This is a genomic window from Klebsiella sp. WOUb02, from assembly GCF_050058015.1.
Classification (GTDB): domain Bacteria; phylum Pseudomonadota; class Gammaproteobacteria; order Enterobacterales; family Enterobacteriaceae; genus Klebsiella.
Map to the genome: position 1 here is coordinate 2420198 of NZ_CP170110.1, position 461373 is coordinate 2881570.

At 56.4% G+C, this 461373-nt stretch carries 375 protein-coding genes, 5 tRNA genes, 3 rRNA genes, 1 other RNA gene, 69 pseudogenes, 1 riboswitch and 1 other annotated feature (2 of these 455 only partly in view); of the genes and pseudogenes, 194 read left to right on the forward strand and 259 right to left on the reverse strand.

Features of this window, described 5'->3' with window-relative positions; translation table 11 throughout:
- The 8 genes and pseudogenes from hutW to ybaK all read left to right on the forward strand — a co-directional run.
- A protein-coding gene (gene hutW / locus ABOC21_RS18585) for a heme anaerobic degradation radical SAM methyltransferase ChuW/HutW (RefSeq protein WP_426812830.1) crosses the window boundary here: on the forward strand, nt 1-367 show its 3' portion. The gene continues 971 nt to the left of window position 1, outside the view; 367 of the gene's 1338 nt are visible here — the last part of the coding sequence; the start codon falls outside the window, past its left edge; it ends in the stop codon at nt 365-367.
- 12 nt (nt 368-379) lie between these two features.
- On the forward strand, nt 380-874 hold the full coding sequence (hutX, locus tag ABOC21_RS18590; protein WP_426812831.1) for a heme utilization cystosolic carrier protein HutX: 495 nt from the start codon (nt 380-382) through the stop codon (nt 872-874).
- Nucleotides 874-1497, forward strand: coding sequence for an anaerobilin reductase (gene chuY, locus ABOC21_RS18595; protein WP_426812832.1), 624 nt, complete (start codon nt 874-876; stop codon nt 1495-1497). Before hutX ends, chuY begins: the two co-directional genes overlap by 1 nt.
- Before the next feature lie 51 nt (nt 1498-1548).
- Nucleotides 1549-2543, forward strand: a pseudogene (locus ABOC21_RS18600) (FecCD family ABC transporter permease).
- Nucleotides 2540-3310, forward strand: a complete 771-nt coding sequence (locus ABOC21_RS18605; RefSeq protein ID WP_426812833.1) for a heme ABC transporter ATP-binding protein — start codon at nt 2540-2542, stop codon at nt 3308-3310. Before ABOC21_RS18600 ends, ABOC21_RS18605 begins: the two are co-directional and overlap by 4 nt.
- 138 nt (nt 3311-3448) lie before the next feature.
- The gene (gene copA, locus ABOC21_RS18610) at nt 3449-5950 is read left to right on the forward strand and encodes a copper-exporting P-type ATPase CopA (protein ID WP_426812834.1); all 2502 of its coding nucleotides are present in this window, start codon (nt 3449-3451) and stop codon (nt 5948-5950) included.
- 143 nt (nt 5951-6093) lie between these two features.
- Nucleotides 6094-6889: pseudogene (locus tag ABOC21_RS18615) on the forward strand (TraB/GumN family protein).
- Between the two features lie 201 nt (nt 6890-7090).
- Nucleotides 7091-7570 (forward strand): Cys-tRNA(Pro)/Cys-tRNA(Cys) deacylase YbaK, encoded by a 480-nt coding sequence (gene ybaK, locus ABOC21_RS18620; protein WP_095094513.1) that lies wholly within the window; start codon nt 7091-7093, stop codon nt 7568-7570.
- A 75-nt stretch (nt 7571-7645) separates the two neighbouring features.
- Here ybaK and ushA read toward each other — a convergent pair.
- A pseudogene (gene ushA / locus ABOC21_RS18625) lies at nt 7646-9290 on the reverse strand (bifunctional UDP-sugar hydrolase/5'-nucleotidase UshA); the annotation flags it as partial.
- A 163-nt stretch (nt 9291-9453) separates the two neighbouring features.
- On the opposite strand from ushA, the gene ABOC21_RS18630 reads away from it, so the two are divergent.
- Nucleotides 9454-10674: an MFS transporter gene (locus tag ABOC21_RS18630; RefSeq protein WP_426812835.1), complete on the forward strand. Its 1221-nt coding sequence runs from the start codon at nt 9454-9456 to the stop codon at nt 10672-10674.
- Nucleotides 10675-10996: 322 nt separating this feature from the next.
- A complete protein-coding gene (ybaL, locus tag ABOC21_RS18635) occupies nt 10997-12673 on the forward strand; it encodes a YbaL family putative K(+) efflux transporter (RefSeq protein ID WP_426812836.1) in 1677 nt (558 codons plus the stop codon).
- Between the two features lie 79 nt (nt 12674-12752).
- Here ybaL and ABOC21_RS18640 read toward each other — a convergent pair whose 3' ends face one another.
- The 9 genes and pseudogenes from ABOC21_RS18640 to ABOC21_RS18680 all read right to left on the reverse strand — a co-directional run bounded on the left by ABOC21_RS18640 (nt 12753) and on the right by ABOC21_RS18680 (nt 22160).
- Entirely contained in the window at nt 12753-14057 is a 1305-nt protein-coding gene (locus ABOC21_RS18640; protein WP_426812837.1) for an inosine/guanosine kinase, read from the reverse strand.
- A 63-nt stretch (nt 14058-14120) separates the two neighbouring features.
- Nucleotides 14121-15083: a ferrochelatase gene (gene hemH, locus ABOC21_RS18645; protein ID WP_426812838.1), complete on the reverse strand. Its 963-nt coding sequence runs from the start codon at nt 15081-15083 to the stop codon at nt 14121-14123.
- 127 nt (nt 15084-15210) lie between these two features.
- A complete protein-coding gene (gene adk / locus ABOC21_RS18650; RefSeq protein WP_426812839.1) occupies nt 15211-15855 on the reverse strand; it encodes an adenylate kinase in 645 nt (214 codons plus the stop codon).
- 207 nt (nt 15856-16062) lie between these two features.
- Nucleotides 16063-17922, reverse strand: a pseudogene (htpG, locus tag ABOC21_RS18655) (molecular chaperone HtpG); the annotation flags it as partial.
- Between the two features lie 162 nt (nt 17923-18084).
- Nucleotides 18085-18690, reverse strand: a complete 606-nt coding sequence (recR, locus tag ABOC21_RS18660) for a recombination mediator RecR (protein WP_426812840.1) — start codon at nt 18688-18690, stop codon at nt 18085-18087.
- Complete coding sequence (locus ABOC21_RS18665; protein ID WP_176917575.1) at nt 18690-19022, reverse strand: YbaB/EbfC family nucleoid-associated protein; 333 nt, start codon at nt 19020-19022, stop codon at nt 18690-18692. The genes recR and ABOC21_RS18665 overlap by 1 nt, the downstream gene beginning before the upstream one ends.
- Before the next feature lie 57 nt (nt 19023-19079).
- Nucleotides 19080-20988, reverse strand: a pseudogene (gene dnaX, locus ABOC21_RS18670) (DNA polymerase III subunit gamma/tau).
- Nucleotides 19683-19747, reverse strand: a sequence feature (DnaX frameshifting element). (Overlaps the previous pseudogene by 65 nt.)
- A gap of 92 nt (nt 20989-21080) precedes the next feature.
- On the reverse strand, nt 21081-21632 hold the full coding sequence (gene apt / locus ABOC21_RS18675) for an adenine phosphoribosyltransferase (protein ID WP_426812841.1): 552 nt from the start codon (nt 21630-21632) through the stop codon (nt 21081-21083).
- 150 nt (nt 21633-21782) lie between these two features.
- Complete coding sequence (locus ABOC21_RS18680) at nt 21783-22160, reverse strand: DUF454 family protein (RefSeq protein ID WP_426812842.1); 378 nt, start codon at nt 22158-22160, stop codon at nt 21783-21785.
- Between the two features lie 69 nt (nt 22161-22229).
- Here ABOC21_RS18680 and priC point away from each other — a divergent pair.
- Nucleotides 22230-22758 (forward strand): annotated as a pseudogene (gene priC / locus ABOC21_RS18685) (primosomal replication protein N'').
- A gap of 14 nt (nt 22759-22772) precedes the next feature.
- A complete protein-coding gene (gene rsmS / locus ABOC21_RS18690) occupies nt 22773-22946 on the forward strand; it encodes a pleiotropic regulatory protein RsmS (RefSeq protein WP_426812843.1) in 174 nt (57 codons plus the stop codon).
- A 39-nt stretch (nt 22947-22985) separates the two neighbouring features.
- On the opposite strand, the pseudogene mscK reads toward rsmS, so the two are convergent.
- Nucleotides 22986-26332, reverse strand: a pseudogene (gene mscK, locus ABOC21_RS18695) (mechanosensitive channel MscK).
- Between the two features lie 142 nt (nt 26333-26474).
- The gene (acrR, locus tag ABOC21_RS18700; RefSeq protein WP_426812844.1) at nt 26475-27125 is read right to left on the reverse strand and encodes a multidrug efflux transporter transcriptional repressor AcrR; all 651 of its coding nucleotides are present in this window, start codon (nt 27123-27125) and stop codon (nt 26475-26477) included.
- Between the two features lie 142 nt (nt 27126-27267).
- Between acrR and acrA the strand changes: the two genes are divergently transcribed.
- Nucleotides 27268-28449: a multidrug efflux RND transporter periplasmic adaptor subunit AcrA gene (gene acrA / locus ABOC21_RS18705; RefSeq protein ID WP_426812845.1), complete on the forward strand. Its 1182-nt coding sequence runs from the start codon at nt 27268-27270 to the stop codon at nt 28447-28449.
- Nucleotides 28450-28483: 34 nt separating this feature from the next.
- Nucleotides 28484-31631: pseudogene (gene acrB / locus ABOC21_RS18710) on the forward strand (multidrug efflux RND transporter permease subunit AcrB).
- Between the two features lie 124 nt (nt 31632-31755).
- On the opposite strand, the gene ABOC21_RS18715 reads toward acrB, so the two are convergent.
- Nucleotides 31756-31884: a hypothetical protein gene (locus tag ABOC21_RS18715; protein ID WP_426812846.1), complete on the reverse strand. Its 129-nt coding sequence runs from the start codon at nt 31882-31884 to the stop codon at nt 31756-31758.
- 221 nt (nt 31885-32105) lie between these two features.
- Here ABOC21_RS18715 and tomB point away from each other — a divergent pair, with 221 nt between their 5' ends.
- The 3 genes from tomB (at nt 32106) to maa (ending at nt 33439) form a co-directional block, all read left to right on the forward strand.
- The gene (gene tomB, locus ABOC21_RS18720; RefSeq protein WP_041144356.1) at nt 32106-32480 is read left to right on the forward strand and encodes an Hha toxicity modulator TomB; all 375 of its coding nucleotides are present in this window, start codon (nt 32106-32108) and stop codon (nt 32478-32480) included.
- A gap of 26 nt (nt 32481-32506) precedes the next feature.
- Nucleotides 32507-32725, forward strand: coding sequence for an HHA domain-containing protein (locus tag ABOC21_RS18725; protein WP_041144355.1), 219 nt, complete (start codon nt 32507-32509; stop codon nt 32723-32725).
- Nucleotides 32726-32872: 147 nt separating this feature from the next.
- On the forward strand, nt 32873-33439 hold the full coding sequence (gene maa, locus ABOC21_RS18730; protein ID WP_426812847.1) for a maltose O-acetyltransferase: 567 nt from the start codon (nt 32873-32875) through the stop codon (nt 33437-33439).
- Here the strand turns inward: maa and ABOC21_RS18735 are convergent.
- Nucleotides 33426-33548 carry a hypothetical protein gene (locus ABOC21_RS18735; protein ID WP_426815533.1) on the reverse strand — a complete coding sequence of 41 codons (123 nt, stop codon included), beginning with the start codon at nt 33546-33548 and terminating at the stop codon, nt 33426-33428. The two genes, maa and ABOC21_RS18735, sit on opposite strands and share 14 nt — an antisense overlap.
- Between ABOC21_RS18735 and ABOC21_RS18740 the strand changes: the two genes are divergently transcribed.
- The gene (locus ABOC21_RS18740) at nt 33538-34005 is read left to right on the forward strand and encodes a YlaC family protein (RefSeq protein WP_426812848.1); all 468 of its coding nucleotides are present in this window, start codon (nt 33538-33540) and stop codon (nt 34003-34005) included. The genes ABOC21_RS18735 and ABOC21_RS18740 overlap by 11 nt on opposite strands.
- Here ABOC21_RS18740 and ABOC21_RS18745 read toward each other — a convergent pair.
- Nucleotides 33983-35434 (reverse strand): PLP-dependent aminotransferase family protein, encoded by a 1452-nt coding sequence (locus tag ABOC21_RS18745; protein ID WP_426812849.1) that lies wholly within the window; start codon nt 35432-35434, stop codon nt 33983-33985. The genes ABOC21_RS18740 and ABOC21_RS18745 overlap by 23 nt on opposite strands.
- A gap of 101 nt (nt 35435-35535) precedes the next feature.
- On the opposite strand from ABOC21_RS18745, the pseudogene ABOC21_RS18750 reads away from it, so the two are divergent.
- Nucleotides 35536-36247, forward strand: a pseudogene (locus tag ABOC21_RS18750) (GNAT family N-acetyltransferase).
- Here the strand turns inward: ABOC21_RS18750 and ykgO are convergent.
- The 4 genes from ykgO to ABOC21_RS18770 all read right to left on the reverse strand — a co-directional run bounded on the left by ykgO (nt 36244) and on the right by ABOC21_RS18770 (nt 37542).
- A complete protein-coding gene (gene ykgO, locus ABOC21_RS18755; protein ID WP_003859006.1) occupies nt 36244-36384 on the reverse strand; it encodes a type B 50S ribosomal protein L36 in 141 nt (46 codons plus the stop codon). The pseudogene ABOC21_RS18750 and the gene ykgO overlap by 4 nt on opposite strands.
- On the reverse strand, nt 36384-36647 hold the full coding sequence (locus ABOC21_RS18760) for a type B 50S ribosomal protein L31 (RefSeq protein ID WP_426812850.1): 264 nt from the start codon (nt 36645-36647) through the stop codon (nt 36384-36386). Before ABOC21_RS18760 ends, ykgO begins: the two co-directional genes overlap by 1 nt.
- Nucleotides 36648-36730: 83 nt before the next feature.
- A complete protein-coding gene (locus ABOC21_RS18765; RefSeq protein WP_426812851.1) occupies nt 36731-36880 on the reverse strand; it encodes a hypothetical protein in 150 nt (49 codons plus the stop codon).
- A gap of 389 nt (nt 36881-37269) precedes the next feature.
- Complete coding sequence (locus ABOC21_RS18770; protein ID WP_426812852.1) at nt 37270-37542, reverse strand: metal-sensing transcriptional repressor; 273 nt, start codon at nt 37540-37542, stop codon at nt 37270-37272.
- Nucleotides 37543-37706: 164 nt separating this feature from the next.
- Between ABOC21_RS18770 and ABOC21_RS18775 the strand changes: the two genes are divergently transcribed.
- Nucleotides 37707-38549, forward strand: a complete 843-nt coding sequence (locus ABOC21_RS18775) for a nickel/cobalt efflux protein RcnA (protein WP_426812853.1) — start codon at nt 37707-37709, stop codon at nt 38547-38549.
- 119 nt (nt 38550-38668) lie between these two features.
- Here the strand turns inward: ABOC21_RS18775 and ABOC21_RS18780 are convergent, their stop codons facing one another.
- Complete coding sequence (locus tag ABOC21_RS18780) at nt 38669-39283, reverse strand: YczE/YyaS/YitT family protein (RefSeq protein ID WP_426812854.1); 615 nt, start codon at nt 39281-39283, stop codon at nt 38669-38671.
- Between the two features lie 87 nt (nt 39284-39370).
- Between ABOC21_RS18780 and ABOC21_RS18785 the strand changes: the two are divergent.
- A pseudogene (locus ABOC21_RS18785) lies at nt 39371-40799 on the forward strand (PLP-dependent aminotransferase family protein).
- 132 nt (nt 40800-40931) lie between these two features.
- Here ABOC21_RS18785 and ABOC21_RS18790 read toward each other — a convergent pair.
- The 3 genes from ABOC21_RS18790 to yeiL all read right to left on the reverse strand — a co-directional run bounded on the left by ABOC21_RS18790 (nt 40932) and on the right by yeiL (nt 42532).
- Nucleotides 40932-41147, reverse strand: a complete 216-nt coding sequence (locus ABOC21_RS18790) for a hypothetical protein (protein ID WP_045854236.1) — start codon at nt 41145-41147, stop codon at nt 40932-40934.
- Nucleotides 41144-41401 carry a hypothetical protein gene (locus tag ABOC21_RS18795; protein WP_426812855.1) on the reverse strand — a complete coding sequence of 86 codons (258 nt, stop codon included), beginning with the start codon at nt 41399-41401 and terminating at the stop codon, nt 41144-41146. Before ABOC21_RS18795 ends, ABOC21_RS18790 begins: the two co-directional genes overlap by 4 nt.
- A gap of 438 nt (nt 41402-41839) precedes the next feature.
- Nucleotides 41840-42532: a transcriptional regulator YeiL gene (gene yeiL / locus ABOC21_RS18800; protein ID WP_426815534.1), complete on the reverse strand. Its 693-nt coding sequence runs from the start codon at nt 42530-42532 to the stop codon at nt 41840-41842.
- Between the two features lie 136 nt (nt 42533-42668).
- Between yeiL and rihB the strand changes: the two genes are divergently transcribed.
- Both rihB and ABOC21_RS18810 read left to right on the forward strand, forming a co-directional pair.
- Nucleotides 42669-43601 (forward strand): ribosylpyrimidine nucleosidase, encoded by a 933-nt coding sequence (gene rihB / locus ABOC21_RS18805; protein WP_426812856.1) that lies wholly within the window; start codon nt 42669-42671, stop codon nt 43599-43601.
- A 76-nt stretch (nt 43602-43677) separates the two neighbouring features.
- Nucleotides 43678-44928 carry a NupC/NupG family nucleoside CNT transporter gene (locus tag ABOC21_RS18810; protein WP_426812857.1) on the forward strand — a complete coding sequence of 417 codons (1251 nt, stop codon included), beginning with the start codon at nt 43678-43680 and terminating at the stop codon, nt 44926-44928.
- An 89-nt stretch (nt 44929-45017) separates the two neighbouring features.
- On the opposite strand, the gene ABOC21_RS18815 is transcribed toward ABOC21_RS18810, so the two are convergent.
- Nucleotides 45018-45863, reverse strand: a complete 846-nt coding sequence (locus ABOC21_RS18815) for an IS5 family transposase (RefSeq protein WP_426812496.1) — start codon at nt 45861-45863, stop codon at nt 45018-45020.
- A gap of 105 nt (nt 45864-45968) precedes the next feature.
- Here ABOC21_RS18815 and ABOC21_RS18820 point away from each other — a divergent pair, with 105 nt between their 5' ends.
- Nucleotides 45969-46535 (forward strand): HD domain-containing protein, encoded by a 567-nt coding sequence (locus ABOC21_RS18820; RefSeq protein WP_426812858.1) that lies wholly within the window; start codon nt 45969-45971, stop codon nt 46533-46535.
- 141 nt (nt 46536-46676) lie between these two features.
- On the opposite strand, the gene ffs is transcribed toward ABOC21_RS18820, so the two are convergent.
- An RNA gene (ffs, locus tag ABOC21_RS18825) (signal recognition particle sRNA small type) lies at nt 46677-46773 on the reverse strand.
- Between the two features lie 273 nt (nt 46774-47046).
- Here ffs and ABOC21_RS18830 point away from each other — a divergent pair.
- Together ABOC21_RS18830 and ABOC21_RS18835 are read left to right on the forward strand one after the other, a co-directional pair.
- Nucleotides 47047-47454 (forward strand): dTDP-glucose pyrophosphorylase, encoded by a 408-nt coding sequence (locus ABOC21_RS18830; RefSeq protein WP_426812859.1) that lies wholly within the window; start codon nt 47047-47049, stop codon nt 47452-47454.
- Between the two features lie 65 nt (nt 47455-47519).
- Complete coding sequence (locus ABOC21_RS18835; RefSeq protein WP_426812860.1) at nt 47520-47831, forward strand: MGMT family protein; 312 nt, start codon at nt 47520-47522, stop codon at nt 47829-47831.
- 32 nt (nt 47832-47863) lie between these two features.
- Here the strand turns inward: ABOC21_RS18835 and ABOC21_RS18840 are convergent, their stop codons facing one another.
- A complete protein-coding gene (locus ABOC21_RS18840) occupies nt 47864-48391 on the reverse strand; it encodes a YbaY family lipoprotein (protein WP_426812861.1) in 528 nt (175 codons plus the stop codon).
- Nucleotides 48392-48609: 218 nt separating this feature from the next.
- Here ABOC21_RS18840 and tesB point away from each other — a divergent pair, with 218 nt between their 5' ends.
- Nucleotides 48610-49473, forward strand: coding sequence for an acyl-CoA thioesterase II (tesB, locus tag ABOC21_RS18845; RefSeq protein WP_426812862.1), 864 nt, complete (start codon nt 48610-48612; stop codon nt 49471-49473).
- A 71-nt stretch (nt 49474-49544) separates the two neighbouring features.
- On the opposite strand, the gene amtB is transcribed toward tesB, so the two are convergent.
- The 5 genes and pseudogenes from amtB to ABOC21_RS18870 form a co-directional block, all read right to left on the reverse strand.
- Complete coding sequence (amtB, locus tag ABOC21_RS18850; RefSeq protein WP_426812863.1) at nt 49545-50834, reverse strand: ammonium transporter AmtB; 1290 nt, start codon at nt 50832-50834, stop codon at nt 49545-49547.
- 33 nt (nt 50835-50867) lie between these two features.
- The gene (gene glnK, locus ABOC21_RS18855; RefSeq protein WP_004858743.1) at nt 50868-51206 is read right to left on the reverse strand and encodes a P-II family nitrogen regulator; all 339 of its coding nucleotides are present in this window, start codon (nt 51204-51206) and stop codon (nt 50868-50870) included.
- Nucleotides 51207-51448: 242 nt separating this feature from the next.
- Nucleotides 51449-53228: pseudogene (locus tag ABOC21_RS18860) on the reverse strand (SmdB family multidrug efflux ABC transporter permease/ATP-binding protein).
- Nucleotides 53221-54994 (reverse strand): annotated as a pseudogene (locus ABOC21_RS18865) (SmdA family multidrug ABC transporter permease/ATP-binding protein). Before ABOC21_RS18865 ends, ABOC21_RS18860 begins: the two co-directional pseudogenes overlap by 8 nt.
- Before the next feature lie 42 nt (nt 54995-55036).
- On the reverse strand, nt 55037-55495 hold the full coding sequence (locus ABOC21_RS18870; protein ID WP_426812864.1) for an Lrp/AsnC family transcriptional regulator: 459 nt from the start codon (nt 55493-55495) through the stop codon (nt 55037-55039).
- Nucleotides 55496-55610: 115 nt separating this feature from the next.
- On the opposite strand from ABOC21_RS18870, the gene ABOC21_RS18875 reads away from it, so the two are divergent.
- Nucleotides 55611-56663 (forward strand): PLP-dependent cysteine synthase family protein, encoded by a 1053-nt coding sequence (locus ABOC21_RS18875; RefSeq protein WP_426812865.1) that lies wholly within the window; start codon nt 55611-55613, stop codon nt 56661-56663.
- A 60-nt stretch (nt 56664-56723) separates the two neighbouring features.
- Here the strand turns inward: ABOC21_RS18875 and cof are convergent, their stop codons facing one another.
- On the reverse strand, nt 56724-57542 hold the full coding sequence (gene cof / locus ABOC21_RS18880; RefSeq protein WP_426812866.1) for an HMP-PP phosphatase: 819 nt from the start codon (nt 57540-57542) through the stop codon (nt 56724-56726).
- Between the two features lie 343 nt (nt 57543-57885).
- On the opposite strand from cof, the pseudogene ABOC21_RS18885 reads away from it, so the two are divergent.
- Nucleotides 57886-59589, forward strand: a pseudogene (locus tag ABOC21_RS18885) (SgrR family transcriptional regulator).
- 63 nt (nt 59590-59652) lie between these two features.
- Nucleotides 59653-60348, forward strand: a complete 696-nt coding sequence (gene queC, locus ABOC21_RS18890; protein ID WP_426812867.1) for a 7-cyano-7-deazaguanine synthase QueC — start codon at nt 59653-59655, stop codon at nt 60346-60348.
- A 98-nt stretch (nt 60349-60446) separates the two neighbouring features.
- On the opposite strand, the gene ABOC21_RS18895 is transcribed toward queC, so the two are convergent.
- The 9 genes and pseudogenes from ABOC21_RS18895 to bolA form a co-directional block, all read right to left on the reverse strand.
- Nucleotides 60447-60845 (reverse strand): YbgC/FadM family acyl-CoA thioesterase, encoded by a 399-nt coding sequence (locus ABOC21_RS18895; RefSeq protein ID WP_426812868.1) that lies wholly within the window; start codon nt 60843-60845, stop codon nt 60447-60449.
- A gap of 110 nt (nt 60846-60955) precedes the next feature.
- A complete protein-coding gene (locus ABOC21_RS18900; protein ID WP_426812869.1) occupies nt 60956-61318 on the reverse strand; it encodes a ComEA family DNA-binding protein in 363 nt (120 codons plus the stop codon).
- A gap of 148 nt (nt 61319-61466) precedes the next feature.
- Nucleotides 61467-63341 (reverse strand): peptidylprolyl isomerase, encoded by a 1875-nt coding sequence (gene ppiD / locus ABOC21_RS18905; protein ID WP_426812870.1) that lies wholly within the window; start codon nt 63339-63341, stop codon nt 61467-61469.
- Nucleotides 63342-63554: 213 nt separating this feature from the next.
- Nucleotides 63555-63827: a nucleoid-associated protein HU-beta gene (gene hupB / locus ABOC21_RS18910; RefSeq protein WP_002444653.1), complete on the reverse strand. Its 273-nt coding sequence runs from the start codon at nt 63825-63827 to the stop codon at nt 63555-63557.
- A 207-nt stretch (nt 63828-64034) separates the two neighbouring features.
- Nucleotides 64035-66390 (reverse strand): annotated as a pseudogene (lon, locus tag ABOC21_RS18915) (endopeptidase La).
- A 185-nt stretch (nt 66391-66575) separates the two neighbouring features.
- On the reverse strand, nt 66576-67850 hold the full coding sequence (clpX, locus tag ABOC21_RS18920; protein ID WP_426812871.1) for an ATP-dependent protease ATP-binding subunit ClpX: 1275 nt from the start codon (nt 67848-67850) through the stop codon (nt 66576-66578).
- A gap of 132 nt (nt 67851-67982) precedes the next feature.
- Complete coding sequence (gene clpP / locus ABOC21_RS18925; RefSeq protein WP_064149328.1) at nt 67983-68606, reverse strand: ATP-dependent Clp endopeptidase proteolytic subunit ClpP; 624 nt, start codon at nt 68604-68606, stop codon at nt 67983-67985.
- 359 nt (nt 68607-68965) lie between these two features.
- Nucleotides 68966-70265, reverse strand: a pseudogene (gene tig / locus ABOC21_RS18930) (trigger factor).
- A gap of 344 nt (nt 70266-70609) precedes the next feature.
- On the reverse strand, nt 70610-70927 hold the full coding sequence (gene bolA, locus ABOC21_RS18935; RefSeq protein ID WP_041144317.1) for a transcriptional regulator BolA: 318 nt from the start codon (nt 70925-70927) through the stop codon (nt 70610-70612).
- A gap of 302 nt (nt 70928-71229) precedes the next feature.
- Between bolA and ABOC21_RS18940 the strand changes: the two genes are divergently transcribed.
- From ABOC21_RS18940 to ABOC21_RS18980, 9 genes and pseudogenes are all read left to right on the forward strand, one after another.
- On the forward strand, nt 71230-71808 hold the full coding sequence (locus ABOC21_RS18940) for a lipoprotein (RefSeq protein WP_004858708.1): 579 nt from the start codon (nt 71230-71232) through the stop codon (nt 71806-71808).
- Nucleotides 71809-71853: 45 nt separating this feature from the next.
- A complete protein-coding gene (gene ampG, locus ABOC21_RS18945) occupies nt 71854-73329 on the forward strand; it encodes a muropeptide MFS transporter AmpG (protein ID WP_426812872.1) in 1476 nt (491 codons plus the stop codon).
- A 508-nt stretch (nt 73330-73837) separates the two neighbouring features.
- Nucleotides 73838-74785 (forward strand): cytochrome o ubiquinol oxidase subunit II, encoded by a 948-nt coding sequence (cyoA, locus tag ABOC21_RS18950; protein ID WP_045854215.1) that lies wholly within the window; start codon nt 73838-73840, stop codon nt 74783-74785.
- A 19-nt stretch (nt 74786-74804) separates the two neighbouring features.
- Nucleotides 74805-76797: pseudogene (gene cyoB, locus ABOC21_RS18955) on the forward strand (cytochrome o ubiquinol oxidase subunit I).
- The gene (locus ABOC21_RS18960; protein ID WP_426812873.1) at nt 76787-77398 is read left to right on the forward strand and encodes a cytochrome o ubiquinol oxidase subunit III; all 612 of its coding nucleotides are present in this window, start codon (nt 76787-76789) and stop codon (nt 77396-77398) included. Before cyoB ends, ABOC21_RS18960 begins: the two are co-directional and overlap by 11 nt.
- Nucleotides 77398-77727 carry a cytochrome o ubiquinol oxidase subunit IV gene (locus ABOC21_RS18965; RefSeq protein ID WP_426812874.1) on the forward strand — a complete coding sequence of 110 codons (330 nt, stop codon included), beginning with the start codon at nt 77398-77400 and terminating at the stop codon, nt 77725-77727. Before ABOC21_RS18960 ends, ABOC21_RS18965 begins: the two co-directional genes overlap by 1 nt.
- Before the next feature lie 11 nt (nt 77728-77738).
- The gene (gene cyoE / locus ABOC21_RS18970) at nt 77739-78626 is read left to right on the forward strand and encodes a heme o synthase (protein ID WP_095094392.1); all 888 of its coding nucleotides are present in this window, start codon (nt 77739-77741) and stop codon (nt 78624-78626) included.
- A gap of 328 nt (nt 78627-78954) precedes the next feature.
- On the forward strand, nt 78955-80133 hold the full coding sequence (locus tag ABOC21_RS18975; protein ID WP_426812875.1) for a Gfo/Idh/MocA family protein: 1179 nt from the start codon (nt 78955-78957) through the stop codon (nt 80131-80133).
- Between the two features lie 156 nt (nt 80134-80289).
- The gene (locus tag ABOC21_RS18980) at nt 80290-81654 is read left to right on the forward strand and encodes an MFS transporter (RefSeq protein ID WP_426812876.1); all 1365 of its coding nucleotides are present in this window, start codon (nt 80290-80292) and stop codon (nt 81652-81654) included.
- Nucleotides 81655-81681: 27 nt separating this feature from the next.
- Here ABOC21_RS18980 and ABOC21_RS18985 read toward each other — a convergent pair whose 3' ends face one another.
- Nucleotides 81682-82173, reverse strand: coding sequence for a YajQ family cyclic di-GMP-binding protein (locus tag ABOC21_RS18985; protein WP_041144301.1), 492 nt, complete (start codon nt 82171-82173; stop codon nt 81682-81684).
- A gap of 198 nt (nt 82174-82371) precedes the next feature.
- Between ABOC21_RS18985 and panE the strand changes: the two genes are divergently transcribed.
- Nucleotides 82372-83283: a 2-dehydropantoate 2-reductase gene (panE, locus tag ABOC21_RS18990; RefSeq protein ID WP_426812877.1), complete on the forward strand. Its 912-nt coding sequence runs from the start codon at nt 82372-82374 to the stop codon at nt 83281-83283.
- Nucleotides 83246-83839, forward strand: coding sequence for a protein deglycase YajL (gene yajL, locus ABOC21_RS18995; RefSeq protein ID WP_426812878.1), 594 nt, complete (start codon nt 83246-83248; stop codon nt 83837-83839). Before panE ends, yajL begins: the two co-directional genes overlap by 38 nt.
- A 111-nt stretch (nt 83840-83950) precedes the next feature.
- Here the strand turns inward: yajL and thiI are convergent, their stop codons facing one another.
- Nucleotides 83951-85399, reverse strand: a complete 1449-nt coding sequence (gene thiI / locus ABOC21_RS19000; protein WP_426812879.1) for a tRNA uracil 4-sulfurtransferase ThiI — start codon at nt 85397-85399, stop codon at nt 83951-83953.
- A 285-nt stretch (nt 85400-85684) separates the two neighbouring features.
- Between thiI and xseB the strand changes: the two genes are divergently transcribed.
- The 4 genes and pseudogenes from xseB (at nt 85685) to ABOC21_RS19020 (ending at nt 89747) form a co-directional block, all read left to right on the forward strand.
- Nucleotides 85685-85927, forward strand: coding sequence for an exodeoxyribonuclease VII small subunit (xseB, locus tag ABOC21_RS19005; protein ID WP_426812880.1), 243 nt, complete (start codon nt 85685-85687; stop codon nt 85925-85927).
- The gene (gene ispA, locus ABOC21_RS19010) at nt 85928-86827 is read left to right on the forward strand and encodes a (2E,6E)-farnesyl diphosphate synthase (protein WP_426812881.1); all 900 of its coding nucleotides are present in this window, start codon (nt 85928-85930) and stop codon (nt 86825-86827) included.
- An 18-nt stretch (nt 86828-86845) separates the two neighbouring features.
- Nucleotides 86846-88709: pseudogene (gene dxs, locus ABOC21_RS19015) on the forward strand (1-deoxy-D-xylulose-5-phosphate synthase).
- 64 nt (nt 88710-88773) lie between these two features.
- Nucleotides 88774-89747, forward strand: a pseudogene (locus ABOC21_RS19020) (aldo/keto reductase).
- 58 nt (nt 89748-89805) lie between these two features.
- Here the strand turns inward: ABOC21_RS19020 and pgpA are convergent.
- The 6 genes from pgpA to nrdR form a co-directional block, all read right to left on the reverse strand.
- On the reverse strand, nt 89806-90273 hold the full coding sequence (gene pgpA, locus ABOC21_RS19025) for a phosphatidylglycerophosphatase A (protein ID WP_426815535.1): 468 nt from the start codon (nt 90271-90273) through the stop codon (nt 89806-89808).
- Between the two features lie 25 nt (nt 90274-90298).
- Nucleotides 90299-91276 (reverse strand): thiamine-phosphate kinase, encoded by a 978-nt coding sequence (thiL, locus tag ABOC21_RS19030; RefSeq protein ID WP_426812882.1) that lies wholly within the window; start codon nt 91274-91276, stop codon nt 90299-90301.
- A gap of 96 nt (nt 91277-91372) precedes the next feature.
- On the reverse strand, nt 91373-91792 hold the full coding sequence (nusB, locus tag ABOC21_RS19035; protein ID WP_045854201.1) for a transcription antitermination factor NusB: 420 nt from the start codon (nt 91790-91792) through the stop codon (nt 91373-91375).
- Between the two features lie 22 nt (nt 91793-91814).
- Nucleotides 91815-92285, reverse strand: a complete 471-nt coding sequence (ribH, locus tag ABOC21_RS19040; protein WP_426812883.1) for a 6,7-dimethyl-8-ribityllumazine synthase — start codon at nt 92283-92285, stop codon at nt 91815-91817.
- A 197-nt stretch (nt 92286-92482) separates the two neighbouring features.
- The gene (gene ribD, locus ABOC21_RS19045; protein WP_426812884.1) at nt 92483-93586 is read right to left on the reverse strand and encodes a bifunctional diaminohydroxyphosphoribosylaminopyrimidine deaminase/5-amino-6-(5-phosphoribosylamino)uracil reductase RibD; all 1104 of its coding nucleotides are present in this window, start codon (nt 93584-93586) and stop codon (nt 92483-92485) included.
- A 3-nt stretch (nt 93587-93589) separates the two neighbouring features.
- A complete protein-coding gene (gene nrdR / locus ABOC21_RS19050; RefSeq protein WP_004858609.1) occupies nt 93590-94039 on the reverse strand; it encodes a transcriptional regulator NrdR in 450 nt (149 codons plus the stop codon).
- A 148-nt stretch (nt 94040-94187) separates the two neighbouring features.
- Between nrdR and ABOC21_RS19055 the strand changes: the two genes are divergently transcribed.
- Complete coding sequence (locus ABOC21_RS19055; protein ID WP_426812885.1) at nt 94188-94730, forward strand: DUF3251 domain-containing protein; 543 nt, start codon at nt 94188-94190, stop codon at nt 94728-94730.
- A gap of 291 nt (nt 94731-95021) precedes the next feature.
- Nucleotides 95022-95906, forward strand: a complete 885-nt coding sequence (locus tag ABOC21_RS19060; protein ID WP_426812886.1) for a nucleoside-specific channel-forming protein Tsx — start codon at nt 95022-95024, stop codon at nt 95904-95906.
- Nucleotides 95907-95958: 52 nt separating this feature from the next.
- Here ABOC21_RS19060 and ABOC21_RS19065 read toward each other — a convergent pair whose 3' ends face one another.
- The 8 genes and pseudogenes from ABOC21_RS19065 to queA form a co-directional block, all read right to left on the reverse strand.
- Nucleotides 95959-96654 carry a helix-turn-helix transcriptional regulator gene (locus tag ABOC21_RS19065; RefSeq protein ID WP_426812887.1) on the reverse strand — a complete coding sequence of 232 codons (696 nt, stop codon included), beginning with the start codon at nt 96652-96654 and terminating at the stop codon, nt 95959-95961.
- 49 nt (nt 96655-96703) lie between these two features.
- Nucleotides 96704-97081 (reverse strand): VOC family protein, encoded by a 378-nt coding sequence (locus ABOC21_RS19070; RefSeq protein ID WP_426812888.1) that lies wholly within the window; start codon nt 97079-97081, stop codon nt 96704-96706.
- Nucleotides 97082-97168: 87 nt separating this feature from the next.
- Nucleotides 97169-98560, reverse strand: coding sequence for a M24 family metallopeptidase (locus ABOC21_RS19075; protein WP_426812889.1), 1392 nt, complete (start codon nt 98558-98560; stop codon nt 97169-97171).
- A gap of 115 nt (nt 98561-98675) precedes the next feature.
- Nucleotides 98676-99648 (reverse strand): annotated as a pseudogene (gene secF / locus ABOC21_RS19080) (protein translocase subunit SecF).
- A 10-nt stretch (nt 99649-99658) separates the two neighbouring features.
- On the reverse strand, nt 99659-101506 hold the full coding sequence (gene secD, locus ABOC21_RS19085; RefSeq protein WP_426812890.1) for a protein translocase subunit SecD: 1848 nt from the start codon (nt 101504-101506) through the stop codon (nt 99659-99661).
- A 25-nt stretch (nt 101507-101531) separates the two neighbouring features.
- Nucleotides 101532-101864, reverse strand: a complete 333-nt coding sequence (gene yajC, locus ABOC21_RS19090) for a preprotein translocase subunit YajC (RefSeq protein WP_095094335.1) — start codon at nt 101862-101864, stop codon at nt 101532-101534.
- Between the two features lie 22 nt (nt 101865-101886).
- The gene (tgt, locus tag ABOC21_RS19095) at nt 101887-103014 is read right to left on the reverse strand and encodes a tRNA guanosine(34) transglycosylase Tgt (RefSeq protein ID WP_426812891.1); all 1128 of its coding nucleotides are present in this window, start codon (nt 103012-103014) and stop codon (nt 101887-101889) included.
- A 53-nt stretch (nt 103015-103067) separates the two neighbouring features.
- Nucleotides 103068-104138 (reverse strand): tRNA preQ1(34) S-adenosylmethionine ribosyltransferase-isomerase QueA, encoded by a 1071-nt coding sequence (gene queA, locus ABOC21_RS19100; protein ID WP_426812892.1) that lies wholly within the window; start codon nt 104136-104138, stop codon nt 103068-103070.
- A 361-nt stretch (nt 104139-104499) separates the two neighbouring features.
- Between queA and acpH the strand changes: the two genes are divergently transcribed.
- From acpH to fba, 7 genes and pseudogenes are all read left to right on the forward strand, one after another.
- A complete protein-coding gene (gene acpH, locus ABOC21_RS19105) occupies nt 104500-105081 on the forward strand; it encodes an ACP phosphodiesterase (protein WP_426812893.1) in 582 nt (193 codons plus the stop codon).
- 169 nt (nt 105082-105250) lie between these two features.
- Nucleotides 105251-105853: a peroxiredoxin gene (locus tag ABOC21_RS19110; RefSeq protein ID WP_004858569.1), complete on the forward strand. Its 603-nt coding sequence runs from the start codon at nt 105251-105253 to the stop codon at nt 105851-105853.
- Nucleotides 105854-106295: 442 nt separating this feature from the next.
- Nucleotides 106296-106739, forward strand: a complete 444-nt coding sequence (locus tag ABOC21_RS19115; RefSeq protein WP_426815536.1) for a PTS sugar transporter subunit IIA — start codon at nt 106296-106298, stop codon at nt 106737-106739.
- Nucleotides 106740-106744: 5 nt separating this feature from the next.
- The gene (locus ABOC21_RS19120; protein ID WP_426812894.1) at nt 106745-107032 is read left to right on the forward strand and encodes a PTS sugar transporter subunit IIB; all 288 of its coding nucleotides are present in this window, start codon (nt 106745-106747) and stop codon (nt 107030-107032) included.
- A 20-nt stretch (nt 107033-107052) separates the two neighbouring features.
- Nucleotides 107053-108444: a PTS ascorbate transporter subunit IIC gene (locus tag ABOC21_RS19125; RefSeq protein ID WP_426812895.1), complete on the forward strand. Its 1392-nt coding sequence runs from the start codon at nt 107053-107055 to the stop codon at nt 108442-108444.
- Nucleotides 108445-108510: 66 nt separating this feature from the next.
- A complete protein-coding gene (locus ABOC21_RS19130; RefSeq protein ID WP_426812896.1) occupies nt 108511-109473 on the forward strand; it encodes a carbohydrate kinase family protein in 963 nt (320 codons plus the stop codon).
- Between the two features lie 29 nt (nt 109474-109502).
- Nucleotides 109503-110364: pseudogene (gene fba, locus ABOC21_RS19135) on the forward strand (class II fructose-1,6-bisphosphate aldolase).
- On the opposite strand, the gene ABOC21_RS19140 reads toward fba, so the two are convergent.
- The 6 genes and pseudogenes from ABOC21_RS19140 to phoB all read right to left on the reverse strand — a co-directional run bounded on the left by ABOC21_RS19140 (nt 110361) and on the right by phoB (nt 117766).
- Nucleotides 110361-110495, reverse strand: a complete 135-nt coding sequence (locus tag ABOC21_RS19140; protein WP_426812897.1) for a hypothetical protein — start codon at nt 110493-110495, stop codon at nt 110361-110363. The pseudogene fba and the gene ABOC21_RS19140 sit on opposite strands and share 4 nt — an antisense overlap.
- A gap of 53 nt (nt 110496-110548) precedes the next feature.
- Nucleotides 110549-112372: a maltodextrin glucosidase gene (malZ, locus tag ABOC21_RS19145; protein WP_426812898.1), complete on the reverse strand. Its 1824-nt coding sequence runs from the start codon at nt 112370-112372 to the stop codon at nt 110549-110551.
- Between the two features lie 162 nt (nt 112373-112534).
- Complete coding sequence (gene proY / locus ABOC21_RS19150; protein WP_426812899.1) at nt 112535-113908, reverse strand: proline-specific permease ProY; 1374 nt, start codon at nt 113906-113908, stop codon at nt 112535-112537.
- A gap of 122 nt (nt 113909-114030) precedes the next feature.
- Nucleotides 114031-115350, reverse strand: a complete 1320-nt coding sequence (gene brnQ, locus ABOC21_RS19155; protein WP_426812900.1) for a branched-chain amino acid transporter carrier protein BrnQ — start codon at nt 115348-115350, stop codon at nt 114031-114033.
- Between the two features lie 408 nt (nt 115351-115758).
- Nucleotides 115759-117055, reverse strand: a pseudogene (gene phoR, locus ABOC21_RS19160) (phosphate regulon sensor histidine kinase PhoR).
- Nucleotides 117056-117076: 21 nt separating this feature from the next.
- Nucleotides 117077-117766, reverse strand: coding sequence for a phosphate response regulator transcription factor PhoB (gene phoB / locus ABOC21_RS19165; RefSeq protein WP_133596364.1), 690 nt, complete (start codon nt 117764-117766; stop codon nt 117077-117079).
- A gap of 181 nt (nt 117767-117947) precedes the next feature.
- Here phoB and sbcD point away from each other — a divergent pair, with 181 nt between their 5' ends.
- Both sbcD and sbcC read left to right on the forward strand, forming a co-directional pair.
- Nucleotides 117948-119150, forward strand: coding sequence for an exonuclease subunit SbcD (gene sbcD, locus ABOC21_RS19170; RefSeq protein WP_426812901.1), 1203 nt, complete (start codon nt 117948-117950; stop codon nt 119148-119150).
- Entirely contained in the window at nt 119147-122281 is a 3135-nt protein-coding gene (gene sbcC, locus ABOC21_RS19175) for an exonuclease subunit SbcC (RefSeq protein WP_426812902.1), read from the forward strand. Before sbcD ends, sbcC begins: the two co-directional genes overlap by 4 nt.
- A gap of 69 nt (nt 122282-122350) precedes the next feature.
- Here the strand turns inward: sbcC and mak are convergent, their stop codons facing one another.
- Nucleotides 122351-123256: a fructokinase gene (mak, locus tag ABOC21_RS19180; RefSeq protein ID WP_426812903.1), complete on the reverse strand. Its 906-nt coding sequence runs from the start codon at nt 123254-123256 to the stop codon at nt 122351-122353.
- 91 nt (nt 123257-123347) lie between these two features.
- Here mak and rdgC point away from each other — a divergent pair.
- Nucleotides 123348-124260: pseudogene (gene rdgC / locus ABOC21_RS19185) on the forward strand (recombination-associated protein RdgC).
- Nucleotides 124261-124341: 81 nt separating this feature from the next.
- Here the strand turns inward: rdgC and ppnP are convergent.
- The 5 genes from ppnP to aroL all read right to left on the reverse strand — a co-directional run bounded on the left by ppnP (nt 124342) and on the right by aroL (nt 127263).
- Nucleotides 124342-124626 (reverse strand): pyrimidine/purine nucleoside phosphorylase, encoded by a 285-nt coding sequence (gene ppnP, locus ABOC21_RS19190; RefSeq protein ID WP_095094295.1) that lies wholly within the window; start codon nt 124624-124626, stop codon nt 124342-124344.
- Nucleotides 124627-124793: 167 nt separating this feature from the next.
- On the reverse strand, nt 124794-125471 hold the full coding sequence (locus tag ABOC21_RS19195) for an AroM family protein (RefSeq protein ID WP_426812904.1): 678 nt from the start codon (nt 125469-125471) through the stop codon (nt 124794-124796).
- A 341-nt stretch (nt 125472-125812) separates the two neighbouring features.
- Nucleotides 125813-126004: a YaiA family protein gene (locus ABOC21_RS19200; RefSeq protein ID WP_426812905.1), complete on the reverse strand. Its 192-nt coding sequence runs from the start codon at nt 126002-126004 to the stop codon at nt 125813-125815.
- Nucleotides 126005-126204: 200 nt separating this feature from the next.
- A complete protein-coding gene (gene tnpA / locus ABOC21_RS19205; protein WP_426812394.1) occupies nt 126205-126633 on the reverse strand; it encodes an IS200/IS605 family transposase in 429 nt (142 codons plus the stop codon).
- 99 nt (nt 126634-126732) lie between these two features.
- Nucleotides 126733-127263: a shikimate kinase AroL gene (aroL, locus tag ABOC21_RS19210; RefSeq protein ID WP_426812906.1), complete on the reverse strand. Its 531-nt coding sequence runs from the start codon at nt 127261-127263 to the stop codon at nt 126733-126735.
- A 335-nt stretch (nt 127264-127598) separates the two neighbouring features.
- Here aroL and ABOC21_RS19215 point away from each other — a divergent pair.
- Nucleotides 127599-128292: pseudogene (locus ABOC21_RS19215) on the forward strand (DUF2076 domain-containing protein).
- A 1-nt stretch (nt 128293) separates the two neighbouring features.
- On the opposite strand, the gene ABOC21_RS19220 reads toward ABOC21_RS19215, so the two are convergent.
- On the reverse strand, nt 128294-128746 hold the full coding sequence (locus ABOC21_RS19220) for a YaiI/YqxD family protein (protein ID WP_426812907.1): 453 nt from the start codon (nt 128744-128746) through the stop codon (nt 128294-128296).
- 115 nt (nt 128747-128861) lie between these two features.
- Here ABOC21_RS19220 and proC point away from each other — a divergent pair, with 115 nt between their 5' ends.
- A complete protein-coding gene (gene proC, locus ABOC21_RS19225; RefSeq protein ID WP_426812908.1) occupies nt 128862-129671 on the forward strand; it encodes a pyrroline-5-carboxylate reductase in 810 nt (269 codons plus the stop codon).
- A gap of 44 nt (nt 129672-129715) precedes the next feature.
- On the opposite strand, the gene psiF is transcribed toward proC, so the two are convergent.
- The 5 genes from psiF to ABOC21_RS19250 form a co-directional block, all read right to left on the reverse strand.
- Entirely contained in the window at nt 129716-130036 is a 321-nt protein-coding gene (gene psiF, locus ABOC21_RS19230) for a phosphate starvation-inducible protein PsiF (RefSeq protein ID WP_426815537.1), read from the reverse strand.
- Nucleotides 130037-130127: 91 nt separating this feature from the next.
- On the reverse strand, nt 130128-131558 hold the full coding sequence (phoA, locus tag ABOC21_RS19235; protein ID WP_426812909.1) for an alkaline phosphatase: 1431 nt from the start codon (nt 131556-131558) through the stop codon (nt 130128-130130).
- An 87-nt stretch (nt 131559-131645) separates the two neighbouring features.
- The gene (gene iraP, locus ABOC21_RS19240; RefSeq protein WP_426812910.1) at nt 131646-131906 is read right to left on the reverse strand and encodes an anti-adapter protein IraP; all 261 of its coding nucleotides are present in this window, start codon (nt 131904-131906) and stop codon (nt 131646-131648) included.
- Nucleotides 131907-131959: 53 nt separating this feature from the next.
- Entirely contained in the window at nt 131960-132301 is a 342-nt protein-coding gene (locus tag ABOC21_RS19245) for a hypothetical protein (RefSeq protein ID WP_426812911.1), read from the reverse strand.
- Nucleotides 132302-132317: 16 nt separating this feature from the next.
- Nucleotides 132318-133514 carry a multidrug efflux MFS transporter gene (locus tag ABOC21_RS19250; protein WP_426812912.1) on the reverse strand — a complete coding sequence of 399 codons (1197 nt, stop codon included), beginning with the start codon at nt 133512-133514 and terminating at the stop codon, nt 132318-132320.
- A gap of 335 nt (nt 133515-133849) precedes the next feature.
- Here ABOC21_RS19250 and ddlA point away from each other — a divergent pair, with 335 nt between their 5' ends.
- Nucleotides 133850-134947, forward strand: a complete 1098-nt coding sequence (gene ddlA, locus ABOC21_RS19255) for a D-alanine--D-alanine ligase (RefSeq protein WP_426812913.1) — start codon at nt 133850-133852, stop codon at nt 134945-134947.
- A 76-nt stretch (nt 134948-135023) separates the two neighbouring features.
- On the opposite strand, the gene ABOC21_RS19260 is transcribed toward ddlA, so the two are convergent.
- Entirely contained in the window at nt 135024-135227 is a 204-nt protein-coding gene (locus ABOC21_RS19260; protein ID WP_426812914.1) for a DUF2754 family protein, read from the reverse strand.
- 252 nt (nt 135228-135479) lie between these two features.
- Between ABOC21_RS19260 and ABOC21_RS19265 the strand changes: the two genes are divergently transcribed.
- Complete coding sequence (locus ABOC21_RS19265) at nt 135480-135782, forward strand: DUF2755 family protein (RefSeq protein WP_426812915.1); 303 nt, start codon at nt 135480-135482, stop codon at nt 135780-135782.
- Here the strand turns inward: ABOC21_RS19265 and ABOC21_RS19270 are convergent.
- The 3 genes and pseudogenes from ABOC21_RS19270 to ABOC21_RS19280 all read right to left on the reverse strand — a co-directional run bounded on the left by ABOC21_RS19270 (nt 135779) and on the right by ABOC21_RS19280 (nt 138758).
- A pseudogene (locus ABOC21_RS19270) lies at nt 135779-136889 on the reverse strand (DUF1615 domain-containing protein). The gene ABOC21_RS19265 and the pseudogene ABOC21_RS19270 sit on opposite strands and share 4 nt — an antisense overlap.
- Nucleotides 136890-136907: 18 nt before the next feature.
- Entirely contained in the window at nt 136908-138128 is a 1221-nt protein-coding gene (sbmA, locus tag ABOC21_RS19275; RefSeq protein WP_426815538.1) for a peptide antibiotic transporter SbmA, read from the reverse strand.
- A gap of 117 nt (nt 138129-138245) precedes the next feature.
- On the reverse strand, nt 138246-138758 hold the full coding sequence (locus ABOC21_RS19280; RefSeq protein WP_426815539.1) for an isochorismatase family protein: 513 nt from the start codon (nt 138756-138758) through the stop codon (nt 138246-138248).
- A gap of 216 nt (nt 138759-138974) precedes the next feature.
- Here ABOC21_RS19280 and ampH point away from each other — a divergent pair.
- Nucleotides 138975-140133: pseudogene (gene ampH / locus ABOC21_RS19285) on the forward strand (D-alanyl-D-alanine-carboxypeptidase/endopeptidase AmpH).
- Here the strand turns inward: ampH and ABOC21_RS19290 are convergent.
- Nucleotides 140134-140391: pseudogene (locus ABOC21_RS19290) on the reverse strand (helix-turn-helix domain-containing protein); the annotation flags it as partial.
- A 408-nt stretch (nt 140392-140799) separates the two neighbouring features.
- On the opposite strand from ABOC21_RS19290, the gene hemB reads away from it, so the two are divergent.
- The gene (hemB, locus tag ABOC21_RS19295; protein ID WP_426812916.1) at nt 140800-141774 is read left to right on the forward strand and encodes a porphobilinogen synthase; all 975 of its coding nucleotides are present in this window, start codon (nt 140800-140802) and stop codon (nt 141772-141774) included.
- A 143-nt stretch (nt 141775-141917) separates the two neighbouring features.
- A complete protein-coding gene (locus tag ABOC21_RS19300; protein WP_426812917.1) occupies nt 141918-143618 on the forward strand; it encodes a lysophospholipid acyltransferase family protein in 1701 nt (566 codons plus the stop codon).
- Nucleotides 143619-143650: 32 nt separating this feature from the next.
- Here ABOC21_RS19300 and tauD read toward each other — a convergent pair whose 3' ends face one another.
- The 4 genes and pseudogenes from tauD to tauA all read right to left on the reverse strand — a co-directional run bounded on the left by tauD (nt 143651) and on the right by tauA (nt 147065).
- Entirely contained in the window at nt 143651-144502 is an 852-nt protein-coding gene (tauD, locus tag ABOC21_RS19305) for a taurine dioxygenase (RefSeq protein ID WP_426812918.1), read from the reverse strand.
- Nucleotides 144499-145326 (reverse strand): taurine ABC transporter permease TauC, encoded by an 828-nt coding sequence (gene tauC / locus ABOC21_RS19310; RefSeq protein ID WP_331834117.1) that lies wholly within the window; start codon nt 145324-145326, stop codon nt 144499-144501. The genes tauD and tauC overlap by 4 nt, the downstream gene beginning before the upstream one ends.
- Nucleotides 145323-146091 (reverse strand): annotated as a pseudogene (tauB, locus tag ABOC21_RS19315) (taurine ABC transporter ATP-binding subunit). The gene tauC and the pseudogene tauB overlap by 4 nt, the downstream one beginning before the upstream one ends.
- Before the next feature lie 11 nt (nt 146092-146102).
- A complete protein-coding gene (tauA, locus tag ABOC21_RS19320; protein WP_426812919.1) occupies nt 146103-147065 on the reverse strand; it encodes a taurine ABC transporter substrate-binding protein in 963 nt (320 codons plus the stop codon).
- 409 nt (nt 147066-147474) lie between these two features.
- On the opposite strand from tauA, the gene ABOC21_RS19325 reads away from it, so the two are divergent.
- Both ABOC21_RS19325 and eutC read left to right on the forward strand, forming a co-directional pair.
- Nucleotides 147475-148848, forward strand: coding sequence for an ethanolamine ammonia-lyase subunit EutB (locus tag ABOC21_RS19325; RefSeq protein WP_426812920.1), 1374 nt, complete (start codon nt 147475-147477; stop codon nt 148846-148848).
- 11 nt (nt 148849-148859) lie between these two features.
- Nucleotides 148860-149639: an ethanolamine ammonia-lyase subunit EutC gene (gene eutC, locus ABOC21_RS19330; RefSeq protein WP_426812921.1), complete on the forward strand. Its 780-nt coding sequence runs from the start codon at nt 148860-148862 to the stop codon at nt 149637-149639.
- 106 nt (nt 149640-149745) lie between these two features.
- Here eutC and ABOC21_RS19335 read toward each other — a convergent pair whose 3' ends face one another.
- Nucleotides 149746-149922, reverse strand: a complete 177-nt coding sequence (locus ABOC21_RS19335) for a hypothetical protein (RefSeq protein WP_426812922.1) — start codon at nt 149920-149922, stop codon at nt 149746-149748.
- A 272-nt stretch (nt 149923-150194) separates the two neighbouring features.
- Between ABOC21_RS19335 and ABOC21_RS19340 the strand changes: the two genes are divergently transcribed.
- The 8 genes and pseudogenes from ABOC21_RS19340 to phnE (ABOC21_RS19375) all read left to right on the forward strand — a co-directional run bounded on the left by ABOC21_RS19340 (nt 150195) and on the right by phnE (ABOC21_RS19375) (nt 157051).
- Nucleotides 150195-151004: an ABC transporter substrate-binding protein gene (locus tag ABOC21_RS19340; protein WP_426812923.1), complete on the forward strand. Its 810-nt coding sequence runs from the start codon at nt 150195-150197 to the stop codon at nt 151002-151004.
- A 1-nt stretch (nt 151005) separates the two neighbouring features.
- The gene (locus ABOC21_RS19345) at nt 151006-151824 is read left to right on the forward strand and encodes an amino acid ABC transporter ATP-binding protein (protein WP_426812924.1); all 819 of its coding nucleotides are present in this window, start codon (nt 151006-151008) and stop codon (nt 151822-151824) included.
- Nucleotides 151821-152573, forward strand: coding sequence for an amino acid ABC transporter permease (locus ABOC21_RS19350; protein ID WP_426812925.1), 753 nt, complete (start codon nt 151821-151823; stop codon nt 152571-152573). Before ABOC21_RS19345 ends, ABOC21_RS19350 begins: the two co-directional genes overlap by 4 nt.
- The gene (locus ABOC21_RS19355) at nt 152563-153258 is read left to right on the forward strand and encodes an amino acid ABC transporter permease (protein WP_426812926.1); all 696 of its coding nucleotides are present in this window, start codon (nt 152563-152565) and stop codon (nt 153256-153258) included. Before ABOC21_RS19350 ends, ABOC21_RS19355 begins: the two co-directional genes overlap by 11 nt.
- 168 nt (nt 153259-153426) lie before the next feature.
- A pseudogene (gene phnC, locus ABOC21_RS19360) lies at nt 153427-154270 on the forward strand (phosphonate ABC transporter ATP-binding protein).
- Between the two features lie 23 nt (nt 154271-154293).
- Entirely contained in the window at nt 154294-155235 is a 942-nt protein-coding gene (gene phnD, locus ABOC21_RS19365; RefSeq protein ID WP_426812927.1) for a phosphonate ABC transporter substrate-binding protein, read from the forward strand.
- Nucleotides 155236-155303: 68 nt separating this feature from the next.
- Complete coding sequence (gene phnE, locus ABOC21_RS19370; protein ID WP_426815540.1) at nt 155304-156176, forward strand: phosphonate ABC transporter, permease protein PhnE; 873 nt, start codon at nt 155304-155306, stop codon at nt 156174-156176.
- Entirely contained in the window at nt 156173-157051 is an 879-nt protein-coding gene (gene phnE, locus ABOC21_RS19375; RefSeq protein ID WP_426812928.1) for a phosphonate ABC transporter, permease protein PhnE, read from the forward strand. The genes phnE (ABOC21_RS19370) and phnE (ABOC21_RS19375) overlap by 4 nt, the downstream gene beginning before the upstream one ends.
- Nucleotides 157052-157096: 45 nt before the next feature.
- Here phnE (ABOC21_RS19375) and ABOC21_RS19380 read toward each other — a convergent pair whose 3' ends face one another.
- Nucleotides 157097-157759, reverse strand: a complete 663-nt coding sequence (locus ABOC21_RS19380) for an HAD family hydrolase (protein WP_426812929.1) — start codon at nt 157757-157759, stop codon at nt 157097-157099.
- 417 nt (nt 157760-158176) lie between these two features.
- Between ABOC21_RS19380 and ABOC21_RS19385 the strand changes: the two genes are divergently transcribed.
- Nucleotides 158177-158740: a C40 family peptidase gene (locus ABOC21_RS19385; protein ID WP_426812930.1), complete on the forward strand. Its 564-nt coding sequence runs from the start codon at nt 158177-158179 to the stop codon at nt 158738-158740.
- A gap of 79 nt (nt 158741-158819) precedes the next feature.
- Here the strand turns inward: ABOC21_RS19385 and phoE are convergent.
- Nucleotides 158820-159873 (reverse strand): annotated as a pseudogene (phoE, locus tag ABOC21_RS19390) (phosphoporin PhoE).
- Between the two features lie 288 nt (nt 159874-160161).
- Here phoE and proB point away from each other — a divergent pair.
- The 5 genes from proB (at nt 160162) to ABOC21_RS19415 (ending at nt 164150) form a co-directional block, all read left to right on the forward strand.
- Nucleotides 160162-161265 carry a glutamate 5-kinase gene (gene proB, locus ABOC21_RS19395; protein WP_426812931.1) on the forward strand — a complete coding sequence of 368 codons (1104 nt, stop codon included), beginning with the start codon at nt 160162-160164 and terminating at the stop codon, nt 161263-161265.
- Between the two features lie 10 nt (nt 161266-161275).
- A complete protein-coding gene (gene proA, locus ABOC21_RS19400; protein ID WP_426812932.1) occupies nt 161276-162529 on the forward strand; it encodes a glutamate-5-semialdehyde dehydrogenase in 1254 nt (417 codons plus the stop codon).
- A gap of 114 nt (nt 162530-162643) precedes the next feature.
- Nucleotides 162644-162719 (forward strand) — tRNA-Thr (locus ABOC21_RS19405).
- 196 nt (nt 162720-162915) lie between these two features.
- The gene (locus ABOC21_RS19410; protein WP_426812933.1) at nt 162916-163821 is read left to right on the forward strand and encodes a DUF6387 family protein; all 906 of its coding nucleotides are present in this window, start codon (nt 162916-162918) and stop codon (nt 163819-163821) included.
- A gap of 122 nt (nt 163822-163943) precedes the next feature.
- A complete protein-coding gene (locus tag ABOC21_RS19415; protein ID WP_409161407.1) occupies nt 163944-164150 on the forward strand; it encodes a helix-turn-helix transcriptional regulator in 207 nt (68 codons plus the stop codon).
- 127 nt (nt 164151-164277) lie between these two features.
- Here the strand turns inward: ABOC21_RS19415 and tnpA (ABOC21_RS19420) are convergent, their stop codons facing one another.
- Nucleotides 164278-164706, reverse strand: a complete 429-nt coding sequence (gene tnpA, locus ABOC21_RS19420; protein WP_426812394.1) for an IS200/IS605 family transposase — start codon at nt 164704-164706, stop codon at nt 164278-164280.
- A gap of 123 nt (nt 164707-164829) precedes the next feature.
- Between tnpA (ABOC21_RS19420) and ABOC21_RS19425 the strand changes: the two genes are divergently transcribed.
- The 3 genes from ABOC21_RS19425 (at nt 164830) to ABOC21_RS19435 (ending at nt 165713) form a co-directional block, all read left to right on the forward strand.
- Complete coding sequence (locus tag ABOC21_RS19425) at nt 164830-165027, forward strand: hypothetical protein (RefSeq protein ID WP_038919995.1); 198 nt, start codon at nt 164830-164832, stop codon at nt 165025-165027.
- 83 nt (nt 165028-165110) lie between these two features.
- The gene (locus ABOC21_RS19430) at nt 165111-165386 is read left to right on the forward strand and encodes a hypothetical protein (RefSeq protein ID WP_426812934.1); all 276 of its coding nucleotides are present in this window, start codon (nt 165111-165113) and stop codon (nt 165384-165386) included.
- A 75-nt stretch (nt 165387-165461) separates the two neighbouring features.
- Entirely contained in the window at nt 165462-165713 is a 252-nt protein-coding gene (locus ABOC21_RS19435) for an H-NS family histone-like protein (RefSeq protein WP_426812935.1), read from the forward strand.
- A gap of 137 nt (nt 165714-165850) precedes the next feature.
- Here ABOC21_RS19435 and ABOC21_RS19440 read toward each other — a convergent pair whose 3' ends face one another.
- The 4 genes from ABOC21_RS19440 to ABOC21_RS19455 form a co-directional block, all read right to left on the reverse strand.
- Entirely contained in the window at nt 165851-167386 is a 1536-nt protein-coding gene (locus ABOC21_RS19440) for a retron Ec67 family RNA-directed DNA polymerase/endonuclease (RefSeq protein WP_426812936.1), read from the reverse strand.
- A gap of 856 nt (nt 167387-168242) precedes the next feature.
- Complete coding sequence (locus ABOC21_RS19445; protein WP_426815599.1) at nt 168243-168389, reverse strand: hypothetical protein; 147 nt, start codon at nt 168387-168389, stop codon at nt 168243-168245.
- A gap of 288 nt (nt 168390-168677) precedes the next feature.
- The gene (locus ABOC21_RS19450; protein WP_426812937.1) at nt 168678-169052 is read right to left on the reverse strand and encodes a hypothetical protein; all 375 of its coding nucleotides are present in this window, start codon (nt 169050-169052) and stop codon (nt 168678-168680) included.
- Nucleotides 169039-169551 (reverse strand): replication/maintenance protein RepL, encoded by a 513-nt coding sequence (locus ABOC21_RS19455; protein WP_426812938.1) that lies wholly within the window; start codon nt 169549-169551, stop codon nt 169039-169041. The genes ABOC21_RS19450 and ABOC21_RS19455 overlap by 14 nt, the downstream gene beginning before the upstream one ends.
- Before the next feature lie 1421 nt (nt 169552-170972).
- Between ABOC21_RS19455 and ABOC21_RS19460 the strand changes: the two genes are divergently transcribed.
- The 5 genes and pseudogenes from ABOC21_RS19460 (at nt 170973) to ABOC21_RS19480 (ending at nt 174649) form a co-directional block, all read left to right on the forward strand.
- Nucleotides 170973-171590 (forward strand): replication/maintenance protein RepL, encoded by a 618-nt coding sequence (locus ABOC21_RS19460; protein ID WP_426812939.1) that lies wholly within the window; start codon nt 170973-170975, stop codon nt 171588-171590.
- Nucleotides 171591-171790: 200 nt separating this feature from the next.
- A complete protein-coding gene (locus ABOC21_RS19465) occupies nt 171791-172636 on the forward strand; it encodes an IS5 family transposase (protein WP_426812940.1) in 846 nt (281 codons plus the stop codon).
- Between the two features lie 46 nt (nt 172637-172682).
- A pseudogene (locus tag ABOC21_RS19470) lies at nt 172683-173378 on the forward strand (IS1 family transposase); the annotation flags it as partial.
- Nucleotides 173379-173698: 320 nt separating this feature from the next.
- Nucleotides 173699-173983: a hypothetical protein gene (locus ABOC21_RS19475; protein ID WP_426812941.1), complete on the forward strand. Its 285-nt coding sequence runs from the start codon at nt 173699-173701 to the stop codon at nt 173981-173983.
- A gap of 90 nt (nt 173984-174073) precedes the next feature.
- Nucleotides 174074-174649 carry a hypothetical protein gene (locus ABOC21_RS19480; RefSeq protein WP_426812942.1) on the forward strand — a complete coding sequence of 192 codons (576 nt, stop codon included), beginning with the start codon at nt 174074-174076 and terminating at the stop codon, nt 174647-174649.
- 83 nt (nt 174650-174732) lie between these two features.
- Here the strand turns inward: ABOC21_RS19480 and ABOC21_RS19485 are convergent, their stop codons facing one another.
- The 3 genes from ABOC21_RS19485 to mobQ all read right to left on the reverse strand — a co-directional run bounded on the left by ABOC21_RS19485 (nt 174733) and on the right by mobQ (nt 177322).
- A complete protein-coding gene (locus tag ABOC21_RS19485; RefSeq protein WP_426812943.1) occupies nt 174733-175542 on the reverse strand; it encodes a DUF6933 domain-containing protein in 810 nt (269 codons plus the stop codon).
- A 46-nt stretch (nt 175543-175588) separates the two neighbouring features.
- Nucleotides 175589-175735 (reverse strand): type I restriction-modification system subunit M N-terminal domain-containing protein, encoded by a 147-nt coding sequence (locus tag ABOC21_RS19490; RefSeq protein WP_426812944.1) that lies wholly within the window; start codon nt 175733-175735, stop codon nt 175589-175591.
- Between the two features lie 111 nt (nt 175736-175846).
- Nucleotides 175847-177322 carry a MobQ family relaxase gene (gene mobQ / locus ABOC21_RS19495; protein ID WP_426812945.1) on the reverse strand — a complete coding sequence of 492 codons (1476 nt, stop codon included), beginning with the start codon at nt 177320-177322 and terminating at the stop codon, nt 175847-175849.
- A 412-nt stretch (nt 177323-177734) separates the two neighbouring features.
- On the opposite strand from mobQ, the gene ABOC21_RS19500 reads away from it, so the two are divergent.
- The 3 genes from ABOC21_RS19500 (at nt 177735) to ABOC21_RS19510 (ending at nt 179159) form a co-directional block, all read left to right on the forward strand.
- Nucleotides 177735-178286: a hypothetical protein gene (locus tag ABOC21_RS19500; protein ID WP_426812946.1), complete on the forward strand. Its 552-nt coding sequence runs from the start codon at nt 177735-177737 to the stop codon at nt 178284-178286.
- 62 nt (nt 178287-178348) lie between these two features.
- Complete coding sequence (gene traD / locus ABOC21_RS19505) at nt 178349-178804, forward strand: conjugal transfer protein TraD (RefSeq protein WP_426812947.1); 456 nt, start codon at nt 178349-178351, stop codon at nt 178802-178804.
- Between the two features lie 112 nt (nt 178805-178916).
- Nucleotides 178917-179159, forward strand: coding sequence for a hypothetical protein (locus ABOC21_RS19510; RefSeq protein WP_426812948.1), 243 nt, complete (start codon nt 178917-178919; stop codon nt 179157-179159).
- A 25-nt stretch (nt 179160-179184) separates the two neighbouring features.
- On the opposite strand, the gene ABOC21_RS19515 is transcribed toward ABOC21_RS19510, so the two are convergent.
- Nucleotides 179185-179520: a YegP family protein gene (locus ABOC21_RS19515; protein ID WP_426812949.1), complete on the reverse strand. Its 336-nt coding sequence runs from the start codon at nt 179518-179520 to the stop codon at nt 179185-179187.
- Between the two features lie 474 nt (nt 179521-179994).
- On the opposite strand from ABOC21_RS19515, the gene ABOC21_RS19520 reads away from it, so the two are divergent.
- Nucleotides 179995-181452, forward strand: coding sequence for a prepilin-type N-terminal cleavage/methylation domain-containing protein (locus ABOC21_RS19520; RefSeq protein ID WP_426812950.1), 1458 nt, complete (start codon nt 179995-179997; stop codon nt 181450-181452).
- Between the two features lie 356 nt (nt 181453-181808).
- Here ABOC21_RS19520 and ABOC21_RS19525 read toward each other — a convergent pair.
- Nucleotides 181809-182071: pseudogene (locus ABOC21_RS19525) on the reverse strand (tyrosine-type recombinase/integrase); the annotation flags it as partial.
- 230 nt (nt 182072-182301) lie between these two features.
- Here ABOC21_RS19525 and ABOC21_RS19530 point away from each other — a divergent pair.
- From ABOC21_RS19530 to ABOC21_RS19540, 3 genes are all read left to right on the forward strand, one after another.
- Entirely contained in the window at nt 182302-182991 is a 690-nt protein-coding gene (locus tag ABOC21_RS19530; protein WP_426812951.1) for a MarC family protein, read from the forward strand.
- A 439-nt stretch (nt 182992-183430) separates the two neighbouring features.
- The gene (locus ABOC21_RS19535) at nt 183431-184012 is read left to right on the forward strand and encodes a TetR/AcrR family transcriptional regulator (protein WP_426812952.1); all 582 of its coding nucleotides are present in this window, start codon (nt 183431-183433) and stop codon (nt 184010-184012) included.
- A 21-nt stretch (nt 184013-184033) separates the two neighbouring features.
- On the forward strand, nt 184034-184930 hold the full coding sequence (locus ABOC21_RS19540; RefSeq protein WP_426812953.1) for a DAPG hydrolase family protein: 897 nt from the start codon (nt 184034-184036) through the stop codon (nt 184928-184930).
- A gap of 138 nt (nt 184931-185068) precedes the next feature.
- On the opposite strand, the gene ABOC21_RS19545 is transcribed toward ABOC21_RS19540, so the two are convergent.
- Complete coding sequence (locus ABOC21_RS19545) at nt 185069-185383, reverse strand: hypothetical protein (RefSeq protein ID WP_426812954.1); 315 nt, start codon at nt 185381-185383, stop codon at nt 185069-185071.
- A gap of 289 nt (nt 185384-185672) precedes the next feature.
- Here ABOC21_RS19545 and ABOC21_RS19550 point away from each other — a divergent pair, with 289 nt between their 5' ends.
- Entirely contained in the window at nt 185673-185921 is a 249-nt protein-coding gene (locus ABOC21_RS19550) for a GlsB/YeaQ/YmgE family stress response membrane protein (protein WP_426812955.1), read from the forward strand.
- A gap of 75 nt (nt 185922-185996) precedes the next feature.
- Here ABOC21_RS19550 and ABOC21_RS19555 read toward each other — a convergent pair whose 3' ends face one another.
- Together ABOC21_RS19555 and ABOC21_RS19560 are read right to left on the reverse strand one after the other, a co-directional pair.
- Nucleotides 185997-186527, reverse strand: coding sequence for a low molecular weight protein arginine phosphatase (locus ABOC21_RS19555; protein ID WP_426812956.1), 531 nt, complete (start codon nt 186525-186527; stop codon nt 185997-185999).
- Between the two features lie 300 nt (nt 186528-186827).
- Nucleotides 186828-188147 (reverse strand): tyrosine-type recombinase/integrase, encoded by a 1320-nt coding sequence (locus ABOC21_RS19560; protein ID WP_426812957.1) that lies wholly within the window; start codon nt 188145-188147, stop codon nt 186828-186830.
- Nucleotides 188148-188445: 298 nt separating this feature from the next.
- Between ABOC21_RS19560 and ABOC21_RS19565 the strand changes: the two are divergent.
- A pseudogene (locus ABOC21_RS19565) lies at nt 188446-188793 on the forward strand (DUF6538 domain-containing protein); the annotation flags it as partial.
- Between the two features lie 241 nt (nt 188794-189034).
- Here ABOC21_RS19565 and ABOC21_RS19570 read toward each other — a convergent pair.
- The 10 genes and pseudogenes from ABOC21_RS19570 to ABOC21_RS19615 all read right to left on the reverse strand — a co-directional run bounded on the left by ABOC21_RS19570 (nt 189035) and on the right by ABOC21_RS19615 (nt 198817).
- Entirely contained in the window at nt 189035-189721 is a 687-nt protein-coding gene (locus tag ABOC21_RS19570) for a D-lyxose/D-mannose family sugar isomerase (RefSeq protein WP_426812958.1), read from the reverse strand.
- On the reverse strand, nt 189718-190635 hold the full coding sequence (locus tag ABOC21_RS19575; protein ID WP_426812959.1) for an ROK family protein: 918 nt from the start codon (nt 190633-190635) through the stop codon (nt 189718-189720). Before ABOC21_RS19575 ends, ABOC21_RS19570 begins: the two co-directional genes overlap by 4 nt.
- A gap of 48 nt (nt 190636-190683) precedes the next feature.
- Complete coding sequence (locus ABOC21_RS19580) at nt 190684-191544, reverse strand: ketose-bisphosphate aldolase (RefSeq protein ID WP_159237654.1); 861 nt, start codon at nt 191542-191544, stop codon at nt 190684-190686.
- Between the two features lie 82 nt (nt 191545-191626).
- Nucleotides 191627-192478, reverse strand: a complete 852-nt coding sequence (locus ABOC21_RS19585; RefSeq protein ID WP_426812960.1) for a class II fructose-bisphosphate aldolase — start codon at nt 192476-192478, stop codon at nt 191627-191629.
- 11 nt (nt 192479-192489) lie between these two features.
- Complete coding sequence (locus tag ABOC21_RS19590) at nt 192490-193581, reverse strand: PTS fructose transporter subunit IIC (RefSeq protein ID WP_426812961.1); 1092 nt, start codon at nt 193579-193581, stop codon at nt 192490-192492.
- Nucleotides 193582-193603: 22 nt separating this feature from the next.
- Nucleotides 193604-193918, reverse strand: coding sequence for a PTS fructose transporter subunit IIB (locus ABOC21_RS19595; protein WP_426812962.1), 315 nt, complete (start codon nt 193916-193918; stop codon nt 193604-193606).
- Nucleotides 193919-193937: 19 nt separating this feature from the next.
- A complete protein-coding gene (locus ABOC21_RS19600) occupies nt 193938-194408 on the reverse strand; it encodes a PTS sugar transporter subunit IIA (RefSeq protein WP_426812963.1) in 471 nt (156 codons plus the stop codon).
- Nucleotides 194409-194434: 26 nt separating this feature from the next.
- Nucleotides 194435-195989: pseudogene (locus tag ABOC21_RS19605) on the reverse strand (BglG family transcription antiterminator).
- Nucleotides 195990-196522: 533 nt separating this feature from the next.
- Nucleotides 196523-198021 (reverse strand): IS3 family transposase gene (locus tag ABOC21_RS19610; RefSeq protein ID WP_426812964.1). Its coding sequence is split into 2 segments (ribosomal slippage): nt 196523-197580 and nt 197580-198021, totalling 1500 coding nucleotides; the frame shifts between segments, so codons are not numbered across the junction.
- A gap of 145 nt (nt 198022-198166) precedes the next feature.
- On the reverse strand, nt 198167-198817 hold the full coding sequence (locus tag ABOC21_RS19615) for an L-fuculose-phosphate aldolase (RefSeq protein WP_426812965.1): 651 nt from the start codon (nt 198815-198817) through the stop codon (nt 198167-198169).
- A gap of 270 nt (nt 198818-199087) precedes the next feature.
- Between ABOC21_RS19615 and fucR the strand changes: the two genes are divergently transcribed.
- Complete coding sequence (gene fucR / locus ABOC21_RS19620) at nt 199088-199789, forward strand: L-fucose operon activator (protein ID WP_426812966.1); 702 nt, start codon at nt 199088-199090, stop codon at nt 199787-199789.
- On the opposite strand, the gene fucK is transcribed toward fucR, so the two are convergent.
- From fucK to ABOC21_RS19650, 6 genes and pseudogenes are all read right to left on the reverse strand, one after another.
- Nucleotides 199776-201191, reverse strand: coding sequence for an L-fuculokinase (gene fucK, locus ABOC21_RS19625; RefSeq protein WP_426812967.1), 1416 nt, complete (start codon nt 201189-201191; stop codon nt 199776-199778). The genes fucR and fucK overlap by 14 nt on opposite strands.
- A gap of 329 nt (nt 201192-201520) precedes the next feature.
- Nucleotides 201521-201994, reverse strand: a complete 474-nt coding sequence (locus ABOC21_RS19630; RefSeq protein ID WP_426812968.1) for a YhcH/YjgK/YiaL family protein — start codon at nt 201992-201994, stop codon at nt 201521-201523.
- A 229-nt stretch (nt 201995-202223) separates the two neighbouring features.
- Nucleotides 202224-202373: pseudogene (locus ABOC21_RS19635) on the reverse strand (SMP-30/gluconolactonase/LRE family protein); the annotation flags it as partial.
- A 51-nt stretch (nt 202374-202424) separates the two neighbouring features.
- Entirely contained in the window at nt 202425-202757 is a 333-nt protein-coding gene (locus tag ABOC21_RS19640) for a DUF1294 domain-containing protein (RefSeq protein ID WP_426812969.1), read from the reverse strand.
- Nucleotides 202758-202872: 115 nt separating this feature from the next.
- Entirely contained in the window at nt 202873-203259 is a 387-nt protein-coding gene (locus tag ABOC21_RS19645; protein WP_426812970.1) for a VOC family protein, read from the reverse strand.
- Nucleotides 203260-203341: 82 nt separating this feature from the next.
- Nucleotides 203342-203734: a nuclear transport factor 2 family protein gene (locus ABOC21_RS19650; protein ID WP_426812971.1), complete on the reverse strand. Its 393-nt coding sequence runs from the start codon at nt 203732-203734 to the stop codon at nt 203342-203344.
- Nucleotides 203735-203845: 111 nt separating this feature from the next.
- On the opposite strand from ABOC21_RS19650, the gene ABOC21_RS19655 reads away from it, so the two are divergent.
- The 3 genes from ABOC21_RS19655 to ABOC21_RS19665 all read left to right on the forward strand — a co-directional run bounded on the left by ABOC21_RS19655 (nt 203846) and on the right by ABOC21_RS19665 (nt 205835).
- Nucleotides 203846-204430, forward strand: coding sequence for an AraC family ligand binding domain-containing protein (locus ABOC21_RS19655; RefSeq protein WP_426812972.1), 585 nt, complete (start codon nt 203846-203848; stop codon nt 204428-204430).
- A complete protein-coding gene (locus ABOC21_RS19660; protein WP_426815541.1) occupies nt 204336-204584 on the forward strand; it encodes a helix-turn-helix transcriptional regulator in 249 nt (82 codons plus the stop codon). Before ABOC21_RS19655 ends, ABOC21_RS19660 begins: the two co-directional genes overlap by 95 nt.
- A gap of 201 nt (nt 204585-204785) precedes the next feature.
- Nucleotides 204786-205835, forward strand: a complete 1050-nt coding sequence (locus tag ABOC21_RS19665; RefSeq protein ID WP_426812973.1) for a LacI family DNA-binding transcriptional regulator — start codon at nt 204786-204788, stop codon at nt 205833-205835.
- A 54-nt stretch (nt 205836-205889) separates the two neighbouring features.
- Here ABOC21_RS19665 and ABOC21_RS19670 read toward each other — a convergent pair whose 3' ends face one another.
- The 4 genes from ABOC21_RS19670 to ABOC21_RS19685 all read right to left on the reverse strand — a co-directional run bounded on the left by ABOC21_RS19670 (nt 205890) and on the right by ABOC21_RS19685 (nt 210290).
- Complete coding sequence (locus ABOC21_RS19670) at nt 205890-206309, reverse strand: RbsD/FucU family protein (protein ID WP_426812974.1); 420 nt, start codon at nt 206307-206309, stop codon at nt 205890-205892.
- 46 nt (nt 206310-206355) lie between these two features.
- Complete coding sequence (locus tag ABOC21_RS19675) at nt 206356-207120, reverse strand: SDR family NAD(P)-dependent oxidoreductase (RefSeq protein WP_426812975.1); 765 nt, start codon at nt 207118-207120, stop codon at nt 206356-206358.
- Nucleotides 207121-207294: 174 nt separating this feature from the next.
- Nucleotides 207295-209169 (reverse strand): TRAP transporter large permease subunit, encoded by a 1875-nt coding sequence (locus tag ABOC21_RS19680; RefSeq protein WP_426812976.1) that lies wholly within the window; start codon nt 209167-209169, stop codon nt 207295-207297.
- 74 nt (nt 209170-209243) lie between these two features.
- Entirely contained in the window at nt 209244-210290 is a 1047-nt protein-coding gene (locus tag ABOC21_RS19685) for a TRAP transporter substrate-binding protein (RefSeq protein WP_426812977.1), read from the reverse strand.
- A gap of 462 nt (nt 210291-210752) precedes the next feature.
- On the opposite strand from ABOC21_RS19685, the gene gabD reads away from it, so the two are divergent.
- Nucleotides 210753-212201 (forward strand): NADP-dependent succinate-semialdehyde dehydrogenase, encoded by a 1449-nt coding sequence (gene gabD / locus ABOC21_RS19690; protein WP_426812978.1) that lies wholly within the window; start codon nt 210753-210755, stop codon nt 212199-212201.
- Between the two features lie 157 nt (nt 212202-212358).
- On the opposite strand, the gene ABOC21_RS19695 is transcribed toward gabD, so the two are convergent.
- The 4 genes from ABOC21_RS19695 to gpt all read right to left on the reverse strand — a co-directional run bounded on the left by ABOC21_RS19695 (nt 212359) and on the right by gpt (nt 215610).
- Nucleotides 212359-213203 (reverse strand): IS5 family transposase gene (locus ABOC21_RS19695; RefSeq protein WP_426812222.1). Its coding sequence is split into 2 segments (ribosomal slippage): nt 212359-212858 and nt 212858-213203, totalling 846 coding nucleotides; the frame shifts between segments, so codons are not numbered across the junction.
- A 141-nt stretch (nt 213204-213344) separates the two neighbouring features.
- Nucleotides 213345-213743, reverse strand: coding sequence for a sigma factor-binding protein Crl (gene crl, locus ABOC21_RS19700; RefSeq protein ID WP_426812979.1), 399 nt, complete (start codon nt 213741-213743; stop codon nt 213345-213347).
- Nucleotides 213744-213800: 57 nt separating this feature from the next.
- Complete coding sequence (gene frsA, locus ABOC21_RS19705; protein ID WP_426812980.1) at nt 213801-215045, reverse strand: esterase FrsA; 1245 nt, start codon at nt 215043-215045, stop codon at nt 213801-213803.
- Between the two features lie 106 nt (nt 215046-215151).
- A complete protein-coding gene (gpt, locus tag ABOC21_RS19710) occupies nt 215152-215610 on the reverse strand; it encodes a xanthine phosphoribosyltransferase (protein ID WP_041144180.1) in 459 nt (152 codons plus the stop codon).
- A 257-nt stretch (nt 215611-215867) separates the two neighbouring features.
- Between gpt and pepD the strand changes: the two genes are divergently transcribed.
- Complete coding sequence (gene pepD, locus ABOC21_RS19715) at nt 215868-217325, forward strand: cytosol nonspecific dipeptidase (protein WP_426812981.1); 1458 nt, start codon at nt 215868-215870, stop codon at nt 217323-217325.
- A gap of 40 nt (nt 217326-217365) precedes the next feature.
- On the opposite strand, the gene ABOC21_RS19720 is transcribed toward pepD, so the two are convergent.
- The 9 genes and pseudogenes from ABOC21_RS19720 to ABOC21_RS19760 form a co-directional block, all read right to left on the reverse strand.
- Nucleotides 217366-217818, reverse strand: a complete 453-nt coding sequence (locus ABOC21_RS19720) for a GNAT family N-acetyltransferase (protein ID WP_426815542.1) — start codon at nt 217816-217818, stop codon at nt 217366-217368.
- Between the two features lie 5 nt (nt 217819-217823).
- Nucleotides 217824-218880 (reverse strand): annotated as a pseudogene (gene dinB / locus ABOC21_RS19725) (DNA polymerase IV).
- A 139-nt stretch (nt 218881-219019) separates the two neighbouring features.
- A complete protein-coding gene (nqrM, locus tag ABOC21_RS19730; protein WP_426812982.1) occupies nt 219020-219235 on the reverse strand; it encodes a (Na+)-NQR maturation NqrM in 216 nt (71 codons plus the stop codon).
- A gap of 3 nt (nt 219236-219238) precedes the next feature.
- Nucleotides 219239-220462: an NADH:ubiquinone reductase (Na(+)-transporting) subunit F gene (gene nqrF / locus ABOC21_RS19735; RefSeq protein WP_426812983.1), complete on the reverse strand. Its 1224-nt coding sequence runs from the start codon at nt 220460-220462 to the stop codon at nt 219239-219241.
- 11 nt (nt 220463-220473) lie between these two features.
- Nucleotides 220474-221073, reverse strand: a complete 600-nt coding sequence (gene nqrE / locus ABOC21_RS19740) for an NADH:ubiquinone reductase (Na(+)-transporting) subunit E (protein ID WP_095105563.1) — start codon at nt 221071-221073, stop codon at nt 220474-220476.
- A 3-nt stretch (nt 221074-221076) separates the two neighbouring features.
- Nucleotides 221077-221715 carry an NADH:ubiquinone reductase (Na(+)-transporting) subunit D gene (locus tag ABOC21_RS19745; RefSeq protein WP_426812984.1) on the reverse strand — a complete coding sequence of 213 codons (639 nt, stop codon included), beginning with the start codon at nt 221713-221715 and terminating at the stop codon, nt 221077-221079.
- Complete coding sequence (locus ABOC21_RS19750; RefSeq protein ID WP_426812985.1) at nt 221708-222502, reverse strand: Na(+)-translocating NADH-quinone reductase subunit C; 795 nt, start codon at nt 222500-222502, stop codon at nt 221708-221710. Before ABOC21_RS19750 ends, ABOC21_RS19745 begins: the two co-directional genes overlap by 8 nt.
- Nucleotides 222495-223733 (reverse strand): NADH:ubiquinone reductase (Na(+)-transporting) subunit B, encoded by a 1239-nt coding sequence (locus ABOC21_RS19755; RefSeq protein ID WP_426812986.1) that lies wholly within the window; start codon nt 223731-223733, stop codon nt 222495-222497. Before ABOC21_RS19755 ends, ABOC21_RS19750 begins: the two co-directional genes overlap by 8 nt.
- Nucleotides 223734-223736: 3 nt before the next feature.
- Nucleotides 223737-225081, reverse strand: a pseudogene (locus tag ABOC21_RS19760) (Na(+)-translocating NADH-quinone reductase subunit A).
- Between the two features lie 413 nt (nt 225082-225494).
- On the opposite strand from ABOC21_RS19760, the gene dpaA reads away from it, so the two are divergent.
- Nucleotides 225495-226235, forward strand: coding sequence for a peptidoglycan meso-diaminopimelic acid protein amidase (dpaA, locus tag ABOC21_RS19765; protein ID WP_426812987.1), 741 nt, complete (start codon nt 225495-225497; stop codon nt 226233-226235).
- On the opposite strand, the gene ABOC21_RS19770 is transcribed toward dpaA, so the two are convergent.
- Entirely contained in the window at nt 226206-226973 is a 768-nt protein-coding gene (locus tag ABOC21_RS19770) for a class II glutamine amidotransferase (RefSeq protein WP_426812988.1), read from the reverse strand. The two genes, dpaA and ABOC21_RS19770, sit on opposite strands and share 30 nt — an antisense overlap.
- A gap of 150 nt (nt 226974-227123) precedes the next feature.
- A complete protein-coding gene (gene lpcA / locus ABOC21_RS19775; protein ID WP_132728182.1) occupies nt 227124-227705 on the reverse strand; it encodes a D-sedoheptulose 7-phosphate isomerase in 582 nt (193 codons plus the stop codon).
- A 238-nt stretch (nt 227706-227943) separates the two neighbouring features.
- Here lpcA and fadE point away from each other — a divergent pair, with 238 nt between their 5' ends.
- The 6 genes from fadE to ABOC21_RS19805 all read left to right on the forward strand — a co-directional run bounded on the left by fadE (nt 227944) and on the right by ABOC21_RS19805 (nt 236780).
- Nucleotides 227944-230388, forward strand: coding sequence for an acyl-CoA dehydrogenase FadE (gene fadE, locus ABOC21_RS19780; protein ID WP_426812989.1), 2445 nt, complete (start codon nt 227944-227946; stop codon nt 230386-230388).
- A gap of 275 nt (nt 230389-230663) precedes the next feature.
- Nucleotides 230664-231452: an IclR family transcriptional regulator gene (locus tag ABOC21_RS19785; RefSeq protein ID WP_426812990.1), complete on the forward strand. Its 789-nt coding sequence runs from the start codon at nt 230664-230666 to the stop codon at nt 231450-231452.
- A gap of 4 nt (nt 231453-231456) precedes the next feature.
- A complete protein-coding gene (locus tag ABOC21_RS19790; RefSeq protein WP_426812991.1) occupies nt 231457-232362 on the forward strand; it encodes a dihydrodipicolinate synthase family protein in 906 nt (301 codons plus the stop codon).
- Nucleotides 232363-232373: 11 nt separating this feature from the next.
- On the forward strand, nt 232374-234341 hold the full coding sequence (locus ABOC21_RS19795; protein ID WP_426812992.1) for a YjhG/YagF family D-xylonate dehydratase: 1968 nt from the start codon (nt 232374-232376) through the stop codon (nt 234339-234341).
- Nucleotides 234342-234385: 44 nt separating this feature from the next.
- The gene (locus tag ABOC21_RS19800; protein ID WP_426812993.1) at nt 234386-235735 is read left to right on the forward strand and encodes a gluconate:H+ symporter; all 1350 of its coding nucleotides are present in this window, start codon (nt 234386-234388) and stop codon (nt 235733-235735) included.
- A 274-nt stretch (nt 235736-236009) separates the two neighbouring features.
- A complete protein-coding gene (locus tag ABOC21_RS19805) occupies nt 236010-236780 on the forward strand; it encodes an amidohydrolase (protein ID WP_426815543.1) in 771 nt (256 codons plus the stop codon).
- Nucleotides 236781-237056: 276 nt separating this feature from the next.
- Here ABOC21_RS19805 and ABOC21_RS19810 read toward each other — a convergent pair.
- The 3 genes from ABOC21_RS19810 to tnpA (ABOC21_RS19820) form a co-directional block, all read right to left on the reverse strand.
- A tRNA-Asp gene (locus ABOC21_RS19810) sits at nt 237057-237133 on the reverse strand.
- 134 nt (nt 237134-237267) lie between these two features.
- Nucleotides 237268-237999: a DNA polymerase III subunit epsilon gene (gene dnaQ, locus ABOC21_RS19815; RefSeq protein WP_426812994.1), complete on the reverse strand. Its 732-nt coding sequence runs from the start codon at nt 237997-237999 to the stop codon at nt 237268-237270.
- Nucleotides 238000-238125: 126 nt separating this feature from the next.
- A complete protein-coding gene (tnpA, locus tag ABOC21_RS19820; protein ID WP_426812394.1) occupies nt 238126-238554 on the reverse strand; it encodes an IS200/IS605 family transposase in 429 nt (142 codons plus the stop codon).
- 123 nt (nt 238555-238677) lie between these two features.
- On the opposite strand from tnpA (ABOC21_RS19820), the gene rnhA reads away from it, so the two are divergent.
- Entirely contained in the window at nt 238678-239145 is a 468-nt protein-coding gene (rnhA, locus tag ABOC21_RS19825) for a ribonuclease HI (RefSeq protein ID WP_426812995.1), read from the forward strand.
- Here the strand turns inward: rnhA and ABOC21_RS19830 are convergent.
- The gene (locus tag ABOC21_RS19830; RefSeq protein ID WP_426812996.1) at nt 239142-239864 is read right to left on the reverse strand and encodes a class I SAM-dependent methyltransferase; all 723 of its coding nucleotides are present in this window, start codon (nt 239862-239864) and stop codon (nt 239142-239144) included. The genes rnhA and ABOC21_RS19830 overlap by 4 nt on opposite strands.
- 33 nt (nt 239865-239897) lie before the next feature.
- Between ABOC21_RS19830 and gloB the strand changes: the two genes are divergently transcribed.
- Complete coding sequence (gene gloB, locus ABOC21_RS19835) at nt 239898-240653, forward strand: hydroxyacylglutathione hydrolase (protein ID WP_426812997.1); 756 nt, start codon at nt 239898-239900, stop codon at nt 240651-240653.
- A 71-nt stretch (nt 240654-240724) separates the two neighbouring features.
- Nucleotides 240725-242092 carry a murein transglycosylase D gene (gene mltD, locus ABOC21_RS19840; protein ID WP_426812998.1) on the forward strand — a complete coding sequence of 456 codons (1368 nt, stop codon included), beginning with the start codon at nt 240725-240727 and terminating at the stop codon, nt 242090-242092.
- Between the two features lie 41 nt (nt 242093-242133).
- On the opposite strand, the gene ABOC21_RS19845 is transcribed toward mltD, so the two are convergent.
- From ABOC21_RS19845 to ABOC21_RS19855, 3 genes are all read right to left on the reverse strand, one after another.
- The gene (locus ABOC21_RS19845; RefSeq protein WP_426812999.1) at nt 242134-242904 is read right to left on the reverse strand and encodes a class I SAM-dependent methyltransferase; all 771 of its coding nucleotides are present in this window, start codon (nt 242902-242904) and stop codon (nt 242134-242136) included.
- An 84-nt stretch (nt 242905-242988) separates the two neighbouring features.
- On the reverse strand, nt 242989-243786 hold the full coding sequence (locus tag ABOC21_RS19850; RefSeq protein ID WP_426813000.1) for an endonuclease/exonuclease/phosphatase family protein: 798 nt from the start codon (nt 243784-243786) through the stop codon (nt 242989-242991).
- A 103-nt stretch (nt 243787-243889) separates the two neighbouring features.
- Nucleotides 243890-245077: an MFS transporter gene (locus ABOC21_RS19855; protein WP_426813001.1), complete on the reverse strand. Its 1188-nt coding sequence runs from the start codon at nt 245075-245077 to the stop codon at nt 243890-243892.
- Between the two features lie 104 nt (nt 245078-245181).
- Here ABOC21_RS19855 and yafC point away from each other — a divergent pair.
- Nucleotides 245182-246086, forward strand: a pseudogene (yafC, locus tag ABOC21_RS19860) (DNA-binding transcriptional regulator YafC).
- Nucleotides 246087-246120: 34 nt separating this feature from the next.
- On the opposite strand, the pseudogene dkgB reads toward yafC, so the two are convergent.
- The 11 genes and pseudogenes from dkgB to gmhB all read right to left on the reverse strand — a co-directional run bounded on the left by dkgB (nt 246121) and on the right by gmhB (nt 255841).
- A pseudogene (gene dkgB, locus ABOC21_RS19865) lies at nt 246121-246925 on the reverse strand (2,5-didehydrogluconate reductase DkgB).
- Between the two features lie 141 nt (nt 246926-247066).
- A complete protein-coding gene (gene tnpC / locus ABOC21_RS19870) occupies nt 247067-248680 on the reverse strand; it encodes an IS66 family transposase (protein ID WP_426811793.1) in 1614 nt (537 codons plus the stop codon).
- A 20-nt stretch (nt 248681-248700) separates the two neighbouring features.
- Nucleotides 248701-249048, reverse strand: coding sequence for an IS66 family insertion sequence element accessory protein TnpB (gene tnpB / locus ABOC21_RS19875; protein WP_426811792.1), 348 nt, complete (start codon nt 249046-249048; stop codon nt 248701-248703).
- On the reverse strand, nt 249048-249461 hold the full coding sequence (locus ABOC21_RS19880; RefSeq protein ID WP_426811791.1) for a transposase: 414 nt from the start codon (nt 249459-249461) through the stop codon (nt 249048-249050). Before ABOC21_RS19880 ends, tnpB begins: the two co-directional genes overlap by 1 nt.
- Nucleotides 249462-249610: 149 nt before the next feature.
- Nucleotides 249611-249687 (reverse strand) — tRNA-Asp (locus ABOC21_RS19885).
- Nucleotides 249688-249741: 54 nt separating this feature from the next.
- Nucleotides 249742-249857: ribosomal RNA gene (gene rrf, locus ABOC21_RS19890) — 5S ribosomal RNA — on the reverse strand.
- Between the two features lie 91 nt (nt 249858-249948).
- Nucleotides 249949-252855, reverse strand: a 23S ribosomal RNA gene (locus ABOC21_RS19895).
- Nucleotides 252856-253032: 177 nt separating this feature from the next.
- Nucleotides 253033-253108, reverse strand: a tRNA-Ala gene (locus ABOC21_RS19900).
- 111 nt (nt 253109-253219) lie between these two features.
- Nucleotides 253220-253296: transfer RNA gene (locus ABOC21_RS19905), tRNA-Ile, on the reverse strand.
- A 71-nt stretch (nt 253297-253367) separates the two neighbouring features.
- Nucleotides 253368-254907, reverse strand: a 16S ribosomal RNA gene (locus tag ABOC21_RS19910).
- The 16S, 23S and 5S rRNA genes sit together here with 3 tRNA genes alongside, the layout of an rRNA operon.
- A gap of 367 nt (nt 254908-255274) precedes the next feature.
- A complete protein-coding gene (gene gmhB / locus ABOC21_RS19915; RefSeq protein WP_426813002.1) occupies nt 255275-255841 on the reverse strand; it encodes a D-glycero-beta-D-manno-heptose 1,7-bisphosphate 7-phosphatase in 567 nt (188 codons plus the stop codon).
- 188 nt (nt 255842-256029) lie between these two features.
- Between gmhB and metN the strand changes: the two genes are divergently transcribed.
- The 6 genes from metN to proS all read left to right on the forward strand — a co-directional run bounded on the left by metN (nt 256030) and on the right by proS (nt 261649).
- Nucleotides 256030-257061, forward strand: a complete 1032-nt coding sequence (metN, locus tag ABOC21_RS19920) for a methionine ABC transporter ATP-binding protein MetN (RefSeq protein WP_426813003.1) — start codon at nt 256030-256032, stop codon at nt 257059-257061.
- Nucleotides 257054-257707 carry a methionine ABC transporter permease MetI gene (locus tag ABOC21_RS19925; RefSeq protein WP_426813004.1) on the forward strand — a complete coding sequence of 218 codons (654 nt, stop codon included), beginning with the start codon at nt 257054-257056 and terminating at the stop codon, nt 257705-257707. Before metN ends, ABOC21_RS19925 begins: the two co-directional genes overlap by 8 nt.
- Nucleotides 257708-257782: 75 nt before the next feature.
- Nucleotides 257783-258598 carry a MetQ/NlpA family lipoprotein gene (locus tag ABOC21_RS19930; RefSeq protein ID WP_426813005.1) on the forward strand — a complete coding sequence of 272 codons (816 nt, stop codon included), beginning with the start codon at nt 257783-257785 and terminating at the stop codon, nt 258596-258598.
- Between the two features lie 108 nt (nt 258599-258706).
- Nucleotides 258707-259114, forward strand: a complete 408-nt coding sequence (gene rcsF, locus ABOC21_RS19935; protein WP_426813006.1) for an Rcs stress response system protein RcsF — start codon at nt 258707-258709, stop codon at nt 259112-259114.
- A complete protein-coding gene (tsaA, locus tag ABOC21_RS19940) occupies nt 259111-259818 on the forward strand; it encodes a tRNA (N6-threonylcarbamoyladenosine(37)-N6)-methyltransferase TrmO (RefSeq protein WP_426813007.1) in 708 nt (235 codons plus the stop codon). Before rcsF ends, tsaA begins: the two co-directional genes overlap by 4 nt.
- Before the next feature lie 112 nt (nt 259819-259930).
- Nucleotides 259931-261649 (forward strand): proline--tRNA ligase, encoded by a 1719-nt coding sequence (gene proS / locus ABOC21_RS19945; protein ID WP_426813008.1) that lies wholly within the window; start codon nt 259931-259933, stop codon nt 261647-261649.
- Nucleotides 261650-261711: 62 nt separating this feature from the next.
- Here proS and nlpE read toward each other — a convergent pair whose 3' ends face one another.
- From nlpE to ABOC21_RS19960, 3 genes are read right to left on the reverse strand one after another with little or no spacing between them, the layout of a single operon-like run.
- Nucleotides 261712-262410: an envelope stress response activation lipoprotein NlpE gene (nlpE, locus tag ABOC21_RS19950; protein ID WP_426813009.1), complete on the reverse strand. Its 699-nt coding sequence runs from the start codon at nt 262408-262410 to the stop codon at nt 261712-261714.
- Between the two features lie 42 nt (nt 262411-262452).
- Nucleotides 262453-262866 (reverse strand): alternative ribosome rescue aminoacyl-tRNA hydrolase ArfB, encoded by a 414-nt coding sequence (gene arfB, locus ABOC21_RS19955; protein ID WP_426813010.1) that lies wholly within the window; start codon nt 262864-262866, stop codon nt 262453-262455.
- Entirely contained in the window at nt 262863-263408 is a 546-nt protein-coding gene (locus tag ABOC21_RS19960) for a YaeQ family protein (RefSeq protein ID WP_426813011.1), read from the reverse strand. The genes arfB and ABOC21_RS19960 overlap by 4 nt, the downstream gene beginning before the upstream one ends.
- Before the next feature lie 196 nt (nt 263409-263604).
- Here ABOC21_RS19960 and ABOC21_RS19965 point away from each other — a divergent pair, with 196 nt between their 5' ends.
- Both ABOC21_RS19965 and rof read left to right on the forward strand, forming a co-directional pair.
- Nucleotides 263605-263805 (forward strand): YaeP family protein, encoded by a 201-nt coding sequence (locus ABOC21_RS19965; RefSeq protein ID WP_426813012.1) that lies wholly within the window; start codon nt 263605-263607, stop codon nt 263803-263805.
- The gene (rof, locus tag ABOC21_RS19970; protein ID WP_426813013.1) at nt 263792-264052 is read left to right on the forward strand and encodes a Rho-binding antiterminator; all 261 of its coding nucleotides are present in this window, start codon (nt 263792-263794) and stop codon (nt 264050-264052) included. Before ABOC21_RS19965 ends, rof begins: the two co-directional genes overlap by 14 nt.
- Before the next feature lie 15 nt (nt 264053-264067).
- On the opposite strand, the gene tilS is transcribed toward rof, so the two are convergent.
- The 20 genes and pseudogenes from tilS to rpsB form a co-directional block, all read right to left on the reverse strand.
- On the reverse strand, nt 264068-265375 hold the full coding sequence (gene tilS, locus ABOC21_RS19975; RefSeq protein WP_426815544.1) for a tRNA lysidine(34) synthetase TilS: 1308 nt from the start codon (nt 265373-265375) through the stop codon (nt 264068-264070).
- A gap of 63 nt (nt 265376-265438) precedes the next feature.
- A complete protein-coding gene (locus ABOC21_RS19980; RefSeq protein ID WP_426813014.1) occupies nt 265439-265828 on the reverse strand; it encodes a VOC family protein in 390 nt (129 codons plus the stop codon).
- Nucleotides 265829-265890: 62 nt separating this feature from the next.
- The gene (locus tag ABOC21_RS19985) at nt 265891-268029 is read right to left on the reverse strand and encodes a lysine decarboxylase LdcC (RefSeq protein ID WP_426813015.1); all 2139 of its coding nucleotides are present in this window, start codon (nt 268027-268029) and stop codon (nt 265891-265893) included.
- A gap of 113 nt (nt 268030-268142) precedes the next feature.
- Nucleotides 268143-269104 (reverse strand): annotated as a pseudogene (gene accA, locus ABOC21_RS19990) (acetyl-CoA carboxylase carboxyl transferase subunit alpha).
- A 12-nt stretch (nt 269105-269116) separates the two neighbouring features.
- Nucleotides 269117-272599, reverse strand: a complete 3483-nt coding sequence (dnaE, locus tag ABOC21_RS19995; RefSeq protein WP_426813016.1) for a DNA polymerase III subunit alpha — start codon at nt 272597-272599, stop codon at nt 269117-269119.
- A gap of 34 nt (nt 272600-272633) precedes the next feature.
- Nucleotides 272634-273230: a ribonuclease HII gene (rnhB, locus tag ABOC21_RS20000; protein WP_426813017.1), complete on the reverse strand. Its 597-nt coding sequence runs from the start codon at nt 273228-273230 to the stop codon at nt 272634-272636.
- The gene (lpxB, locus tag ABOC21_RS20005) at nt 273227-274375 is read right to left on the reverse strand and encodes a lipid-A-disaccharide synthase (RefSeq protein ID WP_426813018.1); all 1149 of its coding nucleotides are present in this window, start codon (nt 274373-274375) and stop codon (nt 273227-273229) included. Before lpxB ends, rnhB begins: the two co-directional genes overlap by 4 nt.
- A complete protein-coding gene (lpxA, locus tag ABOC21_RS20010) occupies nt 274375-275163 on the reverse strand; it encodes an acyl-ACP--UDP-N-acetylglucosamine O-acyltransferase (RefSeq protein WP_426813019.1) in 789 nt (262 codons plus the stop codon). Before lpxA ends, lpxB begins: the two co-directional genes overlap by 1 nt.
- Nucleotides 275164-275166: 3 nt before the next feature.
- A complete protein-coding gene (gene fabZ, locus ABOC21_RS20015; protein WP_004145858.1) occupies nt 275167-275622 on the reverse strand; it encodes a 3-hydroxyacyl-ACP dehydratase FabZ in 456 nt (151 codons plus the stop codon).
- Nucleotides 275623-275772: 150 nt separating this feature from the next.
- Complete coding sequence (gene lpxD, locus ABOC21_RS20020) at nt 275773-276798, reverse strand: UDP-3-O-(3-hydroxymyristoyl)glucosamine N-acyltransferase (protein ID WP_426813020.1); 1026 nt, start codon at nt 276796-276798, stop codon at nt 275773-275775.
- 3 nt (nt 276799-276801) lie between these two features.
- Nucleotides 276802-277287 (reverse strand): molecular chaperone Skp, encoded by a 486-nt coding sequence (gene skp, locus ABOC21_RS20025; RefSeq protein WP_426813021.1) that lies wholly within the window; start codon nt 277285-277287, stop codon nt 276802-276804.
- Nucleotides 277288-277410: 123 nt separating this feature from the next.
- A pseudogene (bamA, locus tag ABOC21_RS20030) lies at nt 277411-279841 on the reverse strand (outer membrane protein assembly factor BamA).
- A 31-nt stretch (nt 279842-279872) separates the two neighbouring features.
- Nucleotides 279873-281228, reverse strand: coding sequence for a sigma E protease regulator RseP (gene rseP, locus ABOC21_RS20035; RefSeq protein ID WP_426815545.1), 1356 nt, complete (start codon nt 281226-281228; stop codon nt 279873-279875).
- An 11-nt stretch (nt 281229-281239) separates the two neighbouring features.
- Nucleotides 281240-282097, reverse strand: coding sequence for a phosphatidate cytidylyltransferase (gene cdsA, locus ABOC21_RS20040; RefSeq protein WP_426813022.1), 858 nt, complete (start codon nt 282095-282097; stop codon nt 281240-281242).
- Between the two features lie 12 nt (nt 282098-282109).
- Nucleotides 282110-282868 (reverse strand): (2E,6E)-farnesyl-diphosphate-specific ditrans,polycis-undecaprenyl-diphosphate synthase, encoded by a 759-nt coding sequence (gene ispU / locus ABOC21_RS20045; protein ID WP_095104095.1) that lies wholly within the window; start codon nt 282866-282868, stop codon nt 282110-282112.
- A gap of 239 nt (nt 282869-283107) precedes the next feature.
- Complete coding sequence (gene ispC, locus ABOC21_RS20050) at nt 283108-284310, reverse strand: 1-deoxy-D-xylulose-5-phosphate reductoisomerase (protein ID WP_426813023.1); 1203 nt, start codon at nt 284308-284310, stop codon at nt 283108-283110.
- Between the two features lie 239 nt (nt 284311-284549).
- Entirely contained in the window at nt 284550-285107 is a 558-nt protein-coding gene (gene frr / locus ABOC21_RS20055) for a ribosome recycling factor (protein ID WP_426813024.1), read from the reverse strand.
- Nucleotides 285108-285467: 360 nt separating this feature from the next.
- A complete protein-coding gene (gene pyrH, locus ABOC21_RS20060) occupies nt 285468-286193 on the reverse strand; it encodes a UMP kinase (protein WP_426813025.1) in 726 nt (241 codons plus the stop codon).
- Nucleotides 286194-286341: 148 nt separating this feature from the next.
- Nucleotides 286342-287194 (reverse strand): annotated as a pseudogene (gene tsf, locus ABOC21_RS20065) (translation elongation factor Ts).
- 122 nt (nt 287195-287316) lie between these two features.
- Nucleotides 287317-288042, reverse strand: coding sequence for a 30S ribosomal protein S2 (rpsB, locus tag ABOC21_RS20070; RefSeq protein ID WP_426813026.1), 726 nt, complete (start codon nt 288040-288042; stop codon nt 287317-287319).
- 323 nt (nt 288043-288365) lie between these two features.
- Here rpsB and map point away from each other — a divergent pair, with 323 nt between their 5' ends.
- From map to ABOC21_RS20090, 4 genes and pseudogenes are all read left to right on the forward strand, one after another.
- Nucleotides 288366-289160, forward strand: a complete 795-nt coding sequence (gene map / locus ABOC21_RS20075) for a type I methionyl aminopeptidase (RefSeq protein ID WP_426813027.1) — start codon at nt 288366-288368, stop codon at nt 289158-289160.
- A 119-nt stretch (nt 289161-289279) separates the two neighbouring features.
- Nucleotides 289280-291946, forward strand: a pseudogene (glnD, locus tag ABOC21_RS20080) (bifunctional uridylyltransferase/uridylyl-removing protein GlnD).
- 34 nt (nt 291947-291980) lie between these two features.
- Nucleotides 291981-292805: a 2,3,4,5-tetrahydropyridine-2,6-dicarboxylate N-succinyltransferase gene (gene dapD, locus ABOC21_RS20085; RefSeq protein ID WP_426813028.1), complete on the forward strand. Its 825-nt coding sequence runs from the start codon at nt 291981-291983 to the stop codon at nt 292803-292805.
- Between the two features lie 107 nt (nt 292806-292912).
- A complete protein-coding gene (locus tag ABOC21_RS20090) occupies nt 292913-293302 on the forward strand; it encodes a DUF3461 family protein (protein ID WP_004858100.1) in 390 nt (129 codons plus the stop codon).
- Between the two features lie 92 nt (nt 293303-293394).
- Here the strand turns inward: ABOC21_RS20090 and cdaR are convergent, their stop codons facing one another.
- The 3 genes from cdaR to dgt all read right to left on the reverse strand — a co-directional run bounded on the left by cdaR (nt 293395) and on the right by dgt (nt 297843).
- On the reverse strand, nt 293395-294552 hold the full coding sequence (cdaR, locus tag ABOC21_RS20095) for a DNA-binding transcriptional regulator CdaR (protein ID WP_426813029.1): 1158 nt from the start codon (nt 294550-294552) through the stop codon (nt 293395-293397).
- A gap of 189 nt (nt 294553-294741) precedes the next feature.
- Nucleotides 294742-296193, reverse strand: coding sequence for a serine endoprotease DegP (gene degP, locus ABOC21_RS20100; protein ID WP_426813030.1), 1452 nt, complete (start codon nt 296191-296193; stop codon nt 294742-294744).
- A gap of 135 nt (nt 296194-296328) precedes the next feature.
- Complete coding sequence (dgt, locus tag ABOC21_RS20105) at nt 296329-297843, reverse strand: dGTPase (RefSeq protein ID WP_426813031.1); 1515 nt, start codon at nt 297841-297843, stop codon at nt 296329-296331.
- Nucleotides 297844-297929: 86 nt separating this feature from the next.
- Here dgt and mtnN point away from each other — a divergent pair, with 86 nt between their 5' ends.
- From mtnN to ABOC21_RS20120, 3 genes are read left to right on the forward strand one after another with little or no spacing between them, the layout of a single operon-like run.
- On the forward strand, nt 297930-298628 hold the full coding sequence (mtnN, locus tag ABOC21_RS20110) for a 5'-methylthioadenosine/S-adenosylhomocysteine nucleosidase (protein WP_426813032.1): 699 nt from the start codon (nt 297930-297932) through the stop codon (nt 298626-298628).
- Nucleotides 298621-299421 carry a vitamin B12 ABC transporter substrate-binding protein BtuF gene (gene btuF, locus ABOC21_RS20115; protein WP_426813033.1) on the forward strand — a complete coding sequence of 267 codons (801 nt, stop codon included), beginning with the start codon at nt 298621-298623 and terminating at the stop codon, nt 299419-299421. The genes mtnN and btuF overlap by 8 nt, the downstream gene beginning before the upstream one ends.
- A 35-nt stretch (nt 299422-299456) precedes the next feature.
- Nucleotides 299457-300080, forward strand: a complete 624-nt coding sequence (locus tag ABOC21_RS20120) for a TRIC cation channel family protein (protein ID WP_426813034.1) — start codon at nt 299457-299459, stop codon at nt 300078-300080.
- A gap of 89 nt (nt 300081-300169) precedes the next feature.
- Here ABOC21_RS20120 and erpA read toward each other — a convergent pair whose 3' ends face one another.
- Both erpA and clcA read right to left on the reverse strand, forming a co-directional pair.
- A complete protein-coding gene (gene erpA, locus ABOC21_RS20125; protein WP_426813035.1) occupies nt 300170-300514 on the reverse strand; it encodes an iron-sulfur cluster insertion protein ErpA in 345 nt (114 codons plus the stop codon).
- Between the two features lie 82 nt (nt 300515-300596).
- Complete coding sequence (clcA, locus tag ABOC21_RS20130; RefSeq protein WP_426813036.1) at nt 300597-302015, reverse strand: H(+)/Cl(-) exchange transporter ClcA; 1419 nt, start codon at nt 302013-302015, stop codon at nt 300597-300599.
- A 180-nt stretch (nt 302016-302195) separates the two neighbouring features.
- On the opposite strand from clcA, the gene hemL reads away from it, so the two are divergent.
- On the forward strand, nt 302196-303476 hold the full coding sequence (gene hemL / locus ABOC21_RS20135) for a glutamate-1-semialdehyde 2,1-aminomutase (protein WP_426813037.1): 1281 nt from the start codon (nt 302196-302198) through the stop codon (nt 303474-303476).
- 53 nt (nt 303477-303529) lie between these two features.
- Here the strand turns inward: hemL and fhuB are convergent, their stop codons facing one another.
- From fhuB to mrcB, 7 genes and pseudogenes are all read right to left on the reverse strand, one after another.
- On the reverse strand, nt 303530-305512 hold the full coding sequence (gene fhuB / locus ABOC21_RS20140; protein WP_426813038.1) for a Fe(3+)-hydroxamate ABC transporter permease FhuB: 1983 nt from the start codon (nt 305510-305512) through the stop codon (nt 303530-303532).
- Nucleotides 305509-306400, reverse strand: a pseudogene (fhuD, locus tag ABOC21_RS20145) (Fe(3+)-hydroxamate ABC transporter substrate-binding protein FhuD). Before fhuD ends, fhuB begins: the two are co-directional and overlap by 4 nt.
- Nucleotides 306401-306402: 2 nt before the next feature.
- Nucleotides 306403-307200, reverse strand: coding sequence for a Fe3+-hydroxamate ABC transporter ATP-binding protein FhuC (gene fhuC / locus ABOC21_RS20150; RefSeq protein WP_426813039.1), 798 nt, complete (start codon nt 307198-307200; stop codon nt 306403-306405).
- 47 nt (nt 307201-307247) lie between these two features.
- Nucleotides 307248-309500: a ferrichrome porin FhuA gene (gene fhuA, locus ABOC21_RS20155; RefSeq protein WP_426813040.1), complete on the reverse strand. Its 2253-nt coding sequence runs from the start codon at nt 309498-309500 to the stop codon at nt 307248-307250.
- Between the two features lie 185 nt (nt 309501-309685).
- Nucleotides 309686-310300 (reverse strand): hypothetical protein, encoded by a 615-nt coding sequence (locus ABOC21_RS20160; RefSeq protein ID WP_426813041.1) that lies wholly within the window; start codon nt 310298-310300, stop codon nt 309686-309688.
- A 78-nt stretch (nt 310301-310378) separates the two neighbouring features.
- Complete coding sequence (locus ABOC21_RS20165; RefSeq protein ID WP_426815546.1) at nt 310379-311404, reverse strand: IS630 family transposase; 1026 nt, start codon at nt 311402-311404, stop codon at nt 310379-310381.
- 281 nt (nt 311405-311685) lie between these two features.
- Nucleotides 311686-314229, reverse strand: coding sequence for a bifunctional glycosyl transferase/transpeptidase (mrcB, locus tag ABOC21_RS20170; protein WP_426813042.1), 2544 nt, complete (start codon nt 314227-314229; stop codon nt 311686-311688).
- A 616-nt stretch (nt 314230-314845) separates the two neighbouring features.
- Between mrcB and gspS the strand changes: the two genes are divergently transcribed.
- From gspS to ABOC21_RS20185, 3 genes are all read left to right on the forward strand, one after another.
- Complete coding sequence (gene gspS, locus ABOC21_RS20175; protein WP_426813043.1) at nt 314846-315220, forward strand: type II secretion system pilot lipoprotein GspS; 375 nt, start codon at nt 314846-314848, stop codon at nt 315218-315220.
- Between the two features lie 183 nt (nt 315221-315403).
- The gene (locus tag ABOC21_RS20180) at nt 315404-316435 is read left to right on the forward strand and encodes an IS630 family transposase (RefSeq protein WP_426812791.1); all 1032 of its coding nucleotides are present in this window, start codon (nt 315404-315406) and stop codon (nt 316433-316435) included.
- A 74-nt stretch (nt 316436-316509) separates the two neighbouring features.
- A complete protein-coding gene (locus ABOC21_RS20185) occupies nt 316510-316656 on the forward strand; it encodes a hypothetical protein (protein ID WP_426812792.1) in 147 nt (48 codons plus the stop codon).
- A gap of 93 nt (nt 316657-316749) precedes the next feature.
- On the opposite strand, the gene tnpA (ABOC21_RS20190) is transcribed toward ABOC21_RS20185, so the two are convergent.
- Nucleotides 316750-317163 (reverse strand): IS200/IS605 family transposase, encoded by a 414-nt coding sequence (gene tnpA, locus ABOC21_RS20190; protein ID WP_426812793.1) that lies wholly within the window; start codon nt 317161-317163, stop codon nt 316750-316752.
- A 160-nt stretch (nt 317164-317323) separates the two neighbouring features.
- Between tnpA (ABOC21_RS20190) and ABOC21_RS20195 the strand changes: the two genes are divergently transcribed.
- The gene (locus tag ABOC21_RS20195) at nt 317324-318106 is read left to right on the forward strand and encodes an alcohol dehydrogenase (RefSeq protein ID WP_426812794.1); all 783 of its coding nucleotides are present in this window, start codon (nt 317324-317326) and stop codon (nt 318104-318106) included.
- Between the two features lie 155 nt (nt 318107-318261).
- Here ABOC21_RS20195 and ABOC21_RS20200 read toward each other — a convergent pair.
- Nucleotides 318262-318348, reverse strand: a pseudogene (locus ABOC21_RS20200) (type II secretion system assembly factor GspB); the annotation flags it as partial.
- Between the two features lie 2 nt (nt 318349-318350).
- Here ABOC21_RS20200 and ABOC21_RS20205 point away from each other — a divergent pair.
- Nucleotides 318351-318488: pseudogene (locus tag ABOC21_RS20205) on the forward strand (hypothetical protein); the annotation flags it as partial.
- 7 nt (nt 318489-318495) lie between these two features.
- On the opposite strand, the pseudogene hrpB reads toward ABOC21_RS20205, so the two are convergent.
- Nucleotides 318496-320941 (reverse strand): annotated as a pseudogene (gene hrpB / locus ABOC21_RS20210) (ATP-dependent helicase HrpB).
- A gap of 127 nt (nt 320942-321068) precedes the next feature.
- On the opposite strand from hrpB, the gene thpR reads away from it, so the two are divergent.
- From thpR to panD, 9 genes and pseudogenes are all read left to right on the forward strand, one after another.
- Nucleotides 321069-321605 (forward strand): RNA 2',3'-cyclic phosphodiesterase, encoded by a 537-nt coding sequence (thpR, locus tag ABOC21_RS20215; RefSeq protein WP_426813044.1) that lies wholly within the window; start codon nt 321069-321071, stop codon nt 321603-321605.
- Nucleotides 321605-322333: a DNA/RNA nuclease SfsA gene (sfsA, locus tag ABOC21_RS20220; RefSeq protein WP_426813045.1), complete on the forward strand. Its 729-nt coding sequence runs from the start codon at nt 321605-321607 to the stop codon at nt 322331-322333. Before thpR ends, sfsA begins: the two co-directional genes overlap by 1 nt.
- Before the next feature lie 152 nt (nt 322334-322485).
- Nucleotides 322486-322941: an RNA polymerase-binding protein DksA gene (gene dksA, locus ABOC21_RS20225; protein WP_004858018.1), complete on the forward strand. Its 456-nt coding sequence runs from the start codon at nt 322486-322488 to the stop codon at nt 322939-322941.
- A gap of 58 nt (nt 322942-322999) precedes the next feature.
- Complete coding sequence (gene gluQRS, locus ABOC21_RS20230; RefSeq protein ID WP_426813046.1) at nt 323000-323881, forward strand: tRNA glutamyl-Q(34) synthetase GluQRS; 882 nt, start codon at nt 323000-323002, stop codon at nt 323879-323881.
- A 176-nt stretch (nt 323882-324057) separates the two neighbouring features.
- Nucleotides 324058-325453: pseudogene (gene pcnB / locus ABOC21_RS20235) on the forward strand (polynucleotide adenylyltransferase PcnB).
- Nucleotides 325450-325929, forward strand: a complete 480-nt coding sequence (gene folK / locus ABOC21_RS20240; RefSeq protein ID WP_426813047.1) for a 2-amino-4-hydroxy-6-hydroxymethyldihydropteridine diphosphokinase — start codon at nt 325450-325452, stop codon at nt 325927-325929. Before pcnB ends, folK begins: the two are co-directional and overlap by 4 nt.
- Nucleotides 325930-326046: 117 nt before the next feature.
- Nucleotides 326047-326839 (forward strand): annotated as a pseudogene (gene panB, locus ABOC21_RS20245) (3-methyl-2-oxobutanoate hydroxymethyltransferase).
- An 11-nt stretch (nt 326840-326850) separates the two neighbouring features.
- Entirely contained in the window at nt 326851-327705 is an 855-nt protein-coding gene (gene panC, locus ABOC21_RS20250; protein ID WP_426813048.1) for a pantoate--beta-alanine ligase, read from the forward strand.
- 149 nt (nt 327706-327854) lie between these two features.
- The gene (panD, locus tag ABOC21_RS20255; RefSeq protein ID WP_095103716.1) at nt 327855-328235 is read left to right on the forward strand and encodes an aspartate 1-decarboxylase; all 381 of its coding nucleotides are present in this window, start codon (nt 327855-327857) and stop codon (nt 328233-328235) included.
- A gap of 35 nt (nt 328236-328270) precedes the next feature.
- Here the strand turns inward: panD and ABOC21_RS20260 are convergent, their stop codons facing one another.
- From ABOC21_RS20260 to ABOC21_RS20275, 4 genes are all read right to left on the reverse strand, one after another.
- Nucleotides 328271-329518: a polysaccharide deacetylase family protein gene (locus tag ABOC21_RS20260; protein WP_426813049.1), complete on the reverse strand. Its 1248-nt coding sequence runs from the start codon at nt 329516-329518 to the stop codon at nt 328271-328273.
- Nucleotides 329519-329581: 63 nt separating this feature from the next.
- Nucleotides 329582-330022, reverse strand: coding sequence for a PTS sugar transporter subunit IIA (locus ABOC21_RS20265; protein ID WP_426813050.1), 441 nt, complete (start codon nt 330020-330022; stop codon nt 329582-329584).
- A 120-nt stretch (nt 330023-330142) separates the two neighbouring features.
- Entirely contained in the window at nt 330143-330913 is a 771-nt protein-coding gene (locus tag ABOC21_RS20270) for an ABC transporter permease (RefSeq protein WP_045859825.1), read from the reverse strand.
- The gene (locus ABOC21_RS20275; RefSeq protein ID WP_426813051.1) at nt 330910-331836 is read right to left on the reverse strand and encodes an ABC transporter ATP-binding protein; all 927 of its coding nucleotides are present in this window, start codon (nt 331834-331836) and stop codon (nt 330910-330912) included. The genes ABOC21_RS20270 and ABOC21_RS20275 overlap by 4 nt, the downstream gene beginning before the upstream one ends.
- A 106-nt stretch (nt 331837-331942) precedes the next feature.
- Here ABOC21_RS20275 and can point away from each other — a divergent pair, with 106 nt between their 5' ends.
- A complete protein-coding gene (gene can, locus ABOC21_RS20280; RefSeq protein WP_133600632.1) occupies nt 331943-332605 on the forward strand; it encodes a carbonate dehydratase in 663 nt (220 codons plus the stop codon).
- A gap of 72 nt (nt 332606-332677) precedes the next feature.
- On the opposite strand, the gene hpt is transcribed toward can, so the two are convergent.
- Nucleotides 332678-333214 carry a hypoxanthine phosphoribosyltransferase gene (gene hpt / locus ABOC21_RS20285; protein WP_259224319.1) on the reverse strand — a complete coding sequence of 179 codons (537 nt, stop codon included), beginning with the start codon at nt 333212-333214 and terminating at the stop codon, nt 332678-332680.
- A gap of 221 nt (nt 333215-333435) precedes the next feature.
- On the opposite strand from hpt, the gene ABOC21_RS20290 reads away from it, so the two are divergent.
- Nucleotides 333436-333795 carry a hypothetical protein gene (locus ABOC21_RS20290; protein WP_426813052.1) on the forward strand — a complete coding sequence of 120 codons (360 nt, stop codon included), beginning with the start codon at nt 333436-333438 and terminating at the stop codon, nt 333793-333795.
- Here ABOC21_RS20290 and ABOC21_RS20295 read toward each other — a convergent pair.
- The 7 genes and pseudogenes from ABOC21_RS20295 to ABOC21_RS20325 form a co-directional block, all read right to left on the reverse strand.
- Nucleotides 333788-334330, reverse strand: coding sequence for a plasmid pRiA4b ORF-3 family protein (locus tag ABOC21_RS20295; protein ID WP_426813053.1), 543 nt, complete (start codon nt 334328-334330; stop codon nt 333788-333790). The two genes, ABOC21_RS20290 and ABOC21_RS20295, sit on opposite strands and share 8 nt — an antisense overlap.
- 219 nt (nt 334331-334549) lie before the next feature.
- The gene (locus ABOC21_RS20300) at nt 334550-335803 is read right to left on the reverse strand and encodes an IS256 family transposase (protein ID WP_426812790.1); all 1254 of its coding nucleotides are present in this window, start codon (nt 335801-335803) and stop codon (nt 334550-334552) included.
- Nucleotides 335804-335922: 119 nt separating this feature from the next.
- A complete protein-coding gene (locus ABOC21_RS20305) occupies nt 335923-336114 on the reverse strand; it encodes a hypothetical protein (protein ID WP_426813054.1) in 192 nt (63 codons plus the stop codon).
- 2 nt (nt 336115-336116) lie between these two features.
- A pseudogene (locus tag ABOC21_RS20310) lies at nt 336117-337562 on the reverse strand (terminase large subunit); the annotation flags it as partial.
- Nucleotides 337562-337678: pseudogene (locus tag ABOC21_RS20315) on the reverse strand (phage terminase small subunit P27 family); the annotation flags it as partial. The pseudogenes ABOC21_RS20310 and ABOC21_RS20315, both read right to left, overlap by 1 nt.
- Before the next feature lie 129 nt (nt 337679-337807).
- Nucleotides 337808-337960 carry a hypothetical protein gene (locus tag ABOC21_RS20320; RefSeq protein WP_426815547.1) on the reverse strand — a complete coding sequence of 51 codons (153 nt, stop codon included), beginning with the start codon at nt 337958-337960 and terminating at the stop codon, nt 337808-337810.
- Nucleotides 337953-338195, reverse strand: a pseudogene (locus ABOC21_RS20325) (HNH endonuclease signature motif containing protein); the annotation flags it as partial. The gene ABOC21_RS20320 and the pseudogene ABOC21_RS20325, both read right to left, overlap by 8 nt.
- Before the next feature lie 285 nt (nt 338196-338480).
- Between ABOC21_RS20325 and ABOC21_RS20330 the strand changes: the two are divergent.
- Nucleotides 338481-338816 carry a YlcI/YnfO family protein gene (locus tag ABOC21_RS20330; protein WP_426813055.1) on the forward strand — a complete coding sequence of 112 codons (336 nt, stop codon included), beginning with the start codon at nt 338481-338483 and terminating at the stop codon, nt 338814-338816.
- A 966-nt stretch (nt 338817-339782) separates the two neighbouring features.
- On the opposite strand, the gene ABOC21_RS20335 is transcribed toward ABOC21_RS20330, so the two are convergent.
- The 4 genes from ABOC21_RS20335 to ABOC21_RS20350 all read right to left on the reverse strand — a co-directional run bounded on the left by ABOC21_RS20335 (nt 339783) and on the right by ABOC21_RS20350 (nt 342970).
- Nucleotides 339783-340433, reverse strand: a complete 651-nt coding sequence (locus tag ABOC21_RS20335) for an ORF6N domain-containing protein (protein WP_426813056.1) — start codon at nt 340431-340433, stop codon at nt 339783-339785.
- Between the two features lie 20 nt (nt 340434-340453).
- Nucleotides 340454-340738 carry a helix-turn-helix transcriptional regulator gene (locus ABOC21_RS20340; RefSeq protein ID WP_063923649.1) on the reverse strand — a complete coding sequence of 95 codons (285 nt, stop codon included), beginning with the start codon at nt 340736-340738 and terminating at the stop codon, nt 340454-340456.
- A 94-nt stretch (nt 340739-340832) separates the two neighbouring features.
- Nucleotides 340833-341651 (reverse strand): hypothetical protein, encoded by an 819-nt coding sequence (locus ABOC21_RS20345; RefSeq protein ID WP_426813057.1) that lies wholly within the window; start codon nt 341649-341651, stop codon nt 340833-340835.
- A gap of 92 nt (nt 341652-341743) precedes the next feature.
- Complete coding sequence (locus tag ABOC21_RS20350) at nt 341744-342970, reverse strand: tyrosine-type recombinase/integrase (protein WP_426813058.1); 1227 nt, start codon at nt 342968-342970, stop codon at nt 341744-341746.
- 395 nt (nt 342971-343365) lie between these two features.
- On the opposite strand from ABOC21_RS20350, the gene ABOC21_RS20355 reads away from it, so the two are divergent.
- Entirely contained in the window at nt 343366-345759 is a 2394-nt protein-coding gene (locus ABOC21_RS20355) for a glucose/quinate/shikimate family membrane-bound PQQ-dependent dehydrogenase (protein WP_426813059.1), read from the forward strand.
- Nucleotides 345760-345820: 61 nt separating this feature from the next.
- Here ABOC21_RS20355 and cueO read toward each other — a convergent pair whose 3' ends face one another.
- Nucleotides 345821-347413 (reverse strand): multicopper oxidase CueO, encoded by a 1593-nt coding sequence (gene cueO / locus ABOC21_RS20360; RefSeq protein ID WP_426813060.1) that lies wholly within the window; start codon nt 347411-347413, stop codon nt 345821-345823.
- Nucleotides 347414-347557: 144 nt separating this feature from the next.
- Between cueO and ABOC21_RS20365 the strand changes: the two genes are divergently transcribed.
- The 7 genes from ABOC21_RS20365 to ABOC21_RS20395 all read left to right on the forward strand — a co-directional run bounded on the left by ABOC21_RS20365 (nt 347558) and on the right by ABOC21_RS20395 (nt 353981).
- Complete coding sequence (locus ABOC21_RS20365; protein WP_072051901.1) at nt 347558-347905, forward strand: YacC family pilotin-like protein; 348 nt, start codon at nt 347558-347560, stop codon at nt 347903-347905.
- Nucleotides 347906-348081: 176 nt separating this feature from the next.
- Nucleotides 348082-348951 carry a polyamine aminopropyltransferase gene (gene speE / locus ABOC21_RS20370; RefSeq protein WP_426813061.1) on the forward strand — a complete coding sequence of 290 codons (870 nt, stop codon included), beginning with the start codon at nt 348082-348084 and terminating at the stop codon, nt 348949-348951.
- Between the two features lie 14 nt (nt 348952-348965).
- The gene (speD, locus tag ABOC21_RS20375; RefSeq protein ID WP_426813062.1) at nt 348966-349775 is read left to right on the forward strand and encodes an adenosylmethionine decarboxylase; all 810 of its coding nucleotides are present in this window, start codon (nt 348966-348968) and stop codon (nt 349773-349775) included.
- A gap of 227 nt (nt 349776-350002) precedes the next feature.
- On the forward strand, nt 350003-350959 hold the full coding sequence (locus ABOC21_RS20380) for a 2-keto-3-deoxygluconate permease (protein WP_426813063.1): 957 nt from the start codon (nt 350003-350005) through the stop codon (nt 350957-350959).
- Nucleotides 350956-352236 carry a D-threonate kinase gene (gene dtnK / locus ABOC21_RS20385; protein ID WP_426813064.1) on the forward strand — a complete coding sequence of 427 codons (1281 nt, stop codon included), beginning with the start codon at nt 350956-350958 and terminating at the stop codon, nt 352234-352236. The genes ABOC21_RS20380 and dtnK overlap by 4 nt, the downstream gene beginning before the upstream one ends.
- A 16-nt stretch (nt 352237-352252) precedes the next feature.
- Entirely contained in the window at nt 352253-353209 is a 957-nt protein-coding gene (locus ABOC21_RS20390; RefSeq protein ID WP_426815548.1) for a D-threonate 4-phosphate dehydrogenase, read from the forward strand.
- A gap of 13 nt (nt 353210-353222) precedes the next feature.
- Nucleotides 353223-353981 carry a DeoR/GlpR family DNA-binding transcription regulator gene (locus ABOC21_RS20395; protein WP_426813065.1) on the forward strand — a complete coding sequence of 253 codons (759 nt, stop codon included), beginning with the start codon at nt 353223-353225 and terminating at the stop codon, nt 353979-353981.
- A 24-nt stretch (nt 353982-354005) separates the two neighbouring features.
- Here the strand turns inward: ABOC21_RS20395 and yacL are convergent, their stop codons facing one another.
- From yacL to pdhR, 7 genes are all read right to left on the reverse strand, one after another.
- Nucleotides 354006-354368, reverse strand: coding sequence for a protein YacL (gene yacL, locus ABOC21_RS20400; protein ID WP_426813066.1), 363 nt, complete (start codon nt 354366-354368; stop codon nt 354006-354008).
- Nucleotides 354369-354552: 184 nt separating this feature from the next.
- Nucleotides 354553-357150: a bifunctional aconitate hydratase 2/2-methylisocitrate dehydratase gene (gene acnB / locus ABOC21_RS20405; RefSeq protein WP_426813067.1), complete on the reverse strand. Its 2598-nt coding sequence runs from the start codon at nt 357148-357150 to the stop codon at nt 354553-354555.
- 366 nt (nt 357151-357516) lie between these two features.
- The gene (locus tag ABOC21_RS20410) at nt 357517-357801 is read right to left on the reverse strand and encodes a hypothetical protein (protein WP_426813068.1); all 285 of its coding nucleotides are present in this window, start codon (nt 357799-357801) and stop codon (nt 357517-357519) included.
- Nucleotides 357802-357963: 162 nt separating this feature from the next.
- Nucleotides 357964-359388, reverse strand: a complete 1425-nt coding sequence (gene lpdA, locus ABOC21_RS20415; RefSeq protein ID WP_095103739.1) for a dihydrolipoyl dehydrogenase — start codon at nt 359386-359388, stop codon at nt 357964-357966.
- A gap of 325 nt (nt 359389-359713) precedes the next feature.
- Nucleotides 359714-361603: a pyruvate dehydrogenase complex dihydrolipoyllysine-residue acetyltransferase gene (gene aceF / locus ABOC21_RS20420; protein WP_426813069.1), complete on the reverse strand. Its 1890-nt coding sequence runs from the start codon at nt 361601-361603 to the stop codon at nt 359714-359716.
- Between the two features lie 14 nt (nt 361604-361617).
- Nucleotides 361618-364281 carry a pyruvate dehydrogenase (acetyl-transferring), homodimeric type gene (gene aceE / locus ABOC21_RS20425; RefSeq protein ID WP_426813070.1) on the reverse strand — a complete coding sequence of 888 codons (2664 nt, stop codon included), beginning with the start codon at nt 364279-364281 and terminating at the stop codon, nt 361618-361620.
- A gap of 248 nt (nt 364282-364529) precedes the next feature.
- On the reverse strand, nt 364530-365309 hold the full coding sequence (gene pdhR / locus ABOC21_RS20430; protein ID WP_004857919.1) for a pyruvate dehydrogenase complex transcriptional repressor PdhR: 780 nt from the start codon (nt 365307-365309) through the stop codon (nt 364530-364532).
- A 643-nt stretch (nt 365310-365952) separates the two neighbouring features.
- Here pdhR and aroP point away from each other — a divergent pair.
- Nucleotides 365953-367327: pseudogene (aroP, locus tag ABOC21_RS20435) on the forward strand (aromatic amino acid transporter AroP).
- Nucleotides 367328-367509: 182 nt separating this feature from the next.
- Here the strand turns inward: aroP and ampE are convergent.
- Both ampE and ampD read right to left on the reverse strand, forming a co-directional pair.
- The gene (gene ampE / locus ABOC21_RS20440) at nt 367510-368364 is read right to left on the reverse strand and encodes a beta-lactamase regulator AmpE (RefSeq protein ID WP_426813071.1); all 855 of its coding nucleotides are present in this window, start codon (nt 368362-368364) and stop codon (nt 367510-367512) included.
- Nucleotides 368361-368924, reverse strand: a complete 564-nt coding sequence (ampD, locus tag ABOC21_RS20445) for a 1,6-anhydro-N-acetylmuramyl-L-alanine amidase AmpD (RefSeq protein WP_426813072.1) — start codon at nt 368922-368924, stop codon at nt 368361-368363. Before ampD ends, ampE begins: the two co-directional genes overlap by 4 nt.
- A gap of 272 nt (nt 368925-369196) precedes the next feature.
- Here ampD and nadC point away from each other — a divergent pair, with 272 nt between their 5' ends.
- From nadC to hofC, 4 genes are all read left to right on the forward strand, one after another.
- The gene (gene nadC / locus ABOC21_RS20450) at nt 369197-370090 is read left to right on the forward strand and encodes a carboxylating nicotinate-nucleotide diphosphorylase (protein ID WP_426813073.1); all 894 of its coding nucleotides are present in this window, start codon (nt 369197-369199) and stop codon (nt 370088-370090) included.
- Nucleotides 370091-370273: 183 nt separating this feature from the next.
- Nucleotides 370274-370705, forward strand: coding sequence for a prepilin peptidase-dependent pilin (gene ppdD, locus ABOC21_RS20455; protein ID WP_426813074.1), 432 nt, complete (start codon nt 370274-370276; stop codon nt 370703-370705).
- 10 nt (nt 370706-370715) lie between these two features.
- Nucleotides 370716-372104: a type II secretion system protein GspE gene (gspE, locus tag ABOC21_RS20460; RefSeq protein WP_426813075.1), complete on the forward strand. Its 1389-nt coding sequence runs from the start codon at nt 370716-370718 to the stop codon at nt 372102-372104.
- Complete coding sequence (gene hofC / locus ABOC21_RS20465; protein ID WP_426813076.1) at nt 372094-373299, forward strand: protein transport protein HofC; 1206 nt, start codon at nt 372094-372096, stop codon at nt 373297-373299. The genes gspE and hofC overlap by 11 nt, the downstream gene beginning before the upstream one ends.
- A gap of 33 nt (nt 373300-373332) precedes the next feature.
- Here the strand turns inward: hofC and ABOC21_RS20470 are convergent, their stop codons facing one another.
- Entirely contained in the window at nt 373333-374376 is a 1044-nt protein-coding gene (locus tag ABOC21_RS20470; protein WP_426813077.1) for a GMP reductase, read from the reverse strand.
- A 346-nt stretch (nt 374377-374722) separates the two neighbouring features.
- On the opposite strand from ABOC21_RS20470, the gene coaE reads away from it, so the two are divergent.
- From coaE to yacG, 3 genes and pseudogenes are all read left to right on the forward strand, one after another.
- Nucleotides 374723-375343 (forward strand): dephospho-CoA kinase, encoded by a 621-nt coding sequence (coaE, locus tag ABOC21_RS20475; RefSeq protein WP_426813078.1) that lies wholly within the window; start codon nt 374723-374725, stop codon nt 375341-375343.
- A pseudogene (gene zapD / locus ABOC21_RS20480) lies at nt 375343-376087 on the forward strand (cell division protein ZapD). The gene coaE and the pseudogene zapD overlap by 1 nt, the downstream one beginning before the upstream one ends.
- 9 nt (nt 376088-376096) lie before the next feature.
- Nucleotides 376097-376291, forward strand: a complete 195-nt coding sequence (gene yacG, locus ABOC21_RS20485) for a DNA gyrase inhibitor YacG (protein WP_426813079.1) — start codon at nt 376097-376099, stop codon at nt 376289-376291.
- A gap of 58 nt (nt 376292-376349) precedes the next feature.
- On the opposite strand, the gene mutT is transcribed toward yacG, so the two are convergent.
- From mutT to leuO, 23 genes and pseudogenes are all read right to left on the reverse strand, one after another.
- On the reverse strand, nt 376350-376745 hold the full coding sequence (gene mutT / locus ABOC21_RS20490; RefSeq protein ID WP_426813080.1) for an 8-oxo-dGTP diphosphatase MutT: 396 nt from the start codon (nt 376743-376745) through the stop codon (nt 376350-376352).
- Between the two features lie 58 nt (nt 376746-376803).
- Nucleotides 376804-379512: pseudogene (gene secA / locus ABOC21_RS20495) on the reverse strand (preprotein translocase subunit SecA).
- Between the two features lie 61 nt (nt 379513-379573).
- Nucleotides 379574-380068, reverse strand: a complete 495-nt coding sequence (secM, locus tag ABOC21_RS20500) for a secA translation cis-regulator SecM (RefSeq protein ID WP_426813081.1) — start codon at nt 380066-380068, stop codon at nt 379574-379576.
- A 251-nt stretch (nt 380069-380319) separates the two neighbouring features.
- Nucleotides 380320-381237 (reverse strand): UDP-3-O-acyl-N-acetylglucosamine deacetylase, encoded by a 918-nt coding sequence (gene lpxC / locus ABOC21_RS20505; protein WP_426813082.1) that lies wholly within the window; start codon nt 381235-381237, stop codon nt 380320-380322.
- A 100-nt stretch (nt 381238-381337) separates the two neighbouring features.
- Nucleotides 381338-382489, reverse strand: a complete 1152-nt coding sequence (gene ftsZ, locus ABOC21_RS20510) for a cell division protein FtsZ (RefSeq protein ID WP_041144053.1) — start codon at nt 382487-382489, stop codon at nt 381338-381340.
- Between the two features lie 62 nt (nt 382490-382551).
- Nucleotides 382552-383814 carry a cell division protein FtsA gene (gene ftsA, locus ABOC21_RS20515; protein ID WP_426813083.1) on the reverse strand — a complete coding sequence of 421 codons (1263 nt, stop codon included), beginning with the start codon at nt 383812-383814 and terminating at the stop codon, nt 382552-382554.
- A complete protein-coding gene (gene ftsQ, locus ABOC21_RS20520) occupies nt 383811-384644 on the reverse strand; it encodes a cell division protein FtsQ (RefSeq protein ID WP_426813084.1) in 834 nt (277 codons plus the stop codon). Before ftsQ ends, ftsA begins: the two co-directional genes overlap by 4 nt.
- 1 nt (nt 384645) lies before the next feature.
- Nucleotides 384646-385566 (reverse strand): D-alanine--D-alanine ligase, encoded by a 921-nt coding sequence (locus ABOC21_RS20525; RefSeq protein WP_426813085.1) that lies wholly within the window; start codon nt 385564-385566, stop codon nt 384646-384648.
- A complete protein-coding gene (gene murC / locus ABOC21_RS20530; RefSeq protein WP_426813086.1) occupies nt 385559-387034 on the reverse strand; it encodes a UDP-N-acetylmuramate--L-alanine ligase in 1476 nt (491 codons plus the stop codon). Before murC ends, ABOC21_RS20525 begins: the two co-directional genes overlap by 8 nt.
- A gap of 47 nt (nt 387035-387081) precedes the next feature.
- Nucleotides 387082-388153: pseudogene (murG, locus tag ABOC21_RS20535) on the reverse strand (undecaprenyldiphospho-muramoylpentapeptide beta-N-acetylglucosaminyltransferase).
- A pseudogene (gene ftsW, locus ABOC21_RS20540) lies at nt 388150-389410 on the reverse strand (cell division protein FtsW). Before ftsW ends, murG begins: the two co-directional pseudogenes overlap by 4 nt.
- Nucleotides 389410-390727 (reverse strand): annotated as a pseudogene (murD, locus tag ABOC21_RS20545) (UDP-N-acetylmuramoyl-L-alanine--D-glutamate ligase). Before murD ends, ftsW begins: the two co-directional pseudogenes overlap by 1 nt.
- A 2-nt stretch (nt 390728-390729) precedes the next feature.
- Nucleotides 390730-391813, reverse strand: a pseudogene (gene mraY, locus ABOC21_RS20550) (phospho-N-acetylmuramoyl-pentapeptide-transferase).
- Nucleotides 391807-393166: pseudogene (gene murF, locus ABOC21_RS20555) on the reverse strand (UDP-N-acetylmuramoyl-tripeptide--D-alanyl-D-alanine ligase). The pseudogenes mraY and murF overlap by 7 nt, the downstream one beginning before the upstream one ends.
- Nucleotides 393163-394652 (reverse strand): annotated as a pseudogene (gene murE / locus ABOC21_RS20560) (UDP-N-acetylmuramoyl-L-alanyl-D-glutamate--2,6-diaminopimelate ligase). The pseudogenes murF and murE overlap by 4 nt, the downstream one beginning before the upstream one ends.
- Nucleotides 394639-396405, reverse strand: coding sequence for a peptidoglycan glycosyltransferase FtsI (locus ABOC21_RS20565; RefSeq protein WP_426813087.1), 1767 nt, complete (start codon nt 396403-396405; stop codon nt 394639-394641). The pseudogene murE and the gene ABOC21_RS20565 overlap by 14 nt, the downstream one beginning before the upstream one ends.
- Nucleotides 396406-396420: 15 nt before the next feature.
- A complete protein-coding gene (ftsL, locus tag ABOC21_RS20570; protein WP_426813088.1) occupies nt 396421-396786 on the reverse strand; it encodes a cell division protein FtsL in 366 nt (121 codons plus the stop codon).
- Nucleotides 396783-397724: a 16S rRNA (cytosine(1402)-N(4))-methyltransferase RsmH gene (gene rsmH / locus ABOC21_RS20575; RefSeq protein WP_426813089.1), complete on the reverse strand. Its 942-nt coding sequence runs from the start codon at nt 397722-397724 to the stop codon at nt 396783-396785. The genes ftsL and rsmH overlap by 4 nt, the downstream gene beginning before the upstream one ends.
- Nucleotide 397725: 1 nt before the next feature.
- Nucleotides 397726-398184, reverse strand: coding sequence for a division/cell wall cluster transcriptional repressor MraZ (gene mraZ, locus ABOC21_RS20580; RefSeq protein ID WP_041144041.1), 459 nt, complete (start codon nt 398182-398184; stop codon nt 397726-397728).
- 637 nt (nt 398185-398821) lie between these two features.
- Nucleotides 398822-399826, reverse strand: a complete 1005-nt coding sequence (cra, locus tag ABOC21_RS20585) for a catabolite repressor/activator (RefSeq protein ID WP_426813090.1) — start codon at nt 399824-399826, stop codon at nt 398822-398824.
- A 181-nt stretch (nt 399827-400007) separates the two neighbouring features.
- On the reverse strand, nt 400008-400499 hold the full coding sequence (ilvN, locus tag ABOC21_RS20590; RefSeq protein ID WP_426815549.1) for an acetolactate synthase small subunit: 492 nt from the start codon (nt 400497-400499) through the stop codon (nt 400008-400010).
- 2 nt (nt 400500-400501) lie between these two features.
- Nucleotides 400502-402226, reverse strand: coding sequence for an acetolactate synthase 3 large subunit (gene ilvI, locus ABOC21_RS20595; RefSeq protein ID WP_426813091.1), 1725 nt, complete (start codon nt 402224-402226; stop codon nt 400502-400504).
- Nucleotides 402227-402697: 471 nt separating this feature from the next.
- Nucleotides 402698-403675, reverse strand: coding sequence for a transcriptional regulator LeuO (leuO, locus tag ABOC21_RS20600; protein ID WP_426815550.1), 978 nt, complete (start codon nt 403673-403675; stop codon nt 402698-402700).
- 604 nt (nt 403676-404279) lie between these two features.
- On the opposite strand from leuO, the gene leuL reads away from it, so the two are divergent.
- From leuL to leuD, 5 genes and pseudogenes are all read left to right on the forward strand, one after another.
- Entirely contained in the window at nt 404280-404366 is an 87-nt protein-coding gene (leuL, locus tag ABOC21_RS20605; RefSeq protein ID WP_115193567.1) for a leu operon leader peptide, read from the forward strand.
- A 94-nt stretch (nt 404367-404460) separates the two neighbouring features.
- Complete coding sequence (leuA, locus tag ABOC21_RS20610) at nt 404461-406032, forward strand: 2-isopropylmalate synthase (RefSeq protein ID WP_426813092.1); 1572 nt, start codon at nt 404461-404463, stop codon at nt 406030-406032.
- Nucleotides 406032-407124: pseudogene (gene leuB / locus ABOC21_RS20615) on the forward strand (3-isopropylmalate dehydrogenase). The gene leuA and the pseudogene leuB overlap by 1 nt, the downstream one beginning before the upstream one ends.
- 2 nt (nt 407125-407126) lie before the next feature.
- Nucleotides 407127-408527, forward strand: coding sequence for a 3-isopropylmalate dehydratase large subunit (leuC, locus tag ABOC21_RS20620; RefSeq protein ID WP_426813093.1), 1401 nt, complete (start codon nt 407127-407129; stop codon nt 408525-408527).
- Nucleotides 408528-408537: 10 nt separating this feature from the next.
- On the forward strand, nt 408538-409143 hold the full coding sequence (gene leuD / locus ABOC21_RS20625; RefSeq protein ID WP_426813094.1) for a 3-isopropylmalate dehydratase small subunit: 606 nt from the start codon (nt 408538-408540) through the stop codon (nt 409141-409143).
- Nucleotides 409144-409210: 67 nt separating this feature from the next.
- On the opposite strand, the pseudogene ABOC21_RS20630 reads toward leuD, so the two are convergent.
- Nucleotides 409211-410396 (reverse strand): annotated as a pseudogene (locus tag ABOC21_RS20630) (sugar efflux transporter).
- Between the two features lie 185 nt (nt 410397-410581).
- Entirely contained in the window at nt 410582-410734 is a 153-nt protein-coding gene (gene sgrT / locus ABOC21_RS20635; RefSeq protein WP_426813095.1) for a glucose uptake inhibitor SgrT, read from the reverse strand.
- 87 nt (nt 410735-410821) lie between these two features.
- Here sgrT and sgrR point away from each other — a divergent pair, with 87 nt between their 5' ends.
- From sgrR to thiQ, 4 genes are all read left to right on the forward strand, one after another.
- The gene (sgrR, locus tag ABOC21_RS20640; protein ID WP_426813096.1) at nt 410822-412477 is read left to right on the forward strand and encodes an HTH-type transcriptional regulator SgrR; all 1656 of its coding nucleotides are present in this window, start codon (nt 410822-410824) and stop codon (nt 412475-412477) included.
- A gap of 61 nt (nt 412478-412538) precedes the next feature.
- A riboswitch (TPP riboswitch) is annotated at nt 412539-412685 on the forward strand.
- A gap of 32 nt (nt 412686-412717) precedes the next feature.
- The gene (gene thiB, locus ABOC21_RS20645) at nt 412718-413701 is read left to right on the forward strand and encodes a thiamine ABC transporter substrate binding subunit (RefSeq protein ID WP_426813097.1); all 984 of its coding nucleotides are present in this window, start codon (nt 412718-412720) and stop codon (nt 413699-413701) included.
- A complete protein-coding gene (thiP, locus tag ABOC21_RS20650) occupies nt 413677-415287 on the forward strand; it encodes a thiamine/thiamine pyrophosphate ABC transporter permease ThiP (protein WP_426813098.1) in 1611 nt (536 codons plus the stop codon). Before thiB ends, thiP begins: the two co-directional genes overlap by 25 nt.
- Entirely contained in the window at nt 415271-415972 is a 702-nt protein-coding gene (thiQ, locus tag ABOC21_RS20655; RefSeq protein ID WP_426813099.1) for a thiamine ABC transporter ATP-binding protein ThiQ, read from the forward strand. Before thiP ends, thiQ begins: the two co-directional genes overlap by 17 nt.
- Here thiQ and ABOC21_RS20660 read toward each other — a convergent pair.
- Together ABOC21_RS20660 and araC are read right to left on the reverse strand one after the other, a co-directional pair.
- A complete protein-coding gene (locus tag ABOC21_RS20660) occupies nt 415959-416723 on the reverse strand; it encodes a DedA family protein (RefSeq protein WP_426813100.1) in 765 nt (254 codons plus the stop codon). The genes thiQ and ABOC21_RS20660 overlap by 14 nt on opposite strands.
- Nucleotides 416724-416851: 128 nt before the next feature.
- Nucleotides 416852-417699: pseudogene (araC, locus tag ABOC21_RS20665) on the reverse strand (arabinose operon transcriptional regulator AraC).
- Between the two features lie 336 nt (nt 417700-418035).
- Here araC and araB point away from each other — a divergent pair.
- The 6 genes and pseudogenes from araB (at nt 418036) to rluA (ending at nt 428204) form a co-directional block, all read left to right on the forward strand.
- A pseudogene (araB, locus tag ABOC21_RS20670) lies at nt 418036-419746 on the forward strand (ribulokinase).
- A 10-nt stretch (nt 419747-419756) separates the two neighbouring features.
- Nucleotides 419757-421259, forward strand: coding sequence for an L-arabinose isomerase (araA, locus tag ABOC21_RS20675; RefSeq protein ID WP_426813101.1), 1503 nt, complete (start codon nt 419757-419759; stop codon nt 421257-421259).
- An 83-nt stretch (nt 421260-421342) separates the two neighbouring features.
- Nucleotides 421343-422038: an L-ribulose-5-phosphate 4-epimerase gene (gene araD / locus ABOC21_RS20680; RefSeq protein ID WP_426813102.1), complete on the forward strand. Its 696-nt coding sequence runs from the start codon at nt 421343-421345 to the stop codon at nt 422036-422038.
- 95 nt (nt 422039-422133) lie between these two features.
- A complete protein-coding gene (gene polB / locus ABOC21_RS20685) occupies nt 422134-424491 on the forward strand; it encodes a DNA polymerase II (protein ID WP_426813103.1) in 2358 nt (785 codons plus the stop codon).
- A 133-nt stretch (nt 424492-424624) separates the two neighbouring features.
- Nucleotides 424625-427532, forward strand: a pseudogene (rapA, locus tag ABOC21_RS20690) (RNA polymerase-associated protein RapA).
- Nucleotides 427533-427544: 12 nt separating this feature from the next.
- Nucleotides 427545-428204, forward strand: a complete 660-nt coding sequence (rluA, locus tag ABOC21_RS20695; RefSeq protein WP_426813104.1) for a bifunctional tRNA pseudouridine(32) synthase/23S rRNA pseudouridine(746) synthase RluA — start codon at nt 427545-427547, stop codon at nt 428202-428204.
- A 97-nt stretch (nt 428205-428301) separates the two neighbouring features.
- Here rluA and citX read toward each other — a convergent pair whose 3' ends face one another.
- Both citX and ABOC21_RS20705 read right to left on the reverse strand, forming a co-directional pair.
- Nucleotides 428302-428790 carry a citrate lyase holo-[acyl-carrier protein] synthase gene (gene citX, locus ABOC21_RS20700; RefSeq protein ID WP_426813105.1) on the reverse strand — a complete coding sequence of 163 codons (489 nt, stop codon included), beginning with the start codon at nt 428788-428790 and terminating at the stop codon, nt 428302-428304.
- 168 nt (nt 428791-428958) lie between these two features.
- A complete protein-coding gene (locus tag ABOC21_RS20705) occupies nt 428959-430326 on the reverse strand; it encodes a 2-hydroxycarboxylate transporter family protein (RefSeq protein ID WP_426813106.1) in 1368 nt (455 codons plus the stop codon).
- A gap of 287 nt (nt 430327-430613) precedes the next feature.
- Here ABOC21_RS20705 and ABOC21_RS20710 point away from each other — a divergent pair, with 287 nt between their 5' ends.
- Together ABOC21_RS20710 and ABOC21_RS20715 are read left to right on the forward strand one after the other, a co-directional pair.
- Nucleotides 430614-432239 carry an ATP-binding protein gene (locus ABOC21_RS20710; protein ID WP_426813107.1) on the forward strand — a complete coding sequence of 542 codons (1626 nt, stop codon included), beginning with the start codon at nt 430614-430616 and terminating at the stop codon, nt 432237-432239.
- The gene (locus ABOC21_RS20715; protein ID WP_426813108.1) at nt 432229-432927 is read left to right on the forward strand and encodes a response regulator; all 699 of its coding nucleotides are present in this window, start codon (nt 432229-432231) and stop codon (nt 432925-432927) included. The genes ABOC21_RS20710 and ABOC21_RS20715 overlap by 11 nt, the downstream gene beginning before the upstream one ends.
- Before the next feature lie 30 nt (nt 432928-432957).
- On the opposite strand, the pseudogene djlA reads toward ABOC21_RS20715, so the two are convergent.
- A pseudogene (djlA, locus tag ABOC21_RS20720) lies at nt 432958-433787 on the reverse strand (co-chaperone DjlA).
- Between the two features lie 244 nt (nt 433788-434031).
- Here djlA and lptD point away from each other — a divergent pair.
- The 6 genes and pseudogenes from lptD (at nt 434032) to apaH (ending at nt 440943) form a co-directional block, all read left to right on the forward strand.
- A pseudogene (lptD, locus tag ABOC21_RS20725) lies at nt 434032-436379 on the forward strand (LPS assembly protein LptD).
- A 54-nt stretch (nt 436380-436433) separates the two neighbouring features.
- On the forward strand, nt 436434-437720 hold the full coding sequence (gene surA, locus ABOC21_RS20730) for a peptidylprolyl isomerase SurA (protein ID WP_426813109.1): 1287 nt from the start codon (nt 436434-436436) through the stop codon (nt 437718-437720).
- A 182-nt stretch (nt 437721-437902) separates the two neighbouring features.
- On the forward strand, nt 437903-438892 hold the full coding sequence (pdxA, locus tag ABOC21_RS20735) for a 4-hydroxythreonine-4-phosphate dehydrogenase PdxA (protein WP_426813110.1): 990 nt from the start codon (nt 437903-437905) through the stop codon (nt 438890-438892).
- Nucleotides 438889-439710 (forward strand): 16S rRNA (adenine(1518)-N(6)/adenine(1519)-N(6))-dimethyltransferase RsmA, encoded by an 822-nt coding sequence (gene rsmA / locus ABOC21_RS20740; protein ID WP_426813111.1) that lies wholly within the window; start codon nt 438889-438891, stop codon nt 439708-439710. The genes pdxA and rsmA overlap by 4 nt, the downstream gene beginning before the upstream one ends.
- Nucleotides 439711-439712: 2 nt before the next feature.
- Complete coding sequence (gene apaG, locus ABOC21_RS20745) at nt 439713-440090, forward strand: Co2+/Mg2+ efflux protein ApaG (RefSeq protein ID WP_426813112.1); 378 nt, start codon at nt 439713-439715, stop codon at nt 440088-440090.
- A gap of 4 nt (nt 440091-440094) precedes the next feature.
- The gene (gene apaH / locus ABOC21_RS20750; RefSeq protein WP_426813113.1) at nt 440095-440943 is read left to right on the forward strand and encodes a bis(5'-nucleosyl)-tetraphosphatase (symmetrical) ApaH; all 849 of its coding nucleotides are present in this window, start codon (nt 440095-440097) and stop codon (nt 440941-440943) included.
- 81 nt (nt 440944-441024) lie between these two features.
- Here the strand turns inward: apaH and folA are convergent, their stop codons facing one another.
- The 6 genes and pseudogenes from folA to ABOC21_RS20780 form a co-directional block, all read right to left on the reverse strand.
- Nucleotides 441025-441504 (reverse strand): type 3 dihydrofolate reductase, encoded by a 480-nt coding sequence (gene folA / locus ABOC21_RS20755; protein WP_095103835.1) that lies wholly within the window; start codon nt 441502-441504, stop codon nt 441025-441027.
- Between the two features lie 167 nt (nt 441505-441671).
- Nucleotides 441672-443538 (reverse strand): annotated as a pseudogene (gene kefC / locus ABOC21_RS20760) (glutathione-regulated potassium-efflux system protein KefC).
- Nucleotides 443531-444061 carry a glutathione-regulated potassium-efflux system oxidoreductase KefF gene (kefF, locus tag ABOC21_RS20765; protein WP_426813114.1) on the reverse strand — a complete coding sequence of 177 codons (531 nt, stop codon included), beginning with the start codon at nt 444059-444061 and terminating at the stop codon, nt 443531-443533. The pseudogene kefC and the gene kefF overlap by 8 nt, the downstream one beginning before the upstream one ends.
- Nucleotides 444062-444156: 95 nt before the next feature.
- Complete coding sequence (locus ABOC21_RS20770) at nt 444157-445461, reverse strand: MFS transporter (RefSeq protein ID WP_426813115.1); 1305 nt, start codon at nt 445459-445461, stop codon at nt 444157-444159.
- A 71-nt stretch (nt 445462-445532) separates the two neighbouring features.
- The gene (locus tag ABOC21_RS20775; protein ID WP_426813116.1) at nt 445533-446483 is read right to left on the reverse strand and encodes a 2-hydroxyacid dehydrogenase; all 951 of its coding nucleotides are present in this window, start codon (nt 446481-446483) and stop codon (nt 445533-445535) included.
- 210 nt (nt 446484-446693) lie between these two features.
- Complete coding sequence (locus ABOC21_RS20780; protein WP_426813117.1) at nt 446694-447686, reverse strand: LacI family DNA-binding transcriptional regulator; 993 nt, start codon at nt 447684-447686, stop codon at nt 446694-446696.
- A 288-nt stretch (nt 447687-447974) separates the two neighbouring features.
- On the opposite strand from ABOC21_RS20780, the gene idnO reads away from it, so the two are divergent.
- Genes idnO through ABOC21_RS20795 form a run of 3 tightly spaced genes read left to right on the forward strand, consistent with a single transcriptional unit; the run spans nt 447975 to nt 449748 of the window.
- Complete coding sequence (idnO, locus tag ABOC21_RS20785) at nt 447975-448739, forward strand: gluconate 5-dehydrogenase (protein ID WP_426813118.1); 765 nt, start codon at nt 447975-447977, stop codon at nt 448737-448739.
- Nucleotides 448740-448753: 14 nt separating this feature from the next.
- Nucleotides 448754-449284 (forward strand): gluconokinase, encoded by a 531-nt coding sequence (locus ABOC21_RS20790; protein ID WP_426813119.1) that lies wholly within the window; start codon nt 448754-448756, stop codon nt 449282-449284.
- The gene (locus ABOC21_RS20795; protein WP_426813120.1) at nt 449281-449748 is read left to right on the forward strand and encodes a YhcH/YjgK/YiaL family protein; all 468 of its coding nucleotides are present in this window, start codon (nt 449281-449283) and stop codon (nt 449746-449748) included. Before ABOC21_RS20790 ends, ABOC21_RS20795 begins: the two co-directional genes overlap by 4 nt.
- Before the next feature lie 54 nt (nt 449749-449802).
- Here the strand turns inward: ABOC21_RS20795 and ABOC21_RS20800 are convergent, their stop codons facing one another.
- The 5 genes and pseudogenes from ABOC21_RS20800 to ABOC21_RS20820 all read right to left on the reverse strand — a co-directional run bounded on the left by ABOC21_RS20800 (nt 449803) and on the right by ABOC21_RS20820 (nt 457118).
- Nucleotides 449803-450036 carry a YgdI/YgdR family lipoprotein gene (locus tag ABOC21_RS20800; protein ID WP_041143999.1) on the reverse strand — a complete coding sequence of 78 codons (234 nt, stop codon included), beginning with the start codon at nt 450034-450036 and terminating at the stop codon, nt 449803-449805.
- A gap of 169 nt (nt 450037-450205) precedes the next feature.
- The gene (gene carB, locus ABOC21_RS20805; protein WP_426813121.1) at nt 450206-453430 is read right to left on the reverse strand and encodes a carbamoyl-phosphate synthase large subunit; all 3225 of its coding nucleotides are present in this window, start codon (nt 453428-453430) and stop codon (nt 450206-450208) included.
- Nucleotides 453431-453446: 16 nt separating this feature from the next.
- A pseudogene (carA, locus tag ABOC21_RS20810) lies at nt 453447-454596 on the reverse strand (glutamine-hydrolyzing carbamoyl-phosphate synthase small subunit).
- A gap of 458 nt (nt 454597-455054) precedes the next feature.
- The gene (gene dapB / locus ABOC21_RS20815; RefSeq protein ID WP_426813122.1) at nt 455055-455876 is read right to left on the reverse strand and encodes a 4-hydroxy-tetrahydrodipicolinate reductase; all 822 of its coding nucleotides are present in this window, start codon (nt 455874-455876) and stop codon (nt 455055-455057) included.
- Nucleotides 455877-456083: 207 nt separating this feature from the next.
- A complete protein-coding gene (locus tag ABOC21_RS20820; RefSeq protein WP_426813123.1) occupies nt 456084-457118 on the reverse strand; it encodes a LacI family DNA-binding transcriptional regulator in 1035 nt (344 codons plus the stop codon).
- Between the two features lie 189 nt (nt 457119-457307).
- Here ABOC21_RS20820 and ABOC21_RS20825 point away from each other — a divergent pair, with 189 nt between their 5' ends.
- The 5 genes in view from ABOC21_RS20825 to ABOC21_RS20845 are tightly spaced (at most 20 nt apart) and all read left to right on the forward strand, a layout consistent with a single transcriptional unit that may run on beyond the window.
- Nucleotides 457308-459053, forward strand: coding sequence for a class I mannose-6-phosphate isomerase (locus ABOC21_RS20825; protein WP_426813124.1), 1746 nt, complete (start codon nt 457308-457310; stop codon nt 459051-459053).
- A 4-nt stretch (nt 459054-459057) separates the two neighbouring features.
- Nucleotides 459058-459486, forward strand: a complete 429-nt coding sequence (locus tag ABOC21_RS20830) for a PTS sugar transporter subunit IIA (RefSeq protein WP_426813125.1) — start codon at nt 459058-459060, stop codon at nt 459484-459486.
- A 12-nt stretch (nt 459487-459498) separates the two neighbouring features.
- Nucleotides 459499-459993 carry a PTS system mannose/fructose/N-acetylgalactosamine-transporter subunit IIB gene (locus ABOC21_RS20835; protein ID WP_426813126.1) on the forward strand — a complete coding sequence of 165 codons (495 nt, stop codon included), beginning with the start codon at nt 459499-459501 and terminating at the stop codon, nt 459991-459993.
- Between the two features lie 20 nt (nt 459994-460013).
- Nucleotides 460014-460793 (forward strand): PTS mannose/fructose/sorbose/N-acetylgalactosamine transporter subunit IIC, encoded by a 780-nt coding sequence (locus tag ABOC21_RS20840; protein WP_426815551.1) that lies wholly within the window; start codon nt 460014-460016, stop codon nt 460791-460793.
- On the forward strand, nt 460793-461373 hold the 5' portion of the coding sequence (locus tag ABOC21_RS20845; RefSeq protein ID WP_426813127.1) for a PTS system mannose/fructose/sorbose family transporter subunit IID. 238 nt of this gene lie beyond the right edge of the window; the window shows 581 of its 819 coding nt (coding positions 1-581); its start codon is at nt 460793-460795; its stop codon lies off the right edge, out of view. Before ABOC21_RS20840 ends, ABOC21_RS20845 begins: the two co-directional genes overlap by 1 nt.

The window sequence follows — 461373 nt, forward strand, 5'->3', positions numbered from 1 at the left end:
CGGCGGCTCGGTCAACGGCTATTCGTGGATGGTGGAACGTAACCTGACGACCTGGCACGAAGCGATCGCCGCCGGGAAAAAGCCGCTGATGATGATGATGCGCGCCGCCGAGCGCGGTTTTCAGTGGCGGCATACGCTGCAGTCGGGCGTGGAGACAGCGCGCGTGCCGCTGGATGAGCTGACGCCGCGCGCCGGGGAGCTGACCCCTTTACTGGCCCAGTGGCATAATGCAGGGCTCACCCGCGACGCCTCAACCTGCCTGCGCCTGACCAATGAAGGACGCTTCTGGGCCAGCAACATTTTGCAGTCTCTTGATGATCTGATTCAACAACTTAACGCGCCGCACATTGCGGTAGAGCAACCCTAACAGGAGTGATTTATGAGCCATGTTTCTTTAGCGGAATTTTTGCTAACCGAGCCGGACGGCACCCTGGAGGCGATCGCCGATCGCTACCAAACTTCCCTTCTGGAGGTGGTGCGAAACCTTCCCTCGCCGACGGTCGTGTCGGGTGAAAGGTTTGACGCCGTCTGGGAAACCGTCAGCGAATGGGGCAAAGTCACGACGCTGGTCCATACCGCCGACGTTATCCTTGAGTTTACCGGCGAGCTGCCTTCCGGATTCCATCGCCACGGCTATTTCAATCTGCGCGGCAAAAAGGGCATGACGGGCCATATCAAAGCGGAAAACTGCCGCCATATCGCGCTGATTGAACGTAAATTTATGGGCATGGATACCGCGTCGATCCTCTTCTTTAACCAGGCAGGTAGCGCGATGTTCAAGATTTTCCTCGGTCGCGATGAGCACCGCCAGCTGCTCGCTGAGCAGGTTAGCGCCTTCCGGGCCCTCGCCGCGTCACTCAAGGAAACCGCCTGATGAGGCCGTGGTTAATTTTTGGTGCCGGCGGCAGCGGCACCGGCGCAAAGGTGCTTGAGCTGGCGCTGGCGGAGCGGCGTCCGCTGCTGGCGGTGGTGCGCAATCCGCAATCCGCTGCCGCCCTTGAGGCGAAAGGCGTGCGGGTTTTCGCCGGCGACGCCTGCGATGCCGCCACGGTGGCTGACGCCTGTCACGCCGCCGGTCCCGATGCGCTGATCGTCTCCTCCATGGGCGGCGCCGAGGACTACCTGGCGCACAGGACCGTTATTGATGCGGCAGAAAAAGCGGGTATCGGGCGGATGATTCTGGTGACCTCGCTGGGCTGCGGCGATAGCTGGCCCTTTTTATCCCCCCGAGCCAAAGCCGCGTTTGGCCAGGCGGTGCGCGAAAAGACCCTGGCGGAAAGCTGGCTGCAAACCAGCGGCCTCGATTATGCCATCCTGCGCCCCGGCGGCCTGCTCAACGGCGAGGCCACCGGTAAAGCGCAGCGCTTGCAGAATCAGGAGTGCCACGGTTTCGTGAGGCGCGCGGACGTTGCCGCGCATATTCACGAGCTGGCCGCCGCGCCGGCGCTCAACAATCAGATCTACAGCCTGATTGAGCCGGACCTGAAGCCGGCGTAATCCCCTCGCGGCGCGGCATATCCGCGCCGCAAAGACGTTATGGAGTTTTGCGTGCTCAAGGATTCACTCTCTTCCGTCAGCGTACTGACGGGCCTTTCACTGCTGCTGGCCGCGCTGGTGCTGGTTGGTGCCAGCCAGGGCGCGCTGAACATCAGCTTCAGCGCGCTGTTTGACGAGGAATACCGTGATATCTGGCTGAACATTCGTCTGCCCCGCGTGCTGCTGGCGGTGCTGGTGGGCTCGGCGCTGGCGACGGCGGGGGTCATTATGCAGGGGCTGTTTCGTAACCCGATGGCCGACCCCGGCCTGCTTGGCGTCAGCAGCGGCTCCGCGCTGATGGTGGGAGTGGCGATCGTTCTGCCCTTCTCATTTCCGGTGGTTCTGGCGCTATACGAGCAGATGATTTTTGCCGTCGCCGGCAGCATGGCGGTCTGCGCGGTGATTTTTCTCATCAGCCGGCGCCACGCTCACGGCGGCATGATGCAGCTCCTGTTAGCCGGCATCGCTATCAACGCGCTGTGCGGAGCGGCGATCGGCGTGCTGAGCTACATCGGCGACGAGCAGCAGCTGCGCCAGCTCACGCTGTGGATGATGGGCAACCTTGGCCAGGCGCAGTGGCCTACGCTGCTGGTCGCCAGCTCGTTTGTCTTGCCGGCGATTGTCGCCACGCTGTTTCTTGCCGGGACGCTCAACCTGCTGCAGACTGGGAGATGAAGAGGCGCACTATCTCGGCGTTAACGTTAAGCGTAAACGTCAGCAGCTGCTGTTGCTCAGCCTCGCTGCTGGTCGGCGCGGCCGTTTCGGTGAGCGGCGTGATCGGCTTTATTGGCCTGGTGATCCCACACCTGATCCGCATGACCACCGGGGCCGATCATCGCTGGCTTATCCCCTGCTCGACGCTGGCCGGAGCCTGCCTGCTGCTGGTGGCCGATACACTCGCCCGCACGCTGGTGCAGCCGGCGGAAATGCCCGTCGGCCTGCTGACCAGCCTGATCGGCGGCCCCTATTTTCTGTGGCTGATCCTGCGCAGCCGGAGGGCAGCATGATTCTGGCCGAAAATCTGGTGTATACCCTGCAGGGACGGCGTCTGACCGATAACGTCTCCCTGACGCTGCCCGGCGGGGAGATCGTCGCCATTCTGGGTCCGAACGGCGCCGGAAAGTCCACGCTGCTGCGCCAGCTCACGGGCTATCTACGGCCGCACGGCGGGCGATGTTCCCTGCTGGGTACGCCGCTGGAGGCGTGGTCGATAGCCGAGCTGGCGAAAACCCGCGCCGTGATGCGGCAGAACGGCCATCTGGCGTTTCCGTTCAGCGTACAGGAAGTGATCCGCATGGGCAGACATCCCTGGCGGACATGCAGCTCGCGTGATGAAACGGATCGCATCATGGCGCTGTGCGACTGCCGCGAGCTGGCCGCCCGCGACTATCGGCAACTCTCCGGCGGCGAACAGCAGCGGGTACAGCTGGCGCGCCTGCTGGTGCAGCTCTGGGAGCCGGTCCCGTCGCCCAAATGGCTGTTTCTGGATGAGCCCACTTCCGCCCTCGATATTCACCACCAGCAGCATCTTTTTCGCCTGCTGCGCCGGCTGGTGCGCGAGCGGCAGTTCAACGTCTGCTGCGTCCTGCACGACCTTAACCTTGCCGCGCGCTATGCCGATCGCGTGGTGCTGATGGATAAAGGGCGCGTCGTCGATAGCGGCAGCCCGCAGGAGGTTATGCAGCAGCGGGCGCTGAAAGACCTCTACGGCGCGGATATCACGGTAATTAAAGAGTCTGAAAATCAAACGCCGCTGATCGTTCTTGATTATTAAGTTCAGGGTTCCCCGGTCGAAGCGCCCCCCTGGCCGGCGTCTTTTTGCCGCATTGACGAAAACCGCCTTGACCTTCCCCTTGCTGGAAGGTTTAACCTTTATCACCGTCAGCTCATCCACGTAATAAAGGAGTTTGTTATGTCACAAACCATCGACCTGACGCTCGATGGCCTCACCTGCGGCCACTGCGTCAAACGCGTAAAAGAGAGCCTGGAGCAGCGTCCTGACGTTGAACTGGCGGACGTCACCACTACCGAAGCGCACGTCACCGGTAGCGCCAGCGCCGAAGCGCTGATCGACACGATTCAGAAAGCCGGATACGGCGCGGAGCTCAGCCGCCCAAAGGCTAAACCGCTGGCGGAATCAACACTCCCGTCGGAAGCACCGACAGCGGCCTCTCCCGAGCTTCCGGCAGCCCATGATACCGATGACAGCCAACAGTTGCTGATCAACGGCATGAGCTGTGCCAGCTGCGTTTCCCGGGTACAGAAGGCGCTTGCCGCGGTACCGGGCGTCGCGCAGGCGCGGGTAAACCTGGCGGAACGCACTGCGCTGGTCATGGGCAGCGCGTCCGCCGCAGAATTAGTGCTGGCGGTGGAGAAGGCAGGCTATGGCGCCGAGGCTATCGAAGACGATCTGCAGCGCCGCGAGCGCCAGCAGGAAACCGCCATCGCCACCATGAAACGCTTCCGCTGGCAGGCGATCGTCGCCCTGCTGGTGGGCGTTCCGCTGATGGTGTGGGGAATGCTCGGTGACAACATGATGGTCACCGACGACAACCGCTCGCTGTGGCTGGCTATCGGACTGGTCACCCTGGCGGTGATGGTCTTTGCCGGCGGCCACTTCTACCGCAGCGCCTGGAAAAGCCTGAGAAACGGCACCGCCACTATGGATACGCTGGTGGCGCTGGGCACCGGGGTCGCCTGGCTCTACTCAATGAGCGTCAACCTGTGGCCGCAGTGGTTCCCGATGGAAGCTCGCCACCTCTATTATGAAGCCAGCGCCATGATTATCGGTCTGATTAACCTCGGCCATATGCTGGAAGCCCGCGCCCGGCAGCGATCTTCTCGGGCGCTGGAAAAACTGCTCGACCTGACGCCGCCGTCGGCGCGGGTGGTCACGCCTGAGGGTGAAAAAAGCGTACCGCTGGCGCAAGTTCTGCCCGGTATGACCCTGCGCCTGACCACCGGCGACCGGGTGCCAGTTGACGGCACCATCACCCAGGGCGAGGCCTGGCTGGATGAAGCCATGCTGACCGGCGAACCGATCCCGCAGCAGAAAAGCGACGGAGATCCCCTGCATGCCGGTACGGTGGTGCAGGATGGCAGCGTCCTGTTTACCGCCAGCGCCGTAGGGAGTCAGACCACGCTGGCGCGAATTATCCGTATGGTGCGCCAGGCGCAGAGCAGTAAACCAGAAATCGGCCAGCTAGCGGATAAAATTTCCGCCGTCTTCGTCCCGACGGTGGTGGTCATTGCGCTGTTCAGCGCGGCAATCTGGTACTTCTTCGGCCCGGCGCCGCAAATCGTCTATACCCTGATCATCGCCACCACGGTGCTGATTATCGCCTGCCCCTGCGCGCTGGGCCTGGCAACGCCGATGTCGATTATTTCCGGCGTCGGCCGGGCGGCGGAGTACGGCGTGCTGGTGCGCGACGCCGATGCGCTGCAGCGCGCCAGCCAGCTGGATACCGTCGTATTCGATAAAACTGGAACCCTGACCGAAGGGAAACCGCAGGTTGTGGCGGTGAAAACCTTTACCGCTATCGATGAGGCGGCCGCTTTACGCCTGGCCGCCGCGCTGGAACAGGGCTCCAGCCATCCTCTGGCGCGGGCGATCCTCGACAAAGCGGCGGATAACGCGCTGCCGGAAGTTGGGAACTTCCGTACCCTACGCGGGCTGGGGGTGAGCGGCGAGGCCGACGGCCATCGTCTCCTGCTCGGTAATCAGGCGCTGCTCAACGAGCAGAATATTGCCACCGACGCGGCGGAAAGCGACCTCAACGCTCAGGCCGCGCAGGGCGCCACGCCGGTGCTGCTGGCGGTAGACGGCGAGGTTGCCGCGCTGATCGCCATTCGCGATCCGCTGCGCGGCGACAGCGTGGCGGCGCTGGCCCGCCTGCATCGCCTGGGCTACCGTCTGGTGATGCTCACCGGCGATAACCCGGTCACCGCCAACGCTATCGCCAAAGAAGCGGGTATCGACGAGGTGATTGCCGGCGTCCTGCCGGACGGTAAAGCCGATGCCATCAAGCGCCTGCAAAGCCAGGGGCATCAGGTCGCGATGGTCGGCGATGGCATTAACGACGCCCCGGCGCTGGCACAGGCCGATGTCGGCATTGCGATGGGCGGCGGCAGCGACGTCGCCATTGAAACGGCGGCGATTACCCTGATGCGCCATAGCCTGAACGGCGTCGCCGACGCGCTGGCCATTGCCAAAGCCACGCTGCGTAATATGAAGCAGAACCTGCTGGGCGCCTTTGTCTATAACTCGCTGGGCATTCCGATTGCCGCCGGGATCCTCTGGCCGCTCACCGGTACGCTGCTCAACCCGGTGGTTGCCGGGGCGGCGATGGCGCTCTCCTCGATTACCGTAGTGAGCAACGCCAACCGGCTGCTGCGCTTTAAACCAAAAGAGTAAACTCTCACGCGGACCCGAACCTGGAGCCATCCTGGATAGCGGCATCACGCCCTGTCCGGGCTACCGCACGCTTATCCCCCCGCCCACGCTTGCGCCTCCCGGCCGCGCGCGCTAGCATGAGTTCTTCACATTGCGGAGCGCGTATGGGCCTGTTAAACCGAATAAAAATGCTGTGGCGAGCCGCCGTTGGCTCGTCTTATTCCTGGCCGGCGTTGGATGTTACCCTCCCCGGCGGACGCTATCTGCATCTCGTCGGCAGCATTCATATGGGCACCCGCGATATGTCGCCGCCGCCGGCGAGGCTGCTGAAAAAAATTCGCCAGGCCGATGCGCTGATTGTCGAAGCCGACATTACCGGTAACGAGACGCCCTTCAGCAACCTCCCCGCCTATCCGCCGCTGGCCGAGCGCCTGAGCGCCGAACGGATCGTTGAGCTGGAAGCCCGCGCCGCGGAGCTGGGGCTGGCAACCGCCATTTTCGACAGCCAGCCGCTGTGGCAGGTTGCCATGGCGCTGCAGGCAACCCAGGCGCAAAAGCTGGGGCTTCGTCCGGATTACGGGATCGACTATCAGTCTGCTGATGGCGGCGCGCGAAAACCGCGTGCGGGTGATGGAGCTGGAGGGAACCGATAGCCAGATAGCGCTGCTTCGCGATTTGCCCGACGGCGGGCTGGCGCTGCTGGAAGATACGCTGACCCACTGGCGAACCAACGCCCGTCTTCTGCAGGTGATGATCGGCTGGTGGCTGGAGCAGCCGCCGGCAAAAGGGGCGACCTCGCTGCCCACGACCTTTAGCCAGTCGCTGTACGATGTTCTGATGCATCAGCGCAACCTCGCCTGGCGCGAAACGCTGCTGGCTCTGCCTCCGGGGCGCTACGTTGTCGCCGTCGGCGCGCTGCATTTATACGGTGAAGGGAACCTGCCTGATATGCTGACGTAAAAAAATGGCCAATATTTCTATTGGCCCGTCAAAGAGGAATTTCATCATTATTATTATCCCGAGATTTGCACCTCGGATCGTTCGATTGTCGCTCAAAGTGACCATCACTGCCAATACTATTGCGCAAGATGGTACTATTTTTTACACAATCATCAGGCGTATGCTTAACGTACATTAGATCGGTTGGTAAGAAGGATAACGATGACTCCCGCCGTTAAATTACTCGAAAAAAACAAAATTGCTTTTACGATCCACAGCTACGATCACGATCCCGGCGAAACCAATTTCGGCGACGAAGTGGTGCGCAAACTCGGCCTGAACGCCGATCGGGTTTATAAAACGCTGCTGGTGGCGCTCAACGGGGATATGAAGCATCTGGCCGTGGCGGTCACCCCGGTTGCCGGTCAGCTGGATTTGAAAAAAGTGGCCAAAGCGCTGGGCGCGAAGAAAGTGGATATGGCCGACCCGATGGTGGCGCAGCGGGTAACCGGCTATCTGGTCGGCGGTATCAGCCCGCTTGGGCAGAAAAAGCGTCTGCCGACGGTGATTGACGCCCCGGCACAGGAGTTTGCCACCATGTATATCTCAGGCGGCAAGCGCGGGCTGGATATCGAGCTGGCGGCCAGCGATCTGGCGAAAATCCTGGATGCGAAGTTCGCCGATATCGCCCGCCGCGATTAATCTCTCCAGCCGCCTCGCGCCGCTGGCCGGGTCAAAGCCACAACCCGGCGAGCGGCGCGGCTCCGTTACTGCCAGACTCACCTCGCCTTTCGGCTCAAACGCCGCCGCGTCCAGCGGGGAGTTCTTCTGGATATACTCCTTCAGCACTTCGGCGTCGATGAAGCCGGTATTGACGTAGCCTGGCTTAGTGTCGATATGCGGATAGCCGTCGCCGCCGGTGCCGTTAAAGCTCAGGGTCGCCATGCGGTAGGTTTTCGTCGGATCGACCGGCTGGCCTTTGATTTTCAAATCATTCAGCTTGCCGTCTTTCGCCACAAAGCTGACGTTGGCGAACTGCGGATAGGCCCCGGAATCGGGCTTCATCTGCGCCACGGCGGTGAGATACTCCGTCACCTCCTGACCGTTCATATCGACGTACACCAGCACGTTGCCGAACGGCTGCACCTTCATCACGTCTTTATAGGTAATATCTCCGGCTTCGATAGAGTCGCGAATACCGCCGCCGCTCATCACCGCAAAATCGGCGCCGCTGCGCGCCATCTGCGCCGCCAGCAGCAGCTGCCCCATGTTGGTCTGCACGAAGCGCACCTTGCTGCGATCGCCCTCAAGATGAGCGTTGACGCTGCCGATTTTCACCTGCAGACTGCGCTTTGCCCTTATTCTGGAACGGCGTCAGCAGCGATAGCATCTGCGCGTTTTCCGGGATCTGCGGCGTATAGAGCACGCGTTCGCTCTGGCCGTTGTCGTAGGTCACCTTTTTCTTCAGGTTGACCGGGATCAGCTGATAGTGCACCAGCTTCATTTCGCCGTTGCGGAATTCAAAATCCGCGCGGCCCACGTATTTGCCCCATTCGTGCGCCTGGACGATCCAGATACCGTTTTGCTTGTCCGGCGCGCACGGCGTACCGGGAACATAATCCACCTGCTTTTTATTCTCCGCCGCCATGCATACCGGGTCCTGCGAATGGCCGCCGACGATCATCGCCAGCGCGCCGGCAGGCAGGCTGCGCGCCATCTCCACGTCACCCGGCGCATTCGAACCGTGCTCGCCGTTGTCATAGTGGCCCATATGGGTGGTGGCCAGAATCACGTCCGGCTTTTCATTCTGCTGCAGCTCCTGAATCACCAGCTTCGCTTCTTCCGCCGGCTTGCGGAATTCAATATCGGTGAAGTACTCCGGGTTGCCAATTTTGGCGGTGTCGTCCGTCGTCAGGCCAATCACCGCGATATTCAGTCCGCCGCGCTTAAACAGGGCCCAGGGCTTAAACAGGCGCTCACCGGTGCTTTTCTGGTAAATATTGGCCGACAGGAACGGGAATTTAGCCCACTTCTCCTGCTGGCGCAGCACGCTGAGGGGATTATCAAACTCATGGTTACCCACCGCCATAGCGTCGTAGCCAACCAGGTTCATGCCGCGAAAATCGGGTTCCGCATCCTGTAAATCAGACTCCGGAACCCCGGTATTAATATCGCCGCCGGACAGCAATAGTACGCTGCCGCCCTCGGCGGCGACCTCTTTACGAATACCGTCCACCAGCGTTTTTTGCGCCGAGAGGCCATATTCGCCGTAATCGCTACGCCAGAAATGCCCGTGATGATCGTTGGTATGCAGAATGGTGATTTTGTAGGTTTTATCCTGCTCATAGGCCTGCGCTGACAGGCTTCCCAGCGATAGCGCCGCCAATAGCGCCAGCGCCACGCCGCGTTTCACAAATTGCATGTTTCTCTCCCTGATTTAATAACAAGTGCCGAAAGTATAGCGAGTTAAGCGATTAGACAAATATGTTTTCAGAATTGCGGCTTCCTTCAAACCTTAGGCGCGGGTATGTTAGTCGGATAATAATTCTACCTGCATCCTCTAATAAGAACCTTTAAGTGAATCTATGGCAATGAATCAGACCGCTCAACCCCTATCCGGCTCCGCTGCGCCGCCGCAAAAAGCGCGCACCTCGTTTGGTATTCTGGGGGCCATCAGCCTTTCCCACCTGCTGAACGACATGATCCAGTCGCTGATCCTGGCGATCTACCCGCTGCTGCAATCGGAGTTTTCCCTCACCTTCGTGCAGATCGGCATGATCACCCTCACCTTCCAGCTCGCCTCTTCGCTCCTGCAGCCGGTGGTGGGCTATCTGACCGATAAGCATCCGATGCCGTGGTCGCTACCCGTCGGCATGTGCTTTACCCTCTGCGGGCTGGTGCTGCTGGCGCTGGCGGGAAGCTTTGGCACGGTGCTGCTGGCCGCCGCGCTGGTCGGTACCGGCTCCTCGGTCTTCCATCCGGAATCCTCGCGGGTGGCGCGCATGGCCTCCGGCGGACGCCACGGTCTTGCCCAGTCGCTATTCCAGGTTGGCGGAAACTTTGGCAGCTCTCTGGGCCCGCTGCTGGCGGCGGTTATCATTGCCCCTTACGGTAAAGGCAACGTCGCCTGGTTCGTGCTCGCCGCGCTGCTGGCCATCGTCGTGCTGTCGCAAATTAGCCGCTGGTACGCCGCGCAGCATCGGATGAACAAGGGTAAACCTAAGGCCGTCATCACCAATCCGCTGCCCAAAAATAAGGTTATTCTGGCGGTAAGCATCTTGCTGATGCTTATTTTCTCGAAATACTTCTATATGGCGAGCATTAGCAGCTATTACACCTTTTATCTGATGGATAAGTTTGGCTTATCGGTGCAAAACGCGCAGATTCACCTGTTTATCTTCCTGTTCGCGGTTGCCGCAGGAACAGTGATTGGCGGGCCTGTCGGCGATAAAATTGGGCGGAAATACGTAATTTGGGGCTCAATCCTCGGCGTAGCGCCGTTTACCCTTATTTTACCGTATGCCAGCCTCGAATGGACGGGGATTTTGACCATGATTATTGGTTTTATCCTCGCATCGGCGTTTTCTGCGATTCTGGTTTACGCTCAGGAGCTATTACCGGGTCGAATTGGCATGGTTTCCGGCCTGTTCTTCGGTTTTGCATTCGGGATGGGCGGCCTGGGAGCCGCGGTGCTGGGGCTGTTGGCCGACCATACCAGCATCGAGCTGGTCTATAAAATCTGCGCTTTCCTGCCTCTGCTGGGTATATTGACGATATTCCTCCCTAACAATCACCAAAAAGCGTGATTATACGGCGACCAAAGTGAAAATTTGACCGCCGTAATCCCTTAGCCCATCGGGATCGCCCCAACATTACCTGCCCTGTTTTCCGATCTGTGCTTTTTTGCGGGATAATTCCAGTTTTTAGAAGAATTCAATAATTATTCATAAACAAATCCGCTAAAAGTGTCATAAACTATTACTCAGTTTTTTAGGTTTATGCGCAATATCATTCGAGTTGCATCAAGGCCGCGGGCTAAGCAAACGCGCGAAGCCAGGCCGAAACGGCCAGCAGGATGGTGTGCTTTAGACCGAAAATGGATTGGCTCACCACATGCAAGGAGACGGAATGCACCACGCAACACCGCTTATCACCACCATTGTCGGCGGGCTGGTCCTCGCTTTTATCTTTGGCATGATTGCCAATAAGCTACGTATTTCTCCACTGGTGGGCTATTTATTAGCGGGCGTACTCTCCGGCCCCTTTACCCCGGGTTTTGTTGCGGACACCAAACTGGCGCCAGAGCTGGCCGAGCTTGGGGTCATTTTGCTGATGTTCGGCGTCGGTCTGCATTTCTCTTTAAAAGATTTAATGGCGGTAAAGTCGATCGCCATTCCCGGCGCGATTGCCCAGATAGGCGTGGCAACGCTGCTAGGTATGGCGCTTTCCGCAATGCTCGGCTGGTCGCTGATGACCGGTATCGTTTTTGGTTTGTGTCTTTCTACCGCCAGTACCGTGGTGCTGCTGCGCGCGCTGGAGGAACGCCAGCTTATTGATAGTCAGCGAGGGCAAATCGCCATCGGCTGGCTAATCGTCGAAGATTTAGTGATGGTGCTAACGCTGGTCCTGCTGCCCGCCGTCGCCGGAATGACGGAAAAAGGCGACGTCGGCCTGGCGTCGCTGGCCGTGGATATGGGCATCACCATCGGCAAAGTTATCGCCTTTATCGCCATTATGATGCTGGTTGGCCGCCGCCTGGTGCCGTGGATTATGTCGCGCAGCGCCGCCACCGGTTCGCGCGAGCTGTTCACGCTTTCGGTGCTGGCGCTGGCGCTGGGGATTGCCTTCGGCGCGGTTGAACTGTTTGATGTCTCCTTCGCCCTCGGCGCATTTTTCGCCGGCATGGTGCTGAACGAATCCGAGCTCAGCCACCGCGCCGCTCACGATACGCTGCCGCTTCGCGACGCGTTCGCGGTGCTGTTCTTTGTTTCCGTTGGCATGCTGTTCGACCCGATGATCCTGCTGGAGCAGCCGCTGGCGGTGCTGGCAACGCTGGCGATTATCATCTTCGGTAAGTCGGTAGTGGCCTTCTTCCTCGTGCGGATGTTCGGCCACTCCCCGCGCACCGCGCTGACCATCGCCGCCAGCCTGGCGCAAATCGGCGAGTTCGCCTTTATCCTCGCCGGCCTCGGCATGGCGCTGGATCTGCTGCCGCAGGCCGGGCAAAACCTGGTGCTGGCCGGGGCGATTATCTCCATTATGCTCAACCCGGTGCTGTTCGCGCTGCTGGAAAAATACCTCGATAAAACCGAAACCCTCGACGAGCAAACACTCGAAGAGGTGCTGGAAGAAGAGAAGCAAATTCCGGTCGATATCTGCAACCACGCGCTGCTGGTGGGCTTCGGCCGCGTCGGCAGCCTGCTCGGCGAGAAGCTGATGGCCCAGGGGATTCCGCTGGTGGTTATCGAAACCTCGCGCACCCGCGTGGACGAGCTGCGCGAGCGCGGCATCCGCGCGGTGCTAGGCAATGCGGCAAACGAAGAGATTATGAATCTGGCGCATCTGGACTGCGCCCGCTGGCTGCTGCTGACCATCCCCAACGGCTACGAGGCGGGAGAAATCGTCGCCTCAGCGCGTGAGAAATGCCCGAATATCGAGATTATCGCCCGCGCGCACTACGATGACGAAGTGGACTATATTATCGAACGCGGCGCGAACCAGGTGGTGATGGGCGAGCGGGAAATCGCCCGCGCCATGCTGCTGCTGCTGGAAACGCCGCCGGCGGGGGAAGTGGTTACCGGCTAAACTCTGCCGCCCTCTCGCCTCGGCGGAGGGCGCACTCCTGTCAAACGATTTCCCTCCCCCTGCGGCGAGGGAAACGCGCCTAGCGGTCCCAGTACGCCTCTTCGAGGCTGTCTTCACGCTCCGGCAGTCCGCGGGTTAAACGCGGCGAGTGCTGATTCAGCACCTGATAGCTGACGCGGTTCGCGTATTTGCACACCTGCGCCAGCGAGGAGTAGGTCAGCCACCTGCACCTGTGCTTGCTGGAGTTGGGGACGTTGTTACGATGGTAGTTATTCGCCGTAATATCGTGCAGCAGCGCCGCCAGCGCGCCGTCGCCGGCGCCGTTGGTATTCATGATTTTCTCCGGCCCGCCCATGTACGGGGCAATGTGCGAGTAGATACGCAGCGGGTTTTGACAATCCTGATGGCGCATCGCGCGGCTGAACTCATACTGATTAAATTCGGCAATGGCCCCCGGCAGCAGCGGATGCTGGGTTTTACGTTTCGCCTCGTCTTCGGTGAAGCCGGCCATATACAGGCCCGCAGGCCCGGCGGTGCATAGCACCAGATCCACCCACTCCAGCGCCTTATCCGAAGCCAGCAGCGGATCGGCAAACCCGGTCAGCGCCTCGGCCTCTTCTTCGTTCATCGCCAGGATCGAGACATTGTCCTTCAGAAAGGTTTGCCACCACTGCGGGTTATCGGCAATCACGTATTTGGTGCCCAGCGTCAGCACCACCGGCACGTCGTGTTTTTTCGCGTACTCAATCGCTTTCATCGTGGCGTCCGGCATCGGTTCGCCGGGCTTGCAGCGCACCAGATAGGAGGTCAGGACCAGCGCTGAAGCGCCGGCAATCACCTCTTCCGGAATACTTTCCGGACGCAGCTTATTCATGTGCCCCGGGCTGATGGCGAAGGTGCGTTCGCCGGAGTCGCCGATCAGGGTGAAGCAGCGGCCGATCGCCCCGTCCACGCCCTGAAGATAGTTAAGATCGGTACGGCTGGAGGTATTACAAAGATAGCGATAGGCGTAGCCGCCGATGTCGATATTGCTGCACATCACGCCGAGCAGCACCGAGCGATCGTCCGCCAGCACCGAATAGTTGTGCATGGTATTGCCGATGGTGCCGCCGGCAAACTGATGGGTGATCAGCTCGTTGCGCAGCAGATCCTGATAAAGCGCCTCGGCGATATCATCTTCAATCACCAGCGAATGGCCGGCGCTGAGGCCGTAGCGCGCAATAAACGCCTCATCCACTTTCGCTTCGATATCCACCAGCGTCTGATCGATGCCGACCACCCAGGAAATAGCGGCTTCATTTTCCGGCTGAATTTGCTGCAGCAGCGGATCGCGGGCATTGACGGGAAAGTAGTGTTTAGATTTGCGTTTACCGGGAAATTTCATAGTGGTGATTTAGTGGCAGTGGACAGGCTGGGAATAGTAGCATATTCCCCGTGCCGCACGCGATTAGCGATACGCTGCCGTCAGATTAACCATCACCTCAATATGCGCGGCCTCGGCGTTGAGAGCCGGAATATACTCATACTTCCGCCCGCCGGCCTCGAGGAAGAACTCGCGGTTCTGCACGGCGATTTCCTCCAGCGTCTCCAGGCAATCGGCGGAAAAACCGGGGCAGAGAACCTGGACGTGCTTCACGCCCTTCTCGCCCAGCATTTTCAGCGTCTCGTCGGTGTACGGAGTCAGCCACGGTTCGCGGCCAAAGCGCGACTGGTAGGTCATCATCACCCGCTCGGGAGGGAGATCCAGCGCGGAAACCAGCTCCCGGGTGGTGTCGCGGCAGCGCTGCGGATAGTCGTCCCCTTCGCGGGCGTAACGCTGCGGAATGCCGTGATAGGAGAGCAGCAGCACGTCCGGCTCGCCGTGTTCGGCAAACGAGGCGCGAACGCTGGCGGCGAGCGCGGCAATATAGCCCGCGTCGTCGGCATAATCGCGGATAAAGGAGATCCCGGGGATCGCCCGTTTTTTGCCGAGGATCCGCGCCAGCTCATCCCATACCGCCGCAACGGTGGAGCAGGAGTACTGGGGATAAAGCGACAGCACGATGATATGGTCAACGCCCTGGCTCAGCAGCTCATCCACCGCGCTTGCCAGCGACGGCGAACCGTAGCTCATCCCCAGCGCCACCGGCGTTCCCGGCAGTCTGGCGGCCAGCGACTGCTGCTGCTGACGGCTGTAGACCATCAGCGGCGACCCCTCTTCCATCCATACCGACTGGTAAAGCTTCGCCACCCTTGGTGAGCGCAGGGGGAGGATGACGCCGCGCAGCAGCGGCCACCACAGCAGACGAGGCGTATCCACGACCCGCTTATCGCTCAGAAATTGTCGCAGATAGCGCTTCACCGCGTCGGGGGTGGGCGCATCGGGAGTGCCTAAATTGGCCAGCAAGATACCTGTTTTCGTCTGATGCATTACCGCCTCTTAACCATTTGAATCGCAGCCAATTGTAGCTGAAATGGCGCTAAACGGAACCAATCATAGAAAAAGGTAGAATGAGAGGTGTTCTCATCCCGCCAAAACGGGATGAGAACGGACGGGATTAACCGAGGATTTTTTCCAGCTCAACGCGGACTTCAGCCACGGCTTTGGTGCCATCAACTTTGGCGTAGCGGGTGTTGCCCGCCTGCGCTTCTTTCTGGTAGTAGCCGATCAGCGGCGCGGTCATCTGATGATATTCCACCAGGCGCTTACGCACGGTCTCTTCCTGATCGTCTTTACGAGTGGTCAGCTCTTCGCCGGTCACGTCGTCTTTACCTTCAACCTTCGGCGGGTTGAATTTGATGTGGTAAACGCGGCCGGAAGCGGCGTGGACGCGGCGGCCGATGATGCGATCGACGATCAGTTCGTCCGGCACGTCAAACTCAAGAACGTAGTCAACGGCGATGCCCGCTTCTTTCATGGCGTCAGCCTGGGGAATGGTGCGCGGGAAGCCGTCGAGCAGGAAACCGTTGCGGCAATCTTCCTGAGTAATACGCTCTTTCACCAGCGCAATCACCAGCTCATCGGTCACCAGCTTGCCGGCGTCCATAATGTCTTTAGCTTGCTTACCCAGCTCAGAGCCAGATTTCACAGCCGCGCGCAGCATGTCACCGGTAGAGATTTGCGGAATACCGTATTTCTCCATGATGAACTGAGCCTGAGTTCCTTTACCCGCGCCCGGAGCGCCAAGCAGAATAATACGCATTACGAAAATCCCCTCAAAAGTCGATTCTATTTTTCAAAAACGCTAAACCATACCACCAGAACGCAGATGGCTCAAGGAAGGCGGAGCGGCTGAAACGGTTAATGGGCAGTTTATTTTGGCTGAAGAGGGTATTTCACAAGGTTGGGGCAAATCCCCTCCCCCGTATCGGGAGAGAGGATGGAGGGAGATAATTACGACGCCAGCAGACTGGTTCATGCGACGGATAAACTGGTTAGGATCTTCCAGCGTACCGCGCTCGGCCAGCAGCGCCTGATCGAGCAGCAGCTCAACCCATTCGCCAAACTGCGCCTCATCCTGGGTATCCGCAGCGCGTTTAACCAGCTGATGAGCCGGGTTCAGCTCGAAGATATACTTCACTTCCGGCGCCGACTGGCCCGCAGCGGCGAACAGCTTCGCCATCTGGGTGCTCATTTCGTCCGCATCGGTGGTGACGATGGCCGGCGTATCGGTCAGGCGATGGGTCAGGCGGACCTCTTTCACCCGCTCGCCCAGCAGCGTTTTCACGCGGTCAACGAACGGCTCCAGCGCCTTTTCGGCCTCTTTGGTGCTTTCATCGACTTCGTCCGCCAGCTTATCCAGCGACTCGTCGGTTTTGGCCACCGACTGGAACGCCTTGCCGTCGAACTCGGTCAGGTAGCTCATCATCCACTCATCGATGCGGTCAGAGAGCAGCAGCACTTCGATGCCCTTCTTACGCAGCAGCTCGAGGTGCGGGCTGCTCTTCGCGGCGGCATAGCTGTCGGCGGTGATGTAGTAAATCTTCTCCTGCCCTTCTTTCATGCGCGAGACATACTCTTCCAGCGACACGGTCTGCGCGGCGGAGTCGGTATGCGTACTGGCGAAGCGCAGCAGCTTAGCGATGGTCTGCTGGTTCGCGGCGTCTTCCGCCGGTCCCTCTTTCAGCGCCAGGCCGAACTGCTGCCAGAAGGTCTGATATTTTTCGCCATCGTCTTTCGCCAGCTTTTCCAGCATCTGCAGCACGCGCTTGCTCAGCGCGCTGCGCAGGTTGCGAGTGACGCTGCTGTCCTGCAGGATTTCGCGCGATACGTTCAGCGGCAGGTCGTTGGAATCAACGAGGCCGCGGACAAAGCGCAGGTAGTTAGGCATGAACTGCTCGGCGTCGTCCATGATGAAGACGCGCTGAACGTACAGCTTCAGGCCGTGTTTATGATCGCGGTTCCACATATCCCACGGCGCCTGGGACGGGATGTACAGCAGGCTGGTGTACTCCTGCTTGCCTTCGACGCGGTTGTGGCTCCAGGTCAGCGGATCGCTATAGTCGTGGGCAATGTGCTTATAGAATTCGTGGTATTCGTCGTCTTTAATTTCCGACTTATTGCGGGTCCACAGCGCCTGCGCCTTGTTGATTTTCTCCCAGGAGATAACGGTTTCGCCGTCAACTTCTTCCTGTTTTTCAATCTCTACCGGCAGCGCGATATGGTCGGAGTATTTGCTGATGATTGAGCGTACGCGCCAGTCGTTGAGGAAATCATCCTCGCCTTCGCGCAGATGCAGGGTGATCTCAGTCCCGCGATCGGCTTTGGTGATATCGGCGACGGTGTAGTCGCCTTCGCCGACGGACTCCCAGAATACGCCGTTGTCGGCGCTATCGCCCGCGGCGCGCGTGCGTACCGTCACCTTATCGGCAACGATAAACGCGGAGTAGAAGCCGACGCCAAACTGACCGATCAGCTGGCTATCTTTGGCCTGATCGGAACCCATCGATTCGAGGAACGATTTAGTGCCGGATTTGGCAATCGTCCCAAGATGATCGATAACCTCGTCACGATTCATACCGATGCCGTTGTCGGCGATGGTCAGGGTGCGGTCGTCTTTGTTAAAAGAGACCCGCACGCGCAGCTCACCGTCGCCCTCGTAGAGATCCGGCTGAGACAGCGCGCGAAAGCGCAGCTTGTCGGCCGCATCGGAGGCGTTGGAAATAAGCTCGCGCAGGAAGATTTCTTTATTGGAATAGAGGGAATGGATCATCAGGTGCAGAAGCTGTTTTACTTCTGACTGAAAACCGCGAGTTTCTTGTCCTTTCATCTAGCTTAACCTCAACAATGCCATGTTTAATGGTAAAAAAACCGTTGAGTGTGAGATGGGGACGGGAGGAAAATTTTTCAAGCAACGGCCGCGAAAAATGCCCTGATACTCTAAATAATTCAGGCTGCAGGCAGCTCGCGCGCCCGCAGCCTGAACGTCGGGCTACAGCCGAATCTTATGCCGTCCGGCGAGGGAGTGCGACAGCGTGGTGCCGTCAACCATCTCCAACTCGCCGCCGACCGGCACGCCGTGGGCGATGCGGCTGGCCTCTACGCCGTACTGCGCGCAGAGTTCGGCAATGTAGTTGGCGGTCGCTTCGCCTTCCACCGTGGGGTTGGTGGCAAGGATCACTTCCTGCAGCGATTCGTCACGCAGCCGCTGCTCCAGGCGGTCAAGCCCGATGTCATCCGGTCCGATGCCGTCAAGCGGCGACAGGTGGCCCATCAGGACGAAGTAGCGGCCGGAGAACTGCCCGGTCTGCTCAATAGCGTAGATGTCCGCAGGACTCTCCACCACGCAGATCTGCCCGTTCTCCCGGCGGCGCGGGTTGCTGCAAATATTGCACACCTCCTGCTCGGTGAAGGTGCGGCAATCGGCACAGTGGCCGATTTCCGACATCGCGCGCGTCAATGACTGCGCCAGACGCATCCCGCCGCTGCGATCGCGCTGAAGTAGCGTAAACGCCATGCGCTGCGCCGACTTCGGGCCAACGCCCGGCAGGCAGCGCAGCGCTTCCATAAGCTGAGTTAACAGCGGGCTGGTTTGCATCAGAACGGCATCTTAAAGCCAGGCGGCAGCTGCATACCGGAAGAGACGGAGGCCATCTTCTCTTTCTGGGTCTCTTCGATGCGGCGCGCCGCGTCGTTGAAGGCCGCAGCCACGAGGTCTTCCAGCATCTCTTTGTCATCTTCCAGCAGGCTTGGATCGATCTCCACGCGACGGCAGTTGTGCGCGCCGTTGATGGTGACCTTAACCAGCCCCGCGCCGGATTCACCGGTCACTTCCAGCTGCGCGATCTCTTCCTGCATTTTCTGCATTTTGTCCTGCATCTGCTGGGCCTGCTTCATCAGGTTACCCAGGCCGCCTTTTCCACCAAACATAGGCTTCTCTCTCAGTAGGTCATCGTTAAGGATGATGATGGCAAGTCGAACTTGTCATCAAATGGGGCGAATACTCTCTTCATCCAGGTCCGCATCGAAGAATCGGCGCAGCGTCTGAATGTTGTTATCCGCAATAATCGCTTCACGCGCCTGCGTGAGCTTCTCTTCATAAATTGCCTGCCGCCACTCCAGCGGCGTGCGCATCGCGGGATTATCGTCTTCCACGATGGTCAGTTCAACCGGCGCGCCGTATAAAACGCCGAGCGCTTCCGCCAGCTTTTGCTGCGCACCCGCGGAGTTGAGATGCCGCTGGCTCGGGCGCAGATGCAGGCAGATACGGCTGCCATCCTGCTCTTTCCACGCGTTGAGCGCCACCTGCTCAACCAGTTTCGGCACCGCAAGCTGGTTAACTTCCGCCGCCCAGCTATCGCGGTCAACCGCCTCAACGGCAAGTTTTGCCGCCAGCTCCGGGGTTTTCTCATGCTCCAGCGCTTTCTTCAGCGCCTTCGGCGTGGCGACTTCTTCCTTCACCGTTTCGACGATAGTCGTCGATTTCCAGCGATAGGCTTCTTTCCTGGCCGGGGCCTGCTCCAGCGCCGCTGCAGCAGGACGTGCCTGCACGCGCTCGGTAATCGAACTCAGACGCTCCAGCGCAGAGTTATTCACCGGCCGCGCGCGGGATGCGGCTGCCGGCTCACTCTTTTTTGGGCTGGGTGCTCCCTGATTACGCTGCAGACTGGCTGCGCGCCGCCAGAACCTGGCTGGTATTCTGCGGCAAATTCTGCGGCGGCGGCGGCTGAACCGGCGCCGCCGCCACGGCCTGCGTTGGCGCGGCGGCTACCGCCGGCACTGGCCGGGTCTCCGGCTCGGGCAGCGGCTTATGCGGATGGAAAGCGAGCGCACGCAGCAGGGTCATCTCGACGCCCATGCGCCGGTCCGGGGCATAGGGCAGCTCTTTACGGCCAATCAGCAGCGTCTGATAGTATAACTGTACATCGGCAGGCGGCACGGTGCGCGCAAGCTCGCGCATCCGCTGCTCTATCGCGGCCATTTCGGCGCCGAGCGCCGAGGGCGACAGCTGTACCATCGCGATGCGGTGCAGCAGGCTCTGCATCTCGACCAGCAGCGCCTCCCACTCAACGCCGCGCGACGCGGCCTCGTTAACGCCGGCCATCACCCGCTCGCCGTCGGCCGCCACCAGCGCCTCAATTAAAGAGAGCGCCTGGTCATCATCCAGCGTGCCGAGCATCGCGCTAACCGACTCCGTCGTCAGGCGACCATCGCCGCTGGCAATGGCCTGATCGGTGAGGCTCAGGGCATCACGCAGGCTGCCGTCCGCCGCACGCGACAGCAGCTGCAGCGCGCGGGGTTCAAAGGCAATCTGCTCTTCGCCGAGGATATGCTCAAGCTGATGGCGGATCTGCTCGACGTCCAGCGCCTTCAGATGGAACTGAAGGCAGCGCGACAGGATCGTCACCGGCAGCTTTTGCGGATCGGTGGTGGCCAGCAGGAATTTGACGTGCGCGGGCGGCTCCTCCAGCGTTTTTAACAACGCGTTGAAGCTGTGGCGCGACAGCATGTGGACTTCATCGATCAGGTAGACTTTGAAGCGGCCGCGGGCCGGCGCGTACTGAACGTTGTCCAGCAGATCGCGGGTATCCTCGACTTTCGTCCGCGAGGCGGCATCGATCTCGATCAAATCGACGAAGCGCCCCTGCTCTATTTCACGACAGTTGTCGCACACGCCGCACGGCGTGGCGGTAATGCCGGTTTCACAGTTCAACCCTTTTGCCAGCAGGCGCGCAATGGAGGTTTTACCTACCCCGCGGGTGCCGGAAAAGAGATAAGCGTGATGGATGCGCCCTAACGACAAGCCGTTCGCCAGTGCGGTCAGCACATGTTCCTGGCCGACGACGTCAGCAAAGGTTTGTGGGCGCCATTTACGGGCTAAGACCTGATAACTCATGGGCTGGCTCTGAAACGCTGGAAGGTGAAATCACGAAGGGGCCATGCTATCACAGCCCCGCCGGATCGGCGAGGCCATGTATCGGGAAATGCTTAGTGACCCGGGAACGGAACCAGGCTATAGCTGCTGATGCCCAGCTTATCCAGACGCTGCTCGCCGCCCAGATCGAACAGATTGATGACAAAAGCGGCATCCTGCACCTCACCGCCCAGACGGCGGATCAGCTTGACGGTCGCATCGATGGTGCCGCCGGTCGCCAGCAGATCGTCAACCACCAGCACCTTGTCGCCTGCTTTGATGGCGTCAACGTGGATTTCCAGGCTGTCGGTGCCGTACTCCAGCTCGTAGCTCTCCGCGATAGTTTCCCGCGGCAGCTTGCCCGGTTTACGTACCGGAACGAAGCCAACTCCCAGCGCCAGCGCAACCGGTGCGCCGAACAGGAAACCGCGCGCTTCGGTGCCCACCACCTTGGTGATGCCGGCATTTTTGTAACGCTCGGTCAGCAGCTCGATGCTCAGAGCATAGGCCTGCGGATCTTCCAGCAGGCTGGTGACATCACGGAAAAGAATACCCGGTTTCGGGTAGTCCTGAATGCTTTGGATGCTGTTCTTCAGATATTCAAGCTGCTGTGCAGTTGCGGTCATAGGTTTATGCCTGATCAAAACGGTGTTACTCACGGACGCGCCAAACGGGCCAGGGAAACATTTGCTTAACCTTTGACCAGGCGTATCCGCGCTCGAAAACGCTCGAATTTACTGGCTGTCAGCGACAATTGCAACAGGCATTATGGCGCATCAGCGCTTTTGTTGCTTTGCATCAACCACCGGAATACGCCACATAAATAGCAGCAGGCAGGCCAGAATCACCAGCAGCATGATGCGTACCCACGTAAGCTTAACCAGCCACAGGGAAATGGCAAAGGTCAGTACGATCATCGCTATCGCCCGCGGCTTGGCGCCGGGCGGCATGGCGCGATACTGCTGCCAGTGGCGCAAATAGCCGCCAAACCACGATCGGTACAGCAGCCAGTGGTGAAAACGCGGCGACGAGCGGGCAAAGCACCAGGCTGCCAGCAGAATAAACGGCGTCGTCGGCAATAAAGGCAGGAAGACGCCCAGCGTTCCCAGCACTACCGCCAGCCAGCCAATGATGATTAAAATAATACGTGACATAATGCGAATCGTTATCAAGCAGAGAAGGCTACTGTAGCACAGTTGCTTATCAGACCAGGGAGGAGTTATTTGAAAACAACCCGGCTTTTACACTCGCTGGAAGAGCAGCTTGCCCGGCTGGCCGCGGAGGTCGCACCGCTGGCCAACCATGCAACGCTGAGCGCCCGCTTCGATCGCCAACTGTTCCGTACCCGCAGCACGCTGATGCGGGCCTACCTGGATGAAGCCCGGGATAATTTTGCCAAATTACAGCAGGCCGTTGCGCACCAGCAGCTGCCGCAGGTTGCCTGGCTGGCGGAGCGCCTGAGCGCGCAAATTGCCGCCATCAGCCGCGAGACGGCGACCTGGCCGCTGCGCAGGCTGGGACAGCGCGTCATCCGGGCTGGGGCGCTGGCAGCGGCGTCGGCTGAAGCACCAGGAGTATGAACGCCGCCTGCTGGCTATGCGCAACGACCGCCAGCGGCAGTGGCGGCAGGCAACGACGCTGGATGAACAGCAGCGCCTGGCAAAAGAGGTTGATGCCTATGCCGGACGGCTGGCCCGCTGCCGCGATGCGCTGGAAAAAATAGAGAGCGTGCTGGCCCGCCTGACGCGCTAACAGAAGGAATGAGAATGTCGCTAGAAAACGCCCCGGATGAAGTCAAACTGGCCGTCGATTTAATCATGCTGCTGGAAGAAAACCAGGTCTCCGCGCAAACGGTGCTCGGCGCGCTGGAAATCATTCGCCGTGATTATGAAAACAAGCTAAAGAACGCGCCGGAATCGGCGCAGGACGAGGAACCGTAGCGGGCTACGGGGCGGCGCATCGGCCGCCCCGGGGCGCCGTTAGCCAAGCATCGGGGAAGGATCGTCCCCTTTCACTTCACGCTTCAGCTCCGTGACTTCATCACCCTTTTCATTACGCAGATGCACTTCCAGCTGGTTGAAGGCGATGTTGATATTGTTCTCGCGGCACAGACGATCGATGGTGCGGTTCAGCTCGTCCACCGTGTAGCTGCGATCGCGCAGTTCGCGAACGTAGAGACGCAGTTCGTGATCCAGCGTGCTGGCGCCAAAGGTGGTGAAGAATACCGACGGCGCAGGTTCAGGCATCACCTTCGGATGCTCATGCGCGGCCTGCAGCAGAACCTCCTTCACCTTATCCAGATCCGAGCCGTACGCCACGCCGAGGCGGATGACGACGCGGGTAACGGTGTCGGACAGCGACCAGTTGATCAGACGCTCCGTCACGAACGCTTTGTTTGGAATAATCACCTCTTTACGGTCAAAGTCGGTGATCGTGGTCGCACGGATGCGGATCTTGCTGACTGTGCCGGAGAAGGTCCCGATGGTGACCGTATCGCCGATGCGGACCGGGCGTTCAAACAGGATAATCAGGCCGGAGACGAAGTTACCGAAAATTTCCTGCAGGCCAAAGCCGAGACCCACCGACAGCGCGGCCGCCAGCCACTGCAGCTTGTCCCACGAGACCCCCAGCGAGCCGAACACCGTCATCGCGCCAATCGCGATAATGGCGTAGTTCAGAATTGAGGTGATCGCATACGACGTCCCCTGGCGCATGTTGAGCCTTGAGAGAATCAGTACCTCCAGCAGACCCGGCAGGTTGCGGATTAGCGCCCAGGCCACCATCGAGGCCACTATCGCAAACAGCAGGCTGCCCATGGTGACGCTTTTGACCACGCTGACGCCCGCTTCGGTGCCGTTGTAGTGCCACAGGGTGATGCTATCGAGGTAGGCGAATACGGTGATCAGATCCGACCAAATCGCCCAGAACAGGATGCCGAACAGGGCGATCATCACCAGCATGGTGATACGCAGCGTTTGCTGGTTGACCTGCTCCAGGGCAATCGTCGGCTCCTCCTGCGGCTCGGCACCCTCGGCGCCCTCTTTCACCAGGTGCTGACGGCGGGCCAGCGCGCGACGCCAGGCAATACGGCGGGCCGCCACGCTCAGGCCGCGCAGCACGGTCTGGTAGAGCAGATTCCACAGCATCACCAGATAGACGGTTTCAATCCAGCGGCCGGCCAGGCGCAGCGTGGTATAGAAGTAGCCGGTCGCCGTCAGCGCCATCAGCGCAACGGGGACGATCGACAGCACGGTGACGGTCACCAGACGCAGGCTGTGCGACTCCTTATCGCGCCAGCTTTCGCGGCACATCGGCCACATCAGCACAGCGATCAGCAGCAGGTTGATAAAGATAACGAACTGCCCCAGCACGTCGTCCATCAGACGCAGCGGAGAGAGCTCGGAGATGACCGACCACAGATTCAGCGGCAGCAGCGCCAGGCTGACGCGGACAATCTGTCGCCGCCAGTGGCGGGTCAGCCTGAGGCGGCATATTAAAGTGGCTCACCGCCACGCCGTCTTTTTCCAGAACCTTCCAGCACAGGCCAAACACCAGCCAGAACAGCGCCAGCTTCTTGCTGTAGGCCCACAGCAGATCGCTGATATTGAGCTGCATGGTCAGCAGGATCAGGCCGACGGCGAGGATCAGCAGAACCACCGGCAGGGCTCTGATCAGATCGATGAAAATCGCTTTTGGCGTATGCAGACTGGGTATCGTTACGCAGTTGCCCAACCTGTGAAGCCAGTTTCGCCTGGTAGCCGCGCAGCCACTGCAGGCGCCAGCGGATAAGGCCGGCAATCAGCAGCAGCGGCAGGCCGGCGAGGAAGGCCACAAATACGGCGGGCCAGGCTTTCTCCCAGTTTACGGTGATTTTCATCGCCTTAAACTGTCCTTGTAGCGCTTCAGGGAAGGATTTTACCCACTCCCAGTCCATAGGCTTGTTGCTGTTAACCCAGAAAATTTGCTGCGTCAGGATGGCCTTCAGGGCGCTGGAGACGCTCATCAGCTGCTGCTGGTTAATCTGCAGGTTAATCGCCATCATCAGCTGATTGCCCAGCTGCTTGTTGAACTGATCGAGCAGCTCGCGGCGCATATCCACGATGTCCAGCAGGGCGTCGTGGACTTCCGGATTCACGTCGCTGCTGTGCCCCTCTTCCAGTTTTGCGACGTAGGTATCGCTCTGGAACAGGGCGTCGCGCTGCTGGTTTACCTCAAATTGTTCGAGGCGCAGGTCGGCGATGCGGTTGGTCATATCCTCCAGCTCGTCGGCTGACGGCAGCGTCTGCTGCTGCTGGTAAAGGATACGCGACAGCAGCAGGCTGCCCTTCAGGACCGAAATCTGTTCTTTGATATCGCGTTCCGACTGCAGCGCGCGATCGAGCCAGTTTTTGACCTTAATATTGCGCTGCACCAGCTGGTTGCCGTTTTCAGTCGCCGAGATCAGCCGCTGGCTAAGCTGGTGGTTAATCTCCAGCTCCTGCTGCACCAGCGGATTGGCCTGAATGCGCGCGGTCTCATCGGGCGTCATCGCTTCCTGGGCCGTTTTTTCCGTCAGCGTCAGCCGCTTGCTGTTAACGGCTTCCTGCAGCAGCTGCAGCTGATGCTCCAGACGGTTGCTGTTGGCGCTGACGTAATCCCGCTGCTTCTGCAGCGTGTCCTGCAGGACGGTATTACCTTCCAGGCTTTTACGCTGCTGATCGATCTGCGCGTTCAGCAGCGCCTGCTGCGCCAGCAGCAGCTCCTGCTGGGTTGGGCGCAGGGTCTCTTCCCCCGCCGAGGTGCCGTTCAGCCGGTTACGGATCTGCTGCAGCTGCTGGGAGGCCGAATACATCGCGTTCTGCACGCGCTCCGGCTGCGTTTGCAAAGAGACCAGCTGGCTGTTGTACGTCGCCAGGTCATTCTGCGCGTTTTGCAATTCGTCCAGATTCTGGGTCACGCGGGCTTCCAGCTGACGAAGCGACAGCGAGCCCAGCGTTTTACGCGTGGCCTCATCGTCGGGCGCGTCGCCGAGCGCGTTCAGGCCATCGACCGCCTGGCGCATTTTCGCCGGGGCCTGCTCGACCTGCTGGCGCAGCTGGGCCGCCTCAGACTTTATGCGCTCAATTTTATCGAGCGTTTCGAGGGTTTGCGTCAGGTCCTGCTGAATAAGCTTATCCAGAGGGGAGAGATCTTTCTGTTTATTCAGCGTATTGAGCTGGCTCTGCACTTCAGAGCGATCGGGCAGATCCGCCGCGAAGGCCCGGGTTGCGCCGAGGCTGCCGACGAAAAATATCAGTACAATTACAAAAGCGGAAATGGCATTTCGCCAACGGATAGTATGCAGCATAGTGTTAACATGAATGATTGCAAAAGCCGGAGAATACCGGGGGTCGTCGCAGCGCGCAGAATAGCACTTCTACCCGCGCGCGAATAGCGGCGGATAGCGGCATTTTTTCGCGCTGCTTAAGGCCGGAAATATGAACTCAGCGTCAGGGCGCGGCCTCGGCTGGCGCCCGCAGCGAAGGGCAAAACTGATACATTTCCAGCAGCGTCTCGACAAATTCGCGCGCGTCTTTTTGCAGATCGAAAGAATCCGGCGCAAACAGCCAGTTTTCCATCAGGCCGGAAAGGTAGCTGCGCATTAAAATCGCCGCCCGCCGGGTGAGTAGATTGGCCGGCAGCATCTTCGCCGCAATACATTCGTTAAGTGTGAGTTCAATGCGATCGTAGCTTTCGAGACACAGGCTGCGCTGCGCCTCCTGAACCACCGTCATCTCGCCAACAAACTCGCATTTATGGAAGATGATTTCCATCATCAGCCGACGACGCTCTTCTGTCACCGTGGCTTCAAGAATATAGACTAAGATCTCACGGACAACTGACAGTGGATCGTTGGGGAATTTTGCCCGATACTCAACTTCGAGGTCACTAATACTGGCCTCTGAAAGCACCCATATTTCATTAAATAAATCTGATTTATTCTTGAAATGCCAGTAGATAGCCCCCCTCGTCACCCCTGCAGCTTTTGCAATTGCTGCCAACGAGGTAGATGATACGCCTTGCTGCGAAAACAAACGCAGAGCAACGTCCAGAATGTGTTGCCGGGTTTCAAGTGCCTGTTGTTTGGTTTTTCGTGCCATAGGTCGATGAGTTTACAGAGGTTACGTTTACATACATTTATGAATGTATGTACCATAGCATGACCATAATAGAAACACAGTAGTGGGTTTGTGGTCGTTTGAGCCACTGAACAATTTGAAATTGGACACTCGAGGTTTACATATGAACAAAAACAGAGGGTTAACGCCTCTGGCGGTCGTTCTGATGCTCTCAGGCAGCTTAGCGCTAACAGGATGTGACGACAAACCGGCTCAACAAGGGGCCCAGCAAATGCCGGAAGTCGGCATTGTGACGCTCAAATCCGCACCGCTACAAATCACCACCGAGCTGCCTGGCCGCACCAGCGCATACCGCGTTGCTGAAGTTCGCCCTCAGGTGAGTGGTATTATTCTGAAACGTAACTTCACTGAAGGCAGCGATATCCAGGCAGGCGTGTCCCTTTATCAAATCGATCCAGCTACCTATCAGGCCAGCTATGAAAGCGCGAAAGGCGACTTAGCCAAAGCGCAGGCGGCCGCAAACATCTCCCAGCTGACGGTCAAACGCTACCAGAAACTGTTAGGCACCAAATACATCAGCCAACAGGACTACGACACCGCGGTTGCTGACGCGCAGCAGAACAATGCTGCCGTCGTGGCGGCAAAAGCCGCCGTCGAAACCGCGCGTATTAACCTGGCCTATACCAAAGTGACTTCGCCTATCAGCGGTCGTATTGGTAAATCGGCGGTGACGGAAGGTGCGCTGGTGCAGAACGGCCAAACCACCGCGCTGGCAACCGTTCAGCAGCTGGATCCGATCTATGTTGACGTTACCCAGTCGAGCAACGATTTCCTGCGTCTGAAACAGGAGCTGGCAAACGGTACGCTGAAACAGGAAAACGGCAAAGCCAAGGTCGAACTGGTCACCAGCGATGGTCTGAAGTATCCGCAGGGCGGCACGCTGGAGTTTTCCGACGTGACCGTCGATCAGACCACCGGTTCCATCACTTTGCGCGCTATCTTCCCGAACCCGGACAACTCCCTGCTGCCAGGTATGTTCGTCCGCGCGCGTCTGGAAGAAGGCACCAATCCTGACGCGCTGCTGGTTCCGCAGCAGGGCGTCACCCGCACTCCGCGCGGTGATGCCAGCGTCATGGTCGTGGGCGAAGGCGATAAGGTCGAAGTTCGTCAGGTTACCGCCACCCAGGCGATTGGCGACAAATGGCTGGTCACCAGCGGGGTGAAATCGGGCGATCGCGTCATCGTCGCCGGACTGCAAAAAGTAAAACCAGGCGTGCAGGTGAAAGCGCAGGAAGTAGCCTCTGATGATAAGCAGCAAGCCGCAAGCAAAGCTCAGTCAGAGTAAACCAGGTCTTAACTTAAACAGGAGCCGTTAAGACATGCCTAATTTCTTTATCGATCGCCCCATATTCGCATGGGTGATCGCCATAATAATCATGCTAGCTGGGGGACTTGCGATCCTGAAGCTGCCCGTCGCGCAATACCCAACGATTGCGCCGCCGGCAGTGACGATCTCCGCGACCTACCCCGGCGCTGATGCGAAAACGGTGCAGGATACCGTCACGCAGGTTATCGAACAGAACATGAACGGTATCGATAACCTGATGTACATGTCCTCCAACAGTGATTCAACCGGTACGGTTCAGATCACGCTGACCTTCCAGTCCGGTACCGATGCGGATATCGCGCAGGTGCAGGTGCAGAACAAACTGCAGCTCGCTATGCCGCTGCTGCCGCAGGAAGTACAGCAACAGGGCGTGAGCGTGGAGAAATCCTCCAGCAGCTTCCTGATGGTTGTCGGCGTTATCAACACCAACGGCACTATGACGCAGGAGGATATTTCCGACTACGTTGGCGCCAACATGAAAGATGCGATCAGCCGTACGTCAGGCGTGGGCGACGTTCAGCTGTTTGGTTCCCAGTACGCGATGCGTATCTGGATGGATCCGAACAAGCTGAACAACTTCCAGCTGACGCCGGTGGATGTCATTAGCGCCATTAAAGCGCAGAACGCCCAGGTTGCAGCCGGTCAGCTAGGCGGTACGCCGCCGGTGAAAGGCCAGCAGACTGAACGCCTCGATCATTGCGCAAACGCGTCTGAAATCTGCGGACGAATTTAGCAACATCCTGCTGAAAGTGAACCAGGACGGTTCGCAGGTTCGCCTGCGCGATGTGGCAAAAGTGGAGCTCGGCGGCGAAAACTACGACATCATCGCTAAGTATAACAACCAGCCGGCTTCCGGCCTGGGTATCAAGCTGGCGACCGGCGCTAACGCGCTGGATACCGCAAACGCCATTCGCGCTGAACTGGCGAAAATGGAGCCGTACTTCCCGTCAGGCCTGAAGATTGTTTACCCGTATGACACCACGCCGTTCGTGAAAATCTCCATTCATGAAGTGGTTAAAACGCTGGCTGAAGCCATTATTCTGGTCTTCCTGGTCATGTACCTGTTCCTGCAGAACTTCCGCGCCACGCTGATTCCAACCATCGCGGTTCCGGTGGTCCTCTTAGGGACATTCGCCATCCTCGCCGTCTTTGGCTTCTCGATAAACACCTTAACCATGTTTGGTATGGTGCTGGCGATAGGCCTGTTGGTGGATGACGCCATCGTGGTGGTAGAAAACGTCGAGCGCGTGATGGCCGAGGAGGGGCTTCCGCCGAAGGAAGCAACCCGTAAATCCATGGGCCAGATTCAGGGCGCGCTGGTCGGTATCGCGATGGTGCTGTCGGCGGTATTCGTCCCGATGGCCTTCTTCGGCGGCTCAACCGGGGCAATTTATCGTCAGTTCTCCATCACTATCGTTTCGGCGATGGCGCTATCGGTACTGGTTGCATTGATCCTGACGCCGGCGCTGTGCGCCACGATGCTGAAACCTATCGCTAAAGGCGGTCACGGCGAGCACAAAGGCTTCTTTGGCTGGTTTAACCGCATGTTCGATAAGAGCACCCACCACTACACCGATAGCGTAGGCAACATCCTGCGCAGTACCGGCCGTTATCTGGTGCTGTATCTGATCATCGTCGTCGGGATGGCATTCCTGTTCGTTCGTCTGCCGAGCTCGTTCCTGCCGGATGAAGACCAGGGCGTATTCCTCAGCATGGCGCAGCTGCCCGCAGGCGCCAGCCAGGAGCGTACGCAGAAAGTGCTGGATGAGATGACGGACTACTACCTCACGAAAGAGAAAGCCAACGTTGAATCCGTGTTCGCGGTTAACGGCTTTGGCTTCTCAGGCCGCGGTCAGAACACCGGTATCGCGTTCGTGTCGCTGAAGGACTGGAGCGAACGTCCGGGCAGCGAGAACAAGGTTGAAGCGATTACCGGCCGTGCGATGGCGCGTTTCTCGCAGATTAAAGATGCGATGGTCTTTGCCTTTAACCTGCCGGCTATCGTCGAGCTGGGTACCGCTACCGGCTTTGACTTCCAGCTGATTGACCAGGGCGGTCTGGGCCATGAAAAACTGACTCAGGCGCGTAACCAGCTGTTTGGCGAGGTTGCGAAACACCCCGATCTGCTGGTCGCCGTGCGTCCGAACGGCCTGGAAGATACTCCGCAGTTCAAGGTTGATATCGATCAGGAGAAAGCGCAGGCGCTGGGCGTATCCATCAGCGACATCAATACCACGCTGGGCGCAGCCTGGGGCGGTAGCTACGTCAACGACTTTATCGACCGCGGTCGCGTGAAGAAAGTGTACGTGATGTCCGAAGCAAAATACCGCATGCTGCCGGAAGACATTGGCAACTGGTACGTTCGCGGTAGCAACGGGCAGATGGTGCCGTTCTCGGCCTTCTCAACGTCGCACTGGGAGTACGGTTCACCGCGTCTGGAACGCTATAACGGTCTGCCGTCGATGGAAATCCTCGGCCAGGCGACGCCGGGTAGAAGTACCGGTGAAGCCATGAACCTGATGGAAGAACTGGCGGGCAAGCTGCCGGCTGGCATTGGCTATGACTGGACCGGTATGTCCTATCAGGAACGTCTGTCCGGTAACCAGGCTCCGGCGCTGTATGCCATCTCGCTGATTGTGGTATTCCTCTGTCTGGCAGCGCTGTATGAAAGCTGGTCGATTCCGTTCTCGGTTATGCTGGTTGTACCGCTCGGGGTTATCGGCGCGCTGCTGGCGGCAACGTTCCGCGGGCTGACTAACGACGTCTACTTCCAGGTGGGCCTGCTGACCACCATCGGCCTGTCGGCGAAGAACGCGATACTTATCGTCGAATTCGCCAAAGATCTGATGGATAAAGAAGGCAAAGGCCTGATTGAAGCGACGCTGGAAGCGGTACGTATGCGTCTGCGTCCCATCCTGATGACCTCGCTGGCCTTTATCCTCGGGGTTATGCCGCTGGTTATCAGTTCCGGCGCAGGCTCCGGCGCGCAGAACGCCGTAGGTACCGGCGTAATGGGCGGGATGGTCACCGCGACGGTTCTGGCAATCTTCTTTGTGCCGGTATTCTTCGTGGTCGTTCGTCGCCGTTTCAGCAAAAAAACGGAAGATATTGAGCACAGTCATCCGACCGGGCATCATTAATCTCTGAAATCAGGGCCGCATTTGCGGCCCTTTTTTTATCGATGAAAACGCACACAATGTGATTGTTTAGCGGATGTTCTGCTATATAATCAGCGAAGATGTAAGCTAGCCTATTTTTAGCAGATTATTCTTCACGGTTTAACTCTTCGGCCTCACTCAGAATATTCTTAATATCAGCATTATCCGTGGCTGCCGGCGGGCGCATAACAAAATATCCTGCTAAACCAATGATCCATAAGGTGTGTTTTACCATAGTCATCACCTTGATTTGTTTCGGTGTAATAGAGTCCGCTGCTTTAAGATAAATAAACGCCGATAATTGTAATTTTTCGTAATAGCACGGTGAAATCTGTTTAAGAGTGGATTATAGTTAAATCAACAGGATTACAATGTATGTACCAGGTCTGTTAGTCGTGTTCATCCCATAACGGTGCTTGTTAGTCGTCGTTTAAACCACGCAAAAGGGGATGTGTTATGGACGAATACTCGCCAAAAAGACATGATATCGCACAGCTTCGATTTCTCTGCGAAACCCTGTATCATGATTGCCTTGCAAACCTGGAAGAAAGCAACCACGGCTGGGTGAATGACCCAACGTCGGCTGTCAATCTTCAGCTTAATGAATTGATCGATCACATTGCGACCTTCGCGCTTAATTATAAAATTAAGTACGCAGAGGATAATAAACTGATTGCTCAGCTTGATGAATATCTGGATGACACTTTCATGTTGTTTAGCAGCTACGGCATTAACAGCGTAGATCTGCAGAAATGGCGTAAATCGGGAAATCGGTTATTCCGTTGTTTTGTTAACGCCAGCCGGGAAAATCCGGCCAGTCTTTCTTGTTAGTATTATTACAATTTAAAGGTGAATTTATGTCTGGTGAACCATTAACCAAAACGGACTATTTGATGCGCTTACGCCGCTGTCAGACAATTGATACGCTGGAACGCGTAATTGAAAAAAATAAATACGAACTTCCGGACAACGAACTGGCTGTATTTTACTCAGCGGCCGATCATCGTCTTGCTGAATTGACCATGAATAAGCTGTACGACAAAATCCCTACCTCGGTGTGGAAATTCATTCGCTAATTCACTTCAGGTAACTACCAGGCGGTAATCGGCTCTCTCCCCTCACTATGGGTACATTTGTGATATTACTCGCATAAATAGCCACGCGGCGCATCTGAAACCGGTTTCTTTTTTATACTGTGGCCACCGCTATTTGAGGAAAGCCCCATGAGTGAAGAGAAACTTAAGATGATCGCCGGAGAGCTGTATCAGCCCGGAGACGCGACGCTACGCGCGGACCGCCAGCACGCCAGGCAGGAGCTACATCGCTACAACCATTCGGCGCCGGACGAACGTGAGCTACGCAAAAACTGTCTGACAGCGTTATTGGGTCAGGCGGGCGATGCCTGGATTGAGCCCACCTTCCGCTGTGATTATGGTTACAATATTTTTCTCGGCAGTAATTTCTACGCGAATTTTGACTGCGTCATGCTCGACGTCTGCCCGATACGAATCGGCGATAACTGCATGTTGGCGCCCGGCGTACATATCTATACCGCCACTCACCCTCTGGATGCGGCCGAGCGCAATAGCGGTAGAGAGTACGGCAAACCGGTCACTATCGGTAATAACGTCTGGATTGGCGGCCGCGCGGTGATTAACCCCGGCGTGACGATTGGCGACAACGCCGTTATTGCCTCCGGGGCCGTGGTAGTAAAAGACGTTCCGCCGAATGCGGTCGTTGGCGGCAATCCCGCGCAAATCATCCGGATGCTGGAAGCTAAAAAAGAGTAACTGTTATGCTTTTCCGCAACTGATCTGTTACTTTTCCATCTGATTCCCGCAACCTAAAATAGCCTTCAGGCTGGGCCTTAGCAGAATTCGGGGACAAAATGACAGAAATACAGCAACTGCTGACCAACACTATTGATGAGCTCAATGTGAAAGAGAAGCGCGACAACCGCCCGCGCTTCAGCATCAGTTTTATTCGCAATCATCCGTGGCTGTTCGTCGCGATGTACGCCGCTTTTGCTGCCACCTTCGTCGTCATGTTCACTTCAGAGACGCTGGTGGATTCGGTATGGCTGCTGGTGGTGCTGTTTGCCCTGCTGAACGGCTTCTTTTTCTTTGACGTCTATCCGCGCTATCGCTACGAAGATATCGACGTCCTCGACTTTCGCGTCTGCTACAACGGCGAATGGTACAACACCCGCTTCGTACCGCCTCAACTGATCGAGAAGATCCTGCAGTCGCCGCGCGTCGCGGGCGAGCAGAAAACGCAGCTGCAAAAAATGATTGCTACCAAAGGCGAGCTGTCGTTCTACGATGTTTTTAGCCTTACCCGCGTCGGCACTGCCTGATAAGACGATTTAACGTCCGCAGCGCAGGAACAAAATGCGAAGCGGACGTATTGCCATATCCCAGCACCAGCCCGCTTCGCGCGCGCCGTGCATCGAGATAGAAGCGGCTTAATGCCGCTGGGGCCTGCTGATAGCGGCGGGCCTGCTCAACCACCTCCGCATCATCAATACCCTCAATCGCCACCGTCAGATGTAGCCCGCCTTCGCCGCCGAGAATATCGCAAGTCTGCGTTAGTTCCCTGGCCAGGGCGTCGCGTAGCTGCAGCCGGCGCTTACGGTACAAACGGCGCATTGCGGCCAGATGACGGGCATAGTGGCCCTCTTCGATAAAGAGCGCCAGCGCCCGCTGCTCCGCGCGATGGCCGCCCCGCAGCAGCGCGCCAACCGCGCCCTGGGCCGCAGCGGCCAGCGCCGGCGGCATGACGACAAAACCAATGCGCAGCGCCGGAAACAGCGTTTTACTAAACGTACCGAGATAGACCACCGGCGCATTTTTTATCATCCCCAGCATCGCCGGGATCGGCTCGCCGCTGTAGCGAAACTCGCTATCGTAATCATCTTCCACGATCCAGGCATTATGCTGGCGCGCATACTCCAGCTGCGCCAGGCGTCGCCCGGCGCTCATCACCGCTCCGCACGGATACTGGTGCGAAGGCGAAGTGAAAATCAGCCGCGGCGTTTCACCCTCGTCAATCTCCGGACGCATTCCTTCGCTATCGACCGCCATCCCCTTCACCCGTAGCCCGGCCTTGAGAAACACGCTTTTTGCGCCTAAATATCCCGGCTCCTCCACCCAGGCGATATCGCCGGCCACGCTCAGCAGGTGGGTACATAGATTGACCCCCTCAAGCGCGCCTTCGGTAATAACAATCTGTCGGGCATCGCAGCGAATACCGCGCGACAGCGCCAGATGGCGAACGATAGCCTGCCGCAGCGCCAGCTCCCCCGCCGCATCGCCGTAGCCCAGCAGCATACTGCCCTCCTCGCGCAGGACGCGATCGAGCAGGCGTCGCCAGATGGAGAGAGGGAAGTAGTTAATCGCCGGCGTGCCGGGAGTAAAGGCCAGCGCCGGAGAATCGCGCCGGGCGCCCGCCGGAAGCGCCAGCAGAGCTTCCGGCAGAGCAATAGCGGGTATCGCGGCTTCGCTCTCCGGCGAAGACTTGAGCGCCGCGACGTGCGTTCCCTGGCGGCTGCGTAGCAAATAGCCTTCCATCGCCAGCTGTTCCAGCGCCGCGTTAATCGTATTGCGCGAGAGATTGAGCCACGTAGCGATCGCACGTGAACCCGGCAGACGGCTGCCGCCAGCCAGAGTCCCCTGCAAAATAGCGCCGCGCAGGGCGTGGTACAGCGTCCGCTGCAGCGTCTCATCGCCCCTGTCGCGCAGGGCGTGTTCCAGTAAAGTGAAAAAGGCGTGGTCAGGGATATTCATTGCGGCTCCTCGTGGCACCATGAAAATATAATTCAATGGCACTTTTTATGGAACCAGTAAGGCCTTAGTCTCACCGCATCCGTCCATACAAGGAAAGCGAAATGAATCAGCATAACCACTTCGGCCAACCCGTTGGCGATGCCCTGCCCGACTGGCAGCCGCGCCCCTCCCCGCAGCGGCAAACCCTGCAAGGCCGTCTCTGTTACCTGGAGCCGCTGGCCGGGAAGCACGCGGAGGCGCTCTTTGCTGCGCATCAGCTGGCCCCGGATACGCGCAGCTGGACCTGGCTGCTGCGTGAGCCTGATAGCAGCGTCGAAGAGTTTAGCGCATGGGTAAATGGCCTGGCCGAGCTTAGCGACCCGATTCATTTTGCGGTCGTTGACCGCCAGACCCTACGGCCCGTCGGCTCGCTGGCGCTGATGAGAATTGATGCCAATAATGGCGTTGTTGAGGTCGGGCACGTGCATTTTTCGCCGCTGCTTAGCCGAACGGCAATGGCCACCGAGGCGCACTGGCTGCTGATGCGCTACGTGTTTGATACCCTTGGCTATCGCCGCTATGAATGGAAATGCAACAGTCTGAACGAACCTTCCCGTCGGGCGGCGCGGCGGCTAGGTTTTCATTATGAGGGGCGCTTTCGTCAGGCGCTGGTGATAAAGGGCCACAACCGGGATACCGACTGGTTTTCGATTATCGATAGCGAGTGGCCGCAGATTGATAGCGCCATGCAGAAATGGCTGGCCAGCGACAATTTCAGCGCCGATGGCCAGCAGCTCCCGTACCCTGGAGAGCCTTCGCCCGCAGTCGGACTAGCGTCTTTTTTTGCGCCCCTGCACGGCCTTAAAGCGGGGGTTGCTTTTGCAGATGACGTACAGCCGCCCTTTGCGTTTGACTATCTGGCAATCCGGATGGCGCTGTTTGGCGCTGCGTAATGAGTTAAGCACCTGCATTATTCGCTCCTTTTCGCATCAATAAAGCCGCCGAAACGCTTGCGGAAACGAGCGGTGCTCCCCTCATTGGAGAAGGTTTTCTGCTTACCGGTGTAGTACGGGTGCGATTTGGAGGAGACGTCAATCGCCACGTAGGGATAGGTCACCCCTTCCAGATCGATCTCACGCTCGGTTTTTATCGTCGAACCCACTTTAAAATATTCATTAGCGCTGGTGTCGTGAAACACCACGGTGCGGTAATGCGGATGAATATTCGCTTTCATGATGACCCCATAAGAGATGTTATAACATAACAATAAGGTTACGCCGCTTAAGAGTAAAGATCAACCATGAACAGAAAGGGGATTTAGGCGGCGGGCTGACGCGCCCGTTCGTGGCAGCCAACCGATGCCGCTTTCGACGATAGCTTCTGCAGAGTCTCTGCTGAAAATAACCAGCGCATCAGCGCCGATAATGCCGCTGCGGACGCCCGCTGATAGTTCACAATGCGCAACATCTTGCTGTCACGATCGTTAATTAAGCTGTTACCGGATGCCGAACGCTAGCGCGGAAGGCATTCCGGCCCTCGTTTTCTCCGCGCGTTCAATGCCTGAACGCTGTGGATCGTCCAGCTTAGCCCGATATCGGCGGCATCTGCCGGCTCGGGCATTTTTTACATCTCATCATAATCCCTCTCCGCCGTGACCTTTTTACGCTGTCGGGCATACTCATCGAGCCTCCTCTGACATAAGGATATTCTCATGGCAACCCGATATCTGGTGAGTCTGGTTACGAGAATGGTGATTCTCGCCAATATTTTACCCGCCAGGCGCTGCCGAAGGACGCGTGTATTCTGTGGGCGGAAAATAATCTCAGGGCATCGTGAACGGCGCCATGGGATAAGGGCTACTTCAGATAGGATTTGATCACCTGCATCACCACCTCAAGATCGGCCTCGCGCTGCAGCTCTTCCGGCTCTTTAACCACGTGATCGGTCAGATGCCCCTGAATCACCTGCAGCATCATGCCGTTCACCGCCCCGCGGATTGCCGCCAGCTGCTGCAGCACTTCCCCGCACTCGTGCTCGCGATTAAGCATTTTTTCCAGGGCTCCGCTCTGCCCCTGAATTTTCTTCAGCCGGGTTAATAACATCTTCTTGTGTCGAACCGTGTGTGACATGAGGCAATCCACCATTTAAGTCTGTCTGCTGCGGCGCCAGGGCCGGCATACGTAATGCGACCAGCATAGCACGCTCTCCCCTTTGGGCGTATTTATCTACTGAGGGGTAGTATTAGTATACTGGAGGGGAGTAGTATGCGATCACTTTATACAAGGATCGCGACATGAACGATTTCAGCTCTCTTCTGCACCAGGGCAATGCCTGGCTCTTTATTCCCAGCGCGATTCTGCTGGGCGCTCTGCATGGCCTCGAGCCGGGACACTCTAAAACGATGATGGCCGCCTTTATCGTAGCGGTGCGCGGTACGCTAAAGCAGGCGATCCTGCTGGGGCTCGCGGCGACGGTATCACATACGGCGGTAGTCTGGCTGGTGGCGATGGCCGGGCTTTGGTTTGGCCGCGGCTGGGACGTGCGGACCTCGGAGCCCTGGTTTCAGCTGATCTCGGGGATCGTTATTGTGCTCATCGCCTGCTGGATGCTGCGGCGTACCTGGCATGAATCGCGGGCGCATCACCATCATGAGCATCAGCACGAACATGAACATGAACATGAACATGAACATGAACACGAGCATCAGCACGCGCATAGTCACGACGATCGCCATCGCCGCCATCAGTCGGTGGACGGCGGCTGGCAGGATGCCCACCAGCGGGCGCACGCGCGGGAGATCAACCGTCGCTTTGACGGCCAGCGGGTAACAACCGGGCAGATAATTCTCTTTGGCCTGACCGGAGGGCTTATCCCGTGTCCGGCATCAATAACCGTGCTGCTAATTTGCCTGCAGCTGAAGCAGTTTTCGCTGGGCGCCACGCTGGTACTGGGCTTTAGCGTTGGGCTGGCTCTGACGCTGGTGATATCCGGCGCTATCGCGGCGCTCAGCCTGAAGCATGTTACCCAGCGCTGGCCCGCCCTCAACGACCTGTCGCGCAAGGCGCCGTGGATCTCCGGCACGCTGATTATCGCGGTAGGGCTGTATATGATGCTGCACGGCTGGAACAGCCTGTAGACCGGCTATCGCCATCCCCTGAACCGACGCGGGGAGATGGCGCTGCCGGCGGGCTATTCGTCGAGAAGCGGCGCCAAGCCGCCAAAGATAGTGAACGGCGCCGCCGGCGATGACATAAATCAGGATGCGGCTTCGCGGCTATCGGCAATAGACTGCGGAACGACGGGCTGGCGGAACCAGGGCAAACAGAGCTGAATAAGCGGCCCGATGGTCAGCGCATACAGCACGGTGCCGACGCCAAAGGTGCCGCCGGCCATCCAGCCAATCAGCAGGACCGATACCTCGATGGCGGTGCGGATCCCGCGCAGCGACCAGCCGGTACGGGCATGGAGTCCGGTCATCAGGCCGTCGCGCGGCCCGGGGCCAAATCCGGCGCCAATATACATACCGGTTGCGAGGGCGTTGAGGACCACCGCCCCGACCAGCAGCAGGCTGCGCGCCACCACCGATTCAAGCGGCGGCAAAACCGCCAGGGTCGCATTTGCCGCCAGGCCCAGCACGATCACATTGCTGATAGTGCCCAGCCCGGGCATCTGGCGCAGAGGGATCCACAGCAGCAGGACCGCCGCGCCGGTCAGGATCATCACCGTGCCAAAATCCAGAGCAAACTGTTTACCCATGCCGAGATGAAAAACATCCCACGGGTCGGCTCCGAGGTTAGCGTGCACAAAGAGCGCGGTCGACACGCCGTACAGAACAAGGCCGATATAGAGCTGCAGTAGACGACGTAACATTTTTTACCTCTGGATGATTGCGGACCTCGCCATCATCGGCAAAAATGGATTGATAATTAATGGCCAGTTTTACAAAAGTGGATCGCTATGGCTTCTCGTCGCTTTGGTACGCAATCGTTGGTTCGCCTGCTGGGAAACTGGCAGGAGTCCGCCTCCCGCACGCCGCTCTGGCGCCAGCTGGCGGAAGCCCTGAGGCTATTGATTCTCGATGGCCGCCTGACCCTGGAGACGCGCCTGCCCGGCGAACGCGAGCTGGCGGCGGCGCTGAGCGTTAGCCGCACGACTATCGCCAGCGCACTCGGCCAACTGCGGGAAGAGGGGTATCTTTACAGCCGCCAGGGCAGCGGATCGCGCATCGCCCTGCCCCAGCGCCAGGCCGGAGCCACGGAACAGGCCATCAGCGCAGCCTCGGTGAACCTGGCCACCGCCGCCCTCAGCGCCGGGCCGGAAATCCATCAGGCCTACCATCACGCGCTGGGCGTGATGCCCCAGCATCTGACCGGCACCGGCTACGATCAGCAGGGACTGCCGGCGCTGCGCGAAGCGATAGCCCGCCGCTACTGCGAGCGCGGTTTACCGACCCAGGCTGATGAAGTGATGATTGTTAACGGCGCGCTTAGCGGCCTGGCGCTGGTTCTGCGCTTAATGACCGGACCCGGCGACCGCGTGGTGGTCGACGCCCCAACCTATCCCATGGCCATCAGCGCGATTCAGGGGGCCTCCTGTCGACCGGTTGGCGTGGCGCTGCCCTCACAGGGCTGGGACTGCGACGGGCTGGCGGCAACCATTGCACAAACCGCCCCGCGCCTGGCCTGGCTGATGCCGGACTTTCACAATCCCACCGGCCGCTGCATGGATAGCGCGACCCGCCAGCGGGTGGCCGATATTGCGGCCCAGACGCGCACCACGCTGGTAGTCGATGAGACCATGGTTGATTTATGGTACAACGTCCCGCCGCCTCCGCCGCTGGCGGCTTTCAATCCCGAGGCGCCGGTGATTACCATCGGATCCGCCGGCAAAAGCTTCTGGGGCGGGCTGCGCATTGGCTGGATCCGCGCGTCGTCCCGCACCATCGCCTCTCTCGTCCAGGCCCGCGACTCTCTTGACCTGGGCTCGCCTCTGCTCGAGCAGCTGGCCTGCTGCTGGCTGCTGGAAAATGAAAAGCAGACTGCTCCCGCCGCGCCGGGCGATGCTGACCGCCCGCCGGGACATGTGCGGTAAATTAATGGCTGAATATTTTCCCCACTGGCATTTTACGCCGCCGGAGGGCGGGCTCTCTTTTTGGGTTGAACTACCGGGCATGCTGGCGACGATTTTTTCCGCGCGGGCGGAAAGCCGGGGCATTCATATTGGTACCGGGACGCGCTTTGGCCTCGCAGGAGCTTTTGATCGCTATCTGCGGCTACCGTTTACGCTGGAGGATGAGGCGTTGCGCAGCGCCTTCACGACGCTACAGCCGCTGTGGCACAGTCTCGCACAGCAGAGTGAAAATACGCGGACGCGTAAAATAATATAATAAAATATCGACGGGCTGGGTTCAGCCCGTCAAAAATCATCATCCATGACCGATATGAGATGTTTTTATAAAATTGCAGTTCATCTTGTCATCGCACTATGTCAGCCTGATGACAACGTTAACCGCATTTCATTAATGCTGGCGCGGAATGGGAAAACTTTTTAGTGAGATAATAAAGCCATCGTCATCTTTTTTTATTTTTGCCCCGGTTTCGCACCAGTCGGAAGCAATGCGAAAGAACTCATCGCTGCCGATATTCCAGTTCAGACGCACGTGCTTCACATATCCTGAACGTAGCATGTCGCAGGCTTCGCTGTAGCTGCTGGCTGTAGAGAGTTGTTGTTTCATTTTCTCTTCTTCAGAATCTTTCTTAATGCTTTGATTTCTTTAGGGGTTAATGGGGTAGCTTCCTCTTCGGTATGCTGGCTGTCAATATCCTCTTCCGAAACCCCCGCCTCGTCCGCTGAATCCGCTATTTGAAAAGCGAGTCGCAGCAGTTTCTCCGTCGCAGTACCCAGATTTTCGTTGTTTACTTCCGCATAGTGACGCAGCTTCTCTTTTAATTCCGCATCAATTTTTACGTTCAAAACCACAGTGGTCATAGTCACGCTTCCCGTGCAATAAATTCATCATAATTAATACACGAAGTTAACATGTTGATCCAGACATATATTTACGGCTTGTAACCTGGCAACAAATTCCCATTGCTAATCTGCCAGTTATTTATGACACCTTAATGACGAATATATTTCATTATTATTTCAAAATTATGACAGCTCGTTTTTCGGCATAGCAGAAGAATCGCCATTCTGCAAAATAAATTATTTTCCGCTGCCGGGCAGCGTCGAAGCAGATAAAGAGCGGCTCCAGAGTGACCGGCAATCGGCCGGTAGGTCACACGCAATGGCTTCACGCGATGAAACACGACTGCCGATCCTGAGCCACAAGGCGCAAGGATATGGGCATGTACATAAATGACGGATGAGGGTTGACGGTATCTGTTTTAACCCGGCAGCGCCGATCGCCGCGGCAACCTAATTTTAACTACCGGCTACGGTGGTCGTGGGTTCCATTTCCCGCGCCAGCACCGTTAGCGCTTTTTTATTATTAATCGCATAGCCGGTATTAAGCTTTAGCAGTATTCCCTGCGTGCACAACTGCGCAATGACATACAGCAGATGGCGATAGGTTACGCCAAGATACTCGGCAACCTGGGTATGTTTTTCTTTGTACAGCGCATCATGCTCGGTCAGCAAAATAAAAGCCGCGAGGCGGTTAATCAACGGATAAGCCTGGTTACGCGTCGAGGTGACAATATTGCGGAAATTCTTTTCAACAAGGCCGAGACAAACGTTGCGTAGAAATAGCGTATCGTTGAGCAATGACGCCCGTAAGGTTTTTACCGGCAATGCCAGACACCAGCACTCTTCAATAGCCTGCACTCCGCGAGATTGATGCTGCTCATCTAAAACTTCTATTTCCCCAATAAAACAAGGGGCGCTGAAAAAATCGACCAAAGATATTCGACCATTAGCTAATGTGACATAAAGCTTGGTCCGTCCGCGCACTAAATAAAAAAGACAGGTCGGTAAAGTACCTTCCCGCACGATGTAGTCGCCGGCCTGAGCATGGAATAAATGTGTGTGACGGATCACATCCATCGAAAATTTATCAACGTAGCCAGACTCCTTTATCAATTGATTTTTAAAGGATTCATTTTGTACCTCTTTCATCATCCGCTCGCTCATATGAGATTTCTCATGCCTGGTGTAGTTTGCCGCTGACAAGGTGAGCACGTCAACCCTACCTCACCTGATTATTTTTTTAAAATTATATTAAGGTGACCCCCAAAAAAGATGAGGAATAAAAATGGCAACGCGTAAAATAATTCTGGACTGCGACCCGGGTCATGATGACGCAATCGCAATTATGCTGGCAGCAAAACATCCTGCAATTGAATTACTGGGCATCAGCATCGTTGCGGGAAACCAAACTCTCGATAAAACTTTGCTTAACGGCCTGAACGTTTGTCAAACTCTGAATATTGATACCCCGGTACACGCCGGCATGCCGCAGCCGATTATGCGTAAGCAAATTGTCGCCGATAACATTCATGGCGAAACCGGACTGGACGGCCCGGTATTCGGTCCGCTCACTCGCGAAGCTGAAAAAAAGCACGCGGTTAACTTTATTATTGATACGTTAATGGCGAGCGCAGGAGATATTACGCTGGTTCCGGTGGGGCCGTTAACTAATATCGCGGTAGCGATGCGTATGCAGCCAGCGATTATTCCCAAAATACGTGAAATCGTGCTGATGGGCGGCGCTTATGGTACCGGGAACTTCACCCCTTCCGCCGAGTTTAATATTTTTGCCGACCCGGAGGCCGCTCGCGTGGTCTTTACCTCTGGCGCACCGCTGGTGATGATGGGGCTCGATTTGACCCACCAAACGGTTTGTACCCCGGATATTATCGCGCGCATGGAAAATGCCGGCGGCCCGGCGGGCAAGCTCTTCAGTGACATGATGAACTTCACGCTGAAGACGCAACACGATAACTATGGCCTGGAAGGCGGCCCGGTACATGACGCCACCTGCGTCGCTTATCTGATCAATCCTGACGCTTTCAAAGTGCAGGAGATGTACGTCGAGATCGACGTTAACAGCGGGCCATGCTACGGCCGTACGGTCTGCGATGAGCTGGGCGTACTCGGCAAAAGCGCAAATACCAAAGTTGGCATTACGTTAGATACCGCGTGGTTCTGGGACCTGGTAGAAGAGTGCGTGCGTAAATATCACTAAATAAACCACCATGGGCAGAATGCAGTCGCCCATACCGCTATGAAACATCCCCAGGATGACATAAAGAGAGATCATTATGGATATACTAAGAAGCGTTCCTGGTATGGTGGTACTGTTGGCGATTGCATTGCTGCTATCAGTAAATAAAAAAAGTATTAGCCTACGCACTACCAGCGCGGCGCTTTTAATACAGATTATTATTGGCGGCGCCATGCTATATCTGCCGCCGGGGAAATGGCTGGCCGAGAAAGCGGCCAACGGAATTCATCATGTATTATCCTATAGCGATGCCGGCAGCGCTTTTATCTTTGGCGCCCTCGCCGGGCCGCAAATGGATAAGGTATTTGACGGCGCAGGCTTTGTTTTTGCCTTCCGCGTCCTGCCTGCCATTATATTCATCACTGCGCTGGTAAGTATCCTGTATTACATCGGAGTCATGGGGTTTTTAATTCGGATACTAGGCGGCTTATTTCAGAAGGCCCTGAAGATCAGTAAGATCGAATCTTTTGTCGCGGTGACAACGATATTTCTTGGGCAGAATGAAATCCCGGCGATCGTTAAACCTTTTATTCATCGTCTCAATCGTAATGAACTCTTTACCGCAATTTGCAGCGGGATGGCGTCGATTGCCGGCTCAACGATGGTGGGATACGCGGGGCTCGGCGTGGCGATCGAGTATCTGTTGGCGGCCTCACTGATGGCTATTCCCGGCGGGATCCTGTTTGCCCGTTTACTCAACCCCGCGACGGAAGAGTCGAAGGTCGATTTTGATAATCTGTCATTCAATGAAACGCCCGCGCGCAGCTTCATAGAAGCCGCGGCATCCGGCGCCATCATTGGCCTGAAGATCGCCGCCGGGCTGGCAACGGTGGTAATGGCATTCGTTGGCATCATCGCGTTGATCAATGGGATCCTGGCCGGCATCGGCGGCTGGTTTGGCTACGGTCATGCAAGCCTGCAGGCTATTTTAGGCGTAGTGCTGGCGCCGCTGGCATGGCTGATGGGCGTTGACTGGAGCGATGCTGCGCTGGCAGGCAGCCTGATCGGCCAGAAGCTGATGGTTAATGAGTTTGTTGCCTACCTTAGCTTCTCACCCTACCTGCACGATCCCGGCCTGTTGGACAGTAAAACTATCGCCATTGTGTCGTTCGCCCTGTGCGGCTTCGCCAATTTCGGCTCCATCGGCGTGGTGGTGGGGGCTTTCTCCGCCGTGGCGCCGGAGCGCACCTCGGAAATCGCCCGCCTGGGCATGCGGGCCCTGCTCGCAGCGACATTATCGAATCTGATGAGCGCCACTATCGCCGGTTTCTTTATCGGTATTGGCTAAACGTTACGCCGGCGCGCTTAAAATGCGCGCAGCTCTTAGACGCCCTGCAGGCCAGGTATCGCTCCAGGCCGTAGACTAGGCTGTGTCCCTTAATTACATAACCTCTTGTAAAACAATCGGATGCAACCCAGTTTCACCATCGCCAGATAATTCCTCGCCGTTTTGTCGTAACGTGTGGCAATGCGGCGGTATTCTTTCAGGCGACCAAAGCACCTCTCAACAACATTGCGATTGCGGTAGGCTTCACGATCGAGTGGTGAACGACCATCTGTGGCCATTTTTTCATTGGATTTACGCGGGATGACAACTTTTATCCCTCTTCTTTTCAGTTCGTTACGTAACGCATGTCCGGAGTAGGCTTTATCAGCCAGTACTGCATGACCACGGCGCTTGATACTTCCGTTCTGGCGCTGAACACCGATACCGTCCAGAAGACGTTGTGCAAACTGGCTTTCGTGAGCCTGACCGGGACTCAGTACGATGTTTAACGGCAGACCACTTCCGTCTGTCGCCAGATGAATTTTGGTGCCAAAACCACCGCGAGAGCGACCCAGCCCATTATCTCCGGTGATATCGGGTTGTTTTTTTGCGCACCGGCAGCACATTTCAGCGCCCGGATATTGCTGCCATCCAGTGCAGTGGCCGACCAGTCCACGAGGCCATGTGCATCCAGAGTCTGAAAGTAACTTGTTGAAAATAATGTTAATCACACCCGATTTTGACCATCGGTTAAAGCGGTTATAAACGGTCTTCCATGGGCCGTACCGTTCAGGTAAATCACGCCATGGTGCACCTGAACACAGCACCCAGAACATGCCGTTGATGATCATACGATGCTCCGCCCACGGACGCCCGGCCTGTGGAGAGGCAGACGCTGCTGGCAGAAAGGGTTGGATGATAGTCCATGCTTCATCGGGAATGTCGTAGCGAGCCATAGTTTAATATGTTGTGGAAACAGACAGTTACTATAGCTCAGGTGATTACGGGACACAGCCTAGCGACCATACTCACGAAATAATTTCCGCATGAAGGAAAATGCAATGACGGCGTTGGAAAAACAATTACTGTTTCTGCGAGAAATCGACAAACTTAAAACGGTTATACGGCAATCGCCGCTGCTTGATAAAAGCCGTAAGGAAAACTCCGCCGAGCACTCATGGCATCTGGCGATGTACGCCTTAATCCTGAGTGAATATGCCCATGACGCGGTTAATCCCTGTCGGGTGATAAAAATGCTCCTGCTGCATGACATTGTCGAAATAGACGTTGGCGATCACCCCATTCATGGCTCTTATTCTGGCGATCTGTTTCAGGAGGAGTCGGCCGCCGCGACGCGGCTGTTTGGTTTACTGCCGCAGCCGCAGAGCGGCGAGTTGCTTAATTTGTGGCAGGAATTTGAGCGGGCAGAAACCGCAGATGCGCAATTTGCTAAGGCCCTCGACCGCTTTCAGCCCCTGCTGGTGAATATATTTACCGATGGGGGAACCTGGAAAGAAAACGGCGTATCGCTTGAACAGGTATTATCTCGCTATGGACCGACGATAAAAAGAGGTTCACCCGCGCTATGGGCAACCTGCGAGAATTTGCTAATGAAGCATTTTTGCTAGCATTCAGCCGCCGTTGCATGGTCAGAACGTAGACAAATAGCGGCTCAGCGGAACAGGCGACGGCTGGCTTGCCAGAGCTTAGTAGCGGTTTTGTACGGAGAAGATAAGCTTGCGGCTGTCTGGCGCAGAATTGGGTGGGGGCCCTGCCAGCTGCATCCCGGCACACACGTCGTCTGCTCTGGCTGCTTCCTTCCGGATCTGACCTGGTAAACAGAGTAGCGTTGCGGGAGAACCAACAGAGCCCCCATTGAGAGCGTTGTTAACCAACGCGCCGGCGCATTATCCCCACTGCGGCGCTGAATTGCAAGCCGACGTCGCTCGGATGCTGGTTTATTGCGCAAAGCCGCCAATAAGCCCGTCGCGGGCCGGACTGTTAAATTTCGATACAATCCTTTCAGAGCAATACAGGGGATTGCGAGCGCCGTCGCGGCGCGATGCCTGATGCTCATCCATACTTCAGCGAATATCGAAGCCCTCTTTCTAATCAACATCTTATCCTGATGGGGCAGCAATGAGTGAATCACCGCGTTTGACGTCAACCCTGGCGATGCCGGCGATCGACGGCGTGACCGTGTCCTTCAAGGGCTTGCACTACCTGCGCCCGGAGCTGGTGCTGGATTTTGTCTCTATCAGCAGCGGCACGATGCTGGCGGTAACGCCGGTGGCGCTGCTCTACTCCACCGTAGGCGTGCTGCAGAGCGTCGAGCTACGCAAACTGCCCATCGCGGTTTGTGGGCGCGTGGTTTACCCCATCACCTCGCAAAAGCTTCCTGCCCTGCGCGCAAAGCTGATTATCAACGCGCAGGCCCGGCGGCTGAAATTTCTCGAAAGTCTGATGGCTCTCACCCCGCATGACAACATACACGGGATGCAAACCCTTGGCCTGGCGCTGGAATTTACCCTCGCCCACCCGGCCTGAGCGGCGGGCTGTACAGCCCGTTATCCAGCGCTTATCCTGAACCTTTTCCGGTAACAGGACGCCTTATGGATCCTCAAGACACATTTCCTCAGCGGGTATGGCAGATTATCGCCTCGATTCCGGAAGGCTGCGTCGCCACCTACGGCGATGTCGCGCTGCTGGCAGGCTCGCCGCGCGCCGCGCGCCAGGTCGGCGGCGTGCTCAAGCGTCTGCCGGAGGGCTCGGCTCTGCCGTGGCATCGGGTGGTTAATCGACACGGCGATATTTCTCTGACCGGTCCGGATCTACAGCGTCAGCGTCAGGCGCTGCTGGAGGAGGGAGTCCAGGTCTCCGGCGGCGGGCATATCGACCTGCAGCGCTATCGATGGATTTATTAAAAAAATGCCCCTGAACAGGGGCATCTGGGGTCTTATTGCGCGGCGGCCGGGCTGTTCGCCGCTGCGCCATCGCTGGGGACAGGCACCGCCGTTCGCTGCACCGGTACCAGCAGCAGATCGGCACGATTGCCGCCACCGTTCACCGCCGTCTGGACCGTATCGGTGATAAACATCAGCTGACCATTTACCGTAATGGCCGAACTCAGCAGGATACGCGCGTTTGGCTGAATATCCGCCTGGTTGTACGGCAGAACAAAGTCATACGGCGGCTGCTTACCTTCGGTACGTACGGCTTTCTGCGCCAGCACGCGCGACGGCGCGTCGGCCAGTGAAGCATCAGACAAGGTCACGGTCAGTACCGCATCCGGCGGCAGGGCAACTTTTTGCCGAATAGAGATTGTCCCGGAAACGTTAGGCTGTTGCTGCGACGACGTCAGTGACGCGATACCGTAAGGATCGGCGGCAGCCGCGTTATTTTTCGCACTGTCGCTGTGATTATTGGCACAGGCGGTCAGTGCGGTGGCAACGGCTAAAGCACTTAACATATAGGCAAATTTCATGTTGTTCTCCTTTTCATCCCTATATACGCAGGAGCATGTCCTACCGACTGGATGGCATGAACATTTGTATCGGCATAAGTGTGGCACAGATCTCAGATCTCTTCCTGCAAGCGAAGCGTTATTCAGATTATTACACCCATCGGACCACTTGCGATTCCAGGTTATACTTTGCCTCAATACGCGCCGCGAGAAGCGGCTATCACCGATTGAGGGTCAATATGAGTCAGGCACTAACCAATCTGCTGGCATTGTTAAATCTGGAAAAAATTGAAGAAGGGCTGTTCCGCGGGCAGAGCGAAGATCTGGGACTGCGTCAGGTTTTCGGCGGCCAGGTCGTCGGCCAGGCGCTGTACGCGGCGAAAGAAACCGTGCCTGCCGAGCGTCTGGTCCACTCTTTCCACAGCTACTTCCTGCGCCCTGGCGATAGCCAAAAGCCGATTATTTATGATGTCGAAGTCCTGCGCGACGGCAACAGCTTCAGCGCGCGCCGGGTGGCCGCGATTCAAAACGGCAAGCCCATCTTTTATATGACCGCCTCTTTCCAGGCCCCGGAGCCGGGCTACGAGCACCAAAAAACGATGCCAGCGGCTCCGACGCCGGACTCTCTGCCTTCCGAGACCGATATTGCCCGTAAGCTGGCGCACCTGCTGCCGCCGCTGGTCAAAGATAAGTTCCTCTGCGATAAGCCCCTCGAGATCCGCCCGGTTGAATTCCATAACCCGCTAAAGGGCCACGCGGCAGAACCGACCCGCCAGGTATGGATCCGCGCCAACGGCGACGTTCCTCAGGACATCCGCATCCACCAATACCTGCTGGGCTACGCCTCGGACTTTAACTTCCTGCCGGTCGCGCTGCAGCCGTACGGCGTGGGCTTTCTTGAGCCCGGAATGCAGGTTGCCACGATCGATCACTCGATGTGGTTCCATCGCCCGTTCAACGTTAATGAGTGGCTGCTGTATAGCGTTGAGAGCACCTCAGCCTCCAGCGCAAGGGGATTCGTGCGCGGCGAGTTCTACACCCAGGACGGCATCCTGGTGGCCTCGACGGTGCAGGAAGGCGTTATGCGCAACCGCAATGCATAATACATAGAGCGTAACGGCATAAAAAAAGCCTCCCGAGGGAGGCTTTGCTACTACTGGAGATAACACAAAGATCAGGCGTTGTAGGCGTTTTCGCCGTGGCTGTTGACGTCCAAACCTTCGCGCTCCTGCTCCTCAGGTACGCGCAGACCGACCGTCATATCCGCAACTTTATAGCCGATCCAGGCGACGATGCCGGACCAGACGATGGTGATGGCGACGCTTTCCAGCTGAACCAGCAGCTGATGGCCCATAGTCACCCCTTCTGCGTAACCGACGCCGCCCAGCGAGGTAGCGGCAAAGATACCGGTCAGAATACAGCCGATGATGCCGCAGACGCCATGCACGCCGAACACATCGCACGGGTCGTCAACGCGCAGCCAGCGTTTCAGTACAGTTACGCCCCACAGACCCGCAAGACCGGACGCCAGACCGACAATCAGCGCACCGCCAATCCCGACGTAGCCGCATGCCGGCGTAATGCCAACCAGGCCGGCAATCGCCCCGGAACAAGCGCCTAACAGCGACGGTTTACCACGGGTCGTCCACTCGCCGAAGGTCCAGGCCAGAATCGCGGCGGCTGTCGCCACAACGGTGTTCACAAAGGCCAGGGCAGAAATTTCGTTTGCCGCGCTCGCGGAGCCGGCGTTGAAGCCAAACCAGCCGACATACAGAATCGCGGTACCGGTGAAGACCATCGGCAGGTTATGCGGTTTGAACGCTTCTTTGCCAAAGCCGACGCGTTTGCCCATCATATAGGCGCCCACCAGCCCGGCAACGGCCGCGTTGATGTGCACAACGGTGCCGCCGGCAAAATCCAGCGCGCCGTGCGTCGCCAGCAGACCGCCGCCCCACACCATATGCGCAATCGGCACGTAGGAGAGCGTCATCCACACCACCACAAAAATCAGCACCGCGGAGAAGCGAATACGCTCCGCCAGCGCGCCGACGATCAGCGCCACGGTGATACAGGCGAACGAGCCCTGGAAAGCGACATGGATGTACTGATAGAAGGAGCCCATCAGCGCTTTCAGCTCAATATTTTTCAGCATGACCCAGTTGAAGTCACCGAAGAAGCTGCCGCCGGTGCTGAACGCCAGGGTATAGCCATAAACCACCCACAGAATGCACACCAGCGCAAAGGTGACAATCACCTGAGTCAGCATGGAGAGCACGTTTTTGCCGCGAATCAGGCCGCCGTAAAACAGCGCGACGCCCGGAATCGTCATAAACAGCACCAGCGCGGTGCAGATCATCATAAAGGCGTTATCGGCTTTATCCGCCACCGCCGGTGCGGCCATGGCCAATCCCGGGAGTAGCGCCAGCGCACCCAGACCTGTTTTCATTGTTGTTGCTATTTTCATCTTCTCAATCCCCATCACTGTGTGGTCTGGACGTTACAGTGCCGCTTCGTCGGCTTCGCCGGTGCGGATGCGAATAACGCGCTGCAGCTCGGCGACGAAAATTTTGCCATCGCCAATTTTTCCGGTGTATGCCGCTTTACTGATGACGTCGACGACCTCATCAAGCTGATCGTCGGCAATCGCGACGTCAATTTTTACCTTCGGCAAAAAGTTAACGCTATATTCGGCGCCACGGTACAGCTCAGCATGGCCTTTCTGGCGGCCAAACCCCTTCACTTCAGTGACCGTAAGGCCCTGAATGCCGATGGAAGATAACGCTTCGCGAACGTCTTCCAGTTTAAACGGTTTGATTACCACGGTAACCAGCTTCATAAGTCCCCTCCGATCAGAATTCGTAATGGCAGCAGCTAACACACAGGGAATAAAGCAAAGGCTATGCCAGAAATGAAAAAGGACCGCGAAGCGGCCCTTTTGATGAGGAAAAGAGAGAAACGGCCCGGGAGCGAGGGAGAAAGCGCCCGGCGACGCCTAAAAACGCACCATTTCAGTGCATAAAAGGTTACATTTTTGCACCATGCGATATCGCCGCGGGATCGCTGCCTGCTTATAGTGCATCAGGCAATAAGAGACTCTTCCTGCGAGCTTGCCGCCAGCTCTTCGCCGGCCAGCTGCAGCTGATACATCTGCCAGTAGCGCCCTTTTTCCGCCAGCAGCTGCTGATGGTTTCCGCGCTCAACGGCCTGGCCGCGATGCAGGACCAGAATCGTATCCGCTTCGACTATCGTCGACAGGCGGTGGGCAATCACAACCAGCGTGGTGTTCTGGCGAACCCTTGCCAGCGCCTGCTGGATAGCCTGCTCGGTGCCGGAGTCGATATTCGCAGTAGCCTCGTCAAGAATCAGTATCTGCGGCGTATCAACCAGCACCCTCGCCAGCGCCAGCAGCTGCTTCTGTCCCACCGAGAGATTGTTGCCCTGTTCGCCCAGCTGGGTATAGAGCCCACCCTCCATGCCGCGCGCCAGCTCCGCCAGCCTGCACGGCTTCCAGCGCGTCCCAGACCTGCGCCTCGCTGATATCGCGACCGAGAGTAACGTTGGCGTAGAAGGTATCGGCCAGCACCACCGGATCCTGCTGCACCATCGCGACGCCCTGGCGTAATGCGCCGTGGCTTAAAGAGGAGAGCGGGCGGCCGTCAATACGGATCTCGCCTTTGCTCAGCGGGTAGTAGCCCATCATCAGGCTGGCGAGCGTACTTTTACCGCTGCCGGTGTGGCCCACCAGCGCCACAAAGCTGCGGGACGGAATCTCCAGATTAATATCCTGCAGCACCAGCCGATCGCCGCGGTAGGCGAATGAGAGATCCTCAATCGATACCGTCCCGCTGCGCAGCGGCGCATCGTCCTGTCCCCACGTCTGGCGCGGCCGATCCATCAGCTCGAAGACCCGCTCGCCGGCCACCACCGCCTGCTGCAGCATCGACTGCTGCGTGGTCAGCTCAATCAGCGGCTCGTTCAGCCGACCGAGATAGCTGATAAAGGCATACAGCACCCCAACCTCAATGGTTCCCGTGGCGCTGAAGCCAAAGAGCATCAGCAGCCCGCACAGCACCAGCGTCGAGAACAGGCTGAGCAGCGGGCGCAGCAGGAAGCCGTCGAGACGCAGCGTTTGCATGCGCGCCAGATAGTGAGCATAGCTGGCCTCGCGCATCCGCTCGCCGAACCGCGCCTGCTGGCGGAACTGCTGGATAACGCCCATGCCGTTAATCACTTCATTAAAGCCGTCGTTGATATCCGCCAGCCAGGCGCGCACCCGCCGGACGATAGGCGTGCTGTAGCGCTGATAGATCATCATGACGATCAGCACCGCCGGGAAAATCGCCAACGCCACCAGCGCCATGCGCCAGTCGAGGCTGAACATCGCCACCAGCATTGCGCCAATCAGCGCCGCGCTGCGCAGCACCGTCGCCACCACGGTGACGTAGAGATCGCGGATCACCTCGGTATCGTTGGTCACCCGGGAGATAAGCTGCCCGACCGGCTGAGTATCGAATTCGCTGAGCGGCTGGCGCAGCGCCGCGTCCATCACGTCGCTACGCAGCTGCTGAACGACGCCGACGGCGGCGCGGTTAAACAGCAGCGACTGGTTGTAGTGCAGCGTCGCCGCGAGGATCTGCAGGCCGATATAGGCCACCGCGAGGCCGCTAACCAGCTTCAGCGGCAGCGAATTCTTCGCCACCATATTGTCGATGAAGTAGCTGATCAGCAGCGGGCCGCTGACTTCAGCCGCCGCCGCAACCCACATCATTCCTACCGCGATCAGCAGCGGCCTGCGCCACGGCGAGCCGTAGGTCAGCAGGCGTTTTAGGGTCGGCCAGAGTTCGGTAAAACTACGCATCGGCAGCCTCCTCAAGTTCATGAGGGGCGTCATCCAGCGCCGCCTCCAGCTGCTGATAGCGGTACATATCGCGATACCAGCCCGGCTGCGCTGCCAGCACCTCATGGCGGCCGCGCTGGGCAATATGGCCGTGCTGCAGGACCAGAATTTCGCTGGCTTCCGTCAATGCCGATAACCGATGGGCGCTGATAATCACCGTCCGGCCCTCTCCCCACTGCCGCAGGTTATACAGTATCTGGTGCTCCGTACGGCCATCGACCGCCGACAGGGCATCGTCAAGAATCAGAATTTCCGCCTCCAGCAGCAGCGCGCGGGCAATGGAAATGCGCTGTTTCTGCCCGCCGGAGAGCATCACGCCGCGTTCGCCCACCTCGGTCTCGTAGCCCTGAGGCAGGCGCAGAATATCCTCGTGGACGCTGGCAAGGCGCGCCACGCGCTCAATTTGCTCGGCCGTCGCCTCGGGCCTGCCGAGCGCGATGTTATTTGCCACGGTGTCGGAAAACAGGAACGGCGTCTGATTGACCACCGCCAGCCGACCGCGCCAGCCGTCCAGCTGGAGCCGGGTTAAAGGAATATCGTGAAAGCGGATATCTCCCTGGGTGACGTCGAAGTGGCGCTGTATCAGCGCCAGAATCGTGCTTTTCCCCGAGCCGGTTGGCCCGCAAATACCGAGCATTTGCCCCGGCTGCAGCACAAAATTGACCTTTTCCAGAGATGCTTTACTGGCCTGCGGATAGATAAACTCGCGCACGGCGACGCTCAGCGTTCCGCGTCCTTCCGGCGCCGTTTCGCTACCGTCGTTGACTGCCGGCGCTTCCTCCAGCATGGTGCGAATTCGGCTATAGGCCGCGCTGCCGCGCTCGACGATATTAAACATCCACGCCAGCGCCAGCATCGGCCAAATCATCAGCCCCAGATACATAACAAAGCTGGTGAGCTGACCCAGGGTCATGCTGCCCTGCAGCACCATCCAACTCCCGCCACCGATCGCCAGCAGATTGGCGGTCCCGATGGCGATATAGATCGTCGGATCAAAGCGCGCATCGATACGCGCCACGCGCATATTTTTCTTACCGGTATCCTCCGCGTCGGCCGCGAACTGCGCCGACTGCCGATCTTCCAGGCCAAAGGCTTTAATCATGCGGATGCTGGTCAGGCTTTCCTGGGTTCGATCGTTGAGGCTTGAGAACGCCGCCTGCGCCACGCGAAAACGCTCGTGCAGCGCATCGCCGTTGCGCTTAATCACCAGCGCCATCACCGGCATCGGCAGCAGCGCCAGCAGCGTCAGCTGCCAGTCTGATTTGCGTCGACATCACGATCAGCACCGCGCAGCCCATCACCAGCGAATCCACCAGCGTCAGCACGCCCTCCCCCGCCGCGAAGACCACCCGGTCAACGTCGTTGGTGGCGCGGGCGATCAGGTCGCCGGTGCGATGGCGCAGGTAGAAGGCCGGATGCTGGCGGCTCAGCTGGCGATAGAAATCTTCCCGCAGCTCGACGGCCAGCTGATAGGAGGCGCCAAACAACAGCACGCGCCAGACGTAGCGCAGCAGGTAAACCATTATCGCGATCAGTACCAGCACGCCAATCCACATCCACACCTTTTCCGCGGTGTAATGTTCTTTGGTGACGCCGTCAACCACAACCCCCACCACCTTAGGCGGGATCAGCTGTAGGACGGCGATAATGGCCAGTAGAGCAATAGCGCCGAGATAACGGCGCCACTCCCGGCGGAAGTACCAGCTAAGTTGAGCAAATAATCGCAAGCAGTTAAATCCTGAGTGTATAAATCGTCGCGGCAAACGCCGTTAATCAATCGGTAAGGCCGTGGTGTATTTTATCTGTTCCATGGCGAAACTCGAAGTCACATCGGAGAGCCCCGGAACGCTGTTCACCAGTCGTTTATAAAAATCGTCGTAGCGTTTCATATCCGCGACCTGCACCCGCAGCAGGTAATCATACTCCCCCGCCATGCGCCAGAAGCCGAGAACTTCCGCCATTTGCGTCACCTCGCTCACGAAGCGGCAGTACCAGTCGCTGCTGTGGTGCTGGGTCTTGATCAGCACGAAGGCCGTCAGGCCGAGACCGAGTTTTTCTGCATCGAGCAGCGCGACCCGCTCGCGCAGGATACCTTCATCTTCCAGCCGCTTCAGCCGTTTCCAGCAGGGCGTGGTGGTCAGATTAACGGCATCAGCCAGCGCCTGCAAAGAAAGGGTGCAGTCCGTTTGCAGTAAAGAAAGCAGCTTACGGTCAATTTTATCTAACATAGCTCACCACGAGAGAAAAATTTACTCCTTTCATTGTAATTCAAAGGCTAAATAGCAACAATTTTTCCTTCGACTTCCTTTAAGCTGGGCACAAAATGATAAACAGGAAATGAAGATGAACAGCGCCTGGGTAAAACACGCCATTAGCGAAATCAACGCCGACTATCAGCGATCCGCCGACACGCACCTCATTCGCCTTGCGCTGCCCGGCTTCCCGGGGATCCAGATCTATCTGAAGGATGAAAGTACCCATCCCACCGGCAGCCTGAAGCACCGCCTGGCGCGCTCGCTCTTCCTGTATGGTCTGTGCAACGGCTGGATCAAAGAGGGGACGACGATTATCGAGTCCTCTTCCGGCTCAACCGCGGTATCCGAAGCCTACTTCGCCCGCCTGCTGGGCCTGCCGTTCATTGCCGTGATGCCCTCCTGTACGGCGAAGCGCAAAATCGAACAGATCGAGTTTTACGGCGGCCGCTGCCATTTCGTGAACAGCGCCTGCGAAATCTACGCCGCGTCCGAAACCCTGGCCCGCGAGCTGAACGGCCACTATATGGACCAGTTTACCTTTGCCGAGCGGGCGACCGACTGGCGAGGAAACAATAATATTGCCGACAGCATCTTCCGCCAGATGACCCATGAGCCGCATCCGCAGCCGTCGTATATCGTGATGAGCGCGGGAACCGGCGGGACCTCGGCCACGATCGGCCGCTATATTCGCAGCCAGGGCTACGATACCCAGCTGATGGTGGTTGACCCGCAAAACTCGGTATTTCTCGACTACTGGCAGAGCCGCGACGCCAACCTGCGCAGCCCGATCGGCAGCAAAATAGAAGGCATCGGCCGCCCGCGCGTCGAACCGTCATTTATTCCGGATGTGGTTGATGAAATGCTGCGCGTGCCGGATGCTGCCAGCGTCGCAACCGCCCTGTGGCTGGAAACGCTGCTGGGCCGTAAGGTTGGGGCTTCCACCGGCACCAATATGTGGGGCGTGCTGGAGCTTGCCGTCCGCATGCGCGCCGAAGGACGGACCGGCTCGATTGTGACCCTGCTCTGCGATAGCGGCGAGCGCTACCTCGAAAGCTACTACAATCCGCAGTGGGTGGCGGCCAATATCGGCGACATCGCGCCGTGGCAGGCGAAAATTGCGGCAAGAGTGGCAGCGCAATAAAAAAAGCCAGGCTTAATGCATCGTCACGATGCCCGGGCCTGGCTTGCTGGAATGGTCTGATTATTCGGGGGAATAAGGAAGATCGGGATTATCCAGCCAATGCGTTAAAAAGTGGGAAACGGCCTGGTTGCGGCAGTCTCCAATAACCGGTAAATGCGGCAGCTCAGCCTTGAGCTGCGCCATAGCGTTGCCCATTATCACCCCACGCCCGACGCAGCCCAGCATCTCGCGGTCGTTCATCGCGTCACCAAACGCCATACAATCCTGCAGCGTCAGGCCAAGATGCTGGCTAAGCACCGCCAGCGCCGCGCCCTTATTACAGCCGTTCGGCAGCACTTCCAGGCACTCAATGGCCGAGAAGCATATATGCGCGCGATCGCCCAAAGCTTCAGTCAGCTGGACTTTCAGCCGCTGGAGATCCTGATGATCGCCGCAGAAGCACACTTTGGTAACCTCGTGCGCCGACATGCGTTTTAAATCACGGATGTGGTAGCGGAAGCCGCTAAAGATATGCGCCTGCAGCAGCTCGGGGATCGCCTGCCCGGTAAACCAACCGCCGTCGTTAAATACGTGCATGCTGGCCGCCGTATCCCAGGCGCCGTGCAGGACGAGTTCAGCAACCCCCGGATCAAGATCGCACTGATGCAGTACCTCTCCCTCCAGGGAGTGGATGCGCGTGCCGTTGCCGGTGATCAGGAACGCGTCGAGCGCGAACTCGCCGATCACGTGGCGCATTTCCAGAGCATGGCGCCCGGTGGCAAAGGTCAGGGTTATATCGCGCTCGCGCAGACGTTTCAGGGCCGAAAGCGTGCGCTCTCCCAGACGATGGTCCGGCATTAACAGCGTACCGTCCATATCAAATGCAGCGAGTCTGGCCATGTTTTGCTCCCGGAGGTGAGGTGGGTTTTGCTTGTGCTCCAGTATTGCCTGAGATATACGGAAGTAATAGTGAATAGATATTTTTTATTGTTCCGGGTTTATTAACCGCGCTCTCACAGACCTTAAATGGACGAGGCCAAAGGAAGGGGCGGATAATCTCCGCAAGCAGCACAAGCAACACGACCAACACAGAGGCAGTCTTGTCAGGTGAGGTGAATATACACAAAATCATTCGGCCTGCATCAAGGCGGCAAGCGCGCGAATTCCTGGGGGCTTACGCCAGTAAGTGACCGGGGTGAGCAAGCGTAGCCAACGCAGAGGCAGGTTGAAGGATGAAGTGTATATGAGATTACTGAACAGGCTGAACCAGTACCAGCGCCTCTGGCTGCCCTCTTCCGGCGCCCCGCAGCAGGTTACCGTGGGTGAGCTGGCTGAACGCTGTTTTTGCAGCGAACGTCATATCCGCACGTTGTTGCGCCAGGCGCAGGAGGCCGGCTGGCTGAGCTGGCAGGCCAGCTCCGGCCGTGGAAAGCGCGGCACCCTTCTTTTTCACACCTCGCCGGAGATGCTGCGTAACGAGATGATGGAGCTGGCGCTCAATAGCGGGCAGCAGAAAAACGCGCTGGAGCTGGCCCAGCTGGCGCCGGTCGATCTTAAAGCGCTGCTGTCGCCTTTCCTCGGCGGCCAGTGGCAGAACAATACGCCGACCCTGCGTATCCCCTACTATCGCCCGCTCGAACCGCTGCGGCCCGGCTTTTTGCCCGGCCGGGCGGAACAGCACCTCGCCGGGCAGATATTTTCCGGCCTGCTGCGTTTTGATGCGCAAAGTACCTGCCCGATGGGGGACCTGGCTCATCATTGGCAAGTCTCGGCGGACGGATTGCGTTGGCATTTTTACATCCGCTCGACGCTGTTCTGGCATAACGGCGACCCGATAGAGACGCCCCAACTGCGGCAACGTCTGCTGATGCTGCTCACGATCCCGGCATTGCGTACGCTCTTCGCCAGCATCAGCCGGATTGATGTTACCCACGCCTAGCGTCTGACCATTACGCTGCATCGTCCGGACTACTGGCTGCCGTTTCGCCTTGCCAGCTATTGCAGCGTCCTCGCGCATCCCGACGACCAGACAGTCGGCAGCGGCCCGTTTATCCTCAAGCTGTTGAGCCCCGAGCTGGTGCGGCTGGAGAATCATCCCCGATATCATCTAAATCATCCGCTAATCCAGGCCGTCGAATATTGGATCACCCCGCAGCTTTTTGAGCAGGATTTAGGCACCAGCTGCCGTCATCCGGTGCAGATAACGATTGGCGATGCCGATGAGCTGGCCGATCTTCGTCAGGTCAGCAACAGCATTAGCCTGGGCTTTTGCTACCTGACGCTGCGCCAAAGCCCTCGCCTGAGCAAAGCCCAGGCCCAGCGGCTGGTGGCGCTTATTCATCGCTCCTCGCTGCTGGAAACGCTGCCGCTGGACGAAGATCTGATTACCCCCAGCAACGAGGTGCTGCCCGGATGGTCAATTCCGCAGGAGCCTGAAAACCGCCAGGTCGCGCTGCCCGAACGGCTTACCCTGCTCTACCATCTGCCGGTTGAGCTGCATACGATGGCCGAACAGCTACGGCGGCGGCTGAGCGAGCTCGGCTGTGACCTGACGCTTATTTTTCACGATGCCAAAAACTGGGACGGCTGCCAGGAACTGGCGCAGGCGGATTTGATCATGGGCGATCGCCTGATCGGTGAAGCGCCGGAATATACCCTTGAGCAGTGGCTACGCTGCGACAGCATGTGGCCCAACCTGCTGACCGGGGCACAGTATGCTCATCTGCAGGCAACGCTTGATGCGGTACAGATGCAGCCGGATGAGCGCAGCCGTAACGATGCCCTGCGTAACGTATTCAACCGGCTGATGGACGACGCCGTCATGACGCCGCTGTTCAATTATAATTATCGCATTAGCGCACCGCCGGGGGTTAACGGCCTGCGCCTTAACGCGCGCGGCTGGTTCGATTTCGCCAGCGCCTGGCTGCCGGCCTCATCGCCGCGATGAAGCTGGTCGCCGCGCTCATCAAGCGCTACCATACCGCTTTCATTTTAATAGCCAGGAATGACCATGAAACGCGCCGTAGTTGTCTTCAGCGGAGGACAAGATTCAACGACCTGTCTGGTGCAGGCTCTGAAACAGTATGATGAAGTGCACTGCGTCACTTTTGACTATGGGCAGCGCCACCGCGCAGAAATCGACGTCGCTCGCGAGCTGGCGCTAAAGCTGGGCGCCGTGGCCCACAAGGTACTGGATGTGACCCTGCTCAATGAACTTGCCGTGAGCAGCCTGACCCGCGACAGTATCCCGGTTCCGGACTACGAACCGGATGCCAGCGGGATTCCGAACACCTTCGTTCCCGGGCGTAATATCCTCTTTTTAACCCTGACGGCGATCTACGCATACCAGGTTAAAGCAGAGGCGATCATCACCGGCGTTTGCGAGACCGACTTCTCCGGCTATCCCGACTGCCGGGACGAGTTCGTGAAGGCGCTCAACCACGCCGTTAATCTGGGCATGGCAAAAGATATCCGTTTTGAAACGCCGCTGATGTGGCTCAACAAGGCTGAGACCTGGGCGCTGGCCGACTACTGGGGCCAGCTGGAGTTGATTCGTAGCGAAACCCTGACCTGCTATAACGGAATTAAGGGTGACGGCTGCGGGCAGTGCGCCTCCTGTAACCTGCGCGCCAATGGCCTGAATCAGTACCTTGCCGATAGAGTCGGCGTCATGGCGCTGATGAAGCAAAAAACAGGGTTGCAGTAAGCATCACCAGACGCTTCCCCCGCTCGCGCTTCGCTTAGCGGGGGAAGCGCGATATCCTGGCCAGAGCGCGGCGGAAACATGCGCGCCGGCCCTTTCCGCTACAGCTCCATCTGCTCAAGCTTCTCACGTAGCTCGCCGTCCAGCGGCAGCGCCTTCTGAGTTTTCAAATCAATACAGACAAAGGTAATCATCGCATCGGCGACCACTTCGCCTTCCGGATTGAGGGTTACCGTCTGGCTTAATGTGCCACTTTTGCCGTTCAGCTGCTGCAGGCGGCTGGTGACGGTTAACACATCTCCGAGAACCGCCGGACGTCGGTAGTTAATATTGATATTCACCACCACGAACGCGATATTGCGCGCGGTGAGCCAGTGGAACGCCGCGCTGTTTTCCAGGCCATCCCAGCGCGCTTCCTCGAGGAACTCAAGATAGCGGGCATTATTAACGTGCTGGTAAACGTCCAGATGATAGCCGCGAACTTTAATTTGTGTCTGCATAGCGCAAGTGCCTTTGTCTTATTATCGTTAATGAGGTAGGAGGTCACACCACTTGAGTGACCTCTTTAGTCTGGCAAAGATTTGCGCTGCTGCAAACCCCCGATGCAAAATTACAGGGTGAGATGCGCCAGGTTGCGCTCTACCAGCGCGTGACCCATTCCGGGAACCTGCTTGAGATCGTCGATAGTCTTAAACGGCCCGAACTCTTCGCGATAGCTCACAATCCCCTGCGCTTTCTTCAGACCGACGCCGTTCAGCGCCTCCATCAGGTCCTGCGCGCTGGCGCTATTGATGCTGACCTTTCCCGACCCCGACTCCCCCGCTTTGGCCGAGTCGGGCGCTTTAGCCCGCGGGCTCTCCTTACCTGTCGCTACCGACGCCTTACCGTCGGCAGGCGCCCCCAGCGCTACCGGGCTTCCCGCAGCGCAAAGTAATGCGGCGGCAACAACGAACGCTTTAACTTTTGGTTTCATGCTGTGTTCTCCTTTTTTGTAGACAGCAAGGCCACGATAGCGAGCGGAAAAAAGAAGGACAAAAGGCGAATGCCAGAAATGGAAAAGGCCGCGAAAGCGGCCTTTGGGGATTGCATTACGTTACTTGCTTTTGCGAGTGCTCGCGAAATTATTGCTGCTGGTCGACGATGTCACCGAGCTTAATTTTCGCTGATTTACGCAGGCTGCTCATCAGCGCTTCGAAAGCAATCTGGGCATTGTTTTGCGTAATACCCTGCACCATCGCTTGTTTCTGCTCAGCCGGCATGTCGCCTGCTTTAACGGCATCCAGAGCCAGCAGGACCACGTTACCGTTCACATCGCTGCCCACGCCATAGCTTGCTTTACCTTCCTGCGGCAGCGGCAGGGCGAACGCGGCCTGGCTCAGCGGATCCTGACCGGTACGCGCCAGCGTCTGCGCCGCGCCGAAGCTTAAGCCCGCAGCCTTCATCGCGTCATCGCCTTTGCCATCTTTGAGGGCAGCCAGCAGTTTGTCCGCATCGAGCTTAGCCTGCTGCTCAGCTTTAGTGTGCTTAACGATATCGGTAACCTGCGTTTTGACTTCCGCCAGCGGTTTAACGGCTTCCGCTTTATGCTCGCTGATGCGCAGCACAAAGGCGCGGTCGCCATCAACGGTGATGATATCGGAGTTGCTGCCCGGCGCGCCGTTTTCGCCCACCAGGCCACCGTTAAAGATAGCGTCGGAGACCGGCTTAAAGTTCAGCTCCTCCGGCAGATTGTCGCGTCCGAACCAGCCCGTTTCAGCAACCTTAACGTCTGCGGCCTGCGCTGCGCCGGCCAGAGATTCATTATCGTTGCTGGCGGCATCGCTCACCTTCTGCTGCAGCGCGTAGTACGCATCAAGCGCTTTTTCCTGCTTAACTTTCGCTGCGATATCCGCACGAACGTCGGCCAGCGGTTTAACCTGCGCAGGCTGAACGTCAACCAGGCGCACGACCAGGAAACCGACGGAAGATTTGATCACGCCGGAGAGTTGGCCTTTTTCTTTCAGCCCGGCCTCTTTCAGCTCGGGAACCGTTGCCGCATCTTCCAGCCAGCCCATATCGCCGCCGTTGCGGGCAGAGATAATGTCGGTAGATTTTTCTTTCGCCAGCGTCGCGAAATCGGCGCCTTTTTTCAGTTCGTCCAGCACGGCCTGCGCATCCGCTTCGGTCTTCGTCTGAATCACGCTGTAGCGGTTACGCTGCGGCTGAGTGAACTGATCCTGATGCTGGTCGTACCAGGACTGAATTTCCGCGTCAGAAGCGTTCTCCTGCATGCTCGCTGCATCCATTTTGATGTAGCTCACGCGGAACTGCTCCGGCGCCATGAAGCGCGCCTGGTTCTGCTGATAGTAGGCCTCAACTTCCGCATCGGTCGCCGTCTGCTTCGCCGCCAGCGCGTTGACGTCAATCGTTGCTTCACGCACCACGCGCTGCTGAGAAACCAGCGCCGCCAGCTGATCGGATTCGCCCGGCAGCATGAAGTCGGTACCGGCAACGGCGTTGATCAGCTGCTGAGTCGTCAGCTGGTTGCGCAATGCCTGGGCGTACTGGTCGGTGGTCATGCCCATCTGACTAACGATGCCGCCAAAACGTTCGTTATCAAATTTACCGTTAGACTGGAAGGCCTGGGTCTGGAAGATGGCCTGCTTCACCTGGGCATCGCTGACACTCAGGCCGAGTTCACGCGCGTATTGGTCAAGCAGCGATTCGTCGATCAGGCGGTTCAGCACCTGCTGACGCATGGTTTTCATGTAGTTTTCGTTGGCCGCCAGTTCAGAGAACTGGTCACCGAGCTGCTGCTGCATGCGATTACGTTCGCTGGCAACGGCATTTTCAAACTGTGAGCGACCAATCTCCTGGTCATTAACTTTCGCGGCATAGTTGCTGTTGCCGCCAATCAGGTAACCACTCACCCCGGTCAAAATGAACGAGACAATGATGATACCGAAAATAATCTTGAGCACGACGCTGTTGGCGGCCGTGCGTAGGTTGTCCATCATGGTGTAACAACGCTCCGCTGTAGATGACTTTAGCTCGCGCAGCATAGCACGTGATGGCCGCCGCGCGTGAGGACCTATTTTGACAAGAAAATGGGGTGATTGTCAGCCCACAAGTGTCCGCAAACACAGATAAAGTCGCGTTCTGGACAAATAAAAAAGGCACATCTCGCGATGCGCCCTTGTACTTCGTCAAATTCCCTGACGGGAAGCCGATCAGTTAACCGCGTCTTTCAGCGCTTTACCAGCACGGAAACCCGGAACTTTAGCAGCGGCAATAGTAATTTCTTTACCTGTTTGCGGGTTGCGACCGGTACGGGCAGCACGCTCTTTAACAGCAAAAGTACCAAAACCTACCAGCGCGACGTCATCCCCAGCCTGCAGAGATTCAGTAACAGAAGCAATTAAAGCATCTAACGCACGTCCGGCTGCAGCTTTAGAAATGTCCGCACCCGCAGCAATTTTGTCAATCAGTTGAGATTTATTCACTGTTCTCTTCCTCTCTTTATAATTTATATCGCACCAGAATCCTTCGTGGTACGACCGCGCAGCAGTTATATCAGGACTGTCATGCCCTTACAACAGAGTTGTAGATGACCCCCTGCCAGCGATCTAACTTAGCTACACAAAAAAAGGCTGGCAAGCACGAATTTGCTTACCAGCCCTATTTTTCTTAGAGCAATTTGCGCAACATCACTATTTCGCCGTGACAACCTCGATGCCAAACGGCTCATTCTGCAGCGCAAGTGCCAGAACTTCTTCGATTCGTTTCACCGGATGGATAGCTAAATCGGCGATAACGTTATCTGGAATTTCTTCAAGGTCACGTTTGTTTTCGTCAGGAATCAGAACAGTCTTAATGCCGCCGCGGTGCGCCGCCAGCAGTTTTTCCTTCAGACCACCGATTGGCAGCACCTGGCCACGCAGGGTAATTTCCCCGGTCATCGCGACATCGGCGCGAACCGGATTGCCCGTCAGACAGGAAACCAGCGCGGTACACATCGCAATACCGGCGCTTGGACCATCTTTTGGCGTTGCCCCTTCCGGAACGTGGACGTGGATATCACGTTTTTCGTAGAAATCTGAGTTAATACCCAGCTTATCCGCGCGAGAACGCACCACGGTCAGCGCCGCCTGAATGGACTCCTGCATCACTTCGCCGAGCGAACCGGTATAGGTGAGCTTGCCTTTACCCGGGACGCAGGCGGTTTCGATGGTCAGCAGATCGCCGCCCACTTCCGTCCACGCCAGTCCGGTAACCTGACCTACGCGGTTTTCGCTATCCGCACGACCGTAGTCAAAGCGCTGAACTCCGAGGAAGTCGTGCAGGTTATCGCCGTTGATGGTGATGTGCTTGAGCGATTTATCCAGCAGCAGTCTGTTTAACCGCCTTGCGGCACAGTTTGGAGATTTCACGCTCCAGAGCACGCACGCCCGCTTCACGGGTGTAATAGCGAATGATGCCGACGATCGCGCTGTCTTCAACGGTCAATTCGCCTTTTTTCAACGCGTTACGCTCAATTTGCTTCGACAGCAGATGCTGTTTAGCAATGTTCAGTTTTTCATCTTCGGTATAGCCGGAGAGACGAATCACCTCCATACGGTCAAGCAGCGGCGCCGGTATATTCATGGAGTTAGAGGTCGCCACGAACATCACGTCGCTCAGATCGTAGTCCACTTCCAGATAGTGATCGTTAAAGGCCACGTTCTGTTCAGGATCCAGCACTTCCAGCAGCGCTGACGCCGGATCGCCGCGCATGTCGGAGGACATTTTGTCGATCTCATCGAGCAGGAACAGCGGGTTCTTCACCCCCACTTTCGCCATTTTCTGGATCAGTTTACCCGGCATTGAACCGATGTAGGTTCGGCGGTGACCACGGATTTCCGCTTCATCACGCACGCCGCCCAGCGCCATACGCACGTATTTACGTCCGGTGGCTTTGGCGATGGATTGACCCAGAGAGGTTTTACCTACCCCCGGCGGCCCAACCAGGCACAGAATCGGCCCTTTGAGCTTGTTCACGCGGCTCTGCACTGCGAGATACTCAAGAATACGATCCTTCACGCGTTCCAGACCGTAGTGGTCGGTATCGAGGATCTCCTGCGCCTGGCGCAGATCTTTTTTGACCTTGCTGCGGGCGTTCCACGGCACCTGCACCATCCAGTCGATGTAGCCGCGTACGACGGTGGCTTCCGCCGACATCGGCGACATCATCTTCAGCTTTTGCAGTTCCGCTTCGGTTTTTTCTTTCGCCTCTTTCGGCATTTTCGCCGCGTCGATTTTACGCTTCAACGCTTCGTTTTCGTCCGGGGCATCGTCCATCTCGCCGAGCTCTTTCTGGATGGCCTTCATCTGCTCATTCAGATAGTACTCACGCTGGGACTTTTCCATCTGCTTTTTAACGCGGTTGCGAATGCGTTTCTCAACCTGCAGCAGATCGATTTCTGATTCCATCATCGCCATCAGATACTCCAGACGTTCGTTAACGTCGGACATCTCCAGCACGGACTGTTTGTCCGCCAGCTTCAGCGGCATGTGCGCCGCGATGGTGTCCGCCAGACGCGCGGGATCGTCGATGCTATTCAGCGACGTCAGCACTTCCGGGGGGATTTTTTTGTTCAGCTTGATGTAGCCTTCAAACTGACCGATAGCCGTGCGAACCAGCACTTCCTGCTCGCGCTCTTCAATAGCAGGCGATTCAAGGTATTCCGCTTTCGCTGAAAAATGCTCGCCGTCATCGGATAATGCGGAAATACGCGCCCGCTGCAGGCCTTCAACCAGCACTTTTACCGTGCCATCAGGCAGCTTCAGCATCTGTAAAATTGACGCCACGGTCCCGACGGTGAAAAGATCATTTACACCCGGCTCATCCGTTGAAGCTTCTTTCTGCGCAACCAGCATGATTTTTTTATCATGGTCCATAGCCGCTTCAAGACAACGGATAGATTTTTCCCGCCCTACAAACAGGGGTATGACCATGTGCGGATAAACCACCACATCGCGCAACGGCAATACGGGGATTTCAATGCGTTCAGAACGCTCAGGATTCATAGAAGCTCTCTCTTAGTTTAAAGTCCGCCTGGTAGCCGGCGGCACGACTCTCGATCGCGTCGCCGTTAATATGTAATCCAGTATATGGGGATGTAATCCACACATTCAACGGCAGGAATGCAGGAAAAACAAAAGGGGAGATAAAATCTCCCCTTTTTGGTTAACTACTTGAGTGACCTGGCTAATTATTCACCAGATGCCTGCTGCGCTTCCGGTTTCCCGTAAATCAGCAGCGGCTTGCTTTGTCCGTCGATAACCGAAGCGTCGATGACCACTTTATCGACATCTTCCATCGACGGGAGGTCGTACATGGTATCGAGCAGCGCCGCTTCTACGATAGAACGCAGGCCGCGAGCGCCGGTTTTACGCGCCATCGCTTTCTTGGCGATAGCGTCCAGCGCTTCATCGCGGAACTCCAGCTCAGCGCCTTCAAGATTGAACAGCGCCTGATACTGCTTGGTCAGGGCGTTTTTCGGCTCTTTCAGGATCTGAATCAGCGCTTCTTCGCTCAGCTCGTTCAGCGTTGCGACCACCGGCAGACGGCCGATAAACTCCGGGATCAGACCAAATTTGATCAGATCTTCCGGCTCAACCTGAGACAGCAGTTCGCCTTCGCTCGCTTTGTCCGATTTGGCTTTTACCGTCGCGCCGAAACCAATACCCGATCCGGTTTCTACACGATGGGAAATCACCTTATCCAGGCCGGCAAACGCGCCGCCGCAGATAAACAGAATTTTGGAGGTGTCGACCTGCAAGAACTCCTGCTGCGGGTGCTTGCGCCCGCCCTGAGGCGGAACGGCGGCAACGGTGCCTTCGATCAGCTTCAGCAGCGCCTGCTGCACGCCTTCACCAGAAACATCGCGGGTAATCGACGGGTTATCCGACTTACGGGAAATTTTGTCGATTTCATCGATATACACGATGCCGCGCTGCGCTTTCTGCACGTCGTAATCGCATTTCTGCAGCAGTTTCTGAATGATGTTTTCAACGTCCTCACCCACGTAGCCGGCTTCGGTCAGGGTGGTGGCGTCAGCCATGGTGAACGGTACATCCAGCAGGCGAGCCAGCGTTTCCGCTAGCAGAGTCTTACCGGAGCCCGTTGGCCCAATCAGCAGAATGTTGCTTTTCCCCAGCTCCACGCCGTTGCTGGTATCGCCATTGCGCAGGCGCTTGTAGTGGTTGTATACCGCCACTGCCAGCACTTTTTTCGCCGGCTCCTGGCCGATAACGTAATCGTCAAGATGGTGGCGAATCTCGTGTGGAGTCGGCAGTGCACTGCGCTCGCGATGCGGCGCGACTTCTTTAATCTCTTCGCGAATGATGTCGTTACATAAATCAACGCATTCGTCGCAGATATACACGGATGGCCCGGCGATCAGCTTACGCACTTCATGCTGGCTTTTGCCGCAAAAAGAGCAGTACAACAATTTGCCCGATCCATCTTTGCGTTTATCTGTCATGAGTCCAAACCTCTTATTAAGTTCTTTGTGCCGCACACGACGACGCAAATGCCATTCTCAGGCGCAAGCCGCTGGTAAACGTTGTGCCGCCCTACTTCAGACAAGTATAGCGGCACCCTTGCGCCACGGGCATCAATTACGATGGGTCAAAATGGAATCGACCAGGCCGTATTCCACCGCTTCAACTGCAGACAGGAAGCGGTCACGCTCGGTGTCGCGCTCGATCTGCTCAAGGGATTGACCCGTATGGTGCGCCATCAGTTCATTCATGCGCCCCTTCACCTTCAGGATTTCACGGGCGTGAATTTCGATATCCGTTGCCTGACCCTGATAGCCGCCCAGCGGCTGGTGGATCATCACGCGGGAGTTCGGCAGGCAGAAACGCTTCCCTTTCGCCCCTGCGGTCAGCAGGAACGCGCCCATTGACGCCGCCTGGCCCATACAGATGGTGCTCACGTCAGGCTTGATGAACTGCATGGTGTCGTAAATCGACATCCCGGCGGTAATCACCCCGCCCGGAGAGTTAATGTACAGGTAAATGTCTTTTTCCGGGTTTTCTGCTTCCAGAAAAAGCATCTGCGCCACGATCAGGTTCGCCATGTGGTCTTCCACCTGGCCGGTCAGAAAAATGACGCGCTCCTTGAGCAGACGGGAATAGATATCAAAAGAACGTTCACCGCGCGAGGTCTGTTCAATGACCATCGGCACCAGGGCCATATGGGGTGCAAAGTTATCTCGTTCGCCACTGTATGACATTTCCGTCTCCTGGATTAATTTTGAATAAACCTGCTGCACTGATTGTAACCTTATGGACGGATTATCAGCCAGAGTCTTCTGCCCGTCATCGTTCGAATTACCGCTGCTTAAGCTGAATTCCTGCGTCCTCAATGATGGCGGCCAGACACGCTTCGTCATTATGCATGATTTCACGCGTGCAGTTACGTTCCCCGGTAATGGGGGCGACGTCGCCATAATTCAAGCATAACAATCTTTTGTCGTAACGCTATCACTGAAATCGGCTTTTCGCACTCACCCTAACGCTATCATTGTTCTAAAAAAAAACCCGCAGCCTCTCGGCAACGGGTTTTGCTCGAACCTTAAACCGCCGGGCGAAATTACGCCTGCTGGTTCATCAGTTCGCTGAAAGAGGTCGCTTTCTCGGATACTTTAGCTTTCGCCAGTACCGCTTCAACAGCCTGCTCTTCCAGAGCGACGTTACGCATGTTGTCCATCAGTTCGTTGTTTTTGCTGTAGAACTCAACAACTTCTTTCGGATCTTCGTAAGCGGAAGCCATCTCTTCAATCAGGCCCTTCACGCGGTCTTCTTCAGCTTTCAGCTCGTTGGTACGAATCACTTCGCCCAGCAGCAGGCCAACAACAACGCGGCGTTTAGCCTGCTCTTCGAACAGCTCACGCGGCAGTTCCAGAGCCTGTTTTTCGTTACCGCCAAAGCGCTGAGCAGCCTGACGACGCAGAACGTCGATTTCGCTGTCGATCAGTGCCGCAGGAACGTCGATTTCGTTAGCCTTCACCAGACCTTCGATAGCCTGAGTCTTCACGCGGTTACGCACGGCGCCTTTCAGACTCACGATCCATGTTTTTACGCACTTCAGCGCGCAGACCTTCTACGGAACCATCTTCAACGCCGAAACGCTTGATGAATTCTGCAGTCAGTTCCGGCAGCTCACGCTCTTCCACTTTCTTCAGGTTAATAACGAACTTAGCCGCTTTACCTTTCAGAGTTTCCGCGTGGTATTCTTCCGGGAAGGTCACGTCGATAGTGAACTCTTCGCCAGCTTTGTGGCCTTTGATACCGTCTTCAAAGCCCGGGATCATACGACCCTGGCCCATCGCCAGTACGAAGTCAGAGGCTTTGCCGCCTTCGAACTCTTCGCCGTCAACGGAACCGCTGAAGTCGATGGTTACGCGGTCTTCTGCATCAACAGCGCCGTCTTTGTCTTTCCAGTTCGCCTGCTGCTTACGCAGGGTGTCCAGCATGGTGTCGACGTCAGCGTCGGTCACTTCAACAACCGGTTTTTCAACTTCGATCGCGTCCAGACCCTGCAGCTCAACTTCCGGATAAACTTCGAACTCTACCGCGTAGGTGAAGTCTTCACCCAGCTTGTATTCGCCCGGAACGTAGTTCGGCGCGCCAGCCGGATTGATTTTCTCTTTGATGATCGCGTCAACGAAGTGACGGCTCATCAGGTCACCCAGCACGTCCTGGCGAACGGATGCGCCATAACGCTGAGCGACAACATTCATCGGCACTTTACCCTTGCGGAAGCCGTCAATGCGAACTTTTTTCGCTACGTTGACCAGCTCACTTTTGACAGCATTCTCGATGCTGTCAGCAGCGATAGTAATCGTTACACGGCGCCCAAGGCCCTGAGTGGTTTCAACTGAAACTTGCATCTTGTTACCTCAAAAAAATCACAGTGCTCGGTCAACTCTGGAAGCGCGTGTAGGTTGCTTCGCAGAACCGGGATGCCCTCTTCACTTCAGAAACACATTCCCTGTCGTCAGAATCATCCCGAAGACATTCATATAAGACGCGGCATTATAGCGGCATCACTTTTGCGAGTCGAGAACGGTTGTCGCCCACTGCTGCGGCATTTTTCACATTTCTCGCGCAAATTGACCTGGAAAAGTGACCATAGCGCACATTTTCCAGGCAAAATAAAACGGCCCGTAGGCCGTTTTCTGATAAATCTTCACGCAACATACTGGAAAAGCTCCGTCGGTTGCAAATGGGATTTCTACGCGATGCTTCCGGCGCCGCGACAGGCAGGGGAAGCAAAGACGGTGTCCTGGAGTCCTTCCCACTCTTTAATCGTATAGGTATGCAGCGCCAGCGCGTGCACGGGGCCTGACAACTCCTCGGTCAATGTACCGTAAATCATACGGTGACGGCTGAGAAAACGCTCGCCGGTGAAACGATCGCTCACCAATACCACTTTAAAATGACTCTCGGAGCCCGCAGGAACATTGTGGCGATAACTTTCATCCACGACTTCGAGATACACGGGGTCGAACGCTGCCCTAAGTTTTGCTTCGATCTGTTCACGTATCATCATGAATTTTCTCCTCCGACAACGCTGGGATGCCGCCATTCCTTTTAAATGTTAGCCGCTTTTACCGTTTCCATTACCGGAAAACAACAAAAAATTAGCATTTCTCTTATATTTTCATTCAAAAGTATCAAGTTTACTGGCTCTGTATGCCGTAATGTCCGTCCGGATCGCCATAAAAATGGGAAGAAGGCCAGAAAACGCACAGCGCGATGAATTTACATACGTTGCCACTTCCCCTCGCCGTTGGCGATGTTATGATGACGGCAATTTCCTCATCACAACACCATGCCTTGAGACCCCTGAACATGTTTAAGAAAATTCTTTTCCCGCTGGTCGCAATGTTTATGCTGGCAGGATGCGCCACACCGCCGACCACTATTGACGTATCGCCGAAAATGTCCCTGCCGCAGCAGGACCCGAGCCTGATGGGCGTTACCGTTAGCATTAACGGCGCCGATCAGCGTCCGGACCAGGCCCTGGCCAAAGTGACCCGCGATAATCAGCAGGTGACGCTGACCGCTTCCCGCGATCTCCGCTTCCTGCTGCAGGAAGTGCTGGAGAAACAGATGACCGCCCGTGGCTATATGATTGGGCCGAACGGCGCCGTCGACCTGCAAATCATCGTGAATAAGCTGTACGCCGACGTTTCCCAGGGCAACGTGCGTTACAACATCGCCACGAAAGCGGATATCGCCATCATCGCCACCGCGGCGAACGGCACGAAGATGACCAAAAACTACCGCGCCAGCTACTCCGTGGAAGGCGCATTCCAGGCCTCCAACCAGAATATTGCCAATGCGGTGAACAGCGTTCTGACCGACACGATCGCCGATATGGCGCAGGACACCAGCATCCACGACTTCATCAAGCAAAACGCGCGTTAATAACATCACGGACCCGGCCGACGGTCGGGTCCGTGCTACAGGCCCATGTCCAGTCACTACTTACGTATCTTTCAGCAGCCTAAATCAGCTATTTTGCTGATCCTTGGCTTTGCTTCCGGTTTGCCGCTCGCCCTCACCTCCGGCACGCTGCAGGCGTGGATGACCGTCGAGAATATCGATCTGAAAACCATCGGTTTCTTTTCGCTCGTCGGCCAGGCCTACGTCTTTAAGTTCCTGTGGTCGCCGGTGATGGACCGCTACACGCCGCCGTTTCTCGGCAGGCGCCGCGGCTGGCTGCTGACGACGCAGTTTCTGCTGCTTATCGCCATCGCGGCTATGGGCTTCCTTGAGCCGTCGACGCAGCTGCGCTGGATGGCGGCGCTGGCGGTGGTTATCGCCTTCTGTTCCGCCTCGCAGGACATCGTCTTCGACGCGTGGAAAACCGACATTCTGGCCGCCGAGGAGCGCGGAGCCGGCGCCGCGGTTAGCGTGCTGGGCTACCGCCTGGGCATGCTGGTTTCCGGCGGCCTGGCGCTGTGGCTGGCCGACCGCTGGCTGGGCTGGCAGGGCATGTACTGGCTGATGGCCGCGCTGCTGGTCCCGTGCATCATCGCCACTCTGCTGGCGCCGGAGCCCAGCGACGCGATCCCGGTACCGAAAAGCCTTGAGCAGGCCGTCGCGGAACCGCTCCGCGATTTCTTCAGCCGCAACAACGCCTGGCTGATCCTGCTGTTAATCGTCCTTTATAAGCTCGGCGACGCTTTCGCGATGAGCCTGACGACCACTTTTCTGATCCGCGGCGTTGGTTTTGACGCCGGTGAAGTTGGAATGGTGAATAAAACGCTGGGGCTGTTTGCCACGATTATTGGCGCCCTGTACGGCGGTGCGTTAATGCAGCGCCTGACCCTGTTCCGCGCCCTGCTGATTTTCGGCCTGCTGCAGGGGGTCTCCAACGCCGGCTACTGGCTGCTGTCGATTACCGATAAGCATATTTACTCGATGGCCACGGCGGTATTTTTCGAAAACCTGTGCGGCGGGATGGGGACCGCGGCGTTTGTCGCGCTGCTGATGACGCTGTGCAATAAATCATTCTCCGCCACCCAGTTTGCGCTGCTGTCGGCGCTCTCCGCCGTCGGTCGCGTGTACGTCGGGCCGATTGCCGGCTGGTTTGTTGAAGCCCACGGCTGGCCGACGTTTTATCTCTTCTCGGTGGCGGCGGCCGTTCCCGGCATCGTACTGCTGCTTATCTGCCGGCGCACGCTGGAACATACCCAGCGCACGGAGGCGTTTATGCCGCGCACGCACTATCCGCGGGCCTATTCGCTGGCCCTGATGGTGCTGGCTATCGGCTGCGTCATGCTGGCGGTATGGCTGCTGCTGCTGGTGCTGAACGCCCTTGATTACACTTCGTTTTCCTTCTTATCCGGCCTGCTGGAGATTGCGGCGCTGACCGCCGTTGCCGGTATTTTGCTCGGCAGCCTTCTCGACTACCTGGCGCTGAGCAAAACGGAGCTGGCTTAGGGAAGCCCGCAGCGCCAGAGGTCCGGCGTCTTCGCGAAAAGTTAATAAGCCGCTTTAATCACTAAACGTAATTATAACGGTTTATTAACGATTTTATATTTTCCTTTTTTCATTTGTTGTTTTGTGCGTTTTACATTTTGGGAAATTATTGACAACTTTTATTCAATTCATTAAATAATTTAAACGATTCAGCAAAGGCCATTTATTTTGCCACTTTGGCGATGTCTTTTATTTGATAATTAAATGTTAATTAGTTGTGTTATTTTCTCGATGGTTATACCCATTACCCCATAAGCAACTTCATTCTTATCCCTTTCGTTATAGATCCGGCGCGAATCGGGCTTTGCAAGCGGGCAGAGTCATACTCGGTTACATATGTGACAAAGCAAGCAGAACCCACTAACACGGAACTGACACAGCTCCAATCATGTTTACAGTAATGCAACCTTCCCGTAAAATGCCCGCACACTTTAAGCGCCACCAGATTCCGTGGAATTGAGGTCGTTCAATGAGACTTAGGAAATACAATAAAAGTTTGGGATGGATGTCATTAATCGCAGGTACTGTATTACTCAGTGGTTGTGATTCTGCGCTCCTTGACCCAAAAGGACAGATTGGACTGGAGCAACGTTCTTTGATACTGACGGCCTTTGGCCTGATGATGATTGTCGTTATTCCCGCCGTCTTAATGGCTGTAGGATTTGCCTGGAAGTATCGCGCGAGCAATAAAGATGCGAAGTATAGCCCGAACTGGTCACACTCCAACAAAGTTGAAGCTGTGGTCTGGACGGTTCCTATCCTGATCATTCTGTTCCTGGCCGTTCTGACCTGGAAAACCACTCACGCACTCGAGCCAAGCAAACCGCTTGCTCACGAAGAGAACCCGATCGTCATCGAAGTTGTATCGATGGACTGGAAATGGTTCTTTATCTATCCGGAACAGGGTATTGCTACCGTCAACGAAATCGCCTTCCCGGCGAACGTACCGGTACACTTCAAAGTGACCTCTAACTCCGTGATGAACTCGTTCTTTATCCCACGTTTAGGCAGCCAGATCTACGCAATGGCCGGGATGCAGACTCAACTGCACCTCATCGCGAACGAAACTGGCACTTATGACGGTATCTCCGCCAGCTACAGCGGCCCGGGCTTCTCAGGAATGAAGTTCAAAGCTTTCGCCACGCCGGATCGTGCATCTTTCGATCAGTGGGTAGCGAAAGTTAAACAGTCTTCGAACACCATGGATTCCATGGCTGCCTTCGAAAAAGTGGCTGCGCCTAGCGAATACAACAAAGTGGAATACTTCTCTAACGTGAAGCCAGATTTGTTTAAAGACGTTATCGGCAAATTCATGTCTCACGGCAAGAGCATGGACATGTCCCAACCTGAAGGCGAGCACGCAGCGCACGAAGGAATGGAAGGCATGGACATGAGCCACGCGGAAACCGCTCACTAAGGGACCGAGGAAGAAAACGATGTTCGGAAAACTTACACTGGATGCAGTGCCCTATCACGAACCTATTATCGTGATTACGGTAGCTGCAATCATCATCGGGGGACTGGCGCTTCTGGCGGCAATCACTTACTTCGGTAAGTGGTCCTACCTTTGGAAAGAGTGGCTGACTTCGGTCGACCACAAACGACTCGGTATCATGTACGTCATTGTAGCAATCGTTATGCTGCTGCGTGGCTTTGCTGATGCCGTCATGATGCGTAGCCAGCAGGTACTGGCCTCGGCCGGAGATGCGGGCTTCCTGCCGCCTCACCACTACGATCAGATCTTTACCGCCCACGGCGTTATCATGATCTTCTTCGTAGCAATGCCGTTTGTTATCGGTCTGATGAACCTCGTTGTTCCGCTGCAGCTCGGCGCGCGCGACGTGGCGTTCCCGTTCCTTAACAACCTGAGCTTCTGGTTCACCGTTGTGGGCGTAATTCTGGTTAACCTCTCTCTGGGCGTCGGTGAGTTCGCGCAGACCGGTTGGCTGGCCTACCCGCCGCTATCGGGAATCGAATACAGTCCGGGCGTTGGGGTCGATTACTGGATTTGGGCGCTTCAGACTCTCCGGTATCGGGACAACCTTAACCGGTATTAACTTCTTTGTGACCATTATCAAGATGCGTGCCCCTGGCATGACGATGTTCAAGATGCCGGTATTCGCCTGGGCATCTCTGTGCGCCAACATCCTGATTATTGCTTCCTTCCCAATTCTGACCGTCACCGTCGCGCTGCTGACCCTGGACCGCTACCTGGGCACCCATTTCTTTACCAACGATATGGGTGGCAACATGATGATGTACATCAACCTGATTTGGGCCTGGGGCCACCCGGAAGTGTACATTCTGGTTCTGCCGGTATTCGGCGTGTTCTCCGAAATCGCAGCGACCTTCTCGCGTAAGCGTCTGTTCGGCTATACCTCGCTGGTATGGGCAACCATTTGTATTACCGTTCTGTCGTTCATCGTTTGGCTGCACCACTTTTTCACTATGGGTGCCGGCGCGAACGTCAACGCCTTCTTCGGTATTACGACCATGATTATCGCCATCCCGACCGGGGTGAAGATCTTCAACTGGCTGTTCACCATGTACCAGGGCCGTATCGTCCTGAACTCTGCCATGCTGTGGACTATCGGCTTCATCGTCACTTTCTCCGTAGGCGGCATGACCGGTGTACTGCTGGCGGTACCGGGCGCGGACTTCGTTCTGCACAACAGCCTGTTCCTGATTGCCCACTTCCATAACGTGATTATCGGCGGCGTGGTCTTCGGCTGCTTCGCAGGTCTGACCTACTGGTGGCCAAAAGCCTTCGGCTTCACGCTGAACGAAACCTGGGGCGTACGCGCGTTCTGGTTCTGGATCATCGGTTTCTTCGTGGCGTTTATGCCGCTGTACGTGCTGGGCTTCATGGGGATGACCCGTCGTCTGAGCCAGCAAATCGATCCGCAGTTCCACCCGATGCTGGTTGTTGCAGCCTGCGGCGCGGCGCTGATCGCTTGCGGTATCATCTGCCAGCTAACTCAGTTCTACGTCTCCATCCGCGATCGCGAGCAGAACCGCGACCTGACCGGTGACCCGTGGGGCGGCCGTACGCTGGAGTGGGCAACCTCTTCACCTCCGCCGTTCTATAACTTTGCTATCGTTCCGCAGATCCACGAGCGCGATGCGTTCTGGGAAATGAAAGAAAAAGGCGAAGCGTACAAGAAACCTGCTGGCTATGAAGAGATTCATATGCCGAAAAACAGCGGCGCCGGCATCGTTATTGCTGCCTTCGCTACGGTGTTTGGTTTCGCGATGATCTGGCATATCTGGTGGATGGCGATTGCTAGCTTTATCGGCATCGTTGCGACCTGGATTATTAAGAGCTTTGACGAAGACGTGGATTACTACGTGCCGGTTGCAGAAGTCGAAAAACTGGAAGGTCAGCATTTCGATGAAATTAACAAAGCGGGGCTGAAAAATGGCAACTGATACTCTTGCGCATAACGCCCACGGACACGACCACGGGCATCACGATACAGGGCCGATGAAGGTATTCGGCTTCTGGATCTACCTGATGAGCGACTGCATTATCTTCGCTAGCCTGTTCGCCACCTATGCCGTTCTGGTGAACGGCACCGCGGGCGGACCGAGCGGTAAAGATATTTTCGAACTGCCGTTCGTTCTGGTTGAAACTGCTCTGCTGCTGTTCAGCTCCATCACCTACGGCATGGCGGCTATCGCCATGTACAAAAACAACAAGAGCCAGGTCGTTTCCTGGCTGGCGCTGACCTTCCTCTTCGGGGCAGGGTTCATCGCGATGGAACTCTATGAATTCCATCACCTGATTGTTGAAGGTATGGGTCCGGATCGCAGCGGCTTCCTGTCAGCGTTCTTCGCGCTGGTCGGCACGCACGGTCTGCACGTCACCTCCGGTCTTATCTGGATGGCGGTGCTGATGTTCCAGGTTTCGCGTCGCGGCCTGACCCCAACTAACCGTACCCGTATCATGTGCCTGAGCCTGTTCTGGCACTTCCTGGACGTGGTGTGGATCTGCGTGTTCTCTGTTGTTTATCTGATGGGGGCAATGTAATGAGTCATTCTACCGATCATAACGGCGCTTCTCACGGCAGCGTTAAGAGCTACATGACAGGTTTTATCCTGTCGATCATTCTGACGGTCATTCCGTTTGCGATGGTTATGAGTGGCTCCGCATCGCATGCGGCTATTCTGGGGACTATCCTGGTCACTGCTGTTGTGCAGATCGTGGTACACCTGGTGTACTTCCTGCACATGAACAGCAAATCTGACGAAGGTTGGAACCTGACCGCGTTTATCTTCACCGTAATCATCATTGCTATCGTTGTTGTCGGCTCCATCTGGATTATGTGGAACCTGAACTACAACATGATGATGCACTAAGAGCGGCGAGTATGTTTAAGCAATACCTGCAAGTAACGAAACCTGGCATCATTTTCGGTAACCTGATCTCGGTGATCGGCGGTTTCCTGCTGGCCTCTAAGGGCCACATCGACTATCCACTGTTCGCCTGGACGCTCCTCGGCGTGTCCCTGGTGGTCGCCTCGGGTTGTGTATTCAACAACTACATCGACCGTGATATCGATCGTAAGATGGAACGGACGAAAAACCGGGTGCTGGTCAAAGGGCTGATCTCGCCAGGAGCTTCGCTGGTATACGCCACCTTGCTGGGTATTGCTGGCTTCATGCTCCTGTGGTTTGGCGCTAACCCCCTCGCCTGCTGGCTGGGGGTGATGGGGTTCGTGGTTTATGTCGGCGTCTACAGCCTGTACATGAAACGCCACTCCGTCTACGGCACGCTGATTGGTTCTCTCTCCGGCGCTGCGCCGCCGGTGATTGGCTACTGTGCGGTTACCGGTGATTTTGATAGCGGTGCCGCCATTCTGCTGGCTATCTTTAGCCTGTGGCAGATGCCTCACTCCTATGCCATCGCGATTTTCCGCTTCAAGGATTATCAGGCGGCGAACATTCCGGTTCTGCCGGTAGTGAAAGGTATCTCGGTTGCCAAAAACCATATCACCGTCTACATCATTGCCTTCGCCGTAGCGACGCTGATGCTCTCTCTGGGCGGTTATGCCGGGTACAAATACCTGGTAGTGGCGGCCGCGGTGAGCGTCTGGTGGCTGGGTATGGCGCTGCGCGGTTACAAAGTGGCCGATGATAAAGTCTGGGCGCGTAAGCTGTTCGTCTTTTCCATCGTCGCCATTACCGCGCTGTCGGTAATGATGTCCGTCGACTTTATGGTGCCGAATTCGCACAATCTGCTGGCCTACGTCGGATAAGATTGTCGCTCGCTGACAAACCCCGCTCCGGCGGGGTTTTTTATTTGTCTCGCTTAGCTAATCAGCATCGCCTGCCCGCCGGACATGCCGCCCTGTTACCCGGCGAACAACCTCCCCTCCCCTGCGCTTTTCTTTCTCTCCGGCCCTCTCCGGCTATGGCCATTTTTCGATCGCTCTCGCACAAACGAAAAATAAATTTCAAATAAATAATAAAATGAAATAAACCATTCCATAATGTGGATGCCGAAATCTGCCCCGTCGACGGCGCAGGCGGCAGGATTCACTCAACGTCCCCTCAGACACCCGTGTTTTTTAAAAGGAGAGCTCCATGTTAAACGGCATGAAACCCCTGCCCCGTTCCCTGCGCTGGGGGATGGTCGGCGGCGGCGGCACCAGCCAGATTGGCTACAGCCACCGCTCTGCGGCGCTGCGCGACGGCGTCTTTACCCTGCTGGCGGGGGCGCTCGATATCGATGCCGAACGCGGACGCCGGTTTGGCCAGCAGCTCGGCATCGCGCCAGAGCGCTGCTACGCCGATTATCAAACCCTGTTCCGCGAGGAGGCGCTGCGTCCCGACGGCGTTGAGGCGGTGTCGGTCACCACGCCAAATAATACCCACTTTGCGATCGCCAAAGCCGCGCTGGAGGCCGGGCTGCACGTTATCTGCGAAAAGCCGCTGTGCTTCACCGCCGCCGAAGCCAACGAGCTGCTGGCCCTGAGCCGCCGACAGAACAAAATCGTCGGCGTCACCTACGGCTATGCCGGATATCAGATGGTCCAGCAGGCGCGGCAGATGATCGCCGAAGGGCTGCTCGGTCAGATTCGGGTGATCACCATGCAGTTCGCCCACGGCTTTCATAACGAGGCGGTCGAGCTGCAGGCGGAATCGACCCGCTGGCGGGTGACGCCGGAGTACGCGGGCCCGAGCTACGTGCTGGGCGACCTCGCCACGCACCCGCTGTTTATCGCTGAAACCATGGTTCCGCAGCTCAACATTAAGCGCCTGATGTGCTCCCGCCAGAGCTTCGTTAAATCGCGGGCGCCGCTGGAGGATAACGCCTTCGTGCTGATGGAGTACGACAACGGCGCCGTCGCTTCGATGTGGACCAGCGCGATCAACAGCGGCGCCATGCATTCGCAAAAGGTGCGCGTGGTCGGTGAAAAGGCGAGTATCGAATGGTGGGATGAGCGCCCCAATCAGCTCAGCTACGAGGTGCAGGGCGAACCGGCGCGGATCCTCGAGCGCGGAATGCCCTATCTCAGCCGCGAGGCGCTGGCGGACGATCGCATCGGCGGCGGCCATCCGGAGGGGCTGTTCGAAGCCTGGGCAAACCTCTACCGCCGCTTCGCTATCGCGATGGATGCGACGGATCGCGGCGACGCTGAACTGCTGGCAGACTTCTGGTATCCGAACGTCGAAGCCGGCCTGCACGGCGTCTACTGGGTTGAACAGTGCGTGAAGTCCGCCGACGCCGGCGGCCAGTGGGTTGACTTCAATTTACAATAAATGCTGTATCCCGGTGGGGGTTCCTCCACCGGTTTCTTTATTTCTGCCGTACTTACCTCACCGCGCTACACACCGGTAATATCTGTTAAACAAACATTTATTTACGCTTTCAGCTCCCCCCACTACACTAGGCGCAGTTTTTCGATTGAGGTGGTAATGAACGATAACAAAATGACGCCAGGTGAACTGCGCGCGACCTGGGGTTTAGGGACCGTATTCTCGCTGCGTATGCTCGGCATGTTTATGGTTCTGCCGGTTCTGACCACCTATGGTATGGCATTACAGGGCGCCAGCGAGGCGCTTATTGGCCTGGCGATTGGTATTTATGGACTGGCCCAGGCCCTGTTTCAGATCCCGTTCGGCCTGCTTTCCGATCGTATCGGCCGTAAGCCGCTGATCGTCGGCGGCCTGCTGATCTTCGTTATCGGCAGCGTTATCGCCGCGCTCAGCAACTCCATCTGGGGCATTATTCTCGGCCGGGCGCTGCAGGGCTCCGGGGCGATAGCCGCCGCGGTCATGGCGCTCCTTTCCGATTTAACCCGCGAGCAGAACCGCACGAAAGCGATGGCTTTTATTGGCGTCAGCTTCGGCGTGACCTTTGCTATCGCCATGGTGCTGGGGCCGATAGTCACCCACCAGCTGGGCCTGCACGCCCTGTTCTGGATGATCGCCGGACTGGCGTCAATCGGCATTCTGCTCACCCTGTGGGTGGTGCCCAACAGCCATAATCACGTTCTGAACCGCGAATCAGGCATGGTAAAAGACTGTTTTCGCAAAGTCCTCGTCGAGCCAAAGCTGCTGAAGCTCAATTTCGGCATTATGTGCCTGCATATCATGCTGATGTCGACGTTCGTCGCCCTTCCCGGCCAGCTGGAGGCCGCGGGTTTCCCCGCCGCCGAGCACTGGAAGATTTATCTGGTGACCATGCTTATCTCTTTTGTCTCGGTCGTGCCGTTTATCATCTATGCCGAAGTGAAGCGCAAGATGAAGCACGTCTTTCTGTTCTGCGTCGCGCTGCTGCTGGTGGCCGAAATCGTTCTGTGGGGCGCGGGCGGATACTTCTGGGAGCTGGTGGCAGGGGTTCAGCTGTTCTTCCTTGCCTTTAACCTGCTGGAAGCGCTGCTGCCGTCGTTGATTAGCAAGGAGTCGCCGGCCGGATACAAAGGCACCGCGATGGGCATCTACTCCACCAGCCAGTTTCTCGGCGTAGCGATTGGCGGCGCGCTCGGCGGCTGGGTTGACGGCTTCTTCGATTCGCAAACCGTGTTCCTGCTCGGCGCGCTGCTGGCGATGCTGTGGCTGCTGGTTGCCGGAACGATGAGCGAACCGCCGTACGTCAGCAGTCTGAGGATTGAAATTCCGGGCGACGTGGGCGTGGATGATACCCTACAGACGCGTCTGCTGACCCTCGACGGGGTAAAACAGGCGCTGGTGGTGGCCGAAGAGCGTTCGGTCTACGTCAAAATCGACAGCAAGCTGACCAATCGCTTCGAGGTTGAGCAGGCGATAAAAGGCAGTTAAAAAAAGCGGGGATAACCCGCTTTTTTATTAGTCGCGGAAGTTCTTGAACTGGAACGGCTGGCCCAAATCGCCGCCGCGCACCAGCGCCATTACCGCCTGCAGATCGTCACGCGCCTTGCCGGTCACGCGGATCTCTTCGCCCTGAATCTGCGCCTGCACCTTCAGCTTGCTGTCTTTGATGAGCTTAACGATTTTTTTCTGCATCGTGCTCTCAATGCCCTGCTTCAGTTTGGCATCGACAAACCAGGTTTTGCCGCTGTGCACAAACTCTTCCGGCACCTCGAGAGAGCTGCCCTCGATGCCGCGCTTCAGCAGCTTAGCGCGCAGAATATCCAGCAGCTGGTTAATCTGGAAATCAGACTCGCTGAGAACCTTGATGGTCTCATTTTTTTCGTTCAGCTCAAAGCTGGCTTCCACGTTGCGAAAATCAAAACGCGATTCAACTTCACGGGTCGCGTTCTCTACGGCGTTTCGAACTTCCTGAAGATCGACTTCAGAGACAATATCGAAAGATGGCATCTTTTCCTCTCCTTTCGTTTCTTTTGCGTTGCATAATACCTGCAACACGGCATAACTCAACTGGTTATCCCGCAAGCATAGCTGACGGCGCTATGCTCCAGGTTTTTCCCGCCGCGGCGGCATTGGCTGCAGCCGGAAGGACAACGAGTATATACTTTAGCTATGAGTGCCTGGGATTGTCGCAGGTGAGGAGGATTAATGAAGGTAACCGTACTCGGATGCGGTGCGCTTGGGCAGCTGTGGCTGACCGCGCTGTGTAAACAGGGACATGAAGTCCAGGGGTGGCTACGCGTCCCACAGCCTTTCTGCAGCGTCAATCTGCTTGAGACTGACGGCAGCATTTTCAACGAGTCGTTAACCGCCAACGATCCCGATTTTCTCGCCAGCAGCGACCTGCTGCTGGTCACCCTGAAGGCCTGGCAGGTCTCTACGGCGGTAAAAAACCTCGCCGATCGTCTGCCCGCCTCTTCCCCGATACTGCTTATCCATAACGGAATGGGCACCGTCGATGAGCTGAAAGGCGTCAGGCAGCCCCTGCTGCTGGCTTCAACCACTCAGGCCGCGCGGCGCGATGGCAACGTTATCGTCCACGTGGCTAACGGCACCACCCATATTGGCCCGGCAAAGACCTATCCGCAGGACTACAGCGCGCTTGCCGATACGCTGCAAAACGTCCTGCCGGACGTGGCCTGGCACAATAATATCCAGCCGGCGCTCTGGAGCAAGCTGGCGGTCAACTGCGTGATTAATCCGCTGACGGCGCTACGCAACTGCAAAAACGGCGATTTGCGCGACGCGGCGGCGGAAGTGGAGACTATCTGCCGGGAGGTCGCCGCGGTGATGGAGCGCGAAGGATTACATACATCGCCGGAAAACCTGCTATTTTATGTCCACCAGGTAATTGAAAGTACGGCAGAAAATATCTCTTCGATGCTGCAGGATATCCGCGCTCAGCGTCACACGGAAATCGACTATATCACCGGTTTTCTGCTTAAGCGCGCCCGCGCCCACGGCCTTGCCGTACCGGAAAACGCCCGCATGTATGAACTGGTAAAGCGGAAGGAGAATGAATATGAGCGCGTCGGCACTGATTTGCCTCGCCCCTGGTAGCGAAGAGACGGAAGCGGTCACCGCTATCGATTTACTCGTACGCGGCGGGGTGCAGGTCACCACCGCCAGCGTCGCCGGCGACGGCAGCCTGACGATTGTCTGCTCGCGCGGCGTGAAGCTGCTGGCCGATGCGCCGCTGGTGGAAGTTGCCGACGGCGATTATGACATTATCGTCCTGCCCGGCGGTATCAAGGGCGCGGAATACTTCCGCGACAGCCCGCTGCTGGTGGAAACGGTCCGGCAGTTCCATCTCTCCGGGCGGATCGTCGCCGCCATCTGCGCCGCTGCAGCCACGGTGCTGGTCCCGCATAATCTGTTCCCCATCGGCAACATGACCGGCTTTCCGGCGCTGAAGGAGCAGATCCCCGCGGAGCAGTGGCAGGATAAGCGCGTGGTCTGGGATCCGCGGGTTAACCTGCTCACCAGCCAGGGGCCGGGAACGGCGATTGATTTTGCGCTCAAAATGATCGATCTGCTGGTCAGTCGTGAAAAAGCCCACGAGGTCGCTTCACAGCTGGTGATGGCGGCGGGAATCTATAACTTCTACGAAGCCTGATCCGATATGGGCCAGGATCGGTCGCCCGGATAAGGCACGATTGCCGCTATCCGGGACTTCCCCCGCTCGCGCCGGGCGGCGCTTCACGGGGTGACCGTCGCGATCCGCAGGTTACGGGCGATAGACCTTCACGTTCTCAAAGCCCTGCTCGCGCAGATAGAGCGCCTGCAGGCGGCTCATTACCCCGCGCTCGCACCACAGCAGCCAGGTTTTGCTCTGGTCGAGGTTGCCGAACTGGGTGCTCAGCTTGTAGAACGGCAGCGAAACCACGTCAATGCCTTCCACCTTCAGCGGCCTGTCATCCTGCTCGTCAACCGAGCGAATATCCAGAATCACGTCGTTCGGGCCAAAGCCGCTGACGGTTTCAACCTCAACCACTTCCTGCTGAGTCTGCTGGGCGATCTCGCGAATATCGACGTTATTGGCTTCCGCCACCACCTTATCGAGGATGCTGAAATCGAAGTTCTGCTCTTCCGCTTCGATCTTCGCCTTCACCGCCTTCACGGTCGGGCTTTTCGAGATCACGCCGCAGTATTCCGGCATGGTGCGGGCAAAGTCTTCGGTACCGATCTCGCGCGCCAGGTTGATGATGTGCTCTTTATCGTGAGAGATCAGCGGACGCAGGATCAGCGTATCGGAGACGTTATCGATCAGCCGCAGGTTGGTCAGAGTCTGGCTGGATACCTGGCCCAGCGCTTCGCCGGTCACCAGCGCCTGCACGCCGTAGCGCTCGGCTACCTGAGAGGCCGCGCGAACCATCATGCGCTTAAGCACGACGCCCATCTGGCCATCGTCGACTTTTTCGAGGATCTCACCGACCACCGGCTCGAAGTTAATCGCCACAAAACGCACGCGGTGGGAGCTGCCGAAGCGGTTCCACAGATAGTGCGCGACCTGACGAACGCCGATTTCGTGCGCCGCGCCGCCGAGGTTAAAGAAGCAGTAGTGTACGCGGCAGCCGCGACGCATCAGCATGTAGCTGGAGACGCCGGAATCGAAGCCGCCGGAGATCAGCGACAGCACGTCTTCCTGGGTGCCGATTGGGAAACCGCCGATGCCTTCATAGCGCCCTTTCACCAGCAGCAGGCGATCGTTTTCGATCTCCAGATTGACGGTAATATCCGGGTTGGTCAGCTTAACGCGGGCCGTCTCGATATGCTGGTTCAGACCGCCGCCGACGTAGCGTTCCGCTTCGATAGAGGTAAACTCATGTTTACCGCGACGCTTGACGCGCACGCAGAAGGTTTTACCTTCCAGCGTCTCACGCCATAGCGGCAGCGTTTGCTCGAAAATATCGTGCAGCGAAGTGAAAGGGACGTCTTCAACTTCGAGGATATGGTGAATGCCGGGAATTCGGGTCAGCGCATCGCGAATAGCCGGACGTTGATTTTCGTCTTTCGCGCGAACTTCGATATGATCCCAATGACGAACGACGGCGAGCGTCTCATCATAGTTTTTGAGAACGTTACGAATGTTCCCGGTTAAGATTTTAATGAAGCGCAATCGCACAGATTGGCTTTTGATGGTGATTTCCGGGAACAATTTAATGATAAACTTCATGGCGACAATAGTTCGTTGGCAAGCCCAACAGGGCTTTAAGCAAAAGATGTACTGCAGCGCACCGCGGTGCCTGCATCCAGGGCGCGAAGTATACCACTAATGGAAGCTTTTCACCTGGCATTGCGTGTTTTACGCTAAATCATCTGCCGCAGCCGGGGCGAAACGTTCGCCGGGAGCGCATCAGGCTTAGGCCGGGGCCGCTTGCCGGACAAGGCGCATATTTGCTTAACCACGTGACTTCGTTACCATACTGCTGTCGCGACATAACAAGAGTCTATATTCACTATGCCAAAGAAAAATGAGGCCTCGGCCAGCTTTGAAACTGCCCTCAGCGAGCTGGAGCAGATCGTCAATCGTCTGGAAAGCGGCGCGCTGCCGTTAGAGGAAGCGCTCGGCGAGTTTGAGCGCGGCGTGCAGCTGGCGCGTCAGGGACAGGCCAGGCTGCAGCAGGCCGAGCAGCGCGTACAAATTCTGCTGGCAGAGAGCGAAGATACGCCGCTGACGCCCTTTACGCCGGACGCTGAATAGATGGATTTCCCGCAACAGCTACAGGCCTGCGTTGTGCAGGCTAACGACGCGCTGCGCCGTTTTCTCGCGCCGCTGCCGTTTCAGAACACTCCGCTGGTTGAAGCCATGCAGTACGGCGCATTATTAGGCGGCAAGCGCCTGCGCCCCTTCCTGGTGTACGCCACCGGCGATATGTTTGGCGTCAGCCGCGCCACCCTCGACGCGCCGGCCGCAGCCGTCGAGTGCATCCACGCCTATTCGCTGATGCATGACGATCTGCCGGCCATGGACGATGACGATCTGCGCCGCGGTCTGCCTACCTGCCATATTAAATTTGGCGAAGCAAACGCAATTCTTGCCGGAGACGCCCTACAAACGCTGGCGTTTTCTATACTAAGTGATGCGGCGATGCCGGAAGTCCCGGATCGCGACCGGCTGGCTATGGTTTCCGAGCTGGCGCAGGCCAGCGGCGTCGCCGGAATGTGCGGCGGCCAGGCGCTGGATCTCGAAGCCGAAGGCCGTCAGGTTGACCTCGAGGCGCTCAAGCGCATTCATCGCCATAAAACCGGGGCGCTGATTCGCGCGGCGGTGCGCATGGGCGCCCTGAGCGCCGGCGAACGCGGCCGCGCGGCGCTGCCGGCGCTCGATCGCTACGCGGAAAATATCGGCCTCGCCTTCCAGGTCCAGGATGACATTCTTGACGTGGTAGGGGATACTGCGACCCTCGGCAAACGTCAGGGCGCCGATCAGCAGCTGGGCAAAAGCACCTACCCCGCGCTTCTGGGACTTGAGCAAGCCCGGAACAAAGCGCATGACCTGATTGCAGACGCCCGCCGGTCGCTCAATGAGCTGGCCGCGCAATCTCTGGATACAACGGCACTGGAAGCGCTCGCGAATTACATAATTCAGCGCGATAAATAAACAATAAATGAGTCTCTGATGAGTTTTGATATTGCCAAATACCCGACCCTGGCGCTGGTAGATTCCACCCAGGAGCTGCGTTTGCTGCCGAAAGATAGCCTGCCGAAGCTGTGCGACGAACTGCGGCGCTACCTGCTGGACAGCGTCAGCCGTTCCAGCGGGCATTTTGCCTCCGGCCTCGGCACGGTCGAACTGACCGTGGCGCTTCACTACGTCTATAACACCCCTTTCGATCGCCTGATCTGGGACGTCGGCCACCAGGCCTACCCGCATAAAATTCTGACCGGCCGCCGTGACAAAATCGGCACCATTCGGCAGAAAGGCGGCCTGCACCCGTTCCCGTGGCGCGGCGAAAGCGAATATGACGTGCTGAGCGTCGGACACTCATCGACCTCCATTTCTGCGGGCATCGGGGTCGCCATTGCCGCCGCGAAGGAAGATAAGCAGCGGCGCGCGGTCTGCGTTATTGGCGACGGAGCGATCACCGCCGGTATGGCGTTTGAGGCCATGAACCACGCGGGCGATATCAAACCCGATCTGCTGGTCGTACTCAACGACAACGAAATGTCGATTTCGGAGAACGTCGGCGCGCTGAATAATCATCTCGCGCAGTCTGCTTTCCGGCAAGCTCTACTCAACCCTGCGCGAAGGCGGCAAGAAGGTCTTCTCAGGCGTGCCGCCGATTAAAGAGCTGCTCAAACGCACCGAAGAACATATTAAAGGCATGGTGGTTCCCGGGACCCTGTTTGAAGAGCTGGGCTTTAACTACATCGGCCCGGTGGACGGCCACGACGTACTCGGGCTGGTCAATACGCTGAAGAACATGCGCGATCTGAAAGGGCCGCAGTTCCTGCATATTATGACCAAAAAAGGCCGCGGCTATGAGCCGGCGGAAAAGGACCCGATCACTTTCCACGCGGTGCCTAAGTTTGATCATACCAGCGGGGTGCTGCCGAAAAGCAGCGGCGGCCTGCCCTCTTATTCGAAGATTTTCGGCGACTGGCTGTGCGAAACCGCGGCGAAAGATAGCAAGCTGATGGCCGTGACCCCGGCGATGCGCGAAGGCTCGGGGATGGTCGAGTTCTCGAAAAAATTCCCGGACCAGTATTTCGACGTGGCTATCGCCGAGCAGCACGCGGTGACCTTTGCCGCCGGACTGGCGATCGGCGACTATAAGCCGGTGGTGGCCATTTACTCCACCTTCCTGCAGCGCGCTTACGATCAGGTGATTCACGACGTCGCAATCCAGAAGCTGCCGGTGCTGTTTGCCATCGACCGGGCCGGCATCGTCGGCGCCGACGGTCAGACGCACCAGGGCGCCTTCGACCTCTCCTTCCTGCGCTGCATTCCGGAGATGGTGATCATGACGCCGAGCGACGAGAACGAGTGCCGCCAGATGCTCTATACCGGCTATCACTACGGCGATGGCCCTAGCGCGGTGCGCTATCCGCGCGGAACCGGGACCGGCGCGAAGCTGGAGCCGCTGGCCCTGCTGCCGATCGGCAAGGGCGTCGTTAAGCGCGAAGGTGAGAAAATTGCGATCCTGAACTTCGGCACCATGCTGCCGGAAGCCGCTCAGGTGGCGGAAAAGCTCAACGCCACGCTGGTGGATATGCGCTTTGTGAAACCGCTTGATAACGCACTGATTTTGCAGCTGGCCGCCGGACACGAGGCGCTGGTCACCCTGGAAGAGAACGCGATCATGGGCGGCGCGGGCAGCGGCGTTAATGAACTGCTGATGGCGCACCGTCGCCCGGTGCCGGTGCTGAATATCGGCCTGCCGGACTTCTTTATTCCGCAGGGAACCCAGGAAGAAGTGCACGTCGACCTCGGTCTTGATGCCGCAGGTATCGAAGCCAAAATCACGGACTGGCTCGCATAACCCTCGCAACGGCTCCTGCTATGCTTAAAAGAAACCCTTTTTAGCGCATAGCAGGAGCATATCAATGCAATACATCACGCCTCAAGCAACCAACCTGCGGGTTTCCCGACTCTGTCTCGGCTGTATGACCTTCGGCGAGCCGGATGGGGCAAACACGCCTGGACGCTACCGGAAGAGAGCAGCCGCCCGCTGATCCAGCGCGCGCTGGAAGGCGGTATCAACTTCTTCGATACGGCAAACAGCTACTCTGACGGCAGCAGCGAAGAGATCGTCGGCCGCGCGCTGCGCGACTTCGCCCGCCGCGACGAGGTGGTGGTCGCCACCAAGGTGTACCACCAGGTCGGCGATCTGCCGGAAGGCCTCTCCCGCGCGCAGATCCTGCGCTCTATCGACGACAGCCTGCGGCGCCTGGGAATGGAGTATATCGACCTCCTGCAGATCCACCGCTGGGACTACACCACGCCGATTGAAGAGACCCTTGAAGCGTTGAACGAGGTGGTGAAGGCGGGTAAAGCGCGCTATATCGGCGCCTCGTCGATGCACGCCCGCCAGTTTGCCCAGGCGCTGGAGCTGCAGGAGCGTAACGGCTGGGCGCGCTTCGTCACCATGCAGGATCATTACAACCTGATTTACCGCGAAGAAGAGAACGAAATGCTGCCGCTGTGCAACCGCGCAGGGGTATCGATCATTCCCTGGAGCCCGCTGGCGCGCGGCCGTCTGACTCGCCCGTGGGGGGAAACCACCGCGCGGCTGGTCTCCGACGAGTTTGGCCAGTCGCTGTACAGCGCCACCGATAGCAACGATGAGCTGATCGCGGCGAATCTCGCCGAAGTTGCAGAGGAGCTGGGGGTCGGGCGGGCGCAGGTAGCTCTGGCGTGGCTGCTGAGCAAGCCCGGCGTGGCGGCGCCGATTATCGGCGCCTCGCGTCAGGAGCAGCTGGATGAGCTGCTGAACGCGGTTGATTTAACCCTGACGCCGGAGCAGGTAGAAAAGCTGGAGGCGCCGTATCAGCCGCATCCGGTAGTCGGATTCAAATAACCCGTCGACGGCGCTAAGTCAAAACCCCGGCAGGCAGGGCGCTGCCGGGGTTTTGGCGTCAGATAAGGCCGATCGGCCAGTGATGGCCGATGACGTACAGCACGCCCGCCGAAATCACGCCGGCGACGATATCATCGACCATGATCCCCATTCCGCCGTGAATATTACGGTCGAACCAGCGAATCGGCCACGGCTTCCACATATCGAAAATGCGGAAAATGACGAATCCGGCGGCGACCCACTGCCAGTCGAGCGTCGGCAGCGCCATCAGGGTTATCCACATTCCGACAAACTCGTCCCAGACGATGCTGCCGTGATCGTGGGTGCCCATATCTTTCGCCGTGCGGTGGCAGATATAGACCCCAATACAGATGCTCATCATCACCAGCAGCGAATAGAGCTGCCAGGGCAGAAACGTCATCAGATACCAGAACGGAATCGCCGCCAGCGAGCCCATTGTGCCGGGCACCACGGGGCTTAACCCGCTGCCAAAACCGGTCGCCAGCAAATGCCAGGGATTCAGCATATTGAGGCGGCTTTTTGCGATATCTTTACTGCGCACCAAAGTGATCGTACCCCTTTAAATCAAGCTTCACCGGCTTACCCTCCTGCAAAAACTGTAGGCCGTCGGCTTCGGCGCCAACCTGACCAATACAGGTAAATCGCGCCCCTAGCTGGCCGATAGCCACCTCAAGCGCGCCGCGGTTGAGCTCAGGTACGGTAAAGCACAGCTCATAATCTTCGCCGCCGGAAAGCGCCCAGCGCAGGGCCGTCTCCGACGCAACCTGGCGCTGCAGCGCCTCGGATAGCGGCATCGCGTCGAGGTCGATGCGCGCCCCGCAGCCGCTGGCTTTAAGGATATGGCCCAGATCGGAGACCAGACCGTCGGAAAGGTCGATAGCAGAGCTCGCCAGATCGCGCAGCGCCTGGCCCTGCAGCACGCGCGGCATCGGGCGCAGATGGCGCGCCAGCAGATAGTCGGCGTCGGCGGCGTCATCCACCGCCAGCCGCTCCTGCAGTATTGCCAGCCCGGCGGCGCTGTCGCCGGGCGTCCCGGTCACGTAAATCCAGTCGCCGGGCTTCGCCCCGGAGCGCTTGAGGGCGCGTCCCGGCGGCACAAAGCCGTGGATACCCAGCGTCATCGACAGCGGACCGCGGGTGGTATCGCCGCCGATCAGCTGCATATCGTAGTAGTTGAGCAGCATAAACAGGCTATCGCTAAAGGACTCCAGCCACGCTTCGTCCACCTCCGGCAGCGTCAGCGCCAGCGTCAGCCACGCCGGCTCCGCGCCCATCGCCGCAAGGTCGCTCAGATTTACGGCCAGCGCTTTATAGGCCAGATCGGCAGGATCGATATCCGGTAAGAAATGGTTGCCCGCCACCAGGGTGTCGGTGCTGATTGCCAGCGTTTTTTTATCGGGAATATTCAGGAGCGCGCAGTCGTCACCAATGCCGGTTTCCACATCGAGACGCATGCTTTTTACGCGATCAAAATAACGGGCAATCAGGGAGAATTCGCCGCATGCCATACGTTATGCCTCAGCAGAAGAAAAAATGAGAGCCTACCGGGATAGGCTCTAAGGCCGGGTTCACGAGGATGAGTCCTGCAAAGCCCGGCCTGGAGTTTACTTTTTGTTAGGACGAATTGCCGGAGCTGCTTTATCCAGCACGCCGTTGACAAACTTGTGACTATCTTCAGCGCCGAAGGTTTTCGCCAGCTCAATGGCTTCATTGATGGCGACCTTGTACGGCACATCGTCACGTTTTGACAGTTCGAACAGCGCGATACGCAGTACCGCCTTCTCAACCTGGCCCAGCTCTTCAAGCAGGCGAGACAGGTACGGCTTCATCAGCCCGTCGAGGTATGCGCTGTTAGTCGCCACTCCGGACAGCAGTTCGCGAAAATACAGAACGTCGACATCTTTAACGTCCTGTTCCGCCAGGAACTGGTATTCAACATCAGAGATGTCGTTTTTCGATAACTGCCAGGAGTAAAGCGCCTGGACAGCACACTCACGGGCGCGGCGACGAGCAGCAGGTTTCACGGAATTCCCCTTACAAAAAAATTCAGGCCTTGATGGCTTTCAATACGTTAATCATTTCCAGCGCGGTCAGCGCAGCTTCTGCGCCCTTGTTACCGGCCTTGGTGCCAGCGCGTTCGATGGCTTGCTCAATGCTTTCGGTGGTCAGAACACCAAAGGCTACCGGAATGTCGCTTTCCTGGGCAACGTGCGCCAGGCCATTGCTTGCTCCGCCAGCCACATATTCAAAGTGCGCGGTACCCCCACGGATCACCGTACCCAGCGCAATTATCGCGTCATATTTACCGGTTTTTGCCAGTGCGCCAGCCGCCAGCGGCAGCTCGTACGCGCCTGGAACCCAAACAACGGTAATATTGTCATCTTTTACCTGACCGATGCGCTTCAGGGCGTCGATAGCACCTTCCAGCAGGCTGTCATTGATAAAGTTGTTGAAACGCGCAATGGTGATGGCGACGCGAGCGTCCGGGGTAGCAACGTTAGCTTCAATAATGTTCATACTCTTCCTTCGGGTTCATTTAGCCCCGCAAGGGGGGCGGATTCTACCATAATATTTTATACACTTCATCCTGCAAACTGCTCTGGCGTGAGCGGCGGCCGGCCCGGCCTCTCTTCAGGCTTCGTCCCTCGCTGAGCCTCTCGTCGCATGCTGAACAATCAGGCGTACTGGCGCGGTTTCCCCGTCTGGCAGGAAGATCATGCGCTCGCTAAATGCAGGCACACGTCCGGGCCAACGTGGCGTATCTCGGTGAATGTGAAATGGGGGGCATCGGCCAGCTTCTCAAGCCCCGGCAGCGCGCAGAGCCCGCGCGCATCGCTTCCTAAGAGTTTAGGCGCAATGTAGACGATAAGCTCGTCCACCAGCCCCGCCTGCAGCAGCGCGCCGGCGAGAGCAGGACCGGCCTCCACCCAGATGCTGTTAACCTGCTGCTTGCCCAGCTGCATCATCAGCACCACCAGATCGAGATGGCCTTTATGCTCCGGGATCTGCAGAGTCCGCACGTTCTCAGGCCACTCGCGGGCATCCTCACGGGTGCGGGCAAACAGCGTTTCTCCCGCCTGCTGCACGATGCGGTGCTGCGGCGTCACGCGGTTTTGGCTATCGATGACAATGCGCAGCGGCTGGCGCAGATTCTCCTGCGGATAGCGCGCCTGAATATCAGGCGCGAGCTCGTCCCAGCGCACGGTCAGCGCCGGGTCATCCGCAAGGACGGTGGCGCTGCTGGTGAGGATCGCATGGCTTTGCGCACGCAGGCGCTGCACGTCGCGTCGCGCCTGCGGCGAGGTGATCCACTGGCTTTCGCCGCTGGCCATTGCCGTACGGCCGTCAAGCGAGGCGCCCATTTTTAGCTGGATATAGGGGAAGCCGGTACGCATCCGCTTCAGGAAGCCTTTATTTAGCGCTTCGGCCTCGCCCATCATCAGGCCGTGGCTTACGTCGATGCCCTCCTGCTGCAGGCGATACAGGCCGCGCCCGGCCACCTGCGGGTTGGGGTCCTGCATCGCGGCCACCACCCGCGCAACGCCTGCGGCGATCAGCGCCTCGCAGCACGGCGGCGTGCGCCCGTGATGGCTGCAGGGTTCCAGGGTAACGTAGGCGGTGGCGCCTTTGGCCCTTTCGCCGGCCATGCGCAGCGCGTGCACTTCGGCATGCGGCTCGCCGGCGCGGTAGTGGAAACCTTCGCCGACAATTTCGCCGTCTTTGACAATAACGCAGCCGACGTTGGGGTTCGGGTGGGTGGTAAAGCGACCGCGCGCGGCGAGCCTGAGCGCGCGTGCCATGTATATTTCGTCATGCATGGCTTAATCCTGTAAGCGGGCGATCTCTTCGCCGAACTCTTTGATGTCTTCAAAACTGCGATAGACGGAAGCAAAGCGGATGTAGGCGACTTTATCCAGCTTCTTCAGCTGTTCCATCACCAGGTTACCGATCATTTTGCTGGGAACTTCGCGTTCGCCGGTGCCGCGCAGATGCGTTTTGATGTGGTTGAGCGCCATTTCTACATCGTCGGCGCTGACCGGGCGCTTTTCTAACGCTTTAAGCATCCCGCTGCGCAGCTTATCTTCGTTGAAGGGCTCGCGCACGTCGTTGCTTTTTACCACTCGCGGCATCACCAGCTCGGCCACTTCGAAGGTGGTGAAGCGTTCATTGCAGACCAGGCACTGCCGACGACGACGCACAGAAGAGCCCTCCCCCACCAGGCGAGAGTCGATCACTTTAGTATCTACGGCGAAACAGAAAGGGCAATGCATAGCGCGTCCTGGCATCAAGTTAAACTGGCAGATAGTTTACCGCGAAGTGACCCGACTACAAAGAAAGAGCTTTTGAGACAAAGGATCTATAGTGCGCTTATGCAAACGATCTACCATTAAGCATCCCTCTGTTAACGGAATCCCGACCATGACAAGACGTTATTTGAAGCTGGCGATTGTGGGTAGCCTTTTTACGCTCAGCGCCTGCGCTCAGCAAAGCGAAGTTCGCCAGATGCATCAGAGCGTAAGCACCTTGAGCAAGGAGATGACCGAGCTCAGTCAGCAAACGGTGAAAATTACCCAGCAAAACGCCCTTAACGCGAAGTCCAGCAGCGGCGTATACCTGCTGCCCGCCGCGAAAACACCCGCCCGGCTGAACAGCCAGATAGGCACCCTGCGCATGTCGCTGCGCGATATTACCCCTGACGGCGACGGCACCCGCCTGACGCTGCGTATTCAGGGCGAATCAAACGATCCGCTGCCGGCGTTTAGCGCAACCGTCGCCTCCGGGGAAATCAGCGGCACCACCGAGAGCTACCGGGAGGTCAACGTCCACGACCAGCTGATTAGCGCGCCCGCCAGCGTTCTGGCGCCGAGCGACGTCGACATTCCACTACGCCTCAGCGGCGTCACGCCGGAACGGTTAGGCTTCGTACGCATCCACGATATTCAGCCCGCAGACGCGCAGTAAGCTCCCCGCCGGGCGTTTCTGACGTCCGGCTTCCCCCGCCAAAAATCCATTTACAATTTTTCGTAACAGTTCAGAAAAAATAGGCATCAGTGATGAATTTCAGTGGCATTCTGTCAAGAAATGCATAGAATCGTGAACGCAATCGATTACGCATGTTTTCGTTATGTGAAACAACACGTATTTTTGTGAGCAATGATTCCTATAATAGACGCCACAGAAATACGAAATATTTAGATACGCTTCGGCAAATTTCTTCACGCCTTTCGGCTCAATTTAAACAGTGGCATCAATATGAAAAAAACATTACTGGCAGCAAGCGCCGTCGTGGCGCTCTCCGCATCTTTCACTGCCGGCGCGGCAGAAAACGACAAACCGCAGTACCTGTCTGATTGGTGGCACCAGAGTGTAAACGTGGTGGGTAGCTACCACACCCGTTTTGGGCCGCAAATCCGCAACGATACCTACCTCGAATACGAAGCGTTTGCCAAGAAAGACTGGTTTGATTTCTACGGTTATATGGATGCACCGGTATTCTTCGGCGGTAACACCAATGCGAAAGGTATCTGGAACCACGGTTCCCCGCTGTTTATGGAAATTGAGCCGCGTTTCTCCATCGACAAGCTGACCAATACCGATCTGAGCTTCGGTCCGTTCAAAGAGTGGTATTTCGCTAACAACTACATCTACGATATGGGCCGCAACGCGTCCGGTCGTCAGAGCACCTGGTATATGGGTCTGGGTACCGACATCGATACCGGCCTGCCAATGAGCCTCTCCCTGAACGTCTACGCTAAATACCAGTGGCAGAACTACGGCGCATCCAACGAAAACGAGTGGGATGGCTACCGCTTCAAGGTGAAATACTTTGTTCCGCTGACCGACCTGTGGGGCGGCTCGCTGAGCTATATCGGCTTCACCAACTTTGACTGGGGCTCCGATCTGGGCGATGACAACTTCTACGACCAGAACGGCAAACACGCGCGCACCAGCAACTCCATCGCTTCCAGCCACATCCTGTCGCTGAACTACGCGCACTGGCACTACTCGGTCGTGGCGCGTTACTTCCATAACGGCGGCCAGTGGGCGAATGACGCGAATCTGAACTTCGGCGACGGCGACTTCAACGTTCGCTCGACCGGCTGGGGTGGATACTTCGTGGTGGGCTACAACTTCTAATCCTGCCTGGATGCTCCCCGGCCTCTGCGCCGGGGAGATCGATTGACCCGCTTTATGCTTGACGATCTTCGCACCTCACCTTACGCAGAAAATCACTCAATGAACGGTCGGCCCGCTCGCTGAAAAGGCGCCCGGTGGCAGCCACTTCCAGACAACGGTCGAGACGAAAGCAGCGGTAATCATCGCGGAGCTCGCACCAGCTCACCAGCAGCCAGCGCTCGCCCCAGAAAAAGAGTCCCAGCGGCAGCACTTCGCGCTGCGATACCTTTCCCGCTTCGTCGCGATAGCGCAGCGCCAGCACCCGCTGACCGGAAACCGCTCGATGCACCAGATCGAACTGCGCCTTGCTATAGCCCTGAACGCCAAAGTCCGGCGCAAACAGCCGCGATTGCTCGGCCTTGCGCCGGCTCTCCTCAGGTAAAATCGCGAGCACCTTTTCCTGAGCCGACTCCAGCGCCCGGGATAGCGATTCGCCTCCCCAGGTTTGCAGCAGCCGAATGGCGGCCACCAGCGCTTCCGACTCCTGGGTCGTCAGCATCAGGGGCGGTAAACTGTAGCCTGCCAGCAGGCGATATCCGCTGCCGGTCTCGCCCTCCACCGGCACGCCGGAAAGCGACAGGTCGCGGATATCCCGATAGATGGTGCGCTCCGATACGCCGAGCCGCTCCGCCAGCAGCCCGGCGGTGGTTAGCCTTCTCCCCCGTAGGATCTGCACGATTTGAAAAAGGCGGTCGGCGCGTCGGCTCATTTTCGTTTCTCTTATTGTCCATGGGCTGTCCCACAGGCGTCATTGAGCATTACTGGGGCAGGTTCTTCGGCTGATGCAGGCCAAGCCGGTTACCTTCGCTATCAATAAACAGCGCGATGGCGCCTATATCGTTCGCCAGCTCAAGCGGGCCAAAGACGCAGCTCCCGCCGGCGGAATTTACGCGGTCAAGGGTGGCGGCCAGATTGTCAGTATGCAGATAGATAACGCATCCCTGGTCGGCAGGTTGAATCCCATCAAACTTGGCCAGCGCGCCGCCGGGCGCCGGATCCTGATACGGGAAAACGGCCATTTCTGCGCCATCCATATTTTCCCGCCGCAGCGCCACCTGCAGCACCGGCTCATAAAACGCCACCGCGCGATCCATATCGGCGACCGGAATTTCAAACCAGTTAATTACGTTGTTCATACATCCTCCTGTCCACTGTTTGGGTTCAGGAGGAGTCTACGGCAGGACTCCTGACAGCGTACTGTCAGGAGCGATCGCCGTCTGCGATTAACCCGCCGAGCAAACCAGGGCCCGCTGCTTATCCAGCAGCCAGGGACGGAGATAGCCCACGGTGTTGGAAAACGGCAGCACTTCCTCCGGCAGCGCAATCCCCAGCTGCTCCCGAATGTAGCGACGCCGGGCGACGATACGCTGCCAGAGCTCCGGATAGGCCTGCGCCAGCTCGTGGCGCAGAGAGTCGTCCGCCAGCGCCACGGTGTCTTCAATACTGGCGCCGGCGTAGCCCGCCCGCGAAGGAATAATGTCGATTTGCAGGATCATCCCGCTCTGCAGGCGGGCGTCGGAGTTCGGCCCGATGGGCGAACAGAGCCACTCTTCATCGGCCACCAGATGCCCCGGATTCAGATGCCAGCGGTACTCCGCCTTCGGCAGGACCCGCTCGATAAGGTCATACATGTCGCCGCCGCGCATGCCGATACGCAGATTCTCCAGCCAGCTGACCACCGCGCAAAAATAGGGTTTCGCCACCACCTGCAGATAGTCCGCCACCTCCGGCGCCAGCTCGGAGTCGTCGCGCACCACGTACGCCGCCCGGCTGCTCAGCCCCCCTTTAAAGCCGGTGGTCAGCGAGAATTTATCCCCGACCTGAATGACTTTATCGCCGGGATAAAGGTTCGCGTAGGCGAAGCGATCCCCGGTGGCGGCTATCATCACCACGTTGTTGGGCTGGCCTTCCGCCGCCAGCAGCGCGCCGATCTGTTTTTCCGTTTTTCCCGGCTCGATGGCGTTCAACGCCGTGAGGATCGCCGTCGACGCGAGGTTAGCGCCATATTCGTAATGCGCCAGCTCGTTGGCGGTGTTGAGCGTTCTCGCTCCACCGTCCGGGGCGATAAATATCCCCGTGGCGTTGCGTAGCGTCGCCTGCGGCCCGGCGGCGAGGCGCAGCGCATCGACGATAAAGGCCGGGATATCGAACATCTGCGCCGTATCGTCAGCGCTGCCGGTAAACAGCTTCCAGCCCGCCAGGCCGATGTTTTTCCCGGCCTCCACGCCGGCCTCCTGCAGCAGCTGCGCCAGCGTTTTATCACCGTCCATCGGCTGATTTGGCAACGAGAACCACGGCGCATGGAGCGCCCGGTTCGCCAGACGGGCGCTGGCCGCCAGCTTGAGGTTTTCATTGCCCAGCACCAGCACCGCTTCGCCATCGCCGTGCAGCACCAGCAGCGCCTCTTCAAAACGCGGAATAAACCCGGTGAGATACTCAAAGTTGCCGCCGTGCTCTTTATCGGCATACACAACCAGCGTATCAACGCCGCACCGGCGCATCTGCGTCAGCACCTTTGCTTTGCGCTGGCGTAAGGTTTCATCGCTGAGCGTCACGCTGGGCACGTCGTGCCAGAGGGTCGGTTGCGGTACTGCGGAGAGGGTTACGACGGCCATTGGCGTTACTCCATGTCATAAAATGCGGATAATGGAGAGTAACCAAAATTGGCGAAGCTGTAATAAAAAAATCCCGGCCTTGCGACCGGGATTGCGTTATCAGAACGGGACTGCCTTACGGCAGAATTGACGGCTGATCCGCCCCTTCTTTCTCGACTTTCTGCTGCAGCATATGCTCGCGCTTCATGCCCAGCTTCAGCGCCAGCGCGGACGCCACGTAGATAGAAGAGGCCGTACCGATGGAGACACCGATCAGCATCGTCAGCGAGAAGCCTTCGAGAACCGGACCACCAAAGAGGTACAGCATCAGGATCACCACCAACGTGGTCCCGGAAGTGATCAACGTACGATGCAGCGTCTGGGTCAACGACACGTTGAAGATCTCGTACGGCGTACCGCGGCGGATCTTACGGAAGTTTTCACGAATACGGTCAGATACCACGATGCTGTCGTTCAGCGAGTAGCCGATAACCGACATCAGCGAGGCGACGATGGTCAGGTCAATCTCGATATGGAACAGCGAGAGGATGCCCATCGTAATGACCACATCGTGCGCCAGGGCGATAACCACCCCGGCGGCAAGACGCCACTCGAAGCGGAAACCGACGTACACCAGGATACAGATCAGCGCCGCCAGCAGCGCCATCGCGCCGCTTTGTGCAAGATCGGCCCCGACGCTCGGCCCCACGAATTCGATTCGTTTAACCGTCGCGTCCTGGCTGGTCGCCGCGTTAATCACGCTCACGACCTTGCTGCCCAGCTCCTGGCTGACGTTGGTATCATGTACCGGCGGCATACGCACCATGATGTCGCGGCTGCTGCCGAAGTTCTGCAGCCTGCGGCTCTTCAAAGCCCGCCTTCTGCAGCGCTTCGCGCATCTGGTCCAGTTCGGCTGGTTTTTCGAGAGTAATTTCAATCACCGTACCGCCGGTGAAATCCAGACCCCAGTTAAACCCGCGCACGCCCATCACCACGATGGCGGCGATCAGCAGAAAACCGGAAATGCCGAAAGCCCAGTAGTCCCAGCGCATAAAGTCATAGACTTTACGGCCGTGGTTCAATTGTTCAACAGTATATTCCTGTGCCACAACGCACTCCTCAGATAGACAGCTTTTTAACGCGCTTGCCGCCGTACAGCAGGTTCACGATGGCACGGGTGCCGACGATAGCGGTAAACATCGAGGTCGCTACGCCGATACCGGTGGTAATAGCAAACCCTTTAATGGCACCGGTACCGACCGCGTACAGGATGATAACTTTGATCAACGTCGTAATGTTCGCATCGAAGATCGAGCTGAATGCGCCCCGGTAACCTTCATCAATCGCCTGCTGAACGGAACGTCCGTTGCTCAACTCTTCTTTAATACGCTCGTTGATCAGTACGTTAGCATCGACCGCCACCGCAAGGGTGAGCACGATACCCGCGATCCCCGGCATACTCAGCGTCGCCCCCGGCAGCAGGGACATGATACCGACGATCAGCACCAGGTTCGCCACCAGCGCAGAGGTCGCGATCAGGCCGAATTTCTTATAGAAGAAAATCATGAACAGGATCGACACCACCAGACCGGCGAGACACGCTTCCAGGCCCTGCTTGATGTTCTGCATCCCCAGGGTTGGACCGATAGTACGTTCTTCAACGATCTGAATCGGCGCAATCAGCGCACCGGCACGCAGCAGCAGAGAGAGCTGACGCGCTTCGTTCGGGTTGCTGATACCGGTGATACGGAAGCTGTTGCCCAGGCGAGACTGGATGTTGGCGATGTTAATCACCTCTTCCTCTTTCGCCAGAATGGCGCGACCGTTGGCGTCTTTCTTACCGCTGTCTTTGTACTCCACAAACAGGGTCGCCATCGGCTTACCGATGTTGTCCTTGGTGAAGTTAGACATGATGTTGCCGCCGGCGCTGTCCAGGGAGATGTTAACCTGCGGCTGGTTGAACTCGTCCATGCTGGAAGTGGAGTCGGTAATGTGGTCACCGGTCAGAATCACGCGCTTGTACAGCACAACCGGCCGACCTTCACGCGTATCTTTGACTTCAGAGTCGCCCGGGACGCGGCCGGAAGCGGCTGCGGCGCTGTCAACGTTGCTGTTGACCAGACGGAACTCCAGGGTGGCGGTGGCGCCAAGAATTTCTTTCGCGCGCGCGGTGTCCTGAATACCCGGCAGCTCAACCACGATGCGGTCGGCGCCCTGACGCTGCACCAGCGGTTCGGCAACGCCGAGCTGGTTTACACGGTTACGCAGAATGTTGATGTTCTGCTGCACGGCGTATTCGCGAGCCTCTTTCAGGCGCTCGTCGGTCATTACGGCTTTCAGGCCGGTGCTGCCCTGAGTGGAGATAACCAGGTCGCGGTGGCGCGGGCTAAGATAAGAGATAGCCTGATCGCGCGCGGTACCGTCGCGGAAAGCGATGCTCAGACCAAAATTGTCTTCTTTACGCACGGTGGAGTAAGGAATGCCTTTATCGCGCAGCTCGCTGCGCAGGCTATCGATATTTTGTTCCTGCAGTTTGCCCAGCGCGGTGTCCATGTCGACTTCCATCAGGAAGTGCACGCCGCCACGCAGATCAAGCCCGAGCTTCATCGGCTCAGCGTAAATGGCGGCCAGCCAGCGCGGGGTTGCCGGCGCAAGGTTCAGCGCCACGACGTACTTATCGCCTAACACCTCTACCAGCGCTTCGCGCGCGCGCAGCTGGACATCGGTGGTGTCGAAGCGCGCAAGGATTGCGCCCTCTTCCAGTGCCACAGACTTAGCGGTAATTTTTTCTTCTTGTAACGTTTTCTGGACCTGGATCAGCGTTTGCTCACTGGCGGCGACGCCGCGCGCGCCAGTGATTTGAACGGCCGGATCCTCACCATACAGGTTGGGGAGCGCGTACAGCAGGCCGACGACAATGACGACGACCAGCATGACGTACTTCCACAAAGGATAACGGTTTAACACGGCAGTTCCCTTAGGGAAAAGTGGATTACAGCGCCTTCATGGTGCCTTTCGGCAGAACGGCGGCTACGAAGTCACGTTTGATAACCACTTCAGTGGTGTCGTTCAGTGCGATAGCAATATATCCGCTTTCGGCAACTTTAGTGACGCGACCCACCAGGCCACCATTCGTCAGCACTTCATCACCCTTGGCGATGGAGCTCATCAGATTTTTATGTTCTTTGGTGCGTTTCTGCTGTGGGCGCAGGATCATGAAGTAAAAAATCAGACCAAACACCACCAGCATCAGGATCAGAGACATCGGGCTGCTCTGCGCTGCGCCACCGGTTGCTGCTGCCGCATCAGAAATGAAAAAGCTCATTGAAATTCCCTCATTATTAAAATTAATCAACGTTCAAAGGCGGAACGGTTCGTCCCTGACGTTGGTAAAAATCGGCCACGAAGCTCTCTAATTTACCCTCTTCAATAGCCTTGCGTAAACCAGCCATTAAGCGCTGATAGTAGCGAAGGTTATGAATGGTATTGAGGCGCGCGCCCAATATTTCGTTGCAACGATCGAGATGATGCAAGTAAGCGCGTGAATAATTGCGACACGTATAGCAATCACACTCGGCATCCAGCGGCGCGGTGTCGCTTTTATGCTTCGCATTACGAATCTTCACCACGCCATCGGTGACGAAAAGGTGACCGTTACGCGCGTTACGCGTAGGCATAACGCAGTCGAACATATCGATACCGCGACGTACCCCTTCAACCAGATCTTCAGGTTTGCCGACGCCCATCAGATAGCGCGGTTTATCCGCCGGGATCTGCGGGCAGACGTGCTCGAGGATACGGTGCATGTCTTCCTTCGGCTCGCCGACAGCCAAACCGCCGACAGCGTAGCCATCAAAACCGATATCTACCAGACCTTTAACGGAGATATCACGTAAATCTTCGTAAACGCTGCCCTGAATGATACCGAAGAGCGCGTTTTTGTTGCCCAGGCCGTCAAAGCGGTCGCGGCTGCGCTGCGCCCAGCGCAGAGACATTTCCATCGAACGTTTCGCGTAATCCCACTCCGCCGGATACGGCGTACATTCGTCGAAGATCATCACGATATCGGAGCCGAGATCGAACTGAATCTCCATCGATTTTTCCGGATCGAGGAAGATAGGATCGCCGTTGATCGGGTTGCGGAAGTGTACGCCCTGCTCGGTTATCTTGCGGATATCGCCGAGACTGAAGACCTGAAAGCCGCCGGAATCGGTAAGAATCGGCCCTTTCCACTGCATAAAGTCGTGCAGATCGCCGTGCAGCTTCATGATCTCCTGACCAGGACGCAGCCACAGGTGGAACGTGTTGCCCAGAATGATCTGCGCGCCGGTGGCTTCAACTTCTTCCGGCGTCATCCCTTTAACGGTACCGTAGGTCCCGACGGGCATAAAGGCAGGCGTTTCAACCACGCCGCGCTCAAACACCAGGCGACCGCGGCGGGCGCGACCGTCGGTGGTATCCAGTTCAAATTTCATTTTAACTCCTGCGTCAGAAAAACAGTCTGACGTTAAACACTCATGTCGCGGAGTTATTCCCCGACACGCTCAAAAATAGCCCGCGGATTGTACGTGATAAACATCGCGTCCCCGTAGCTAAAAAAGCGATATTTTTGTTCTACCGCAGCCTTATAGGCGTTCATGGTGTGCTGATAGCCGGCAAACGCCGAAACCAGCATAATCAGAGTGGATTCAGGCAGATGGAAGTTGGTGACCAGCGCATCTACCGCTTTGTACTGATATCCCGGATAGATAAAAATCTTCGTGTCGCCGAAGAAGGGCTCGATGAGATCGTTTTTTGCCGCCTGGGCCGCGCTCTCCAGCGAACGTACCGAGGTCGTTCCCACGGCGATAACGCGGCTGCCGCGCGCTTTGGCGGCCAGCACCGCATCAACCACATCCTGCGGGACTTCGGCGTATTCGGCGTGCATGATGTGATCTTCAATGCTGTCCACGCGCACCGGCTGGAACGTCCCCGCGCCGACGTGCAGCGTCACGAACGCCATCTCAACGCCCTTCTCGCGCAGCTTCTCCAGCAGCGGTTCGTCAAAGTGCAGGCCCGCGGTCGGCGCGGCTACCGCGCCCGGTCTGGCGCTATAAACGGTCTGGTACAGCTCGCGGTCGGCATCTTCATCCGGGCGGTCGATATAGGGCGGCAGCGGCATATGGCCGATGCTGTTGAGAATATCCAGCACCGGACGTGGGTCGTTAAACTCGACTTCAAACAGCGCGTCGTGGCGCGCCACCATCGTGGCCTGGATGCTTTCATCATCGCCCAGCAGCAGATCGGCGCCCGGCTTCGGCGCCTTCGAGGCGCGGATGTGCGCCAGAATACGTTTGTCATCAAGCATGCGCTCGACCAGCACTTCAATCTTGCCGCCGCTGGCCTTACGCCCGAACAGGCGCGCCGGGATCACCCGGGTATTGTTAAAGACCAGCAGATCGCCGGGGTTGAGCTTATCGAGCAGATCGGTGAAAGTGCCGTGCGTCAGCGCGCCCGTCGGCCCCTCTAACGACAGCAAGCGGCAGCTACTGCGCTCGGGCTGCGGATAGTGGGCGATCAGGGATTCGGGTAGTTCAAAGGAAAAATCGGTAACGCGCATGACGGTGGCTCAGACTAAATAAAGAGGCGGGTAGTCTAGTGCCGGGGCGTTCTCCCTGCAACCTTTACCCCTCTGGATGAATAACATAATCTATCCACAAAACCATTCAAGATGCATCGACGCGGCAGCTGAATGACAAATTCGTCAGGAACGAATTTTAACAGCCGCGGGCTGCCTTCGGTGAGGGACAGGAATGTCCCTCATTAATTCCCGGGGCTTACATGAGTATATGGCCGGGCGAGCGACAAATCTGTCAGGAACGGATTTGAACGCCGCGGAGTGGCGGCCCGGAAGGGCGAGGCTCAAAGATGAGCCGGGTAGCCGAAGCCAACAAAGAGGCAGTTTGAAGGATAAAAGGTATATGAATTTTCTTGCGCACCTGCACTTAGCCCATCTCGCCGACAGCTCGCTGCCCGGCAATCTTCTGGCCGATTTCGTTCGCGGCAATCCCCAGGCAGACTTCCCGGTCGACATTGTCGACGGCATTTTTATGCATCGGCGCATCGACGTCATGACCGACAATCTGGCGGAAGTTAAGGCCGCCCGGCAGTGGTTTCGTCCGCAAACCCGGCGCGTGGCGCCAATTACGCTCGACGTCATGTGGGATCACTTCCTCTCCCGCCACTGGGACCGCGTCTCGCCCGATATGCCGCTCAGCGAGTTCGTCCGCTATGCCCATTCTCAGGTGGCGACCATATTGCCGGACTCGCCGCCGCGCTTCGTCAATCTCAATGCCTATTTGTGGTCGGAGCGCTGGCTTGAACGCTACGAAGATATGGACTTTATTCAGAGCGTTCTCAACGGCATGGCCAGCCGTCGCCCGCGCCTCGACGCCCTGCGCGACTCGTGGCAGGACCTCGATACCCACTATGACAAACTGGAGCGGCAGTTCTGGCTTTTTTACCCGCGCATGATGGCGCAGGCCACCAGGCGCGAACTATAAAGATTGCGCTTTCTCACAGAAAGACTATTCTGAACACCGTTTTCCGATATAAATTGATAGGCAAAACCTATCTCATTGATTGTCAACGTCACGTTGAGTTCGCATGAACCTGTCCCTATACTTGCCCGCGTTGCGTTTCAATTAACCTTAGTATTAACAGGAGAATCATATGGTTCTGGTAACTCGTCAGGCTCCGGATTTTACCGCGGCAGCAGTTTTAGGTAACGGCGAAATCGTTGAGAAGTTCAACTTCAAACAGCACACCAACGGTAAAGCAACCGTACTGTTCTTCTGGCCGATGGACTTCACCTTCGTATGCCCGTCTGAGCTGATCGCTTTTGACAAACGCTATGAAGAATTCCAGAAGCGCGGCGTAGAAGTTGTTGGCGTTTCCTTCGATTCCGAATTCGTTCACAACGCATGGCGTAACACCCCGGTAGACCAGGGCGGCATCGGTCCGGTTAAATACGCGATGGTTGCTGACATCAAGCGTGAAATCCAGAAAGCCTACGGTATCGAACATCCGGACGAAGGCGTTGCGCTGCGCGGCTCCTTCCTGATCGACGCCAACGGAGTTGTTCGTCACCAGGTGGTTAACGACCTGCCGCTGGGCCGTAACATCGACGAAATGCTGCGTATGGTTGACGCGCTGCAGTTCCACGAAGAGCACGGCGAAGTGTGCCCGGCACAGTGGGAAAAAGGTAAAGAAGGGATGGCCGCTTCTCCGGAAGGCGTGGCTAAATACCTGACCGAGAACGTTTCCAGCCTGTAATCGGCTGCCGTTCATAAAAAGGCTCGCCGCGGCGAGCCTTTTTTGTTGCTTTACGCCCGGCCTGGCGGCTGCTGGAAATAGGCGGCGGATACCCTAAAGGGGTAAAAGCCCCCTCTGCACGGCTTTTTTTGCAACCCCGTTCAAACTTTGCTGAAAAAGCGCCCTGATATTTGTGATAAGCGCTGCATTTTTTCATTTTAAATTAAGACGCAGGCCCATTCTCTCCCTCCGGCGGTTCCTCCCCCGGAAAAATAAAAAATTATAAGCAGTTGATATATAACGACATAATAAAATTTATCCGTTCGAGAAAAATATTTCCCCAATCTCTTCGATGTGATCGGCTTCAATATTTAAAAATCCATATGTGATCTGCACCATAATTTTTGTTGATATCTTTGTTCATGATCTGATTCAGGAATATGAAGGTATTAAGGATCGGATGATGGACATTATTTTTAACCCTACATTAATTGCGCTTCAGCAGAATATTTCCACAGCCGAGCAGGCGATCGAATGCGCCGGAACGCTGCTTGTCCGGCAAAATATTTGCCGCCCGGAATATATTAATGCGATGGTCGAGGTGTATCGGGATTTTGGTCCGGCGATAGTTATCGACCACGGCCTGGCGATGCCTCACGCCCGGCCGGAAAAAGGCGCATGGCGAACGGGTTTCTCCTTAATCACCACCCAACAGCCGATCGCGTTTGGCCATGAAGAGTTTGATCCGGTGAACGTCATCATCTCCATCGCCGGGGCGGATGCGAATAGTCATATAAAAATGATCCAGCTGATCGCCTCGCTGATTGAGTCAGATATTGTCACGTTTCTTCAGCAGGAGCATGACATCCATTCAGTATTACATTTCATCCAAAAGCAAATGGAGTAGTCATTATGTTAGTTATCAGAACGGTTTGTGGTAACGGTATTGGCAGTTCATTAATGGCTGCGAATAATGTCAAAAAAATATGCGATGAATTAGGAATTAAAGCCGACGTCGCTTCCGTTGATTTTGCCAACGCGGTAGGAGAAAAGGCCGACCTCTACGTCACAATAAAAGAGCTGGCAAGCCAGTTTCCTGCACGCTGCAACGTCGCCATTATTCGCAGCTATGTGCACAAAGCAAAAATTGCTGAAGATATTACTGAAGCGCTCACCAAAATTGCTGCGACTCACTCTTAATCATTATTGAGGGAACGACCATGCAGGCTATTCTTAGCTTCTTAGCGGAAATATTTAGTCAACCCGCGTTTCTGATGGGCATTATCGCATTCGTCGGTTTAGTGGCGCTGCGCTCTCCGGGCAATAAATTACTTACCGGAACCTTAAAGCCAATATTAGGCTATTTGATGTTAAGCGCCGGCGCAGGGGTTATTGTGGCAAACCTCAACCCCCTCGGCGGTATTATTGAAGCCGGTTTTAATATTCGCGGAGTAATCCCTAATAACGAAGCCATCGTTTCCGTCGCGCAAAAAATGCTGGGCGTGGAAACCATGAGCATTTTGCTATTAGGTTTTATTTTCAATCTGCTGATTGCCCGCTGCACCAAGTACAAATATATTTTTCTTACCGGACACCACTCTTTCTTCCTGGCATGCCTGTTCTCCGCGGTGCTGCAGGCGGCAGAATTCCACGGCTGGATGCTGGTGTTAATCGGCGGGTTCCTGCTGGGCTCATGGTCAGCGATTTCTCCGGCAATCGGTCAACGCTATACCAAACAGGTTACCGAAGATGGCGGTATTGCGATGGGGCACTTCGGCTCCCTGGGCTACTACATCTCGGCCTGGATCGCGACGAAAACCGGCAATCCGGCAAATTCATTTGCCGATACCGAAATCTCAGAGAAATGGGGCTTTCTGCGCGACACCACGGTCACCACCGGGATCGTGATGTTTGTTATCTACTTTGTCTGCAGCGCCGTCGCGGGCACGACGTACCTGCGTACGATAACCGATCAGAATATGCTGATCTTCTCTATCCTTACCGGCCTGCAGTTCGCGGTCGGCGTCGCCATCGTTTACAACGGCGTACGACTGATCCTCGGCGATCTCGTCCCGGCGTTCCAGGGGATCAGCCAGAAGCTGATACCAAACTCCATCCCCGCCGTCGACTGTGCGGTATTTTTTACCTTCAGCCCAACCGCCGTCGTCGTAGGGTTTATCAGCTCGTTCGTTGGCGGCCTGGTCGGCATGCTGTTCCTCGGCGCGTTTGGCATGGCGCTGATTATCCCGGGCATGGTGCCGCACTTCTTCTGCGGCGGAACGTCCGGGGTCTTTGCCGATAAGCTGGGCGGCAAACGCGGCTGCGTCATCGCCTCATTTATCGGCGGCATATTCCTTGCGTTCCTGCCGGCGATGCTGCTTCCGGCTTTGGGTGGCCTCGGCTTTGAGAATAGCACCTTCGCCGACTTCGACTTCGCGGTCTGGGGCATCATCATCGGTAATGCATTCACCCACTTTGGGCAGATAACGATTTATCTCATCTGCCTGGCGCTTCTGGTGGCGCTGCTGGTGCCATTCTGCTTCCGTTCAGTTCGCGTAGTCGGTGACACCCTCAGCTATGAGGAGCTCACTGCGGATAAGAAAAATGAATAAACGGTTTCATTTTTCCCTGCGGGAAGGGATTACCTCCCGCAGCTGACAAAATAATCAGGAGTTGTTATGGCTATCTTGTCCATTGGGTTTTCATGTTTCGATCAGTTCTTTTTTCTTAACGAATGGCCGCAGGAGAATACCAAAAATTTCTGCCACGATTTTATCGAGAGCGGCGGCGGCCCGGCAGCAAATGCAGCGTGGCTGCTGGGCCTGTGGGGTGAAGATGTTTACTACATTGGCCACTTGAATAAGGATCTCTACGGCCAGCGTATTATCGATGAGTTTGCCGAGGCCGGAGTCGATACCAGCCAGGTCGTCTTCTCCGATGAAATGATCACCCCGCTGGCATCGGTGCTGGTGAATCGCTTAACGGGCTCAAGGACGATTATTACCCGCAAAATGCAGACGCCGCCTTCGCTGACCTACGACCAGAAGCTGAAAATTGATGATTTGGCCACGCGGCTCATTGAGTCAGAGGAACCGGTAACGCTATTAATTGATGGGCACGAAGCGGAACTCAGTGAATATATTATAAAGAAACTGCCAGCGGCCAGGGTGGTTATGGACGGTGGTTCGCTGCGCGCCAGCAATATTAAGCTGGCGGCCTGGACCGATTACTTTGTGGTTAGCGAACATTTTGCCCGCGACTATATGGGGTATCGCGCGCTGGATACCGAAGTTGAAATTAAAGCGGCGCTGATCGATCTAAATAATATTTGTCGCGGCGACGCCTTTATTACTCTGGGGGAAAAAGGCTGCGCATTTTTAAAAAACGGCATGCTGCAAATTGTTCCTGCCTGGCTGTGCAACGTTGTCGATACCACCGGCGCCGGGGACGTATTCCACGGAGCGTTTACCTATGGCGTGCACTACTCGTGGCATATCGACAATATTATTTTGTTTGCCAGCCTGACCGCCGCAATCTCTATTGAGAAAAAGGGCGTACGCGAATCAATGCCCGACCTTGCCGTCGTCCATAACTCGTTAAATAACTACGAAAGAAACTTAACGCAATATTTTGGTGAATAATTTTCGTTAATCAATATCGAGAGGTGATCATGTTAGTTTCTATGAAGGACATGCTTCAGCATGCCCTGCGGAACGGTTACGCCGTAGGGCAGTTCAATATTAATAATCTGGAATGGGTCGGCGCGGTATTAAGCACCGGACAACAGCTACGCTCTCCGGTTATTTTAGGCGTCTCCGGCGGCACCGTTAAGCATATGCTGGGATTGAAATGTATTCATGACATCGTGGTTAACGCGATCGATTATTTAGGCATTGATATTCCGGTCGCCCTGCATCTCGATCACGGAACCACCCAAGAGGCCTGCGAAGCGGCTATTGAGGCCGGATTCAGGCTCTATCATGTTTGATGGTTCGCACCTGCCGTTCAGCGAAAACCTGGCCATCACCCGCCATCTGGTCGAGCTGGCGCACAGTCGAGGCATTTCGGTTGAGGCCGAGCTGGGAACCATCGCCGGGAGCGAAGACGGGATCGTCAACTCGACGGTGATTTATGCCGACCCGCAGGAGTGCTACACCCTGGTCAGCGAAACTCAGGTCGATTGTCTGGCGGCGGCGTTAGGCTCGACCCACGGGCTGTACAAAGGCAAGGCAAAGCTCGGGTTTACGGAGATGAAGGCCATCGCGGAGCGGGTTAAGGTTCCGCTGGTGCTGCACGGCGGCACCGGCATTGCCGACGACGACATGCGTAAGGCCATTGCCTGCGGTACGGCCAAAATTAACGTCAATACCGAAAATATGTACGCCTGGTGCCAGGAGGTGAAGGCCCTGTTTTCTGCCGATACCGGTCACGATGTGAACGACCCGCGTAAGGTGATCAATCAGGGGCTGAAGCCGGTGCGCGAGATGATTGCGCGGCGCATCGAGCTGTTTGGCTCACAGAACCGCTATTAGGTCGACGACGCCATTGCAGGGCACAGCGCCGGAGGCTGGTTAACGTATTTGCTGTCGCCCCCGGCCATCCGCTGGCGGAAACAACGCAGTCGCTCAACGGCAATCACCCAGTCGAGCAGCCGCAAATTCACGTCGATGATTTTGCCAGCAAGGCGGCCCAGCGCGGGCCGCCTCTACATCAGCTTTATCCCTGACGGCTAAACCACACGCTGGCGGAGATGGCCGGAAGCGTCAGCACGCCGTCATACAGCGCCCCGCCGCCCTCTTTGAGCTGCCATTCGCCGACGTCCAGCAGCGGGGAATCCTCCACCACCACTTCACAGGCTTCACCGCGGTTGATAGCCACCAGCACGCGCTGATTTTTATACACCCGGGCAAACACCACCACGTTTTCTTCGGCGTAAATCACCTGACAGCCGCCGTAGCGCAGCGCCTGGTTCGCCCTGCGCAGCTTCGCCATGCGTTTATACAGGCCCAGCAGCGTCGCATCCTGCAAAGCCGGGTCCCACGGGAAGGGCTTACGGCAGAAAGGATCGTTATTGCCGTCAACGCCCACTTCGTCGCCGTAGTAAATGCACGGCACCCCCGGCCAGCAGAACAGCCAGACCACCGCCAGCGGCAGACGCGCGACGTCCTTACCCAGCAGCGACTTAAAGCGCGCCGTATCGTGGCTATCCAGCTGGTTAAACATCCGCAGCTGCTGCTGGTGCGACAGCCCGGCGCGGTAGTTATCCATCCATGCCACGCAGGTTTGCGCATCTATTTTCTGCGGATCGTAAGAGATATCGGTATTCGCCAGGAAGCCCCACAGCGGGAAGGTAAACCCGCGATAGTTCATCGCCGCATCTTCGACATCGGCCTGCAGCCACTGGCGCGCGTCGCCAAAATGTTCTCCAAAAACAAAGGATTCCGGCTGTGTCTCCTTCGCCGCCTGGGTTATACCGGCAATATGGCGCAGATTATTGCGCGCCCCGCCGCCCTCACCCAGCATATGCACCACGTCCAGGCGCCAGCCGTCCATGCTCCACGGCGCTTTCAGCCAGTGGCGCACGATGCTGTCTTCACCGGCGTAGATTTCGTTAATCAGGCTGGTCGACCGGTAGTCCAGCTTCGGTAGGCTGGCGTAGCCCAGCCAGTTGTGCGCCTCGCCCTCGGGGGAAAAGGTGAACCAGTCGCGCCACGGTGAATCCGCGTTGTGGCAGGCGCCGCCGCTGCCGCGCTGGTGGCGGTCAAACCAGACGTGCGAATCTCCGGTGTGGTTGAACACGCCGTCGAGGATCAGACGCATCCCTTCCCGCTGCGTATTGTGCCGCAGGCGCAGCAGCGCGGCGTCGCCGCCGAACTGCGGATCAACGCGACGATAATCTTCGGTATCGTATTTATGCACGCTCGGCGCGACAAACACCGGATTCAGGTACAGCGCCGTGACGCCGAGCTGCTTGAGATACGGCAGCTTCTCGCTGATACCGTCCAGATCGCCGCCGTAAAAGGTTGAGCCACCCGCCTCGCCGGTTAACGGTTCATCCCACTGTTTCTGTACGATATCCTGTCCGGCAGCGTGGTGATGGTAGGGCCGATCCTGATCGGCGGCGCGCGGTTCGCTGCGCGCAAAGCGGTCAGGAAAGATTTGATAAAAGACCTGATCGGCAACCCACTGCGGGCCGCTGTCCGGCAGATCGACCGCAAACTGCTCCAGCCGCGCCGGCGGGAAGCGGTTAAAGCCCTGCGGGGTAAACCAGCGCTGCCGGTCGGCCCACAGCAGCTTGAAGCTATAGCGCCGACGCGGCTGGCCGCTGGCAAGATTAATCTCTCCGCGCCACGCGACGACGCCCGGCCGCGGCTCCTGACGCAGACGGTGCATCGGCAGCGAAAGTTCTTCGTTGTCCTCTTCCGCACGCAGCGTAACGCGCTGCGGCAGCTCATCGCCGCTAACCCACAGGGTGATAAAGAGTCGTCCCTGCTGCTCCTTGATAAACGGGGCAACAGGCAGGTGCCATGCCTTCAACATCGTTATTCCTCTCTTTACAGAATGGGCACACCTTGCCACAGCGCGTATGCGTATGACTCATCATCGGCAGAATTATTGGGGGAGGAGAGCGGAGGAGGATATCGCTCAGGCGAAAATATCCCGCCGGCTAGCGCGAACATAGCCGGCGGGAGAGCGGCCCGCTTAGCGCGCCTGCGCCAGCTGACGCTCACGACGGGTTTTCAGCTTCCAGCCAACCAGCAGCAGCGCTATCCACGCAAAGCCGACGTACAGGGAAATACGCGTATCCGGATGGTAGCCAATCAGCGCAATGATAAAGACGAGGAACGCCAGGCCTACCGCCGTGGTCGCCACGCCGCCAGGCACTTTAAACTTCAGCGCTTGCGCCTCTTCCGGCGGCAGACGACGGCGGAAGGCAATCTGCGACAGCAGGATCATAATCCACACCCACACCGTCGCAAAGGTCGCCAGGGAGGCGATCACCAGGAAGACGTTTTCCGGCATGATGTAGTTCAGGTAGACCGCGAACAGCAGCGCGATGGTCATCACAATCACCGTCACCCACGGCACGCCGCGGCGCGACGTTTTGGCGAACATTTTGGGCGCGCTGCCCTGCTCCGCCATACCGTGCAGCATGCGCCCGACGCCGAATACGTCGCTGTTGATGGCCGAAAGCGAGGCGGTCAGCACCACGAAGTTAAGGATGCTGGCGGCAAAAGCGATGCCCATATGCTGGAAGGTTAAGACGAACGGGCTACCGTTAGTCCCGACCTGGTTCCACGGATAAATGGCCATAATCACGAACAGCGTGCCCACGTAGAACACCAGAATACGCATCGGGACCGAGTTAATGGCGCGCGGGATGGATTTTTCCGGGTCTTTCGCTTCCCCGGCGGTGATACCGATGATCTCAATCCCGCCGTAGGCGAACATCACCATCTGCAGCGACATCACCATTCCCAGCCAGCCGTTGCTGAAGAAGCCGCCGTTGCTCCACAGATTATGGATGCCGGTCGGCTGACCGCCGTTGCCGATGCCCCAGATAATGATGCCGAAGCCGGCCAAAATCATGATGATAATGGTGGCGACTTTAAAGAAGGAGAACCAGAACTCCAGTTCGCCAAACACCTTCACGCTCATCAGGTTGACGGCGCAGATAATCAGCACCACGCTGAGCACCCAGATCCAGTGCGGAACCGTCGGGAACCAGACGCCCATATAGATGCCGAAGGCCGTCACGTCGGCGATGGCGACAATCAGGATTTCAAAGCAGTAGGTCCAGCCGGTGATATAGCCCGCCAGCGGGCCGAGGTAGTCCTGCGCATAGCGCGAAAATGAGCTGGCGGCGGGGTTATGCACCGACATCTCGCCCAGCGCGCGCATAATAATGTACGCCGCCGCGCCGCCGATAATATAGGCCAGCAGCACGCTCGGGCCGGCCATTTTAATCGCATCGGCCGAACCATAGAACAGGCCGGTGCCAATTGCCGAACCCAGCGCCATAAAGCGGATATGCCGGGTACTTAGCCCGCGCTTAAGTTTGTTACTACTTTCCATCGTATTCCATGCCGTTTTTCTCCTTTAGCCTTCAATGGGCGAAGATCAAAAGAGGATTACCTGAAAAACAAAAAACCACGGGACCTGAAGTCCCGTGGTTTAACACTGATTTTAAACGCCGGCTAGTGCGCGCTGGATGTCACCTGACGTCCTACGGCGCGATCCCAGACCACCGCCAGAACCACCATCACGGCGGTCGGCATCAGCCAGGCCAGCCCCTGCTCCGCCAACGGCAGACGCGCGGTCCACGCCGGCAGCAAATCGGCAAACGCCGACGTTTTAATGCCGTCAATGATACCAAACATCAGGCTGATAAACATGGCCGGCGCAATAACGCGGGACGAATTATGCCACCAGTTGCGGGTAAAGCTTAATACCACCAGTGCGATACACGGCGGATAGATAGCCGTCAGCACCGGGATCGAAATCTGAATCAGGTGGCTCAGCCCGAGGTTAGAGACCGCCATCGAGAAGATGCCGAGAATAAACACCAGCGAGCGGTAGGAGAGCGGCAGGTACTGGGCGAAAAACTCCGCGCAGGCGCAGGTCAGGCCAACCGCGGTAACCAGGCAGGCGATGAAAATCAGCGCCGCCAGCATAAAGCTCCCCGCGCCGCCGAAGGTGTGCTGGACGTACGAGTGCAGAATCGCCGCGCCGTTGGCCGACTGATCGACCAGGGTCGCGCTGTCGGAGCCGAGGCGGAACAGGGCCAGGTACAGCAGCGTCAGGCCGACGCCCGCCATCAGGCCGGCCCACACGGTATAGCGGGTCAGCAGGCGCGCTTCCGTGACGCCGCGAGAGCGGGCGGCGTTAACAATGACGATCCCGAAGACCATCGCGCCGAGGGTGTCCATCGTCAGATAGCCGTTGACGAAACCGTTTGAGAACGGCGCGGTACGGTAGGCTTCCAGCGCGTTGCTGATCGGCCCCGCCGGCCAAATAATCGCCGCGACGGAGAGAATAATCAGCGCAATGATTTTCAGCGGCGCGAGGAAATTGCCGACGGTATCCAGCAGCTTGCCGGGATATAACGAAACGAGGATCACCAGGGCAAAATAGATAACGCTGTAAATCAGCAGCGGCATCGCGCCTTCGCCGGTCAGCGGAGCAATGCCCACCTCAAAGGAGACCGTCGCGGTACGCGGAGTCGCGAACAGCGGACCCACCGCCAAATAGCAGACCACGGCCAGCAGGATCCCCGCCACTTTACCAATCGGGGTGCTCAGGCTTTCAACGCCGCCGCCGACTTTCGCCAGCGCCACGACCGTCAGCACCGGTAAACCCACGGCGGTGATCAGAAAGCCGATAGCGGCGGTCCAGACGTGTTCACCAGCCTGTAAACCAACCATGGGAGGGAAGATGATGTTGCCTGCGCCGACGAACAGCGCGAAGGTCATAAAGCCCAGCGCGATGATGTCGCGAGATTTTAACTGATGGGTCATAAATTCATACTGCCTGTGGATGTGGTGGTGTTAAACGGAAAAATACCGTGCCTTCCCTTAGGGATGATACAGCGGCTATTGCCGGAAACTCAGCGAGATATGCTCCCGAAGCGGCGTGGGAAAGAATTGTTTTTTGAATTACCACGCAAAAGCAGTCTGTCTACGACTGCTGGGGCGCAATTTAAACGCTTATAACGTTTTAAAGCAAGGCGGGATCGCAAAAGCAGATGATTATGCTAAGTCTTAATTTATATCCAGCTCTATTGACCATAATGAAGGAAAACATATGGCTAATCATGCGAACAAAAAAGCAGCGGACGTTCGTTAATTACGCAGCGGAAAATTGACTGCAAACGAAAATGACCAGCCGAAGCTGGTCATTGACAAGTTATGTTGACAGCGCGGCGGCTAGCCGCTTTTTTTGGCAATTAAACGTTCCGGCAGCAGGAAGCTAAACCGCGTGCCTTTGCCGGGCGTACTCTCAATATCCAGCCGGCTATCGTGATGATTGACCGCATGCTTGACGATCGCCAGCCCCAGGCCGCTGCCTCCGGTTTGCCGCGAGCGCGCTTTATCCACGCGATAGAAGCGCTCGGTGAGCCGCGGAATATGCTCGGGCGCAATCCCCGGGCCGTTATCCTCGACGCTAAACAGGGCGCCGTGCGGCGCTTTCTGCCAGCTGACGGTAACCTCCGTGCCCTCCGGAGTATGACTAATCGCGTTATACACCAGATTTGAGATCGCGCTGCGCAGTTGCTCTTCATTGCCGAGAACCTGCAAAGACTCGTCGACCACAAAGTGCAGGATATGCTTTTTCTGGCTAAGGGTTTGCGCCTCGCGCTCGACAACCCGCAGCATCGTCGGCACGTCGATTTTGTCGTTCATCGCCAGAACCGGGGCCGCTTCAATACGCGACAGCGTCAGCAGTTGTTTAACCAGCCCCTCCATGCGCTGGGTCTGCTCGCGCATGGTATGCAGAGCCTTTTCCCGCGTCACCCCTTCCAGCACCTGCTCCTGCATCATCTCCAGATACCCCTGCAGCACCGTTAGCGGCGTGCGCAGACTCGTGGCTGACGTTGGCAAAAAAGTTGCGCCGCGCCCCTTCAAGCTGGTGCATCTGCGTCACGTCGCGCGCCACCATCAGCATCTGCTTGTCGCTGTAGGGCATCACGCGGATTTCCAGATGGCGCGAGTTATTAAGGACCAGATTGAGCGGTTTGCTGAAGTCCTTGCTTTTTAGGTAGCTGGCGAATTCAGGGTAGCGCAGGAGGTTAAGGATGTTTTGTCCGCTGTCGTCCGGCCAGCGCAGATTGAGGATCTGCTGTGCGAGGCCGTTACACCAGAAGATCGCCCCCTCCTCCGTGGTTAGCACCACCGCGTCGGGCAACGACTCCGCTCCGCTGCGAAAGCGTTTGATCAGGCTGCCCAGCTCGCGCCGGCGCTTTTTATTACGCATCTGCATCTGATGGAGGCCGTACAGCAGCGGTTCCCAGCTGCCGCTTCCCGGCGGTGGCGTCATGCTGCGGTCTACCCACAGCCACCACGAAAGACGCAGTAAATTCCAGAAATGCCAGATAAGAAGTCCGGTCACCGCCGCCAGTAAAAACCACGGTAAATGACCAAATACCGCCCCGAGAATCAGGGCCGGGATACAACATAAGAAAAGCTCAAGCGCCAGCCTTTTCCATGACAGCCGTTCCAGCACGGTTCACACTCCTGTCGACATTCAGAAACGGGCGGAGAAACGATATCCCGTGCCGCGAACCGTTTGTACCATCCGGTCATGGCCACTCTGTTCCAGCGCTTTACGCAGACGGCGAATATGCACGTCTACCGTTCGGTCTTCTACATACACGTTAGTCCCCCAGACGTGATTCAGCAGCTGCTCGCGGCTGTATACGCGTTCCGGGTGGGTCATAAAGAAGTGCAATAGCTTAAACTCGGTCGGCCCCATATCCAGCGGGTTTTCGCCGGTCATCACGCGATGGGAGGAAGGATCGAGGCTCAGCCCCTGCATTTCAATCACCTCTTCCACCGCCATCGGGGAGATTCGCCGCATCACGGCTTTGATTCGCGCCACCAGCTCTTTCGGCGAGAAAGGCTTGGTGATGTAATCATCGGCGCCGGTCTCCAGGCCGCGAACGCGATCTTCCTCTTCACCGCGCGCGGTCAGCATCACGACCGGAATATCGCGGGTCATCGCCTCACGCTTAAGCTGCTTAATAAACTGCAGACCCGACCCGCCCGGCAGCATCCAGTCAAGGAGAATCAGATCGGGCCAGGGTTCATTGAGTTGGTTCACCGCGCTGTCAAAATCTTCCGCCTCGACGGGCTGAAAGCCGTTTTGCTCCAGAACAAAACAGACCATTTCGCGAATTGGAGCTTCATCTTCAACGACCAGAATTCTTCTCGCCATTATTTACCCTGTGTTTTTTAGCCATCAGTATAGAGTGCGGCGCCATTATGCGTCAGTTTTGTGACAGATTTATGAAAAAAAGGGGCGTATGACGATCGAGGATTTTGCATTGTGACACGCACTTAACTCCCTTTCCGTCAATGGTATACTGGCGGCAACGCTCTCAGGCTACGGAATATCTATGCGCATCATTCACACCTCTGACTGGCATCTCGGACAAAACTTTTACAGCAAAAGCCGCGCCGCTGAGCATGCGGCCTTTCTCGACTGGCTGCTGGCCAGCGCGCAGGAGCACGAGGTCGATGCCATTATCGTCGCCGGCGATATCTTTGATACCGGCTCGCCGCCGAGCTACGCCCGCGAGCTGTATAACCACTTCGTGGTTCAGCTTCAGCAAACCGGCTGTCGGCTGGTGGTGCTGGCGGGCAATCATGACTCGGTCGCCACGCTGAATGAATCGCGCGACATCCTGGCCTTTTTAAAAACCACGGTCGTGGCTAACGCCGGCCACGCCCCCTTCGTTCTGCCGCTGCGCGACGGCGCGCCGGGGGCGATATTCTGTCCGGTCCCGTTCCTGCGCCCCCGCGAGCTGGTCACCAGCCAGGCCGGGCACTCCAGCGGTGAAAAGCAGCAGCTGCTGCTCACCGCCATCAGCGACTACTATCAGCAGCAGTACCAGCAGGCCTGCGCCCTGCGCGGCGACCGATCGCTGCCGATTATCGCCAGCGGCCACCTGACCACCGTCGGCGCCAGCAAAAGCGACGCGGTGCGCGAGATCTATATCGGCACCCTCGACGCCTTCCCGGCCAGCCATTTTCCCCCTGCCGACTATATTGCGCTGGGCCATATCCACCGGGCGCAGATCGTCGGCGGCTGCGAGCATATCCGCTACAGCGGCTCGCCGATCTCCCTGAGCTTCGATGAGACCGGGAAAAATAAAAGCGTCAATCTGGTGACCTTTACCGACGGCCGTCTGACGGACGTAAGTCCGCTGGCGGTGCCGGTTGTCCAGCCGCTGGCGGTGCTAAAGGGCGATTTTGCCAGCATCTGCGAACAGCTTGACCGCTGGCAGGATAGCGCGGATCTGCCCGCCGCCTGGCTGGATATTGAAATCACCAGCGACGAATATCTGCACGATATCCAGCGCCAGATTCAGACCCGCTGCGAAACGCTGCCGGTGGAAGTGCTGCTGGTGCGCCGCAGCCGCGCCCAGCGCGAGCGCATCCTCGCCGGCGAACGGCGGGAAACCCTCAGCGAACTGCGGGTTGAGGAGGTTTTTGCCCGTCGCCTGGCGCTGGAGAGCCTCGAAGAGCCGCAGCAGCAGCGCCTCGAGCAGCTGTTTAACGAAACGCTGCACAGCCTGAACGGTGAGGAGCGCCTGTGAAAATTCTGAGCCTGCGCCTGAAAAACCTTAACTCGCTGAAAGGCGAGTGGAAAATCGATTTCACCGCCGAACCGTTCGCCAGCAACGGGCTGTTTGCAATCGTCGGGCCGACGGGGGCCGGGAAAACGACCCTGCTGGACGCCATTTGCCTCGCGCTGTACCACGAAACGCCGCGCCTGAGCAGCGTGTCGCAATCGCAAAACGATCTGATGACCCGCAATACCGCCGAATGCCTGGCTGAAGTTGAATTTGAGGTCAAAGGTATCGCCTACCGCGCCTTCTGGAGCCAGAACCGCGCGCGCAACCAGCCCGACGGCAACCTGCAGGCGCCCCGCGTCGAGCTGGCCCGCTGCGACGATGGGCAAATCCTCGCCGACAAAGTCAAAGACAAGCTGGAGATGACCGCCTCGCTCACCGGCCTCGATTACGGCCGCTTTACCCGCTCGATGCTCCTCTCCCAGGGCCAGTTCGCCGCCTTTCTTAACGCCAAACCCAAAGAGCGCGCCGAGCTGCTGGAGGAGCTCACCGGCACCGAAATTTACGGTCAGATCTCCGCCCAGGTGTTTGAAAAGCATAAACTCGCCCACAGCGAGCTGGAAAAACTGCAGGCCCAGGCCTCCGGCGTTGTGCTGTTAAGCGATGAGCAGCAGCAGGCGCTGGAACAAAGTTTGCAAGCACTTACTGCTGAAGAACAGCAGCGGCTCGCCGAGCAGGCACGCGAGCAAAATGCCCGACAATGGCTGCTGCGTCAGCAGGAGCTTAGCCGCGACGAGAGCCAGACCCAGGCGCGATTGCGCGAGGCGCAGCAGGCGCTGGAGCAGGCCCGACCGCAGCTTGCGGCGCTGCAGCAGGCGCTACCTGCCGATCGGTTGCGTCCGCTGTGGACCCGACAGCAGGAGCAGGACGCCGCGCTGGCGCAGACCCGCCGCCAGGTGGAAGAAGTAAATACTCGCTTACACGAACGGCTGCGTCTGCGGGCGGGCATTCGGCTCGCGGCGCAGCAGCAAACGAGCCAGCTGCAGCAGGCGCAGCAATCGCTCGCCGAATGGCTGAAGACCAACGACCGCTATCGTCAGTGGAGCAATGCCCTGGCAGGCTGGCGGGCGGCGTTCCAGCAGCAGGCGCGCGACGCACAGCAGCAGGCTACGCTTGAGCAGCGGCTGGCGGAAACCCGCCGTCGGCTCGGCGAACTGCCGCCGGCGGCGCTGGCGCTGGATGCCGATCGGCTGCGCGACGACCTTGCCCGCCACGCCGCCGCCCGCCCACAGCGTCAGCAGCTGGCAGCCCTGCATAGCGGCCTGCTGCCCCTGCGCCAGCGCCTCAATCAGCTGCAGACGGCGGAGCAGACCGGCCGCCAGGAGCAGGAGAAGCTCGAAACGACGCTGACCCAGCGCCGCCAGGCTTATAAAGATAAAAACCAGCAGCTCAGCGATGTAAAAGCCATTTGTGAGCTGGAGGCGCGGATTGCCGGACTGGAAGAGGAGCGCGCGCGCCTGCAGCCCGGTGCGCCCTGCCCGCTATGCGGCTCCTGCGAACACCCGGCGGTCGCCGAATATCGGGCGCTGACGCCCGGCGTTAATCAGGCCCGCCGCGAGGCGCTGGAGAGCGAGGTGAAACAGCTGGCGGAAGAAGGCGCTCAGCTGCGCGGCGAGCTGGATGCGCTGTTGAAACAAAAGCTTAAACAAAAAGAGGAGCAAGAATCGCTGTTCCAGCAGGAGCAAGCGCTTACCTCTCAGTGGCAGGCCGTCATCGGCGAACTGCGCATTGACCTGCAGCCGGAGGATGATATCCCCGGCTGGCTGGAGGCCCAGCAGGAGCGGGAGCAGCAGCTGTATCAGCATCAGCAGCGGCTGGCCTGGCAGACCCAGCAGCAGGAGTGCGAACTGCAGCTACAGCAGCTGCGGCAGGAGCTGGCGCAGCGTCATAGCGCCCTCAGCGACGAACTCGCGGTCTTTACCCTCAGCATGCCCGAAGCTGAACGGGCGGCGGCCTGGCTGGCCGAGCGCGAGGAGGAAACCCGCGGCTGGCAGGCCAAAAGTGACGAATCCGCCGCTCTGCAGGAGCGTCTGCAGCAGCTGATTCCCCTGCTGGAGACGCTGCCGGAGGCGCAAGAGGCGGTCCCGCCCGCGCCGCTTGAGGGCTGGCGTCAGGTGCACGACGACTGCCTGGCGCTACAGAGCCAGTGGCGCACCCTTGGCCAGCAGGAGAGCCAGCAGCAGCGGCTGCTGACAGAGAGCCAGGGCCGGTTCGCCGCCGCCCTCGCCGCCAGCCCGTTTGCCGACCAGCAGGCGTTTCTCGACGCCCTGCTCGATGAGGAGACCCGTCAGCGCCTGGAGCAGTTGAGGCAAACGCTGGAAAATACGCTCCAGCAAAATAGCGCGCTCGCCCTGCGGGCCGGCGAAGCGCTGGCGCAGCATCGACAGCAGCCGCCGGCGGAGGGCGACATCACCCGGCCGGTTGAAGAGATTGAGGCCCGTTTACGGCAGTTGGCCCTGCTGCTGCGGGAAAATAGCGCCCGCCAGGGGGAGATCCGCCAGCAGCTGAAGCAGAATGCCGAGAATCAGCAGCGCCAGCAGGCGCTGCAGCAGGAGATCGCGCTCGCCGCGCGGCAGCTGGAGGACTGGGCGTGGCTCAATTCGCTGATCGGCTCCAAAGAGGGCGATAAATTCCGTAAATTTGCCCAGGGGCTGACGCTGGATAACCTTGTCTGGCTGGCGAACCATCAGCTTAACCGCCTGCATGGCCGCTATCAGCTGCAGCGCAAGGCCAGCGAAGCGCTGGAGCTGGAGGTGGTTGATACCTGGCAGGCGGATGCGGTGCGCGATACCCGCACCCTCTCCGGCGGCGAAAGCTTCCTCGTCAGCCTTGCGCTGGCGCTGGCGCTATCCGATCTGGTGAGTCATAAAACGCGCATTGATTCGCTGTTCCTTGACGAAGGGTTCGGCACGCTCGACAGCGAAACGCTGGATACCGCGCTGGACGCGCTGGATGCCCTCAACGCCAGCGGCAAGGCGATCGGCGTGATTAGCCACGTCGAAGCGATGAAGGAGCGCATCCCCGTGCAGATCAAGGTGAAGAAAATCAACGGGCTGGGATACAGCCGTCTCGATAAGGCCTACGCGGTGGAGTAAGGGTCCGTCCGGCCTCCCGGCAGCGCGGCGCCGCCGGGAGGCCGGAATCGAGAGCCTCTCCTCAGCCGCCTACAGCGGCCACAGCCAGGCCGCGCCGCGCACGCCGCTGGAATCACCGTGCAGCGCTTTGCGGATCGGCGTTTCGCACTCGCCGCCAAACACCCACGGTTTCACCAGTGCGGGCACCGTCTGGTACAGGCGCTCGACGTTGCTCATGCCGCCGCCGAGCACGATCACGTCCGGGTCGAGGATATTCACCACATGAGCCAGCGACTTCGCCAGCCGCATCTCGTAGCGGCTCAGCGCCAGTTCCGCCAGCGGGTCCTGCTCGCTAACGCGCTGCACAATCTCACTGCCTTTTAGCGGCTGGCCGCCCAGTCGCCGGTAGTCGGTGGCAAAGCCGGTGCCGGAGATAAAGGTTTCGATACACCCCTGCTTTCCGCAGTAGCACGGGACCTCCGCGCGATAGCGCAGCTCGTCCTCGTCCATCCACGGCAGCGGGTTATGCCCCCACTCGCCGGCGGCGCCGTTGCCGCCAATGTGCGAACGACCGTTAAACGCGACTCCGGCGCCGCAGCCGGTACCGATAATCACCGCGAATACGGTCTGCGCGCCCGCCGCGGCACCGTCCACCGCTTCCGAAACCGCCAGGCAGTTGGCATCGTTCGCCAGCCGCACTTCGCGATTCAGCCTCTGACTCAGGTCTTTATCAAACGGCTGGCCGTTGAGCCAGGTGGAATTGGCATTTTTTACCACGCCGGTATATGGCGAAATCGAACCGGGGATCCCCATTCCAACGCTGCCGCGCTCTCCGGTCGCCTGCTCTGCCATATCGACCAGGGTGGCAATATTCTCTATCGTTTGCCGGTAATCATCCCGCGGAGTCGGCAAACGGTGGCGAAACAGCTGCTCTCCCTTATCGCTCAGGGCGATGACTTCCGTTTTCGTGCCGCCTAAATCAATACCAATACGCACTGTAAGCTCCTCTCCCCGATTAACAATGCAAGCATAGCGACAATTCGCTATCATGCCCGCTGGATTTAACGATAAAGCCGTGGAAATTATCATGCTGTGGTTCAAAAATTTAATGGTTTACCGTCTCAGCCGCGACATTTCCCTGCGCGCCGAGGAGATGGAAAAACAGCTGGCCGAGCTGACGTTTACGCCCTGTGGTAGCCAGGATATGGCAAAAACCGGTTGGGTGTCGCCGATGGGATCGCACAGCGACGCGCTGACGCACACGACAAACGGCCAGATCGTTATCTGCGCGCGCAAAGAAGAAAAGATCCTGCCGTCGCCGGTGATCAAACAGGCGCTGGAAGCGAAGATCTTCAAGCTGGAAGCCGAACAGGGCCGTAAGCTGAAGAAAACCGAAAAAGATTCGCTAAAAGACGAAGTGCTGCACTCGCTGCTGCCGCGCGCTTTCAGCCGCTTCAGCCAGACCATGATGTGGATCGACACCGTCAACGGCCTGATCATGGTGGACTGCGCCAGCGCCAAAAAAGCGGAAGATACGCTGGCTCTGCTGCGCAAAACCTTAGGATCGCTGCCGGTTGTCCCGCTGGCGCTGGAAAACCCGATCGAGCTGACGCTCACCGAATGGGTACGCTCCGGCACCGTGGCGCAGGGCTTCCAGTCTGCTGGATGAAGCCGAGCTGAAGGCCATGCTGGAAGACGGCGGCGTGATCCGCGCGAAGAAGCAGGATCTGGTCAGCGACGAAATCGCCGTGCACATTGAAGCCGGGAAGGTCGTCACCAAGCTGGCCCTCGACTGGCAGCAGCGCATTCAGTTCCTGATGTGCGACGATGGCTCAATCAAGCGCCTGAAGTTCTGTGACGAACTGCGCGATCAGAACGAAGATATCGATCGGGAAGATTTTGCCCAGCGCTTTGACGCCGACTTTATTCTGATGACCGGCGAACTGGCCGCGCTGATTCAGAATCTGGTGGAAGGCTTGGGCGGAGAAGCCCAGCGCTAATCAGCTGAATGAGATCCGCAAAATCAATCGATTACACGGATCGTCATCCTGCCGCGCGGCGGCAGGATGGCAGAATCTGAATTACAGATAGCGGCACAGATAGGACGTTGGCTCAGCAACCTGCAGATGGAACTCGCTGCTGCCAGGAACGTTGAATACTTCACCGGCGGCATACACTTTCCACTCGGTTTCCCCAGGCAGCAGAACGTTCAGCGCCCCGCTGACCACGGTCATCTCTTCCGGCTGTGCGGTTCCAAAGGTATATTCCCCTTCCGCCATCACGCCCACGCTCGCGCGGCCAGTACTGCTGCTGGTGAAACCGATCGATTTCACTTTTCCATCGAAGTATTCATTACTTTGAAGCATAAACAAGCCCTTATGATCTTTTGTTGAAACCTCAATATAGGGGGCGCTCCTCGTTTCTGTCACGTAAAATTAACGCGTAATGCCTGGCCTGTGACGCGGGACGACCGCGCCGGTGGCGTTTGCCCGCCGGTCAGGACTCATCGAAATACCCGCGGCCGCAAAGCGGCTTAAACCAAAAGCTCTGCCGCCAGCCGCGAAACCAGCACGTTAGACAGCAGAACCGGCACGTCCAGCGCTTTTTGCAGCACGTCCCGATGGTGCTGATGGTAGCCGAGGCAATCCAGCACCAGCACGTCGGCGCCCTGTTCCAGCAGCGCCCTTCCGGCATCGAGCAAATCGCTATCGCTGCCGCTAACCGGATTCGCCAGCGCGTAGTACGGCGCGCTGTTCAGCGAGAGCCATTTTTGCTGCTGCAATGGCAGCGCGTCCGCGACGGGAACGATGACTCCCACCTGATGACCGTCGACAATCGACGCCACCAGCGGCGGGATAATCCGCTGCGGCTCCAGCAGAATGGCGTTGCGCGCCGTAAAGCCGCTGAGCATATCGGAGCTCAACAGCAGGATGACGTCATACTCCTGCCGGTCGAGCAGCGCGATAAGGTGCTTTAAATCACGTTCAATCTTCCACCGCGAGACCTCGGCCATCCGGTTGTCATTCAGTAAGGTAAGCAGGCGCTCGTCGTCGGGGTCAACGGCATAATCCTCCATCACCTCTTCGCGCGTCATTTTACCTAACAGGCTAATATGCGTGATCTGCTCTTCCCTGATATGTTCGGTTAAAAGCGGCAGAACTTCCGCCACCGGCACCACGCCAACGGTTAAAATGGCCATCGTTGTACTCATATCATCTACCTTTTCACTTCCACGCCTTCAGCACAGGCTTACCGCATAATATCCGCCCCCTCGCTGGCTAAAAATCAACCGTCCAGAAGCGTAGCAGCTCAGCGCGCCAGTAGAGTGTAAAGATTGCCGATGCTTCAGGGACCCTCCTGAAAAATCCGCACCTTAGATATTCATTAGTATGCGTGATGAATTAAAAATGTGACGGACATCCTGTTTTATCCTCCGGCTGAGAAAAACAGATCGGCGCGCGGGGGCGTAAATCAGCGGGGGATCGCAATCCTGAGCGGGGGCAAAAATACCTGCCAGCGGTTGCGCTGACAGGCGATAGCGCAGAAGAAGGGTTACGATTTGTCAGGATCCTCATAGCGCCGTTTGGCATCCAGCGCTTCGCTCTCGACGGGATGTTCGCTAATCAGTGAATCGGGAGTGGGATAATCGGCGCGGAGTTGGTACCAAGTCTCGGTCTGGCCCTTTTGGCCTTTCTCAACGGCGACAACGCGCGCTTTTCGCGGATATGGCGGTCGGTCTGGCATAGCTCTTCCCTCTTTTACCGTACGAACCACAAAGTATAGAGAGCCGCGCTCTGTTTACCCCAGGTAAAGTCCTAACTCGCTTCGCTACTCGCCGCTTTCGCCACTCCGGCAGGATTAGTAAGTATCCTCCGGCAGAGCCGGAGGCTTTAGGGTGAGCGCCTCAAAGGCGCCGACAAACCATGAGCCGCCCAGGGCGGCTGCTATACGTTCAGTTTCATTTGATCGTATCGTTCGTCTTCTCTCTCCTGGTTGCGTATGTACGCCCTGACCGTGGCTTCATCCAAACCAACGGTTGAAACGAAATAACCTCGAGCCCAGAAAACTTCACCGGTGAAGTTTTTACCTCTGCCGAAGTGTCGTGCTATCGCTATCGCACTTTTTCCCTTCAGATAGCCGACTACTGTCGATACCGAGTACTTTGGCGGTATGCTGATGCACATGTGGACATGATCGCGCATCAGATGCCCCTCCAGAATCTGACAGCCCTTCTGGCTCGCAAGCTCGTGGAATATTTTTCCCAACTCATGCCGCAGCGCACCATATAACCGCTGCTTCCGGCGTTTAGGGATATAAACCACGTGATATTTACAGTCCCATTTCGTATGGCTTAAGCTCTGATAGTCTCTCATCACGAATCCTCATCTCTTGGCGGAGATTTCAGATTCGCGCGACTGACTTAAAGGTCAAACCTTTCGGAGTCCCCCGGCAAAGCCGGGGGTTTACCGGATTTAATTATCGACCGTACAGGCGCTCTGCAGCGCCGCCACGATCTGTCCGACGACCTCATCCGGCCCGGCGCTCGCATCGATAATATGGTGCGCGGTATCCCGGTACAACGCCTCTCTTTGCGCCAGCACTTCACCCACTTCATCGCGAATCGGTTTGCCGGTCAGCGTCGGACGCTGTTCGGTTTTTGGATAGGCTTCCAGGCGGTCAATCAGCGCGGATACCGAGGCCTGGAGATAGAAAACCACGCCGTTTGCCCGCATAAACTGACGGTTCTCTTCGACGAGCACGATGCCGCCGCCGGTCGCAATAACCGTTCCCGGCTGGGTGACCGCTTTTAGTGCCTGCGACTCCAGCTCACGAAAGCGATCCCAGCCCTCCTGCGCGACGATCGTCGCGACCGTGCGCTGCTCATGCGCCTGCAGGGCATGATCGGTATCGGTAAACTGGTAATTACGCGCCCGCGCCAGCGCGTGGCCGATCGTCGTTTTACCGCAGCCGCGTGGACCGATGAGATAGATTGGCTGTGTCATTACCGAAGACCCTCTGGTTCCGCATTTTGCGGGAAAATGAATACGAAAAATGAGCAATGATACCTGCGAAGCGGTGCCACGATAACCGTAAAATAAACGTTACAAATCATCAGGCACTCCCTTTCATCACAGAGAACAAAGGGATTTTGCATGTAAACTTATCATTGCATTAAATGTTGTGCCAGATTTACCTCGGCTCAGGGATTATTTTTTAGCCGCTGGCTGGCGTAAACGGTAACACATTTATGCAAAGCTTTACGCTGCAACATATTTACAACATGGGCGCGCCGGACGCACTCTGACCGTAATTTATCAGTGTGACAGAGGAATGTACCATGCAATCTGAAGAACAACGCCTTATTGATGGGCTGTTTTCCCGACTCAAAGAGGCCGGGACGCAGAGCGCCTCGCGCGATGCCAGCGCCGAGGAGCGGATTGCGCAGCACATCAAGGAGCAGCCGGCCGCCCCCTACTACATGGCGCAAACGATCCTGATTCAGGAAGCGGCGATTAAGCAGCTCAACGATCGTATCCAGGCGCTGGAAGGCCAGGTAACGCAGACTGCAGGCGGCAAAACCGAGCAGCGGCGGATTTCTCGCCGGCCTGTTCGGCGGCGGCCAGCCGCAGCCGCAGTCGCGCGGCTCCGACCCTATTCCGGGCGCGGAGCAGTACGGTCGCGGGCAGCCGCAGTATGCCCCGCCAACGCAGCAGCAGAGCTACGCGCCTCAGGCGGCTCGCGGCGGCGGCTTTATGGCCGGCGCGCTCCAGACCGCCGCTGGCGTGGCGGGAGGCGTGGTGCTCGGCAACATGCTGACCAATATGTTCAGCGGTTCGCATCCGCAGGAGATCGTCAATATCATCGAAGAGCAGCCGCAGGCTGACTTCGCGCAGGCGACGAACAGCGGCGCGTCGGACGATCCCTTCCGCCAGGACGACAATCAGTTCTTTGCGGATAACACCTACAGCTCCGACTTCGACGCCGGCTTCGGCGATGACGACATCGGCAGCGACGACGATAGCTGGGTTTAGGCTACCGACCCTTCGTCTCCGTCAGCCACTTCTCCAGCGCGGCGGCAAACTGCTGCCGGTCGCGCTGCGACAGGGAATCCGGGCCGCCGGTTTGCACGCCGCTGGCCCGCATCGTCTCCATAAAATCACGCATCGTCAGGCGCTCGCGAATGGTGGCCTCGCTGTAGCGTTCGCCGCGCGGATTGAGCGCCGCGCCGCCTTTGGCCAGCACTTCGGCGGCCAGCGGAATATCGGCGGTAATGACCAGATCGCCCGGCTCGCACAGGCGCACGATTTCGTTATCGGCAACATCAAAGCCCTGCGGCACGCGCAGGGTACGAATAACGCGCGACGGCGGCACCCGCAGCGCCTGGTTCGCCACCAGCGTCATCGGCGTTTGCGTGCGCTCGGCGGCGCGAAACAAAATCTCTTTAATCACGTTTGGACAGGCGTCCGCATCAACCCAAATGGCCATTCCAGCTCCTGTTGACGAAAAAGGGGCTATTATTGTCACCTGCTTTTGTCCCCCGGGAAAGCTCCGGAGTGATAAGCTAGATAGCTCACGACAAAACAGGCACAGGAGAAGGGTGATGGAGAAGAAAATTGGCTTTATCGGCTGCGGTAATATGGGAAAGGCCATTCTCGGCGGCCTGATCGCCAGCGGACAGGTTCAGCCGGGTCAAATTTGGGTCTACACCCCGTCGCCGGATAAAGTGGCGGCCCTACGCGACCAGTACGGTATCAACGCGGCGCAGAGCGCCCAGGACGTTGCGCAGATCGCGGATATTGTGTTCGGCGCCGTGAAGCCGGGGATCATGGTTAAAGTGCTGAGCGACGTCGCCTCCAGCCTGAATAAAGATTCTCTGGTGGTCTCCATCGCGGCGGGCGTCACCCTCGATCAGCTCGCGCGCGCGCTGGGACACGATCGCAAGATCGTCCGCGCCATGCCCAACACCCCCTCACTGGTCAACGCGGGCATGACCTCGGTCACGCCGAACGCGCTGGTTACCAGCGAAGAGACCGCTGAAATTCTGACCATTTTCCGCTGCTTTGGGCAGGCTGAGATTATCGCTGAGGCGATGATCCATCCGGTAGTCGGCGTCAGCGGCTCGGCGCCGGCCTACGTATTTATGTTTATTGAAGCGATGGCTGACGCCGCCGTACTCGGCGGAATGCCGCGCGCTCAGGCCTATAAGTTTGCCGCCCAGGCGGTAATGGGCTCGGCTAAAATGGTGCTGGAAAGCGGAGAGCATCCGGGCGCGCTGAAGGATATGGTGTGCTCGCCGGGCGGAACCACTATCGAGGCGGTTCGGGTACTGGAAGAGAAAGGTTTCCGTTCAGCGGTGATCGAAGCGATGGTGAAATGCATGGAAAAATCAGAGAAGCTCAGCCGCTCCTGAAACCCGGCATAATCGCGGGTGAGGCCAGGCCTCACCCGTTTCCACTATCCCTGTTTTTTCAGGCAGGCGCTCATAAATTTCTTACGATCGTCCCCTTTCAGCGACTGCTGGGTCGCCTGGCCGTTACACTCGCCCATTTTCTGCTGCTGAGGCGTTAATCCTTTGCTCTCCGAAGCCGGAGCACCTTTCTTCAAACAGCTGCTCATGAACGCTTTGCGCTCGTCCCCTTTCAGCGCTTTCGCCGATGCGTCTTTGTTACAGACCGTCATTTTTTGCTGCTGGGGGGTCGGCGTTTTTTCCGCGGCACTCGCCGCCGTGACAAAGACCAAACCAAACAATAGGGCTACAGGTAATATTATTTTCATTGCACCATCCTTTTGTGAGTCAATCCCTGTAAGTCTGGTCGCTGCCGACAAAAAAACCAGCCGGCGGCAGAAATTCGCCACCGGCACAGGCTTATTTCAGACCCAGGGCATCTTTCATGGTATAGAACAGATCGGTCTGATCGGTTAAACCTACCACGTTGGCGGCGTGCGGGCCATAGGCGGCGATGCGCAGCTGCGTACCGGTATGCTCCATCGACTCGCCCTCGGAGTTACCGTAGCTCATCACCATCACCGAACCGTCTTTCGTGGTCAGCGCCTGAGTCAGGCCCGGGGCTTTAGAATCAGCGGGGATAATCTGGCTGGAGTGCGCGTGGTCGGCGGTCACCACCACCAGGGTGTTGCCGTCTTTTTTGGCGAACTCCAGCGCTTTTTGCACCGCTTCGTCAAGATCGACGGTTTCGCCAATCTGGCCGCACGGGTTCGCCGCGTGATCCTGTTTGTCGATGGAGGCCCCTTCAACCTGCAGGAAGAAGCCCTTCTCATTGCTGCTCAGCAGGCTGATGGCTTTATCCGTCATCTGCGCCAGCGTCGGCACCGAGGCGTCGCGCTTCGCGTTCACCGTGCAGGTCACCGCCGGCTGGTCGATATTGCCATGCAGGGAAGCTTTAGGCCCTTCCCAGCGTACCGGCATATTACCGTCAGAAAAGAGCCCCAGCAGCGGTTTGCCCTGGTTGGCTTCGCCGACCGCGGCCAGCGAAGCGGCGTCGGTGACAATCTGGTAGCCGCGGGCGAGCGCCTGCTCATGCAGCGTTTTGCCCTGCCATTCGCCGGCGGTGGCGGTTTCGGCGAAGGTTTTTGCCCCGCCGCCAAGAGTTACGTCGGCGCGGGCGTTCAGCAGCTGCTCGGTAATTGAACCCTTGCCGCCTTTTTCCAGCGCGTTGCCCGGACATTTTTCGCTGGTGACGCTGGGGCCGTAGCATTTACGTGAAGTCACGTGCGCCACCAGCGCGGCGGGCGTGGCGTCCTGCAGTTCGGCGGTAGAGACGTTGCCGGTAGCAAAGCCGGCGGCTTTCGCCAGCTCAAGAATGGTCTGATGATCTTTTTCGTGGATATCGACGCCCAGCGCGCCGTTATAGCTTTTGACGCCGGTGGTCCACGCCGTCGCGGAGGCGGCGGAGTCGGTCACATAATCCGGTTTGCCGGTTTTCTTATCCAGAGAATAATGGGTGTACTGACCGGTTAGCGGCAGCGCATCAATACCTTTGAAGAAGCCGCCCGCGCCTTCGGCATAATTGCGCGCGGCGGTAATTTCTGAATCCCCCATTCCGTCACCAATCAGCAAAATAATATTCTTCGCTGGCTTGTTGATTAATGAGGCCTGTAATGCGGCAGTTTGGTCGCCGCTTAAACGACGCGCGCCGCCGGGAACGGTGATATCTCCCTGAGCGGCACGATTATCCAGAGCCGGGGCGGACGGGGTATCAGCATGAATAACCGGGGATGCCAGCAGAGGCAGCAGGGCAATAAAGAGGGCGCTTAATTTCACTTTTGTCGTCTCCATGTAAAAATACTTAAAAAACAAAACGAGGGAGACTTTATAAAAGCGATGTGACAGTAAAATGACAGCATCCATGCCTTGTCACTGGCGTTAGCTACGAGGATGCCGCAACAGCTTTTTTATATATTGCTGCAGCCGCCGGGCATCGCGCTCATCGACCAGCGGACCCGGGCTGGCCTGCTCGATAGCCTGTTCAATATCGTGAATTAACGCCTGCTGCGCGTCCTGCGCCATATGCCTCAGCAGCGCCGTGACCACCACTTCCAGCGCCTCAACCTGCACCGTCAGCTCCTTTGTTTCCTCTTCCTTTTGCGCCAGATTGACCAGCAGCTCGGCAATGAGATTCTTCACAACGCTTTATCCTTAGGCGAGGTCAGTGAGTTATTCTTTATGTCATAGATTCATCAACAGATACCAGACTTATTTTCTAAAAATGCCGGCTGATTATCATCGATAATAAGCGAAACGTCTGCGCGATTAAAAAACAAACAGCAAAAGCAACCACCATAAATAACGGGCAAAGAGAATTCTATAACCAATTTTAATAGTAAATAATAAAATGATATAGCCATCGTATTTCCGTAATAAGCAAAACGCATCACGCTAATAGAATTGACGAGCTGGCTAATACGCGGTTTTACGTCGATACGCAAAGTAATAATACCCGGCGCCGCTGGGCCGGCATCATAACAAAGAGTCATGAAAGCAGCGCGGCGAGGAGTCAATACGGCGATATGCGCGCGCATACCGCCCGGGTGGCAATCAGGTCGAAGCCCGGCTGCGCCGCAGCATAACGGCCAGTTGCCAAAGGTTAATCAGCACGATAATCGCCGTGGCGATGAACACCCAGCGGAAACCGGCCATTGCCGATACCGAGGCGCCAATCAGCGGCCCGACCACGTTCCCCAGATACATAAACGACTGGTTATAGCCGAAGATGCGTCCGGTAACGCTATCGCTGCAGTATTTGAGCAGCAGAGTTTGCACCGCCGGCAACATCGCGCCGTCGGCAAATCCGAGCAAAAAGCGCAGCACGCCCAGTTGCAGCGGCGTGGTCACGAAGGACATCGCAAAGAACATCACCACCGCGCAGCACAGGGTCGCCAGCAGGATCCGCGAAGTTCCGATCCGATCGCCAAGCTTGCCTAAACGCGGGGCCGAGAGCAGCGCCGAAACGCCCGGCACGGCGGCAATCATTCCGGCAAGGAAGGCGATATTATTACTCTCCGGGGCCATCGATTTGATAAACAGCGCCAGAATCGGACCGATTGAACCATTGCATAGCTGAATCACCAGGGTTGTGAAAAACAGGCTAATCACCAGGCCCGGGTACGGCAGCGAAGCAAACACCTCTCTGCCGCTCAGGCGATCCTCTTTGTTGACCTGCGGGCGCACGCCCTCTTTAATCAGGAATAGCGTCACCAGGAAGCTCACCGTCAGCAAAATAGCGGTAATGATAAACACCATCCGCAGCCCAACGTGGTCGGCCAGGAAGCCCCCCAGCAGCGGTCCGCCGATTACGCCGCTGATTTGCGCCGTCGATAGCGTACTGAGCGCCCAGCCGCTGCGCTCTCGCGGCACCTGAGAGGCCACCAGCGCCATCGCATTGGGAATATAGCCGGACGTCAGCCCCATCACCGCACGCAGGATAAACAGCTGCCAGACGTTGGTCGCAAAGGCCTGAAGCAGGATGGCAATCGCCATTCCCAGGGAGGCGCGCAGCAGCATCAGCTTGCGCCCTTTGCGATCCGCAAGGCTGCCCCACATCGGCGAAACGATGGCTGATATCAGGAAGGTGACGCTAAAGGTCAGGCCCGACCACATCGACAGCGCCTCATGAGAGGTGACGCCGAGCTGGGAAACATAGAGCGGCAAAAAGGGGAGAATTTGGCTGATTGCCAGGCCGGTAAAAAAGCAGCCGAACCAGACGGAGATTAGGTTAACCTTCCAGGATTCCATAACTACGCGTATTCATTAGTTTTTGTGAATTATTATCTAGCTTAGCAATTTCCCCCGGCGGGCGTATTACCAGAGATGCGCTCACGATCAGTTTGGTATTTTATCGCTCCATATCCCGATTTATAAAATATTATCAGAGCTAATCGCCGGAGCCCCAGCGCGTTGTGCTAAGTCTCCGCCACCGGCGCGCATCGTCTCGCGCCCTCGCCTGCCGATCCGCAGCGGCGGTTGAACAGCTTTTAACCCCCTGCGGCGTGGCGCAGAGATTCTGGCAGCCACGCCGTCATCGCGCATGCTATGTTATGTGCTTTGATGTAATCAGGATGGAAGTTGAAATGGCTAAGATGAGGGTTGGGATCGTTTTTGGCGGCAAGTCGGCAGAACATGAGGTGTCGCTGCAGTCGGCGAAGAACATCGTGGAAGCAATTGATAAATCGCGCTTCGACGTCGTTCTGCTGGGGATTGATAAACAGGGTCTCTGGCATATTAACGATGCCGGTAACTATCTGCTGAATCCGCAGGATCCCGCCCGTATTGCGCTACGCCCTTCCGATGTCACGCTGGCGCAAATTCCCGGCCGCGAATCCCGGCAGCTGATTAATGCCGACAGCGGTCAACCGCTGGCCGCCATCGACGTCATTTTCCCGATTGTCCACGGCACCCTTGGAGAAGACGGCTCGCTGCAGGGTATGCTGCGGATGGCAAACCTGCCCTTCGTCGGCTCCGACGTGCTCGGCTCCGCCGCCTGTATGGATAAAGACGTCACCAAGCGCCTGCTGCGTGACGCCGGCCTGTCTATCGCGCCGTTTATTACCCTGACCCGCGCTAACCGCCAGCGTTTTAGCTTCGCGGAAGTGCAAAACACCCTCGGTCTGCCGCTGTTTGTCAAACCGGCCAATCAGGGATCGTCGGTGGGCGTGAGCAAGGTGAACAACGAAGCGCAGTACCAGCAGGCGGTCGCGCTGGCCTTTGAATTTGACCATAAGGTTGTGGTTGAACAAGGGATTAAGGGGCGGGAGATCGAGTGTGCGGTATTGGGTAACGACGAACCCGAGGCCAGCACCTGCGGCGAAATCGTCCTCAACAGCGAGTTCTACGCCTACGACACCAAATACATTGACGATCAGGGGGCGAAAGTCGTCGTTCCGGCGGCTATTGACGGTGAAGTGAACGATAAAATTCGGGATATCGCCGTTCGAGCCTATCAGACGCTCGGCTGCAGCGGCATGGCTCGCGTCGACGTGTTCCTGACGGCAGATAATGAAGTTGTTATCAATGAAATCAACACCCTGCCGGGCTTTACCAATATCAGCATGTATCCCAAGCTGTGGCAGGCCAGCGGGCTGGATTATACCAGCCTGATCACCCGCCTGATTGAGCTGGCGCTGGAGCGTCACGCCGCCGATCGCGCGCTGAAAACCTCGATGAACTGATAATACTGCCCCGGCGGCGCGACGCCTGCCGGGGCGACAGGTTTACGGCCCGTTCGGCCACAAACCTGTCAGCGCCCTAGGCTTTCTCTGCCGGACGACGGCGAATAATAAATCCCGCCAGCCAGAAGCTTATGACCCAGGTCACCAGCCCGACGGCATAGGATTGCCAGCCCTGAGTTTCAAATCCCAGCAGCCCCACCACGCCATTCAAAATAAAAATTAACCCCAGCGCAATAGCGTAATAGTGCCAGTCGCGGCGAATTTTCTCAGTGAGCTTCATGACAACTCCAACGGCAAAAAAAAGCATCTTCGCACAGGCGCCATCCGCGGTCTGTAGCGGCGTTGATAATTATTTCACGGTGGGAGATGGCTCTCCATTTCACAAATTTTTAACGCGCTCGCAAAGCGGCAAGTTCAGGAATATTCCTGGCCGGAATTACCAGCAATCTGATACTGGATAGCACCCTCCGCTGCCAGAATAATCGCCGTATAGCCGGTGTAATGCGGCAGAGAAGTGGAGTACGGAGGTTATATGGCAGAGTTTGCCTTTTCAAAAACGCTCTTTGGCAAAAAAAGCAGGAGCCCGCTGACCAGCAGCAATATCGCCTACGGACTGTTTGTGCTGTTCTGCTTCTGGGCCGGCGCGCAAATGCTGAGCATGCTGGTGCACGCCCCCGGCGTTTTTGAACGCTTAATGCAGGTCCAGAATAGCCACCATCCGCGCGTCGAAATAGGCCTCGCGGTGGGGACAATTTTTGGCCTGGTCCCCTTTCTGTTTGGCTGTCTGCTGGTCGCGCTTCTGGGGCTGTTCCTGCGCTGGCGCAATAATCGCTAACGACGCGCCATGCAGCTGGCGCGCCGGTCATCGACCCGCTTCGCGAACCAGGCGGTTGTCAAATTTCGCGTAATTTTAGGACTTTCGAGCTGGATCCCGGGGAGGATTTCCCGCGGTACGGCCTTGCCCGCTTGCCGATCGGCAAGACGGAAAATCTGCTGATAGAGGTCGGTTTTTTCAAACGCCAGGCTATCGCCTTTTTTCAGCTGCCGGTGAATATCGTCATCGCTCATCTTCAGCTGTCCGGCTACCCGCCGCACCGCCAGCTCCCGTGCTTCCCGGCTCATCGCTGTCGTAGCGAATCAAATCTCCGTCCAGCGCCAGCTTCACGCCGCTAACTTTGCTGACCGCATGCTGAAACGCGGCGTTGCGGCTGGCGTACCAGCCGGCGTTGAAGTCAGCAAAACGATACAGCGGCACGCTATAGTTCGCCGGATAGTTCAGCAAATGCCGGGTGCCAAACCACAGGCCGCCGCGCAGGCTAAAGACCTCCTTGCGCACGGTGCCCTCCATTTTCCACGGATAACCGTCGGTATGCTGCTGGGCGAAGGCGATGCTGACCTGCATCGGGCCGCCGGTATGCACCGGATTGAGGGAGCCAAACAGGGTCTGGCCCATCGGCACCATATCGATAAAATCGTCAAAAACGGCGCTTAGCTGCTTCTCCGTTTTCACGCTATCCAGGCGCTCGCTGTAGCTTTTGCCGTTCGGTGAAGGGATTTTTAGCGCGGTATGCACGACGAACAGCGGAATGTGCATTTTCTCCGCCCGGCGGTCAATCTCCTGCCAGGCGATTTTATTCAGCCCCGGCACCACCGGGTCCGACTGATAGTTGGACTCCTGCTGGGCCACCGCCAGCACCGAACAGACGTTTTCTTCCGTCGGCGCCAGCTTCTGGCTTTCGAAGGCTTTGGCTATCGCCTGCGCCCATTGATCACGGTCCTTCACGCTAGCCGGCATTTTTTGCCGTACCACGGCGGCAACGTCCACGGGCTTTTCACCTTTGTTTAGCGCCGGTCCCTGATTGCTGGTACAGGCGCTGAGCACCATCCCCGCCAGGAGCGTCAGGGAGAGCGAAACGATACGGGTAGAGGCTGCTGCCGCCATAATCCTTCCTTGAGATAATTAACCGAGCGTTTGCGTCACTTCGCTCAGCTCTTTGCCATCGAGTTCACGTTCAAAGCTGCGCAGACGTTTGTAGATGGACATCAGCTCCACCAGCGTCGTCCAGGAGCTGATCAGGTACTGGAACGAACCGCGCACCTGGCCAAAGACGTTGGTTATCTGCGTCATCAGGCCCAGCGTAATAGTACCGGCCACGATCGACGGAAACAGCAGGAACAAACCGAAAACGTTATCGACCTGCAGATAGAGAATGCGCGCGATGTTGAAGTACATATAGTGGAAATAGAGGCGGAAATAGTTGCGGCGTACGGCGCCAAACAGCTCGCGTACGGTCGGCGGCGTCGCGCGAGCGGCATCGTCTTCGCCATACACCAGCTCTTTGCGATAGGCCGCCTCAACGCGCTGGTTTTTAAACTCGAGGCCCGGCAGCTTAATCCCCACCACCGCCAGCATACCGGTTCCCATCAGCGACCAGACGATCGCCGCAATCACCAGGCCATACGGCAGGTGGCCGACAATCGGCAGATCCGGCTCGTGCTCGGAGAGGGTCACCAGCACCGGCAGGAAGGCAATCAGGGTCATCACCGCGTTGATAAAGCTAACGCCCATATCCTCAAGGGTAGAGGCAAAGCGCATGGTATCTTCCTGCACACGCTGGGCCGCGCCTTCGATATGGCGTAAGTGATGCCAGTGCGCCATGTAGTGTTCGTTCATCGCGGTGCGCCAGCGGAAGACGTAGTGGCTGACGAAAAAGTTGTTCATCACGCCGATAATGACCGCAATGAGCGCGATGCCGAGGAATACGCCGATCTCCTGATAAAACTGGTTAATGCTGACCTTATGCGGGGTGGCCAGCGCGGACTGAATCAGATCGTAGAACGGCGCGTACCAGGCGTTGATCGCCACCCCGACTTCGACCATAAACCAGGTGACGAAGATAATCAGCGCGGTGCCGAGGATCGACCAGTACTGCCAGCGATGCGGACTGTAGATAAACCAAAACAGAGCAAACGCGCCGACGCAGAACATATAGTAAACGTAGAACAGCAGATAGTTCAGCGACCAGAAGCGCGCGGCGCTGATGGCCACGTTTTGCGAGGCCCCGGTTAAGCGCAGCAGCCAGTCGCCGCCGCCCGCCTGCCAAAAGATCACCGCCAGCAGTGACCAGATAAAGGCAGAGATAAAAAACGGCCCCGGTTTGGGGAAAAAAGATTTAAACATCATGCTCTCCTGCTAACTTCTTCTCATTCTGATTATGCTGTGTACCACGACAATGCCCGCCGCAGAGGGGCGGCGGCAAAGAAAGGCAACCGGATGATGAGACCGGATATCAGCAGCTTAGTTCGTCTGCCAGGCGCTAAGAATTGTTTCTGTGGGTTTCACGCGTAGCGGATTGCCGGGGACGGTCAGCGTGCGCCAGACCTCGTTATAGTGGGCAATCAGCGTTTGCGCCTGCGCCGCGGCGCGGTTGGCGGTAGTGTGCGCATCTTCGGCAACGGTAATGGCATAGCCGCGGCTGGCGCCGTTTTTGATAGTGGTATCGACGCAATAATCGGTTGCGCAGCCGCAAATGACGAACTCTTCGATGTTCAGGTCGCTCAATAGCTGCGCAAGGCGGGTTTGATAGAACGCATCGCAGGCGGTTTTGGTGACATACAGCGATCCCGCCGGCTGCTCCAGTTCCGCCAGCAGGGCGAAACCGTCGCTGCCCTCTTCCAGCCCGCCGTCTTCGGCGTGTTGAATGAAAATAACGCGATCCGCGGCGCGTGTCAGGCGGTTAATATGCACGACGCAGCGCGCGCGCTCAACCCGCGGCGTCGCAAAGACGCCATTTTGCATATCGACTACCATTACCACCCGCAGAGTCGCCATCTCTCTCATCTCCCGATTAATCAAACGCTCATCATACCCGCCCGCCGGAGAAAGCGGATATGCCCATGCGCAAAAAAGTCCTTTTTACGCACCGTTACGTTTTTCCGCACAATATTGACGTTATTCCCGCCTTGCTCTGCCTCGGTTCGTAGTATAAATACGCTCTATATTTCTTTTCATCATATGGATACCCAGTTGAAACGTAGTCTGCTCATTTTTGCTGCGCTGTGCGCGGCGTCGTGGACATCGGTCCAGGCTGCTCAACCAAGCGTCGATCCGGAATTTGCCTCCGATGTTGTCGACCGTTACGCCAACCATATCTACTACGGCAGCGGCGCCACCGGTATGGCGCTGGTCGTCATCGACGGCAACCAGCGCGTTTTTCGCAGCTTTGGCGAGACGCGTCCGGGCAATAATGAACATCCTCAGCTGGACTCCGTCATCCGCATCGCCTCATTGAGTAAGCTGATGACCAGCGAAATGCTGGTGAAAATGCTCGATCAGGGGGTGGTTAAGCTTAACGATCCGCTGAGCAAATACGCTCCTCCGGGCGCTCGGGTACCGAGCTATCAGGGCACGCCGATTACGCTGGTTAACCTGGCGACGCATACCAGCGCCCTGCCGCGCGAACAGCCCGGCGGCGCGGCGCACCGCGCGGTCTTCGTCTGGCCAACCCGCCAGCAGCGCTGGGCATGGCTGTCGACGACGTCGCTGAAGGCCGCGCCCGGCTCCCAGGCCGCTTACTCCAACCTCGCTTTCGATCTGCTGGCGGACGCCCTGTCGAACGCCGCGGGCAAGCCTTATCCGCAGCTGTTTGAAGAGCAAATTACCCGCCCGCTGGGCATGAAGGACACGACCTTTACGCCATCGCCGGATCAGTGCGGCCGCCTGATGGTCGCCGAGAAGGGCGCCAGCCCGTGCAACAACACCCTGGCGGCGATCGGCAGCGGCGGCGTTTACTCCACGCCGGGCGATATGATGCGCTGGATGCAGCAGTTCCTCTCTTCTGATTTTTACACCCGCGGCCGGCAGGCCGACCGCATGCAGACGCTGATCTATCAGCGCAGCCAGTCTGACTCGCGTTATCGGTATGGACGTGCCGGGGAAAGCCGATGCGCTGGGCCTTGGCTGGGTTTATATGAAGCCGAAGAATGGGCACCCGGGCATTATTCAGAAGACCGGCGGCGGCGGCGGATTTATTACCTATATGGCGATGAACCCGCAGGCTAATGTGGGCGCCTTCGTGGTGGTCACTCGTTCCTCGCTGACGCGCTTTAGCAATATGAGTAATGGCATCAATGACCTGGTCAGCGAATTGAGCGGGGAAAAACCGCTGCCCGTTCCCGAATCCTGATTAATATTCTGAAGGCAAATGGTTGATGCTGACCAGTTTGCCTTTATTCATTTCGATATAACCGCCTTTACGCAAAGCGGCAAGCACTTCGGCCACCACGGAGCGCGAAATACGCGTTTTTTGATGGATATAATTCATCACGCCAATACGAATACGTAACGATTCGTCCCAGCCAATCATCGACAGCAGCGTTGCGCGAATTTGCTCATAGGAGTTATTCCCGATAAGCTGCAGATCGCGCAGCTCCATTATGCGGTGTCAGCGAGGAAAGGTTCAATGATTCTTTAGCCAAAGTCCGAAACCGGACAATAATTTAATCAGCACACCTACCGAAAATAATAAAACAAATACTCTGATTTCAGTTAATTAGATGATTAACAATCATCAAATATAAAATAAAAAAATACATTGGCAAACAAAATAACAGTGAATAAAAATACCAAAACCTCCACCGAATTAAATATACAAATTCAATTAATTCCCAAAATACCCAATAAAATAATTATCACCTGAAAATATAAATATCCCCATGCGTATTTCATTAAGGATCTCGTTTTTATTGCCAGCGCCGTCCGGCCGAAGGGAGATTTTAAGCCACTTTCGTAAAACGTCGGCCCTCAGGTTCAGGTATACTGCGGTCTTTCATTTCACAAAATCAGGCAAACCATGACAGATTTAATCACTCGCCCGCGCCGCTTGCGTCAGTCCGCTTCGCTACGAGCCATGTTTGAAGAGACAACACTGAGTTTGAATGACCTGGTGTTGCCGATCTTTGTTGAAGAAGAAATCGACGATTACAAAGCCATCGAAGCCATGCCCGGCGTGATGCGCATCCCGGAGAAACACCTGGCGCGTGAAATCGAGCGTATCGCCAACGCCGGTATCCGTTCGGTGATGACCTTCGGTATTTCCCATCACACCGATGCCAACGGCAGCGATGCCTGGAACGAAAACGGCCTGGTCGCGCGGATGTCGCGTATCAGTAAGGATGCGGTACCGGAGATGATCGTGATGTCCGATACCTGCTTCTGCGAATATACCTCCCACGGCCACTGCGGCGTGCTCTGCGAGCACGGCGTAGATAACGATGCGACCCTGGTGAACCTCGGCAAGCAGGCAGTTGTTGCGGCAGCGGCCGGCGCTGATTTTATCGCGCCATCCGCCGCGATGGACGGTCAGGTGCAGGCTATTCGCCAGGCGCTGGACGCCGCAGGCTTTACCCGCACGGCCATCATGTCCTACTCCACCAAGTTTGCCTCATCGTTCTACGGCCCGTTCCGCGAAGCGGCGGGTACCGCGCTGAAGGGCGATCGTAAAACCTACCAGATGAGCCCGATGAACCGCCGGGAAGCGATTCGCGAGTCGCTGCTGGATGAAGCCCAGGGCGCTGATTGCCTGATGGTGAAACCGGCCGGCGCCTATCTCGATATCCTGCGCGATATCCGCGAGCGCAGCAATCTGCCGCTCGGCGCCTACCAGGTCAGCGGCGAGTACGCGATGATCAAATTTGCCGCTCAGGCGGGCGCCATCGATGAAGAAAAAGTGGTTCTGGAAAGTCTTGGCGCCATTAAGCGCGCCGGCGCGGATCTGATCTTCAGCTATTTCGCCCTTGACCTGGCCGAAAAGAAAATCCTGCGCTAAACCTGCAGCCTCCGCACGCAGGCCGGAAATTCTCCTGGCCTGCGTCGCGCTTTTAGGCCCGCCAATGCCGAATATTCACCCAACTGCAATATAAGCGACATTTCCGCCTTCTACTGTCTCGGCAGGACGGAGGAGGAAGCGTTATGTTTAGTCTCGATCATGTACTCGACGACCTGTGGCCTGAGGCCAGGCCCGCCGCCTGGCAAAAGAAGCTGCTAAAAAAACTGCTCCATGAGGAAGAGTTTCAACAATTTGCCGCCCGCCATCGCCACCTGAAGGGGCTCGATACGGTCGAACAGGTGCTGGAACACCTTAATATTCGCTGCGCTATTCCGGCGCACGATCTGGAACAAATTCCTGAACACGGCCCGCTGGTGATCGTCGCCAATCATCCTACCGGTACCCTGGACGGCCTGGCGCTGCTCTACGCCGTCTCCCGCGTGCGCCGCGATGTCAAAGTCGTGACCAACCGCCTGTTGACCCACCTTGAGCCGCTCAGCTCGCTGTTTATTCCGGTCGATAACATCAACGGTCGTACCGCTAAAGCCGCGCTGCAGCAAATGGATCGCCAGCTACAAAACGGCGGCGTGCTGATCTTTTTCCCGGCAGGTGAGGTCTCGCGCCCGACGCGCCGGGGGATCCGCGATAAGAAATGGCACCCCGGCTTTATCAAGCTGGCGACCAAATATCGCGCCCCGCTGCTGCCGGTGTGGATCCGCGCGCACAACAGCGCCCTGTTCTACGCCAGCACCCTGCTGTCAGAAAACCTGCCGCTGCTGCTGCTCATGCAGCAAATGTTCCGTCGCCGCAACGGCAGCCTGCCGATCGGCATCGGCCAGCAGATTGCCTGGTCCAGCTGGTATAGCCCGCAGATGTCGCCGCGCGAGCTGGCGGATCGCTGCTACCGCCACGTCGAACTGATGGGCAAAGGTCAAGCGGGCCTATTCAAAACGGAAAGCGCCATCGCCCGCCCTGAAGATCGGGCGCTGATAAAACGCGAGCTACACCGCGCGGAGCGTCTGGGACAAACCGCTGACGGCAAAACCATCTACCTGTGGCAGCGCAACGGTCAGGACGACGCCCCGCTGCTACGCGAGCTCGGCCGCCTGCGGGAGATCGCCTTCCGCGCGGTGGGCGAAGGTAGCGGCAAACGGCGCGACGTCGATGGCTACGACGATGATTATCTGCACCTGATTCTGTGGGATGAGGAGGATCTGGAAATCGTCGGCGCCTATCGCTTTATGCCCACCGCAATGCAGCTGGAAAAACGCGGGCTGGAGGGCATTTACAGCTACAGCCTGTTCCATTACGACCAGCGGATGGACGACATTCTCCGCCACGGTATTGAGCTGGGGCGCAGCTTTATCCAGCCGCGCTACTGGGGACGCCGCGGGCTGGATTATCTGTGGTCGGGCATCGGCGCGTACCTCGCACGCTACCCGCACTACCGCTATCTGTTCGGCCCGGTGTCGATTTCCGGCGGCCTGCCGCCGGCGGCCCGCGATCTGCTGGTGGCCTTCTATCGTCTGTGGTTCCCGGCGACTCACCCGCTGGCGGAGTCGCGTCGCCCCTATCCCGCTTCGCTGCCCGACGTGCTGGCGCAGTTCAGCGGCGAGGATTATGCCGAAGATCTCACCCGGCTGAAGTCGCTGCTCGGTAATCTCGGCTGCGCCATTCCGCCGCTATATAAGCAATATTCCGAGGTATGTGAACCGGGCGGCGTGCAGTTTATCGACTTCGGCAGCGACCCTGATTTTAACAACTGCGTAGACGGGCTGGTGCTGGTGGATCTGACCTACCTGAAGGCCAACCGCTATCAGCGCTATATCGGCGCGCATCTGTAATCGGCCCGGCCTGCGGCGCGCTGCCGCAGGTGTTAACCGGCGCGATAGTACGGCTTATCGCCGAGGATCGTCGCCCGGTGCATAATGCGCCGCTGCGGCAGATAATCGGCGTTGGCGTAGTGCTGGGTGACGCGGTTATCCCAAATCGCCACATCGTTCGGCTGCCAGCGCCAGCGTACCTGAAACTCCGGTTTCGTTACGTGAGTAAACAGGAAGCTCAGCAGCGCCTCGCTCTCTTTCTCCGTCACGTCAACGATGCGCGTGGTAAAGCCTTCGTTAACAAACAGCGCCTGCCTGCCGGTCACCGGATGCGTGCGCACCACCGGATGCAGCAGCGGCGGGTTCTTCGCCACCGCCTCCAGCCAGCGCCGGTGCTCCTCTTCGCTGCCGCGGTATTTATACTCCGGGAACGATTTACGGAAATCATGCTCCGCCCGCAGGCCGTTCAACAGCTGGCGAAAAGGTGCGGAAAGCGCGTCGTACGCCGCGACGCCGCTGCTCCACAAGGTGTCACCGCCGGTGGAGGGCAGCTCTTTTGCCGCCAGGATCGCGCCGGCAGGCGGCGTCTCGATGAAGGTGACGTCGGTATGCCAGTTGTCGTTATCCGGCGGATTATCATCATGAGTATCGAGCACGATAATTTCGTCGACGCCCGGCGCGTGGGGATAGACCGGATGAATATGCAGATCGCCGAAGCGCAGAGCAAAATCACGCTGCTGCTGCGGGGTAATATTCTGCCCGCGCAGGAACACCACCTGATGGCGCAGCACCGCGTGATACAGCTGCTCAAACTGGTTATCGCTCAGCGGACGCGTGAGGTCCACGCCGGCTACCTGCGCGCCGATATAGGGCCCCAGCGGGGTAATGCTCAGACGTTCACTCATTGTACTTCTCCATGCCAGGGCGTCAGGCGGCGCTGCAGCGCGCGCAGCCCCAGTTCCAACAGAAACGCAATTATCGCAATCACCGCAATCCCGGCCAGCACCACGTCGGTTGCCAGAAATTCGCCGGCGGATTGCACCATAAAGCCTAACCCGCGGGTGGCGGCGATCAGCTCCGCGGCCACCAGCGTTGACCAGCCCACGCCAAGACCAATGCGCAGGCCGGTGAGGATCTCCGGTAAAGCGCCGGGTAAAATAACCAGCCACAGCACCTGCGCGCGGCTGGCGCCTAACGACTGCGCGGCGCGAATGCGCACCTGCTGGGCGCTTTTCACCCCCGCCAGCGCCGACATCGCCACCGGGGCGAAGATCGCCAGATAGATCAATAAGATCTTCGACGTCTCGCCGATACCGAACCAGATAACCATCAGCGGGAGATAGGCCAGCGGCGGCACCGGGCGGTACAGCTCAATTAAAGGATCGAGAATGCCGCGCACCGTCGGGCTGAGCCCCATGGCGATCCCCACCGGAACGCCGAGCAGCACCGCCGCCAGCAGCGCGATGACGATCCGCGTCAGGCTCGCCGCCAGATGCTGCCAAAGGGTGGCATCCATAAAGCCCTGCGGGCCGGCAATGGTTATCAGCTTGTGCAGCACCTGGCCCGGCGGCGGCAGAAACAGCGGGCTAATCAGCTGTAGCGCCGCGACTGCCCACCAGATAGCCAGCAGCACCGCCAGCGTCGCCACGCTTAGCGTCAGCTGCCGGGAAACGGGCCAGCGCCACTTCAGCGGCCGCCGACGCGGTTTATCGTTGATGACCACGCTCATGAGAAGGCCTCCCGTTGTTCAAATACCCGGCTCAGCACGTATTCACGCTGCTCGATAAAGCGCGGATCGGATTTAATGCTGCGGCAGGACTCGCCGGCGACGAAGCGGCGGCCAAAGTCGAGCGGCAGCCGCTCCAGCACCCGCCCCGGGCCAGGCGACAGCAGCACCAGCTCGGTGGCCATAAACACGGCCTCTTCAATATCATGGGTGATAAGTAGCACCTGCTTGCCGGTCTCGTGCCACAGGCCGAGCAGCAGGGTTTGCATCTGTTCACGGGTAAAGGCGTCCAGCGCGCCGAACGGCTCATCAAGGAGCAGCAGCTGCGGGTTGGCCGCCAGCGCTCTGGCGATCCCCACCCGCTGGCGCTGCCCGCCGGAGAGCCTGCCAGATAAAGCGTTTTTCCGCCCCTTCGAGCCCCACCTTCTTCAGCATCTGCGCCGCCGTTTTCCGACGAATCGCTTTGTCCACGCCCGCCAGCTGTAGCCCCAGCGCAACGTTATCCTGCACGTTACGCCACGGCAGCAGGCCTTCATGCTGAAAGACCACGCCGCGTTCGGCGCCCGGCCCCGTTACGCGCTGCCCTTCGAGGACGATGCTGCCGTGCTGATAAGGCACGAATCCGGCAATCAGATTCAGCAGCGTGGTTTTACCGCAGCCCGACGGCCCAAGGACCACCAGCAGTTCACCGCTGTCCAGCGTCAGGTTGATATCCGCCAGCGCCGGTTTGCCGCCGTAGTCGGCAAAGAGATGCGAGATTTGCAGCATCGTGACCTCCTCTATTTTACAAAACGGTCGGTAACGTACTGACTGTAATCGGCGCCGGCATCGGGTACTTTGCCCTGCTCTTTGAGGAACTTAGCCGTATCGATAATCGCTTTGTTTACCGGTCCGCTCAGCTCCTGCGCCTGCTGCGCCGCGGTCAGGTAGGTATTGCCCTTCACCAGCCCCGGGACGTCGACATCCGGCACGCCGCTCAGGCGCGACAGTTTGCTGATATTTTCCGGCTGCTTCAGCCATACATCCGGATTAGCGATGTAGGGCTGCTGGGCGTCGATAGCGCTCTTCGCAAAAGCTTTCACAACCTCGGGGTGCTTCTCGGCGAAGTCTTTACGCACCACCCAGACGTCCAGCGTTGGCGCGCCCCACTCGCCAACCTGCGACGAATCGGTCAGCACCTTGCCCTCTTTTTCCAGGGCGTTAACCGCAGGGGCCCAGACGTAGGCGCCGTCAATATCCCCGCGCTGCCAGGCGGCAATAATCGCCGGCGGCTGCAGGTTGATAATCTGCACCTGACCCGGCTTAATGCCCCAGTGCTTCAGCGCCGATAGCAGGCTGTAGTGGGTGGTGGAGATAAACGGCACCGCGATGCGCTTGCCGATCAGATCTTCGGGTTTGGTTATGCTCTTTTTCACCACCAGCGCTTCGGAGTTACCGAGCTTTGAGGCCAGCAGGAAGACTTCAATCGGCACCTGCTGACTGGCGGCGACCGCCAGCGGGCTGGAGCCGAGGTTGCCAATCTGGACATCGCCGGAAGCCAGCGCGCGTACGATGCTCGCCCCGCTGTCAAACTTGCGCCAGTCAACGGTTGCCCCGCTCTCTTTGGCAAAGGTATTGTCAGCCTGAGCGACTTTCGCCGGCTCGGCAGAGGTTTGATACGCCACCGTGACGTTGACCGCCTGGGCCTGAAACGCGGCGAATGCCAGAGCGGCGAAAAGTGTAATACGCGATGCGTGTGCCATAGAATCTGCTCCCCTTTGTTGTTATGGGTGCAGTATTTCCGCCCCGATGCGTTTGATGAAGTAATTAAAAATTCTGGCTAATAGCCAATCGTCATTAGAAAAAAAGCGGCAAAAGATAGTTAAAAACGGGAATTGGACCGCGAAGCGATAGCCCCGGCAGGTATCGCGGGGCGCACAGGAAGAGCGACGCATTTGCGGGCAGCTGCGCCATCTGCTGGATGTCGCTCGCCGCCGGTATCGTCACGATGTCGGCATTTGACGCTATTGTTATCTATATCACCTTGATGGCGGCGCCGTTCAGGCCGCGCCGCATAATGCCCGGCGGCTGGCTGTGATTGCGTAAAACCGCGCGGCCTGCGAGCGCGCGTCGGTGAACCCGCAGCGGCATATAGTCTCCTGAGGAGGCGGCATGTATAAAACAACGCTATCAGGCCAGGTCTGGCGCTTTGATAGTCTGCAGACGTTACTGGCGAAGGCCTCTCCGGCGCGATCCGGCGATGCCCTCGCCGGCATTATCGCCGATAGCGCCGAAGAGCGGATGGCGGCGAAAATGGCGCTGGCGGAGGTGCCGCTAAAGGCGATCCTCGATAACCCGCCGATCCCCTACGAGCAGGACGAAGTCACCCGGCTGATTATCGACACCCACGATAGCCGCGCCTTCGCGGCGTTTAGCCACCTGACGGTGGGCGACTTTCGCGACTGGCTGCTTGACGACGCCACCGATACCGCCACTCTCCAGCAGGTGGCGCGGGCGATAACCCCGGAGATGGCGGCCGCGGTCAGCAAGCTGATGCGCAACCAGGACCTGATCCTCGCCGCCAGCAAATGCCGGGTAACCACCCGCTTTCGCAATACGATTGGCCTGCCGGGGCATCTTAGCGTGCGCCTGCAGCCCAACCACCCGACCGACGATCTGAAGGGCATTGCCGCCAGCGTGCTCGACGGCCTGCTGTACGGCGCGGGCGATGCGGTTATCGGTATCAACCCGGCCAGCGACAGCCTGCCGGTGCTGGCGCAGCTCAACCATATGCTCGACGATATTATTCAGCGCTTTGCGATCCCCACCCAGTCCTGCGTTCTGACCCACGTCACCAACACCCTGCGGCTGATTGAGCGCGGCGCGCCGGTGGACCTGGTGTTCCAGTCGGTGGCGGGTACCGAAGCGGCCAATGGCGGCTTCGGTATCAATCTGGCGCTGCTGCAGGAGGCCAGGGAGGCCGCGCTGAGCCTCAACCGCGGCACCCTCGGCAGCAACGTGATGTATTTTGAAACCGGCCAGGGAAGCTGTCTTTCGGCTAACGCCCACCACGGCGTCGATCAGCAAACCTGCGAAGCCCGCGCCTACGCCGTCGCCCGCCATTTCGATCCGCTGCTGATCAATACCGTAGTGGGCTTTATCGGCCCGGAATATCTCTATGACGGGAAGCAGATTATTCGCGCCGGCCTGGAAGATCATTTCTGCGGTAAGATCATGGGACTGCCGATCGGCTGCGACGTTTGCTATACCAACCACGCCGAGGCGGATCAGGATGATATGGATACCCTGCTGACCCTGCTGTGCGCCGCCGGGCTGACCTTTTTAATCGGCGTTCCCGGCGCGGACGATATCATGCTCAACTACCAAAGCACCTCGTTCCATGACGCCCTGTACGCCCGCCGCCTGCTGGGCCTCAGGCACGCGCCGGAGTTCGCCGCCTGGCTGACGAAAATGCAGATAATCGACCCGGACGGCGCGCTGCGCCTGACCGACGCCCGCCATCCGCTACTTTCCGTGATGGCGTAAGGAGAACCGGTATGAGTCGCCCCGACGCCTGGAACCCGCTACGTGAATTTACCGCTGCGCGCATCGCGCTGGGCCGCAGCGGCGCGAGCCTGCCAACCCGCGAGGTGCTGAATTTTGGCCTCGCTCACGCCCGGGCGCGCGACGCCATCCATCAGCCCTTCGACAGCGAAGCGCTGGTATCCCCGCTGGCGCAGCTGGGCCTCTCGTCGCTGACGGTGCATAGCGCCGCCGCCGATCGACATATCTATCTTAACCGCCCCGATCTGGGGCGACGGCTGAACGATGGGAGTCGCGCAACTCTGGCCGTCAGCGGCGCGCGTCCCGCCGACCTGCTGCTGGTGATTGGCGACGGACTCTCCTCTTACGCCGTGCAGCGTCAGGCCCTGCCGCTGATCCGCGCCCTGCTGCCCTATCTGCAGACGCTGGGGCTGAGCCTCGCGCCGGTGGTGCTGGCCCATCAGTCTCGGGTCGCGCTGGGGGATGATATTGGCGAAACGCTGCGGGCTCGCGCGGTGGCGATACTGATTGGCGAACGGCCGGGGCTCTCTTCCCCGGACAGCCTGGGAGTTTATCTGACCTGGCAACCGCATCGTCAGCGGCAGGAGTCGGAGCGCAACTGTATTTCGAATATTCGCCCGCAGGGGCTGAGCTATGATGCCGCCGCCTTTAAGCTGGCGTGGCTGCTGGAGCAGGCTTTTCGGCGCCGGCTGACCGGCGTACGTCTGAAGGATGAAAGCGATAATCCGCTACTGCATGGCAGGGTGAAACCCCGGGTCATCGGGGCTGATTAAAGCTGCTCGGGGCTGCGGCAGATAACTCCGATCGCCGCAACCGCAAGCAGCCTTGCGCTACACAAAGCACACCTCGTTCCAGTAGGCTTCACGCGTCCTGCGCCGCTCAGTATGTTTTATCATGACGAAACCACCGTGTTTCAACATTTCCCATATCGATGCCGTACAGGCTGGCGACCGGTAATATTGCCTCCATCATTCGCTGGGTATCCTGCTGTCCGGCTTCAGCCTGAGATAACGAAGCCAGCCAGCGCGTCACTCGTTGCCATAATGCGACTCTCATTTTTTCCTCCGTCGGAAAGCGTTTTCCTGGGTCTATTTCAACCACAGCTCGCGGCGCTCGGGAAATATCAATTCCGTCTTTTCAATCCCGGAAGATGCATATTACGCCTCTGCTCCAGAGCCTTCGCCGGAGCGCCGTCCGGCGTTAATACCCACGGACTTGCTAAGTTCGTTTTCGCTATAGATAAGAACTTTTTCTTCTTTGCCGTCAGCGGCCAATTTGTGGGAGCGTAATAACCACAAAACATATACAGGGACTCAGGGGATATAATAATGCGTACGACAAAAACAAAAATTGCGCTGGCGCTGGGCATGCTGGTACTTGCCGCGCAGGCTCAGGCCGACCAGTTGGCGGATATCAAAGCCGCCGGGGTGGTGAAAGTCGCCACCTTCGACGCCAACCCGCCGTTTGGCTCGGTTGACCCGAAAACGCACCAGATCGTCGGCTATGACGTTGATTTCGCCCAGGCGCTGGCTAAATCCCTCGGCGTTAAGCTGGAGCTGGTCGCTACCAACCCGGCCAACCGCATCCCGCTGCTGCAATCCGGTAAGGCCGACCTGATCGTCGCCGATATCACCATTACCCCGGAACGCGCGCAGGTTATTGATTTCTCAACGCCGTACTTTGTCACCGGCCAGCAGTTCCTCGTGCCGGCTAAATCGGCGGATAAGCTCGACGATTACAGCAAAGCGCGCATCGGGGCGGTAAAAGGCACCACCGGCGAGCAGACGCTGCACCAGCGCTTCCCGCAGTCGCGCGTGCTCTCCTATGACGATATTCCGCTGGCGCTGACCGCGCTGCGCAACGGCAACGTGCAGGCGATTACCCAGGACAGCACCATTCTCGCCGGCCTGCTGGCGGAAGCGCCGGATAAGGCCAACTTTAAAATCATCCCCGACCTGCTGAGCAAAGAAGAGATCGGCGTCGGCGTGAAGAAAGGCGAGCCGGCGCTGCTGAAGGCGGTGAACGACGAGCTGGTGAACCTCGAGAAATCCGGCCAGGCGGCGAAAATTTACGACGTCTGGTTCGGCCCGGCGACCAAAACCCCACAGCCGCGCGCGTTTACCATAGAAGCTAAATAATATGTTATCGGGTTTATTTTCACGCTCCGCGGCCTCGTCCGCGGATTTTTCACATCTGCAGAACGCCAGTATCGAACTGCGCAAAGCGGCAAAAAGCTACGGCGACCATCGGGTGCTTAACGGCGTCGATCTGCAGATAAATCCCGGAGAAGTAGTGGCGATCCTGGGTCCTTCCGGATCGGGAAAATCAACGCTGATCCGTCTGATCAACCAGCTCGAAACCCTGAGCGACGGCGAGATCCTGATCGACGGCAGGCCAACGCGTCAGCTTACCGCCGCCGCGCTGCGCCAGCTGCGCAGCCGCGTCGGGTTCGTGTTTCAGCAGTTTAATCTCTACGCCCACCTGACGGCGCAGGAAAATATCACCCTGGCGCTGGAGCGCGTGCACGGCTGGACGAAAAACGCCGCCCGCCAGCGGGCGCTGGAATTGCTGCGGCAGGTAGGGCTGGAGGATAAGGCCAGCCAGATGCCGGCCCAGCTCTCAGGCGGCCAGCAGCAGCGCGTGGCCATCGCCCGCGCCCTCGCCTCTTCGCCGCAAATTATTCTGTTTGACGAACCGACCTCGGCGCTCGATCCGGAGATGATCGGCGAAGTGCTGCAGGTGATGAAATCCCTCGCGCACAGCGGCATCACCATGGTGGTGGTCACCCACGAGATGCAGTTTGCCCGCGAGATTGCCGACCGGGTGGTGTTTATCGACGGCGGCGATATCCTCGAAGTGGCGCCGCCGGCGGAATTTTTCGCCCGCCCGCAGCACGCCCGCAGCCGCCGTTTTCTGCAAAAGGTGCTGAATCCGCTGCACCAGGAGGGCCTCGAGTGACGCCGATTCTCGACTGGCACGGCGTACTCAGCGGCCAGCCGCTGCAGTGGATCGTCTCCGGCTTTCTCACCACCCTGTGGGTCAGCGTTGCCGGGATGGCGCTGGCGACCGTGCTGGCTGTTCTGCTGCTGGCGCTGCGCCTCGGCGGCGGCAGGCCCGGGCGCTGGCTGGTGGCCTGCTGGGTTTCGCTGTTTCGCAACACCCCGCTGCTGGTGCAGCTGCTGTTCTGGTACTTTGCCGCCTGGAACCTGCTGCCCCTCGGCGCCCGCGATTTTATCAACGCCGACCACGCCTGGTCGATTCTGCCGGGTAACGTCTGGTGGCTGACGCCGGAGTTTATCTGCTCGATGTGGGGGCTGGGGGTATTTACCTCGGCGTTCCTGATCGAAGAGATCGCCTCCGGGCTGCGCGCCGTCGGTAGCGGCCAGCGGGAAGCGGCCGTCTCGCAGGGATTTACCCCGTGGGGCGAGCTGCGCCATATTCTGCTGCCGCAGGGGTTGGCTAACGCCTGGCAGCCGATTGTCGGCCAGTATCTGAACCTGATGAAGCTCTCCTCGCTGGCGAGCGGCATTGGCTTTGCCGAACTGACCTATCAGGTGCGGCAAATTGAGAGCTATAACGCCCACGCGCTGGAGGCCTTTGCCGTCGGCACCGCGCTGTATCTGGCGCTCGGCGTAGCGCTGGGTCTGCTGCTGACGCGCCTCGGCCCGGGTAAGCATTCGCACGGGAGAGTCCAGCATGAACGCTAATCTGGCGGTTATCGCCGATAATCTCGACTACCTGCTGTGGGGTCGCCTGGCGGAGGGGATCCCCGGCGGCGTGGCGCTGACGCTGATGATGGCGGTTGGCGCAGCGGCGCTGGCGCTACCCGGCGGCATTTTACTGGCCGCCGCCGCCTGGCGCTATGGCGGAGCCGTTCGTCGGCTGCTGTTTTTGTGGGCCGAAATCATTCGCGGCATTCCGCTGATTTTCGTCATTTTTTGGCTCTGGTATCTGCTGCCGATGCTCACCGGCAGCGATCTGCCGGGCGCGGTAACGGTGACCCTGGCGCTGGCGTGGTTTACCGCCGCCTCGGTGATGCACTCGGTGCTGGCCGGCCTGCAGTCGCTTCCCGCCGGCCAGTATGAGGCGGCGCGGACGCAGGGCTTTTCCGCCGGACAGGCGCTGCGCCTGATCCTGCTGCCGCAGGCGCTGCGCAACGTGCAGCCTTCGCTGGTGGGGATTTTTATCGGCCTGCTGAAGGATACGTCGCTGGCGTTTATCGTCAACGTCCCGGAGCTCACCACCGTCGCCGGCCAGGTGAACAACCGCGTGCAGATCTACCCGCTGGCAATTTTTGTCTTCACCGGCGCGGTCTACTATCTGCTGTGCTGCGGCCTAAGCCTGCTGGCAAGCCGCCGCTTTCGCCGGCGGCAGCGGCTGAAGCCGGCATAAAAATCGCCGCCGCTCCCGTCACGCCCTTCGTTATCGGAGGGCGCTATTTCCCCCATCCCCCCGGCGATAAATCGCCACCGTTCACTATTTGTTCGCCTTAGCGTCATATAACGATCATATAAAACGCCATTAATAGTGCCCAGTTTACTGACGAACCTGGACGCCGTTATGAATAGTTCTCTCGCTGCGGTAACCGATACCGATTACCCACAATTTAGTCAGCCAGATACCGATCGGCAGCGGAAAGTCTTAAGCGTGCGCGGCCTGAGCAAGTCCTACAGCGCGCAGCAAACCGTGCTGGATGACATCAGCTTCGATCTCCACGCCGGCGAGCTGGTGGGCGTTATCGGCCGCTCCGGCGCGGGCAAATCAACCCTGCTGCACGTGCTTAACGGCACCCACAGCGCCACCGGCGGCGAGATCCTCAGCTACCCGGAAGTCGGCACGCCGCGCGATGTCGCCAGGCTCAAGGGTCGGGCGCTGAACGCCTGGCGTAGCGAATGCGGCATGATTTTCCAGGACTTCTGCCTGGTGCCGCGCCTGGATGTGCTGACAAACGTCCTGCTCGGTCGTCTGAGTCAGACCTCGACGCTGAAGTCGCTGTTCAAAGTCTTCCCCGATGCCGACCGGGCGCGCGCCATCGCGCTGCTCGAATGGATGAACATGCTGCCGCATGCGCTGCAGCGGGCGGAAAATCTCTCCGGCGGACAGATGCAGCGCGTGGCTATCTGTCGGGCGCTGATGCAGAACCCCGGCATTTTGCTGGCCGACGAGCCGGTCGCCTCTCTCGATCCGAAAAATACGCAGCGCATCATGAACGTGCTGCGCGAAATTAGCGAACAGGGCATCAGCGTGATGGTCAACCTGCACTCGGTCGAGCTGGTTAAGGAGTACTGCACGCGGGTTATCGGCGTAGCGCGGGGCAACATTATTTTTGACGACCATCCCTCTCAGCCTGAATCAGGATATTCTGCATCGGCTGTACGGGGATGAAATTAGCCAATTGCATTAATTTCCACTCACACGGGCAAAATAATGAAACAATATATCACTGGCGCAGTTCGTTTATCCGCAGCGGTCGCGGGCATTATGATGGCATGGCAGGCAAGCGCTGCCGGGCAGCCGAAAGAGTTAAACCTGGGGATCCTCGGCGGCCAGAACGCCACCCAGCAAATTGGTGATAACCAGTGTGTGAAAGACTTTTTCGATAAAGAGCTGAACGTCGATACCAAATTACGCAACTCTTCCGACTACTCCGGCGTCATCCAGGGTCTGCTGGGCGGCAAGGTTGACCTGGTATTAAGCATGTCGCCCTCCTCTTACGCCTCGGTTTATATTAATAACCCGAAAGCGGTCGATATTGTCGGCATCGCGGTTGACGATAAAGATCAGTCCCGCGGCTACCACTCGGTGGTTATCGTTAAGGCCGACAGCCCATATCAGAAGTTAGAAGATCTGAAAGGTAAAGCGTTTGGCTTCGCCGATCCGGACTCCACCTCCGGCTTTTTGATTCCGAACCAAACCTTTAAACAGCAGTTCGGCGGCACCACGGATAATAAATATAACAACTTCTTCTCCAGCGTGACCTTCTCCGGCGGCCACGAACAGGACATTCTCGGCGTGCTGAACGGCCAGTTTGCCGGCGCGGTAACCTGGGCCTCTCTGGTTGGCGACTACAACAGCGGCTACAGCGCGGGCGCGTTCAACCGACTGATTCGTATGGATCATCCGGATCTGATGAAGCAGATCCGCATCATCTGGCAATCGCCGCTGATCCCCAACGGCCCGATCCTGGTGAGCAACGCGCTGCCGGCTGATTTTAAAGCTAAAGTCATCACCGCGATCAAGAAGCTGGATACCGATAACCACGCCTGCTTTATCAAGGCGATGGGCGGCACCCAGCATATCGGCCCAAGCAGCGTCGCCGATTTCCAGCAGATCATCGATATGAAGCGCGAGCTGGTTAGCGCCCGTTAATCCCGCCTCCACGCCGCCTCCCGGCCAGTTGCGCGCGAGGCGGCGGCATGCTGAAGACCCGTCGACGTATGAATACTTCGAATACCGAATTTGAACGCTATTACCAGCAGGTGCGCGCGCGGCAAAAGCGCGACACCTTTAGCTGGTCGCTGCTGCTGCTGGTGCTTTACTTCGCCGCGGGCAGCGCGGCCGAATTTAATCTCTTCACCATCTGGCACTCCCTGCCAAACTTTCTCGACTACATGTTTGAGACGCTGCCGACGCTTCACCTTAGCGATCTGTTCGCCGATTCGCATACCAAAGGGTCGTTCGCCTACTGGGGCTATCGCCTGCCGATCCAGCTGCCGCTGATTTGGGAAACCCTGCAGCTGGCGCTGGCTTCCACCCTGGTCGCCGTGGTCATCGCCACCCTGCTGGCCTTTCTCGCCGCCAACAACGCCTGGTCGCCGCCGCCGCTGCGTTTCGCCATCCGCGTGCTGGTCGCCTTCTTGCGCACCATGCCGGAACTGGCGTGGGCGGTCATTTTCGTGATGGCCTTCGGCATCGGCGCGATCCCCGGCTTTCTGGCGCTGATGCTGCACACCATCGGCAGCCTGACCAAGCTATTTTATGAAGCGGTGGAAAGCGCCCAGGACAAGCCGGTTCGCGGGCTGATGGCCTGCGGCGCCTCGCCGCTGCAGCGGGTTCGCTTCGCTCTGTGGCCGCAGGTCAAACCGATTTTTCTCTCCTACGGCTTTATGCGCCTGGAGATCAACTTCCGCTCCTCAACCATTCTTGGGCTGGTGGGCGCCGGCGGGATCGGCCAGGAGCTGATGACCAACATTAAGCTCGATCGTTACGATCAGGTCAGTATCACGCTGCTGCTGATCATCATCGTGGTCTCGCTGCTGGATATGCTGTCCGGCCGCCTGCGACAGTGGGTTCTCGAGGGTAAAAAATGAGTCAGTGGCAAAACCAACCGGATATCGCCGCCAGCCGCCGCCAGCATAAGGCGCTGTATCAGGCCCAGGGGCGCTATTTGCGCTACGTCGGCCTGCTGGCGCTGCTGAGCGTGCTCTACTACGTCTGGTTCTTTATGCAGTTTGGCATCAGCGGGGAGCAGCTCGCCAGCGGGCTGCAGCAAATCAGCCGCTACCTGCTGCGCATGTTCGTGTGGCACGACTTTTTTAACTGGCCGTTCCGCTACTATTTCACGCAGATCGGGATTACCCTGGCGATCGTCTTCGTCGGGACGATCACCGCCACGGTTATCGCCCTGCTGCTCTCCTTCCTCGCGGCGCGCAATATTATGCGCGGCTTTATTCCGGGGATCATCGCCCTGCTGATGCGCCGGATATTTGACATCCTGCGCGGAATTGATATGGCGATTTGGGGGCTGATTTTCGTGCGCGCCGTCGGCCTCGGGCCGCTGGCCGGGGTGCTGGCGATTATCATGCAGGATACCGGCCTGCTCGGCCGCCTGTATGCCGAAGGCCACGAGGCGGTAGACCGTTCGCCGGGGCGCGGATTGACCGCCGTCGGCGCCAACGGCCTGCAGAAACACCGCTTCGGCATTTTCACCCAATCCTTCCCGACGTTTCTGGCCCTCAGCCTCTATCAAATCGAGTCCAACACCCGCTCGGCGGCGGTGCTGGGCTTCGTCGGCGCCGGCGGTATCGGCCTGATTTACGCGGAAAATATGCGCCTGTGGAACTGGGACGTGGTGATGTTTATCACCCTCCTGCTGGTGGTGGTGGTGATGGCGATGGATACGCTCTCCGCCTGGCTCCGTCGGCGCTATATCGGCGGCAGCGTGGTGCCGCTATTTAAATCCTGATAGCGCCAACTTCCCCGGGGGGCGCGGCGCGCTCGCCCGGGGAGATTAGAGCTGCCAGCTGAGCACCGGCCACCGGTACTCCTCATTCGCCGCCGCCAGCTGCGGGCAAGGGTTGACCAGCCGCACGCGGTCGACGTGCAGGCACAGCGGCAGGTCGTTAATTGAATCGGTATAAAACGTCACCTCTCCGCCGAACTGCGGATAGGCCTGCCGCCACTCCGCCAGCCGAATCACCTTCCCCTGCTGATAGCTCGGCGTCCCGGCAATCACGCCGGTATAGCCGCCGTCGGCCATCTCCACGTCGATGCCTAGCGCCTGGTCGATGCCCAGCTCATCGGACACCGCCTGTACCAGCAGGCTGACCGACGCCGAGATCACCAGCATCTGTTCGCCGCGCGCCCGCAGCGTGCGGATAGCCTCCCACGCCTGCGGATAGACCCGGGGCAGGATCTCCTCGCGCACGCAGCGGGCGGCCAGCTGATCGACTTCCGCACGCGGGACGCCGATCAGCGGGGCCTGGGTCAGCGCCACGTAGTCGGCGATATTCATCTCCCCGCGATCGTAATCCGCCATCAGCATCGCTTCTCGCGCCAGATAGTCCGGGTCGACGATCCATCCTTCCCTCACCAGAAAACGGCTCCATACCGTACTGCTGTCGCCCTTAATCAAGGTGTTATCCAGATCGAAGATCGTGAGAGTTTTGGACATCGTTAATTTTCCCTAATAAGTAAACAGGCTCGCCAGAGCATGCTTCAGAAAGATGACAGCAGAATGATCCGCCCGGCCTGTCCGCCGTCACGCCAGCGCCTCAAGGTAGCAAACGAAATATCCGCCCGGCAACCCGGGCCTGTGCCGCAGTGCCGAAATGATGAGGAGCTTGCACCTTGCCATCAGGCGGAATAAGCGCGCCCGCTTCGTTTTCCGTGAAATATTGTTTAATAGTGAAATTATTTATTAATAAATGAGCTTAAAAATGTTAACACCAATATTCTCTGCGCCGCCGGCGGGAGCAATTATGTCTGACCCTAACGTAAGGTTTCGTAAATATCGCCCTATCCCATTCTGACAATATGGTGAATACGCTATAAATAATTCCGTTCTATAGCTCACGATGAAAATAATGATATGAAGCCAAAGCTTGCGCACGCCTTATTATTTGTTCCTTTTTTGATTTTGGCAGGATGTTCATCCCCGGCTAAGCACCCGAAAACCGCGGCCCACCATGAATATGCCCCCATCGACGGCGGTTCAGATGACCTGATCCCGGTCCTCGCCGCGCTGCACGATCAGATGCATACCTGGCACGGTACGCCCTATGAATGGGGCGGCACCGATGAAAGCGGGGTCGACTGTTCCGGCTTCGTCTGGCGCACGCTGAAGGACCGCTTCAACCTGCCGATGGATAGGGTCACCACCAAAGAGCTGCTGCGGATGGGCGAGCGGGTCAAGCCTCAGCAGCTGCGCCCTGGCGATCTGGTGTTCTTCCGCATTAACGGCGGCATGCACGTCGGCTTCTACGACACCAACCATGATTTTCTCCACGCCTCGGCCAGCCAGGGCGTAATGCGCTCCTCGCTGGACAATCCGTACTGGAAGTGGGCTTTCTACCAGGCGCGGCGTCTGCCGAAAGAGTATAACGCCCAGATAACGATGAACGACGATCGCCAACATCTGGCTAAAAACCGCTAATTCACCATAAGAAAAAGCCGCTGCGTAAACCGCAGCGGCTTTTTTACTGTATCCCCGGCATCGCCGGGCGTCAGGATAATCAGAACTGGTAGGTCATGCCCACGGCAACGATATCGTCGTCGCTCAGACCCAGCTTATTATCGCTCTTCAGGCTGGTTGATTTTATAATCAACAAAGGCGTTCATGTTTTTGTTGAAGTAGTAGGTCAGGCCAACGTCGATATAGTTGACCAGGTCTTCGTTACCCACGCCTTCGATATCCTTACCTTTCGACAGCACGTAGCCCAGGGACGGACGCAGGCCGAAGTCGAACTGGTACTGCGCCACCGCTTCAAAGTTCTGCGCTTTCGTCGCGAAGCCGCCGCTGATCGGGGTCATTTTGCGGGTTTCAGAATACATGGTCGCCAGGTAGATATTGTTGGCGTCATATTTCAGACCGGTTGCCCAGGCTTCCGCTTTTTTACCCACGCCGCGCGCCAGCTGGTTCTGGGCGTCGGTACGGTCAGAGCTGGTGTAGGCTGCGCTGATGGCGAAATCGCTGCCGCCGAAGTCATAGCTTAAAGATGTACCGAAGCCGTCGCCGTTCTGTTTTTTGGCATCGCGGCTTTCGTTTTTGCCCTGATACTGCAAGGTCAGATCCAGGCCATCCACCACGCCGAAGAAGTCGGTATTGCGGTAGGTTGCCAGGCCGCTGGAGCGTTTGGTCATGAAGTTATCGGTCTGCGCGGAAGAGTCGCCGCCGAATTCCGGGAACATATCGGTCCAGGCTTCAACGTCGTACAGCGCGCCGAGGTTACGACCGTAGTCGAAGGAGCCGAAGTTCTTCAGCTTCACGCCGGCGAACGCCAGACGCGTTTTCTGAGTAGAGTCGCTTTCGGTTTTGTTGCCGGAGAATTCTGACTCCCAGCGACCGTAACCGGTCAGCTGGTCGTTAATCTGGGTTTCGCCTTTGATGCCGAAACGAACGTAGGTCTGGTCGCCATCCTTGCTGTCATCGTCGCTTAAATAGTGCATCGCTCTGACTTTGCCGTACACGTCCAGCTTATTGCCGTCTTTGTTGAAAACTTCAGCTGCCTGGGTCGCCGAAGAAGCAATAAGACCCATCATTATTAATGCCAGTGAGCTCTTTTTCATTATTCAGTCCTGGTGATTTATTTATACGCGCTAATCAATTCCGGGCGAAGGCCCCGTGAAAACAGGAGGTTTTTTAACGCTCCAGCATTAAAAATTTATGACAATGTGGAACTTTTTATAAAAAAGAGTATTTAAATATTTCCATCATAAAATTGTCATCATCCCTCTCCAGAATGCCCGATCCCGCGCAGTAAAACGGCGCGCTAAAAACGCCGCTGTTGGCAAGCGGCCTGAGTCCTGTTACAACATCACCTCGATATCGATATTCCTTTTGAACGGCAGAGAATCATGAGTGATAGCCAGACGCTGGTGGTAAAACTGGGCACCAGTGTTTTAACGGGCGGATCCCGCCGCCTGAACCGCGCCCATATCGTCGAATTAGTGCGCCAGTGCGCGCAGCTGCACGCCATGGGCCACCGCATTGTTATTGTGACCTCCGGGGCCATCGCCGCCGGTCGTGAGCACCTCGGCTACCCGGAACTTCCCGCGACTATCGCGTCGAAACAGCTGCTGGCGGCGGTAGGACAGAGCCGGCTGATCCAGCTGTGGGAACAGCTGTTTTCCATTTACGGTATTCACGTCGGCCAGATGCTGCTGACCCGCGCGGATATGGAAGACCGCGAGCGTTTCCTTAACGCCCGCGACACCCTGCGCGCCCTGCTGGATAACAACATCGTGCCGGTCATTAATGAAAATGACGCCGTGGCCACCGCCGAGATTAAAGTCGGCGATAACGACAACCTTTCGGCGCTGGCCGCGATTCTTGCCGGCGCCGATAAGCTGCTGCTGCTGACCGATCAGCAGGGCCTGTTCACCGCCGACCCGCGCAATAATCCGCAGGCTGAGCTCATTACCGACGTGCACGGTATTGATGACGCCCTGCGCGCGATAGCCGGCGACAGCGTTTCCGGCCTCGGTACCGGCGGGATGGGCACCAAGCTGCAGGCCGCCGACGTCGCCTGCCGTGCGGGCATCGATACCATCATTGCCGCAGGCAGCCGGCCAGGGGTGATTGGCGACGTGATGCAGGGCCTTTCGGTCGGTACGCGTTTTCACGCGCAGGAGTCCCCGCTGGAGAACCGCAAGCGCTGGATTTTCGGCGCCCCGCCGGCGGGAGAACTCACCGTCGATGCCGGTGCGGTGCAGGCGATTGTGGAACGAGGCAGCTCGCTGCTGCCGAAAGGCATCAAGGTCGTGACCGGCAACTTCTCGCGCGGCGAAGTTATCCGCATCCGCAATAGCGACGGCCGCGATATTGCTCACGGCGTTAGCCGCTACAACAGCGATGCGCTGCGCCTGATTGCCGGCCAGCACTCGCAGCAGATTGATGCGATCCTCGGCTATGAGTATGGCCCGGTCGCCGTCCATCGTGACGATATGATAATCCGTTAAGGAGCTGAAAATGCTGGAACAAATGGGCATAGCTGCCAAAGCGGCCTCTTACAAACTCGCGCTGCTTTCCAGCCGCGAAAAGAACCGGGTGCTGGAGAAGATTGCCGACTATCTGCAGGCCGGGACCGAGACTATTCTGCGGGCTAACGCCGAGGATCTGGCAGAAGCTCGCGCCAACGGCCTGAGCGAAGCCATGCTCGATCGCCTGGCGCTCACTCCGGCGCGCCTCGACGGAATAGCCAACGACGTTCGCCAGGTGTGCAGCCTGGCCGATCCGGTGGGCCAGGTTATTGACGGCGGGCTGCTCGACAGCGGCCTGCGTATTGAGCGCCGTCGCGTCCCGCTGGGCGTTATCGGCGTGATCTACGAAGCGCGGCCAAACGTCACCGTCGACGTCGCCTCCCTGTGCCTGAAAACCGGCAACGCGGCCATTCTGCGCGGCGGGAAAGAGACCTGGCGCACCAACGCCGCGACGGTGAAGGTGATCCAGCAGGCGCTGGAAGAGTGCGGCCTGCCGGCCGCTGCGGTCCAGGCGATTGAGAGTCCCGATCGGGCGCTGGTCGGCGAGATGCTGAAGATGGATAAGTATATCGATATGCTGATCCCGCGCGGCGGCGCGGGCCTGCATAAACTGTGCCGCGAGCAGTCAACGATCCCGGTGATCACCGGCGGTATTGGCGTGTGCCATATCTTTGTCGATGAGTCCGCCGAGATTGAACCGGCGCTGAAGATCCTCGTCAACGCCAAGACCCAGCGTCCGAGTACCTGTAACACCGTCGAGACTCTGCTGGTGCATGAGAACATCGCCGGGCGTTTCCTGCCTGCGCTGAGCAAACAGATGGCGGAAAGCGGCGTGACGCTGCACGCTGACGCGCGGTCGCTGCCGGTGTTGCAAAACGGCCCGGCGAGCGTAGAGCCGGTGAAGGCCGAGCAGTACGATGACGAGTTTCTGTCGCTGGATCTGAATGTCAAAGTCGTTGCCGACCTCGATGACGCCATCGCGCATATCCGCCAGCACGGTACCCAGCACTCGGATGCCATCCTCACCCGCACCCTGAGCCATGCGAATCGTTTTATCAACGAGGTGGACTCTTCGGCGGTGTATGTGAATGCCTCCACCCGCTTCACCGACGGCGGCCAGTTTGGTCTAGGCGCGGAGGTGGCGGTCAGCACCCAGAAGCTGCACGCGCGCGGCCCGATGGGGCTTGAAGCGTTGACGACCTATAAGTGGATTGGTTTCGGCGACGATACCATTCGTGCTTAAAGCCAGACGGGTGATGCAAAAGTAGCCGGTTGATTCATAAGGCCATTGACGCATCACCCACTTAGTTTTAACCTTTTACCCCGTGATTCACGCTCGTGGACATGTCCTTTCAGGGCCGATATAGCTCAGTTGGTAGAGCAGCGCATTCGTAATGCGAAGGTCGTAGGTTCGATTCCTATTATCGGCACCATTAAATCAATGAGTTACGAGATCCTCTTTCATAAAATCTTCCCGTTTTTTCTCTCGCGTACTTACTGGCGTACTTATTTAGCACGGTATAGCTCCTTATCATAACCTCCCCTCCTGAAAGCGTTAGCCTTTTGACCCTTGGCTGAAATCCGGTTGTTGCATATAGTGGTGTAACGACATAAAGACCGGGCAACATAATGACAAAAACAGAAAAAATGCTGGCGTTGCGAAAGTGGTTCAACCCAGATAACTATGACGCCTTGTTGGATCTTACCGTGGAAGAGTTACGCCAGGAGTTCAGGTACAGGCAGAACATGTTTTACTCTCTGGAAACGGCTATCGAGAGGCAACGCGAGAATCTCAACTATAAAGAGGAAGAACTGATTTTCTCTGGTCAGCCTGTCCTTACCGCTTCGCTAGGTGAAAATAAACTCTCTGTTGGCGAACATAACCTTGAAAGCGATCAACATGTCAGACTTTTCCCTGTCGGGTGGCTTTACCAGCTTATGGGTGTGATACGCAGAAGCAAAATCGTTCCTTTGGATGAGTTCGGGCGTCCTGAATCTGATTCACTCTATAACCGCTATCCGGCCTCGTGGTTCTGGGGAAAACTGCACGAATCCCAGAAAGGACGAATGATATTGCATATCAACCTGCGAGGTTCAACGGATGATGAAATCCTTGAATCCATGCGTTACCTGTTACCAAAGTGGCGTAAAGCAACCGGGGTGAAGCTAATCGACGGAAAGCTGGCGCTTAATTTTGGTGAGGTGATGATTAAGAAGCTGGTGGATTTTCGCATAATCCCCTTACTTGATTTGCTGTATTGGTCGGGGCGTAACGAGATAAAATTGAGTGATGCCGAGCTATCGGCGCTCATATACCGGGTAGGGATCGATGCGGTTCGTGGTGACTCCCAGATCAAGGAAACGGATAAACCGATGGCCCTTAAAGCCAAAACATACCATTTTGATAATCAGTTTATGGCTTTTTTGTATAAAAACAGATACATGATGGATATGAAAGTATCCGCTATCGTAGATAAGCTCAATCAGGAACAGGAAGAAAGAGAAGAAAAGAGAAAGTCAAGGGGTAAGGTATAAAAAATATTTCCTGGTAAAACTTGAAGGAGAGCGTTTCAGACGCCCTCTTTTTTTTTGGTCCATTTTTTAGCATGGCTATTCGCAATATCATTCTTCACATCAAAACAACAAAGGAGAAAAATATGAACCAAAATTATGAAAGTTTTATTCGCTTGTCAGAAGTAATAAAAAGAACAGGTATAAGCCGATCAAGCATTTATCGTCTGGTAAATAAAAATAAGTTTCCTGCACCAGTAAAAATAAGTGAAAAGACTATTGCCTTCATCGAGAGAGAAGTAAATGATTGGATTGAAAACCTGATCAATTCCTCACGCAATAAAGCAGCATGATTTAAATTAACATAAAAATAAAAGAGGTATCTATGAGTACACTAGTAAGTATCCTCCGGCAGAGCCGGAGGCTTTAGGGTGAGCGCCTCAAAGGCGCCGACAAACCATGAGCCGCCCAGGGCGGCTGCTATACGTTCAGTTTCATTTGATCGTATCGTTCGTCTTCTCTCTCCTGGTTGCGTATGTACGCCCTGACCGTGGCTTCATCCAAACCAACGGTTGAAACGAAATAACCTCGAGCCCAGAAAACTTCACCGGTGAAGTTTTTACCTCTGCCGAAGTGTCGTGCTATCGCTATCGCACTTTTTCCCTTCAGATAGCCGACTACTGTCGATACCGAGTACTTTGGCGGTATGCTGATGCACATGTGGACATGATCGCGCATCAGATGCCCCTCCAGAATCTGACAGCCCTTCTGGCTCGCAAGCTCGTGGAATATTTTTCCCAACTCATGCCGCAGCGCACCATATAACCGCTGCTTCCGGCGTTTAGGGATATAAACCACGTGATATTTACAGTCCCATTTCGTATGGCTTAAGCTCTGATAGTCTCTCATCACGAATCCTCATCTCTTGGCGGAGATTTCAGATTCGCGCGACTGACTTAAAGGTCAAACCTTTCGGAGTCCCCCGGCAAAGCCGGGGGTTTACCGGATTTAATTAAAAAAGCAACAAGAGAAATGGATAAACTGGACTGGGGTTATTTGGATATACTAGCAGAGTACTTATACACTCCGCACTGGATTGCCGATTTCGACGATAAAAAGAGCAAATTTTACAATATAATCATAATCTATCGTGATCTTGATCGCTTTGGTCAGGAATCACTGAAAAGTTATCTGGCGTATAGAAAAAATAAAATCATTTCAGAACGTTAATAATATAACAGCAGATTTTAAAAATGGTGAGTAAACGCCATATGGCTGGCGTTTGCCTGAAATAAACAATGGGAGAAATAAAAATGAAAACGTTTTATATAAGAAGCCCGTGCTTTAAAATTGATGTTAATATTTTTGATGAGTTTTATGAAGATGAACTAAGACGTGCAGTAAAACAAGGTTTGGATAAATGGATTACGGATACAGGGATCTTGAAACGGACAAACAAACAGAAAAAAGCGTCTGACAAGATAGCTTTGCAAGATTATTTAAATAAATATGCAATCAAGGAGTCGCATGTTAATGCAGTAGAGGTTAAAGTAAAGATCTTGTGGGATATGCCGTGGGTTAGGCAATAGTCCGGAAACGGGCTTCCTTAATAAAGCATAATTTAAAAGTTTTTCCTTTACCAGAAATACATCCAGGGGACAAAAATGAGCGATGAATTTCATATCCTGTACCAGTACAGAAAAATACAACAAGCCGCTGCCACAACGGATATCAAAACACTTGAACAGATTTTGGTTAAGTTTAGAAAGGTAGTGGCTGAACGGCGGGCTGAGCACTATGCAGAGATTGGGGAAGAGGCTGTACGGCAGATAAGAATGGAGAAGATCCTTGAGCAGATGAGAAAGGATGGGATTTGTATGGAGGATCTGTTGCGTCAGCCTCATGGAACTGGGTAGTATCAAGGAAAGGGCTGTTGTGTGCCAAAATCGGACTGATACTTTCCTATTCGACCGCATTCGGCAAAACCCGCAGTTTACCGACAATCAAAACCTTACCAGTACCTGGATTTGATATCTACCGGCTATAAGCGAGATCACTTAATTGAATTATAGTGATCTATAACTTTTTCTATGCGCTCTAAAAGATGAGTAAACCGTGAAAAATCAATAATACCTTTCTGCGCCTTAATAATATGCGTCGCAAATGCTTCTTTACTTAGGTCATTAACTTTGTCACGGTTGGCGACCGTATTAAAACGCTTTCCTTTATGTACCCTTAGCCGATCAACATCACTAAAAAAATACTCAATATCAGTCTCAGAGCCTCCCATCCCCTGAGGTGTGAGCACCAGATAAAGATTGCAAAAAATATGAACAAATTCAGACTGACGGATGTCGGACACACCTATGCCCGCGGGAAAAATATCAATACCCTTAGTTTTTTTAACTTCATTGATCAGGTTACTTGGGCCAGAGTCATTATCTACGAATAAGATTACGGGATGCGACGGTTTAGGTGCTTTATAAGCATTAAACAATTTTTGGTAATTGACTACAAAATTCTTTAGATAATCACCACCACCAAAAAGCTCCAATAAGTATCGGGTTCGCTCATTATATTTAAAAAACTGAGTCAAAGTCTTATAAGGCTCTGCGGCGCTTTTCCCAGTTGCCAGTTTAGGGAATTGGGCTGCGAGACTCCATATTGCTGACTTTAAATAAATATTATCAGTCTGACCTTCAGTAAGAATCGTAGGTCTGGTGTTACCATAGAACCAGCGATAAAAAAGAAACTTACTAAATGTTATCTCCCTAGATGTGTGTAAATAACGCCTGATTGAAGGGGTACTTTTTCTGATGGCGTCTTTTTTTAAATGATACTTAGGATTTAATTTTTCGCCTTGACGAAGCCGGTTATAATGATCAACTTGGTCAATGAAAGTCAGTTTCCCTTCGAGCCTGTGAATGTTGCCAGTCACCTCATCGCCATTTATCGTCTCTTTAAACTCACCCGTGTTAAACAGATGATTGCACTGAGCGCGCACAAGCCGCCAGTATTCTTTTTTAGTATTTGGTTTTTTATTTACGACTAACCCCGTAACTTCCTGCCGGGAGTCTTTGTATTGATCCCTCGTTTTAGATTCATTAATCGAAAATCCTGAACGGGCAATCTCTCTTCTGATGGCCTTCCCTGCAACAAAAGTATGATTATCTGATTTCGCTATAGAAGAGGGCAAACTTTCCTTTCTGGTTGAAAAAGTTATATCGTCTGCATATCTCGTATACGTACATGAATATTTTGCGGCGACCGCTGCTAATTTAATATCTAAAGCATGAGTAATTAAATTAGAAATGACGGGTGAGCACGGACTACCCTGAGGCAGTTCGTTATTATAACAGGCTATTTTTGCAATCACCGTAGATATTTCTGGTTCAAGCAAAAAGTTCCCGTTTTTAATGAAAAAACCTCTTACCCTTCCGAAATTAAAACTACCAAAGAAGTTTTCTAAGTCAATATTGAAGACGTGCTTTTTCCCTAAGTGCATCATTGCGTTGGTAATAATTGAACGTTTTCTTTCAAATCCATGCGAAAGCGAAGGCTGTTTTGTTCCTGAGCCTGAACACTTCACTTTTAAAACAAGAGAGTTTTTTGCTTTTTGACTCGCTATCTGAGTTGGGGAATTTCAGAGAGATAATTTCATCTAGGCAGTCAAGTAATAAATCTGAAAGCGAGGATTGCAATTTTTTTAGCATTCCTGACGGGGCGCTGATAAATCTTTTACCCCCGTTCCTCTTGGGGATCTCGAATTGTACGTATTGATTTTCAGGCTTAACGATATACAAGCAATACGTTAATGCAGAAGGTTTTATGCCTAAAACTCTTGCTAAATCCGGCTTTGTCTTTGCCGATTTTAATAATAAAAGTCTACTCACTATACGTCCCCATTTAAAAAGGTTTATGGGCACTCTTACGCAAACTTGACAAGAACCTAAGAATCGCCAAGACAGTGAGTCCCTGAGGGGGCAAACTTACCGGACATTTTTTTCACTGATCGCGAAACGCGACCCAAAATCTGCCCATAAACCATCTTCAATATATCAAAAATCGGACAGCTTGCAATTTATCTGTTCCTGCCAGACTGACATTTTGTTATTTCAGCAGCATCTGCTTCTTGCACAGAGGGACGTTGTTCTCATTTCATGGCCTGACCGCCCCTGATGTTTTTTCTTTCCTTTTGGTAAAATGCCAATTCTATCGAATCTCCCTGACCAGCTACAGCGCTGAATGCTGCATGTTGTGCCTCTCTCAGTCAGGAGACATACCAGGTATAGGGGCTGGCGGTCAGCACCGGGCAAGAACACGCCGGTATGCCTGCTACTCCATTCGATAAAACTCCGGCAGCGGAGGCTTTAACCGAGTACGATTTTCCGCCAGCGGAGCTTTTCTCCTTGCTTTTTTACAGACTTCACAATGGTTAGGTGGAGTTAGAAAATGTAATTGCTGACATTAATCAAATGTCCGCTAATCACTTGGAATATACGTTCACCGTTCTTAAACTGAACACAGACATCGTGTTTTTTATCTGCCCAGTCCAGACCAACGTGTGCAGCAAATTGAGTAGTCGCAGCCATCACCAACTCCTTTCATCGGGGATTGGTATGCATTCCACGCTCTTCGAAAGAAATATAGCCAGCAGTTATCTGCATGCCCTGAGTATTCGTTAGCGAACGTGGAGCACCTACTGGCTCGAAAGAAAAGCGGCGATCATCACGTGATTCTCGCTCAATATTCGTAACCAGTAAGCGCATACCCTGAATCACTTAAAAGTGTAATTCTCAGGGTGCGAATGACTATATCTCGCTCATAGCGGACCAACAGCAAGTCCTGGGGGTGAAGGTGTATGGCTGCTCCGTAGCGCGTCAGTGGCTGATTATAGTTAGAATATGCCTATTATCAAAAAGCTCAACCAGAACCGCTTCCAGTGCTTCTGGTTGCCACATACTGGACAGGTAAAGCTCCTCCGTTCCTGTTTTGCCTATCAGGTCTTCTCGAACTGCTACCATGACAGTGCTAAGGATCTGGTCTTTACATGACAGTAGTTTTTCTTTGTCTAAAAAGTGAAACCGACGACCGGAGAAAATCATTCTCAGGTAGTTCAGATAATTATCCTGGAACTGGTCATGGCTGATGCCATTAACCGAGTAATACCGAATAAGTGATTTTGTTATGACGTTGGCTATACCGTATTCATCATTATGAATGTTTAGTATTTCGTTTATTTCATTTTTTAGCATTTTTATCTCCATTTTTTATTTTTATTTCTTCGATAAATCTGGCTCTGTCGCCATTAAATACCACCGCAGGATTGATATAGTAAATGTACTTGGATTTGCTTGGTGCTATGATCTGCTTATCTATAAGCTCTTTTATTCCTCGATAAAATACAGGATTGGATAAGTTGAAATCACACTGACTTGCTATATCTTTTGCTGTTTCAAAATTCATATAAATCTGATCTTTACCAATCGCGTCAGAAATTGAAAAGAGAAATATGTAAAATAGCTTATTACCTGTCAGGGACAGATCAAAGAGAACACGGATTTTGGAAATGAAAAGCTTAACGAACTTCTCTTTATCAACTTCCTGTATAGAGTGAATGACACTTTCGTATCGTTGTCCCTCTGGTGATTCAAATTTCCGTCCACGGGCCACTGTTCTTCTTTTATCTTTCGTGTGGGTCTCAATACCGTTTTGCAATATAAATGGATTCTTATCATAGGTGTTGTTGTTCATTACATTTCCTTTTTTCTTATTATTATAGACATATATAACTATGACTTTCACAGTGTCAAATATATTTTGAAGTGTTTTCTTCATTTTTATTTTAAATATTGAAGTAAAATACAACAAACCCGAAGAGAAAAAGAACAAACCCAAAGAAAGATCTACAAACCCGAAGAAAAATCAACAAACATGAATAAAATGAGATTTTAATTCATTGTTTTATATGATTATTTTTCTATTAAGAAGTATAAGAAATATAAGATCTAAGAGGACAGCAGGAACACTGTGCGATCTTAATATCGCCCCAATGGGTTTCGACTGGAAAATGTTTACTTAAACTGGACGTTCCGCCAGTTTTCATAACGATGTAAAACGTTTTTCTTAATTGTGTTATTAAACCCCTGCACAACATAAGGTTGTGCCTGTGGGGTTCATGGTGGTTGAAGAGCTTCTTTTATACAGTAACAAACACTATAACAGTGCATTTGCTTCTTTGCCTATAAGGGGCAACCAGCAATGCCTGTATGGGCTGATAGTTATAGTGGTAACGTTTTTCATAGCTATATGCTCGCTTACTCGCATTACGCAAAATTTAAAAACCTTGGATAAATGGCTTGTCTTGATTGAGCTAACGCGCTCAATCGCTAAAACCCTGGCTCTCGCCCTTTAGATTTAAATTTTTAAAACGTTTTACTTCACCTGATGAAGTGATTTACTTCATTTTTCACCCCTAAAATGAAGAAAAGTCTTCACGCGATGTAGAAAATGGTTTTAACAGAAAATCTATGCTATTTAAGTCATCAGTGCGCGTGAGCGCATAGCGATTGAGCGAACAGCGAAATCAAGACAGCTTCCTTTATCAAAGGGTTTTAATTTTAAAGCAGCATATGAGCAAGCGAATGTGCTGCACAGAAAAACTAATTAAATAACAAACCATCAGTCCCTGGCCTGCTGGTTGCCATAAAAGGCAAAGAAGCAGAGGCCAAAGGTTTTGTGTTCTGATTATAAAAGAAAGAAGAAGCAAGAAATATGAACCCCAATGACACGGCACAACAGCCGTGTAGGGTTACTTAAAAAAAAAGAAAATCGTTAGATATTTTTTACCTCATAGAAACAATACAGATCATCTCTTGCTTCGCTCTATATGAATAATGAAGAAGAAAACTGCCCTCAGACCGCTTTAAATAAGGATCGTTACTGTCAGATCCTGCATATTGAACTGTCAGGATCGGTAATGTAAGCTGTCATTATTTTACTGTTTTCTGATAGTTAAAAATAAACTGTCAAGATTACTATTCGCATTGGAACTTTAAGTATCGACAAATAAAACTTGAAATGTCAAAATAAATTTGATTTTGACACTTGACATATTTTATTCTGATGTTAAGACGTAACTTATCAATCAAATAAAAATAATAAAGGAGATAAATATGGAAGATTGTGATAACAATGTTGCTATTGCCAAAGTTAACGAGAAATCGAGTTTAAGAAAATCAAGGCGAGGATTACCACGATATAAAACTAATCCTTTCTTGCAAACAACAAGTAATAATACAAAGAGTGGATCTCGCAGGATTACAACAGGAAGAGATCGTTTGTTGGTTATTAATGAAGATACAGGAGAACAGTTAGCAGGTGCTGGTTTTTTTCAGTGGCAGGAGGTTGATAAAACACAGTTTTTAAAACTCTATATAAACGGAGTAAAAGCGTTAACGGAACTCACGGGTGCGGGAACAAAGGTTTTTGAAATTCTATACAGAACAGTACAGGATTTTAAGGACACGGACAGAGTTTTTCTTGCGTATGAGCTTATAGATCAAGAAATAGTGAAGATCTCGGAGTCAACATACTATCGAGGCATGAAAGAACTTGCTAACAAAGGTTTTATTGCTGAAACGACAGTACAGAATTCATATTTCATTAATCCTGATTATATGTTCAACGGTGATCGTTTATCTTTTGTTAAGTCTTATATTCTGACAGAATCGAAATCTAATGTGAAAAAGACGCAAAAACACGCCATACAAGGAGAGAAACATTTAACCTGATGTTATCCCTTTTGTGCAATAGTAAAAGGCTTAAAATGGCTTGTAGAGCGTTAGACTGCTATCAAAAGATATGGCAATGAATTAATAATGAGGGATATAGGGTATTAAAGTTTACGACAGTCGGTCGTGACGCAGACTTAGGCTGTGTCCCGTAATCACCTGAGCTATAGTAACTGTCTGTTTCCACAACATATTAAACTATGGCTCGCTACGACATTCCCGATGAAGCATGGACTATCATCCAACCCTTTCTGCCAGCAGCGTCTGCCTCTCCACAGGCCGGGCGTCCGTGGGCGGAGCATCGTATGATCATCAACGGCATGTTCTGGGTGCTGTGTTCAGGTGCACCATGGCGTGATTTACCTGAACGGTACGGCCCATGGAAGACCGTTTATAACCGCTTTAACCGATGGTCAAAATCGGGTGTGATTAACATTATTTTCAACAAGTTACTTTCAGACTCTGGATGCACATGGCCTCGTGGACTGGTCGGCCACTGCACTGGATGGCAGCAATATCCGGGCGCTGAAATGTGCTGCCGGTGCGCAAAAAAACAACCCGATATCACCGGAGATAATGGGCTGGGTCGCTCTCGCGGTGGTTTTGGCACCAAAATTCATCTGGCGACAGACGGAAGTGGTCTGCCGTTAAACATCGTACTGAGTCCCGGTCAGGCTCACGAAAGCCAGTTTGCACAACGTCTTCTGGACGGTATCGGTGTTCAGCGCCAGAACGGAAGTATCAAGCGCCGTGGTCATGCAGTACTGGCTGATAAAGCCTACTCCGGACATACGTTACGTAACGAACTGAAAAGAAGAGGGATAAAAGTTGTCATCCCGCGTAAATCCAATGAAAAAATGGCCACAGATGGTCGTTCACCACTCGATCGTGAAGCCTACCGCAATCGCAATGTTGTTGAGAGGTGCTTTGGTCGCCTGAAAGAATACCGCCGCATTGCCACACGTTACGACAAAACGGCGAGGAATTATCTGGCGATGGTGAAACTGGGTTGCATCCGATTGTTTTACAAGAGGTTATGTAATTAAGGGACACAGCCTAGTGTTGTTGTACTCTTTGCTCTTTGGATGATTGATGGCAAAGATTGATGTGGTTTGTCCCCGTTGCTCTGAAACTCAGGGGGTTATCCGGAACGGCCATTCCAGTTCAGGGGCGCAGGCTCTATCGCTGTAAGCAGTGCCTGAAGACCTTTCAGCTCGACTACCGCTACAACGGGGCGAAACCCGAAACTCATCAAACTATTGTTGATATGGCGATGAATGGCTCTGGATGCCGCGATACGTCCAGAGTGCTGCGGATAAGTCTTAACACCGTTCTCCGTCATCTAAAAAACTGGCACCGCATCAGGTAGCACAAAACGTTGAGCCAGGAGCAGAAGTCGTTATCTGCTGTGAAGCCGATGAACAGTGGTCATATGTCCGCTGTAAAGGCAATCAACGCTGGCTGTTTTATGCCTATGACCGCATCCGAAAGCGCGTCATCGCCCATGTATTTGGCCCACGAAATGCGCTGACATTAAAGCGTCTTCTGGTTTTGCTGAGCCAGTTTAGCATTGCCTTCTACATGACCGATGCCTGGCCGGTATACCGAACTTTATTGTCCTCAACCAGTCATGTTATCAGCAAGAAATACACCCAGCGGATAGAGCGACATAATCTGAACCTGCGGACACATCTTAAGCGGCTTACCCGCAAAACCATATGTTTCTCAAAGTCTGAAGAGATGCACGACAAGATCAACGTCAAGCCGACAACAGGCAATTACGTTCACATATCATGTCATTTCAACTGTATCCGTATAATATTTAAACACCATATCAACATTTCCGCTCTGCTAGTTCCTGCAAACCGTTGAAAATCATTTGGATAAACGATCTGTACTATCGATCAATATATAGATAACAATAGGTACAGGCTATCATATGTGCCTAGATTGATCGGTTATCCAATTGATTAAAACGATCGATAAATGATTTATAATAGCTAAGGGCTATCATAAATCCATTTTTGATCGTTACAAACGATATGACACTCTCTCAGTTCTAGATCAATTATATCAATTGGTTACGTCCTCTCTTTAAGGTGAGAATCATGTCTGAATGCCCGTTTTGCAGAACAGAAGTCCAGCAGGGTGCTTCTGTTTGTCGTGGTTGTGGCGCGGAAGAAGTAAAAGGCTACGTCAGTCAGCAAACGATGAAGTTTTTAGCCGTAGTTGGAACAATCCTTGGCATTCCCACTGCCTTCATTGTCGCTTTCGCAACGCATTCAACACCATTAATGGTTATCGTTCTTCTGGCGATGATGCTTGGCCCGATACTGATTTTAAAAATAAAGAACAGAAACAAGATTAGCTGGATCAGGCCAACGGCCCGGTAAGTACGCCAGCACTAGGGAAAACAATCATTTTAATGGCTCACTGCTTCTAGGAAGTGAGCTTTTTTTAAAACAATAATCAGGTGAGTAACAATGAAAAGAACAATCACAGCATTATGTGTTCCCGTGCTGCTGGCATTAACGGGTTGCCAGCAGTTAAACGAAGCAACAGGGAAAGTAGGAGAAACGATCAACTCGTCCTTATCTTCGCTGGGTAATGCTTTAAGTACTTCCGGTAGTAAAGGTAATACAACAGCAGCAGATAATCTCCCTGTGAACACCGTTAACGCTTTAGGCGTTATTTGCCGTGATTATGAAGCAAACGCTATGGCAGGTAAAAAGAACTGGATTGGTAAGAAAATCAGCATCAGCAACGCCACTGTTCTGGAAGCTCAGGAAGCCTATGACACAATGAAGTATCTTGGTGCACAACGAGACCATAAAACCTACGCTATTATTTTCCAGACGGCTGATACGAAATATTGTGGTGGGGCTGTGCTGTTGTCTTACTATCCGGGTCAGGATGACGATATTTTAAAATTTAAGAAAGGACAGAAAGTGAATATTACTGGTGTTGTTTATGATATCGGAGATCGGACTTTCAACACCCATAACAATGGCAATATGGCAGAAAAGGTGATAAAGTTGCGTGATGGTGTCGTAAACTGATTATTGATTTATAAGTGATTTATTTTAGTTTTGAACTTATCTGACAATTCCAGAATCAGAATTGTCAGATTGGTACGTAACTTTTAATGTGACTTCTTGGATTTGTTTTTAAATTTGTTAATGTCTACCACATTAATATCATCCGGTATTGATTTGTTATTAAGAATATTATTCAAAATATTCATGTCTGTATCAGGAATATTATCAGTGGAGTCAAAAGCTAATCTGTTCGCAGATATAACCTGCTCGATGAGTCTCATTGCTTTTACAAAAGACAGCTTATTATAATGAACCAGCCAGATTAACAACATTTTTTCCTGCGCTTTAAGAATGTCGTTTTCGCCTTTAATGCAACGCCACTCGTCATTCAGTCTCAAATCAAAATGAAGTGCTATTTCTTCATCTTCGGGAAACGCACCGACTTTATCATATGTATATTGAAATTGATAACTTACCTGAGAAATATGTGCCATGACGCTGCGATCTGTTTGTTGGTAAAAACGAATTTCTTTGTGTTGTTTGAAATACCTGTCTATGGATTTTTCCATAGCAGCAGTAGTAAACAGTGAATAATCAGCGCCCAGCCATCCCATGCCGTTGACCAGTCGGGTATTAAGGCGTTCTACAAACCCCTGAACATCGCCTTTGCGAACCTGATGAATAACATGCACCCAACGGCTTTCATATTCCATCGCAATCAGACAGGTAGAACGACCTATCTTGACCGCATGAACTACCCACTGAATGATTTCCTTATTCTTTACGTCTGACTGACGTTCCATGATGGTCTGCTGTACAGATGAAGCAGGCTCAAAGAAACCTTCATCAACATTTTTTTTGTATCTACCGTAAAGGTGTGTCGCCGCTGCTGCGGAGCAGTTGATAACCATCATATCGATAATCCCTCATCATTAGGGTTAGAGAAAAATTTATTTTTCATTACAAATCTCCATGATTGAGGAAAATCAGTCCTGGTAGAACATGCTTGAACTCGGCAGCATCAATGTTCTTACGTAGCTTGTCAGCCGCTTTCCACAGGATGACCTCTAACGGGTCTGTTTTGATTTCTTTGGGTTTTCTAGCCATTACGGTCATTTTCCAGATACGGACGATTGACCTATTTTGCCTTAAAGTTCCTGTTGTTACGAGTTTATCAGTTGATTTTTAATCCCTGAATTTTGACTGCTTGAATAAAAATCACCCATCTTTGCGCTTACCCGAACCAAAGCGAAATTTTGGGAAGGTGAAACCTTTTGATTTTGTAGCAACTTTCTTTTCCTTTGGTAAAGGTGGAAAGGCAACTGGTCGGTTTGTTTTGTCTGGCTCTTGTTTTTTCTCATGCTCGTGGTTGTAGTTCGCGTCCGGAGGTACGGAAACGTTTGCTGATTTACTGGTAGTCCCCATAGCATCCCACTGCCTGCGGGTGATCTTCAATTTAGTAACGGGGTCAATCATGATCTCATCCGGCGAAATATCCGTTAGGATTTCTGCGTCTTGTAGAGAATTGATAACAGGTGGTGTGGCTACGGTAGCAGTAGCGAGTTCTGGTTCGGCTTTCTGAACAGGGTGCTTAACCAACACACTCATAAAAGATTTAATAAAATCATACAGCTTGTGCAAATTGATCTTACGCTTACGCCTTAACAGCGTTGGTTTTTCTGTTTTTGGTGCAACACCATAGTAAAGGGACATATCCTTTTGCTTAGCCTCGACAGGCTTAAAGCGGCGCTTTCTTTCGGGAACAACCAGTACAGGCTGACGAACGGGTTCTGGCGAACGTTGCATCGGGTGATGTGGTGCTGGATTTGCTTTAACGGTTTCGATGCGGAAAGTGTTGAGGTTGACGGTAATGAGATGGCTCACATCACTGTTAAACAACTGCCTGAAATCGTTAGCAGCTTGTTTCTTCTGCGCTGCCTGAACCTGCTCTGCGGCGCGTAGGGCTTTGGCTCTTTTGGTATGCCATGATTTACGGTCTATCCTTGTAAGCGCAGGACGGTTAAGTTCAACAGCCTTTGCCAGTTGTTCATTAGCGATATCCTGTCTTCCCGCTTCCTGTGCAGCATTAGCCAAAGCAATCGCTTCTTCACGCTGCGCTGAAAGGGAACGGTGATCCATGCGATTCGCAGAACCAGTACGTTCCAGTGCACGGTTAGACATTCTGGACCATGACGCACGCCATTCATCCATTAAATCATGCTCGTTCCAGCTTCTGTTCTTGTTGCCGAAACCTTGTGGTGTTATCTCGCGTAGTGTAAGCATAACGTGAGCATGAGGATTATGACCGTCAAGGTCATGGAAAGAGATATCGGCAATCATGCCCTTACTGACAAAATTACGTTTGCAGTAGTTTTTCACTAACGCGATTTTGGCATCGTTATCCAGTTCAACAGGAATAGCGATATCAAAATAACGTGAGAGTTGCGCATCTTTTCTCTTTTCTATTTGTTCTATTTCGTTCCACAACACAGCAGAGTTTTCCACAATATTATAAGGCGTGTGTTCTGGTGCAAGAATGCAATGGTGGAACAGGTCAGAACGATATGAATAATCGTACACGTCTCCTGTTCTCAGATCTTCTATTTTTTCTCTTGCGTTATATGCGGCAAGATAACAGGACGATTTTCCTGCGGATCTTTTTAGCATGCTAAACGATAAATGAAATATTGCCATACTACAAAAACACTCCTGTTGGTTTTAATTTGTTTTAAAGGTGTTGACCTTTGCTGCTTTTAGTTTTTCGCAAGAAAAACTTATGTTTTGACTTTAAGGCCCCCGCCAGGCCCACACGTTGCGAAGCAATGTATAAGTGGGCATTGTATTTATTTTTTATTCAGCTTGCGCCGAATAACAATAAAACAATGGTAAGGATTTACTCTGGTGTAAGCGCCGAATGAAGAGGCGCGTAAGCTTTGGGGTAAAGGGATATAAGTTGAACGCGGAATGTTTTTCCTTTTGCTTATATTAATAATATAACTCGGAATTTAAATCTTGTAAAATTTGCAAAACAAAAAATATATGTTAATTCATATTTAGCGTCGAATGAAGAGACGCTTTAATGTTAAATTAATCACAGGGAAAGGGAATGAGTAAAATAATAGACATAAAGAACAGTAAAAATGGAATGTATGATATCGAATCGAAATGGTTTTTTATTAACTGCAATGGAAATGACGCAGAAATTAACATCCAGTTGAACGATATTAAAGTTGATAGCGAATTCAGAACCATCAGAGAAAAACATCAGTTAGGATCTTACGCAGAAAGTGAAAACACATCAACCAGAACCCTTGCCGGAAGGTACGGTAACGCCATATCTTCGCTTAAAAGAAGCATTATGCAGGAGTTAGTGATCGTCGTAACAGGGTTGTTTCTGCATTATTTCGAGATAGATTCAACCTATACGACAGCAAGAACAGTGATTAAGGGATTATTTGGCTTTTCAGTTAAGCGGGAAGTGATTTTATCCTCATTTTCAACAAAAGGAAGACTGGCGAATAATAAAAGTCAATGGTTTTATATGGAACAAGAAGAAAAACAGATCCTGTTTACGGTATTCATGGCTGTTCTTGATGCAGGCAGAGTTTATGAAAGTATTAAAAATCACCTTGATATACTGGTATCGGCAACGAAATAACAAAGAGATATATCTCTTTGCTTATATGAACCATTTAATTTAAAACATAACAGGAGAAACATATGAAGCAAAAAGATTTAAGTCAGTTGCTGGCATCAGCACAACAGGAACTGAACAGATTGACAACGGCTCAAAAAGTATTAACGAGAAAAGAAAAAACACACCGTAAAATTGTCTTAGGTGGTGAGGTTGCAAAGTACCTGGGGCTGGATATTGAACAGGATATTTTGGTTGGATTTCTTATGACTTTCGCCACGGCAACGAAAACAGATTTAGAACGCTACATAAGTAACGGGGCCAGAGCCAGACAAAATGAAAATCTTCGAAAAGAACAGGAAAATAAAAATTCAGTTAAAAAGTCTGAGCCAGAAAAAAAGGATGACCAACAGCAATCTACCGAAGATCTCTCAGAAATCGAGTTGTCAGAAAAATGTGATCATTTAGAAAGGAAAACGACTGTGAAGGTTAATAATTTTAACTTGATGTTGGAGCGCAGACTTGGTAAGAAAAAGGAATGATATTAATAATCTGTCTATAAGTAATAACGCCAGTGATAATGAGGTGATAGCGTCAGCAATAGAAAGTGTATCATTCTTTCTGTATACCATACTCGCCGATTGTTTTCCTGAAATGGCGACACCAGAATGTGAAGGTGTTTTTTATGAAGAGTTAAAAACAGATATTATTGCTTTTGTGATGGATTACAGACAGGATCTGAACAGAAGAAATGGATTGAGCATAGATCAAAGGAATGTTATCCGGGCTTTTACAGAACAACGATTTTTTGAAAAGTTATCGAAAGCACTGGAAAGATGTAAGGCAGATAAGATGGTTAACGGAATTAAGAAAAAAAATAGAAAAGACAGACCATAAATTGTAGATCTGTCTTTAAGCAGGTTTACAACGTGTTATCTTTGGTAATGCCAGAAACACCATTACTTTTTACTGATGCAATACCTGTTTCACGTGATTGAGTACTGGCATACATCTGACTTGTGCCAATAACCTGATGATTAGCAGCTTTGAGATTAAAAAAGCATTTGCCATTTGAGGAAACTTTTTTCTCATAGCGTTCATCGAGAGGGCTGTTTGCCTGAACTGATGCAATGCCGTTTTCTGCTGCACCTTTGGTTGTGTAAAGTTCACTGGTAAGAATGGTCTCCCCATTACCGGCTTTGAGAACAAACCTGAACTGCCCATCACTGCTTTTGTTTAACTCGAACCATCCTGACATGATAACTCCTTGTTTATATGATAAATAAACATGTTCTATGTATGTGCACATTTCACTTAAAGTATGAACACAAATCCGTATATTTCAAACTTTTGTTTAAAATAAAATAAACGGAATTATCCTATGGACTTATTCAAGTGAATCATAATTAACGCATTTGACAGGTGTATATCAAAAGAAAAGAAACCTCGTATATTTTAAAACTTGTTTTACAATATACGAGGTTGACCAAACCCACCGGGTGCGGTAGTGATTTTTTAAATTGTTATATTATTTAATCACAACGCTTGACTTTGCCTCCTTATGTGTTAATTAAAAATATGTTGTTATACAACCCTTGATTGTTATTTTTTAGCCCTGTTTATTCAGCGTAATATCTGTCAGGATTTTTGTTGGTTTTCAGGGCTTCTTTATTGACTTTTTATTTATATCGATTACTACATAATTAAAATAACTTAACAAAGGGATATATCAATGAGAATAAAAAAGAAAGGTTTTTCTTTACTGGAATTGATTCTGGTATTAGCGATTGCATCAGCAGTTTCATTTATGCGTTTTCAGGATCTGAAACAGGAACAGGAAAATATACAGGCCAAAATAGCAGGAGAACAAATCAGGCAGCTTGGCGAGGCGGTAAACAGTTATATCAGTATCCGCTACGATAAACTATCCACGCTGACGGCATCAACAGGAACAAGCACCGATCCGGGACCTCGAACCTGTTCGGGGTCTGTCTGTACCATTACCTACCAGACACTGATCAATGAAGGATTATTGCCTTCCTCTTTTACTGGCGTAAATATTAGCAAATCAGCCTATACGATTTTACTGAAAAGGAACGGAACGGCTCCCAACTATGTTATCAACGGATTAATCACCACGAACGCTGCCTGGACAGAAGGAAACAAGGTTCGTTACGATCTGCTTGGAAAGGCCATGCAGACAGCAGGTATTGACAGTGGCATGAGCAAACTTACTAACCAGATCTCAGGTTATAGCGGTTTGTGGTCTGAAACAACTTCGGGATTTTCCAGCATCAATAAAGTGGGTCTGCTTGGCTATCGTGTGGGTTATGATTCTTCCATGTATTCGGTTTACTTGCGTCGTGACGGTACTCTGCCAATGACAGGCGATCTGAACATGGGCGGAAATGATATAAACAATGTCAAAGATATTACCGCGTCGGGCGATATCAGTGCTGTATCGTTCAATGGTTCCTATGGACGCTTTGCAAAGAACGTGAATGTTTCCGCAGATTTATACGTTGCGGGTTTTTCGTCTTTTGGTAAAAATGTGAACATGAGCAGTTATCTCACGGTTAAAAGCGGAATAAACTCTGAAAGTTATGTCTCAGCCAAAACCAATAACAGCCGCCTTCAAATCGGTGGAGGCGGTTCGAGTAATCAGAATGCGGTGCTGATTAACGTGGCAGGCGGGGCGGGTGATGGTTACCTCTCCCTTAACGGCGATAACAACTCATCGGTTAAGCTTGATATATTGGGAAGTCAAAAGATACGTGGCGATCTTATTTTGTCAGCGTCAAATGACGTTAAAACCACGGGTGCTGTCTCTGCGTCAGGTAATATCACCGCTTCGGGAACGGTTTCAGGGCAGTATTTGCAGCCCACGTCTACTGTTGAAGCAGGTACGGTTTGCAATGCAGATGGCCTGATAAGCAAAGATACTTCTGGCAGAACATTGTCCTGCGTGAGCGGCAAGTGGCAGTCCGGAGCGGGGATAACTGAATATACTACCAGTATCTCTTACGTCTCTGGATATGGAAATAATTACTGTCCTTCTGACACGGCAATTTTCGCCTATTATGGAACGGTCGGATATAAAGCGGGTTGCAGGGCAGACAGGAGATATTCTAGTGGGTGGGTAACGCCACACCAGCTATCGCTTACTGAAAGCGATAGCTGGGGGGAATAATGGTGGATGCGATTTTCAGGTATATACGGTAAGTAATGTTTCAAAGGTGAAGTGTGGTTGATTACTATCAGGATTTAATATTAGCCATATAAATCTTTATATTTACATAGTGGTTTATATGGCTTGCTTCAAGTTAATTTGGCTTCTCAGGCATAACAGATGAGTGATGAGATGATATTGGGTATCCAAAATCATACCATTTTAATGGCTGGTTGATTTTTAATAATTACCTAAGCGCTTATATATGCACTCTTAACATATTTTACCACTCGCATGTGAGCGGTTAGATTATAAAGTTTATTGTTTATGTTCTGACTGGAAAAATTGACAATGACCATCCGTGGCCTTTGTTCGATTTATCCCTTCTGCGCAAACTCAAACGGTCTGACCATACCTCCCCGATAAGAATCAAGAAAATCAACCCACCATTGCAACATAAGGAGGCGCTGTTCAAAATATCTAGCTGCACGAATGTTGTATTCACCATTTGGCTCATTAGCCGTTCAACAACGTCTTCTGAGCAGTGTCCGGATTCAATTCAGGTACTGCACATAAGGGTACGGAAACCACGACCGCACGGGCCGTTTCGGGTGTCATATACCATTTTAGGCAGTGCTTTGTAAGAAGATAGTAAGGATATCTTGGAGGTTACGGCTGTTTTGTCTCTACCTTGTAGTGTTAATATCCATTATAATTTGTTTTTATGATTTTATATTCCATTATAATATCAAATTATAGTTTTATTCACCAAGAAATTTTTAGTGGTGTAGTGTATGATTTTGCAGGAAATTAGGGTGCCTAGTGGCTGTTTTTTGTGAAAGTTGCGGATATACATGCAGGAGTAATTTAGTGTCAGATGTATTAGTATTTTTTTCCATTTTCGTATCAAAGACAATGTTTGTCATATCTGGACTTTTTCCTATATTGAATCCACCGGGGCATGCGCCACTTTTTTTATCCGTCACAAATGGGATTAAGAAAACAGAAAGACGGTTTATTGCAAAGAAAACGGCAATCTATTGCTTTATTCTTATTGTTTTTACTATGTGTTTTGGCGTTTATGCATTATCTCTATTTGACCTTTCTATTGATATTGTAGAAGTTTCAGGCGGTATCCTTGTTGCAAAACTTGGCTGGGAGATGTTGGGAGGAGAAAAAAATGAAATCTCAGAACGAAAGGGTGAAGAAATAATAGAAAATACACAATCAAATATTTTAGAAAATGCATTTTATCCTATAACATTCCCCTTAACAGTAGGTCCCGGAACCATATCCGTAGCAATAGCACTTTCCGCTAACTTACAAACAGTATCTACAGAAGTAAAAGAAATATCAGCCAGTATATTGGGCGCGGTCGTTGCAACAGGTATTGTGTGCTTTATTATCTATATATGCTACGCATATGCTGAATCAATATCAGATAAGTTAGGTGAGAATGGGAAAAATGTATTGTTAAAGTTATCCGCGTTTCTACTTTTTTGTGTTGGCATTCAGATACTATGGAACGGAAGCGTTAACCTACTACAATCCATAAAGTAGAATGCAACAAATTACTGTAATATAAGCGTGTTGTTCAATGCACGCTTATATTTAGAGCTTATCCCAATTGGTATTTATTCCAGATAGTGACACCGCAGGCCAGGGTAATCCCCCCATCAAAAGTAAGTATTCTTAATTCTCGCTTTTCTCTCTCAGGGCATCAGTATCCGCCCAACCAGCTCAGCCAGCTACGCCTTCTCTTTACTACACAGCGCTACGCGCTAAAATCAATCGTCTTAGTGATTCTGAATCCTCTTTCCTGAGCATTATCACTCATACTTTCAATGGTTTGGCATGAAGAGCAAACGGCAGCGCATGAAGTCAGAGAAATACCTGAAAACCATACAGTACACTAAATCAGAAAATCGGCATCGCTATCTCTTGACAAAATCAATAGTCAGATATAATTTCATCACATGATGAAATTTAGGGTAACTATATGAACAAAAGAGGCCCACGCGAAAATAGTTCCTCATCTACTAAAAGCTTAATTTTAAGAGCAGCATTACATTGTTTCTCTCAAAATGGGTTCGACAGAACTACAACACGCATGATCGCAAAAAGCGCGGGAGTTGATATTGCATTGATAGGTTATCACTTCGGTTCTAAGGAACACCTATGGTTAGCTGTGATTGATAAGTTGTGTGAGAAACAAAAAAATCTAATCATACAGATTCAAAATATAATAAAAAATAATAACGATGTAAGAGATTCTCTCTCTTCTGTTGTGGATATACTGACCAATATTGCAAAAGAAGCACCAGAACTTTTAATGATGATTTGTAATGAAATGACATCTAATGCTGATAAGTCAGAGGTCATTCAGACCAAAGTTATTGATCCATTAATAAACGAAATGTCTCCTATATTCGAAAAGGCAATGCAAAGTGGTCATTTCCCTATTGGAGAATCAAGGGTTGTAATTTTTTTCTTACTTGGAGGGTTGTCACAGGTTTATTTAACAAAAAACAAAATAAACATTGAAAACTTGCTTGTTTTTATCAGAAACATGATCAAGTAGTTACTACCTGGAGCGTTTATTATGAAAAGCACACATGTTACCTACTTTCCACCAAAACAACAGAAACAGTTTGATATTAATTATCAGAGTATTAAGGATACTTCATATGCGGCTTTTTTTAAATCAGAGCTTAACTTACCTGATGAATTGTTAAAGCTTATAAATAATGGACCTGTTAAAATAGAGCAGACCTTTTCGCCTACAATAGATAATATTAATACTCTTTATGAAAATTTAGATGATTTTCCGTATGCTGTGTATGGTGCAGTAGACGACGGGCAGGAAGGGTTGGTTACATTTAATCTTCATCGGCATTATATGGAGGGTGTTTCTGTTGAAATGATGCAGTGGTGGTTTACCTGGCATGTTCAGTCGAAGGAAAGATATAGTCTTTGGTTCCCACATGCTCACATAGATAATTCTGTAAAATATCCTGAGAGGTTAAATGACAACAACTTATCCTATGCGGAAAAAATGTATGGTAACCCTAATAGGATAAAAGAATATATAGGTGGTATTTATCTTGATGGTGTCATCCACTTTATGGATCCGGTTGATATAGGTTTAAGCCCTACCATATTAGAGAAAAATAATCTCAAATTCTCTGCAAGTGGATGGTCCCATCCTTTTGATCATCCAGACTCAGCAAGTACGCTGATGTTACATATTGGGCGTGATGTCGAAAATGGCTTTGAACTTTTTACATGCTATTTTATTGGCGGGCATAAAGAGTTTAGTCGAATATCTAAAATTCCAGGTTCAGGTGAAAATGCTTTGCTAGGATTAATTAACTCTGGTGTAAATAAAGATACCATCATAGACATGTCATATGAAATGGCAATGCATGATCTAACAGAATTCACAAATCTGGCAAGTATTCTTCCCGAACTATACTCAAAATTTGGACGTGGCAGTTAAAAATATATTTCATTTTAAATGTATGAATTCAGTATTAAATGCTGCATTCAAAATGCAGCATTAACAACTCACGCATCAACTTTTGGGACGAACTCTTGAAGTTGCTAACATCTCTGTCTGATTTTGTGGCGAATTTTACTACCAATTTACACCCTGCTCTATATATTCTATTTCATTTGTTACTGGATTCCGCTTCTCCCGGTAGTATGTACTAAAATTACTACCAGAGGGCAACTCTGGTTCACTGATATTTTTCTTTTTGAGATTTTTTTTACATTCCTGTATTAATTCTGAAAAGTTCTGTTTGCTAAAACCCTCATTACATGCCTTGGTTTTTTCTATATCAGAAATATCTGGGTTTATATAGTGCCATTTTCCTTTGAATTCTTCTTCTGAGTAGGAAATATTTGATATGAAAAGACAGTAGGCAAGAAATAAATATTTTATATGCATCGCTTAATTCTTTTTGTATATACCGCTATTGATTTTAAACCGTTAATTATACAGCAATCAACGGTCTATTTCAAGTTGAGTGGTTTTTGTACGCGTCAATGTTGTGGTCCACCTGTCTTTAATTGTCAATGTTACAACCTGCTAACTTGCTGGTTTTCGTTTTAAGAATAATCCTAATGATAAATTATATTAATTCCCTTGTACTGTTAACTACGTTTAAATCCTGATCTGAATGATTTTCACGTGTTATAAAAATTATACTACTTATATGTCTCAGGAGTGTGAAAGAATGGGTATTTTATCATGGGTTGTTTTTGGACTTTTTGCGGGTATTATAGCTAAGTGGATAATGCCTGGTAAGGATGGCGGTGGTTTTATCATAACAGTTATCCTTGGTATTATCGGTGCGCTGGTCGGTGGTTGGATAAGCACCTTATTCGGATACGGCAAAGTTGATGGATTTAATATTGGAAGCTTTGTTGTTGCTGTAATTGGTGCCTTAGTTGTCCTGTTTATATACAGAAAAATAAAAAGCTAGCTTATTGGTGTATTAGTATAGCCGTCGCTTTATCAGTGACGGCCTTATTACATTAACAATAGATTAAATGTAAAATTATTTATTTTCTTTGGATGAAGCCTTCTCAAGAGCAATTGGCAATAATTTATCTAATTGACTCTCTACTTTTTTATATGCATCTAATGGTTTACCATATGGATCAACTAAGTCTTCATTTTTACCCGTTGCGTACTCGGAAAGCGTAAAAACTTTATTTTTTGCTTGTGGGTATTGTAATAATATTTTTTCTTTGTGTTTTTCTGTCATTGTTAATAAAAGACTAGATTTTTGTATATCTGTCTCTGTTAGTTGAGTGGCCTTATGCTCTGATATGTCAATTCTTCTTTCTTTTAATACGGTCATCGTACCTTTTTCTGGTGTTAATTCTTTTGGGTCAACATTTACGCCTCTTGATGCAACAAGAATATTCAGTTTTTTTGTCTTTATTATTTCTTTGCTCAGTGCCTCTGCCATAGGACTACGACCAGTATTTCCTGTGCAAACGAATGTTACTATATTATCAGAAGCATTAGTTACACAACTTATTGAAAGCAAAACCAATCCAAAAAAAACTATTGCTTTTTTCATTTAATTCCTTAAGTATCATGTGAATACACCATGAAAATGGTGTTTTTATTAAAAGCATATCTTACATTTATTCAACTGCATTTAAACTACGAATATTGATATTTTATCCTCTTGATGATGTATACCGCACAATAAGTAATTTCAAAAATATGATTTACTTATAGCAAGATTTTTCATTTTATTGTTATATGGATGTTTTATGAAAGTGCACAATTAACCTACGCTATTTTTGCGTCTTACACTGCTATATAATATCTTCAATTTTTTTATATGTTTTATATGATGATAATGGCGCAATTGTTATTTGTTCACAAAATCAATGTTGATGACATTATCTGGAATGTCATTGCCGGATTGAATGATCTCATACTCAATAAAATCCCCCCATTTCAGAAACAGATTTCGTAGCTTCTCTGCTTGCTGACCGACTTGATAGGTTCTGATCAAACGATCTTTGGGGACATGGTTCAGCAGTAGCTCAATCAACCGTTCAGGTGCGTCCAGATACTCAGAACAACCCGTTGCAACGCTACGGCGCAGGTCGTGTGGTGAGAAGGCTGCGACTTCTGCCATATGCTTTGTTCTTAAACGTTCAAGAGCACGAGTTATGGCATCACCAGTGACGGGAAAACCCGGTTTGCTGAGGGACTCGAATACCCAACCTCCTTCTGAAATGATGCGCTGTGTTTTCAGTATGGATAGGGCAAGAGGGTGCAGGGTCAAAATATGACTTTTACCGTTTTTGGTTTCCGGTATCGTCCAGCGGTCACCATTAATTTGTTCCCAACGCATATTCACTGCTTCTGAACGCCGTACACCCGTCAGAATAATGATGCGTAGTGCATTGGCGATAGCTTGGGAAAGGATAACGCTGGATGCGATACCTCGTCCTCCGCTGGCGATAGCACCACCACCAAATCCAGCTTCGTCCAGTGCTTTCCATAACATTTGCAACTCGTCTTGTGGTAGCCACCGTTCACGTGGTTTACCCATTGAGGCACCAAACATGGCAGGTTTAAGCAAACGAGCAGGATTATGGTCGATCAATCCCTGTAATGCGGCGTGGTCAAGCGTCATATTGAGAAGGATAAGCCCTTTGCGAACACCTTCGACACTGGTCTTTCTTACGCGGATCAGATGTTCGTAAATAACGGCTCTGGATAAATCATAGACCCGTACAGTACCTAATCCTTTTTCCAGATGGCGACGATATGTCCCCAGATAATCTGCCAGTGTGCGTGCACCAATGGGTTTACTTGTTGCTCTGAATGCCAGCCAGCTTTCCCACAATTTTGAAAAAATAGGCATTTGCTCATTTTGCTGTTTTTCCGTTTTACGGGCATAGCGTGGATCAATACCTTGCTTGACCAGTTCTACCGCTTCTGCATGCGCTTCACGCGCCTGAGCCAACGTCATCGCTGGGTAAGCACCCAAGGTGATTTTGATTTGTTTCCCGTTGAGGTAAGGGCGGTACAGCCAGCTCTTCGTTCGACTCCCAGAGCGGGATTCGATTGATAAACCAGAACCTGCTTTTGATTTAACGCTGACGACAATACGGGTTTTGCCCTCTTCTGGCGTCAGGTTTGCTACCTGTCTGTCCTGGGTGATCATGGTTCCCATTTTGACCTCATCTCGCGTACTTACTGGCGTACTTATTTAGCATTGTATAGAGTGAAATCTGATGGAACAATATGAGACGGTATTTTAAATTAAATATATGATTTTAATGTTTTTATTGGTATGGTATGGGATGTAGTGAAACTTGCTGAAATCGACCTTTTTTATTTTCGTAATGCGAAGGTCGTAGGTTCGACTCCTATTATCGGCACCAGTCATTTCTATCTTATTGATTTAGTTAACATTAAATCCATTCAGAGTGAAATCGCGTAGCCTCTCCTACATAGAGGCCCTACAGCCGATGGCTCAACGTGATAATCTGTATCGCCGTAGCAGCGGTATTTATGTTGTCCGTATTGCAGTTCCCGCCCGATACCGTCTCTACACGGGACAGCGTGAGATTCACGCTTCAACAGAAACAAACGACATCAGAAAAGCGCGAGCGATTGCCGCAGGTCTATTGGTTGTCTGGCAGCGATGTCTGGGTGAGTATCAAAAATTGGATAGAGAAAAGTTGGTAAGCAGTGCGCCTGCTTTGGCTGGAGAAGGAATGATCAGCCTCACTGAATTTTGCGGTTTAACGAGCGCTTCCCTGCAACAAGTGGCGCAGCGTCTACTTGATACGAATATCCCACTTTTTTGGCTTGCTGGGCGGTTGAGGTTCTGCGGCATGAGCCCGGAATACTGAGGCGGCTGAATGTCGTTAATGCACTGAAAACGTTAGGTAAAGAGTACAGTAATATGGTCATGGGAAACTGACCATATTACCGGGGATCTCTCAGCCCTGAGGGAGAGGGAGAAAAAGCGCTGCCGCATCAGGCACCGAAACCCGCTGGCGCGTCGGTACGATGCGTAGCCCGGATAAGGCGTTTACGATGCATCCGGGAAAATCAGGTCACATTCAAACGATCGTATTCGTTGCATAACAACCAATTCACGGGCACATCCTCCTCGATGGCCGGGAAACGCCCGCCGGGTTCGAGGAAATGGTTATCGCGCGTATCGTCATTGACCATCGAAATCTCCCAGCCGAGCACAAACGCTTTCTCGGCCCAGAAACGGTGATACAAACGCGGCGGCAGGCACACACCCTGCCCCGGTTTTAACACCAGCGTCTCGCCGGGCTTAAAGGTACGTCGCCGCCCGTCCACGCTCACTTCAACCGTGCGCCGCTCATCAAACAACGCCTCATCCGTCGCCCAGCCGAGCTGCATACACAAATCGCCGCCGCCCCGGTTCAGAATGTCTTCCATCTTATGAGTATGAAAATGCCACGGCGTCTGCTGCTCCTGCTGAATTTGCAGCATCTTTTCGGCATACGGCTTCGAGTACGCGCTCGAATTCAGCGCGCCGTTACGCAACGTCAGCAGCGTCAGGCCAATCTTGCCGAAATCACCCCGGCCAAAATCGGTGATGTCCCAGCCCAGTTGCAGATCCAGCACCTCACACCACTCCTCCAGCGACTGCTTTCGCCAGGCATCGGCGGTAAAAAACGCAAACTCCGGCAGGCACACCCGGAACGTCTCGGCGATGGCATGGGCTTTATCAATGGTATAGTTAATCTGTGAACGTTTCATTCTGTTCTCCCGGTTCGAATGGCGAGCCAGGCAGCGCCGCGCATACCGCTGCTGTCGCCGTGATGAGCTTTCACGATAGGGGTGGAGAAATGATCGGTAAAAACGAAGGGGGCCACGTCAGCGTCCAGGTTCGCGATAAGCAACGCCGCATTCGACAGCCCGCCGCCAATCACAATCACGCCAGGGTCGAGCAGGTTCACCACCGTTGCCAGCGTGCGGGCAAGCTGCTGGCGAAACCGCGCCACCTGCCGTACGGCATTAGGTTCCCCCTGCTGTGCCAGCGCCACAATCACATCGCCCGACAGATGTTGCCCGCTAAGAAGCTGATAGCGCTTACTGATGCCCGTTCCCGAGACAAACGACTCCACGCAGTTGTCTTTGCCGCAGTAACAGCGTGCTGGCGGCCCGTCGTGCCGCTCGCTGTAGCCCGGCAGGGCGATATGCCCGCACTCGGCGGCATTCCCCCACGAGCCAACGAACGGCTGGCGATTGATGGCTATTCCGCCGCCGCAGCCGGTACCGAGCGTAATGCCAAATACTACCTCATGCTGCAGCCCCGCACCGTCGCAGGCTTCCGACAAGGCAAAGCAGTTGCCGTCGTTCGCCATCACCACCGTCTGCCCCAGTAACTGCTGGAGATCCGTCTGCAACGCGCGGCCATTAATCACCTGAATATTCGAGTTCTTAATCAGCCCGCTCAGCGGCGAGACGCTGCCCGGCAGGGCAATCCCCGTCATCATCGACTGTTGCCTGTCATGGCGAATCTGGTCGATAAAGGCGACCACCGATTCCACAAACTGCGAATAGCTCGCTTTTATCGTCGGGCAGCGATAACGGGCCATTTCCCGCCCCTGCGCATCCATCACCACCGCCGCGATTTTTGTGCCGCCGATATCCAACCCCAGGTAGTCCATATCCCTTTCCTTGTTGCGAAAGAGGCGGGCGAACCCGCCTCGATGGCCTTAGTAGAGTGACGCTTTCCCGGTCGATCCAAACAGCTTCATTTTGTGGCGGATCACATCCCGTGCGGCGTTGATCGCATCCGGGTAGATCACGTTCGGATCCCACCAGCTTTCTCTGGCGAGGATCTCACGCACTTTCTGGAAGTAGGCGTGTTTCATGTCGCTGGAAATGTTGATTTTGCCCACGCCCAGAGTCACCGATTCAGCGATTTCCGCATCCGGGTTGGCCGAACCACCGTGCAGCACCAGCGGAATATCCAGACGCCCGGCTATATCGCGAAGAATGTTCATTTGCAGCTCCGGCTGCATCCCTTTCGGGTAAATGCCGTGCGCCGTACCGATCGCCACCGCCAGGGTGTCTGCCCCGGTGCGAGCAATAAAATCTTCCGCCTGAGCCGGGTCGGTATAGGTTACTTTCGACACACCGCCTTCCACGGAGGTGCCCGTCTGGCCGATAGTGCCCAGCTCCCCTTCCACCGAAACACCCACCGCATGCGCCAGGCGCACCACCTCTTTGGTCAGCGCCACGTTCTCTTCATAGGGCAGCAGCGAGCCGTCGATCATCACCGAGGTGAACCCGCACTGGATTGCCCGCAGCACATGCTCGACGGACGCGCCGTGGTCCAGGTGCAGGGTGAACGGTACCGGGCTGCGCATCGTGATATCGCGGACATAGCTGAAAAAGGTATCCCCGACAAAATCGTGCTCGCTGGGGTGGATGGAGATAATGGCAGGCGTGTTGGTGGCTTCCGCTTCTTCCACCACCGCACGGATAAAGCAGCTGTCCGCCACGTTGAACGCTCCAATGGCGAAGCCGTGTTGGCGGGTGGGTTTCAGTAACTCTTTCATTGAAATTAACATGTTAACTCTCCAGTTTCAGGGTGTAGCAAGCCCTGCCGGTGCGTCGTTGCAGAGGCATAGAAGGCGTGACAGAAAAAATGAATCAGGCTTTGCCGATGGCGCCGCTGGCCTGCAGATACGGAATAATGGCTTCCTCGCTGGCCTGCTCCATGGCCATCAGCACATCCACCAGTTCGCGAGAATTGTCATGACACAGGGTATGCAGCAGCGCGGCTTTCCCGGCTTCAAACACCGCGGCACCGACGTTAATCTTGGCTACGCCAAAGGACGGGCAACGATGCATCTGGTCAAACGGGGTACCGCTGCCGCCGTGCAATGCCAGGGGCACCGTTGATTTGCGGGCCACTTCTTCCAGGCGCTGAAAATCGATAGCAGGCGTGATGCCGGGGGCGTACATGCCGTGCGCGGTGCCGACCGACACCGCCAGCAGGTCAATCCCGGTCTGCTGGATAAACGGCTCAACGTCGGCGGCCTGGGTCATCAGATCCGCATTGGTGGCGTGGTCGTAGCGCGGCGCATCGGCCAGATGGCCCAGTTCCCCTTCCACACACAGCCCGGCACTGGCAGCCAGTTCAACCACTGCGCGAGTCTGGCGAACGTTCTCTTCCAGCGGGAAGGCGGACGCATCAATCATCAGCCCGCTGAACCCGGCGCGAAACGCCTGGCGAATGCGCACCGGATCTTTTCCGTGGTCCAGTGCCAGCGTGACCGGCACCGTGGCCTCGTCGGCCAGCGCTTTCACCAACGCCACGGCCACCGGGGCCGGGAAATGGGCCAGATGCCCTTGATACAGGTTCAGGATGATCGGCGCACGGTGTTTCTCGGCAACCTGCACCGCAGCACGGGCGCTTTCGAGATTCATACAGTTGATGGCGAGCAGCGCATAGTGTTCACGCCAGGCTTTGGTCACCATGCTTTTCATGTCGGCAAACATAGGGTCTCCGTTTATTCCAGGGTGAAGGTGATCTCTTCGTCTTTCAGCTTTTTCTCGCTGAGTTCGTCAAACTCTTCGTCACGTTCGGTCACCGATTTCTTCCACAGCGACAGCATCACGCCGCAGATAACCGTGCCGATCCCCAGCGCCAGGCAGAACAGCAGCGGATGGGTAAACAGCGGGACCACGAACATGCCACCGTGCGGCACCGGGCTTTCCACGCCCCACACCATGATCAGGCCACCCGCAACCGCCGAGGCCACCACACAGGAGCCGACCACGCGCAGCAGGTCGCGCGCTGCAATCGGGATAACCCCTTCGGTAATCATGCAGATCCCCATCGGGAAGGCGGCTTTCAGCGCTTCGCGTTCAGCGCGGGTGTATTTGTGGCGCGTCAGCAGGAACGAGAGGGTGATGCCGAACGGCGGAATAATGGAGCCGACAAACTTCACCGCTTCCGGCCCGTATACACCGCTCACCAGCAGCCCATCGGCGAACAGCGACATGGTTTTGTTCACCGGGCCGCCGAAGTCGAACGTTGCCATCGCCCCGAGGATGGCCCCCATCAGGAAGCGTGAACCGCCCTGCATCGACTCCAGCATGTGGATCAGCGCTTCCTGTAGCCAGCCGATGGGCTTGCCGATCAGGGTCATCATCAGCAGGCCGCCGATAATGGTGCTCAGCACCGGCAGCACCATGATGGGCATCAGACCCTGCATCGATTTCGGCAGACGAATATAGTGCTTAAGCAGCAGGACGGTGTAGCCTACCAGGAAACCACCCAGCATCCCGCCGATAAACCCGGTATGAATTTGCCCGCAGACAAAGCCGACAATCAGGCCCGGCGCGAATCCGGGACGGTCAGCAATGGAATAGGCAATCGCGGCGCTGATCAGGGGGACAATCAACCCCATTCCCCAGCCGCCAATCTGATTGAGCATCCAGGGGATGGTGCCCGTTTTTTCGCCAACGTTTGTGCCGCCGAGTACCTGGCCGAGGGCAATACAGATCCCTGCCGCCACAATTAACGGAATCATCCACGAGATGCCCGTCAAAAGATGTCTTTTAATTTCCTGCGAAACAGGAACTTTATTTCCACTCATGTGAGATCCCTCCGAATAAGGATCATGCATTAGCTAATGATTTTTCGACCTTTTCAAGAAACTGAACGGGTGATTTTATTACAATTTCGGTCTTAACTCGCACGATGCGTTTATTAATGAAGCGCTCTTCTCCTTTTATTTTGACATCGACCGCAAGAATAACGACGTCGGCTGCGGAAATATCTTCCGCCAGTAACTCATTTTCAGTACCGATAGTGCCCTGAGTTTCCACTTTAATATTATGCCCGAGCGCTTTTGCGCCTTTAACTAACTTCTCGCGGGCAATATACGTATGTGCAATTCCCGCTGTACAGGCGGCGACACAAACAATATTCATAACATGCTCCACTTTTTATTTAGCAAACATCGGATTCAGCATATTGACTGAACAAGTCAATAATCTTTTGTGGACTGCTCTCTTCCAGTAATTGCTCGATAATCTCCTCATCCGCCAGAGCACCCGCCACCTGAGACAGCAGACGGATATGCGTGGTATTTTGATCTTCAAGCCGTACAGCAAACAAAATAATGCAGCGCACGTTACTGCCATCGAGGGTTTGCCAGGGAATATCGTGGCGTGTGCGCCCAATCGCCAGAGTGGTATTGACCACCGCCGACGATTTTCCATGGGGTATTGCGATATGGTTTTCGAAGCCGGTCGACCCTTCCGACTCACGCTGCCAGACATCCTGAATAAACGTTTCCCGGCAATTAATCGCACCGTCTTTTTGCAACAGATCGGTTAGCTCTTCAATTGCCTCAGCTTTATTCGTGGCCTTCATATCTAAAATAACGCGATTCGTATTCAGGATTTTCGTTATGTCCATTAATCATACCTCATGGAATTCAGACATTAATGTTCGACGACCAGAGACGTCGCACGATGCAATTTTTCCGTGATGACCGTTTCCGTCACGCGTTTAATATCGGCATCATTAAAGAAGGCGGTGACATACACCACCGACCGGGCAATGGCGGGCAGATTGATCGTCGAGACCACCAGACTCAATATCCTCCGTCAGCATTGACGGCAGGCTCCCTGCGGAAACCACGCCTACGATGGTCCAGTCCGGGAAGGCTCGCAGGATGCGGCTTTTCAGCAGGTGTGACGTGCCGATGCCCGTCGAACAGACCAGCAGCACACGCTTGCGGGCAATCTGCCGCTCCATCGCCGCCTGGAAATGCACGGTCAAATAGCCAACTTCATCTTCCGACACCGCCTGTTCGCCCCAGCCGCTGAACACCCGGTTCACCGCGCACTGGGTCAGCCGCCAGACGTCCTGCAGCTCACCTTTGATATCGTCCAACAGCGGGTTACGAATGCGAATCTGGTAATTAAGGCGGTTAATCAATGGCTTAATATGAATCAGCAGCCCGTCGTACAGTGCAATGTCCTGGCTAAAGTCGCTGTCGACCATATCGGCGAAGGTCGCGATAAGCCGGTGGGTAATCAGCCGGGCCTCGTCGCTGGAGTGCATATGGCCAATCACGCTGACGTCGTTATGCTCTTCGATGACCACACCGGAAGAGATAATGTATTGATAAATAAACCAGACTTCGTCTTCCGGCAGCGGATGGACAATGCGTGTCTCGATACGCTGAATCATGCGGCTGGCAACGGAAAAGATGTTTTCATCGAAGGCGCTCGCGTTGTCGTCCTTTTTCGGCAGCGCGTTGCCGCGCGTAATGCGGTACATCATGATCAGAATATGGGTGAAAATATTGACGTAATACGGCTCGCCCAGCGACCAGCAGAGATCGTTTTCCATCTCCTGTAATAATGACTGAACGAATAAAACATCTTCTTCGCCAAAATAATGAACCAGCGCGTTATAACTGCCCGGGTCAAGACGAGAATAGATCATGCCACCCGGTTCATTATGGTTAATGACGCCGTTAATCAGCGCTGCCATTGCCTGGCGTACGCTACTTTCGCTGCCTTCGATATGCGTTCCGCTCTGGCTGCGAATCAACGTCAGCCCTAGCGGGGTAATCCAGGACTCAATCACTTTCAGGTCATTAACGATGGAAGCGCTGCTGATAAAATAGCGTTCCGACAATTTGCTGATTGACGTTTCATGTGGCGTTTCGCTTAATAATTGTGAGGCTATTTTCACGCGCCGGGAATTGTTCATCATACCATCGGTATCGTCACCTTCTGCACCCAGCAGCTGTTCGAGGTGTAACAGGTCCGTTATATTATCTGCGCTTAACATTACCCCGGCACCGGCACGTTTATTTATGCCGATACTCCATTCTGCTAACCACGGTTCCAGTATGCGTAAATCGCGTTGAATGGTTTTTTCTGAAACATTTAAGTATTCAGCGATTTTTAACAAGGTAATAAATTCCCTTCGAGGGAGAAGGAATTTCAATAATCTGTTTTGTCGCGAGGTAATCATTTGCATTATTTACCCTTACACAGATTAAAAATAATTAAGAAGCTCTGTACAGATAAGCTCCACTTGCAATCCGTGATGATAAATATAAAAGGGCATTGAAATAACGACAATACTAAATCGTGTCCTGCCTTCCGGACAGAGAATAAGACAAGATGAGGGTTCTCAGAGATATTTGCAGCGCAGATCACACTTTTTTCGCTAATTAACGTGATAGCGCTCGCAAATATGGGGAGGATAAAATTTTAAATCAGATAATTATTTTGTAGATGTCTGGAGTGGGCACCCAAACTCCGGTAGCGCAACGGTTTATCACCCGCCATGGGCACGGATCGTAGCCCGGATAAGGCGTTCGCGCCGCATCCGGGGTTCAGCGCCGTTGCAGAGCGCAACAGCAATGGAAGTGAGGACGTTAATGAGGAAAGAATGAATCCCGCGTAAAAACGGGGAAAAGAATTTCTGGCACACTGTGCGTAAAGGCACGATGAGATCTCTTCTGATTTGTTACGGTGCGTGTCAAGGTAGTTGTCGCCTCAGTTGATTCATGCGGCCCGCGTTTCCCGCTCCGGATTTAGCCACACTTCTTCCTGCCGCCTCCAGTTTCGCGTTGCCCCTGACCAGCGGTGCGGATGCTGCTTTTTCGCGGCCTCGTACACCGATTTTCGCTGTGACAGAAGTTGACGGTCTTCGCCTCTGTGCCGCTGACCCGGCGTCACATAGCGGATACCGCTGTGCCGGTGCTCTTCGTTGTACCAGCCGACGAAGCCTTCCACCCAGGCACGGGCCTCTTCCAGCGACGCGAAGCCCTTCTCAGGCCACGCCGGGACGTATTTCAGCGTCCTGAACAGCGACTCCACGTGGGCGTTGTCGTTGCTTACCCGTGGCCGGCTGTGCGACGCGGTTATCTTCAGTTCCGCAAGCTTCACCTGCAGCACCTGTGACTTCATGGGGGCCCCGTTATCCGCATGCAGCACCAGTGGCTCCTGCCAGCAACGCTCGCTCAGCACTGTCCGCTTTACCAGCTCTGCCGCATATTCCCCGCTTTCTACCGGATGCACTTCATAGCCCACGATTTTGCGGCTGAACACGTCTTCTGTCAGATACAGGTAGAACCAGTGGCCCGCCGTCAGCGACTTCAGCCACGTGATGTCCCACGACCAGACCTGGTTCGGCGCTGTTGCCTTCCAGGTCGACAGCGGCCTGCTTTGTGGAGCCTGCTGACGTCCCCGGTGACTGACTTCGCCGTAACGCCGCAGTACCCGGTAAAACGTCGATTCACTGGCGATGTAACGACCTTCATCGGCCAGCACCGGGACGATTTGTGCCGGTGGCAGACTGGCGAACCGGGGTTCATGACAGACAGCCAGCACCAGCTGCTCCTCTTCAGCGCTGAGCCTGTTCTTCGGCACCGGCCGGGGGGCAGCGGGACGCCGGTCATCAGAGCTGCGTTGCCAGCGCTGGCGAGTCCGTTCGCTGATACCCACACACTGACAGGCTGCGTGCTGCCGGGCGCCGGCATCAAGGGCTTCCTGCACCATGGACATCAGCTGTAATCTGTCGGCCGCGGGTGTCATTCGTCCTCGCGTTCTTCGGCGAAGAACGCCTTCAGCTTTTTTTCCAGAATGAGCAGCGCCGCGGCTTCAGCCAGCGCCTTGTCCTTGCGGGCTATTTCACGGTTAAGTTGCTGAATTTCTTTTTTCTGCTTTTTAATCAAGGCTCTTTCTTCACGCTGACCGGGCTGCATAAATTCGTCCCTCCACTGCTGAATTTGCTCAGGATAAAGACCTTTACGGCGACAGTATTCAGCCACAGCATGAGCAGAAAGCGGTGCGGTTTCAACGAGAACGGCAAAGCGGGCGTCCTGCGACCATTCTGGCGTTGACTGACTTTCCGCTACACGAACGCCAGCCTGAGTACGCCAGGCATAAAGCGTATTGGCCGGGATCCCCTCAGAACGGGCTAACTGAACGACCGGTTGATTATGTGGCGGCATCATTCTGGCGATCAGAGCGGCTTTACGCTCAGGTGAATAAGTGTTCATTATTGTCCTCTCCGGCCCCCGGAAATTTTTCTGTCAGAGGCGACAACTACCCTGACATGGGGGGGTTAGCGCCACCAGTAGATCACACTGCATCGTGCCTTTCACTTTTTCTGGAGATTCCTCAGGCCGGAGGGGGAAGAGTGGGCTAGCGGGCAATATCGCTCAAACCATAGCCGTGGAATTTTTGCAGCACTTCATCGATCGCGGCATCGCTTAATACCGGCACCTCCGGAGTGACCGCCAGCGTCAGCAGATAGAGCCTCGCCAGCACCTCCACCTCCTGCGCCAGCCACAGCGCTTTCTCCAGCGTTTTGCCACAGACGATCATCCCGTGATGCTGCAGGAGCGTGGCTTTATAGCCGGTCATGGCGGTGACCGCATAGTCGGACAGCGCCTGGGTGCCGTAGGTGGCGTAGCCCGCGCAGGGGATTTTTTTCCCGCCCGCCGCCGCGACCATGTAGTGAATGGCCGGGATCTCTCTATTCAAAATGGCCACCGCCGTCGCATGAACCGCATGATTATGCAGAACCACGTTCTCCTCCGGCTTCGCCTGCAAAATAGCCTGGTGGAAACGCCATTCGGTGGACGGCGTTTTGCCCGCCTCGGCGCGTCCCTGCCCGTCGACAAAAACGATATCGTCTTCGCTCAGCTGCTCATAGGGGACGCTGGTCGGCGTAATAAGCATCCCGTCGCCAAAGCGGACGCTGATATTGCCCGATGTCCCCTGATTAAGCCCCATACGGCTCATTTCCAGACAGGTGTCGATGATCTGGCGTGCAATAGCGGTTCTTTCCATTGTGTTTTCCTCGGCGCAACAAACTAGGGTGGATGACGTTGGCGATATCTTCTGGCGGCGTCCCGGATGGCAATAGTCAGCCATGTAGATGTGTGATGATTGTCAAAATAATGGGCCCAAAAGGAGAAAACTTGCCGCTGAAAACCGTCCGCGCAGCGCCCGTTTGCCGTCGAGGGAGGGCAAACGGGCAATTGGCCGCATCGCCCTCCTGCAACCCGAATGATTTAGGGTATAGTGCGCAAGATTGCGCGGCGAACGAGGAGTGAAAAGATGAACAGGCAGGCCCGTCTGGCTGAGATTATTGCCCTGCTCAACAGCAATGCGTCTTTACGCGTCAGCGAGCTTGCGGCCGGGCTGAACGTCAGCAAGGAGACGCTGCGCCGCGATTTGCAGTATCTGCAGTTCAAGGGGCTGCTGGTCAGGGAGTACGGCAGAGCCAGGAAGCTGGAAGGCGCATCGAAGGGGCCGGGCATGGCCTTTGACTCGCGATCGAAAAGCCACGCCCAGCGAAAAACCGCGCTGGCGGAGACCGCCATCGAGTGGATAACGCCGGGGATGTGCATCGCGCTGGACGCCAGTTCGACCTGCTGGCATCTGGCGAAGCGGCTGGCGGACCAGGATCTGACGGTGTACACCAACAGCTACCGCATTTGCGCCGAACTGGAAAAGAAAACCCGCATCCGGGTACTCTGCTCCGGCGGCACGCTGGACAGAAAGTACGCCAGCTACATCAACGACTCGCCGCTGCATATAGTGCGCCATCTTGATATCGACCTGTTCATCTTCTCCTGCGACGGTATCGATGCCGACGGCAATATCTGGGATACCGATAACGGCAACGCGCTGTTCAAAAAATTCATGCTGAAAAAGAGTTTGCAAAGTATTTTGCTGGTGGATTCCAGCAAAATAGCCCGCAGCAGCGAAGTGGTTATCGGCAACGTGGCGGCGGTCACCGCGGTTATCCGCCGCTAGGCTGGCCGGGGAACCAGGTCTGATAATCAAAGCTCACCTGCGCCCGCGCCTCATCCGCGCTGCGGTATACCCCGCAGCCGGCCCAGGCAAACATCGCGGCTCCCGCGACGGTGGTTTCGGCCTTCGCCAGCACCTTCACCGGCAGCTGTAGGGTATCGGCCTTAATTTGATTCCACAGCGCGTTGCGGCTGCCGCCGCCGACCAGCACCAGTTCCCTGGCTTTGAATCCGGCTACCGCCTCCAGCATCGTCAACTGTTCGCGCAGGCGGAGCGACAGCGCCTCCAGCGCCGCGCGGTACAGATGTCCGCGCCGGGTGGACAGCGTCACCCCCTGCCAGCCGGCCTGCTTATCGCCCATCAGATCGCTGCGCATCGTTACCCCTTCGCAGCCTGCCGGCACGCGCCCGGCCTCCTGCAGCATCTGCTGATAAACCTGCGGAGCGGGCGCCCCCGGCCAGTAGAGTTCGCGGACCCACTCCAGGACCCCGGAGGCCAGATATTGGCAGCCGGGGTTAAAGTAGCCGCCAATGCTATCCAGCTCGCAGGTCGCCGCGCGGTGCGACTGCAGCAGATCGGTATTGATGCTGGCCGAGCGCACCATCAGGATCTCCCAGGTACCCGAGGAGAGCACCGGCTGATTAAGCCCCACGCCCGAACCGTAAAGCGCAAACTGAGTATCGTGGCCGCCGGCAATCACCGGAATGCCCGGTTTAAGCCCGAAGCGGGCCGCCGCCGCCGGCTGCAGCTCGCCGATCGGCTCGCCGGAGTTCACCATGCGCGGGAACAGCGATCGCGTAATGCCGATCGCCTCAAGCAGCCGCTCGCTAAAGGTCTCTTTGGCGACGTCCAGCAACTGGCTGGTCCCCGCCATGGTTCTTTCCGTGGTCATTTCACCGGTCAGCTGAAAGCCGATCAGCGACGACATAAACAGCCACGCGTGGGCGCGTTCGAATACATCGGGGACGTTCTCCCGCAGCCATATCAGCTTATACAGGGTGTTAAAGCTGTACGGCGCCACGCCGGTAATAGCCTTCAGCTCGGCCGGAGCCAGGTACTTGTGGATATTATTCATCACCGCTTCAGTACGCGGGCATTTCCAGCTGATCACCGGATACAGCGGCGCCCCGCGGCTATCCACGAGCGCGCCGTCGACGCCAAAGGCGGTAATGGTCAGGGCGCGCACCGGATATTGCGGAAGTTTCCCGACCAGCGTCCGGCAGCAGTGTTCAAGACTTTCCATGATGTTTGCCAGCGGCCAGATGTGCCACTGCGGGTTTTCCGGCGGGTTGAGCGTAAAGTTTTGCCGGTGGGCGCTGGCCAACACGTTACCCCGATCATCAATGGCCATAGCGCGAATATTGGTTGCGCCGCAGTCCAGCACGATCACCATCTCTTTCTGCATTTTATCCCCTCCCCGCCAGGCCGGCCCCTCGCCGGGGCGCGGTATATTTTCTGTAGGGGATGGTTATCACTTCGCGAGTGATTGAAAAGGGGCATCGCTATCAGGGGCGAGACTATGCGGCTGAACTGTGAAAAGGATCACTAAAAACCGCCACTTAACGGCAATACGGCGCGCACGGTTCTGCCCGTTTTCATCCAGCAGAGAGCAAGCGGGCAGTCGGGCGGGCTCCCTGCCGACAGATGCAGCCATAGCCGGGCGTTGTCCAGGACCGCGCCGTGAGCGTAATATTCCCTGCAGTCAACTTTCATTATGCAACCAGCGATATTCGCTCAGGGTTTCATGAGATCGGTTAACGGAATTTTTATCACGATCTTACGAATTGCCTCGGGCACCGTTGTCGCACAGTTAGGACGATGCAGATCCTGGGTAAACAGCACCGCAAAGGTGCCTGTCAGCATCCTGATTCGGGTTTCATCGGCTACCGGCTTATAAAAAATAATATCCCTGACGGCGTCATAGGGCTCGTGAATCTCAAGATCGACGGGTTGGGTTTTAACATAAATAGTTTCATGACCGGTGACTAAAAAATGCAGGTCAATATAGCGGCGATGAGCTTCAGGATAATTCTCCTGTTCCTGTTTTGTTTGCAAATCCTGAACCTGAACCTGCCACCCGGTTTGCTCATCGGTATGCACTCCCGATGGTAAAGCCGGTAAGTCCTGTTTAGCAAGGTACGCCAGCGCGTACCTTACCGCAGGAGAATAATATTGCAGGTCGGTGTTATCTATATGCCCGGTGATCATAATACTCTCCATTGCAGAAATTTTTGATTTACAGCCTCATAGACATAAATAATCCTGCCAGGAAACCCGTCCACCGCCAAAGGACGAAATTAGCATATTGCGAAAAAATATGAACGCTGCTCCAGGGCAGGACTATTCAACATATTACTTTAAATATAAAAACGTTTAATCTCGCCGTAATCATTTATGAAATGACCGATGGTTGCCGGTTTTATATCATCCTCGCAGGTTAACGTATTCGTATACAGTATAAAGAGGTCGTGGCCGTGATATATAGCTCATTATTATCCGGGCCGCCAATCGTACAATTCGACACGGTCTCCGGCACGTCAATTTTACCAATTTTGTTGCCCATCTTGTCGAAAATGATAACGCCATCCAGGGTCCGATCCGGGAATTCTAAACCCAGCTCGCCCCCCCCCCTGATAGCTCAAGGATAGAGTCGGTATAACGCCGCCAGCGCCGCGATATTCAGCATCACGCTGAGCAAAAAATAGCGCCTGAAGGGCTGCTTTTGCGTCTTATGGCGAAAGAGCTGCTGGCCCATAATCGCCCCAGGCCATCCGCCCACCAGCCCAAAAATCAGCAACGTCAGTTCAGGGATTCTGCGCCAGGCTTTGCGGGCCGCCATTTTATCGACGCCATAAATCACCAGCGTCAGCGCGTTAACAAGTAAGAACCACATGGCCAAAACGTGAGGAAGGAATAGACAGCCCAGGGCCGCCAGGCCGAGAAGAAGATAACAAAAGCGATTGAGGTTCATTGATCCGAGGTAACGTTTATAAGCCGAAACAGGGGGGCCACTATACCTCTTCCTGCTCAGAAGCGGTAAGACGCAATATTCGACACGCGACTTTCGAGCTGTGGTTAATCGATTTTTACTGACGATACAGGCTTCCTTTACCCGAGCGCGCCCTGCTCCACAGCTCTTCGTCAGAGAGCGTGGTTTGAATAAGCTCTATCGGCACGCCGCTATCGTTAATAACCGCCACAAAATAGTCATCAACGGGCTCATACGGCCCGAGAATCACCTCCTCTCCCCGTATGGCGGCAGCCAGATCATCAACCTTAAACGCCACGTGCGGGACCGTTTTAAGCAAGATATGCAGCGGGGAATCCGGCGTAAACCGGTGCCACTGGACGCGGAACTTCCCCGGGTTATCGTGGGTATACATTCCCGCTTTTTCGCTGAATACGCCCTCCTGCCTCCCGTCCTGAAGAGGAATGCCAAAGTGATGAAATACGTAGTCAATGTCTGGCTTCATGAACAATAATCTCTTGATTTAAAAACGTAATATACAAAAAAATCCCGGTCATATAACCGCATAGCCCAGCGCGGGTGACGCTCTACCCGCGGCTGCCTAAATCGCGATCCTCCGGCTCCCCAACGAGAAGGCGAGTAAGCTCATCGCAGCGCACAATACGCCCGGACGCCAGGGTAAAGCGCGCCATCACCGCAATTTCGCTCTGCTGGCCGCTCTTTTTATCCACGTTGACATGGTGATGGGTAAACACCGTATCGCCATCGCCGGCAACGGCCAAAACCGTAAGGCTCATTTTTGCAGTCAGCGACTTAAGTAACGCCATATGCCCGACGAATCCTCGATAGTCGAGGCTCTTTCCATCCACCTGCTGCTGGTAGTCAGGAGAGAAATAGAGGGCGATCTTATCCTCCTCATGCCGCGGGTTCGTAATGATTTCCCGCAGGGCGTCGATAACGATCTGACTTTGTTTGTGCATTTTATTCCTTAATTCATCGATGCGGCGCGCGACGCCGGGCTGAATTAAGGTTAGAAGATCGCGGCCGTGGTACGATAGCCGTATCTGGACATTATATACGGTCAATCAGCCATGATGATGCGCACCGAAACCTTTGATTACCAGCGCGGCCACGTCACGGAGTGGCATGAGCATGACGAGGGTCAGATCTACTGGCTTAAAACCGGCATCATGGTCGTCGAGACCGAACAGGCGCAGTGGACGGTGACGCCGGGCTCCGTGGGATGGTTTCCCGCCGGCATTCGCCACCGGGCTCAGGTGCCGGGCCAGCTCGGCGGGACCAGCCTCTATCTGCACCTGGCGACCTGCGCGAGGCTCCCGCCAGCGCCCGGGATCTATGGTAGCGATAGCTTTATTCAGGCCCTGCTGGAGCGCCTGTGCGCCGGCCCCTGGCCGGGCTTTCCCGCGGATTACGCCTCCAGCCTGCTGTCGCTGCTGACGGCTGAAATCGCCCACGCGGCCGAACTTCCGCTGCAGCCTGCTGTTGCCGACCGATCGCCGCGCGCGCAACGTTGCCGACCAGCTGCTCGCCCACCCGGACAGCCCGCTGAGCCAGGCGCAGCTGGCCCAGCGCTGGGGTCTCAGCGTTCGCTCTCTCAGCCGCCTGTTCCGCGAACAGACCGGCCTGAGCTTTTGCCAGTGGCGACAGCAGGCTAAGGTGGTGACATCGCTCCAGTGGGTGCTGGCAGGGGATCCGATCGCCGAAGTTGCCGCGCGCAGCGGCTACGCCAACGTCAGCGCCTTTATCGAAGTATTTCGTGAACGGTTTGGCAATACGCCCGGTCAGCTTCAGCTCGGTATCGCTAAATAACCCCCTTGTTGGCGCATCGCGCCCGTTCGCCCCGGCGGGGATCGCGGACGAACAAACCGCCAGCTTGCGCTCAGCATTACGCCATTGACAGCGCGAACTGTAACGTTACACTAAACCGTTGTAGTTTATGAATCCCAGTAAAAAAGCGATGCTGAATGCGATAAAGACTCTGCCATTCACAAATTGCTGCAAAGGAGATGTATGGCAAACATTCGCGATGTCGCAAAGCACGCCGGCGTGTCGGTGAGTACCGTATCCAACGTGCTTAACGGGCGCACCGATCAGATGCGCGTTGAAACCCTGGCGCGTATTCAGCACAGCATGCAGGCGCTGAACTACCTGCCGAATCGGGTAGCCCAGCAGCTAAAAACGGGGCAGGCAAAAATGATTGGCCTGCTGGTGCCCTCGATCGTCAACCCCAGCTTTGCCTCGCTGGTCCGCGAAGTGGATCTGGCCGCGAAAAAGCGCTTTTACCGGGTGCTGATCGGCAACACCTATCGGCAGATCGAAGAAGAAGAGGCCTTTATTGCCGATATGTTTGCCCACGGCGTACGCGGGATTATCGTTGCCGCCTGCGATATTGAAAAGCCGCATTTTGCCCAGGCCGCCGCGCAGGGCATGATGATGGTCAACTACGACAGCCGCATGCCCACCTGTGCTGAATCCGGCGGCCTGACGCTCGACAGCGTCTCGATGGATAACATCGCAGCAGGACGTATGGCCGCGGAGCATCTTATTGCCTGCGGATGTCGGCGCCTGATCTTCACCACCGTCGCCGGCATGACCTCCAGCCGGGCGCACAAAATTGAAGGTTTTCTTAGCGCGGTGCGCCGCCACGGCCTTTTTTACGACGGGATGATTGTCGAAGAGAAAACGATGGCGGCCTACGGCGACACCGAAATGACCGAGCTTGGCCGCTCGCTGGCGAAAAAGATCTGCCAGCAGGCGCAGCGTCCTGACGGGGTTGTCGCCATAAACGATGCGCTGGGCATTGGGCTGATGGCCGGCCTGCACGAGGCCGGCATTAGCGTGCCGGGGGAAATTTCGATTATTGGCATCGATAATATCCCGCTCTCCGGGCTGGTTTATCCCGGGCTGTCCTCCATCATGCCGCCGCTGGCAAAGATGGCCGAAGTGATGGTCGAGCGGTTAATTGAACGAATAGAGAACCCGACGCTTGCGCCGGCAGAGTTTCTCTTCCCTCCCACGCTGGTCCGTCGGCAATCGGTACGCAAGGCGCCCGCGTCCTGAAGCTGACGCCTTCCGTTGCGAGGTACGGAGAAGCCCGCAGGGCGCTTCTCTTTTTCACACCAGCGTCGGCCCGACGGTGAGCAGAATATTGGCAAAACGTCGGGTTTCGCCAGAAGCAATGACCAACAGCGTATCCGATGATTTTGCCCGCGCGTAAAAGGCGTTGCGCTCAATATACTCAAGCGCGACCGCTTCGGTCAGAACGCGACGATATTCGCCCGCGATAGTATTATCAAACTCAGGCGGGCTGGCCATCAGCGTCGCTTTTTCAACGTTAATATAGCCAAGCACTTTTTGCAGGATCGTCACGCTGCCAATTAAGCCGGGAGAAAAGTTCAGGTACACAACCCGCGCCTGCGCTGCGCTATTGGTCAAAATAGAATAATTCGCATCGGCAATAAGAATATTGGCCTTATGCCCGCACAGCGCCAGCGCCTGGAGTAAATCAGGATGGATAATATCGGACTTAATCATTAATACGCTCTCTTAATACGGGCGACGTTAGCCGCCCGTCTTCCCGCTATGCCCGGTAAATCCCGCCGTTAATGTCAATTGTCGCCCCGGAAATAAAGCCATCGTACTCGGAGGCGAGGAAACAGATGGCTCTTGAGACATCCTCTGGCGTGCCCGCCCGTCCCAGAGGGATCTCCTGGACCGTGCGGTCGGCAGATTCCTGGGTGGTGTGCTGGTTATGGAAACGCGTTCCCAGAATCAGGCCCGGAGCGACCGCATTGACCCGAATGCCAAACGCCCCCAGCTCCGCGGCAAGCGATCGCGTCCACGTCAGCACCGCGCCTTTGGTGGTGGAGTAAACCAGCGACCCCGAATGGCCGCCGGAGCGTCCGGCGAGCGAGGCCAGATTCACGATGCTGGCGCCATCCGGGGCGGACTTCAGCCACGGTAGCGCCTGCTGGGTCACGTTGAGCATAGTGGTCATATTGACGTCAATCACGGTCTGCCAGAAGTGGGCGTCAATTTCGCCGAGCCACTTGCGGCCGATGATGCCGCCGACGTTGTTGATCACAATATCGATACCGCCCAAAAACTCCGCCGCTGCCGCCACGCAGCGGGCGGCATCCGCTTCATTAGTTAAATCAGCGTAGCCGCAGGCCGCTTTGCGCCCTTTTTGTTCGGCAATCGCCATCAGCTCTTTGGGCCCCTCTTCGCCGCTGAAATAGTGAATATAAATATCACATCCCGCCTCAATTAACTTTCTGGCGGTCTCTTTTCCAATACCTTGTTCAGCACCGGTAATAAATACTTTTTTTGCCGTTAACGATCCCATTTTCAGACTCCTGTTATTCAGACTCAACGCCGCCAGAAAATAATATTTATCGCCAGGGCCAATTTTGGAACGTGGACGCCCCTGCCCCCTGGCATAGTAAATTTCAGCTTCCGGGCAATTATTTCGGCGGCATAGCAATGGTGCCGCCGGCTTGTACTGCGATTAATACAACGCTTAGTAACCCGCGAGGGCCGGCAGCCAGGTGGTTAGCGGCGGCACCATCGCCACGATAATGATGCCAACCAGCACCACCGTCAGGTATTTCGCCATCGGTCGAATCACGTACTTCATCTCCACGCCGCAAATCGCGCAGGTGGTATATAAGCCCAGGCCGATGGGCGGTGAAAATAGCCCGAAGCCCATTGCCATAATCATGATGATGCCGAAATGCAGCGGATTAAATCCAAGCTGAACGGCAATCGGAACCAGAATCGGGGCAAAGATAATCAGGGCCGGCGCGCCTTCCAGCACCGCGCCGAAAATAATTAGAATAAGGATGGTGAGCAGCAGGAATAGCCATGCCCCCTGCTCTACGCCAATACTGACCAGCAGCCCGGCGATTTGCTGCGGGATCATCTGTATCGTCAACGCATAGGAGAGGCTGGTGGCGCAGGCGACGATAAACAGCAGCACTCCGGACATCGCGGCGATATCAATAAACATCTTCACCGTGGCTTTGAACGTCAGCTCGCGAAAGGCCAGCCGCCCGACTACGATGGCGTAGATCACCGCAAAGGCGGAGATCTCGGTCGAGGTGGCGATCCCCATCATCACCCCGCGGCCGATCATAAAGATCATCACCAGCCCGACGGCGGCGCCAAGATAGAGCTGGGCGCGCGGACGCAGCACGGGATAGGCCTCGCTGACGTTAATTTTGCCGCCAAAGCGGTTGGCGGCAATCAGCAGCAGCACCAGCAGACAGGCCGCCGGCACCAGGCCGGCAATAAACAGCGCCCCGATCGAGATATTGGCCACAAATCCCATCACGATCAGGTTTACGCACGGTGGGATGGTTTCGGCCATCACCGCCGAGGCGGCGAAAACGCCGGCCGCCTCCTCGCCATCCTGCTTCGCCCGCCGTACCGCCGGCATCAGCACGCCGCCAACCGCGGCGACGTCCGCCAGCTTGGAGCCTGAAATGCCCGAGAAGAAGGCCATCGACAGGACGGTGGTCATGTTTAAACCGCCGCGAAAGCGCCCCATTCCCCGCACGATAAGCTCAACGAGGCGCGTGGACATGCCGTTGATCTCCATCGCCGCGCCAGCGAGCAAAAAGAAGGGGATCGCCAGCAGGACAAAGTGATCGACCCCGGCCGCCACCTGCTGGGAGAAGAAGACAAACGGCAGCGACGGATCGCAGATAAAGAACACCATCGCCGACATGCCAAGGGTAAACGCAATCGGCACGCCGGCGAGAATTCCGAGGACGAAGCAGATCAGCATCAGCCCGGCCGCCGCGCTGGCCGGATCGGCCATCAGCGACAGCTTTACGTAGCCCAGCGCGGCGAGCGCGAGGATCCCGGCGCCGCTGAGCAGCACAACCCTGGCACGCTCACGTAGGGCAAGCTCCAGGGCGGCGACCATCATCACCAGCGAGCCAATCAGCACCGGAATAACGTAGATGATCTGCGGCAAACCGGTTTCGGTAGTCTGCACCCGCGCGGCCTGCACCAGGTCATAGCTGGAGACCACCAGCCCGACGGAAACCAGAAACAGGATCCAGCGGCTAGCGTGCACCACATACGGCCGGACGTGCTGTGGCAGAAAGCGTAGGAACAGATCGACGCCAATATGCCCCCCTTTTGCCGTCGACGTTGCGACGCCAAAAAAGACCAGCGCAATCATCAGCGCGCGCGCCACCTCTTCCGCCCAGTGAATGGGAGAGTGCAGCGCGTAGCGCCAGATAACCGAGGCGAATACCACCAGCACGTTGATAAACAGCACCAGCGCTCCGGCCCAGGCGGTCAGGGTCGTCAAAAATCGACTTAGCCTGCCGAGTAGCGCCAGCGCGACGCACCCATCCTTTGCTTTAATAGAGATATCAGCCATCTTGAACTCTCTGTGTAAGGTCATGGATATCAGCGCCGGTTCACCGCGAAGGGCGGCAGGCCGGCGCTCCCTCGCTACTGCTGGCCGTCCGGCGCCGCGGCGGTAATCTCATCAACGATAGGTTTCATATCCGGATACTGGTCAAGGAACGCCTGCCAAACCGGCTGCACCTGCTGGTAGAAATAGCGGCGATCGGTTTCGCGGAAGACGACCCCCTTCGCCTCGAGGTTCTTAATCGCCTCCTGCTCTTTTTTAGCGGCCTGCTGGCGTTCATAATCGGTTGCCTCTTTTGCCGCGGCCAGCACCTCGCCGCGCAGCTCCGCCGGGATCTGCTCGAAGCTTTTCTTATTCATGGCGATCATCAGCGGGTTGTAGCTATGGCGGGTCAGGGTGCCATTTTTGACAATTTCATAATATTTACTCGAGTAGATCGTCGGGGCGTCATGCTCTACGCCGTCGATCACCCCCATCTGCAGGCTCGAATAGACCTCCCCGCCCGGCATGGGAATCGCCACCGCCCCCATATGGTTCAGAGTGGCGATGAAGTTAGGTACCGGCAAAACGCGAATTTTCAAATTCTTTAAATCTTCCGGTTTTTCAATAGCCTTCTTGGTATAAATATTGCGCGAGCCGAGGTTATAGCCGTAGCCCAGCACGATCACGTTGGCCTTCTCCATCATTAAAGCCGACAGCTTTTCACCCGCCTTACCGTCGAGGGTTTTGCCGACCTGATCGTAATCTTTAAACAGGTAGCCGAGATCCAGCACGCCAATTTCCGGCACCAGCGTGGCCCAGATCGATGTCCCGGAGATCATCATATTAATTGCGCCAATACGCACCTGCTGGGTGGCGTCGGCCTCTTTCCCCAGCATGCCATTGGCGAAATAGTTGAGCTTGATCTGCCCCTTCAGCTTCGGGTTGTTGTTGAGGTTTTCCTGAAAACGGCTGTACCAAATGTAGTGGGCGGAGGAGTCGTCCCCCGGCAGAGAGGAGTAAACGCGGAAATTCAGCGCCGCGTGGGCCACCGCGTTCACCGCGCTCCCCGCCAGCAGGGCCGTGCTTAAACAGGCGCACGCTAAAATACGTCTGGCCGAACAAAACTGTTTCATTTTCATCATCATGATCCTTTCACGTACCGTTGAGGTGTCTGTAGCACCTTTGGGCCTCGCTAAATCGCCAGGGACTTCACTCATAATCGGATGGTCAACGTTTTCTGTAACGTTTTAGTGTAACGTTACAGAACGTATCCGCCTCCCCGAATAAAAGCAAGTTGCTTCCCGGGTCCATGGCCTGCGATGTGTTAATTTTGTGGCTGATATCGCGAAATGAACGCGAGGGATTACACCATCACAACGAGGCATCGCTGTTTAGTCACTGTTTAGCCGCCACAGCCATGCGGCTTTGGCGTCTACACTTAACGGCTAAGGAGTGCAAGGCCAGCGCGGACCGCTCGGGTAATCCGTATCAACCCTCGCACAGCGATCGCCGGTAAACGTGAAGGCTATCGCAAACGCGACTTTTCATTCTCCGCTACGCTGGGGCACTTCGTTCACCCGTTAAACGTTCTGAGACAGGAAATGACCATGCAACTTACTGATTTAGCCTTGTTCCGCCAGCAGGCATTTATCGACGGCCAGTGGCGCGATGCCCTCAGCGGCGAGGTGATTACGGTCACCAACCCGGCCAACGGCCAGCGGCTGGGTTCAGTGCCGAAAATGGGCGCCGATGAGACCCACGAGGCCATTGATGCCGCCAACCGGGCGCTCCCGGCCTGGCGGGCGCTTACGGCTAAAGAGCGGGCCACGATCCTGCGCCGCTGGTTCGATCTGATGGTGGCGAACCAGGACGACCTCGCGCGCCTGATGACGCTGGAGCAGGGGAAACCGCTGGCGGAAGCCAGGGGCGAAATCAGCTACGCCGCCTCGTTTATCGAATGGTTTGCCGAAGAGGGTAAGCGAGTCTACGGCGATACCATTCCCGGCCATCAGGCGGATAAGCGCCTGATCGTTATCAAACAGCCGATTGGCGTCACCGCGGCCATCACGCCGTGGAACTTCCCTGCCGCCATGATCACCCGTAAGGCCGGCCCGGCGCTGGCCGCAGGCTGTACCATGGTGCTCAAACCTGCCAGCCAGACCCCCTTCTCCGCCCTGGCGCTGGCCGAGCTGGCCCGCCGCGCCGGCATTCCTGACGGCGTCTTCAGCGTGGTGACCGGTTCCGCCGGAGAGGTCGGCAGCGCGCTGACCGGCAACCCGCTGGTGCGCAAGCTGTCGTTTACCGGTTCGACGGAAATTGGCCGTCAGCTGATGGCGCAGTGTGCCCAGGATATTAAGAAAGTCTCCCTCGAGCTCGGCGGCAACGCGCCGTTTATCGTATTTGACGATGCCGATCTCGATAAAGCGGTTGAGGGCGCGCTGGCCTCCAAGTTCCGCAACGCCGGGCAGACCTGCGTTTGCGCCAATCGCCTGTACGTGCAGGAGGGCGTTTACGAACGCTTTGCCGCGAAGCTACAGCAGGCGGTGGAAAAGCTGCAGCTCGGCGATGGCCTGCAAAGCGGCGTCACCACCGGGCCGCTGATTGATGACAAGGCGGTCGCTAAAGTGCAGGAGCATATTGCCGACGCCGTCGCCAAAGGCGCGCGGATCGCGACCGGCGGCAAGGTGCACGAGCTTGGCGGTAACTTCTTCCAGCCGACGATCCTGCTGGACGTTCCCGATAGCGCGAAGGTTGCCAAAGAGGAGACCTTTGGCCCGCTGGCCCCGCTGTTCCGCTTTAAAGACGAGGCGGACGTTATCCGTCAGGCCAACGATACCGAATTCGGCCTGGCGGCCTATTTCTACGCCCGCGATATGAGCCGCGTCTTCCGCGTCGGCGAGGCGCTGGAGTACGGGATCGTCGGGATCAATACCGGCCTTATCTCCAATGAAGTCGCGCCTTTTGGCGGCGTTAAGGCCTCCGGGCTCGGCCGCGAAGGCTCGAAGTATGGCATAGATGATTACTTAGAAATCAAATATATGTGCATTAGCCTGTAGGGTCGTACCGGCGGCGATGCCGGTTGCCATGCCGGAAGATAAGCGGCGCCAGCATCTGCTGACGCCAATTCCGCTGATTCAGCGGGCGATGGAGGGAAAACTGCAGCAAACAGGGGAACAGAGTAAGCCTGCGGAATTTAGCATTAGGCTGTGTCCCTTAATTACATAACCTCTTGTAAAACAATCGGATGCAACCCAGTTTCACCATCGCCAGATAATTCCTCGCCGTTTTGTCGTAACGTGTGGCAATGCGGCGGTATTCTTTCAGGCGACCAAAGCACCTCTCAACAACATTGCGATTGCGGTAGGCTTCACGATCGAGTGGTGAACGACCATCTGTGGCCATTTTTTCATTGGATTTACGCGGGATGACAACTTTTATCCCTCTTCTTTTCAGTTCGTTACGTAACGCATGTCCGGAGTAGGCTTTATCAGCCAGTACTGCATGACCACGGCGCTTGATACTTCCGTTCTGGCGCTGAACACCGATACCGTCCAGAAGACGTTGTGCAAACTGGCTTTCGTGAGCCTGACCGGGACTCAGTACGATGTTTAACGGCAGACCACTTCCGTCTGTCGCCAGATGAATTTTGGTGCCAAAACCACCGCGAGAGCGACCCAGCCCATTATCTCCGGTGATATCGGGTTGTTTTTTTGCGCACCGGCAGCACATTTCAGCGCCCGGATATTGCTGCCATCCAGTGCAGTGGCCGACCAGTCCACGAGGCCATGTGCATCCAGAGCTGAAAGTAACTTGTTGAAAATAATGTTAATCACACCCGATTTTGACCATCGGTTAAAGCGGTTATAAACGGTCTTCCATGGGCCGTACCGTTCAGGTAAATCACGCCATGGTGCACCTGAACACAGCACCCAGAACATGCCGTTGATGATCATACGATGCTCCGCCCACGGACGCCCGGCCTGTGGAGAGGCAGACGCTGCTGGCAGAAAGGGTTGGATGATAGTCCATGCTTCATCGGGAATGTCGTAGCGAGCCATAGTTTAATATGTTGTGGAAACAGACAGTTACTATAGCTCAGGTGATTACGGGACACAGCCTAGTAAAAGATTTTCCAGGCAAAAAAAATCCATGCCGTAGGGCATGGACATTTTCGCTCGGTGTGGACTACGGACGAGGCGTCAGGCTCTCAGCCTGACGGGCTCGCTAAAATCATCAGCCGGTTCAAGCTTCAGGCTGAACGTCGCCAGCAGCGCGTTGGCCCTGGTGTGGAAATCACGTAGCGTTTTTTCAAGCCGCTCGCTAACTTCAGGATCGTCGATAGCCACCGGCCGCCACACCCCTTCTTTATCGAACAAACCAAACTGATAGCTGTACGTGAAGCGCGACGCCTGCGCTTCCATCTCCATCCACCATCCCCAAAACTCTCGTTTTTCCGGCGCCGGTTTAACGTTGACGCAAACTGCCAGGCAATCGAAAAAGAAGCGGTTATCTTCACACTGCTCTTCGCGGATATAGGGGCCAAGAGCCGTGAATTTCTTAATCAGCTTACTCTTCAGGTGTCCACTCGGTAACGTCATTGCGATCTCCTTTAGTGATGCAACTGTTTTACCAAATCAATAAAATTTAGCAATATGTTAACTAAATCTATGATTGATCCATCGGCTAATCTGTCGCAATGCGTGATCAAAGCTGCGGTAAATCGGCTTCGATGGGATCTCGAGCAGCTTGCCATCGGCAGATGACGAGGCAATTAAACGCGACTCCTCTTCCGGGCTGAAAGGATCGTTTTTCCAGTAGCCTGAGAACATCGGCGTCGGGCAGCGGCGTCCCAGCAGTCCCTGCGTTTTTAATGAATAACGGTTCAGCTCAATGCGCAGCGCTTCGTCAGAGGCATCGTGCATCCCCAGGCGCGACGCCAGCACGTCAAGATACATTTCAGGGACTCGTCCCTGATGCAACGGGTCAACCAGCAGGTTATGCACCACCGGCCCCAGACAGGCAATGGCCTTCAGGCGCTGCGACTCAAGGTAGCCGAGCCGGACGGCAATATTGGCGCCAAAGCGGAAGCCGAACGCCGCAACCCGGGTATGGTCGACCCACGGAACGTTTTGCAGATGCCGCAGCGCGTGCTGGTGCAGCAGGCTGGTGTCCTGGGTCAGCTTCCATTTCGATGAAAAGCCGATGGAAGGCAGATCGAGGGTCAGCATCGCTATTCCCAGCGGGGCAAAATAGTCTTCATACAGGCTGTAGTAATCGGTCTGCAGCGAGTCCAGGCCGCCGCACATCATGACCACCGGGAACGGGCCTTCGCCTTTTGGCAGATGTAAAAAACCGCTTACCGGCAGACCGCCGGGGACCGGGAATTCGATCTCGCGCAGCTCGCCGGGCAGGCGCTGCGCGGCCTCTTCATAGGCCCGGTTGGCCAGCGCCTGCGCCTGATCGGCAAGCTCATCGCCTTTAATATGCGGATAGGCGGCAATACTGTAGAGGTTGGACGCGTGCAGCCAGCGACGGCCGCTGAGCTCAAGGTCCATTTCCTGGCCCGCCATTTGCTGCCAAATCATAGCCTGTTTAGACCATTCGAAAATCCAGTTGCCGCCGCGATAGCCCACGACGGTGTCGTACAGCTCCGGGTTGGTGCGCTCCGCATCGCTCATGACGATGCGCGCCTGCACGTCAAGGATCTCCTGCGGCGTCACGCCGCGGCGGATCCACATCAGCCGATTAATCAGGCGATACCAGCGATCGACGTTGCTGCCATCAAGCGCGGAGTGGATCGGCTGCTGCGAGCCGGAGGCAAACCGACGCACCAGCGTAGAGGTTTCTGGATGTTTGAATCGAGGTTTAAACAGCGTTTCGCTGAGGTTAGCCTGTGACATGTGCAGTCTCCATCGTGTCGCCACCGCGGCTATTGTAACCTGCTAACAGGCAAAAAAAACCACGCCCGGCAAAACCGGGCGTGGTAAATAGCACTTGCCTTGAAAATTAACGGCCTGAGATAGGCGGTACGAAGACCACGCCCATATCCCACGGCTGTTCAATCCAGGTTTCCTGAGGAATATCAACTACGTAATCGTCAACCAGCGGACGACCGGCCGGCTTGGCGAAAATAGTAACGAAGTGTGCTTTTGGGTACATTTCGCGGATGGCGACCGCGGTGCCGCCGGTATCAACCAGGTCATCAATCACGATGAATCCCTCACCATCACCTTCAGCACGCTTAAGGACGGTCAGCTCACGCTGGTTATCGTGGTCATAGCTGGAGATACAAACGGTATCAACATGACGAATACCCAGCTCACGCGCCAGCAGCGCGCCCGGCACCAGACCACCGCGGCTAACGGCAATAATGCCTTTCCATTGTTCAGAAGGCATCAGGCGACTTGCCAGCTTGCGGGCGTGAATCTGCAACATGTCCCAGGTGACGACGTATTTTTCGCTCATGTGAAGTGTCCCAGCCTGTGTTATACGGCTTAAATAATGTTCGAGGGGGAAAATGGTTGCGCGAGATTATAGAGATCTGAAGCGCTAAAAACCAGTATTAAGCGGCCCTGGCGACGCTTTTTGCGCTGTTTCCACTACCCGTTAGCGTGGAAAGTGGTATTCTCAACCCCACCGCGCAAGCTCCCGCTTGTCGTGTATTCTATTGCTAACCCTCGACCTGCAAAAGAATTTTGCAGACGATCGTAAGGAGACTCATCGTGTCTGAACTGTCTCAATTATCCCCGCAGCCGCTGTGGGATATTTTTGCCAAAATCTGCTCCATTCCCCACCCTTCCTATCACGAAGAACAACTCGCTGAACACATCATGGGCTGGGCAAAAGAAAAAGGCTTACATGCAGAACGCGACCAGGTTGGCAACATTCTGATTCGTAAGGCCGCTACCGCCGGAATGGAAAACCGTAAACCGGTCGTGCTGCAGGCGCACCTCGATATGGTGCCGCAGAAAAACAACGATACCGTTCACGACTTTACTAAAGATCCGATTCAGCCGTATATCGACGGCGAGTGGGTCAAAGCCCGCGGGACCACCCTGGGCGCGGATAACGGCATCGGCATGGCTTCCGCTCTGGCGGTGCTGGCCGATGACTCCGTCGAACACGGTCCGCTGGAAGTGCTGCTGACCATGACCGAAGAAGCCGGTATGGACGGCGCGTTTGGCCTACAGGCCAACTGGCTGCAGGCCGATATCCTGATTAATACCGACTCGGAAGAAGAAGGCGAAATCTATATGGGTTGCGCCGGCGGTATCGACTTCACCTCCAACCTGCCGCTGGCGCGCGAAGCGATCCCGGCCGGTTTCCACAGCTTTAAGCTGACGTTAAAAGGGCTGAAAGGCGGCCACTCCGGCGGTGAAATTCACGTCGGCCTGGGGAATGCCAACAAGCTGCTGGCCCGCTTCCTCGCCGCTCACGCCGCCGAGCTGGACCTGCGCCTGGTTGATTTCAACGGCGGCACCCTGCGCAACGCCATTCCGCGTGAAGCCTTCGCCACCGTTGCGGTAGCGGCCGACAAGAGCGACGCCCTGGCGGCCCTGGTCAACGGCTACCAGGAGATCCTCAAAAACGAGCTGGCGGCCAAAGAGAAGAATCTGGTCCTGCTGCTGGACGCCGTTACGACGGATAAAGCCGCGCTGACGGCGCAGTCTCGCGACGGCTTCGTTCGTCTGCTGAACGCCACGCCAAACGGCGTGATCCGTAACTCCGACGTGGCGAAGGGCGTGGTCGAAACCTCCCTCAACGTCGGCGTAGTCACCATGACCGATGATAACGTTGAAATCCACTGCCTGATCCGCTCCCTGATCGACAGCGGCAAAGACTACGTCGTCAGCATGCTGGATTCGTTAGGCAAACTGGCGGGCGCTAAAACCGAAGCCAGGGGCGCTTACCCGGGCTGGCAGCCGGATGCAAACTCACCGGTGATGCATCTGGTGCGTGAAACCTATCAGCGTCTGTTCAACAAGACGCCGAATATCCAGATTATTCACGCCGGCCTGGAGTGCGGTCTGTTCAAGAAGCCGTACCCGGATATGGATATGGTTTCCATTGGGCCGACCATTACCGGGCCGCACTCTCCGGATGAGCAGGTTCATATCGAAAGCGTTGGCCAGTACTGGACGCTGCTGACTGAACTGCTAAAAGCGATTCCGGCGAAATAAATTCCGCCGCGCAAAGAGCTCGGGTACGGCGCGTTGCGCCCTATTCGGGCTCCCTCACCTTCTCCATGCGATAATTGATAAACCTCTCGCCGCGGACTTCCACCCGCTGTTCTTCCACCACTCTGAAGCCATGACGCGCAAAGCACGGTTTCGCCGTGATGCTGGCCGCAACCGTCAGCGTCCCCTGCGGAATTTGCCTGCACAACTCCGCGAGCAGCGCCCCGGCAATCCCCTGACGGGAGCGTTCGGGAGCGACAAACAGGAGATCGATATAGCCGTCGATGGCGCTAATAAAGCCGACCGGCTGCCGCTCAATCACCGCCACCAGTACCCGGGAGTCGCGCATTTTTTGCCGCCAGCGGGCCTCATCGACCTGCGCCCAGGCGGCAATTTGCCGCGGCGAATAGTCGCCGCTGGCGGTCTCACGAATCGCGCGCAGAAAAATGGCGCCCAGCGCGGAAAAATCGTCATCCTGATAATCTCTTATCTGCAGCATAGCTATAGTCCCAGAACCAGCTGCCGCTCCAGCTGGGGATCGAGTAACGTAACGTGCAGCCCCACCAGCCGCACCCCGCGGCCGCCGCGCCGCTCATGCCAGGCTTTGTAGGCCGTGGCGAGCAAATCGTCTTTACTCAGCCGCGGCCAGACGTGCTCCTGGGTGGTTTGCTGAAAATCATTAAATTTGAGCTTTACCCCCTGGCGGGCAATCAGCAGATCCGGCTTAACCTTGATCAGCCGCCGCTCCAGCTCCTGGTAGAGGTTCTCGATAATCACCTCACAGTCGCCCCACCGGTGAATATCCTCCGCCAGCGTACGCTCGACGCCCACCGATTTACGCTGCCGCGTATTGTTGATTTCCCGCTCGTCGATGCCCTGGCTCCTCTCCCACAGGATGCGGCCGAATTTACCAAAGCGCTTGAGCAGCATCGCCAGATCGCTTTTCTGCACATCTTCGCAGGTGCGCAGCCCCATATTTTCCAGCTTTGCCGCGGAGACTTTCCCCACGCCGGGTATTTTCGCCAGCGGCAGGGTTCTGACGAACTCTGCGACCTGATGCGGCGCAATCACAAACTGGCCGTTGGGTTTATTCAGATCGGAGGCGATTTTGGCGAGAAATTTCACCGGTGCGATGCCGGCGGAGGCGGTGAGTCTGCAGCTCACGCTGAATGGTTTGGCGGATCTCCTCCGCCATCAGCGTCGCCGAGCCCTGGCACTGGAGGCTGTCGCTGACGTCAAGAAACGCCTCATCGAGCGAGAGGGGTTCAATAAGCGAGGTGTAGCGCGAGAAAATTTCCCGGATATGGGCCGATGCCTCTTTGTAGGCGTCAAAGCGCCCCGGAAGCAGCGTCAGGTGCGGGCAAAGCTTCAGCGCCATCGCCGTTGGCATGGCGCTACGCACGCCAAACTTACGCGCCGGATAGTTGGCGGTACTGATGACCCCCCGCTGGACCCGGCTGCCGCCGATGGCGATGGGAATATCCCGCAACGCCGGGTTATCGCGCATTTCGACCGCGGCAAAGAAGCAGTCCATATCAACATGGATGATTTTGCGCATAGCTAGCCCTCACTGACCACTGGACAAGTATACAGCACAATTCCGTTCAATGAGAAGAGAGGGGAGCCAAAATGCGCCGACGTTAAATCCCGGCGTCGCTGAGTGCGGCCGGAACGTTAATCAGGCCAGCCAGAGGTGATTACAGGATCCGGTCCCGCTGCCGCTGCGCTGCCCGCGCCAGGCGTTTTTTCCGCGCAGCGCACGGCTCCGGACAGTCGCAGACCTTTTCCAGCCCCAGCGAAGCGATCCCGCCGCAGCTCCCCTGCAGGCTTTTGCGCTTCACCAGATAGCCCACCGACATCCCCAGAATCACCAGGGCGAAAATCACAAAGGTGGCGAAAAACAGGGTCCACATCGATCAACCTCCAAAGTCATCCAGCAGGATGTTTTCATCCTCAACGCCGAGATCTTTCAGCATCTTAATGACCGCCGCATTCATCACCGGCGGCCCGCACATATAAAACTCGCACTCCTCCGGCGCCGGATGATCGCGCAGGTAGTTCTCATAGAGCACGTTGTGGATGAAGCCGGTGTGCCCATTCCAGCTATCTTCCGGCAGCGGATCGGACAGCGCTACGTGGAAGGTAAAGTTAGGATTTTCCCGCGCCAACTGGGCGAATTCATCGTCGTAGAACATTTCGCGCAGCGAGCGCGCGCCGTACCAGAAGCTGATTTTACGCCCGCTGTACAGCCGCTTGAGCTGGTCGAAAATATGCGAACGCATCGGCGCCATGCCGGCCCCGCCGCCGATAAAGACCATTTCAGCGTCGGTATCTTTGGCAAAAAATTCGCCGAACGGTCCGGAAATGGTCACCTCATCACCGGGCTTCAGCGACCAGATATAGGAAGACATCATGCCCGGCGGCGCGTCCGGCACCTTCGGCGGCGGCGTGGCAATACGCACGTTGAGCATGATGATGCCCTTCTCGTCCGGGTAGTTAGCCATCGAGTATGCACGCAGGGTTGGCTCTTTTACCTCGGAGACGTAGCGGAACAGGTTAAACTTATCCCAGTCGGCGCGGTACTCGTCCGGCACGTCGAAGTCAGCATACGCCACCTTGTGCGACGGACACTCGATCTGGATATATCCCCCGGCGCGGAACGGCACAACTTCGCCATCCGGCACGCGCAGCTTCAGCTCTTTGATAAACGTCGCTTTGTTATCATTGGAGATCACTTCGCATTGCCATTTTTTGACCCCGAAGATCTCTTCCGGAAGCTCGATCTTCATGTTTTGCTTCACCGCCACCTGACAGGCCAGCCGGCAGCCCTCTTTCGCCTCCCTCCTGGTGATATGGGAAAGCTCGGTCGGCAGGATATCGCCGCCGCCCTCTTTCACCGTCACCCGACACTGGCCGCAGGAACCGCCGCCGCCGCAGGCGGAGGAGACAAAGATTCCGTTGCTGGACAGCGTATTCAGCAGCTTATCGCCCGCCGATGTGCGGATTTGCCTGTCCGCCTCGTTATTAATTTCAATAACCACGTCACCGGCGTTGACCAGCTTTGAACGCGCGGCGAGGATCAGCCCCGAAAGCACCAGCACGATCAGGGTGAACATCACGACGCCAAGAATAATTTCCATACTTTCCGCCCTTATAGCTGCACGCCGGAGAATGACATAAAGCCCAGCGCCATCAGACCGGTGGTAATAAAGGTGATCCCTAACCCGCGCAGGCCGGCGGGTACGTTGGCATATTTCATTCTTTCCCGGATGCCCGCCAGGGCGACAATCGCCAGCGTCCAGCCGATACCGGAACCGAAGCCATAAACAATGGATTCCGGGAAATTGTAGTCACGCTGCACCATGAAGGAGACGCCGCCAAAGATCGCACAGTGCACGGCGATCAGCGGCAGGAAGATCCCCAGCGCGTGGTATAACGCCGGGAAATACTTATCGAGGATCATCTCGAGGATCTGCACCAGCGCGGCGATCACGCCGATAAAGGTAATAAAGTTGAGAAAACTTAAATCGACGCCCTCCGCCAGCGCCCCGTCGCGCAGCACCAGGTTATAGATCAGGTTATTGATCGGTACAGCCAGCCCAAGCACGATGGTGACCGTCAGGCCAAGACCAAAGGCGGTGGAGACCTTTTTCGACACCGCGAGGAAGGTACACATCCCGAGGAAGAAGGCCAGCGCCATGTTCTCTACAAATACGGCGCGGACAAACAGGCTGATATAGTGAGCCGTCATCGTTTACTCCTTTTCCTGCTGTTCCGGCTTCCAGCTGCGCAGCGCCCAAATCAGCAAACCGATAATAAAGAAGGCGCTCGGCGCCAGCAGGAACAGGCCGTTCGGCTGATACCAGCCGCCGTTCTGCACCGTCTCCAGCACGGTGACGCCGAACAGCTTGCCGCTGCCGATAAGCTCGCGCAGGAAACCGACCACAATCAGAATGGCGCCATAGCCCAGTCCGTTGCCGATACCGTCCATAAAGCTGGCCAGCGGCGGCGACTTCATGGCGTACCCTTCCGCCCGGCCCATCACGATGCAGTTGGTGATGATCAGCCCGACAAATACCGACAGCTGCCGGGAGGTCTCATAGGCAAAGGCGCGCAGCAGCTGGTCCACCACAATCACCAGCGAGGCGACGATCGTCATCTGCACGATAATGCGCACGCTGTTGGGAATATGGTGGCGGATCATCGAGATAAACATGCTGGAGAATGCCGTCACCAGCGTGACCGCGAGGGTCATCACCAGCGCGGTTTCCAGCTTAGTGGTCACCGCCAGCGCCGAACAGACCCCCAGCACCTGCAGCGTAATGGGGTTATTGGCCAGCAGCGGCCCCACCAGTACGCGCTTCATCTCTTGCGTATCGCCTGTTTCAGCCATTATTCAGCTCTCCGTCACGCACTCTTTGCAAAAACGGGCCGAAGCCCAGCTCGCCCATCCAGAAATCAAAACTATGCTGCACGCCGTTGGAGGTCAGCGTCGCTCCGGACAGGCCGTCAACGGCGTGGATATCTCCCGGATGCGCCCCGCCCTTCACCACCTTCAGCGCCGGATGGCCGCTATCGTCAAGCACCTGCTTGCCGATAAACTGCTGCCGCCAGATGGGGTTTTCCACCTCACCGCCCAGCCCCGGCGTTTCGCCATGATCGTAATAGGTCAGGCCCTTAATCGTACGACCATCGGTAGCCAGCGCCACGAAGGCGTACATCATCGACCACAGACCGTTGCCGTAAATCGGCAGGATCACTTCCTGAATCTGCTGCTGCTCATCGCGCACCAGGTAAATTTCGACAATATTGCTCCGATGTTTGATGCCCGCAGGGTCCTGGCTGACGTCCAGCGAGATGCTTTGCTCAGGATCCTTCAGCGCCCGCGCCTGATTGAACTTGCCCGGATCTTTATCCAGCAGCTCGCCGCTGGCTAAATCCACCAGCCGCGGCGAGATACGGGCGGCAAAAACGCGCTCCACCTCCTCGGCGCTCATCTTCGGCGTTCTCAGCCCGGATACGGCGAGGATATTGCGCTGTTTATCCAGCTCGCGCTGCTCCTGCTGGCGTGACTTCAGGCCCACGGCGGAGCCGGCAACCACGATAGAGCAGACCAGGCAAAGCACCAGCACCACCAGCAGCGTTTTGCCGATGCTATCGTTACCTTTATTCTCAGCCACGCGACCTCCTCCGCTTAATATTGGCCTGCACCACCAGGTAATCGAATAGCGGCGCAAAGAGGTTGGCGAAAAGGATCGCCAGCATCATCCCTTCCGGATAGGCCGGGTTGGCCACCCGAATCAGCACGCACATCACGCCGATCAGCAGGCCGTAGCTCCATTTGCCTTTATCGGTAAACGACGCCGATACCGGGTCCGTCGCCATAAACATCATGCCGAAGGCAAAACCGCCGAGCACCAGATGCCAGTACCACGGCATGGCAAATAGCGGGTTAGTATCCGAGCCGATGAAATTAAACAGCGTCGCGGTCGCCACCATGCCGATCATCACGCCGGCAACGATGCGCCACGAGGCAATGCGCCCGAAGATAATGAGCGCGCCGCCAATCAGGATCATCAGCGTTGAAACTTCGCCGATGGAGCCGGGAATGTTGCCGAGGAAGGCGTCCATCCAGCTAACCGGCTGGCCGCTGGTCACGTTCACCAGCGCTTCACCGCCGCCGCTCGCCCACTGGGACAGCGGCGTCGCGCCGGAAAAACCGTCCGCAGCGGTCCATACCAGGTCGCCGGAGATTTGTGCCGGCCAGGCAAAAAACAGGAACGCGCGCCCCGCCAGCGCCGGGTTCAGGAAATTACGCCCGGTGCCGCCAAAAATCTCTTTAGCGATAACCACGCCGAAGGAGATGCCCAGCGCGGCCTGCCACAGCGGCAGCGTGGGAGGAACGATCAGCGCGAAGAGGATCGAGGTGACGAAAAATCCTTCGTTGATCTCGTGCTTGCGCACGATAGCAAACAGCACTTCCCAGAAGCCGCCGACGATAAACACCGTCATATAGATAGGCAGGAAAAACGCCGCGCCGAGGGTCATCATGCTTAGCCAGCCCGCATCCGCGGCGAAGCTCGCCCCCAGCCACTGCGCCAGGCCATAGTGCCAGTCGCCGGCAATAATCTGCGGCAGCTGCTCCGCGCCGTACAGCTTGTGCAGCGCGGAGAGCGTTTGCAGGCCCACGTTATACATGCCCCAGAACATGGCCGGGAATACGGCGAGCCACACCAGGATCATCATGCGCTTCAGATCGATGGCGTCGCGTACGTGAGCGGCGCCGCGCGTCACCTGACCGGGAGTGTAGAGTATCGTCGCCGTCGCTTCGAACAGCGGGTAGTATTTTTCCAGCCTGCCGCCGTGCGTAAAGTGCGGCTCAAGTTTGTCAAACAGCTGCTTTAAGCCCATCACCTATCCTTCCTGCTCAATCCGGGTTAACACGCTGCGCAGCGCCGGGCCATATTCATACTTGCCGGGACACACGTACGTACAAAGCGCGAGATCTTCCTCATCCAGCTCGAGGCAGCCCAGCGCCTGGGCGCTGTCGCTATCGCCCGCCAGCAGATCGCGCAGCAGTAAGGTGGGGAGAATATCCAGCGGCATCACTCTTTCGTAGTTGCCAATCGGCACCATCGCCCGCTCGCCGCCGTGGGTATCGGTCGAAAAGTTGAATAACTTATGCTTCAGGAAGTGCCCCAGGGTGGTTCGGGTGATGGAGAATTTATCTTTCCCCGGCATCACCCAGCCCAGCAGACTCTTTGTCGCGCCCCTCTTTAACCACGCTCACCTGCAGGTGAAAGCGGCCGAGAAAAGCGCGCGGGCCAAAGGCGCGGGAACCGCTCAGCACCGAGCCGGAAATGACCCGGTTTTCGCCTTCGCGTAGCTCCCCCGCCAGCAGCTCGTCCAGGCTGGCGCCGCAGCAGGTTTGCACCAGCCGCGGCGCCTTAAGCTGCGGGCCGCCAAGCGCAACAACGCGCTCGCTGTAGAGTTCCCCGTCGAGGAACAGCCGGCCGATGGCGATAACCTCCTGATAGTTCAGGTGCCAGACCTGTTTCGTCAGGCTCACCGGTTCGAGGAAGTGGATGTGGGTTCCCGCCAGCCCCGCCGGGTGCGGACCGGCAAACTGGTTGAAGGTCACCTGTCCTGAACGATGGCCGCCCAGCTTGCCGCCGCTGGCCTGGCAGACGTGGATTTTACCGTCGGTGAGGCGGGTCAGCAGCGTAAGACCGGCGTCAAAGGCCTCGCGCCGGGCGAGAATAATGGGCTGAGGATCGGCGGCCAGCGGGTTGGTATCCATTGCGGTGACGAAGATCGCCGCCGGCACGCTGCCCGGCGCCGGCGTTTTGCTGAAAGGTCGGGTGCGTAGCGCCGTCCACTGGCCGGACGCCAGCAGCTGACGCTGGACGGTTTCGCGCGACAGCCCGGCAAGGTCGTCCGGCGTGTAGCGGGGAAACTGCACGGCGTCATCGCCGTCGACATCAATCACCACCGACTGCAGCACCCGGCGTTCGCCGCGGTGAATCGCGCCGATCACGCCGCTCGCCGGCGCGGTAAAATAGACGCCAGGGTTCTTTTTATCTTCGAACAGCGGCTGGCCTTTCTGCACCCGGTCGCCTTCCTGAACCGCCATTGCGGGACGCATCCCGACGTACTCCTCGCCCAACAGCGCAACGCGTTTGACTGCCATCGGAGAAATCGTCTGCTGTGTTGGCATGCCAGCTATGGGTAGATCCAGCCCTTTTTTAATTTTAATCATATCGTTAGCAGGTATCCGTAACCGAAACCCCGGCATCAGGCCGCGGCCAGCAACATTGATGGAAATATCAGAGAAAGAAAGGAAAAGCGAAGGCCCTGCTCATTCACGAGACGGGAGAGAAGCATCCTTTCTTACCCTGGTCACTAAGCGGGGTAAGTGTAACATTTTGTGAGCGGCGGCTGTAGGTAAACCCCGTTAAGCGGTTCTAAAATGCGAGCTATTGCGCAAAGTTCTCACTGCGCTTTGCCGTCAGATTCGTTATAAAGGACAACTAAATTGTAAACGCGCGACGCCGCGCTTGCGAAAAATTGCCGTGATGCTAATGTGAGCGCTCTAAATCCAGAAAACTCTGATTTTGGGTCTCTCTTGCCGTCCTGGCAATGTGGTTTTAGTTTTATCAAGGAACAAGCAGTATGCGCAAAATCGCATTATTTATTGCGATGCTTCTGTTGCCGTGCGTTTCATTTGCTGGGCTTCTCAGCAATAACAGCTCGACGACGCCGGTTAGCAAAGAATATAAACAGCAATTAATGGGTTCCCCGGTCTACATTGAGATCTTTAAAGAGGAGCGTACGCTCGATCTTTACGTCAAAATGGGCGAAACCTGGCAGCTCCTCGACAGCTACCGAATCTGCAACTACTCCGGCGGGCTGGGGCCGAAGCAGCGTCAGGGCGACTTCAAGAGTCCGGAAGGGTTCTACAGCGTGACGCGTAATCAGCTAAAACCGGATAGCCGCTTCTATAAAGCCATTAATATCGGCTTCCCGAACGCCTACGACCGCGCGCACGGCTATGAAGGTAAATACCTGATGATCCACGGCGCCTGCGTCTCTATCGGCTGCTATGCCATGACCGATACCGGGATTGATGAGATCTTCCAGTTCGTTACCGGCGCGCTGGTGTTCGGCCAGCCAAACGTGCAGGTCAGCATTTATCCTTTCCGCATGACCAACGCCAATATGGAGCGCCACAAGTACTCCTACTACGCGGACTTCTGGAAACAGCTGAAGCCAGGCTACGACTATTTCCAGCAAACCCACAAGCCACCGGTTATCTCGGTAGCGGACGGCCGCTACGTGGTCAGCAAGCCGCTGAGTCATGAACTTATTCAGCCGCAGCTGGCGTCAAACTACACGCTCCCCCAGGCAAAATAGCGCCCACTCGCCCGGCATGATTTTATGCCAGGTCTCATTGCCGGTTAAAGGCTGAGTGGCGATAACGGAGACCACATCGTTCGGTGTGGTCTCGCGTTGAAAGTCGATCTCCACATCCTGATCCAGCAGCGTCGCGACGCCAAACGGCGCCCTTCGCGTAATCCAGTACAAATTCGTCGAGCAGTACGCCATCACGTAGCGCCCGTCCGACAGCAGCATGTTGAAGACGCCCTTCTCCCGCAGCTCGCCCGCCAGCTCAGCGACATAGCCGAAGATTTCAGGTATCGAGTCAGGGGTGCCGGGATAGCGCTCGGTCAGGCGATGCAGCAGCCAGCAGAAGGCCTTTTCGCTGTCGGTTTCGCCGATCGGATGAAGATTCCCGGTGTCGAGAGACTCATATCCTTCCAGCTGGCCGTTATGCGCGTAGGTCCAGTTGCGTCCCCACAGCTCACGGGTAAAGGGGTGGGTATTTTCCAGCGCCACTATGCCGCGGTTAGCCTGGCGAATATGGGCGACGACCGAGCAGGATTTGATGGGATAATCCTGCACCAGCTTAGCGATGGGCGACTGAAAGCTGGGCTGCGGATCTTTAAATGTGCGACAGCCTTTACCTTCATAGAAGGTGATACCCCAGCCGTCTTTATGCGGCCCGGTGCCGCCACCGCGCTGAACCAGCCCGGTAAAGCTAAAGCAAATATCTGTTGGCACATTCGCGCTCATCCCGAGCAGTTCGCACATATCTCACCTCATACCACGCGGCTTAAATACCAAAGGCGTTATTGCGCCAGCCGGCCTGAACGCGGCCAGCGCGCAAAAACCGAATCGTACCTGATGTACGTCAGGAGATTGAGCGCTGCCCTGGCTCAACGCAGCCGGCAAAACGGCCCGTTAAGCTTTAACCATCTCTTTTTCGATCAGCATAATCAGAATATGAATCACTTTGATGTGAATTTCCTGAATACGGTCGGCATAGCCAAAATGCGGCACGCGGATTTCAACATCGGCGGAGCCGGCCATTTTACCGCCGTCTTTACCGGTGAGGGTGATCACCTTCATCCCCTGCGCGCGGGCGGCGTCGATCGCTTTGATAACGTTACCTGAATTACCAGAGGTGGAGATCCCCAGCAGCACGTCACCGGCGCGGCCAACCGATTCAACGTAGCGGGAGAAAACGTACTCGTAGCCAAAATCATTACTAACGCAGGAAAGGTGGCTGACGTCTGAAATCGCAATCGCCGGGTAGCCCGGACGGTTTTCACGATAGCGCCCGGTCAGTTCTTCGGCAAAATGCATCGCATCGCAGTGGGAACCGCCGTTACCGCAGGAGAGGACTTTACCGCCCGCCTTAAAGCTATCTGCCAGCAGCACCGCGGCACGCTGGATAGCGTGAATATTGGCTTCGTCCTGCAGAAAGTTAGCCAGCGTTTCCGCTGCTTCGTTCAGTTCGTTACGAATAAGATCCTGGTACATGAGGATAATCCTTCAGTATTGGTGGAATAACCCTGGCAGTGTACCGGATAGCCGCTAAAGCGAGAAGCAGCAGGCGCGGTTATCCCCTGAGGTTTTGCTTTTACGTGCCGCATTTGCGTACAACAATGTGAGCAAGGTTGTAATTATTTTGTAAACACATTGCTAAAACAAATTACATCCACTACAACCATATCATCACAAGTGGTCAGACCTCCTACAAGACAGGGAGCATTTCGTTATGATGATTTTGAGTATTGTTGCAACCGTTGTTTTACTCGGCGCGCTCTTCTATCACCGAATCAATCTCCTGCTCAGCAGCGTGATTTTGCTCGCCTGGACCGCCGCGCTTAGCATCGCCGGGCTGTGGAATATCTGGCTGCTGCTGCCGTTAGCGATCGTTCTGCTGCCGTTTAACTTTGCGCCGATGCGTAAATCTATTTTTTCCGCGCCCGCTTTCCGCGCGTTCCGCAAGGTGATGCCGCCGATGTCGCGGACGGAAAAAGAAGCTATCGATGCGGGAACCACCTGGTGGGAAGGCGATCTGTTTCGCGGCAACCCGGACTGGCAAAAGCTGCATAACTATCCGCAGCCGCGCCTGACCGCCGAAGAGCAGGCGTTTCTCGACGGCCCGGTAGAAGAAGCCTGCCGCATGGCGAACGATTTTGAAATTACCCACGAAATGGCCGACCTGCCTCCACAGCTGTGGGATTACCTGAAAGAGCATCGCTTCTTTGCGATGATTATTAAGAAAGAGTACGGCGGTCTGGAGTTCTCCGCCTACGCTCAGTCCCGCGTGCTGCAAAAAATGTCCGGCGTTTCCGGGATCCTGGCGATTACCGTGGGCGTACCCAACTCTTTAGGCCCGGGCGAGTTGCTGCAGCATTACGGTACCGATGAACAGAAAAATCACTATCTGCCGCGCCTCGCGCGTGGTCAGGAGATCCCCTGCTTTGCGCTGACCAGCCCGGAAGCGGGTTCCGACGCCGGTGCCATTCCGGATACCGGCGTGGTGTGCATGGGCGAATGGCAGGGCGAGCAGGTTCTGGGCATGCGCCTGACCTGGAACAAGCGCTACATTACCCTGGCGCCAATCGCCACCGTCCTGGGGCTGGCATTTAAACTCTCCGACCCTGACCGCCTGCTGGGGGGAGAAGAGGAGCTGGGCATCACCTGTGCGCTGATCCCGACCTCGACGCCTGGGGTTGAAATCGGCCGCCGCCACTTCCCGCTTAACGTACCGTTCCAGAACGGCCCGACCCAGGGTAAAGATATCTTTGTCCCTATCGACTACATCATCGGCGGCCCAACGATGGCCGGCCAGGGCTGGCGGATGCTGGTGGAGTGCCTGTCCGTCGGCCGCGGGATCACCCTGCCGTCAAACGCTACCGGCGGCCTGAAGTCCGTGGCGATGGCCACCGGCGCCTACGCCCATATCCGCCGCCAGTTCAAGATCTCCATCGGTAAAATGGAAGGCATCGAAGAGCCGCTGGCGCGTATTGCCGGTAACGCCTACGTGATGGACGCCGCCGCGTCGCTGATTACTTACGGCATCATGCTCGGTGAGAAGCCGGCGGTTCTGTCAGCTATCGTGAAGTATCACTGCACCCACCGCGGCCAGCGTTCAATCATCGACGCCATGGATATCACCGGCGGGAAAGGCATCATGCTGGGTGAAAGCAACTTCCTCGCCCGCGCCTATCAAGGAGCGCCGATCGCCATCACCGTCGAAGGCGCCAACATCCTGACCCGCAGCATGATGATCTTCGGCCAGGGCGCAATCCGCTGCCATCCGTACGTGCTGGACGAAATGGCCGCCGCGCAGAACAACGACGTTAACGCTTTCGACAAGCTGCTGTTCAAACACATCGGTCACGTCGGCAGCAATAAGGTCCGCAGCTTCTGGCTGGGCCTGACCCGTGGGCTGACCAGCAGCACGCCAACCCGCGACGCGACCCGCCGCTACTATCAGCATATGAACCGCCTGAGCGCCAACCTGGCGTTGCTGTCCGACGTCTCAATGGCGGTGCTTGGCGGCAGCCTGAAGCGTCGCGAGCGTATTTCCGCGCGACTGGGCGACGTTTTAAGCCAGCTGTACCTCGCCTCGGCGGTGCTGAAACGCTATGACGATGAGGGGCGTAACGAAGCCGATCTGCCGCTGGTTCACTGGGGCGTTCAGGATGCGCTGTATCAGGCCGAGCAGGCCATTGACGACCTGCTGAAAAACTTCCCCAACCGCTTTGTCGCGGGCGTCCTGCGCGTTGCCATCTTCCCGACCGGCCGCCACTACGACGCGCCGTCCGATAAGCTGGACCATAAGGTCGCCAAAATCCTGCAGATCCCGAGCGCAACGCGTTCGCGTATTGGCCGCGGCCTGTACCTGACCCCGAGCGAGCACAACCCGGTCGGTCTGCTGGAAGAGGCGCTGCTGGACGTTATGGCCGCCGACCCGATTCACCAGCGTATCTGTAAAGAGCTGGGCAAAAACCTGCCGTTCACGCGCCTTGATGAACTGGCCCGCAACGCGCTGGCTAAAGGGTTAATCAATGAGGAAGAAGCCACGCTTCTTACCCGGGCTGAAACCAGCCGCTTGCGCAGTATCAACGTTGACGACTTCGCTCCGGATGAGCTGGCTACCCGGCCGGTAAAGCTGCCGGAGAAAGTCCGCAAGATTGAAGCGGCCTGAAGAGTAAATTAATCACATCACGATCGGGGCGGGGGTTTTCCTCCGCCTCTTTTTTTACCCCGCTTTGCCCTCCGGCTGCGCACAAATCATTTCCCGCATTAGCGCCATAGGCTGCCTATCGGCCAGCGCCACGCGCAGCAAATTCCCGCTCAATAATTAAAATACCTACGTGGATCACGTTTCCCCCCTGTAACTCGGTTCAGCCTGCTGAACAAGGCGTATTTTCCGCTTTCCAGAGTGGATAGGCTTTATATCAACGAGAAACGGGAGCCGTTATGGGCGGTAAAGGATGTAATTCATTAATCCGGGCAGAAAAAATTCTGACCTACATTGCATATGTCGGAGCGGCCAGCTTTATGGAGCTGCTAAAAGAATTTCAGTACCCGAAAAGTAGCCTGCTGAATTTATTAAATGCCATGGTCGATTGCGGATTTTTAATAAAAAGCGAGCGTAATCAATACTCTCTTGGCATAAAAAATTACGAGCTTGGATGCCAGTCGCTGCACCGGAAAAACATATTCGAGGTGACGAAGCGCCCGATGCAGGAGCTTTCGTTGAAAAGCGGACTGGTCTGCCATTTAGGGGCTATGGAGAGTTACTCCGCCATTTACCTGGATAAAGTCGAGAGCCCGGATTCCGTACCGACTAAAAAAAGCTGGATCGGTAAAAAATTAGAATTGCATATCACCGCGCTCGGTAAGGCGCTGCTGGCCTGGAAGCCGCGAGAAGAGATGGATTATTTTCTCGATGCCTTAATTCTGAAAAAGCACACGCAAAATACCTTCACCGATAAAAAGTTATTTCGTGAAGAGCTACAGAAAACGCGCCTCAGGGGATGGGCGATAGATAATGAAGAATCAACCTACGGAGCGGTATGCCTGAGCATGCCTATTTTCGATATGTATCATCGCGTGAATTATGCAATTTCATTATCGGGAAACCCGATAGTTTATTCGGGAAAGAGGATCGATGGTTATCTCGAACTGCTCAGGCAATGCGCCGATCAGATCTCGCATGGTTTAGGTTATAGAAACGAAAATGAATATTTAAGAAAAGGAAATTGATCTAATGAAAAAATTCAGGGGAATTATTCCACCGGTATCCACGACGCTCGATGGCGACGGCAACATTGATAAAACGGCCTTAACGCAAGTCGCCGATTTTCTTATTAAGAAAGGCGTCGACGGCTTGTTTTATCTTGGAACCGGCGGTGAATTTAGTCAGATGAACGCCGGGCAAAGGATGGAATTCGCCGAAGCGGCAATCACGGCGGTTGACGGACGCGTTCCGGTATTAATTGGCGTTGGCTCCCCCTCCACTGACGAAGCGGTCAAACTGGCAAAACACGCCGAAGCCTGCGGCGCGGACGGCATCGTTATTATTAACCCCTATTACTGGAAAGTTGCCGCCAGCAATCTGGACGACTATTACCATCGCATCGCCAGCAGCGTTCGCCTGCCGGCGATCGTTTATAACTTCCCGGACCTCACCGGCCAGGATCTCACCCCTGATATCGTCAAACGGCTGGTGCTGCAAAATGAAAACATCGTCGGTATTAAAGACACTATCGACAGCGTCGGCCACCTGCGGGCGATGATCAACACCGTCAAAGCCGTGCGCCCCGAGTTCTCCGTGTTCTGCGGCTTCGACGACCATTTACTCAATAACCTGCTGCTGGGCGGGGATGGCGCTATTACCGCCAGCGCAAACTTCGCGCCGGAACTGTCCGTAGGCATTTTTAGCGCCTGGCAAGATGGTGATCTCGCGACAGCGGCGACGCTCAATAAAAAATTGCTGCAGCTACCGGCTATTTACGCCCTGGAAACACCGTTTGTCTCACTCATCAAATATGCCATGCAGCGTGTGGGACTGCCGGTAAATACCTATTGCCTGCCGCCGATTCTGGATGCGTCGGAAGAGTCAAAGGCGCGGGTACGCGAGCTGCTGGTCTCGCAGGGCATTTTAAAATCATGAGGAGGCATTCGATGTCCATTGACGATATTTTTGCTAGCGATAACCCGGATATCTACCGCGTCAGAACCCACGCGCCGGGTCCGCAGGGCGAGCTGCCGCTGACCCCGGATATGCTAATCAACCGCCCTAGCGGCGATATTTTTGGCATGACCATGAATGCCGGGATGGGCTGGTCGCCGGATGAGCTGAATCAGGACGGTATTCTGCTGCTTAGCACGCTGGGCGGGCTGCGCGGGCCGGACGGCAAACCCGTCGCTCTGGCTCTTCATCAGGGACATTACGAGCTGGATATCCAGATGAAAGCAGCGGCGGAGGTCATCAAAAACCATCACGCGCTGCCTTACGCGGTGTATGTCTCCGATCCCTGCGACGGACGCACGCAGGGTACCACCGGCATGTTCGATTCATTACCTTATCGCAATGATGCCTCTATGGTAATGCGCCGCCTGATCCGTTCCCTGCCGGGAGTTAAAGCGGTGATCGGCGTGGCAACCTGCGATAAAGGGCTGCCCGCCACCATGATGGCGCTGGCATCGCAGCATGATAAAGCGACGGTATTGATCCCCGGCGGGGCCACCCTGCCTGCTTTACATGGCGAAGATAACGGCAAGGTGCAGACTATCGGCGCGCGTTTTGCCAACGGCGAATTATCGCTGCAGGACGCTCGTCGGGCGGGCTGTCAGGCCTGCGCTTCGTCGGGTGGCGGCTGCCAGTTCCTCGGAACCGCAGGCACCTCGCAGGTCGTCGCTGAAGGCCTCGGCCTCGCTATTCCGCATTCTGCGCTGGCGCCTTCGGGCGAACCAGTCTGGACGGAGATCGCCAGGGCATCAGCGCGGGCCGCGCTGCTGCTGAGCCAGAAGGGCATCACGACTAAGGATATCCTCACCGATCGCGCTATTGAAAACGCCATGATGGTCCATGCGGCATTTGGCGGCTCCACCAATCTCCTGCTGCACATCCCGGCGATTGCCCATCAGGCGGGCTGCCATATTCCGACGGTGGAGGACTGGATACGCATTAATAAACAGGTGCCGCGCCTGGTCAGCGTACTGCCCAATGGCCCGGTTTATCACCCAACCGTACGGGCCTTTATGGCTGGCGGCGTACCTGAAGTGATGCTGCATCTGCGCCAGCTGGGTCTTCTGCATGAGGATGTCATTACCGTAACGGGCAAGACGCTAGGGGAAAATCTCGACTGGTGGGAGCGCTCCGAGCGTCGGCAGATATTTAAAAATCTGCTGCTCAGTCAGGAGCAGGTTGATCCCCAGGAGGTCATCATGTCTCCGCAGCAGGCGCAAAAACGCGGGTTAACCTCCACGATTACCTTCCCGGTCGGAAATATCGCTCCAGAGGGCTCGGTCATAAAATCCACGGCCATCGATCCTTCGGTCATTAATGAAGAGGGTATTTATTATCATCAGGGCGTGGCGAAAGTGTACCTCTCGGAAAAAACCGCCATTTATGATATCAAACACGACAAAATTAAAGCGGGCGATATTCTGGTTATTATCGGCGTAGGGCCATCCGGTACCGGGATGGAGGAAACGTATCAGGTTACCAGCGCGCTGAAGCATTTATCCTATGGGAAGCATGTTTCACTTATTACCGACGCCCGATTCTCCGGCGTTTCCACCGGCGCCTGTATTGGCCACGTTGGGCCGGAGGCACTGGCAGGCGGCGCCATCGGGAAATTACGCACCGGGGATCTCATTGAAATTAAAATTGACTGCAAACAGCTCCAGGGAGAGGTCAATTTCCTGGGTCCCGCTAACGCTCAGGAACGCCCCTCACGAGAGGAGGCCAGCGTTATATTAAACGGCAGAAGCAGCCACCCTGATTTAATGCCCGATCCTGATTTACCAGATGATACCCAACTCTGGGCGATGCTCCAGGCGGTGAGCGGCGGAACCTGGCGCGGCTGCATCTACGACGTTAATAAAATAAGAGCTGCATTGCACCAGCAGATGAATAAATCCTGAAGAAATAATTAAAACCATTATTACATTATTAATGAGAGGACGTTATGCCACTATTAATTGTTGTGGCAGGTATCGCTGTACTCCTGCTTTTAACCATAAAAATAAAACTCAATACTTTTGTTTCATTAATTATTGTCTCGCTGGCCGTGGCTATTGCCAGCGGCATGGACCTGAATAAGGTCGTCGCTTCTGTCGAATCCGGACTGGGCGGCACCCTGGGTCATATCGGCTTGATATTCGGTTTTGGCGTAATGCTGGGACGGTTATTATCCGATGCCGGCGGTGCTCAGCGTATTGCATTGACCATGCTGAACTATTTTGGTGTCAAAAGGCTGGACTGGGCGGTAGTAACTTCGGCATTTATTGTCGGTATCGCGCTATTTTTCGAAGTTGGTTTAATTCTGCTGGTACCGATTTTATTCGCCATCGCCAGGGAAGCTAAAATATCACCGATGTATATGTGCGTACCGATGCTGTCGGGTTTGTTAGTGGCGCACGGTTTTCTGCCGCCGCATCCCGGCCCTACCGTCATCGCCAGAGAATATGGCGCAGATGTTGGTGTCGTGCTGATTTATGGCATCATCGTGGGCATTCCAACCTTTATACTCTGTGGCCCGCTGCTAAATAAAGTATGTCAACGACTGATCCCGGAGGCATTTACCAAAGAAGGCAACATTGCTTCCCTTGGGGCGACAAAGAGCTTTACCGAAAGCGAAATGCCGGGGTTTGGGATAAGTTTTCTGACCGCCATGCTGCCGGTGATCCTGATGGCTCTGGTCACTATTATGCAAATGGTCCGGCCAAAAGACGCAGGCGACCCCGGTATGCTCTATTCCGTGTTCCTGTTTTTGGGAAACTCGACGATCGCGATGCTGATTTCGCTGCTGTTCGCCATTTGGGCGATGGGTCTCGGGAGAGGAAAAACGATTCCGGAACTGATGGACTCCTGCGGGAAAGCAATTGCAGGCATTGCCGGTCTGTTATTGATTATCGGCGGTGGCGGCGCATTCAAACAGGTGCTGATTGATTCGGGCGTCGGCCAGTATATCTCGACGCTGGTAGCAGGCACGGATATCAACCCCATTCTGATGGCCTGGGGAGTGGCGGCCTTTCTGAGGATTTGTCTGGGCTCCGCAACGGTTGCCGCCATCTCCACCGCCGGCCTGGTGATCCCTTTGCTGTCTGCACACCCAAACACAAACCTGGCCTTGATTACTCTTGCGACGGGCGCAGGCTCCTGCATTTGCTCCCATGTCAATGACGCAAGCTTCTGGATGATAAAGGATTTCTTCGGCCTGACCATCAAGGAAACCCTACTGTCCTGGACGCTAATGTCAACAATGCTATCCCTTTTCGGCCTGATCTTTATTCTGCTGGCCAGCATGGCGATTTAGGCCACGCGGCCATGCTTCACGCAGTGCCTCTTAAACTCCCCCTCGCGGGCCAGGGTTTGCGGGGCACCACCGTATAGCCGCCCCTGAAGTAAAAAAGCCGCGTGCATAAATCCGTACCGGCCCGTCTTTGCGGCTCTCAGCTTCCTGCGCCCCTTTCCCGCACAAATCGTTTCCAGCATTAGCATTTTTTTAACAAAATATTCCGCTGACTATCCAGAGACTGATATGGTGTTAAAGTGACTATAACAGCCTAATGATAATGGAGTTCACCACCGTGCCTGGCCTGAAAATTACGCTATTGCAACAACCGCTGGTGTGGATGGACGGTCCCGCCAACCTACGCCATTTCGATCGCCAGCTGGAAGGCATCGGCGGGCGTGACCTGATTGTTTTGCCGGAAATGTTTACCACCGGCTTCGCCATGGAAGCCGCGAAACAGTCGCTGCCGCAGGAAGAGGTCATCGACTGGATGCAGGCGAAAGCGGCGCAGACCAATGCCCTTATTGCGGGTAGCGCTGCGCTACAAACCGAACGCGGCCCGGTTAACCGCTTCCTGCTGGTGGAGCCCGGCGGTAAAGCCCACTTTTATGATAAGCGGCACCTGTTCCGCATGGCAGAAGAGCATCATCACTATACGGCGGGCAGCGAGCGGGTTGTTTTCGAGTGGCGCGGCTGGCGGATCCTGCCGATGGTTTGCTACGACCTGCGCTTCCCGGTGTGGTCACGCAACCATAACGACTACGATTTAGCGCTGTACGTAGCCAACTGGCCGGCGCCGCGCTCGCTACACTGGCAGTCGCTGCTGGTCGCCCGGGCCATTGAAAACCAAGCCTACGTTGCCGGCTGCAATCGGGTCGGTACCGACGGTAACGGCCACCACTATCGGGGCGATAGCCGCATTATCAGCCCGCAGGGAGAGATTCTGGCAACGGCGGAGCCTCATCAGGCCACGCGCCTGGATGCGGAGCTGTCGCTCAGCGCGCTCAACGAATATCGCGAGAAATTCCCCGCCTGGCAGGATGCCGATCCGTTTAGCCTGGATTAATCTCCCCTCCCCCTAGTCATCGGGGGGAACGCTTCCGCCCTGAGTCCTCCGTCATTGACCGATGCTTCATATTCAGGGGACTGCGGCGTCAATAAACCGGCATTCGGCTTTGCCAACGATAAAGAGCGAAACAAACGAGTGTGGACCGTCCGGGCATGCATGCTGGCGGCCACGCAGCATCATATTCGTAGGCGATTGAAATAGATGAAATGAGTAAGGTGGCGTCGCTAAAACAACGAAAGCCTGAATCATTGCTGATTCAGGCTTTCTGAATAGTGGCGGAACGGACGGGACTCGAACCCGCGACCCCCTGCGTGACAGGCAGGTATTCTAACCGACTGAACTACCGCTCCACTTTCACTGTTCCCTTGGGAACGAGGCGAATATTACGGACTACCGCTAACTCCGTCAACGCTTTTTCTTCACTTTTGAACCATTTGCTGTAAAAATCGCCCACTCGCCTATTTTTACAGCGCATTGCGGCGTATCAGCTCCGCCACAGGCAGCTTCCGCCTTTCTTTTGAACCAGGTCGAGCCGCGATTCATGGTTTAGCAGCTCGTCATCAGAGGCATAAACGACGCGCAGCCTGCTGGCAGCCCGGACAACGCGCTGTATTCCTATCTCTCCTGCCTGCATCTGCCCTTCGCCTTCCGTCGAAAACGCCAGCGTCGTCTGGCCGCCGGTCATCATCAGATAGACGTCGGCAAGAATCTGGGCATCGAGCAGCGCCCCGTGCAGCGTTCGCTTGCTGTTATCTATTTCATAACGCGAGCACAGCGCATCGAGGCTGTTACGCTTGCCGGGGAACATTTTCCGCGCCAGCGCCAGGCTATCGGTAACCTTACAGAAGGTATTGGTTTTGGGAATATCGCGCTTTAGCTTGCCAAACTCATAATCCATAAAGCCGATATCGAACGATGCGTTATGGATGACCAGCTCCGCCCCGCGGATATAGTCCATGAACTCATCGACTACGTCAGCAAACACCGGCTTGTCCATCAAAAACTCATCGGCAATCCCGTGAACGCCAAAGGCTTCAGGGTCCACCAGCCGGTCCGGCTTGAGATAGACGTGGAAGTTATTCCCGGTAAGACGGCGGTTGATCACCTCCACCGCACCAATCTCGATGATTTTATGTCCTTCGTAATGCGCGCCGATCTGGTTCATACCGGTGGTTTCAGTATCGAGAACAATCTGTCGCGTAATTGCAGTGCTCATATCAGTCATTTATGTCAGACTTGCCGTTTATCTATCGATGTCAGTAAGTATCCTCCGGCAGAGCCGGAGGCTTTAGGGTGAGCGCCTCAAAGGCGCCGACAAACCATGAGCCGCCCAGGGCGGCTGCTATACGTTCAGTTTCATTTGATCGTATCGTTCGTCTTCTCTCTCCTGGTTGCGTATGTACGCCCTGACCGTGGCTTCATCCAAACCAACGGTTGAAACGAAATAACCTCGAGCCCAGAAAACTTCACCGGTGAAGTTTTTACCTCTGCCGAAGTGTCGTGCTATCGCTATCGCACTTTTTCCCTTCAGATAGCCGACTACTGTCGATACCGAGTACTTTGGCGGTATGCTGATGCACATGTGGACATGATCGCGCATCAGATGCCCCTCCAGAATCTGACAGCCCTTCTGGCTCGCAAGCTCGTGGAATATTTTTCCCAACTCATGCCGCAGCGCACCATATAACCGCTGCTTCCGGCGTTTAGGGATATAAACCACGTGATATTTACAGTCCCATTTCGTATGGCTTAAGCTCTGATAGTCTCTCATCACGAATCCTCATCTCTTGGCGGAGATTTCAGATTCGCGCGACTGACTTAAAGGTCAAACCTTTCGGAGTCCCCCGGCAAAGCCGGGGGTTTACCGGATTTAATTACAGGAAGTCTACCAGAGATGCTTAAACAGGTAGAAATTTTCACCGACGGTTCATGCCTGGGAAATCCAGGACCCGGCGGCTACGGCGCTATTTTACGCTATCGTGGCAAGGAAAAAATCTTTAGCGAAGGCTATAACCTCACGACCAACAACCGCATGGAGATGATGGCGGCCATCGTTGCGCTGGAAGCGCTGAAGGAGCAGTGCGAAGTCATACTGAGCACCGACAGCCAGTACGTGCGTCAGGGGATCACCCAGTGGATCCACAACTGGAAAAAGCGCGGCTGGAAAACGGCGGATAAAAAGCCGGTCAAAAATGTCGACCTGTGGCAGCGCCTGGATATCGCGCTTGGCCAGCACCGGATCAGGTGGGAGTGGGTTAAAGGTCACGCCGGCCATCCGGAAAACGAACGCTGCGACGAGCTGGCGCGCGCTGCCGCCGCCAACCCTACCCAGGACGATATCGGCTATCAGCCGGAGCGTTAATTATGCCCGTTTCGCGACTGTCGCGTGGCCCCTACCGCCTGGCGCAGCCGCGTCTTCGCTTTTCCCGACCTCAGCGGATTTAGCGTTAACGGGATCGTGCGCTTGCGGGCCACAATCATCTGCAGACAGCCCAGCGCCGGCAGATGGGTACTGAGCATCTTACCGCCGTGTCGGGACCAGGGCAGCACCTGATAGCGGCCGTAGTGCAGAACCTCAAAATTGAGCAGCGCCAGCCAGTCCAGCTGGCGCGTTAGCGTAAACATCCGGCTGCTGTACGGCGTCGTTTTACGCAAGACCGGCATCAGCTTACGCAGCCCCATCAGGCTCACCGGGTTAAAGCCGGTCATAATTATCCAGCCGTCATCAATCAGCACCCTGTCGGCCTCGCGCAGCAGGCGATGAGGATCGCTGCACCAGGGTAAGGTATGCGCCAGCAGGCAGGCGTCAACCGACTTTTCGGCAAACGGCAGATGGAGGGGATCGGCCTTAACCTGAACCGGCGTTCCCTGCAGCGAGACGTTCACCTGATGCGAGATAGCGCAGGATTCGGTATTGATTTCCGCGCTCAAATTGCCAATCTTAAGTAAATGAAAGCCATAGAGCTTGGCCAGCCACGGTTTCATATGCCGCTCCAGCGATTCGCGATAGTATTCGCCCCAGGGCATACTGGCCCAATGCTCTGGCGCTGTAACTATCTGAGATATCCTTGCCGGCTTCATCGCAACCTTCCGCTACGCTTTTAGAGGTAATAAATGAATCTTATCAGCATTCCCGCCTTTCAGGACAACTACATCTGGGTTCTTCGCGCGGATAACGGCCGCTGCCTGATCGTCGACCCAGGCGAAGCGGCGCCCGTATTGACCGCTATCGCGGAACGCGGCTGGCAGCCGGAGGCCATTTTTCTTACGCACCACCACCACGATCACGTTGGCGGGGTAAAACAACTGCGCGAAAAATTCCCCGACATCGTGGTTTACGGACCGGCAGAAACCCAGGATAAGGGAACCACCCACCTCGTTGCCGACGGCGATCGGGTCGTTGTTTTAGGTCACGAATTTTCTATTTTCTCTACGCCAGGTCACACTTTAGGACACGTCTGTTTCTACAGCGAACCTTATCTATTTTGTGGCGATACAATGTTTTCCGGCGGCTGCGGCAGACTCTTTGAAGGAACCGCAGAGCAGATGTATCAATCATTTAAGAAAATAGCCGCGCTCCCCGACGATACGCTGGTATGTTGTGCCCACGAGTATACTTTAGCAAATATGAAGTTTGCCCGGAGTATCCTGCCGCAGGATATGGCTATAAATGATTATTACCATAAAGTTAATGAGTTACGTGCAAAAAAACAAATGACACTCCCGGTAATTCTGAAAAATGAGCGCCGTATAAATTTATTTTTACGCACGGATGACGATGATTTAATTAAAGAAATATCCAAAGAAACAAATTTGCAACACTCTGCACAGCGATTTGCCTGGTTAAGGTCGAAGAAAGATGACTTCTGACATTTAACTCTTGTCATTCGCTAACTTCACCGTTATTCTTGCTCGTCTTTTAAGCAACTATTGACACACACATGAAGGCACGAGCGATTTTACTCGTCTCTGTCCTGCTGGTGGGGTGCCAGTCGTCTAAGCACGATGGCAACGTTCAGCAGCACGCACAGAGCCTTTCTGCAGCTGGTCAAGGGGAAGCAGGTAAGTTCACAAGTCAAGCGCGCTGGTTAGATGATGGAACCTTCTACGCGCAAGACCAGGATCTGTGGACTTCCATAGGCGACGAGCTAAAGATGGGAATTCCGGAAAATACCCGGATTCGCGAACAGAAACAGAAGTACTTACGTAATAAGAGCTATCTCCACGATGTAACTTTACGGGCAGAGCCGTATATGTACTGGATAGCCGGGCAAGTTAAGAAACGTAACATGCCAATGGAACTGGTATTACTACCCATAGTGGAGAGCGCTTTTAACCCGCATGCAACGTCTGGCGCCAATGCCGCAGGCATCTGGCAGATCATTCCGAGCACCGGGCGCAATTATGGTCTGAAGCAGACCCGCAGCTACGACGCGCGTCGTGACGTCGTCGCCTCGACGACGGCGGCGCTGGATATGATGCAGCGTCTGAATAAGATGTTTGACGGCGACTGGCTGTTGACCGTCGCGGCCTATAACAGCGGTGAAGGCCGGGTGCTGAAGGCAATGAAAGCGAATAAATCACGCGGCAAGCCCACTGATTTTTGGTCGCTTTCATTACCACAGGAAACCAGGATTTACGTACCTAAGATGCTGGCTTTGAGCGATATTCTCAAAAACAGCAAGCGCTATGGCGTGAAGCTGCCGACGGCAGACGAAAGCCGTGCGCTGGCGCGAGTTCGCCTCGATAATCCGGTTGATATTAGCCAGCTGGCCGATATGGCAGGAATACCCGTCGGCAAGCTGAAGGCATTCAACGCCGGAGTAAAGGGATCAACCCTGGGTGCGAACGGGCCAAAGTACGTGATGGTGCCACAGAAACATGCGGCTCAGCTGCGTGAGTCTCTGGCCTCTGGCGATATCGCAGCCGTACAGCCAACGCAGCTCGCGGCCAACGCGCCGTTGACCAGCCGCAGCTATAAGGTTCGCTCAGGCGATACGATTTCCGGGATCGCCTCGCGTCTCGGCGTATCGACGAAAGATTTGCAGCAGTGGAATAGCCTGCGCGGATCGGGGCTGAAAGTGGGCCAGGACCTGGTCGTTGGCGCCGGCAGCAGCGCGACGCGTCTTGCGAACAACAGCGATAGCATCACCTATCGCGTGCGCAAAGGCGACTCGCTGTCGAGCATCGCAAAACGTCATGGCGTGAATACTCGTGATGTGATGCGCTGGAACAGCGGCACCAATGTTCTGAAACCGGGCGATCAGCTCACGTTGTTTGTAAAAAATAGCGACAGGCCAGACTCCTGATATAGCCTAAAAAAGGCACCGTCTCCCGGTGCCTTTTTCTTTTATATCGCTTTATGCGCTTCAAACATGATGGTATCGCTGATAAAGGAGCCGTCTTCCTGTAAGGCAAAGTAGGCTTTTACCTCTGCCGATGCGCTATCCTGATAGAGACGAATCGCCGCCACCAGCGCCTCCGGCGTACGCATGCGCGCCACCCATGAGCTGAACTCCAGCGACAGGCGGTCGGTCGATAAATTATTCGTGATCAGCCCGGCATCGTTCGTCAGCGCCAGCCACTCTCCGCTGGAATAGTTGCGAACGTGGGAGGTATCGCGCAGCGCTTCAACCGTTTGCAGCCACACGTCGCGAACCGGATGGCCCGGCGACATGACGTCCATAATAATCAGCACCCCGCCCGGCTTAAGAACGCGTTTGACCTCCCGCAGCGCCTGGCCGACATCATGCCAGTGATGGGCGGAATAGCGGCTAATCACCACGTCGAAGCTATCCGCCGCAAAGGGCAAGGTTTCCGCATAACCCTGCTGGGTCTTTATATTCGCAAACCCCTTATCCTGAGCAGCCTGAGCCACAACGTCCAGCATCTGGCTGGATAAATCATATGCCGTGACCTCTGCCACCTGCCCGGCCGCAGCAAAACTGGCATGCCCGGCGCCGCAGCCCATATCGAGGACCCGCGCGGCAGGGAAATCGGCCAGCCGCTCGGCCAGCCGCTGCAGATCGCGTCCGGAAGCGTGTACGGCGCTGGTCAGGTAGGCGCTGGCCTGTGAGCCAAACTGTTTTTCGACGTTGTCATGGTGAGAGCGTGTTGTCATTGTGTTGTCCTTCGGTTGTTTGAATAATAAAGGCAGCACCTTGCTTGCGCAGGCCCGCCCCATGGCAGGCCTGACGTACCTTAATTAATCAGGCTTGCCGGGACTGAATTCGACTAGTAGCGGGTTGTGATCGGAGGCGCGGGTGACCAGTACGGAGGCATCGTGTACGCTTAACCCCCGGTAGAACACAAAATCGAGCGGACGACCAAAAGCGCGGCGGCGCTGATCGTCAGAAAAACGCACCTCGCGCAGCGACATTTCGCGGGCAAAGCGATAAAGCGCATTCATGCGCGGTCGGCTCCAGGCATTAAAATCACCGGCCATAATAACCGGGCCGCTGTGGTGAGCTATCTGATCGCCAATAGGTAACAGCTGCTTGCTGTAGACATCAACCCCCAGGCTGAAGTTGACCGCATGGATGTTCACCACCATCAGCAAACGCATATCTGGCAGCGGATAGACGGTCACCAACGCCGATTTAGCCAGGCGTAAAATGGGTTCGCGTTCGCGCAGAGGGCAGCAGTAGACCGGATGAGTCGAGGCCAGAGTCATGACGCCAGAGGGGTGCTGAGGCAGAACTAAGGCAGGAACCTGATCGGCGGCCAGATAGTTGGTCGTGGCGAATCTGACCAGCTCGGGCGTCGTTTGCGCTTCCTGTAACAGCACCAGATGGGCGTCTTTACCGAAATTATTCAGCACTGACTTCCACTCGGCCCGCTGCTGTTTAAAAATATTCCACACCAGCACGCGGATCTTCTCATCGCTGCTTAAAGGGACGCCTGCCGGGAATCCATGGCTAATGCCTGCAAACGAGCCTGGAGGCATAATTCTCTCCACAGGCTGTCCGGCGACATAGCGCATAGCATAAGTATTCTTTCGCAATTTAGGCATCAAACCTCGATAACATGAAACCGGCCTGACTGCGGCCGGTTATTCTGTTATAGGGATTTTCGTATGCACTTTCAATGCAATTCGCGAGAAACCTTTATCCTGCGACGGAAAGCGCCTTTGCCGGATGAGATTTATCCAGACGACCGCTCAGCACAACCAGCAGCAGCGCAGCAAACACAATCACCGCGCCAATCCACGGCGTCTCGGCCAGGCCATAGCGCTCTACGGTTTGTCCGCCAATCACAGAGCCCAACGCAATGCCGACGTTAAAAGCGGCGATGTTAAGGCCGGAGGCAACGTCTACGGCGCCGGGCGTATATTGCTCCGCTTTCTGTACAACATAGACCTGCAGACCCGGCACGTTGCCGAAGGCGAAAATCCCCATCACCAGCACCGTTGCCAGCGCGGCATACTGGATGCTGGCGGTAAGCTGGAATACCAGCAGCAGCACGACCAGCGCGGCAAAGATAATCTTCAGCGCGGGCACCGCCCCGCGTCTGTCGGCCAGTTTGCCGCCCCAGACGTTACCGATCGCCACAGAGACACCGTAGCCCAGTAAAATCCAGCTCACCGCTGACGGGCTAAACCCGGCCAGGTCCTGCATCATTGGCGCGAGGAAGGTAAACGCCGTGAAGACGCCGCCGTATCCCAGGGCGGTAATCGCATAGATGATCAGCAGGCGCGGATGGGTTAATACCTTCACCTGATCGCGCAGGCTGGCGCTGGCGCGTCCCGGAATATTGTTCGGCACCAGAATCAGGCTGCTCACCAGCGCAATTACGCCGAGAATGGAAACCGCAAGGAAGGTTTCGCGCCAGCCGAAATGCTGGCCGATAAAGGTACCGATCGGCACCCCGGTGACCAGCGCCACGGTCAGACCGCCAAACATGATGGCAATCGCCGACGCGGCTTTCTCTTTAGGCACCAGGCTGGTTGCAATGGTAGAACCAATCGAGAAGAACACGCCGTGCGCCAGACCGGTAAGCAGGCGGGCGAAAATTAGCGTTTCATAACCCGGCGCCTGCCAGGCGAGCAGGTTGCCGGCAGTGAACAGCACCATCAGCGCCAGCAGCAGCTGTTTGCGCGGCATGCGGCCGGTCAGCGCCGTCAGCACCGGGGCGCCGATCGCCACGCCCAGCGCGTAGATAGAAACCAACAGACCCGCTGAAGGCAGTGAGATGGCCAACTGTTCGGCGATCGTCGGCACCAGGCCGACGATCACAAACTCGGTGGTACCAATCGCAAAGGCACCGATAGTTAAGGCAAGTAGCGCCAGTGGCATAATTTACTCCGTATCATCAGGATTAAGATGACACGTAGTATGCAAGGATGCTTAAATAACAAAAACTATCAAAGTCTCAATAGAATTTTGCTACAGGTGCAATAATGAGAGCGACATCAGAAGAGATTGCCATCTTTGTCGCCGTGGTCGAAAGCGGAAGCTTTAGCCGGGCGGCAGAGCAGCTGGGGCAGGCAAACTCCGCCGTCAGCCGGGCGTTGAAAAAGCTGGAATCAAAGCTTAGCGTCAGCCTGCTTAACCGGACAACTCGCCAGCTAAGCCTGACCGAGGAGGGAGAACGCTACTTTCGCCGTATGCAGGTGGTGCTTCAGGAGATGGCGGCGGCGGAAAATGAGCTTCTGGAAACGCGGACGACGCCAAGGGGCTTGCTGCGGATAGATGCCGCTACGCCGGTGATGCTGCACTTCCTGATGCCGCTAGTAAAGCCTTTTCGCGAACGCTATCCAGAAATGACCCTCGCGCTGGTTTCGTCAGAAACCTTCATCAACCTGATTGAGCGTAAGGTTGACGTTGCGATCCGCGCCGGGACGTTGACGGATTCCAGCCTGCGCGCCAGGCCGCTATTTAACAGCTACCGCAAAATCATCGCCTCACCTGACTACCTCGCTCGCCACGGCACGCCGCAGGATGTCGCCAGCCTTAAAGATCACCAGTGTTTGGGTTTTACTGAGCCTCTTTCATTAAATACCTGGCCTGTCTCCTGCTGCGATGGACAGACTGCTGGAAGTCGAGCTGTGAGCTATCCTCAAATAGTGGGGAAACCATAAAGCAGCTGTGCCTTGCCGGTAACGGTATCGCCTGTTTATCGGATTATATGGTAGATCAGGAAATTGCGAGCGGGGAGTTTGTCGAGCTTCTTGCCGACAAGCGGCTGCCGGTAGAGATGCCGTTTAGCGCCGTTTACTATAGTGACAGAGCGGTCAGCACCCGGATTAGGGCGTTTATTGATTTTCTCAGCGAGCACGTGAAACAGCTCCCGAAGGAGCTGTAGAGGGTTAAATAAGGGCGACAGAGGGTTGTTTATTTTAATCCCACTCAGGGGCAAGACCTTCCGGGCTAACCAGACGATCGTTGCAATCCAGCGCGGCGATCGCTTTACGATCTTCCTCATCCAGATGCAGATCCTGAGATTTCAGGTTGCTCGCCAGGTTTTCACGCTTCGTTGAAGACGGGATCACCGCGTAGCCTTCTCCCAAAGCCCAGGCCAGAATCACCTGTGCAGGGGTTGCGTTATGCTTAGCGGCAATACCCGAAATCACTTCATCTTTCAGCGCTTTACCATAGGCTAACGTCATATATGACGTGATATGGATACCGTGCGCTTTCGCCCAATCCACGACTTTGCGGTTCTGCAGGTACGGAGACAGCTCGATCTGATTGGTAGCGATATTTTCAGCGCCAACGGCAGCGATAGCGCGTTCCATCAGCGGAATAGTGAAGTTTGAGATCCCGATCTGGCGAGTCAGCCCCAGCGCCTTCGCTTCCAGCAGCGCCGGCATGAACTCTTCAACGGCAACGGCATCGCCCGGAGAAGGCCAGTGGATCAGCGTCAGATCGACATAATCAGTACGTAGCTTTTTCAGACTCTCTTTCAGGCTGGCGATGAGCGAGCCCTTGCTCAGGTTTTCGATCCAGATCTTGGTGGTGATAAACAGACTCATCACGCGCCACGCCGCTTTCGGCGATGGCCTGGCCAACGGCCGCTTCATTATCATAGATCTGAGCGGTATCAATCGTACGGTAGCCCAGTTCCAGCGCGGTTTTTACCGATGCGATAACCACATCATCTTTCAGGCGGAAGGTTCCAAGACCAAATGCAGGGATTGCCATAAATTCCTCGTTTTTACTTAGTGTTAACTCATTGGGAACATTATGGCTGATGCGATGGAGGGGAAAAAGATCGATAAATGCAGAGGCTTTTTGCTAAAACAGCAATAATGTAAGCGCCCCATAATGAACGTGGCGTAAGGATTATTTTACGGAGGATAGGTTCCAGGGCAGCAGCTCATGTACCCGGTTTGAAGGCCAGTCGTTGATCTTGCTTATCACCTCGCACAACCAACCTTCCGGCTCCACACCGTTCAGTTTGCAGGTGCCAAGCAGGCTGTAGATGATGGCTGCTGCCTCACCCCCGTTGTCAGAGCCGAAGAACAGGTAGTTCTTTCTGCCAACCGCCACCGCGCGCAGCGCGTTTTCTCCGATGTTATTGTCGATTTCCACCTGACCGTTACGGCAGTACTCATTCAGGGCGTGCCACTGTTTCAGTATGTACGCGAACGCCTTCGCCGTCTCCGCGTGAACCGACAGCGTCGTCATTTGCGCCTCTATCCACTCGTGCAGCGATGTCATCAGCGGAACCGACCGTGCTTTTCTTATCTGCAGCCGTTTCCCGGCCGGGCTGCCGCGTATTTCCGCCTCGATGGCATACAACGCACCTATACGGTTCAGCGCTTCATTCGTCATTTCTGTCGGGCGTCGAACATGCTCATCGTGGATTTTCCTTCTGGCATGCGCCATGCACGCTGCTTCTCTGATGTGCCCGGACTCATACAGCGTGTCGTAAGCACCGTACGCATCTGCCTGAAGCACGCCTCTGTACCCTGAGAGATGTCGCTGAGGATGTTCCCCCTTACGGTCCGCTGAGTACGAGAACCAGACTGCCGGCGGTTCTGGCACCCCGGCGTTACGGTCATCCCGGACGTAGACCCACAGCCGACCGGTTCGCGTTTTACCACTCCCGGGCTCCAGCACCCTGACCGGCGTGTCATCAGTGTGCACCTTGCCAGCCTGCATAACGTACTGGTTGAGCGCCTCATGCAGCGGACGAAGCCGGTTGCCCATCATCGCGACCCAGCGGACCATCGTGTTACGGCTCAGCGCCAGTCCATGACGGGCGTAGATTTCTGTCTGCCGGTACAGCGGCGTATGCTCCACATATTTTCCGACCAGGATGCGGGCCAGCAGGCTGCTGCCCACACGACTGCCTTCTACCGGCTTTGCCGGGAGCGGGGCCTGCACGATAACGTCGCACCGGCTGCACGCCAGCTTCGGTCGGACCGTTTCGATGATTTTAAAGGCGGTTTTGATGATCTCCAGTTGCTCAGAGAGAGTTTCTCCCATCACCTTCAGCTCTCCACCACATGACAGGCAGACGCTGGTCGCTGGCAGTAAGGTCTGTGTTTCCCGAGGCAGGTCGGCTGGCAGCGGTTTTCGGGCGGTGTGGCGGGTGGGTTTTTCTGGCGTCGTTTGCGACACGACAACACTATCTGCTGGTATATCCGGTACCGGCTCGTTGCCATTCAGGCAGGTTTTTGCCGCCTCCAGTCGGCTTTCCAGCTCTGACAACCGTTTCTCTGCCTGGCGGATTTTGTTTTCCAGCTTATTACGGCTCTTTTCCGAACTCTGACCGAACAGCATTCGCCGTAGTTTATCCAGCTGTGCTTTCAGGCGGTTGATTTCCTGCTCATAACCCGCCACCTGGCCTGCATACTGGCGCAACCGGGTCTGCTGGTCGTTCAGCATCGCCCGCTGTTTACGCAGCATGGCTTTTAACTGGTCGATATCGTCAGGGAGTTCATTTTTCATACACCCGACATTACAACAGGTTACACCCGCAGGCCAGGACGTTGTGATGACTGTGGATGTTTCCAGTTGAGGCCTTCCAGCAGCATAGCCAGTTGCGCCGGGGTCAGATGGATCTTCCCGTCGCTGACAGCGGGCCAGACGAAGTGTCCACGCTCAAGACGTTTGATGAACAGGCACAGACCATCCTCATCGGACCACAGTAGCTTTACCATATCACCACGGCGCCCCCGGAAGATGAACAGGTGGCCGCTGAATGGGTCCTCGTTGAGGACATTCTGCACGCGGGAGGCCAGGCCGTTGAAGCCGTTTCTCATGTCGGTAACGCCCGTCACCAGCCAGATGCGGGAACCCGCAGGAAGGGATATCATCAGCCACCTCTCTTCAGTTCGCGAACCAGAGCCGACAGCATGGCCGGGGTGAGGTTGCCGGACAGCTTCAGGCGTGCACGGCCGATACTGACCTCACAGCATTGCCCGGCATCCGGTGGCAGGCTTTGCGCTGATGCTGCCGGGAGCTCGGGCAGCGCGGGTCGTGAGTATTCGGTGGTCACAACAGGAACGATATCGTCACTGATAATGGCCGGTGCTGGGGGTGTATCAGATGGCTCATCAACCAGATGACGATAGCGCTGACGCCAGGTGAACAGCAGGTTGTCATTAATCCCGTTCTGGCGGGCAAGCCGTGCCACGCAGGCACCGGGTTGCAGTGATCGCTGAACCAGGTCGAGTTTGAACGGCATGGAGTAGGTAGCCCGCTGGCGTGGGACTGTCGGTTGGGTCATTTGTGATAGAGTCCATTTAAAAATTAAGTGGACTCTATCATCACCGGATTAAAGGTACGTCGACAGACGTCGTTGCCGGGGCGCTTACGCAATAATAGCTGGCCGGAAAAAGAAAAAGCCCTGAGCAAATGCTCAGGGCTTTTAATAAGTGGCGGAACGGACGGGACTCGAACCCGCGACCCCCTGCGTGACAGGCAGGTATTCTAACCGACTGAACTACCGCTCCACCGAATTTCTCTACAACAACCGGTTTATTGCCCCGGTTTACTGCTAATTTGATGCCTGGCAGTTCCCTACTCTCACATGGGGAGACCCCACACTACCATCGGCGCTACGGCGTTTCACTTCTGAGTTCGGCATGGGGTCAGGTGGGACCACCGCGCTAGTGCCGCCAGGCAAATTCTGTTTGCCAACACGCCATAAGGCCTGTCAGCTAATCTGTATCAAGCTGATTATTCGTCTCACGCCAAAACAGCTTCGGCGTTGTAAGGTTAAGCCTCACGGTTCATTAGTATCGGTTAGCTCAACGTATCGCTACGCTTACACACCCGACCTATCAACGTCGTCGTCTTCAACGTTCCTTCAGGACTCTTAGGGAGTCAGGGAGAACTCATCTCGGGGCAAGTTTCGTGCTTAGATGCTTTCAGCACTTATCTTTTCCGCATTTAGCTACCGGGCAATGCCATTGGCATGACAACCCGAACACCAGTGATGCGTCCACTCCGGTCCTCTCGTACTAGGAGCAGCCCCCCTCAATTCTCCAGCGCCCACGGCAGATAGGGACCGAACTGTCTCACGACGTTCTAAACCCAGCTCGCGTACCACTTTAAACGGCGAACAGCCGTACCCTTGGGACCTACTTCAGCCCCAGGATGTGATGAGCCGACATCGAGGTGCCAAACACCGCCGTCGATATGAACTCTTGGGCGGTATCAGCCTGTTATCCCCGGAGTACCTTTTATCCGTTGAGCGATGGCCCTTCCATTCAGAACCACCGGATCACTATGACCTGCTTTCGCACCTGCTCGCGCCGTCACGCTCGCAGTCAAGCTAGCTTATGCCATTGCACTAACCTCCTGATGTCCGACCAGGATTAGCTAACCTTCGTGCTCCTCCGTTACTCTTTGGGAGGAGACCGCCCCAGTCAAACTACCCACCAGACACTGTCCGCAACCCGGATCACGGGCCCACGTTAGAACACCAGCCATTAAAGGGTGGTATTTCAAGGATGGCTCCACGCAGACTGGCGTCCACGCTTCAAAGCCTCCCACCTATCCTACACATCAAGGACCAGTGTTCAGTGTCAAGCTATAGTAAAGGTTCACGGGGTCTTTCCGTCTTGCCGCGGGTACACTGCATCTTCACAGCGAGTTCAATTTCACTGAGTCTCGGGTGGAGACAGCCTGGCCATCATTACGCCATTCGTGCAGGTCGGAACTTACCCGACAAGGAATTTCGCTACCTTAGGACCGTTATAGTTACGGCCGCCGTTTACCGGGGCTTCGATCAAGAGCTTCTCCCTAAGGATAACCCCATCAATTAACCTTCCGGCACCGGGCAGGCGTCACACCGTATACGTCCACTTTCGTGTTTGCACAGTGCTGTGTTTTTAATAAACAGTTGCAGCCAGCTGGTATCTTCGACTGACTTCAGCTCCACGAGCACGTCGCTTCACTTACCATCAGCGTGCCTTCTCCCGAAGTTACGGCACCATTTTGCCTAGTTCCTTCACCCGAGTTCTCTCAAGCGCCTTGGTATTCTCTACCTGACCACCTGTGTCGGTTTGGGGTACGATTCGTTGTTACCTGATGCTTAGAGGCTTTTCCTGGAAGCAGGGCATTTGTTACTTCAGCACCGTAGTGCCTCGTCATCACACCTCAGCGTTAAAAGGTTCCGGATTTACCTGGAGCCTCCGCCTACATGCTTAAACCGGGACAACCGTCGCCCGGCTAACATAGCCTTCTCCGTCCCCCCTTCGCAGTAACACCGAGTACAGGAATATTAACCTGTTTCCCATCGACTACGCCTTTCGGCCTCGCCTTAGGGGTCGACTCACCCTGCCCCGATTAACGTTGGACAGGAACCCTTGGTCTTCCGGCGAGCGGGCTTTTCACCCGCTTTATCGTTACTTATGTCAGCATTCGCACTTCTGATACCTCCAGCAACCCTCACAGGCCACCTTCAACGGCTTACAGAACGCTCCCCTACCCAACAACGCATAAGCGTCGCTGCCGCAGCTTCGGTGCATGGTTTAGCCCCGTTACATCTTCCGCGCAGGCCGACTCGACCAGTGAGCTATTACGCTTTCTTTAAATGATGGCTGCTTCTAAGCCAACATCCTGGCTGTCTGGGCCTTCCCACATCGTTTCCCACTTAACCATGACTTTGGGACCTTAGCTGGCGGTCTGGGTTGTTTCCCTCTTCACGACGGACGTTAGCACCCGCCGTGTGTCTCCCGTGATAACATTCTTCGGTATTCGTAGTTTGCATCGGGTTGGTAAGTCGGGATGACCCCCTAGCCGAAACAGTGCTCTACCCCCGAAGATGAATTCACGAGGCGCTACCTAAATAGCTTTCGGGGAGAACCAGCTATCTCCCGGTTTGATTGGCCTTTCACCCCCAGCCACAAGTCATCCGCTAATTTTTCAACATTAGTCGGTTCGGTCCTCCAGTTAGTGTTACCCAACCTTCAACCTGCCCATGGCTAGATCACCGGGTTTCGGGTCTATACCCTGCAACTTAACGCCCAGTTAAGACTCGGTTTCCCTGCGGCTCCCCTATTCGGTTAACCTTGCTACAGAATATAAGTCGCTGACCCATTATACAAAAGGTACGCAGTCACACCCCGAAGGATGCTCCCACTGCTTGTACGTACACGGTTTCAGGTTCTTTTTCACTCCCCTCGCCGGGGTTCTTTTCGCCTTTCCCTCACGGTACTGGTTTACTATCGGTCAGTCAGGAGTATTTAGCCTTGGAGGATGGTCCCCCCATATTCAGACAGGATACCACGTGTCCCGCCCTACTCTTCGAGTTCACAGTATGTGTGATTTTGTGTACGGGACTATCACCCTGTACCGCCGGACTTTCCAGACCGTTCCACTACCACACATGCTGATTCAGACTCTGGGCTGCTCCCCGTTCGCTCGCCGCTACTGGGGGAATCTCGGTTGATTTCTTTTCCTCGGGGTACTTAGATGTTTCAGTTCCCCCGGTTCGCTTCGTTAAGCTATGTATTCACTTAACGATAGTGTGTCGAAACACACTGGGTTTCCCCATTCGGAAATCGCCGGTTATAACGGTTCATATCACCTTACCGACGCTTATCGCAGATTAGCACGTCCTTCATCGCCTCTGACTGCCAGGGCATCCACCGTGTACGCTTAGTCGCTTAACCTCACAACCCGAAGCTGTTTCGTAAAACAGTCGCGTTGCGAAAATTTGAGAGACTCGAACACACTTGAAAGTGTGTCGTTTCAATTTTCAGCTTGATCCAGATTTTTAAAGAGCAAAACTTCGCAGTGCACCTTTTCAGGAACACTCGGAAGTTTTCTTGTTTCGGGCAGTAAAAGGATGGTGGAGCTATGCGGGATCGAACCGCAGACCTCCTGCGTGCAAGGCAGGCGCTCTCCCAGCTGAGCTATAACCCCATCGTAATTGCTAATCTCCTGTACCGGTAATTCAGACTGAGACAAGGCGTGGAAGGACGAAGCATACTGAAGTATGCGAGTCGTTTCACAACGCAGTATTCAGGATGAATTTGGTAGGCCTGAGTGGACTTGAACCACCGACCTCACCCTTATCAGGGGTGCGCTCTAACCACCTGAGCTACAAGCCTGCAGAGATTTTTTACTGCTTATTTTTCATCAGACAATCTGTGTGAGCACTACAAAGGCAGGTTCTTTCAGGTAAGGAGGTGATCCAACCGCAGGTTCCCCTACGGTTACCTTGTTACGACTTCACCCCAGTCATGAATCACAAAGTGGTAAGCGCCCTCCCGAAGGTTAAGCTACCTACTTCTTTTGCAACCCACTCCCATGGTGTGACGGGCGGTGTGTACAAGGCCCGGGAACGTATTCACCGTGGCATTCTGATCCACGATTACTAGCGATTCCGACTTCACGGAGTCGAGTTGCAGACTCCGATCCGGACTACGACATACTTTATGAGGTCCGCTTGCTCTCGCGAGGTCGCTTCTCTTTGTATATGCCATTGTAGCACGTGTGTAGCCCTGGTCGTAAGGGCCATGATGACTTGACGTCATCCCCACCTTCCTCCAGTTTATCACTGGCAGTCTCCTTTGAGTTCCCGACCGAATCGCTGGCAACAAAGGATAAGGGTTGCGCTCGTTGCGGGACTTAACCCAACATTTCACAACACGAGCTGACGACAGCCATGCAGCACCTGTCTCACGGTTCCCGAAGGCACTAAAGCATCTCTGCTGAATTCCGTGGATGTCAAGACCAGGTAAGGTTCTTCGCGTTGCATCGAATTAAACCACATGCTCCACCGCTTGTGCGGGCCCCCGTCAATTCATTTGAGTTTTAACCTTGCGGCCGTACTCCCCAGGCGGTCGACTTAACGCGTTAGCTCCGGAAGCCACTCCTCAAGGGAACAACCTCCAAGTCGACATCGTTTACAGCGTGGACTACCAGGGTATCTAATCCTGTTTGCTCCCCACGCTTTCGCACCTGAGCGTCAGTCTTTGTCCAGGGGGCCGCCTTCGCCACCGGTATTCCTCCAGATCTCTACGCATTTCACCGCTACACCTGGAATTCTACCCCCCTCTACAAGACTCAAGCCTGCCAGTTTCAAATGCAGTTCCCAGGTTGAGCCCGGGGATTTCACATCTGACTTAACAGACCGCCTGCGTGCGCTTTACGCCCAGTAATTCCGATTAACGCTTGCACCCTCCGTATTACCGCGGCTGCTGGCACGGAGTTAGCCGGTGCTTCTTCTGCGAGTAACGTCAATTGCTGAGGTTATTAACCTCAACACCTTCCTCCTCGCTGAAAGTACTTTACAACCCGAAGGCCTTCTTCATACACGCGGCATGGCTGCATCAGGCTTGCGCCCATTGTGCAATATTCCCCACTGCTGCCTCCCGTAGGAGTCTGGACCGTGTCTCAGTTCCAGTGTGGCTGGTCATCCTCTCAGACCAGCTAGGGATCGTCGCCTAGGTGAGCCATTACCTCACCTACAAGCTAATCCCATCTGGGCACATCTGATGGCATGAGGCCCGAAGGTCCCCCACTTTGGTCTTGCGACGTTATGCGGTATTAGCTACCGTTTCCAGTAGTTATCCCCCTCCATCAGGCAGTTTCCCAGACATTACTCACCCGTCCGCCACTCGTCACCCGAGAGCAAGCTCTCTGTGCTACCGTTCGACTTGCATGTGTTAGGCCTGCCGCCAGCGTTCAATCTGAGCCATGATCAAACTCTTCAATTTAAGTTTGATGCTCATGAATTAAACTTCGTAATGAATTACGTATGTTCACTCAGAGACTTGGTATTCATTTTTCGTCCGAAGACGTTAAGAATCCATGTCACTTTGAGTGCCCACACAGATTGTCTGATAAATTGTTAAAGAGCAGTGCAACGCGGCTTTCGCTCACCGTTGCGAGGTGGCGTATAATACGCTTTCCTCTTGCAGAGTCAACCCTTTAATTCAGGATTTTTCTCTTCCGACCCGGCTATCTGCTGTGAAGTGATTCACATCCGCCGTGTCGATGGAGGCGCATTATAGGGAGCCCGCCGGGAATGACAAGCGGAAAAATACAATTTTATTTCAACCGCTCATCTTTTATACGCAACGCCTATTTTTGCCGCTTTTTGATGGCTGCCGGCAGGTCTGCGAGGCTATTAAGCACCCAGTCCGCGGCATTTTCCGCATCCGCCGTGACCGGCTTGCCGGTGCGCACCAGCACTTTGGTGCCAATATCCGCCGCCAGCGCAGCCTGCATATCTTCCACTTTGTCGCCGACCATATAAGAAGCGGCCATATCTATATTAAGGTAATCGCGCGCGGAGATGAGCATCCCCGGATGCGGCTTACGGCAATCGCAGGCCTGACGGTACTCTTCAACGGTACCCTGCGGGTGATGCGGACAATAGTAGATACCGTCCAGATCGACGCCGCGGTCGGCCAGCGACCAGTCCATCCATTCGGTCAGCGTTTCAAACTGCGCTTCGCTAAACTTACCGCGAGCGATACCGGACTGGTTGGTGACCACCACCAGCGCGAAGCCCATCTCCTTTAATTGACGCATCGCATCAATTACGCCAGCGATAAACTCAAAATTATCGATTTCGTGGACATAGCCGTGATCGACATTAATCGTGCCATCACGGTCGAGAAAAATTGCGGGTACTGACTGTGCCACCGGTTCACTCCTGATAAAGGCTAGTCTGATTAGTATCGCATGTTTCCTGATGCAAGAAAGTGCTCATTATACAGAGTCAGATTGATTTAGACGTCTGGATGCCTTAACATCCATTTCATTGACAGGCATCGCCTGCACACGGCAGAAGAAAATGCCACGGCAAACGGCTAAACGATAATAAATAACTGATGATTAAACTTTCGCATATCACCAAAGTGTTCCAGCAGGGAAACCACACCATACAGGCGCTGAACGATGTCAGCCTGCATGTTCCTGCCGGGCAGATTTACGGCGTTATCGGCGCATCCGGCGCCGGTAAGAGTACGCTGATTCGCTGCGTAAACCTCCTTGAACGTCCGACTCAGGGCAGCGTACAGGTTGGCGGGCAGGAGCTTACCGCGCTTTCTGAAAAGGAGCTGACCCGCGCACGCCGCCAGATAGGCATGATTTTCCAGCACTTTAATCTGCTGTCATCGCGTACCGTTTTCGGCAACGTGGCGCTCCCCCTCGAACTGGACAATACCCCGCCGGCAGAGATTAAGCGCCGCGTGACCGAGCTGCTGGATCTCGTCGGCCTGGCCGATAAGCATGATAGCTACCCGGCTAACCTCTCGGGCGGACAGAAGCAGCGCGTGGCGATTGCACGCGCGCTGGCCAGTAACCCGAAGGTTCTGCTGTGTGACGAAGCCACCAGCGCCCTTGATCCGGCGACCACCCGCTCCATTCTGGAGCTGCTGAAGGATATCAACCGCCGCCTCGGCCTGACGATCCTGCTGATCACCCACGAGATGGACGTCGTCAAACGTATCTGCGACTGCGTCGCGGTCATCAGCAACGGGCAGCTAATCGAGCAGGATACGGTGAGCGAAGTCTTCTCTCATCCGAAAACCCCGCTGGCGCAGCAGTTTATTCAATCCACGCTGCATCTGGATATTCCGGATGACTATCAGGCGCGCCTGAAGCCAACCGCGCTCCCGGATAGCGTACCGATGCTGCGCATGGAGTTTACCGGCCACTCCGTCGATGCTCCGCTGCTCTCAGAAACCGCCCGTCGCTTTAATGTGAATAACAACATTATCAGCGCGCAGATGGATTACGCCGGCGGCGTGAAGTTCGGCATTATGCTGACCGAGATGCACGGCACGCAGGAAGACACCCGGGCGGCAATCGCCTGGCTGCAGGAAAATCATGTAAAAATAGAGGTACTGGGATATGTCTGAGGCAATGATCTGGCTGCTGTTGCGCGGCGTGTGGGAAACGCTGGCAATGACCTTTGTCTCCGGCTTTTTCGGTTTTGTCCTCGGCCTGCCGGTAGGCGTGCTGCTGTACGTCACCCGCCCGGGACAGATTGCCGCCAGCGCCAAACTCTACCGAACCTTGTCGGCGCTGGTGAACATCTTCCGCTCGATACCGTTTATTATCCTGCTGGTGTGGATGATTCCCTTTACCCGCGTGATTGTCGGCACCTCCATCGGCCTGCAGGCGGCCATTGTGCCGCTGACCGTTGGCGCCGCGCCGTTTATCGCCCGCATGGTGGAGAACGCGCTGCTTGAGATCCCAACGGGTCTGATCGAAGCCTCCCGCGCAATGGGCGCCACGCCGATGCAGATCGTGCGCAAGGTCCTGCTGCCTGAAGCGCTGCCGGGTCTGGTAAACGCCGCGACGATTACGCTCATTACCCTGGTCGGCTATTCCGCCATGGGCGGCGCGGTCGGCGCCGGTGGTCTGGGGCAGATTGGCTATCAGTACGGCTATATCGGCTACAACGCCACGGTAATGAATACCGTGCTGGTATTACTGGTTATTCTGGTTTATTTAATTCAATTCTCTGGCGACCGTATCGTCCGGGCTGTGACTCACAAATAACATTATCAACACAACATCGTGCGGGGCGACCCGAACGACGCGTGTACACACAGACTCTTACAGGAAGGAAATAGCATGGCCTTTAATTTTAAAACCTTTGCGGCAGTAGGTGCGTTGATCGGTTCTCTGGCTCTGGTGGGCTGCGGTCAGGATGAAAAAGATCCGAACCATATTAAGGTTGGCGTCATTGTGGGCGCTGAACAGCAGGTTGCTGAAGTGGCGCAGAAAGTCGCGAAAGAGAAATATGGTCTCGACGTTGAGCTGGTGACTTTCAACGACTACGTTCTGCCGAACGAAGCGCTGAGCAAAGGCGACATCGACGTTAACGCCTTCCAGCACAAACCTTACCTCGACCAGCAAATTAAAGACCGCGGCTACAAGCTGGTTGCCGTCGGCAACTCCTTCGTTTATCCAATTGCCGGCTACTCCAAGAAAATTAAAACCCTCGACGAACTGCAGCCGGGTTCCCAGATTGCCATTCCTAACGACCCGACTAACCTCGGCCGTTCCCTGCTGCTGCTGCAGCAGGTGGGCCTGATCAAGCTGAAAGAAGGCGTTGGCCTGCTGCCGACCGCTCTGGATATTACTGAGAACCCGAAAAACCTGAAGATTGTTGAGCTGGAAGCACCGCAGCTGCCACGCTCCCTCGACGATGCGCAGATTGCCCTGGCGGTTATCAATACCACCTATGCGAGCCAGATTGGCCTGACTCCGGCAAAAGACGGTATTTTTGTCGAAGATAAAGATTCTCCGTACGTCAACCTGATTGTTGCTCGCGAAGACAACAAGGACGCGGAAAATGTTAAGAAATTCGTTCAGGCTTACCAGAGCGATGAAGTTAACGAAGCCGCGAATAAAATCTTTAACGGCGGCGCGGTGAAAGGCTGGTAATCTTTTTTCACCGTAATATCATTCAGGACGGGCTTTATGCCCGTCTTGTCATTTATGCAAGCACCTGATTCAATAGCGCCCTGTTTTATTATTCATTGAGGAAATACTATGCGTGCTTTACCGGTCTGTTTGTTAGCACTCATGTTAAGCGGTTGCTCTATGCTAAGCAGATCTCCCGTCGAACCTGTACAAAGCACGGCAACTGCCCCAGTCAAATCGGAACCGGTAAAACCCAAAGCCGTGCGCCCGGCGCCGGTAAGGATCTATACCGATGCGTCAGCGCTGGTCGGCAAGCCTTTCCGCGATCTGGGTGAAGTCACCGGTGAGTCATGCCAGGCCTCAAATCAGGATTCACCGCCGAACATCCCTACCGCCCGTAAGCGTCTGCAAATTAATGCCGCGAAAATGAAAGCTAACGCGGTCCTGCTGCACAGCTGCGAAGTCACCAGCGGCACGCCAGGATGCTATCGCCAGGCCGTTTGCCTTGGCTCCGCGCTTAACGTTTCGGCGCAATGAGTGCTTTTCAGTTTGCGCAGATAGGCGTTATTCGCTCGCCGTATAAAGAAAAATTTGCCGTACCCCGCCAGCCCGGGCTGGTCAAAAACGGCGGCGGCGAACTGCATCTGCTGCCCCCCTATAACCAGGCTGACGCCGTGCGCGGCCTGGAAAGCTTCAGCCATCTGTGGATCTTGTTTGTTTTTCATCAAACCATGGACGGCGGCTGGCGGCCTACCGTGCGCCCTCCCCGCCTTGGCGGCAACGCGCGAATGGGCGTTTTCGCCACCCGCTCCACCTTTCGGCCAAATCCAATCGGCATGTCGCTGGTCGAGCTCAAGGGCATTAGCAGCCAGAAAGATCGGCTGATACTCCAGCTCGGCAGCCTCGACCTGGTCGACGGTACGCCGGTCGTTGATATCAAACCCTATCTGCCGTTTGCCGAAGCGCTGCCGGATGCCCGCGCCAGCTACGCCCAGCAGGCGCCGCTGGCTGAAATGACGGTTAGCTTTACGCCTGAAATAGACGCGCAGCTTGCGCTGCTGGAAAAGCGTTATCCGCGGCTGAAGGCGTTTATTGGCGAAGTTCTGGCGCAGGACCCGCGCCCGGCCTATCGTAAGGAAGAAGAAGCAGGAAAAACTTACGCCGTCTGGCTGCTCGATTTTAACGTGCGCTGGCGCGTAATAGCGTCCGGTTTTGAAGTCTTTTCTCTGGAACCGCGCTAATTTTATTTTCCTCTCTTTTGGCATCTTTGCCACACTGGTAAACTAAACCACTTTTTTTGTGTCAGGCTGGCCCGCCAGCCTGTTCCGATCGTCCAAATGGAACCGTAACAACATGCGTACTAGCCAATATCTGCTCTCCACCCAAAAGGAGACACCTGCCGACGCCGAAGTCATCAGCCATCAGCTGATGCTGCGCGCCGGGATGATCCGCAAGCTGGCCTCCGGATTATACATCTGGCTGCCAACCGGCCTGCGCGTTCTGAAAAAAGTCGAAAACATCGTGCGTGAAGAGATGAACAACGCCGGTGCTATCGAGGTGTCTATGCCGGTCGTTCAGCCGGCAGACCTGTGGCAGGAGAGCGGCCGCTGGGAGCAATACGGTCCGGAACTGCTGCGCTTCGTCGATCGCGGCGATCGCCCGTTCGTCCTCGGCCCAACGCATGAAGAGGTGATCACCGATCTGATCCGCAACGAGCTGAACTCTTATAAGCAGCTGCCGCTGAACTTCTTCCAGATTCAGACCAAGTTCCGCGACGAAGTTCGCCCGCGCTTTGGCGTGATGCGTTCGCGCGAGTTCCTGATGAAAGATGCCTACTCTTTCCATACGACTCAGGAATCGCTGCAGGAAACCTACGACGCGATGTATGCCGCCTACAGCAAAATCTTCTCCCGCATGGGTCTCGATTTCCGCGCGGTACAGGCTGACACCGGCTCTATCGGCGGTAGCGCATCGCACGAGTTCCAGGTTCTGGCGCAGAGCGGCGAAGATGACGTGATCTTCTCCGACAGCTCCGACTTTGCCGCCAATATCGAATTTGCCGAAGCCATCGCGCCGAAAGAGCCGCGCGCTGCCGCCGCTCAGGAAATGACGCTGGTCGATACGCCGAATGCCAAAACCATCGCCGAGCTGGTTGAACAGTTCAATCTGCCGGTTGAGAAGACCGTGAAAACGCTGCTGGTTAAAGCGGTGGAAGGCAGCGCTTATCCGCTGGTTGCCCTGCTGGTGCGCGGCGACCACGAGCTGAACGAAGTCAAAGCTGAGAAACTGCCGCAGGTTGCCAGCCCGCTGACTTTCGCCAGCGAAGAAGAGATCCGCGCGATCGTGCAAGCGGGCCCAGGCTCTCTGGGTCCGGTCAACATGCCGGTTCCGGTCGTTATCGACCGCACCGTTGCGGCGATGAGCGATTTCGCCGCTGGCGCTAACGTTGACGGCAAACACTACTTCGGTATCAACTGGGATCGCGACGTTGCCACCCCGGAAGTGGCCGACATCCGTAACGTTGTCGCCGGCGACCCGAGCCCGGACGGTCAGGGTACGCTGCTGATCAAACGCGGCATCGAAGTCGGCCACATCTTCCAGCTGGGCACCAAGTACTCCCAGGCGCTGAACGCGTCGGTGCAGGGCGAAGATGGCCGCAATCAGGTGCTGACGATGGGCTGTTACGGCATCGGGGTAACCCGCGTGGTGGCCGCGGCTATCGAGCAGAACTTTGACGATCGCGGCATCATCTGGCCGGAAGCTATCGCGCCTTTCCAGGTGGCGATTCTGCCGATGAACATGCACAAATCCTACCGCGTGCAGGAGCTGGCCGAGAAGCTGTATAGCGAACTGCGCGCCCACGGCATTGACGTCCTGATGGACGACCGTAAAGAGCGTCCGGGCGTGATGTTTGCCGATATGGAGCTGATCGGTATTCCGCACACCATCGTGCTGGGCGACCGCAACCTCGATAACGACGATATCGAATATAAGCATCGCCGCGTCGGTGAAAAACAGCTGATTAAAACGGGCGATATCGTGAATTACCTGGTTAACGCCATTAAAGGTTAATTCCGCGCCTGAATGCAAAAAGGCCTCGCATCTGCGAGGCCTTTTTTATCGGAGCGATTCTTTTACTGGCTGCAATCTTTGCCGGGAATAAATTTCACGTCCTTATCCGCCATCAGCGTTTTCACCATTTCACCGCTGTCAGGGTTAGGCTCGAGGGTAAAGTGCCCTTCCACCACCAGCAGCACCGGACGGGTATCCGTTCCGCGCGCGGCGGCATAGTCACGCTCAAGCTGGGCGTTATTGGCAACCGCGATGCGTTTGCCGGTGGCGCAATCGGTAAAGGTCGCCGCATCCGCCATATAGAAATACATCCCGCGCATCGCCATCGGCGTTGTCGGCAGGCTGGCCTTCACCGACTCGAGGGTATAGTTCAGCGTTGACTCAATCGGGTTGCCTTCGCGATCGAGCATCTCCAGCTTGTCCCCTTTCGCCCGATAGTAGGATTTCTCCCCTTTGCTATCGGTCAATACCAGCTTATCCGCGGTTCGGGCCCAGGTACCGTACGACGCGAACGATGACGGCTCGCGGGTCACGCCCTGGTAGCGCTCATTCATCACCCAGCTGCCGTCTTTTTCAAGAAACAGCGAGGTTTCGATACCTTCGCAATCGGCGCACGGCAGTATCCCGCGCCAGCTCTGCTGCATCGGCTTCAGCTCCGCCATCGGCGCCGGCTGTAGCGTCTCAACTTCTGCCCGATGATTGCAGCCAAACAGCGCAAAGAGCGAACAGGCCGCCGCTACTGAGAATATGATTTTCTTCACTGTAAATTCCTTATAATCCATGCCGCCCGTTCGCCGCATCGTCTACTGACGAACTTTCCCACGCAGCGCTTTGACCGATGACTTTTGCGACTTAGAAGCCAGCCGACGCTCTTTTGATGCTCGGGTCGGTCGCGTTTCCCGGCGACTTTTTTGCGCTACGGTTAATTCTTTTATAAGCGCAATCAGGCGGGCAATCGCGGCTTCGCGATTCATCTCCTGGCTGCGGTATTCCTGAGCCTTAATGATAACCACACCGTCGGCAGAAATTAAGTGGTGACTAGCAGCGAGCAAACGCTCCTTGTAGTGCTCAGGCAGGCTCGACGCCTTAATATCAAAGCGCAGGTGGATCGCGGTTGACGCTTTGTTCACGTGCTGCCCGCCCGCGCCCTGCGCGCGGATCCCGGTGAGGGAGATTTCATCGTCCGCAATAGAGACGCTGCGGCTAAGGGTAATCATGCCGCCGGCTGCCAGGCCGTTAAATGAATTTCCAGATTATTCTTAGCGTCGGATAACCAGATGCTGCCGTCCTGAATAGTCGCCTGCAGGATCATCGTGCGATCGGCAAAAGCGCTGAGCTGTTCCAGCTGCGCATCGTCCAGATACCAGACCGTCAGCTTGCTGAACTGCGCCATTTTACTCTTATTCTGCTGCCACCAAACCTCGGCCGCCCGGCTATTGTAGGCAAATAGCGCCACTTCCTGCGCGCGCGAGCAGGCTTTTTTTATCCGCTTGTCGTCCGGCAGCCCGAGCTCAATCCACAGATCGACGCCCAGATGATCGTTGAGCAGCCACAGCTCGGCCTCATCATCCGAGGAGAGGCCGCGGGTAAACTGCAGCCGCTCATCGGCATACTTAATCCACGCCAGCAGGCGCAGCATCATGCGCTCCTGGGTTTCAGACGGATGCTGCGCCAGCGTCAGGCTGGCGTCAATAAACCGGTTGCGATCCAAATCGGCTACATTTACCGTCGCTTTATAAATTGTCGCTTTCAGCGCCATGAAAAAACTCCTGAAAAAAATGGCGTACATTGTAGCGAAACTGGCGACAAAAGGCTGTCGACAATCGAGGGATCCCGTTTCATCCTGCTGATATTGCTTAAATGACTATGGTATAGTCACCTTGCTAAACAGAGTTTATCTTCGTAGGCTTAAACTTGCATCCCACGGTTGAGTCAGAATACTGACAGGAGGGCATGTGGACCAATATTGTGAGTTAATACGCAAGCGGTATGCGGAAATAGCCAGCGGAGACCTGGGGTATATCCCGAATGCGCTGGGTTGCGTGTTGAAAGTATTGAATGAAATTGCGGCGGATGAGGCCCTTTCGGAGTCAGTCAGGGAAAAGGCCGCCTGTGCGGCAGCAAACTTACTGGTGAGCGATTATGTCAATGAATGATACTTATCAACCCATCAACTGCGATGATTATGACAATCTCGAACTTGCCTGCCAGCATCATCTGGTGCTGGCGCTGGCGCTCAAAGATGGTGAGCAGCTGCAGGCGAAGGCAAACGATCTTATCTCGCGCAAAAACATCGAGTATCTGGTAGTGGAGCTTGGCGGAAATAGTCGCGAGCTACGCCTGGATACCATCGCCAGCTTCAGCCATCCGGAAATTGGTACCGTGGTAGTGAGTGAGTCCTGAATAAAAACGGGTGGCTCAGCCGCCCGTTTTCCTCCATGCCAGCCTTACGCCCTCGCCATCCTGCGCTTCTCCGTCACGGGTAATAAACAGCAAATCCGCGGCGGCAATAAGCGTTTCGCCGTAAAACAGCAGCGGCGTCGTATCGCGGCGCCAGGGCGCAACCCCCAGCTCCTGCCAGATTTTCTTCAGCTTGCGCCCGCCGTGGCGCCCGACGATATGCAGATTGCCGCTGGCGCGAAAGCGCACCGTCACCGCTTCGCCGGCGAGAGGAGCGCGCAGCGGCCCTCCGGCAAGCAGCGCCAGCTCGCCCAGCCCCTCCGGCAGCCGCAGCGGCTGGCGGCTATCGGGCCATGACAGCACCGCCTCCGCCTGGCCGGGAAGATATTTCACCCACCACAGCCGCTGCCGGTAGCGGCGCACGGTAAAATCGCCGAGACGCAGGCAGGGAAACGCATCCTCCCGCGCCAGGGCAACTTCGCGCCAGATCCGTTCCGGCGTCTCGCGGGAGGGCATCGGCGCGTTGTGCCATGCCAGCCAGCGGCGCAGCAGAGCGGCGCGTCGCGCGGCGCTCACTTCAGCCAGAGGGTCAATCGCTAAGGTACCGTCATCCGCCATCAGCGCCGTCAGCTCTTCCGCCAGCATCTCATCCAGCAGGCTCTCCTGCTCGGCGCAGAGATCCGCGCTGCGGGCTACCGCCTCGGCGAAGTGCGGCCAGCGGGCGCTAAGCCGAGGAATAATCTGCAAGCGCAGAAAGTTGCGATCGTAGGCATCGTCCTGGTTGCTCTCATCTTCAATCCAGCTGAGCTGATGATGAAGCGCCCACTGGCGTAACGCTTCCCGGGTGGCGTTGAGCAGCGGGCGCAGCAGCAGAGTGTCCGCAAAGGCGGAACGGGCGGCCATCGCCGACAGCCCGGTAGGGCCGCTGCCGCGCTTGAGCGCCAGCAGGAAGGTTTCACACTGATCGTCGAGATGCTGGGCCGTCACCAGCACCTCCCCCGGCTCAAGCGCCGTGCGAAAGGCCTGGTAGCGTGCCTCCCTGGCGTGCGCCTCAACCCCCAGGCCGGCATCCGCCAGCACCACGCGCTCGACCACCAGCGGAACCTGCCACTGCTGGCACAGCTGCCGGCAGTGCGCGACCCACTGGTCGGCGTTGGCGCTCAGGCCATGATGAATATGAATAGCTCGCAGCCCTAACGTCGGGTCGCGCTCACGCCAGCAGACCAGCTGGTGTAGCAGAACCGTTGAATCGAGGCCGCCGCTGAAGGCCACTAAAAACTGGCGGTGCGGCTGAAGGTTTTGCGCAATATCTGGGGTCATCGTCATGATAATGCTGGCTGAGGAGAGATAGCCCGGCACGTTACCGGCCAGGGCCATCTCTGGCAAGCGCTACTGCTGATAAATTTCCAGCGGCAGGCCGTCCGGATCGTTAAAGAAGGTAAAACGCTTATCGGTGAAGGGATCGATGCGGATCGCTTCACACTTCACGCCGTGGGCTTCGAGGTGGGCCACCGACGCGTCAATATCATCCACGCTGAAGGCCAGGTGACGAAGGCCGCAGGCCTCGGGGCGCGACGGGCGGGCCGGAGGGAAAGGAAAGGAGAAGAGTTCAATAACATACTCCCCGTTCAGCGCCAGATCCCCCTTCCACGAGTCGCGCTCTTCGCGGTAGAACTCGCTCTGCAGCGTAAACCCGAGAATATCGCAGTAGAAGGCTTTGCTCTGCGCGTAGCTGCTCGCAATGATAGCAATATGGTGAACCCGTTTTAGACCCAGCATGGTAAATATCCTCGTTTTGATATCAGCCAGGTTACCCGCACCGCCCACCGCGGCGCAAGCACCTAATCGTTTTTTAAGACCCGTACCCGATATACGCCATCTTCGTCGCGCTTCGCTCCGTGAATGTCGGTTTCAAAGCCCGGATAATGGCGCCCGATGGAGCACAGCATCAGCAGGAAATCGAGCACCGCCCGGCTCTCTTCGGTAATCATCTCGCCGGGCATCAGCAGCGGTACGCCCGGCGGATACGGCAGGATCATGTTGGCGGATATGCGGCCAACCAGATTTTCCAGCTCAATGGTCTCGACCTCGCCTTTGATCTGCCGCTGCCAGGCCTGGTGCGGCGTCATCTTCATTTCCGGCAGGACGTCGAAGGCGCTCAGCATCAGCTGCGAAAGCTGGTGCTGACGGATCAGGCGATGGATCCCCTGAGCCAGATCCTGAATCCGCATATTGCGGTAGAAATCCGGATCTTCCGCATAGAGATCCGGCAGCATGTTTTTCACCCGCAGATTGAGATCGTAGGCGCGCTTGAATTCCGTCAGGCCGCGCAGCAGCCCCATCGCCCGGGTCTTGTCGATGCCGATGCTGAAGAGAAACAGCAGGTTATAGGGCCCGGTTTTTTCCACCACCACGCCGCGCTCATCGAGGAATTTCGCCACCAGCGCGGCCGGGATCCCTTCGTCATCCATATTGCCCTGTTCATCCATACCCGGCGTCAGGATCGTCACCTTAACCGGATCGAGGAACATATGGTCGTCATCGGCATCCTGAAAACCGTGCCACTGCTCGCCGGCGGCGACCGGCCAGCAGCGGGTCTCGGCGATATCTTCCGGCTGCCAGATATCGAAGAACCATCCGTCGGCCTCTTCGCGCAGGCGCTGCACCTCCTTGCGGAAATCCAGCGCCCGCTCTATCGAGCGCTGGATCAGGCGCCTGCCTGAGTTCCCCCGCAGCATCGCCGCGGCGGTTTCAATCGAGGCGACGATGGGATAGCTCGGCGAGGTAGAGGTATGCATCATAAAGGCTTCATTAAAGGTCTCTTCGTCGTAGCTGCCTTTAATATGGATCAGCGAAGCCTGCGACAGCGCCGCCAGCATCTTGTGCGTTGACTGGGTCTCAAAGATAACCTTGCCCGGGAGGCGATCGCCGCTCATCCCGCTCTTCCCCTGATAAATCGGGTGGAAATGGGTATAGGGCACCCACGCGGAATCAAAGTGGATAGAGGGGACGTCGAGCGTCTCTTTTATCCAGGTGGTGTTATACAGCAGGCCGTCGTAGGTGGAGTTGGTGATCACCGCGTGTACCGGCCACTGCGCCCCGCCCGTGGTGCTCACCTTGTGCTGAATGCTGTCGCGGGTAAACTCGCGCTTCGGGATGCCGCCGAGGATCCCCAGCGCATTGCGCGTCGGCTTCAGCCACAGCGGCACGACGTCGCTCATCATCAGCAGATGCGCCAGCGACTTATGGCAGTTGCGATCGATAAGCAGCGTGCTCCCCGCCGGCGCGGAGTACATGCCGACAATTTTGTTCGACGTTGAGGTGCCGTTAGTCACCATGTAGCTCTGCTCCGCCCCGAAGGCGCGGGCGATATACTCCTCGGCCTCGAGGTGTGGGCCGGAGTGATCGAGCAGCGAACCCAGCTCAGTCACGGAAATAGAGACGTCGGCCTTGAGCGTATTGCCGCCAAAAAAATCATAAAACAGGCAGCCTACCGGGCTTTTCTGGTAGGCGCTGCCGCCCATATGCCCCGGCGTACAGAAGGTATATTTTCCCTCCTGCACGTAGTTGAACAGGGCTTTGGTAAACGGCGGCGTAATGTTATCCAGATACTCGCGGGTGTACTGGCCGATGCGGGTGGCAATCTCCTGCGCCAGGCCAAGGGCATACTCGAAGAACCACAGCGTCATTCGCAGATCCTGGCTGCTGACATCCATCGTCGAGTGCGCGTTGATAAACGCGTACAGCGGCAGATACTCATTGAGCTGATTGATATCGCTGCACAGCTCGACGTTGTACTCATCCCAGTCAAAAATGACGCCGCAGATGCGCGGATTGTGTTCGATAAACTGCAGCAGGTCGGCGCTATTTTGCGGCCAGATGGTCTGAAAGCCTTGCTGTCGCAGGGCGGCTTCCAGTTCTTTAATCGGTTCGTCTTTATGATAGACGCCGTGGGGGCCCATGATGGCAATGATATTCACGCTTTCCTCCTGGAACTAACCTAAGGCAGGCATCATAGCAATCGCGCCAGCGTATCGCACATAAAAAAGGGCCGGAAAATCCGGCCCTTTTTACGGCATAACGCAAGGAATGATCAGGCGTAGCCGTAGTTCATCAGACGCTGATAGCGACGGTTCAGCAGACTCTTCTTCGCTCAGGATCTCGAGGTCTGCCAGATCGGCCAGCAGCTGCGCTTTCAGGCTTGCGGCGATGGCTTCCGGATTGCGATGCGCGCCGCCTAGCGGCTCCGGAATAATGGAGTCGATAAGCTTCAGCTCTTTCAGGCGCGGGGCAACGATCCCCATGGCTTCAGCGGCCAGCGGGGCTTTGTCCGCGCTTTTCCACAGAATGGAGGCACAGCCTTCCGGCGAAATAACGGAATAGGTGCTGTACTGCAGCATATTCACTTTGTCACCGACGCCAATCGCCAGCGCGCCGCCGGAGCCGCCTTCGCCGATCACGGTACAGATGACCGGTACGCTCAGGCGCGACATTTCGCGCAGGTTACGGGCAATCGCTTCCGACTGGCCGCGCTCTTCTGCGCCGACGCCCGGATAGGCTCCCGGGGTGTCGATAAAGGTGATGATCGGCATTTTAAAGCGCTCGGCCATCTCCATCAGACGCAGCGCCTTACGGTAGCCTTCCGGGGCCGGCATGCCAAAGTTGCGACGAATTTTCTCCTTCGTCTCGCGCCCTTTCTGGTGGCCGATAATCATCACCGGACGCCCGTCCAGACGCGCAATACCGCCGACGATAGCTTTATCATCAGCGTAGGCGCGGTCGCCGGCCAGTTCGTCAAACTCGTCGAACGCCAGGCGGACATAATCCAGGGTGTATGGGCGACGTGGATGGCGTGCCAGCTGAGCAACCTGCCATGCGCCGAGATCGGCGAAGATTTTACGCGTCAGACTCTACGCTTTTTTCACGCAGACGATGCACTTCTTCATCGATGTTAATATCGAGTTTCTCATCCTGACGGCTTACTGCAGTCAGGGAATCGATTTTCGCTTCCAGCTCTGCAATCGGCTGTTCAAAATCAAGGAAATTCAGACTCATAGTATTCCTGTATTAGTCAAACTCCAGTTCCACCTGCTCCGAGCCGATAAGGCCACGCAGATCGTTGAGTAAACGATCGCTCGGAGAGACGCGCCATGTTGCGCCAAAGCGCAGCCGCGCGCGCGCATCCGACCTCTGATAATAGAGGTGCACTGGAATAGTTCCCGAACGGTGGGGTTCCAGAGACTGACGGAGTCGGTTTAAAAGCTGGTCATCAATTTGCCTGTCCGTCAGCGAGATAGCAAGCCCGCGAGCATATTTTTCCCGGGCTTCGTCAATGTCCATCACTTCGCGGGCGGTCATTTTAAGCCCCCCGCTGAAGTCATCAAAGCTGACCTGTCCGCTGACGATAAGTATGCGGTCTTTTTCCAGCAATTGCTGATATTTATCCAGGGCGTCGGTGAATAACATCACCTCCAGGCGCCCGGAACGGTCATCCAGCGTACAGATGCCGATACGATTGCCGCGCTTGGTGACCATTACCCGCGCGGCAATAACGAGCCCCGCCGCCGTGGTCACTTTACCACGATCGGTCGGATGCATGTCTTTGAGCCTTACGCCGCCTACGTAGCGCTCGATCTCTTTCAAATACTGGTTAATCGGGTGACCGGTCAGATAGAGCCCCAGGGTCTCCCTTTCGCCATCAAGCACCACCTGCTCCGGCCACGGCTGGCAGTTGGCGTAGGATTGCTCGATTTGCTCCGGCTCTTCCGCCAGCACGCCGAACATATCGGCCTGGCCGATGGCCTCGGCCTTAGCGTGCTGGTCGGCGGCCTTCAGCGCGTCGCCAAGCGAATTCATCAGCGCCGCGCGATGCGGCCCGAGACGGTCAAACGCCCCGGACATAATCAGTTTTTCCAGCACCCGACGGTTAAGCTTTTTGGTGTCAGTGCGGGCGCACAGGTCGAAGAGTTCGCGGAAATAGCCGCCCTCGTTACGCGCTTCAATAATCGCTTCGATTGGGCCTTCGCCGACGCCTTTAATTGCCCCGATGCCGTAGACGATTTCGCCATCGTCATTGACGTGGAAATGGTACAGGCCGGAGTTAATATCAGGCGGCAGGATTTTCAGCCCCATCCGCCAGCACTCGTCCACCAGGCCGACAACCTTCTCGGTGTTGTCCATATCCGCCGTCATCACCGCGGCCATAAACTCTGCCGGATAGTGCGCCTTCAGCCACAGCGTCTGATAGGAGACCAGCGCATAGGCCGCGGAGTGCGATTTGTTAAATCCGTAACCGGCGAATTTCTCCACCAGGTCGAAGATTTTCATCGCCAGCTCGCCGTCAACGCCGTTTTTCTTAGCCCCTTCCTCGAAGGTGCCGCGCTGCTTGGCCATCTCCTCCGGCTTCTTCTTACCCATCGCACGACGCAGCATATCCGCGCCGCCGAGGGTATAGCCGGAAAGCTCCTGGGCGATCTGCATGACCTGTTCCTGGTACAGGATGATGCCGTAGGTCGGTTCAAGCACCGGCTTCAGACACTCATGCTGCCACTGCACGTCCGGATAGGAGATCTCCTCCCGACCGTGCTTACGGTCGATAAAGTTATCCACCATCCCTGACTGCAGCGGGCCCGGGCGGAACAGCGCCACGAGGGCGATCATATCTTCGAAGCAGTCCGGCTGCAGGCGTTTAATCAGGTCTTTCATGCCGCGCGATTCAAGCTGGAAAACCGCGGTGGTTTCCGAGCGCTGCAGCATATCAAAGCTTTTCTTATCGTCCAGCGGAATGGCGGCGATATCCAGCGGCGCTTCGCCGTTCTTCTCGCGCCGCTTATTGATCATCTCCAACGCCCAGTTGATGATCGTCAGCGTACGCAGGCCGAGGAAGTCAAACTTCACCAGCCCGGCGTATTCCACGTCGTTCTTATCAAACTGGGTCACCGGATGCTGCCCGGCCTCATCGCAGTAGAGCGGGGCAAAATCGGTGATTTTGGTCGGGGCGATAACCACCCCGCCCGCGTGCTTGCCGGCGTTACGCGTGACGCCTTCCAGCTTGCGCGCCATATCGATCAGCGCTTTGACCTCTTCGTCGGCCTCGTAGATCTCCGGCAGCTGCGGTTCGGCTTCGAACGCTTTCGCCAGGGTCATCCCCGGATCCGGCGGCACCAGTTTTGAGATGCGATCGACGAAGCCATACGGATGGCCCAGCACGCGGCCGACGTCGCGGATAACCGCTTTCGCCGCCATCGTACCGAAGGTAATAATCTGCGATACCGCGTCGCGGCCGTACATGTCCGCAACGTGTTCGATAACCTGGTCGCGCTTCTCCATACAGAAGTCGACGTCAAAGTCGGGCATCGACACGCGCTCCGGGTTCAGGAAGCGTTCGAACAGCAGGTCGAACTCCAGCGGATCGAGGTCGGTAATTTTCAGCGCATACGCAACCAGCGAGCCGGCGCCGGAACCGCGGCCCGGCCCTACCGGCACGCCGTTATCCTTCGACCACTGGATAAATTCCATTACGATCAGGAAGTAGCCCGGGAACCCCATCTGGTTGATAACCTGAAGTTCGATATCCAGACGTTCGTCATATTCCGGGCGCTTCTCCGCGCGAACAGCCGGATCCGGGAATAAGAACTCAAGACGTTCTTCCAGCCCTTCCTTCGATTTCACGACGAGGAAATCTTCGGTGGTCATATCGCCGGTCGGGAACTGCGGCAGGAAGTATTCACCAAGGCGCACGGTGACGTTACAGCGTTTGGCAATTTCTACGCTATTTTCCAGCGCCTCGGGGAGATCGGAGAACAGCTCGCACATCTCATCTTCGCTGCGCATATACTGCTGCGGCGAATAGTTACGCGGACGTTTGGGATCGTCGAGGGTAAAACCGTCATGGATCGCCACGCGGATTTCATGCGCGTCGAAGTCGCCGGTCTCCAGGAAGCGCACGTCGTTCGTTGCCACCACCGGCAGCCCGCGCTCCTCCGCCAGCCGTACGGCGGCGTGCAGATAGGTCTCTTCGTCCGCCCGGCCGGTGCGGATCAGTTCCAGATAGTAGCGATTGGGAAAGTGTTCTTCGTAGAAGGCGACGCACTGTTCAACCAGCGCCGCATTGCCGCGCGTCATGCAGACGCCGACGTCGCCTTTGCGCGCGCCGGAGAGCAGAATCAGCCCTTCCTGATGCTCAGCCAGCCACTCTCTGTCGATCCACGGCCCGAGGGCGCCGTAGCCGCGCTGGTAGGCGCGGGAAATGAGCAGGGTGAGGTTTTGATAGCCGGCGTTATCGGCCGCCAGAACGGTAATCTCGGTCAGCTCATCGCCGAGCAGATCGCACTGGACGTGAAAATCCGCGCCGACGATCGGTTTGATCCCGGATCCGTGTCCCGCTCCGTAGAACTTCACCAGCCCGCACAGGTTGGTAAAATCGGTGATCGCCAGCGCCGGCATGCCTAACGCGGCCGCCTTTTTCACCAGCGGCCCGGTTTTCGCCAGCCCGTCGATCATGGAATAGTCGCTGTGCACCCTGAGGTGTACGAAACGTGGTTCAGCCATCTTCAGATTCCGCGTTACTTGATTGCGTATTGATTCAGGACGCAAGGCCCAGCACGCGTTTTACCGGGCCGAAGCTGCGCCGATGATGCTCCGTTGCGCCATGCTCTATCAGCTTTTCCAGATGGAAAGCGGTGGGATAGCCTTTATGCTGCGCAAAGCCGTATTGAGGAAATTGCCGATCCAGCGTCACCATCTCGGCATCGCGCGTGACTTTAGCCAGAATAGACGCTGCGCTGATTTCCGCCACCCGGCTATCGCCTTTAACAACCGCCAGCGAGGGAACCGGCAGCGACGGGCAGCGGTTGCCGTCAATCAGCACGAACTCCGGCGCAATGTGTAAGCCGGCGACGGCGCGCTGCATGGCCAGCATCGTGGCGTGCAGGATATTCAGCTCGTCAATCTCGTGCGGCTCCGCGCGGCCAAGGCTCCAGGACAGGGCCTTCTCTTTGATTTCATCAAACAGCGCCAGGCGACGCTTTTCGCTTAATTTTTTGGAGTCATTCAGGCCAATAATCGGCCTTGCCGGATCGAGGATCACCGCCGCGGTGACGACCGCGCCAACCAGCGGCCCGCGTCCAACTTCATCAACGCCGGCAACGAGGTGGGTATGCGGATAGACAAACTCAATCATTTTACTAACTCCAGTACCGCGTCCGCCGCCTGTTCATCAGCATTACAGCGAATTTGTTGATGCAGCGCGCGGAAGGTGTCGTGCATTTCATGGCTGGTTTTGCCGTCGGCCAGCAGCGGCCGCAGCGCATCGGCAAGCAGCGGCGGCTGACACTCATCCTGCAGCAGCTCTTTAACCAGCTCGCGCCCGGCCAGCAGATTGGGGAGCGAAACGTAATCGGTTTTCACCAGCCGCTTCGCCAGCCAGAAGGTAAACGGCTTCATGCGGTAGCCGACGACCATCGGACACTTGGCCAGCATGCACTCCAGCGCCGCCGTCCCGGAGGCGAGCAGCGCGGCATCGCTGGCAATCATCGCATCACGCGCCTGACCGTCCAGCAGGTGAACCGGGAGATCCGGAGCCGTTTCGGCTTTAATACGTTCAAACTGCTCACGCCGTTTAGCGTTAACCAGCGGGACCAGCACCTGCAGATCGGGATAGTTTTGACGCAAAATCTGCGCGGTTTTGAGGAAGTCGGCGCTGAGCATTTCAACCTCTGCCCCGCGGCTCCCCGGCAGCAGCGCCAGGCAGTGCGCGTCCCGGGCGATGCCCAGACGCTCGCGCGCGGCGCCTTTATCCGGATCCAGCGGCATCGCATCCGCCATGGTGTGGCCGATAAAACGGCAGGGAACGTTAAATTTGTCGTAAAACGCTTTTTCGAAAGGCAGGAATGCCAGCACCAGATCGGTCGATCTGCCAATTTTGAAAACGCGTTTTTGTCGCCACGCCCAAACGGATGGGCTGACGTAATGAATCGTCCTGATGCCCTGCTTTTTCAGGTTGCCTTCCAGGGTGATATTGAAGTCCGGCGCGTCGATGCCGACAAAAACGTCGGGACGCAGCTCGCCGAAGCGGCGGGTGAGATCGGCGCGAATATGCAGCAGCCGACGCAGGCGACCGAGCACTTCAACAATGCCCATCACCGCCAGCTCTTCCATTTCATACCAGGCTTCGCAGCCCTCTGCCTGCATTAGCGGCCCCGCTACCCCCACAAAGCGCGCATCGGGAATACGAGCTTTGAGCGCGCGGATCAGACCTGCACCAAGAATATCGCCGGAGGTTTCTCCGGCGACCAGGGCAATCGTCAGGGGACGCTGTGTAGCCATTAACGAATCAGGCCGCGGGTTGAGCGGGCAAAGAAGTCGAAAAATGGCTGAACTTCAGGATACTGAACCGCCAGTTCGGCGATTTCCGGCTTGGCTTCGTCCAGCGTTTTGCCGCTGCGGTACAGCAGCTTATACGCGTTACGAATTGCGGTAATCGCTTCGCGGCTGAAGCCGCGGCGTTTCAGCCCTTCGATATTGACGCCAAACGGCGTCGCGTGGTTGCCCTGGGCAATAACGAACGGCGGAACGTCCTGCGCAACGCCGGAGCAGCCGCCAACCATCACGTGGGCACCGATGATGCAGAACTGATGCACCGCGGTCATGCCGCCGATGATAACGTAATCGTCCAGCGAGACGTGTCCGGCAAGGGTCGCGTTATTGGCCAGAATACAGCGGTCGCCGACCGTACAATCATGCGCCACGTGGGCGTTGATCATCAGCAGGTTATCGCTGCCCACCTTCGTTAATCCACCGCCCTGTACTGTGCCGCGATGAATGGTGACGCTTTCGCGGATGCGGTTGCGATCGCCAATTTCCACGCGGGTCGGTTCACCAGCATATTTCAGATCCTGGTTAACTTCGCCGATGGAAGCGAACTGATAGATCTCATTATCGCGGCCAATCGTAGTATGACCGTTAACCACAACATGAGATTTCAGTACGGTGCCTTCACCAATCTTGACGTTAGCACCAACAATACAAAACGGACCAATGTGAGCGTTAGCACCGATAACGGCGCCTTCTTCTACAATGGCTGAAGGATGAATAAAGGCGGTTTTATCAATCACGTATCAGGCCTCCCGGCTACGCGCACACATCATCGTTGCTTCGCACACCACTTTCCCGTCAACCAGCGCAACGCCTTTAAAACGCGTCAGGCCGCGGCGGGTTTTCTCAAAAGTAACTTCCATAATCATCTGGTCGCCTGGCACTACCGGACGTTTGAAACGCGCTTCATCAATCCCGGCAAAGTAGTACAGTTCGCCCGGTTCGAGCTTGCCCACGCTTTTGAATGCCAGAATGCCGGTGGCCTGCGCCATGGCTTCCAGAATCAGTACGCCGGGTAAAATCGGTTTACCAGGGAAATGCCCCTGGAAAAACGGCTCGTTAACAGAAACATTTTTTACTGCGCGCAGAAAACGACCTTCTTCAAAATCCAGCACGCGATCTACCAGCAGGAACGGGTAACGGTGAGGCAGAAGTTCCAGAATCTCTTCAATGTGCAGAGTATGAGTGTCAGTAGTCAAAATACTCTTCCTGTCTAAATATACTAAAAGGCAATAATAACACGGCCTGCGGCAATCTTATGAATGCAACAGGCCGAAAATTTTAACGCGCTCCCCTCCAGGCAGCCGCTTTATCGGCTGCGTGGCAGATATCACGTCTGGCTGGGTGTGCTAATCTTGCTGATTAACCTTGCGTTCAACTGCTTTGAGGCGCTTGCTCATATCATCAATATTCATCACCAGCGCGGCTGTTTTACGCCAAACCTTATTCGGCTGCAGCGGGATACCTGACGAGTAAACGCCGGGTTCGGTGATAGGACGCATAACCATTCCCATCCCGGTGACGGTCACTTTGTCGCAGATCTCCATGTGACCGTTGATCACGCTGGCGCCGCCAATCATACAGTAGCGGCCGATTTTCAGGCTACCCGCCATGATCACGCCGCCAGCAACGGCGGTATTGTCGCCAATCACGACGTTGTGCGCAATCTGGCACTGGTTGTCGATAATGACGCCGTTGCCGATCGAGGTGTCATCCAGCGCCCCGCGGTCGATAGTGGTACAGGCGCCGATCTCCACGCGATCGCCAATAATGACGCGACCCAGCTGCGGGATCTTCACCCAGTTACCGCGATCGTTGGCGTAGCCGAAACCGTCGGCACCAATAACGGTACCGGACTGGATCAGGCAATTGTCACCGATCTCAATCTCGTGATAAACGGTGACGTTGGCCCATAAACGCGAACCTGCGCCAATTTTGGTCTTTTTACCGACGAAGCATCCGGCGCCGATAACCACGTTATCGCCGAGCTCTACGTCGGATTCGATAACGGCGTTAGGGCCGATCGCTACGTTCTTACCCAGCTTCGCCGTGGCATCGATGACCGCGCTGGGCGCGACATTCTGCGCCGGCTGCGGCGTGGTATCAAGTATTTGGGCCATGCGCGCGTAGGTCAGGTAGGGATTACCCACTACCAGCGCGGCGCCGTGGGCAAAAGGTACATCATCCTGCGTCATGACAACGGCAGAAGCCTGACAATCAGCCAGGCGATCACGGTATTTAGGATTTACCATGAACGTAATTTGGCCCGCTTTTGCAGATTGCATGGATGCAACGCCGGTGATGACGATATCGCCATCACCGTGTAATTCTGCATCCAACTGCTGCGCAAGATCAGCCAGTCGAATTGAAGGCATTACTTAGTTAACCTGTTTCAGCACATCAGCGGTGATGTCTTTTACATCGCTGCTGTTGTATGCAACGGCATTAGAATCTACAACCAGATCGATGCTCTGGCTGTTCGCGACGCTTTTCACAGCGGTCTGGATACGGGTAACCAGCTTGCCACGTTCTTCGTTAGAACGACGTGAACGATCCTGCTCAAAAGACTGCGCCTTCTGAGAGAAGGTCTGGCGCTGAGCCATGACGTCTTTTTCCAGCCTGGTACGATCGGCGCCCGGCTTCATGGACTGCAGACGCTGCATTTTAGACTGCAGGTCACCTTCCATACGCTGCAGCTCGCTCGCACGGCCTTTGAACTCGTTTTCCAGCGTATTAGAAACGCCTGTTTTCTGGGCAACCTGTTGGAACAGGCTGTTCATGTTTACCATTGCAATTTTATCTGCCGCCTGTGCGGAAGTTACCATTGCTAAACCCAGACCTGCAGCTAATAACCACTTTTTCACAATTAACTCCTTACCATCCCATGAGTACCCAGGGGTACCGTTATTTGCGTGGCCAGGCGACAACCGAGGTTATCGCCTAAAGTCAGCGCGATACTGCACTTACATTCCTTTGTCGCCCTACAGTTACCAGGTTTTACCAATGTTAAACTGGAACTGCTCGGCCTTGTCTCCCTCGTACTTTTTAAACGGTTGGGCGTAGGAGAATACCAACGGCCCCAACGGCGACATCCACTGTATCGCAATACCTGCGGACATGCGGATGTTGCTCGGATCGCCATAATCCGGATAACCTGCGTAGGCGCTCGAATCCCAGTGCGTATCCCACACGGTACCCATATCCCAGAAGAAGGAAGTACGGACCGAGTTCGCATACTTATCGCTGATAAACGGCGTCGGCGTAATCATCTCCAGGCTGGCGACCGCCATGGCGTTACCGCCCACGGCATCATCTGATTCACATGGCGCAGATGCGGTGCTCTTACAGTCATTAGTGTAGCCGCTGTCATCATCATGACGGCTGCTGGCCGGGAAATAGACCGCTTTCGGACCAATGGTGTTCGACTGGAACCCGCGCACGGTGCTTGAACCACCGGCGTAGAAGTTCTCGTAGAACGGCATCTCTTTACCACCCAGGCCGTCACCGTAGCCAAAGCGGGTACGTCCCAGAACCACCCACTTGTGATCGTCATCGATCGGTACGTAGGTCGCCGTATCCAGCGTGGCTTTGTAATATTCGTTATCTGAACCTGGAATGGTCACTTTACCATTCAGGTTAACGCGCGAACCTTCCGTCGGGAAGAAACCGCGGTCCAGCTTGTTATACGTCCAACCGTAGTTGAAAGTGAAGTCGTTAGCGCTGAAGCCGTTGCTATCGTTCGTCGTACTTGGGTATTGCCCAAGAGAGTTCAGATAGCGCCACATCGCTACCTGCGGCTTCATGTTGGACAAGGAGTTATGAACATACCCCAGTCCCGCTCGCAGGGTGTTGTATTCGTTAACCGGGAAGCCCAGCGTCACGTCCGTACCATAGCTTTTGTTGGTATAGTCGGACAGATCCGCATCGCTTGCGTCAAAGTCGTTATAGAAGATACGACCACCGAGGCTGACGCCATCCACGGTGAAATACGGGTTAGTGACCGACAGTTCAGTATAGGTCTGGTAATCGTTTTTGGTACCGTTAATGCCAACGGAATAGCCGGTACCTAACCAGTTGTCCTGCTGAACGCCCGCCTGGAAGCTCACACCGCTCTCAGTACCGTAGCCGACGCCGAAGTTGAAGCTGCCGGTATTACGCTCTTTGACCTTATAAACCACGTCGACCTGATCCGGACTGCCCGGCACGCGCTGGGTATCGGTATCAACGGTTTCGAAATAGCCTAAACGGTTCAGACGGTCTTTACCCTGGTCAACCAGGTCGCTGCCCAGCCACGCCCCTTCCATCTGGCGCATTTCGCGACGCAGAACGGAATCTTTAGAGGTATCGTTGCCTTCAAAGCGAATTTTACGTACGTAGTAGCGGTTCCCGGCATCGACATTGACGTGGAGCTTCACGGTCTTGTCGGCGTCGTTGATTTCCGGCTGCGACTGAACGCGCGGATAGGCGTAACCGTAGCGACCGAGGAGTTTCTTAATGTCATTCTCCATTTTGGTCACTTTTGCGCCGTTATACAGCTCGCCCGGCTCGACTTTGGTCAACGCTTCGATTTCCGCCGAATGTCCCGCCAGATCGCCCGTCACCTGCACACCCGACAGCTTGTACTGATCGCCTTCGGTAATGTTCACGGTGATATAGATGCCTTTTTTATCCGGCGTCAGGCTCACCTGGGTGGAGTCGATGTTGAAACGCGCGTAGCCGCGATCCAGGTAATAGCTGCGCAGCGTTTCGAGATCCCCTGCCAGCTTCTGCTTCTGGTATTTGCGATCGCCGACCACGTTCCACCACGGCACTTCGTCGCGCAGGCTGGAAGGTTGAAATCAGTTCATCGGTGCTGAATGCATGGTTACCGACAATGTTGATCTGCTGGATTTTCGCCGAGACGCCTTCCTGGAACACCAGCTTCAGGTCGACGCGGTTACGCGGCAGCGGCGTGACGACAGCTTTTACGCTGGCGCTGTACTTACCGACGCTATAGTAGAAATCTTCCAGCCCTTTCTCGATATCAGCGAGCGTTGTGCGGTCGAGGGACTCGCCCACGCGCACGCCGGATGCCTCAAGGTTTTGCTTGAGCATGTCATCCTTCACCGACTTGTTGCCGGAGAAAGTGATGCTGGCAATCGTTGGGCGCTCTTTCACCTGCACCAGCAGGGTATCACCATCGCGCAGGACGCGGACGTCCTCAAAGTTGCCGGTGGCAAACAGAGCGCGAATGGTGTTACTGATATCATCATCGGTCACCGTATCGCCAGGACGCACTGGCATACTGAGGAGGGCCGCACCAACAGCGACACGCTGCAAGCCTTCGAAATGAATGTCCTTCACCACGAACCCTTCAGCACCGTATACGGTTGCGCTGCTAAACAGCAGCGACGCTATGAGCAACTTTTTCATCGCCATCGTTATTATGCGTTCTTCCTAACAAACTCTCTTACAACCGAGAGAAATCATTGAAAAGTGCAAGCCCCATTAACAACACCAGCAGTATTGAGCCAATGCGATAACTAAAGTCTTGAACTCGCTCGGATACCGGCCCGCCTTTTAGCTTTTCAATCGCTAAAAACAGCAGGTGCCCCCCGTCCAGGACGGGAAGCGGGAACAGGTTGATTATTCCGAGGTTCACGCTTATCAGCGCAAGGAACATCAGATAGTAAATCAACCCAAACTCCGCTGACATTCCAGCCCCCTGGGCGATAGAAATCGGCCCGCTGAGGTTGTTCAGTTTGACATCACCGGTTATCAATTTACCCAGCATCCTGACCGTTAGCGACATCAGTTGCCAGGTTTTATCCGTGGCTTCAGCGATGGCGGCAAACGGCCCGTACTGACGAACTGTCTTATATTCATCGGGCAGCGGGATGACCTTAGGCACAACCCCTGCAAATCCCTCAGCCTGACCTTTACTACCGGACTTCGAATCTGGTGTCAGCGTCACTGACAGAGGACTCCCCTGCCGTTCGATGTCCAAAACCAGCGCCTTGCCGGGGTTATCACGCACCAGATTAACAAACGTCATCCACTGCGTTAACGGTTGACCATCGACTTTAACGATCCTGTCGCCCGCTTGCAAACCCGCCTTCTGCGCTGCCGAATTCGATTGTACTTCTGCCAGAGCCGTATCAACCTGCGCGCTCCGGGGCTGAATGCCCAGCGATGTCACCGGATCCTGTTTGTCCGGCTCGAACGCCCAGTGGCGTAAATCGAGGATTTTATCCTGGCGTTGGCTTGTCCCGAAAGGGGCGACCGAAACTATTGTTTGCGGGTCGCCGATCTTCGTTACCAGCGCCATACGCACAGCATCCCAATCAGGCGTTTCGATGCCATCTATCGCTTTAAGTTCCGTTCCTTTTGCAATTTGTGCGTGTGCGGCAATCGAATCGGGTACTATTTCGCCAACAACCGGACGAACGCCAGGGACACCGATGATAAACACCAGCCAGTAGGCAAAGATGGCAAAAATGAAGTTCGCGATCGGTCCGGCGGCGATTATCGCGGCGCGCTGACCGACGGTTTTGTTATTGAAAGCGCAGTGGCGTATCTCAGGCGCCACCGGCTCGACGCGCTCGTCGAGCATCTTGACGTAACCGCCGAGTGGGATAAGGGCGATAACGAATTCCGTTCCCTGCTTGTCAAAGCGCCGCCATAGCGCTTTGCCAAAACCGATGGAGAAGCGTTCTACGCGAACGCCGCAGCGACGAGCCACCCAGAAATGGCCAAACTCATGCACGGTGATCAATACGCCCAGCGCAATGATAAAGGCGGCCAAATTCCAGAGAACGCTTAGCATAAAACCTTCCGTCAAATCGTCCTGAAGACCAACAATAGCAGACACGCGAATACCGGAACCGCCGCCGTCAGGCTATCGATACGATCCAGAATTCCGCCGTGTCCGGGAATCAGATGCCCGCTATCCTTGATGCCGGCCTCTCGCTTAAACATACTTTCCGTCAGGTCGCCGAGCACCGAAGCCAGCGCCGCAACAATAGAGCAAGTGAGCAGTACAGCCGGCGTAACTTCGAGATTCGCCCACAGGCCGTATGCCCAGGAAATAACCGCGGCGGTAACCAGCCCGCCAAAAAAACCCTGCCAGGTTTTGCCCGGTGAAACCTTCGGCGCCAGCTTGTGCTTACCGAACATTTTGCCAAACATGTAGGCGCCGGAGTCCGCGCCCCAAACCAGAATCATCACATACAGTAGCCACAGCGCGCCGCTGTAATGGTTATCCGCGTAGTGCCATGCGCGCAGCGTCAGCATGCCCCAGAAAAAAGGAACAATGGTCAGGATGCCAAAAACCAGGCGCAGGGTTTTAGAGTTCCGCCAAAAGGCGGCGGAAGCCGGGTAGGAAAGTACCAGCAGCAGGGCCGCAACCCACCAGCCCAGCGATGCCCACAGCGCCCCTTCAACCACCGGTTGATGGACGTCATAGTGATATTCAGGCATAAGGAAAAGCATCAGCGCCAACAGCAGGCCGCAGAGCAGCGCCAGCCAGACGCGTTGGGTCGTTGAGGTGAAGCCGCTCAGCTGCCCCCACTCCCACGCGGCGAGCATACAAACGACCAGCGTGACGATGGCGAAACCCGCAGGCGGCAACAGGAACAGCGCCGCAATCACCACGGGGATCAAAACAAAAGCCGATATCAGGCGATACTTCAGCAAAAGCGACCCCCATCAGGCATTGCTGCCACCCGGCTCAGTGCCGCCGAAACGACGCTCACGATTAACAAAGGCATGGAGTGCACCTTCAAAGTCCTGTTCAGCAAAATCGGGCCAAAGAACATCGGTAAAGTAAAGTTCGGCATAGGCAATTTGCCAAATCAAAAAATTACTGATGCGATGCTCTCCCCCGGTCCTAATAACTAAATCTACAGGTGCCAGTTCATGCATACAGACCTGCTGACTCAGCATGTCTTCCGTGATCTGTTCGGGCTGAAGTAACCCGTTTTTTACCTGTTCGGCCAGATTGCGGACGCCCTGAACGATATCCCAGCGTCCACCGTAGTTCGCCGCAATATTCAGCGTTAAGCCAGTGTTGTTCTCAGTAAGCGCTTCCGCTTTGCGGATCCGCTCCTGCAGGCGAGCGTTAAAACGCGTGGTTTCGCCGATGATACGCAGACGAACGTTATGCCGGTGCAGGCTTTTGACTTCGCTATCCAGCGCCCAGACGAACAGCTCCATCAGCGCGCTGACTTCCTGCGCCGGACGGTTCCAGTTCTCACTGCTGAATGCGTATAGCGTCAACGCTTCAATACCATTGTTCGCCGCGAAGGAAACTGCGCGACGGACTGACTTCGCTCCGGCTTTATGGCCGAATGCGCGAATTTTCCCTTGCTGTTTCGCCCAGCGTCCGTTGCCATCCATAATGATGGCGACATGACGGCAGCCATGTACAGGTGATATTTCGCTGACAGTTTGATTAGCAGACAACATAACGCGTTTTAAGTCCATAATAAGGATTAGCCACGCCGCTAAACGCAAGCAACCGGTCAGCGCTATATACGCATTTTTATCCAGTGCCGAGGCCGCGGCTAATCGCAGAGAACAACCAAAAGCTTTACGCAAAAAAGCCGTGTCATGCCACGGCCACCGCAATCTTAGACAACGATCGGGTGGCGCAGACTATATCACTGAAGCCCAGCGCCCACAAATATCACAACGTATTGCGTCGGTCAGCCCCGCGCCGCCAGATGTTTCAGCTGCTGGCGAGCAGCCGCTCTCGCCCGGGCATCGACAATCAGAACTTCTTCAATACTTTGCGGCTCATCCAGCGCCAGCCGATCCAGCACCGCCAGGTTAACCGCCGCAATATCGGTGAAGCGAATCTCCGTAGCGAGGAACGCGGCTACCGAAATTTCATTGGCGGCATTCAGCGCCGTCGTCGCCGCCTGGCCGACATCAAACGCTTCCATCGCCAGCTTCAGGCACGGATAACGTTCATAATCCGGCGCGGCAAAGCTCAGATTGCTCAGACGGCAGAAATCCAGCGCTTCAGCCCCGGAGTTCAGACGCTGCGGCCATCCCATGGTGTGGGCGATCGGCGTACGCATATCCGGCTCACCGAGCTGCGCGAGAACGCTGCCATCACGATAGCGCACCATTGAATGGATAACGGATTGCGGGTGGATCAGCACTTCCATCTGCCGGGCCGAAGCGTTGAACAGCCAGCGGGCTTCGATATACTCCAGCCCCTTATTCATCATCGTGGCAGAATCGACGGAAATTTTACGTCCCATTGCCCAGTTAGGGTGGCGGCAGGCCTGATCCGGCGTCATTGCCGCCAGCTCAGAGAGTGCTGTTTCCCGGAAAGGACCACCAGAACCGGTAAGCAGAATCGACGAGACGCCGTTCTGCGTTAAGTCAGCGTATCCCAGATTGTGTTGAATTGTTTCCGGCATACTCTGAAAAATAGCGTTATGTTCGCTATCGACGGGTAACAAGCGCGCGCCGGACTGCTGCACTGCGTCCATAAACAGACGACCGCAGGTCACCAGCGCCTCTTTGTTGGCTAGCAACACCGTTTTGCCGGCGCGAATGGCCGCGAGCGTCGGAACCAGGCCTGCGGCGCCGACAATCGCCGCCATCACCTGGTCAACGTCATCCAGTGCGGCAATTTCCGCCGCGGCGTGCTGGCCGCTCAGGACTTCGGTACGGCTGGCGCGTTCGCGCAGCGCGATACGCAAAGATTCGGCGCTTTTCGCATCATCCATGACCGCGTAGCGGGGGGCGAATTCCAGACATTGTTCAACCATGCGGTCGACATTTTTCCCCGCGACCAGCGCGGCGACGGAAAAGCGATCGGGGTTATGGCGCACGACATCCAGCGTGCTGCAGCCAATTGAACCGGTCGAACCGAGAACGGTTAAGAGCTTCATGAGGCGTCCAGAAGAAGTAAGACAGGATAAAAGAAAAACGCCGCCAGCAGACCTTTGCACATCAACAATCAGGAGGCAATCAGGCGGTATATAGCCTTCAACAAGAGAGCTAAAGGCTACAGGGCCGACCTTTCGACGCACTCCCTGGAGCTGAACGTTCGGTCTTCTGTACGGCGTTTCAGACTGTACGCCCGTCCCGTTTATCAAACGGCAATGAGGACGGGCATAACGGCAGGAAATCAGAACTGCATCAGTTCCGCTTCTTTATCTGCCAGCGCCGCATCCACTTTCTTAATCGCGGCATCAGTCATTTTCTGCACGTCGTCCTGAGAACGGCGATCGTCATCTTCGCTGATCTCTTTGTCTTTCAGCAGCGCTTTCACTTTATCGTTAGCATCGCGACGAACGTTACGTACCGACACGCGGGCCTGTTCGGCTTCGGCGCGTACGATCTTAGTCAGATCTTTACGACGCTCTTCGGTCAGCGGAGGCAGCGGAACGCGGATATCGCTGCCCGCAGAGCTTGGGTTCAGACCGAGGTCGGAAGCCATGATCGCTTTTTCAACGGCCGCGCTCAGGGAGCGGTCGAATACGTTGATTTTCAGCGTACGGGAGTCTTCTACCGTTACGCTTGCCAGCTGACGCAGCGGAGTAGGCGTGCCGTAATATGGTACGACGATGCCGTCCAGCAGGCTGGGGGAAGCGCGACCCGTGCGGATTTTGCTGATTTGGTTTTTGAACGCTTCAACGCATTTTTCCATGCGCACTTCAGCATCTTTTCTGATGTCGTTAATCACGTTACTAATCCTTGGAAACTTGTCTCAGGCAGACTAAACGCCGCACAGCTGCTATCAGGTGAGCTAAGTATAGTCTCGTTTAATTCATGACGACGCCCCGGGCGCGTCTGACTAAAAACCGCTACTAACTAAGGTAGAGCGGAATCTTACCTTCATTTCTACACAAAATCATTCACGTTGTATCAAGGCGGACAGCGGAGCGACAAATCCGTCAGCAACGAATCTGCACGGCCGAAGGCTGCCTTAGGTGAGGAACCGAAATATCCCTTACTCATTCCCGGCGGCTTACTGAAGCCAGCGACCGGGGTTCAAAAGCAGCCAACGCAGAGACAGCCTGAACGATGAAACGTATTACGGAAATTATTCCGTAATTAACGTCCCTTCTTTTTCGCCCATCACCACGCGGCGCAGCGCGCCGGGTTTGTTCATATTGAACACGCGAATCGGTAATTTATGGTCACGCGCCAGGGTAAAGGCCGCCAGATCCATAACCTTCAGCTCTTTATCGAGCACTTCGCTGTAGCTCAGCTGATCGTACATGGTCGCAGACGGATCTTTAGCCGGGTCGGCGGTAAATACGCCGTCGACTTTGGTCGCTTTCAGCACCACGTCGGCTTCAATTTCAATACCGCGCAGGCAGGCTGCGGAGTCGGTGGTGAAGAACGGGTTGCCGGTACCCGCGGAAAGGATCACCACGCGGTTAGCCCGCAGCAGGCTGATCGCCTCTGCCCAGCTGTAGTTATCGCAAACGCCGTTCAGCGGAATCGCTGACATCAAGCGAGCGTTCACATAGGCGCGATGGAGAGAGTCACGCATTGCCAGGCCGTTCATAACCGTTGCCAGCATGCCCATGTGGTCGCCCACAACGCGGTTCATACCCGCTTTCGCCAGACCAGCACCACGGAACAGGTTACCGCCACCAATCACTACGCCAACCTGAATACCCAGTTCAACCAGTTCTTTGATCTCCTGAGCCATACGGTCAAGTATGCTTGCATCAATACCGAAACCTTCCGATCCCTGCAGAGCTTCGCCACTTAACTTAAGCAGAATACGTTTGTAGACGGGTTTTGCATTGGTAGCCATGTTTCTTTCCTGAGACTGTCAACGAGTGAGATGAATTAATTCTGGCGACATTGTATGTCGCTTTTCAGCGCAGCCACTATAAGCGGTTGGCTGAATTTACAAAATGGGCGCAAAAAGAAGCCGCCCTCAGGCGGCTCCTTTTAAAAAATTAAGACTGCTTGGACATCGCAGCAACTTCTGCTGCAAAGTCAGTCTCAACTTTTTCGATGCCTTCGCCCACTTCAAAGCGGATGAAGCCAGTCACGTCTGCATTGTGCTCTTTCAGCAGTTGAGCAACAGATTTGCTTGGGTCCATAACGAAAGGCTGGCCGGTCAGAGAAACTTCGCCGGTGAATTTCTTCATGCGGCCTTCAACCATTTTCTCTGCGATCTCTTTCGGCTTACCGGACTGCATCGCGATGTCCAGCTGAACCTGGTACTCTTTCTCTACCACTTCAGCAGAAACGTCTTCCGGCTTAACGAATTCCGGCTTGCTTGCAGCGATGTGCATAGCCAGTCTGTTTAACCAGCTCCTGGTCTGCGCCTTTAGCGGCAACCAGAACGCCGATACGCGCGCCGTGCTGGTATGAACCCAGAACTTCGCCTTCCAGGGCAGAAACGCGACGGATGTTGATGTTCTCACCGATTTTAGCAACCAGCGCAACGCGCTCTTCTTCGAACTGCGCTTTCAGAACTTCAACGTCGGTGATTTTACCGGCAACGGCTGCATCCAGAACTTTGTTAGCAAATGCCTGGAAACCGCCGTCTTTCGCTACGAAGTCAGTCTGGCAGTTAACTTCCAGGATGATGCCGTAGGTGCCGTCGATTTTGGTGATGATCACGCCGTCAGCAGCAACGTTGCCTGCTTTTTTCGCCGCTTTGATCGCGCCGGATTTACGCATGTTTTCGATTGCCAGCTCGATGTCGCCGTTCGCTTCAGTCAGCGCTTTTTTGCAATCCATCATGCCTGCGCCAGTACGTTCGCGCAGCTCTTTTACCAGGGATGCGGTAATTTCAGCCATTCTTTAATCCTCGGGAGAGATATGACCTGCCCGGTTCCAGGAACCAGGCAGGTTTAAAAGTGAAAAAGGGGCCAAATATAGGCCCCTATTTATACACGGTACTAAATAAGGGCTAGACCTTATTATTCAGCTTCTACGAAGCTTTCTTCCGCTTGAGAAGCCAGATCCTGAGAACGACCTTCACGCACGGTTGCAGCTACTGCGCCCAGGTACAGGCTAACAGCGCGGATTGCATCGTCGTTACCCGGGATAACGAAATCTACGCCGTCCGGATCGGAGTTGGTATCAACGATAGCAAATACCGGGATACCCAGGTTGTTTGCTTCTTTGATAGCGATGTGTTCGTGGTCTGCATCGATAACAAACAGTGCGTCCGGCAGGCCGCCCATGTCTTTGATACCGCCCAGGCTGTTTTCCAGCTTGGCCAGTTCACGAGTACGCATCAGCGCTTCTTTCTTGGTCAGCTTCTCGAAGGTACCGTCCTGGGACTGAGTTTCCAGGTCTTTCAGACGTTTGATGGACTGACGAACGGTTTTCCAGTTAGTCAGCATACCGCCCAACCAGCGATGGTTCACGAAGAACTGATCGCAGCTGTTAGCAGCGTCTTTTACCGCTTCGCTTGCAGCGCGTTTAGTACCAACGAAAAGGATTTTACCTTTACGAGCAGAGATCTTGTTCAGTTCAGCCAGAGCTTCGTTGAACATCGGTACAGTTTTCTCAAGGTTGATGATGTGAACTTTGTTACGCGCGCCGAAGATGAAAGGCTTCATTTTCGGGTTCCAGTAACGGGTCTGGTGACCAAAGTGAACACCAGCCTTGAGCATGTCGCGCATGGAAACAGTTGCCATGTTTAAAACCTCTATAGATAAAGTTGGGGTTATGCCTCCACGTATCCCATATTACCGACCCCAAAGGGCACCCCGGAATATGTGTCGATACGTGTGTGTTATATACACAAAGTGAGATTTGTCGCTTCAGTCCATCCTGTGTAGTACGAAATGGAACGGAAGTCCGGCGCGCTTTATATCACAAAACAGGATTGGACACCAACTCTTGTTGACGCAGAGTGCTGTTAATGATTCTCAATTTGGCACCAGGTCGCCCGGACTGTTAACATTGGCGGGACTTACTCTATTATTGTCGAAAAAACCGACACAGCTGGACACAATCCATGGCTATTTCTATCAAGACATCTGCAGACATCGAAAAAATGCGCGTCGCTGGCCGCCTGGCCGCCGAAGTGCTCGAAATGATTGAACCCTATGTAAAACCGGGCGTCAGCACCGGCGAGCTGGACCGCATCTGTAACGATTACATCGTCAATGAGCAGAAAGCGATCTCCGCCTGCCTCGGCTACCATGGTTTCCCGAAATCGGTGTGTATCTCGATTAACGAAGTGGTGTGCCACGGTATCCCGGACGATGAAAAACTGCTGAAAGACGGCGATATCGTCAACGTTGACGTCACAGTCATTAAGGATGAGTTCCACGGCGACACCTCCAAAATGTTTATCGTCGGCAAGCCGACAATTCTCGGCGAACGCCTGTGCCGCGTCACTCAGGAGAGCCTCTATCTGGCCCTGAAGATGGTCAAGCCCGGCATCAACCTGCGGGCAATCGGTGCGGCCATTCAGAAATTTGTCGAAGCGGAAGGTTTTTCCGTGGTGCGTGAATACTGCGGACACGGCATTGGCCGCGGCTTCCATGAAGAGCCGCAGGTGCTGCACTACGACTCCCCGGAGACCAACGTGGTGCTCAAGCCGGGAATGACCTTTACCATCGAGCCGATGGTCAACGCCGGTAAAAAAGAGATCCGCAGCATGAAAGACGGCTGGACGGTGAAAACTAAAGATCGGAGCTTGTCTGCCCAGTACGAGCATACTATTGTGGTGACGGATAACGGCTGCGAAATTCTGACGTTACGCCCGGATGACACTATCCTGGCGATAATCTCGCACGAAGCATAACGAAAAGCCGGCGCCAGCCGGCTTTTTTATGACGGGCTTCCTGTGGGCCGTCGCGGGCGACGTTAAAAATCGCTCCCGGCGATTTTGTATGGGCGATAGTTTTTTATTATGGTGACGCGATGAGCAACTCTTTACCTGACACTGTCTCCCCTGCCCTCTCAGGCCAACCTGAGAATCCGGGCGCCTGGCCGCAGGATGATTTAACCTGCGCAACGATTAAGTCCCATCTCGAACTTTTCCAGCGCTGGCTGGGCGAGGCTTTCGATGCCGGCACCGCCGCGGAGCGGCTGATTGAGGCCCGCACCGAGTTTATCGACCAGCTGCTGCAGCGCCTGTGGGTGGAGTACGGCTTCGGGTCAGTTTGCGACATCGCCCTGGTAGCGGTAGGCGGCTACGGGCGCGGTGAACTGCACCCGCTCTCCGACGTCGACCTGCTAATATTAAGCCGCAAAAAGCTCTCCGATGAGCGCGCGCAGAAGGTCGGCGAGCTGCTGACGCTGCTGTGGGACGTCAAACTGGAGGTCGGGCACAGCGTGCGCACCCTCGAAGAGTGCCTGCTGGAAGGTCTATCCGACCTGACCGTCGCCACCAACCTGATTGAATCGCGCCTGCTAATCGGCGACGTCGCGCTATTTCTTGAGCTGCAAAAGCACATTTTTAGCGACGGCTTCTGGCCGTCAGAGAAGTTCTTCGCCGCCAAGGTAGAGGAGCAGAACGAACGCCATCAGCGCTATCACGGCACCAGCTATAACCTTGAGCCGGATGTGAAAAGCAGCCCCGGCGGCCTGCGGGATATTCATACCCTGCAGTGGGTCGCGCGCCGCCACTTCGGCGCCACCTCGATGGATGAAATGGTGGGCTTCGGCTTCCTGACGGAGGCGGAACGCAACGAGCTCAACGAATGCCTGCATCAGCTGTGGCGAATTCGATTCGCCCTACACCTGGAGCTAACCCGCTACGATAACCGATTACTCTTCGACCGCCAGCTCAGCGTCGCCCGTCGCTTAGGCTATGAAGGCGAAAGGAACCAGCCCATCGAGCATATGATGAAGGATTTCTTCCGCGTTACCCGCCGGGTAAGCGAGCTGAACCATATGCTGCTGCAGCTGTTTGATGAAGCCATCCTTGCGCTGACCGAAGATGAAAAGCCGCGGCCGATTGACGATGATTTTCAGTCTGCGCGGCTCGCTGATCGATCTGCGCGACGATACGCTGTTCATCCGCGAGCCGCAGGCGATTCTGCGCATGTTCTATATTATGGTGCGCAACAGCAGCATCACCGGCATCTACTCCACGACGCTGCGCCATCTGCGCCACGCGCGCCGCCATCTGACGCAGCCGCTGTGCTATATCCCGGAAGCGCGAACCATTTTTCTCAGCATGCTGCGCCACCAGGGCGCGGTCAGCCGCGGGCTGCTGCCGATGCATCGCCACAGCGTACTGTGGGCATACATGCCGCAGTGGTCGCATATCGTCGGCCAGATGCAGTTCGATCTGTTCCACGCCTACACCGTGGACGAACACACGATCCGCGTCCTGCTGAAGCTGGAGAGCTTTGCCAAAGAGGAGACCCGCAGCCGCCATCCGCTGTGCGTTGAACTGTGGCCGCGCCTGACCCATCCGGAGCTAATCCTGATTGCCGCCCTGTTCCACGACATTGCTAAAGGCCGCGGCGGCGACCACTCGGTGCTCGGCGCCCAGGACGTCCTGAAGTTTGCCGAGCTGCACGGCCTGAACTCGCGGGAAACCCAGCTGGTCGCCTGGCTGGTTCGCCATCATCTGCTAATGTCCGTCACCGCCCAGCGTCGTGATATTCAGGATCCCGAGGTCATCAAGCAGTTCGCCGAAGAAGTGCAAACCGAAAACCGCCTGCGCTACCTGGTGTGCCTGACCGTCGCCGACATCTGCGCCACCAACGAAACCCTGTGGAACAGCTGGAAGCAGAGCCTGCTGCGCGAGCTCTATTTCGCCACCGAAAAACAGACTGCGCCGCGGTATGCAAAGCACGCCGGATATGCGCGAACGGGTTCGCCATCATCAGCTGCAGGCGCTGGCGCTGCTGCGGATGGAAAACATTAATGAAGAGGCCCTGCATCAAATCTGGAGCCGCTGCCGGGCTAACTACTTCGTGCGCCACACGCCAAATCAGCTCGCCTGGCATGCGCGTAATTTGCTCCAACACGACCTCAATAAGCCGATGATTCTGCTCAGTTCGCAGGCCACGCGCGGCGGTACCGAAATTTTTATCTGGAGTCCGGATCGACCGTATCTGTTCGCCGCCGTCTGCGGCGAGCTTGACCGCCGAAATCTGAGCGTTCACGACGCCCAGGTCTTTACCACCCGCGACGGCATGGCGATGGACACCTTTATTGTGCTCGAACCGGACGGCAGCCCGCTCTCCGCCGATCGCCACGAGATGATCCGCCTTGGTCTGGAGCAGACCATTACCCAGCGCAGTCTGGCAGCCGCCGGCTCCGCGCCGACAGGCGGCAAAACTGCGCCATTTCTCCGTCGCCACCGAGGTCAATTTCCTGCCCACGCATACCGATCGAAAATCGTTCCTTGAGCTGATTGCGCTCGATCAGCCCGGCCTGCTGGCCCGGGTCGGCCAGGTCTTCGCCGACCTCAATATTTCCCTTCACGGGGCCAGAATTACGACAATTGGGGAGCGAGTAGAAGATTTATTTATAATCGCTACAGCAGACCGGCGTGCGCTTAATAACGAGCTGCAACAAGAAGTACAACAACGGTTGACAGAGGCCCTCAATCCAAACGATAAAGGGTAACGAACTTTTATGTGTAATAGAGAAAGAGTAAACAATGCAGCAATTACAGAATGTTATTGAGTCCGCCTTTGAGCGTCGCGCCGACATCACGCCGGCAAATGTGGATACCGTAACCCGCGAAGCGGTTAACCAGGTTATTTCCCTGCTTGATTCCGGCGCTCTGCGTGTCGCTGAAAAGATCGATGGCCAGTGGGTTACCCACCAGTGGCTGAAGAAAGCGGTTCTGCTCTCTTTCCGTATTAACGATAACCAGGTTATCGACGGTGCGGAAAGCCGCTACTTCGATAAAGTACCGATGAAATTCGCCGACTACGATGAAGCGCGTTTCCAGAAAGAGGGCTTCCGCGTGGTTCCGCCGGCGGCCGTTCGTCAGGGCGCATTCATTGCCCGCAACACCGTGCTGATGCCGTCCTACGTCAACATCGGCGCCTACGTTGATGAAGGCAGCATGGTTGATACCTGGGCTACCGTCGGCTCCTGCGCGCAGATCGGTAAAAACGTGCACCTCTCCGGCGGCGTGGGTATCGGCGGCGTGCTGGAACCGCTGCAGGCTAACCCAACCATCATCGAAGATAACTGCTTTATCGGCGCGCGTTCTGAAGTTGTCGAAGGCGTTATCGTCGAAGCGGGCTCCGTTATCTCCATGGGCGTGTACCTCGGCCAGAGCACCAAGATCTACGACCGCGAAACCGGCGAAGTCTTCTACGGTCGCGTACCGGCCGGCTCGGTGGTGGTTTCCGGCAACCTGCCGTCGAAAGATGGCAAGTACAGCCTGTACTGCGCGGTGATCGTGAAGAAGGTTGATGCGAAAACTCGCGGCAAGGTCGGCATTAACGAACTGCTGCGTACCATCGACTAAGCAGTATAAAAAGCGGGAGATACCCCGCTTTTTTTATATTTGACGCTGGCGAAGATTGGTTTTTTCGTTAATTATTCAAAGGTTATGATGATATCAAAGGTACCGTTATGTACGATAATCTGAAAAGTCTTGGCATTACCAATCCTGATGAAATCGATCGCTATAGCCTGCGGCAGGAAGCTAACAACGACATTCTGAAAATCTATTTTCAGAAGGATAAGGGCGAGTTTTTCGCCAAAAGCGTTAAGTTTAAATATCCGCGTCAGCGTAAGACCGTTGTCGCCGATGGCGTAGGCCAGGGCTATAAAGAAGTGCAGGAGATCAGTCCCAACCTGCGCTACGTTATTGATGAGCTCGATCAGATCTGTCAGCGCGATCGCACTGAAGTCGATCTGAAACGTAAGATCCTTGACGATCTGCGTCATCTGGAAAGCGTCGTCACCCATAAGATCAGCGAAATTGAAGCCGATCTGGAAAAACTGACCCGCAACAAGTAAGCCTGCTCCCCTTCCCTGACCGGCGACGCCCGTCGGGGCTATGGATACAGCCGCCCGGATAAGGCGTTCGCGCCCTTGTCCGGGATTATTCCCTATCTCTGTTCATCCAGCTGTAGCGCAATATATAGCAGCAGCCGATCGTCAAAACTGCCCAGATCCAGCCCCGTTAGCTCTGAAATACGATTCAGCCGATACTCCAGCGTATTCCGATGAATAAACAGCGCCTTCGAGGTCGCCAGCGGCTGAACGTTATGGCGAAACCAGGCCTGCAGCGTGCGGCGCAGCAGGCCGTTATTGTCCATCGCCTTCAGGCGAACCAGCGGGCGGGCAAGCTCGTTGGCCTGCCAGCCGCCGCGCAGACTATCAAGCAGCACCGGCAGCATCAAATCCTGATAAAAATAGCTCCGGCTCTCCGGCATGCGCTCCTTGCCAACCATCATGGTGGTGCGAGCGGTACGATACGAACGCGCAATGCTGCCGGGCCCGGTAAAGAAGTTGCCTAACGCCACGCGAAACCGCAGCTGGCCGTTTTCTTTCATCCTGGCAATAAGCTGGTCGACCCGTTTGCGGTGATCCTCGGCGTCCCAGCGGCCAAAGGCGTTCAGCGCGGGCTTAAGAACCACCATCTCAGTTAATGAGACAATCGCCACCAGGTTATTACGGTCGGGAGTGGTCAGAGCGGTCTGCAGCTGCTGCAGCTCCGCCATGGCGCTATCCACGCCCAGCTGGCCGCTGTCAACCTCAATCATGGCCACCACCCGCGGCTGATTCAGGTCGATTCCCAGGCGCTGCGCCCATTCGGTGAGCGCCGGGGTGTTCTCTTCTGCCTGAATCAGGTTCATCACCAGCTCTTCACGCAGGCGGCTATCCTGCGCCAACAGGTGCATCAGCCGGGACTGTTCCAGCATCATTTCCGCGGTCATGCATACCAGTTCGCCGTACTTGCGCAGCGTTTCTGGCTCCCCGGTGAGGCCGATGACGCCGACAATTTCCCCTTCCAGGCGCAGGGGCAGGTTGATCCCCTGACGTACGCCGTGCAGGTGACGGGCCACCGCATCATCGATATCGACAATACGCCCCTGGGAGAGAACCAGCAGCGCGCCTTCGTGCAATTCACCAATACGCTCGCGATCGCCGCTGCCGATAATGCGCCCACGGGCATCCATTACGTTGATATTGGTATCAATAATGCGCATGGTACGCGCCACGATATCCTGCGCCATTTTGGTATCAAGATGCCAGCCAGCCATGTAACCCTCCCCTGAGCAGGGCATCAGCATAAAAGAGTTAGGTTAGCGGTGCATTGTGCGTATGCACAAAGCACGGGAGAGAAGTATGGAGTTGTGGAAGGAATCACAGAATGAAAGATCGGCGTCGTGCGGGGTAAAAAAAACCCCTTCCCTCGGGCGAGGAGAAGGGGCTGACTTAGCCGACAGAGATTACTGCATCAGCAGGTAGATAGTGCTATCACCGCGCTGAATATTCAGCGCCAGAACCGACGGTTTAGCGTCAAAGATTTTGCGCAGGTCGGCAATATTTTTCACCGGCTGCTGGTTAGCGCCGACGATAATATCGCCTTTCTTCAGGCCAATCTGCGCCGCAGGCGTCCCGGCCTTAACGTTATTAACCGTCACGCCTTTATCCTGGCCCTTGTTGCTCATTTCAGCCCCTTCGATACCGTTGAAGATAGTGCTGGAGTCAACCTGGGTCTGGCTGCTCTGCTGCAGCTCGACGGTCGCGGTTACCGGTTTGCCATCGCGCACCAGGCCAAGCTCGACCTTGCTGCCGATAGGCATCGTGCCGACCTGCGCGCGCAGTGCGGCAAAGCTGCTGATCGGTTTACCGTTCAGCGAGGTGATCACGTCCCCGGCTTTGATTCCGGCTTTCGCCGCGGCGGAACCCGGCATCACCTGGCTAACGAAGGCCCCGCGCTGGGCATCGACCTTCATCGCTTTTGCCAGCTCGGAGTTCAGCTCGGTCCCCATGATCCCCAGCTCACCGCGTTTCACCTGGCCATATTTGACCATCTGCTCGCTCAGGTTTTTCACCATGTTGCTCGGGATGGCGAAGCCGATACCGATGTTGCCGCCGTCCGGCGCGAGGATCGCGGTATTGATCCCAATCAGCTCGCCGTTCAGGTTCACCAGCGCGCCGCCGGAGTTACCGCGGTTAATCGCGGCATCCGTCTGGATAAAGTTTTCGTAGTTTTCTACGTTCAGGCCGCTGCGGCCGAGAGCGGAAACAATACCGGAGGTCACGGTTTCGCCCAGGCCAAACGGGTTACCAATCGCCACGGTGTAGTCGCCGACGCGCAGGGCGTCAGAATCAGCCAGCTTGATTGCCGACAGGTTTTTCGGATCCTGAATCTGAATCAGCGCAATATCGGAACGCGGGTCTTTCCCCACCACTTTGGCGTCAAACTTGCGCCCGTCGCTGAGCTGAACTTTGATGGTCGTCGCATTGTCCACCACGTGGTTGTTGGTGACGACATAGCCTTTCGCCGCATCAATAATCACCCCGGAGCCGAGCGCCATAAATTTCTGCTGCTGGCCGCCGTCAGCCGGCGCGCCGCCGCCCTGGCCACCGCCTTGCCCGCCGCCCTGACAGAACGGAGAACTCTGGAACGGAGAACCGTCCTGGCAGAACGGCGAGTTGTCGCCGAAGAACTGCTGGAAGTTGCGCGGCATCCGCGGCGTGTTCACGGTGGTGCTGCCTTCAACGTTAATGCTGACGACCGATGGCATGACTTTTTCCAGCATCGGGGCCAGACTCGGCATCTGCTGCGCATTGGTCGCCGAAGAAGCTGTTTCTGCCGCGCTCGCAGAGAGCGGGGATAACGCCAGACCTAAACTCAGAGCCAGTGCACTCATTGCTAACGTGGTTTTTTTCATATGTCTCAATCTCGATTTTAGATAACGCAGAATTGCTATGTAAGTGACTATCAGAGTCATTTTATCGCGCTAAGTTCCGGAATTAAGCACTACCAAAAAGTAAAAAATTATTGTCCGTCTTTACAAAACCTGCAGCTATTCTACCGCCATCAGCCGCCGATATTCATCCCATGCATACAGGTCCGTCATCCCGCTAATATAGTCCTGGATCAGACGGCAGCGATAATAGTATTCCATCAGCGGAAATTCGGCGGTATCTGCCGGAATTTTGTTTACCGCCTCCACGTAGGCCAGCCGATGTCGCGTTGAAAGTTTCTGAAATAGTCGCGAAGCGATAGGCAGACTTCTCACTCTCTCTTTTTCGACTAATAACCTGAACTCCTCCAGCGACAATTTCAGCAGCGGCTGATAGATATCTAACAGGCCGCTAATAACACGATAGCCCTGCAATTCCAGCTGCTCTACATCCGGATGGCTAAACACATGTTTTATTGCCACATTTTTATATAACTCAAGCAACTGGCTGCAGTCGCTATCATCCTCAAGCAGCGCGTGATTAAAGTCACCGGTAAAAATCTTCGCGATATTATCTATAAAACGTCGGGCCGCATACGGCACCAGTTTATTCAGCGTATTGACCCGTAAATACATAAAGAACTGATCTTCTGTACTCCGGCTTAGGGAATTAGAACGTGATTTATCCCACGCATTTTCTACCACCTGAGAAAATAACGAACCTTTTTCATGCTGCCCCCACGCATCGTAAAGATGCTGATAGAGTTGCTCCACGCTGAAAATTCGCTTTTCTACCGCATCTTCCAGATCGGCGACGCAATATGAGATATCATCCGCCGCTTCCATAATCCACGTTAATGGGAAGCGATTGTAAGGCGCCAGATCCAGTTCTTTACGTAACCTCGCAATATAGCCTTCTTCGGCTAAATAATAACCAGGCTTCTTCATTAAATAGCTGTGGCTGGCGGGCGTTTCACCGCGCCACCAGGCCGGGCGGGTATATTTCAGAATACAGCCAACCTGCGCCCAGGTAAGATTCATTCGCATTAGCGTATGGACTAACCGAATCCCCTGAGCGTTGCCCTCAAACCAGCACAGATCCTGGCGGATCTTGCCGCGCAGCGCGTTCAGCGACGCCTCGCCCGGCCGCAGGCGCAGCACGTCAACCGTGCAGCGATCGTTGGGCAGCGCTTCATCATCCGCATCGTCCGGGGCCAGGCGCTGGCTGAACCAGTCATTAATTGCCGCCTCGCCAAAATGGCCGAACGGCGGGTTGCCGATGTCGTGCATCAGGCACGCCATTTCGACGATGCTCTCAAACGGCCCGCCGAGCGTATCCAGGCCATAGGCCTCCAGCAGCTGTTGCTCTTTCAGCCGGCTGAGGACCTCTTTGGCAATGTAGCGCCCGACCTGCTGCACTTCGAGGGAATGGGTTAGCCGGGTGCGCACCGCCGCGTTGCGCTCCAGCGGAAAGACCTGGGTTTTCTGCTGTAAACGACGAATGGCCGGAGAGTTAATAATGCGCCCGCGGTCGCTTTCGAAAATGCGCAGTATTTCACGTTCCGTTTCGACGCCCTGCGGCGAGCGATAGCGTCGGTGCCAGTTAATCTTGTTGCGAAAATCAATCTTTGCCATAGCCTCTCCCGCTCGCGAGCAATAACGTTTCCCTTTGAGTGCATGATAGACTATGCAACTAAACCTGACACATCGCGAGTAAATCTATGAAAATCGGCATTATTGGCGCTATGGAAGAAGAAGTTACCCTTCTGCGCGACAAAATCGAAAACCGCCAGACGCTCACCCTCGGCGGCAGCGAAATCTACACCGGCCAGCTTCACGGTACCGACATCGCCCTGTTGAAATCGGGGATCGGCAAAGTTGCCGCGGCGATGGGCGCGGCGCTGCTGCTGGAAGTCTGCAAGCCGGACGTGATTATCAACACCGGCTCCGCCGGCGGCCTTGAGCCAACGCTGAAAGTCGGCGATATCGTGATCTCCGACGAAACGCGCTATCACGACGCCGACGTGACCGCCTTCGGCTACGAATATGGCCAGCTGCCGGGCTGCCCGGCAGGCTTCAAAGCCGACGACAAGCTGATTGCCGCCGCGCAGCGCAGCATCGAAGCGCTGAATCTTAACGCGGTACGCGGCCTGATCGTCAGCGGCGACGCCTTCATCAACGGCTCCGTCGGGCTGGCGAAAATCCGCCATAACTTCCCGCAGGCCGTCGCGGTCGAAATGGAAGCCACCGCCATCGCCCACGTCTGCCATAACTTCGGCGTCCCGTTCGTGGTGGTTCGCGCCATCTCCGACGTTGCCGATCAGCAGTCCCACCTGAGCTTCGACGAGTTCCTCGCCGTCGCCGCCAGACAATCCACCCTGATGGTGGAGAATCTGGTGCAGAACCTGTCGCGTGGCTAAACCGCTAACACGGGCGCTTGCCGCCCTGCTGCTGCTGGCCCCGGCGTGGCTCTTCGCCGCGCCGCGGGTGATTACGCTCTCCCCGTCTAATACCGAGCTGGCGTTTGCGGCCGGCATCACGCCGGTGGGCGTCAGCAGCTATTCCGACTACCCGCCGGAGGCCGCCGGTATCGAGCAGGTTGCCAGCTGGCAGGGGATGAATCTGGAGCGCATTGTCGCCCTCAGGCCCGACCTGGTCCTGGCGTGGCGCGGAGGCAACGCCGAGCGGCAGGTTAATCAGTTGAGCGCCCTGGGTATCAAGGTCATCTGGGTCGATACCGCCACCATCGAAGAGATTATCGCCACCCTGCGGCAGCTGGCGCAGTGGAGTCCTCAGCCGGAAAAGGCCCGTCAGGCGGCGCAGCAGATGCAGGACGACTATAGCGCGCTGAAGGCCCGCTACGCTCACCTCCCGAAGAAGCGCGTCTTTCTCCAGTTTGGCAGCAACCCTCTTTTTACCAGCAGTCAGGGATCGATTCAGGATCAGGTGCTGACGCTGTGCGGCGGTGAGAATATTTTCGCTGCCAGTAAAGCGCCCTGGCCCCAGGTCAGCCGCGAGCAGGTTCTCGCCAGGCAGCCGCAGGCCATTGTTATTACCGGCGATGCGCGCAAAATCCCTGAAGTCGAACGCTACTGGCATAATCAGTTAAAAATTTCGCTGATTGCGTTGCATAGCGACTGGTTTGAACGCGCGAGCCCGCGTATTATCCTCGCCGCAAAACAACTCTGTACTGCGCTCGAGCAGGTAAAATAATCGCCTGTTAAGCAGGCGCTAAGCGGGAACTGACGATGCTTGTCTATTGGCTGGATATTATTGGCACCGCCGTATTTGCGATCTCCGGCGTATTGCTGGCCGGCAAACTGCGGATGGACCCTTTCGGCGTGCTGGTGCTGGGGGTGGTTACCGCCGTGGGCGGCGGGACGATCCGCGATATGGCGCTCGCCAACGGCCCGGTGTTCTGGGTTAAAGACCCTACGGACCTGGTGGTGGCAATGGTGACCAGCATGCTGACGATCCTGCTGGTGCGCCAGCCGCGCCGGCTGCCGAAATGGATACTGCCGGTGCTCGACGCCGTCGGCCTGGCGGTCTTTGTCGGCATCGGCGTCAATAAGGCCTTTATTGCCCACAGCGGTCCGCTGGTTGCGGTCTGCATGGGGGTCGTTACCGGCGTCGGCGGCGGTATTATTCGCGACGTGCTGGCGCGCGAAATTCCGATGATTTTACGGACCGAAATTTACGCCACGGCCTGTATTGTCGGCGGTATCGTGCACGCGACGGCCCACGACACTTTTCAGGTGTCGCTGCAAAATTCGGCGATGATGGGGATGGTCGTGACGCTGGTCATTCGGCTGGCGGCAATCCGCTGGCACCTGAAGCTGCCGACGTTTGCGCTGGATGATAACGGGCGGTAGATGCCGTAAATCGGCGTCCCACAGGCCGCGGTCGGGCAAAGGGTTCCTGCTGCGCGGCCCGTCCGTGGGCCTTGCTTCAGCGGGATAAATCAGACGCTAAACGAAGATCCGCAGCCGCAGGTGCTTTTCGCATTCGGGTTGGTCACGATAAAACGTGAGCCTTCGAGACCTTCAGTGTAATCGACGGCGCCGCCGACCAGATACTGCAGGCTCATAGGGTCAACCACCAGGCCTACGCCCTGTTTCTCGATGGTCATATCCCCTTCGTTAACCTGATCGTCGAAGGTGAAGCCGTACTGGAAACCGCTGCAGCCGCCGCCGGTGATATAAACGCGCAGCTTCAGGTTCGGATTGTCTTCATCAGAAATCAGGAATTTTACTTTCTTGGCTGCGGCTTCGGTAAACTCCAGCGGCAACGCGACATCATCACTCATTTTATGCTCCCATTGATACTTCCGATCCGCTTAAAGAATAACCGGACCTTTTGAGCCATTATCTAATACCCTGGTAAATCGTTCAAGTATTCTCCCCGGCAACCGCACGCGCTTTTGCCTCCTGTTCAGCGGCCTGTTTCGCCAGCGTTCTTTCAAGGATAGTTGAATACAGGGGTTTACCGCCGAGAAATTGAGCCAGTAGTGTTGCGCCGAGGCAGGTAATAATCATTGGCAAAATGAGCTGATAGTTATCGGTCATCTCCAGCACCAGCACAATTCCGGTCAGCGGCGCGCGCACCGACGCGGCGAGGAGCGCCCCCATTCCGGCGATGGCGAAGGTGCCGGGATCGAGATGATAGGCCGGAAACAGCGGCGTTGCCGCCATACCAAACGCCGTTCCCAGCAGGGTTCCCAGCGCCAGCATGGGCGCGAAAATCCCGCCGGGCGCGCCGGAGGAAAAACAGAGCAGCGTGGTCATCACCCTGGCGATAAAAATAAACAGCAGCAGGCCAACGGAGAAGTTACCCGCCGCGGCGATTGGAATGAGGTTAAACCCGCCTCCCGCCGCCGCGGGCTGGAGCAGCCCGAGAATACCGCAGCCGCCGCCGATTAGGCCGCCAATCAGCACCCATTTTTTGAGATCGCCGCCGTGGAGACGCTGGAACATATCCTGGGTACGCAGCACCAGGGTGTTAAACAGCGGGCCAACGGCGCCGAAAATCATCCCCAGAATCAGATACAGCCACAGGGTGTTGACCGGCGCGTTGCTCAGCTTACCGACCTCGATAATCGCCCCTTCGCCGTTAAATATGCGAAATACGATGCTCGACATAATCACGCCAGTAAACACGGCCTTAATGGAGATCAGGTTGTAGCGAAACTGCGGGCGCATCTCTTCAATAATAAACAGGATCCCCGCCAGCGGCGCGTTGAAGGCGGCGGAGAGGCCCGCGGCGGCGCCGGTTGCCAGCAGCGTATGGCGCGCTTCGGGGCTGCGCATGCGGAAAACATCCACCACCATGCGCCCAAGATTGCCGCCGAGCTGCACCATCGGCCCTTCCCGGCCCAGCACCATGCCGGCGCCCAGCGTCCCCATCCCGCCGATAAACTTCACCGGCAGCACCCGCCACCAGCGAACCGGGCGCAGCTCTTCCAGCGCCCCTTCTATTTCCGGGATCCCTGAGCCGCCCGCCTCAGGCGCAAAGCGCCGCACCAGAAAGTAGCCGACCATCGCCAGCAGCGCGGATAAAATAAAGGCCAGTGGCCAGATCAGGAATCCGTAGTCCGCCACATGCAGCAGGGTGGCGATGCGCAGGTTCTGCACCCAATTGACGCTCTTTTCAAAAGCAACGCCTATCAGCCCCGCCAGGGTCCCGACGACGGCGGCCATTAGCAGCACCGCCAGCGGCGTTTTGTCTCGCTGAACCAGCCGACGAACCACGTCGCCGCGGCGCAGACGCAGGATCTGTTTTGCTTCAAAAGAGGAGGCTTGTGCTTTCATACTCTCGTCGGTTAATAGTCATACAAATAGTGCGGAGGGCATTTTAACTGCCGGGACGCCCGCCGTCGCGGAAAAAATTCACCGTTCGCGCTTTGTTTCAATTGGGCAAAACTTTCATAACTATCCTGGAATAACTTAGAATAACCGGCAAAACATTTTTCACGAACCAGGAACCAGGCAATGAGCAAATCTGAAACTCTCTTTAGCGCCGCGCGTGAACTTATCCCCGGCGGCGTTAACTCGCCGGTACGAGCCTTCAGCGGCGTTGGCGGTACGCCGCTGTTTATCGAACGTGCGGACGGAGCCTATCTGTACGACGTCGATGGTAAAGCCTATATCGATTATGTCGGTTCCTGGGGCCCTATGGTACTCGGTCATAACCATCCGGCCATTCGTAATGCGGTGATTGAAGCGGCGCAGCGCGGCCTGAGCTTTGGCGCGCCGACGGAAATGGAAGTGAAAATGGCGGCGCTGGTAACGGAGCTGGTACCGACGATGGATATGGTGCGGATGGTTAACTCCGGCACCGAGGCCACCATGAGCGCCATTCGTCTGGCGCGCGGTTTTACCGGCCGCGATAAAATCATCAAATTTGAAGGCTGCTATCACGGCCACGCCGACTGCCTGCTGGTCAAAGCGGGCTCCGGCGCCCTGACCCTCGGCCAGCCGAACTCTCCGGGCGTACCGGCCGATTTCGCCAAACACACCCTGACCTGCACCTATAACGACCTGGCTTCGGTCCGCGCCGCCTTCGAGCAGTATCCGCAGGAAATTGCCTGCATTATCGTTGAACCGGTAGCCGGCAATATGAACTGCATCCCGCCGCAGCCGGAGTTCCTGCCGGGCCTGCGCGCGCTGTGCGACGAATTTGGCGCCCTGCTGATTATTGATGAAGTGATGACCGGCTTCCGCGTTGCCCTGGCCGGCGCCCAGTCCTACTACGATGTGGTCCCTGACCTGACCTGTCTGGGCAAAATCATCGGCGGCGGTATGCCGGTGGGCGCCTTCGGCGGCCGTCGCGAAGTGATGGATGCGCTGGCGCCGACCGGCCCGGTCTATCAGGCGGGCACCCTGTCCGGTAACCCGATCGCCATGGCGGCGGGCTTCGCCTGCTTAAGCGAAGTGGCGCAGCCGGGAGTTCACGAGACGCTGACGGATTTAACCAACCAGCTGGCCCAGGGGCTGCTGGACGCCGCGCGCGACGCGGACGTTCCGCTGGTGGTGAATAACGTTGGCGGCATGTTCGGCATCTTCTTTACCGACGCCGAAACCGTCACCTGCTACCAGGACGTGGTGAAGTGCGACGTTGAGCGCTTTAAGCGCTTCTTCCACCTGATGCTGGAAGAGGGCGTGTATTTGGCGCCTTCCGCGTTTGAAGCCGGGTTTATGTCCGTTGCCCACAGCAAAGAAGATATCAACCATACCATCGCCGCCGCGCGTAAAGCGTTCGCCAAACTGTAGCCCCGCGCTCCCGGGCGGGCATCGCGCCTCGCCCGGGCTCGCGCCGCGGTAAGCTAGCGGCTCTGCTTCCTCAGCAAATAGATAAAGTACGGCGCGCCGATAAAGGTCGACAGCAGGCCCGCCGGGATCTGATACGGGAACATAATCATTCGCCCGCACCAGTCGGCAAACACCAGCAGCAGGCCGCCAATCAGCCCGGACATCACCATATGCGGTATCGTGCGACGGAAGCCCATCATGCGCGCAATATGCGGCGCCATCAGGCCGACGAAGCTTAACGGGCCGATGGTCAGCGTTGCCGTGGCCGTCAGGCAGGCGGCCAGCAGCAGCAGGCCGATGCGCGACGGCGTCAGCGCAACGCCTACCGCGCGCGCCGCCTCGCCGCCGAGCGGCAGGATCGTCAGCCAGCGGCGGCACAGCGGCGCCAGGGCCAACAGCACCAGCATCATGCTGCCGCTGTACGCCACCATCTCCGGCGTCGCGCCGTAGGTCGACCCGGAGATCCACGTCAGAATCTGCGCCATCCGCGGATCGCCGCTGGCCTGCAGCATCATCAGCAGCATGGTAAACGCGGTACTCAGCGCCATGCCCGCCAGCAGCATCCGGTGCGGTGAAAAGCCGCCGCGTCCGGCGGCAACCAGGATCACCAGCAGCGTCGCCGCCGCGCCCAGGCTGCCGGCTGGCAGCAGCCAGCCAAAGGCGTTGCCGGGGACGAAGAACAGCATCACGACCACGCCAAACGCCGCGCCGGAGCTGATCCCCAGCACTTCCGGGCTGGCCATCGGGTTGCCGGTCAGGCGCTGAATAATACAGCCCGCCACCGCCAGCATCACCCCGGCGAACAGCGCCGCCAGAATCCGCGGCCAGCGCCACGGCATCAGCTGATCGAGCAGCGTACCGCTGGCCCAGTGCCAGCTCTCGGCATCGCGGCCAAAGGCCAGCGCCGCAATAGCCGCCAGCAGCATAATCGCCAGCCCGCCGAGGGCAAACCACAACACATTGTGCCGTTCAGCCGGCACCTTATCGCCGGCGTTCATCACCGGGGCGCTAATACTGCGCAGGCGCGGCAGCAGCCACAGCAGCAGCGGCGCGCCAACCAGCGCGGTCACCGTTCCGGTTGACACCTCCATCCAGACGCGGGCAAGCCACAGAATGATTTGATCGGAGAGCCAGAGGATCAGCGCGCCAATCAGCGCCGCCAGCAGCAGGCGCGAGAGCAGGCGACGGGCGCCGAGCATTTTTGCCAGCAGCGGGGCAAACAGGCCGATAAAGCCGATAATCCCCACCGCATTCACCAGCATCGCGCTAAGAACAATCGCCAACGTCAGCGCCCCTAGCCGCGCCAGGGAGAGCGCCAGGCCGAGGTTGCGCGCAACGCCGTCGTCCAGCCCCATCAGGGTGAGAGGTCGCAGCAGCAGCAGCGTCAGCATCACCCCGCCAAGCAGCTGCGGCCACAGCCGCTGCACCACGCTCCAGTCGGTTTGCGTCAGGGTGCCGGTGCTCCACAGGAACATGCTCTGCAGCTGGTCGTGATGGAAAATGACCATCAGCTGATTAAGCGCCCCGCAGTAAAGGCTGACCACCAGACCGGCGAGAATCAGGGTTACCGGCGAAAGCCGTTTGCCCCAAGAGACGCCAAACACCAGCGCGCCCACCAGGCACGCGCCCGCCAGGGCGGCAAACTGCGAGGCCAGCACGCCGGGGATCGCCCACAGCGCGGTGACCGTCATTCCCAGCTGGGCGCCGGTCGCGACGCCAAGGGTCGTCGGTTCCGCCAGCGGGTTGCGCAGCACCTGCTGAAACAGCACGCCGACCAGCCCCAGGCCAGCGCCCACCAGCAGCGACACAGCCAGCCTCGGCAGCAGGCTGTAGTGAAACAACATCTGGGCGATATTATCGATATCCGGCTGCCACAACGCCTCGCGCCACTCGTTCTGCGGCAGCGCGATGCGGAGATTAAAGAAGCTCAGCGCGAAGGCGGCCATCAGCAGTACGGCCAGCAGCAGAGCCGCCAGAGGAGAAATTCGCGATCTCACGCCGGACCTCCCTGTGCGTCCGCCAGCACGCGGGCAAAGTGCATCGCCGATAGCGTGGCGCCGTAAAACCACACCGCCGGCACGCGCTGGAAGCGCCCTTCGCGGACAAACGGCATCGCCCGCCACAGCGGGGTGTTCATCAGCTGCGCCATTTCGCTATCGTTGCCGTGGTCAAAGCAGATCACGTCCACATCTCTGTAGGCCGCCAGCCGATCGATACCGACGGTCACGCTGCCCCAGAAGGTGCTCTCCCCGCGCCAGGCATTTTTGATATCAAAGCGTTCGAGGATTTCCTGAAACAGGCAGTTATTACCAAAAACCAGGACATGACGCGGATCGAGCAGGGTAATCAGCAGCAGCGGCCGATCGCCACGGCGGGCGAAACGCGGGCGCAGAGTGTCCATTAGCGCATCGAACTCCGCCAGATGGCGCTTCGCCGCCTGCTGCTTGCCGATAAGCTCGGCCATCTCGCTGAGCGACTGCTGAGCCATCATCAGCGGCCGCTTGCCGTCGCTGAAGGTAAATCCGCGCCCCGGAGCGATGCGCGCCAGCTTCTCAGACGACGGGCCGTAGCCTGCCGACCAGAAGATATACGATGGTTTCATCTGCGTCAGCAGTTCGAGATTGGGTTCGGTGCGCAGCCCAACGTCAATGACCGAGTCCGGCAGCGCCGGTTCATTCACCCACAGGCGATAGTTCGGGATATCGGCGACACCGTAGGGCACGACGCCCAGCGCCAGCAGCAGGCTCTACCGGCAGCCACTCCAGCGCCACGATGCGCTGCGGATCGATAGCCGCCGCCCGCGCGCCGCGCATCTGCCACAGCAGCGGCGATAGCGCCATCGCCGTCAGTAAACGTCGACGGGTGATCACATTGTTTTTTTCCATTATTAATAGACGAAGCTTACCGGCGCGCTGCCCGCCGGGTGCGGCAGAATTCCCATCGGGATACCGTAAATTTGTTCCAGCGTTTCGCTACGCATCAGCTCAGACGACGTACCCTGAGCAATCATCTCGCCGCCGCGCAGGGCCACCAGATAGTCGCAGTAGCGGGCCGCCATATTGATATCATGCAGCACGGCAACCACCGTCAGGCCGCGCTGCTGGCTCAGGCGATGCACCAGCGCCAGCACGTCAACCTGGTGGGCAATATCCAGCGCCGAGGTGGGCTCATCCAGCAGCAGACAGCGGCTGTCCTGGGCTACCAGCATGGCAATCCACGCTCGCTGGCGCTCGCCGCCGGAGAGGCTATCGACCAGCCGATGCGCCAGCGGTTTCAGCCCGACCAGCGCAATGGCCTCCTCAACCTTCTGCCGATCCGTCGCGCCAAAGCGCCCCAGCGCCCCGTGCCACGGATAGCGGCCAATCGCCACCAGCTCACGCACCGTCATCCCCTCCGCCGCGGGCAGCTGCTGCGGCAGATAGGCCACCTTGCGGGCAAACGCCTTGCTGTTCCAGCTATCGAGAGGCTGACCGTCGAGCAGCACTTCTCCCTCTGACGGCGGCTGATGACGGCCGAGCATTTTCAACAGCGTCGATTTGCCGGAGCCGTTATGACCAATCAGGCCTGTCACTTTTCCTGCCGGGAAGGTTAACGAAAGGGGGTGCAGCAGCGTGCGGCTAGGCACGCGAAAGGTAACGCGATTCAACGAAAACGTAGTATCGGATTGCGGAGTGTTTTCCTGCATAGCAGCCAACTTGTTTAACGGCGCGGCGAACCGCGCCCATTGAGTGATTAGAAACGGAAGGTTGCTGTTGCAACGACCTGACGCTCTGCGCCCCAGAAGCAGCCATAGGTGTTAAAGCAGCTTGCGACGTATTCACGGTCAAACAGGTTGTTCACATGAAGCGCTACGTTGGAACCCGCCATACCAACGCGAGCCAGATCGTAACGGACTAACGCATCCACCACCGTGTAGCTGCCAACCTTGAAGGAGTTCGCCGGATCGCCATAGCTGGAGCCGGTGAAACGACCGCCGGTGCCCAGGGTCAGGCCAGACAGCGGGCCGTCAAAGATGGTGTAATCGCCCCACAGTGCCGCCATATGTTTTGGCACCTGAGCCGGCGTATTGCCTTTGTAGTTGGTGTCCGTGGTGTATTGCGCATCGGTGTAGGTGTATGAGCCGACCACGTTAATGCTCGCAGAGAGCGCCGCTTTCGCTTCGATTTCGACGCCGCGAGAACGAACTTCCCCCCCTTCAACCGAGAAGAACGAACCCGCAGGATCGGCCATCAGGTTGTTGGTTTTGGTCAACTGATAGACGGCACCGGTAATCACGATTGGGCGATCGTTCGGTACATATTTCACGCCGGCTTCGTACTGTTTGCCTTTAGACGGGGCGAAAATATTGCCGCTTGCGCCCGTTTGTGAAGCCGGTTCAAACGATTCACTATAGCTGAAGTAAGGCGTTACGCCGTTATCGAACAGATAGTTAACGCCGCCACGCCAGGTAAACTCTTTATCATTTCTGGAGTCCTGGGTGGAGGAAACGCGGTTCAGGGAGTCCTGTTTAGCCCAATCGTAACGGCCGCCCAGGGTCACCAGCACCTTGTCCCACTGTATCTGATCCTGCGCGTACAGGCCGGTTTGTTTCTGTTTGTTCAGCACCTGGTAGGCGCCGGACGGGCCAGGGTGCGAACCAAAATCAAAGTCGCTGCGGTCGAGATTATAGATGTCGGACGGAGCAACGGAGCCGGCATAGCCGAACCAGGAGTCGATATCGTTACGCATGCGCATAAAATCAACGCCGGTCAGCAGGGTATGCTCTACGGAACCCGTATCAAACTTGCTCTGCAGCTGGGTATCGACGGAGAAGTTCTGCAGCTTCTCGTTATCGATAACGTACTGACGGGTCAGGTAGTGGCCCCATTCAGATGGCGCGACGCTGGCGCAAGGGCTGCTGCTCGGGTTGCTCGAGTAGAGCGGATCGGAGCACATGCCGTAGCCGTAGACGCTGTTCTGCGAGACTTTATTTTGCGCGTAGCGCAGGTTCTGACGCACGGTAAAGGTATCGTTGAACGCGTGGTCGAAGCTGTAGCCAACCATTTTCTCGTTACGAGAATAGGTATTATTGTTAGCGCCTTCATTGAAATCGGTAGAAAGACGTTTGCCGTTCGGCAACGTCGTCACCGTCCCCTCCTTCGGCAGCCAGCCGTAGTAACCGGTCTCCGGCTCATTCTGGAAGTAGGACAGGAACGTAAAGTTGGTTTTGTCATCCGGACGCCAAGTGAAAGCGGGAGCAATCGCGTAACGCTGCTCCTCGGCCCCTTTCTGCTGGGCATTCGCAGAACGCGCCAGGCCGGTTAAGCGATAAGAGTAAACGCCGTCATCATCCAGCGAATCGCTGAAGTCAAAGCCAGTCTGGAACAGGCTGTCGGTGCCCATTTTGAACTGAATCTCTTTCAGCGGTTCCGTCGTCGGACGTTTGCTGACCATATTCAGCAGGCCACCCGGGTTACTCTTTCCGTAGAGAACGGAAATCGGACCGCGCATCAACTCCGCGCGCTCCAGCATATAGGGATCGATCACCGCGTCATTGTAGAAGTTGCCCTGCATTTTCAGGCCATTCAGATAGTTATTCTGGCTTTGGCCATCAGCAGCGAAACCGCGGATGATCAGATAGTCGTACGTGTTAGACGCGCCGCGAGTCCCGACGGCGACGCCCGGAGTATAGCTCAGCGCTTCTTTCACCGATTTCGGCTGATGCAGCGCCATCTCCTCGGCGGTCACCACGGAAATAGACTGTGGCACCTTTTGAATAGGCGTATCCGTTTTGGTCGCCGTGGCGGACTGTCTGGCTGCAATCGTCGCCGCCGGCCCCCATGCGCTCTCCAGCGGGGCAGCCGCTGCGGTTACGGTAATGGTTTCTTCTTTTTTCGGTTCAACTGCCGCCTGTGCGTAGACAGACATGCCGCTAACCGCCGTGGCTACTACGACTGCGATTTTACGCAGCGAGTGATTTGGCTGAGCAGTTTTTAGACGCGCCATTAGTCGTTCTCTAATAAAGGTGAATGATAACGTAAACGAGAATTATTATTATAACGGCTGACATATACCCAATTAACTTCAAGTTGCAGGATGGTAGTGCGTAAACAACTTATCTCTATATCTCTACTATTGGCTTGGTTTCACAGGTTCCTGCAACTTGTAGTATTCTGTGTATATTTATTGGTTTATAAAATAGTTACAAATTTTTTACATAGTTCAGTGGGGAAATATCCTGGCTCTCCAAAATCGGCTGGTGGAGAAAAAGCCAGACTGGCATTAACAAATCCCAAAACTACGGATTGTGGCAGCCCTTTTATTTTTCCATTGCTGTCAGAAAAATCTTTTAGTTTGTCAATGTCAAATGCTGCGATTTTTTCCAATGCTATTATTGCATGACGAAACTCATTATAAGACAACCTTTTTTCAGCGAAAGCAATGAACAACTTCGCTGCTATTTCTGGCTTTTTCTCAAAATCTAATTTCTCAATAATATCAAGTATATGCTCACCAGTTCTTCCAGCAAATTTATCATCTTCATTAAGTTTTTTTATCATTTCGATTCTTTCTTTCTCAGGGGTATTTGAAAGCTCAGACAAAAAACGTATTAATTTTTCTCTGAAAAAATTCTCTCGAACTGATGAGCTTACTTTGAAAAGGGTAAAGAAAGTATTTACCAAAGGAATATTATTAACTACCCCTGAGCGATCAAGAATATGCACACCGATTTCAGCATATTCTTTGAATAAGTCTATTACTTCGCCTGATATTATATTTGTAACAACATCGCCCTTTTCTTTCATGCTATTACCCTCATTGTATACCACTTTTTGGTAAAATTATGGTTTGTTTTGTCAATGTTTTCTTACTGGGATGCCCCCTCAAGATGCGTGTTTGAGTTTCTGAAAATTATCGTTAATGCGACAACTCAGCTTCTCCGCTATCTGTGGCAGGGTATTGCTGAAAAATCCGTTTATTGCCTCCCGGAAGGCCTTCGCTGTGGCAAAATACCGGTTGTTCCGGGCATGTTCATTCATCACCTTCCACAACCGCTCTATCGGATTCAGATTCGGGCTGTAAGGGGGCAGGTAGTGCAGGTCAATATTCATAACCACCGCCCAGTCCTGCACCAGTGAGGCCCGGTGGTAGGGGGCACCATCCAGAATCAGATGCACTTTCTGCATGACCGGATAAGTCTGCCGGATGGCGATGAAGAACTCACAAATGGTTCTGGCATTAATCTGCGCATAATCGCCGGTCACCGTCCGGGCGATATCGTTCAGGCTGAGTGCCCCGATGATATTCATCCGGGTACGGCTGCCGGTGGTTTTAACCGGTTTGCGCTCACCCCGGCGTATCCAGCCACCACTCAGTTTCGTTGACTGCGTGGGATGCACCGCATCCATAAACAGGATGGGTACCTTATCACCCGCAGCGAGCTTAAGAGCCTCATATTCAGCCATGAACTGCTGCTGTTTTTCTTCGCTGAACTTATGCGGGACGCCGGTCGGCTTTTTCCACGAAAAACCATTGCGGTGAAGCCACTTGTTCATACCGGGAATGGAGTAAGACACACCAAAGCGTTCCCTGACAAGGGCAACGATACTGGCTGTGCTCACGTGGACATCTTCGGTCAGCAAACAAATCAGTTCTGCTGAGTGCGCAGAACAGAGGTGCTCCTGTGAGCCGCCGTTGTCAGAGGTCAGCTTGTCTTCATCAAGATAATCCACGATATGGCGCAGGACGGTGGTCTCATGAATCAGCTGGGACTGCGCAATCATGGCAGTTGACCAGCCCTGAGCAGAAAGAAGCACGCAGCGAATCCTGTCGCAGACACGGCGGTCACGACTTTGTCGATGCTGCGCCTCAAGGGCGGCAATCTGTTCGGGTGAGAGTCTTATGTTCATGATTTGAGCATGATCCCCTGACGGCATGAAATCAAGCAGTTTCAATGATCACGGGTATAATAGGCGAAACGAGAAACGCAAGGCAAGCAATATGCCACCGCGAAGATATCAAAGGCTGAATAAATAACCAGACGGTAATTGTGGGGTTAAGTGACTGTTAAGTCATCGACAGAAATGAAAAAGCCCTCGAATACTGAAGTATCAGAGGGCTAATGTTGTAACAACCTATTCGCATCGTCTTTCAGGCCCCAGCGCAACGGCCTGAAAAAGCTCGCGGATCGCTAATTACCGCCGAACATATCCTTAATCCAGCCCGCTACGCCATCGCTTTTTTCCTGCTTCGGCGGCTGCTGGGTCGCCGGCTGCTGCTGAGGCTGCTGGCCGGACTGATTAAACGGATTGTTCTGCTGCTGCTGCTCAAGCTGCTGCTGCTGCATCTGCTCGCCCTGGCGACAGAGCGCATCCGGCGCGGTGGTCCATACCGGCAGAGTACGCACCCCGCCGCTGCAGACGAAGTTACCGCTGACGTCGACGCCCATATCCACCACGTCTTCCGGCGCCGTCAGCGCCAGCGGCGTTGGCGTCTGGTTGGCCAGATAGCGCTGATAAATCGACATCGCGCCGCTGGCGCCGTACAGCTTCGTCGGCTGGTTGTTATCGCGACCAACCCAGGTAATCGTCACCTGGCTTCCGTCGATACCGGCGAACCACGTATCGACGTTATTGTTGGTGGTCCCGGTTTTACCCGCCAGATGCAGGCCCGGATATTTCGCCCCAAGCTGGCGACCGGTACCGCGCTGCACAACCTGCTGCATGGTCCACAGCGTCATGTAGGCAGCCTGCGCAGGAACCGCCCGCTCCGCCTGCGGATAGCTCTGGTACAGAACGGTGCCATCTTCGGCGATCACCGAACGCAACGCCGACAGCGTCGCGCGGTTACCGCCGCTGGCGATGGTCTGGAACGCCTGCGCCACTTCAATCGGCGTCAGGTTCAGCGCCCCGAGGATCATCGCCGGTACCGGGCTGAGCTGGCCCTTCGGCGCGCCCAGTTTAACCCAGGTATCGATGACCGCCGGCAGGCCCAGCGCCATCCCGAGGTTGACGGTCGGCACGTTCATTGAACGCGTGAGCGCGTCAACCAGCATCACCTGGCCGCTAAAGCGACGGTCGTCGTTCTGCGGGGACCAGGTCTGGCCGTTGGAGAGACGAAGCGTCACCGGCGCATCGGCAATCGAAGTATTCAGGCGGTACTTATTCGGCTGGCTTAACGCGGTCAGATAGGTCGCCGGCTTGGCCAGAGAACCAATCGAACGGCGGGCCTGCATCGCGCGGTTGTAGCCGGCAAACTGCGGCTCCGCGCCGCCGACCATCGCCCGCACCTCGCCGGTATAGCGGTCAACCACCACCATCGCGGTTTCCAGATCCGCCAGCTTACGCTGTTTCTTGAGCGCCGGGATCCCTTCGATGGCCGCCTTTTCCGCCGCGTCCTGGGCCACGGAATCGAAGGTTGTAAAGATCTTCACGCCGGAGAGATCTTTCACCTTATCGCCCAGCTTCGCCTGCAGCTCCTGACGCACCATCTGCATAAATGCCGGCTGCGGAGAAATCACCCCGCCGCGCGGCTGCACGCCCAGAGGACGAGCGCTCAGCATGTCGTACAGCTCCTGGTCGATGACGTTCTGCTGCTGCAGCAGACGCAGAACCAGGTTACGCCGCTCCAGCGACAGCTTCGGATTGCGCCACGGGTTGTAAATCGAGGCGCCTTTTACCATCCCCACCAGCAGAGCCTGCTGATCAAGGCTCAGCTCCTCCACCGGGCGGCCAAAGTAGTAAAGGCTGGCCAGCGGGAAGCCGCGAATTTCGTTATCGCCGCTCTGGCCGAGGTACACCTCGTTCATATACAGCTCGAGGATGCGATCCTTGCTGTAGCGAGCGTCAACGATCAGCGCCATATAGGCTTCGTTGGCTTTACGCCAGTAGGAGCGCTCGCTGGAGAGGAACAGGTTTTTCACCAGCTGCTGGGTCAGGGTACTGGCGCCCTGCACCGTGCGCCCCGCCGTCAGGTTGGCCAGCACCGCACGACCAATCGAGTAGAGGCTGATACCGTCATGCTCGTAGAAGTGGCGGTCTTCGGTGGCCAGCAGGGTATCAACCAGCAGGTCCGGGAAGCCGCTGCGCTTAACAAACAGGCGCTGCTCGCCGTTGGCCGACTGCAGCATGGTGATCAGCCGCGGATCGAGGCGGAAGAAGCCAAACTGGCGGTTATTCTCCATGTTCTCGATCGTTTCCAGGCGATCGCCATCAAAGGTCAGGCGCGCGCGCACCTGCCCTTCTTTACTGTCCGGGAAATCAAACGGACGGCGAATCATCTCGATGCTGTTGGCCTGCACGGTGTATTCGCCCGGGCGCGTCATCGCGCTCACCTGACGATACTGCGTAGCGTTCAGCAGGCGCACCATCTCGTTTTTGCTGATCTGCATATCGGGTTCGAGGTTGACCATCCGGCCATATACCGCCGCCGGAAGTTCCCAAACCTTGCCGTCAATGCGGCTGCGGATCTTCTGATCGAGATAGACGCCGTAGGCGGCAACCAGAACCGCGACAACAATACCCAGCTTGACCAGCAGCCACAGCCAGGTACGTTTACGCCGAGGCTTGCTACCTTTGCCTTTCGCTTTCTTCGGCATCGGCTCTTCGTCCTCATAATCGTCGTCGTAATCATCGTCGTAGTCCTCGTCCCGAACCCGACGACGAGTCACTTTTTGTTTTGCCGGACGCGAGGGTTTACCCTTACGTCCGATAGGCTCGCGGTCATCTCCCGCCATGCTTTTTCTCCGCAACTTTCAGGCGTAAAAGCCTGATTCTCAATGCTTCCCCCTGCCAGAGGAAGAAGATATCTCTCAAATTCACGCCCGTGGGGTCTTATTCCTGCAGGCGGCCATCTATTGACTGTACTTCGCGCGCTTAGCGTCTCAGGGCGCAGCCATGATCGGTTTTCATGAGTTTAGTTAAAAAAATCATAAAACAAATCATTATCTTACATACTTTACCTGCAGAGAATTTGGGGACATAGCACTAATAGTCCAGGGAGCACAGGATAGCACTAAACCAGGATATGCTTAACCAGCATTTTACACCGCCAGGACGTAACAAAAGGGAAAATATTATGTTTTTTAATAACATAAAAAATGTTCCCCGCGTCTCCGTGCGCTTCAGAATTTTCGCCCCCCGCGCCGACGATAAAAACTAAAACCTCCCGGCGCATGAAATATTATATTCGGACTGTGACAATAAATATTTTTCCGGAAGTAAAGATAAACCTTAAACCATCCGCGGATAAAAGTGGGAGCCGCTTAACAATTATATATAATAATATTTACTGATGACACCGGGGAAATATTTGTTAAACTACCCTTCAGTTAACCATTCAAGCTTAATATTATGCGAACTTTCGTTATATTTCCGCTTATCATGATTGCCGCTCTTGCGGGGTGCCAGCAGAATCGCTCCTCAACCTTAAGTCCTGCCGTCAGCAGCGAGGCGCAGCTTGAGCAGCTCTCATCCGTGGCCGCAGGCGCCCGCTATCTGAAGAACAGTTGCAATCGCAGCGATCTGCCCGCAGACGAAGCCCTTACCCAGGCCGCGTGGAATGTCGGGAAAAAAAGAGGATGGGGAAATATCGATTACGCGACCCTGGCTCAGCGCAGCGCGCAGATGTATCAACAGCTGCAGCAGGATAGCACTCCGGAAAAAACCAAATGCAGTCAATTTAATCGCCAGCTGGCGCCATTTATTGCTGGCTTAGGTCGTGAATAAAGTGTCGCAGCTGGTTATTTTGCGTTTTATTTCCGCGCAATTTATTGCCCCTGCGGACTATCCGCAATAATACCTCCCGGCCAGTCATCCAGCGCCGCCAGAGTAAACGTATTGCCCTTAAAGCTATACCCGTGATCATTGAAACTGCTTGATTTCATGCAGTCAGGGGATCATGCTTAATTCATGAACATCAGACTCTCACCCGAACAGATTGCAGCCCTTGAGGCTCAGCACCGCCTAAGCCGTGACCGCCGTGTCTGCGACAGAATTCGCTGCGTACTCCTCTCTGCTCAGGGCTGGTCAACGACCATGATTGCGCAGTCCCAGCTTATCCATGAGACCACCGTCCTGCGCCATATCGCGGATTATCTTGATGAGGGTAAGCTGACCTCTGAAAACGGTGGTTCTCAGGAGCATCTCAGTTCTGCGCACTCAGCAGAGTTAATCTGTTTGCTGACCGATGACGTACATGTGAGTACAGCCAGTATTGTTGCCCTCGTCAGCGAGCGTTTCGGTGTGTCTTACTCCATTCCGGGGATGAACAAGTGGCTTCACCGCAATGGTTTTTCATGGAAAAAGCCGACGGGCGTCCCGCATAAGTTCAGCGAAGAAAAACAGCAGCAGTTCATGGCTGAATATGAGGCTCTGAAGCTGACGGCGGGTGACAGCGAACCCATCCTGTTTATGGATGCGGTGCATCCCACGCAGTCAACGAAACTGAGTGGTGGCTGGATACGCCGGGGTGAGCGCAAAGCGGTTAAAACCACCGGCAGCCGTACCCGGATGAATATCATCGGGGCACTCAGCCTGAACGACATCGCCCGGACAGTGACCTGCGATTATGCGCAGATTAATGCCAGAACCATTTGTGAGTTTTTCATCGCTATCCGGCAGACTTACCCGGTCAGGCAGAAAGTGCATCTTATACTGGATGGTGCACCGTATCACCGTGCCTCACTGGTGCAGGACTGGGCGGTGGTGATGAATATTGAACTGCACTACCTGCCTCCTTACAGCCCGAATCTGAATCCGATTGAGCGGTTGTGGAAGGTCATGAATGAGCATGCCCGGAACAACCGGTATTTTGCCACGGCGAAGGCCTTCCGGGCGGCAATAAACGGATTTTTCAGCGATACCCTGCCAGTGATAGCCGGGCAACTGACCTGTCGGATTAACGATAATTTCCAGACACTCAGACCAGCATCTTCGGTATGATTGGGTAAATGAAATTGTATTCACGCTCAGGCGCTGTTTAATTTGTCCTTTCACCAAAACCAGAGGACTGATCAATGATAGAAACCGAAGCCTTTCTGTGGAAAAAACAAGTATCTCCACTCCTGCTTGTTCGCCACGAAAAAGTCTTACAGGAACCTGGCGATGATCAGGTGCTGATTGAGAATCGGGCTATTGGCATCAATCCTGTAGACTGGAAGTAAGTATCCTCCGGCAGAGCCGGAGGCTTTAGGGGGAGCGCCTCAAAGGCGCCGACAAACCATGAGCCGCCCAAGGCGGCTGCTATACGTTCAGTTTCATTTGATCGTATCGTTCGTCTCTCTCTCCTGGTTGCGTATGTATGCCCTGACCGTGGCTTCATCCAAACCAACGGTTGAAACGAAATATCCTCGTGCCCAGAAAACTTCTCCGGTGAAGTTTTTACCTCTGCCGAAGTGTCGTGCTATCGCTATCGCGCTTTTTCCCTTCAGATAGCCGACGACTGTCGATACCGAGTACTTTGGCGGTATGCTGATGCACATGTGGACATGATCACGCATCAGATGCCCCTCCAAAATCTGACAGCCCTTCTGGCTCGCAAGCTCGTGGAATATTTTTCCCAACTCATGCCGCAGCGCACCATATAACCGCTGTTTCCGGCGTTTAGGGATATAAACCACGTGATATTTACAGTCCCATTTCGTATGGCTTAAGCTCTGATAGTCTCTCATCACGAATCCTCATCTCTTGGCGGAGATTTCAGATTCGCGCGACTGACTTAAAGGTCAAACCTTTCGGAGTCCCCCGGCAATGCCGGGGGTTTACCGGATTTAATTACTGAATGGTCTATCAGATATCTGGCAAATTGACCAAATCCCAGGTGTAGATGGTATGGGTGTCATAGCCGCCACAGGCCGAAACGCCACGCATCTGCGCCTTGGTTCTCGGGTAATGTACCATACCGATCTTCGATTCGACGGCAGTTTTTCCCGCCATACAATAGTCAACGCTCATGCAGTTATTTCTGTTCCCGAGCATATCAGTGATATCAGCGCGGCAGCGTTACCCTGCCCGGGTCTGACGGCCTGGCAGGCAGTGCAAAAAGTCCCTCATCTCTCTGGTGAGAACGTGCTTGTCAGCGGTGCCGGTGGTAGTGCTGGCAGCCTGTTAACACAGATGCTTATTCAGGCAGGCGCTAATGTTTATGTCACCGCCAGCGGCAGGCATCATCAAAAATTGCTCAACCATGGGGTCATCCAGTGCTTTGACTATGGCCATAGGTCATGGACAGATGAGTTGAATCGCGCACTGGGCGAAAAACCGCTGTACGCTGCTTTCGATACCGTCAATCAGCAAAATGCACTATCTCTGGCGGGATTACTGGGTTATTACGGCCATCTTGTATGTATTCAGGACAGATTGGAAAAAGCGCCATTACCACCGTTCACGACCAGTATCTCGCTTCATGAAATTGCTCTGGCAGCCATTCATGCATACGGTAGCAATGTACAGTGGAGTCGGTTACGTCAAGCCGGCGAAAACATGCTGCAACAGATCGGTCGCTGCGAGTTGATTATGCCGTTTATTCAAACCGTTGCGTTTGATGACATTCCACAGACGCTTGAAACGTTAAAAGAGAATAACAATGGCATAAAATATGTTGCGGTAGTGTAGCGGGTTGAGGTGGATTTGGTTTTATTGAATAAAGAAATCCAAAAATCTGCTTTGCTAAAAGGCGGCCATGCACCAAATCCTTAATCAGTTACAGAGTGAATGATTAATATAAGGGAATGAACTTAACAAACTGCAACTTGAAGTATCATGTGTATAAACACGGTTAAATCCTGCTGAATCTGCTCAATCACCAGATTCGGCAGCGGTGATTGCCCTTCCTGCCAGGACTGTCCGTTGATAACGGGCGGGCTACGTGTCGCTCTGGGCGGTGTACTGGGTATTTCGGCGACTGACCCGCCAGGCGCTGGATCAGCCGCTGGCCTTCGGCCCCTGGCTGGCGCTGGCCGGCGGCGACCTGTTTTTGTGGGCTCAGGCGACCTAGCCCGGACTCAGTTCGACCCCGGCGACGCATACTTTTTGGTGCGCCGGGTCGCCGCGGCGTTTGCCGGATCGTCCGGCCAGACGTGTTTGGGGTAGCGCCCCTTCATCTCCTTTTGCACTTCCCGATAGGCGCCCTGCCAGAATGCGCTGAGATCGCGGGTAATTTGCAGCGGGCGCTGGGCGGGCGACAGCAGCTCCAGCACCAGCGCCATGCGGCCCTGAGCAATCGTCGGGGTCGTCGCTTCGCCAAACATCTCCTGCATGCGTACCGCCAGCGCCGGCGGGTTTTCCTCATGGTAACGAATGGCGATCCTGCTGCCCGTCGGCACCACGTAGTGGGTTGGCAGCTCGCTATCGAGCTTCTGGCGCAGCGGCCACGGCAGCCAGTTTTGCAGCGCCTGGCGAATATCCAGCGCCCTGAGCGCGCGCAGCGAGTGCACTCCGCTCATTTGCGGCAGCAGCCACTCCTCCAGCGTAGCCAGCAGCGAAGCCTCGTCCACCGCCGGCCACGCCTCTTCCGGCAGCCACAGCGCCGCGCAGTGCAGGCGCAGACGGAGTCTGCTCCGCCTCCACCGTCCAGTTCAGCACGCCGAGGCCTTTATCGCGAATGCCGTTGAGCATCGCCCGGTGCAGCTCCTCTTCCGACGGTTTTGCCAGCGGCTGAGTTTTGATCACCAGCTGGCCGATACAGGTGCGGCGCCAGGCCTTCAGCGTTCCCTGCGCCTCATCCCACTCCACGGTATCGGAGCGCTGCGCCAGATCCGGCAACTGCTCCAGCAGCGTGGTAATATCCAGCGGTTGCGCAAGTAAAATGCGCGCATCCGGCGACGCGCTCCCCTGCAGCAGCAGCGGCGCGATCAGCCATTCGTGGCGTCCGAGCGCGTCATCGGCGTTAAGCATCGCCCCCATGCCGTTGGCCAGCTGATAGCGCCCCTCCTGGCCGCGGCGACGGGCAATCCGGTCGGCAAAGGCCGGCGCCAGCAGCGCCGCCGCGCGCTGCGCGTCCGGATAGCCTCCGCGGCTGCCGAGGCGCTTCAGCAGCTGCTGCGCCCGCTGCTGCCAGCCGGGCTGCTGGCGGGCAAACGCCGAGCCAAGATCGCTATTAGCGCCGCGCGGCGGTTCTTCGAGGATCGCCGCCAGCTTCGCCGCCGTTGCCGCCGCATCGGGAGAGTCCGCTGCGATCAGCATGGCCGCCAGGCGCGGATCGTTGCCCAGCGCGGCCATTTTCCGCCCGCGCGCCGACAGCCTGCCGCCCTCCAGCGCCGAGAGCGCCGTCAGCAGGCGCCGGGCCGCCGCCAGGTTGGCCTCCGGCGGCAGATCCAGCCAGCGGAGTTCGGCGGGATCGTGACATCCCCACTGCATCAGCTCCAGCAGCAGCGACGACAGATCGCTTTGCAGGATCTCCGGGTCGCTCTGCGCCGCCGCGCGCTCCGCCTGCTCTTTGGCGATCAGATGCAGGCAAATACCGGGCTCCAGACGCCCGGCGCGGCCGGCGCGCTGGGTCATGGAGGCCTGGCTGATACGCTGAGTTAGCAGACGGGTTAGGCCGGTGCGGGGGTCAAAGCGGGCCACCCGCTCCTGGGCGCTATCCACCACCAGACGAATCCCCTCAATGGTCAGGCTGGTTTCGGCGATATTGGTCGCCAGCACCACCTTGCGCGTCCCCTTCGCCGCCGGCAGAATCGCCCTACGCTGCTCGCTCAGCGGCAGCGCTCCGTACAAGGGGCAGATCGCCACATCGTCGGCCACCCGCCCGGCCAGCTGCTCCTGCACCCGCTGAATTTCGCCGACGCCGGGGAGAAACAGCAGCATCGACCCGCTCTCCTGGCGCAGCAGCTCGGCGGCGGCTATCGCCACCGCCTCATCAAAGCGCTGGTGCGCGGCGAGCGCCTGATAGCGCTTCTCCACCGGGAAAGCCCGACCTGCGGAGGTTATCACCGGCGCCTGCGGCAGCAGCCGCTGCAGGCGATCGTTGTCCAGCGTCGCCGACATAATCAGCAGCTTAAGATCGTCGCGCAGGCCCTGCTGCACGTCGAGCAGCAGGGCGAGGGCCAGATCCGCCTGCAGGCTGCGTTCGTGGAACTCATCGAGGATCACCAGCCCCACGCCCGTCAGCTCGGGATCGTGCTGAAGCGTGCGCGTCAGGATCCCCTCGGTGACCACTTCGATGCGGGTATTCGGACCGACGCAGGTCTCCGCACGCATCCGGTAGCCCACGGTCTCGCCCGGCTTCTCGCCCAGCAGTTCGGCCAGCCTCTGCGCCACGTTGCGCGCCGCCAGCCGGCGCGGTTCCAGCAGAATAATCCGCCCGTCGATATGGCCCGCCGCGAGGATTTGCAGCGGCAGCCAGGTCGATTTACCGGCGCCGGTTGGCGCATTGAGCAGCACCTGCGGCGCCTGCTGCAGAGCGGAGAGAAGTTCGGGGAGGACGGCGGCAACCGGCAATGAGGACACGAAAGGCTCCAGGGCTTAACATTCAGGGGCAGGCATTGTAGCATCACGCCAGACTTGTCGTCTTTCGCGTTGCAGATCCGCTGCAGGTTGACATTCATCGCACTGAAATGATTAGCGGGTATTTATCATGTCCGAGCCGAAAAGGCTGTTTTTCGCCCTTGAACTGCCTGAAGAGGTGCAGCGGCAGATCGTCGACTGGCGCGCCCTGAGCTTCCCGGATGACGCCGGCAGGCCGGTGGCAAAGGACAATCTGCACCTGACGCTGGCATTTCTTGGCGAGGTCAGCGCGGATAAGCAGCGCGCGCTGGCGGCGCTGGCGGGACGCATTCGCCAGCCCGGCTTTACGCTGACCCTCGACGATGCCGGACAGTGGCTGCGTTCGCGGGTGGTGTGGCTCGGGACCCGCCAGCCGCCGCGCGGCGTGCTGCAGCTGGCCGGTATGCTGCGCGCGCAGGCGGCCCGTAGCGGCTGCTATCAGAGCCCGCAGCCGTTCCACCCGCATATCACCCTGCTGCGCGACGCCCGTAGCGCGGTACCCATTCCGCCGCCCGGCTTCAGCTGGACGTTTGCGGTGCGCGAATTTGTACTTTATGAATCCAGCTTTGCCCGCGGACGCACCCGCTATACCGCGCTGGAACGTTACCCCTTCAACAAGGAAAGCTGATGCAGTTCAACCCACCGCTCCAGTCCGCCATCCTGATTAAACGTTACAAACGATTTCTGGCCGACGTGGTGACCCCCGACGGACGGGAGCTGACCCTGCACTGCCCGAACACCGGGGCGATGACAGGCTGCGCGACGCCCGGCGATACCGTCTGGTATTCGACCTCTGACAACCTGAAGCGCAAGTATGCCCATACCTGGGAATTAACCGAAACCCAGCAGGGCGCGACAATTTGCGTGAATACTTTACGCGCCAATACGCTGGCGAAAGAGGCGATACTGGCGGGAGATATTCTCGAACTTTCTGGCTATAACACGCTGAAAAGTGAAGTGAAATATGGGGATGAGAGTAGCCGCATCGATATTATGTTACAGGCAGAAGAACGACAAAACTGCTATATTGAAGTGAAATCGGTTACCTTAGCGGAAAAAGAGAGCGGTTATTTTCCCGATGCGGTCACCGAGCGCGGCCAGAAGCACCTGCGGGAGCTGATGGGCGTAGCGGCGGCGGGCGATCGGGCGGTTATTTTGTTCGCCGTGCTGCATTCGGCGATCGACCGTTTTTCTCCCGCTCACCACATTGATGCCAGATACGCACAGCTATTGATTGAAGCGCAAACCAAGGGGGTTGAAATTCTCGCCTATAAAGCGGAACTTTCTACCGAGATGATGACTCTGAATAAGCCGATTACCGTGGTGTTAACCCCCGGTAAACAAACGGCTAAATAGTGTCCGGGTCGCGAGCGCAAATACGCTTTTCTTCACAGGGTTGTCAAGTGTAACGTTTAGATAATTGCTATCCGGAAAAGCATCTGCTATTTATAGCGGCCTGATTTTTCCCCCACCATGGGGATCGATAGTGCGTGTTAAGGAGAAGCAACATGCAAGAAGGGCAAAACCGTAAAACATCGTCCCTGAGTATTCTCGCCATCGCTGGGGTGGAGCCGTACCAAGAGAAACCGGGCGAAGAGTATATGAACGAAGCCCAGCTAGCGCACTTCAAGCGTATTCTTGAAGCATGGCGTAATCAACTCAGGGATGAAGTGGATCGCACCGTATCACACATGCAGGATGAAGCCGCTAACTTCCCGGATCCGGTAGATCGTGCCGCTCAGGAAGAAGAGTTCAGCCTCGAGCTGCGTAACCGCGATCGCGAACGTAAACTGATCAAAAAGATCGAAAAAACGCTGAAGAAAGTCGAAGACGAAGATTTCGGCTTTTGTGAATCCTGTGGCGTTGAGATCGGCATTCGCCGTCTGGAAGCGCGTCCGACCGCAGATCTGTGCATCGATTGCAAAACTCTGGCGGAAATTCGCGAAAAACAGATGGCTGGCTAATCCACTTCGCTATCGTATCTCCGGCGGGAGTCTCTCCCGCCTACATGCTCTATAGACCATGAATGACTCACCCTACATCGGCCGCTTTGCCCCCTCCCCCTCCGGCGAACTCCATTTCGGCTCCCTGATTGCCGCACTCGGAAGCTATCTGCAGGCGCGGGCAAAAAACGGCATCTGGCGCGTACGCATTGAGGATATCGACCCACCGCGGGAGATCCCCGGCGCCGCCGATACCATTCTGCGCCAGCTTGAGCGCTACGGCCTGCACTGGGATGGCGAAGTGCTGTGGCAGTCGCAGCGTCATGAAGCCTACCGCGAGCGCCTTGCCTGGCTGCATGAGCAGGGGCTGTGCTATTACTGCACCTGCACCCGCGCGCGTATTCACGCCGTCGGCGGCGTCTATGACGGCCACTGCCGCGACCTGCGGCTGCCGGCTCAGAACGCCGCTCTGCGCATACGCCAGACGCGACCGGTACTTGAGTTTTATGACCAGCTGCGCGGCACCCTTGTTGCCGACGAGCCGCTGGCGCGCGAAGATTTTATTATCCACCGCCGCGACGGCCTGTTCGCCTATAATCTTGCGGTAGTGGTGGACGATCGTTTCCAGGGCGTGACTGAGATAGTCCGCGGCGCCGATCTTATTGAGCCCACGGTGCGGCAGATTTCGCTCTACCGGCACTTCGGCTGGCAGGCGCCGGATTATCTGCATCTGCCGCTGGCGCTGAACGCCGAGGGGAATAAACTCTCCAAACAAAATCACGCCCCGGCGCTGCCGGAGGGCGATCCGCGTCCCGAAATTATACGGGCGCTAATGTTTCTTAATCAGGATGTTGAGCAGGAGTGGCGAGCGCTGAGTATCGATGATTTACTCAAGAATGCGGTGGCGAACTGGAAAGCGGAAAAAATCCAGCATTCTCAAATCACTCTTGCTGAGCTATGATTAGCCGCTATTTTTCTCGTCGCCTTTCAAGTTGCTCCTGCGTTGGCTGCACTTGTTCACTCCGGTCACATAGTTATCTATGCTGCCGGGACTCACAAGTTTGCCGCCTTGCTGTAACCCGAAATGCATAGAGTAATATTTTGATCTGAAGTCCGTCTGACACTACGAGGTGCAACATTTTTACCCGAGTCGCTAATTTTTGCCGTAAGGTGCTAAGCCGTGAGGAGCGCGAGGCAGAAGCCGCCGTCGAACAAACGCATATGACGGTTATCCCGCGTGAACAGCATGCAATTTCCCGCAAAGATATCAGTGATAATGCCCTCAAGGTGCTCTATCGACTGAACAAGGCGGGCTACGAAGCCTATCTCGTCGGCGGTGGCGTACGCGACCTCCTGCTCGGCAAGAAACCGAAAGATTTCGACGTCACCACCAGCGCGACCCCGGATCAGGTACGTAAACTGTTCCGCAACTGCCGCCTGGTCGGCCGCCGTTTCCGCCTGGCTCACGTCATGTTCGGGCCGGAGATTATCGAAGTCGCCACCTTCCGCGGCCACCACGAAGGGCATACTACCGATCGCGTAACCTCGCAGCTCGGCCAGAACGGCATGCTGCTGCGCGATAACATCTTCGGCTCCATCGAAGAGGATGCCCAGCGCCGCGACTTCACCATTAACAGCCTTTATTACAGCGTTGCCGACTTTACCGTGCGCGATTACGTTGGCGGCATGAAGGATCTGCAGGAAGGCGTCATCCGCCTGATTGGCGATCCGGAAACCCGCTACCGCGAAGATCCGGTACGCATGCTGCGCGCGGTGCGCTTTGCCGCCAAGCTCAATATGAGCATCAGCGCAGAAAGCGCCGAGCCGATCCCGCGCCTGGCGGCGCTGCTGCACGACGTCCCTCCGGCGCGTCTGTTTGAAGAAGTGCTCAAGCTGCTGCAGGCGGGCTACGGTTTTGATACCTATATGCTGCTGCGCGAATACAACCTGTTCCAGCCGCTGTTCCCGACCATCACCCGCTACTTTACCGAGCGCGGCGATAGCCCGATGGAGCACATCATCACCCAGGTTCTGAAGAACACCGATAACCGCATCCATAACGATATGCGCGTTAACCCGGCGTTCCTGTTCGCGGTGATGTTCTGGTATCCGCTGCTGGAAATGGCGCAGAAAATTGCCCAGGAGAGCGGTCTGGCGTACAACGACGCCTTCCTGCTGGCGATGAACGACGTGCTGGACGAAGCCTGCCGTACGCTGGCGATTCCGAAACGCATCACCACCCTGGTTCGCGATATCTGGCAGCTGCAGATTGCGGATGTCCCGCCGCCAGGGCAAACGCGCGTGGAAGCTGATGGAGCATCCAAAATTCCGCGCCGCGTACGATCTGCTTGAGCTGCGCGCCGGCGCCGAAAAGAACGGCGAACTGCTGCGCCTGAGCAAATGGTGGGGCGAGTTCCAGGTTGCCCCGCCGCCAGATCAAAAAGATATGCTGAACGAACTCGATGAAGAGCCGGCGCCGCGCCGCCGCCATCGTCGTCCACGCAAACGCGCCCCGCGCCCGGGCGGCGCATGACGCTCGCCTTTATCGCCCTCGGCAGCAATCTGGCCGCTCCTCTGGAGCAGGTTAAGGCTGCCGTCGCCGCGCTGGCGGAGATCCCCAACAGCCGGATCGTCGCCGTCTCCTCTTTCTACCGCACGCCGCCGCTGGGGCCGCAGGATCAGCCTGACTACCTTAACGCCGCCGTGGCGCTGGAGACCGGGCTTGCCGCAGAAGAGCTGCTGAATCATACCCAGCGCATCGAGCTGCAGCAGGGTCGCGAACGCAAGGCCGAACGCTGGGGCCCGCGCACGCTCGATCTTGATATCATGCTGTTTGGCGAGCAGGTGATTGACAGCAAGCACCTGACGGTGCCGCATTACGACATGAAAAACCGCGGCTTTATGCTGTGGCCGCTGTTTGAGATTGCCCCCGAGCTCCATTTTCCTGACGGCGTCGCGTTACGCAGCGTACTGACCCGACTCGCCGCCGATAAACCCGCTCTCTGGTAGGCCCCGCGCCCTTTAACAATTACGGCGATCGTCGTTATCGGTTGCCTAAAACCGTTGCCCCCTCCAGTGCTGCTGTTAGAATGCCGGTTAATATGACTTTCATCATCAGGAAACGTTATGAAACCGACCACTATCGCCCTGCTGCAGAAATGCAAACAGGAGAAGAAGCGCTTCGCCACCATCACCGCCTACGACTATAGCTTCGCAAAGCTGTTTGCCGATGAAGGCATCAACGTGATGCTGGTTGGCGACTCGCTGGGCATGACGGTACAGGGCCACGACTCCACGCTGCCGGTGACGGTCGAAGACATTGCCTACCACACCCAGGCGGTGCGGCGCGGCGCTCCGGCCTGTCTGCTGCTCGCCGACCTGCCGTTTATGGCCTACGCCACGCCGGAACAGACCTTTGCTAATGCCGCCGTGGTGATGCGCGCGGGGGCGAATATGGTCAAGATCGAAGGCGGTGCCTGGCTGGCTGAGACCGTAAAAATGCTGACGGAACGGGCGGTGCCGGTTTGCGGCCATCTTGGCCTGACGCCGCAGTCGGTTAACGTTTTTGGCGGCTATAAGGTCCAGGGACGCGGCGATGCGGCGCAGACGCTGCTTGACGATGCGCTGGCGCTGGAAGCCGCAGGCGCGCAGTCTGCTGGTGCTGGAGTGCGTGCCGGTGGCGCTGGCCCAGCGCGTGACCGACGCGTTGACCATCCCGGTGATCGGCATCGGCGCCGGCAACGTTACCGACGGGCAAATCCTCGTGATGCACGACGCCTTCGGCATCACCGGCGGCCATATTCCTAAATTCGCTAAAAATTTCCTCACCGCAGCAGGCGACATGCGCGCGGCGGTACGGCAGTATATTGCCGAAGTGGAGTCCGGCGTCTATCCGGGCGAAGAACACAGTTTCCATTAAGGAGTCTTGTTGTGCTGATTATTGAATCCCTGCCGCTGCTGCGTCAGCATATCCGCCGTTTACGTCAGGAAGGCAAGCGCATTGCGCTGGTCCCCACCATGGGCAACCTGCATGACGGTCATATGAAGCTGGTTGATGAAGCGAAAGCCAGCGCTGACGTCGTGGTGGTCAGCATTTTCGTGAACCCGATGCAGTTCGACCGTCCTGACGATTTGACGCGCTACCCGCGCACGCTGCAGGACGATTGCGAGAAGCTGAACAAACGCAAAGTGGACTTCGTATTCGCACCGGCTCCGGCGGAGATCTATCCGCACGGCACCGAAAGTCAGACCTACGTCGACGTTCCCGGCCTGTCGACCATGCTTGAAGGGGCCAGCCGCCCGGGCCACTTCCGCGGCGTCTCCACCATCGTCAGCAAGCTGTTCAACCTGGTACAGCCGGACGTCGCCTGCTTTGGCGAGAAGGACTTCCAGCAGCTGGCGCTGATCCGCAAGATGGTTGCCGACATGGGCTACGATATCGAGATTATCGGCGTACCGATTATCCGCGCCAAAGATGGCTTAGCGCTCAGCTCGCGCAACGGCTACCTTACCGCAGACCAGCGCAAGATCGCCCCGGGACTGTATAAAGTGCTGAATAGCGTGGCGGAAAAACTGGCGGCCGGCGACCGTAATCTGGATGAAATGATTACTCTTGCCGGGCAGGAGCTGGACGAAAAGGGCTTCCGCGCCGACGATATTCAGATCCGCGATGCGGATACGCTGCTGGAGCTGACGGAGACCAGCCAGCGGGCGGTGCTCCTGATGGCAGCATGGCTCGGCCAGGCGCGTCTTATCGACAATAAAATCGTCGAGCTCGGCCGGTAGACAAAGGTTAAAAACCGGGCAATACTGCCCGGCATTTGCTCAAGCGGATGCGATATCCGCTTCGTTTTCGTCAGGTAGATACCCGCAATAGTTCGAGTGCAGCCAGCCTGTATGCCGCTTGAAGTATGACGGGAATAAAGGTAGACACTATGATTCGTAATATGCTGCAGGGCAAACTCCACCGCGTAAAAGTCACCCAGGCCGATCTGCACTATGAAGGCTCCTGCGCTATTGACCAGGATTTCCTTGATGCGTCCGGGATCCTCGAAAATGAGGCGATCCATCTCTGGAACGTGACCAACGGTAACCGCTTCACCACCTACGCCATCGCCGCCGAGCGCGGTTCCAGAATCATTTCCGTTAACGGCGCGGCGGCGCACTGCGCCAGCGTCGGCGATATTCTGATTATCGCCAGCTTCGTCACCATGAGCGATGAAGAAGCGCGCAGCTGGCGGCCAAAGGTGGCCTATTTTGAAGGCGACAACGAAATGAAGCGCCAGGCCAAAGCCATTCCGGTCCAGGTTGCCTGATGCCTTACGACGCCCTGCTCAGGACGGGCGTCGAGCTACCCCTGCGGCTGGTTGCTGATCAGCCGCGACATCGTCTCCAGCGAATCGGTGCGCAGAATATAGAGCCGCTTCAATAAGAACGGATTATCCCCGGGTTTCACCTTCCCTCTCACCGTGGTCACCGCCATATGAAAACCGGCGTCGTTCGCGGCTTTGACCGCCGTCGCGTTATAGCCGCCAAACGGATAGGAGAGATACAGCACGTGCGGATTAAACTGCGTCAAGGCGCGGCGCGAGTGTTCAAAATCAAACAGGATATTGTGGTAGCTGCGGCTCAGCAGAATCGGGTGATGCCAGGCGTCAACCCGATGCAGAAAATGGGTATGCGACTGCACGTCAAAGACGTCCTGAATCTGCTTCAGCTCAGAAATACTCATAAACTGCAGTGAATTAGGCGCCCACTTCTGCGGATGACGCTTAATGCGCGAGGAGATAATAAACGCCGTGGCGTGAAAGCCATACTGCCTGAGGATCGGCCAGGCGTAGCGGTTGACCGACTTCAGGCCGTCATCAAAGGTGATCGCCACCGCACGCGCCGGCAGGTTGATCTTATTGCGCACGTAGCCTTCCAGCTGATACATGGTCAGGGGGGTGTAGCCCTGGTCGCGCAGCCAGGTCATCTGGTTGCTGAAGGCGCGTACGGAGGTGGTGGTCGAGGTATGGCGAAAGCGGGTGTTCTCTTCATCACGCAGGATATGGTGATAGGTGAGGATCGGAATGCCGTTATCCTGCTGGGCGTCGAGGCTACTGACCCACGCCAGGCGATTGCCGATACGAATTTGCAACCAGGTCTGATTGAGCCGATCTTTTAGCTTGCTGATTATCGGATAGCGCAAATTATTGGCCAGCGTGCCGAACGGCGCGCTGCCGCTGGATGGCGCGTCGTAGACCGGGGTATCTTTCCAGGTGAGCAGGTTTTGGTTGCTCAGGGGCTTATGCAAATCGCCGAGGCTATCCTCCACCCGCTGCTTGCCCTGCACCGGCTGCAGATGGCCTTTATCGATAAAACCGGTACCAAAGCCGAAGCTGAACTCATAATAGTCGGCGGCGGTCGGCACAACGGCAATAATTTGCCCGGCGCGGATATTGCCGACGCTGACCACCTCGTTGCCGATCTGCGCCCAGATAACCGCGTCTTCAGCGGTTTGCATATAGCGAGCAGGCACGCCCTGTTGGCTTAACAGGCTGGCTGAGGCGCTGAGCGACGTCAGCAGGAGGAGCAGAGCAAAGATTCGGGCAAACATCGACGTCTAACCGCTGGAAAGAAACTGCCGCCATTGTAACAAAAGCGCCATCAATACCAACGCCTAATTGCCGAACGCTTCATGCAGCAGGCGGAAAGGCGGATTCTTTTGCTGCTGGTGCCAGAGGCTGCTGACTGTCGGGCCTCCGGCGCTGACTATCGCCTCGCGAAACGCTGCGCTGCTCAGGCTCTCGCGCAGAAGATACATTTGCTCTAACAATGGATAGTCGATTCCGGAAATCACTTCGCAGTGGGTATGCTTATGGCTCATTAGCGCCGCGACCCGATACGGCGCCGCGCCGGTTTCATCGGTCAGAAAGATCGCCCCATCGCCGCTATCGACCGCGTGCAGGGCGTCGCACATCATCCGGCTCAGCATATTGCTGCTGAGGTTACGCCAGTAGTTCACCGCCCGACACTGCGCCAGCGGCCCATATCTTTTTTCCAGCCGGTCCAGCAGCTCCTGCGCCTTCTCGTCATGACACGCAATGACCCAACCTAACATCGCCTACCTCCTTAGCAGGAGGCTAATTTAACAAGGGGAGTGATTGATGTCGGTGATGTCAGTCAAGATTAGCCGCTGGCGCTTCGCCTAATCGCTCAGCGAAGCGCCAAAAACGGCCCGCTAGCTGCGCAGGCCGCGTCCGCGCTGGATCAGAGACCAGCACAGCAGATAGAAGGCGACGATAAACACCACCAGTACGCCAAAGGTGGTAATCAGCGGAACATCGTTGATGCCGAGGAAGCCGTAGCGGAAACCGCTGATCATGTAGACGATCGGGTTAAGGTGCGACAGCGCCTGCCAGAACGGCGGCAGCAGGGTCAGGGAGTAGAAGACCCCGCCGAGGTAGGTCAGCGGCGTCAGCACGAAGGTCGGGATCAGGCTGATATCGTCGAAGGTTTTGGCAAATACCGCATTCAGCAGGCCCGCCAGCGAGAAGAGGATCGCCGTCAGGATCAGCGTCAGCCCAACGAACAGCCAGGAGTGAACCTGGAACGGGACGAAGAACAGCGAGATCGCGGTGACGAGGATCCCGACAAACAGCCCGCGCGCCACGCCGCCGCCGACGTAGCCGATGATAACCACGTGCGTCGGCACCGGCGCCACCAGCAGCTCCTCAATATTGCGCTGGAACTTAGCGCTGAAAAACGAGGAGGCCACGTTGGCGTAGGCGTTGGTGATCACCGCCATCATAATCAGGCCCGGCACGATAAACTGCATATAGGTGAAGCCGTGCATTTCGCCGATGCGCGAACCGATCAGGTTGCCAAAAATGACGAAATAGAGCGTCATGGTGATCACCGGCGGCACCAGCGTCTGGATCCAGATACGCATAAAACGGTGGATCTCTTTGGCCCAGATGCTTTTCAGCGCGACCCAGTACAACTGCATCATGCTGACTCTCCTTTCCTGTCATGTACCAGCGTGACAAACAGCTCTTCCAGGCGGTTGGCTTTGTTACGCATGCTTAAAACCTGAACGCCCTGCGCGCTCAGCTGAGAAAATACGCTGTTGATCCCCTGCTCGCGCAGCACTTCAACTTCCAGGGTTGAGGTATCCACCAGCCGATACTGATAGCCTTCGAGCACCGGCAGCGGGCTTTTCGGCGCCAGATCGAGAATAAAGGTTTCCGATTTTAGCTTGGCCAGCAGCGCCTTCATGGAGGTGTTCTCCACCAGTTCTCCGCGCTGAATAATGCCGATATTGCGGCACAGCATCTCCGCCTCTTCCAGATAGTGGGTGGTAAGAATAATGGTGGTGCCTTTATCGTTCAAATCCTTGAGGAACCCCCACATCGAGCGGCGAAGTTCGATATCCACGCCCGCCGTCGGCTCATCGAGGATCAGCAATTTCGGCTCGTGCATCAGGGCGCGGGCGATCATCAGCCGGCGCTTCATGCCGCCGGAGAGCATCCGCGCGCGCTCGCCGCGTTTTTCCCATAAATCGAGCTGTTTCAGGTATTTTTCGCTGCGTTTTACCGCTTCTTTACGCTCAACGCCGTAGTAGCCCGCCTGGTTGACGACGATCTGCTGCACGGTTTCAAAGGGATTAAAGTTAAACTCCTGCGGCACCAGGCCGAGCTGACGCTTGGCGTTAACCACGTCCTTCTGCAGGTCGTAGCCAAAGACGTTAACCTGGCCCGAGGTTTTGTTTACCAGCGAGCTGATAATGCCAATCGTGGTGGATTTACCCGCACCGTTAGGGCCCAGCAGCGCGTAAAAGTCGCCCGCTTCAACCTGCAGATCGATTCCCCGCAGCGCCTGAACCCCGCCGGGGTAGGTTTTAGTCAGCTGTTTTAATTCCAGAGCAATGGTCATTAAATGTCTCTTCTCGTGTCGTGACACGCGATGGGTTGTTTTAAAAAACGTGAGGTTAACCTATATTAGCGCAACGCACTTACCTGGTTATAGGCCGTGAACGTCCATGAACGATATAGATACACTCATCAGCAATAATGCACTATGGTCAAAAATGCTGGTGGAAGAAGATCCCGGTTTTTTTGCAACCCTGTCGCAGGCGCAAAAACCGCGCTTTCTGTGGATTGGATGTTCTGATAGCCGCGTACCCGCCGAACGGTTAACGGGCCTCGAGCCTGGCGAACTGTTTGTGCACCGCAACGTCGCCAACCTGGTGATTCATACCGACCTGAACTGTCTTTCCGTGGTGCAGTACGCCGTTGATGTGCTGGAGGTCGAACATATCATCATCTGCGGCCACTACGGCTGCGGCGGCGTACAGGCGGCGATTGAAAACACCGAGCTGGGCCTGATCGACAACTGGCTGCTGCATATTCGCGATATCTGGTTTAAACACAGTTCGCTGCTGGGCGAGATGCCCGAGGAGCGTCGTCTTGATACGCTGTGCGAGCTGAACGTGATGGAGCAGGTCTATAACCTGGGCCACTCAACGATTATGCGCTCGGCGTGGAAACGCGGGCAGAAGGTGACGATCCACGGCTGGGCCTACGGCATTCACGATGGCCTGCTGCGCGATCTCGACGTGACCGCCGTCAGCCGCGAAACCCTCGAGCAGCGCTACCGTCACGGAATTTCCAACCTCAAAATTAAGCACATCAACCACAAGTAGCCGACGCGCTCTTCGTATCCGGACAGGCGGCCCGCCGCTTAGCCGGGGGCCGCCATATTGCTTACCTGCGCCCTACTCGTCCAGCAGCACCACTTTGCCCACGTACGGCAGATGGCGATAGCGCTGGGCGTAATCAATACCGTAGCCGACCACGAACTCGTCCGGGATAGCAAAGCCGACAAACTCAACCGGGACGCTCACTTCGCGACGGCTCGGCTTATCGAGCAGCGTGCAGATGGCCAGCGATTTCGGCTCACGCAGGCTGAGGATCTCACGCACTTTGGAGAGCGTGTTGCCGGAGTCGATGATGTCTTCCACGATCAGGACATCTTTACCGCGAATGTCTTCATCCAGATCCTTGAGGATTTTAACGTCGCGGGTCGTCGACATACCGCTGCCGTAGCTGGAAGCGGTCATAAAATCGACTTCATGCGGCACCTGAACTTCGCGGCACAGATCGGCCATAAACATAAATGAGCCGCGCAGCAGACCCACCAGCACCATTTCACTGCCGCTGTCTTTGTAGCATTCGTTGATTTGACGACCCAGTTCGGCGATACGTGCTTTGATCTCGGCTTCCGGGATCATCACTTCTACAATATGTTTCATAATCTATATATCTCACTGATTTTTATCAGTTAAATTAACGCTCACGCTATGCATTTCAGTAGAAAGTGATACACCGATTGATATACGGATTATCGCACAAAGCCGAAATTATGCGAAAGCATGAGCACGTAAGAAAGGCGGCGAGTATACCAGTATTAAAGGACAAACGAGGAATCTCTTAGTGTATGATAGCACTATCCTACATTAAGGATTCTCCCACCATGAGAATGACTAACCGCAAAAAAGAAATAATGAGCTACTTCGAACCAGATAACCGTGAATGGGTTACTGGAGAGATCGGTGCGCCTCCGCTCGATGTGTCCGGCGTGGCGTATCTGCTACATGGAACAGGTCTCAGCAAAAACCGGCACTGGCTCGAATCCACTAGGCGAACTCTGGAAGCAATGGTGAAAGATGGGTTGCTGGAGAGGTACCGGAGCCGTGAGGCGCGGAGTATTGTTCTGGGCGGCGAGACGACCGCTACCGTTGTCCGCTATGGTCTTCCGGGTACCGTTTCAGTGGTACGCGATACGGAAGGCGCAGCCAACGCCATCGCAGGTGAATGTGTGAGGCTCAGTTAAGGGCCTGTAGCCTGCTGTTGATGCTGCACAGGTCATAACGGCGGCTATCAATATCCTGCATGAGGAAGTTATGGATCTCGGCTTGCTCTGGGTTTTCTGCATTGATGGCCTGCGAGAGCATCTCTGTGTAGCCGAATAAGCCACCAGAATTTTCTACCGGAGTGGTGCCTTTGCCACCCAGACAGATTATCGGTTGCTTGCTGGTATCGTGTGTCTGCTTTTCCAGTAACACCGTAAAGTCCCACCAGTCGCCAAAGTCATAAGTATAAATCAGTTTCTCGCCTTCACTCTGGAGGGCTGCCCATAACGGTGTAATGGCCGCATTACCCATGTCCTCACCATCACCCCATACACGATAGTCATTGCCGGGATAACCTTTGCGCCCTTTCTCAAACATGTACAGGTGATTGTCGTTCCAGCCAAAGGACAACTGGATCACCCGGTGAAGGGTGCATAATAGCATTTGCTCAGGAACCAGTACCCGCCGCCATATCGGGGGCCTGCTGTCGCGTAGAGAGATTTTTAGCTGGAACACGGCGAACCTCGGAACAATAACTAAAACATGACAATAGCACATCTCCGTTTTTTTTCTGAAATACCATTAAGTTATAGTCAGTTACAGAATGCTTCCAGTTTAATTATCTCGAATCACACAGATGGTATATCTCAAAATCATCGAAAGGTCGGAAGGATATGACGGTGAGTTCTCAGCGACGCTACAACGAGTTATTGTCAAATCTGGTGTACGAAGACATCAGGCGACGCTCCGATCTGATGCTTCATCTTCCACCTGTTCGCCGTCTTTAAACGGCACGTTGTTGACCACCAAAGTCAACAGCTCGAATCCCTTAAGTCGATTCCAGTTTTTCTGCGCTGACTGGAGCAACTTGAATACCATCGCCAACGTCGTCGCTCTCGAGCCACAGTTCTTAGCTCGTTTGCTGCGTAACCGAACTGTCGCAAATGCCGATTCGATGGGGTTAGTCGTCCTTATTGACGCCCAGTGTGCCGCCGGGAAATCGTAGAAGGCGAGCAGCTCTTCTCGATCCTTCGTCAGCTTCTTCATCGCTGCCGGATATTTGTCGCCATACTTCACCAGCATCGCATCCAGCGCCGTGTCTGCTGACACACGGTTCTCTGCCAGCCAAATATCCCTCAATTCACTTTTTATCTTCGGCTGCACCGACTTCGGCAACGAGGTCAGTATGTTAGCGGTTTTATGTACCAGACAGCGTTGGTGCCGGGTGTCAGGAAACACTTTCGACAGTGCATTCCAGAAGCCCATTGCGCCATCACCGGTTGCCAGCTTCGGTGATATCGTCAGGCCACGTGTGCGCAGCCCGCTCAGGAGCTCGTACCAACTCGCCTCCGACTCCCTGTAACCATCTTCAACAGCAATCAGCTCCTTACGACCGTGTTCCGTGACCCCGATGACAACCAGCAGGCACAGCCGATCGTCCTGCCGTACGTTGCTGTAAATACCATCAGCCCAAAGATAGGCATACCGCGTATCGCTCAGGTCGCGTTGTGCCCAGATATGGTGCTCATCCAGCCACTGAGCCTTAAGACGACTGATGGTGCTGGCCGAGAGGCCGGAAGCCCCTTCGCCGAGCAGAGCCGACAGGGCTTCGTGGAAATCGCCGGTAGAAATCCCACGAAGGTACAGCCAGGGTAGCAACTCGTCTACGGATTTAGCCCGCTTCAGGTAGGGCGGTAACAAGGCACTGTTGAAGCGTATGCCGTTGCCACTGCGATCCCTGACCTTCGGGACTTTGACGCTGACATCGCCGATACTGGTCTGAATGCGTCGCTCAGGTAGAAAACCGTTACGCACCACCGCCTGGCGGCCATCATCGAGTCGGCGCCCGGCAAACCGGGCGAGCATAACTGCCAGTTCTGCTTCAACGGCACTGGCGATCAACTGCTGTGCGCCGGTTCGAAGTAAATCATGGAGTGGGTCGGTGGCCTCAAGTAGCTCAGGCAACACCTGTAGGGTAGACTTGGTCATGGCGTATCATCTCTCTGTTGTTGAAATCCGGGAAGAAATCAATCAGCAGGATACGCCACCCTCTTCGGATCCCCATACACCACAAATGAACATAACTCCGCTACAACCGCCATTCCGGTTCATCTGCGCGGTGAAGCAGGCTTTTTCCACTGCAAAGCTGGGGTAGTCATTCGCTGGCGGTGCCGGTCTCTGGCAGCTACAGACGCAGCAACGCGGGTACGGATAAGCAGGCGATCCTGCCCGTTAAGTTCATGGCCCAACAGGCGAGCCATTTCGTCGATCACGGCCTCAATTTTCTTGTGTTTGAGCATATTCAAATCCCGGAAAATTCGGCAAGTCGCTGCTTGTGACTGTCACTCATATCAAATGCAAAATCCTCGTGTTCCGCCTGGAATGTGCCAAATGCCATTAGCGCAGCCACTGCCGGATCAATCTTGTTAGAGGATTTCTTCTTGTTGGGCTTAATATTGGCGTTAGCGTCGGACTCCATCACCACGTTACCAATCGCCCAGGCCAGTACCGGATCGCCGCGATGGCGAACCACCCTGCGATTAACAAACACCTCAAAGGATTTGGCTACCGGGCTGAATTTGAGATAGGTTTGCTGGAACGGCTCTACGTCAAGGCCCGCCCCCTGTAGTTGGGTACGCAGATGCGTGGCGTTCCACGTATCAAAGCCCACCAGCCGGATATTGAATGTTTCGGCATCGCGCAGAATATCGTCGCGGATGCGGTCATAGTCGATGCAGTCGCCGGGAGTGGTTCGAATCCAGCCCGCTTTCACCCACTGGCGGTAAATGGCGCGGTTTTTGTTGGAAACATTATTAAGTGTCGCTTCCGGCAGATAATGCCTTGTAAGTAACCTAATCTCCCTGTCGAACGGGAAAGCGTAATTTACACTGGTGATATCGCTGGTTGAGGACAAGTCCAGACCTGCATAGCACTCCATCCCGACAAGTTCGCTTTCTTCATAGTCGAGTTTGCAGGCGTCCCATGCTCCCGCGCCCATCCACGGTGTGGAACCCTGACACCAGATATTGAAACGTTTGATCAGCATCTCCACCCATTGCGACGGGATACCCCTGGCTTTCTGAATAGTGGCCTCCAGTTTTGCCGCATCAACGGAAATATCCAGATTCGGGTTAGCCTTGATCCACATTTCAGGCTGATCAACCTCGCTTTCGTCGTCCAGTTCGTAAATCAGAACAAACAGCGAATCGTTGCTCTCTTCCCCGGCCAGAATCTGACAGCAGTAGTCGTAATGCTGCTTGCAGGCAGAAACAACGTTACTTCCGGCGGTGGTAATGGCGAATAAAACCGCTTCAGGACGTGCGCCCATGCCCAGCTCAAGGGCGGAATAAACACCATTATCAGGGTGCAGGTGGTACTCATCGACAATAGCCAGGCTGGGATTAGTCCCCTCGATGGTGGCCGCTTTCGCCGCCAGAGGCTTTAACATGCTGTTATTCTTCGGGAAAATAATTTTATGAGCCTGGATATTCACACGCTTTTTCAGCGGTTTTGACAGCAGACACATCTGACGGGCATCGTCGAACACGATACGGGCCTGATCCCGGCTCACCGCCGCCGTGTAAATGTCTTGCTGGCCCTGCTCCATCACCAGAAACCAGTTAGCCAGCATTGCAGCTACGGTGGATTTGGCATTCTTACGCGGCACCTCGATAAAGGCGCTGCTGTACTTCCTGCGCCCCGTAGCACTGACCTTAAAGCCCAGCAGGTTCGCAAAGGCGAACTGCTGCTATTCCAGTCGGCAGGAGTTAAATCCCCGCGTTCAGCCATCTGCTTTGCTTTTGTTTTCCACTGCTGCCCCGCGATTTCATCAAGGTAAGCGGGTGGTTTAGGTGGTCTCGCCATAACTTCTTGTTTCCTTTTGGCTTACTGCTGCGAAAAAAATCACCGTGCGTAAAAATTTGAGGGGGCGGGCGGTGCCTGGCAGTCTGGGTTTTGTCCTGAAAACCTCCCCCACCCCATCGGTGCGGCCTGTCAGCGGTTGCGGAAGCATTCCATCACCTCCCGTTCACGCTCACTCCTGTGCCTCACTGGCTGGCGCTCATCGCGTCTGGTGCGGGTCTGCATGAAGCCATCACGGCATCGGGCCAGCGACTGATACAGGTTCACCGCGTCTTTCTCATTCATGATCAACCTCATACATCCAGTTATTACGCTGTGCTGCCCGTGCTTCCTGCTCGCTGTACATCCCCGCTTTGCGGTTGGCTTTGGTGATGGGGTCTTGCTGCGTGGTCTTCTGGTTATGATGCGTCTGGCATAACGGCTGGTGATTCCACTCAGGCCAGAACAGAACGTCATCACCACCGTTAATAGGGATGATGTGATCGACAATCTTTGCAGGAACGTAATGTGAATGACGTTGCGCCCGATAGCGCTCAGCGCGAGAAAGCGCCAGATGTAGTTGTTCCGCCCTTGCGGGTGTGTGATATGATCTTTCATAGCTACCTCGTTACTCTTGATAACGTTGGTGGTTAGAGGCCCGGAAGGTGTTGACGCACCTCTGGGCTTCGCTGTTTTGTGCCTTATCTGTTTGCTACCTGCGGATGAGGTGTGATTTAAATTATAACAAACTGAATCACACGACAAGTATTTGATGTGATTTATTTTTGTGTATACTGAATCACAACCCCATTTAACAGGCACCCACATGGCAACAAACACCAGCAATGATAAGTCCCGGCAAATATCGATTCGCATACCACATGATGTTTTGGATGAAATAGAGGCGGTAAAATTAAGCGGCGAATCAACTGCCGGTTTTTTAGTAACGTCAGCACGTAGCGAAATCGCCCGAAGGCAGACTGAAGGCAACGAGGAAGCTTTACTGCTGTCCTCCCTAGATGCGCTTACCCGTGTTGAAGAGATCGGCACCAGAGCTGGAGAGGAAATCCAGCAGATCATCAGCATTGCTCGTGACGAACTACAGCGCCGACAGCGTAAAAAGACCAAAAACCCTACGGACAATACCGACGTATCCAGTTGAACGCCCAACTCTTGAGAGGTGATTAAAATGCTTAACAGGCTATTAATCGTATTACTCGTCATTACTGTAGTTACAGGCTGCTTACACCTTTTCTTTTCAACGCACTGAGCAGGGTTCCCGGTAGTTTGTTTGTAACCCAAAGCCCGGATTCGGACTTTGCTCAACAGCCAGTCGGAATAAGCCAAAAACTGCGATGCCGGGATCTCGGTATCGCTATGTCGGCAGACCACCAGCCAAAGGGCAGCACCTGAAATGCGGCCCTTTTTCTTTGCCTGAGCAGGGCTAATTTCGTTAGCGCTGTGAGGTGCCTCCGAAATCAGAGGCTCCACGATAATTTCGGTGTGGTTTTGCGCAAGACTTAATGACCCGCACAAATACCGAACAAACCCACCGCCAGTAGGTAAGCTGTCCGACTCGCTCAGAGATAGCCGGTTAACCTCGTGACTTTGAGGTACTACCCTCTCGTAATCCAAATCCGGCTTACCGTCCAAAGCTGGACTTTGTTGATTTTCCTCATGATAGTTCTTTCCATCATCTTCACAGCTACCGACGAATTTCTTCGGAACCACTAAAAGAATGTAAAACGTTCTTTTCCGAGTAATCAGTGAGTTATAAGATTCCGTCAATTCAACGGAATTAAACCAAATCAACCAGTTAGCCGATCCTAACGAATCGTTATAATCAAGGCGGTTCAATGAGTTGGGTACATTCTGAGCAGAATGTAAATTTACAGTCTGGCGCAATTTCAATGGGTTGTGATGTCCGTACGTTAAACGTACGGAGTGGATTTGCGAGTCAGCAATACTGCCCCGCAGGATGCCGGGAGCGCCGCAGAAAAGTTGAATAAAATCAGTGTACTCAATATTGAGCTGGCTCATTATTTGACCACCAGCGGCAAGCCTAGTAATCTGATTGCGTTTTAGTAAAGCGTTGTGACTCAGGCGGCCCGGCATGGCCGTCTTTGTTTTATGCGCGATCATGCGGTACCTCCCACTCGTATTTGTCGAAGCCAATCTGCCCCATAGCATCCACCAGCCGCTCCGCAGGACGCAGGGCTTTGAGTTCCTTCTTGCGCAGGTTCATCCCGTTACTCCCCTGTGAGCCATGAAGCTGCTTAGAATGCTTCCCGGCACGGGTGACAACGTTTTGCGCATCGGTGACTGGCATGGCGGCCAGTTCCTCGAGTGACGGCAGTTCGATGTGCTGGAAGGTGACGACCTCCGGGCGACGAAAGTAGGCATTCACCAATTCTTCCTGAACCAGCCAGGACAGATCGTCCTGAAAAGGCTTAACCAACAGCAGGTAGCCCATTTCAGTAATCACAATCCCCTTGCGGGTATGTTTCGGAAAAAACTCAGAAAGCAACTGAGTACGTATTACGTCCCCAGTTAGCTCAAAAAAGTGGCGACCCAATACGAACCGGGAACGGTGACGACTAAAAGATGCTTTTGCCGTACCTTTCGGGCGCCGGTGCGCGGTATCGATCATTGCGAACGTCACGACACGAAGGCTATTAAATTCCAGAGCAGGAAGCTGTTTAAGCTGCACGCTAATATCGCTTTTACTGACTGCAGGGTGAGCGAATACCTGCCCGGTGAGGGCATTAATCTTTTTCATCTCTGATTACCTGTGGTTAATTAAGCAGATTTACGGCTGTATGGGTTATTTACGTTCTCTACTGCTGGCGGATTACGAACCCACCAGAGCACATCCGAAAGAAGCCAGGCACAGCTATTGCGGCCAAAGTGGCAGCGGGGAGGAAAACGGCCCTCTTGCTCCATCTTCCAACGGCTGGAACGGGAAAGGCTGGTCATTTCACTGCACTCATCTTCACGAATACGGCGATCGAACTTGAATCCGTACTCTTCCAGAAGGGTGCGGCGTTGCTCAGGATTTGGCGGGGTAAAGATTATATTTGGCATGTTGCCTCCACTGTTTCTGCGTTTTGTGGAGGCCATTGTTACGCCTAGAAAAATTCGCTGCTGGAATTTTCCGGAAAATTACTGGATTTTCCAGTTATGATTTTCCTTCAATGAAGGGAATATCAACCATGCTTAACCAAGCTTGCACAGTTCTGCCATTGGGAGCCTTTATTCCTTTTGCTTTAAAAAGCTCACTTATCTCACTATCAGGATTATCAAAGTATTTTCTTGGATTTTCAGCAACATCACAATCGTACATTGTGTATAAAAGTGACTTGATAAATTGCGCACGGCTATTTATTGTTTTGGTCGATAATTTATCCTCATGTCTCACCAATAATTCACCATTGGGCTTAACATTGATATTATCGATATATTCATCCGTTCTATCAGGCAATCTCTTTCCTGCATAATTTATAATTTTTTCGATGTCAGTACCTAATATATACATATCTTCCGGTTGTATGTGTAATAATTGATCAACGCCCCACTCCGAACCGGGAAAATCTAGAATTGCAAGAAATGGTCTGTCAGTACCAGTCAAGACCACCATACCTTCACAGGGAATTTGTGTAAATGGTTGACCAAAATCAGAACAACGCAACATACCCCACAGGCCACTGATAAAAGCAGGAATTCTAAACTCATACTCATAATCCTCTGCATGTTCCATAGGTTCATCAACTGTCACAAACTCAGAGTATTTTCCGCGAGAAGACCATTCTGCTTCAATATCATAAACGGTTTCTTCATCTTTTTTGAAAACATGAACCATTGCCTTTGTTGATGAAGGTACTTTAATACAAATAGTTACCGTACCAATCTCACCAAAATGTAGTAAGTCGCCAATCTCACAGCCAATTAACTTTGATGCTCGCTCTAAAGTACAATATTCTGGTATTGGAATATTCATGACGCCACCCTCAACGCCCCTAAATAACTTGCGAGCCAGACGGGTAGGGTTTCCCGCTTTTCGGTTGGCCGACCTAGACCCGCAATATCAGTTTAATCTCTATTCATTACAGGTAACAGAACCACATTTTGATGATTACCCGCAAGAAGTTCTAATCGGTCATACCACTTATTCAAAGCGTCCAGCTTCTCAGGCAAGTACAGACTACGGTTATAAATCGCCATAACACCTGGCAAGGCATGACCCAGCAACAGCTCGACTATATGCGGTGCTATACCCATATTGTTCAGCCCTGTGGAGAACGTGCGGCGTAAATCATGCAATGTCCACGGCTCGTTATGGTGAAAATCTTTAAAAATCCTGCGCCCTTTCAATGATACGGCCTGACGGGTACGATCTTCTCCCAGTAACAAGCCTGTTTTACCCGTCTCGCGTTTTAACTCTTCCAGCCACGGGCGTATAGCTTCAGGGATTGATCTCACGATTTTCTCGCGGGTTTTGCTGTGCTCTTTCGGGACGGTCCAAATCCACGAGGTAAAATCCCACTCCGACCATCGAGAGAGACGAACTTCCATCGTTCGAGCGCCAAACAGCACCAGCATTTTGAGAAGACGTGAATAATACGGCTGCTGATCATCGCTGTCTGTGCAGCGCCACACATCGGCCAGCTCGCTATCTGACAATACGCGGTCACGTTGACCGGATGGCTGGCCTACATCCTGAATGGTGAGAAAGGCCAGAGCGTCGCTGGCGGCATAGCGGCGAACCTTGCAAAAACGTAACGCCTGTTTGGATATCTGGAACATGCGGCCAGCGGTCATGGGTTTGGTCTGGTTTATTTCGTCGAAACAAGACACCCAATGGCGGGTTTCACATCGGGTCAGAGGATAACGACCGAGCCGCGGGTAAATATGCTTACGTAGCTGGGCCCTCACCAGTTCCTCATCGCTACGCTTTCTCCTGGCGTAATTCACCAGCCAGTATTCGAGAGCATCCTGTACTGTCACAGGTTTCAGCGTTTCTTCGGTGCTGAGTTCAAGCTCAGTTTTTGGATCAAGTCCACCAGCCAACCACTGACGACACTTTTCCCGCTTTTCTCTCGCAGCCTTTAGTGACAAATCCGGGTAACGGCCAAGCGTTAAACGTTCGAGCGTACTCCCCCTTCCGCCCAACCGGTAAGCGAACACCCAGCTAACGTTACCTTGCTTCGAAACCTTAATACTCAGTCCTTCACCATCGGCAATCATGATCGGTGCTTCACGCTCAGAACCCTGCAGCGCTTTTAGCTTTTTGTCGCTCAATTTGTTTGTACCAGCCATAAACCATCCTGAAGCTGTTGCGAGTGATACACCGAGTGATACACCGTTCGTTGCTACAGTCAAAAAGAGTGAATAAACATACGAACAAAAAATACCGTATCTTACTGATAATAAAAATTAAAATAGAGAATTCACGAAATCATCTAAAAGCATGAAAACACGAAGTTTTTTGCTTCTACAGTATGTTTCATTAAACTAACCACTTGATTCTTAATGTAAATCATCAAAGCCGCTGCTCTCACATCGACGTTGACCGGCAAGCTGACCAGTATACCAGTAAAAAGAAATCTGCGGTGCAGGGAATAATAAAAGCCATTTTGTGATTCCGATCACACTTGTTAAATCCTATAATTAATTGCATCTAAAATATTAACAAACAAAACGAGTAACCTTCTATGGCAGAAACAAAACCTCAACAATCGCGGCGACTCGTCGTGACGCTGACTGCTCTCTTTGCCGCGTTCTGCGGTCTCTATCTTTTAGTTGGCGGGATATGGCTGGCCGCTATCGGCGGCTCCTGGTACTACCCGATTGCCGGTCTGGTTATGCTCGCCGTCACCGTAATGCTGCTGCGCGGTAAGCGTTCTGCGCTTTGGCTGTACGCCGCGCTGCTTCTTGCCACGATGGTCTGGGGAGTCTGGGAGGTCGGCTTTGACTTCTGGGCGCTCACCCCGCGCAGCGATATCCTGGTATTCTTCGGCATCTGGCTGATTTTGCCCTTCGTCTGGCGTCGTCTACCGATCCCTTCCGCTGGCGCGGTCGCCGGGCTGGTTATCGCCCTGCTGATCAGCGGCGGGATCCTGACCTGGGCCGGATTTAACGATCCGCAGGAAGTGAACGGTACCCTGAGCGCCGACGCCACGCCTGCGGCGCCAATCTCCGCCGTTGCCGACGGCGACTGGCCGGCATACGGCCGTAACCAGGAGGGCCAGCGCTATTCGCCTCTGAAGCAAATCAACGCCGATAACGTGAAGAACCTCAAGGAAGCCTGGGTGTTCCGCACCGGCGACCTGAAGCAGGCGAACGATCCGGGTGAGATCACTAACGAAGTGACGCCGATTAAGGTCGGCAACATGCTCTACCTGTGCACCGCCCACCAGCGCTTGTTCGCCCTCGATGCGGCAACCGGCAAGGAGAAGTGGCACTTCGATCCGCAGCTGAACTCGGACCCGTCGTTCCAGCACGTAACCTGCCGCGGCGTCTCTTACCACGAAGCGAAAGCGGAAAACGCGCCGGCCGACGTGGTCGCCAACTGCCCGCGCCGCATCATTCTGCCGGTCAACGACGGTCGCGTGTTCGCGATTAACGCCGACAACGGTCAGCTGTGCGAATCCTTTGCTAATAAAGGGATCCTCAACCTGCAGACCAATATGCCGGTGACCACGCCGGGGATGTACGAACCAACCTCGCCGCCGATCGTCACCGATACCACCATTATCATCGCCGGCGCGGTGACCGATAACTTCTCCACCCGCGAGCCGTCGGGCGTGATTCGCGGTTTTGACGTCAATAGCGGTAAGCTGCAGTGGGTGTTCGATCCGGGCGCCAAAGACCCGAACGCGATCCCCGACGACCAGCACCACTTTACGCTGAACTCCCCGAACTCGTGGGCGCCTGCGGCCTATGACGCGAAGCTGGATTTAGTCTATCTGCCGATGGGCGTCACCACGCCGGATATCTGGGGCGGCAACCGCACGCCGGAGCAGGAGCGCTTCGCCAGCTCGATCGTGGCGCTGAACGCGACCACCGGTAAACTGGCGTGGAGCTACCAGACCGTGCATCACGATCTGTGGGATATGGATATGCCGTCGCAGCCAACCCTCGCAGATATCGACGTCAACGGTAAGACCGTACCGGTTATCTACGCGCCGGCCAAAACCGGCAACATCTTCGTTCTCGACCGTCGTAACGGCGAGCTGGTGGTCCCGGCGCCGGAAAAATCGGTTCCGCAGGGCGCGGCGAAGGGCGACTACGTAACCAAAACGCAGCCGTTCTCCGACCTGAGCTTCCGGCCGAAGAAAGATTTAACCGGTGCCGATATGTGGGGCGCCACCATGTTCGACCAGCTGGTGTGCCGCGTTATCTTCCACCAGCTGCGCTATGAAGGCATCTTCACCCCGCCGTCAGAGCAGGGCACGCTGGTATTCCCGGGTAACCTCGGGATGTTCGAATGGGGCGGTATCTCCGTCGATCCGAACCGCCAGGTGGCGATTGCCAACCCGATGGCGCTGCCGTTCGTCTCTAAACTGATCCCACGCGGTCCGGGCAACCCGATGGAGCCGCCAAAAGATGCCAAAGGTTCCGGTACCGAATCCGGCATCCAGCCGCAGTATGGCGTGCCGTACGGCGTGACCCTCAACGCCTTCCTGTCGCCGTTTGGCCTGCCGTGCAAACAGCCGGCCTGGGGCTATATCTCGGCGCTGGATCTGAAGACCAACGAAGTGGTATGGAAAAAACGCATCGGGACGCCGCAGGACAGCCTGCCGTTCCCGATGCCCGTCCAGCTGCCGTTTAACCTCGGCATGCCAATGCTGGGCGGCCCGATCTCCACGGCGGGTAACGTGCTGTTTATTGGCGCTACCGCGGATAACTACCTGCGCGCATACAATATGAGCAACGGTGAGAAGCTGTGGCAGGCCCGCCTGCCGGCGGGTGGTCAGGCGACGCCGATGACCTACGAGGTAGATGGCAAGCAGTATGTGGTCATCTCCGCCGGCGGCCACGGTTCGTTCGGGACGAAAATGGGCGACTATATCGTCGCTTACGCCCTGCCGGACGAGGCCAAATAACCGCTGACGTCGAAGAGCAAAAGGCCCGGTGAGAACCGGGCCTTTTCTTTTGCGAGACAGGCTAGACCGTAAAGCCGAGCATCATGCCGGTATCCTCATGCTCCAGCAGATGGCAGTGCGCCATATAGGCAAACTCCTTCGGCGCCTCGTGGTCAAACTTCACCAGCACCTCGCTGACGTCGCCATCGACCCGCACGGTATCTTTCCACCCCGTTCGATGCGCGGCGGGCGGCTGGCCGTTTTCCGACAGAATACGGAACTGGGTGCCGTGGATATGGAACGGGTGCAGCATCATGTCGCCTTTGCCGGAAATCACCCAGCGCTCATACTGCCCCTTCGCCGCGGCGAACATCGGTACGGCCATATCAAAAGCTTTACCGTTGACACGGTTGGCGCTGTGGAAGTCGAACCCGCCGCCGCCGTGGTTCATCTGCCCCATACCCGAGTGGTCCATCTGGCCCATCCCGCCGTGGCTCATATTTCCCATGCTGCCACCGTCCATCATGCTGCCGTGGTCCATTCCTGACATCGCCGCGTCGCCGTACTTTTGCCTTAGCGCCTGCATGCCCATCATATCCAGCATCGGATCCATCGACAGCTGCAGCGTGCGTTGGGTCAGGCCTGCCAGCGGCGGCAGCCCGGGCAGCGCCGCCAGCGCATCCGGCAGCTGGCCGGATGCCTGAATCGTCAACGGCTGGACGTGCAGCACCGGCTGCGGCTTATCGAACGGCGCAACCGCCATGCCTATCTGGCTGACCGGCAGCGTGACCAGATCGAAGGCTTTGCCGTCGCGAGCATCCACCAGCACTTCAAAGCGTTCCCCCATCAATATCGGCAGCTCGCTCACTTTGACCGGCTCGGCAAGCAGGCCGCCGTCGCTGGCCACCACGTACATCGGCCGGCCGTCGCCGATCGCGAAATTCAGCGAGCGGGCGTTGCAGCCGTTGAGCAGACGCAGACGCAGCCAGGCGCGCGGGGCGGCGTGCTCGGGGTAGAGCGCCCCGTTGGTCAGCAGCGTATCGCCAAACCAGCCGACGGCCGCGCTCATGATATCGAGCTGGTAGTCAATTTCGCCGGCGGCGGTGAAGCGCTTATCCTGGACAATGACCGGCACATCATCGATCCCCCACTGCTTAGGCAGCAGCAGGCGCTCGCTCTCCTCATCGGAAATCAGCACCAGCCCCGCCAGGCCCATCGCCACCTGACGTCCGGTTTTACCGTGCTGATGCGGGTGGAACCAGCAGGTGGCGGCCCGCTGCGTCGGCGTGAAGCTCACGCTGCGGGAAGCCCCCGGCGCAATGACTCCCTGCGGCCCGCCGTCAACCTCGCCGGGGACCTCCAGCCCGTGCCAGTGCACGGTGGTCTCCTCGGCCAGGCGGTTATGAATATCCACGGTGACCGCCTGCCCTTGTTTGAGGCGCAGCGCAGGGCCCAGCAGATTACCGTTATAACCCCAGGTGGTCGCGTTATGGGGACCAAACTGCGTTTTCCCGGCCTGGATGGTTAACGTGATGCGATTACGTGCGTCGGCGGCGAGCAGGTCTGGTATCGGCAATGCCGGACGAGCTGCGGCAAACGCCGGGCGGCTCCAGAGCGGAAGCGCGCTGAATGCGCCAAGCGCGGCGGTTAATTTGATAAATTCACGACGTTGCATTTCACATCCTTTTATTCTGCTGGTGAACTTTTGAGCTTAAACCCTCCAGCAACGGGAAGGTCAAGCAGAAGAGTAAGAATAAAGCTCGGCGTCATGTCAAGAAGTATGCTAACTTTGTTCGTCCGTGATTCAATGGTAAACAAAATGAAGACGCTTTGCAGAACACTAGTGCTCGGCAGCCTGCTTGCACTATCCGCCAATAGCTACGCGTTAAGCGAGTCTGAAGCGGAAGATATGGCTGATTTAACAGCGGTATTTGTTTTTCTGAAAAACGACTGCGGTTACCAGAACCTGCCTAATACCCAGATTCGTCGCGCGCTGGTCTTCTTTGCTCAACAGAATCAATGGGATCTGAGCAACTACGACAGCTTTAATATGAAAGCGCTCGGCGAAGACAGCTACCGCGATCTCAGCGGCATCCAGATTTCGACCCCCAAGAAATGTAAGGCGCTGGCGCGCGATTCCCTAAGCCTGCTGGCTTACGTGAAATAACGTCGTTAAATAAGCCCGCCGGCAAAAATATCCGCCCGCTATCGCCCTCTATTTTCAGGCGTATTTGCCCGCGCGCATGGCTGAAATATCCGCCGTGCATCCTCATCTATAGTTGGCTATGATGTTGCGCTCGTTTTTACGGGTGTAACAGATGTTAACAAAGGAGGAATCGAGCCGTGGCCGATAGCAACCTGTGGCATGAAACGCTGCACGACCATTTTGGTCAGTATTTTACCGTTGATAACGTGCTGTATCACGAAAAGACCGATCATCAGGATCTGATCATTTTTGAGAACGCCGCTTTTGGCCGCGTGATGGCGCTGGACGGCGTGGTGCAAACCACCGAGCGCGATGAGTTTATCTATCATGAAATGATGACCCACGTGCCGCTGCTGGCCCACGGCCAGGCGAAGCACGTGCTGATTATCGGCGGCGGCGACGGCGCCATGCTGCGCGAAGTCTCCCGTCATCCCCATATCGAAACTATTACGATGGTTGAGATAGACGCGGGCGTGGTCTCGTTCTGCCGCCAGTATCTGCCAAACCACAACGCCGGCGCCTACGACGATCCGCGCTTTACGCTGGTTATTGATGACGGCGTCAATTTTGTTAACCAGACGACGCAAACGTTTGACGTCATCATCTCCGACTGCACCGACCCCATCGGTCCCGGCGAGAGTCTGTTCACTTCGGCCTTTTATGAAGGCTGCAAGCGCTGCCTGAACCCCGGCGGGATCTTTGTCGCCCAGAACGGCGTGAGCTTTCTGCAGCAGGATGAAGCCGTCGACAGCCACCGCAAGCTGAGCCACTATTTCAGCGACGTCAGCTTCTATCAGGCGGCGGTACCCACCTATTACGGCGGCATCATGACCTTCGCCTGGGCGACGGATAACGACGCGCTGCGCCATCTTTCCGGCGAAATTATCCAGGCGCGTTTCCACAAAGCGAATCTGAAGTGTCGTTATTACAACCCGGCAATTCATACGGCGGCATTCGCCCTACCGCAGTATCTGCTGGATGCGCTGTCCATCAGCGATCTTAAGTAAGGGGGTGAACTAAATTGAAAAAACTGAAGCTGCACGGCTTTAACAACCTGACCAAGAGCCTGAGTTTTTGTATTTACGATATCTGCTATGCCAAAACGGCAGCAGAGCGCGACGGCTATATCGCCTATATCGATGAACTCTATAACGCCAACCGCCTGACCGAGATTTTGTCCGAGACGTGCTCGATAATCGGCGCCAACATCCTGAATATCGCGCGCCAGGATTATGAGCCGCAGGGCGCCAGCGTCACCATTCTGGTCAGTGAAGAACCGATTGACCCGCAGCTTATCGATCAAAGCGAGCATCCGGGCCCGCTGCCGGAAACCGTCGTCGCCCATCTTGATAAAAGCCATATCTGCGTCCACACCTACCCGGAAAGCCATCCCGAGGGCGGGCTCTGCACCTTCCGCGCCGATATTGAAGTGTCAACCTGCGGCGTTATTTCGCCGCTGAAGGCGCTGAACTACCTTATTCACCAGCTGGAGTCCGATATCGTCACCATTGACTACCGCGTTCGCGGCTTTACGCGCGATATCAACGGCATGAAGCACTTTATCGATCACGAGATTAACTCAATACAGAACTTTATGTCCGACGACATCAAGGCGCTGTATGACATGGTGGACGTTAACGTGTATCAGGAAAATATTTTCCACAGCAAGATGCTGCTGAAGGAGTTCGACCTGAAGCACTACATGTTCCATACCCGGCCGGAAGATTTGACCGACGAGGAGCGCAGGACGATTACCGATTTACTGTGGAAAGAGATGCGCGAAATCTATTACGGGCGCAATATTCCTTCCGTAGGGTTAAAGCACCTGTAAACCATGCCGCGGGCCGCAATCTGCGGCCCGCCACATCCCCGCCTTACGCATATACTGTTCCTGAATTCCGCCCTGCGAACGCAGCGCGAAATGAACAAAATAAATCAAAAAAGGCTAATCGTGATTTAATTTGATCACTTCTTCGGTGAAGATCGATCCAGATCTCATTTTTACTCCTGATTGATTAAATATAATCATTATGATTAAATCAAATCAACGAGGGCAGAATGAAAATCAAAAGTACCATCGAAAAATTACCGGGGGGAATGATGCTGGTGCCGCTGATTCTGGCGGCGCTACTCAACACCTTCGCGCCGAAAGTGCTGGAGATCGGCGGCTTCACCACCGCGCTGTTCAAACACGGCGCCTTGCCGCTGATCGGCGCCTTCCTGCTGTGCATGGGGGCGGGGATCAGTTTTAAAGCCGCGCCGCGCGCGCTGCTGCAGGGCACCACCATTACGGTAACCAAAGTGCTCACCGGGGTGATTATCGGCTTCGGCATCGACCATCTGTTCGGCGCCAACGGCCTGTTCGGACTGAGCAGCCTGGCGGTGATCGTCGCCTTCAGCAACGCCAACGGCGGACTATACGCCGCGCTGGTCGGCGAATACGGCAACGAACGCGATGTCGGTGCAATCTCAATCCTGTCGCTGGGCGACGGCCCGCTGTTCACGATGATCGCGCTCGGCGCGGCAGGGCTTGCCAACATTCCGCTAATGGCGCTATTGGCGGTGCTGGTGCCGATTATTATCGGCATGATCCTCGGTAACCTAGACCCGCAAATGCGCGACTTCCTGACCCGCGGCGCGCCGGTGCTGATCCCCATATTCGCCTTCGCGCTGGGCGCCAACATTAACCTGGATATGCTGGTGAAAGGCGGCCTGGCCGGGATCTGCCTCGGCGTGCTGACCACGTTTGTCGGCGGGTTCTTTAACATCCGCGTCGATCGCCTGGTCGGCGGCAGCGGCATTGCGGGCGCGGCTGCCTCCAGCACCGCCGGGAACGCCGTCGCCACCCCGCTGGCAATCGCCCAGGTCGACCCCTCCTTCGCCACTATCGCGGAAGCCGCCACGCCGCTGATCGCCGCGTCGGTGATCACCACCGCGCTGCTGGCGCCCTTGCTGACCACCTGGGTTGCCAAACGCAACGCCGCGGCCAGCCAACAGACGGAAAAACAAGCATGAAAATGATCGTCATTGCGGATGATTTCACCGGGGCCAACGACACCGGAGTTCAGTTGGCCAAAAAAGGGGCGCGCACCGAAGTGGTGCTCAATACCGCCTCCCGGCACCAGCCGCGCAGCGACGTTCTGGTTATCAATACCGAAAGCCGCGCGCTACCCGCAGAAAAAGCCCGTCAGACGCTGAACGACATGTTGCAGCCCTGGTACCGGGAAGGCGTCGCGCCGCCGCTGATCTATAAAAAGATCGACTCAACCTTTCGCGGCAACGTCGGGGCGGAAATCGACGCCGCCCTGCAGCTGAGCGGCGCGCGGCTGGCGATTGTCGCCGCAGCAATTCCCGCCGCCGGGCGCACCACGCTGAACGGCGAATGCCTGGTCTGGCAGGTGCCGCTGGTCGAAACCGAATTCGCCAGCGATCCGAAAACGCCGATTACCTCATCGCGCATTAAGACCGTGATTGGCCAGCAATCCGCCCGCGTCGTGCATGAAATCGGCCTCGACGTGATTCGCGACGGACAGCTGATACCACATCTGGCCGCCCTCGCCGCCTCGTCGGACACCGCGGGCATCGCGGTGCTGGACAGCGAAAGCGACGAAGACCTGCGTGCGATTGCCGACGCGGTCGCCGCGCTGCATTTCCCGTATTTACTGGTCGGCGCCGCCGGGCTGGCGAACGCGCTACCGGCCAGCCTGTATCTCGATCCGGTGAAAAGTTTGCCGGTCCTGGTGGTCGCCGGTTCGATGAGCGAAGCCACCCGCCGCCAGATAATCCTCGCGGAGCAGGAGAAGCACCTCAGCGTTATCGATATTGAGGTCGAGTCCCTCCTCGCCGCCGCGGACGGCCAGGTAATTCAGCCGCTGATAGCGCAGGCGGTGGCGATCCTCGATCGCGGCGAGCACTGCGTACTGCGTACCTGCCGCGACGAAGCGGCGCGCAGCCGCATCGACGCGCTGTGCCAGCGCTATCAGCTTACCCGCACGCAGCTGGGCGAGACTATCGGCAACTGGCTGGGGAAACTTACCCAGGAAATTATCGCGCGCACCCGCATTGGCGGCCTGTTTTTAACCGGCGGCGATATTGCGATTGCCATCGCCCGGGCGCTCGGCGCGCAGGGATACCGCATCAGCAGCGAAGTGACCCCCTGCGTGCCGTGCGGCACCTTCGTGAACAGCGATATCGACGATTTACCGGTGATCACCAAAGCGGGCGGTTTTGGCGACGACCGGACATTATGCAATGCATTGAATTTTATTGAGGAGATGTACAGTGGTAACTAAAGCAATTGCCGTTACGATGGGCGACCCCGCGGGGATCGGCCCGGAAATTATTCTGAAAGCCCTGGCGGAGGGAGAACTATCCGGCTGCCCGGCGGTGGTGGTCGGGTGTTTGCAAACCCTGCAACGCATTCAGGCGCTGGGGATAACGCCGCAGGTTGAGCTGAAAGAAATTACCGCGGTGCAGGACGCCCATTTCACGCCGGGGGTGATTCACGTGGTGGATGTGCCGCTGGCCGACCCGCAGGCTCTGCGCCCGGGCGTAATCCAGCCGGAAGCGGGCGACCTCGCCTACCGCTGCATTGCCCGCGCCTGCGAGCTGGCGCTGGCGGGCGACGTTCAGGCCATCGCTACCGCGCCGCTGAATAAAGAAGCGCTGCACGCGGCGGGCCATATCTATCCCGGCCACACCGAACTGCTGGCGAAACTGACCCACAGCCAGGATTACGCGATGGTGCTGTATACCGACAAGCTCAAAGTCATTCACGTTTCCACCCATATCGCGCTGCGTAAATTCCTCGACACCCTGAACCAGCCGCGTATCCGCACCGTGATTCGTCTGGCGGACAGCTTCCTTAAACGCGTGGGCTACGCGCATCCGCGTATCGCGGTGGCGGGAGTTAACCCGCACGCGGGCGAGCACGGCCTGTTCGGCGATGAAGAGATCACCACCGTCAGCCCGGCTATCGAGACGATGAAAGCCGAAGGCATTGACGTATACGGCCCCTGTCCGCCGGATACCGTGTTTCTCCAGGCCTGGGAAGGCAAATACGACATGGTGGTCGCCATGTACCACGATCAGGGACATATCCCGCTGAAATTACTGGGCTTCTACGATGGCGTTAATATTACCGCCGGTCTGCCGTTTATTCGCACCTCTGCGGATCACGGTACGGCATTTGATATTGCGTGGACAGGCAAAGCTAAGTTTGAGAGCATGGCGATCTCCATTAAATTAGCCTTACAACTCGCGTAATACTATCGACACTATGAAGGGACAAGATCGTCTTGACCAGATTCTGGAGTATCTGAAAAGCCATAATCTGGTCACTGTGGAACAGTTAGTCGGCGCGATTGATGCGTCTCCCGCGACCATTCGCCGCGACCTGATCAAGCTGGATGAGCGCGGGGTAATTAATCGCAGCCACGGCGGCGTGGCGCTGAACCGTTTTATCCCCGCCCAGCCGACCACGACGGAGAAACAGCAGCGCAGCCTGAAGGAAAAACAGGCCATCGCGCAGCACGCCTTGTCCCTGATTCGCCCCGGCGACGCGGTGGTGCTGGACGCCGGCACCACCATGATGGAGCTGGCGCGGCAGCTCACGCATCTGCCGCTGAGGGTGATCACCGCGGATCTGCGCATCGCGTTATTTCTGTCGGAATTTAAGCAAATTGAAGTGACAATTATCGGCGGGCGCATCGATGACAGCAGCCAGTCCTGCATCGGCGAGCACGGTCGGCGGCTGCTGCGCAATTTGTACCCGGATATCGCGTTCGTCAGCTGTAACAGCTGGAGTCTGGAACAGGGCATCACCACCCCGACGGAGGAGAAAGCCGGTCTCAAGCAGGATCTGCTGGCCAACGCCCGCCGCCGGGTAATGCTGGCCGACAGCAGCAAATATGGCGCCTGGTCGCTGTTCTGCGTCGCTCCGCTAAGCGACCTGAATGACATGATTACCGATAGCGCGCTGCCCGGCGCAATTCAGGACCAGCTGCGCGAACTGCCCGCGCAGCTGCATCTGGTGTAAGGATTCAGGGGCGCGCCCGCGCCCTCACTTATTTTGCAGGAAGTCGCGATAGGCCCGCACCACCAGCAGAAAATCTTCAACGCCGCAGAGGGAGAAGCTCTCTTCGTCGTAGTAGCTCATCCCTTCTTCAATTTCATCGCCGGAAATTTCCAGCTGGTTAGCGCGGATCATGACCTCCTCGCCGTCTAACCATAACGTGTATTCATGTCCGGCACGCTGCCAGGAGCGCTCGCTGCCTTTTACGGTACGCACGGCCTGTTCCACTTCATCCAGCAGGGCGAGATTATCCTTCACCTCTTCATTAAACCAGTGCCCCACCACTTCGTGGCCCATCGCCATCCGCACCTTTACCACTCCGGTAATATCGCGCAGAAATTCGTAATCCATAGTCTTTTCCTCTGCAAGGGCAATGCGTCACGCTGCACTGTACCCATAGGGTAATTATCGCAGCAGCGGGGGAGAAAAAAAGCGCGGAGGATGAAGGATTGGAAATAAAAATGCCCGGTGATGCAATGTTCACCGGGCACTGGCGAGTTTACAGGCAATTCGTCAGACGGGCTGACGCGTCACCTTACACTGCCGTCTGGAAAATAACCCCATCTGCTTTCTCAGTATACTGATCCAGCTGGTTGAAGTTCAGGTAGCGGTAGGTATCCGCCGCCGTCTGATCGACCTGCGCCACGAAGGTCTGGTACTCCTCCGGCGTCGGCAGCTTGCCGAGCAGCGAAGCCACCGCAGCCAGCTCAGCGGAAGCCAGGTAGACGTTCGCCCCGGTCCCCAGACGGTTCGGGAAGTTACGGGTTGAGGTGGAAACCACCGTCGCGCCGTCGGCTACGCGCGCCTGGTTGCCCATGCACAGGGAGCAGCCCGGGATTTCGACACGCGCGCCGCTCTTACCAAACACGCTGTAGTAGCCTTCTTCGGTCAGCTGAGCCGCATCCATACGGGTTGGCGGAGCCACCCACAGGCGGGTCGGCAGCTGGCCTTTGTGGCTATCCAGCAGCTTACCTGCGGCGCGGAAGTGGCCGATGTTGGTCATACAGGAGCCGATAAAGACTTCGTCGATCTTCTCGCCCTGCACGTCGGACAGCAGACGCGCGTCGTCCGGATCGTTCGGCGCGCAGAGAATTGGCTCTTTGATATCCGCCAGGTCGATGTCGATCACCGCGGCATATTCCGCGTCCGCATCGGCTTCGAGCAGCTGCGGATCCGCCAGCCATTTCTCCATCCCCTGAACGCGACGCTCCAGGGTGCGGCGATCGCCGTAACCGCCGGCAATCATCCACTTCAGCAGAACGATGTTGGAGTTCAGATACTCAACGATCGGCTCCTGGTTCAGCTTGATGGTACAGCCGGCCGCAGAGCGCTCGGCGGAGGCATCGGTCAGCTCAAACGCCTGTTCAACCTTCAGATCCGGCAGACCTTCGATTTCCAGAATGCGGCCGGAGAAGATATTTTTCTTACCTTTCTTCTCAACGGTCAGCAGGCCCTGCTTGATAGCGTACAGCGGGATAGCGTGAACCAGATCGCGCAGGGTGATCCCCGGCTGCATTTTCCCTTTGAAGCGCACCAGCACGGATTCCGGCATATCCAGCGGCATCACGCCGGTTGCCGCGGCAAACGCCACCAGACCAGAGCCCGCCGGGAAGGAGATGCCGATCGGGAAACGGGTATGGGAGTCACCGCCGGTACCGACGGTATCCGGCAGCAGCATGCGGTTCAGCCAGGAGTGGATAACGCCATCGCCCGGACGCAGCGAAACGCCGCCGCGGTTCATAATGAAGTCCGGCAGAGTATGGTGCGTGGTGACGTCAACCGGCTTCGGATAGGCCGCGGTATGGCAGAAGGACTGCATCACCAGGTCGGCGGAGAAGCCGAGGCACGCCAGGTCTTTCAGCTCATCGCGGGTCATCGGGCCGGTGGTATCCTGGGAGCCAACGGAGGTCATCTTCGGCTCGCAGTAGGCGCCAGGACGAATGCCGGCAACGCCGCAGGCGCGGCCGACCATTTTCTGCGCCAGCGAGTAGCCACGGCTGCTTTCGGCAACGTCTTTCGCGTGACGGAAAACGTCGCTGTGCGGCAGGCCCAGGGCGTCGCGCGCGCGGGTAGTCAGGCCACGGCCGATAATCAGCGGAATACGGCCACCGGCGCGGACTTCGTCGATCAGCACGTCGGTTTTCAGCTCGAAGCTTGCCAGCAGTTCGTTGGTTTCGTGGTTACGCACTTCGCCTTTGAACGGGTACACGTCGATAACGTCGCCCATGTTCAGGTTGTTGACGTCCACTTCAATTGGCAGCGCGCCCGCATCTTCCATAGTGTTAAAGAAGATTGGCGCGATTTTCCCGCCAAGACACAGGCCGCCGCCGCGCTTGTTCGGCACGTTCGGGATATCGTCGCCCATGAACCACAGTACGGAGTTGGTGGCGGATTTACGCGAAGAGCCGGTGCCGACCACGTCGCCCACATACGCCAGCGGGAAGCCTTTTTTCTGCAGCGCTTCAATTTGCTTGATCGGGCCAACTGAACCCGGCTGATCCGGTTCGATGCCTTCACGAGCGTTTTTCAGCATCGCCAGCGCGTGCAGCGGGATATCCGGGCGGGACCAGGCGTCCGGCGCCGGGGAAAGGTCATCGGTGTTGGTTTCACCGGTAACTTTGAAAACGGTGACGGTGATTTTTTCCGCCAGCTGCGGGCGGCTCAGGAACCACTCGGCATCGGCCCAGGATTGCATCACCTGCTTAGCGTGTTCGTTACCCGCTTTTGCTTTCTCTTCTACATCATAGAAGTTATCGAACATCAGCAGCGTATGGGACAGGGCTTTGGCGGCAATCGGCGCCAGTTTGGCATCGTCCAGCGCGTCAATCAGCGGATGGATGTTGTAACCGCCCTGCATGGTGCCCAGCAGTTCGACGGCTTTTTCAGGGCTAACCAGTGGGGAGGTCGCTTCACCTTTGGCGATGGCGGCAAGGAATCCGGCTTTAACATAGGCGGCTTCGTCGACGCCCGGCGGTACGCGGTTAATTAACAGGTCTAACAGGAATTCTTCTTCACCCGCTGGCGGGTTTTTCAGCAGTTCTACCAGCGCGGCCATTTGGGTAGCATCTAAGGGTTTGGCAACAATCCCAACGGCTGCACGCTCAGCTACGTGCTTACGGTATTCTTCTAGCACGACGGTTCTCCTCGCTCTCATTGTAAAATGCGGCAGGCGATTCTCTTCACGCTCCTGTGAGACAGCAGTTTGTAGGGTAAATGCCCGATACCGCGTCGGCAGCATAGCAGGATTTTGGGGAGGTGTTAATCTGTTTACAAAAAAGCAACATTAAAAATTAGCTGAATCGTTAAGGGCAGGATTTTGCAGCCTTTACACCGGTTTCCCGGTATATAAATTTCATGCCGCTGACAGGGGCTGGCCGTGATTCCGGCAAAATTAGCCGCCTCATTCCATCACGCGGCTGGCGCGCCCTTTCAGGGGAAAAGGCATAAAACATGCCCGGCGCCTCATCCTGCGCCGGGCATCTGAGAAGCTGAAGCGATTTTAGCCCTGATGCGGCATCAGCTGTGGGTAGCCGCTAAATGCCGGCTTAGTGCTGCTCAGTGCGGCTTCATCGTCCTTGATGCTGCCCGAGTTCGCCGCCCAGACGCCTTCACTCGTTTTGCTTATCGCCTGGTGCTGCGTATTCAGGTTCTGCCCCATCGTGGCGATATGCGTATTTTCCGTGCCGCCGCTGTTGTCGGCCCACGGAATGGAAGGATCGGCGGCACAGGCCATACCGGATGCCAGCGTTGCCGCTAACAGCGTCGTTGTTAAAAAGCGTTTCATAACCCACCCCACTAATAATTAACCAGCTATAAGTTTACTTGGTAATTATTGTCAAAGTATCTATAACCTGTAGCAGGTTATGAACGCAGACACAGATCTAAACATCAGGCATAAAAAAAGCGGCTCACAGAGCCGCTTATGCTTTTTGCCGGAAAGAAAAAGTTACTTTTTCTTCGCTTTCGCGTTCGGCAGATCGGTGATGCTACCTTCGAAGACTTCTGCCGCCAGGCCAACGGACTCGTGCAGAGTCGGGTGAGCGTGGATGGTCAGAGCGATGTCTTCTGCGTCACAGCCCATTTCGATAGCCAGACCGATTTCACCCAGCAGCTCGCCGCCGTTGGTGCCGACAATCGCGCCGCCGATAACACGGTGGGTTTCTTTGTCGAAGATCAGTTTAGTCATACCGTCTGCACAATCGGAAGCGATCGCACGGCCGGATGCGGCCCACGGGAAGGTGGCGGTTTCGTAGCTGATGCCTTTCTCTTTCGCTTCTTTCTCGGTCAGACCAACCCAGGCAACTTCCGGTTCGGTATAGGCGATAGACGGGATCACTTTCGGGTCGAAGTAGTGCTTCAGGCCAGAAATAACTTCTGCGGCAACGTGACCTTCGTGAACGCCTTTGTGCGCCAGCATCGGCTGACCGACGATATCGCCGATCGCGAAGATGTGCGGTACGTTGGTACGCAGCTGCTTATCAACGCGGATAAAGCCGCGGTCGTCAACTTCAACGCCGGCTTTGCCCGCATCGAGGTTTTTACCGTTCGGCACGCGGCCGATAGCCACCAGCACGGCGTCGTAACGCTGCGCTTCAGCCGGAGCTTTTTTGCCTTCCATCGAAACGTAGATGCCGTCTTCTTTTGCTTCAACGGCGGTCACTTTCGTTTCCAGCATCAGGTTGAACTTCTTGCTGATGCGTTTGGTGAAGACTTTCACCACGTCTTTATCGGCAGCCGGGATAACCTGGTCGAACATTTCAACCACGTCAATCTCTGAACCCAGCGCATGGTAAACGGTACCCATTTCCAGACCGATGATACCGCCACCCATAACCAGCAGGCGCTTAGGTACGGATTTCAGTTCGAGGGCGTCGGTGGAGTCCCACACGCGCGGATCTTCATGCGGAATGAACGGCAGTTCGATCGGACGGGAACCCGCCGCGATGATCGCGTTGTCGAAGTTGATCACGGTTTTGCCGTTTTCGCCTTCAACTTCCAGGGTGTTAGCCCCGGTAAATTTACCCAGACCGTTTACCACTTTCACTTTACGGCCTTTGGCCATGCCGGCCAGACCGCCGGTCAGCTGAGTGATAACTTTCTCTTTCCAGGTACGAATTTTGTCGATATCGGTTTTCGGCTCACCAAAAACAATACCGTGTTCGGCCAGCGCTTTTGCTTCTTCGATAACTTTAGCAACGTGCAGCAGCGCTTTAGAAGGGATACAGCCGACGTTCAGACAAACACCGCCCAGGGTGCTGTAACGTTCGACGATGACGGTTTCCAGACCTAAGTCAGCGCAACGGAAGGCAGCAGAATAACCTGCGGGACCAGCCCCAAGTACCACGACCTGAGTTTTGATTTCAGTACTCATCATGACCTCTGTAGTTAGTATCCGGCGGTCATACCCGTCGTCTTTCAGGCCGCAACTGCGTTAGCTTCGCGCCTTCACCCCAGTCACTTACTTGAGTAAGCTGCCGGGGACTCTGGCGCTTGCTGCCTTGCTGCATCCAGAAATCCATAGGGCATGTATATTAATACCCTTATATCCACCGGGACGTTCTATCCGCGTGCATTTTACAAAATTGTTAACAATTTTGAAACAACAAACGGCAAACGATTTTGTCCTTTATTGCCGATAACCCCAAAACGCACGAGAGGTTACCAGAAAAAAGCCGGCCGTCAGGCCGGCTTTTCGCTTACATCACCAGGCGGCGAATATCGCTCAGGGTGTTGTTGATGATGGTAATAAAGCGAGCACCATCAGCACCGTCGATCACGCGGTGGTCGAAGGAGAGAGAGATCGGCATCATCAGACGCGGAACGAACTCTTTACCATTCCATACCGGTTCCATCGCGGATTTGGACACTCCGAGGATAGCCACTTCCGGCGCGTTAACAATCGGCGCGAAGTGGGTAGTACCCAGGCCGCCGATGCTGGAGATGGTGAAGCAACCGCCCTGCATTTCGCCAGCGGTCAGCTTACCGTCACGCGCTTTCTTAGAGATCACCGTCAGCTCACGGGACAGCTCGGTAATGCTCTTCTTGTTCACGTCCTTGAAGACCGGAACAACCAGACCATTAGGCGTATCAACCGCAACACCGATGTTGATGTACTTTTTCAGCGTCAGACGCTGCGCATCTTCGGACAGGGAGTTGTTGAAGCGAGGCATCTGCTCAAGCGCAGCGGCCACCGCTTTCATGATGAAGACCACCGGAGTGAATTTCACGTCCAGCTTACGCTTCTCGGCTTCCGCGTTCTGCTGCTTACGGAACGCTTCCAGGTCAGTGATGTCGGTTTTGTCGAAGTGCGTAACGTGCGGGATCATCACCCAGTTACGGCTCAGGTTAGCACCAGAGATTTTCTGGATACGGCCCAGCTCGACTTCTTCAACTTCACCAAACTTGCTGAAGTCCACTTTCGGCCACGGCAGCATGCCCGGGATACCACCGCCGGTCGCGGCAGCAGGCGCTGCTTCCGCGCGTTTAACGGCTTCTTTCACGTAGGCCTGAACGTCTTCGCGCAGGATGCGGCCTTTACGACCGGAGCCTTTCACTTTCGCCAGGTTCACGCCAAATTCGCGCGCCAGGCGGCGGATCAGCGGAGTAGCGTGGACGTAGGCGTCGTTCTCAGCGAACTCGGATTTGCCTTCAGCTTTCGCCGCCGGCGCCGGCGCTTTCGCAGCCGGAGCAGGTGCAGCCGCCGCAGGTGCCGGAGCAGCTGCCGCCGGAGCCGCAGCAGGCGCCGCGCCTTCAACTTCGAAGACCATAATCAGCGAGCCGGTGGAGACTTTGTCGCCGGTGCTGATTTTGATCTCTTTCACGGTACCCGCGAACGGAGCCGGAACTTCCATCGAGGCCTTGTCGCCCTCAACGGTGATCAGTGACTGTTCAGCGGCAACTTTGTCGCCCACTTTAACCATCACTTCGGTCACTTCAACTTCGTCGCCGCCGATGTCAGGCACGTTCACTTCTTTAGAACCGGAAGCCGCTGGTGCAGCCGCCGCTGCCGGAGCAGCAGCCTGCGCCGGAGCAGCAGGAGCCGCCCCCGCCACTTCGAAGACCATAATCAGCGAGCCGGTAGAAACTTTGTCGCCGGTGCTGATTTTGATCTCTTTCACGGTACCCGCGAACGGAGCCGGGACTTCCATCGAGGCTTTGTCGCCTTCAACGGTAATCAGGGACTGTTCAGCCGTGACGGTGTCGCCCACTTTAACCATGATCTCGGTGACTTCAACTTCGTCGCCGCCGATATCAGGCACGTGCACGTCTTTCGCCGCGGCCGCAGCCGGTGCAGCGGCCGGAGCCGGCGCTGCTGCTTTCTCTTCCTGCGCAGGTGCAGCGGCTGCTGCACCATCGGCGGAATCGAAAATCATGATAAGTTTACCGGTCTCGGTTTTGTCGCCAACGGAGACTTTGATCTCTTTAACAACGCCAGCCTGCGGAGACGGGACTTCCATAGAGGCTTTGTCGCCCTCTACGGTGATCAGCGACTGTTCAGCTTCAACTTTGTCGCCAACTTTGACCAGGATTTCGGTGATTTCAACTTCATCTGCCCCGATATCCGGTACGTTGATTTCGATAGCCATTATTCTCTTACCTCTTACGCCAGACGCGGGTTAACTTTATCTGCATCGATGTTAAATTTGGCGATTGCTTCAGCCACAACTTTCTTATCGATTTCACCACGTTTAGCCAGTTCGCCCAGCGCCGCAACAACCACGTAGGAAGCATCGACTTCGAAGTGGTGACGCAGGTTTTCACGGCTGTCGGAGCGACCGAAGCCGTCGGTACCCAGTACGCGGTAATCATCAGCCGGTACATAGGTACGAACCTGCTCGGCGAACAGTTTCATATAGTCGGTAGAAGCCACGGCCGGTGCGTCGTTCATCACCTGAGCGATGTACGGTACACGCGGGGTTTCCAGAGGGTGCAGCATGTTCCAACGCTCACAGTCCTGGCCATCGCGCGCCAGCTCGGTGAAGGAGGTTACGCTGTAGACGTCGGAACCTACGCCGTAGTCTTTCGCCAGAATCTCTGCTGCTTCACGCACGTGACGCAGGATAGAACCGGAGCCCAGCAGCTGAACTTTACCTTTGCTACCTTCGAGAGTGTCGAGTTTGTAGATACCTTTACGGATACCTTCCTCAGCACCTTCCGGCATTGCCGGCATGTGGTAGTTTTCGTTCAGCGTGGTGATGTAGTAGTAAACGTTCTCTTGTTTCTCACCGTACATACGCTCTAGGCCATCGTGCATGATGACCGCAACTTCGTACGCGTAAGACGGATCGTAAGAGATACAGTTCGGGATAGTCAGAGACTGAATATGGCTGTGACCATCTTCGTGCTGCAGACCTTCGCCGTTCAGCGTGGTACGACCGGAAGTCCCACCTACCAGGAAGCCGCGAGCCTGCTGGTCGCCTGCCTGCCAGCACAGGTCGCCGATACGCTGGAACCCAAACATGGAGTAGTAGATGTAGAACGGGATCATCGGCAGGTTGTTGGTGCTGTAAGAGGTCGCAGCAGCCAGCCAGGATGCGCCGGCACCCAGTTCGTTGATACCTTCCTGCAGGATCTGACCTTTCTCGTCTTCTTTATAGTAAGCAACCTGCTCACGGTCCTGCGGGGTGTACTGCTGGCCGTTCGGGCTGTAAATACCGATCTGACGGAACAGGCCTTCCATACCGAAGGTACGCGCTTCATCGGCGATGATCGGCACCAGGCGGTCTTTAATGGACTTGTTCTTCAGCATCACGTTCAGGGCGCGAACGAAGGCGATGGTGGTAGAAATTTCTTTGTTCTGCTCTTCCAGCAGCGGAGCGAAATCTTCCAGGGTCGGCAGCTCCAGCTTCTCATCGAAGTTAGGCTGACGGCTCGGCAGGTAGCCGTGGAGTTTCTCACGCTGGGCGTGCAGATAGGTGTGCTCTTCGGAACCTTCCGGGAAGGTCACGTACGGCAGTTTTTCGATATCAGCATCGGCAACCGGCACGTTGAAACGATCGCGGACGTAGCGTACGCCGTCCATGTTCATTTTCTTAACCTGGTGAGCGATGTTTTTACCTTCAGCGGTATCACCCATGCCGTAACCTTTGATGGTATGGGCCAGGATGACGGTGGCTTTGCCGGTGGTTTCCTGCGCTTTTTTCAGGGCAGCGAAGACTTTCTTCGGATCGTGACCGCCGCGGTTCAGGGCCCAGATCTGCTCGTCAGTCCAGTCGGCAACCAGCGCTGCGGTTTCCGGATATTTACCGAAGAAGTGCTCGCGGACGTAGGCGCCGTCTTTGGATTTGAAGGTCTGGTAGTCGCCATCAACGGTTTCGTTCATCAGCTGAATCAGCTTACCGCTGGTGTCTTTACGCAGCAGCTCATCCCAGCGACCGCCCCAGATAACCTTGATAACGTTCCAGCCAGCGCCGGCAAAGATGCCTTCCAGTTCGTTAATGATTTTGCCGTTACCGGTGACCGGGCCGTCCAGACGCTGCAGGTTGCAGTTGATGACGAAGACCAGGTTATCCAGTTTTTCACGGGTTGCGATGGTGATGGCGCCTTTAGATTCCGGCTCGTCCATCTCGCCGTCGCCGAGGAAAGCGTAAACGGTTTGTTTAGAGGTATCTTTCAGGCCACGGTGTTCCAGATATTTCAGGAATTTAGCCTGGTAGATTGCACCGATTGGACCCAGACCCATTGATACGGTCGGGAACTGCCAGAAGGTCGGCATCAGTTTCGGGTGCGGGTAGGAAGAGAGGCCTTTGCCATGAACTTCCTGACGGAAGTTGTTCATCTGCTCTTCGGTCAGACGACCTTCGAGGAACGCACGTGCGTATACGCCCGGAGAGATGTGGCCCTGGAAGTAAACCAGGTCGCCGCCGTCCTGCTCGTTGCGCGCGCGGAAGAAGTGGTTGAAGCACACTTCATAGAAGGTCGCGGAGGACTGGAAGGAAGCCATGTGGCCGCCCAGCTCAAGATCCTTTTTCGATGCGCGCAGAACGGTCATGATGGCGTTCCAGCGAATCGCAGAACGAATGCGACGTTCCAGATCCAGATTCCCCGGGTATTCCGGTTCATCTTCAACGGCAATAGTGTTGACGTAACTGCCAGTAGATGTGCCAGCAGCAACCTTCACCCCGCCTTTGCGGGCTTCAGAAAGGAGTTGGTCAATCAGATACTGAGCACGCTCAACACCTTCTTCACGGATGACCGATTCGATCGCCTGTAGCCAGTCGCGAGTTTCGATCGGATCCACGTCATTTGGTAAACGTTCTGACATGGGGGGTATTCCTTATCTATCTAATCGTTGATTAATCTGGAACCTGTCCCATTGCACTCTTTGCCCGTCATACTTCGGCTTGTCTCATTGTTGGCTTCTCGTCCTCACCCCGGTCGCATAGTTAGCTATGCTCCCGGAGATTCCGACGCTTGCCGCCGCGATACAAGCCGAATTATTTAGGGCAACTGAAACTAAAAGCGCAATAAGACAGGTTCTGCGTTTAGTTGCCGCGCTCTAAAAAATGGCGCTTAAGAACCGGAGTTCTCATCCTTTCGTTGCTGTAAACGACGCAGTGAGCGTTCTCGACGACTCTCCTCACGGCTACGATCCAGCAAAATTTCCTCAATGAACGCCAGGTGTCGATGCGACGCTTCACGCGCCTGCTCCGGCTCCCCGGCGATTATCGCCTCGAAAATACGAGTGCGATGATTGCTGACCTGCGGGAGCATTTCCCGACGGGCGTACAACAATTCAAAGTTCTGGCGAACGTTTTGCGCCAACATCGGCTCCATGCAGCGTAGCAGATGCAGCAGCACAACATTATGCGCCGCTTCGGTGACGGCAATTTGATACTGGACGACGGCATCGGATTCGGCGTCAAGGTCGCCGGACTGCTGGGCCCGCTCAATGGCCTGATGCAGCTCGCGAATACGCTCGCGATCGGCATCATTGCTGCGCAGCGCCGCGTAATAGGCGGCAATGCCTTCAAGCGCGTGACGGGTTTCCAGCAGGTCGAATTGGGATTCAGGGTGATCGGACAGGAGCTCTACCAGCGGGTCGCTGAAGCTCTGCCACAGGCTGCTCTGTACAAAAGTTCCACCGCCCTGGCGACGAAGCAACAGGCCCTTGGCTTCGAGGCGTTGAATCGCCTCACGCAGCGAGGGACGGGAAACGTCGAACTGTTTAGCCAGTTCGCGTTCAGGCGGGAGTTTTTCACCGGGGCGCAAGGTCCCCTCAAGGATTAAAAACTCAAGCTGCTGCTCTATCACATCAGATAGTTTTGGTTGGCGGATTTTGCTGTAGGCCATATTCCCTGTCTCTGCCATTAGCCCGTAGTCAATTGGTCTTACCAATTTGCAGTTCGTAGCGGTAAAGTAACAAAGTATTCACCTTCTGTCCATACAGGTTTTGATTGAAATCAGTAAAGCAGGCACATTTTAACAACCTTACAGAAATAACATTTCAGAATTGTAACTTTTCACAAATGATGTCTTTACCCCTTTGGCGGTAGCGTTAACTTTTACGAAACGAAAAACAGGCGTTCTGAACCGATTCAACAGCCGAAAAAGCGTCTTTAAATTCAGTTTCGTTGCGTAGCTAGTCATTAAGAGTTAAAAACGTTTATCGCCGCCCTGTTTACAAATGGTTTCTTTTTGTTCGCTTCGTCATCACCCCTTCATAAAGCAGGTGCATTCGCCCGCACTTAACACTATTCTCCATGATGCAAAAGGCCTTTTAGTGATTTTATATTCCGCCTTGCGTAAAGAAATTAATACAGAAACGGAATTTCATAATTACACAACACAATAATGTCGACGCTGAATCACGCATAACAGGGCTGGTCATAAACTCTCTGCAATAGAGATAGCTATGCTATCTGGCAGGAGTCGACAATAAAGCAACAGCCTGAAGGATGAAGCGTAAACGCAAAATAACCACACACGAGGTTTCATGATGGAAGGTCAACAGCAAGGCGATCGGCTAAAGCGCGGCCTGAAAAACCGCCATATACAGCTCATTGCTCTGGGCGGCGCTATCGGTACCGGTCTGTTCCTGGGCAGCGCGTCCGTTATCCAGTCGGCAGGTCCCGGCATTATCCTTGGCTACGCCATCGCCGGTTTTATTGCTTTTCTGATTATGCGCCAGCTCGGTGAGATGGTAGTGGAAGAGCCGGTGGCAGGTTCATTCAGTCATTTCGCCTACAAGTACTGGGGCGGTTTTGCCGGCTTTGCCTCCGGCTGGAACTACTGGGTGCTGTACGTGCTGGTCGCCATGGCCGAGCTGACGGCGGTCGGAAAATACGTCCAGTTCTGGTGGCCGGAGATCCCGACCTGGGTCTCTGCGGCGATCTTCTTCGTGGCCATTAACGCCATCAACCTCACCAACGTGAAGGTCTTCGGCGAGATGGAGTTCTGGTTCGCCATTATTAAAGTCGTGGCCGTTGTGGCGATGATTCTGTTCGGCGGCTGGCTGCTGTTCAGCGGCAACGGCGGCCCGCAGGCAACCGTGCGCAATCTGTGGGATCAGGGCGGCTTCCTGCCGCACGGCTTCACCGGGCTGGTGATGATGATGGCTATCATCATGTTCTCGTTTGGCGGCCTGGAGCTGGTTGGGATCACCGCGGCGGAAGCGGATAACCCGGAGCAGAGCATTCCCAAAGCCACCAATCAGGTTATCTACCGTATTCTGATTTTCTACGTGGGCTCGCTGGCGGTACTGCTCTCGCTGCTGCCGTGGACGCGCGTAACCGCAGACACCAGCCCGTTTGTGCTGATCTTCCACGAGCTGGGTGACACCTTCGTTGCTAACGCGCTCAACATCGTGGTGCTGACCGCCGCGCTGTCGGTGTATAACAGACTGCGTTTACTGCAACAGCCGAATGCTGTTTGGTCTTGCCCAGCAGGGTAACGCCCCGAAAGCGCTGATGAACGTCGACAAACGCGGCGTGCCGGTGAACACCATTCTGGTTTCCGCCGTGGTGACCGCGCTGTGCGTGCTGATTAACTACCTCGCGCCGGAGTCGGCGTTTGGTCTGCTGATGGCGCTGGTTGTTTCTGCCCTCGTCATTAACTGGGCGATGATCAGCCTGGCGCATATGAAGTTCCGTCGCGCAAAACAGCAGCAGGGCGTGGTTACCCGCTTCCCGGCGCTGTTCTATCCGGTCGGTAACTGGATCTGCCTGCTGTTCATGGCCGCAGTACTGTACATCATGCTGATCACCCCGGGCATGGACATCTCCGTCTACCTGATCCCGGTGTGGATTGCCATTCTCGGCGTCGGCTACCTGTTCAAACAGAGAAGCGCCAGCGCCGTAAAAGCGCATTAATACATCGCTAAACCCTGTGCCCGCAGCATCTTAGCGGGCACAGCCCCCCCTCAAGCGTCCCGTATCTCGGTCGTTCTGCCTATATCGTTCCTTGCCACGATGCGCGGCTAAAGCGGATAGTCCGGCAAAAAAAACGGGATGCCTGATTCTGGCATCCCGCTTACAACCCCAACGGTGGGCGCTTAAATCAGCGTGCCGTAAATCGTCAGCAGGGCCATAATCACCACCACCACCAGCGACGTTTTCTTGGCCATTGAAACGGCCGCTTTCGGCGTTTCGACCTTATCGACATGCGGCTCACGGGCAAGTGAGAACTGCGCCAGGCGCGTCAGTACCTGATACTGCGACGAATGGCGATCGCCCAGCGAGGCGAACCACGCGGGTAGCGCCTTCTCGCCGTGCCCCACCAGTGCGTAAACCACGCCAACCAGCCGCACCGGCACCCAGTCCACAACGTGCAAAATACCATCAATTCCTGACTGTAAACGGTGGTGCGGCGTTTGATAGCGGGCCAACCACGACTGCCACGCGCGCAGGACGCTGTAGCCAATCAGCGTGGTCGGGCCCCACGGCCCGCCGACCACAAACCAGAACAACGGCGCAAGGTAGTAGCGGTAGTTGATCCACAGCAGCGCATTCTGCAGCTCGCTGAGATATTCACGGTTGTCGCAGCCCGGTGGAACGCTGTGGATAAGCGTTAGCTCGCTGGCCATCGCGTCGCTGGCATGCTTATCATTGCGGGAAGCGGCCTTCAGGTAGGCGTGATAGTGCAGGCGAACTTTGCCGGCGCCAATGCACAGCAGGCCGAGCAGGATCCAGAACACCAGCAGCGGAACGTTAAACAGCACGCCGTGCAGCAGGCGCTGAATAATGTACGCCGCGACCATCGCCACCGCCGCCATCAGCAGCGTGCCGAACAGCGAGAAGTGCTTCACGCGGCGAAACAGAACCTCGAGGCGATGATCGAGCTGCCAGTGCTCGCCCAGCTTAAACAGGCGTTCGGCGATGAGAACCAGCAGCGTAGAAAACAACGTCATGGCATCTCCTTATCTGACGAAGCGGTCAGCAGACCGCGAAATTTTGCCCAGTCAAACGCCGGGCCGGGATCCGTTTTACGCACCGGCGCGATGTCGCTATGGCCGGTCATGTTTTCAGCGATGGCCGGATAGAGCGCGGTCAGCTGCCGCGTAACCGCGGCCAGCTGCTGATACTGCGCGTCGGTATAGGCCAGGGTGTCCGTCCCTTCCAGCTCAATACCAATGGAGAAGTCGTTGCAGCGCTCGCGCCCCTGATAGCAGGATACGCCGGCGTGCCACGCGCGCTTATCGAAAGGTACATACTGCACGATTTCACCATCGCGGCGAATCAGACAATGTGCCGAAACCCGCAGCTGAGCGATCCCGGCAAAATAGGGATGCGCGTTGGGATCGAGCGTGCCGCTGAACAGAGCATCAATCCACGGACCGCCAAATTCACCCGGCGGCAGACTAATATTATGCACCACCAGCAGAGAGGGGGTTTCATCATCCGGGCGGCAATCATGGTGCGGCGAAGGTACCCGACGCGCGCCCACCAGCCATCCTCCGTTCAACTGCATTGCGGAGTCTCCTTTCGCTAACGCATACTCCCGGGCCGCCCATGGCCCGGGAATGCCGATTATCATAAACACATTCGTTCGGGGCCGATCGCCGCAGCCGGCGGGCGGAAAATGCGTCATCCGCGAAGATGTCCGGTGTCCTGCTATGGCCGCCCCGCCTCAACCTCCGCCGGCGCTGCAATAGCCTGAAGGATGAAGAGTATATGGTGTAGAAACGCCGTTCAGGTTAGCATGTTTCCCACTTCTGAATCTTATCTATCTGGAGCTTTATCATGTCGCCTCGTCGCTACAACCCCGACCGCCGCCGTGACGCGCTGCTGGAACGTATTAACCTCGATATTACCGATGCCGTAGCCCACTCCCTGCGCGAAGATTTAGGCGGCGAAGTTGACGCTCGCAACGATATTAGCGCGCAATTATTGCCGGAAAGCGCGCGTTCGCACGCGGTGGTCATTACGCGCGAAGACGGCGTGTTTTGCGGCAAGCGCTGGGTGGAGGAGGTCTTTATTCAGCTGGCCGGCGACGACGTTAGCGTCACCTGGCTGGTTGACGATGGCGACGCGGTCAAGGCGGATCAGCCGCTGTTTGAGCTGCAGGGCCCTTCCCGTCTGCTGCTGACCGGCGAGCGCACCGCGCTAAACTTCGTGCAGACCCTCTCCGGGGTCGCCAGCGAGGTGCGCCGCTACGTGGATCTGCTGGCGGGCACCAAAACCCAGCTGCTCGATACCCGTAAAACCCTGCCCGGCCTGCGTACCGCGCTGAAGTACGCCGTCCTGTGCGGAGGCGGCGCCAATCACCGCCTGGGGCTGTTCGATGCCTTCCTGATCAAAGAGAACCACATTATCGCCTCCGGCTCCGTGCGCCAGGCCGTCGAGAAGGCCTTCTGGCTGCATCCGGACGTGCCGGTAGAAGTTGAGGTTGAATCCCTTGATGAGCTGGATGAAGCCCTGAAGGCCGGGGCCGATATCATCATGCTCGATAACTTCACCCTCGACCTGATGCGCGAAGCGGTGAAACGTACCAACGGCCAGGCCGCGCTGGAAGTCTCCGGCAACGTCACCTACGAGACGATCCGTGAATATGCCGAAACCGGCGTCGATTACATCTCCGTTGGCGCCCTGACCAAGCACGTCCGCGCGCTCGATCTGTCAATGCGTTTTCGCTAAGGCTCCGCCCCGGCGCCGCTCGCCTGCCGGGGCGCACGCTTTGCGAGTACGATCTCAGCGCTTTGCCCTCTCGCTGTAACGAATAAAGAAAGCCTGGGAAGCCGTTTCCTGAGCGCTCATTTATCGCTCGTCATCCTGCTCGCAGACCGCCACAGTGCTCCCGACGATAACAAGGAGCAATCGATGGACAAACAACGCGGCTTTACCCTTATCGAACTGATGGTGGTGATTGGCATTATCGCCATTCTCAGCGCCATCGGCATTCCCGCCTACCAGAACTATCTGCGCAAAGCGGCGCTCACCGATGTGCTGCAAACCTTTATTCCCTACCGCACGGCGGTGGAGCTATGCGCCCTTGAGCACGGCGGACTAACAAGCTGCGACGGCGGTAGCAACGGCATTCCCTCTCCCACCACCACGCGCTACGTTTCCGCGCTGACGGTGGCTAAAGGCGTCGTCACCCTTAGCGGGCAAGAGAGCCTGAACGGGCTACGCGTCACCCTGACGCCGGGCTGGGATAGCGCAAATGGAATTACCGGCTGGCAGAGAGAGTGCGACATCGCCAGCGGCAGCGCGCTCAAGCAGGCGTGTGAAGACGTATTCCGCTTCAACTGAGGACATCGCGATGAAAACCGAAAAACTGATCGCCCTCTGCCAGCGCTACCACGCCCTGCTGCTGAACAGCGATGAGCAAACCCTCTCCATCGCGGTGGTAGACTCTCCGCCGCCTGAGCTAATGGAAGCGCTGCGCTTCGCCACGCAAAAACGGATCGATATCGAGTGCTGGAGCCAGGATAAAATGAACCAGCGCCAACAATCGTCCACGCAGCCTGCGCGAGCTGCCGCCAGCGGTGACGCGCCGACGGGCATTATCGAACAGGTCAATCAGATTCTGGAGCAGGCGCTGCGCCAGCGCGCATCCGATATCCACGTCGAGCCTGGCGAAGATAGCCTGCGCATCCGCCTGCGGGTCGATGGGGTACTCCATCCGCTTGCGCCGCTTGCCGCCGGGCTGGCCCAGCCGATAACGGCGCGGCTTAAGGTGCTCGGGAACCTTGATATCGCCGAACACCGCCTGCCGCAGGACGGTCAGTTTACGCAGACGCTGTCGGGGCAATCGGTGTCATTTCGCATCGCTACCCTGCCCTGCCGTTACGGTGAGAAGATCGTCCTGCGCCTGCTGCATCAGGTGGAACAGGCGCTGGATCTGGAGGCGTTAGGCTTATCCCCAGAGCAGCTCGCCGCTTTTGGCTCGGCGCTCAATCAACCCCAGGGGCTGCTGCTGGTCACCGGCCCAACCGGCAGCGGTAAAACCATCACGCTCTACAGCGCCCTGCAGAAGCGAAATCAGGATGTGGTTAATATTTGCAGCGTAGAGGACCCGCTGGAAATTCCCATCGCCGGCCTGAATCAAACGCAGATCAACCCGCGATCCGGATTAACCTTCAACAGCGTCCTGCGCGCGCTGCTGCGTCAGGACCCGGACATTGTGATGGTGGGTGAAATCCGCGACGCGGAAACCGCAGAAATTGCGATTAAAGCGGCGCAAACCGGGCACCTCGTGCTCTCAACGCTGCATACCAACTCGACCAGCGAAACGCTGATCCGCCTGCAGCAGATGGGGATCGCCTGCTGGATGCTCTCATCCGCGCTATCGCTGGTTATTGCTCAACGCCTGGTGCGCAGGCTCTGTCCGCGCTGCCGGCGGGAGGCCGAAGGCGGTATTGACGTGCCGCACAGCCTGTGGCCGCGCCGGCTGCCCCGCTGGCAGGCAACGGGCTGTCGGCACTGCTACCACGGCTACTATGGGCGCCTGGCGCTATTTGAGGTGCTACCGATAAGCAGCGCGCTGCAGCAGGCTATCTCCCGCGGGCTGAGCGCGGCGGAGATTGAATCCCTGGCGCGCGAGGGCGGAATGACAACGCTGTTTGAAAGCGGCTGCCTGGCCATTGAGCAAGGGCTGACCTGCTTTGAAGAGGTGGTCCGCGTGCTGGGGCTCCCCCATGGCGACTGAGCGCCTTTGGCGCTGGCGCGGGCTTGATGCCAAAGGCGCGCTCCGCCAGGGATCGCTGTGGAAAAGCTCTCGTCCGGAGGCGATTCAGGCGCTGCAGCATGAACGGATTATTCCCCTCGCGCTCCGCCGCTGCGCGATACGCAGCTCGCTTTGGCATCCACGCTACAGCGGCCAGATTATCCATCAGCTGGCGACCCTCCTGCAGGCGGGTCTGCCTCTGGCCGAGGGGCTGGAGCTGCTGGCGCAGCAGCAGACGGGCGCGCAGTGGCAGGCGCTGCTGCGAACGCTGGCTCGGGATCTCGCGCAGGGCACCTCGCTTTCCAGCGCGCTGGAAAGATGGCCGCAGGCGTTTCCTCCGCTCTATCTGGCCATGATCCGCACCGGCGAGCTTACCGGCAAGCTGGATCTTTGCTGTTTTCACCTGGCTCGCCAGCAGCAGGAGCAGCTGCAGCTGAGCGACAAGGTCAAAAAGGCGCTGCGCTATCCGCTGGTCATTCTGCTGCTGGCGCTGCTGGTGGTGATGGGCATGCTCACCTTTGTCCTGCCGGAGTTTGCCGCTATCTACCAGACCTTCAACACGCCGCTCCCCTTGCTGACCAAAGCGGTGATAGGTGCCGGAGAGAGCCTCAGCGGCAGTTGGCCGCTGCTGCTGCTGATGGCGATATTGCTGTTTATCCTCAACCGGCTGGCCCATCGTCGCCCATCCTGGCTACTGCGGCGGCAAAAACTGCTGCACGCTTTGCCGGTGGTCGGAAAACTGATAGGCGGACAGCGGCTCAGCCAGATATTTACCGTTTTAACCCTCACCCAGAGCGCCGGCATCAGCTTTATGCAGGGGCTGGAAAGCGTAGAAGAGACGCTAAGCTGTCCGCTTTGGCGCCAGAGGATCCATCAGGTTAATACGCAGATTGCCCACGGGACCGCCATCTGGCAGGCGCTGGCGAACAGTGGAGGATTTACCCCGCTATGCCTGCAGCTCATCCGCACCGGAGAGGCGTCAGGATCGCTGGATATCATGCTGGAGAACCTTGCCCGCCATCATAGCGAACGCACGCACCGTCAGGCGGATGGTCTGGCCACGCTGCTGGAACCGGTGCTGCTGCTGACAACCGCCGCCGTTGTCGGCCTGCTGGTGGTGGCGATGTATTTACCCATTTTTCATCTGGGCGACGCCATTAGCGGAATGGGAGGATAGCGGCTGGCGCAGGAGGTGCGCCAGCAAACGGCACTACAGGCTATTGAACACGCGGTTCTCTTGCTCCTGTACGCGAATAAAGGTTGTGCGTTTGGTCAGCTCTTTCAGGCGGGATGCGCCGACATAGGTGCAGGCGGAACGTAGGCCACCGAGGATATCGCGGGCGGTATTCTCAACCGGGCCGCGCAGGGGCAGCTTAACGGTTTTACCTTCCGCAGCGCGATACTGCGCAACGCCGCCGACGTGACGGGTCATGGCGGATTCAGAGCTCATACCGTAGAACAGCATAAACTTCTCGCCGTTCTCTTCGACTACGCTGCCGCCGCTCTCTTCGTGACCGGCCAGCATACCGCCCAGCATAACGAAATCAGCGCCGCCGCCGAAGGCTTTCGCGACGTCACCCGGCGTGGTGCACCCGCCATCGCTGACGATCTGACCGCCCAAGCCGTGGGCCGCATCGGCGCATTCGATAACCGCAGAGAGCTGCGGGTAGCCAACGCCGGTTTTCACGCGGGTAGTACAAACGGAACCCGGACCGATGCCGACCTTCACGATATCTGCGCCGGACAGGATCAGCTCTTCGCACATTTCGCCGGTGACGACGTTACCCGCGCAGATCGTTTTCAGCGGCCAGGCTTCGCGCGCCTTCGCCACGAACTGCACAAAATGCTCGGAATAACCGTTTGCCACATCAATACAAACGAAGCCGAGCTGCGGGTTCTGCGCGAGGATCTGTTTGGTTTTTTCGAAATCGACATCCGACGTGCCGGTAGAAACCATGACGTACTTCAGCACCTCGGCAGGCGTGGTCTGCACAAAGCTGCGCCACTCTTCTACGCTATAGTGCTTATGTACGGCAGTCAGGATCCCGAAAGAAGCCAGCGCTTTTGCCATACTAAACGTACCGACGGTATCCATATTCGCCGCGATGATCGGCACGCCGGACCAGGAGAGGCCAGAATGTTTAAAAGTGAATTCGCGTTCCAGTTCAACATCAGAACGACTTTTGAGGGTAGAGCGCTTGGGGCGGATAAGAACGTCTTTAAAACCAAGCTTCAGATCTTCTTCAATACGCATGTGCGAATTCCTGGGGTTAATTGCATTATTGTGAGAGCACAACTCCAGTGACGTTATCATACGCGTGAATCATGACCGTGCAAGACTGCGATTTTCACTTTTTTTACGCTACAATCGTACAAATTTACCTGGTGGATTGAGAAAAGCGCGATCGCGACAATCAACGGCCAGAGCGTTGTTTTTAACCTTTTGATTTATATGTACAAAGCAATCCAGTATCCGTCGTAAAAGTCTCTTCCAGGCTTGAAGCAGCCTGACGGGACACCCACCGCAGAGTCACGGCTCGTGAAGCGCGGGCGCTGCTGAAAAGTCAATGTGTGTATGGTCAGTTTCAGGAACGGGGTATATGAGGTATACGGTAGCGTTAACGGGCGGCATCGGTAGCGGTAAAAGCACCGTAGCCGATGCATTTTCTCACCTTGGTGTTAACGTTATTGACGCCGACGTTATCGCCCGGCAGGTGGTCGAACCTGGAACCCCCGCACTACCGGCGATTGCCGCTCGCTTCGGCCAACAAATGATTAACGATGACGGCACGCTGAACCGCCGCAGCCTGCGGGAACGCATCTTCGCGCACGCGGAGGATAAAGCCTGGCTTAACGCGCTGCTGCACCCGCTCATTCAGCAGGAAACCCGCCGGCAAATGCAGGCGGCGTCCTCATCTTATGTTCTCTGGGTCGTTCCGCTGCTGGTCGAAAACAACCTCGTGGCCAACGCAGACCGCGTGCTGGTCGTCGATGTGCCAAAAGAGACGCAGATAGAGCGAACCATACTGCGCGATCGGGTCAGCCGTGAGCACGCAGAACGCATTCTCGCCGCCCAGGCGACGCGTGAACAACGCCTCGCCGCTGCGGATGATGTCATTGAAAATATGGGCCCTCCGGATGCCATCGCTCAGGATGTCGCCCGCCTGCACGAAAAGTATCTAATGCTGGCAGCGCAGGCCGCCTCACAGGAAAAATCGTAATGCATACCCCCGTTCTATTTGAACATCCACTCAATGAGAAAATGCGCACCTGGCTGCGTATTGAATTTTTGATTCAACAGCTCTCCGCGCTCCCGGCCATCGCCACCTACGCGGATGCGCTCCACTTCTTTCGCAATACGGGCGACCTGCTGGACGTTCTCGAACGCGGCGAGGTGCGGACGGATCTGCTCAAAGAGGCTCGAGCGCCAGCAGCGTAAGCTGCAGTCCTGGGCAGAAGTGCCGGGCGTCGACCGCGGGCGTATTGACGAATTGCGCCAGCAGCTGAAGCACTCCGGCAGCGCGCTGATGTCCGCTCCACGCATCGGCCAGTTCCTGCGTGAAGATCGTTTAATTGCGCTGGTTCGCCAACGTCTGAGCATTCCGGGAGGCTGCTGCAGCTTCGATCTGCCCACGCTGCATATCTGGCTGCATATGCCGCAGGAGTACCGCGACGAGCAGGTGGGCAGGTGGTTAGCGAGCCTTCAGCCGCTCACCCAGGCGCTGGTGCTGATCCTCGATTTGATTCGCAACTCGGCGCCCTTTCGCAAGCAGACCAGCCTCAACGGTTTTTATCAGGATAACGGCGATGATGCCGATCTGCTGCGTTTACGCCTCGATCTCGCCAGCCAGCTGTATCCACAAATTTCTGGCCATAAAAGCCGCTTTGCCATTCGCTTTCTCCCGCTGGACAGCGAGCTCGGTATCGTCCCCGAGCGCTTTGATTTTGAACTGGCCTGTTGTTAAGGAGGAAATATGTCGGAAGAGACAACCGTTAACTGCCCGACCTGCGGTAAAAATGTGGTCTGGAATGAGCGTAGCCCGTTTCGGCCGTTTTGCTCAAAACGCTGCCAGCTCATTGATTTAGGTGAATGGGCGGCGGAAGAAAAACGCATTCCCAGCGCAGGCGACCTGTCCGATAGCGATGACTGGAGCGAACAGCAGCAGTAGCGACGCGGCGGCAGAGAAAATCCCGGAGATGACCTTGCGTCATGTCCGGGCCATTTTCTCAGCGGGCGGACTGCACTAATTTGCGAATAATCGGTTCGTTAGCCGGCGGAAACTCCTCGGCCAGCAGCGCCCGTTGGGCAATCCAGCGCCCCGGCTGCCCCTCTTTCCCCCAGGGTTCGCCCTCCCAGTCGTCAACCAGCCAGAACCACAGCGTGATATGCCGATCGGGGAACTGATACTCCAGCTTATCAAACAGGCTGGACGCGCGTACCGTAATACCCACCTCCTCCTGCAGCTCGCGCACCAGCGCCTGCTCGGCAGACTCTCCCGCCTCAATTTTGCCACCGGGAAACTCGAGCTTATTGGCCATATGCGCATCGGCAGCGCGCTGGGTAATAAAGATTTCACCCTGCGGGTTACGGATGATACCAACTGAGATTTGCAGTATTTTCATTGCGTTAATTCCATAAAAAAGGCGCAGATATCTGCGCCTTCATTTTTATTCGCTGGGCTTAGCTCAGGCGACCATGGCACTGCTTATATTTTTTACCGGAGCCACACGGGCAAGGATCGTTGCGGCCAACTTTACGTTCGCCGGTTTCCTCAGCCAATGCGGCAGCGGCCAGGGTATCGTCATCCTGATGACTCAGCTGCTGCATCTGCGCCAGGCGCTCCGCCTCTTCGCGACGCTGCTGCTCCATCGCTTCAACTTCTTCCGGCATCCGTACCTGAACTTTGCTTAGGGTGCTGATCACTTCATACTTCAGGGATTCAAGCATCGCCGCAAACATTGAGAACGATTCGCGCTTATATTCCTGCTTCGGATCTTTCTGCGCGTAGCCGCGCAGATGGATACCCTGACGCAGGTAGTCCATCGCCGCCAGATGCTCTTTCCACAGGGAGTCCAGGGTCTGCAGCATCACGCCTTTTTCGAAATGACGCATCATTTCGCTACCGACGACTTCTTCTTTACGCTGGTAGGTTTCCACCGCGTTCTGCAGAATACGCTCGCGCAGAGTTTCTTCATGCAGTTCAGGCTCTTTGTCCAGCCACTCTTTGAGCGGCAGATCGAGATCGAAGTCGTTTTTCAGACGTTCCTGCAGGCCTTCGACATCCCACATTTCTTCCAGCGACTGCGGCGGAATATGCGCATCGATAGTTGTTTTGAAAACGTCTTCGCGAATGCTGTTGATGGTTTCGCTAACATCAGAGACGTCCAGCAGTTCATTACGCTGGCTGTAGATGGCGCGACGCTGATCGTTAGCCACGTCATCATATTCCAGCAGCTGCTTACGAATATCAAAGTTGCGGCTTTCAACCTTACGCTGCGCGTTGGCGATAGCTTTGGTTACCCACGGGTGTTCAATCGCTTCGCCCGGCTTCATCCCCAGCTTACGCATCATGCCGGACACGCGGTCAGAGGCAAAGATGCGCATCAGGGCATCTTCCATCGACAGATAGAAACGGGAAGAACCGGCGTCGCCCTGACGGCCTGAACGGCCGCGCAGCTGGTTATCGATACGGCGAGATTCATGACGTTCGGTACCGATGATATGTAAACCACCGGAGGCCAGCACCGCTTCGTGACGCGTCTGCCAGTCGGCTTTAATCTGGGCGATCTGCTCTGGCGTTGGGTCTTCCAGCATGGCGACTTCCGCCTGCCAGCTGCCGCCCAGCACTATATCCGTACCGCGACCGGCCATGTTGGTAGCGATGGTCACCGCGGCCGGGTAGCCGGCCTGAGCCACGATATCCGCTTCGCTGGCGTGGAACTTGGCGTTCAGGACATTGTGTTTGATGCCCGCTTTGGTCAGCTCTTGCGAAACCACTTCTGATTTTTCGATAGAAATCGTACCCACCAGGACCGGCTGACCGGCGGCAGTACGCTCTTTGATATCTTCGATAATCGCCTGAATTTTTTCTGCTTCGGTCATATAGACCAGATCCGCCATATCCTTACGGATCATCGGACGGTTGGTCGGTACGACGACGGTATCCAGCTTATAGATAGAGGCTGAACTCGAAGGCTTCGGTATCCGCAGTACCGGTCATCCCCGCCAGCTTCTCGTACAGACGGAAGTAGTTCTGGAAGGTGATAGAGGCCAGCGTCTGGTTCTCGTTCTGAATATCAACGCCTTCTTTGGCTTCGACGGCCTGGTGCAGACCGTCCGACCAGCGGCGCCCCTGCATGGTACGACCGGTATGCTCATCGACGATAATGACTTCGCCGTCTTTGACGATGTAGTCAACGTCGCGAGTGAACAGCACGTGCGCACGCAGCGCGGCGGTCACGTGGTGCATCAGCATAATATTGGACGGTGAATACAGGGATTCGCCCTCCTCCATAATGCCTTCCTGTACCAGCAGCTCCTCGATCAGCACCAGCCCGCGTTCGGTCAGGTTAACCTGACGCGCCTTCTCATCGACGGAGAAGTGGCCTTCACCGGTAAAGGTATCGGAGTCCTCTTTATCCTGGCGCACGAGGCTCGGGATAATTTTGTTCACCCGCTTGTACATTTCCGAGCCTGTCTTCAGCCGGGCCGGAGATGATCAACGGCGTACGCGCTTCATCGATCAGGATGGAGTCGACCTCATCCACCAGCGCGTAGTGCAGTTTGCGCTGGACGCGCTCTTCCGGACTGAACGCCATGTTATCGCGCAGATAGTCGAAGCCGTATTCGTTGTTGGTGCCGTAGGTGATATCGGCGGCGTAAGCTTCACGCTTGGCCGGAGCCGGCAGGCCCGACATGTTGATACCAACGGTCATACCGAGGAACTCAAACAGCGGACGGTTGTTTTCAGCATCACGCTGCGCCAGGTAGTCGTTGACGGTCACGACGTGAACGCCTTTACCCGACAGTGCGTTCAGGTAGGCCGGGAGGGTCGCGGTCAGCGTTTTACCTTCACCGGTACGCATTTCTGCGATGCAGCGCTCGTTGAGCACCATGCCGCCGAGCAGACTGTACATCGAAGTGACGCATACCGAATACGCGCTTACTGGCTTCACGTACCACGGCAAAGGCTTCCGGGATCAGGCTCTCTACGCTTTCGCCTTTTGCCAGACGCGCGCGGAACTCCTCGGTTTTAGCCTTCAGCTCATCATCAGAGAGCTTCTCCATGGCAGGTTCCATGCCGTTAATCAGCGCCACGGCTTTGCGCATACGGCGCAGTGTACGATCGTTACGGCTACCGAAAACTTTAGTTAATAATTTGATTAGCATAATAAAATCTCAAACGCCCCGCGATGCGGAGTCACAAAAAATAGAATGATCCGTTTTTAGTTCAGCTGAGGCGTTGTGGCCCGGCGCGTATCCCGCTGACCTGGCTAATCCAGGCGGAGACGCAAAAGGCGCGATGGGAGGGGTTGTATGCCGTCTGGCGCACCATGACCGGCGGTTTGCTTTCCTGGGTCAGCAGCGCGCTGAGCGTATCAAGCAGAGCCAGGTGCTGCGCCTGCAGCGGCGAAGACTCTTCCGCAACCGGCAGCGCCTGGGGCGCCATGGCAAATGACAGATGACGGATAACCGTGCGGATGGCGTGCTGGTGCCAGTAATCGACGGTAAAGTTTGGCCGGCGGCTGGCATCCAGCAGCGCCAGCTGGGAGAAATTAACTTTATTTGGCGTATGGCTGCTGGCGGTTGCTTTCGCCGGTGATGCCGTTTCGTGACTATTGCTTAGCGCAGGCAGGCCAAAGCTAGCCGCGACCATCCCCAACAGGAGATGCGGCCAGAAATACCGTCTGCCAAACTGTCGCCAGCGCGTCAGCAATCCACTCACGTCCATTACCTTTAGTTAAAGCAATCCCAGGAAATAATTTTGCGCCCAAATCTTACCATTAATACCGCGCCACGGCAGCAGGAATGAAAGCTTTGCGGAGGTAAAAGCGGTCAATTAAGCAGCGAACGCGCGGCATCAGCGATCGTGAAATCGGGATGAAATGAGAACCGGGAGATAAAAAAGAAAACGACTGGTTCCCTGGCCGGAGAGAGAGTACCAGGTTACCAGTCGATTTTACTGAATGGTCAGGCTTACGCCATAACCATTGATGGTGCACGGAATGCTAACGGCATTTCCGCTTCGTCTTCGAAGGTCACATACTCCCAGGCTTCCTGTTTTGCCAGGACGGCCTGCAGCAGTTTGTTATTCAACGCGTGACCTGATTTGAACGCCGTGAATGCGCCAATGATATTGTGACCACACATAAACAGGTCACCAATCGCATCCAGCATTTTGTGGCGGACAAACTCATCTTCAAAGCGTAAGCCGTCTTCGTTCAATACGCGATAATCGTCAACAACGATGGCACAATCGAAGCTGCCGCCCAGGCACAGGCCGCGGGACTGCAGATATTCGATATCACGCATAAAACCGAAGGTACGCGCACGGCTAATCTGGCGCATAAATGCATCAGCAGAGAAGTTCATCGCGTAGCGCTGAGTGCTTGAATCAATCGCCGGATGGTTAAAGTCGATGGTAAAGTCCAGCGAAAAACCATTGAACGGTTTGATTTCAGCCCATTTGTCACCGTCTTCAACGCGAACCGTCTCTTTCACGCGGACAAACTTTTTGGCCGAGTTCAGTTCGTCAATCCCGGCATCAAGCAGCAGGTAGACGAACGGCGCGGCGCTGCCGTCCATAATCGGGATCTCCGGCGCATCGACTTCAACAATAATGTTGTCGATACCCAGCCCGGCCAGCGCAGCATTCAGGTGCTCGACCGTTGAAATCCGCACGTCATGCTCGTTTACCAGGCAGGTCGCCAGCATAGTATCCCGCACGGATTTGGCATCTGCCGGAAAATCTACCGGTGGATTCAAGTCGGTGCGACGATAGATGACCCCGGTATTGGCCGGCGCAGGTCGTAACGTCAGCGTGACTTTCTTGCCGGTATGCAAACCGACGCCAGTCGCCTGAACGATACGTTTAAGTGTCCTTTGTTTGATCATCGTATAATCTCGCCAAGTTACCAATCCAACCGAAGTGTATAACACTTTCGGACGGCCAGTTTAGCACAAAGAGCGCTGATGCCCAACTTCCAGCCAATTCTTAATCAGCTTGCTTGCGCAGGAAGGCTGGGATATCCAGATAATCCGGCTCTTTCGCGGTTTGCGGCGTATTGTCGTTCACCACTTTCGCTGCCGGTTTCTGCTCTTGATTCAGCGGCGCCATACCGTGCTGCTGGTAGCGATCCATTACCGGCTGCTGAACCTGCTTGTTGGTTACCAGGGTAATTTCCGGACGTTTGTCCATGCCAATACCGGTAGCAACCACGGTCACGCGCAGCTCATCGTTCATATCCGGATCCAGAGAAGTACCGATAACCACGGTCGCGTTATCCGATGCGAATGCGCGGATAGTGTTACCTACGGTTTCGAACTCATCCAGACGCAGGTCGAAGCCAGCGGTGATGTTGACCAGAACGCCGCGCGCGCCGGACAGATCGATATCTTCCAGCAGCGGAGAAGAAATCGCCATTTCAGCCGCTTCTTCCGCACGGTCTTCACCGCTCGCCACGCCGGAGCCCATCATCGCGTAGCCCATTTCGGACATCACGGTGCGCACGTCCGCAAAGTCGACGTTCATCAGACCCGGACGGGTAATCAGTTCGGCGATCCCCTGCACTGCGCCTTTCAGCACGTCGTTTGCTGCGCCGAAAGCGTCCAGCAGCGAAATGCCGCGGCCGAGAACTTTCAGCAGCTTGTCGTTCGGGATAGTGATCAGTGAATCCACGTGCTTGGAGAGCTCGGTGATCCCCTGCTCGGCAAAAGCCATACGCTTCTTGCCTTCAAAATTGAAGGGCTTAGTCACAACCGCAACGGTCAGGATCCCCAGATCCTTCGCCACTTCTGCGACCACTGGCGCCGCACCGGTACCGGTACCACCGCCCATACCAGCCGCGATAAACACCATGTCTGCGCCGTCGAGAGCAGCACGCAGCGCTTCACGGTCTTCATCCGCCGCATTGCGGCCGACTTCCGGGTTGGCGCCTGCGCCCAGACCCTTGGTAATACCGCTGCCAATCTGAATAGTCTGGCCAACGGCCGTTTTACGCAGCGCCTGCGCGTCGGTGTTCACCGCGAAGAATTCAACACCTTCAATGCGCTCGCGCACCATGTGCTCTACGGCATTACCGCCGCCGCCACCGACGCCGATGACTTTAATCACCGCGTCGTTGGTTAATTCCATTGGTTCAAACATAGTTTCTCTCCGTCTTGTGCCTGTCGCCTGAGAACGCTAATTTTCTGCGTTCTCTTAAAAAATTAAAACTCTTTTCGCAGCCAGCTATTTAGTCGCTTAATCCACGAGCCAACTGATGCAGTTACGCGTTTTTCCACTTCTGCTTCACCACTAAGATGAGACTCCTTCCCGTAGTGCAGCAGCCCAACCGCCGTTGAATAATACGGCTCCTGGGCATAATCCGTTAAACCGGTAATGTTCAGCGGGGCACCGATACGCACCTGCGTATGGAATACCCGCTGCGCACAGGCGGCAAGGCCTTCAATTTGCGCCGCGCCGCCGGTTAAAACAATCCCCGCCGCCAGATGGTGCTTAACGCCCTGCTGGCGGAGCTGTTCCTGCAGCTGCAGGATCTCTTCATTGACCAGATTGAGCAGTTCGGTATAACGCGGCTCAATGACCTCTGCCAGCGTCTGACGCTGCAGGCTGCGCGGCGGGCGTCCGCCTACGCTCGGGACTTCGACGTTTTCGTCTTTACCGACCATTGAGCCCAGCGCGCAGCCGTGGCGCACCTTGATCGCTTCGGCATCGCTCGGCGGCGTACCGAAGGCATAGGCGATATCGCTGGTTACCACGTTGCCCGCGTACGGGATCACTTTGGTATGACGCAGCGCGCCGCCGGTATAGACGGCGATATCCATTGTACCACCGCCGATGTCCACCACGCAGACACCCAGCTCACGTTCATCTTCCGTCAACACGGAGTAACTGGCCGCTAAACCGGCGAAGATAAGCTGGTCCACTTTCAGACCGCATCGCTCCACCGCTTTAACAATATTTTTTGCCATATCGTTATGGCAGGTAATCAAATGCACTTTTGCCTGCATACGCACGCCGGACAGGCCAACCGGGTTTTTAATCCCCTCCTGGTAGTCAATGGCGTACTCCTGCGGGATGACGTGCAGCACGCGATGCTCATCGCGTACGCGGACAGACTTGGCGGTATGCACCACGTTTTCAACGTCGTCCAGCGTCACCTCTTCTTCTGAAATCGGCACCATGCCAATTTCATTTTGACAGCTAATATGTTTACCTGAAAGCGCCAGATACACTGATGAAATCTGGCAATCCGCCATCAGTTCGGCCTGATCAATGGCGCGCTGTACGCATTTCACCACCGATTCCAGATCGTTAACCCCGCCTTTATCCATACCACGCGATGGGCAGCTGCCCACGCCAATGATATTAACCACGCCGTCGGGCAGAACTTCCCCTACTAAAGCGGCAACCTTCGCGGTGCCAATCTCCAGTCCAACTACCAGCTTTCTGTCCGTCGCCTTGATCATTGTTGTTCTGCCTGTGCCTGATTCTGTTGTTGATTAGTTTCCTCTACGGGAGCAGGCACCCAGCCTACCGCCGCACCCGAGTCATAGCGCAAATCAACGTAGCTTATCCGTTTGCCATCGGTCTGCGCCTGCTGCTGAAGAACCGGGTAAAGTTCCATAAAGCGCTGAAGACGTTTCATGGTGTCGCCGCGGCCAAGATTGAGCTTAATATCGTTATTAAGCGTCAGCTGCCAGGAGCGACGCGCGGTCATCGCCGCCACTTTCAACGTGAATTTATCCTTTGCCAGCACCTGCCCCATGTCGCGATATCCTTGCAACACTTCGTTCTCGCTGCCTTCCGGGCCATACAGCATCGGTAAATTCTGTTTATTGGTGCGATCCGCCGGGACGCTGAAAGAGTTGCCTTCTACGTCTACCATATGCTGATCATTCCAACGCGCAATCGGCACATATTCAACCAGATGAATCTTCAATTCGTCCGGCCACTGCTTTCTGACGCTCGCCTGTTTAATCCACGGCAGGCGCTCAATCTGACTTTGGATGATATTCACATCCTGAGTCATAAAGGTTCCCGGAGAACCCAGCGCCAGAATTGCCTGGCGAATATCGTCATTACGCGTGTAGTGACGCTCACCGGTTACCACCATCTTGGACAGCGGTAAACGCTGTGCGTCTTCCATCCAGCCCAGAACCATCCACCCGCTGACCAATACGGTACACAGCACCGCCAGCAGGAAGAAAATCCCCGCCAGACGAGTTCCATTACTTCGGCGCGAAGAAGACGTTTCTTCTTCTTCGTGGTTCCGCGTATTCAGCGCAGCCTGCGACATATCACCCCGCCAGGTCCAAAATTCGAACAACAAGCTGTGAGAAGCTCATCCCCGCCTGACGCGCCGCCATCGGCACCAGGCTATGGCTGGTCATGCCAGGGGAAGTATTCGCTTCTAACAGATAAAACTGGCCATCGCTGTCCAGCATCACGTCAATCCGTCCCCAGCCGCTACAGCCAAGAACATGCCAGGCTTTCAGTACCAGGGCCTGAATTTCTGACTCGCGGGCAGGATCCTCACAACCAGGGCAGAAATATTGCGTCTCATCAGAGAGATACTTCGCCTCATAATCATAGAAGGTTCCAGCCGCATGGATACGAATTGACGGTAAAATATCTTCACCGACGATAGCGACGGTGAATTCCGGCCCACTGAGCCATTTCTCAATCAGAACTTCATCATCATGCTGAAAAGCCAGCGCCAATGCATTGTGTAATTCACAGCTTTCGCTCACTTTCGACATGCCGACGCTGGAACCTTCACGGCTCGGCTTAATAATCAGCGGCAGGCCAAGCGCCGTAATCTGCTGCGCGACCTCAGCGCTAAGGCCCGCGTTGAACTGCGAACGGGTCAGCGCCACCCACGGTGCAACGGGTAAGCCCGCGCCCTGCCACAGTAATTTACTGCGCACTTTATCCATCGAGATTGCCGACGCCATCACGCCGCTGCCGGTATAAGGCAGCTGAATCAGCTCCAGCAGCCCCTGCAACGTTCCATCTTCCCCACCGCGGCCGTGCAACGCAATAAACGCTTTCTTAAAACCCATCTGCTTTAGCTGGGTAATATCGACATCGCGAGGGTCGATGGGATGCGCGTCAACGCCGCCCTCACGCAGACCGGCAAGCACCGCCGCGCCAGAGTTGAGCGACACTTCCCGCTCGGCGGAGCTCCCGCCGAAAAGAACCGCGATTTTATCAGCCACGGCGCTCCTCCTCCGCTTTTTGCGGCATGAGTTTAATTTCAGCCAGGTGGCGGGCAATTTTGCCTATATTCCCCGCGCCCTGCACCAGCACCAGGTCGTTGCCGGTCAGCACCGACGCCAGCATCTCTGCCGCCTGGGCCGGGTCGGAAAGCAGAATCGGGTCCACCTTGCCGCGACCGCGAATAGTGCGGCACAGGGAGCGGCTATCCGCGCCAGGGATCGGAGCTTCGCCGGCGGAGTAAACGTCCAGCATCAGCAGCGAGTCGACCTGGGTCAGCACGTTGGCAAAATCGTCGTACAGATCGCGCGTGCGGGTAAAGCGGTGCGGCTGGAACAGCATCACCAGATTTTTATCCGGCCAGCCGGCGCGAGCCGCTTTAATGGTCGCATCCACTTCCGTCGGGTGATGACCGTAATCATCAATCAGCATCGCGCTGCCGCTTTTACCGTTGACCTCAGCCAGCGGATATTCGCCGAGGAAATCAAAGCGACGGCCGGTGCCCTGGAACGCTTCCAGCGCCCGCAGAATCGCGTCGTCTTCAATACCCTCTTCCGTCGCCACCGCCACGGCCGCCGACGCATTCAGCGCATTATGGCGACCCGGCGCGTTTAGCGTGACCTGGATAACCTCTTTGTCCTGGCGCACGAGGCGGAAATGGCCCTGCGCGCCAAGCTGGCGATAGTCTTCAATACGCACGTCGGCATCATCGCTAAAGCCGTAGGTCGTCGTCTGGCGGCCAACGCGCGGCAGCAGTTCGCGAATGACCGGGTCGTCCACGCACATCACCGCGCGTCCGTAGAACGGCAGGTTGTGCAGGAAGTTAACGAACGTCTGCTTTAAGTTTTCAAAATCACCGTGGTAGGTATCCATGTGATCGGCTTCAATATTGGTCACCACGGCAACCATCGGCTGCAGATGCAGGAACGACGCATCGCTCTCATCCGCTTCCGCAATCAGATAGCGGCTGTGCCCGAGACGGGCATGAACGCCGGCGGCTTTGACCAGCCCACCGTTGACGAAGGTCGGATCGAGGCCGGCCTCGGCATAAATACTGGAGACCATCGCGGTGGTCGTGGTTTTACCGTGCGTGCCGGCGATAGCGATGCCGTGACGAAAACGCATCAGCTCCGCCAGCATCTCCGCGCGACGGATAACCGGAATACGCGCTTCATGGGCGGCAACAATCTCCGGATTGTCCGCAGAGATTGCGCTGGAAACCACCACCACGCTGGCGTCACGCACGTTTTCAGGGCGATGGTTGAAATAGATCGTGGCGCCAAGCTTAGTCAGATGTTGCGTAACCGGATTCGGCGCCAGGTCGGAGCCGGAAATCTGGTAGCCTTCGTTGGCCAGAACTTCGGCAATACCGCCCATACCGGCACCGCCAATGCCAACAAAGTGGATGTGCCGGACGCGACGCATCTCGGGCACTATGGAACGCAGTTTCGCCAAATCTTGTGTATTCATTCTTTACGCCATCAACTTCTCTATTCGAGCGGTGGGATTCACCGCGATTAGCGCGCCAGTGCTGCAGCGCTCACTTCTTCCGCTACCCGCTCGGTAGCATCCGGAATCGAGGCTCTGCGCGCTCGTTCCGCCATATCCAGCAGCGTTTCCCGATCCCAGCCGGCCAGGGTGTGCGCCACGGCATCCACCGTGAACTGGGGCTGTTCGAGAATTTTCGCGGCTCCCGCTTTCTCCAGCGGCAGCGCGTTCCAGTACTGCTGGCGATCCTTGTGCTGAAACGGCACAAACAGCGCCGGTAATCCTGCGGCGGCAATTTCGCTCACCGTCAGCGCACCGGAACGACAGACCACCACATCGGCCCAGGCATACGCCGCCGCCATGTCATCAATAAATTCGGTCACCTTGTGCTGCGGCTGCCCGGCATCGGCGTAAGCCTGCTGTACCGTCTGCTGGGCGCCTTTGCCGCTCTGGTGCCAGAGAGTTACCGCGCTGCCCAGCTTCCCGGCCACCAGCGGCATGGTCTGGTTCAGCACGCGGGCGCCCTGCGAGCCGCCAACCACTAAAACGCGGGTCGGCCCCTGGCGCCCAACCAGCCGCTGCTCCGGCAGAGGCAGCGCAAGCACATCGGTACGCACCGGGTTGCCCACCACGTCGGCGTGGGGGAACGCGCCGGGAAACGCCTGCATCACTTTCTTCGCAATTTTTGCCAGCCATTTATTGGTCAGGCCGGCAATACCGTTCTGTTCGTGCAGCACCACCGGAATGCCCAGCGACCACGCCGCCAGCCCGCCGGGGCCGGAAACGTATCCGCCCATCCCCAGCACAACGTCCGGCCGGAAACGCTGCATAATCGCGCGCGCCTGGCGCCAGGCGTTGAAAATACGCACCGGCGCCAGCAGACTGCGCCTTCAGGCCTTTGCCGCGCAGGCCGGAGATGCGGATAAAATCGATCTCAATACCGTGCTTCGGCACTAAGTCCGCTTCCATACGATCGGCGGTACCCAGCCAGCGAACCTGCCAGCCCTGGTCCATTAAATGGTGCGCGACCGCCAGTCCCGGGAACACATGCCCGCCGGTACCGCCCGCCATCACCATTAACCGCTTTTCCTGACCGCTCATCGAACACCCCGTGTAAACGCCTGGGCTTTTTCCAGACGCGTTTCATAATCAATACGCAACAGCAGCATAATGGCCGTCGACATAATCAGCAGGCTGGAGCCGCCGTAGCTGATAAGCGGCAGCGTCAGCCCCTTGGTCGGCAGCATGCCCGCAGCCGCGCCGACGTTAACCAGTGCCTGGAAGCTAAACCAGATCCCGATCGCACAGGCCAGAAAGCCGGAGAAACGGTGGTCAATCTCCAGGGCTTTGCGGCCAATGGACATGGCGCGAAAAGCGACGAAGAATACCATTAAAAGAGCCAGTACCACACCGATATAACCAAGTTCCTCGGCGATAATGGCGAAGATGAAGTCAGTGTGCGCTTCCGGCAAATACTCCAGTTTCTGTACCGAGTTGCCTAAGCCCTGCCCCCACATTTCGCCGCGGCCAAAGGCCATCAGCGACTGGGTCAGCTGGTAGCCGCTGCCGAACGGATCCTCCCACGGGTTCCAGAAGGAGGTCACGCGGCGAATACGATACGGTTCGGCGAGGATCAGCAGCACCACCGCCGAGATCCCCATGCCAATAATGGCAATGAACTGCCATAGTTTGGCGCCGGCGAGGAACAACATCGCCAGGGTCGTCACGAACAGTACGACTACCGTTCCGAGGTCCGGCTGCGCCAGCAGCAGAATCGCCAGCACGAAAATCACGCCCATCGGCTTCAGGAAGCCGCGCAGGTTATTACGCACCTCATCGCCCTTACGCACCAGGTAGTTGGCGATGTAGCAGAACAGCGACAGCTTGGTAAACTCTGCGGGCTGAATGCGCAGCGGGCCCAGCGCAATCCAGCGCGATGCCCCGTTTACCGAGTCTGCCGACCACCAGCACGATCAGCAGCATCACGATCGAGGCGATCAGCATCGCGGTACTGTGCCGCTGCCAAAACTCCATCGGCAGGCGCAGGGTCACCAGCGCGAGCCCCAGCGCCAGCAGGATGTAAAGGCCGTCGCGCTTGGCAAACAAAAACGGATCGTTCGCCAGACGCTGACCCACCGGCATTGAGGCCGAGGTCACCATAATGAAGCCGATCGCCGCCAGGCCAAACGTCAGCCACAGCAGCATCCGGTCATACATCACCAGGCTGTCGTTATCTTTCTGCCGCGAGCCCATCACCCAGCCCTTCAGCGCGGCAAACAGCCAGGAGAAGATACGCATTCCCGGGAAACGCGGCAGCGTCAGTCGGGGCATTCTCAGGCGCGGGAGGGAGAGACGCATCAGCCTAACTCCTTCGCCAGGCGGGTAAAGATATCCCCCCGTTGTTCAAAGTTTTTAAACTGATCGAGGCTGGCGCAGGCCGGTGACAGCAGCACCATGTCGCCCGACTTGAGCAGCGGCGCAATTTGACGCATCGCCTGCTCCATCGTTTCCGTTTGCGTCGCCGCCTCAGGGCGCAGCGCCGCCAGTCTGCTCGCCGTCGCGACCGAAGCAGTAGAGGCGGATATTATCGCCGGCCAGGTAACGCTTCAGCGGCGCGAAATCAGCGGACTTGCCGTCGCCGCCGAGCAGCAGATAGAGCGTGCCGTCCAGATGCAGGCCGTTCAGCGCCGCCTCGGTGCTGCCAACGTTGGTGGCTTTGGAATCGTTAATCCAGCGCACGCCGTTATGCTCCAGCGCCAGCTGGAAACGGTGCGCCAGGCCGGTAAAGGTGGTCAACGCTTTGAGGCTGCTGGCCCGCGGCAGACCCGCGGCATCCGCCAGCGCCAGCGCCGCCAGGGCGTTGCTGTAGTTATGCTGGCCAGTGATGCGCATCTCTTTGACGTTCAGCACTTTCTCACCTTTCACCCGCAGCCAGGTTTCCCCCTGCTGGCGGTTGAGGTGGTAGTCGCCGACGTCAACGCCAAAGCTAATGCAGCGCTCATCGGCGCCGCGCACCGGCATCGTCAAGCCGTCGTCGGCATTCACGATGCAGTTCTTCGCGTTTTCATAAACGCGCAGCTTGGCCGCCCGATACTGCTGCAGACCCAGCGGGTAGCGGTCCATATGATCTTCGGTCACGTTGAGGATCGTCGCGGCAACCGCCCGCAGACTGGCGGTGGTTTCCAGCTGGAAGCTGGAGAGTTCGAGAACATACAGCTCGCGTTCAGGATCCAGCAGCATCAGGGCCGGCAGGCCAATATTGCCGCCGACGCCGACGTTTACGCCGGCCGCCTTCGCCATTTCACCCACCAGGGTGGTGACGGTGCTTTTACCGTTTGAACCGGTAATCGCCACGATCGGCGCCTGCGCCTCGCGGCAGAACAGCTCGATATCGCCAACGATTTCCACGCCGGCATCCGCCGCCGCGCTCAGGGAGGGATGTGCCAGGGCGATACCGGGGCTTGCCACGATCAGATCGGCCGCCAGCAGCCAATCTTCGTTCAGGCCGCCAACGTAGCGCTCCACCTCTTCCGGCAGCTTATCCAGGCCGGAAGGCGCAGCGCGAGTATCCATGACGCGCGGCGTCACGCCGCGGGCCATGAAAAAGTCCACGCAAGACAGGCCGGTCATACCCAGCCCAATAATGACGACTTTCTTACCCTGATAATCTGCCATGATTAACGTACCTTCAGCGTCGCCAGGCCAATCAGCACCAGCATCAGCGAAATAATCCAGAAACGCACGATCACGCGCGGTTCCGGCCAGCCTTTCAGTTCATAGTGGTGATGAATCGGCGCCATTCGGAAGATGCGCTGACCGCGCAGCTTGAAGGAGCCGACCTGCAGAATGACCGACAGGGTCTCAACAACAAAAACGCCACCCATAATAACCAGCAGGAATTCCTGACGCAGCAGCACGGCAATGATGCCCAGCGCGCCGCCGAGGGCCAGCGAACCCACGTCGCCCATAAAGACCTGAGCCGGATAGGTGTTAAACCACAGGAAGCCAAGGCCCGCGCCAACAATGGCCGTACAGACGATAACCAGTTCGCCGGCGTGACGCAGATAGGGAATATGCAGATAGTTGGCGAAGTTCATGTTGCCCGACGCCCACGCCACCAGCGCGAAGCCGGCGGCAACAAACACGGTAGGCATAATCGCCAGGCCGTCGAGGCCATCGGTGAGGTTAACCGCGTTGCCGGTACCGACGATTACAAAGTAGGCCAGCAAAATGTACAGCAGCCCCAGCCTGCGGCATGATGTCTTTGAAGAACGGCACCACCAGCTGGGTAGCCGGCGTATCTTTCCCGGCCATGTACAGCGCAAAGGCAACGCCCAGCGCAATCACCGACATCCAGAAGTATTTCCAGCGGGCAATCAGGCCCCTGGTGTCTTTGCGCACCACCTTGCGATAGTCATCAACGAAGCCAATGATGCCGTAACCGACCAGCACCGCCAGAACGCACCAGACATACGGGTTAGAGGGATAAGCCCACAGCAGGACCGATACCACGATCGCGGTGAGGATCATGATCCCGCCCATGGTTGGGGTGCCTTTCTTGCTAAAATGCGATTCCGGGCCGTCGCTACGTACGACCTGACCGAAGGAGAGTTTTTGCAGACGGGCGATCATGCGCGGGCCCATCCACAAAGAGATGAACAGCGCGGTCAGCAGGCTGACGATGGCGCGAAACGTCAGATAGGAAAAGACGTTAAAGCCGGAATAATATTTGACCAGATGTTCGGCCAGCCATACTAACATGTTCCATTCTCCTGTAATGCGCGTACTACCTCTTCCATGGCGGCACTACGTGAACCCTTCACTAAAATGGTCAGAATTTTATGCTCTGCGATAAGCTCGCGCAGACGAGCCACCAGCGCGGATTTCTCGCTAAAGTGCTCGCCGACGCCGCTGGCGGAGCTGATATCCGCGCTCAGCGCGCCGACGCTCAGCACCCGATCGAGCCCGGCAATCTTCGCCGCGTCGCCCACCTGGCGATGGCAGGCGGCGCTTTCCGCGCCGAGCTCGGCCATATCGCCGACCACCAGCACCCGGTAGCCCGGCATTTCAGCCAGCACCTGCACCGCGGCGCTCATCGAGCCGACGTTGGCGTTGTAGGAATCATCAAGCAGCAGTCTGATTTTCCGTAAGCCGGATCGGGAACAGGCGCCCGGGCACCGCGGTGAGCTGAGCCAGCCCGGCTTTCACCGCGGCTAAATCAGCGCCGACCGCCATTGCCAGCGCGGCTGCGGCCAATGCGTTGGCGATATTATGGCGACCCGGCAGCGGCAGCAGAACGTCCGCGCTCCCCGTTGGGGTTTGCAGGGTAAATTCCGTACCGTGGCTGGTGACATGAATATTGGTCGCCGTAAAGTCGCTGTTCGCGGCGTTTGGCGAGAAGCGCCAAACCTTACGATCGCCAATGACGCTCTGCCAGTTCAGCCAGTCGTTATTGTCGGCGTTGAGAATGGCGATGCCGTTTGCCGGCAGGCCGGTAAAGATTTCGCCTTTCGCTTTCGCCACGCCCGCCAGCGAGCCGAAGCCCTCCAGATGCGCGGCGGCCAGGTTGTTCACCAGCGCGGCTTCAGGACGCGTCAGATTAACGGTCCAGGCAATTTCGCCCTGGTGGTTGGCGCCCAGCTCAATCACCGCATACCGGTGCTCGCGCGTCAGGCGCAGCAGCGTCATCGGGACGCCAATATCGTTATTCAGGTTGCCGGCGGTATACAGCGTGGTGCCGCACTGTCCGAGGATCGCCGCGGTCATCTCTTTCACCGAGGTTTTCCCGGAGGAGCCGGTCAGCGCGACCACGCGGGTCGGTACCTGCTGGCGAACCCACGCGGCCAGCTCGCCGAAAGCCTGCCGGGTGTCCTTCACCACCACCTGGGGTAAATCGCACTCCAGCCTGCGGCTGACCAGCAGCGCGCCGGCGCCGGCCTGTTTAGCCTGCGCGGCAAAGTCGTGAGCGTCGAAGCGCTCGCCTTTGAGAGCCACAAACACGCAGCCCGCCGTTATTTTGCGGGTATCCGATGTGACCTCATCGATGGCCAGATCGCTACCGTGCAGTTCGCCGCTGGCGATATCGGCAAGCTGAGTGAGCGTAAAGCGAATCATGCTACCGTCCCCAGTAAACGCGCGACGGTCACGCGATCGGAGTAGTCCAGGCGGCGGTTGCCGACAATCTGGTAATCCTCATGGCCTTTACCCGCGACCAGCACCACGTCGCCCTCTTTCGCCTGCATGACCGCATTGGTCACCGCTTCCGCCCGGCCTTCCATCACCTTCGCGCGCCCGGCATCAAGCATGCCGGCGAGGATATCGTTGATAATGGCGCGAGGCTCTTCGGTACGCGGGTTATCATCGGTGACAACGGCGATATCGGCGAACTCTTCGGCGATCGCGCCCATCAGCGGACGTTTGCCCTTATCGCGATCGCCGCCGCAGCCGAAGACGCACCACAGCTTGCCATTGCAGTGCAGACGCGCGGCCTGCAGCGCTTTTTCAAGCGCATCGGGCGTATGCGCGTAATCCACCACCACGGTCGCTTTGCCCGGCGCGCTAAAGACTTCCATGCGCCCGCAAACCGGCTGCAGACGAGGAGCCGTTTTCAGCAGCTCGGCCAGCGGATAGCCCAGCGCCAGCAGCGTAGCCAGCGCCAGCAGCAGATTGCTGACGTTAAAGGCGCCCATCAGGCGACTCTCTACTTCGCCCTTGCCCCAGCCTGGAGTCGAACTGAATGGTCGCCCCGCTGTCGTGATAGCTCACCGCGGTGGCCTTCAGCCAGCGGCCGTGACAGTTCGGATTAATATGGTCTTCCATTGATACAGCAACCGCATCCGGCAGCTTCGCCAGCCAGCGGCGGCCCACTTCATCATCGGCGTTGACGATCGCCTGACCGCAGTGGTGGGCGGAATAGAGCAGCCATTTTGCCGCTTCGTAATGCGCCATATCACCGTGATAGTCCAGGTGATCGCGGCTGAGGTTGGTAAAGACCGAGGCGGCAAACTGCAGCGCGGCTACGCGGTGCTGCACCAGGCCGTGAGAAGAAACTTCCATCGCCGCCAGCGTCGCCCCCTGCCCTACCAGGCCGGACAGCACGTGCTGAACGTCGACCGCAGAACCGGTGGTGTTTTCCGTCGGGATAACCTTGTCCAGCAGACCGTTGCCTACCGTCCCCATGACCGCGCTGGTTTCGCCGAGCAGCTTGCCCCACTGCGCCAGCAGACTGAGTGGTGGTGGTTTTGCCGTTGGTCCCGGTCACGCCGATCAGGCGCAGCTGTTGAGAAGGCTGATGGTAAAAACGCCCGGCCAGCGCGGAAAGGCGCTCGTTGAGCTGGCTAAGATAAATGACCGGCACGCCGTGCATTTCACGGATTTCACCATCGCCGGCCTCATCTTTGGCCTCAGCTATAATGGCAGCAACACCTTGCGCTATCGCCTGCGGGATATAACGACGCCCGTCCGCCTGATGACCTAATACCGCGATAAAGAGATCCCCGGAAGCCGCCACCCGGCTGTCCAGCGTCATCTCTCGCAGAATTCGCTCCGGCGCATTTGGCACCCACGGAGCGAGAAGGTCGCGCAAATTACGATCTGCCACCTGTTCCCTCGCCTTGATTAATCACAAATTCACTTTTTTCGCCCGTTGCCAGCGCATCCGGTTCGATGTTCATGGTACGCAGAACGCCGCCCATGATGGCACCGAAGACCGGCGCGGAAACGGCGCCGCCGTAGTATTTACCCGCCTGCGGGTCGTTGATCACCACCACCAGCGCGAAACGCGGGTGGCTGGCGGGCGCAACGCCTGCGGTGTAAGCAATATATTTGTTGATGTAGCGGCCGTCCGGCCCCACTTTTTTCGCCGTACCGGTTTTGATCGCGATGCGATAGCCTTTAATCGCCGCCTTCACGCCGCCGCCGCCCGGCAGCGCCACGCTTTCCATCATGTGCACCACGGTACGAACGAGAGGTTCCGGGAAGACGCGCTCGCCCGGAACCGGTGGATCAACTTTAGTAATCGACAGCGGCCGATAAACGCCGTAGCTGCCGATCGTTGCGTAGACTCGCGCTAACTGTAACGGGGTTACCATTAGCCCATAGCCGAAAGAAAAGGTGGCCCTCTCTATGTCAGACCACCGTTGTTTTTGAGGGTATAAGCCACTGCGTTCTCCGACCAACCCCAAATTGGTCGCTTTTCCCAGTCCAAAACGTGAGTAAGTATCTACTAACGCTGAGGACGGCATCGCTAACGCCAGCTTGGAAACACCGACGTTACTCGACTTCTGTAGTACCCCGGTCAGGGTCAATTCGCTATAGCGCGCCACGTCTTTAATTTCGTGGCCGTTAATCCGGTAGGGAATGGTATTCAGCACGGTATTTTCGTTGACGATCCCGCGCTGGAGCGCGGTCATCACCACCATCGGCTTGACCGTTGAACCCGGTTCGAAGACGTCGGTGATGGCGCGGTTACGCATGATATCTTTTGCCGTGCCGGAGAAATTATTCGGGTTGTAGGACGGGCTGTTGGCCATCGCCAACACTTCACCGGTGCTGACGTCAACCAGCACCGCGCTGCCCGACTCCGCCTTGTTAAACGCCACCGCGTTGTTGAGCTCGCGATAAACCAGCGCCTGCAGGCGCTCGTCGATGCTCAGCGCGAGGTTGTGCGCGGCCTGGCTGTCGGTGGAAGAGATATCCTCAATGACGCGGCCGTAGCGGTCTTTACGCACGATACGCTCGCCGGGCTGGCCGGTAAGCCACTTGTCAAAGCTCTTCTCAACGCCCTCAATCCCCTGGCTATCGACGTTGGTAAAACCGATAAGGTGAGAGGTGACTTCGCCTGACGGGTAGTAACGGCGCGACTCTTCGCGCAGGTGGATCCCCGGCAGCTTAAGCTTCCGGATGTAATCGGCCATATCCGGATTGACCTGACGGGCCAGATAGATAAAGCGCATCCGCGGGTTGCTATTGATACGCGACGCCAGCTGATCCAGCGGCATATTCAGCGCGTCCGCCAGCGCTTTCCAGCGGTTGTCGAGGGTGACGCCGCCGGCATCGTGCAGCTCTTTCGGGTCGGCCCAGATCGCCTTCACCGGCACGCTCACCGCCAGCGGACGGCCCGAGCGGTCGGTAATCATTCCGCGCGCGGTAGACACTTCCTGTACGCGCAGGGAGCGCATATCGCCCTGACGCACCAGCATGTCCGGACTGATAACCTGCAGCCACGCCACGCGGCCCAGCAGGAAAGTCAGAGCCAGCAGAATACAGCCGCACAGCAACGCAAAACGCCAACTGATAAAGTTGGCCTGTTCTTCCTGACGTTTTGGTCTTGGCGTTTTCGGCGCTGCTTTCATGCGTCGCAATAATCCTTATTTTTGTACAACGATATTTTCTTGTGATGGATCGACGTGTTGCATCTGCAACTTCTCGGTCGCGATCCGCTCAACCCGACTGTGATCGCCAAAGGCGTTCTCTTCGAGGATCAGGTTGCGCCATTCAATATCCAGCGCGTCACGTTCCAGAACCAGCTGTTCGCGCTGGGCGGTTAACAAACGGGTATGGTGCGCCGTCGTGACCACCGTAATTGCCGTAATGATGATGCAAATGAACAGACAGAGTGGCAGCTTCCCAAACCGCAGAAGGTCGTCCCCGATGACGCCAGGCAAAGCATGGCGCTCGTTGCTTCCTATCGACCCTTTAACCTTGCTTAAGGCTTCTGTCACTCTGCCGATCATGCGTTCGTCCTCTCTGCAATGCGCAGAACTGAACTACGGGCGCGTGGATTCTCTGCCACCTCTTCTTCGCCCGGCATCAACTTGCCTAATGCTCGCAGCTCACGGCCGCCCAGTTTACGCAGCTGCTCTTCGGTCATCGGTAGCCCTGCCGGAACCTGCGGACCGCGGCTTTGCTCACGCATAAAGCGCTTCACAATACGGTCTTCCAGCGAGTGGAAACTGATGATGGAAAGCCGCCCGCCCGGGGCCAGCACGCTGAGCGAGCTTTTTAGCGCCTGCTCTATCTCCTCCAGTTCACTGTTCACCCAAATGCGCACCGCCTGGAAGGTACGGGTCGCGGGATGTTTGAATTTATCCTTCACCGGGGTCGCCGCCGTCACCACTTCCGCCAGCTCTTTGGTGCGGGTCATGGGCTCAACGCGGTTGCGTTCGACGATGGCGCGCGCGATGCGCTTACCGAAGCGCTCTTCGCCAAAGGTCTTAATCACCCATGCAATATCGGCCTCTTCGGCCGTCTGCAGCCATTCGGCGGCCGACTGGCCGCGCGTCGGATCCATACGCATATCCAGCGGGCCGTCGCGCATAAACGAGAAGCCGCGCTCCGCGTCATCCAGCTGGGGTGACGAGACGCCAAGATCGAGAAGAATACCGTCGATCTTGCCCGTAAGTTTGCGCTCACTAACATAATCTGCGAGCGCAGAAAAAGGTCCGTGTACGATGGAAAAGCGGGGGTCATCAATGGTCTTCGCCACAGCGATCGCCTGCGGATCGCGATCGATTGCCAGCAGGCGTCCTTCCGCTCCCAGTCGGGAGAGGATCAGGCGCGAGTGGCCACCGCGGCCAAAAGTGCCATCAATGTAGATACCATCCGGGCGAATATTCAGGCCGTTAACGGCTTCATCCAGAAGTACCGAAGTATGTTTAAAATTTTCCATCATTCTATAAAGACAAATCCTGCAGTCGCTCCGGCAGTTCCCCGGTTGCGGACTGCTCAGCGTCGATATCTTCCTTGACCCGTTGATACCAGGTCGTTTCATCCCACAGCTCAAACTTATTGAACTGCCCGACCAGCATCACTTCTTTTGTCAGCCCGGCATGCTGCCGTAACACCGGGGCAATCAATAGCCGCCCGGCATTATCCATCTGACATTCGCTGGCATGTCCCAAAAGCAGACGCTGGACGCGCCGCTCTGCGGGATTCATGCTCGATAAACGCGACAATTTTTGCTCGATGATTTCCCATTCAGGCAAAGGGTAAAGCAGCAGGCACGGGTGATGAATGTCAATGGTGCACACCAATTGACCGGAAGCGCTCTCAATCAGCCCGTCGCGGTAACGCGTCGGTACGGCCAGACGGCCTTTGCTGTCGAGATTGACTAACGTTGCCCCACGGAACATGCCAGCCTCACCCCTTTTCGCCACTTTACCCCACAAATTCCCACCAGAAGGAGTTTACGGAGCGGAGGAAAAGCTTGTCAAGCCAGCATGAATACTAACGAAGCTCAAAAACCCATTATTTGCAGCCGATATTAGGCCTGATGAAATAATCATCAACTAACGAGGCAAATTAACGCTATGAATACGTGTAAGAAAATAACCAACAAATTCGTAACAGTTAAAAGCAACAAAATATCTTCGGCGGGAAAATATAAAGTGTCAGTTTGCGACGCGAGCGGCATTTTAGGCGATTCTGATGCCCGTTAACAGTACCGGTTGTCGTCGGAGAGGCTCTCTTGTCGCGGGGTAGAGAAGATTGTGGGTATTGTCTGCGATAAAATGAGTGTTAATTCAGCGCTTAACTTAGTGAATGTAACAAAATAATACAAACATCGGCCAGGAAATCTTTTTTTATACCCGGCAGGTGCAAGAAAGCCCCTGCTCCAGAATAAAACAAAATAATACGTAAAGAAGTTTAGGGATTTGTCTGAAAGATATTCAGTTTTGCATTTTTAAGGCAATTTGTATGGATTATCGCCAGATGCGCATCCGTCTGGCGAGCGGCAGAATTATCCCGGCAGCCTCCTGCCGGAAATATTCAACGACGGTTCAGGCTCCCGCGGCGATACAAATTCCGGCGAATTCGGCTCAGGCCAGGCTTTGGTTTGCGCGGTTCGTCGAGGCTGGCGAGGACGATCTCCAGCACGCGCTCGGCCACATCGCGGTGGCGCTGGGCCACTGCCAGCACCGGACACTGGAGGAAATCCAGCAGTTCGTTATCGCCGAAGGTCGCAATCGCCAGCTCGGAGGGCAGCTTGCCTTCCCGACGCAGCGTCACGTCCATCACGCCCTGCAGCAGCGGGAACGAGGTGGTAAACAGCGCCTGCGGCATCGGGTTGGTTTCCAGCCACTTTTCGAACAGCTGAGCCGCCGCTTCGCGCTCGTAGCTGTTAGCGTAGAGATACTGCACCTCCCGCGGGTCGTCCTGCCACGCGGCCCGGAAGCCCTGCTCGCGCAGGAAGCTTACGGAAAGCTCCGGCAGAGCGCCAAGATACAGCACGCTTTCGCCGGGGAATTTGCGCAGCTCGGCGCCCAGCATTTCCGCATCGTCCCGATCGGCGCCCACGACGCTGGTGAAGTGTTCGCGATCGAGAGCGCGATCGAGCGCAACAATCGGGAACGGATCGTTGGCCCAGCGCTGGTAGAACGGATGCTCAGGCGGTAATGAGGTCGACACGATAATGGCGTCAACCTGGCGCTGCAGCAGATGCTCAATGCAGCGCATCTCGTTATCTGGCTGATCTTCCGAACAGGCGATCAGCAGCTGATAGCCGCGCTGGCGCGCCTGACGCTCCAGATAATTAGCAATGCGGGTATAGCTGGTGTTTTCCAGATCCGGAATGACCAGACCAATAGAACGCGTGCGTCCTGCACGCAGACCGGCAGCGACCGCATTCGGGTGATAGTTGTGTTCACGAACCACAGCCATCACCTTTTCGACCGTTTTATCGCTCACGCGGTACTGCTTCGCTTTACCATTAATCACATAGCTAGCGGTGGTTCGCGAGACACCGGCCAGCCGGGCGATTTCATCCAGTTTCACAATTGCCCCTTGGGTAATTTAGTACAGAACATAACCTTTCTTCAGGTATGGATTCATTTCTATAACATCTAAACGCAGAATAGTTAGCGCAGCAACCGCTTTTATCTCCAGTTCCTACCGATTTCGCAAAAAAATAACCCGACAGTTTATGTCGGGCTATTTTTACGTCATTTTCAGCGACTCAGCGCATTATTTTATCACCGCGCGACAGGCCAACGACGCCCGAGCGAGCCACTTCAACAATTCTCGCGACGTCGCGCAGCGAGGCGATGAACGCATCCAGCTTATCGCTGGTGCCAACCAGCTGAACGGTGTAGATAGACGGGGTGACGTCGATAATCTGCCCGCGGAAGATCTCGGTGTTGCGCTTGACCTCCTCGCGGCCAAAGCCGCTGGCCTGCACCTTCACCAGCATAATCTCGCGCTCAACGTGCGAGTTTTGTGCGAGTTCGCTGACGCGCAGCACGTCCACCAGCTTATGCAGCTGCTTTTCGATCTGCTCAATCGCTTTCTCATCGCCCACGGTCTGAATCGTCATCCGCGAGAGCGTCGGGTCATCGGTGGGCGCCACCGTCAGGCTTTCAATGTTGTACCCACGCTGCGCAAAGAGACCAATAACGCGCGATAAGGCGCCCGATTCGTTTTCCAGTAATACCGATAATATCCGGCGCATAATCAGGTTCTCTCCGTTTTGCTCAACCACATCTCGTCCATCCCGCCGCCGCGAATATGCATCGGATATACGTGCTCGCTGCCGTCGACCGTTACGTCGACGAAGACCAGGCGATTATTACGCACCTGTTCCAGCGCTTCGGCCAGCTTCGACTCCAGCTCCTGCGGCTCGTTAATGCGAATCCCTACGTGGCCATACGCTTCTGCGAGGCGGACAAAATCCGGGAGCGACTCCATATACGACTGCGAGTGACGACCGGAATAGATCATGTCCTGCCACTGTTTCACCATCCCGAGATAGCGGTTATTCAGATTCAGCACCAGGACCGGCAGTTCGTACTGCAGCGCGGTGGAAAGTTCCTGGATATTCATCTGAATACTGCCGTCGCCGGTGACGCAAATAACGGTCTCATCCGGCAGCGCCATCTTCACGCCGAGCGCCGCCGGCAGGCCGAAGCCCATCGTGCCCAGGCCGCCGGAGTTGATCCAGCGTCTCGGCTTATCAAAGGGATAATAGAGCGCGGCAAACATCTGATGCTGGCCAACGTCGGAGGTGACGTAGGCATCGCCGTTGGTCAGACGCCAGATAGTCTCGATCACCGCCTGCGGTTTGATCTTGCCGCTTTGCGTATCGTATTGCAGGCAGTGACGCGCGCGCCACTGTTCGATCTGCCGCCACCAGTCGCGGAGCTCGTCCAGCGGCTGCTGCGCCTCTTCCTGCTCCAGCAGATCCAGCATCTGCTCCAGCACCTGACGGGCATCGCCAACGATCGGCACATCTGCCGGCACCGTTTTTGAAATTGACGTCGGATCGATATCGATATGCAGCACCGTGGCATTCGGGCAATATTTTGCCAGATTGTTGGTCGTGCGATCGTCAAAGCGGACGCCAACGGCGAAAATCACGTCGGAATGATGCATCGTCATGTTGGCTTCATAGGTACCATGCATGCCCAGCATGCCCAGCGCCTGCCGGTGCGTGGCCGGGAAAGCTCCCAGCCCCATCAGCGACGAAGCAACCGGCAGATTCAGTTTTTCCACCAGGCTATACAGCTGCTCTTCGCATCGGGCGTTAATCGCCCCGCCGCCGACGTACACCACCGGGTGTTTGGCCGCGATCAGCGTTTGCAGAGCGCGTTTAATTTGTCCTTTATGCCCGCTGGTTGTCGGATTATAGGAGCGCATGCTGACCGCATCCGGCCAGACGTACGGCAGCTTGTTCGCCGGATTGAGGATATCTTTCGGCAGATCGACGACAACCGGGCCGGGACGGCCGCTGGCCGCCAGCCAGAAGGCTTTCTTCAGGACGCCGGGGATATCTTCGGTTTGCTTAACCAGGAAGCTGTGCTTCACCACCGGTCGGGAAATACCGACCATATCGCACTCCTGGAAAGCGTCGTAGCCAATCAGGGAAGTCGCCACCTGTCCGGAGAGGATCACCAGAGGGATCGAGTCCATGTACGCCGTCGCAATGCCGGTAATGGCGTTTGTTGCTCCGGGCCCGGAGGTCACCAGCACGACCCCGACCTCACCCGTTGCGCGGGCGAGCCCGTCCGCCATATGCACCGCGGCCTGCTCGTGGCGGACCAAAATATGATCGATACCGCCGAGGGTGTGTAACGCATCATAGATATCGAGGACCGCCCCCCCGGGATAACCGAATACTTGCTTGACGCCCTGATCGACAAGCGACTGGACGACCATCTCGGCTCCTGACAACATCTCCATGGTTTGCCTCCCGGCTTATTGTTTTTAACGACAGCGGAATTCAATTTCCGCGCGTTCGCACAAATGCGCAGAAACTTGTCTTTGCATTGAGGTGAATGGACTGCATGCCATTACCATAACTGGTCGCTAACGGGCAGGCAATTAGCCGCCGCGAGTACGCGAGAGGCATTAAAAGAATAAAAAATAGGATTTAATAAAAAATCAGGTGAAAAACTTCACCGACAGGAAATGACGCAAATCATTACTCTGGCAAATCGCCGCGTCGCAGTAAATCATCCATTTTTAATCTGAATCTGCGGATAGCCGAGACCTTCAAACAGAATAAAATTCTGCTTTATTGCTTATAAATAGATAATGAAATCTAAAAATGGCCACCATGTGAGCCTCGCTCAACGACTGGCTCGAATATCCCCTGCGCCCCCTTCACAAAGCAGGAGCCGCGGCTCCCGTTTGTGGTGATGCGCGGACAGATTAGCGCCGGCAGATATTGACCAGCAGTTCTTTCATCCACTGGTGGCCTTTATCGCGGCCAGCGGCCTCGTGCCATGAAAGATAGCAGGTCCGGCTATTAACCGGCAGCGGCAGCGTGACCAGCTGCAGGTTAAGCTTATCCGCGAATTCAGCCGCCAGCCACCGCGGCGCAATCGCCACCATTTGCGTTTGCGAAACCACGTTTAATACGCTGACCAGCGCATTGCCCTGATAGGCAATCCGCGCCTGTTTATCGAGATTGTCATACCAGGGCTGACTGAACGAGGCGTAGCGATCCAGGGCAACAACCGCGTGCTCTTCCCGATAAATGTCATCCTCTGCCGACAATCCGCTAATACGCGGATGCTGACGGCTGGCGACTAATACCATCTCATCGTTAAACAGCGGCACGCAGGAAAATTCAGGACGGCGAAACTCTTCATAGCCCACCACGAATTCAATTTCCTGATAACGTAATTGATGCTCGGTATTTTGATTCAGCGCCGATTTAAAAATCAAATGAATATTTGGCGCGGCGACACTAACTTTATTGAGGATTGTTGCCGTCAAATAGTTATCCAGCGGGCTGCAGACGCACAGATTAAACACCCGCTCGCTGCTTATTGGCTCAAAGCCGGATCCCGGCAGCTCGTTCTGCACCAGCTGCAGGGCCTGGCGCACCGAGCCAAACAGCTGAAACGCGCGCGCCGTAGGCTGAATCCCGCGTCCGTAGCGAACGAACAGCTCGTCATTAAACATGACCTTCAGACGCGCTACGGCGTTGCTGACCGCCGGCTGCGACATCCCCAGAGAGTGCGCCGCCCGGGTGATATTCTGCTCCTGCATCACCGCATCAAAGACGGTGAGCAGATTGAGATCGACCATTCGTAGCTGAGGTTTCACCGCTTCCACAGCTTCCACCGCGGGGGCCGTTTGATATTCAATACTTTCAATTACCATATCTAATTTCACCATCAGGCTAAATTCCCTTTGCACAAGTACCGTAATTAATGCTGAAAATATCATTTAGCACGCATATGAAATTTGCAAAAGGGTAAAAACGAATTTTAGGAATATATCAAAGTTATGATTTCGACAAAAATAAGCACCATAAGAAAACGGCCGACTAATTTTAAATATATCGATTACTTGATGGAGTTAAGTTTACTCATAACTTATAAATATAAACAACGGCAGAAATAGTTAACTTAAATTGAAGCAGCATTAAAGTATCGATTAAAAATCGCTATTAAAATTAACATTCCGTTATCATCGATAATTAACCTGAGCTCATTTAAATATATTCATAAGGAAAATATTCTCACTCTTTTCATTAAGATGCCGACCGTTGCCGCCCCGGCAACGTGATGCCTTGAATGAGAAGAAAATGGTGCGAATGCTTTAAATGGCCTCGCCCCTGCCGCGGCGCCAAAAACGATTGTCGGCAAAAAAGCGCGATCTTCAGCACAATTAGCTAATTCAGCGCCAGGGTAAAAAGACGTTTTTCCCCCTCAGGGGTTGACATCAAAAGGCGTATCCAGTAACTCTAAGAGCATATCGATTTCATCTGGAGCATGACGCAATGATCCGCAGCACTCGTTTCACCAGCCTACTACTACTAAACGCATCCAATTTGCGCGGTAGGCTGCTGGGCGACGTTAAGCGTTAGTCATCTTCCAGTAAGACTATAAAACCCGCGCCATTGCGCGGGTTTTTTTATGCTCGTCAGCAAGGCGCCCAGGACACCGATTAAGGATTTAACCATGAGCCAGCAAGTCATTATTTTCGATACGACCTTACGTGACGGGGAACAAGCGTTACAGGCCAGCCTGAGCGTTAAAGAGAAGCTGCAGATTGCCCTGGCCCTTGAGCGTATGGGCGTAGACGTGATGGAAGTCGGTTTCCCAGTCTCATCTCCGGGCGACTTTGAATCCGTACAGACCATCGCGCGCACCATCAAAAACAGCCGCGTCTGCGCCCTGGCCCGCTGCGTAGAGAAAGATATCGACGTCGCGGCCGAGTCGTTAAAAGTCGCCGAAGCGTTCCGTATTCATACTTTTATCGCCACTTCGCCGATGCACATCGCGACCAAACTGCGCAGCACCCTCGACGAAGTGATTGAGCGTTCGATCTATATGATTAAACGCGCCCGTAACTATACCGACGACGTTGAATTTTCCTGTGAAGATGCCGGCCGTACGCCGATTGCCGACCTGGCGCGCGTCGTTGAAGCGGCCATTCGCGCCGGTGCGACCACCATTAACATCCCGGATACCGTCGGCTATACCATGCCGTTCGAATTCTCCAACATCATTACCGGCCTGTACGAGCGCGTGCCGAACATCGACAAAGCGATCATTTCGGTTCACACCCATGACGATTTGGGCTTAGCCGTCGGCAACGCCATTGCCGCCGTCCACGCCGGCGCGCGCCAGGTTGAAGGCGCCATGAACGGCATCGGCGAACGTGCGGGCAACTGTTCGCTGGAAGAAGTCATCATGGCCATCAAGGTGCGTAAAGATATTATGGACGTACGCACCCGCATCAATCACAGCGAAATCTGGCGCACCAGCCAGACCGTCAGCCAGATTTGCAACATGCCGATCCCGGCGAACAAAGCCATCGTCGGCACCGGCGCTTTCGCCCACTCTTCCGGTATTCACCAGGACGGCGTGCTGAAGAACCGCGAAAACTACGAAATCATGACCCCGGAATCCATCGGCCTGAATCAGGTACAGCTGAACCTGACCTCTCGCTCCGGCCGCGCGGCGGTGAAGCACCGCATGGAAGAGATGGGCTATAAGGAAAGCGACTACAACATGGACCACCTGTATGACGCCTTCCTGAAGCTGGCGGACAAAAAGGGTCAGGTCTTCGACTACGACCTGGAAGCGCTGGCCTTTATTAACAAGCAGCAGGAAGAGCCCGAGCATTTCCGCCTGGACTACTTCAGCGTGCAATCCGGATCCAACGCCATCGCCACCGCCTCCGTCAAGCTGGCCTGCGGCGATGAAGTGAAGTCCGAAGCGGCTAACGGCAACGGCCCGGTCGATGCCGTATATCAGGCAATCAACCGCGTTACGGCGTATGACATCGAGCTGGTTAAGTATGGTTTAAGCGCCAAGGGCCACGGTAAAGACGCGCTGGGCCAGGTTGATATCGTCGTTAACTACAACGGTCGCCGTTTCCACGGCGTCGGGCTGGCGACGGATATCGTCGAATCCTCGGCGAAGGCGATGGTTCACGTCCTGAACAACATCTGGCGCGCCGCTGAAGTCGAAAAAGAGTTGCAACGCAAAGCTCAAAATAACGAGAACAAGAAGGAAACCGTGTAATGTCGAAGAATTACCATATTGCTGTTTTGCCAGGTGATGGCATTGGCCCGGAAGTCATGAACCAGGCGATGAAAGTACTGGAAGCCGTCCGTAACCGTTTTGATATGCGCATTACCACCAGCCAGTATGACGTTGGCGGCATCGCCATCGATCGCCAGGGCACTCCGCTGCCGCAGGCAACCGTAGACGGCTGCGAGCAGGCGGACGCCATTCTGTTCGGCTCGGTCGGGGGCCCAAAATGGGAGCACCTGCCGCCCGCAGAGCAGCCGGAGCGCGGCGCGCTGCTGCCGCTGCGTAAACATTTCAAGCTGTTCAGCAACCTGCGTCCGGCGAAGCTGTACCAGGGGCTGGAAGAGTTTTGCCCGCTGCGCGCGGATATCGCCGCCAACGGTTTCGACATTCTGTGCGTCCGTGAACTGACCGGCGGCATCTACTTCGGCCAGCCGAAGGGTCGCGAAGGCAGCGGTCATCACGAAAAAGCCTTTGATACCGAGGTTTATCACCGTTTTGAGATCGAGCGCATTGCGCACATCGCGTTTGAATCGGCCCGCAAGCGCCGGAGCAAAGTGACCTCTATCGACAAAGCCAACGTGCTGCAGTCCTCCATTTTGTGGCGGGAAATCGTCGGTGAAATCGCCAAAGAGTACCCGGACGTTGAGCTGGCGCACATGTACATCGACAACGCCACCATGCAGCTCGATTAAAGACCCGTCCCAGTTTGACGTGCTGCTGTGCTCCAACCTGTTCGGCGACATTCTGTCCGACGAATGCGCGATGATCACCGGCTCCATGGGCATGCTGCCGTCCGCCAGCCTCAACGAACAAGGCTTTGGCCTGTATGAGCCGGCAGGCGGCTCGGCGCCGGATATCGCCGGTAAGAACATCGCCAACCCGATCGCCCAGATCCTGTCGCTGGCGCTGCTGCTGCGCTACAGCCTCAATGCGGACGCGGCGGCAACGGCTATCGAAAGCGCGATCAACCGCGCATTGGAAGAAGGCATTCGTACCGGCGATTTAGCGCGCGGCGCGGCGGCAGTCAGTACCGATGAAATGGGCGACATCATTGCCCGCTATGTCGCTGAAGGGGTGTAATCATGGCGAAGACGTTGTATGAAAAATTGTTTGATGCTCACGTGGTTTATGAAGCACAAAACGAAACCCCGCTGCTGTATATCGACCGTCATCTGGTACACGAAGTGACCTCCCCGCAGGCATTTGATGGCCTGCGCGCGCACAACCGCCAGGTGCGCCAGCCGGGAAAAACCTTCGCCACCATGGATCATAACGTTTCGACTCAAACTAAAGACATCAACGCGTCCGGCGAAATGGCGCGTATCCAGATGCAGGAGCTGATTAAGAACTGTAAAGAGTTCGGCGTTGAGCTGTACGACCTGAACCACCCGTATCAGGGGATCGTGCACGTGATGGGCCCTGAACAGGGCGTGACCCTGCCGGGGATGACCATCGTCTGCGGCGACTCCCATACCGCAACCCACGGCGCGTTCGGCGCGCTGGCGTTCGGCATCGGGACTTCCGAAGTTGAGCACGTGCTGGCCACCCAGACCCTGAAGCAGGGTCGCGCCAAAACGATGAAGATCGAGGTTCAGGGCCAGGCGGCGCCCGGCATCACCGCGAAAGATATCGTACTGGCGATCATCGGCAAAACCGGCAGCGCCGGCGGCACCGGCCACGTGGTCGAATTCTGCGGCGAAGCCATCCGCAACCTGAGCATGGAAGGCCGCATGACCCTGTGCAATATGGCCATCGAGTTGGGCGCCAAAGCCGGCCTGGTCGCGCCGGACGAAACCACCTTCAGCTACGTGAAGGGGCGTCTGCATGCGCCGAAGGGCCAGAACTTCGACGCAGCCGTTGAATACTGGAAAACCCTGACCACCGACGCCGACGCCACCTTTGACACCGTCGTCACCTTACAGGCAGCAGAGATCGCTCCGCAGGTCACCTGGGGAACCAATCCGGGCCAGGTTATCTCCGTCACCGACATCATTCCCGACCCGGCCTCTTTCGCCGATCCGGTAGAGCGCGCGAGCGCGGAAAAAGCGCTGGCCTATATGGGCCTGAAGCCGGGCATCCCGCTGACCGAAGTCGCAATTGATAAAGTCTTTATCGGCTCCTGTACCAACTCGCGCATTGAAGACTTACGCGCGGCGGCGGAGATCGCCAGGGGACGTAAAGTCGCGCCGGGCGTGCAGGCATTAGTGGTGCCAGGCTCAGGCCCGGTGAAGGCGCAGGCGGAAGCAGAAGGTCTGGATAAGATCTTTATCGAAGCCGGCTTTGAATGGCGCCTGCCGGGCTGCTCCATGTGCCTGGCGATGAACAATGACCGCCTGAACCCGGGCGAGCGCTGCGCATCCACCAGCAACCGTAACTTTGAAGGCCGTCAGGGCCGCGGCGGACGTACCCACTTAGTCAGCCCGGCAATGGCCGCAGCGGCGGCCGTTAGCGGCCATTTCGCCGACATCCGCGACATCAAATAAGGAGACCATCATGGCAGAGAAATTTACCCAACATACGGGCCTGGTGGTGCCGCTGGATGCTGCAAACGTCGATACCGATGCGATCATTCCCAAGCAGTTCCTGCAGAAAGTCACCCGCACCGGTTTTGGCGCGCACCTGTTTAACGACTGGCGTTTTCTGGACGACAAAGGCGAAGTGCCTAACCCGGAATTCGTCCTTAACTTCCCGGAGTTTAAAGGCGCCTCGATTCTGCTGGCGCGGGAAAACTTCGGCTGCGGCTCCTCGCGCGAACATGCGCCCTGGGCATTGACCGATTACGGCTTTAAAGTGGTGATCGCCCCCAGCTTCGCCGATATCTTCTACGGCAACAGCTTCAACAACCAGCTGCTGCCGGTGACCCTGAGCGACGAGCAGGTCGACGAGATGTTTAAGCTGGTGCAGGCCAACCCGGGCATTACCTTCGAGGTGGATCTGGAAGCCGAAGTGGTGAAAGCGGGCGACAGGTCGTACAGCTTTAAAATTGACGCCTTCCGCCGCCACTGCATGCTGAACGGCCTCGACAGCATCGGCCTGACGCTGCAGCACGAAGAGGCGATCTCCGCCTACGAGAACAAGCAGCCGGCCTTTATGAACTAATATAGCCGCCAGCTCTCCTGCCCGGTCCTATGACCGGGCATTTTTTTAGCTCTTTCGCTGCCCGGCGCTAGATATCCTTGACCTTGCCGGTTAGCAGCAGCGTCACCAGCGAAATCGCCGCAATCGCCCAGTAAACGCTGGCGTGGCCGTAGCTTTGCGACAGCGCCCCCTGCAGCACGCCGGCAAGGATCACGCCGGTGGAAATACTGTTGGTGAACAGCGTGGTGGCCGCTCCCGCGCGTCCCGGCATCAGGTCCTGGAACCACAGCATGCCGATCCCGGCGACAATACCGATAAAAATGGCGTTAAACAGCTGTAGCGCCAGCAGCGCCGTGCGGTCATGGAACAGGATCAGCCCGACGTAGAACAGCACTCCGGCGGCTACGGCGGCGACCATCATCCGCCGCTTGCCCCAGCGTTTAACGTAGTAGCCCGCAACGATCATCGCCGGGATCTCCAGCCCGGCCGCGGTGCCCATTAAGATCCCGGCCAGGCTATCCGGCAGGCCGAGATCGCTGCTGATCCACAGCGGCATATCGATGATGTACATGGTGTTGCAGGTCCACATCAGCGTCGAGGCGATAAACAGCATCCGCACGTTTTTATCCTGCCAGCCGCCGGCCTGGGCTATCACCCCCGCCGCTTCCGAAGGCTGCTCCACCCGCGCCACCGACGGCAGCTTAAACGCAATCAGCGCCAGGCTAATGACGAAAATCCCGGCCGCAATCGTGAACATGGTGGTAAAGCCGTAGTTCAGCGCCAGCATAAAGGCCAGCGGCGGGCCGATAACCCACGCCAGCGACAGCTGGGCGCGCATGATCGAGCTGAACATCACCACTTCCCGCGCCGAGTCTGTCGGCATACTCCCGCGCCAGAGCGAACAGCTGCGGCATCGCGGCGTTGGCGATGGATGCCAGCATCACGCCGCAGGTAATCAGGGTTAGGTAGTGGCGATTAAAGGCAAACAGCAGCGCGTTGCCCACCGCCATCAGACAGCAGAACATAATCAGCCGCCGGCGGTCGCCCTGGCTATCGGAGCGCTTCGCCAGCGCCAGGCTGACCGCGATCCCGGCAATGGCGTTAACGGTATAGAACAGCCCGACCCAGAAGGGCTGCGCACCGACTTCGCGGCTGAGAAACAGGCTGAGCGTCGGGGCCTGCAGCGCGCCGGCAATCCCCATCATAAAAGCGACCAGCATAAAAGCCGCGTAGACGCCGTTCAGCCGCCGTCCCATCGTCATTAACCACAGCATGTCATGTCCTTAGCGCGCGAAGAAAACGAAAAAAGCCAGCAGAAGTCATCTGCTGGCGGGTGATTTTATACGCTATCTATTTCATGTTACAGGCCGGCGACCATAGCTAGCGGGCCGCGGTAACGCCGGGAACGTGAAAGACGACAGGTACGCACCAATACTCAGTCACACATGATGTCTGCAAGTTAACGATCAGAGGTCGGTGACGTAACTCCCCACTGCATCAGCTCGCCGAGTATTTCCTGCTGTCGTCCTGCCATCAGGCGGGCTAGCCATGACGCATCCTGCGTCGCAGAAAAGTAGCGTTGGTAGAACTGCTTAGCGGTTGACCTCATCATATTCATCTCCTCGCTTCATCGGAATCTATTATTGGCCTAATATAGGGATTAATAAATTGCTGAGTTTTTATCAGGAGTTCCCCTTTTATGTCTTCCGCCCGTCTGCAACAACAGTTCATCCGCTTATGGCAATGCTGCGAAGGCAGGTCGCAGGAGACGACGCTCAACGAGCTGGCGGAGATGCTTAGCTGCTCGCGCCGGCATATGAGAACCCTGCTGAACATGATGGAGGAGCGCGGCTGGCTCACCTGGGAGGCGGAAGCGGGACGCGGTAAGCGCTCGAAGCTGGCCTTCCTCTACACCGGCCTGGCGCTGCAGCAGCAGCGGGCGGAAGATCTGCTGGAGCAGGATCGCATCGATCAGCTGGTGCAGCTGGTCGGCGATAAGGCCGCCGTGCGCCAGATGCTGGTCTCCCATCTCGGACGGAGCTTTCGCCAGGGGCGGCATATTCTGCGCGTGCTCTACTACCGGCCGATGAAAAATCTGCTCCCCGGCAGCGCCCTGCGCCGTTCGGAAAACCATATCGCCCGGCAAATCTTCAGCGCCCTGACGCGGGTAAATGAGGAAAATGGGGAACTGGAAGCCGATATTGCCCACCACTGGCAGCAGCTCTCACCCACCCACTGGCGCTTCTTTTTGCGTCCCGGCATCCACTTTCACCACGGCCGCGAGCTGGAAATGGAGGATGTGATCTCCTCTTTGCAGCGCAGCAGCGCCCTGCCGCTCTACTCCCATATTGAGCGCATCATCTCGCCTACCGCCTGGACGCTGGATATCCATCTGACACAGCCGGACCGCTGGCTGCCGTGGCTGCTGGGCCAGGTTTCCGCGGTGATACTGCCGCGCGAATGGCAGTCGATGGAGAACTTCTCCGCGATGCCGATCGGCACCGGGCCCTATGCGGTGGCGCGCAATAACCAAAGCCAGCTAAAGATCCATGCCTTCGACGACTACTTCGGCTATCGGGCGTTAATTGATGAGGTCAACGTCTGGGTGCTGCCGGAGATTGGCGAAGAGTCGAACGGCGGCTTAACCCTGCAGGGCACCACGCAGAGCGAGAAAGCCGTCGAAAGTCGTCTGGAAGAAGGCTGCTACTACCTGCTGTTTGATTCCCGCAGCCCGCTTGGCGCCAATGCCGCCGTGCGCCAGTGGCTGAGCTATCTGTTCCAGCCGGCGAACCTGCTCTACCACGCGGGCGAACACTACCAGGGCAACTGGTTCCCGGCCTACGGCCTGCTGCCGCGCTGGCACCACGCGCGCAGCCAGGCCTGCGAGAAACCCGCGGGCCTGGAGTCGGTGACGCTGACCTATTACCAGGACCATATTGAGCACCGCGCGATCGGCGCCATTATGGCGACGCTGCTGGCCGAGCATCAGGTCAGGCTGGAGATTCGGGAGCTGGAGTACGCGGAGTGGCATCGCGGCGAGGTGGTCAGCGACATCTGGCTAAACAGCGCCAACTTTACCCTGCCGATAGACTTCTCCCTGTTCGCCTGGCTGTATGAAGTCCCGCTCATTCGCCACTGCATCCCGATTGACTGGCAGGAGGATGCCGGCCGCTGGCATGCGGGCGAGCTAAACCCGGCCACCTGGAGCCAGCAGCTGCTGGCCAATCAAACGATCGTACCGCTGATCCACCACTGGCTGATGATCCAGGGGCAGCGCAGCATGCGCGGCGTGAGAATGAATACCCTCGGCTGGTTTGATTTTAAATCGGCGTGGTTTGCGCCGCCGGAACCCTAGCGCCCTCCCCGGCGGACGCTTAAGCCCTTTCGGTCCGCTAACAAAATCATTACACTGGTCGCCGTTCTCAACGGGGTGCTAATAAACGTACGCGATATCATTCAGGCTGCATCAAGGCTGCCTGCAGGGTGAAGCGTATGGGCTGAGAAAATACCCGTCGAACCTGATCCGGATAACGCCGGCGAAGGGATTTGAGGCTCACTCAAAATCCTTTGCCACCCCTTTTTTGTGAGGTGCAAAGTGTTGAAAAAATTACTCCCGCTGCTGGTGCTGGTCGCCGCTCCCGCGTTGGCTAAGCCCGTTCTCACCGTTTATACCTACGACTCCTTTTCCGCGGACTGGGGCCCGGGCCCGGCCGTCAAAAAGGCGTTTGAAGCCGACTGCGGCTGCGAGCTGAAGTTCGTGGCGCTGGAAGATGGCGTCTCGCTGCTGAATCGTCTGCGCATGGAAGGCAAAAACAGCAAAGCCGACGTGGTGCTCGGACTGGACAACAACCTGCTGGAAGCGGCGGCGCAAAGCAAGCTGTTCGCCAAAAGCAACGTGCCAACCGACGCGCTCACCGTCCCCGGCGGCTGGAACAACGATACCTTCGTCCCCTTTGATTACGGCTATTTCGCCTTCGTCTACGATAAAAACAAGCTCAAGAACCCGCCCAAAAGCCTGAAAGAGCTGGTTGAGAGCGACCAGAAATGGCGGGTGATCTACGAAGATCCGCGCACCAGCACGCCGGGCCTCGGCCTGCTGCTGTGGATGCAGAAAGTGTACGGCGACAAATCCCCGCAGGCCTGGGAGAAGCTGGCGGCGAAAACCGTCACCGTGACCAAAGGCTGGAGCGAGGCCTACGGCCTGTTCCTGAAGGGGGAAAGCGATCTGGTGCTGAGCTATACCACCTCGCCGGCTTATCACATTATCGCAGAGAAAAAGGATAACTACGCGGCGGCCGGCTTCAGCGAAGGCCACTACCTGCAGGTCGAAGTGGCGGCCCGCACCGCGGCCAGCAGGCAGCCGGAGCTGGCGGAAAAATTCCTTAAGTTTATGGTCTCTCCCGGCTTCCAGAACGCTATCCCGACCGGCAACTGGATGTATCCGGTTACCCAGGCGACGCTCCCCGCCGACTTTGACACGCTGGTCAAACCGCAGACCACGCTGGAGTTCACTCCGCAGCAGGTCGCTGGCGAACGGCAGAACTGGATTAACGCATGGCAACGCGCCGTCAGCCGCTAGCTATCGGCTGGCTGCTGCCGGGCCTGGCCGCCGCCTTCGTGCTGGTCGCGGTGGCGCTGGCCGCCTTTCTGGCGCTCTGGAGCAGCGCGCCGGAGGCGGCCTGGCAGGCGATCGTTCGCGACAGCTATCTCTGGCACGTCGTCCGCTTCTCCTTCTGGCAGGCGTCTCTTTCGGCGCTGCTCTCGGTGGCGCCGGCTATTTTTCTCGCCCGCGCCCTTTACCGGCGCCGCTTTCCCGGCCGCACGCTGCTGCTGCGCCTGTGCGCGATGACGCTCATCCTGCCGGTGCTGGTGGCGGTATTCGGCATCCTCAGCGTTTACGGCCGTCAGGGCTGGCTGGCGGCGGCATTTAGCGCGCTGGGATGGCGGTGGGATTTCTCCCCTTACGGGCTGCAGGGAATTCTGCTGGCGCACGTCTTCTTCAATATGCCGATGGCGACCCGCCTGCTGCTGCAGGCGCTGGAGAATATACCCGGCGAACAGCGGCAGATGGCGGCCCAGCTTGGCATGCGCGGCTTGCACTTTTTCCGCTTCGTAGAGTGGCCGTGGCTGCGGCGGCAAATTCCGCCGGTGGCGGCGCTGATCTTTATGCTCTGTTTCGCCAGCTTTGCTACCGTCCTCTCCCTTGGCGGCGGCCCGCGGGCCACCACTATCGAACTGGCGATCTACCAGGCGCTGAGCTTTGATTACGATCCGGCCCGCGCGGCGATGCTGGCGCTGATCCAGATGGGCTGCTGCCTCGGGCTGGTGCTGCTCAGCCAGCGCCTGAGCAAGGCCGTGGCGATCGGCGTGACCCACGTTCGCGGCTGGCGCGACCCCGACGATCGCCTGCACAGCCGCCTCACCGACTGCGTGCTGATCGCGATCGCGCTGCTGCTGCTGCTGCCGCCGCTGCTGGCAGTCGTCATCGACGGCCTGAATAGCAATCTGCCGCGGGTGCTGGCCCAGCCTGCGCTATGGCAGGCCCTGTCAACCTCCCTGCGCATCGCGCTGGCCGCCGGCGCGCTCAGCGTTGTTCTGACGATGATGCTGCTGTGGAGCAGCCGCGAGCTGCGCATCCGCCGCCGCCCGCTGGCCGGCCAGGCGCTGGAGCTCAGCGGGATGCTGATCCTCGCCATGCCGGGGATCGTGCTCGCGACCGGCTTCTTTTTGCTGCTCAATAATAGCGTTGGCCTGCCCGACACCGCCGACAGCATCGTTATCTTCACCAACGCGCTGATGGCGATCCCCTATGCGCTGAAGGTGCTGGAAAACCCGATGCGCGACGTCGCCGTGCGCTACGGCATGCTCTGCCAATCGCTGGGGATGAGCGGCTTTACCCGCCTGCGGGTGGTTGAACTGCGCGCCCTAAAGCGCCCGCTGGCCCAGGCGCTGGCCTTTGCCTGCGTGCTTTCGATCGGTGATTTCGGCGTGGTGGCGCTGTTCGGCAACGACGATTTCCGCACCCTGCCGTTCTATCTGTATCAGCAGATTGGCGCCTATCGTAGCCAGGACGGTGCCGTTACCGCCCTGCTGCTGCTGGCGCTGTGCTTTGTCCTCTTTACCGTAATTGAGAAGCTACCGGGGCGTGATGTTAAAACTGAATGATGTAACCTGGCTGTATCAGCACCTGCCAATGCGCTTCACCCTCGCCGTACAGCGCGGCGAACGCCTTGCGGTGCTCGGCCCCAGCGGGGCGGGGAAAAGCACCCTGCTGAACCTGATCGCCGGCTTTTTGCCGCCGGCGAGCGGCAGCATCGTCATCGACGGTCAGCCGCATACCGCGACTCCGCCGGCCCAGCGCCCGGTATCGATGCTGTTTCAGGAAAATAACCTCTTTAACCATCTCACCATCCGCCAGAACATCGGCCTCGGCATGAACCCAGGGCTTAAGCTGAGCGCCGGGCAAAACGCCAGTCTGCAGGCGATTGCCGAACAGATGGGCATCGATTCCCTGCTGGAGAGGCTTCCCGGCGAGCTATCCGGCGGTCAACGGCAGCGGGCGGCGCTGGCGCGCTGTCTGGTGCGTGAGCAGCCGGTACTGCTGCTGGATGAGCCGTTTTCCGCGCTCGATCCGGCGCTGCGTCAGGAGATGCTGGTTTTGGTCGCGGAGGTTTGCCAGCGCCGCAATTTAACGCTGCTGATGGTGTCGCATAGCGTGGAGGATGCCGCCCGTATCGCCCCTCGGTCGCTGGTGGTGGCCGACGGGCGTATCGCCTGGGATGGCGCCACCGAGGCGCTCTTAAGCGGCAACAGCAGCGCCTCCCATCTGTTAGGGATCAGCGCGCGATAACGTGGCGCAGGATATTGAGATAGACCGGCATCAGCGGGTGGCGGATCACCACCGTTAACGCCGCGCCCGCCAGCGCCAGCGCCAGCGGGGTCAGCCACAGCAGGCGCGCGCGCGGCAGCAGTCGGGTCAGCCGATCGCGCATTTTTGCGCTGCGCCACAGGCGCCAGCATAGCCAGCCGGCCAGCCATGCCAGCAGAGCGGCGCTCAGCAGCAGCCACTTAAAGCCGGCGCTGTTCTCATCGGCGGGAATATCAATGGCCGCGCCGGCAAGAATGCCCGGCAAAAAGTAGAGCGGCGGCCACAGCAGGCAGCCAATAATATTCGGCAGAATAAACTTCGCCACCGGCAGGTCGAGCATCCCGGCAACCATCGGCACCAGCGGCCTCGTCGGCCCGACGAAGCGCCCGATCAGGATCGTGACCATGCTGTGCTGATGCAGCGCGTGCTCGGTCTTATCAAGCAGCGCTTTGTTTTTCTTCATAAACGACCAGCGATGCAGCGGTTTTTTAAACCGCCAGCCGAGCCAGAAGGAAATCCAGTCGCCGAATAAACAGCCGACGATCCCCGCCAGCCACGCCTGCCAGAAGTTAACCTCGCCGCTGCCGATAAGCGCGCCCAGCCCGGCCATCATCACCGTGCCCGGCAGTATCAGCCCCACCAGCGCCAGCGATTCAAGAAAGGCGACCAGCATCACGGCTATCAGCGAGTAGACCGTGGATTGGGTGATAAAATGTTCCAGCAATGCTTGCATAGTGTGCCCGGTTTAAAAACGAAGCACGGATTCTCCAGAGCCGTCGCGCCTTCGTCAAGCCATCAATTGTCTGAATAGTTTACCGGTTACGACTATTGTTCGGCGCATCATTTCACTTTATTTACGTTTTATTCACATCCTGCGCGGAATTCGCTCGGGCTGGCGCCGGTGCATTTTTTAAATACCCGCGAGAAATAGAGCCTGATCTTCGAAACCGACGTTGCGCCCCACCGTGGCGATGGGCATTCGCGTGGTGCTCAGCAGCAGCTTGGCCTGGCTAATCCGCTGATCTTCCCGCCAGCCCAGCACGCTGATGCCCAGTCTGCTGGCGGAACAGGTGCGACAGCCGCGACGGCGACAGGCAGACGTGCCGGGCGACGCTGGCGATATCAAAGCGGCTGTCCGCCAGGCGATCGCTAATATACTGGCAGGCGTCGCGGACCCGGCTATCCAGCGGCGGGTTGAGGGACTCGTTTATCGCCTCCATGCGCCGCAGCAGCAGCTGTTCCAGCAGGTTGATCGCCAACAGTTCAGAGTAGCGTCCGGCCCCCTGTCCGGCGTCGACGATCTGGCCGAAAAGCTCGCCGAAGCGCGCCTGCCACTGCTCATCGGGACGGAAGAAGCCGGTATGGGCGAAAATCGTCGGCCAGTTCAGCCACTCATGCCAGTAGGCCCGCGGGCGGAAATAGACCCACTGGTGATACCACTCGCGGGCGTCAGGATGGCGGCCGTAGTGATGAACCTCCCCCGGCGGGAAGAGTAAAATATCGCCGGGCCGGCAGACAAACTGCTCGTCCTGGTTGTTGATCACCCCTTCACCGCGAATCGTCAGATTGAGGATAAAGCCTTTCATACCGAGCGGGCGGTCAATAAAGAAATCCAGATAGCTATCGGCATCAATCGGCGTCAGTCCCGTCACCAGATGGGCGTTAAAAGAGTATCCCGGTAGCAACGGATCGTTTTGTGTTTCAGCCATAAACTCAGCTCTCCCGGAGAGGCACTGGACACCAATTGTCCATATTGGTTATTTTATTCCCGACGCGGTTTTGGTAATGGGATGCGGGTTGAAATTTGAAGTAAAACCCGTCTGATTTCAGCAAAAATCGATAACATCGCCTAACGTAAGCCCTTCCAGCGCATAACAAAAGTGTCTATAAATGCGGCAGAAAAGTCCACATTGAATATTTGCACGGCGTCACACTTTGCGATGCCATAGCAATATAGTCCATAAGATTAGCGAATACGGCCTGACGGTTTTTGCCGGGGATATCTACTGTTTCACCATGAATGGTTTTCAGCATGGAGTAACAGCATGGCAATTGCGATTGGCCTCGATTTTGGTAGCGATTCAGTTCGCGCTTTGGCGGTGGAATGCGCCACCGGCGAAGAGCTCGCCTCCGGCGTCGAGTGGTATCCGCGCTGGCAGGAGGGGCTGTTTTGCGACGCTCCGAATAATCAGTTTCGCCACCACCCGCGGGATTACATTGAATCAATGGAAGCCGCGCTGAAAAGCGTGCTGGCGCAGCTGAGCCCCGGGCAGCGCGCCGTCGTCGTCGGTATCGGCGTTGACAGCACCGGCTCAACGCCGGCGCCCGTTGACGCCGACGGCAACGTGCTGGCCCTGCGGGAAGAGTTCGCCAACAACCCGAACGCGATGTTCGTGCTGTGGAAAGACCATACCGCGGTGGAAGAGGCGGAAGCCATCACCCGTTTGTGCCACCAGCCGGGCAAAGAGGACTACTCCCGCTACATCGGCGGCATTTACTCCAGCGAATGGTTCTGGGCCAAGATCCTCCACATCACCCGTCAGGATAGCGCCGTTGCGCAGGCCGCGGCCTCATGGGTAGAGCTGTGCGACTGGGTTCCGGCGCTGCTCTCCGCCACCACCCGCCCGCCGGATATTCGCCGCGGCCGCTGCAGCGCCGGGCACAAATCCCTGTGGCACGCCGGCTGGGGCGGTCTGCCGCCGGCCAGCTTCTTCGACGAGCTCGACCCGATTATCAATCAGCACCTCGAGCTGGCCGCTGTTTAGCGAGACCTGGACCGCCGACGCGCCGGTCGGCACCCTCAGCGCCGAATGGGCCCGGCGCCTGGGTCTGCCGGAAACGGTCACCATCTCCGGCGGCGCCTTCGACTGCCATATGGGCGCGGTGGGCGCCGGCGCGCAGCCGAATACGCTGGTTAAGGTCATCGGCACCTCCACCTGCGACATTCTGATCGCCGATAAGCAGAGCGTTGGCGATCGCACGGTGAAAGGCATCTGCGGCCAGGTCGACGGCAGCGTGGTGCCCGATTTTATCGGTCTGGAGGCCGGGCAGTCGGCCTTCGGCGATATCTACGCCTGGTTCGGCCGCATTCTCGGCTGGCCGCTGGAGCAGCTGGCGCTGGCCCATCCGGAGCTGAAAGAGCAGATCCGCGCAGGCCAGAAACAGCTGCTGCCGGCGCTGACCGAAGCCTGGGCGCAAAACCCCTCCCTCGACCATCTGCCGGTGGTGCTGGACTGGTTCAACGGACGGCGGACCCCGAACGCTAACCAGCGCCTGAAGGGCGTAATAACCGATCTGAATCTCGCCACCGATGCGCCGGCGCTGTTTGGCGGCCTGGTGGCGGCCACCGCCTTCGGCGCCCGCGCCATTATGGAGTGCTTCACCGACCAGGGGATCCCGGTCATCAACGTGATGGCGCTGGGCGGCATCGCGCGCAAAAACCCGGTCATCATGCAGGCCTGCTGCGACGTGCTGAACCGGCCGCTGCAAATTGTCGCCTCCGATCAGTGCTGCGCGCTGGGCGCGGCCATCTTTGCCGCCGTCTCCGCCGGCGTTTATCGCGATATTCCAACGGCCCAGCAGCATATGGCAAGCCGGGTGGAAAGTACCCTGCAGCCGCGTCCGGCCCAGGCGCAGCGCTTCGAACAGCTCTATCAGCGCTACCGGCAATGGTCGGCCAGCGCTGAACAACAGTATCTCCCTTCGGCTGCACAGGCGGAAAAGGCCTCGCAATTTCAGCCAGCTCTCACCCATTAAGGACACCAAAATGACGATTTTTGCTAACTATGAAGTCTGGTTCGTGATTGGCAGCCAGCATCTGTACGGCGCGGAAGCGCTGCGTCAGGTTACGAAGCATGCCGAACAGGTGGTGAACAGCCTCAACGCCGAGGCCAAACTGCCGTGCCGACTGGTATTAAAGCCGCTGGGCACCACGCCGGACGAAATCACCCATATCTGCCGCGACGCTAACTACGATGATAAATGCGCCGGCATGGTGGTGTGGCTGCACACCTTCTCTCCGGCCAAGATGTGGATTAACGGCCTGACCATCCTCAATAAACCGCTGCTGCAGTTCCACACCCAGTACAACGCGGCGCTGCCGTGGGACAGCATCGATATGGACTTTATGAACCTCAACCAGACCGCGCACGGCGGCCGCGAGTTCGGCTTTATTGGCGCCCGTATGCGCCAGCAGCATAGCGTGGTGACCGGCCACTGGCAGGATCGGGACGCTCATCAGCGCATCGGCTCATGGATGCGCCAGGCGGTCTCGAAACAGGATACCCGTCATCTGAAAGTCTGCCGCTTTGGCGATAATATGCGCGAAGTGGCGGTCACCGATGGCGATAAGGTCGCCGCGCAGATCAAATTCGGCTTCTCGGTCAATACCTGGCCGGTGGGCGATCTGGTGCAGGTGGTCAACGACGTCAGCGATGGCGATATCAGCGCCCTGGTAGATGAGTATGAAAGCCGCTACCGGCTGACCGCGGCGGCGCAGGTCCACGGCGATAAACGGCAGAACGTTATCGATGCCGCGCGTATCGAGCTGGGAATGCAGCGCTTCCTGCAGCAGGGCGGCTTCCACGCCTTCACCACCACCTTTGAAGATTTACACGGCCTGAAGCAGCTTCCGGGCCTCGCCGTGCAGCGTCTGATGCAGCAGGGCTACGGCTTTGCGGGCGAAGGCGACTGGAAAACCGCCGCCCTGCTGCGCATCATGAAGGTGATGTCAACCGGTCTGCAGGGCGGCACCTCCTTTATGGAGGATTACACCTACCACTTCGACAGCGGCAACGATCTGGTGCTCGGCTCGCATATGCTGGAGGTCTGCCCAACCATCGCCACGGCGGAAAAACCGATCCTCGACGTTCAGCCGCTGGGCATTGGCGGTAAAGCCGACCCTGCGCGCCTGATCTTCAACACCCGGACCGGCCCGGCGATCGTCGCCAGCCTGATCGATCTCGGCGATCGCTATCGCCTGCTGGTGAACACCGTTGAAACGGTGCCGACCCCGCACGAACTGCCGAAGCTGCCGGTTGCCAACGCCCTGTGGAAAGCGCAGCCGGATCTCCGCACCGCGTCCGAAGCCTGGATCATTGCCGGCGGCGCGCACCATACCGTCTTCAGCCACGCCCTGACTCTCGAAGATATGCGCCAGTTTGCGGAGCTGCAGGATATCGAGCTGACGGTCATTGATAACGAAACCCGCCTGCCGTCCTTCAAAGATGCGCTGCGCTGGAACGAAGTTTATTACGCCGGCAAACGTTAAGAGGTCGTCCCCTCTTCTCCCTCTGCGCCGCGAAGGCGAGGAGAAGAGGGGAAACCGCGCTGACCCGCTATTCGGAGTAGACAATGTTAGAAGATCTGAAACGTCAGGTGCTGGAAGCGAACCTCGCGCTGCCCAGGCACAACCTGGTGACCTTAACCTGGGGCAACGTCAGCGCCGTCGACCGCGAGCGGGGCCTGCTGGCGATCAAGCCGTCGGGCGTCGATTACGGCGCGATGAGCGCTGAGGATATAGTGATAGTGAGCCTCGAAACCGGCGCAGTGGTGGAAGGGAAAAAGAAACCCTCGTCGGATACCCCAACCCATCGCCTGCTGTATCAGGCCTTCCCGACCCTCGGCGGTATCGTCCATACCCATTCGCGCCACGCGACCATCTGGGCGCAGGCGGGCCAGTCAATCCCGGCGACCGGCACCACCCACGCTGACTACTTCTACGGCGCGGTTCCCTGCACCCGGCTGATGACCGACAGCGAAATCAACGGCGAGTATGAGTGGGAAACCGGGCGCGTTATCGTCGAAACCTTCCGCGACAACGCCATCGACCCGATGCAAATGCCCGGCGTGCTGGTGCACTCCCACGGCCCGTTTGCCTGGGGGAAGAGCGCGGAAGATGCGCTGCATAACGCGATTGTGCTGGAAGAGATCGCCTATATGGGGATTTTCTGCCGCCAGCTGGCGCCGCAGCTGGCGGATATGCAGCAGACCCTGCTGGATAAACACTATTTACGCAAGCACGGCGCACAGGCCTATTACGGGCAGTAGCGCCTCAGTAGCGGGAAAATGCCTGTATAAAACCCCAGCATTGCGCCGTGAACCAGGCTATACTCAGGCCTGGTTTGACTTGATGAGAGCGCGGCGTGACCCAGCCACGAGAAGGTTTTTTATTGACCCGTCACTGGCGGGATACCCCCCAGGGCACGGAGCTGACCTTTTGGCTGGCAACCGACGACGGCCCCCTGCAGGTCACCCTGCCGCCGCAGGAGTCGGTGGCCTTTATCCCCGAAGCGCAGCGCGCCCAGGCTGAGCGCCTGCTGCAGGGCGAAAATGGCCTGCGCCTCGCCCCGCTCAGCCTGAAAGATTTTCACCGCCAGCCGGTTTTCGGCCTTTACTGCCGCGCCCACCGCCAGCTGATGCGCCTCGAAAAGAAGCTGCGCGAACAGGGCGTTACCGTCTACGAAGGCGACGTCCGCCCGCCGGAACGCTATCTGATGGAGCGCTTTATTACCGCGCCGGTTTGGGTCGAAGGCGAAGCGCGCGGCACGCAGCTGATCAACGCCCGCATGAAGGCCAGCCCGCACTATCGGCCGCCGCTGAAGTGGGTCTCGCTGGATATCGAAACCAGCCGCCACGGCGAGCTGTACTGCATCGGTCTGGAGGGCTGCGGCCAGCGGGTCGTCTACATGCTCGGGCCGGAGCCGGCGGTCGCTCCCGCCGTCGATTTTCAGCTGGAGTACGTCGCCAGCCGCCCGCAGCTGCTGGAAAAACTCAACGCCTGGTTTGCCGCCCACGACCCGGACATCCTGATCGGCTGGAACGTGGTGCAGTTCGACCTGCGCGTGCTGCAAAAACACGCCGAGCGCTACCGCATTCCGCTGCTGCTCGGCCGCGGCAATAGCGAGCTGGAGTGGCGCGAGCACGGTTTTAAAAACGGAGTCTTCTTCGCCCAGGCCAGCGGGCGGCTGATTATCGACGGCATTGAGGCGCTGAAATCCGCGTTCTGGAACTTCCCCTCTTTTTCGCTTGAGGCGGTGGCCCGCGAGCTGCTGGGGGAAGGCAAAGCCATTGATAACCCGTGGGATCGGATGGACGAAATCGACCGCCGCTTCAGCGAGGATAAGCCGGCGCTGGCCACCTACAACCTGCAGGACTGCGAGCTGGTGACGCGCATCTTCCGGAAAACGGAGATCGTGCCGTTTCTGCTGGAGCGCGCCACGGTTAACGGCCTGCCCGCCGACCGCCACGGCGGGTCGGTGGCCGCCTTCAGCCACCTCTATTTTCCGCGCATGCACCGGCTGGGCTACGTTGCGCCGAACCTCGGCGAAGTGCCGCCGCAGGCCAGCCCCGGCGGCTACGTGATGGACTCCCGCCCCGGCCTGTACGATTCGGTGCTGGTGCTGGACTACAAAAGCCTGTACCCCTCGATTATTCGCACCTTCCTGATCGACCCGGTGGGGCTCGTCGAAGGCGGCGCCCTGCCCGACGACGAGCACAGCACCGAAGGATTTCTCGGCGCGCGCTTCTCCCGCGAAAAGCACTGCCTGCCGGACATCGTCGGCCAGATTTGGCACGGCCGCGACGACGCCAAACGGCATAAAAATAAGCCGCTGTCGCAGGCGTTGAAGATCATTATGAACGCCTTTTATGGCGTGCTCGGCACCAGCGCCTGCCGCTTTTTCGACCCGCGGCTGGCCTCGTCAATCACCATGCGCGGCCACGCCATCATGCGCCAGACCAAAGCGCTGATTGAGTCGCAGGGCTATGACGTTATCTACGGCGACACCGATTCCACCTTTGTCTGGCTCAGGCGCGCCCATGATGAACAAGAGGCGGCGAAAATCGGCCGTTCGCTGGTGGCCTACGTCAACGACTGGTGGGCCGCCGAGCTGGGGAAAGCGCGCCTCACCAGCGCCCTGGAGCTGGAGTTTGAAACCCACTTCTGCCGCTTTTTAATGCCGACCATCCGCGGCGCCGATACCGGCAGCAAAAAGCGCTACGCCGGGATGATTCAGGAGGCGCAGCAGCAGAAAATGGTCTTTAAAGGGCTGGAAACGGTGCGAACCGACTGGACGCCGCTGGCCCAGCAGTTTCAGCAGGAGCTGTACCTGCGCATCTTCCGCAACCAGCCCTACCGCGACTACGTGCTGGAGACGATTCGTCAGCTGATGAACGGCGAGCTCGACGATCGGCTGATCTACCGCAAGCGCCTGCGCCGGCCGCTGGCGGAATATCAGCGCAACGTTCCGCCGCACGTCCGCGCGGCAAGGCTTGCCGACGAGCACAACGTCAGGCTGGGCAGGCCGCAGCAGTACCAGCAGCGCGGCAGCATCAAATATGTCTGGACCACCAGCGGGCCGGAGCCGGTCGATTATCAGCACTCGCCGCTCGATTACGAGCACTATTTGGCGAAACAACTGCAGCCGGTCGCGGAAGGAATACTTCCCTTTGTCGATGATGATTTTGCTACAATAGTGACAGGGCAGCTGGGGCTATTTTGACAGGTGACTATCACCGCGGCATCCAGTACCATAGCGCCCTTTCCACTCCTGGACCCAATTTTGATCTCTCTCCATCCTATTTGGAGATGATCAACTATTGCCTGCAATTTAAGAACTAAAGAGCCGAACACATATGCCTTTTACACTTGGTCAACGCTGGATTAGCGACACAGAGAGCGAACTGGGATTAGGGACGGTAGTCGCGCTGGATGCGCGCATGGTTACCCTTCTTTTCCCCGCCATCGGCGAAAATCGTCTGTACGCGCGCAATGACTCCCCGATCACCCGCGTGATGTTTAATCCAGGCGACACCATCACCAGCCACGAAGGCTGGCAGCTCCAGGTTGACGAAGTTAATGAAGAGAACGGCCTGCTGGCCTATATCGGTACCCGTCTGGATACCGAGGAGACCAACGTGGTCCTGCGTGAAGTGCTGCTCGACAGCAAGCTGGTTTTCAGCAAGCCGCAGGATCGCCTGTTTGCCGGGCAGATCGACCGTATGGACCGCTTTGCGCTGCGCTATCGCGCGCGTAAATATCAGAGCGAGCAGTACCGGATGCCGTGGAGCGGCCTGCGCGGCCAGCGTACCAGCCTGATCCCGCACCAGCTACACATCGCCCACGACGTTGGCCGTCGCCACGCCCCGCGCGTGCTGCTGGCGGATGAAGTTGGGCTCGGTAAAACCATCGAAGCCGGGATGATCCTGCATCAGCAGCTGCTGGCCGGCGCCGCCGAGCGCGTGCTGATCGTCGTTCCGGAAACCCTGCAGCACCAGTGGCTGGTCGAAATGCTGCGCCGCTTCAACCTGCGCTTCTCGCTGTTTGACGACGAGCGCTACGCCGAAGCGCAGCACGACGCTTATAATCCGTTTGAAACCGAGCAGCTGGTGATCTGCTCCCTGGATTTTGTGCGCCGCAGCAAGCAGCGCCTTGAGCAGTCTGTGCGACGCCGAATGGGATCTGCTGATCGTCGATGAGGCGCACCACCTGGTATGGAGCGAAGAGGCGCCGAGCCGCGAATATCAGGCGATTGAACAGCTGGCCGAGCGCGTGCCGGGGATCCTGCTGCTGACCGCCACGCCGGAACAGCTGGGGATGGAGAGCCATTTCGCCCGTCTGCGCCTGCTGGACCCGAACCGTTTCCACGACTTCGCCCAGTTCGTCGAAGAGCAGCAGAACTACCGCCCGGTGGCCGACGCCGTAGCCCTGCTGCTGGCGGGCAACAGGCTGAGCGATGCCGACCTGAATATGCTCGGCGAGCTAATCGGCGAGCAGGATATCGAGCCGCTGCTGCAGACCGCTAACAGCGATCGCGACGGAGCGCAGTCCGCGCGCCAGGAGCTGGTCTCCATGCTCATGGACCGCCACGGCACCAGTCGCGTTCTGTTCCGTAACACCCGTAACGGCGTCAAAGGCTTCCCGAAACGCGAACTGCACACCATTCGCCTGCCGCTGCCGATGCAATATCAGACGGCCATCAAGGTCTCCGGCATTATGGGCGCGCGTAAAACCGCCGAAGAGTGCGCGCGCGACATGCTCTATCCGGAGCAGATCTATCAGGAGTTCGAAGGCGATAGCGGAACCTGGTGGAACTTCGACCCGCGCGTCGAGTGGCTGATGGGCCACCTGACCAGCCACCGTTCGCAGAAGGTGCTGGTGATCTGCGCCAAAGCAGCCACCGCGCTGCAGCTGGAGCAGGTGCTGCGCGAGCGGGAAGGCATTCGCGCCGCGGTATTCCACGAAGGGATGTCGATCATCGAACGCGACCGCGCCGCCGCGTGGTTTGCCGAAGAGGACACCGGCGCGCAGGTGCTGCTGTGCTCTGAAATCGGCTCCGAAGGCCGTAACTTCCAGTTCGCCAGCAACCTGGTGATGTTCGATCTGCCGTTCAACCCGGACCTGCTGGAGCAGCGTATTGGCCGTCTGGACCGTATCGGCCAGGCGCACGATATTCAGATCCACGTGCCGTATCTGGAAAATACCGCCCAGTCGGTGCTGGTCCGCTGGTATCACGAAGGGCTTGATGCCTTCGAGCACACCTGCCCGACCGGCCGTACCGTTTACGATAGCGTCCATAACCAGCTGATTAACTATCTTGCCGCGCCGGAAACCACCGACGGCTTCGACGATCTGATTAAAGCCTGCCGCCAGCAGCACGACGCGCTGAAAGCGCAGCTGGAGCAGGGCCGCGACCGCCTGCTGGAGATCCACTCCAACGGCGGCGAAGGGGCGCAGGCGCTCGCCGAAAGCATTGAAGAGCAGGATGATGACACCAGCCTGATCGCCTTTGCCATGAACCTGTTTGATATCGTCGGTATCAACCAGGACGATCGCGGCGAGAATCTGATCGTGCTGACCCCGTCCGATCACATGCTGGTTCCGGACTTCCCGGGCCTGCCGGAGGACGGCTGCACCATCACCTTTGAGCGCGACGTCGCGCTCTCCCGCGAAGACGCGCAGTTCGTCACCTGGGAGCATCCGCTGATTATCAACGGTCTGGATCTGATCCTTTCCGGCGATACCGGCAGCAGCACCATCTCGCTGCTGAAGAACAAGGCGCTGCCGGTCGGGACGCTGCTGCTTGAGCTGATTTACGTCGTCGAAGCCCAGGCGCCGAAGCAGCTGCAGCTTAACCGCTTCCTGCCGGCGACGCCGGTACGCATGCTGCTGGATAAGAACGGCAACAACCTCGCCGGCCAGGTGGAGTTTGAGAGCTTCAACCGCCAGCTGAGCGCCGTTAACCGCCATACCGGCAGTAAGCTGGTCAACGCGGTGCAGCAGGACGTTCACGCGATCCTGCAGCTCGGCGAAGCGCAGGTCGCGAAGGCCGCTCAGGCGCTGATCGCAGCGGCGCGCGATGAGGCTAACGACAAGCTGTCGGCGGAGCTGTCGCGTCTGGAAGCCCTGAAAGCGGTGAACCCGAACATCCGCGATGACGAACTGTCGGCCATTGAGAGCAACCGTCAGCAGGTGATGGATGCGCTGGCCCAGGCCGGCTGGCGTCTGGATGCGCTGCGTTTAATCGTCGTCACTCACCAGTAACGGAACGCAAATATGGCGATGGAAAACTACAATCCGCCGCAGGATCCCTGGCTGGTCATCCTCTATCAGGATGAGCACATTATGGTGGTCAACAAGCCGAGCGGCCTGTTGTCCGTGCCGGGGCGCCTGGAGGAGCATAAAGATAGCGTGATGACGCGCGTGCAGCGCGACTTTCCGCAGGCCGAGTCGGTTCACCGGCTGGATATGGCCACCAGCGGCGTGATTGTGGTGGCGCTGACCAAAGCGGCAGAGCGCGAGCTGAAGCGTCAGTTTCGCGAGCGCGAGCCGAAGAAGCAGTACGTCGCCCGCGTGTGGGGTCACCCGCAGAAAGCAGAAGGTCTGGTGGATTTGCCGCTGATTTGCGACTGGCCGAACCGGCCAAAGCAGAAGGTGTGCTACGAAACCGGCAAGGCGGCGCAAACCGTGTATGAGGTACTGGAATACGCGGACGATAACAGCGCCCGCGTGCGCCTGAAGCCAATTACCGGGCGCTCGCACCAGCTACGCGTGCATATGCTGGCCCTCGGCCACCCGATTCTCGGCGACCGCTTTTATGCCACGCCGGAAGCGCTGGCGATGGCCCCGCGCCTGCTGCTGCACGCGGAGACGCTGACCATCACCCATCCCGCTTTCGGCAACGCAATGACCTTCCGCGCGCCGGTCGACTTCTGACCGCTGATTCCCCGGGCTACGGCGTAAGCGCCTTACCCGAGCTACCCCTCCTCTCCGCTAAGCGCGGCGAGAGCGGGGTTTCTCACGCATTCAGCCGTTAGTCGCGGGCAAACCAGGCGTCAATCATCTGCTCTACGTGAGCGGCCGACTGCTGCGGGTGGCGATCGTTGCTCTCGGCAGCTGACGGGCGGCTCTGCAGGCCGTCCGCCGGGCAAATCACTTCGATATTCCATAAACGCCCCAGCGGATGGGATTGCGTCAGCTCCGTGCACAGCGCGTTAATTTCAGCGGCAGAGTGCTCAACGCACCACAGCGCTTCCGGCCCGGTCGGCAGCCACTGCACCTGACGGTCCAAGGTTTGCCAGCGGTGTTTCCACAGCAGCTGATCGAAAGCCTGCAGCGCCACGCCCATCATATTGCGATAGCGGATGCTGTCTTTCTCCGCGCCCGGCGTCACCAGGGTGAGCGAAATAACCGGCTGCTGATAATGGGTTAACCAGTCGTTCTGACGAGCTTCACGCTGCGCTTTCACCGCCAGCAGGTTTTCAACGCTGGCGCCCGCACGGGCGGGAGTATCCACGGACATTAATTCCTCTCCTTCACTGAATAAAATAACGGCGGCAGGGGCCGTCGCGATAACGGATTTCGCTGCTGATTGTATCGCTAAATGCACAGAATTTAGGATACAGGACAAAGAAATTTTCTTCGTCCTGTGGTGCGAAATAGCAGTTTTTCCTGTTAGCACAGAACTAAATCACGCCATAAAGTGGCTCAGAAACAGCAGGCCCAGAGAGACATTGATCGCTCCACCGATGCGGGTGGCGATTTGGGCGAACGGCATCAGGTTCATGCGGTTGCCGGAGGTCAGAATCGCCACATCGCCGGTTCCTCCCTGGCCGCTCTGGCAGCAGGAGACGATCGCCACATCGATCGGATGCATACCAATTTTTTTACCGACAAAGAATCCGGTCGCCACCAGCGCGGAGACGGTGCTGATAATCACCAGCAGATTAGTGATAGTAAAGGCGTTAACCAGCTCCTGCCACGGCGTAATGGCGACGCCAACGGCAAACAGAATCGGATAGGTCACCGCCGTGCGGAAGAACTTATACACCACCTGAGAGCCCTCCTGCAGGCGCGGCGATACGCCGTTGGCCAGCTTCAGCAGCACCGCCAGAAACAGCATCCCCACCGGCGCCGGCAGGCCAATCATCTTTTGGCCCAGCATCCCCAGCATATAGAGCAGCACCGCCAGCAGCGCCCCGGACGCCAGCGTCGCTACGTCCGTTTTGCCGCCGACGCTTTCGTCACCGGCGGTTTCGCGCTGCGTTTCATTGCTGCGGTTCGGCATCAGCAGGCCTTCGCCGGTCAGATGCGGGAAGCGCTTGCCCAGCTGGTTCAGGCTGCCGGAGATGACAATCGCCGTCAGGCTGCCCAGCATAACCATCGGCAGGACGCGGCCTAACGCGACGCCCTGATCCATATGCATCAGCGCGGCATAGCCAATCGACAGCGGTATCGCCCCTTCCCCTACGCCGCCGGCCATAATCGGCAGGACGATAAAGAAAAACACCTGGAACGGCTCCAGGCCTAATGCCGTCCCGACGCCAACGCCGACCAGCATGCCGACAATTTCACCGCACAGCATCGGGAAGAAAATGCGCAGGAAGCCCTGAATCAGCGTGGTGCGGTTCATGCTCATGATGCTGCCGACGATAATGCAGCAGATGTAGAGATAGAGAATATTGGTCGACTTGTAGAATTTGGTGGTGGATTCCACCACCACGTCCGGCAGCAGGCCGTAATGGACCAGCGCCGAGGGAATAAAGGTCGCACAGATCGCCGCCGCGCCGAGCTTGCCGAGCACCGGCAGGCGCTTGCCAAACTCGCCGCAGGCAAAGCCAAAAAACGCCAGCGTCGCCACCATCACCACAATGTCGCTCGGCAGCTTGCCGCCCAGACAGTCAAGGGCAATTAAGCCGCCGGCCAGCAGGAACAGAGGCAGCGGGATAATCCCGACTTTCCGGTTGTCCATAACGTGCCACCAGCGCTGTTTCAGCGTGGCCTTTGGGGTGTCGATGGGGTCGAGGGTCGCAGAGAATGCATTGTCTGTGGTGCTCATAGGTTTAGCCCTTTAGTTATTATTCATCTTCAGACTAGGGAGGAATAAGCCGACTTAATGTGAGGATCGCCAGATTAAAAATGAAGTTTTAATGGGCACTATGGTTTTTATGGTTTCTATTACCGGCGTGATATATCTCTGATTTATTAGCGTGGTTTTTATGGTTTTTTGTCGTCAGCGCTATAGATCATTTATAAATAGGCTTCGCGGATCGTTTCCGTTCCCTGACCCCGGCGCAGGCGGCCGCTCGTTTCTTGCCCGCCTTACTGAGACTCTGAACAAAGCCTATGAAAGTTTCCTTTCAATTTAAGCTGTTTATTTCCCTGGTGGCGTTTTTCTCGATCCTGTTCGCCCTGCTGGGCGTTTATTACTATTTCGATGCCAGCCATCAGCTTTATCAGGAGATGAGCGCCCGCGCCCAAATACAGGCCGAAGAGATCGCCCTGATGCCCAATTTACGCCAGCAGGTTGCCCGCAAGGACCCGCAGGGAATAAAAACCTTTATGCAGGAAATCGCCGCCCGCAGCGACGCCAGCTTTATTGTTATTGGCGACGCGCGGGGCCTGCATCTGTTCCACTCCGTGCATCCGGAGTGGGTCGGCACCCGGCTGGTGGGCGGCGATAATCAGGCGGTGCTGGAGGGGAAAACCATTACCACCATCCGCAAAGGCGGGCTCGGGGTTTCGCTGCGCAGCAAGGCGCCGGTGCGTAACGACGCGGGCCAGGTGGTGGGGATTGTTTCCGTCGGCTATCTGACCAGCTATCTCGACAGCGTTACGCTGCAAAAAGTGATCAATATCTTCGTCGCCGCCGTGCTGCTGCTGGTTGCGCTGTTTATCTTCTCCTGGTACTTCACCCGCAGCATCAAAAAGCAGATCTTCTCCCTGGAGCCGCGGGAGATCGGCCTGCTGGTGCGCCAGCAAAAGGCGATGATGGAGTCGATTTATGAAGGGGTTATCGTTATCGATCATACCCGCCGCATTAACGTCATTAACCACGCCGCCCGCAGCCTGCTCGGCCTTAGCCAGCCCGCGCACCAGCTGCGCGGGCAGTCCATCGATAGCGTCATCGTTCCGCAGCCGTTTTTCGCCAGCGGCGAGATGCTGGAAAACGACACTCACGATGAGCTATGCCGCTTCAACCAGCTCACCGTCCTTGCCAGCCGGGTGCGCATCATGCTGGAGAATTCGCTGCAGGGCTGGGTGATCACCTTCCGCGATCGCGATGAAATCAACTCGCTTAGCGCCCAGCTCAGCCAGGTGAAGCGCTACGTGGATAACCTGCGCATCATGCGCCATGAGCAGCTGAACCGCATGACCACGCTTTCCGGCCTGCTGCATATGGGCCACTACGACGAGGCCATTCGCTATATTCAGGCGCAGTCGGAGCACGCTCAGGAATTGCTGGACTTCATTTCATCCCGCTTTAGTTCGCCGACGCTCTGCGGCCTGCTGCTGGGCAAGGCCGCCCGAGCGCGCGAGAAAGGCGTCGTGCTGAGCTTCGATCCCGCCTGCCACATCGACCGGCCACTGCCGTCGTTAATCGAATCGGAGCTGATCTCGATTATCGGTAACCTGCTGGATAACGCCATTGAAGCCACCCAGCGCGCCGAATCGCCGCACGAGCCGGTTGAAGTGCTGATCCAGCTCAACGCCCGGGAGCTGATGATTGAAGTGGCCGACCGCGGCGTCGGTATTCGCCCGGAGATCCGCGATCGAATCTTTGAACGCGGCGTCACCACTAAAACCCGTGGCGATCACGGCATCGGCCTGTATCTTATTGAACATTATGTCACTCAGGCTGGCGGCACCATCGAGGTTGCCGATAACTCGCCGCGCGGGGCCATCTTTACGCTATTTATTCCCGCCGACGGTCCGGCCCACCCGCCACAAGGGGCAAACTATGCATCATGACCTGGTCGATGTGCTGATCGTCGAAGATGAGAGCGAGCTGGCGCGGCTGCACGCCGAGCTGATTCAAAAACACCCGCGCATGCGGCTGGCGGGAATGGCCGCCTCCCTCACCCAGGCGCGGCAGATGCTCAACGCCAGCCCGCCGCAGCTGGTGCTGCTCGACAACTATTTACCCGACGGCAAGGGGGTGACGCTGATGACCGACCCGCTGCTGGCTAGCGCCAACTGTTCGGTGATTTTTATTACCGCCGCCAGCGACATGGAAACCTGCAGCCTGGCCATTCGCAACGGCGCCTTCGACTACATCCTTAAGCCGGTCTCCTGGAAACGCCTGAGCCAGTCTCTCGAACGCTTCGTTCAGTTTTACGACCAGCAGCGGGAGTGGAAGATTGTCGACCAGCAAAACGTTGATTCGCTGTACCAGCTGCAGGCGAAAAACTATCGCGCCGATAGCGGCAGCAAAGGGATTGAAGAGAAAACGCTGGCGCTGGTGCAGAACCTGTTTAGCGGGCGGGAAGAACACTGCTTTTCGGTCGATGAGGTGGTGAACGACGCCGGCCTGAGCAAAACGACCGCCCGCCGCTATCTGGAGCACTGCGTGGAAACGGGCTTTCTGGAAGTGGAAATGCTGTACGGCAAAATTGGCCATCCGCGGCGGATGTACCGCCGCGCCAGGAGCTCGTCCTGATGCCTCTCCCCGGCGGGAGAGGCCGACAACTCAGAAACCGCGCTGCTCTTTGACCAGCTCCCAGGCCTTCTGAATATCCTGCGCCTTCTGCTTCGCCATCTCCATCATTTCCGGCGGCAGTCCCTTCGCCACCAGCTTATCCGGATGGTGCTCGCTCATCAGCTTGCGGTAGGCGCGCTTGACGGTCGCCGCGTCATCGGTCGGCTTCACGCCCAGCACGTTGCAGGCGTCCTCAAGGGTCGGTCCGCGCTGCGCCTGCTGCCAGCCGCCCTGGCCGCGGCCCTGGTATCCGGAGTGCTGCTGAGAACCGCCGCCAAACTGGGCCCCGCCCTGCATCATGCGCAGGAACTGCTCAAACTGGGCGCGGGAGATCCCCAGCTCATCGGCGATGACGAACAGAACCTCGCGTTCATTAGGGTGCAATTCGCCGTCGGCGAAGGCCGCCTGCAGTCTGAATTTCCAGAAACATCCGAATCAAATCAAAGCGGCCGAAACAGACGCTGCGCAGGCTGGCGCATTTTCTCGCGCAGCGGATAATCGTCTGATTTCCCTACGCGAAACGCCTGCTGCGCCGCCGTACGCGACTCGCCGTGCAAATTCATGCGATCCATCAGAATGCTGGCGACGTGAATATCGGCTTCGGTCACGCGACCTTTCGATTTGGTCAGATGGCCCATCACCTCAAAGGTGGTGGAAAAGAACAGCGACTGCCGCTCCTGCTGGTTAGCAAAAACGTTGATCCGCCGATGGCGCGCGCGATCGAATATATGGCCGACCAGCAGGCCCAGCACCACGCCCCAAAAGCCCGCGCCCATCATCAGCGCCACCGCAACCCCAATTATTTTTCCCAAATACTGCATAGACTCCCCAAACTTTACGCCGCCAGTTAAGCTATATATGACCGCACGTTACAAAGCACTGACGCTTCGGTCAATTGTGGGACATAGCCTATAATTTGCTTTATCATACTCGTCATTCTACACGGTGCCTAACGCTCGGGACTGAAACGGGCAGGATTAACACTAGCGCGATCAGGATGAGTACGTTAGGCTCTGACCGTTTGCAAGCCGCTGCCACAAGATGACGGAACAACAAATACAACGTATGAAAAAACGTATTCCCAGCCTCCTGGCCACCATGATCGCCAGCGCCTTGTATAGCCAACAGGGCCTCGCTGCCGATCTCGCCACGCAGTGTATGCTTGGCGTCCCAAGCTATAATCGTCCCCTCGTCGAAGGCAAAACGAACGAGCTGCCGGTGACGATCGATGCCGATCATGCGAAGGGCAACTATCCGGATAATGCCACATTCACCGGTAACGTCGATATTAACCAAGGGAATAGCCGTCTTCAGGCGGATGAGGTTCAGCTTCATCAGCAGCAGGCTGCGGGCCAGCCTCAGCCCGTGCGCACGGTCGATGCGCTGGGCAACGTTCACTATGACGATAATCAGGTCATCCTGAAAGGGCCGAAAGGCTGGTCAAACCTGAACACCAAAGATACCAATGTCTGGGAAGGCGATTACCAGATGGTCGGCCGTCAGGGCCGCGGCAAGGCCGATCTGATGAAACAGCGCGGTGAAAACCGCTACACCATTCTGGAAAACGGCAGCTTTACCTCCTGTCTGCCGGGTTCTGACACCTGGAGCGTCGTCGGTAGCGAAGTTATCCACGACCGCGAAGAGCAGGTCGCGGAGATCTGGAACGCGCGCTTTAAGCTCGGCTCGGTGCCTATTTTCTACAGCCCTTACCTGCAGTCTGCCGGTAGGCGATAAGCGTCGTTCCGGCTTCCTGATCCCTAACGCCAAATACAGCACGAAAAATGGCGTGGAGTTCTCTCTTCCTTACTACTGGAATATCGCGCCTAACTTCGACGCCACCCTGACGCCGCACTATATGAGCAAGCGCGGCGGCGTGATGTGGGAAAACGAGTTCCGCTATCTGACCAAAGCCGGCGCGGGCCTGTTCGAGTTTGACTATCTGCCGTCCGATAAGGTCTACCAGGACGATCACTCCAGCGACAGCAACAGCCGCCGCTGGCTGTTCTACTGGAACCACTCCGGGGTCATCGATCAGGTATGGCGCCTTAACGCCGACTATACCAAGGTCAGCGATCCGGACTACTTTAACGATTTCAGCTCGAAATACGGCTCCAGCACCGACGGCTACGCCACGCAGAAATTCAGCGCCGGCTACGTCAACCAGAACTTCGACGCCACCGTATCGACCAAGCAGTTCCAGGTCTTTAACCGCGACTCGAGCAACTCCTATTCGGCTCAGCCGCAGGCTGGACGTTAACTACTACCAGAACGACGTCGGTCCGTTTGATACCCATCTGTACGGACAGGCGGTGCACTTCGTCAATACCAACGGCAACATGCCGGAAGCGACCCGCGTCCACTTCGAGCCGACGATCAATCTGCCGCTGTCTAACGGCTGGGGCAGCATCAATACCGAAGCCAAGCTGCTGGCGACCCACTATCAGCAGAGCAACCTCGACGACTACAACGCGGCTAACAATGCGGACTACAAAGAGTCCGTTAACCGCGTGATGCCACAGTTCAAAATCGACGGCAAAATGGTCTTCGAGCGCGATATGCAGGAGAGCTTTACCCAGACTCTGGAACCGCGCGTGCAGTACCTGTACATTCCGTATCGCGACCAGAGCCATATCGGTTCTTACGACTCCACCCTGCTGCAATCGGACTACAGCGGCCTGTTCCGCGACCGTTCCTACAGCGGCCTGGACCGGATAGCATCCGCAAACCAGGTGACTACCGGCGTCACTTCTCGCGTATATGATGCAGCCGCCGTTGAACGTTTTAATATTTCCGTTGGTCAAATCTATTATTTCACCGAGTCCCGTACCGGTGATGACAACATCAACTGGGAGAATAACGACACAAGGGGTTCACTGGTTTGGGCCGGAGATACTTACTGGCGCATCGCCGATGACTGGGGTTTACGCGGGGGAATTCAGTACGATACGCGTCTGGATAACGTCGCAACCGGTAACGGCACCGTTGAATACCGTCGCGACGAAAACCGCTTAGTCCAACTTAACTATCGTTACGCCAGCCCGGAATACATTCAGGCAACCCTGCCTTCGTATTCAACCGCTGAGCAGTACAAAAACGGTATTTCTCAGGTGGGTATGACCGCCAGCTGGCCGGTAGTCGATCGCTGGTCCATTGTCGGCGCATACTACTTTGATACCAATACCAAAAAGAGCGCCAACCAGATGTTAGGGGTCCAGTATAACTCCTGCTGCTACGCGATTCGCCTCGGCTATGAACGCAAGATCAACGGCTGGGATAATAGCGGTAACGGCGAGAGCAAATACGACAATACCTTTGGCATCAACATTGAGCTACGCGGTCTGAGCTCCAATTACGGTCTCGGCACCCAGCAGATGCTGCGTTCGAACATTCTACCGTACCAGAACTCCCTGTGATGTGGCTGGTTTAAAACGTAATCCGCCTTTGCGGTTAATTGAAATGGAAAAAGTATGAAGAACTGGAAAACGCTGCTTCTCGGTATCGCCATGATCGCGAATACCAGTTTCGCTGCCCCACAGGTTGTCGATAAAGTAGCGGCTGTCGTCAATAATGGCGTTGTTCTTGAAAGCGACGTCAACGGCCTGATGCAATCGGTTAAGCTTAACGCCGGCCAGGCCGGTCAGCAGCTGCCGGATGATGCCACCCTACGTCATCAGATCCTCGAAAGACTGATTATGGACCAGATTGTTTTGCAGATGGGCCAGAAGATGGGCGTGAAAATCTCTGACGACCAGGTCGATCAGGCGATTGCCAACATCGCGAAGCAGAACAATATGACCATGGATCAGATGCGCAGCCGTCTGGCCTATGACGGTCTGAACTTTGCCACCTACCGTAATCAGATTCGCAAAGAGATGCTGATTTCAGAAGTGCGTAATAACGAAGTGCGTCGCCGCATTACCGTGCTGCCGCAGGAAGTTGAATCGCTGGCAAAACAGATTGGCGATCAGAACGATGCCAGCACCGAGCTGAACCTGAGCCACATCCTGATTCCGCTGCCGGAAAACCCGACCTCCGACCAGGTTGCCGCCGCGCAGGATCAGGCGAATTCTATCGTTGAGCAGGCGCGCAGCGGCGCGGACTTCGGCAAGCTGGCGATCAGCTACTCTGCCGACCAGCAGGCGCTGAAAGGCGGCCAGATGGGCTGGGGCCGTATTCAGGAGCTGCCGGGGATCTTCGCCCAGGCGCTGAGCACCGCGAAGAAAGGCGACATCGTCGGCCCGATCCGCTCCGGCGTTGGCTTCCATATCCTGAAAATCAACGATATGCGCGGCGAAAGCAAAAATATCTCCGTTACCGAAGTCCACGCCCGCCACATTCTGCTGAAGTCGTCGCCGATCATGAACGATGCCCAGGCGAAGGCCAAGCTGGAGCAGATTGCAGCCGACATTAAGAGCGGGAAAACCACCTTCGCTAAAGCAGCGAAAGAGTTTTCTGAAGATCCGGGCTCTGCTAACCAGGGCGGCGATTTGGGCTGGGCAACCACCGATATCTTCGATCCGGCGTTCCGCGATGCGCTGATGCACATGAGCAAAGGCCAGACCAGCGCTCCGGTGCACTCCTCCTTCGGCTGGCACCTGATTGAGCTGCTGGACACCCGCCAGGTTGACAGAACCGACGCGGCGCAGAAAGATCGCGCCTACCGGATGCTGATGAACCGTAAGTTCTCGGAAGAAGCGGCGACCTGGATGCAGGAACAGCGCGCCAGCGCTTACGTCAAAGTTCTGAGTAACTAATTTACCGCCCGATACGCCAGCCGTTCCACGCGTATCGGGCGGCAAGCGCATAGCGCCCCAGGCTGACCGATGAGCCGCCGGGGCGCAGCCGCTGACCGTAACGTTGCCTGCGACGGCCCAAAACGGGCGAGGCTCATGGATGAACCGCCAACGGCGTAGCCAACCAGGAAATAGCCTGAAGGATGAAGCGTATGAATCGTGTTGTCATCACTCCCGGGGAACCTGCCGGGATTGGTCCTGACCTCGTCGCGCAGCTTGCGCAGAGAGAATGGCCGGTTGAACTGGTGGTTTGCGCCGATGGCGCACTGTTATCTGACCGAGCCCAACGGCTCGGTCTTCCTTTATCGCTTCTGCCCTGGGACCCGTCCCGCCCCGCCGCCCCGCAGCGCGCCGGCACCCTGACCCTGCTTCCCGTACCGCTAAACGCCCCGGTAACGCCCGGCGTGCTGGAGGTGCGCAACGGCAGCTACGTGGTGGAAACCCTGGCGCGCGCCTGCGACGGCTGCCTGAACGGCGAGTTTGCGGCATTAATTACCGGGCCGGTCCATAAAGGCAATATCAACGACGCCGGGATCGCCTTCACCGGCCATACCGAGTTCTTCGAAGAGCGCGCGCAGGCCAGTAAAGTGGTGATGATGCTGGCCACGGAAGAGCTTCGCGTCGCGCTGGCGACCACCCATCTGCCGCTGAAAGCGATCAGTGACGCCATTACCCCCGACCTGCTGCGCGAAGTCATCACCATCCTTGACCACGATCTGCGCCACAAGTTTGGTATCGCCCAGCCGCATGTGCTGGTGTGCGGTCTAAACCCGCACGCGGGAGAAGGCGGCCATATGGGTACGGAAGAGATCGACACCATCATTCCGGTGCTGGAAGAGATGCGCGCTCGGGGGATGAATCTCAGCGGGCCGCTGCCGGCGGATACCCTTTTTCAGCCCAAATATCTCGACCATGCCGATGCGGTGCTCGCGATGTACCACGATCAGGGTCTTCCCGTGCTAAAATACCAGGGCTTCGGCCGCGGCGTGAACATTACGCTCGGTTTACCCTTTATTCGAACCTCCGTTGACCACGGCACCGCCCTAGAACTGGCGGGCCAGGGGAAAGCGGATGTCGGCAGTTTTATCACGGCGCTTAATCTCGCCATTAAAATGATTGTTAATACGCAATGAATAATCGAGTCCATCAGGGCCACTTAGCCCGTAAACGCTTCGGGCAAAACTTTCTCAACGATCGGTTCGTGATCGACAGCATCGTCTCAGCCATTAATCCACAGAAGGGCCAGGCGATTGTCGAAATCGGCCCGGGCCTGGCCGCGCTGACCGAGCCGGTAGGCGAACGTCTGGACGAGCTCACCGTTATCGAGCTGGACCGCGACCTCGCCGCCCGCCTGAAAACGCACCCGTTCTTAGGGCCAAAGCTGACCATTTATCAGCAGGATGCCATGACCATCAACTTTGGCGAGCTGTCGCAGAACATGGGTCAGCCGCTGCGCGTGTTCGGCAATCTGCCTTACAACATCTCCACGCCGCTGATGTTCCACCTGTTCAGCTATACTGATGCCATTGCCGACATGCACTTTATGCTGCAAAAAGAGGTCGTCAATCGCCTGGTTGCCGGTCCGAACAGTAAGGCGTATGGTCGACTGAGCGTGATGGCGCAATATTACTGCCAGATAATCCCGGTGCTTGAAGTTCCGCCGACCGCCTTTACGCCGCCGCCTAAAGTCGATTCCGCCGTGGTGCGCCTGGTGCCCTATCGCACGCTGCCGCATCCGGTCAAAGAGGTTCGCGTACTGAGCCGAATCACCACCGAAGCGTTCAACCAGCGGCGGAAAACGATTCGCAATAGCCTCGGCAATCTGTTCAGCGTTGAAGTGCTGACCGAGCTGGGCATCGACCCGGCGCAACGTGCAGAGAATATTTCCGTGGCGCAGTATTGTCAGCTAGCTAACTGGTTAACTGAAAACTCGCCCACCAAGGAGAGCTAACCATGATCAATTCGCCCCGAGTTTGTGTACAGGTACAGAGCGTCTATATCGAATCGCAGTCTTCTCCGGAAAGCGATCGTTACGTCTTCGCTTATACCGTCACCATCCGCAATCTGGGGCGGAGTCAGGTTCAGCTTCTTGGCCGCTACTGGCTTATCACCAACGGTCACGGTCGTGAGACCGAGGTTCAGGGTGAAGGGGTTGTCGGCGAGCAGCCGCATATTCCCGCTGGCGGGGAGTTTCAATACACCAGCGGCGCGGTGATTGAAACGCCGCTGGGCACCATGCAGGGACATTACGCCATGATCGACGTGAACGGCGCGCCGTTCTCCGTCGACATCCCTGTTTTCCGTCTCGCAGTACCAACGCTCATTCACTAAAACCATGTCTACATACCTTATTGGCGACGTTCACGGTTGCTACGATGAACTGATCGCATTATTAAAGCAGGTTGCGTTTACCCCTGGCAGCGATACGCTATGGCTTACCGGTGATTTAGTCGCCCGCGGCCCGGGCTCGCTGGAGGTTTTACGCTACGTAAAATCCCTTGGCGACAGCGTACGTATTGTCCTTGGCAATCACGATCTCCATCTGCTGGCCGTCTTCGCCGGCATTAGCCGCAACAAGCCGAAAGATCGCCTGAAGTCACTGCTGGAAGCGCCGGATGCCGATGAGCTTCTCAACTGGCTGCGTCGCCAGCCGCTGATGCAGATTGATGAAGAGAAAAAGCTGGTGATGGCCCATGCCGGCATCACGCCGCAGTGGGATCTGCCAACGGCGCAGCAGTGCGCGCGCGATGTGGAAGCGGTGCTCTCCAGCGACTCCTATCCGTTCTTCCTCGACGCCATGTATGGCGACATGCCCAATAACTGGAGCAACGAGCTGAGCGGCCTGGCGCGACTGCGCTTTATCTCTAACGCCTTTACCCGCATGCGCTACTGCTTCCCGAACGGGCAGCTGGATATGTATGCCAAAGAAGCGCCGGAGGACGCCCCGGCGCCCCTGAAGCCGTGGTTTACCATCCCCGGTCCGGTGGCGAACGAGTACAGCATTGCTTTTGGCCACTGGGCTTCGCTGGAGGGACGCGGAACGCCTGAGGGCATTTACGCGCTGGATACCGGCTGCTGCTGGGGGGGAGATCTCACCTGCCTGCGCTGGGAAGACAAGGCGTACTTCACCCAGCCGTCGAACCGGCAGAAGGATCTGCATGAAGGTGAGGCGGTCGCCTCCTGAGAAAGATCCCGGATAGCTGCGCGCTATCCGGGTTATCAGAGAAGCCCTGTTCCCGGAAGCTCGGCGCTACCGGGGACGGACTTAGCGACGTTCGAGAACTTCGAAACAGTAGCTGTGCGAGTTCTGCGCGTCGGCGTCGTGGAATTCGCTGAATACCGATTCCCACTGGTCCGGATCGTAATCCGGGAAGTGGGTGTCGCCTTCCACTTCAGCATCAATATGCGTCAAATAGAGCTTATGGGCTTTCGGCAGGAACTGCTCGTAGACGCGGCCGCCGCCGATCACCATCATCTCTTCAACGTCGCCGCAGGCGGCAATCGCTTCATCAACCGATTTAACCCACTGCACGCGATCGTCACTCCCGGGCTGGCTGCTGATGACAATATTTTTACGGCCAGGCAGCGGACGACCAATAGATTCCCAGGTCAGACGCCCCATAATTACCGGCTTGTTTAACGTATTACGTTTAAACCAGGCGAGATCGGCAGGCAGGTTCCATGGCATGGCGTTTTCCATACCAATGACGCGATCCACCGCTAACGCCGCAATCAGACTGATCATTGAATATTTCCCAAATACAAAAAATTGCCGCCACTATACGGAAAGCATAATACTTCGTCGACTGGACGGAGAGTAAAGAATACGAAAATTTTCGCATTTGCCGGCAGGCCCACGTCAGCCCCGTGAGCCGCCAGATTAGAACGATGCGCTATACCTTAGGCGACGCCTTAAGCTGAAGGCTTATTCTCCGGCTCGTCGGCGATATCCCCGGTGTGCCTGCCCTCTTCCGTACCCTGCCAGCCGTGGCGCTGGATCAGCGACAGATGGGCGCGGTCTTCATTGATGATGCCGGTCAGCATATCGCTGGTGCGCTTAAAGACCGCCACCCGGGAAGCCGAATCGTTTTCCGCCATCTCCACCATCTCTTCCACCATTTTGATATTGAAGCGGCGGAACAGATCGGCGCGCTCGCGCGCCTCATAGGCGCCGAGGCCCAGGGCCTCCAGCGCCATGCGCCCGGATTTCAGCGCCGCCTCGAAGGTTTCACGCTCGGGCGCCTCGACTCCGGCCTGGCGCAGGCTGAATATAGTGATCGATATCGCGGGCCCGCGAGATAATTTGCAGATGCGGGAAGTGCTCTTTCACCAGCTCAACCAGCTGCAGGCTGGTCTGCGGATCGTCTATGGCGTTGATCAGCACTTCCGCTTTTCCCGCCCCCGCCGACTCCAGCAGATCGGCCCGCGTGGCGTCGCCGTAGAACACTTTCATATCAAATTTACGCAGCGCCTCAACGTGGTCAGGATCGTGGTCGAGGATGACCATCTTCACCCCGCCGGAGAGCAGCACGCGGCCGGCGATCTGCCCGTAGCGGCCAAAACCGGCGACAATCACCCGCGGCTGCTCTTCATCAATCTCATCGGCCTCGCGCGCCTGCCCGGAGGATGATTTTTCCAGCCGGGTCAGCAGCACCAGCAGAATCGGCGTCGCCGCCATCGACAGCGCCACCGCCAGGGTCAGCGCCCTGGCCCACTCGCTATCCAGCACCTCGGCCATTTGCGCGGCGCCGAATACCACAAAGGCAAATTCGCTCCCCTGTCCCAGCAGCACCGCAAACCAGCGGCGCTGGGCGCGCGGTACGCCGAGAGGTTTCGCAATCAGCCACAGCATGATGCCTTTGATAGCCAGGAACCCGACCAGCAGAATCAAAATACGCAGCGGATGGCTCACCAGGGTGCCAAAATCCACCGACATCCCGACGCCAATAAAGAACAGCCCCAGCAGCAGCCCCTTGAACGGTTCAATATCGCTTTCCAGCGCGTGGCGGTACTCCGAGCTGGCCAACAGCACCCCGGCAAGGAAGGCGCCCATCGCCATCGATAGCCCGACCTCTTCCAGCAGCAGCCCAAAACCAAAGACCAGGAACAGGGCCACGGCGCTGAACACCTCCCGCAGGCCGGAGCGGGCAACGAAGCGCAGCACCGGCCGGGTCAGGTAGCGACCGAGCACCACCACCAGCGCCAGCGCCCCCGCCACCTTCAGCGCCGACAGGGCGAACGCCCACAGCGTGGTGGAGCCGCCGCTGCTGGCCAGCAGCGGAATCATCGCCACCAGCGGGATGGCCGCGATATCCTGAAACAGCAGCACCGCAAAGGCGCTACGCCCCATTTGCGAAACCGTCAGGTTGCGTTCATTCATGGCCTGCATCGCGATCGCCGTAGACGACAGCGCCAGCGTCATGCCGATCAGCTCGGCCACCTGCCAGCGCATTCCCAGCAGAATACAGAACAGACCAATCAGCGCCCCGCAGGCCACCATCTGCAGCGCCCCGCCGCCAAATACCGAGGCCCGCAGCTTCCACAGGCGCTGCGGGTCGAGCTCAAGACCAATCACAAACAGCATCAGCACCACGCCGATTTCGGCGAAGTGGAGGATCGCCCCGGCGTCGGTCACCAGCTTCAGCCCCCATGGACCGATAATACAGCCGGCGATCAAATACCCCAGCACGGAGCCGAGGCCAAGGCGGACGGCAATCGGTACGATCAGCGCCGCGGACCCGAGATAGATCAGCGCCTGTATCAGCGTATGGCTATCCATTGTGCGCCTCCTGCCATTCGATTAAGCATTGTCGATAGCGGCGCGCCTGCGCCTGGAGGGTTTCGTCGTCGCAGATAAAAGTGCAGTGCATCGCAAACGGCGGCAGCCACGTCATCCCGCAGTACAGTCCGGTAGCCTGCAGCGGCTGGGCCAGCACCTCAAAACCGGGGAAGGAGCCAATATCGAAGTGGCTTTCGCCGCCGCCGGTGGTAACCGCCCACATCAGCGATTTGCCGCGCAGCGCGATGCCGTTATGGCCGTAGGCCCAGCCGTGCGACAGCACCTTGTCCATCCACAGCTTTAGCAGCGGCGGAACGCTGTACCACTGCAAGGGATGCTGCCAGATAACCAGATCCGCGCGGGCCAGCGCCGCCTGTTCGGCGGCGACGTCGATATTGAAATCGGGGTAAAGTTGATACAGGGAGCGTATCTCTACGCCGTCCAGCGTCCCTGCCTGCTCAAGCATCCGCTTATTCGCATGCGAGTGATGCGGATAGGGATGGGCATAAATTATCAGAATCATTGATTAGCCTGCGTTAACTCTTGTTGTAATCAGCAAGAGTGTAGTCAGTTAATCGAAGCGCTTACAATGATAACTGTGATTTATGCCGCCTTAGCCTACGCGTTGCGCGGCTGCTTGCTGACGCTGACCTCGGGCTCGCTGACCGCAAGGTCGCAGCGTTTCGGCAGCAGGAAGGTCATGGTTCCGGCAATGAGTAACGATCCGGCAAGCGCGCAGACCGCCACGTTTTGTCCGTACAGATAGATCATCACGCCCACCAGGTAAGGGCCGCAGAAACCGCCGAGGTTGCCGAGGCCGTTAATCACTCCGCGCGCGCTGCCGGCCACTTCCGCTGAGGCAATCCGCCCCGGCATCGACCAGAACGGACTGGTTGCCGATTTCAGGAAGAAGCCGCAAATCACCAGCGCAATATAGGCCGCCACCACGTGTTCGCGCAGCACCACCGACGCCACCAGCGCGGCGGCAAAGCTGTAGAGCGAGAAGCGGACCCACAGCCGACGCTTGCCGCTGCGATCGCTAAACAGTGAAATCACGTAGATCCCGGCGAGGGTCGCGACGAACGGCAGCACCGCCAGCAGGCCAACGCTGGCCATATTGCCGCCGGTCAGCCCTTTAAGAATGGTCGGCAGCCACAGGGTGTAGCCGTAATCGCCGGTCTGGTAGAAGAAGTTGAGGATCACCAGCTTCAGCAGTCCGGAATTGCGGAACACGTCTTTTACCGGCGCGTTGCTCACCGCATCTTCCGCCAGCTTTGCCGACCGCTCGGCGGCGAGGGTGGTGACCAGATAGTCGCGCTCCTTCTCCGGCAGCCAGCGGGCCTCTTCCGGGCGGTCGCTAATCATGTACCACCACACCGCCAGCACCACCAGCGACAGCAACCCTTCGATAATAAACAGCCAGCGCCAGTCGAGCGCGGCAATAATGGCGCCGGAGACCGGGGCGGTCAGAATGCCGCCCAGCGGGGCAAACATCATGACAAAGGCGTTGGCCCGACCCAGCTCTTTCTCCGGGAACCAGTTGCTGACCATCGTCAGGACCACCGGCAGCATCCCGCCTTCGGAAACGCCGAGAATAAAGCGCAGAACCAGTAGCTGATATTCGTGGGTCACAAAGCCGGTGGCCACCGACACTATCGCCCAGGCCACCAGCGACCAGGCAATAAAACGTTTGCCACTGCCGTTAACCGCAATTCGCCCGCCGGGTATTTGCAGAAATAAATAGCCAATAAAAAATATACCGCTGGCAACGCCGGCCATCTGGCTGGTAATACCTAAATCCGCTTCCATGCCGCCGGGCAGCGCAAAACTAATATTAACCCGATCCATAAACGAAATAATACAGGCGATCAGCACCGGCGTAATAATACGCAGCCAGCGGGTGCCGGGAATTTTATCATTCATATTTCGCACTCTCTATGCAGAGGTTATTGTTGTCATTAAATTAAAGTCGGGTACAGAAATAAGAGCGGTAATTAATTAATCGCGTTGGGCAGCGGCTTGCCGGAAAAATAAGCGGCGACATTTGCAAACACCACATCACTCATTTTCTGTCGGGTTTCATGGGTTGCGCTGGCCACGTGCGGCTGCAGGACCACATTATCAAGCGCAATCAGCTCGGCGGGAACCCGCGGTTCGTCTTCAAAGACGTCGAGAGCGGCCCCGGCGATAACACCGTCTTGTAACGCCTGAATCAGCGCCTTTTCGTCGACCAGCGACCCGCGGGCGATGTTGATAAGCCACGCCCGTTTCGGCATCACGTTAAAGACGGAGGCATCGATCAGTCCGCGGTTGGCTTCGCCGCCCGAGGCGGCAATCACCAAAAAATCGCTTTCATGGGCCAGGGTATGCAGATCGGCACAGCGCTGATAATCGGATTCGGCCACCGGCTTACGGTCGGTATAGAGCACCTGCATATCAAAACCACGGGCGCGGCGGGCGATGGCCTGGCCGATATTCCCCATCCCAAGAATGCCGATGCGCTTGCCGCTGACCTGGGTCGCCAGCGGCAGGCCGCCGTTCAGCCAGCGCCCTTCCCGCACAAAGCGGTCGCCCTGACACAGCTGGCGCGAGCCGGCCAGCAGCAGTCCCATCGCCAGGTCGGCGACATCGTTGGTCAACACGCCGGAGGTAATAGAAATGGCGATCTGCCGGGAGCGGGCATACTCTAAATCTACCGCATCGGTACCGACGCCGAAGATAGCGATCAGGCCCGCGTGCGGCAGCAGCTCCAGCACGGCGTTCTGCACGCCGACGTCTCCACGGGTCACGACGGCCGCCACGTTCTCCCCCTGCTCGCGCAAAAAGGCGATCGGATCGTTCTGCTCGTACAGGCGCAGTAGCGGGAATTTGGCGGCCAGCTGCTCCTGTAAGGTCTCAATAACGGGGGCCACTAAAAGGACGGCTCGGGTAATAGCACTATTCATCGGATCACCTGTTTGAAGTTTCATAACGACTGTAGCCACTATCAAACGGTTTTTTATCGCAGCATTTTGCGATCTGCATCACGCTGGATCGTGTTAAAAATAGCTGTTACGCCGTCCGTGATCGGTAAGACAAAACCCGCGGATGGCGGGCCTGGGGCGGATCGTGCGTTAACCTTCTGCTAACACAGCGCTATCGTCACGCCAGCGGCGCTAGATAGTCTCCCCCATCGACAGACGATAGTGCAGATCGACTTTTTCAATGGTTGGTAGCCCTTTGATCTTTTTGATTAATATCTCCGTGGCGACCTTACCCATTTCAAAGCGTGGCGTCAGGACGCTCGCCAGGCGCGGCGAGACAATCTGGCCGATTTCCAGGCCATGAAAACCGGCTATCGCCAGCTCTTCAGGCACGTTGATACCCGACGCCAGGCACTCCTGTAACACGCCAACCGCCAGATCGTCATTGGTGCACAGAATGCCGTCCATGCGGGCATACATCTGGCGCGCCAGGGTCATCATCCCGGTACCGATCGATACAGACGACACCTTGTTCGGCGCGATACGTCCCACCGCCAGCCCGGCATTTTCCATAGCCTGGCAGTAGCCGGCGTAGCGCTGCTCGTCGCGCACGTCGGACATCGCGCCAAAATAGACGATCTGCCGTTTACCGCTCGCCAGCAGCATATTGGTCATATCGAAACCGGCTTTGAAGTTGTCAAAGCCCACGTTGATACGCCCCGGATTCTCCGCCAGCCCCATCACCTCCGCGACGGGGATTTTCGCCGCATTGAGGTACTTATCGGCCCGCAGGGTGTGGGCCGATTCGGTCAGCAGCAGGCCTTTGACGTTAAAGGCCAGTACGGCGGCAATCTGCTCCTCTTCGCGCTGGCGGTCATAATCATAGTTCACCACCAGCGTCTGATAGCCGTGGGCGGCGGTAACCGATTCAATACCGGCCAGCAGGTCGGCAAAGATTTGGTTATGAAAGGAGGGGATCAGTACGCCAATGCGCGGCACGACGACGCCGATCATCGCCGGATTATCAGGGTCGGGCTCGTAGCCAATTTCCGCAATCACGCTGGCGATGCGCTCTGCCGTCTCCGGTTTGACTTTATCCGGCGTACGTAAATAGCGGCTGACGGTCATTTTGGTTACGCCAGCCAGCGCTGCAATATCATTGAGCGTTATGCGTTGTGCTTTCATCTACCTGCCCGTCAAATACGTCCACTGCATCAGGTTATTATGCCTGCCGATGAACAAAAAGAGAATCGCGCCTCACTATCGTTAACCCCTTGAGTAACGGTAATTTACGCCCGGCTTCACGTTTAATGTAACCCCTTTTCGTAACACCGTTTTGAGTGATCTCCATCACGGTTTTACCCGGCAAAAATCCGTGAGATAGAGCACAGGTTCTTCCGCTTCACCTTTTTGTGGATCAGGAATAAAAGCGCACACCGTCATTTATATTCAGCCGTTAATCAGGATATCAAGATGAAAGATCTTTTCAGCTTACAGGGCAAACGCATTTTAATTACTGGCGCCGGGCAAGGTATTGGTTTTGTCATGGCCCAGGGCCTTGCACAATATGGCGCAGAAATTATTATCAACGATATTTCTGCCTCGCGTGCAGATGATGCGGTGATGAAATTACGTGACGAAGGCGCCATCGCGCATGCGGCGGTATTTAATGTTACCGATGCGGACTCCGTCGAACAGGCCATTAGCCACATCGAAGCGGAAATTGGCGCCATCGACGTATTATTTAATAATGCGGGCATTCAGCGGCGCCATCCGTTTACCGAATTTCCGGTACAGGAGTGGAACGATGTTATTTCCGTGAACCAAACCGCGGTATTTCTCGTCTCCCAGGCGGTGGCGAAACGAATGGTCGCTCGCCAGCGCGGAAAAATCGTCAATATCTGTTCAATGCAGAGCGAGCTTGGCCGCGACACCATTACGCCGTACGCTGCCGCCAAAGGCGCGGTCAAAATGCTGACCCGCGGCATGTGCGTCGAGCTGGCGCGCTATAACGTCCAGGTCAACGGCATCGCGCCGGGCTACTTTAAAACCGCCATGACCCAGGCGCTGGTTGATGATAAAGCCTTCACCGACTGGCTGTGCAAACGCACGCCGGCCGCCCGCTGGGGCGATCCGCAGGAGCTGGTTGGCGCCGCGGTGTTCCTGTCGTCTAAAGCCTCTGATTTCGTCAACGGCCATCTGCTGTTCGTCGACGGCGGCATGCTGGTTGCGGTCTAAGTAAGGAGCGCATTATGGCAGGGCAATGCATTATTTTAATGGGTGTCTCAGGCACCGGAAAGACCACCGTCGGCCAGGCGTTAGCCCAGGCGCTGGGCGCGAAATTTATCGATGGCGACGATCTTCATCCACGGCGGAACATCGTCAAAATGGCCGCCAGCCAGCCGCTCAATGACGAAGATCGCGGACCGTGGCTGGAGCGGATCGCGGACGTGATTTTTAGCCTTGAGCAGAAGAATGAGTCGGGCGTGCTGGTGTGCTCGGCGCTGAAGAAGTGCTATCGCGATCGGCTGCGCGAGGGCAGCGGCAATCTGCGCTTTCTGTGGCTGACCGGCGAGTACGAATGCATTCTGCAGCGGATGCAGCAGCGTAAGGGGCATTTTATGCCGGAGGCGCTGCTGCGCAGCCAGTTTACCGCCCTGGAGGCGCCGGATGCCAGCGAAGACGATATTGTAGCCGTTGATATTGCCCCCGACGTCGCCAGCATCGTGGCGCAGTCATTACATTTACTAGAGCATCAATCACTACAGGGAATGCCGGCATGATTATTGATACCTTAACCGCCGCGGCAAAAAATACGTTCTATCCGTCGGTTATTCGTCAGGCGCTGCAGGCCGTCGCCCGGCAGGACCCGCACTCGCTGCCGCCGGGGAAATATACGGTCGATGGCGATAACCTGTTTTTCACCGTGGTCGAAGGCCAGACGCGCCCGCTGGCGGAGCAGCGTCCGGAGTACCATCGTCAGTACATCGATATTCATATCGTGCTGGCAGGGACTGAGATTATTGGCGCGGGAAATAAGGGGCTGACCATCACCGCGGACGGGCCGTTTAAGGAGGCTCACGATATTGGCTTTTGCAGCGAAATTAGCAGCGAAACGCTGATTCACTTACATCCTGAGGAGCTGGCGATTCTGTTTCCTGGCGAGCTTCACCGGCCGATGGGCGCCACGGATGCCGGCGCGCCGCTGCGTAAAATTATCGTCAAAATAGACCACGCCCTGCTTTAAATCCGGTAGCGATAACCGGCCCCGCACTCACCCTCGCGGGGCCATGGATAACGCTTAGTTATCCAGCTCGTCCATCGATTTCACCTGATCGCGATTAATCTGCTCGGTGCGGCCGGTTGCGGCATTTTTGTAAGAGACCATGCCGGTATCGCTATCCACCTGCGGTTTGCCGTCGGTCACGATGGTCCTGCCATCGGTGGTTTTCAGCGACTGATTTGATGAGCACCCCGCCACAAACAACACTGCCGTCGCCGCCAGCGCGGATGCCACCAGAATTTTGTTCCGCATTGTATCCTCCTGCTTTTTCGTCAATGAGTATTGTTATCGTGCTAATTATAGTTAGCCCGAGCAGGGAGGCAGTTAAAAGCAGAACTCTCCGAAGATGCCCCATCTAAAAAAAACGGGCCGACGATAACGTCAGCCCGTTTTGTTCCGCAGCCGGCAGCGCCGGAACGGCTTATTTTTTGATTTGCGCGTGCATTTCCTGAACCGAAGTCACCTTCTCAACGGCGTTGGCGTTCAGGGCCATCGCCGTGGCGAAGCCGCCGTTCAGGGTGGTGTCATAGTGCACCTTGTACTGCAGGGCGCTGCGGCGAATCAGCTTGGAGTCTTCAATCGCCTGGCGGCCTTCGGTGGTGTTGATGATGTAGGTGTATTCGCCATTTTTGATACGGTCCTGAATATGCGGACGACCTTCATGCACCTTGTTCACCAGGCGCGGGTTGATCCCGGCTTCGCCGAGGACAATCGCGGTCCCGTGGGTAGCATCCAGTTCGAAGCCGAACTTCAGCAGCTTAGCCGCGAGGTCCACCACGCGCTCTTTGTCGCCTTCGCGTACGGAGAGCAGCGCGCGGCCCTGTTTTTTCATCGTCGAGCTGCTGCCCAGCTGCGCCTTGGCGAAGGCTTCCGCAAAGGTGCGGCCGACGCCCATCACTTCCCCGGTAGAGCGCATTTCCGGCCCTAACAGCGGGTCAACCCCCGGGAACTTGTTGAACGGCAGCACCACTTCTTTCACCGAGTAATACGGCGGAATAATCTCTTTAGTTACGCCCTGCTGCGCCAGCGTCTGGCCGGCCATCACGCGTGCCGCCACTTTCGCCAGCGGAACGCCGGTGGCTTTGGAGACAAACGGTACGGTACGCGCGGCGCGCGGGTTCACTTCAATCAGATACACTTCGTTGTTTTTGACCGCGAACTGAACGTTCATCAGGCCGCGAACCTGCAGCTCGAAGGCCAGCTTCTGCACCTGCTCGCGCATTACGTTCTGGATCTCCTGGCTCAGGGTGTAGGCCGGCAGAGAGCACGCGGAGTCGCCGGAGTGAACGCCGGCCTGCTCGATGTGCTCCATAATGCCGCCAATCAGCACCATTTCGCCGTCGCAGATAGCGTCAACGTCGACTTCTACCGCGTCGTCAAGGAAACGGTCCAGCAGCACCGGCGCGTCGTTAGAGACGCTTACCGCGGTCTGGAAGTAGCGGCGCAGGTCGGCTTCGTCATAGACGATTTCCATCGCCCGCCCGCCGAGAACGTAGGACGGACGAACCACCAGCGGGTAGCCAATCTCTTTCGCTTTCTCGACCGCCTGCTCGATAGCCGTCACGGTGGCGTTCGCCGGTTGTTTCAGCTTCAGACGGTCAACCGCCTGCTGGAAACGCTCGCGGTCTTCCGCGCGGTCAATCGCGTCAGGGCTGGTGCCGATAACCGGCACGCCGGCCGCTTCCAGCGCGCGCGCCAGCTTCAGCGGAGTCTGGCCGCCGTACTGGACGATCACGCCCTTCGGCTTCTCGATACGCACGATTTCCAGCACGTCTTCGAGGGTGACTGGCTCAAAGTACAGGCGGTCGGAGGTGTCGTAGTCGGTGGAGACGGTTTCCGGGTTACAGTTAACCATAATGGTTTCGTAACCATCTTCGCGCAGCGCCAGCGAGGCGTGCACGCAGCAGTAGTCGAATTCGATACCCTGGCCGATACGGTTCGGGCCGCCGCCAAGGACCATAATTTTATCGCGGTCAACCGACTGGTTCGCTTCGCACTCGTCTTCATAAGTGGAGTACATATAGGCGGTGTCGGTGGCGAATTCCGCCGCGCAGGTATCCACGCGCTTGTAGACCGGGTGCAGGTTGTACTGGTCGCGCAGCTTGCGGATTTCCGCCTCGCGAACGCCCGCCAGCTTAGCCAGGCGCGCGTCGGCAAAACCTTTACGCTTCAGCATCCGCAGGAAGTCAGCGTCAAGGCCGTTGATGCCCATCTCTTCCACTTTCTCTTCCAGACGCACCAGCTCTTCAATCTGCACCAGGAACCAGCGATCGATGTTGGTCAGGTTGAAGACGCCGTCAACGGACAGACCCGCGCGGAAGGCGTCGGCGATGTACCAGATACGATCGGCGCCCGCGTCTTTCAGCTCGCGGCGAATTTTGGTCAGCGCTTCCGGATCGTCGAGGCTCACTTTAGGGTCAAAGCCGGTTGCGCCCACTTCCAGGCCGCGCAGCGCTTTCTGCAAGGACTCCTGCTGAGTACGGCCAATCGCCATTACTTCGCCGACCGATTTCATCTGCGTGGTCAGGCGGTCGTTGGCGCCGACGAACTTCTCGAAGTTGAAGCGCGGGATCTTGGTGACAACGTAGTCGATAGAGGGTTCGAACGATGCCGGGGTACGGCCGCCGGTAATGTCGTTCATCAGCTCATCAAGGGTGTAGCCCACCGCCAGCTTCGCCGCCACTTTGGCAATCGGGAAGCCGGTCGCTTTCGAAGCCAGCGCCGAAGAGCGTGATACGCGCGGGTTCATTTCGATAACAATCAGGCGACCGTCTTTCGGGTTCACCGAAAACTGGACGTTGGAACCGCCGGTTTCGACGCCGATTTCGCGCAGCACCGCCATCGAGGCGTTACGCATCACCTGGTACTCTTTATCGGTCAGGGTTTGCGCCGGAGCCACGGTGATGGAGTCACCGGTATGGATACCCATCGCGTCGAAGTTTTCGATGGAGCAGACGATGATGCAGTTGTCGTTCTTATCGCGCACCACTTCCATCTCGTACTCTTTCCAGCCGATCAGCGATTCATCGATCAGCAGTTCGTTGGTCGGAGAGAGATCCAGGCCGCGGGTACAAATTTCTTCAAACTCTTCGCGGTTATAGGCGATACCGCCGCCGGTTCCGCCCATGGTAAAGGAGGGACGGATGATGCACGGATAGCCGACGTCAGCGGCAACCGCCAGCGCTTCTTCCATGGTGTGCGCGATACCGGAACGCGCGGTGTCGAGGCCGATTTTCTTCATCGCCACGTCGAAGCGACGGCGGTCTTCCGCTTTATCAATCGCATCGGCGGTGGCGCCAATCATGGTGACGCCAAACTCTTCCAGCACGCCCTGACGTTCCAGCTCCAGCGCGCAGTTCAGCGCCGTCTGGCCGCCCATGGTCGGCAGTACCGCATCCGGACGCTCTTTTTCGATGATTTTGCGTACCACTTCCCAGTGGATCGGCTCAATATAGGTGGCATCGGCCATTTCCGGGTCGGTCATGATGGTGGCCGGGTTCGAGTTCACCAGAATGACGCGGTAACCCTCTTCGCGCAGGGCTTTACAGGCCTGGGCGCCAGAGTAGTCGAATTCACAAGCCTGGCCGATAACGATCGGGCCAGCGCCAAGAATCAGGATGCTTTTTATATCTGTACGTTTTGGCATGGCTTTTTTCTCCTGATTATTTCGCGGACTGGCGGTACTGCTCAATTAACTCGATAAAATGGTCGAACAACGGCGCGGCATCGTGCGGGCCCGGGCTCGCCTCCGGGTGCCCCTGGAAGCTGAAGGCCGGCTTATCGGTGCGGTGAATGCCCTGCAGCGTGCCGTCGAACAGGGACTTGTGGGTCACCCGCAGGTTAGCCGGCATGGAGGCTTCGTCTACCGCAAAACCGTGGTTCTGCGCGGTAATCATCACCACGTTATTATCAATATCTTTAACCGGGTGGTTGCCGCCGTGGTGGCCGAACTTCATCTTAACGGTCTTCGCTCCGCTCGCCAGCGCCAGCAGCTGATGGCCGAGGCAGATGCCGAATACCGGAATATCGGTGGTGAGGAATTTCTCAATGGCCTCAATCGCATAGTCGCACGGCGCCGGGTCGCCGGGGCCGTTGGAGAGGAAGATGCCGTCCGGATTCAGTTTCAAAACGTCTTCCGCAGAGGTTTTTGCCGGCACCACCGTCAGGCGGCAGCCGCGATCCACCAGCATGCGCAGGATGTTGCGCTTCGCGCCGAAATCGTAGGCCACCACGTGGAACAGCAGCTCGCTTTCCGCCTTCGCTTCCGGCAGGTCGCCCTCCAGAGTCCAGCTACCCTGCGTCCAGCTGTAGGTTTCTGAGGTGGTGACTTCCTTCGCCAGGTCCATCCCGTTGAGGCCCGGGAACGCTTTTGCCTTTTCCAGCGCCAGTCTGCGCGTCGAGGTTATCGCCCACGATGATGCAGCCGTTCTGCGCGCCTTTTTCACGCAGCAGACGGGTCAGCTTACGGGTATCGATATCGGCAATCGCCACGATGTTATGGCGCTTGAGGTAAGAAGAGAGGTCTTCGGTATTGCGGAAGTTGCTGGCAATCAGCGGCAGGTCGCGAATAACCAGACCCTGAGCATGTACCTGGGAAGACTCTTCATCAGCGGCGTTGGTGCCGACATTACCGATATGGGGATAAGTAAGAGTGACGATTTGGCGAGAATAGGAAGGATCAGTGAGGATTTCTTGATAACCGGTCATTGAAGTATTGAAAACGACTTCCCCAACCGCCGTGCCCGTTGCCCCGATGGCCCGACCGTGAAACTGGGTTCCGTCTTCCAGAACCAATAGCGCTGACTTAATCAAAACACCCTCCAGAGAATATTCACTCACTTTATTTGCATATTAATGCATCCGCGTAGCATGAATCAATGCAAATTTGCTTACCTATGGATTTCTGGCAAACGGCGGCATTCTGGAGAGATGTCGGGGAAAAGTCAACTTAAAGCGCATATTTTTAATATCATTTTACGCCACTTATCCATTAGCTCCGCCTTAGCCGCTAAAAAGATCAACAAACTAGCCTTAGAAAACGCTTGCGCAGCGCAGGGACTGTAAAAAATGACTCATGAGCGCAAAAAAGTAGACCGGATGGTCAAAATTTACATAAAAATAACAGAATGAGACAGGATAAGCGAAGATTATAGCAGTCTTAATGATTATGAAATGAAAATACGATAAAAATAAAAAGGGCAATAAAGCATTGCCCTCTGCAATCAATCACTTATTGAATGCCATAACCACATCACGATGGGTAATAAACCTTATAAAGCGTTCAATTCCAGGACATCACGCATATCGAAGAGGCCACTTTTCTTGCCTTTCAACCACAATGCTGAGCGAACCGCGCCGTTGGCAAAGGTCATCCGGCTTGACGCTTTATGACTGATCTCAATACGTTCGCCAATATCGGCGAACATCGCCGTATGTTCGCCGACGATATCCCCCGCGCGCACCGTGGCAAAGCCGATCGTTCCCGGAACGCGTTCGCCGGTGTAGCCTTCGCGACTGTAGACCGCGCAATCTTTCAGATCTTTGTTCAGCGCGCCGGCAATCGCCTCGCCCATCGCCAGCGCGGTACCCGACGGGGCGTCCACTTTATGCCGATGGTGCGCTTCAATAATTTCAATATCAGTGTAGTCGCCCATCACCTTCGCCGCCTTTTCCAGCAGCTTGAGCAGGACGTTGACGCCGACGCTGAAATTGGCCGCGAAGACGATTGCAATCTCCTGCGCCGCGTCGCGAATGGCCTGTTTTCCCGCGTCATCGAAACCGGTGGTGCCGATCACCATCCCTTTACCGTGCTCGCGGCAGAACGCGAGATGGTTCAGCGTCCCTTCCGGGCGGGTGAAATCGATCAGCACATCAAAATCATCTTTGACCGCCGTCAGGCTGCTTTGCACCGTGACGCCCATGTTACCTGCGCCCGCCAGTTCGCCGGCGTCGCTGCCGATCAGGGAGGAGCCATCGCGCTCCAACGCCGCGCCAAGCGCCACGCCGTCCATCTGCTGTACCGCCTGAATTAACTGTCGTCCCATCCGGCCGCCCGCGCCGGCGATGGCCACGCGGATTTGTGCATCATGCATAGCTATTCTCTTTTGTTAACTTTACGTAAATTGTTTTCAGAGTAACCAGCCCATCGACGGGCCGCTACTCAAAAACGCCGATAATTAGAAATTTATGACAAACCGCGGTCGATATCAGTAAAAACTATATGCTTGTCATCGTGCGAAGAAGGGACATCATCGCGCGAAAGCGCCGCTTCGCCGGCAGATAGCATGCGAAACGCGCCGCTAACGACCTGATATCGCTGACTCTTCCCGGCGAAATCCGCATGATTCACGGATGACCAGCGCCGGCGGCAGGATAATCCGTTTCGGCGGCTCATCATTCCCCTGAATGCGGCTATACAGCAGCTCCCCCGCTTTACGGCCGATCTCTTTCGCCGCCACCGATACGGTGGTCAGCGCCGGCTGAACCAGCGCCGCTTCGGTAATATCATCGAAGCCCACCAGCGCGAAATCCCGCCCCGGTTCGCGGCCCGCTTTGCGCAGCGCCTGCATCACCCCCAGCGCCACGATATCCTGATAGCAGACCGCCGCCGTAATCTGCGGATAGCGGGACAGCAGATCCTCCGCGACCCTCGCACCGTCAATCTGGCTGGCCTGCGCGGTAACAATCCACAGCGGGTTGGGCGAGATCCCGCTTTCCAGCAGCGTGCTGGTAAAGCCGCCGATGCGCTGCGCCCGGGTGCCCGAGCTCGGGCTGCCGCCGATAAAGGCAATATTCCGGTGGCCCATTTTCAGCAAATGCCGCGTCGCCATCTGGGTGCCGAGGAAGTTATCGGTGCCGACGAAATCAAAATCCGGATCGCTGAGCGGGCGAACCACCATAATGGCCGGAATATTGCGCCGCTTCAGGGCGTCAAAAAATGAGGGCGGCGTCTCCCGCGCGGCGCACAGCACCATGCCGCAGGCGTTGTTGCGCATCAGCGAATCGACAAATTTTTGCTGGCGTTCCCCCGACTCTTCGCTGTTAGCCAGAAACAGCAGCAGCTCGTGCCGCTCCATTTCATGGCTCAGACCCGCCGTCATCTCGCCATAAAAGGGGTTAGTAATATCGTGCAGCAGCAGCCCGACCTGATTGCTGCTGCGGTTGCGCAGATTGGCGGCGGTCTGGTTGTAGACATAACCCGCGTCATCCAGCGCCTTGAGTACCCTTTCGCGCGTGGCCTGCGAAATCCGCCCCCGGTTACGCAGCACCATCGAAACGGTCGCCGTTGATACCCCCGCTCTTTCCGCCACCTGCGCCAGCGTCACTGTCGTCATCACCCCTCCCGTTTATTCACCACAGGTTAATCGAATAACCCAAGTTATGGATTTTTCCCTGTGACAGTCCTCACATTAAAGGCCCTTTCGCCGCCTGACTTGTCGATTATGGCGGGTTAATCGCGTTAACCACACTGCCAAAACAAGGTTAATCGATTAATCTTCATTTAGCCAATATGGAGAGTGAAAATGCAAACCACCTATAACAAATACCCTGAGGTTGCGGTTCGGGGCTATGACGACCACGCCTGGCAGGGCTGGGAGTCCATCCGTACCGCGCTTAGCGCGAGGACGTCGGCGGCCGCGAGAACCGTGCTGGTTGTCGATTGCTATCCCGGCGTGCGGCTGGAAGAGCTGGAACTGCATCTGCTGCCGACGCTCGGCGGCGCGCTGACGCTTAACGTCGAGTCCGCCCGCCGCGACGAGCAGGCCATCCACGCCCTGCTGGCGCGCAATCTTACCGACGACCGCGTGTTCGGCGTGCTTTCCTGCCACCAGCTGGACGAGTTTTTCGATCCCGCAAAACTGGAGCAGCTGCGCCAGCAGGTCGCGGCCGCCAGCGAGGGCGTGGTGCTCATCTATGGGCCCGGCGCGGCGCTGGTTCATCCCGGCGATCTGCTGGTGTACGCCGACATGCCGCGCTGGGAGATCCAGCAGCGCATGCGCCATAGCGGCCTGGGGAACTGGGGGGCGGATAATCAGGATGAAGATATCCTCCGCCGCTACAAGCGCGCCTTTTTCATTGAGTGGCGCGTCTTCGATCGCCATAAGGTGCCGCTGCTCAAACGCGCCGATTTTTTACTTGATACCACGATAAAAGAGGCTCCGGCCCTGGTCAGCGGCGAAGCGCTGCGCGCCGGGCTACGGCAGACCACCACCCAGCCTTTCCGCGTTGTCCCCTTCTTCGCTCCCGGCGTCTGGGGCGGACAGTGGATGAAGCAACGGTTCGATCTCGATCCTACGGCCGCCAACTACGCGTGGTGTTTTGATTGCGTGCCCGAGGAAAACAGCCTGTTACTGCGTTTTGGTGACGTACGGATCGAGATCCCCTCCCAGGACCTGGTGCTGCTGCACCCCCGCGCGCTGCTGGGTGAAAAAGTCCACGCCCGCTTCGGCGCCGAGTTCCCGATCCGGTTTGATTTTCTCGACACCATCGGCGGGCAAAACCTGAGTTTCCAGGTTCATCCGATAACCGAATATATCCAGCAGCAGTTTGGTATGCACTACACCCAGGATGAGAGCTACTACATCCTTGAGGCGGAGCCGGAAGCCGTCGTCTACCTCGGGACGAAAACGGGGATCGAACCGCAGGAGATGCTCGCCGATCTGCAGGCCGCCGGTCGCGGCGAGAAAGCCTTCGACGATCGGCGCTTCGTTAACCAAATCCCGGCGCGCAAGCACGATCACTTTCTTATCCCTGCCGGTACGGTGCACTGTTCAGGGCGCGGCGCAATGGTGCTCGAAATCAGCGCCACGCCGTATATTTTCACCTTCAAGCTCTGGGACTGGGGACGTTTAGGTTTAGACGGATTGCCTCGCCCGGTGCATCTGCAGCACGGCGAACAGGTTATTGACTGGCAGCGCGATACGCGGTGGGTCAACGACAACCTGGTTAACCGCCTTGAGCCCATTGCCGAAGGTGAAGGCTGGCGGGAGGAGCGCACGGGAATGCACGAGCGCGAGTTTATCGAGACCCGCCGCCACTGGTTCAGCGCGCCGGTCACCCACCATACCCACGGCGGGGTTAACGTTTTGAACCTGGTAGAGGGTGCAGAAGCGGTGGTCGACAGCCCGAGCGGCGCCTTTGCCCCCTTCAGCGTGCGCTACGCCGAGACCTTTATCATTCCGGCCGCCGTCGGGGAGTACCGTATTTCGCCGGCGGGTAAAGGCAGCGGACAGCAGCTGGCCACCATCAAAGCCTGGGTAAGAGGATAAGGTCATGATTAACGTTATTGTTGCCACTCACGGCCCGCTGGCTGACGCCCTGTTGGCCAGCGGAAGGATGGTTTACGGCGAGCTGCCGTCTATCGCAACCGTCACCCTCGACGAGCAGGCGGGCATCGAAGGCTTTAAGCAGGATTTTGCCCGCGCGCTGGACGGCGCCGGGCAGCAGGCCGACGGCGTACTGGTGCTGTGCGATATGCAAAGCGGAACGCCGTGGAACGTCGCCTGCCTGCACGCCTTCTCCGCGCAGACAACGCCCCCCGTCGCCGTACTGGCGGGGGTGAATTTCCCGATGCTGCTGCAGTGTGACGAAATTTTCCACCTGACGGATGTCCACGCCGCTGCCGAACGGCTGCTGGCGTTAACCGTACCAACCCTGATTAAAGCCACCCCGGTTTTAGCCGTTCAGCCAGATGATTTTTAGAGGAAAACGCTGATGAGTATCTCTTTTGTACGTATTGACGACCGGGTGATCCATGGGCAGCTCGTGACGCGCTGGGCCAAAGAGTTGCCCTGCGACGGGATCGTGGCGATTGACGACGCCGTCGCGGCCGACCCGCTCCTCTCATCGGTGATGAAAGGCGCCGTGCAGGACCTCAAGGTCTGGCTGTTTGACACCGCCACGGCCATTGAAAAGTTACCCAAAGTCATCGCCAGCGAGAAACGCTATTTCGTGATCGGCAAATCCCCGGTCACCTTACAGCGCCTGGAAGCGGCGGGGATCAGCCTGAAAAATGGCAACGGCAAAATCAACGTTGGCCCGATGAGCGCCCGCGCCGATACCACCACCATTGGGCCGAATCAGTCGGTTAACGCCGCCGAGATCGCCGCCTTTGACTGGCTGGTGCAGCGCGGGCATCACGTTGAATTCCGTCTGGTGCCAGATGCCAGCTGCTACAGCTGGCAGGACGCGCGGCAGAAGCTGAAATAAGGAGCGGATGAGAAGCTACGCTGATTGGCATTCTTTGTTACCTCGGGGCCCTCAGTAGCCCCTGGCTTTTAGGCCTGACCGGCGGCTGGTATCTAATTACCCGGCCGCTGGTCTCCGGCATGCTGGTCGGCCTGATTTTAGGCGACCTGAAGACCGGGATCGTGATAGGCGTTGCGGTCCAGGCGGTGTATATCGCCATGGTGACGCCGGGCGGCTCAATGCCCGCCGACCTCAACTTCGTCGCCTGGCCGGCGATTGCGCTGGGTATTTTGTCGGGTAAAGGACCGGAAGTCGCGGTGGCGCTGGCGGCGACTATCGGTATCGCCGGCACGGTTTTGTTCAACGCGATGATGGTGCTGAACTCCTTCTGGAACCATCGTGCCGACGTGGCGCTGGAGCGCGGCGATGAGCGCGGTATTTATCTGAACAGCGCGATCTGGCCGCAGGTCAGCAACTTCATTCTGCGTTTTGTTCCCACCTTTATTGCGGTCTATTTTGGCGCCCAGTACATCAGCGGCTTTATGGACAGCCTGCCGAAAATCGTGCTCGCGACGATGAACGTGCTGGGCGGCATTCTGCCGGCGGTGGGGATCGCGATTCTGCTTAAACAGATCATCAAGAACTACAGCATGCTGATCTATTTTCTCGTCGGGTTCGTCTGCATCGTCTTTTTAAAGCTCAACATGGTCGCGCTGGTGATCGTGGGCTCGCTGCTGGCGCTGATCCACTACAACTATAAGCCGGAACCGCAGCAGGCTGAGAGCAGCAGGCCGGTCGTCGATGATGAGGATGAATTCTGATGGAAGAACGTACCCTGAACCGTAAAGATCTGCGCCGCTGCTGGCGGGCGTGGATGATGCACAATCTCTCGTCGATGAGCTTTGAGCGCCTGGAGTCGTTCGGCTTCTGCCTGAGTATGCTGCCGGTGGCAAAAAAGCTCTATCCGGACGCCGCCCAGCGCACGGAAATGCTGCGCCGCCACGCCTCCTTCTACAATACCGAGCCGCAGATCGGCGCGATCGTTAATGGGATGGTGCTCGGACTGGAAGAGAAAAAAGCCAACGGCGAGCCCATCGGCGGTGAGACGATCAACACCCTGAAGGTTGGCCTGATGGGGCCGATCGCCGGGATCGGCGACTCGATGATCCCGGGCATGCTGATCCCTATTCTGCTGAGTATCGGCATGGCGCTGGCGGCGGGCGGCAACGTCCTCGGGCCGCTGTTTTATATCGTCGCCTGGCTGGCGATTATTATCCCCGGCTCGTGGTTCCTGTTTTTAAAAGGCTACAAAATGGGCTCCGGCTCGGTGGAGATGCTGGTCAGCAGCCGCTCCACCCGCCTGCGCGAGGCCCTGTCGCTGCTCGGCGTCTTCGTGATGGG

Excerpts from the sequence above, each read along its gene's own strand:
- hutX (WP_426812831.1), top strand. The coding sequence starts at position 380 with ATGAGCCATGTTTCTTTAGCGGAATTTTTGCTAACCGAGCCGGACGGC.
- chuY (WP_426812832.1), top strand. The coding sequence starts at position 874 with ATGAGGCCGTGGTTAATTTTTGGTGCCGGCGGCAGCGGCACCGGCGCA.
- ABOC21_RS18605 (WP_426812833.1), top strand. The coding sequence starts at position 2,540 with ATGATTCTGGCCGAAAATCTGGTGTATACCCTGCAGGGACGGCGTCTG.
- copA (WP_426812834.1), top strand. The coding sequence starts at position 3,449 with ATGTCACAAACCATCGACCTGACGCTCGATGGCCTCACCTGCGGCCAC.
- ybaK (WP_095094513.1), top strand. The coding sequence starts at position 7,091 with ATGACTCCCGCCGTTAAATTACTCGAAAAAAACAAAATTGCTTTTACG.
- ABOC21_RS18630 (WP_426812835.1), top strand. The coding sequence starts at position 9,454 with ATGGCAATGAATCAGACCGCTCAACCCCTATCCGGCTCCGCTGCGCCG.
- ybaL (WP_426812836.1), top strand. The coding sequence starts at position 10,997 with ATGCACCACGCAACACCGCTTATCACCACCATTGTCGGCGGGCTGGTC.
- ABOC21_RS18640 (WP_426812837.1), bottom strand. The coding sequence starts at position 14,057 with ATGAAATTTCCCGGTAAACGCAAATCTAAACACTACTTTCCCGTCAAT.
- hemH (WP_426812838.1), bottom strand. The coding sequence starts at position 15,083 with ATGCATCAGACGAAAACAGGTATCTTGCTGGCCAATTTAGGCACTCCC.
- adk (WP_426812839.1), bottom strand. The coding sequence starts at position 15,855 with ATGCGTATTATTCTGCTTGGCGCTCCGGGCGCGGGTAAAGGAACTCAG.
- recR (WP_426812840.1), bottom strand. The coding sequence starts at position 18,690 with ATGCAAACCAGCCCGCTGTTAACTCAGCTTATGGAAGCGCTGCGCTGC.
- ABOC21_RS18665 (WP_176917575.1), bottom strand. The coding sequence starts at position 19,022 with ATGTTTGGTGGAAAAGGCGGCCTGGGTAACCTGATGAAGCAGGCCCAG.
- apt (WP_426812841.1), bottom strand. The coding sequence starts at position 21,632 with ATGACCGCAACTGCACAGCAGCTTGAATATCTGAAGAACAGCATCCAA.
- ABOC21_RS18680 (WP_426812842.1), bottom strand. The coding sequence starts at position 22,160 with ATGTCACGTATTATTTTAATCATCATTGGCTGGCTGGCGGTAGTGCTG.
- rsmS (WP_426812843.1), top strand. The coding sequence starts at position 22,773 with ATGTCGCTAGAAAACGCCCCGGATGAAGTCAAACTGGCCGTCGATTTA.
- acrR (WP_426812844.1), bottom strand. The coding sequence starts at position 27,125 with ATGGCACGAAAAACCAAACAACAGGCACTTGAAACCCGGCAACACATT.
- acrA (WP_426812845.1), top strand. The coding sequence starts at position 27,268 with ATGAACAAAAACAGAGGGTTAACGCCTCTGGCGGTCGTTCTGATGCTC.
- ABOC21_RS18715 (WP_426812846.1), bottom strand. The coding sequence starts at position 31,884 with ATGGTAAAACACACCTTATGGATCATTGGTTTAGCAGGATATTTTGTT.
- tomB (WP_041144356.1), top strand. The coding sequence starts at position 32,106 with ATGGACGAATACTCGCCAAAAAGACATGATATCGCACAGCTTCGATTT.
- ABOC21_RS18725 (WP_041144355.1), top strand. The coding sequence starts at position 32,507 with ATGTCTGGTGAACCATTAACCAAAACGGACTATTTGATGCGCTTACGC.
- maa (WP_426812847.1), top strand. The coding sequence starts at position 32,873 with ATGAGTGAAGAGAAACTTAAGATGATCGCCGGAGAGCTGTATCAGCCC.
- ABOC21_RS18740 (WP_426812848.1), top strand. The coding sequence starts at position 33,538 with ATGACAGAAATACAGCAACTGCTGACCAACACTATTGATGAGCTCAAT.
- ABOC21_RS18745 (WP_426812849.1), bottom strand. The coding sequence starts at position 35,434 with ATGAATATCCCTGACCACGCCTTTTTCACTTTACTGGAACACGCCCTG.
- ykgO (WP_003859006.1), bottom strand. The coding sequence starts at position 36,384 with ATGCAGGTGCTTAACTCATTACGCAGCGCCAAACAGCGCCATCCGGAT.
- ABOC21_RS18760 (WP_426812850.1), bottom strand. The coding sequence starts at position 36,647 with ATGAAAGCGAATATTCATCCGCATTACCGCACCGTGGTGTTTCACGAC.
- ABOC21_RS18765 (WP_426812851.1), bottom strand. The coding sequence starts at position 36,880 with ATGTTGCGCATTGTGAACTATCAGCGGGCGTCCGCAGCGGCATTATCG.
- ABOC21_RS18770 (WP_426812852.1), bottom strand. The coding sequence starts at position 37,542 with ATGTCACACACGGTTCGACACAAGAAGATGTTATTAACCCGGCTGAAG.
- ABOC21_RS18775 (WP_426812853.1), top strand. The coding sequence starts at position 37,707 with ATGAACGATTTCAGCTCTCTTCTGCACCAGGGCAATGCCTGGCTCTTT.
- ABOC21_RS18780 (WP_426812854.1), bottom strand. The coding sequence starts at position 39,283 with ATGTTACGTCGTCTACTGCAGCTCTATATCGGCCTTGTTCTGTACGGC.
- ABOC21_RS18790 (WP_045854236.1), bottom strand. The coding sequence starts at position 41,147 with ATGAAACAACAACTCTCTACAGCCAGCAGCTACAGCGAAGCCTGCGAC.
- ABOC21_RS18795 (WP_426812855.1), bottom strand. The coding sequence starts at position 41,401 with ATGACCACTGTGGTTTTGAACGTAAAAATTGATGCGGAATTAAAAGAG.
- yeiL (WP_426815534.1), bottom strand. The coding sequence starts at position 42,532 with ATGAAAGAGGTACAAAATGAATCCTTTAAAAATCAATTGATAAAGGAG.
- rihB (WP_426812856.1), top strand. The coding sequence starts at position 42,669 with ATGGCAACGCGTAAAATAATTCTGGACTGCGACCCGGGTCATGATGAC.
- ABOC21_RS18810 (WP_426812857.1), top strand. The coding sequence starts at position 43,678 with ATGGATATACTAAGAAGCGTTCCTGGTATGGTGGTACTGTTGGCGATT.
- ABOC21_RS18815 (WP_426812496.1), bottom strand. The coding sequence starts at position 45,863 with ATGGCTCGCTACGACATTCCCGATGAAGCATGGACTATCATCCAACCC.
- ABOC21_RS18820 (WP_426812858.1), top strand. The coding sequence starts at position 45,969 with ATGACGGCGTTGGAAAAACAATTACTGTTTCTGCGAGAAATCGACAAA.
- ABOC21_RS18830 (WP_426812859.1), top strand. The coding sequence starts at position 47,047 with ATGAGTGAATCACCGCGTTTGACGTCAACCCTGGCGATGCCGGCGATC.
- ABOC21_RS18835 (WP_426812860.1), top strand. The coding sequence starts at position 47,520 with ATGGATCCTCAAGACACATTTCCTCAGCGGGTATGGCAGATTATCGCC.
- ABOC21_RS18840 (WP_426812861.1), bottom strand. The coding sequence starts at position 48,391 with ATGAAATTTGCCTATATGTTAAGTGCTTTAGCCGTTGCCACCGCACTG.
- tesB (WP_426812862.1), top strand. The coding sequence starts at position 48,610 with ATGAGTCAGGCACTAACCAATCTGCTGGCATTGTTAAATCTGGAAAAA.
- amtB (WP_426812863.1), bottom strand. The coding sequence starts at position 50,834 with ATGAAAATAGCAACAACAATGAAAACAGGTCTGGGTGCGCTGGCGCTA.
- glnK (WP_004858743.1), bottom strand. The coding sequence starts at position 51,206 with ATGAAGCTGGTTACCGTGGTAATCAAACCGTTTAAACTGGAAGACGTT.
- ABOC21_RS18870 (WP_426812864.1), bottom strand. The coding sequence starts at position 55,495 with ATGTTAGATAAAATTGACCGTAAGCTGCTTTCTTTACTGCAAACGGAC.
- ABOC21_RS18875 (WP_426812865.1), top strand. The coding sequence starts at position 55,611 with ATGAACAGCGCCTGGGTAAAACACGCCATTAGCGAAATCAACGCCGAC.
- cof (WP_426812866.1), bottom strand. The coding sequence starts at position 57,542 with ATGGCCAGACTCGCTGCATTTGATATGGACGGTACGCTGTTAATGCCG.
- queC (WP_426812867.1), top strand. The coding sequence starts at position 59,653 with ATGAAACGCGCCGTAGTTGTCTTCAGCGGAGGACAAGATTCAACGACC.
- ABOC21_RS18895 (WP_426812868.1), bottom strand. The coding sequence starts at position 60,845 with ATGCAGACACAAATTAAAGTTCGCGGCTATCATCTGGACGTTTACCAG.
- ABOC21_RS18900 (WP_426812869.1), bottom strand. The coding sequence starts at position 61,318 with ATGAAACCAAAAGTTAAAGCGTTCGTTGTTGCCGCCGCATTACTTTGC.
- ppiD (WP_426812870.1), bottom strand. The coding sequence starts at position 63,341 with ATGATGGACAACCTACGCACGGCCGCCAACAGCGTCGTGCTCAAGATT.
- clpX (WP_426812871.1), bottom strand. The coding sequence starts at position 67,850 with ATGACAGATAAACGCAAAGATGGATCGGGCAAATTGTTGTACTGCTCT.
- clpP (WP_064149328.1), bottom strand. The coding sequence starts at position 68,606 with ATGTCATACAGTGGCGAACGAGATAACTTTGCACCCCATATGGCCCTG.
- bolA (WP_041144317.1), bottom strand. The coding sequence starts at position 70,927 with ATGATGATACGTGAACAGATCGAAGCAAAACTTAGGGCAGCGTTCGAC.
- ABOC21_RS18940 (WP_004858708.1), top strand. The coding sequence starts at position 71,230 with ATGTTTAAGAAAATTCTTTTCCCGCTGGTCGCAATGTTTATGCTGGCA.
- ampG (WP_426812872.1), top strand. The coding sequence starts at position 71,854 with ATGTCCAGTCACTACTTACGTATCTTTCAGCAGCCTAAATCAGCTATT.
- cyoA (WP_045854215.1), top strand. The coding sequence starts at position 73,838 with ATGAGACTTAGGAAATACAATAAAAGTTTGGGATGGATGTCATTAATC.
- ABOC21_RS18960 (WP_426812873.1), top strand. The coding sequence starts at position 76,787 with ATGGCAACTGATACTCTTGCGCATAACGCCCACGGACACGACCACGGG.
- ABOC21_RS18965 (WP_426812874.1), top strand. The coding sequence starts at position 77,398 with ATGAGTCATTCTACCGATCATAACGGCGCTTCTCACGGCAGCGTTAAG.
- cyoE (WP_095094392.1), top strand. The coding sequence starts at position 77,739 with ATGTTTAAGCAATACCTGCAAGTAACGAAACCTGGCATCATTTTCGGT.
- ABOC21_RS18975 (WP_426812875.1), top strand. The coding sequence starts at position 78,955 with ATGTTAAACGGCATGAAACCCCTGCCCCGTTCCCTGCGCTGGGGGATG.
- ABOC21_RS18980 (WP_426812876.1), top strand. The coding sequence starts at position 80,290 with ATGAACGATAACAAAATGACGCCAGGTGAACTGCGCGCGACCTGGGGT.
- ABOC21_RS18985 (WP_041144301.1), bottom strand. The coding sequence starts at position 82,173 with ATGCCATCTTTCGATATTGTCTCTGAAGTCGATCTTCAGGAAGTTCGA.
- panE (WP_426812877.1), top strand. The coding sequence starts at position 82,372 with ATGAAGGTAACCGTACTCGGATGCGGTGCGCTTGGGCAGCTGTGGCTG.
- yajL (WP_426812878.1), top strand. The coding sequence starts at position 83,246 with ATGAGCGCGTCGGCACTGATTTGCCTCGCCCCTGGTAGCGAAGAGACG.
- thiI (WP_426812879.1), bottom strand. The coding sequence starts at position 85,399 with ATGAAGTTTATCATTAAATTGTTCCCGGAAATCACCATCAAAAGCCAA.
- xseB (WP_426812880.1), top strand. The coding sequence starts at position 85,685 with ATGCCAAAGAAAAATGAGGCCTCGGCCAGCTTTGAAACTGCCCTCAGC.
- ispA (WP_426812881.1), top strand. The coding sequence starts at position 85,928 with ATGGATTTCCCGCAACAGCTACAGGCCTGCGTTGTGCAGGCTAACGAC.
- pgpA (WP_426815535.1), bottom strand. The coding sequence starts at position 90,273 with ATGCTGAATCCCTGGCATTTGCTGGCGACCGGTTTTGGCAGCGGGTTA.
- thiL (WP_426812882.1), bottom strand. The coding sequence starts at position 91,276 with ATGGCATGCGGCGAATTCTCCCTGATTGCCCGTTATTTTGATCGCGTA.
- ribH (WP_426812883.1), bottom strand. The coding sequence starts at position 92,285 with ATGAACATTATTGAAGCTAACGTTGCTACCCCGGACGCTCGCGTCGCC.
- ribD (WP_426812884.1), bottom strand. The coding sequence starts at position 93,586 with ATGCATGACGAAATATACATGGCACGCGCGCTCAGGCTCGCCGCGCGC.
- nrdR (WP_004858609.1), bottom strand. The coding sequence starts at position 94,039 with ATGCATTGCCCTTTCTGTTTCGCCGTAGATACTAAAGTGATCGACTCT.
- ABOC21_RS19055 (WP_426812885.1), top strand. The coding sequence starts at position 94,188 with ATGACAAGACGTTATTTGAAGCTGGCGATTGTGGGTAGCCTTTTTACG.
- ABOC21_RS19060 (WP_426812886.1), top strand. The coding sequence starts at position 95,022 with ATGAAAAAAACATTACTGGCAGCAAGCGCCGTCGTGGCGCTCTCCGCA.
- ABOC21_RS19065 (WP_426812887.1), bottom strand. The coding sequence starts at position 96,654 with ATGAGCCGACGCGCCGACCGCCTTTTTCAAATCGTGCAGATCCTACGG.
- ABOC21_RS19070 (WP_426812888.1), bottom strand. The coding sequence starts at position 97,081 with ATGAACAACGTAATTAACTGGTTTGAAATTCCGGTCGCCGATATGGAT.
- ABOC21_RS19075 (WP_426812889.1), bottom strand. The coding sequence starts at position 98,560 with ATGGCCGTCGTAACCCTCTCCGCAGTACCGCAACCGACCCTCTGGCAC.
- yajC (WP_095094335.1), bottom strand. The coding sequence starts at position 101,864 with ATGAGCTTTTTCATTTCTGATGCGGCAGCAGCAACCGGTGGCGCAGCG.
- tgt (WP_426812891.1), bottom strand. The coding sequence starts at position 103,014 with ATGAAATTTGAACTGGATACCACCGACGGTCGCGCCCGCCGCGGTCGC.
- queA (WP_426812892.1), bottom strand. The coding sequence starts at position 104,138 with ATGCGCGTTACCGATTTTTCCTTTGAACTACCCGAATCCCTGATCGCC.
- acpH (WP_426812893.1), top strand. The coding sequence starts at position 104,500 with ATGAATTTTCTTGCGCACCTGCACTTAGCCCATCTCGCCGACAGCTCG.
- ABOC21_RS19110 (WP_004858569.1), top strand. The coding sequence starts at position 105,251 with ATGGTTCTGGTAACTCGTCAGGCTCCGGATTTTACCGCGGCAGCAGTT.
- ABOC21_RS19115 (WP_426815536.1), top strand. The coding sequence starts at position 106,296 with ATGGACATTATTTTTAACCCTACATTAATTGCGCTTCAGCAGAATATT.
- ABOC21_RS19120 (WP_426812894.1), top strand. The coding sequence starts at position 106,745 with ATGTTAGTTATCAGAACGGTTTGTGGTAACGGTATTGGCAGTTCATTA.
- ABOC21_RS19125 (WP_426812895.1), top strand. The coding sequence starts at position 107,053 with ATGCAGGCTATTCTTAGCTTCTTAGCGGAAATATTTAGTCAACCCGCG.
- ABOC21_RS19130 (WP_426812896.1), top strand. The coding sequence starts at position 108,511 with ATGGCTATCTTGTCCATTGGGTTTTCATGTTTCGATCAGTTCTTTTTT.
- malZ (WP_426812898.1), bottom strand. The coding sequence starts at position 112,372 with ATGTTGAAGGCATGGCACCTGCCTGTTGCCCCGTTTATCAAGGAGCAG.
- proY (WP_426812899.1), bottom strand. The coding sequence starts at position 113,908 with ATGGAAAGTAGTAACAAACTTAAGCGCGGGCTAAGTACCCGGCATATC.
- brnQ (WP_426812900.1), bottom strand. The coding sequence starts at position 115,350 with ATGACCCATCAGTTAAAATCTCGCGACATCATCGCGCTGGGCTTTATG.
- phoB (WP_133596364.1), bottom strand. The coding sequence starts at position 117,766 with ATGGCGAGAAGAATTCTGGTCGTTGAAGATGAAGCTCCAATTCGCGAA.
- sbcD (WP_426812901.1), top strand. The coding sequence starts at position 117,948 with ATGCGCATCATTCACACCTCTGACTGGCATCTCGGACAAAACTTTTAC.
- ppnP (WP_095094295.1), bottom strand. The coding sequence starts at position 124,626 with ATGCTTCAAAGTAATGAATACTTCGATGGAAAAGTGAAATCGATCGGT.
- ABOC21_RS19195 (WP_426812904.1), bottom strand. The coding sequence starts at position 125,471 with ATGAGTACAACGATGGCCATTTTAACCGTTGGCGTGGTGCCGGTGGCG.
- ABOC21_RS19200 (WP_426812905.1), bottom strand. The coding sequence starts at position 126,004 with ATGCCAGACCGACCGCCATATCCGCGAAAAGCGCGCGTTGTCGCCGTT.
- tnpA (WP_426812394.1), bottom strand. The coding sequence starts at position 126,633 with ATGAGAGACTATCAGAGCTTAAGCCATACGAAATGGGACTGTAAATAT.
- aroL (WP_426812906.1), bottom strand. The coding sequence starts at position 127,263 with ATGACACAGCCAATCTATCTCATCGGTCCACGCGGCTGCGGTAAAACG.
- ABOC21_RS19220 (WP_426812907.1), bottom strand. The coding sequence starts at position 128,746 with ATGGCCATTTGGGTTGATGCGGACGCCTGTCCAAACGTGATTAAAGAG.
- proC (WP_426812908.1), top strand. The coding sequence starts at position 128,862 with ATGGAGAAGAAAATTGGCTTTATCGGCTGCGGTAATATGGGAAAGGCC.
- psiF (WP_426815537.1), bottom strand. The coding sequence starts at position 130,036 with ATGAAAATAATATTACCTGTAGCCCTATTGTTTGGTTTGGTCTTTGTC.
- phoA (WP_426812909.1), bottom strand. The coding sequence starts at position 131,558 with ATGGAGACGACAAAAGTGAAATTAAGCGCCCTCTTTATTGCCCTGCTG.
- ABOC21_RS19245 (WP_426812911.1), bottom strand. The coding sequence starts at position 132,301 with ATGCGCGCGCATATCGCCGTATTGACTCCTCGCCGCGCTGCTTTCATG.
- ABOC21_RS19250 (WP_426812912.1), bottom strand. The coding sequence starts at position 133,514 with ATGGAATCCTGGAAGGTTAACCTAATCTCCGTCTGGTTCGGCTGCTTT.
- ddlA (WP_426812913.1), top strand. The coding sequence starts at position 133,850 with ATGGCTAAGATGAGGGTTGGGATCGTTTTTGGCGGCAAGTCGGCAGAA.
- ABOC21_RS19260 (WP_426812914.1), bottom strand. The coding sequence starts at position 135,227 with ATGAAGCTCACTGAGAAAATTCGCCGCGACTGGCACTATTACGCTATT.
- ABOC21_RS19265 (WP_426812915.1), top strand. The coding sequence starts at position 135,480 with ATGGCAGAGTTTGCCTTTTCAAAAACGCTCTTTGGCAAAAAAAGCAGG.
- sbmA (WP_426815538.1), bottom strand. The coding sequence starts at position 138,128 with ATGTTTAAATCTTTTTTCCCCAAACCGGGGCCGTTTTTTATCTCTGCC.
- ABOC21_RS19280 (WP_426815539.1), bottom strand. The coding sequence starts at position 138,758 with ATGGTAGTCGATATGCAAAATGGCGTCTTTGCGACGCCGCGGGTTGAG.
- hemB (WP_426812916.1), top strand. The coding sequence starts at position 140,800 with ATGACAGATTTAATCACTCGCCCGCGCCGCTTGCGTCAGTCCGCTTCG.
- ABOC21_RS19300 (WP_426812917.1), top strand. The coding sequence starts at position 141,918 with ATGTTTAGTCTCGATCATGTACTCGACGACCTGTGGCCTGAGGCCAGG.
- tauD (WP_426812918.1), bottom strand. The coding sequence starts at position 144,502 with ATGAGTGAACGTCTGAGCATTACCCCGCTGGGGCCCTATATCGGCGCG.
- tauC (WP_331834117.1), bottom strand. The coding sequence starts at position 145,326 with ATGAGCGTGGTCATCAACGATAAACCGCGTCGGCGGCCGCTGAAGTGG.
- tauA (WP_426812919.1), bottom strand. The coding sequence starts at position 147,065 with ATGGCACACGCATCGCGTATTACACTTTTCGCCGCTCTGGCATTCGCC.
- ABOC21_RS19325 (WP_426812920.1), top strand. The coding sequence starts at position 147,475 with ATGTATAAAACAACGCTATCAGGCCAGGTCTGGCGCTTTGATAGTCTG.
- eutC (WP_426812921.1), top strand. The coding sequence starts at position 148,860 with ATGAGTCGCCCCGACGCCTGGAACCCGCTACGTGAATTTACCGCTGCG.
- ABOC21_RS19335 (WP_426812922.1), bottom strand. The coding sequence starts at position 149,922 with ATGAGAGTCGCATTATGGCAACGAGTGACGCGCTGGCTGGCTTCGTTA.
- ABOC21_RS19340 (WP_426812923.1), top strand. The coding sequence starts at position 150,195 with ATGCGTACGACAAAAACAAAAATTGCGCTGGCGCTGGGCATGCTGGTA.
- ABOC21_RS19345 (WP_426812924.1), top strand. The coding sequence starts at position 151,006 with ATGTTATCGGGTTTATTTTCACGCTCCGCGGCCTCGTCCGCGGATTTT.
- ABOC21_RS19355 (WP_426812926.1), top strand. The coding sequence starts at position 152,563 with ATGAACGCTAATCTGGCGGTTATCGCCGATAATCTCGACTACCTGCTG.
- phnD (WP_426812927.1), top strand. The coding sequence starts at position 154,294 with ATGAAACAATATATCACTGGCGCAGTTCGTTTATCCGCAGCGGTCGCG.
- phnE (WP_426815540.1), top strand. The coding sequence starts at position 155,304 with ATGAATACTTCGAATACCGAATTTGAACGCTATTACCAGCAGGTGCGC.
- phnE (WP_426812928.1), top strand. The coding sequence starts at position 156,173 with ATGAGTCAGTGGCAAAACCAACCGGATATCGCCGCCAGCCGCCGCCAG.
- ABOC21_RS19380 (WP_426812929.1), bottom strand. The coding sequence starts at position 157,759 with ATGTCCAAAACTCTCACGATCTTCGATCTGGATAACACCTTGATTAAG.
- ABOC21_RS19385 (WP_426812930.1), top strand. The coding sequence starts at position 158,177 with ATGAAGCCAAAGCTTGCGCACGCCTTATTATTTGTTCCTTTTTTGATT.
- proB (WP_426812931.1), top strand. The coding sequence starts at position 160,162 with ATGAGTGATAGCCAGACGCTGGTGGTAAAACTGGGCACCAGTGTTTTA.
- proA (WP_426812932.1), top strand. The coding sequence starts at position 161,276 with ATGCTGGAACAAATGGGCATAGCTGCCAAAGCGGCCTCTTACAAACTC.
- ABOC21_RS19410 (WP_426812933.1), top strand. The coding sequence starts at position 162,916 with ATGACAAAAACAGAAAAAATGCTGGCGTTGCGAAAGTGGTTCAACCCA.
- ABOC21_RS19415 (WP_409161407.1), top strand. The coding sequence starts at position 163,944 with ATGAACCAAAATTATGAAAGTTTTATTCGCTTGTCAGAAGTAATAAAA.
- tnpA (WP_426812394.1), bottom strand. The coding sequence starts at position 164,706 with ATGAGAGACTATCAGAGCTTAAGCCATACGAAATGGGACTGTAAATAT.
- ABOC21_RS19425 (WP_038919995.1), top strand. The coding sequence starts at position 164,830 with ATGGATAAACTGGACTGGGGTTATTTGGATATACTAGCAGAGTACTTA.
- ABOC21_RS19430 (WP_426812934.1), top strand. The coding sequence starts at position 165,111 with ATGAAAACGTTTTATATAAGAAGCCCGTGCTTTAAAATTGATGTTAAT.
- ABOC21_RS19435 (WP_426812935.1), top strand. The coding sequence starts at position 165,462 with ATGAGCGATGAATTTCATATCCTGTACCAGTACAGAAAAATACAACAA.
- ABOC21_RS19445 (WP_426815599.1), bottom strand. The coding sequence starts at position 168,389 with ATGGCTGCGACTACTCAATTTGCTGCACACGTTGGTCTGGACTGGGCA.
- ABOC21_RS19450 (WP_426812937.1), bottom strand. The coding sequence starts at position 169,052 with ATGCTAAAAAATGAAATAAACGAAATACTAAACATTCATAATGATGAA.
- ABOC21_RS19455 (WP_426812938.1), bottom strand. The coding sequence starts at position 169,551 with ATGAACAACAACACCTATGATAAGAATCCATTTATATTGCAAAACGGT.
- ABOC21_RS19460 (WP_426812939.1), top strand. The coding sequence starts at position 170,973 with ATGGAAGATTGTGATAACAATGTTGCTATTGCCAAAGTTAACGAGAAA.
- ABOC21_RS19465 (WP_426812940.1), top strand. The coding sequence starts at position 171,791 with ATGGCTCGCTACGACATTCCCGATGAAGCATGGACTATCATCCAACCC.
- ABOC21_RS19475 (WP_426812941.1), top strand. The coding sequence starts at position 173,699 with ATGTCTGAATGCCCGTTTTGCAGAACAGAAGTCCAGCAGGGTGCTTCT.
- ABOC21_RS19480 (WP_426812942.1), top strand. The coding sequence starts at position 174,074 with ATGAAAAGAACAATCACAGCATTATGTGTTCCCGTGCTGCTGGCATTA.
- ABOC21_RS19485 (WP_426812943.1), bottom strand. The coding sequence starts at position 175,542 with ATGATGGTTATCAACTGCTCCGCAGCAGCGGCGACACACCTTTACGGT.
- ABOC21_RS19490 (WP_426812944.1), bottom strand. The coding sequence starts at position 175,735 with ATGGCTAGAAAACCCAAAGAAATCAAAACAGACCCGTTAGAGGTCATC.
- mobQ (WP_426812945.1), bottom strand. The coding sequence starts at position 177,322 with ATGGCAATATTTCATTTATCGTTTAGCATGCTAAAAAGATCCGCAGGA.
- ABOC21_RS19500 (WP_426812946.1), top strand. The coding sequence starts at position 177,735 with ATGAGTAAAATAATAGACATAAAGAACAGTAAAAATGGAATGTATGAT.
- traD (WP_426812947.1), top strand. The coding sequence starts at position 178,349 with ATGAAGCAAAAAGATTTAAGTCAGTTGCTGGCATCAGCACAACAGGAA.
- ABOC21_RS19510 (WP_426812948.1), top strand. The coding sequence starts at position 178,917 with ATGGCGACACCAGAATGTGAAGGTGTTTTTTATGAAGAGTTAAAAACA.
- ABOC21_RS19515 (WP_426812949.1), bottom strand. The coding sequence starts at position 179,520 with ATGTCAGGATGGTTCGAGTTAAACAAAAGCAGTGATGGGCAGTTCAGG.
- ABOC21_RS19520 (WP_426812950.1), top strand. The coding sequence starts at position 179,995 with ATGAGAATAAAAAAGAAAGGTTTTTCTTTACTGGAATTGATTCTGGTA.
- ABOC21_RS19535 (WP_426812952.1), top strand. The coding sequence starts at position 183,431 with ATGAACAAAAGAGGCCCACGCGAAAATAGTTCCTCATCTACTAAAAGC.
- ABOC21_RS19540 (WP_426812953.1), top strand. The coding sequence starts at position 184,034 with ATGAAAAGCACACATGTTACCTACTTTCCACCAAAACAACAGAAACAG.
- ABOC21_RS19545 (WP_426812954.1), bottom strand. The coding sequence starts at position 185,383 with ATGCATATAAAATATTTATTTCTTGCCTACTGTCTTTTCATATCAAAT.
- ABOC21_RS19550 (WP_426812955.1), top strand. The coding sequence starts at position 185,673 with ATGGGTATTTTATCATGGGTTGTTTTTGGACTTTTTGCGGGTATTATA.
- ABOC21_RS19555 (WP_426812956.1), bottom strand. The coding sequence starts at position 186,527 with ATGAAAAAAGCAATAGTTTTTTTTGGATTGGTTTTGCTTTCAATAAGT.
- ABOC21_RS19560 (WP_426812957.1), bottom strand. The coding sequence starts at position 188,147 with ATGGGAACCATGATCACCCAGGACAGACAGGTAGCAAACCTGACGCCA.
- ABOC21_RS19570 (WP_426812958.1), bottom strand. The coding sequence starts at position 189,721 with ATGAAACGTTCACAGATTAACTATACCATTGATAAAGCCCATGCCATC.
- ABOC21_RS19575 (WP_426812959.1), bottom strand. The coding sequence starts at position 190,635 with ATGGACTACCTGGGGTTGGATATCGGCGGCACAAAAATCGCGGCGGTG.
- ABOC21_RS19580 (WP_159237654.1), bottom strand. The coding sequence starts at position 191,544 with ATGTTAATTTCAATGAAAGAGTTACTGAAACCCACCCGCCAACACGGC.
- ABOC21_RS19585 (WP_426812960.1), bottom strand. The coding sequence starts at position 192,478 with ATGTTTGCCGACATGAAAAGCATGGTGACCAAAGCCTGGCGTGAACAC.
- ABOC21_RS19590 (WP_426812961.1), bottom strand. The coding sequence starts at position 193,581 with ATGAGTGGAAATAAAGTTCCTGTTTCGCAGGAAATTAAAAGACATCTT.
- ABOC21_RS19595 (WP_426812962.1), bottom strand. The coding sequence starts at position 193,918 with ATGAATATTGTTTGTGTCGCCGCCTGTACAGCGGGAATTGCACATACG.
- ABOC21_RS19600 (WP_426812963.1), bottom strand. The coding sequence starts at position 194,408 with ATGGACATAACGAAAATCCTGAATACGAATCGCGTTATTTTAGATATG.
- ABOC21_RS19615 (WP_426812965.1), bottom strand. The coding sequence starts at position 198,817 with ATGGAAAGAACCGCTATTGCACGCCAGATCATCGACACCTGTCTGGAA.
- fucR (WP_426812966.1), top strand. The coding sequence starts at position 199,088 with ATGAACAGGCAGGCCCGTCTGGCTGAGATTATTGCCCTGCTCAACAGC.
- fucK (WP_426812967.1), bottom strand. The coding sequence starts at position 201,191 with ATGCAGAAAGAGATGGTGATCGTGCTGGACTGCGGCGCAACCAATATT.
- ABOC21_RS19630 (WP_426812968.1), bottom strand. The coding sequence starts at position 201,994 with ATGATCACCGGGCATATAGATAACACCGACCTGCAATATTATTCTCCT.
- ABOC21_RS19640 (WP_426812969.1), bottom strand. The coding sequence starts at position 202,757 with ATGAACCTCAATCGCTTTTGTTATCTTCTTCTCGGCCTGGCGGCCCTG.
- ABOC21_RS19645 (WP_426812970.1), bottom strand. The coding sequence starts at position 203,259 with ATGAAGCCAGACATTGACTACGTATTTCATCACTTTGGCATTCCTCTT.
- ABOC21_RS19650 (WP_426812971.1), bottom strand. The coding sequence starts at position 203,734 with ATGCACAAACAAAGTCAGATCGTTATCGACGCCCTGCGGGAAATCATT.
- ABOC21_RS19655 (WP_426812972.1), top strand. The coding sequence starts at position 203,846 with ATGATGATGCGCACCGAAACCTTTGATTACCAGCGCGGCCACGTCACG.
- ABOC21_RS19665 (WP_426812973.1), top strand. The coding sequence starts at position 204,786 with ATGGCAAACATTCGCGATGTCGCAAAGCACGCCGGCGTGTCGGTGAGT.
- ABOC21_RS19670 (WP_426812974.1), bottom strand. The coding sequence starts at position 206,309 with ATGATTAAGTCCGATATTATCCATCCTGATTTACTCCAGGCGCTGGCG.
- ABOC21_RS19675 (WP_426812975.1), bottom strand. The coding sequence starts at position 207,120 with ATGGGATCGTTAACGGCAAAAAAAGTATTTATTACCGGTGCTGAACAA.
- ABOC21_RS19680 (WP_426812976.1), bottom strand. The coding sequence starts at position 209,169 with ATGGCTGATATCTCTATTAAAGCAAAGGATGGGTGCGTCGCGCTGGCG.
- ABOC21_RS19685 (WP_426812977.1), bottom strand. The coding sequence starts at position 210,290 with ATGATGATGAAAATGAAACAGTTTTGTTCGGCCAGACGTATTTTAGCG.
- gabD (WP_426812978.1), top strand. The coding sequence starts at position 210,753 with ATGCAACTTACTGATTTAGCCTTGTTCCGCCAGCAGGCATTTATCGAC.
- crl (WP_426812979.1), bottom strand. The coding sequence starts at position 213,743 with ATGACGTTACCGAGTGGACACCTGAAGAGTAAGCTGATTAAGAAATTC.
- frsA (WP_426812980.1), bottom strand. The coding sequence starts at position 215,045 with ATGTCACAGGCTAACCTCAGCGAAACGCTGTTTAAACCTCGATTCAAA.
- gpt (WP_041144180.1), bottom strand. The coding sequence starts at position 215,610 with ATGAGCGAAAAATACGTCGTCACCTGGGACATGTTGCAGATTCACGCC.
- nqrM (WP_426812982.1), bottom strand. The coding sequence starts at position 219,235 with ATGTGGACCCTGTTTTTCGCCACCTTTGTGATTTTCGCCCTGGTGATT.
- nqrF (WP_426812983.1), bottom strand. The coding sequence starts at position 220,462 with ATGGAAATTATTCTTGGCGTCGTGATGTTCACCCTGATCGTGCTGGTG.
- nqrE (WP_095105563.1), bottom strand. The coding sequence starts at position 221,073 with ATGACGGCTCACTATATCAGCCTGTTTGTCCGCGCCGTATTTGTAGAG.
- ABOC21_RS19745 (WP_426812984.1), bottom strand. The coding sequence starts at position 221,715 with ATGGCTGAAACAGGCGATACGCAAGAGATGAAGCGCGTACTGGTGGGG.
- ABOC21_RS19755 (WP_426812986.1), bottom strand. The coding sequence starts at position 223,733 with ATGGGCTTAAAGCAGCTGTTTGACAAACTTGAGCCGCACTTTACGCAC.
- dpaA (WP_426812987.1), top strand. The coding sequence starts at position 225,495 with ATGCGCAAAATCGCATTATTTATTGCGATGCTTCTGTTGCCGTGCGTT.
- ABOC21_RS19770 (WP_426812988.1), bottom strand. The coding sequence starts at position 226,973 with ATGTGCGAACTGCTCGGGATGAGCGCGAATGTGCCAACAGATATTTGC.
- lpcA (WP_132728182.1), bottom strand. The coding sequence starts at position 227,705 with ATGTACCAGGATCTTATTCGTAACGAACTGAACGAAGCAGCGGAAACG.
- fadE (WP_426812989.1), top strand. The coding sequence starts at position 227,944 with ATGATGATTTTGAGTATTGTTGCAACCGTTGTTTTACTCGGCGCGCTC.
- ABOC21_RS19785 (WP_426812990.1), top strand. The coding sequence starts at position 230,664 with ATGGGCGGTAAAGGATGTAATTCATTAATCCGGGCAGAAAAAATTCTG.
- ABOC21_RS19790 (WP_426812991.1), top strand. The coding sequence starts at position 231,457 with ATGAAAAAATTCAGGGGAATTATTCCACCGGTATCCACGACGCTCGAT.
- ABOC21_RS19795 (WP_426812992.1), top strand. The coding sequence starts at position 232,374 with ATGTCCATTGACGATATTTTTGCTAGCGATAACCCGGATATCTACCGC.
- ABOC21_RS19800 (WP_426812993.1), top strand. The coding sequence starts at position 234,386 with ATGCCACTATTAATTGTTGTGGCAGGTATCGCTGTACTCCTGCTTTTA.
- dnaQ (WP_426812994.1), bottom strand. The coding sequence starts at position 237,999 with ATGAGCACTGCAATTACGCGACAGATTGTTCTCGATACTGAAACCACC.
- tnpA (WP_426812394.1), bottom strand. The coding sequence starts at position 238,554 with ATGAGAGACTATCAGAGCTTAAGCCATACGAAATGGGACTGTAAATAT.
- rnhA (WP_426812995.1), top strand. The coding sequence starts at position 238,678 with ATGCTTAAACAGGTAGAAATTTTCACCGACGGTTCATGCCTGGGAAAT.
- ABOC21_RS19830 (WP_426812996.1), bottom strand. The coding sequence starts at position 239,864 with ATGAAGCCGGCAAGGATATCTCAGATAGTTACAGCGCCAGAGCATTGG.
- gloB (WP_426812997.1), top strand. The coding sequence starts at position 239,898 with ATGAATCTTATCAGCATTCCCGCCTTTCAGGACAACTACATCTGGGTT.
- mltD (WP_426812998.1), top strand. The coding sequence starts at position 240,725 with ATGAAGGCACGAGCGATTTTACTCGTCTCTGTCCTGCTGGTGGGGTGC.
- ABOC21_RS19845 (WP_426812999.1), bottom strand. The coding sequence starts at position 242,904 with ATGACAACACGCTCTCACCATGACAACGTCGAAAAACAGTTTGGCTCA.
- ABOC21_RS19855 (WP_426813001.1), bottom strand. The coding sequence starts at position 245,077 with ATGCCACTGGCGCTACTTGCCTTAACTATCGGTGCCTTTGCGATTGGT.
- tnpC (WP_426811793.1), bottom strand. The coding sequence starts at position 248,680 with ATGAAAAATGAACTCCCTGACGATATCGACCAGTTAAAAGCCATGCTG.
- tnpB (WP_426811792.1), bottom strand. The coding sequence starts at position 249,048 with ATGATATCCCTTCCTGCGGGTTCCCGCATCTGGCTGGTGACGGGCGTT.
- ABOC21_RS19880 (WP_426811791.1), bottom strand. The coding sequence starts at position 249,461 with ATGACCCAACCGACAGTCCCACGCCAGCGGGCTACCTACTCCATGCCG.
- metN (WP_426813003.1), top strand. The coding sequence starts at position 256,030 with ATGATTAAACTTTCGCATATCACCAAAGTGTTCCAGCAGGGAAACCAC.
- ABOC21_RS19925 (WP_426813004.1), top strand. The coding sequence starts at position 257,054 with ATGTCTGAGGCAATGATCTGGCTGCTGTTGCGCGGCGTGTGGGAAACG.
- ABOC21_RS19930 (WP_426813005.1), top strand. The coding sequence starts at position 257,783 with ATGGCCTTTAATTTTAAAACCTTTGCGGCAGTAGGTGCGTTGATCGGT.
- rcsF (WP_426813006.1), top strand. The coding sequence starts at position 258,707 with ATGCGTGCTTTACCGGTCTGTTTGTTAGCACTCATGTTAAGCGGTTGC.
- tsaA (WP_426813007.1), top strand. The coding sequence starts at position 259,111 with ATGAGTGCTTTTCAGTTTGCGCAGATAGGCGTTATTCGCTCGCCGTAT.
- proS (WP_426813008.1), top strand. The coding sequence starts at position 259,931 with ATGCGTACTAGCCAATATCTGCTCTCCACCCAAAAGGAGACACCTGCC.
- arfB (WP_426813010.1), bottom strand. The coding sequence starts at position 262,866 with ATGATTACCCTTAGCCGCAGCGTCTCTATTGCGGACGATGAAATCTCC.
- ABOC21_RS19960 (WP_426813011.1), bottom strand. The coding sequence starts at position 263,408 with ATGGCGCTGAAAGCGACAATTTATAAAGCGACGGTAAATGTAGCCGAT.
- rof (WP_426813013.1), top strand. The coding sequence starts at position 263,792 with ATGTCAATGAATGATACTTATCAACCCATCAACTGCGATGATTATGAC.
- tilS (WP_426815544.1), bottom strand. The coding sequence starts at position 265,375 with ATGACGATGACCCCAGATATTGCGCAAAACCTTCAGCCGCACCGCCAG.
- ABOC21_RS19980 (WP_426813014.1), bottom strand. The coding sequence starts at position 265,828 with ATGCTGGGTCTAAAACGGGTTCACCATATTGCTATCATTGCGAGCAGC.
- dnaE (WP_426813016.1), bottom strand. The coding sequence starts at position 272,599 with ATGGCTGAACCACGTTTCGTACACCTCAGGGTGCACAGCGACTATTCC.
- rnhB (WP_426813017.1), bottom strand. The coding sequence starts at position 273,230 with ATGATTGAGTTTGTCTATCCGCATACCCACCTCGTTGCCGGCGTTGAT.
- lpxB (WP_426813018.1), bottom strand. The coding sequence starts at position 274,375 with ATGGCTACACAGCGTCCCCTGACGATTGCCCTGGTCGCCGGAGAAACC.
- lpxD (WP_426813020.1), bottom strand. The coding sequence starts at position 276,798 with ATGCCTTCAATTCGACTGGCTGATCTTGCGCAGCAGTTGGATGCAGAA.
- rseP (WP_426815545.1), bottom strand. The coding sequence starts at position 281,228 with ATGCTAAGCGTTCTCTGGAATTTGGCCGCCTTTATCATTGCGCTGGGC.
- ispU (WP_095104095.1), bottom strand. The coding sequence starts at position 282,868 with ATGTTGTCTGCTAATCAAACTGTCAGCGAAATATCACCTGTACATGGC.
- ispC (WP_426813023.1), bottom strand. The coding sequence starts at position 284,310 with ATGAAGCTCTTAACCGTTCTCGGTTCGACCGGTTCAATTGGCTGCAGC.
- pyrH (WP_426813025.1), bottom strand. The coding sequence starts at position 286,193 with ATGGCTACCAATGCAAAACCCGTCTACAAACGTATTCTGCTTAAGTTA.
- rpsB (WP_426813026.1), bottom strand. The coding sequence starts at position 288,042 with ATGGCAACTGTTTCCATGCGCGACATGCTCAAGGCTGGTGTTCACTTT.
- map (WP_426813027.1), top strand. The coding sequence starts at position 288,366 with ATGGCTATTTCTATCAAGACATCTGCAGACATCGAAAAAATGCGCGTC.
- dapD (WP_426813028.1), top strand. The coding sequence starts at position 291,981 with ATGCAGCAATTACAGAATGTTATTGAGTCCGCCTTTGAGCGTCGCGCC.
- ABOC21_RS20090 (WP_004858100.1), top strand. The coding sequence starts at position 292,913 with ATGTACGATAATCTGAAAAGTCTTGGCATTACCAATCCTGATGAAATC.
- cdaR (WP_426813029.1), bottom strand. The coding sequence starts at position 294,552 with ATGGCTGGCTGGCATCTTGATACCAAAATGGCGCAGGATATCGTGGCG.
- degP (WP_426813030.1), bottom strand. The coding sequence starts at position 296,193 with ATGAAAAAAACCACGTTAGCAATGAGTGCACTGGCTCTGAGTTTAGGT.
- dgt (WP_426813031.1), bottom strand. The coding sequence starts at position 297,843 with ATGGCAAAGATTGATTTTCGCAACAAGATTAACTGGCACCGACGCTAT.
- mtnN (WP_426813032.1), top strand. The coding sequence starts at position 297,930 with ATGAAAATCGGCATTATTGGCGCTATGGAAGAAGAAGTTACCCTTCTG.
- ABOC21_RS20120 (WP_426813034.1), top strand. The coding sequence starts at position 299,457 with ATGCTTGTCTATTGGCTGGATATTATTGGCACCGCCGTATTTGCGATC.
- erpA (WP_426813035.1), bottom strand. The coding sequence starts at position 300,514 with ATGAGTGATGATGTCGCGTTGCCGCTGGAGTTTACCGAAGCCGCAGCC.
- clcA (WP_426813036.1), bottom strand. The coding sequence starts at position 302,015 with ATGAAAGCACAAGCCTCCTCTTTTGAAGCAAAACAGATCCTGCGTCTG.
- hemL (WP_426813037.1), top strand. The coding sequence starts at position 302,196 with ATGAGCAAATCTGAAACTCTCTTTAGCGCCGCGCGTGAACTTATCCCC.
- fhuC (WP_426813039.1), bottom strand. The coding sequence starts at position 307,200 with ATGCAGGAAAACACTCCGCAATCCGATACTACGTTTTCGTTGAATCGC.
- fhuA (WP_426813040.1), bottom strand. The coding sequence starts at position 309,500 with ATGGCGCGTCTAAAAACTGCTCAGCCAAATCACTCGCTGCGTAAAATC.
- ABOC21_RS20160 (WP_426813041.1), bottom strand. The coding sequence starts at position 310,300 with ATGAAAGAAAAGGGCGATGTTGTTACAAATATAATATCAGGCGAAGTA.
- ABOC21_RS20165 (WP_426815546.1), bottom strand. The coding sequence starts at position 311,404 with ATGAACATAAGACTCTCACCCGAACAGATTGCCGCCCTTGAGGCGCAG.
- mrcB (WP_426813042.1), bottom strand. The coding sequence starts at position 314,229 with ATGGCGGGAGATGACCGCGAGCCTATCGGACGTAAGGGTAAACCCTCG.
- gspS (WP_426813043.1), top strand. The coding sequence starts at position 314,846 with ATGCGAACTTTCGTTATATTTCCGCTTATCATGATTGCCGCTCTTGCG.
- ABOC21_RS20180 (WP_426812791.1), top strand. The coding sequence starts at position 315,404 with ATGAACATCAGACTCTCACCCGAACAGATTGCAGCCCTTGAGGCTCAG.
- ABOC21_RS20185 (WP_426812792.1), top strand. The coding sequence starts at position 316,510 with ATGATAGAAACCGAAGCCTTTCTGTGGAAAAAACAAGTATCTCCACTC.
- tnpA (WP_426812793.1), bottom strand. The coding sequence starts at position 317,163 with ATGAGAGACTATCAGAGCTTAAGCCATACGAAATGGGACTGTAAATAT.
- ABOC21_RS20195 (WP_426812794.1), top strand. The coding sequence starts at position 317,324 with ATGGGTGTCATAGCCGCCACAGGCCGAAACGCCACGCATCTGCGCCTT.
- thpR (WP_426813044.1), top strand. The coding sequence starts at position 321,069 with ATGTCCGAGCCGAAAAGGCTGTTTTTCGCCCTTGAACTGCCTGAAGAG.
- sfsA (WP_426813045.1), top strand. The coding sequence starts at position 321,605 with ATGCAGTTCAACCCACCGCTCCAGTCCGCCATCCTGATTAAACGTTAC.
- dksA (WP_004858018.1), top strand. The coding sequence starts at position 322,486 with ATGCAAGAAGGGCAAAACCGTAAAACATCGTCCCTGAGTATTCTCGCC.
- gluQRS (WP_426813046.1), top strand. The coding sequence starts at position 323,000 with ATGAATGACTCACCCTACATCGGCCGCTTTGCCCCCTCCCCCTCCGGC.
- folK (WP_426813047.1), top strand. The coding sequence starts at position 325,450 with ATGACGCTCGCCTTTATCGCCCTCGGCAGCAATCTGGCCGCTCCTCTG.
- panD (WP_095103716.1), top strand. The coding sequence starts at position 327,855 with ATGATTCGTAATATGCTGCAGGGCAAACTCCACCGCGTAAAAGTCACC.
- ABOC21_RS20260 (WP_426813049.1), bottom strand. The coding sequence starts at position 329,518 with ATGTTTGCCCGAATCTTTGCTCTGCTCCTCCTGCTGACGTCGCTCAGC.
- ABOC21_RS20265 (WP_426813050.1), bottom strand. The coding sequence starts at position 330,022 with ATGTTAGGTTGGGTCATTGCGTGTCATGACGAGAAGGCGCAGGAGCTG.
- ABOC21_RS20270 (WP_045859825.1), bottom strand. The coding sequence starts at position 330,913 with ATGATGCAGTTGTACTGGGTCGCGCTGAAAAGCATCTGGGCCAAAGAG.
- ABOC21_RS20275 (WP_426813051.1), bottom strand. The coding sequence starts at position 331,836 with ATGACCATTGCTCTGGAATTAAAACAGCTGACTAAAACCTACCCCGGC.
- can (WP_133600632.1), top strand. The coding sequence starts at position 331,943 with ATGAACGATATAGATACACTCATCAGCAATAATGCACTATGGTCAAAA.
- hpt (WP_259224319.1), bottom strand. The coding sequence starts at position 333,214 with ATGAAACATATTGTAGAAGTGATGATCCCGGAAGCCGAGATCAAAGCA.
- ABOC21_RS20290 (WP_426813052.1), top strand. The coding sequence starts at position 333,436 with ATGAGAATGACTAACCGCAAAAAAGAAATAATGAGCTACTTCGAACCA.
- ABOC21_RS20300 (WP_426812790.1), bottom strand. The coding sequence starts at position 335,803 with ATGACCAAGTCTACCCTACAGGTGTTGCCTGAGCTACTTGAGGCCACC.
- ABOC21_RS20305 (WP_426813054.1), bottom strand. The coding sequence starts at position 336,114 with ATGCTCAAACACAAGAAAATTGAGGCCGTGATCGACGAAATGGCTCGC.
- ABOC21_RS20320 (WP_426815547.1), bottom strand. The coding sequence starts at position 337,960 with ATGAATGAGAAAGACGCGGTGAACCTGTATCAGTCGCTGGCCCGATGC.
- ABOC21_RS20330 (WP_426813055.1), top strand. The coding sequence starts at position 338,481 with ATGGCAACAAACACCAGCAATGATAAGTCCCGGCAAATATCGATTCGC.
- ABOC21_RS20335 (WP_426813056.1), bottom strand. The coding sequence starts at position 340,433 with ATGAAAAAGATTAATGCCCTCACCGGGCAGGTATTCGCTCACCCTGCA.
- ABOC21_RS20340 (WP_063923649.1), bottom strand. The coding sequence starts at position 340,738 with ATGCCAAATATAATCTTTACCCCGCCAAATCCTGAGCAACGCCGCACC.
- ABOC21_RS20345 (WP_426813057.1), bottom strand. The coding sequence starts at position 341,651 with ATGAATATTCCAATACCAGAATATTGTACTTTAGAGCGAGCATCAAAG.
- ABOC21_RS20350 (WP_426813058.1), bottom strand. The coding sequence starts at position 342,970 with ATGGCTGGTACAAACAAATTGAGCGACAAAAAGCTAAAAGCGCTGCAG.
- ABOC21_RS20355 (WP_426813059.1), top strand. The coding sequence starts at position 343,366 with ATGGCAGAAACAAAACCTCAACAATCGCGGCGACTCGTCGTGACGCTG.
- cueO (WP_426813060.1), bottom strand. The coding sequence starts at position 347,413 with ATGCAACGTCGTGAATTTATCAAATTAACCGCCGCGCTTGGCGCATTC.
- ABOC21_RS20365 (WP_072051901.1), top strand. The coding sequence starts at position 347,558 with ATGAAGACGCTTTGCAGAACACTAGTGCTCGGCAGCCTGCTTGCACTA.
- ABOC21_RS20380 (WP_426813063.1), top strand. The coding sequence starts at position 350,003 with ATGAAAATCAAAAGTACCATCGAAAAATTACCGGGGGGAATGATGCTG.
- dtnK (WP_426813064.1), top strand. The coding sequence starts at position 350,956 with ATGAAAATGATCGTCATTGCGGATGATTTCACCGGGGCCAACGACACC.
- ABOC21_RS20390 (WP_426815548.1), top strand. The coding sequence starts at position 352,253 with ATGGGCGACCCCGCGGGGATCGGCCCGGAAATTATTCTGAAAGCCCTG.
- ABOC21_RS20395 (WP_426813065.1), top strand. The coding sequence starts at position 353,223 with ATGAAGGGACAAGATCGTCTTGACCAGATTCTGGAGTATCTGAAAAGC.
- yacL (WP_426813066.1), bottom strand. The coding sequence starts at position 354,368 with ATGGATTACGAATTTCTGCGCGATATTACCGGAGTGGTAAAGGTGCGG.
- ABOC21_RS20410 (WP_426813068.1), bottom strand. The coding sequence starts at position 357,801 with ATGAAACGCTTTTTAACAACGACGCTGTTAGCGGCAACGCTGGCATCC.
- lpdA (WP_095103739.1), bottom strand. The coding sequence starts at position 359,388 with ATGAGTACTGAAATCAAAACTCAGGTCGTGGTACTTGGGGCTGGTCCC.
- aceF (WP_426813069.1), bottom strand. The coding sequence starts at position 361,603 with ATGGCTATCGAAATCAACGTACCGGATATCGGGGCAGATGAAGTTGAA.
- aceE (WP_426813070.1), bottom strand. The coding sequence starts at position 364,281 with ATGTCAGAACGTTTACCAAATGACGTGGATCCGATCGAAACTCGCGAC.
- pdhR (WP_004857919.1), bottom strand. The coding sequence starts at position 365,309 with ATGGCCTACAGCAAAATCCGCCAACCAAAACTATCTGATGTGATAGAG.
- ampE (WP_426813071.1), bottom strand. The coding sequence starts at position 368,364 with ATGACGTTGTTTTCTACGCTGCTGGTTCTCATCGCCGAACGCCTGTTT.
- ampD (WP_426813072.1), bottom strand. The coding sequence starts at position 368,924 with ATGCAGTTGAACGGAGGATGGCTGGTGGGCGCGCGTCGGGTACCTTCG.
- nadC (WP_426813073.1), top strand. The coding sequence starts at position 369,197 with ATGTCGCCTCGTCGCTACAACCCCGACCGCCGCCGTGACGCGCTGCTG.
- ppdD (WP_426813074.1), top strand. The coding sequence starts at position 370,274 with ATGGACAAACAACGCGGCTTTACCCTTATCGAACTGATGGTGGTGATT.
- gspE (WP_426813075.1), top strand. The coding sequence starts at position 370,716 with ATGAAAACCGAAAAACTGATCGCCCTCTGCCAGCGCTACCACGCCCTG.
- hofC (WP_426813076.1), top strand. The coding sequence starts at position 372,094 with ATGGCGACTGAGCGCCTTTGGCGCTGGCGCGGGCTTGATGCCAAAGGC.
- ABOC21_RS20470 (WP_426813077.1), bottom strand. The coding sequence starts at position 374,376 with ATGCGTATTGAAGAAGATCTGAAGCTTGGTTTTAAAGACGTTCTTATC.
- coaE (WP_426813078.1), top strand. The coding sequence starts at position 374,723 with ATGAGGTATACGGTAGCGTTAACGGGCGGCATCGGTAGCGGTAAAAGC.
- yacG (WP_426813079.1), top strand. The coding sequence starts at position 376,097 with ATGTCGGAAGAGACAACCGTTAACTGCCCGACCTGCGGTAAAAATGTG.
- mutT (WP_426813080.1), bottom strand. The coding sequence starts at position 376,745 with ATGAAAATACTGCAAATCTCAGTTGGTATCATCCGTAACCCGCAGGGT.
- lpxC (WP_426813082.1), bottom strand. The coding sequence starts at position 381,237 with ATGATCAAACAAAGGACACTTAAACGTATCGTTCAGGCGACTGGCGTC.
- ftsZ (WP_041144053.1), bottom strand. The coding sequence starts at position 382,489 with ATGTTTGAACCAATGGAATTAACCAACGACGCGGTGATTAAAGTCATC.
- ftsA (WP_426813083.1), bottom strand. The coding sequence starts at position 383,814 with ATGATCAAGGCGACGGACAGAAAGCTGGTAGTTGGACTGGAGATTGGC.
- ftsQ (WP_426813084.1), bottom strand. The coding sequence starts at position 384,644 with ATGTCGCAGGCTGCGCTGAATACGCGGAACCACGAAGAAGAAGAAACG.
- murC (WP_426813086.1), bottom strand. The coding sequence starts at position 387,034 with ATGAATACACAAGATTTGGCGAAACTGCGTTCCATAGTGCCCGAGATG.
- ABOC21_RS20565 (WP_426813087.1), bottom strand. The coding sequence starts at position 396,405 with ATGAAAGCAGCGCCGAAAACGCCAAGACCAAAACGTCAGGAAGAACAG.
- ftsL (WP_426813088.1), bottom strand. The coding sequence starts at position 396,786 with ATGATCGGCAGAGTGACAGAAGCCTTAAGCAAGGTTAAAGGGTCGATA.
- rsmH (WP_426813089.1), bottom strand. The coding sequence starts at position 397,724 with ATGATGGAAAATTTTAAACATACTTCGGTACTTCTGGATGAAGCCGTT.
- mraZ (WP_041144041.1), bottom strand. The coding sequence starts at position 398,184 with ATGTTCCGTGGGGCAACGTTAGTCAATCTCGACAGCAAAGGCCGTCTG.
- ilvN (WP_426815549.1), bottom strand. The coding sequence starts at position 400,499 with ATGCGCCGGATATTATCGGTATTACTGGAAAACGAATCGGGCGCCTTA.
- ilvI (WP_426813091.1), bottom strand. The coding sequence starts at position 402,226 with ATGGAGATGTTGTCAGGAGCCGAGATGGTCGTCCAGTCGCTTGTCGAT.
- leuL (WP_115193567.1), top strand. The coding sequence starts at position 404,280 with ATGATCCGCAGCACTCGTTTCACCAGCCTACTACTACTAAACGCATCC.
- leuA (WP_426813092.1), top strand. The coding sequence starts at position 404,461 with ATGAGCCAGCAAGTCATTATTTTCGATACGACCTTACGTGACGGGGAA.
- leuC (WP_426813093.1), top strand. The coding sequence starts at position 407,127 with ATGGCGAAGACGTTGTATGAAAAATTGTTTGATGCTCACGTGGTTTAT.
- leuD (WP_426813094.1), top strand. The coding sequence starts at position 408,538 with ATGGCAGAGAAATTTACCCAACATACGGGCCTGGTGGTGCCGCTGGAT.
- sgrT (WP_426813095.1), bottom strand. The coding sequence starts at position 410,734 with ATGATGAGGTCAACCGCTAAGCAGTTCTACCAACGCTACTTTTCTGCG.
- sgrR (WP_426813096.1), top strand. The coding sequence starts at position 410,822 with ATGTCTTCCGCCCGTCTGCAACAACAGTTCATCCGCTTATGGCAATGC.
- thiP (WP_426813098.1), top strand. The coding sequence starts at position 413,677 with ATGGCAACGCGCCGTCAGCCGCTAGCTATCGGCTGGCTGCTGCCGGGC.
- thiQ (WP_426813099.1), top strand. The coding sequence starts at position 415,271 with ATGTTAAAACTGAATGATGTAACCTGGCTGTATCAGCACCTGCCAATG.
- ABOC21_RS20660 (WP_426813100.1), bottom strand. The coding sequence starts at position 416,723 with ATGCAAGCATTGCTGGAACATTTTATCACCCAATCCACGGTCTACTCG.
- araA (WP_426813101.1), top strand. The coding sequence starts at position 419,757 with ATGACGATTTTTGCTAACTATGAAGTCTGGTTCGTGATTGGCAGCCAG.
- araD (WP_426813102.1), top strand. The coding sequence starts at position 421,343 with ATGTTAGAAGATCTGAAACGTCAGGTGCTGGAAGCGAACCTCGCGCTG.
- rluA (WP_426813104.1), top strand. The coding sequence starts at position 427,545 with ATGGCGATGGAAAACTACAATCCGCCGCAGGATCCCTGGCTGGTCATC.
- citX (WP_426813105.1), bottom strand. The coding sequence starts at position 428,790 with ATGTCCGTGGATACTCCCGCCCGTGCGGGCGCCAGCGTTGAAAACCTG.
- ABOC21_RS20705 (WP_426813106.1), bottom strand. The coding sequence starts at position 430,326 with ATGAGCACCACAGACAATGCATTCTCTGCGACCCTCGACCCCATCGAC.
- ABOC21_RS20710 (WP_426813107.1), top strand. The coding sequence starts at position 430,614 with ATGAAAGTTTCCTTTCAATTTAAGCTGTTTATTTCCCTGGTGGCGTTT.
- ABOC21_RS20715 (WP_426813108.1), top strand. The coding sequence starts at position 432,229 with ATGCATCATGACCTGGTCGATGTGCTGATCGTCGAAGATGAGAGCGAG.
- surA (WP_426813109.1), top strand. The coding sequence starts at position 436,434 with ATGAAGAACTGGAAAACGCTGCTTCTCGGTATCGCCATGATCGCGAAT.
- pdxA (WP_426813110.1), top strand. The coding sequence starts at position 437,903 with ATGAAGCGTATGAATCGTGTTGTCATCACTCCCGGGGAACCTGCCGGG.
- rsmA (WP_426813111.1), top strand. The coding sequence starts at position 438,889 with ATGAATAATCGAGTCCATCAGGGCCACTTAGCCCGTAAACGCTTCGGG.
- apaG (WP_426813112.1), top strand. The coding sequence starts at position 439,713 with ATGATCAATTCGCCCCGAGTTTGTGTACAGGTACAGAGCGTCTATATC.
- apaH (WP_426813113.1), top strand. The coding sequence starts at position 440,095 with ATGTCTACATACCTTATTGGCGACGTTCACGGTTGCTACGATGAACTG.
- folA (WP_095103835.1), bottom strand. The coding sequence starts at position 441,504 with ATGATCAGTCTGATTGCGGCGTTAGCGGTGGATCGCGTCATTGGTATG.
- kefF (WP_426813114.1), bottom strand. The coding sequence starts at position 444,061 with ATGATTCTGATAATTTATGCCCATCCCTATCCGCATCACTCGCATGCG.
- ABOC21_RS20770 (WP_426813115.1), bottom strand. The coding sequence starts at position 445,461 with ATGAATGATAAAATTCCCGGCACCCGCTGGCTGCGTATTATTACGCCG.
- ABOC21_RS20775 (WP_426813116.1), bottom strand. The coding sequence starts at position 446,483 with ATGAATAGTGCTATTACCCGAGCCGTCCTTTTAGTGGCCCCCGTTATT.
- ABOC21_RS20780 (WP_426813117.1), bottom strand. The coding sequence starts at position 447,686 with ATGAAAGCACAACGCATAACGCTCAATGATATTGCAGCGCTGGCTGGC.
- idnO (WP_426813118.1), top strand. The coding sequence starts at position 447,975 with ATGAAAGATCTTTTCAGCTTACAGGGCAAACGCATTTTAATTACTGGC.
- ABOC21_RS20790 (WP_426813119.1), top strand. The coding sequence starts at position 448,754 with ATGGCAGGGCAATGCATTATTTTAATGGGTGTCTCAGGCACCGGAAAG.
- ABOC21_RS20795 (WP_426813120.1), top strand. The coding sequence starts at position 449,281 with ATGATTATTGATACCTTAACCGCCGCGGCAAAAAATACGTTCTATCCG.
- ABOC21_RS20800 (WP_041143999.1), bottom strand. The coding sequence starts at position 450,036 with ATGCGGAACAAAATTCTGGTGGCATCCGCGCTGGCGGCGACGGCAGTG.
- carB (WP_426813121.1), bottom strand. The coding sequence starts at position 453,430 with ATGCCAAAACGTACAGATATAAAAAGCATCCTGATTCTTGGCGCTGGC.
- dapB (WP_426813122.1), bottom strand. The coding sequence starts at position 455,876 with ATGCATGATGCACAAATCCGCGTGGCCATCGCCGGCGCGGGCGGCCGG.
- ABOC21_RS20820 (WP_426813123.1), bottom strand. The coding sequence starts at position 457,118 with ATGACGACAGTGACGCTGGCGCAGGTGGCGGAAAGAGCGGGGGTATCA.
- ABOC21_RS20825 (WP_426813124.1), top strand. The coding sequence starts at position 457,308 with ATGCAAACCACCTATAACAAATACCCTGAGGTTGCGGTTCGGGGCTAT.
- ABOC21_RS20830 (WP_426813125.1), top strand. The coding sequence starts at position 459,058 with ATGATTAACGTTATTGTTGCCACTCACGGCCCGCTGGCTGACGCCCTG.
- ABOC21_RS20835 (WP_426813126.1), top strand. The coding sequence starts at position 459,499 with ATGAGTATCTCTTTTGTACGTATTGACGACCGGGTGATCCATGGGCAG.